Annotated in this window: 366 protein-coding genes, 4 pseudogenes, 2 riboswitches and 1 other annotated feature (1 of these 373 cut by a window edge); of the genes and pseudogenes, 273 read left to right on the forward strand and 97 right to left on the reverse strand. The window is 45.4% G+C overall.

Annotation, left to right across the window (positions count from 1 at the left end; all coding sequences use genetic code 11):
* Both MHH56_RS03440 and MHH56_RS03445 read left to right on the forward strand, forming a co-directional pair.
* Positions 1-1522, forward strand: partial view of a sensor histidine kinase gene (locus MHH56_RS03440; RefSeq protein ID WP_339206624.1) — the 3' portion only. 284 nt of this gene lie to the left of the window's left edge; only the last 1522 of its 1806 coding nucleotides appear in the window; its start codon lies off the left edge, out of view; its stop codon occupies positions 1520-1522.
* Between the two features lie 6 nt (positions 1523-1528).
* Positions 1529-3130 (forward strand): response regulator, encoded by a 1602-nt coding sequence (locus MHH56_RS03445; RefSeq protein ID WP_339206626.1) that lies wholly within the window; start codon positions 1529-1531, stop codon positions 3128-3130.
* A gap of 15 nt (positions 3131-3145) precedes the next feature.
* Here the strand turns inward: MHH56_RS03445 and MHH56_RS03450 are convergent, their stop codons facing one another.
* Positions 3146-4729, reverse strand: a complete 1584-nt coding sequence (locus tag MHH56_RS03450) for an MHYT domain-containing protein (protein WP_339206628.1) — start codon at positions 4727-4729, stop codon at positions 3146-3148.
* Positions 4730-4924: 195 nt separating this feature from the next.
* Between MHH56_RS03450 and MHH56_RS03455 the strand changes: the two genes are divergently transcribed.
* The 5 genes from MHH56_RS03455 (at position 4925) to MHH56_RS03475 (ending at position 9554) form a co-directional block, all read left to right on the forward strand.
* Positions 4925-5992, forward strand: a complete 1068-nt coding sequence (locus MHH56_RS03455) for an HD domain-containing phosphohydrolase (protein WP_339206629.1) — start codon at positions 4925-4927, stop codon at positions 5990-5992.
* A gap of 5 nt (positions 5993-5997) precedes the next feature.
* Positions 5998-6528, forward strand: coding sequence for a heme NO-binding domain-containing protein (locus MHH56_RS03460; protein WP_339209491.1), 531 nt, complete (start codon positions 5998-6000; stop codon positions 6526-6528).
* An 8-nt stretch (positions 6529-6536) separates the two neighbouring features.
* The gene (locus tag MHH56_RS03465) at positions 6537-8246 is read left to right on the forward strand and encodes a response regulator (protein WP_339206631.1); all 1710 of its coding nucleotides are present in this window, start codon (positions 6537-6539) and stop codon (positions 8244-8246) included.
* The gene (locus MHH56_RS03470; protein WP_339206633.1) at positions 8239-8601 is read left to right on the forward strand and encodes a response regulator; all 363 of its coding nucleotides are present in this window, start codon (positions 8239-8241) and stop codon (positions 8599-8601) included. The genes MHH56_RS03465 and MHH56_RS03470 overlap by 8 nt, the downstream gene beginning before the upstream one ends.
* Positions 8602-8696: 95 nt before the next feature.
* Complete coding sequence (locus MHH56_RS03475; protein WP_339206634.1) at positions 8697-9554, forward strand: DUF1629 domain-containing protein; 858 nt, start codon at positions 8697-8699, stop codon at positions 9552-9554.
* A gap of 595 nt (positions 9555-10149) precedes the next feature.
* Here the strand turns inward: MHH56_RS03475 and MHH56_RS03480 are convergent.
* Positions 10150-11751 (reverse strand): helix-turn-helix domain-containing protein, encoded by a 1602-nt coding sequence (locus MHH56_RS03480; protein ID WP_339206636.1) that lies wholly within the window; start codon positions 11749-11751, stop codon positions 10150-10152.
* A gap of 15 nt (positions 11752-11766) precedes the next feature.
* Positions 11767-13494, reverse strand: a complete 1728-nt coding sequence (locus MHH56_RS03485) for a histidine kinase (RefSeq protein ID WP_339206637.1) — start codon at positions 13492-13494, stop codon at positions 11767-11769.
* 342 nt (positions 13495-13836) lie between these two features.
* Here MHH56_RS03485 and MHH56_RS03490 point away from each other — a divergent pair, with 342 nt between their 5' ends.
* From MHH56_RS03490 to MHH56_RS03540, 11 genes are all read left to right on the forward strand, one after another.
* Positions 13837-14745, forward strand: coding sequence for an ABC transporter permease subunit (locus tag MHH56_RS03490; RefSeq protein ID WP_339209492.1), 909 nt, complete (start codon positions 13837-13839; stop codon positions 14743-14745).
* Between the two features lie 84 nt (positions 14746-14829).
* Positions 14830-15678 carry a carbohydrate ABC transporter permease gene (locus MHH56_RS03495; protein ID WP_339209493.1) on the forward strand — a complete coding sequence of 283 codons (849 nt, stop codon included), beginning with the start codon at positions 14830-14832 and terminating at the stop codon, positions 15676-15678.
* A gap of 45 nt (positions 15679-15723) precedes the next feature.
* Complete coding sequence (locus MHH56_RS03500) at positions 15724-17316, forward strand: extracellular solute-binding protein (protein WP_339206638.1); 1593 nt, start codon at positions 15724-15726, stop codon at positions 17314-17316.
* A gap of 24 nt (positions 17317-17340) precedes the next feature.
* Positions 17341-18093 (forward strand): ThuA domain-containing protein, encoded by a 753-nt coding sequence (locus MHH56_RS03505; RefSeq protein WP_339206639.1) that lies wholly within the window; start codon positions 17341-17343, stop codon positions 18091-18093.
* The gene (locus MHH56_RS03510; protein ID WP_339206640.1) at positions 18090-19139 is read left to right on the forward strand and encodes a Gfo/Idh/MocA family oxidoreductase; all 1050 of its coding nucleotides are present in this window, start codon (positions 18090-18092) and stop codon (positions 19137-19139) included. Before MHH56_RS03505 ends, MHH56_RS03510 begins: the two co-directional genes overlap by 4 nt.
* Before the next feature lie 229 nt (positions 19140-19368).
* On the forward strand, positions 19369-19617 hold the full coding sequence (locus tag MHH56_RS03515; RefSeq protein ID WP_339206642.1) for a hypothetical protein: 249 nt from the start codon (positions 19369-19371) through the stop codon (positions 19615-19617).
* 17 nt (positions 19618-19634) lie between these two features.
* Positions 19635-20387 carry an aminoglycoside adenylyltransferase domain-containing protein gene (locus tag MHH56_RS03520; protein WP_339206643.1) on the forward strand — a complete coding sequence of 251 codons (753 nt, stop codon included), beginning with the start codon at positions 19635-19637 and terminating at the stop codon, positions 20385-20387.
* A gap of 373 nt (positions 20388-20760) precedes the next feature.
* Positions 20761-21195 (forward strand): YciI family protein, encoded by a 435-nt coding sequence (locus MHH56_RS03525; RefSeq protein ID WP_339206645.1) that lies wholly within the window; start codon positions 20761-20763, stop codon positions 21193-21195.
* Positions 21192-22481 carry an RNA polymerase sigma factor gene (locus MHH56_RS03530; RefSeq protein ID WP_339206647.1) on the forward strand — a complete coding sequence of 430 codons (1290 nt, stop codon included), beginning with the start codon at positions 21192-21194 and terminating at the stop codon, positions 22479-22481. Before MHH56_RS03525 ends, MHH56_RS03530 begins: the two co-directional genes overlap by 4 nt.
* 92 nt (positions 22482-22573) lie before the next feature.
* Complete coding sequence (locus tag MHH56_RS03535; protein WP_054026319.1) at positions 22574-23008, forward strand: YciI family protein; 435 nt, start codon at positions 22574-22576, stop codon at positions 23006-23008.
* Positions 23009-23099: 91 nt separating this feature from the next.
* On the forward strand, positions 23100-23441 hold the full coding sequence (locus tag MHH56_RS03540) for a DUF1801 domain-containing protein (RefSeq protein WP_339206649.1): 342 nt from the start codon (positions 23100-23102) through the stop codon (positions 23439-23441).
* A gap of 149 nt (positions 23442-23590) precedes the next feature.
* On the opposite strand, the gene MHH56_RS03545 is transcribed toward MHH56_RS03540, so the two are convergent.
* Complete coding sequence (locus MHH56_RS03545; protein ID WP_339206651.1) at positions 23591-24430, reverse strand: ROK family protein; 840 nt, start codon at positions 24428-24430, stop codon at positions 23591-23593.
* 210 nt (positions 24431-24640) lie between these two features.
* On the opposite strand from MHH56_RS03545, the gene MHH56_RS03550 reads away from it, so the two are divergent.
* Both MHH56_RS03550 and MHH56_RS03555 read left to right on the forward strand, forming a co-directional pair.
* On the forward strand, positions 24641-25561 hold the full coding sequence (locus MHH56_RS03550; protein ID WP_339206653.1) for a phosphotransferase: 921 nt from the start codon (positions 24641-24643) through the stop codon (positions 25559-25561).
* Positions 25562-25590: 29 nt separating this feature from the next.
* On the forward strand, positions 25591-26103 hold the full coding sequence (locus MHH56_RS03555) for a GNAT family N-acetyltransferase (RefSeq protein ID WP_339206655.1): 513 nt from the start codon (positions 25591-25593) through the stop codon (positions 26101-26103).
* A gap of 83 nt (positions 26104-26186) precedes the next feature.
* Here the strand turns inward: MHH56_RS03555 and MHH56_RS03560 are convergent, their stop codons facing one another.
* Together MHH56_RS03560 and MHH56_RS03565 are read right to left on the reverse strand one after the other, a co-directional pair.
* Positions 26187-27170, reverse strand: a complete 984-nt coding sequence (locus MHH56_RS03560; RefSeq protein WP_339206656.1) for a sensor domain-containing diguanylate cyclase — start codon at positions 27168-27170, stop codon at positions 26187-26189.
* Positions 27171-27194: 24 nt separating this feature from the next.
* Positions 27195-28001 carry an alpha/beta hydrolase gene (locus MHH56_RS03565; protein WP_339206658.1) on the reverse strand — a complete coding sequence of 269 codons (807 nt, stop codon included), beginning with the start codon at positions 27999-28001 and terminating at the stop codon, positions 27195-27197.
* A 200-nt stretch (positions 28002-28201) separates the two neighbouring features.
* On the opposite strand from MHH56_RS03565, the gene MHH56_RS03570 reads away from it, so the two are divergent.
* The 5 genes from MHH56_RS03570 (at position 28202) to MHH56_RS03590 (ending at position 34064) form a co-directional block, all read left to right on the forward strand.
* The gene (locus MHH56_RS03570) at positions 28202-29986 is read left to right on the forward strand and encodes a sensor histidine kinase (protein WP_339209494.1); all 1785 of its coding nucleotides are present in this window, start codon (positions 28202-28204) and stop codon (positions 29984-29986) included.
* Positions 29961-30752, forward strand: a complete 792-nt coding sequence (locus MHH56_RS03575) for a response regulator (protein WP_339206660.1) — start codon at positions 29961-29963, stop codon at positions 30750-30752. Before MHH56_RS03570 ends, MHH56_RS03575 begins: the two co-directional genes overlap by 26 nt.
* Before the next feature lie 106 nt (positions 30753-30858).
* Entirely contained in the window at positions 30859-32190 is a 1332-nt protein-coding gene (locus MHH56_RS03580; RefSeq protein WP_339206661.1) for an extracellular solute-binding protein, read from the forward strand.
* A 94-nt stretch (positions 32191-32284) separates the two neighbouring features.
* The gene (locus tag MHH56_RS03585; protein WP_054026328.1) at positions 32285-33166 is read left to right on the forward strand and encodes a sugar ABC transporter permease; all 882 of its coding nucleotides are present in this window, start codon (positions 32285-32287) and stop codon (positions 33164-33166) included.
* A gap of 13 nt (positions 33167-33179) precedes the next feature.
* The gene (locus MHH56_RS03590; RefSeq protein ID WP_076268734.1) at positions 33180-34064 is read left to right on the forward strand and encodes a carbohydrate ABC transporter permease; all 885 of its coding nucleotides are present in this window, start codon (positions 33180-33182) and stop codon (positions 34062-34064) included.
* 156 nt (positions 34065-34220) lie between these two features.
* Here MHH56_RS03590 and MHH56_RS03595 read toward each other — a convergent pair whose 3' ends face one another.
* Positions 34221-35828 carry a glycoside hydrolase family 43 protein gene (locus MHH56_RS03595; RefSeq protein WP_339206663.1) on the reverse strand — a complete coding sequence of 536 codons (1608 nt, stop codon included), beginning with the start codon at positions 35826-35828 and terminating at the stop codon, positions 34221-34223.
* Positions 35829-35980: 152 nt separating this feature from the next.
* Between MHH56_RS03595 and MHH56_RS03600 the strand changes: the two genes are divergently transcribed.
* The 7 genes from MHH56_RS03600 to MHH56_RS03630 all read left to right on the forward strand — a co-directional run bounded on the left by MHH56_RS03600 (position 35981) and on the right by MHH56_RS03630 (position 41621).
* On the forward strand, positions 35981-36868 hold the full coding sequence (locus MHH56_RS03600) for an AraC family transcriptional regulator (RefSeq protein WP_339206664.1): 888 nt from the start codon (positions 35981-35983) through the stop codon (positions 36866-36868).
* 81 nt (positions 36869-36949) lie between these two features.
* Entirely contained in the window at positions 36950-37393 is a 444-nt protein-coding gene (locus tag MHH56_RS03605; protein WP_339206665.1) for a GNAT family N-acetyltransferase, read from the forward strand.
* A 39-nt stretch (positions 37394-37432) separates the two neighbouring features.
* Positions 37433-38248 (forward strand): prephenate dehydratase, encoded by an 816-nt coding sequence (gene pheA, locus MHH56_RS03610; RefSeq protein WP_339206666.1) that lies wholly within the window; start codon positions 37433-37435, stop codon positions 38246-38248.
* An 86-nt stretch (positions 38249-38334) separates the two neighbouring features.
* A complete protein-coding gene (locus MHH56_RS03615; protein ID WP_339206667.1) occupies positions 38335-38922 on the forward strand; it encodes a hypothetical protein in 588 nt (195 codons plus the stop codon).
* 82 nt (positions 38923-39004) lie between these two features.
* Positions 39005-39889 (forward strand): LysR family transcriptional regulator, encoded by an 885-nt coding sequence (locus MHH56_RS03620; protein WP_339206668.1) that lies wholly within the window; start codon positions 39005-39007, stop codon positions 39887-39889.
* 110 nt (positions 39890-39999) lie between these two features.
* Positions 40000-40437, forward strand: coding sequence for a rhodanese-like domain-containing protein (locus MHH56_RS03625; protein ID WP_339206669.1), 438 nt, complete (start codon positions 40000-40002; stop codon positions 40435-40437).
* Between the two features lie 125 nt (positions 40438-40562).
* Positions 40563-41621, forward strand: a complete 1059-nt coding sequence (locus tag MHH56_RS03630; RefSeq protein ID WP_339206670.1) for a serine hydrolase domain-containing protein — start codon at positions 40563-40565, stop codon at positions 41619-41621.
* Positions 41622-41709: 88 nt separating this feature from the next.
* On the opposite strand, the gene MHH56_RS03635 is transcribed toward MHH56_RS03630, so the two are convergent.
* The 6 genes from MHH56_RS03635 to deoC all read right to left on the reverse strand — a co-directional run bounded on the left by MHH56_RS03635 (position 41710) and on the right by deoC (position 47355).
* On the reverse strand, positions 41710-43011 hold the full coding sequence (locus tag MHH56_RS03635; RefSeq protein ID WP_339206672.1) for a pyrimidine-nucleoside phosphorylase: 1302 nt from the start codon (positions 43009-43011) through the stop codon (positions 41710-41712).
* Between the two features lie 41 nt (positions 43012-43052).
* The gene (gene deoD, locus MHH56_RS03640; protein WP_339206673.1) at positions 43053-43760 is read right to left on the reverse strand and encodes a purine-nucleoside phosphorylase; all 708 of its coding nucleotides are present in this window, start codon (positions 43758-43760) and stop codon (positions 43053-43055) included.
* Between the two features lie 21 nt (positions 43761-43781).
* Positions 43782-44963, reverse strand: coding sequence for a phosphopentomutase (deoB, locus tag MHH56_RS03645; protein WP_339206675.1), 1182 nt, complete (start codon positions 44961-44963; stop codon positions 43782-43784).
* 17 nt (positions 44964-44980) lie between these two features.
* Entirely contained in the window at positions 44981-46162 is a 1182-nt protein-coding gene (locus MHH56_RS03650) for a NupC/NupG family nucleoside CNT transporter (RefSeq protein ID WP_339206676.1), read from the reverse strand.
* Between the two features lie 76 nt (positions 46163-46238).
* Positions 46239-46631: a cytidine deaminase gene (locus tag MHH56_RS03655; RefSeq protein WP_076268745.1), complete on the reverse strand. Its 393-nt coding sequence runs from the start codon at positions 46629-46631 to the stop codon at positions 46239-46241.
* 55 nt (positions 46632-46686) lie between these two features.
* A complete protein-coding gene (gene deoC / locus MHH56_RS03660) occupies positions 46687-47355 on the reverse strand; it encodes a deoxyribose-phosphate aldolase (RefSeq protein WP_339206677.1) in 669 nt (222 codons plus the stop codon).
* A 308-nt stretch (positions 47356-47663) separates the two neighbouring features.
* Here deoC and MHH56_RS03665 point away from each other — a divergent pair, with 308 nt between their 5' ends.
* A complete protein-coding gene (locus MHH56_RS03665; protein ID WP_339206678.1) occupies positions 47664-48170 on the forward strand; it encodes a HEAT repeat domain-containing protein in 507 nt (168 codons plus the stop codon).
* 90 nt (positions 48171-48260) lie between these two features.
* Positions 48261-48881, forward strand: a complete 621-nt coding sequence (locus MHH56_RS03670) for a DUF1361 domain-containing protein (RefSeq protein ID WP_339206679.1) — start codon at positions 48261-48263, stop codon at positions 48879-48881.
* Positions 48882-48994: 113 nt separating this feature from the next.
* Here MHH56_RS03670 and MHH56_RS03675 read toward each other — a convergent pair whose 3' ends face one another.
* Positions 48995-50197, reverse strand: coding sequence for a carboxylate--amine ligase (locus MHH56_RS03675; protein WP_339206680.1), 1203 nt, complete (start codon positions 50195-50197; stop codon positions 48995-48997).
* Between the two features lie 249 nt (positions 50198-50446).
* Here MHH56_RS03675 and MHH56_RS03680 point away from each other — a divergent pair, with 249 nt between their 5' ends.
* Positions 50447-50800: a DUF3221 domain-containing protein gene (locus MHH56_RS03680; RefSeq protein WP_339206682.1), complete on the forward strand. Its 354-nt coding sequence runs from the start codon at positions 50447-50449 to the stop codon at positions 50798-50800.
* Here MHH56_RS03680 and MHH56_RS03685 read toward each other — a convergent pair.
* Positions 50787-51239, reverse strand: a complete 453-nt coding sequence (locus MHH56_RS03685; protein WP_339206683.1) for a hypothetical protein — start codon at positions 51237-51239, stop codon at positions 50787-50789. The genes MHH56_RS03680 and MHH56_RS03685 overlap by 14 nt on opposite strands.
* A gap of 709 nt (positions 51240-51948) precedes the next feature.
* Here MHH56_RS03685 and MHH56_RS03690 point away from each other — a divergent pair.
* From MHH56_RS03690 to MHH56_RS03715, 6 genes are all read left to right on the forward strand, one after another.
* Positions 51949-53577 (forward strand): cellulase family glycosylhydrolase, encoded by a 1629-nt coding sequence (locus MHH56_RS03690; protein ID WP_339206684.1) that lies wholly within the window; start codon positions 51949-51951, stop codon positions 53575-53577.
* A 242-nt stretch (positions 53578-53819) separates the two neighbouring features.
* Positions 53820-54755 (forward strand): ABC transporter permease subunit, encoded by a 936-nt coding sequence (locus MHH56_RS03695; protein ID WP_339209495.1) that lies wholly within the window; start codon positions 53820-53822, stop codon positions 54753-54755.
* A gap of 18 nt (positions 54756-54773) precedes the next feature.
* The gene (locus tag MHH56_RS03700) at positions 54774-55661 is read left to right on the forward strand and encodes a carbohydrate ABC transporter permease (protein WP_076268752.1); all 888 of its coding nucleotides are present in this window, start codon (positions 54774-54776) and stop codon (positions 55659-55661) included.
* A 79-nt stretch (positions 55662-55740) separates the two neighbouring features.
* On the forward strand, positions 55741-57405 hold the full coding sequence (locus MHH56_RS03705; protein WP_339206686.1) for an extracellular solute-binding protein: 1665 nt from the start codon (positions 55741-55743) through the stop codon (positions 57403-57405).
* Positions 57406-57521: 116 nt separating this feature from the next.
* Entirely contained in the window at positions 57522-59468 is a 1947-nt protein-coding gene (locus MHH56_RS03710; RefSeq protein WP_339206688.1) for a histidine kinase, read from the forward strand.
* Complete coding sequence (locus MHH56_RS03715) at positions 59443-61041, forward strand: response regulator (RefSeq protein ID WP_339206690.1); 1599 nt, start codon at positions 59443-59445, stop codon at positions 61039-61041. The genes MHH56_RS03710 and MHH56_RS03715 overlap by 26 nt, the downstream gene beginning before the upstream one ends.
* Positions 61042-61105: 64 nt before the next feature.
* On the opposite strand, the gene MHH56_RS03720 is transcribed toward MHH56_RS03715, so the two are convergent.
* Positions 61106-62191 carry a DUF3626 domain-containing protein gene (locus MHH56_RS03720; RefSeq protein ID WP_339206692.1) on the reverse strand — a complete coding sequence of 362 codons (1086 nt, stop codon included), beginning with the start codon at positions 62189-62191 and terminating at the stop codon, positions 61106-61108.
* A gap of 211 nt (positions 62192-62402) precedes the next feature.
* On the opposite strand from MHH56_RS03720, the gene MHH56_RS03725 reads away from it, so the two are divergent.
* The 3 genes from MHH56_RS03725 (at position 62403) to MHH56_RS03735 (ending at position 64152) form a co-directional block, all read left to right on the forward strand.
* Complete coding sequence (locus tag MHH56_RS03725; RefSeq protein ID WP_339206694.1) at positions 62403-63236, forward strand: AraC family transcriptional regulator; 834 nt, start codon at positions 62403-62405, stop codon at positions 63234-63236.
* Between the two features lie 93 nt (positions 63237-63329).
* On the forward strand, positions 63330-63692 hold the full coding sequence (locus tag MHH56_RS03730; protein ID WP_339206696.1) for a VOC family protein: 363 nt from the start codon (positions 63330-63332) through the stop codon (positions 63690-63692).
* Positions 63693-63720: 28 nt separating this feature from the next.
* A complete protein-coding gene (locus MHH56_RS03735; protein WP_339206697.1) occupies positions 63721-64152 on the forward strand; it encodes a DUF6526 family protein in 432 nt (143 codons plus the stop codon).
* A 62-nt stretch (positions 64153-64214) separates the two neighbouring features.
* Here MHH56_RS03735 and MHH56_RS03740 read toward each other — a convergent pair whose 3' ends face one another.
* Positions 64215-64907, reverse strand: a complete 693-nt coding sequence (locus tag MHH56_RS03740) for a DUF2306 domain-containing protein (protein ID WP_339206698.1) — start codon at positions 64905-64907, stop codon at positions 64215-64217.
* A 329-nt stretch (positions 64908-65236) separates the two neighbouring features.
* On the opposite strand from MHH56_RS03740, the gene MHH56_RS03745 reads away from it, so the two are divergent.
* The 11 genes from MHH56_RS03745 (at position 65237) to MHH56_RS03795 (ending at position 75059) form a co-directional block, all read left to right on the forward strand.
* Positions 65237-65557 carry a thioredoxin domain-containing protein gene (locus MHH56_RS03745; RefSeq protein WP_339206700.1) on the forward strand — a complete coding sequence of 107 codons (321 nt, stop codon included), beginning with the start codon at positions 65237-65239 and terminating at the stop codon, positions 65555-65557.
* Positions 65558-65684: 127 nt separating this feature from the next.
* Positions 65685-67115, forward strand: coding sequence for an MFS transporter (locus tag MHH56_RS03750; protein ID WP_339206701.1), 1431 nt, complete (start codon positions 65685-65687; stop codon positions 67113-67115).
* 116 nt (positions 67116-67231) lie between these two features.
* Positions 67232-67561 (forward strand): metal-sensitive transcriptional regulator, encoded by a 330-nt coding sequence (locus tag MHH56_RS03755; RefSeq protein WP_076268759.1) that lies wholly within the window; start codon positions 67232-67234, stop codon positions 67559-67561.
* 189 nt (positions 67562-67750) lie between these two features.
* On the forward strand, positions 67751-67888 hold the full coding sequence (locus MHH56_RS03760) for a hypothetical protein (protein WP_339206702.1): 138 nt from the start codon (positions 67751-67753) through the stop codon (positions 67886-67888).
* Between the two features lie 105 nt (positions 67889-67993).
* The gene (locus MHH56_RS03765; RefSeq protein ID WP_054026361.1) at positions 67994-68197 is read left to right on the forward strand and encodes a cation transporter; all 204 of its coding nucleotides are present in this window, start codon (positions 67994-67996) and stop codon (positions 68195-68197) included.
* A 50-nt stretch (positions 68198-68247) separates the two neighbouring features.
* A complete protein-coding gene (locus MHH56_RS03770; RefSeq protein ID WP_339206703.1) occupies positions 68248-70677 on the forward strand; it encodes a heavy metal translocating P-type ATPase in 2430 nt (809 codons plus the stop codon).
* Complete coding sequence (locus MHH56_RS03775; RefSeq protein ID WP_339206704.1) at positions 70646-71569, forward strand: hypothetical protein; 924 nt, start codon at positions 70646-70648, stop codon at positions 71567-71569. The genes MHH56_RS03770 and MHH56_RS03775 overlap by 32 nt, the downstream gene beginning before the upstream one ends.
* A 143-nt stretch (positions 71570-71712) precedes the next feature.
* Positions 71713-72411, forward strand: a complete 699-nt coding sequence (locus tag MHH56_RS03780) for a response regulator transcription factor (RefSeq protein ID WP_339206706.1) — start codon at positions 71713-71715, stop codon at positions 72409-72411.
* Position 72412: 1 nt separating this feature from the next.
* Positions 72413-73348, forward strand: coding sequence for an ATP-binding protein (locus MHH56_RS03785; protein WP_339206707.1), 936 nt, complete (start codon positions 72413-72415; stop codon positions 73346-73348).
* Between the two features lie 95 nt (positions 73349-73443).
* Positions 73444-74370: an ATP-binding cassette domain-containing protein gene (locus MHH56_RS03790; RefSeq protein WP_339206709.1), complete on the forward strand. Its 927-nt coding sequence runs from the start codon at positions 73444-73446 to the stop codon at positions 74368-74370.
* Positions 74367-75059 (forward strand): ABC transporter permease, encoded by a 693-nt coding sequence (locus MHH56_RS03795; RefSeq protein ID WP_339206710.1) that lies wholly within the window; start codon positions 74367-74369, stop codon positions 75057-75059. Before MHH56_RS03790 ends, MHH56_RS03795 begins: the two co-directional genes overlap by 4 nt.
* Positions 75060-75230: 171 nt before the next feature.
* Here the strand turns inward: MHH56_RS03795 and MHH56_RS03800 are convergent, their stop codons facing one another.
* On the reverse strand, positions 75231-76310 hold the full coding sequence (locus tag MHH56_RS03800) for an AI-2E family transporter (RefSeq protein WP_339209496.1): 1080 nt from the start codon (positions 76308-76310) through the stop codon (positions 75231-75233).
* A 562-nt stretch (positions 76311-76872) separates the two neighbouring features.
* Between MHH56_RS03800 and MHH56_RS03805 the strand changes: the two genes are divergently transcribed.
* The 5 genes from MHH56_RS03805 to MHH56_RS03825 are packed head-to-tail and all read left to right on the forward strand — an operon-like array spanning position 76873 to position 82580.
* The gene (locus tag MHH56_RS03805; protein ID WP_339206712.1) at positions 76873-77886 is read left to right on the forward strand and encodes an ABC transporter ATP-binding protein; all 1014 of its coding nucleotides are present in this window, start codon (positions 76873-76875) and stop codon (positions 77884-77886) included.
* Positions 77873-78808 carry an ATP-binding cassette domain-containing protein gene (locus tag MHH56_RS03810; RefSeq protein WP_339206714.1) on the forward strand — a complete coding sequence of 312 codons (936 nt, stop codon included), beginning with the start codon at positions 77873-77875 and terminating at the stop codon, positions 78806-78808. The genes MHH56_RS03805 and MHH56_RS03810 overlap by 14 nt, the downstream gene beginning before the upstream one ends.
* Positions 78809-78813: 5 nt before the next feature.
* Positions 78814-79776, forward strand: a complete 963-nt coding sequence (gene opp4B, locus MHH56_RS03815; protein ID WP_339206716.1) for an oligopeptide ABC transporter permease — start codon at positions 78814-78816, stop codon at positions 79774-79776.
* 26 nt (positions 79777-79802) lie between these two features.
* Positions 79803-80708, forward strand: coding sequence for an ABC transporter permease (locus MHH56_RS03820; protein ID WP_076268768.1), 906 nt, complete (start codon positions 79803-79805; stop codon positions 80706-80708).
* A 15-nt stretch (positions 80709-80723) separates the two neighbouring features.
* The gene (locus MHH56_RS03825) at positions 80724-82580 is read left to right on the forward strand and encodes an oligopeptide ABC transporter substrate-binding protein (protein WP_339209497.1); all 1857 of its coding nucleotides are present in this window, start codon (positions 80724-80726) and stop codon (positions 82578-82580) included.
* An 89-nt stretch (positions 82581-82669) separates the two neighbouring features.
* On the opposite strand, the gene MHH56_RS03830 is transcribed toward MHH56_RS03825, so the two are convergent.
* From MHH56_RS03830 to MHH56_RS03845, 4 genes are all read right to left on the reverse strand, one after another.
* Entirely contained in the window at positions 82670-83671 is a 1002-nt protein-coding gene (locus tag MHH56_RS03830; RefSeq protein ID WP_339206718.1) for an ABC transporter substrate-binding protein, read from the reverse strand.
* 92 nt (positions 83672-83763) lie between these two features.
* Positions 83764-85413, reverse strand: a complete 1650-nt coding sequence (locus MHH56_RS03835) for an ABC transporter substrate-binding protein (RefSeq protein WP_339206720.1) — start codon at positions 85411-85413, stop codon at positions 83764-83766.
* 123 nt (positions 85414-85536) lie between these two features.
* A complete protein-coding gene (locus MHH56_RS03840; protein WP_339209498.1) occupies positions 85537-85761 on the reverse strand; it encodes a hypothetical protein in 225 nt (74 codons plus the stop codon).
* A 76-nt stretch (positions 85762-85837) separates the two neighbouring features.
* Positions 85838-86992, reverse strand: a complete 1155-nt coding sequence (locus MHH56_RS03845; RefSeq protein ID WP_339206721.1) for a GNAT family N-acetyltransferase — start codon at positions 86990-86992, stop codon at positions 85838-85840.
* A gap of 357 nt (positions 86993-87349) precedes the next feature.
* On the opposite strand from MHH56_RS03845, the gene MHH56_RS03850 reads away from it, so the two are divergent.
* The 4 genes from MHH56_RS03850 to MHH56_RS03865 all read left to right on the forward strand — a co-directional run bounded on the left by MHH56_RS03850 (position 87350) and on the right by MHH56_RS03865 (position 90569).
* Complete coding sequence (locus MHH56_RS03850) at positions 87350-88234, forward strand: AraC family transcriptional regulator (RefSeq protein ID WP_339206723.1); 885 nt, start codon at positions 87350-87352, stop codon at positions 88232-88234.
* Between the two features lie 136 nt (positions 88235-88370).
* Positions 88371-88814 (forward strand): OsmC family protein, encoded by a 444-nt coding sequence (locus MHH56_RS03855; protein WP_076268773.1) that lies wholly within the window; start codon positions 88371-88373, stop codon positions 88812-88814.
* A gap of 264 nt (positions 88815-89078) precedes the next feature.
* Positions 89079-89666, forward strand: a complete 588-nt coding sequence (locus MHH56_RS03860; protein ID WP_339206725.1) for a TetR family transcriptional regulator — start codon at positions 89079-89081, stop codon at positions 89664-89666.
* Between the two features lie 159 nt (positions 89667-89825).
* Positions 89826-90569 carry an SDR family oxidoreductase gene (locus MHH56_RS03865; protein ID WP_339206727.1) on the forward strand — a complete coding sequence of 248 codons (744 nt, stop codon included), beginning with the start codon at positions 89826-89828 and terminating at the stop codon, positions 90567-90569.
* 102 nt (positions 90570-90671) lie between these two features.
* Here MHH56_RS03865 and MHH56_RS03870 read toward each other — a convergent pair whose 3' ends face one another.
* Entirely contained in the window at positions 90672-91061 is a 390-nt protein-coding gene (locus MHH56_RS03870) for an SET domain-containing protein (RefSeq protein WP_054026376.1), read from the reverse strand.
* A 134-nt stretch (positions 91062-91195) separates the two neighbouring features.
* Here MHH56_RS03870 and MHH56_RS03875 point away from each other — a divergent pair, with 134 nt between their 5' ends.
* The 7 genes from MHH56_RS03875 to mglC all read left to right on the forward strand — a co-directional run bounded on the left by MHH56_RS03875 (position 91196) and on the right by mglC (position 100297).
* Positions 91196-91837, forward strand: coding sequence for a hypothetical protein (locus MHH56_RS03875; protein ID WP_339206729.1), 642 nt, complete (start codon positions 91196-91198; stop codon positions 91835-91837).
* A gap of 268 nt (positions 91838-92105) precedes the next feature.
* Positions 92106-93758, forward strand: coding sequence for a response regulator (locus MHH56_RS03880; protein WP_339206731.1), 1653 nt, complete (start codon positions 92106-92108; stop codon positions 93756-93758).
* A complete protein-coding gene (locus MHH56_RS03885; protein ID WP_339206732.1) occupies positions 93755-95512 on the forward strand; it encodes a histidine kinase in 1758 nt (585 codons plus the stop codon). Before MHH56_RS03880 ends, MHH56_RS03885 begins: the two co-directional genes overlap by 4 nt.
* Positions 95505-96488, forward strand: a complete 984-nt coding sequence (locus MHH56_RS03890) for a substrate-binding domain-containing protein (RefSeq protein WP_339206734.1) — start codon at positions 95505-95507, stop codon at positions 96486-96488. Before MHH56_RS03885 ends, MHH56_RS03890 begins: the two co-directional genes overlap by 8 nt.
* 125 nt (positions 96489-96613) lie before the next feature.
* A complete protein-coding gene (locus MHH56_RS03895) occupies positions 96614-97624 on the forward strand; it encodes a galactose ABC transporter substrate-binding protein (protein WP_339206735.1) in 1011 nt (336 codons plus the stop codon).
* A 108-nt stretch (positions 97625-97732) separates the two neighbouring features.
* Entirely contained in the window at positions 97733-99250 is a 1518-nt protein-coding gene (locus tag MHH56_RS03900; RefSeq protein ID WP_339206737.1) for a sugar ABC transporter ATP-binding protein, read from the forward strand.
* A gap of 30 nt (positions 99251-99280) precedes the next feature.
* Positions 99281-100297, forward strand: coding sequence for a galactose/methyl galactoside ABC transporter permease MglC (mglC, locus tag MHH56_RS03905; protein WP_339206738.1), 1017 nt, complete (start codon positions 99281-99283; stop codon positions 100295-100297).
* A 138-nt stretch (positions 100298-100435) separates the two neighbouring features.
* Here mglC and MHH56_RS03910 read toward each other — a convergent pair whose 3' ends face one another.
* Together MHH56_RS03910 and MHH56_RS03915 are read right to left on the reverse strand one after the other, a co-directional pair.
* Entirely contained in the window at positions 100436-101281 is an 846-nt protein-coding gene (locus MHH56_RS03910; RefSeq protein WP_339206739.1) for a Cof-type HAD-IIB family hydrolase, read from the reverse strand.
* 14 nt (positions 101282-101295) lie between these two features.
* Positions 101296-102720, reverse strand: a complete 1425-nt coding sequence (locus MHH56_RS03915) for a PLP-dependent aminotransferase family protein (protein ID WP_339206740.1) — start codon at positions 102718-102720, stop codon at positions 101296-101298.
* Between the two features lie 130 nt (positions 102721-102850).
* Between MHH56_RS03915 and MHH56_RS03920 the strand changes: the two genes are divergently transcribed.
* The 3 genes from MHH56_RS03920 to murI all read left to right on the forward strand — a co-directional run bounded on the left by MHH56_RS03920 (position 102851) and on the right by murI (position 106281).
* Positions 102851-103318: a RidA family protein gene (locus MHH56_RS03920; protein WP_339206741.1), complete on the forward strand. Its 468-nt coding sequence runs from the start codon at positions 102851-102853 to the stop codon at positions 103316-103318.
* 126 nt (positions 103319-103444) lie between these two features.
* Entirely contained in the window at positions 103445-105331 is a 1887-nt protein-coding gene (locus MHH56_RS03925) for an LTA synthase family protein (protein ID WP_339206743.1), read from the forward strand.
* A 152-nt stretch (positions 105332-105483) separates the two neighbouring features.
* Positions 105484-106281 carry a glutamate racemase gene (murI, locus tag MHH56_RS03930; RefSeq protein ID WP_339206744.1) on the forward strand — a complete coding sequence of 266 codons (798 nt, stop codon included), beginning with the start codon at positions 105484-105486 and terminating at the stop codon, positions 106279-106281.
* A 59-nt stretch (positions 106282-106340) separates the two neighbouring features.
* On the opposite strand, the gene MHH56_RS03935 is transcribed toward murI, so the two are convergent.
* Entirely contained in the window at positions 106341-107111 is a 771-nt protein-coding gene (locus MHH56_RS03935) for an exodeoxyribonuclease III (RefSeq protein WP_339209499.1), read from the reverse strand.
* A gap of 162 nt (positions 107112-107273) precedes the next feature.
* Between MHH56_RS03935 and MHH56_RS03940 the strand changes: the two genes are divergently transcribed.
* The 5 genes from MHH56_RS03940 to MHH56_RS03960 all read left to right on the forward strand — a co-directional run bounded on the left by MHH56_RS03940 (position 107274) and on the right by MHH56_RS03960 (position 111709).
* Positions 107274-108290, forward strand: a complete 1017-nt coding sequence (locus tag MHH56_RS03940; protein WP_339206746.1) for an alpha/beta hydrolase — start codon at positions 107274-107276, stop codon at positions 108288-108290.
* Positions 108291-108481: 191 nt separating this feature from the next.
* A complete protein-coding gene (locus MHH56_RS03945; protein WP_339206748.1) occupies positions 108482-108934 on the forward strand; it encodes a MarR family transcriptional regulator in 453 nt (150 codons plus the stop codon).
* Between the two features lie 26 nt (positions 108935-108960).
* Positions 108961-109575 carry an NAD(P)H:quinone oxidoreductase gene (gene wrbA / locus MHH56_RS03950; RefSeq protein WP_076268782.1) on the forward strand — a complete coding sequence of 205 codons (615 nt, stop codon included), beginning with the start codon at positions 108961-108963 and terminating at the stop codon, positions 109573-109575.
* 119 nt (positions 109576-109694) lie between these two features.
* A complete protein-coding gene (locus MHH56_RS03955; RefSeq protein WP_083682118.1) occupies positions 109695-110522 on the forward strand; it encodes an AraC family transcriptional regulator in 828 nt (275 codons plus the stop codon).
* A gap of 134 nt (positions 110523-110656) precedes the next feature.
* On the forward strand, positions 110657-111709 hold the full coding sequence (locus MHH56_RS03960) for a hypothetical protein (protein WP_339206751.1): 1053 nt from the start codon (positions 110657-110659) through the stop codon (positions 111707-111709).
* Between the two features lie 405 nt (positions 111710-112114).
* Here the strand turns inward: MHH56_RS03960 and MHH56_RS03965 are convergent, their stop codons facing one another.
* The 6 genes from MHH56_RS03965 to MHH56_RS03990 form a co-directional block, all read right to left on the reverse strand.
* Positions 112115-113524 carry a HEAT repeat domain-containing protein gene (locus MHH56_RS03965; RefSeq protein ID WP_339206753.1) on the reverse strand — a complete coding sequence of 470 codons (1410 nt, stop codon included), beginning with the start codon at positions 113522-113524 and terminating at the stop codon, positions 112115-112117.
* Between the two features lie 128 nt (positions 113525-113652).
* Positions 113653-115044 carry an aldehyde dehydrogenase gene (locus tag MHH56_RS03970; protein WP_339206755.1) on the reverse strand — a complete coding sequence of 464 codons (1392 nt, stop codon included), beginning with the start codon at positions 115042-115044 and terminating at the stop codon, positions 113653-113655.
* A gap of 161 nt (positions 115045-115205) precedes the next feature.
* Entirely contained in the window at positions 115206-117158 is a 1953-nt protein-coding gene (locus MHH56_RS03975; protein WP_339206757.1) for an ABC transporter permease, read from the reverse strand.
* Positions 117148-117909 carry an ABC transporter ATP-binding protein gene (locus MHH56_RS03980; RefSeq protein WP_076268787.1) on the reverse strand — a complete coding sequence of 254 codons (762 nt, stop codon included), beginning with the start codon at positions 117907-117909 and terminating at the stop codon, positions 117148-117150. The genes MHH56_RS03975 and MHH56_RS03980 overlap by 11 nt, the downstream gene beginning before the upstream one ends.
* A gap of 103 nt (positions 117910-118012) precedes the next feature.
* Positions 118013-119017, reverse strand: a complete 1005-nt coding sequence (locus MHH56_RS03985; protein WP_339206759.1) for a sensor histidine kinase — start codon at positions 119015-119017, stop codon at positions 118013-118015.
* On the reverse strand, positions 119010-119705 hold the full coding sequence (locus tag MHH56_RS03990; RefSeq protein ID WP_339206761.1) for a response regulator transcription factor: 696 nt from the start codon (positions 119703-119705) through the stop codon (positions 119010-119012). The genes MHH56_RS03985 and MHH56_RS03990 overlap by 8 nt, the downstream gene beginning before the upstream one ends.
* A gap of 218 nt (positions 119706-119923) precedes the next feature.
* Here MHH56_RS03990 and MHH56_RS03995 point away from each other — a divergent pair, with 218 nt between their 5' ends.
* From MHH56_RS03995 to MHH56_RS04010, 4 genes are all read left to right on the forward strand, one after another.
* Positions 119924-120046 carry a hypothetical protein gene (locus MHH56_RS03995; protein ID WP_339206762.1) on the forward strand — a complete coding sequence of 41 codons (123 nt, stop codon included), beginning with the start codon at positions 119924-119926 and terminating at the stop codon, positions 120044-120046.
* A 121-nt stretch (positions 120047-120167) separates the two neighbouring features.
* On the forward strand, positions 120168-127739 hold the full coding sequence (locus MHH56_RS04000; protein WP_339206763.1) for a pullulanase: 7572 nt from the start codon (positions 120168-120170) through the stop codon (positions 127737-127739).
* A 239-nt stretch (positions 127740-127978) separates the two neighbouring features.
* A complete protein-coding gene (locus tag MHH56_RS04005; protein WP_339206764.1) occupies positions 127979-128395 on the forward strand; it encodes a MerR family transcriptional regulator in 417 nt (138 codons plus the stop codon).
* A complete protein-coding gene (locus MHH56_RS04010) occupies positions 128395-128931 on the forward strand; it encodes a hypothetical protein (protein ID WP_339206765.1) in 537 nt (178 codons plus the stop codon). Before MHH56_RS04005 ends, MHH56_RS04010 begins: the two co-directional genes overlap by 1 nt.
* Positions 128932-128959: 28 nt before the next feature.
* Here MHH56_RS04010 and MHH56_RS04015 read toward each other — a convergent pair whose 3' ends face one another.
* Entirely contained in the window at positions 128960-130528 is a 1569-nt protein-coding gene (locus MHH56_RS04015) for a class I adenylate-forming enzyme family protein (RefSeq protein ID WP_339206766.1), read from the reverse strand.
* 192 nt (positions 130529-130720) lie between these two features.
* On the opposite strand from MHH56_RS04015, the gene MHH56_RS04020 reads away from it, so the two are divergent.
* The gene (locus tag MHH56_RS04020) at positions 130721-131362 is read left to right on the forward strand and encodes a hypothetical protein (RefSeq protein WP_339206767.1); all 642 of its coding nucleotides are present in this window, start codon (positions 130721-130723) and stop codon (positions 131360-131362) included.
* A gap of 62 nt (positions 131363-131424) precedes the next feature.
* Here the strand turns inward: MHH56_RS04020 and MHH56_RS04025 are convergent, their stop codons facing one another.
* Positions 131425-131979 (reverse strand): XRE family transcriptional regulator, encoded by a 555-nt coding sequence (locus MHH56_RS04025; protein WP_339206768.1) that lies wholly within the window; start codon positions 131977-131979, stop codon positions 131425-131427.
* Positions 131980-132093: 114 nt separating this feature from the next.
* Here MHH56_RS04025 and MHH56_RS04030 point away from each other — a divergent pair, with 114 nt between their 5' ends.
* A complete protein-coding gene (locus MHH56_RS04030) occupies positions 132094-132678 on the forward strand; it encodes a LysE family transporter (RefSeq protein WP_339206770.1) in 585 nt (194 codons plus the stop codon).
* 212 nt (positions 132679-132890) lie between these two features.
* Here the strand turns inward: MHH56_RS04030 and MHH56_RS04035 are convergent, their stop codons facing one another.
* From MHH56_RS04035 to MHH56_RS04065, 7 genes are all read right to left on the reverse strand, one after another.
* The gene (locus tag MHH56_RS04035) at positions 132891-133769 is read right to left on the reverse strand and encodes a DMT family transporter (RefSeq protein WP_339209500.1); all 879 of its coding nucleotides are present in this window, start codon (positions 133767-133769) and stop codon (positions 132891-132893) included.
* 112 nt (positions 133770-133881) lie between these two features.
* On the reverse strand, positions 133882-134658 hold the full coding sequence (locus MHH56_RS04040) for a 3'-5' exonuclease (RefSeq protein WP_339206772.1): 777 nt from the start codon (positions 134656-134658) through the stop codon (positions 133882-133884).
* A gap of 94 nt (positions 134659-134752) precedes the next feature.
* Positions 134753-135244, reverse strand: a complete 492-nt coding sequence (locus tag MHH56_RS04045) for a DUF1648 domain-containing protein (protein WP_339206773.1) — start codon at positions 135242-135244, stop codon at positions 134753-134755.
* A 253-nt stretch (positions 135245-135497) separates the two neighbouring features.
* Positions 135498-136406: a phosphate ABC transporter permease PstA gene (gene pstA, locus MHH56_RS04050; RefSeq protein ID WP_339206775.1), complete on the reverse strand. Its 909-nt coding sequence runs from the start codon at positions 136404-136406 to the stop codon at positions 135498-135500.
* Entirely contained in the window at positions 136403-137365 is a 963-nt protein-coding gene (gene pstC, locus MHH56_RS04055; protein ID WP_076268798.1) for a phosphate ABC transporter permease subunit PstC, read from the reverse strand. The genes pstA and pstC overlap by 4 nt, the downstream gene beginning before the upstream one ends.
* 164 nt (positions 137366-137529) lie before the next feature.
* Positions 137530-138393: a phosphate ABC transporter substrate-binding protein gene (locus MHH56_RS04060; RefSeq protein WP_076268799.1), complete on the reverse strand. Its 864-nt coding sequence runs from the start codon at positions 138391-138393 to the stop codon at positions 137530-137532.
* 19 nt (positions 138394-138412) lie between these two features.
* A complete protein-coding gene (locus MHH56_RS04065; protein ID WP_339206778.1) occupies positions 138413-139813 on the reverse strand; it encodes a stalk domain-containing protein in 1401 nt (466 codons plus the stop codon).
* 358 nt (positions 139814-140171) lie between these two features.
* On the opposite strand from MHH56_RS04065, the gene MHH56_RS04070 reads away from it, so the two are divergent.
* The 5 genes from MHH56_RS04070 to MHH56_RS04090 all read left to right on the forward strand — a co-directional run bounded on the left by MHH56_RS04070 (position 140172) and on the right by MHH56_RS04090 (position 144576).
* The gene (locus tag MHH56_RS04070; RefSeq protein ID WP_339206780.1) at positions 140172-141005 is read left to right on the forward strand and encodes a TIM barrel protein; all 834 of its coding nucleotides are present in this window, start codon (positions 140172-140174) and stop codon (positions 141003-141005) included.
* Positions 140998-142125 carry a Gfo/Idh/MocA family oxidoreductase gene (locus MHH56_RS04075; protein WP_339206781.1) on the forward strand — a complete coding sequence of 376 codons (1128 nt, stop codon included), beginning with the start codon at positions 140998-141000 and terminating at the stop codon, positions 142123-142125. Before MHH56_RS04070 ends, MHH56_RS04075 begins: the two co-directional genes overlap by 8 nt.
* 39 nt (positions 142126-142164) lie before the next feature.
* Positions 142165-143364: an MFS transporter gene (locus MHH56_RS04080; protein ID WP_339206782.1), complete on the forward strand. Its 1200-nt coding sequence runs from the start codon at positions 142165-142167 to the stop codon at positions 143362-143364.
* A 72-nt stretch (positions 143365-143436) separates the two neighbouring features.
* Positions 143437-144117, forward strand: coding sequence for an S-layer homology domain-containing protein (locus MHH56_RS04085; RefSeq protein WP_076268804.1), 681 nt, complete (start codon positions 143437-143439; stop codon positions 144115-144117).
* Positions 144118-144360: 243 nt separating this feature from the next.
* Complete coding sequence (locus MHH56_RS04090; RefSeq protein ID WP_076268805.1) at positions 144361-144576, forward strand: hypothetical protein; 216 nt, start codon at positions 144361-144363, stop codon at positions 144574-144576.
* Between the two features lie 164 nt (positions 144577-144740).
* On the opposite strand, the gene MHH56_RS04095 is transcribed toward MHH56_RS04090, so the two are convergent.
* The gene (locus MHH56_RS04095) at positions 144741-145079 is read right to left on the reverse strand and encodes a hypothetical protein (RefSeq protein WP_339206787.1); all 339 of its coding nucleotides are present in this window, start codon (positions 145077-145079) and stop codon (positions 144741-144743) included.
* Positions 145080-145158: 79 nt separating this feature from the next.
* On the reverse strand, positions 145159-145872 hold the full coding sequence (locus tag MHH56_RS04100) for a methyltransferase domain-containing protein (protein WP_339206789.1): 714 nt from the start codon (positions 145870-145872) through the stop codon (positions 145159-145161).
* 244 nt (positions 145873-146116) lie between these two features.
* Positions 146117-146354, forward strand: a binding site (T-box leader).
* 52 nt (positions 146355-146406) lie between these two features.
* Here MHH56_RS04100 and MHH56_RS04105 point away from each other — a divergent pair.
* Positions 146407-147594, forward strand: coding sequence for an aminotransferase class I/II-fold pyridoxal phosphate-dependent enzyme (locus MHH56_RS04105; protein WP_339206791.1), 1188 nt, complete (start codon positions 146407-146409; stop codon positions 147592-147594).
* A 44-nt stretch (positions 147595-147638) separates the two neighbouring features.
* Here the strand turns inward: MHH56_RS04105 and MHH56_RS04110 are convergent, their stop codons facing one another.
* A complete protein-coding gene (locus tag MHH56_RS04110) occupies positions 147639-149375 on the reverse strand; it encodes a HAMP domain-containing sensor histidine kinase (protein ID WP_339206793.1) in 1737 nt (578 codons plus the stop codon).
* Positions 149372-150121: a response regulator transcription factor gene (locus MHH56_RS04115; protein ID WP_339206794.1), complete on the reverse strand. Its 750-nt coding sequence runs from the start codon at positions 150119-150121 to the stop codon at positions 149372-149374. The genes MHH56_RS04110 and MHH56_RS04115 overlap by 4 nt, the downstream gene beginning before the upstream one ends.
* A 131-nt stretch (positions 150122-150252) precedes the next feature.
* Here MHH56_RS04115 and MHH56_RS04120 point away from each other — a divergent pair, with 131 nt between their 5' ends.
* On the forward strand, positions 150253-151482 hold the full coding sequence (locus tag MHH56_RS04120; RefSeq protein ID WP_339206796.1) for a DUF418 domain-containing protein: 1230 nt from the start codon (positions 150253-150255) through the stop codon (positions 151480-151482).
* On the opposite strand, the gene MHH56_RS04125 is transcribed toward MHH56_RS04120, so the two are convergent.
* Both MHH56_RS04125 and MHH56_RS04130 read right to left on the reverse strand, forming a co-directional pair.
* Positions 151461-152594: a winged helix DNA-binding domain-containing protein gene (locus MHH56_RS04125; RefSeq protein ID WP_339206798.1), complete on the reverse strand. Its 1134-nt coding sequence runs from the start codon at positions 152592-152594 to the stop codon at positions 151461-151463. The genes MHH56_RS04120 and MHH56_RS04125 overlap by 22 nt on opposite strands.
* A gap of 123 nt (positions 152595-152717) precedes the next feature.
* The gene (locus tag MHH56_RS04130) at positions 152718-156791 is read right to left on the reverse strand and encodes a bifunctional 2',3'-cyclic-nucleotide 2'-phosphodiesterase/3'-nucleotidase (RefSeq protein WP_339206800.1); all 4074 of its coding nucleotides are present in this window, start codon (positions 156789-156791) and stop codon (positions 152718-152720) included.
* Positions 156792-157032: 241 nt separating this feature from the next.
* On the opposite strand from MHH56_RS04130, the gene MHH56_RS04135 reads away from it, so the two are divergent.
* The 10 genes from MHH56_RS04135 (at position 157033) to MHH56_RS04180 (ending at position 169058) form a co-directional block, all read left to right on the forward strand.
* Entirely contained in the window at positions 157033-157344 is a 312-nt protein-coding gene (locus tag MHH56_RS04135) for a Dabb family protein (RefSeq protein ID WP_076268814.1), read from the forward strand.
* Between the two features lie 99 nt (positions 157345-157443).
* A complete protein-coding gene (locus MHH56_RS04140; protein ID WP_076268815.1) occupies positions 157444-158112 on the forward strand; it encodes a bifunctional 2-keto-4-hydroxyglutarate aldolase/2-keto-3-deoxy-6-phosphogluconate aldolase in 669 nt (222 codons plus the stop codon).
* Positions 158113-158221: 109 nt separating this feature from the next.
* Positions 158222-159112: a glycoside hydrolase family 43 protein gene (locus MHH56_RS04145; RefSeq protein WP_339206801.1), complete on the forward strand. Its 891-nt coding sequence runs from the start codon at positions 158222-158224 to the stop codon at positions 159110-159112.
* A 101-nt stretch (positions 159113-159213) separates the two neighbouring features.
* Positions 159214-160599 (forward strand): class II fumarate hydratase, encoded by a 1386-nt coding sequence (gene fumC, locus MHH56_RS04150; RefSeq protein ID WP_076268818.1) that lies wholly within the window; start codon positions 159214-159216, stop codon positions 160597-160599.
* A 158-nt stretch (positions 160600-160757) separates the two neighbouring features.
* Positions 160758-162707 (forward strand): ABC-F family ATP-binding cassette domain-containing protein, encoded by a 1950-nt coding sequence (locus MHH56_RS04155; RefSeq protein ID WP_339206803.1) that lies wholly within the window; start codon positions 160758-160760, stop codon positions 162705-162707.
* A gap of 45 nt (positions 162708-162752) precedes the next feature.
* A complete protein-coding gene (locus MHH56_RS04160; protein WP_339206804.1) occupies positions 162753-163385 on the forward strand; it encodes a fumarylacetoacetate hydrolase family protein in 633 nt (210 codons plus the stop codon).
* Between the two features lie 136 nt (positions 163386-163521).
* Positions 163522-164226: a response regulator transcription factor gene (locus MHH56_RS04165; RefSeq protein WP_076268821.1), complete on the forward strand. Its 705-nt coding sequence runs from the start codon at positions 163522-163524 to the stop codon at positions 164224-164226.
* Complete coding sequence (locus MHH56_RS04170; protein WP_339206805.1) at positions 164223-165533, forward strand: HAMP domain-containing sensor histidine kinase; 1311 nt, start codon at positions 164223-164225, stop codon at positions 165531-165533. Before MHH56_RS04165 ends, MHH56_RS04170 begins: the two co-directional genes overlap by 4 nt.
* Before the next feature lie 97 nt (positions 165534-165630).
* Positions 165631-166317 carry an ABC transporter ATP-binding protein gene (locus tag MHH56_RS04175; RefSeq protein WP_339206807.1) on the forward strand — a complete coding sequence of 229 codons (687 nt, stop codon included), beginning with the start codon at positions 165631-165633 and terminating at the stop codon, positions 166315-166317.
* Positions 166311-169058: an FtsX-like permease family protein gene (locus MHH56_RS04180; RefSeq protein ID WP_339206808.1), complete on the forward strand. Its 2748-nt coding sequence runs from the start codon at positions 166311-166313 to the stop codon at positions 169056-169058. The genes MHH56_RS04175 and MHH56_RS04180 overlap by 7 nt, the downstream gene beginning before the upstream one ends.
* A gap of 92 nt (positions 169059-169150) precedes the next feature.
* On the opposite strand, the gene MHH56_RS04185 is transcribed toward MHH56_RS04180, so the two are convergent.
* Positions 169151-169597 carry a Dps family protein gene (locus tag MHH56_RS04185; protein ID WP_339206809.1) on the reverse strand — a complete coding sequence of 149 codons (447 nt, stop codon included), beginning with the start codon at positions 169595-169597 and terminating at the stop codon, positions 169151-169153.
* Between the two features lie 414 nt (positions 169598-170011).
* On the opposite strand from MHH56_RS04185, the gene MHH56_RS04190 reads away from it, so the two are divergent.
* The gene (locus MHH56_RS04190; protein ID WP_339206811.1) at positions 170012-171031 is read left to right on the forward strand and encodes a LacI family DNA-binding transcriptional regulator; all 1020 of its coding nucleotides are present in this window, start codon (positions 170012-170014) and stop codon (positions 171029-171031) included.
* Between the two features lie 96 nt (positions 171032-171127).
* Entirely contained in the window at positions 171128-173470 is a 2343-nt protein-coding gene (locus MHH56_RS04195) for an alpha-amylase family glycosyl hydrolase (protein ID WP_339206812.1), read from the forward strand.
* Between the two features lie 114 nt (positions 173471-173584).
* Here MHH56_RS04195 and MHH56_RS04200 read toward each other — a convergent pair whose 3' ends face one another.
* Complete coding sequence (locus MHH56_RS04200; RefSeq protein ID WP_339206813.1) at positions 173585-175528, reverse strand: glycoside hydrolase family 15 protein; 1944 nt, start codon at positions 175526-175528, stop codon at positions 173585-173587.
* A gap of 4 nt (positions 175529-175532) precedes the next feature.
* Positions 175533-176561, reverse strand: coding sequence for a LacI family DNA-binding transcriptional regulator (locus tag MHH56_RS04205; RefSeq protein WP_076268828.1), 1029 nt, complete (start codon positions 176559-176561; stop codon positions 175533-175535).
* Between the two features lie 495 nt (positions 176562-177056).
* Here MHH56_RS04205 and MHH56_RS04210 point away from each other — a divergent pair, with 495 nt between their 5' ends.
* From MHH56_RS04210 to MHH56_RS04290, 17 genes are all read left to right on the forward strand, one after another.
* A complete protein-coding gene (locus tag MHH56_RS04210) occupies positions 177057-178367 on the forward strand; it encodes a maltose ABC transporter substrate-binding protein (protein WP_339206814.1) in 1311 nt (436 codons plus the stop codon).
* A gap of 127 nt (positions 178368-178494) precedes the next feature.
* The gene (locus MHH56_RS04215) at positions 178495-179808 is read left to right on the forward strand and encodes a sugar ABC transporter permease (RefSeq protein ID WP_076268830.1); all 1314 of its coding nucleotides are present in this window, start codon (positions 178495-178497) and stop codon (positions 179806-179808) included.
* Between the two features lie 2 nt (positions 179809-179810).
* The gene (locus MHH56_RS04220) at positions 179811-180650 is read left to right on the forward strand and encodes a sugar ABC transporter permease (protein ID WP_076268893.1); all 840 of its coding nucleotides are present in this window, start codon (positions 179811-179813) and stop codon (positions 180648-180650) included.
* Positions 180651-180654: 4 nt separating this feature from the next.
* A complete protein-coding gene (locus MHH56_RS04225) occupies positions 180655-182316 on the forward strand; it encodes an alpha-amylase family glycosyl hydrolase (protein WP_339206815.1) in 1662 nt (553 codons plus the stop codon).
* Positions 182317-182561: 245 nt separating this feature from the next.
* Positions 182562-183827: a glycoside hydrolase family 125 protein gene (locus tag MHH56_RS04230; RefSeq protein ID WP_339209501.1), complete on the forward strand. Its 1266-nt coding sequence runs from the start codon at positions 182562-182564 to the stop codon at positions 183825-183827.
* A gap of 91 nt (positions 183828-183918) precedes the next feature.
* Positions 183919-185424, forward strand: coding sequence for a hypothetical protein (locus tag MHH56_RS04235; protein ID WP_339206816.1), 1506 nt, complete (start codon positions 183919-183921; stop codon positions 185422-185424).
* A 177-nt stretch (positions 185425-185601) separates the two neighbouring features.
* A complete protein-coding gene (locus tag MHH56_RS04240; RefSeq protein ID WP_339206817.1) occupies positions 185602-188421 on the forward strand; it encodes an extracellular solute-binding protein in 2820 nt (939 codons plus the stop codon).
* Between the two features lie 40 nt (positions 188422-188461).
* A complete protein-coding gene (locus tag MHH56_RS04245; RefSeq protein ID WP_339206819.1) occupies positions 188462-189424 on the forward strand; it encodes a sugar ABC transporter permease in 963 nt (320 codons plus the stop codon).
* Positions 189417-190298 (forward strand): carbohydrate ABC transporter permease, encoded by an 882-nt coding sequence (locus MHH56_RS04250; protein ID WP_339206821.1) that lies wholly within the window; start codon positions 189417-189419, stop codon positions 190296-190298. The genes MHH56_RS04245 and MHH56_RS04250 overlap by 8 nt, the downstream gene beginning before the upstream one ends.
* 21 nt (positions 190299-190319) lie before the next feature.
* The gene (locus MHH56_RS04255) at positions 190320-192446 is read left to right on the forward strand and encodes a YIP1 family protein (RefSeq protein WP_339206823.1); all 2127 of its coding nucleotides are present in this window, start codon (positions 190320-190322) and stop codon (positions 192444-192446) included.
* Positions 192447-192475: 29 nt separating this feature from the next.
* Positions 192476-195076: a DUF5696 domain-containing protein gene (locus MHH56_RS04260; RefSeq protein WP_339206825.1), complete on the forward strand. Its 2601-nt coding sequence runs from the start codon at positions 192476-192478 to the stop codon at positions 195074-195076.
* Between the two features lie 24 nt (positions 195077-195100).
* Positions 195101-196066 carry a sugar ABC transporter permease gene (locus tag MHH56_RS04265; RefSeq protein WP_076268840.1) on the forward strand — a complete coding sequence of 322 codons (966 nt, stop codon included), beginning with the start codon at positions 195101-195103 and terminating at the stop codon, positions 196064-196066.
* Between the two features lie 5 nt (positions 196067-196071).
* Positions 196072-197013 (forward strand): carbohydrate ABC transporter permease, encoded by a 942-nt coding sequence (locus tag MHH56_RS04270; protein WP_339206827.1) that lies wholly within the window; start codon positions 196072-196074, stop codon positions 197011-197013.
* 44 nt (positions 197014-197057) lie between these two features.
* Positions 197058-198167: a glycoside hydrolase family 76 protein gene (locus MHH56_RS04275; protein WP_339206828.1), complete on the forward strand. Its 1110-nt coding sequence runs from the start codon at positions 197058-197060 to the stop codon at positions 198165-198167.
* A 126-nt stretch (positions 198168-198293) separates the two neighbouring features.
* Positions 198294-199436, forward strand: coding sequence for a GntR family transcriptional regulator (locus tag MHH56_RS04280; protein WP_339206830.1), 1143 nt, complete (start codon positions 198294-198296; stop codon positions 199434-199436).
* Positions 199437-199681: 245 nt separating this feature from the next.
* Entirely contained in the window at positions 199682-200749 is a 1068-nt protein-coding gene (locus tag MHH56_RS04285; RefSeq protein ID WP_339206832.1) for a glycoside hydrolase family 76 protein, read from the forward strand.
* Between the two features lie 32 nt (positions 200750-200781).
* Entirely contained in the window at positions 200782-201927 is a 1146-nt protein-coding gene (locus MHH56_RS04290) for a glycoside hydrolase family 76 protein (RefSeq protein WP_339206834.1), read from the forward strand.
* Positions 201928-202020: 93 nt separating this feature from the next.
* Here the strand turns inward: MHH56_RS04290 and MHH56_RS04295 are convergent, their stop codons facing one another.
* Complete coding sequence (locus MHH56_RS04295) at positions 202021-202839, reverse strand: SDR family NAD(P)-dependent oxidoreductase (protein ID WP_339206836.1); 819 nt, start codon at positions 202837-202839, stop codon at positions 202021-202023.
* A 146-nt stretch (positions 202840-202985) separates the two neighbouring features.
* On the opposite strand from MHH56_RS04295, the gene MHH56_RS04300 reads away from it, so the two are divergent.
* Positions 202986-204857, forward strand: coding sequence for a beta-L-arabinofuranosidase domain-containing protein (locus MHH56_RS04300; protein WP_339206838.1), 1872 nt, complete (start codon positions 202986-202988; stop codon positions 204855-204857).
* 20 nt (positions 204858-204877) lie between these two features.
* On the opposite strand, the gene MHH56_RS04305 is transcribed toward MHH56_RS04300, so the two are convergent.
* The 4 genes from MHH56_RS04305 to trxB all read right to left on the reverse strand — a co-directional run bounded on the left by MHH56_RS04305 (position 204878) and on the right by trxB (position 212141).
* A complete protein-coding gene (locus tag MHH56_RS04305) occupies positions 204878-206155 on the reverse strand; it encodes an MFS transporter (RefSeq protein WP_339206839.1) in 1278 nt (425 codons plus the stop codon).
* Between the two features lie 121 nt (positions 206156-206276).
* A complete protein-coding gene (locus MHH56_RS04310) occupies positions 206277-207206 on the reverse strand; it encodes a LacI family DNA-binding transcriptional regulator (protein ID WP_339209502.1) in 930 nt (309 codons plus the stop codon).
* 1804 nt (positions 207207-209010) lie between these two features.
* A complete protein-coding gene (locus MHH56_RS04315; protein ID WP_339206841.1) occupies positions 209011-210963 on the reverse strand; it encodes a glycoside hydrolase family 13 protein in 1953 nt (650 codons plus the stop codon).
* Positions 210964-211199: 236 nt separating this feature from the next.
* Positions 211200-212141, reverse strand: a complete 942-nt coding sequence (gene trxB / locus MHH56_RS04320) for a thioredoxin-disulfide reductase (RefSeq protein WP_076268899.1) — start codon at positions 212139-212141, stop codon at positions 211200-211202.
* A gap of 155 nt (positions 212142-212296) precedes the next feature.
* On the opposite strand from trxB, the gene MHH56_RS04325 reads away from it, so the two are divergent.
* From MHH56_RS04325 to MHH56_RS04375, 11 genes are all read left to right on the forward strand, one after another.
* Positions 212297-212971 carry a response regulator transcription factor gene (locus tag MHH56_RS04325; RefSeq protein WP_339206842.1) on the forward strand — a complete coding sequence of 225 codons (675 nt, stop codon included), beginning with the start codon at positions 212297-212299 and terminating at the stop codon, positions 212969-212971.
* Positions 212968-214359 (forward strand): HAMP domain-containing sensor histidine kinase, encoded by a 1392-nt coding sequence (locus MHH56_RS04330; protein WP_339206844.1) that lies wholly within the window; start codon positions 212968-212970, stop codon positions 214357-214359. The genes MHH56_RS04325 and MHH56_RS04330 overlap by 4 nt, the downstream gene beginning before the upstream one ends.
* Before the next feature lie 65 nt (positions 214360-214424).
* A complete protein-coding gene (gene galU / locus MHH56_RS04335) occupies positions 214425-215339 on the forward strand; it encodes a UTP--glucose-1-phosphate uridylyltransferase GalU (RefSeq protein ID WP_339206846.1) in 915 nt (304 codons plus the stop codon).
* 142 nt (positions 215340-215481) lie between these two features.
* Positions 215482-216594: a GntR family transcriptional regulator gene (locus tag MHH56_RS04340; RefSeq protein WP_339206847.1), complete on the forward strand. Its 1113-nt coding sequence runs from the start codon at positions 215482-215484 to the stop codon at positions 216592-216594.
* A 163-nt stretch (positions 216595-216757) separates the two neighbouring features.
* Positions 216758-217453 carry an L-ribulose-5-phosphate 4-epimerase gene (gene araD, locus MHH56_RS04345; protein WP_339206848.1) on the forward strand — a complete coding sequence of 232 codons (696 nt, stop codon included), beginning with the start codon at positions 216758-216760 and terminating at the stop codon, positions 217451-217453.
* Positions 217454-217467: 14 nt separating this feature from the next.
* Positions 217468-219138, forward strand: coding sequence for a ribulokinase (locus MHH56_RS04350; RefSeq protein WP_339206850.1), 1671 nt, complete (start codon positions 217468-217470; stop codon positions 219136-219138).
* A gap of 281 nt (positions 219139-219419) precedes the next feature.
* Entirely contained in the window at positions 219420-219659 is a 240-nt protein-coding gene (locus tag MHH56_RS04355) for a hypothetical protein (protein ID WP_339206852.1), read from the forward strand.
* Positions 219660-219693: 34 nt separating this feature from the next.
* The gene (locus MHH56_RS04360; RefSeq protein ID WP_339206853.1) at positions 219694-225405 is read left to right on the forward strand and encodes an S-layer homology domain-containing protein; all 5712 of its coding nucleotides are present in this window, start codon (positions 219694-219696) and stop codon (positions 225403-225405) included.
* Between the two features lie 133 nt (positions 225406-225538).
* Positions 225539-225679, forward strand: a complete 141-nt coding sequence (locus MHH56_RS04365) for a hypothetical protein (protein ID WP_339206854.1) — start codon at positions 225539-225541, stop codon at positions 225677-225679.
* A gap of 14 nt (positions 225680-225693) precedes the next feature.
* Positions 225694-226827, forward strand: a complete 1134-nt coding sequence (locus MHH56_RS04370) for an FxLYD domain-containing protein (RefSeq protein ID WP_339206855.1) — start codon at positions 225694-225696, stop codon at positions 226825-226827.
* Between the two features lie 12 nt (positions 226828-226839).
* On the forward strand, positions 226840-227958 hold the full coding sequence (locus MHH56_RS04375; protein WP_076268858.1) for a trypsin-like peptidase domain-containing protein: 1119 nt from the start codon (positions 226840-226842) through the stop codon (positions 227956-227958).
* A 118-nt stretch (positions 227959-228076) separates the two neighbouring features.
* Here the strand turns inward: MHH56_RS04375 and MHH56_RS04380 are convergent, their stop codons facing one another.
* Positions 228077-228322 (reverse strand): hypothetical protein, encoded by a 246-nt coding sequence (locus MHH56_RS04380; protein WP_339206856.1) that lies wholly within the window; start codon positions 228320-228322, stop codon positions 228077-228079.
* Positions 228323-229676: 1354 nt separating this feature from the next.
* On the opposite strand from MHH56_RS04380, the gene MHH56_RS04385 reads away from it, so the two are divergent.
* Entirely contained in the window at positions 229677-230306 is a 630-nt protein-coding gene (locus MHH56_RS04385; protein ID WP_339206858.1) for a hypothetical protein, read from the forward strand.
* 279 nt (positions 230307-230585) lie between these two features.
* Here MHH56_RS04385 and MHH56_RS04390 read toward each other — a convergent pair whose 3' ends face one another.
* Complete coding sequence (locus MHH56_RS04390; RefSeq protein ID WP_076268860.1) at positions 230586-231197, reverse strand: superoxide dismutase; 612 nt, start codon at positions 231195-231197, stop codon at positions 230586-230588.
* Between the two features lie 355 nt (positions 231198-231552).
* Between MHH56_RS04390 and MHH56_RS04395 the strand changes: the two genes are divergently transcribed.
* The 8 genes from MHH56_RS04395 to folE all read left to right on the forward strand — a co-directional run bounded on the left by MHH56_RS04395 (position 231553) and on the right by folE (position 236495).
* Positions 231553-231975: a GNAT family N-acetyltransferase gene (locus MHH56_RS04395; protein WP_339206861.1), complete on the forward strand. Its 423-nt coding sequence runs from the start codon at positions 231553-231555 to the stop codon at positions 231973-231975.
* Positions 231976-232085: 110 nt separating this feature from the next.
* Positions 232086-232643, forward strand: a complete 558-nt coding sequence (locus MHH56_RS04400; protein ID WP_339206862.1) for a DUF402 domain-containing protein — start codon at positions 232086-232088, stop codon at positions 232641-232643.
* Positions 232640-233263 (forward strand): signal peptidase I, encoded by a 624-nt coding sequence (gene lepB / locus MHH56_RS04405; protein ID WP_339206863.1) that lies wholly within the window; start codon positions 232640-232642, stop codon positions 233261-233263. The genes MHH56_RS04400 and lepB overlap by 4 nt, the downstream gene beginning before the upstream one ends.
* Before the next feature lie 110 nt (positions 233264-233373).
* On the forward strand, positions 233374-233808 hold the full coding sequence (gene rnhA, locus MHH56_RS04410) for a ribonuclease HI (protein ID WP_339206864.1): 435 nt from the start codon (positions 233374-233376) through the stop codon (positions 233806-233808).
* The gene (gene queG / locus MHH56_RS04415) at positions 233809-234990 is read left to right on the forward strand and encodes a tRNA epoxyqueuosine(34) reductase QueG (protein ID WP_339206866.1); all 1182 of its coding nucleotides are present in this window, start codon (positions 233809-233811) and stop codon (positions 234988-234990) included. It begins immediately after the preceding gene.
* Complete coding sequence (locus tag MHH56_RS04420) at positions 234983-235516, forward strand: methylated-DNA--[protein]-cysteine S-methyltransferase (RefSeq protein ID WP_339206868.1); 534 nt, start codon at positions 234983-234985, stop codon at positions 235514-235516. The genes queG and MHH56_RS04420 overlap by 8 nt, the downstream gene beginning before the upstream one ends.
* A gap of 127 nt (positions 235517-235643) precedes the next feature.
* Positions 235644-235865, forward strand: a complete 222-nt coding sequence (locus MHH56_RS04425; RefSeq protein ID WP_053372732.1) for a YneF family protein — start codon at positions 235644-235646, stop codon at positions 235863-235865.
* Between the two features lie 36 nt (positions 235866-235901).
* Positions 235902-236495, forward strand: coding sequence for a GTP cyclohydrolase I FolE (gene folE, locus MHH56_RS04430; protein ID WP_076268865.1), 594 nt, complete (start codon positions 235902-235904; stop codon positions 236493-236495).
* Between the two features lie 271 nt (positions 236496-236766).
* On the opposite strand, the gene MHH56_RS04435 is transcribed toward folE, so the two are convergent.
* A complete protein-coding gene (locus tag MHH56_RS04435) occupies positions 236767-237858 on the reverse strand; it encodes a Fe-Mn family superoxide dismutase (protein ID WP_339209503.1) in 1092 nt (363 codons plus the stop codon).
* A gap of 76 nt (positions 237859-237934) precedes the next feature.
* On the reverse strand, positions 237935-238990 hold the full coding sequence (locus tag MHH56_RS04440; RefSeq protein WP_339206872.1) for an alpha/beta fold hydrolase: 1056 nt from the start codon (positions 238988-238990) through the stop codon (positions 237935-237937).
* 253 nt (positions 238991-239243) lie between these two features.
* Here MHH56_RS04440 and MHH56_RS04445 point away from each other — a divergent pair, with 253 nt between their 5' ends.
* The gene (locus MHH56_RS04445) at positions 239244-239987 is read left to right on the forward strand and encodes an IclR family transcriptional regulator (RefSeq protein ID WP_076271916.1); all 744 of its coding nucleotides are present in this window, start codon (positions 239244-239246) and stop codon (positions 239985-239987) included.
* A gap of 1225 nt (positions 239988-241212) precedes the next feature.
* On the opposite strand, the gene acnA is transcribed toward MHH56_RS04445, so the two are convergent.
* Positions 241213-243924, reverse strand: coding sequence for an aconitate hydratase AcnA (acnA, locus tag MHH56_RS04450; RefSeq protein ID WP_339206873.1), 2712 nt, complete (start codon positions 243922-243924; stop codon positions 241213-241215).
* A gap of 510 nt (positions 243925-244434) precedes the next feature.
* Between acnA and MHH56_RS04455 the strand changes: the two genes are divergently transcribed.
* The 6 genes from MHH56_RS04455 (at position 244435) to MHH56_RS04480 (ending at position 250678) form a co-directional block, all read left to right on the forward strand.
* Positions 244435-245754 carry an amidase domain-containing protein gene (locus MHH56_RS04455; RefSeq protein ID WP_339206875.1) on the forward strand — a complete coding sequence of 440 codons (1320 nt, stop codon included), beginning with the start codon at positions 244435-244437 and terminating at the stop codon, positions 245752-245754.
* Between the two features lie 23 nt (positions 245755-245777).
* Positions 245778-246899, forward strand: coding sequence for a D-alanine--D-alanine ligase (locus MHH56_RS04460; protein WP_339206877.1), 1122 nt, complete (start codon positions 245778-245780; stop codon positions 246897-246899).
* Between the two features lie 556 nt (positions 246900-247455).
* A complete protein-coding gene (locus tag MHH56_RS04465) occupies positions 247456-247773 on the forward strand; it encodes a hypothetical protein (protein WP_054026471.1) in 318 nt (105 codons plus the stop codon).
* Between the two features lie 3 nt (positions 247774-247776).
* The gene (gene uvsE / locus MHH56_RS04470; protein ID WP_339206880.1) at positions 247777-248799 is read left to right on the forward strand and encodes a UV DNA damage repair endonuclease UvsE; all 1023 of its coding nucleotides are present in this window, start codon (positions 247777-247779) and stop codon (positions 248797-248799) included.
* Between the two features lie 99 nt (positions 248800-248898).
* The gene (locus tag MHH56_RS04475) at positions 248899-249717 is read left to right on the forward strand and encodes a sulfite exporter TauE/SafE family protein (protein ID WP_339206881.1); all 819 of its coding nucleotides are present in this window, start codon (positions 248899-248901) and stop codon (positions 249715-249717) included.
* 106 nt (positions 249718-249823) lie between these two features.
* Positions 249824-250678 carry an inositol monophosphatase family protein gene (locus MHH56_RS04480; protein ID WP_339206882.1) on the forward strand — a complete coding sequence of 285 codons (855 nt, stop codon included), beginning with the start codon at positions 249824-249826 and terminating at the stop codon, positions 250676-250678.
* A gap of 87 nt (positions 250679-250765) precedes the next feature.
* Here MHH56_RS04480 and MHH56_RS04485 read toward each other — a convergent pair whose 3' ends face one another.
* On the reverse strand, positions 250766-251680 hold the full coding sequence (locus MHH56_RS04485; RefSeq protein WP_339206883.1) for an NAD(P)/FAD-dependent oxidoreductase: 915 nt from the start codon (positions 251678-251680) through the stop codon (positions 250766-250768).
* Between the two features lie 60 nt (positions 251681-251740).
* Positions 251741-252226, reverse strand: coding sequence for an Rrf2 family transcriptional regulator (locus tag MHH56_RS04490; RefSeq protein WP_076271141.1), 486 nt, complete (start codon positions 252224-252226; stop codon positions 251741-251743).
* A 185-nt stretch (positions 252227-252411) separates the two neighbouring features.
* Between MHH56_RS04490 and MHH56_RS04495 the strand changes: the two genes are divergently transcribed.
* Positions 252412-253569, forward strand: coding sequence for a PQQ-dependent sugar dehydrogenase (locus MHH56_RS04495; RefSeq protein WP_339206885.1), 1158 nt, complete (start codon positions 252412-252414; stop codon positions 253567-253569).
* Between the two features lie 67 nt (positions 253570-253636).
* Here the strand turns inward: MHH56_RS04495 and MHH56_RS04500 are convergent, their stop codons facing one another.
* Together MHH56_RS04500 and MHH56_RS04505 are read right to left on the reverse strand one after the other, a co-directional pair.
* Complete coding sequence (locus MHH56_RS04500) at positions 253637-254947, reverse strand: glutamate-1-semialdehyde 2,1-aminomutase (RefSeq protein WP_076271140.1); 1311 nt, start codon at positions 254945-254947, stop codon at positions 253637-253639.
* Between the two features lie 136 nt (positions 254948-255083).
* The gene (locus MHH56_RS04505; protein WP_339209504.1) at positions 255084-256112 is read right to left on the reverse strand and encodes an LCP family protein; all 1029 of its coding nucleotides are present in this window, start codon (positions 256110-256112) and stop codon (positions 255084-255086) included.
* A gap of 431 nt (positions 256113-256543) precedes the next feature.
* Here MHH56_RS04505 and MHH56_RS04510 point away from each other — a divergent pair, with 431 nt between their 5' ends.
* The 8 genes from MHH56_RS04510 (at position 256544) to MHH56_RS04545 (ending at position 263815) form a co-directional block, all read left to right on the forward strand.
* Positions 256544-257569: an ABC transporter ATP-binding protein gene (locus MHH56_RS04510; RefSeq protein ID WP_339206887.1), complete on the forward strand. Its 1026-nt coding sequence runs from the start codon at positions 256544-256546 to the stop codon at positions 257567-257569.
* A complete protein-coding gene (locus MHH56_RS04515; protein WP_076271138.1) occupies positions 257566-258360 on the forward strand; it encodes an ABC-2 family transporter protein in 795 nt (264 codons plus the stop codon). The genes MHH56_RS04510 and MHH56_RS04515 overlap by 4 nt, the downstream gene beginning before the upstream one ends.
* 5 nt (positions 258361-258365) lie before the next feature.
* Positions 258366-259157 carry an ABC-2 family transporter protein gene (locus MHH56_RS04520; protein WP_339206889.1) on the forward strand — a complete coding sequence of 264 codons (792 nt, stop codon included), beginning with the start codon at positions 258366-258368 and terminating at the stop codon, positions 259155-259157.
* 53 nt (positions 259158-259210) lie between these two features.
* Complete coding sequence (gene bcp / locus MHH56_RS04525; RefSeq protein ID WP_339206891.1) at positions 259211-259696, forward strand: thioredoxin-dependent thiol peroxidase; 486 nt, start codon at positions 259211-259213, stop codon at positions 259694-259696.
* Positions 259697-259974: 278 nt separating this feature from the next.
* Entirely contained in the window at positions 259975-260571 is a 597-nt protein-coding gene (locus MHH56_RS04530) for a lipoprotein BA_5634 family protein (RefSeq protein ID WP_339206893.1), read from the forward strand.
* Positions 260572-261250: 679 nt separating this feature from the next.
* Positions 261251-262252, forward strand: coding sequence for an ATP-binding cassette domain-containing protein (locus tag MHH56_RS04535; RefSeq protein WP_339206894.1), 1002 nt, complete (start codon positions 261251-261253; stop codon positions 262250-262252).
* Positions 262249-262911 (forward strand): methionine ABC transporter permease, encoded by a 663-nt coding sequence (locus tag MHH56_RS04540; protein ID WP_076271133.1) that lies wholly within the window; start codon positions 262249-262251, stop codon positions 262909-262911. The genes MHH56_RS04535 and MHH56_RS04540 overlap by 4 nt, the downstream gene beginning before the upstream one ends.
* A gap of 55 nt (positions 262912-262966) precedes the next feature.
* A complete protein-coding gene (locus MHH56_RS04545; protein WP_339206896.1) occupies positions 262967-263815 on the forward strand; it encodes a MetQ/NlpA family ABC transporter substrate-binding protein in 849 nt (282 codons plus the stop codon).
* Positions 263816-263871: 56 nt separating this feature from the next.
* Here the strand turns inward: MHH56_RS04545 and MHH56_RS04550 are convergent, their stop codons facing one another.
* Positions 263872-264099 carry a stalk domain-containing protein gene (locus tag MHH56_RS04550; protein WP_339206898.1) on the reverse strand — a complete coding sequence of 76 codons (228 nt, stop codon included), beginning with the start codon at positions 264097-264099 and terminating at the stop codon, positions 263872-263874.
* Between the two features lie 133 nt (positions 264100-264232).
* On the opposite strand from MHH56_RS04550, the gene MHH56_RS04555 reads away from it, so the two are divergent.
* From MHH56_RS04555 to guaA, 5 genes are all read left to right on the forward strand, one after another.
* Positions 264233-265549 carry a polysaccharide deacetylase family protein gene (locus MHH56_RS04555; RefSeq protein ID WP_339206900.1) on the forward strand — a complete coding sequence of 439 codons (1317 nt, stop codon included), beginning with the start codon at positions 264233-264235 and terminating at the stop codon, positions 265547-265549.
* A gap of 88 nt (positions 265550-265637) precedes the next feature.
* Positions 265638-266657 carry a MoxR family ATPase gene (locus MHH56_RS04560; protein WP_339206902.1) on the forward strand — a complete coding sequence of 340 codons (1020 nt, stop codon included), beginning with the start codon at positions 265638-265640 and terminating at the stop codon, positions 266655-266657.
* Positions 266654-268150, forward strand: coding sequence for a DUF58 domain-containing protein (locus MHH56_RS04565; protein WP_339206903.1), 1497 nt, complete (start codon positions 266654-266656; stop codon positions 268148-268150). The genes MHH56_RS04560 and MHH56_RS04565 overlap by 4 nt, the downstream gene beginning before the upstream one ends.
* Entirely contained in the window at positions 268137-271118 is a 2982-nt protein-coding gene (locus MHH56_RS04570; protein WP_339206904.1) for a transglutaminase domain-containing protein, read from the forward strand. Before MHH56_RS04565 ends, MHH56_RS04570 begins: the two co-directional genes overlap by 14 nt.
* Before the next feature lie 584 nt (positions 271119-271702).
* Positions 271703-273241 carry a glutamine-hydrolyzing GMP synthase gene (gene guaA, locus MHH56_RS04575; RefSeq protein WP_339206906.1) on the forward strand — a complete coding sequence of 513 codons (1539 nt, stop codon included), beginning with the start codon at positions 271703-271705 and terminating at the stop codon, positions 273239-273241.
* A gap of 87 nt (positions 273242-273328) precedes the next feature.
* Here guaA and MHH56_RS04580 read toward each other — a convergent pair whose 3' ends face one another.
* The 4 genes from MHH56_RS04580 to MHH56_RS04595 all read right to left on the reverse strand — a co-directional run bounded on the left by MHH56_RS04580 (position 273329) and on the right by MHH56_RS04595 (position 276118).
* Positions 273329-274081: a CPBP family intramembrane glutamic endopeptidase gene (locus MHH56_RS04580; RefSeq protein WP_339206907.1), complete on the reverse strand. Its 753-nt coding sequence runs from the start codon at positions 274079-274081 to the stop codon at positions 273329-273331.
* Positions 274082-274606 (reverse strand): PadR family transcriptional regulator, encoded by a 525-nt coding sequence (locus MHH56_RS04585; protein ID WP_339206909.1) that lies wholly within the window; start codon positions 274604-274606, stop codon positions 274082-274084.
* A 190-nt stretch (positions 274607-274796) separates the two neighbouring features.
* On the reverse strand, positions 274797-275393 hold the full coding sequence (locus tag MHH56_RS04590; protein WP_339206911.1) for a permease: 597 nt from the start codon (positions 275391-275393) through the stop codon (positions 274797-274799).
* 80 nt (positions 275394-275473) lie between these two features.
* A complete protein-coding gene (locus MHH56_RS04595) occupies positions 275474-276118 on the reverse strand; it encodes a TetR/AcrR family transcriptional regulator (protein WP_339206913.1) in 645 nt (214 codons plus the stop codon).
* 253 nt (positions 276119-276371) lie between these two features.
* On the opposite strand from MHH56_RS04595, the gene MHH56_RS04600 reads away from it, so the two are divergent.
* From MHH56_RS04600 to MHH56_RS04680, 17 genes are all read left to right on the forward strand, one after another.
* Positions 276372-277223 carry an AraC family transcriptional regulator gene (locus MHH56_RS04600; RefSeq protein WP_339206915.1) on the forward strand — a complete coding sequence of 284 codons (852 nt, stop codon included), beginning with the start codon at positions 276372-276374 and terminating at the stop codon, positions 277221-277223.
* Between the two features lie 91 nt (positions 277224-277314).
* Positions 277315-278286, forward strand: coding sequence for a BadF/BadG/BcrA/BcrD ATPase family protein (locus MHH56_RS04605; RefSeq protein WP_339206917.1), 972 nt, complete (start codon positions 277315-277317; stop codon positions 278284-278286).
* Positions 278287-278320: 34 nt separating this feature from the next.
* Positions 278321-279628 carry a 6-phospho-beta-glucosidase gene (locus tag MHH56_RS04610; protein WP_339206919.1) on the forward strand — a complete coding sequence of 436 codons (1308 nt, stop codon included), beginning with the start codon at positions 278321-278323 and terminating at the stop codon, positions 279626-279628.
* Positions 279629-279873: 245 nt separating this feature from the next.
* On the forward strand, positions 279874-280884 hold the full coding sequence (locus MHH56_RS04615) for an iron-siderophore ABC transporter substrate-binding protein (protein ID WP_339206921.1): 1011 nt from the start codon (positions 279874-279876) through the stop codon (positions 280882-280884).
* 8 nt (positions 280885-280892) lie between these two features.
* Positions 280893-282947, forward strand: a complete 2055-nt coding sequence (locus MHH56_RS04620) for an iron ABC transporter permease (RefSeq protein ID WP_339206922.1) — start codon at positions 280893-280895, stop codon at positions 282945-282947.
* Positions 282948-283056: 109 nt separating this feature from the next.
* Positions 283057-283157: riboswitch (purine riboswitch) on the forward strand.
* A gap of 122 nt (positions 283158-283279) precedes the next feature.
* Positions 283280-284665, forward strand: a complete 1386-nt coding sequence (locus MHH56_RS04625; RefSeq protein ID WP_339206924.1) for an NCS2 family permease — start codon at positions 283280-283282, stop codon at positions 284663-284665.
* A gap of 169 nt (positions 284666-284834) precedes the next feature.
* Positions 284835-285596 (forward strand): 5-oxoprolinase subunit PxpA, encoded by a 762-nt coding sequence (locus MHH56_RS04630; RefSeq protein WP_339206926.1) that lies wholly within the window; start codon positions 284835-284837, stop codon positions 285594-285596.
* Positions 285593-286354, forward strand: coding sequence for a 5-oxoprolinase subunit PxpB (gene pxpB, locus MHH56_RS04635; protein ID WP_339206927.1), 762 nt, complete (start codon positions 285593-285595; stop codon positions 286352-286354). The genes MHH56_RS04630 and pxpB overlap by 4 nt, the downstream gene beginning before the upstream one ends.
* Positions 286351-287379, forward strand: coding sequence for a biotin-dependent carboxyltransferase family protein (locus MHH56_RS04640; protein ID WP_339206929.1), 1029 nt, complete (start codon positions 286351-286353; stop codon positions 287377-287379). The genes pxpB and MHH56_RS04640 overlap by 4 nt, the downstream gene beginning before the upstream one ends.
* Positions 287380-287480: 101 nt before the next feature.
* Positions 287481-288248: a DeoR/GlpR family DNA-binding transcription regulator gene (locus MHH56_RS04645; protein ID WP_339206930.1), complete on the forward strand. Its 768-nt coding sequence runs from the start codon at positions 287481-287483 to the stop codon at positions 288246-288248.
* Between the two features lie 186 nt (positions 288249-288434).
* Positions 288435-289289 (forward strand): DMT family transporter, encoded by an 855-nt coding sequence (locus MHH56_RS04650; RefSeq protein ID WP_339206932.1) that lies wholly within the window; start codon positions 288435-288437, stop codon positions 289287-289289.
* A 38-nt stretch (positions 289290-289327) separates the two neighbouring features.
* Positions 289328-290296: a metallophosphoesterase family protein gene (locus tag MHH56_RS04655; protein ID WP_339206933.1), complete on the forward strand. Its 969-nt coding sequence runs from the start codon at positions 289328-289330 to the stop codon at positions 290294-290296.
* 354 nt (positions 290297-290650) lie between these two features.
* The gene (locus tag MHH56_RS04660) at positions 290651-292300 is read left to right on the forward strand and encodes an ABC transporter substrate-binding protein (RefSeq protein ID WP_339206934.1); all 1650 of its coding nucleotides are present in this window, start codon (positions 290651-290653) and stop codon (positions 292298-292300) included.
* 75 nt (positions 292301-292375) lie between these two features.
* The gene (locus MHH56_RS04665) at positions 292376-293284 is read left to right on the forward strand and encodes an ABC transporter permease subunit (RefSeq protein ID WP_339206936.1); all 909 of its coding nucleotides are present in this window, start codon (positions 292376-292378) and stop codon (positions 293282-293284) included.
* Positions 293278-294177 (forward strand): carbohydrate ABC transporter permease, encoded by a 900-nt coding sequence (locus MHH56_RS04670; protein ID WP_076271112.1) that lies wholly within the window; start codon positions 293278-293280, stop codon positions 294175-294177. The genes MHH56_RS04665 and MHH56_RS04670 overlap by 7 nt, the downstream gene beginning before the upstream one ends.
* A 44-nt stretch (positions 294178-294221) precedes the next feature.
* A complete protein-coding gene (locus MHH56_RS04675; RefSeq protein WP_339206937.1) occupies positions 294222-296537 on the forward strand; it encodes an AraC family transcriptional regulator in 2316 nt (771 codons plus the stop codon).
* Between the two features lie 57 nt (positions 296538-296594).
* Positions 296595-297734 (forward strand): glycoside hydrolase family 88 protein, encoded by a 1140-nt coding sequence (locus tag MHH56_RS04680; protein ID WP_339206938.1) that lies wholly within the window; start codon positions 296595-296597, stop codon positions 297732-297734.
* A 43-nt stretch (positions 297735-297777) separates the two neighbouring features.
* On the opposite strand, the gene MHH56_RS04685 is transcribed toward MHH56_RS04680, so the two are convergent.
* The 3 genes from MHH56_RS04685 to MHH56_RS04695 form a co-directional block, all read right to left on the reverse strand.
* Positions 297778-298722, reverse strand: a complete 945-nt coding sequence (locus MHH56_RS04685; protein ID WP_339206940.1) for a proline dehydrogenase family protein — start codon at positions 298720-298722, stop codon at positions 297778-297780.
* 100 nt (positions 298723-298822) lie between these two features.
* Positions 298823-299899, reverse strand: coding sequence for a phosphodiester glycosidase family protein (locus MHH56_RS04690; protein ID WP_339206941.1), 1077 nt, complete (start codon positions 299897-299899; stop codon positions 298823-298825).
* Entirely contained in the window at positions 299896-300327 is a 432-nt protein-coding gene (locus MHH56_RS04695; protein WP_339206942.1) for a hypothetical protein, read from the reverse strand. The genes MHH56_RS04690 and MHH56_RS04695 overlap by 4 nt, the downstream gene beginning before the upstream one ends.
* A gap of 262 nt (positions 300328-300589) precedes the next feature.
* Here MHH56_RS04695 and MHH56_RS04700 point away from each other — a divergent pair, with 262 nt between their 5' ends.
* The 3 genes from MHH56_RS04700 (at position 300590) to MHH56_RS04710 (ending at position 304071) form a co-directional block, all read left to right on the forward strand.
* Complete coding sequence (locus MHH56_RS04700) at positions 300590-302347, forward strand: stalk domain-containing protein (protein ID WP_339206943.1); 1758 nt, start codon at positions 300590-300592, stop codon at positions 302345-302347.
* 120 nt (positions 302348-302467) lie between these two features.
* Positions 302468-303454: a peptide-methionine (S)-S-oxide reductase MsrA gene (gene msrA, locus MHH56_RS04705; RefSeq protein ID WP_083682630.1), complete on the forward strand. Its 987-nt coding sequence runs from the start codon at positions 302468-302470 to the stop codon at positions 303452-303454.
* A 47-nt stretch (positions 303455-303501) separates the two neighbouring features.
* Positions 303502-304071 carry a nitroreductase gene (locus MHH56_RS04710; protein WP_339206944.1) on the forward strand — a complete coding sequence of 190 codons (570 nt, stop codon included), beginning with the start codon at positions 303502-303504 and terminating at the stop codon, positions 304069-304071.
* A 76-nt stretch (positions 304072-304147) separates the two neighbouring features.
* Here MHH56_RS04710 and MHH56_RS04715 read toward each other — a convergent pair whose 3' ends face one another.
* The gene (locus MHH56_RS04715) at positions 304148-305425 is read right to left on the reverse strand and encodes a LysM peptidoglycan-binding domain-containing protein (RefSeq protein WP_339206945.1); all 1278 of its coding nucleotides are present in this window, start codon (positions 305423-305425) and stop codon (positions 304148-304150) included.
* A gap of 513 nt (positions 305426-305938) precedes the next feature.
* Positions 305939-306038, forward strand: a riboswitch (purine riboswitch).
* Between the two features lie 320 nt (positions 306039-306358).
* Between MHH56_RS04715 and purE the strand changes: the two genes are divergently transcribed.
* The 20 genes from purE (at position 306359) to MHH56_RS04815 (ending at position 329719) form a co-directional block, all read left to right on the forward strand.
* The gene (purE, locus tag MHH56_RS04720) at positions 306359-306844 is read left to right on the forward strand and encodes a 5-(carboxyamino)imidazole ribonucleotide mutase (RefSeq protein ID WP_339206946.1); all 486 of its coding nucleotides are present in this window, start codon (positions 306359-306361) and stop codon (positions 306842-306844) included.
* Entirely contained in the window at positions 306841-308016 is a 1176-nt protein-coding gene (purK, locus tag MHH56_RS04725) for a 5-(carboxyamino)imidazole ribonucleotide synthase (protein ID WP_339206947.1), read from the forward strand. The genes purE and purK overlap by 4 nt, the downstream gene beginning before the upstream one ends.
* 7 nt (positions 308017-308023) lie before the next feature.
* Positions 308024-309319 (forward strand): adenylosuccinate lyase, encoded by a 1296-nt coding sequence (gene purB, locus MHH56_RS04730; protein WP_076271100.1) that lies wholly within the window; start codon positions 308024-308026, stop codon positions 309317-309319.
* 15 nt (positions 309320-309334) lie between these two features.
* Positions 309335-310231 (forward strand): phosphoribosylaminoimidazolesuccinocarboxamide synthase, encoded by an 897-nt coding sequence (locus tag MHH56_RS04735; protein WP_076271099.1) that lies wholly within the window; start codon positions 309335-309337, stop codon positions 310229-310231.
* Between the two features lie 642 nt (positions 310232-310873).
* Positions 310874-311119 (forward strand): phosphoribosylformylglycinamidine synthase subunit PurS, encoded by a 246-nt coding sequence (purS, locus tag MHH56_RS04740; protein ID WP_175598164.1) that lies wholly within the window; start codon positions 310874-310876, stop codon positions 311117-311119.
* A 4-nt stretch (positions 311120-311123) separates the two neighbouring features.
* Positions 311124-311819 carry a phosphoribosylformylglycinamidine synthase subunit PurQ gene (gene purQ, locus MHH56_RS04745; protein ID WP_076271098.1) on the forward strand — a complete coding sequence of 232 codons (696 nt, stop codon included), beginning with the start codon at positions 311124-311126 and terminating at the stop codon, positions 311817-311819.
* Positions 311797-314043: a phosphoribosylformylglycinamidine synthase subunit PurL gene (purL, locus tag MHH56_RS04750; protein WP_339206949.1), complete on the forward strand. Its 2247-nt coding sequence runs from the start codon at positions 311797-311799 to the stop codon at positions 314041-314043. Before purQ ends, purL begins: the two co-directional genes overlap by 23 nt.
* A complete protein-coding gene (gene purF, locus MHH56_RS04755; protein ID WP_076271096.1) occupies positions 314025-315509 on the forward strand; it encodes an amidophosphoribosyltransferase in 1485 nt (494 codons plus the stop codon). The genes purL and purF overlap by 19 nt, the downstream gene beginning before the upstream one ends.
* 65 nt (positions 315510-315574) lie before the next feature.
* Entirely contained in the window at positions 315575-316618 is a 1044-nt protein-coding gene (purM, locus tag MHH56_RS04760; RefSeq protein WP_339206950.1) for a phosphoribosylformylglycinamidine cyclo-ligase, read from the forward strand.
* Entirely contained in the window at positions 316618-317229 is a 612-nt protein-coding gene (purN, locus tag MHH56_RS04765; protein WP_339206951.1) for a phosphoribosylglycinamide formyltransferase, read from the forward strand. Before purM ends, purN begins: the two co-directional genes overlap by 1 nt.
* Positions 317230-317562: 333 nt before the next feature.
* Positions 317563-319110 (forward strand): bifunctional phosphoribosylaminoimidazolecarboxamide formyltransferase/IMP cyclohydrolase, encoded by a 1548-nt coding sequence (gene purH / locus MHH56_RS04770; RefSeq protein ID WP_339206953.1) that lies wholly within the window; start codon positions 317563-317565, stop codon positions 319108-319110.
* 120 nt (positions 319111-319230) lie between these two features.
* Entirely contained in the window at positions 319231-320496 is a 1266-nt protein-coding gene (gene purD / locus MHH56_RS04775; protein ID WP_339206954.1) for a phosphoribosylamine--glycine ligase, read from the forward strand.
* Positions 320497-320694: 198 nt separating this feature from the next.
* Positions 320695-321624: a polysaccharide deacetylase family protein gene (locus tag MHH56_RS04780; protein WP_339206956.1), complete on the forward strand. Its 930-nt coding sequence runs from the start codon at positions 320695-320697 to the stop codon at positions 321622-321624.
* Between the two features lie 29 nt (positions 321625-321653).
* Entirely contained in the window at positions 321654-323099 is a 1446-nt protein-coding gene (locus tag MHH56_RS04785; protein WP_339206957.1) for a VCBS repeat-containing protein, read from the forward strand.
* A gap of 25 nt (positions 323100-323124) precedes the next feature.
* Positions 323125-323976 (forward strand): response regulator transcription factor, encoded by an 852-nt coding sequence (locus tag MHH56_RS04790; RefSeq protein ID WP_339206958.1) that lies wholly within the window; start codon positions 323125-323127, stop codon positions 323974-323976.
* Positions 323973-325367 carry a HAMP domain-containing sensor histidine kinase gene (locus MHH56_RS04795; RefSeq protein ID WP_076271089.1) on the forward strand — a complete coding sequence of 465 codons (1395 nt, stop codon included), beginning with the start codon at positions 323973-323975 and terminating at the stop codon, positions 325365-325367. The genes MHH56_RS04790 and MHH56_RS04795 overlap by 4 nt, the downstream gene beginning before the upstream one ends.
* Positions 325368-325717: 350 nt before the next feature.
* A complete protein-coding gene (locus tag MHH56_RS04800) occupies positions 325718-326539 on the forward strand; it encodes an alpha/beta fold hydrolase (RefSeq protein ID WP_339206960.1) in 822 nt (273 codons plus the stop codon).
* 253 nt (positions 326540-326792) lie between these two features.
* Positions 326793-327866: a DUF3048 domain-containing protein gene (locus MHH56_RS04805; protein ID WP_339206961.1), complete on the forward strand. Its 1074-nt coding sequence runs from the start codon at positions 326793-326795 to the stop codon at positions 327864-327866.
* Positions 327867-328087: 221 nt separating this feature from the next.
* On the forward strand, positions 328088-328699 hold the full coding sequence (locus MHH56_RS04810; protein ID WP_076271086.1) for a DUF47 family protein: 612 nt from the start codon (positions 328088-328090) through the stop codon (positions 328697-328699).
* A 24-nt stretch (positions 328700-328723) separates the two neighbouring features.
* On the forward strand, positions 328724-329719 hold the full coding sequence (locus MHH56_RS04815; protein ID WP_076271085.1) for an inorganic phosphate transporter: 996 nt from the start codon (positions 328724-328726) through the stop codon (positions 329717-329719).
* 638 nt (positions 329720-330357) lie between these two features.
* On the opposite strand, the gene MHH56_RS04820 is transcribed toward MHH56_RS04815, so the two are convergent.
* Entirely contained in the window at positions 330358-330888 is a 531-nt protein-coding gene (locus MHH56_RS04820; RefSeq protein WP_339206962.1) for a tyrosine protein kinase, read from the reverse strand.
* 223 nt (positions 330889-331111) lie between these two features.
* Here MHH56_RS04820 and MHH56_RS04825 point away from each other — a divergent pair, with 223 nt between their 5' ends.
* The 5 genes from MHH56_RS04825 to MHH56_RS04845 all read left to right on the forward strand — a co-directional run bounded on the left by MHH56_RS04825 (position 331112) and on the right by MHH56_RS04845 (position 334892).
* Positions 331112-331402, forward strand: coding sequence for a YerC/YecD family TrpR-related protein (locus MHH56_RS04825; RefSeq protein ID WP_054026535.1), 291 nt, complete (start codon positions 331112-331114; stop codon positions 331400-331402).
* The gene (locus MHH56_RS04830) at positions 331392-332216 is read left to right on the forward strand and encodes a CbiX/SirB N-terminal domain-containing protein (protein ID WP_339206967.1); all 825 of its coding nucleotides are present in this window, start codon (positions 331392-331394) and stop codon (positions 332214-332216) included. Before MHH56_RS04825 ends, MHH56_RS04830 begins: the two co-directional genes overlap by 11 nt.
* A 41-nt stretch (positions 332217-332257) precedes the next feature.
* On the forward strand, positions 332258-333166 hold the full coding sequence (locus MHH56_RS04835) for a diacylglycerol kinase (RefSeq protein WP_339209506.1): 909 nt from the start codon (positions 332258-332260) through the stop codon (positions 333164-333166).
* 80 nt (positions 333167-333246) lie between these two features.
* On the forward strand, positions 333247-334749 hold the full coding sequence (rlmD, locus tag MHH56_RS04840; protein ID WP_339206968.1) for a 23S rRNA (uracil(1939)-C(5))-methyltransferase RlmD: 1503 nt from the start codon (positions 333247-333249) through the stop codon (positions 334747-334749).
* Positions 334731-334892 carry a hypothetical protein gene (locus MHH56_RS04845; RefSeq protein WP_339206969.1) on the forward strand — a complete coding sequence of 54 codons (162 nt, stop codon included), beginning with the start codon at positions 334731-334733 and terminating at the stop codon, positions 334890-334892. Before rlmD ends, MHH56_RS04845 begins: the two co-directional genes overlap by 19 nt.
* Before the next feature lie 954 nt (positions 334893-335846).
* Here the strand turns inward: MHH56_RS04845 and MHH56_RS04850 are convergent.
* Positions 335847-336839, reverse strand: coding sequence for a LacI family DNA-binding transcriptional regulator (locus tag MHH56_RS04850; RefSeq protein WP_339206971.1), 993 nt, complete (start codon positions 336837-336839; stop codon positions 335847-335849).
* 247 nt (positions 336840-337086) lie between these two features.
* Between MHH56_RS04850 and MHH56_RS04855 the strand changes: the two genes are divergently transcribed.
* From MHH56_RS04855 to MHH56_RS04895, 9 genes and pseudogenes are all read left to right on the forward strand, one after another.
* Entirely contained in the window at positions 337087-338370 is a 1284-nt protein-coding gene (locus MHH56_RS04855) for a Gfo/Idh/MocA family oxidoreductase (protein ID WP_339206972.1), read from the forward strand.
* A 54-nt stretch (positions 338371-338424) separates the two neighbouring features.
* Positions 338425-339906: an ABC transporter substrate-binding protein gene (locus MHH56_RS04860; RefSeq protein WP_339206973.1), complete on the forward strand. Its 1482-nt coding sequence runs from the start codon at positions 338425-338427 to the stop codon at positions 339904-339906.
* A 127-nt stretch (positions 339907-340033) separates the two neighbouring features.
* The gene (locus tag MHH56_RS04865) at positions 340034-340966 is read left to right on the forward strand and encodes a sugar ABC transporter permease (protein WP_339206975.1); all 933 of its coding nucleotides are present in this window, start codon (positions 340034-340036) and stop codon (positions 340964-340966) included.
* A gap of 34 nt (positions 340967-341000) precedes the next feature.
* Positions 341001-341837, forward strand: a complete 837-nt coding sequence (locus MHH56_RS04870) for a carbohydrate ABC transporter permease (protein ID WP_339206976.1) — start codon at positions 341001-341003, stop codon at positions 341835-341837.
* Entirely contained in the window at positions 341834-343741 is a 1908-nt protein-coding gene (locus tag MHH56_RS04875; protein ID WP_339206978.1) for a beta-N-acetylhexosaminidase, read from the forward strand. The genes MHH56_RS04870 and MHH56_RS04875 overlap by 4 nt, the downstream gene beginning before the upstream one ends.
* A gap of 58 nt (positions 343742-343799) precedes the next feature.
* Positions 343800-348968, forward strand: coding sequence for a sugar-binding protein (locus tag MHH56_RS04880; protein ID WP_339206980.1), 5169 nt, complete (start codon positions 343800-343802; stop codon positions 348966-348968).
* A gap of 327 nt (positions 348969-349295) precedes the next feature.
* Positions 349296-349502, forward strand: coding sequence for a hypothetical protein (locus MHH56_RS04885; protein ID WP_339206983.1), 207 nt, complete (start codon positions 349296-349298; stop codon positions 349500-349502).
* A 33-nt stretch (positions 349503-349535) separates the two neighbouring features.
* A complete protein-coding gene (locus MHH56_RS04890; protein WP_339206985.1) occupies positions 349536-349796 on the forward strand; it encodes a hypothetical protein in 261 nt (86 codons plus the stop codon).
* A 199-nt stretch (positions 349797-349995) separates the two neighbouring features.
* Positions 349996-350662: pseudogene (locus tag MHH56_RS04895) on the forward strand (FGGY-family carbohydrate kinase); the annotation flags it as partial.
* Between the two features lie 105 nt (positions 350663-350767).
* Here MHH56_RS04895 and MHH56_RS04900 read toward each other — a convergent pair.
* The gene (locus MHH56_RS04900; RefSeq protein WP_339206986.1) at positions 350768-351661 is read right to left on the reverse strand and encodes an AraC family transcriptional regulator; all 894 of its coding nucleotides are present in this window, start codon (positions 351659-351661) and stop codon (positions 350768-350770) included.
* A gap of 176 nt (positions 351662-351837) precedes the next feature.
* On the opposite strand from MHH56_RS04900, the gene MHH56_RS04905 reads away from it, so the two are divergent.
* The 12 genes from MHH56_RS04905 to MHH56_RS04960 all read left to right on the forward strand — a co-directional run bounded on the left by MHH56_RS04905 (position 351838) and on the right by MHH56_RS04960 (position 360287).
* Positions 351838-352548 carry a PIG-L deacetylase family protein gene (locus tag MHH56_RS04905; RefSeq protein WP_339206987.1) on the forward strand — a complete coding sequence of 237 codons (711 nt, stop codon included), beginning with the start codon at positions 351838-351840 and terminating at the stop codon, positions 352546-352548.
* A gap of 64 nt (positions 352549-352612) precedes the next feature.
* A complete protein-coding gene (locus tag MHH56_RS04910; RefSeq protein WP_339206988.1) occupies positions 352613-353563 on the forward strand; it encodes a glucosamine-6-phosphate isomerase in 951 nt (316 codons plus the stop codon).
* A 30-nt stretch (positions 353564-353593) separates the two neighbouring features.
* Positions 353594-354445 carry an aldolase gene (locus tag MHH56_RS04915; protein ID WP_339206989.1) on the forward strand — a complete coding sequence of 284 codons (852 nt, stop codon included), beginning with the start codon at positions 353594-353596 and terminating at the stop codon, positions 354443-354445.
* Positions 354438-355598 carry a Gfo/Idh/MocA family oxidoreductase gene (locus MHH56_RS04920; protein WP_339206991.1) on the forward strand — a complete coding sequence of 387 codons (1161 nt, stop codon included), beginning with the start codon at positions 354438-354440 and terminating at the stop codon, positions 355596-355598. The genes MHH56_RS04915 and MHH56_RS04920 overlap by 8 nt, the downstream gene beginning before the upstream one ends.
* Positions 355510-356790: a carbohydrate kinase family protein gene (locus MHH56_RS04925; protein ID WP_339206993.1), complete on the forward strand. Its 1281-nt coding sequence runs from the start codon at positions 355510-355512 to the stop codon at positions 356788-356790. The genes MHH56_RS04920 and MHH56_RS04925 overlap by 89 nt, the downstream gene beginning before the upstream one ends.
* Before the next feature lie 476 nt (positions 356791-357266).
* Positions 357267-357446: a hypothetical protein gene (locus MHH56_RS04930; protein WP_339206994.1), complete on the forward strand. Its 180-nt coding sequence runs from the start codon at positions 357267-357269 to the stop codon at positions 357444-357446.
* A gap of 179 nt (positions 357447-357625) precedes the next feature.
* Complete coding sequence (locus tag MHH56_RS04935; protein ID WP_339206995.1) at positions 357626-358036, forward strand: hypothetical protein; 411 nt, start codon at positions 357626-357628, stop codon at positions 358034-358036.
* An 11-nt stretch (positions 358037-358047) separates the two neighbouring features.
* A complete protein-coding gene (locus MHH56_RS04940; protein ID WP_339206996.1) occupies positions 358048-358290 on the forward strand; it encodes a hypothetical protein in 243 nt (80 codons plus the stop codon).
* A gap of 2 nt (positions 358291-358292) precedes the next feature.
* A complete protein-coding gene (locus MHH56_RS04945; protein ID WP_339206997.1) occupies positions 358293-358877 on the forward strand; it encodes an InlB B-repeat-containing protein in 585 nt (194 codons plus the stop codon).
* Positions 358874-359062: a hypothetical protein gene (locus MHH56_RS04950; protein WP_339206998.1), complete on the forward strand. Its 189-nt coding sequence runs from the start codon at positions 358874-358876 to the stop codon at positions 359060-359062. The genes MHH56_RS04945 and MHH56_RS04950 overlap by 4 nt, the downstream gene beginning before the upstream one ends.
* A 4-nt stretch (positions 359063-359066) precedes the next feature.
* The gene (locus MHH56_RS04955) at positions 359067-359321 is read left to right on the forward strand and encodes a hypothetical protein (RefSeq protein ID WP_339207000.1); all 255 of its coding nucleotides are present in this window, start codon (positions 359067-359069) and stop codon (positions 359319-359321) included.
* Positions 359322-359357: 36 nt separating this feature from the next.
* Positions 359358-360287, forward strand: coding sequence for an N-6 DNA methylase (locus tag MHH56_RS04960; RefSeq protein WP_339209508.1), 930 nt, complete (start codon positions 359358-359360; stop codon positions 360285-360287).
* Positions 360288-360340: 53 nt separating this feature from the next.
* Here the strand turns inward: MHH56_RS04960 and MHH56_RS04965 are convergent, their stop codons facing one another.
* The 5 genes from MHH56_RS04965 to MHH56_RS04985 all read right to left on the reverse strand — a co-directional run bounded on the left by MHH56_RS04965 (position 360341) and on the right by MHH56_RS04985 (position 363067).
* Complete coding sequence (locus tag MHH56_RS04965; protein ID WP_339207002.1) at positions 360341-360571, reverse strand: hypothetical protein; 231 nt, start codon at positions 360569-360571, stop codon at positions 360341-360343.
* A 275-nt stretch (positions 360572-360846) separates the two neighbouring features.
* Positions 360847-361149 (reverse strand): YfzA family protein, encoded by a 303-nt coding sequence (locus tag MHH56_RS04970; RefSeq protein WP_339207004.1) that lies wholly within the window; start codon positions 361147-361149, stop codon positions 360847-360849.
* Positions 361150-361201: 52 nt separating this feature from the next.
* Positions 361202-361828, reverse strand: coding sequence for an ABC-2 transporter permease (locus MHH56_RS04975; protein WP_339207005.1), 627 nt, complete (start codon positions 361826-361828; stop codon positions 361202-361204).
* Positions 361821-362687, reverse strand: coding sequence for an ABC transporter ATP-binding protein (locus MHH56_RS04980; protein ID WP_339207006.1), 867 nt, complete (start codon positions 362685-362687; stop codon positions 361821-361823). The genes MHH56_RS04975 and MHH56_RS04980 overlap by 8 nt, the downstream gene beginning before the upstream one ends.
* On the reverse strand, positions 362684-363067 hold the full coding sequence (locus MHH56_RS04985) for a GntR family transcriptional regulator (protein ID WP_339207007.1): 384 nt from the start codon (positions 363065-363067) through the stop codon (positions 362684-362686). The genes MHH56_RS04980 and MHH56_RS04985 overlap by 4 nt, the downstream gene beginning before the upstream one ends.
* A gap of 389 nt (positions 363068-363456) precedes the next feature.
* Here MHH56_RS04985 and MHH56_RS04990 point away from each other — a divergent pair, with 389 nt between their 5' ends.
* The 9 genes and pseudogenes from MHH56_RS04990 (at position 363457) to MHH56_RS05030 (ending at position 373081) form a co-directional block, all read left to right on the forward strand.
* Positions 363457-364242, forward strand: a complete 786-nt coding sequence (locus tag MHH56_RS04990; protein ID WP_339207008.1) for a TatD family hydrolase — start codon at positions 363457-363459, stop codon at positions 364240-364242.
* A 533-nt stretch (positions 364243-364775) separates the two neighbouring features.
* Positions 364776-366827 carry a serine hydrolase domain-containing protein gene (locus MHH56_RS04995; RefSeq protein ID WP_339207009.1) on the forward strand — a complete coding sequence of 684 codons (2052 nt, stop codon included), beginning with the start codon at positions 364776-364778 and terminating at the stop codon, positions 366825-366827.
* A gap of 264 nt (positions 366828-367091) precedes the next feature.
* On the forward strand, positions 367092-367754 hold the full coding sequence (locus tag MHH56_RS05000; protein WP_339207010.1) for a TetR/AcrR family transcriptional regulator: 663 nt from the start codon (positions 367092-367094) through the stop codon (positions 367752-367754).
* Positions 367711-369018, forward strand: coding sequence for an MFS transporter (locus tag MHH56_RS05005; protein ID WP_339207011.1), 1308 nt, complete (start codon positions 367711-367713; stop codon positions 369016-369018). Before MHH56_RS05000 ends, MHH56_RS05005 begins: the two co-directional genes overlap by 44 nt.
* 128 nt (positions 369019-369146) lie before the next feature.
* Complete coding sequence (locus MHH56_RS05010) at positions 369147-371375, forward strand: FtsX-like permease family protein (RefSeq protein WP_339209509.1); 2229 nt, start codon at positions 369147-369149, stop codon at positions 371373-371375.
* Between the two features lie 11 nt (positions 371376-371386).
* Positions 371387-372154 (forward strand): ABC transporter ATP-binding protein, encoded by a 768-nt coding sequence (locus tag MHH56_RS05015; RefSeq protein WP_339207013.1) that lies wholly within the window; start codon positions 371387-371389, stop codon positions 372152-372154.
* Between the two features lie 14 nt (positions 372155-372168).
* Positions 372169-372336: pseudogene (locus MHH56_RS05020) on the forward strand (M48 family metallopeptidase); the annotation flags it as partial.
* A 139-nt stretch (positions 372337-372475) separates the two neighbouring features.
* Positions 372476-372664: a hypothetical protein gene (locus tag MHH56_RS05025; RefSeq protein ID WP_339207014.1), complete on the forward strand. Its 189-nt coding sequence runs from the start codon at positions 372476-372478 to the stop codon at positions 372662-372664.
* 24 nt (positions 372665-372688) lie between these two features.
* On the forward strand, positions 372689-373081 hold the full coding sequence (locus tag MHH56_RS05030) for a DUF1801 domain-containing protein (protein ID WP_339207016.1): 393 nt from the start codon (positions 372689-372691) through the stop codon (positions 373079-373081).
* Between the two features lie 153 nt (positions 373082-373234).
* On the opposite strand, the gene MHH56_RS05035 is transcribed toward MHH56_RS05030, so the two are convergent.
* Both MHH56_RS05035 and MHH56_RS05040 read right to left on the reverse strand, forming a co-directional pair.
* Complete coding sequence (locus MHH56_RS05035; RefSeq protein ID WP_339207017.1) at positions 373235-377713, reverse strand: AAA family ATPase; 4479 nt, start codon at positions 377711-377713, stop codon at positions 373235-373237.
* A 118-nt stretch (positions 377714-377831) separates the two neighbouring features.
* Positions 377832-378170: a hypothetical protein gene (locus tag MHH56_RS05040; protein ID WP_339207018.1), complete on the reverse strand. Its 339-nt coding sequence runs from the start codon at positions 378168-378170 to the stop codon at positions 377832-377834.
* A gap of 237 nt (positions 378171-378407) precedes the next feature.
* Here MHH56_RS05040 and MHH56_RS05045 point away from each other — a divergent pair, with 237 nt between their 5' ends.
* The 5 genes from MHH56_RS05045 to MHH56_RS05065 all read left to right on the forward strand — a co-directional run bounded on the left by MHH56_RS05045 (position 378408) and on the right by MHH56_RS05065 (position 381531).
* Positions 378408-378587 carry a hypothetical protein gene (locus MHH56_RS05045; protein ID WP_339207020.1) on the forward strand — a complete coding sequence of 60 codons (180 nt, stop codon included), beginning with the start codon at positions 378408-378410 and terminating at the stop codon, positions 378585-378587.
* 79 nt (positions 378588-378666) lie between these two features.
* On the forward strand, positions 378667-378900 hold the full coding sequence (locus MHH56_RS05050) for a hypothetical protein (protein WP_339207021.1): 234 nt from the start codon (positions 378667-378669) through the stop codon (positions 378898-378900).
* A 431-nt stretch (positions 378901-379331) separates the two neighbouring features.
* Entirely contained in the window at positions 379332-379751 is a 420-nt protein-coding gene (locus tag MHH56_RS05055) for a hypothetical protein (protein WP_339207023.1), read from the forward strand.
* 66 nt (positions 379752-379817) lie between these two features.
* On the forward strand, positions 379818-380345 hold the full coding sequence (locus tag MHH56_RS05060; RefSeq protein WP_339207024.1) for a GNAT family N-acetyltransferase: 528 nt from the start codon (positions 379818-379820) through the stop codon (positions 380343-380345).
* A gap of 478 nt (positions 380346-380823) precedes the next feature.
* Positions 380824-381531, forward strand: coding sequence for a DNA alkylation repair protein (locus MHH56_RS05065; protein WP_339207025.1), 708 nt, complete (start codon positions 380824-380826; stop codon positions 381529-381531).
* A 248-nt stretch (positions 381532-381779) separates the two neighbouring features.
* On the opposite strand, the gene MHH56_RS05070 is transcribed toward MHH56_RS05065, so the two are convergent.
* Together MHH56_RS05070 and MHH56_RS05075 are read right to left on the reverse strand one after the other, a co-directional pair.
* Entirely contained in the window at positions 381780-382121 is a 342-nt protein-coding gene (locus tag MHH56_RS05070; RefSeq protein ID WP_339207027.1) for a monooxygenase, read from the reverse strand.
* An 18-nt stretch (positions 382122-382139) separates the two neighbouring features.
* Positions 382140-383069, reverse strand: a complete 930-nt coding sequence (locus MHH56_RS05075; RefSeq protein ID WP_339207028.1) for a DsbA family protein — start codon at positions 383067-383069, stop codon at positions 382140-382142.
* A 200-nt stretch (positions 383070-383269) separates the two neighbouring features.
* On the opposite strand from MHH56_RS05075, the gene MHH56_RS05080 reads away from it, so the two are divergent.
* Complete coding sequence (locus MHH56_RS05080; protein ID WP_339207030.1) at positions 383270-383830, forward strand: TetR/AcrR family transcriptional regulator; 561 nt, start codon at positions 383270-383272, stop codon at positions 383828-383830.
* A gap of 199 nt (positions 383831-384029) precedes the next feature.
* On the opposite strand, the gene MHH56_RS05085 is transcribed toward MHH56_RS05080, so the two are convergent.
* The gene (locus MHH56_RS05085) at positions 384030-384875 is read right to left on the reverse strand and encodes a phytanoyl-CoA dioxygenase family protein (RefSeq protein WP_339207031.1); all 846 of its coding nucleotides are present in this window, start codon (positions 384873-384875) and stop codon (positions 384030-384032) included.
* Between the two features lie 171 nt (positions 384876-385046).
* Between MHH56_RS05085 and MHH56_RS05090 the strand changes: the two genes are divergently transcribed.
* Complete coding sequence (locus MHH56_RS05090; RefSeq protein ID WP_339207033.1) at positions 385047-385931, forward strand: AraC family transcriptional regulator; 885 nt, start codon at positions 385047-385049, stop codon at positions 385929-385931.
* 397 nt (positions 385932-386328) lie between these two features.
* On the opposite strand, the pseudogene MHH56_RS05095 reads toward MHH56_RS05090, so the two are convergent.
* Positions 386329-386445: pseudogene (locus MHH56_RS05095) on the reverse strand (DinB family protein); the annotation flags it as partial.
* 665 nt (positions 386446-387110) lie between these two features.
* On the opposite strand from MHH56_RS05095, the gene MHH56_RS05100 reads away from it, so the two are divergent.
* Positions 387111-387668 carry a GNAT family N-acetyltransferase gene (locus MHH56_RS05100; RefSeq protein ID WP_339207034.1) on the forward strand — a complete coding sequence of 186 codons (558 nt, stop codon included), beginning with the start codon at positions 387111-387113 and terminating at the stop codon, positions 387666-387668.
* 59 nt (positions 387669-387727) lie between these two features.
* Here the strand turns inward: MHH56_RS05100 and MHH56_RS05105 are convergent, their stop codons facing one another.
* Positions 387728-392011 carry a glycosyl hydrolase family 18 protein gene (locus tag MHH56_RS05105; protein ID WP_339207036.1) on the reverse strand — a complete coding sequence of 1428 codons (4284 nt, stop codon included), beginning with the start codon at positions 392009-392011 and terminating at the stop codon, positions 387728-387730.
* A gap of 443 nt (positions 392012-392454) precedes the next feature.
* On the opposite strand from MHH56_RS05105, the gene MHH56_RS05110 reads away from it, so the two are divergent.
* On the forward strand, positions 392455-393108 hold the full coding sequence (locus MHH56_RS05110) for a SprT family zinc-dependent metalloprotease (protein WP_339207037.1): 654 nt from the start codon (positions 392455-392457) through the stop codon (positions 393106-393108).
* A 161-nt stretch (positions 393109-393269) separates the two neighbouring features.
* Here MHH56_RS05110 and MHH56_RS05115 read toward each other — a convergent pair whose 3' ends face one another.
* Entirely contained in the window at positions 393270-393812 is a 543-nt protein-coding gene (locus tag MHH56_RS05115) for a DUF6022 family protein (protein WP_339207039.1), read from the reverse strand.
* 261 nt (positions 393813-394073) lie between these two features.
* On the opposite strand from MHH56_RS05115, the gene MHH56_RS05120 reads away from it, so the two are divergent.
* The 9 genes and pseudogenes from MHH56_RS05120 to MHH56_RS05160 all read left to right on the forward strand — a co-directional run bounded on the left by MHH56_RS05120 (position 394074) and on the right by MHH56_RS05160 (position 401462).
* Positions 394074-394196 (forward strand): hypothetical protein, encoded by a 123-nt coding sequence (locus tag MHH56_RS05120; RefSeq protein ID WP_256711082.1) that lies wholly within the window; start codon positions 394074-394076, stop codon positions 394194-394196.
* A 209-nt stretch (positions 394197-394405) separates the two neighbouring features.
* Positions 394406-394882, forward strand: coding sequence for a GNAT family N-acetyltransferase (locus tag MHH56_RS05125; protein WP_339207042.1), 477 nt, complete (start codon positions 394406-394408; stop codon positions 394880-394882).
* A 173-nt stretch (positions 394883-395055) separates the two neighbouring features.
* Positions 395056-396162 (forward strand): annotated as a pseudogene (locus tag MHH56_RS05130) (DEAD/DEAH box helicase); the annotation flags it as partial.
* 104 nt (positions 396163-396266) lie between these two features.
* Positions 396267-396554 (forward strand): hypothetical protein, encoded by a 288-nt coding sequence (locus tag MHH56_RS05135; protein WP_076271489.1) that lies wholly within the window; start codon positions 396267-396269, stop codon positions 396552-396554.
* Between the two features lie 95 nt (positions 396555-396649).
* Positions 396650-397822, forward strand: coding sequence for an ABC transporter permease (locus tag MHH56_RS05140; RefSeq protein ID WP_339207044.1), 1173 nt, complete (start codon positions 396650-396652; stop codon positions 397820-397822).
* A complete protein-coding gene (locus MHH56_RS05145) occupies positions 397822-398547 on the forward strand; it encodes an ABC transporter ATP-binding protein (RefSeq protein ID WP_339207045.1) in 726 nt (241 codons plus the stop codon). Before MHH56_RS05140 ends, MHH56_RS05145 begins: the two co-directional genes overlap by 1 nt.
* Before the next feature lie 266 nt (positions 398548-398813).
* Complete coding sequence (locus MHH56_RS05150; protein ID WP_339207047.1) at positions 398814-399686, forward strand: glycerophosphodiester phosphodiesterase family protein; 873 nt, start codon at positions 398814-398816, stop codon at positions 399684-399686.
* A 110-nt stretch (positions 399687-399796) separates the two neighbouring features.
* On the forward strand, positions 399797-400621 hold the full coding sequence (locus tag MHH56_RS05155) for a polysaccharide deacetylase family protein (RefSeq protein ID WP_339207049.1): 825 nt from the start codon (positions 399797-399799) through the stop codon (positions 400619-400621).
* Position 400622: 1 nt separating this feature from the next.
* Complete coding sequence (locus tag MHH56_RS05160; protein WP_339207051.1) at positions 400623-401462, forward strand: class I SAM-dependent methyltransferase; 840 nt, start codon at positions 400623-400625, stop codon at positions 401460-401462.
* Between the two features lie 101 nt (positions 401463-401563).
* Here MHH56_RS05160 and MHH56_RS05165 read toward each other — a convergent pair whose 3' ends face one another.
* Positions 401564-402574: a LacI family DNA-binding transcriptional regulator gene (locus tag MHH56_RS05165; protein WP_339207052.1), complete on the reverse strand. Its 1011-nt coding sequence runs from the start codon at positions 402572-402574 to the stop codon at positions 401564-401566.
* Between the two features lie 256 nt (positions 402575-402830).
* Between MHH56_RS05165 and MHH56_RS05170 the strand changes: the two genes are divergently transcribed.
* From MHH56_RS05170 to MHH56_RS05185, 4 genes are all read left to right on the forward strand, one after another.
* Positions 402831-404924, forward strand: coding sequence for an amylo-alpha-1,6-glucosidase (locus MHH56_RS05170; RefSeq protein WP_339207053.1), 2094 nt, complete (start codon positions 402831-402833; stop codon positions 404922-404924).
* A gap of 58 nt (positions 404925-404982) precedes the next feature.
* Entirely contained in the window at positions 404983-406302 is a 1320-nt protein-coding gene (locus tag MHH56_RS05175; RefSeq protein ID WP_339207054.1) for an ABC transporter substrate-binding protein, read from the forward strand.
* Between the two features lie 76 nt (positions 406303-406378).
* The gene (locus MHH56_RS05180) at positions 406379-407278 is read left to right on the forward strand and encodes a sugar ABC transporter permease (protein WP_339207056.1); all 900 of its coding nucleotides are present in this window, start codon (positions 406379-406381) and stop codon (positions 407276-407278) included.
* A 12-nt stretch (positions 407279-407290) separates the two neighbouring features.
* Positions 407291-408121 (forward strand): carbohydrate ABC transporter permease, encoded by an 831-nt coding sequence (locus tag MHH56_RS05185; RefSeq protein WP_076271479.1) that lies wholly within the window; start codon positions 407291-407293, stop codon positions 408119-408121.
* A 774-nt stretch (positions 408122-408895) separates the two neighbouring features.
* Here MHH56_RS05185 and MHH56_RS05190 read toward each other — a convergent pair.
* From MHH56_RS05190 to MHH56_RS05200, 3 genes are all read right to left on the reverse strand, one after another.
* Positions 408896-409249 carry a DUF5412 family protein gene (locus MHH56_RS05190; protein WP_339209510.1) on the reverse strand — a complete coding sequence of 118 codons (354 nt, stop codon included), beginning with the start codon at positions 409247-409249 and terminating at the stop codon, positions 408896-408898.
* 241 nt (positions 409250-409490) lie between these two features.
* Positions 409491-410363, reverse strand: a complete 873-nt coding sequence (locus tag MHH56_RS05195; RefSeq protein WP_339207057.1) for a carbohydrate ABC transporter permease — start codon at positions 410361-410363, stop codon at positions 409491-409493.
* 15 nt (positions 410364-410378) lie between these two features.
* Entirely contained in the window at positions 410379-411329 is a 951-nt protein-coding gene (locus tag MHH56_RS05200; RefSeq protein ID WP_339207058.1) for an ABC transporter permease subunit, read from the reverse strand.
* Between the two features lie 141 nt (positions 411330-411470).
* Between MHH56_RS05200 and MHH56_RS05205 the strand changes: the two genes are divergently transcribed.
* The 4 genes from MHH56_RS05205 (at position 411471) to MHH56_RS05220 (ending at position 416957) form a co-directional block, all read left to right on the forward strand.
* Positions 411471-413312, forward strand: coding sequence for a histidine kinase (locus tag MHH56_RS05205; RefSeq protein WP_339207059.1), 1842 nt, complete (start codon positions 411471-411473; stop codon positions 413310-413312).
* Positions 413290-414900 (forward strand): response regulator, encoded by a 1611-nt coding sequence (locus MHH56_RS05210; protein WP_339207060.1) that lies wholly within the window; start codon positions 413290-413292, stop codon positions 414898-414900. Before MHH56_RS05205 ends, MHH56_RS05210 begins: the two co-directional genes overlap by 23 nt.
* Positions 414901-415005: 105 nt before the next feature.
* Positions 415006-416691 (forward strand): ABC transporter substrate-binding protein, encoded by a 1686-nt coding sequence (locus tag MHH56_RS05215; RefSeq protein ID WP_339207061.1) that lies wholly within the window; start codon positions 415006-415008, stop codon positions 416689-416691.
* 131 nt (positions 416692-416822) lie between these two features.
* Positions 416823-416957: a hypothetical protein gene (locus tag MHH56_RS05220; RefSeq protein WP_339207063.1), complete on the forward strand. Its 135-nt coding sequence runs from the start codon at positions 416823-416825 to the stop codon at positions 416955-416957.
* A 267-nt stretch (positions 416958-417224) separates the two neighbouring features.
* Here MHH56_RS05220 and MHH56_RS05225 read toward each other — a convergent pair whose 3' ends face one another.
* Both MHH56_RS05225 and MHH56_RS05230 read right to left on the reverse strand, forming a co-directional pair.
* Positions 417225-417848 (reverse strand): sensor domain-containing protein, encoded by a 624-nt coding sequence (locus MHH56_RS05225; protein WP_339207064.1) that lies wholly within the window; start codon positions 417846-417848, stop codon positions 417225-417227.
* A 129-nt stretch (positions 417849-417977) separates the two neighbouring features.
* On the reverse strand, positions 417978-421526 hold the full coding sequence (locus tag MHH56_RS05230; RefSeq protein WP_339207066.1) for an Npt1/Npt2 family nucleotide transporter: 3549 nt from the start codon (positions 421524-421526) through the stop codon (positions 417978-417980).
* A 334-nt stretch (positions 421527-421860) separates the two neighbouring features.
* Here MHH56_RS05230 and MHH56_RS05235 point away from each other — a divergent pair, with 334 nt between their 5' ends.
* From MHH56_RS05235 to MHH56_RS05250, 4 genes are all read left to right on the forward strand, one after another.
* Positions 421861-423810: an AraC family transcriptional regulator gene (locus tag MHH56_RS05235; RefSeq protein WP_339207067.1), complete on the forward strand. Its 1950-nt coding sequence runs from the start codon at positions 421861-421863 to the stop codon at positions 423808-423810.
* A 78-nt stretch (positions 423811-423888) separates the two neighbouring features.
* Positions 423889-424899 (forward strand): iron ABC transporter permease, encoded by a 1011-nt coding sequence (locus MHH56_RS05240; protein ID WP_339207069.1) that lies wholly within the window; start codon positions 423889-423891, stop codon positions 424897-424899.
* Positions 424892-425890: an iron ABC transporter permease gene (locus MHH56_RS05245; protein ID WP_339207071.1), complete on the forward strand. Its 999-nt coding sequence runs from the start codon at positions 424892-424894 to the stop codon at positions 425888-425890. The genes MHH56_RS05240 and MHH56_RS05245 overlap by 8 nt, the downstream gene beginning before the upstream one ends.
* 122 nt (positions 425891-426012) lie before the next feature.
* On the forward strand, positions 426013-426339 hold the full coding sequence (locus MHH56_RS05250) for a nucleoside triphosphate pyrophosphohydrolase (protein WP_339207073.1): 327 nt from the start codon (positions 426013-426015) through the stop codon (positions 426337-426339).
* A 77-nt stretch (positions 426340-426416) separates the two neighbouring features.
* On the opposite strand, the gene MHH56_RS05255 is transcribed toward MHH56_RS05250, so the two are convergent.
* Positions 426417-427253 (reverse strand): SHOCT domain-containing protein, encoded by an 837-nt coding sequence (locus MHH56_RS05255; protein WP_339207075.1) that lies wholly within the window; start codon positions 427251-427253, stop codon positions 426417-426419.
* Positions 427254-427439: 186 nt separating this feature from the next.
* On the opposite strand from MHH56_RS05255, the gene MHH56_RS05260 reads away from it, so the two are divergent.
* From MHH56_RS05260 to MHH56_RS05280, 5 genes are all read left to right on the forward strand, one after another.
* Positions 427440-429368 (forward strand): 3'-5' exonuclease, encoded by a 1929-nt coding sequence (locus MHH56_RS05260; protein ID WP_339207076.1) that lies wholly within the window; start codon positions 427440-427442, stop codon positions 429366-429368.
* A gap of 159 nt (positions 429369-429527) precedes the next feature.
* Positions 429528-431357 (forward strand): histidine kinase N-terminal 7TM domain-containing protein, encoded by a 1830-nt coding sequence (locus MHH56_RS05265; protein ID WP_339207078.1) that lies wholly within the window; start codon positions 429528-429530, stop codon positions 431355-431357.
* Positions 431338-432489: a response regulator gene (locus tag MHH56_RS05270; protein ID WP_339207080.1), complete on the forward strand. Its 1152-nt coding sequence runs from the start codon at positions 431338-431340 to the stop codon at positions 432487-432489. Before MHH56_RS05265 ends, MHH56_RS05270 begins: the two co-directional genes overlap by 20 nt.
* A gap of 199 nt (positions 432490-432688) precedes the next feature.
* The gene (locus MHH56_RS05275; protein ID WP_339207081.1) at positions 432689-446431 is read left to right on the forward strand and encodes an S-layer homology domain-containing protein; all 13743 of its coding nucleotides are present in this window, start codon (positions 432689-432691) and stop codon (positions 446429-446431) included.
* Between the two features lie 232 nt (positions 446432-446663).
* On the forward strand, positions 446664-447575 hold the full coding sequence (locus MHH56_RS05280; RefSeq protein ID WP_339207083.1) for an ornithine carbamoyltransferase: 912 nt from the start codon (positions 446664-446666) through the stop codon (positions 447573-447575).
* Positions 447576-447643: 68 nt separating this feature from the next.
* Here MHH56_RS05280 and MHH56_RS05285 read toward each other — a convergent pair whose 3' ends face one another.
* Positions 447644-448207 carry a hypothetical protein gene (locus tag MHH56_RS05285; protein WP_339207086.1) on the reverse strand — a complete coding sequence of 188 codons (564 nt, stop codon included), beginning with the start codon at positions 448205-448207 and terminating at the stop codon, positions 447644-447646.
* Positions 448208-448285: the final 78 nt, after the last annotated feature.

A 448285-nucleotide genomic window follows, 5' to 3' on the forward strand; every position in this document is an offset into this window, starting at 1 on the left:
ATTGAAGGACCTGCAGACAAGCTTCCGTGATTTGTTGATTAATCATCCTTCGGTTAGCTACTCACTCTTATATGTTATGAATGACCAGAGCAGTATTCCTTACATGGATTCATTTGAATGGCTCACGATAGATAAATTGCAAGGATTGCCTCTCTATAAAGAGGTGTTAGCACTAAGCGGAAGGCCAAAATGGATTGGTCCGTACGAGTATGAAGAGCTGACAGGACAAAGGCAAGTTTTTACGCAAATTAGGACGGTCAAGGATGTTAATACGCTTAACGATATCGGAGTTCTGTTCGTACAAATGAAAGGGTCGGAGCTCGAATCGGTATTTCGTACCTTTCGAAATAGCCAGCGAGGGAAGGAAACGCGATTTTTCATAGTGAATGGGAATGGCATCATTATGTTTGATAGCAGCTTGAAAGATCAAAGCAGGTTATTCATCGAATTTACAACGATTAACTCGTCGAGTGGTGAAGATTATGCCATGACGAGGCATGCCTTCGATGGGCAGGACAGTCTAGTAACAAGCATCGGTCTAGACCGGGAAAACTGGCGGTTAATTGCCGTAACATCATGGGATTCGCTATCAGGTGAAATTACTAGATATGTGAATTGGCTTATCGCCATTACATTGCTTTGTGCGCTTTCTGCACTACTATTTAACCTCGTATTCGTCAATCGCATTACGAAATCGATCAGCCGGATTGTGCGCCAAATGCGGCGTGTTGAGGATGGGGATTTGAGCGTCAGAGCTGAGGAGCGGGGCAATGATGAACTATTTTTGCTCGCCAGGGGCTTCAACAACCAAGTCGCTAAAGTTGGCGATCTGCTTGTTCAGGTGAAGAGGGAACAGCATAGGAAAACGCGTGCGGAGCTGAGGGTGCTGCAAGCACAAATAAAACCTCATTTTCTATTTAACACTTTGGAATCAATCAATGCGCTTGCCTTGCAAAATCGAGGGAAAACCGTCAGTCAGATGGTACAACGGCTGGGGAGCATATTACGAATTAGTATTCAAGATAAAGAGGAAATTACCATCCGCGAGGAGCTTGAGCATTTAAGAAGCTACTTGGACATTCAAAAGCTGCGTTTTGGCGATCTATTTGAGTTTAATTTGGAAATGCCGGAAACTTACTTGCAATACGGCATATTAAAGCTGACTCTACAGCCGCTTGTAGAAAATTGCATTCAGCATGGTTTTGAGGGAATTGAATATCCGGGTATTATACGTGTTCATGCGGGAGAAGAAAACGGGAATCTTATCATTTGGATCGAAGATAATGGACTTGGCATAAGGGATGAGGTGCTGAGCAAGTTTCAATACATGTCCCCTGATGACGACTTCTTGCACAATATGCCGAAAGCCCGTGAATTGACGGAGCGCAGAGGTCTTGGCGTACGCAATGTAGCAGATCGACTTCGTATCCATTATGGCTCCTATTATGGCGTAATGATTTGCTCAGAACTGAAGCAAGGAACGATAATGAAATGCATCATTCCGAAAAAAATGCCGAGGTGATCGTAAGTGAGATTGAAAGCTATGCTTGTTGATGATGAGCATCTTATTCTCGAAAATCTTCGTTATGCGATTGGCTGGGAAGCACTCGGCATCGATATCGTAGGTGTAGCTACGAATGGAGTCAAGGCACTAGAAGCAGCGGAGCAGCTTCGTCCCGATCTCGTACTAAGCGATATTCGCATGCCATTAATGGATGGCATTGTTATGCTGCAGCAAATGAGAGAAAGAAGTCACGATTGCGAAGTCATTATGCTGACAGGTTATACAGAGTTCGAATATGCGCGCTCGGTGCTGCGTTCCGGCGCTCGAGATTACGTATTAAAGCCTATTAATTATGAGGAGCTGGAGCGAGTTGTTGCGGATTCCGCTCGCGACATTCGGAAGAGAAAGCAGCAGCAGAGAGCGAATATGGCCAGCCAAGGTTCAGCCATTGAGCTTGCCTATGAGAAGATGCTCATTAATGCTTTGCTGGACAGCTCACTTGTATCCGCGAATAAGCTGCTGCATGGCGATAATACCGATCGAAGCTCTCTTTCGTATTTGTTTCTGCTTATTGATCTGGATGCTTATGTGCAGGACTGTCAGATTTGGAATGAGAAGGAGAGAGCCTTGTGGAATTTTGCTGTACGCAATGTGTTAGAGGATACGGCTAAGCAAATGGGCTTCCGCTATGTCATCGTACAGCTTCGCGAGGGTGAATGGTGTCTGCTTCTAGAATGGTCGGCGGAAGATGGGCGATTGGATAAAGGACGGGCAACCTATTATGCTGCTAGACTGCAGGAATCAGTGAAGTTGTTTACTTCAAAAACAATTAGTCTTTCTTGTAAACCTAAGCTGCTCGTTTTGCAAGAATTGGCTGATGGATATCGGAGCCTCCAGCTTGCTCTGCAGCTAACACCTGAGCGCAGCTCGGCACTTATTGTCGCTTCAGATAGCACGCGCAGCAGCAATGAATTGGATGTTATTTTGTGGCAGGATATGGAGCAAGTGATTGATGGGTTAAAGAAGCTGAACCGTGTTCAGGTTGAGCATGCATGGACAAAGCTGACGGAGAGATTAAGAGCTGAAGCGATACATTCGCATACGCTCGTCGATCGTTTTTTGCATTATTTAAACCTTCATTTAATGCGAGAGCTTAGAGATATGCGGTTGCTTTCAGAGCAGCAGCAGAAGGAGCTATGGGGTAAATTAGAGCGCAAAGGGACGACAAAGAGCATGCTCGGCGATGTGAAGAGCATTATCGATTGCTGCATGCAGGCTGCTAGCAGCCGAAGAACGAATGAGGTATTGATGGGGCAGGCGAAGGATTATATTAGCCGCCATATCGCTAAGGATTTAAGTATTGACGAGTTGGCAGACTTTCTTGATATTAGCGGCAGTTATTTCAGTATGCTGTTTAAGCAGTATTTTAAAGAAACGTTCGTGGAATACGTAACAAAGCAGCGGATTGAGCTAGCCCAATCCTTTCTTATACTCAGCAATTACGCGATTGGAGAAATAGGCAAGCTCGTCGGTTTCGCAGAACGGCGATACTTCACGAGAGTGTTCCATAAATATGTTGGTGTAACACCCTCTGAATATCGCGACTTGAAGAAGGATAAAGAATAAGCGATAATGGCTGAGCTAGACTCGCGAGATCGGAATCCAGCAAATGAAGATGCTTCCCACCCCGGGCTCGCTCTCAACGGAAATATGTCCGCCCATTACGGAACAGAATCGGCTGCTTATGGCAAGCCCAAGCCCAGTACCGCCGTATTTGCGAGTGGTGGAAGCATCGGCTTGGGTGAACGGCTGAAATAATTTGTCCAGCTGCTCAGGGCTCATGCCAATGCCAGAATCTTTGATAAGAAAGCTAAAGCCTGGTTTTCCTTCCTTATCTTCTTCATAGACGTTAAATTGGATAGCTCCATTATGGGTGAACTTACTAGCATTGCTAAGCAAATTTAATAGGATTTGGCGCAGCTTTGTAACATCAGCCATCATTTCACCCCGTACATAGTGAGTTTGCAGCTGGTTGCCATTACTTTCAATAAGCGGTTTTATGGTTGTAATGACATCTTGGATTAAATCATGAACCTGAAACATCTCTTCATGGATTTCCATCTTGCCTTCTTCAATTTTTGAAATGTCCAAAATATCATTAATGAGGGAGAGCAGATGCCTTCCGCTTTTTCCGATTTTGCCTAAATCCTCTACAAACGTCTGCTCACCAAGCTCCTCAGCCTCCTCGATCAGCATCTCACTATAGCCAATGATGGCGTTCAGCGGTGTCCGAAGCTCATGGCTCATATTGGCAAGAAATTGGCTCTTGATCCGATTGGCTTTAATCGCTTCATCATGGGCCTTCTCCAGCTGCGCTGTCCGCTCCTTAACCATCTGCTCCAAGTGTTCGTTGAGCTGCCGCAATTCATGGTTTATTTTTAGAATCTCATCCGACTTATCCTGTATTTCAGAGTCTTTAACAGAGAACTTATTGGAAATATAGATACCGATAAGCGACATGCCTAATGTAAATAGCGTTCCTCCGGAAATGATATAAGCGAGCCATTGTTGATTCAGAATCATCCCAGATTCCGCACTGTGCAAATGGATATTCTCTATATCAAAATGCGCAGCCATCATGCCGATATAATGCATGCCAACGACTGCAGCTCCCATTAACAATCCACTACCCAGCTTCTTCCACATATGTCCGCGCTTGTTCTCACTGCCTTTACGAAAATAAAATGAAAGCCACAAGGCCGCAACTGAGGCCACAACAGCAATAATAATAGATAACGTGAAATAAATAGGATCGTAGGTGATCTCAATCATCATAGCTTCCATGCCGATGTAATGCATCGTTACTATACCGCTTGCCAGCAATATTCCCCCGCTAAGCAATTGAGGCAGCGAAAGCTGGTTTCTACCGACGATATGAAGGGCCAAAAAAGAAGCCACTATAGCTACAATAACCGAGAGTACAACGGTTGGCATATGATATGCAATGGGAACGGGCAGAGAAAAGGCGAGCATTCCAACAAAATGCATCGACCAAATGCCCATACCCATAGCGCAAGCGCCAAATAGGAGCCATAACCAACGTTTTCTATTATGCGTAGTACTTATTCGTCCGACCAAATCAAGCACCGTATAAGAGGCAACGACCGCTACAAGATATGAAAAGATGACCAATACGATATCGTATGTTCCATGAGCATGATTCATTTTCTAACCAACTCCTACTCGGTTCATTATGGCAAAGGTTACACTTCGACAAAATATGAGAAATTCCCTTCCTTATCCTATTTTCGAAATCAAAAGCTTAGCAAGAACTCTCTCGATTAATGTCGAATGATGTTCTATAATGATAGCAAGTATGGAAAGATTATCTAATAATCAAAGAACAAATGAGGATAAATTATGGATGAGCTATGGATGAAATCCGCAAAGTTTCTGATTGTAGATGATCAGGAATATAATATCAGTCTCCTAGAGCGTATATTGTCACGAGCGGGTTATACGAATTTGTTCACGACCACAGATGCAACGCAGCTAGAGACGCTATACCGGGCCAATCAGCCCGATATTATTTTGTTAGATTTACATATGCCTGTTATGGATGGATTATCGGCGCTGCAGCATTTAAGAAAATGGAAGCAAGAAGGGGAATATTTGCCGGTTCTTGTCCTAACAGCGGATGTGACACCCGAGGCCAGAACGCGGGTGCTGCATGAAGGTGCCAACGATTTTATTACAAAACCTTTTGATCGGATGGAAGTTGTCCTGCGCATTCAAAACTTTTTGAAGACAAGATATTACCATCTGAAGCTTCAAGAGCAAAACTACAATTTGGAGCAGCGGGTTCGTGAACGCACCAAAGAGATTGAACAGGCCAAAAATGAAATTTTGAACGTACTTGGGCGTACAGCGGAATATCGTGATGATGAGACGGGGCAGCATACGCAGCGAGTGGGTGATATGGCTGGAAGGCTTGCAACTGATTTAGGGTTGTCGGCAGAGGAAGCAGCTCTTATTAGACGGGCAGCACCTTTGCATGATATCGGAAAAATCGGAATCTCAGACAGCATCCTGCTGAAGCCGGGAAGGTTCTTGCCAGAGGAATTCGAAAAGATGAAGCTGCATACGGAAATTGGCGCCAGCATTTTGGAGGGAAGCCAGTTCCCGGTTCTGCAATTAGCCAAAAGCATCGCGCTATCTCATCATGAGAAATGGAATGGGACAGGTTATCCGAATGGACTTAGCGGAGAAGATATTCCACTTGCCGGTAGAATCGTAGCGATCGCTGACTTCTATGATGCCCTGACGCATGAGCGACCGTACAAACGGGCATGGACACAAGAGGAAGCCATTGCTGAAATTAAGCTTCAGAGCGGAGTTCATTTTGATCCTAAGGTCGTAGAGGCCTTTTTGCGTGTAATAGAGAGCAGCAGTGAAGATGAGAGAGAACGAGAGGATGTTCAGTTGTGAAAGGAATGGTGTTCACATCTTTTTTGGAAATGGTAGAAAACAAGTTTTCCCTGAAGCTGGTAGATGAAATTATTGAAGCTGCAGAGCTGCCTTCAGGAGGAAGCTATACAACGGTTGGCACATATGACCACCATGAGATGATTAAATTGATCGTGGAGCTTAACGCTCGAACCCAGATCCCTGTGCCTGACCTCATTCGAACATTTGGCGAATATTTATTTGGCCAGCTGCTAGATATGCATCCTGACTTTATGGTGGAGAATAGCACCGTATTTGAGTTTTTGCAGAAGGTCGACAGCTATATCCATGTAGAAGTGCGCAAGCTTTATCCTGGAGCGGAGCTTCCAGCGTTTCAATATGACACTTCTATACCGGGTACTTTGATTATGACGTACAACTCCTCACGGCCGTTCGCTGATTTGGCTGAAGGACTTATTCTAGGCTGCGTGGCGCACTATGGAGAAGCAATAGATGTGAAAAGAATCGATTTGGCAGATGGAACGTCTGCCCGTTTTGAATTAACCCAAGTGGGGTGAACCATGCCATGAATGATATTGATGTAGTCCGCAGGCAGCTTGAGCGGGAGAAGAAGGCTCGCCAAGCTGCCGAGAAGATTGCCGAGGAAAAAACTCGTGAGATCTATTATGTTAACCAAGAGCTGAGGCAATTAAATGATCAGCTGGAGGTGCTTGTGAAAGAACGGACGCTTGAGCTGTCCAAAGCCCGCGATGAAGCAGTGGAAGCCAGTCAAATCAAAAGCCAATTTCTTGCGAGCATGAGCCATGAATTGCGGACTCCTCTGAACGCAATTATCGGTTATAGCGAAATGCTGAAGGAAGACATGGAAGAGATGGGCGAACCTGCTCTGGCCGATGATCTTAACAAGATTAATAATGCCGGCAGGCATTTGCTCACACTCATAAACGATATACTCGACTTGTCCAAAATCGAAGCAGGCAAAATGGAATTGTACTTGGAACAATGTGATATTCCGAGCATTATTCATGACATTGTAACGACCGTACATCCGCTAATGGAAGTGAATAAGAACCAGATCAAGGTAGAATGCACGGAAGGCTCGATCAAAACCGACATAACAAAGCTCCGTCAAATCCTATTTAATTTGCTCAGCAACGCAAGCAAGTTCACGAAGGATGGAACAGTAACGCTGCAAGTGGAATTTGAGAGTGAGGCGGGACTGCCTGGCATTGTATTCCGGGTACAAGATACTGGCATCGGGATGACTGCGGAGCAGATGGATCAAATTTTCCAAGCGTTTAAACAAGCGGATTCGTCGACAACCAAAAAATATGGCGGTACCGGCTTGGGGCTCGCCATTAGCCAAAGCCTATGCTATATGATGGGAGGCAACATCAGCGCGAGCAGCATAGTAGGGGAAGGTACTACTTTCACTATCTGGCTTCCCTTGCTGGAGAATGCAGATTCTGAACAACTAAGCGCTTTAATACATAGTGATGAAAGCTTTCCCATGGAAGGGGCTAGAACGATTCTCGTCATCGACGATGATCCAGCTATGCTTCGGCTAATGCAGTATTATTTGGGGAATGAGGAGTGGAACGTACAGCTGGCCCCATCCGGGCAAGAGGGTGTCCGCTTAGCGAAGACGTTGAAGCCAGCCGTCATTGCGCTTGATGTGCTCATGCCCGGAATGGACGGTTGGAACGTACTGGCAGCACTCAAGAATGATTCTGAGCTTGCGCATATTCCTGTTGTAATGATTTCCATGATGGACGAGCAGCATTTGGCTTATGCGCTTGGCGCGTCGGAATTTCTAACCAAGCCGATTTATCGGGAGCGATTGATCTCCACATTAGATAAGTATATACCTGAGCGCCAGTCGCATTCTGTGCTGGTCATCGAAGACGATGCGGTGACAAGTGACATGATGACAAAGCTGCTGAAGCGGGAAGGCTACCGCGTGACAAGGGCCGGCAATGGGCATCACGCACTGCAGCGCATGCAAGAGGAAGCGCCTCATTTAATTTTATTAGATCTCATGATGCCGGAAATGGATGGCTTTGAGTTTGTTGCGGCGATGCGTGAGCATGAGGAATGGCGAGCGATCCCGGTTGTCGTTGTGACAGCAAAGAGCATAACGGAAGAAGATAGACGGAGGCTTAATGGCTGTGTAGAGAACATCGTGCAAAAGGGGCATCTGGATCGCAAGGCACTCTTGCATGAGGTACGCCATTTGATTTCGCTCTCGCTTGCAGAGGGGGGAGAACATGTATAAAATTTTGTTGGTTGAAGACAACGAGATGAACCGGGATATGTTGTCGCGTCGCTTGGTCCGCAAAGGTTATCAAGTGGTCATGGCATCCGATGGCCTGCAAGGGATAGAGATGGCAAAGTCGGAGTCGCCTAATCTCATCTTGATGGATATGAGCTTGCCCGTCATTGACGGCTGGGACGCTACAAGGGAACTGAAGGCAGCTGAGGGGACCAATCATATTCCGATTATCGCCTTGACTGCCCATGCGATGGCAAGTGATCGGGATAAAGCCTTTGAAGCGGGATGCGATGATTTTGATACAAAGCCTATCGAATGGAATAGGCTGCTTGAGAAGATTCAAAGTTTCTTAACATGAGTGTATCGGCCACTTTAATGATATAAAGCTCTTGTTGGATAGTTTAAGCTGATGAGGGTTCGTGCGTGCAAATTATAATTGAGGAAGTGTACGTTATGAAAGTATGGTGGCTTGATTATCATCCGGCATTTAACTCGGCAAGTTATGTGAATTACGATGACTACGCAAATATGAGGAAGCTATTTAAAGAGTGCAAATCAGTTGCAAGTAATTGGACGGCACTGCGTGTTTCCATTGAGGATAGGAATAAACCTTCTGATTTTATGTATAGAACTGGAGGCTCACTCATCGTTAGCGCCAGAGCCAAAGATTTAATCTTACAAATACCGAATATTAATGTGGAGTTTTTACCCCTCATTTCAGATTCTGAGCTTTATGTCCTAAATGTACTTACCGCTTTAGATTGTGTTGACCCAGACCAGTCGCTAGAAAAAAGAATAGATGGGTCAGGCAGATTAATAGGGTATGAACAATTTGCTTTCCGTCAAGAAGTAGTGGAAGGCCATGATATTTTTAGGGTGAGGTTACATGAAGGTGATCATATACTCGACGAGATCTATGTATCGGATAAACTTAAACAAATAATTGAGGAAAAGTTAATTGGATTTCAGCTTATTGAGATATGGGATTCAAACTTCTCGTGGAAGCAAAAAGAGGAAAAGTATTCATCGATGTGCGAAGAAGTGGACAGGTCTTTAGTTGAGACGTTCGAATTCAATAGAGCAATCAAATATATAAAAAGCAACAAGGGGAAACAAGCTTATAGTGGAAATTGGTCACTAAAGGTTGACGAGAAAGATGAGATTTTATTAGGTGATTTATTATTAGATGGTACATATAGCTGGATGAATCCAATCTACTATCCACCAATCATTTTAGGGCTCGTATGGGGGATAAAAGAAAAGAGAAAATCATTAGTCAGTAGACTCAAAGATGGATTTTCTTTCAATTAACAGCCCCTACATAATGTAAACGGAATAAGATGATCAGACTTAAATCTATTATCTAGATCTATTTTTGCGAGTAATACTCATTTGGCGAAAATAGATCTATATTTTAGATTTATTTTTGTTGAAAAGGCATATAAAGTGCTTTTTTACGGGTGCTGAGCAAGCTTAAGTCTATTTTCTAGATCTATTTTCATTTTTCATTTTCCTAAACTATTCCTTATCCTGTCTTTGCACGAAGATGAGTTTCGATTCAAGAATGGAGAAATGAAGATTGAAAAAATTCAGCTTAAGAATCTTACCTTGTATTGCAGGCTTGATCCCCTCTATATTATTAGTAAATATACTGATCAAACTATACCCGTTTACAGGACTAGGAAGAATAATCGCAGTCCCACTGATTTTTTTGATTAATAGTGGCATTATCATAACAGTACTAACCGTAACAATAAAAGCTGAATTGAGCAAAAAAATAAAATTCTATATATGGTTAACGACTATAATCCTAACTTCATTTATTTGTTTATTACTATATCCTCAAAAAATAGGACCTCACGTTATGATTCAAATATGGAAGGATTTTATACAGTAATCGTCAGTGTTACTGTTTGAGACCATTTTGCATTTTCCTAAACTCATTAGGCGTGCAGCCGATCTCCTGCTTGAACAGCTTGGTAAAATAAGAGTAGTTCGTGTATCCGGTTTTGCTGGCGATTGTATTAACCGATAACTGTGTGGTTTCGAGCAAATGCTTGGCGGCCTTGATGCGCACTTGAATAATATAATTCCCTAATGAAATGCCCGTTTCTTTCTTAAACAATCGAGCCAAATAATCAGGATTAAGATAGACGGTTTCCGCCAGGCTCGTTCTGGACAGCTCATCTCCGCAATGGCTGTGAATATGCTGCTTGATTTCTTCTACGACGGACTTGGGCTGCTCCGTAAAATTCCGGTACTCTGTCGCCGTATTCACCAGATATTGAAGATAGTTTTCCATATCCTCAATGGAGTTCAACGATTGCATAAACATTTGGTCATTGGTTCTTCCCGTATACATTTTATGTGCTTGAATTTCTTTACTCTTGAGATACGCATAAACAAGCTGAACGATATCCAGCCGAAACAAACTCAGCACAGAAGCATTCAGCATTTGCTTATGGGTGATATTGTGCAAATATGAACTCGTTTCCGCAAGGAAGGAGCTAGGATTATTTTGCTCCAGCAGCTGCTCCAAAAGCATTAAGTTAGGCGGTATATAAGAAGTTTCTTGCTGATTGAAATGCTCCAGCAAAAAGGTTTGATTGCGATATTTAATGATCTTCTCATTCATGCTAAGCAAATCCTTCATGACGTGATGGATGGCCTCCAGTTTTCCGGTGCTTGCTATATTGCAGCTTGCATCACATTTGAGAAATGTACTTGCTCTTTGAATGAAGGTAGCGCAAATGCTTTCAATGATTCCGCTGTCGGGAATGTCCTTCCATTTCAGTATCGCTATCCAATTGGACTCCTTGAACTCCAATATCGATTCGACTGTAAAGCGCTTGTTCTGGAACAGCTCATGCAGTACATTCATAAGCGCAAAATCAAATAAATCCTTGTCCTTTTTTTCTAGGCTTTCCTCGTGAGGAAATACATGAATAAGGACAGGCAGTACGAGGTCTGTTAAGGCGTAAGGGAGATTCTGCTCAGCAATCAAATAGGAAATGTTGGAGGGGGTAGAATAGGTTGTTTTCCCCGTCACGAGCTTGCGCCAGAAATGCTCCTGCACGTTTTTCTGATTTTTTTGCCAGTAGTAGCCTTCTTGAACCGCCTTGGCGACGCCTTGCTGTTCGTTAGCTTTGAAGATGGCTTTCTGAATAATTAGCGTCAGCTTGTCGAATTCAATTGGTTTTAGAAAATAATCAAAGCTTTGCAGCTCGATCGCTTTTTGCGCGTAGTTGAAATCAGCATAATTGGTCAGAAATATGGTCTGAATATTGTATTTCTCTTCACGAATCCAAGCGAGCAGCTCAAGCCCGCTGCCCTGCGGCATTTCGATGTCGCAAAGTAAAATGTGAATCGGATGCTGTTTGAGCAACTCCTGCGCGTGGGCGATATTAAAAGCAGTATAGACATGATCAATCGATAATGCCTGCCAATTCACCTTTTTCTCTAGTGCGGTCACAACAAAATAGTCGTCATCTACAAGCAGTACATTCATTCGTTGTTACTCCTTTCACGGTGTATCCTGCGTAGGATGAGGAAGGTATATCGTCACGCAAGCCCCTCCAGCGTCAATATTGGAAAAATGAATTTTAGCCTTGCGGTGATATAAGTATTCCAAACGTTGTATCGTGTTCATTATGCCGATGTGATTCCCGTTTGCTTGATCAAGCGGCTGTCCACTTTCAAGCCTTTCCAATATATCCGGGTCAAACCCAGGGCCGGTATCGGATATACGAATAACAGCAACCTCTTCCTCGGATTCCCTCTCCACATCAACATCCAGCCTAATTTGAACCTCATGTACACGCGAGACCGCATATTTCACTGAATTTTCGATGAAGGTCTGAAGCACAAGCGGCGGAATTCTCATCTTGCCCGTATCTTGGCCTTGATTAATATGATAGGAGAAGGCATCTCTGTAACGATGTTTTTGAATTTCCAAATAAATGCGAACATGATCAATCTCATCGTCCAGCTTCACGAAATCTTCCCCATTTTGAAAAATATAACGAAAATAATTGGACGTTGAAATGGCCATGCTTTGAATTTCCTCGAACATTTGCATTTGAGCCATGCTGTGAATGTTGGTTAAGCAGTTCAAAAAAAAGTGAGGCTTGATCTGCAATTTCATATAATCGAGCTGAATCTTTTGTTTTTCAATTTCATGTTCATAAATATCGATTTTGAAAATTCGAATTTGCTCCAGCAGGTTTTTGAACAGCTTATTGGCATATTCCAGCTCAACGATTTTGTTCATCTTGAGATCGAGCGGTTTGCTGTCTTCATTAAACTGCGTCAGGCTGAATGAAAAGTTTTTGAGCGGTCTTAAAATCAAAATATTGAAATACACCATGATGCCGCATAGGGCACAGGCAACAATAGCAGCAAGGAGCATAATGAGCAGCTGGGCAATCATAATTTTCTCAAACGCGCCAAATTTGATGAACATTTTCACGCCAAAGGTTGCATTTGCAAATGGTTTGCTGACGGTTGTTGTGGTCTGGATCATGCCTAGCAGCGTTTTCTTTTGCTCGTTGTTACGGACCTCAGTGCCCTTATCCGTCGACAGATTATTGATGACATTGCCTGTATGATCGATTAAGGATACAAACCCGTTGCCCCCAAGATCCATTTGCTGAAGCGGACCAATCAGTTCATCAGCAGAAATAAGACAAATCAGGTAGCTTTCATGAAACGGCACGATATTAATGATAAAATATTTCGCATTCAACTGGATAAGCGACCAGTTGGAATAATAGGTTTCAAGCGAATTTTTATCTTGTACATAGGATGCGATTTGTTTTTTTAATGATAAATAATCAGGGTACAACACATTGGTTGGTGAGGAATTTAAAAAGTATTTTTGATCTTCTAAATAAATGAAGAAATTATATTTTTTCTCGTAATTTTTTTGGAGCTCGGAGAAACGCCTGTACAGCTCTGTGTTTGCTTTTATAAATTCGTTATCGGTGGAGCGAAATTGCTTCATCTTTTTTACGTTTTCATCGTTTGCAAGCGTCCAGCCCATGTATTGATTAATATTGGAGAAATCAAGATTGATTTGATTAATGTACATATTCGCGGTGTTTTGCAAATACCGTGTCGTTTGCTGCTTGACCATGGAAATAGCGACGATACTAATAATGCAATCCAGTACTAATACAGAGACTAAAATCAATAGCATCACTTTTACGTAGTGCCTAATCGGATAGGATTTGCCGGGTTTGCGTTTTGTCATAGGTCTCATTAGCTTCCTCTCTTTTCGGGCTTTCTGTCTGCTAGTAAAACCAATTATAATGCAAACGCAGTAGAATGAGAGGCGGGTCTAGCCCGTTTTCACATGAAAGTCCGAAAAAAACGCAAGAAAGTCTGGATAGTGTCAGTCTTTTTTTAATTTCTAGCATCCTGCTGCCAAACCGTTAGATGAATGGGATGAAAAGTCCGAATAGCGATTTAGAATAGTCCGAATTGTTCTCAAAGCAGCCTTTATAATAAAGAGGCAAGAGAGAGTTTGACGAAACAACATGGACGCAGACGAATGAAGGATGGGGGAATTTCATTGAAGACCAGCCAATTAAACATGAATATGCAGCAAACGATTGGCCGGATAAGAAAGAATTGGGGCTTGTATGTTTTGCTGCTGCCTGCAGTTGTGCTGCTTCTGCTTTTTTCTTATAAGCCGATGTATGGGGTGCTGATTGCTTTTAAAGATTACAGTCCCGCTCTCGGAATTATGGACAGTCCTTGGGCAGGGTTCAAGTACTTTGAGAAGTTTTTCAACTCCTATCAATTTTCCAGCACAATTAAAAACACGTTGATTATTAGCTTCTATAGCATAGCTACTTTTCCAATACCGATTATGCTCGCGCTGATGATTAATCAAATGCGAGTGAACCGGTTTAAGCAAGTATTTCAGACGGTAACCTATATGCCGCATTTTATTTCTACCGTTGTAATGGTGGGTCTGATCCTCATTTTATCCTCACCGAGCACCGGGCTAATAGGCAATATCTTTCGTTTGTTTGGGGCTGAGGCTCCTAACTTGATGGGCTCAGCGGAATGGTTTACCAGCGTTTACGTATGGACAGATGTTTGGCAGCATGCTGGCTGGGACAGCATTATCTTCATTGCGGCGTTATCCGCTGTTGATCCAAGCCTTTATGAAGCAGCGAAGGTGGATGGGGCAAGCCGCTGGCAAAGAATACGTTTCATTGATATTCCGATGCTGCTCCCAACGGCCATCACATTGCTGATCCTTCGAATTGGCGGACTGCTCGGTGTCGGATTTGAAAAGGTTTATTTGATGCAAAATAATTTGAACATTTCCTCCAGCGAGGTTATTGCTACCTATGTATATAAAATCGGGATGCTAAGCAGCCAGTACAGCTTCTCCTCGGCGATCAATCTGTTTAATACGATCATTAGCTTTATATTACTGATTCTAGTTAATCAGGCAGCCAAAAAATACAGCGAAAACAGCCTGTGGTAACAGAAAGGAAGGATACGGATGAGCACAATGGAAACCGCAGCACAACAGGCTTTGCATAAACAAAAAAGGCGTTCCTTCGACGCCATGGAATGGTTGCTATATTTGTTTGCGATTGTGATGCTGATTCTAATCGTTTATCCGATTTATTTTATCGTCATCGCATCATTCAGTGATCCTGCCGCCGTCGCTAACGGTCAAATGTGGGTTTTGCCAAAAGGCTTTACGCTCGATGGCTATAAGGAATTATTGAATCATTCTAACATATGGATTGGCTACCGAAATACGCTCCTGTATACCGTAATAGGGACGATCATTAGCTTGGCGATCAATGTTTCGGCAGCCTATGCGCTTTCCAGAAAAGATCTTGTAGGCCGCAAGAGCATCAATATATTTTTTATATTCACGATGTTTTTTAATGGTGGTCTCATTCCTACATTTTTGACGATCCGCGACTTTCATTTGTATGATACTTTTCTAGTTATGGTACTGCCTTTCTCTGTTGCCGTGTTTAATATCATTGTGGCACGTACGTTTTTCCAGTCCAGCATTCCCGGCGATTTGTGGGAAGCCGCGCAGCTTGATGGCTGCGGCAACCTGAAGTATTATGTGCAAATCGTGCTGCCGCTGTCAAAAGCCATTTTGTCTGTTTTGGCCTTATGGACGGCGGTCGGCTACTGGAATTCCTATTTTAATGCACTCATTTACTTAAAGGATCAGGATTTGTATCCCTTGCAGCTTGTGCTTAGGAACATATTAATTACGAACCAAATGCAGTCAAGCATGGGAACAGGCGAAGCGGCGCTTATTGCCCTGCGACTAGCGAACCTAATGCGCTATTCGGTTATTATCGTCTCGACGCTTCCAATCATGTGTATGTATCCATTCGTTCAAAAGTATTTCAATCAGGGGGTGATGATTGGCGCTGTGAAGTAATTTAGCCATTTGCCATTCACAATAAGTACTAGGGGGATCTTTCAAATGAAGAAAAAATTGTTCATTGCACTAGTTCTAAGCTTAAGCATGTTAATCAGCCTTATAGGCTGCGCTTCTGGCAAAACGGAGAAGGAACCTGCCCAAGCAGGCTCCGAATTTAGCTCAGAAGGGCTGCCGATCGTAACGGCGCCAATCACACTGGATGTGTTGACTGTGCGCTGGGGCAATATGGGAGATACATTCAAAAATAATAAATGGCTGCAGGACCTTGAAAAAGCAACGAACGTTAAAATAAACTGGCAGGTCATGTCCTCCAATGACTGGGGCGAGCAAAAATCGATCATGCTGGCGAGCGGCAAGCTTCCTGATATTATTTTTGGAGACAATGCCTTCTCGGATTCCGATATCGTCAACAACTTAAGCTATTTCCGCCCGCTCGATGACTATATCGACAAATATATGCCGAACTTGAAAGCGGCAATGGACGAAACGCCAGAGCTGAAGCAAATCAGCACATTCCCAGACGGCAAAATTTACTCTTTGCCTGCTAGGCTGCCATCACGTCCTCTATCGACGATGCAGCCTGTAATCAATAAAGCGTGGCTCGATCGTCTCGGCCTTGAAGTTCCTAATAATATTGAAGATTTGTACAATGTGTTCAAAGCATTCAAAGAAAAGGATCCGAACCAAAACGGGAAAGCGGATGAAATTCCTTTTAGCGGCTCGGTAGATATTAGCATGGATTTTCTAAACCCATTTGGCATAACAGATTTGAATGGCAACAGCATGATGCTCAAGGACGGCGTGCCCGTTTTCTATCCGACTTCGAACGAATATAAAGAAGCGCTGAAATGGACGCATAAATTGTATTCAGAAGGGTTGATCGATCAGGAGCTGTTCACCCAGGACAATACCATGTCTTCTGCTAAACAGCAAAATCCAGATGCAGCTATGATCGGCTTCTCGAATCAATGGATACCGGATGCTGTCTTCGGAAAGTGGAAGGATGAATATGCAGCTATTCCGTCCATTGCTGGACCAGATGGCAAACGTTATCAAACCGGAGATCCTGTTGGATTAAGCTTAAGACGCAATGAAATGCTGATTACGACATTCAGTGAAAATCCGGAAGTCGCTGCGCGCTGGGCGGATCAGTTCTACACAAATGAAGCAAGCATTCAAAATTTCTGGGGCGCAATCGGAACCGTTATTGATAAAAAAGGCGATGGCAGCTATGCGCTGATGAATCCTCCAGAAGGCACAAGCGCGGATGCTTGGTACTGGGATCAATCGGTCCGTGATTTTGGTCCGAAATATGTAAGCCCAAGCTTTGAGAAAAATATCATTTTGGATGAAACGACAGGAGACGGGCTGAAGCTGGCAATCGACAAGCTCGTAAGTGAATATGTAACGACGCCATTCCCGAATGTTATGTACAACGTAGAAGAATTCAAGGAGCTTCCAACGCTTACTACGGATATTGACAGCTACGTCAAAACGAACCGTGCAAAATGGATTATAAAAGGAAACATCGATCAAGAATGGGACGCGTATATTAAACAGCTGAACGGCATGGGACTAGAACGTTTGGTTGAGATTCGCAGTGATGCCTATAAACGCTATACAAGTGTTAAGTAACTGTTGTAAAGGAGCTAGTACGTAATGGTGAGAGTAACGGTATGGAATGAAAATCGTCATGAGAAAAACAATCCGGTTGTAGGTGGCATTTATCCGAACGGCATTCATGGCGCAATTGCAGACTTCCTGACGAAAGCAGGCTTTGAAGTCGGAACAGCTACGCTCGATGAGCCGGAGCATGGACTAACGGAGCAGGTATTGAATCAGACGGATGTATTAATTTGGTGGGGGCATTTGGCGCATCATGAGGTCGAGGACAGGATCGTCGACAAGGTGTACCAACGGGTGCTGAAAGGAATGGGGCTTATCGTTCTGCATTCAGGGCACGCTTCGAAAATTTTCAGCAAGCTGCTTGGCACACCGACAGGACAGCTGAAATGGCGCGAGGCGGATGAAAAGGAACGGATTTGGGTCATTGACCCGGCTCATCCAATTGCTTCAGGCCTTGGCGAATACATCGAGCTGCAGCAGGAAGAGATGTACGGTGAGCATTTTAATATTCCGACTCCAGACCAGCTGGTGTTTGTTTCTTGGTTTGAAGGCGGCGAAGTGTTCCGCAGCGGCGTTACTTACCACCGCGGACAAGGGAAAGTCTTTTACTTCCGTCCGGGGCATGAGACCTATCCGACCTATTACAATAAAGAAATCCAGAAGGTAATCGAGAACGGCGTGCGATGGGCAGTGCCAAGTCAAACGGCTGAGCCTGTTTATGGCAATGCAGCTCCGCTGGAGCCTATTAAATCCAAGCCTTACTCGAGAGAGGTAACCGAAATATGAGAAAATTCCGTATCGGCTTGATTGGTTTAGGCGGAATGGCTCAAGAGCATATTCGGTGGATGAAAGCGGAAGGCCGCTTTGACATTATTGCGGTAAGCGATGTGTATGAAGAAGCGTTAGCCAAGGTGGGTGACCAGCTTGATGTTGCTGAGGGCAAGCGTTACTTGGACTATAACCATCTGATTGAGGATAATGATGTGGATGCCGTAGTGTCCGTTACGCCGAACAATGTCCATGCGGACATTATCCGGGCTTGCCTGCAAGCACGAAAGCCATTCATGGCGGAGAAACCTTTTACCCGCATGTTTGAGGAAGCTGAGTCACTACTTGAGTTGTATGAACAGCAGCCGATTCCAGCAATGATGGCGTTCACCTACCGCTATACACCTGCATTCCGATACGTACGGCAGCTTGTGCGCGAGGGTGAAATCGGAACGGTTCGCAGCTTTAGTGTCCAATATTTGCAGGGATGGGGCGCAGCGCCAAATAATGTCCCTTATATCTGGCGTTTTAACAAAGATATTACCGGCACGGGGACGCTTGGCGATTTGGGCTCGCACATGATCGATATGGCGCGTTTTCTCTTTGGGGAATTCGAAGAACTGTCGGCACAGCTGCATACCATTATTCCGCAGCGGCAAGATCCAGCGAGCGGCAATATGGTTACCATCGAGGTGGATGACTTTGCAAGCTTCCAGGCTCGTATGGAGGGCGGAATAATGGGCGTCTTCCAAACGACTCGCAATGCGATTGGATCGGGCAATCAGCACGAAGTATCCATATATGGAGATTTAGGCACGCTTCATGCTTCAACGCTAAATCCGAATGAGTTGGTTTGGATTCGTGAGGAGGCTCCTGGTCAGCTTGCGCGAGTGGTTGTCGAAGTTCCTGCAAGTTGTAAAGTGACGCAGTATGCTGATTTTACGGCATTGCTTGAGGGAAGCGTTCCGGATGGCATTGCCGGCTTTATGGATGGGTACCGCAATCAAGAGATTTTAGATGCTATTATTAAGGCAAGTGAAACGAAAGCAACCGTACAGCTCTAAGTTTAATTTGTTCCGGTTCAGTGAAGACGATTTTAGTCTTTGCTGAACCGTTTTTTTTGTTTCTAGAAGAGGCTGCACCGAAAAAACGTGTAGATTAGTTAAAATCAAACTGTACCTTGCTTGCAGCTACATACTGGTATAAGTTTGAAATATAGCTTCTTTTGAAATTAAAGATTGAGAGTGGGATAGATGATGAGAATAAAAGTGTGCAAAAGGGGTCGATTATTTTGTGAATAATTTCTTTCTATTGCAGCCATTCAGAGGGAAAGGTGTTGCACAAAAGGCAGCGACGCAAGTATTTGAGAGGTTCAAAGGCCAGTGGGAGCTCTTTACAAACCCGATGGAGCAAAATATAACAGGGCAAAAATTTTGGAGAAAAACAGTATCAAGCTACACAACGAACCATTTTGAAGAAGCGGTTGGCATGACATTTGACGGTCATAAAATGGTGTTTAGATTTAATAATGCGGACAGATGAGTTGGGGAGGCAAAAGCATGCAGCTGTACTTGGATAAAATCGTTTCTTTGTTTAAAGGGAAGCTCGGCGACAATTTGTCGGGCATTTATTTACACGGATCATTGGCTATGGGATGCTTTCATCCGCAAAGAAGCGATATCGATTTTATCGTTGTGATCAAAGAGAGTCTGACCGAGGAAAACAAAAAGAGGATGGCTAGGTTAGTGTTGGCGCTGGATGATGAAATGCCAAATGCTAGAGGTATGGAGTTTAGTGTGGTTCTGGAATCGCACCTGAGTTCCTTCGTCTATCCTACGCCCTGTGAAATGCATTATTCTGACTTCCACAAGGAGAGATATCGCTCAGACGAAAACTATGTTTGCGGCGGGTACGAGGATCATGATTTTGCATCGCAGCTGGTTGTCGCTTATTATCGCGGAATTACCTTATATGGCAAGCCGCTTAATGAGTTGTATGAGCCTATCGATAAAACGTATTTTCTAGCGTCCATTTATCATGATATTAAAGGGGCTTCGGAAGACATTATGGATCAACCGATGTATATTACCTTGAACCTGTGTAGAGTGCTGTTCTACCTGAGAGAAGGGAATATATCGTCCAAAAAAGAAGGGGGAGAATGGGGCGTCAAAGCTCTTCCAACAGAGTATCAGGACTTGATTGGAAAGTGCCTAGACGAGTACGCCGGAGTTACAGGGAAACAAACGTTTGATCGTGAGCTCTTAACGGCATTTGCAGGTGGTATGCTGCGTGAAATAAAGGCATTAATTTAAGTGAGATGGAAAGCAGAGCATCCACTTAAACTGTTGATGTGATTAATTGTTAAAAGCATAAAATTACTTAACGAATACGAAAGCCTCTATTTGCCTCGCTTCTTCTCTTTTGCAGAGGGCGGCGGACATAGAGGTTTTTATTTTGCTTCATGACGTACACACTACGCTTGCTTCATAAAGGAGTTTTATTTATTGATGAAGAATAAATAACGGATATGAGCTGGAGCGGGACAACATGAGCAATTAATAGACAGCATTTTAACTCGCTAAGTCGAATTTGAATAATGCTATTCGTCGTTTAAATAAGGACGAAATTATCGGCTGAGTAAAAACAATAATAGAGACTCGATTATAAAATCAGGAGGGAATACATATGCGATTTATGATGATCGTCAAAGGCACTAAAGATTCCGAGGCAGGCGTTATGCCAAGTCAGGAGCTTCTCGAAGCGATGCTTCGTTACAATGAAGAATTGGCTAAGGCTGGCGTACTGCTCGCAGCGGATGGGCTCCAAGCAAGCTCGAACGGCATACGCATTTCTTATCCAAATCCCGGTGAAAAACCGAAAGTAATAGACGGTCCATTCACTGAGGCCAAAGAAATTATAGCGGGGTATACGCTTATTGAAGTTAATTCTAGGGAAGATGCCATTGAATGGGCGATGAGGATGCCAGATCCCCATGGTAATGGCGAGGGTGAAATCGAGCTAAGGCAGGTGCTTGATGCGATGGATTTGACTCAAAATCCGGAAACGCTGGCTATGGAAGCGGCGCTTCGAGAACAGATGGAGAGGCCTAAAAAATCGTGAGCCAGTCTGCAGTCCATCGTACAATTGATGCCATCTGGCGTATTGAATCAGCCAAGCTTATAGCCGGGCTGGCGCGGATGGTTCGCGACGTCGGCCTTGCGGAAGACCTTGCACAGGATGCGCTTATTATTGCACTAGAGAAGTGGCCGGAAAGCGGAATTCCGGATAATCCAGGAGCATGGCTTATGACTGCAGCGAAACGCCGTGCGATTGATATGATTAGGAGGAGCAAGCTGCGCGACCAGAAATATGAAGAGTTTGGACGAGGAACGGTCTTATATACCGAGGAAGATATTCATATAGCGATGGATGGAGAGGTCGGAGATGATCTCCTGCGCTTGATTTTCACAACATGTCATCCTGCTCTATCTCAGGAGGCGAGAGTAGCTTTGACGCTGCGCTTGCTTGGAGGACTTACCACGGATGAAATCGCACATGCTTATCTTGTTGCAGAGTCGACTATTGCACAGCGGATTGTTCGAGCGAAACGTACGTTAAGCAGCTTGCGGGTTGGTTTCGAGGTTCCTGTAGGCGATGAGCTCAAGGAACGACTCTCTACTGTACTCGAAGTGATCTATTTAATGTTTAATGAGGGGTATACGGCGACATCCGGCGGCAGCTGGTTTCGACCGCTGCTCTGCCAGGAAGCGCTAAGGCTAGGACGTATCCTGGCGGAAATTGCACCCGCCGAGCCTGAAGTGCATGGTTTGGTTGCTTTAATGGAAATCCAATCGTCACGCTTCAAAACACGGGTAAATGCTGCGGGCGAACCGATTCTTCTGATGGATCAAAACCGCAGTTTATGGGATCAGTTGCTCATCCGCCGAGGCTTAACTGCTCTTGAGCGAGCGCAAAAGCTCGGCCGTCCGCTTGGTCCTTACGCGCTTCAAGCTGCGATTACTGCGTGCCATGCTAAAGCTCGGATGGCATCGGAGACCGATTGGGCGCGTATTGCCGCTTTATATGAAGCTTTGTCGCGCGTCATGCCGTCCCCTATCGTAGAATTAAATCGGGCGGTAGCGATTGCAATGGCTTTCGGTCCAGCGTTCGGCCTTCAAATTGTTGATGAGCTCACATCCGCAGCATCATTAAAAGACTATCATTTGTTGCCGAGCGTCCGCGGTGATCTTCTGGTTAAATTGGGCCGTATGGATGAGGCGCGCACAGAATTTGAGCGTGCTGCTTCGTTGACACGTAACGCTCGCGAGCGCGAGCTTCTGCTGAATCGTGCTGCCGAGTGCTTGTCTTTAGAAGCGGATAAAGAAAATGAAGGTCATGAAAAATAACGATTATGTCGATTATGAAGCTCCCCATTCGTTGCTGAAGTAGAGGATGGTTTGAAATCGCCCCGTTCTCAAGCGATAGGGAGGAAATATACATGCGATATATGTTGATTGTTAAAGCAACCAAGCAATCTGAAGCTGGTGTGAAGCCCGATCGACAGCTTATGGATGAGATGGCTTCGTTCAATGATTCTCTTGCTGAGGCAGGTGTGCTCTTAGCTGCTGAAGGTCTGCAGCCCAGCTCGAGCGGACTGCGGATCACGTATTCCGAATACGGAGAGAAGCCGAATGTTGTAGTCGGTCCTTTTGCGGAGGTAAAAGGAATAATAGCGGGATATACGCTGATTGATGTGAAATCGGAGGAAGAAGCCATTGCATTTGCGATGCGTATGCCAAATCCAGCCTACGGCGGCGAGGGTGAAATTGAGCTGCGCCTGCTTCTTGAAGATACGAAATTGCTGCAAGGCTCAAGAATGATGGCACTGGAAGCGGATTTGAGAGACCAAATTGACATTCTAAATAAAAGCTGAGTTTTTTTTATGAAGCTGTCGATTTTGTTAATACTCGTTCGACGTAATGATAGAGTCAGGTAGAATTTCAATTACAAAGGAGAAATATCAAATGAATCAAGAAGTAACAGATTTTATCGCAGCGATAAAAGAGCCTTGGCAAGTGGAGCTGAGTTCTGAGCTGCGCAAGCTTGTTCATGGAGCTATCCCAGACGTTCAGGAGCGCATTCAGTATAAGAAACCTCATTTTTTGAAAAATGGAAAATACGCTGCCGTTATTTCCACTTCGAAGGATGCGGTGAGCTTTACGATCTTTAACGCAAGTGAGCTATCGTTTCCGGAGCCATTGTTTGACGGTCCTCCTGAACGGAAAACCATTAAGCTTAAACAGGGGAATGCAGTTGATTATGATCAACTGACGTCGTTAGTTGGCCAGGCTGCCTCGACATTATAAGAGTGTATTGAATAAGAAGAGCACCTTGCTGGTGCTCTTTTTTGCGGGAAGCAACATAAGGAGCAGCTATAAGAAAGCCGGACACCATTCACTCGAATGGTGTCCGGCTTTTCTGTTCTTTATGAATAAATAAAGCTACGCAAATATGGTTATTGTGTAAGCTTCCTTATCCACTCTCTAGCGCCAAATGCGATGACCCGGTTATGAATCTTAGGTTCTGTTAGGTTGCAGCACTTCAACAATTCAGGCAGCGCATGTTCTTCAAGAGCAGCCTTGGCAGCTTCCATATAGCCCTTATATGTCGGAGTACTGCCGCCAACCACGATGACATCTGGATTATACAGATGAAGCAGGTTAGTTAAAGCGTAGCCAAAATATTGCCCTGCTTGGCGTACAAGCGCAGTCACCTGCAAATCGCCTGCTTCTAGCCGCTCACGCACTGCCGCATCATCTATGCCGGCTTGGTTCGTAATCGCGTAACCACTGGCTAGAGTATCGAGCAGTGCTGGCTTGCCATTCACGGTAAGGATCATATAGCCGAGCTCACCGCTCCAGCCCTTCGCACCAAGCTGCAATTCGCCTGAGGCGACTACACCTGCTGCGATGAAGGCATCAGACATAATGACCGCAACGGTATGGTTGTCCTGATAATGAGCAGCCTCGGCCATCGTTGCAGCCTTAACGTCGTTAATGAATGCTACAGGAATGCCTGCTGCTGTCGTAAACATATCTGCTGTAGTCCCGTTTAACACAGGTAAAACATGACTTAGCTCTACTTTATCCGTACCAACAACAAGTCCCGGCATACCGATGCCGATGCCGCTTGGTGTATAAGTCAGCTTGGCTACAAAAGCTTCGACCTCCTGCTGCAGCTCGAGCAGCGAGCAATCTCTGGCGATAGGAAAAATTTGCTCTAGACAGCCATTCGGCGTATCCGCCATCATATACATCTGACCGCCGTCTATTTCGATGCCAACATATGAATTCATACCATAGTCACTCCTAGTATAGGGTAGAGTAAGAAGTCTACTATCTCTAAAACATATCCATATTATATAAATTATAGAAAATAGCTGCAATAAGAGTATTTCGGCCATGCCAAGAACAAGTATAATTGTATTTTATCGGAGCCCGATGTTTATAAATGGTAAACTAAAGAAGTGGTTTAGATAACTATCTATAACGAGGCGGATACAAATATGGAAGAACAAATATTGAAATTTCTTAAGGAAGCTTATTCTATTGGTTGTTATAAGGTGGACACGGTAACCAATGAAATCTATCGTTGTCTTGCAAAGGAGGGCACCCTTTTTGTTCGAATAACGAATTATAAAACCTATCACGAGCAGTTAGAGGAAGTAAGCTGGACGAATTTTTTATGCCATCAAGGCGTTGGCGCTTCTGAAGCAGTCCACTCTTCTAATCATCAATATATTGAAAAGATCATGCTGGATGAAGAAAAGCTAGCCGTTGTATATAAAGCTGCGGCGGGCATTCATTTGCCACGGGCGGAGTGGAACAAATCTGTACTTAAAAAGGTTGGAAAACAAATAGGCAAGATGCATCGTGTAACCCAGTCCTATCTTGAGTCTACGGCACATCTTAAGGATTGGTACGAAAATAAGGAATATGATTTTCTCACACATATTCCGAAGGAAGAAACAGCGATACGAGAAATGGCAGATCGTCTTTTAACAGAGATTAAGGGTTTGCCTAAAAATAATTCAAACTACGGACTGATCCACGGTGATTTATGGCTAGAAAACATCTTAGTGGACGGCTCTGAAATTACGATGATTGATTTCCAAGATTGTGAAAAACATTTTAATATTTTTGATTTAGCTGTGCCTATTTATTCTGCTATGGAATTCTCATTCTCAGGCGGAGGGAACATAAAGGACTATCGACAGTCCATTACGGAAGTTCTCCTTGATGGATATAGAGAAGAGCACGATCTATCTACGGAGATGGTCGATACATTGCCGCTTTTTTTGAAATTGAAACAGCTGTTTGAATACAACTTGATGCATATGTATTGGAATCATGAACAATTAAGTGAGGAACAAGTTCGAATTTTGAATTTATATAGAATGCGAATTGAGTATGATCACTTTTTGTAAAAGGGTTAGCTGAGCGGAGGTGTTGTGAATTGACTGCTTATGACTTTGTATTTCCTGAACTAGAGACAGAACGTTTGAGGCTTTCTATTTTGACTTTAGATGATTCTGAAGCAATTTATAAGCATTTTTCGGATGAAAATGTGACCAGATTTATGGATATAAACCCATGTAAAGATTTAAACGAGGCCAAAGAGATTATTCAATATCACATCGATGATAAGGGCTGCCGATGGGGGATTTTCAGTAAAAAGGATCATAGACTCGTTGGAACTTGCGGTTTCCATTGCTGGATTCAAGGAGAGCAGCCTAAAGCAGAGATAGGATTTGATTTAGCTAAGGAATTCTGGGGAAAGGGGTTAATGCAAGAAGCGCTGCTCCCTGTAATAGCCTATGGATTTGAACAGATGGGTTTATCGATGATCGAAGCCACCGTGGAACAGCAAAATGGAAAATCCATTCAACTGCTGAATAGGCTGCATTTTGAGAAGGAAGCAGAATTAAGAGATGGGCTTTTTTATTATTACTTGAATCGAACGATATGAAAATTAGAAATCAAAATAGACCGAAACCATTCAATAATATGGTTCTCGGTCTATTCTTTGATTTCAAAATGGGGAACAAGCGATTAGCCCTCCTCCAAATTGGAGTAGTGTGTGACCCGGTTTCTCCCGCTTTTTTTGGAGTTGTAGAGTGCTTGATCAGCTTTTTGAAGCAAGGATTGATCGGTATCCTCCTGCGTAATCGTTGCTGCGCCAATACTAACCGTCACATGATATTCTCCCCAATGAGCTGTTTCAGTCTTGCTGCGATATCTTTCGGCTGCTAATATGGCATTCTCCTGGTTGGCATTAGGAATAATAATGACGAATTCCTCTCCTCCAAATCGAGCCACAATGTCGTCTTCTCTTGACGCGGATACGAGTAATTGTGCCAGCTCTGTAAGAACCAAATCACCGACCGGATGCCCATAGGTATCGTTAATGCTTTTAAAACGATCAATATCGATAATTAAAAGGGAAAATGGCTGCTCAGATTGTTGAAATATTGCGATATTCGCAAGTAAGCTCTCTTGAAAAAACCTTCGGTTTTTGAGCCCGGTTAAAGGATCGGTTGAGGCTAGCTTTTCCAACTGGTGGTTCAAAATTAGCAATTGCGAATGCTTGCTTTCATATTCTTCATGCAGGAGTTCAAGCTTTTTGTTCGCTTCATGGGTTGCCCGATAAAGCTCCTCCAGCTTTGTTTTGGTTTGCAGGATATCGTTCTCATGTTCAATGCGTTTGCGCATTTCCACAACGACACAATCAATGACAATTTCACCATCTCGTTCGTGGCGAATCCCGTTTAACAGTACAGGCACATCAAGCTGGTCTCTCGTTTTAAACGAGAAGTACATTTCATTCACATGCCCATACAGCTGGATATACGGATAAAAATAGGTATGAAAAAACAGTTTGTTCGTAAGAGACATAGTGGTTTCAAGATGTCGGTTCAGCAGTTCCTGCCGCTCAAAACCAAGCATGTTTAACAGCGTTTGATTGACCTCTTGAATTACCCCTGTACTTGAAATAGTGAAAAATCCACAGGGAGCATAATTTAACTGGGTATCCATGTAAAGACTGCCTCTCTTCAAATTCTAGTTGTTGGATAGATATTGTTTGATCAGTTGCGTCGTCTCTTCGGGATGACTTAAGTGCGGGTAATGGCCTTTTGCAAGCATATGCTGAAGAGTACTGTTTTTAAGATGAGCATGCAAATAGTCGCCAACCTCAATAGGAGCAATGCTGTCGTCAGAACATTGAAGAATGAGGGTAGGAACGGTTGCATGAATGAGATCAGCGCGACAATCGGATAAAAAAGTTACCTCAGCAAATTGCCTTGCAATATGGGGATCTCTAGAGCAAAAGCTTTTTTCCAATTCGTTAGTTAATTCCTTGCGTTCTGAATTTTGCATGACGATTGGCGCGAGGTAGCTCGCCCAGCCAATAAAATTCATTTGCATCATATGAAGCAATTCATCGATTTCATGCCGGTGGAAACCTCCATAATAATCTGGAAGGTCGTTTACATAACGCGGAGAAGGACCAAGCATAATAATGTGTTTAAAATATTCGGTATTGTGAATGGATGCAAGCATCCCAATCATACTGCTTACGGAGTGGCCAACAAATACAGCATCCTTTACATGCAGCGTATCCATAATTTCAATGACATCTTGCGCATAACCATGTAAACTATTATATTTTTCGGGTTCATAATAATCGATTTGAGATTCTCCAGAACCTACATAATCAAACAAGATGATGCGGTAATCATCTTCAAAGCTCGGGACGATGTAGCGCCACATATCTTGATCGCAGCCGAATCCATGTGCAAACACTATCGTTTGTTCACCTTTGCCTAAAACATTTACGTTATTGCGTACTAGGAAATCGACGGTCATCGGAATTCCCCTCTCTAAGATGATTAGTAAATAGATCCTCTGATATGCCATAAGCTTATGATTATTATATCTGATTACAGTGAACAATGGATTATTAATCTAATTAATTAATATATTAGCAGTGGAAATGATAGGGCTTTCTTTTTATTATCTTAATTGTGTATAGTAAAAACGAAATGAATGGGACAAGGAGTGTAGGCATGAATCGTTTCGGACAAATGAATACATTGCGTAATCAAATTTTCCTTGGCTTCATGCTCGTTATGGTTATCGTGCTGGGGGCGGTCGGCTTTTTTACGTATGATCAAGTTTCGGTTCTGCTGCGCAACAATGCGGAAAAACATATTCAACAAACGGCTGTTCAAGCGACAGGCAAGCTGGATGTGCTGCTGCGGCAGATCGATACGTTTACGATGCAGGTAGCAACAAGCGCAACGATCCAGCGGTTGATGGCACAAGAGGTGCAAGGACGCAAGATCAGCTTTGAAGAACGTCAATCCCTTCAGCAGGAGATACGAAAGCAAGAAGCTTATGCAACGGGGATTCGCTCATTGGAGCTGTATACAACCGACTATAGGATGCTGTTCCCGCTTACGGATATAAGCTTGGACAACCGGGTATCTACGGGCTGGCTCAGCCTTGTGGACAAGGGAAGAGGCAGGTTGGTCTGGTTCGGGATGGACCCGAGGTACCCCGATTCCATCATTGCGATTCGCCATGTTCGGCTTATTGACCATTCCTTCTCGCATGCAGGGTATTTGATGGTGCAAATTGATAAAAAATATTTTGAGCTCACGGAATCGAATGGAAACGCTGACAATAATTCCAGTGAAATGATGGGTTTATTCGATGCCGAGAATCAGACGATTACCTCCGATTTTTCGAAGGAAGTAGACGTTGAGAAGATGCTTAATCAAGGGGATGAGACGGTAGCGCTGGACGGAGAACGTTTCATGGCCATTGAGAAAAAATCGGAAATGACCGGCTGGAAAATTATTATTTTAACGCCGATAAAGTATGCTGCCGAAGGCATTTCGATTTTGCGTACCGTTATTATTGTTTCAATTTTAGTAGGCGGCATGTTATTTCTTATTTTAACTTTTATTTTATCAACGATGATTACTCGCCCGATATTGAATTTGATTAAAGTGATGCGCAATGCGAAGTTCGGAACCTTGAAGCCGATACCGGTTACGTCCAAAACGATGGAAATTAATGAGCTTAATAATACGTACAATCAGATGGTTGGCTCTTTGAATGAGCTCATTGATGTTGTTTATCAGAAGGAAATTGTTCAAAGCCGGACGGAGCTGAAGGCGCTGCAAGCGCAAATTAATCCGCACTTCTTGTTTAATACACTGGAAGCCTTTTATTGGGCACTGGATGAGAAAGACGAAGAGGAGCTGGCGGATGTTGTTATTGCAATGTCTGGTTTGTTCCGATATGTCATTTCACACGCGGATGAGGATGAATGGGTAACGATCGGTGATGAGCTTGAGCATGCGCAGCGGTATTTAAAAATAATGGATATGCGTATGATTGATAGACTGGCATGGAAGGTTGAATCGGAAGAAAATTGCCGCAGTGTGCCGATTCCTAAGCTTCTTATTCAACCGCTCGTGGAAAATGCGATTCTGCACGGCGTTGAACAGCGAATTGGGGCAGGCACCGTTGTTGTTCGGGTCGAGCCGTCTGAGCGGACGGGTTATACTCGCATTGCTGTGACGGATAATGGACCAGGCATGGATGAGGGGAAAATTCGGGCTTTGTACGCAGCAATGGACAAAGGCCAGCATCAAACTTCCTCCAAAGGAACTGGGGTTGGCATAAGCAATGTGGAACGAAGATTGCTGCTTTATTATCATTTGGAAACCAAAGGCTTGGAAATTAAGAGCGAGATCGGCAGTGGCACAACCGTCGCCTTTGAGATACCTAATGAACATGGGAGGGAAATTCCAATTGAAAACCATACTGATCGTGGATGATGAACCGAGAACGAGGGAAGGCGTACGCAAAGTGCTTGAAGCATGGTCGGCTGGACAATATCGGATAGAGACCGCATCCAATGGGATAGAAGCGATGGAGTGGCTTACGCTTAACGAGGCGAATTTGCTAATCACCGATATACGCATGCCTGAAATCGGAGGGCTCGATTTAGTGGAGCGAATAAACGAGCAGCTGCCGCATCCTCCTGTCGTCATCATTATTTCGGGTCACCCTGAATTTGATTACGCGCAGAAGGCGCTGCAGTTTGGTGTGGTCGAATATCTGCTCAAGCCTTTGGATAAAACTAAACTTATTAAAGCGGTAGAGCTTGCTATGAAAAGAGAAGAAAGCAAACACCGGATTGAGCGCATGGAGAAGCTAATGGACCCGAAGCTGCTGGATATTGCGCAGGAAGAAGACAGCTATAGCCCGCAGGTGCAAGAAGCGATTCAGTATTTAAAAGACAATTTGCAGAAGCCGCTCACTATGCGCGATACAGCAGAGCATTTGCATATGAATGCGAGCTATCTCAGCGTGCTCTTTAAGGAGCAGACGGGGCTTACGTTTAGCGATTATTTGACGAGAAAAAGGGTACAAAGAGCTAAGGAATTACTGTCTACAACAAGACTTGCGATTGCTGATATTGCTGAACAAGTCGGTTATCAAACGTCGAAATATTTTGTGAAAGTATTTCGTTCGCTTGAAGGAACTAGCCCGGGTCAATACCGAAGAACGATCGCTCATTCCGAGGAGACAATCCAATAAAAGTAGTATTTTCCCCAATTCATGTACCCTTACGATGCTGACATCGTGTTGATAAAATGGATTTGTAAGATTCAAATCTATCACCAGCAGAAAAGGGGTTGTAAACGTGTTCAAAAAGAAATTGACGATTCTCCTATTGACTCTATGTCTTGCAGTTGTTGCAGCAGGCTGCGGTCAAAATTCGAACAATGGCGGTAAAGAGGATTCAAAGAATGGTGCAAATGGAAGCGGTTCCGAGAAAGTAACGGTTAACTTTATGCACTTATGGCCTGAGGGTGTATCGGCTGGACAAAACAAAATTGTGAATCAAATCATTTCTGAATATCAAAAAGAGAACCCTAACGTTACGATCAAACAAGAAGTGCTGGATAACGAACAATATAAAAATAAATTGAAAGTGCTTTCAGCATCAAACCAACTGCCGGATGTAGGCGTTACTTGGGCAGCGGGCTTCCTTCAGCCGTATGTAGAGGGCAAGCTGTTCACACCGCTGGATGATCTGCTTAGCGGAAATCTTAATGGCAAATTCGTCAGCGGCACAACAGAGGCTTATGCTGTAGACGGTAAAACGTATGGTTTGCCGCTCGAATTCAATATTTCACCGGTATATTACAATAAAACGCTTTTTGAGAAATACAAGCTGGAAGTGCCACAAACCTACGAGCAATTTAAGCAAGTTGTGAAAACGCTCTCTGAAAACGGTGTCGCGCCAATCGCTCTTGGCAACAAGGATCGCTGGACTGGATCTTTGTGGTACATGTACCTTGCAGATCGTTTTGCAGGACAAGAAGCATTGTCCAAGGCAATTAGCGGCTCAGGATCTTTCAAGGATGAAAACCTAGTAAAAGCGGCTAGTGAGGTACAATCGCTAGTAGACAGCAATGCATTCGTAAAAGGCTTTAACGGCCTGTCCAACGAAGAAGCAAAATCAGAGTTTCTAAACAGCAAAGCGGCTATGTACATGATGGGTACGTGGGAGCTTCCTAACTTCACAACGAATGAAGATATACCTAAAGAGTTCCGCGACAGCGTTGGTTTCTTCAAGTTCCCAACGGTTGAAGGCGGCAAAGGCGATATCAACAGCTGGGTAGGTGGACCAGGCGTTGGATTGTTCGTTTCAGAAAGCTCAAATGTCAAAGCAGAAGCGAAAGCTTTCGTAGAATATTTTGTGGAAAAATGGGGCGAGCAATCCGTTACTGGAGCAGGTGTTATTCCAGCAACGAAGGTGGATACTTCCAAGCTTGAGCTGCCTCAGCTATATGTAGATCTGTTCAATGAAATGAACAAAGCTAGCAGCATTACCTTGTTTGCAGATGTACAAATGCAAGCAAATGCCGCAGAAACGCATCTCAACCAAATTCAAGCGTTATTCGGCAAAGCAGTGACACCAGAGAAATTCTCTGAAGAGCATGATGCGGCCATTTCCAAAGGAAACTGACAGCTTCTAGAATAGGGAGCAGGGAAGCCGTTTACCCGGCATATGATGCCGGGTAAATGCTTACTGCTTGAGAATGAGAAAGGAGTCGGCTAATTTGGATAAGGTCATGTCGAACAAAAGAATAATTGCGCTGTATGTGCTGCCTTCCCTGCTTTTGATATTAGCTATTGTATACATTCCAATCGTTCTGACTGGCTATTATGGATTAAACCAGTGGAATGGCATTGGAGCAATGAAGTTTATTGGTTTGGATAATTATCAAGCTCTAATTAAGGATAAAATGTTTTGGAACAGCGCCGGTCATTCGCTTATGTTAGCTGTTTTTTCAACACTTAGTCTCATTCTCTATTTAGTTATTGCTATGGTGTTGTCCGCCAAACTAAAGGGCGTCAATTTTTTTCGCAAAATATATTTGATTCCGATGCTGCTGTCGTCCGTAGCGATTGCACAGCTTTGGCTGAAAATTTATCATCCAACAAATGGGATTCTGAACAGCTTTCTCGAATCCATTGGGTTTGCAAATCCTCCCGCATGGCTGGCTGAGTCTTCACTGGTATTGTTTGCTTTATTCATTCCAATCCTCTGGCAGTATGCGGGCTTTTATATTTTAATTTATTACGCTGCGCTTAAGAACATCCCGGCTTCACTTGAGGAAGCGGCGAAGATCGACGGTGCGAATGCCTTTCAAATCGCTTACAAAATCAAGCTTCCGCTGGCGATGGAGGTCATTAAAGTAACGATCGTGCTGGCAGTTGTTGGCTCGCTAAAATACTTTGATCTGATCTACGTCATGACAGATGGAGGGCCGAATGGCTCCAGTGAAGTGATGGCATCGTACATGTATCACCAAGCTTTCCGGGCATATGACTTTGGTTATGGCAGTGCAATTGGCTTCTTCCTGCTTATCATCTGTCTCATCGTAACTTGGATAATCCGAAAATTGACTGCTACAAAAGATACGATTCAATATTCGTAAGGAGGGAAGCTTCATGATGCCCGGAACTGCAGGACAGCTGAGGAACGGAAACAAAAGCTCCGGCGCTTGGATAGCAAGCAAACTGGGTTATTCCGTACTATATATCGTGTTATCGGTCGTTGCCATATTGCAAATTTTCCCGCTCGTATGGCTTCTGTTTTTCTCGCTTAAAAACAATCAGGAAGTATTCAATCTTCCTCCGTTGTCACTGCCTATGAATCCTAGGTGGGAAAATTACGAGAAGGTATGGAGTGCTGGAAATATTGATGTTTACTTTTTCAACAGCGTATGGATTACGGTTGTAGCGACGGTGCTTACGATTGTGTTAGGCAGCCTGGTTACCTACGCGATAACAAGGTTGAAGTGGAAGGGAAGTTCTTTTGTACTCGGTTTATTCATGGTTGCGATGATGATTCCGGTGCATTCGACGCTCATTCCGTTGTTCAGCATATTCAACAAAATACATCTCATTGATCATCCGTTGTCGCTTATTTTGTCTTATGTAGCGTTCAATATGCCGATCACGATTATGATCCTGCTTGGCTTCTATTATGCTTTGCCGCGAGAGGTAGAAGAAGCGGCGGTTATTGACGGCTGCTCCGTGAACAAAATATTTTTCCGAATCGTACTGCCGATGACAGGCTCTGTTATCGCAACGACAGGCATTATTAACATGATTTATAATTGGAATGAATTTATTTTCGTTAATACATTTATAAGCTCAGATGCCTATAAAACGCTGACGGTCGGCGTGCAAAACTTCATCGGGCAGTATACGACGGACTGGGGCGCAATCGGCGCTACATTAATGATTAGTATATTGCCAATATTGATTGCATTCCTATTCTTAAGCGATCGTATCGTTGAAGGCATAGCGGCAGGTTCAGTCAAAGGCTAAAGCTGATGATGGATGTCGTTCGCTTGGCAGTATTTGAATCGTTCAAGAACCTCCAATCACAGCAGTGATTATGGAGGTTCTTTCGTTTATGTAAAGTATAAAAAAAAAGAAAGCTCTTAGGAACGATGCTCAGCTCCCAAAAGCTTTCTTACTTCATTAATGATTGTCGTATATAAAATAATCAAAGTCTGCATGAAGGCTGCGTCCAGATGTATCCTGACACTGCATGCCGACGAATGCGCCTGTGAAGAAGCCGCCGCCTTGAATGTAGTCATCCGATAGCTTGTAGCATTCGAAGTTTACAGGCAGTCGAGTCCAGCTCTTGCCATCAAACGAATAAGAGTAGTAGTACAGTGTATTCTCTACGTCAACACGAATATGCACATAGGCAACGTCTTCTGTAATCGCTATTTCGTTTCCTTGAAGCGGCTCAGAGAACGAAAAATTATCGCATGCAACAAGCTGCAAAATTCTTCCCTTTTCCTCATTCCATGAGATTTGGCAGGATGTCCAGTTTTGCGTGTTGTAGTAGTTCACAAGCCCAGCTGATTGTTGGAAGGACGTCGGTTGAAATGCGATTTTTGTTTCAGCTGTAAAGTTGAAATGCTGCCATCTCCTTGCGATAAATGACTGCGTAAATTTGGAAGTCAATGATTCTTTGCCGTATAGACGAAGATGTCCAGGGTTATCGGTCAAAGAAACAATTTGATCTCCTAAAGGGATGCGCAGGCTTTGGAAATGCAGGTTTAGCGTGCTGCTATCGAAATCGTCCTTAACTGGATAATCGCGCTCCCATTTCACTTCTGGAATGTTCGGTCCTTCAATGACAAGGGAAGGCTGGTTGCCGCCAACGACATAAGGCCAATCATTGCGCCATTCGAGCCGCTGAATAGCTGTTTCTCTGCCAAGCGGGCAGTATCCACGCGGATCAAGCAGCGGCTGGCCTTCTCTGGAGAGAGGTCGTCCAACTAGATGCACTAAGAACCACTCGCCCGTATGCGTTTGAACGATAGAAGCATGGCCAGCCTTTTGCAATGGAATACGCGGTGCATGGAACGATGAGATTAACGGATTTTCTGGATGCACCTCATATGGTCCGGTAAGCTGTTTGGAGCGAGCGATAGTCGCCTGATGCTCATATTTGGTGCCGCCCTCAGCCGTAAGCAAGTAATAGTAGCCATTCATTTTATAGAGATGAGGAGCTTCGGTCAGCTTAATATCGGTTCCTTTGAAAATAATTTCAGGTTTGCCGATTAGCTTCTGCTCACTCGCGCTGTATTCCTGTAGCAAAATACCATAGAAGTTGTGATGGCCGACCCGTTGATCCCACATCATGTTTACAAAATACTTTTTTCCGTCCTCGTCATGGAACAACGATGGATCGAAGCCGGAGCTATTCACATGAATGGGCTCGGACCATTCGCCATCAATCGTGTCGCAGGTAACCAAATAATTGTGGCAGTCTTTCCATTGTCCTTCGGTCACTTTCACATCGGTATAGATGAGCCAAAATTTATTGTCACTATAGGATAGTGCGGGAGCCCAAATACCGCCAGAATCAGGATTGCCCATCATGTTCAGCTGGCTGAGCCTGCTTAAAGGTCTTGAGGCAAGCCTCCAGTTTTTTAAATCCTTAGAGTGGTAAATGCCGACGCCGGGAAACCATTCGAAGGTTGAAACCGCAATATAGTAGTCTTCTCCTACACGGCAAATACAGGGGTCTGGATTAAAGCCAGGTAAAATCGGATTTTGGATGGCAGTCATATCTTTTCTCCTTTTTAGGAAATGAATTGTAATCTATACTATCTATATCATAGCAATGATTTTAACCCGTTCCCATATCCATACCATGTTGATATTTACCCAAATCAATCATATTTTTGAGCCTGCAAATAAGGAAGGAGAAATACGCGCTTATGCAAATAAAAATAGAGTCCGCTAGAAAGGAATTTATGCTGCCTGATATGGATTCCACCTTCCGTGTTTTTGCAGCACACTGGCGTACGGTTGATCCGGATTGGAAATATCCGCTGCATAAGCATCCTCTATTTGAAGTGAATCTCGTATTATCGGGAACGCAGGAGATGAAGGTTAACGGACATGCCTATAAGCAAGGTCCAGGTGATCTTATATTGCTCAATCCGGGGGACAATCATGAAAGCTCTGTCGCTAGTAATGATGAAATGACCTATTACTGCTTGCATTTTGACGTCGATGAGAGATCTTTCCGTGAGCTTCTTATTCGCAATAGCCGTTGTTTTCACGAAGCTGGCAGTGAGCTGGCAGTAGCAATCAAGCCAGCTTTGGATAAATTAATGGCATTAACCTCTGAAGAAGCAGTGGTACGAGTAGAATCTCGCATGAATATTTTGTCTGCTTTATTTGAACTGTTTGCCGGATTAAGCGGTACGCTGTCTGAGCTTAACCGCGGTGATGAGGCTGGTGCACGGAAATCGGCTGCAGCAGCACAGATTGCGACTATGCTGGAGCGTACGGTTGAGGGTGCGGCAAGCAGAAGAGGGCAGGAGGACGAGATGGAGACGATAAAATTAATTGCGGATTCGGTGGGTTACAGCATGTCGTCGGTCAATCGCATGTTTACCCAGGTGTATGGCGTGTCTCCCCGTCAATATTTGTCCACTTTGATGCTAAAAAAAGCGAAGCTGCTGCTGATGAATCCCGAAGCAACGGTAGAGTCGATATCGGCGAGGCTTGGCTACCATAATATTGCGCACTTCAGCAGGCAGTTCAAGCGCTGGACGGGGGAGTCGCCAAGCAGCTTCCGCAGCCGTTTCCATGAATAAGCAAAACGCTTCATCTTGAATGTGCAATATACTATAATTGGAAAGTGATCATTATATTATCTTATTTGGCGGTGGAGACTAGTGTCAGCTGAAATTACTTATGGAAGCAAAGAAGAAAGCGAATACGTGAAAAGAAAACTGATCGAGTATAATCATGGGCATGTCCCCGACGAGTTGAAAAACAATTATGAGGAAATAAACCTGACGATAAAGGATGACGAGGGCAAAATCCTTGGCGGACTATTAAGCGTCTTTTGCTGGAATTGGATAGAGGTCGATATTTTATGGGTAGATCAAGCTCTTAGAGGCACAGGTCTCGGCAGCCAGCTGCTATCCCAAATAGAGAAAATAGCTAAAGAGAAGAAATGCACCTTCATTAAGCTAAACACGTTTAGTTTTCAGGCGCCGGAATTTTATAAGAAAAATGGTTATAGAGAAGTGGCGGTCTTTGAAGACGCGCCCTTAGGCAGCAAACATTATTATTTTCGAAAAGATATTAGTCCACTCATTTCAATCAGAATATAACAAAAGGCTGCCAAGTTTTAAAGAAGAAGGGATTTGAATATGATCAAAGTTGCTTATTTAGGGCCCAAGGGAACCTTTTCGGAAGAGGCTGCCCATCAATATTTTGCTGATTCAACCGAATGGGTTATGCACGAATCGATATTGGATGTATTGGAAGCTGTTTATTCGGAGGAAGTGGATAAATGTATTGTTCCGATTGAAAATTCAATTGCAGGCAACATACATATGACCATTGACGGTTTATTAATGTACAATCTTCACATTGAAGCGGATCTGGTTTTTACGGTATCCCTTCATTTGATTGGAAGTCCTGAGGCTGATATCAATGAGATCACAACGGTTAGATCTATAAATCCAGTTATTAACCAGTGCAGGGAGTTCATTAAACGCAATCATCTAAAAACGGAATATACAGATAGTACAGCGAAGGCTGCTCAATCCATTAAAGAATCGGATACGGTCGCGGCGATTGCTTCGAAATCGGTAGCAGAGCAATATAGCTTGAAAATACTCGATAGTGAAATTCAAGACCATTCAGCTAATCACACCCGATTTATTGTTGTCAGCAAAAAAATACCTTTGGGCAAAGCACAAATGAAGTCCATGCTATTGCTAACACCAAACAATGAATTCCCGGGGGTATTGTCATCCATTCTAAATGTTTTCTCCGCACTAGGCATTAACCTTACTTGGATTGAATCGCGTCCCACTGGTAAGCAATTAGGGACATATCGCTTTTTAATAGAAACGGAAATGGCGCAGGATGAACCGCGTATGAATAAAGCGATGAAAATTTTTGAAACGTTTGGGCATCAAGTGCATATTGTAGGAAGTTATTCGACAACTATTCTTTAACGGGATAGTTCTCCTAATCAGCAGATTAGCAACAATTATTTCCATCCCATCGTTATAGGATATAAGAATGAATGGGAGTGATGAACATGAGAAATAAAGTACTATTACTAACCCTTAGCTTCATCTGTTTGTTTATCGTAGTGAACGCTAATTTTGTCCATGCTTGCTCACCTATCCCATGGAACTTTGAAGAGGCTTATGAGTCGAAAGCTATGGTTTATGGCAAGGTGGCTGATATAAGTGAGGACGGAAGAAAAGTTACACTGGCTGTTACTTCATATGCTGGACCGGGCAAAGCGCCGCAGACGATTTATTTGCCAGAAACGATAGACAATAGAAGCAAATATCCAGCTGGAAATGCATGTCCTGATTTTTCTATGAAGTTCAAATCCGGTGAAGAATACGTCTTTTTCCTATCTGACATCCCTCCTAATCTTAAATTGCTTTCTCCAAGCTGGATAACGGCGTCTAAAGTAGAAAATGGGCAGGTCGTCGTTGGATATCCAAATGGTGAAAAGGACGAATTGGAAGATCGGTTGAAGGAGTTTGCAGATTCAAAGAATTACGAGATACAGTCGCCACATAGCACATCTCCTATTTGGGGGAAAAGCGATAAGTTATTAGTGCCGTCCATGATCGTAGTCGGCTTGCGCATCATGTTAGGACGTATTTAATGTTGTGAAATACGAATGAACAACAGCTAAATCCTAGTTACAATAGGGGAACGATTCTCCCTATAGAAAGGGGAATAGCGCCTTGGAATTAACGTACTTAAAAACATTTCGCGAAGTAGCAAAGTGGGGGAGCTTCACACGAGCTGCTGAAACTCTGGGTTATGCGCAGTCGAGTATTACGACTCAAATTCAGAAGCTTGAAGAATCGTATGGGGCAGTTCTTTTGGAGCGATTTGGGAGGAAAATGAGGCTAACGATGGCCGGGGAAACGCTATTGCAATATGCCGACGATATCGTTAGGCTGCATGAGGAGTCAAAAGAAGTTCTCTCCACACAGTCGAAGGGCACGCTGACCATTGGTACGATTGAGACATTGGCTGCTTTTTTCCTCCCCCCGCATCTTCAGGCTTATCGTATAAGCTACCCGCAGGTTAACATTGTCATTCAGCCGGGGAATGAACCGGTAATTATCGAGAGTGTAAAAGAGGGAGCTTTAGATGTTGGGATCATCTTAGATCCGCCGTTTACTGATCCTGAGCTTCACAGCTGTATTTTGAGGGAAGAGGAGCTTGTCATCATTGCAAGTCCCGATCATCGCTTCGGAAGCTTTGATGAGGTGCAGGTTGAAGATTTGGCGAACGAATCGATGATTTTAACAGAGAATGGCTGCACCTACCGGGCTATGCTGCTCAAGGTACTCAAGCATAACCATGTGAATTATACATTATCGTATGAGTTTGGCAATTTAGAAGCGATTAAGCAGTGTGTGATGTACGGTCTTGGAATTGCTTTATTGCCGCGTATTGTCGTTGCTGATGCGGTTCAGAAAGGCGAGTTGATTGCTGTTCCTTTTGCGCACCCCGATTGTAAGTTCTATACACAGCTCATCTATGCCAAGAAGAAATGGAAATCCAAAGCGTTTACGGGGTTCTTAGAGCTTGTTGGCGGAGTTAATCATCAAAATTAATGAAGTATACTATAGATTTCTATCGATAACTCCATTGTTTAAGGCTGTGCTACATTATATTTAAGAAAGCGAACAGCTTAAATATAACAGCTCAAATGGAGGCAGCGGAAATGGAAAACGAAACTTATGTATCGCTTGTTCTTGAAACACCAGCAGCTTCACCGGAGGATACCCATCGTCATTATATGAACAAACTGGCTGTAGAAACAGATGTTTCTGACGTATGTCATGATATGAAGCGGGGCGTTAATGACTTTCTGCTCATTGATGTTCGCAGTGCAAAAGATTATGAAGAGTGCCATGTTCCTGGTGCGATTAACCTGCCCTCCAATCTGATTAATGAGGAGAGGACTTCATCCTTCTCAAAGGAACAAGTCATTGTTGTATACTGCTGGGGGCCGGCATGCAATGGAGCGGCCAAAGGTGCCGCTCGTTTATCTGGGCTTGGCTTTAAGGTAAAGGAGATGCTTGGCGGCATGGAATATTGGCGTAAGGAAGGCAATGAGGTAGAGGGCTTGTTAGGTGGGTCTGCCCCTTTAATCGGGTAATGAACAAGCCGCGGCTCTCAGGAGTACTAAAACCTGATAACAAATCATTATAGCTAAACTTTATCGGAAATAGAAATATGCAAATGGTAAAATGAGGCTATGTTAATAATGAGAGGGTTTTAGAGATGGAAAAAGAACTAACTTCCTTATTTGATGAGTATCATGAGCAGCATCATTTTTCAGGTACAGGATTAGTGAACAAAGGCGGCAAGGTCATATTCGCCCGAGCATACGGCTTTGCACATAGAGGATTTAAAGTGGCAAACCAGATGAATACGATGTTCGATACAGCTTCGATTACCAAATTGTTTACTGCAGTTGCGATACTTCAGCTTGTTGAGCAAGGCAAAATAAAGCTGGAAGACCGAATTACAGCGATCATCGACCTCACTGGCACCAAAATACCAAGCGACGTTACGATCGCTCATTTACTTACGCATACGTCAGGTATTGCTGATGATGCAGATGAAGAAATGGGAGAGAGCTACGAGGATTTGTTCATAAACAAGCCCAATTACTCGATAAGAGATTGTGCTGATTTTATTCCTCAGTTTGCGTATAAGGAACCCAAATTCAAGGCGGGAACAAACGTCAGCTATAATAACTGTGCATTTGTGCTGCTAGGCCTCGCGATTGAGAAAGCAACCAATGGAAACTATCGAAGCTATGTAGATGAACATATATTTCGTGCTTGCGGGATGCAGAATACAGCATTTAGCTCAAAAGATGAGGGAGATGCTCCTATTGCTGAAGGCTACGCTGCCATTTACGACGAACAAAATATAGTCGCGTGGCGTAAAAACATATATTCCTATCCGCCAATGGGTACTTCTGATGGAGGTGCATTTACTACTGTCGGCGACCTTGACTTGTTCATGCGTGCACTCATTAATGGAAGGTTGTTATCCGAGGAGATGACGACCGAGATCATGAAGCCTCATTCTGCCATCGAACAAAAGTATGAATGGGGCAAAATCGTAAACGGATATGGCTTTCATTTTCTCTACAATAATGATGGCAAACTAATTCGAATGTATAAAGAGGGTTCAAATGCAGGTGTAGCTGCTATGTTTGCCTATTACCCGGAGATGGATTCTACCAGTATTATACTGGCAAATCAAACCTGCAACGTATGGGAGCTACATTTCAAAGCAGAGCAGCTGTTGCTGGCTGAAGGTAATTAAATCGGTGCATATGGTCTGCTGTAATTAAAGAAGAGGACTGTTGTAGCTGCCTAAACGGCAAGCTCCAACGGTCCTCTTTGTAATTATATTATTCTGTCACAATTCCGTAGATGAGTACGGGTGGTGTTACGCTGCTGCCGATGCGGATGTTTTCGTAAATGATGTTAAGCACATCATCAACATTCTCACGGTTGGAATGAATCGTAACGAGGGATTCACCTGTTTTAACCGCATCGCCGATTTTTTTGTTCAGCATGAGGCCTACAGCCAAATCAATTTCCGATTCCTTCGTCGCACGTCCAGCTCCAAGCAGCATCGCTGCAGTTCCGATCTCATCGGCAATAATTTCAGTGACCACGCCGTCTGCTTTGGCAGGCACCTCAATCAGATAAGGCGCTTGCGGCAATTTCTCAGGATGATCCACAACCGAAGGATCGCCGCCTTGATTAGCGATAAATGATTTGAATTTTTCGAGTGCTTTGCCGTTGCGAATAACTTCTTTCAGCATTTCCTCGGCTTCTTCTAGAGAGCTAGCTTTATTCGCAAGAAACACCATTTGGCTGCCTAGTGCAAGACAAAGCTCTTCCAAATCTTTAGGTCCTTTTCCTTGAAGTGTATCGATTGCTTCTTTCACTTCAAGCGCGTTGCCGATTGCGAGGCCAAGCGGCTGGCTCATATCCGAGATGACGGCCATCGTCTTACGGCCAACGTTATTGCCGATGCTTACCATAGCATGTGCAAGCTCCTTGGCATCTTCAACGGTTTTCATAAATGCACCAGCGCCTGTTTTCACATCCAGCACGATAGCATCTGAACCGGCAGCAATCTTCTTGCTCATAATCGAGCTGGCAATGAGCGGAATAGAATCTACCGTTGCTGTAACATCGCGCAAAGCATATAGCTTCTTATCAGCTGGCGTCAAATTGCCGGATTGTCCGATAACCGCAATTTTATCCTTGTTCACGAGGTTCACGAATTCATCCTTGCCGATTTCCACATGGAATCCTGCAATGGCTTCCAGCTTGTCAATTGTACCGCCAGTATGTCCAAGACCGCGGCCTGACATTTTGGCAACAGGGATATCCAGTGCAGCAACAAGTGGAGCAAGTACAAGCGTAGTTGTATCGCCAACACCGCCAGTGGAGTGCTTATCTACCTTCACGCCTTCAATTGCCGACAGATCAATCGTATCGCCGGAATTCACGATCGCCATCGTTAAGTCAGCGCGTTCGCGCTCTGTCATATCCTTGAAGAAGATAGCCATAGCCAAGGCGCTAACCTGATAGTCAGGAATTTCATCCTTCGTATAGCCTTCAATAATAAAGTTGATTTCCTCTGTTGTAAGCTCTCCGCCGTCACGTTTTTTCTCAATTAGGTCAACCATTCTCATGTTGTTGTCTCCTCGCTGTTCATTGATTATTTAATATCAAATTATAGTGAAATTACGGTTTCAAGAGCAACTTCCATCATATCGTTAAAGGTGCTTTGACGCTCTGCCGAAGTCGTTTCTTCGCCAGTTAGAAGATGGTCGCTTACCGTTAGAATCGTTAGTGCGTTGACGCCGTATTTAGCTGCAAGAGTATAAAGTGCTGTTGTTTCCATTTCTACACCTAGAACGCCGTGATCCATTAGTCTTTGAACAATTGTTTTATCATCGCGGTAGAAAGTATCCGAGCAGAAAATATTGCCGACATGCAATTTTAGCCCTTTTTCAATACCGCGCTCATAGGCTGCCTTTAACAAGGAGAAGCTGCCGATTGGCGAGAAATCATATCCGCCAAAAACATGGCGATTAACGCTGGAATCTGTACAAGCGGCTTGCGCCAAAATAACTTCACGAACATGTACGCTTTCCTGCATCGCGCCGCAAGTGCCTACACGAACTAGATTTTTAACGCCATAGTCCTTAATCAATTCATTCACATAAATACTGATTGAAGGGACGCCCATTCCAGTTCCCTGCACGGATATGCGATTTCCTTTATAAGTACCTGTAAAACCTAGCATGCCCCTAACTTCGTTATAGCAGATGACATCCTCCAAATACGTATCCGCAATATATTTGGCTCTCAGCGGATCTCCCGGCAATAAAATAGTTTCTGCAATTTGGCCTTGTTCGGCTGCAATATGAACGCTCATCAACATTCTCCTCTAAAATCGTTATTTTAATTGTCCCAAAAAGCTTTTGCCATGCTCTGGCATCTTAACTCCGAAGTTTTCAGCAATGGTTGCCCCAATATCTGCAAAGGTTTCGCTTATCGGCAGAGCTTGACCAGCTTGTTGAAAACGCGGCGAGTATACGAGTAGAGGCACATATTCGCGAGTGTGGTCCGTACCATGATAAGTCGGGTCATTGCCGTGATCGGCTGTAATGATCAGCAAGTCCTGATCTGTTAATTTGGCGAAAACCTCTGGCAAACGAGCATCATATTCTTCCAATGCTTGTCCATAGCCCTTTGGATCGCGGCGATGCCCGAATAGCGCATCAAAATCAACGAGGTTCAAGAAGCTGATTCCCGTAAACGATTCATCAAGGGTTGCGATAAGTTGATCCATGCCGTCTGCATTGGACACTGTACGCACAGTTTTCGTTACACCCTCACCATCGTATATATCGGATATTTTACCAAGGGCGATGACATCAAATCCACCGTCTTTTAGCTCATTCATTACTGTTCTATTAAATGGCTTCAACGCATAATCATGGCGATTGGATGTTCTTTTGAAATGGCCTGGCTCACCAACAAAAGGACGTGCGATAATTCTCCCCAGCATGTAGGGATCTTCCAGTGTGATTTCTCGGCAAAATTCACAAATTTCATAAAGCTCAGACAGTGGAACAACCTCTTCATGAGCAGCAATTTGCAGCACGGAATCAGCAGAAGTGTATACAATCAGTGCGCCTGTTTGCATATGCTCTTCACCGAGCTCGTCGATAATCTCAGTGCCGCTTGCAGGTTTGTTTCCAATGACCTTGCGACCGGTATGAGCTTCAATGCGAGCAATCAATTCCTGCGGGAATCCATCTGCGAAGACACGAAATGGTACTGCAATATGAAGCCCCATGATCTCCCAGTGGCCCGTCATTGTATCTTTGCCATTGGATGCTTCTTGCATTTTTGTATAATAAGCAAGCGGCTGGTCTGCGACCTTCACTCCAGCAATTTCCTTAATGTTGGATAGTCCGAGCTTAGCCATGTTAGGCATCTCCAGACCTCCGCATTCCCGTGCGATATGACCGAGTGTATCGACATCAACGTCCCCGAAGCTTGCTGCATCCGGCGACTCGCCGATACCTACAGAGTCCATGACAACAAGGTGAATTCTTTGAAACTTGTTCATTGGTTTTAGGCTCCTTGTTATTTAATAAACAGTCCGGCAATAATGGCAGACAAGACGCTAACTAAAGTAGCCCCGTACAACAATTTTAACCCAAATCGAGCCACGACGTTACCTTGTTTTTCATGCAGGCCTTTCACAGCGCCGGCAATGATGCCGATCGATGAGAAGTTGGCGAATGAAACTAAAAATACAGAGACAATGCCGACAGCGCGCGCGGACAAATTAGGATATTTCTCTAGCTCAAGCATAGCGACAAACTCGTTGGATACCATTTTTGTAGCCATAATGCTTCCTGCGTCGACTGCGTCTTTCCATGGAACACCCATGATAAAAGCGAAGGGAGCAAAAATATAGCCTAACAGTTCTTGGAACGAGATGCCAATGATACCGCTGAAAAGTCCATTTACGAGAGCGATCATGGCGATAAAGCCGATAAGCATAGCTGCGACGATAATAGCAACCTTGAAGCCATCTAATATATATTCGCCCAACACTTCAAAGAAGGATTGTTTTTCTTCTTCTTGCACCTGCAAAATATCGTCTTCCGGCTCAACCTTATATGGGTTAAGAATGGAAGCGATGATGAATCCGCCAAACAGATTCAGTACAAGCGCTGTTACTACATATTTTGGATCGAGTATTTGCATGTACGAGCCGACAATTGACATCGACACCGTAGACATCGCCGAGGCACACAATGTATACAACCGATGTTTAGGCAGCAACCCGATTTGTTTTTTAACGGAAATGAAAACCTCTGATTGTCCCAAAATTGCAGAAGCTACCGCATTATAGGACTCCAATTTTCCCATGCCATTTATTTTGCTCAAGACAAGACCGATATATTTGACGATAAACGGCAGAACCTTGATGTATTGCAATATCCCAATGAGCGCGGAAATAAACACGATTGGCAGCAATACACTTAAGAAGAAAGAAAACTGACCTTCATTCAGCAAGCCGCCAAATACGAATTCAATCCCGGTATGGGCATAGCCAAGCAATTTCTCAAACATACTGGAGAACCCTTTAATTAAAACAGCACCAGCTAAGGTGTTTAATAGAACGAAGGCTAAGATTACCTGCAGGATGACCATGATAATGAGCGGTTTATAGCGAATGTTCTTTTTGTTATTGCTCGCAATGTAAGAAAGCCCAAGAACAACAAGCAAACCTAATATAGCGATTAAAAATTTCATGGTTCATTCTCCTAGTTAGTTAATATTGTGCGAGTTTAGAATTACTATGAAGCGCTTACAATAGATTCGCAGATTACTATTTCATATCGGAGGCTTGAAAAGCACCTGGCAGCAGCTGTGCCATGGTCCATTCTTCTGTATGTCCATGGAGATTTGTTAAATAGATTTTTGTATTCTCATCACAAAATTCGGCCAATACCTGTCGACAAGCGCCGCATGGAGATACAGGACCTTCGGTATCTGCCACTACTGCAATAGCTTCAATGATGCGTTCACCTTCGGATACCGCTTTGAAAATAGCCGTTCGCTCCGCGCAATTCGTTAATCCAAACGATGCATTCTCAATATTACAGCCTCGGTAAATGCGTTTGCTGCCTGTTAGTAGAGCGGCACCAACTGCAAAATGCGAGTAGGGGATATGAGCATGCTGACGGGCTTCAATCGCTTCTTTAATTAACTGTTCCTTCATCCTACAATCCTCCTGTAAAGGCTGCTCCAAATTGGAGCAGCACCATCATATCTATTTAGTAAGAAGAGGTCGATTGCTCGCCTTCCATAATCTTCACGCCTGAGCTGGCACCGATTCTTGATGCGCCTGCTGCAATCATTTTTTCCATATCTTCAAGACTGCGAATGCCGCCGGAAGCTTTAACGCCGAGCTTGTCCCCAACGGTTTTGCGCATAAGCGCTACGTCTTCAGCAGTTGCTCCGCCAGTTGAAAAACCTGTCGATGTTTTCACGAAATCCGCACCCGCACGATCAGACAACTGACTAGCGCGTACTTTTTCATCGTCTGTAAGCAGTGATGCTTCGATAATTACTTTCACAATGGCTTTACCAGCAGCGGCTTCAACAACAGCTTGAATATCTTTTTGTACAAAGTCGTCGTCGCCATCTTTGAGTGCACCAATGTTAATGACCATATCAACCTCAGTCGCTCCATTTGCAATAGCGTTCTTAGCTTCAAAGGCCTTTGTCTCCGTAGTAGAAGCCCCTAATGGAAATCCGATTACTGTACAAACCTTAACGGTGCTGCCTGCCAATTGCTCAGCAGCGTAAGCTACCCAAGTTGGATTGACGCAAACGGAAGCAAAACTATATTTTCTCGCTTCTGCCGTTAATTTTGTAATCTCAGACTTTGTGGCATCTGCACGCAAAAGCGTATGATCAATCATTCCAGACAAATTTAACATAGCCAGTTCACCTTCCCCTTATACGAATGCTTAATTTCACGCTTATAATAACACGACTTTGAACATATGTAAAATCATAAATGAACAAATGTTCAATCTTAATGTTGGATAATGTAGATTATAAGGAAAAATTCATGAGTTGTACTTACAATGAGGTGATACCTGAGCTTAGAGGTGTATGTTCCGCAACATTCTTTCAGAAAAAAACGTTTTACATTTGGAATGGAAAAATGTAGTGTGTCATCTTTTTGAGATTTGTATACATTAAAGGATTTGTTTTTTTTATCTTATAAAAAGGAGATAAAACAATGTCTGACTTAAAACCATTTGATGCTAATATCATGAAACTAGGCAGCACAAATACACAAGAAGCGTTTCATGCGATACATAATTTGAAAAAACAAGGGACAAGTGTAATTCCAGCTTTAATCGAACAACTGCATGTAACGGATGTATCTGTACGTACTATGATCGTTGTTGTACTAGGTGAGTTTGGCGAAGCAGCATCAGAATCTGCTGCTCAGGTTGCTGCCTTGTTGAAGGAGGACAATGAACAGCTCAGAATGGCCTCTGCATTAACTTTAACGAGAATAGGCAGCCATAGTGTCCCTTATTTACTGCAAATACTCGCTTCCACAAATGATAAAGCTTGTTTTTGGGCAGCATGGGCATTGTCTTTCATTGATCCCGCTCACATTAATGATGAATCAATTGAACGGTTAAAGCATACCCGAGAAAATCCTGATAGCCCGATTGAAGTTTTTGCAGCGGAAGAGGCATTAGGGAAAATATTAGCCAATCGGCTTCAAAAGTAGAACGAAAAAGCCTTGCGAGGCAATCTCGCAAGGCTTTTGATACCTTTTCACCCGAAAATGCATAAAATGGATACTAATAGGAGTGTTTGGATGAATAATCGATTTAAGGCGAGAATTTCTTTTTTTACGTATATAGCGCTTCTGTTTACGTTGGATAACTATTATTCATTTATGATTTTTAATTTATTTCTTGCTTTTGCAGCACTGGAGCTGTCTTTTTTGCTGCCTTTATTTAAGTCGCATAAGAAAAGAAATATGCTGGTTAGTTTTGTTTTCTTTATCGTTTTCATCCTGCTCTCGCCAAATGTGTTCTACGTTGTAACCGATCTGATTCATCTCAATTTCTTTTCGTTTGATTATATGGAGGGACTTCACGTTAATGAGTGGTGGAACTTCTTTGTGTTAATCAGCGGGGTTTTCATAGCTCTATTTTTTTACATTTTAATGATCAAAGAGATTCAACTGCTTCTTATAAATACAAAGTGGAATAAACTGATTTTATTTGTATTTATGCTGCTCGGCGGTCTAGGGATTTATATAGGAAGATTTTTACGCTTTCATTCTATTCATTTGTTTACGGAGCCTTTGTCTTTATTGAAACAAGTGCTAGATTCATTAAACGGAAATTCATTGCTATTCATCCTATGGATGAGCGTTTTACAATTTATCGTTTATTGGTTTTTTGTAGATTCAAAAGGGAACGAAGCTTGATGGAGGAAACAGCCTAACTTATAGCAAAATTTCATAAAAACCTCCTGTTGATTGAGCTGATTCAGCTGCTTTAACAGGAGGTTTTCCTATTGTGCTATCTTTACGTCTAATAGTTACGGCTGCCGTATTACCCTCAGTTGTGAAACTTTCCTCACTATTTTTTTGAATACCATATAGCAGAATGATACGGCAGGCGCTGGGTCGCTTAGGCTCCAGATGGCAGGCGCTCTTTTGACAAAATGGGATTTAACGATTGGCAGGACGCTTAACTGTTTGGTTCGGACATAATCGCGCGATGAAATAAGATCTTCAAACAAAAAGCAGAAGGCGATCCCTGTATCGCTTGTAATCGCATAGCTTCCAATCGGCTTGCCTACTAGCTCGTTGTAAGCGAGCAGTGGGAAGTTAACGCCACATTTTTGAAGGAGAGGGTCCAGTGTAGTCGTTCTCGCATTAATCTCCAGCAAATAATACTTGCCGGTTACCGCATCCTTCTTGAATTCAATTTCGGCGAAGCCCTTATAGCCAATCGCTTCTAGAAAAGGGGCACCGATGTGGTAAAGCTCCTCTATGTACTTTTGCTTTGTGAAGGAAGATGCGCCAAAGTTAATCGGGAATTGCCGTAGTTTTTGACAGGTCATCCAGTGAGTTACCTTTGAACTCTGATCCAAGTAGGCATCAAAGGTGTAGACATGATCATCGAAGCCGGGAATAATTCTTTGCACGATAACCTGAAGTTTAGCTTGCCTCGATTTCTCGATTGCTACTCTCATTTCCTCCAATTTATGGCATGTGAATATTTTGGCTCGGAAGAAGTCCACGAAAGCTGGAGAGTCCGTGGGTTTCACGATACATGGAAAGCCGATCTCAGCAACGACTCGTTCTTCAAATCGTTCCTCAGCTGGGCTGATCGATTCTGGCACTAATACACCGTGTTTTGTTGTAAGGGTATGGAGATACTCCTTGTCCATAATATTGCTCCAAAAGCCTTGTACGTTCATATTGATATGGTAGTACTTTTTGAGCTCGTCCAAATAAGAATCAACGAACTCCACATAAGGGTCGACACTCGGAAAAAGGACAGGCTTCTTGTCCTGCTTTTTGGCGTAGTCGATTAAATAGTGCAGAAGCTCCTCTTTCTGCTGTTTATAATGAGGAACAATAATTTGCTCGCTTAAGTATTTGGATTTGGCGCCATATGTATTTTGCTTGGAATAATCCATTGCTACTGTATAGATCCCTTTGGAACCGAGGCCTCTTATAATGCTTAAACCTGTGTAAAAGTTTGAGCCAAGTACGACAGCTTTATTTTCCACGAAACAACACTCGCTTCCTTAGTCATATGAAATAGTTATGTCATTCGCGTTGTTTTCAATATCTCCTAAATATTGCTAAATATATCATGAGGGTATTTCATTATCAAACACATTTTGATGGATATAGCCATTGTCTGCTCTACTGTATTAGAATAGTTATTAAGGTAATTATTGCAAGCTTAAGTATCTTGTAAGAGGAGAATGGCCATGACACGTGTTAATGTAGTAATTCAAATAGGGAGGAAAAAGATGAGAAAATGGATAGCGTATTTGCTAGTTGCTGTTGCAGTTTGCGGGTTAATCATTGGCATTAATAAACCATTCGAAAAAGGCGATTACATTCTAGAGAAACAACTTAACAGCAATGACGCTCCAACCCTATTTGTTGTCTATAACATTTCCAAAAAAGAGGCCAAAACAAAGACGCTTTCTGATTTTTTGAATAACGAAAATCATAACGATGTGATGATTATTCGCGTTGATGATAGAGAGCTTTACAATGACCTAAGGATCGGCGAAAGAGTAACGATCAAAACAAAGGGTTACACGATGTTGTCATCCCCACCTCAAGCAGTAGCGGATGAGATTATTAGGCATTCTTGAGCTGCTCTAACGCGGCTTCAATAGGTTTGTCTAGTCGTGTGTTCTCCTTGATGTCACTCCAGTAAACGATCAGAACGTTTCCTTCCTGATATAATCTCGGAAACGATTTGGAATCGACATTCTCTGTTTGTTTATGGAGTTCTTCAGCCCCATTAATACGATCTTTTTCAGATTGAAAGATATAAAAATGCATAAACTCAGGTTCATTTTCTTTCTTATCTAGTGGCATTCCTACGGAATAGACCTCGGGAATAACATCGTTTAATTTCGGTGGGTAACCTGTTATCCCATAGGATATTAGCTCTAACTTCTGAGCTTCAATCGCTTTAGTTACATCTTCTAAAATAAACTTATTTTCCTTGCTATTTGTATCTTTGGAGCATCCGCCTAAGATGATGATGCATAATAAAATGAAAAATACTGGTTTTATTTTCGACATATCCGATAGTACACCCCCAACATAATAATAATGCTGCCTTGCGACATTTTCTTGTAATCATATAGACACCTTAATGATTGATAAGGTTGCATTATTTGGATGGATTATCCATTTAATAAAAGTTAAAGTCTAACGAATCGTAAAGAGCTTATTTTGCGGAAAAGTGATGTTTAAAGATGCTAACGAATCACAGCAACGCTATTAGGTAGTTTTGATCACGTAAAGAGACGATTTGAAGGAAATAAGGTTGCTTGTGTTCGTTACATTTTTTAAAGGTGAAAATGTAGGCGGATAACGTGTATCAGATTCGTTACAGATAATGATGATACCTCTGGAACTGTTGGAAGTGTTGGTACTGCTGGTACCGCTGGTATCTCTGGCACCTCAGGTACCTCTGGAACTGCTGGTATCCCTGGCATCTCAGGTATCTCAGGTATCTCTGTAACCGCTGGTACTTACTGTCACCTCCGTGGTACTCATGATACTTCTGGTGGATAGTTCGACGTGTTACTTTACCTTTTCGCATACAAATGCAGTTAGATGTTTGCTTGCTATACACTAACTAAAACGCAAATCGGCTGCTAAAAGGCTGCGCCTTTCGGATATGCTCTCCGTATTTCGGAATGCTCACCGTAAGCTGCGGTCATGTGCTATATTTTGAGAGAGTAACAATGATAGCTCCAAACCATACATATAAGGAGGCAATCCGATGATGAGCGTGTATAGCAACAACAATGATGTAAGCGGTTTCGTAAGGGCGGAAGGTAAAAAGTTGGTTAATGGAGACGGCAAAGAAATTGTGCTGAGAGGCGTTGGGTTCGGAAGCTGGCTGCTGCCGGAAGGCTATATGTGGAAGTTTCCGCAAGGCGGAGACCGTCCGCGCAAAATCGAGGCGATGGTCAAGGAATTAATCGGCGAAGAGAAAGCAGCACAGTTCTGGGATAGTTATGTGGAGCGTTATGTGGATGAGATTGATGTCCGCGAAGTGGCGAAGCAGGGCTTTAATTCCGTGAGGTTCCCAATCAATGCCCGCGGAATACTAGAACAAGGGGAAGAGATCATTTTTAATGAAAAGAGGCTTGCACGAATTCATGAAGTGATTGAATGGTGCAGAAAGTATAAGCTGTATGTCATTTTGGATATGCACGGGGCGCCAGGCGGGCAGACGGGAGCCAACATTGACGATTCGGAAAATGATTTGCCGGAGCTGTTTACGGATCGCCGCAACCAAGAGCTGACGATCGCGATTTGGCGAATGTTCGCAGAGCGCTATAAAGACGATTGGATTATTGCCGGATATGACCTCTTTAATGAACCTCTTCCGGATTGGTTTAACCAATATAATGATCTTGTAGAGCCGCTGCACAAGGAAATTACAGCAGCGATCCGTGAAGTGGACAAGCGTCATATGATCATTATTGAAGGGGTGCATTGGTCAACGGACTGGAGTGTATTCACAGAGAAATTTGATGATAATTTGATGCTGCAATTCCATAAGTATTGGAACAACCCCGATACGGAAAGTATTCAGAAGTATATAGATAAGCGTGAGGAGTGGAATGTGCCGATCTTCATGGGTGAAGGCGGTGAAAATAACGCACAGTGGTACAGCGGAGCATTCCAAATGTTCGAGGACCATCAGATTTCGTGGAATTTCTGGACGTGGAAAAAGATGAACACATCAAATTCTCCGTACTCTATTCGTATGCCAGAAGGCTGGAATCTGCTGACGGCTTATTTGGAGGGCGGCGCTAAACCGGCTGAAGCAACGGCGGAAGCGATCTTAAATGAATATCTCGATAATCTGAAAGTGGACAATTGTGATGCGTTCCCAGGCATATCCCGTGCGCTGCTGCGTCACCTTCCGCTCCAGATTCCTGCTGAATTTTATGGACAAGGTGAGGGTGCTGGCTTTGGCATCGTGAACAAGAAAACGAACAAGACAGGACTGCGTGCAAGTGACGGCGTGCCAATGAGGATGATTACGGGCAAGACCGAGATGCCAAGCTATCATTCAGAGGGCGGCAAGGTTTGGGCAGAGGATAATACGCTTTGTGTTGAGCTGCATCAAGGGGATTGGCTCGCGTATGATGCTTTGTGCGTCGAAGCAAAGTCATTTGATCTGCAAGCGCGACTGCTAGCAGCTGAGGGTCAAGCGACATTATCCGTTGAACTAGAAGGCCAAGAGCCGGTGAGCTGTGAGGTAAACGGTGAGGATTGGACGGAGAGCCTGCTTCTAAAGGACATCCATCTGCCAGCTGGAGCAGTTCGTGTCATCATCCGTATTTTAAGCGGCAGTGTGGATTTGGATTGGATTGAATTTTCGTTTGCTAAATAGAATGAAAAAACCAAAATGTGATGCGAGGCAGGTTCTGCCAGCATCACATTTTTTTGTGCGCAAAAAACGGTAGATGCACCCAAAACCGAAAAATGGTCACCTGAATACGAAATCTAAAGCCTTACGAGACAGGAGCCAACAATCTACAATTAAAGTATAAGAGATGCAAGGGCTTACATCAGATTTTCAACAGCATGGGGGTAATTATTTTGAAAACACAGCTAGGTTCAGCGCCTGCTTCCTTGCCTGCTGCGGACGCAAAGGCAGCAAGAAGCAAATGGTTCAAAAAGTTGTACAGCCAACGGCACATTCAAATTATGGCGTTACTAGGCGTGCTATGGATGATTATATTCAACTACGTTCCTATGTATGGCGTTATTATCGCCTTTAAAGAATTCAACATTGTTAAATCCATAAGCGAGGCGCCTTGGGTGGGCTTTATGCACTTTAAGGAGTTTTTCCAGGATGAGAGCTTCGTTGATGTCATGAAAAATACACTCGGCATCAGTCTTATCAAACTTGCGATCGGATTTCCACTACCTATTATTTTTGCATTATTTCTAAACGAGGTTCGTTCGGTCGGCTTCAAGAAAGCGATTCAGACCATTTCGTATTTGCCTCACTTTTTGTCATGGGTTATTCTCGGCGGTATTCTTGCCACTTGGCTTTCGGATGTTGGGATTATTAACAATGTTCTTCTTGCTCTTAATTTCATCGATGAGCCGATTTCCTATTTGGCAGAGCCTAGCTACTTCTGGAGCATCATCATTACATCAGATATTTGGAAAGAGCTTGGCTGGTCCGCCATTATCTATCTTGCGGCTATTGCCAGTGTATCGCCGGAGTTGTATGAAGCAGCAACGATTGATGGAGCAGGGCGTTTTCAAAAAATGTGGTACGTTACTTTGCCTAGCATTAAGGCGACGATCTCCATCCTGTTCATTCTAGCAGTGAGCGGCGTGCTTAACTCGAACTTTGACCAGATTCTAGTGCTGCGCAACTCATTGAATGAGAGCGCGAGCAACGTTATCGATATTTATGTTTATCAGACGGGTATGCAGCAAGGACGTTATTCTTACTCGACTGCTGTCGGATTGTTTAAGTCTTTAATCGCATTAATTCTATTGCTTATTGCAAACCGAGTAACGAAAAAAATGAACGATACATCACTGTTCTAGAAACGGAGGCGACTAACCGTGTTTAATATTAAACGTAAAACAAAAGGAGAAGCATTTTTCGATATCTTCAACAATTTCGGTATGCTGCTCATTTGCTTCGCGACCCTATATCCGATTTGGTATGTGCTGGTCAATGCCTTCAATGAAGGGCAGGACGGCATGCGCGGCGGGATCTACTGGTGGCCGCGGGTTTTCAGCATCGAGAGCTTCGACGCGGTTTTCCAAAGCAGCGGCATCATGACTGCGATGGGAATTACCGTAGCCAAAACACTGCTTGGCACGGTGCTTCACGTGTTTTTTACGGCGATGGTTGCTTATGCATTCTCACGCAAAGGCCTCATCGGCGGCAAAATATATATTCTCTTCGGAACGGTTACCTTGTTCTTCGGCGGCGGTCTAATCCCGACCTACCTGCTTATGAGAGACCTGCATTTGCTGGATAACTTCATGGTCTATATCATTCCTGCCATGTTCAGCTTCTTCGATCTTATTATCTTCATGACCTTCTTCCGGGATATTCCGGATGGCCTTGAGGAAGCTGCTAAAATTGACGGAGCAAATGACTGGTCGATCTTTGTGCGAGTGATTTTGCCAGTATCGATGCCTGTTATCGCTACAATTGCTTTGTTTCACGGGGTATACCAATGGAATGATTATTTTGCCGGCGTAATCTACATGAACAACATGGACATGCAGCCGATACAGACCTATTTGTACCGTATTGTTGCTCAGTCCAGCTCTAGCCAAATGTTGGCCGCTATCCCTGGAGGTATAGGGAAATCCGTTACTACACAATCCATTAAGCTGGCTACGATGGTTGTCACGACCCTTCCAATCGTTATCGCATATCCGTTCCTGCAGAAGTATTTCGTAAAAGGAATGATGATCGGTTCGATTAAAGGTTAACTTATGGCAGTACCTTCCGCCCTTTATTGAGCAGAGGATTGCATATATAATCATTCATACAGAGAAGGGGAAGACAAACATGAACAAGAAGCTTAAGCTCAAAAATGTATTGATGCTGATGGTCGCAACGGTTCTAGTCTTTACGACCGCTTGCTCTTCAGGCGGCAACAAAAACAATGGCAAAGAAGAGGGCAATGGCGCTCCTGCTGAGCAAGTGAAGCTTACTCAGGACGATAAGGGCTGGGAAGTGGATAAAAGCCCGATTACGTTCGACTGGTACATCAACTTCTCTTGGTTCCCTAACAAATGGGGCGTAGATGCGACTTCGAAATATATTACTGAAAAAACTGGCGTTAACATTAACTTCATCGTTCCAGCCGGCAACGAAGCTGAGAAGATGAATACAATGATCGCTTCGGGCTCTTTGCCTGACTTTATTACACTAGGCTGGTACGAAGATGCGGTTAAGAAAATGATCGAAGGCGATCTAGTCCTACCGCTGAACGAGCTTGCTGATCAATATGACCCTTACTTCTACAAAGTAACAGACCCTGCTAAGCTTTCTTGGTACAAACAAGAAAACGGCAATGTATACGGTTATCCGAACTCTTCCTCATCACCTAAGGACTATGAGAAATTCGGAGACAACATTACATCTACGCAAACCTTCCTTGTGCGCAAAGATATGTACGAAGCACTAGGCAAACCGGATATGCGTACGCCGGAAGGCTTCTTGAATGCACTTGAGGCTGCGAAAAAAATGTATCCTGATGTGAATGGCCAACCGCTTATTCCACTGGGCATGTATGATTTCAGCGACACAGGCAACGCGTCGCTTCAACATTATATTCAGAACTTCCTTGCTATTCCTTACGATAAAGATGGTCAGCTGTATGATCGCAATACAGATCCTGAATACGTAAAATGGCTGAAAACAATGCGTCAAGCGAACGAAGACGGCTTGCTGTCGAAAGATATCTTCATTGACAAGCGCCCGCAAATGGAAGAAAAAATTGCACAAGGCCGTTATTTCGCAATGCTTTACGCTAGATCTGACCTTGCAAACCAACAAAATGCACTATTTGCAAATGATCCGAACTCCATCTACATTGCTGTAGACGGTCCTGCTAATACTAACCTTGATCAGCCGACGCTTGCTGGTCCATCGATCTCAGGTTGGACAGTTACACTGATCTCCAAAGATGTGAAAGACAAAGCGCGCGCGATTCGTTTCCTAGACTATTTGATCTCGGAAGAAGGACAGCATGATACGTTCTTCGGTAAACAAGGCGTAACTTGGGATAATATTGATGGCAAAGATCAGTTCTTGCCAGACGCATTGAATCTATTGAATACAGATCGTGGCGCTTTCGACAAGCAGCTTGGCGCATCCCACACGTTCTGGATGATGATGGATACGAACCTAACGCCAATCTGGTCTCCGCCAGCTGTTGAGCCATTCAAGCAATTGGAAGATTGGACTCGCGGCAAGGCGAAGAGCTTGTCGGAATTCGACCAGCTGAACCCAACTGGCACTTCAGCCGAAGGTATTATGAACACAAAAATAGATCAAGAGTTTGGCAAAGTATTGCCAAAACTAGTGCTTGCTAAATCGGATGCGGAGTTCGATAAAATTTGGGGCGATTTCCTAAAGAAACGTGAGACTCTTGGATTCAGCAAAGTACAAGCCTACAAACAAAAGAAATACGAAGAAAATGTTGCGAAGTTGGACGCAGCCAAATAATATAATCATTTCTACCACTTAGGGGGAAGACCCCAGCGAAAGGTACTCCAGAACCGGAAACGGTCTGGGGTGCTTTTTGTGCAATATAAGAATAGCTTGATGGGGAAGTTAATCGAGTGAATGAAATACAGAGCGGAAGTGAGAGCATTATGGGCAGAAAATTTCGGTTACATCTTCAGTCTGCTACGAATTGGCTAGGACATCGATCGATGCAAAGCCGCCTTGTGGCGGCTTATATCGTCATATTATTAATCCCTAGCATCGGCGTATCGAACTATCTCTTTAATCAGATTAGGGATAGTTATATTAACGATACCTTTAAGCAAAGCCAATACTTGCTTGAAATGGAGAAAGTGAATGTTCTAAATCAGATTGAAGCTATGGAACGGGCTGCCCAGCTCACGTTATCGAAATCTGAAATTTTGGACTATATCTCAAAGGATGAAGATCTTCCTGTTGAAGAGCTCCTCGACTTATATCGTGGCACCCTTACCGACATGATCAACATTCAAATCAATAATCCGAATATTGCCCATCTTCGTTTGTTTGCAAACAATGATCATATGTCCGAAGTTTGGCCGATTATTTTCCATGAACGCCGGATTCAAAAAGAGCCGTGGTATGCCAAACTGGATCAATTGGATAGCAAGGAGATGTGGATATTCAAAGAGCAGGATCTCGACATTTTGCATCGTTACGTGACGGATGTTAACGAGCAAATGCCGAAGGTTTCACTCCTGCGCGTCGTGAATTCCGGAAGCAAGCGTGTTGGGATTATCCAAGTCGAAATGCTGCTGAAGCAGTTCTCGCCTAAAGCGTTTGCCAATATTAAGGATGACGGGTCACAGATGATGCTTGCTGATGGCAACGGAACTATTTTTATGGATGACAATCAACCGTTTGTCGGCAGTGATCCAGAGCTTCATCAAGCCATTTTGCAAGAGTTCCGGGAAATGAATGAGCACGGGGTTAAAGAGAAGCGATTTTCTGTAAATAAGCATCCTTATTTGCTGGTCTCCACGCCTGTGGAACAAGTCAGTGCGCATATTCTTAATGTGGTGTCGTTAAAAAATGTTGATGAACGCGTATCCAGAGCCGAGAGACAAATCATCGCTGCTAATATTATTTTGATCGGTCTATTGTCCTTCATAACGTATTTAATGAACTCCTTTATTCTCAAAAATCTGAGTCGCCTCACAGAGGCAATGAAGAAAGTAAGAAGAGGAGAAATGCCAACGGGGCTTCCTTTGGGCGGAGGCGGAGAAATAGGCGAGCTAGCGCATCATTTTAACAAATTAATTCATACAATTAATGAGCTAATTGCCCAGGGAGTTAAGAAGCAGGCGCTAACGAAAGAGGCCGAGCTGCGCACCCTGCACAGTCAGATCGACTCGCATTTTTTGTACAATACGCTCGAGAATATTAAGATGCTCGCAGAGATGGAAAACCAGCGGACGATATCCGATTCGCTTACCTCGCTTGGCGGGATGATGCGTTATAATTTCAAGTGGTCTGGCGAGTATGTAAGCTTACAGGATGAGCTTCGCCATATTCAGAATTATATTGCCGTCATGAATATTCGGTTCGACGAACCGATTCAGCTGGAACTAAATATACCACCGAAGCTGCTGGAGATTGAAGTGCTTAAGATGTCCCTGCAGCCAATCGTAGAAAATGCAGTAAAACATGCGTGGACGGGTGTGGAAGAGAGTAAGAGCAAAATATTAATTGATGTTATTGAGGATGAGGATGCAGGCATTATCATCAGGCTGAGAGATAACGGCATGGGTATTGAAGCGGCCCGCTTGGAGCGGTTAAATGACATGATTCACACCGATAATAGTAACGGGATTTCTTCAGAGAAAGAAGCGGGAAAAGGAAAACAAGCGTTTGGAATCGGCCTGCGCAATGTTCATCAGCGTATTCGGCTTTATTATGGCAAGCCATATGGATTACAGGTATATAGCAGAGAAGGGCAATTTACAGAAGTAGTCATTACCCTTCCTAAGGTACTGTTGATGGGAGGAAGTTCCGGATATGAGAACAATGCTGATCGTAGATGACGAGAAAAATATCCGTTTAGGGCTCAAGACGATGATTGAGAGAGAATTTCCCGAATTGTATCACATTCGAATGGCGATTCATGGAGAAGATGCGTTAATACAATATCGCAATGAACGAGCAGACATCGTAATTACGGATATTCGCATGCCCGTGATGGATGGAATTGAACTCATTAAGCAGCTAACTCAGGAGTCGGAGCCGGAGCAGAAACCGATCTTCATTATATTAAGCGGCTATGACGATTTCTCCTATGCAAAGGCTGCGATAGAATACCAGGTTAAAGATTATTTGCTTAAGCCTATTCGGCGGGACGAGCTGTTTGAATCACTCACAAAGAGCGAGCACACGCTGCAAGCACAAGCTGAATTAGCTGAGCGGGTAGCGGTAAGCGATACGTACCGTGAACAGCTGCGGATAAACAGGCTGAAGGAATGGTTCAGGCAGGATGACCCTGCTTACGATTTTGCAAATGATCTGGAAGCTAAAATAGGATTTGAGCAGTTTACTAGACCGTTTACTGTTGCCGTCTTGAATTATAAATCGGAGAGCGGCGACTCCATGAACAAAGAAGAGTTCAAGCTGCTAGTGGAGAAAATGATGCAGCCGATTAAAGGCGTACTGGATGTCTGGTTTCTAGATAGTGAAGGCAAGCTCGTTCTGATCGGCAGCCCAGCATTGCAGTTCGAAGAATTGTTTAGGCAGGCTGGCGGGAAGGAACTGGATGGACTGCGCATGGGGATAAGCGCCGAGGGGAATGAAATCGAAGATCTGTTTCATTGTTATAAGCAAGCTTCTGAGGCGCTGCAATATTCATTCATTTATTCGAATTGCCGTCTGCTGCATCATGAGGACATTCGAGCGAAGCGGCAGTATTATCCGGTGCCAGAAGAAGAAATTCGCAAGCTTGGCAATATGCTCGGAACCGATCGGGAACGGGAGGTTCAGGAGCTGCTGAAGCAGATTTTCCATACCGAGGATATACCAAATGTAGATATTGGCTACTTAAAGCTGGTAGGCAAAATGATCAATGAGCAGGTTTTGGACGAAGTATTTCGTATTTACGGTGAAGAGTCGATCGAAGTATTGAAGTTGTATCGTAAAGTGGGGAGCATGGATAATTTCCGCAGCTTTCACGACTATTATCGGAGCTTGGAGCTGCTGCTCTCAAGCGTGAACGACTATGTCAGAGGCATTCGCTCAGCATATAGCGAGCATTCAGAGATTAAAGCAGCGGTTAATTATATGGAGGATAACTATTATCGTCCGCTTAATATGGCTGTTGTGAGTAATTATGTTGGCCTTAATTACTCCTATTTCAGTGAAGCGTTCAAGGTTCATACGGGCGAGAATTTTGTATTGTTTCTAAAAAAAATTCGTATTCGCAAAAGCAAAGAACTGCTGCTCGAAGGCAATCAGAAGATGCAGGAAATCGGCAGCGCCGTTGGCTTTGAGAACAGCAAGCAGTTTTCTCGTGTGTTTAAGGAGCTTGAGGGAATATCGCCGCAGGAATATCGAATCAAGGTGAGATCAGATGCTGATCAGAGCAAAGAATCGGTAGAACATAGGCTTTAGAGGGGAGGAGCTGCGGGCTCCTCTTTTTTTATTTTCCTTTGTTAACCTCCGCGTACGCTAACTTTCACTTTTCCATGGGCTTTCCATATTTCACTAAAACATGCCAGAGTAATTTTAATTCTTGCAAAACTTCTTTGTAGGTTCCTCTATCGCTCCAATTACTTGGATTTTGTTTCAAGTCCATGGCTGCTGCGCCAATCATATTAACATCAATAAAATTACTTTGCGCAATTCTTTTGGCTAGTGAAGGCATCGTAGGACCTCTGAAATTCATAGGAACCTCATCAACTAAAAGGGTAAAGCCCCTATGCCAGTAAAGATCAATTGCATACTTTAAACATAGCTGTTCTAAGACTTGTCCTGTATGGGTGCCCTTAAATGATGGATCGGCAACAAGCGCCTTTACGTCTTCTTTAAGAGAAATGTCACCATGAACCTGAGCTTCGATATAGTGGTCAAGATTTCGATTTGGCTCTTTATTTGATGGATTTTGGAAAGGTTTCTCAAGATTGACGAGCATATGGTCGATTAACTTTCGAACCGTCAGATTACATTCACCAATGGCAAAATGATTATAGAACGCATCCCTCATGAGAGCAGCCAAAATAAGGTCAAATTCCTCATACGTCCCCTTTTCCTTAGGGTCTTGGTGAGAATCCAAATAAGTATAAGTGCAACGATGAGAGACCTCAGCGGATAAAAGAAAATAACATGATCCAAACCGTGGAGCAGGTCCATCGGGATGTAACATGACATTGAGTGCCCCATACTTCGGCCGTTCGCTATTGGTTGAGCCATTTATTTGGTACGCTCCGCCAAACATTTTATTTTCCCAAACGTCTCGTTCACCACCTGGAAATGCTGATACACTTCCATTCGATAGGAAAGTTTCGAACTGGCTTTTATAGATCCCCTGCTCAAGTAGTGCTTCAGCAACGCTTTTCATGTTCGGATCTAATCGATCGGGGTGAAAGTGCAGCGCAATGCTTGCATGAGATTTTAGTTTAGAGACAGCATCTTCAAATGTCTTCAGCTCGATGCTGGACATTTGAAGGATTTCCCTCATTGTTTGCTCTACCTCATTTTTGCAGCTTCTTGCGTAATTTGTTATATACTCCTGAGCTAATTGCTGAGACCTCGATAATTCCATAGGCAGAAGAGTCCTTTCCCTTTTTTATAGAATCATAATACAGGATGGACAGTAAGGGAAATGCAGATAGCGTTATTAAAAATACTTTATTTTTTTCTGACAATAGAAAGATATAATGTATAATGATTTACATATGTTGTAAGTATTCAACGTCACCATGTTTAATGATTCTAATAGGAAGACTACATGGCAGAGGTGGGGTAGTAATGGTGTGAGTCACTCCGTTCAAGAAGTTTACGAAAAAAAGACGGCAGGCTTGAAGCAAACGACGGAATCTGATCATGAAGTCGCTGTAAAAGCAGCAATTGTTCAGATGGTAGAACGTATGGAAGATTCGACTCTTTCGACGGGAATGCTGGCAAAGCTTATTTCGTACAGTCCTTTTCATTTTGATCGTATCTTTCGCTCCACCACAGGCATTCCGCCTCGGCTGTATTTATCTGCTCTTCGCTTTCAATGGAGTAAAAAGCTGCTATTGAAATCTACTTTATCAGCTACAGAAGTAGGTCAAACGGTGGGATACAGCAGTTTTAGCACCTTTTCTTCCAAATTCTCAAGTTTTATCGGGCTTTCGCCGCAGCAGTTTAGACATTTTATAGAGAGCAGGTCGCTTGGGCTCAATGAACTTCGATCCATTCGTTTGCCAGAGGGCATTAAGGCGCTTTCATCCATAGAGGGGCATGTTAAGGCGTCAGAATCGCTTCATGGCGTGATTTGTATTGGCTTGTTTCCTAGGCCAATTCCTATGGGCAAGCCTGTGGGATGCACAATAGTTTTTGAGTCAGGAGCATACGTGATACCGGATGTTCCCGATGGAACGTACTATATCATGTCAATCGCATTTTCATGGGATGCTTCTCTCGATGAGTACCTGCATCCGCAGCATTCTTGGCGTGGCAAGGCGAGTGGGAAAATCACTGTAACAGATGGCGTAGCTAAAGGCGAATCCAATGTTATCCTTCGACCTCCAAAGTTTTATGATCCGCCTATATTGATTTCCTTTCCCGTTCTCGTTCAAGCTTATCTTAATAGGCTGGAGGGATAAAAGAGAGCAAACTAGAAGAAGCAAAATTCACGGTTGATAGCTATTCTTTTTGTAGAGTCTTATCAGACTACTGCAAAAAGAGGAGTGAACGTTATGTCACGTGTTATTCATTTTGAAATAGAGACTAGAAATCCAGAGAAAAAAATGTCATTTTACGAAGAGGTTTTTGGTTGGAAGTTCCAAGAGATGATGGAGGGGTACTGGATAATCATTACGGGCGAAGATGGTGAGGAAGGAATTGACGGTGGACTAATGCGCAGCTCTACAGAAGAGGCACTGCGAACCGTTAATTCAATTACCGTGGCGGATCTGGATGAATATTTGGGCAAGGTCGAGCGGGCAGGCGGAAAAGTTACCTCCGCCAAGATGGAAATTCCCGAGATTGGCGATTTTGCTTATTGTGAGGACTCTGAAGGTCTTGCTTTTGGCGTGATTCAGTTTTTCAAAAAAGAATGAATTAGACAGTACATTGGGGGAAATCGTTATGAGCAATGTGAAAACGCAAAGCTATGAGAACCATGGGCAATATGCACCTTTGTATCATTTTATACTGGCGCCCATTGCGCTTATCCTATTTATTGCGTCGATTGTTCATATATTTAAAGAGCAATTCAGCTTCTCTTCGCTATTAATTTTTGGTCTTTCTGTATGTGTAGTTCTATTGGGTGCGGTTGTCCGTCAGTTCGCAACGAGGCTGCAGGATCGCAGCATTGTTCACGAGGAGAACTTTCGGCATTTCAGGCTTACAGGCAAACCATTGGATACAAGACTTAGCGTGCAGCAAATCATTGCTCTGCGTTTTGCGGAGGATGATGCTTTTCCTGCATTATGCGTGAAGGCTGTTGAAGCGGGAATGAATTCCGGGACGATCAAGAAATCGATTACGAATTGGAGAGCGGATCATAACCGCGTTTAAAAGCAGAACGATAACAAGGAAAGAGCAAGGATGGGCTCTAGCCGTCCTTGCTCATTTTCTGTTTATATCTTTGGATATATACCGTTCTCATGCGTCGTGCCAATACGCTTTTTTCTACTCATTAGCATTTCAATAAACAGTAGATTTGGTACCCAGCAAATCCAAGCAATAACGAAAAACGATTCATTCGTATCGGTTATTTTCCAAATGCCAGCTGCGAGTGTAGTATACAAGCGGAGTGTAATTGCAGCGCAGGTAAGAGCATAGTTTCTCGCCATCCAGCGTCCATGCTCAGCCTTATTCCGGTGGACGATGATGCTTTTTAACGCGCGATAAAGGGAATACAGCCATAAAATAGATAAAGTGCCGAAGCCAACTTTTGCAATCAGCCCGCCGTTCGCGTAAAAAGCGAGATAGAGGCCAGTGATGCCGCCAATTCCAACCATTGCAGCATAAATATAGCCGATCGTGCGGTGTGCTTTTGGCGAGCGATGCCGAAACCGCTTGATGAATTGAAACCAGCCGATTGCAATCGCTATTCCAGCAGAAACGGCATGGCCCCATAGAACGCTGTACCATAAGTCTGGCATGCTTCCTTTTTCTGTGACAAAGCCCTGCTCCTTAATGCCGTCAGGTGATCCGTACAAAAGCAAGGCGTATGCCCCAACTGCTAACGCCAAGAAAGCCAATATTCCAAGTGACCACGAACGACCGGCACTTCCTCGTACACGCATCAGTTTACCTCCGAATTTCATCGTTATTTACTGTTAATGAAAATGTATCATTTAAGCTTATTCCGCCTCAAGCGGCTGGCGACGGAGCTGCGACTACGTCTTAAGTCTAATAGTTCGATCCGCAGATAAAGACCAAATTGCCTCAATTCCGACGGAGATCATGTTAACTTATAAATAGAATTTTAGATTTTTATCTTAAATTTTAATTTGGCGGTATTTGAGTTATTATAGTGTTTGTCAGATTTTATGAAGTTAAAGTATATTAAGATTCTTCATCAATAAAAGTTGTGTGTTGCGTGTGGTGGTTATGTACCTATCAGGGTGAATTACACAAGAGGAGGGATATAGCAATGACTATCTTAAATTTAACGGACAACACTTACGATAAGTTGGTTTCTGAACAGGATGCCGTCTTGGTGGAATTTTGGGCGGAATGGTGTACGCTATGTAAACAAATGAAGCCGATTCTAGAGGAAATCGACTTAGCTTATGCAGGAAAAGTAACGGTGGTCATGGTGGATGTAGCGACGGAAACGAAAGTGACAGAACAAATGGGAGTCATGAGTTTACCAGCTTTGTTTATTTACAAAAAGGGTGAGCTAGTCGGGAAAGTGACAGGTTTTGTACCGAAAGAAACGTTAACGGGCGCCATCAATCAACTCATCCCATAGCGGGTTTAAATCAAATCAAGTTACTGCTGATCTAAAGTCAGCAGTTTTTTTATGGAAAATGTTGTTGACAATATAGGATAGGGGGGTATACTATACGAATGTAAATCAAATCGAGGAGGAATACGAAATGTCAGGAAATTCAAATGCTATGACTAATGTGAATCCGCTAAGATGGAAAGCATTGTTCTTGCTATGCTTGGCTCAGTTCATCGTTATCATGGATACATCCATCATCGGGGTTGCTCTTCCAGCTGTTAAAGAAGCACTTGGTTACTCGCAAAACAACCTGCAATGGGTATTTAATGCGTATGTCATTTTCTTCGGGGGATTATTGCTGCTAGGAGGCCGACTTTCCGATCTATTCGGTCAACGCAGGATGTTTATGCTCGGGTTTATAATCTTGTCACTTGCTTCGCTGTTAGCCGGATTAGCTTGGTCCCAGGAGTCGATGAATATCGGCCGCGCCATTCAAGGATTTGGATCTGCGCTAATCGCTCCAGCTGCATTGACCATCATCATGCAACTTTTTGTCGCTAATCCTAAGGAGTTAAACAAAGCTTTCGGCTTCTGGGGAGCATCCGCAGCAGCAGGCGGAACCGCCGGGGTTTTCCTTGGAGGAGTCATCACGGAATGGCTCAGTTGGAATTGGACATTCCTGATCAACATTCCCGTTGGCTTGTTCGCTATTCTGTACAGTCTGTATGTCCTTCCAAAAGGAACAAAAAGCAAGGGCAGCATCGATCTCTTAGGATCACTGACGGTCACAGCTGCGTTGGTGCTGGCGGTATATGCAATCGTCACTTCGGAGCATAACGGATGGGGAGCGCAAACATTTGGTCTATTGGCCATTGCTGCTGTACTGTTCATTCTGTTTCTGATCGTGCAAGCGAAGAAAAAAGACCCGCTCGTACCTCTACGAATATTTAGAGCTCCAAATCTACTTGCGAGCAATATCATTTTGGCAACTCTTTCAGGTGCTTGGATTCCGCTTTGGTTTTTCTTAAATCTGTATCTTCAACAGGTTTTGAACTATTCGGCATTCATGGGCGGGGTTGCTCTGGTGCCGATGACGATCCTCATCATGATCTTGATGGTCGCAATCATGGGAAGGCTTGTCGGCAAGTTCGGCATCAAAGGAAATCTCGTCATTGGTATGCTTATATTAGCGGGATCATTGTTGCTGTTCGCGGGGAATACGCCAGAAGATGGCAACTTCGTTACCAACGTTCTATGGGCTTCTCTACTCGGGGCACTTGGCATGTCAATGGCTTATATCCCGGCAACGATTTCCTCCTTGTCGGGGGCAAGACCGGAAGAATCCGGTTTGGCGTCGGGCTTATCCAATATGAGCTATCAGATTGGTTCAGCCATTGGATTAGCTGTCATGGTTGCCGTATCTTCTTCCTGGACCAAAGGGGAGCTGGATAAAGGGATCGATCAAATCGCAGCATTAAATACGGGTTTTCACTCCGCATTCGTTGGAGCAGCTATCATCGCTATCGTGGGTGCACTTATTGCGTTGATTTTTATCCGTAAAGGGAAAACGTCAGAGAATTGAAAATGAGATAGCATAATAATCAGTCGTGTTATTCACGGCTGATTTGCTGCTTTATTAGAGCTTTGCATCGGATAGGGTTAGGGGGTATAATAGGGCATAAGGGGAGGGGATAAGCCATGGAAAATGAATTAACGGTTGCATCCGCTGGACATGAAAATCATCACCACCATCAACATAGCCATCACTCCGAGAAGACCAAGATAAACCTGACCAGTCGCCTGAACCGAATTGAAGGGCAAATTCGAGGGATCAAAGGGTTAATCGAAAAAGATACGTACTGCGATGACGTGCTCAATCAGATCGCGTCGGTTCAATCGGCTCTAAACGGCGTCGGAAAATTACTTCTCGAGAACCATATGAAAAGCTGTGTCGTTGAAAAAATTCAATCGGGTGAACATGGAGTCATTGATGAGTTGCTGACGACAATAAATAAACTAATGAAATGAAAATCGGAGCAAATGTGCTTGTGTACATTTGCTTTTAAATTTTATTCATCAACTACGCTTGACAAATATAGGGTACGGGGGTATTCTATAATTATTGTTACCATTAATTACAAAGGTTGTGTTGGAGCTTGACTCTTCGTAAATTAGCCTTAGCAACCCCACTCTCATAAAGGTGCGGAAGAAGTGGGCATGCCATTCGTTCATTGGCTGGATGAAGCGTTCACCGGCTTGGAAGTGTCGATTCTAATAAAATCGGATATGCAGGCTGCACCCTTGGAGCAAGTGAACCGTTTGCGAAAGGGAAGTGTGACTAAGCTTGTCGGTTGAATCAACTTCAAGGAAGTTATCAATAAATTATTTATTATTTTGCCGTTAATATACTATAGGGTAGTATAGTATGCTAACGAAACAAATGAGACGGAGGAATTAAAAATGAAAAACGTAATGTTAAATGTAGAAGGAATGACTTGTGGCAGTTGTGTTCGTAGGATTGAAGGTGCAGTCGAAACTCTCGGTGCAAAAGCGACAGTTGATCGAGCCGCAGGTCTGGTTGAATTAGTGTATGACGACAGTGAAATCTCATTGGATGCCATTGTCGAAACGATTGAGAAACAGGGCTACGATGTCGTGAAATAAAAAAGTCACATAGATAAGATGGTAATACAACAGAAGAATAGGTGATGATCATGAGCAGTTCTAATCAAGCAGTATCAAACCAACAAGCCACACTACAAATCACTGGCATGACTTGCGCAGCATGTGCGAGCCGTATAGAGAAAGGTCTGAATAAGCTGGAAGGCGTTGCACAAGCAAACGTGAACTTCGCCATGGAGCAAGCATCCGTCAACTTTGACCCTTCTCAAGTGAACATGTCCCAATTGGAACAGAAAATTCAAGCCTTGGGATACGGTACGGTAAAGGAGTCCATTGACTTCGATATTGTAGGCATGACCTGCGCAGCGTGCGCCACGCGCATCGAGAAGGGCCTTAACAAAATGAGCGGCGTAAAAGCGACGGTAAACTTAGCTTTGGAGACGGCGCATGTGGAATTTATTCCATCCATGACAAGTGCTGCGGATATGATCAAGAAAGTCGAACAGATCGGCTATAAAGCTAAACCAAAGAACGAGCAGACGAGTGAAAGCGATCATAAGAAAAAAGAAGTCCGCAGCCTGCAGATCCGGTTGATTGTATCAGCTATTCTCTCTTTGCCGCTTCTCTGGGCTATGGTTGGGCATTTCTCCTTTACGTCATGGATATGGGTGCCTGAGATTTTCATGAATCCATGGTTCCAATTGATATTGGCTACCCCAGTACAGTTCATTATTGGCAGCCGATTCTATGTCGGAGCCTACAAGGCGCTGCGCAATGGCAGTGCGAATATGGATGTATTGGTAGCGCTCGGCACATCTGCCGCCTACTTCTATAGTGTTTACTTAACCATCGAATCAATAAATGCATCCGCACATCATCAGGTTGAGATGTATTATGAGACGAGTGCCGTGCTGATTACGTTAATATTGCTGGGTAAATTATTCGAAACGCTGGCGAAAGGCCGATCTTCCGAAGCGATTAAAGCATTGATGGGCTTACAAGCCAAGTCGGCTATCGTCATACGGGATGGTCAGGAAGTTAGTATTCCAATAGAAGACGTAGTAACTGGAGATGTATTCCTAGTTAAACCCGGCGAGAAAGTGCCAGTCGATGGTGTAGTGCTTGAAGGGTTATCGGCAGTTGATGAATCGATGTTAACCGGTGAAAGTATCCCGGTAGATAAGCAGACAGGAGATCAAGTCATTGGAGCAACGCTGAACAAAAACGGCGTGCTTAAAGTTAGAGCGACTAAAGTCGGCAAAGAAACGGCGCTTTCCCAAATCATCAAAGTCGTAGAGGAAGCGCAAGGCTCGAAAGCGCCGATTCAAAGGGTAGCCGACGTGATCTCGGGAATCTTCGTCCCGATCGTTGTAGGGATCGCAATCGTCACTTTCTTGATCTGGTACTTCGCTGTTGATGCAGGCAATTTCGCAGAGGCGTTGGAGAAGGCAATTGCCGTTCTGGTTATAGCATGCCCGTGTGCGCTAGGTCTTGCTACGCCAACATCGATTATGGCCGGTTCGGGTCGATCCGCTGAACTCGGTATTTTGTTCAAAGGCGGCGAGCATTTAGAATCCACGCATCGCATTAACACTATTATATTGGATAAAACGGGAACGGTAACGAAAGGCAAGCCGGAATTGACGGATGTACGGATTGAGCAAGGCTATAATCGGGAGCAGCTCTTGTCCTGGATTGCTGCAGCGGAGAAAAATTCGGAGCATCCGCTAGCGGAAGCGATTGTGGCTGGCATTCAAGAGCAAGGTATTTCTCTCCCATCGACAGATTCCTTTCAAGCGATACCTGGGTTTGGCATTGAAGCTACAGTTCAAGGGAACGAATTGCTAATAGGAACCCGAAAGTTATTGGCGAAAGCTAACGTGAACGCGGAGTCCGCTTTTGAGGAAATGAGCCGACTGGAGTCGGTTGGAAAAACAGCGATGCTGGTTGCGGTTAACGGGAAGTACGCTGGTATGGTAGCCGTAGCGGACACGATTAAAGATACGTCAAAGCAGGCAGTTGCCAGATTAAAGCAGCTCGGTTTGGAAGTCGTGATGATGACAGGCGACAATGAACGTACGGCGAAAGCCATAGCGAGTCAAGTTGGAATTGACCATGTGCTGGCGGAAGTGCTGCCGGATGGTAAAGCCAACGAGGTCAAGAGATTGCAAGAAAGCGGTAAGAAGGTCGCGATGGTTGGAGATGGAATTAACGATGCGCCGGCATTGGCAATTGCGGATATCGGGATGGCGATCGGAACGGGAACCGACGTGGCCATGGAGGCCGCGGATGTTACTTTAATGCGCGGGGACTTGAACAGTATTCCGGACGCGATCTCGATGAGTAAGAAAACGATGGTAAACATTAAGCAAAACTTGTTCTGGGCGCTTGCTTATAATGTCATCGGGATCCCGATTGCAGCGCTTGGATTCCTTGCACCCTGGCTCGCCGGAGCAGCTATGGCTTTAAGCTCCGTCTCTGTCGTGCTGAATGCGCTTCGTCTACAAAGGGCAAAAGTATAAAGTTATTCAGATCATGGAGGCTAAAATGAAACGAATTTATTTGATCGGATTGCTAGCTGTACTCGTTCTTGTTGCTGCTTGCGGAAAACAGAATAAACAAGAAACAGATAATCATGGTGCTCATGGCGGCAATTCTCAAGCGGCATCAAGCGCCGGAGAGCACGGAGCTCACGGAGAAGAACATGCTGGCGAGACGAAGAAGCTTGAGACCAATGCTGTTTGGAAATGGTCTGAAGAAACGCCGAAATCTGGAGAGAACACCGTAATAACCGTACAAATTCAAGATACGGACGGAAAGGCCATCGAGGCATTTGATATAAATCACGAGAAGAAGCTTCATCTCATCGCAGTCAGCAAAGATTTATCTTTTTTTGACCACATCCATCCGGAGTACAAAGGGAATGGGCAATTCGAAATCACGGCATCGTTCCCTTCTGGTGGAGATTATAAGTTATTCGCCGACTATATTCCTACCGGCGGCTCCGCCACAACGAAGTCCGAATGGATTAAGGTAGAAGGGCTAGCCGCTGAACAAGTACCGATTAAACCATCGGATGAACATTCCGTGATCCTGGACGGGGTAGAAATCACACTCGAAAACAATCATTCGGAAGCCGGCAAAGAAATAGAGTTAAACTTCAAACTTACGGATGCGAAGTCCAAAGAACCGATAACGGATCTAGAGCCTTACCTAGGCGCAGTTGGGCACGTTGTAATTCTAAGCGAAGATACAGAGCAGTATTTGCATGTACACCCGATGGAGGAAAAAGCGAAAGGCCCGGATGCGAAATTCATGACGACTTTCCCGAGTGCCGGTGTATATAAGATTTGGGGGCAATTTCAACGAAACGGTAAAACGTTTATCAGTCCTTTTGTAGTTGAAGTGAAATAAACTAATCTTAAGTCCGCGTAAAAACGCGGGCTTTTTTTAGTTATTGGACAATGTTCCTGTCATCTGACACAAATAGGCTATGGTATAGTAAGGGAATGGATTGAAAATATATAACTTTACATAGATAGGATGGGTGGGACGGCTTGAAACAACGCATATTGCTCGTAGAGGACGACCGATCGATTAGCGAAATGGTAGAGGCTTATTTGACGTTGGAAGGCTTCCATATCGTACATGCGGCAGATGGTGAAGAAGCATTACGGTTATTTTCGCAGGAAACGTATGATTTAATATTGCTGGATGTCATGCTGCCTAAGCTGAATGGCATTGATTTTCTGAAGAAGATTAGGGAGCATAGTCTGCTTCCAGTCCTCATTTTATCTGCTAAGGATGGCGATGTGGACAAAGCTTTAGGATTAGGATTCGGAGCGGATGACTATCTGGCCAAACCGTTCTCTATGATCGAACTGCTCGCAAGAGTAAAGGCTGCGATACGCAGAGCAACGCAATACTCAGGTGTTCGGAATCAGGCAGCGCCTAGTGTACTTCGTGTTCATGAGCTTACGATCGATACGGACAATATTGATGTAAGCAAACGGGGCAAGTCGATTAAGCTTACTTCAAAGGAATGGCAGATCATAAAGCTTCTAACGTTGAACCCAACCAAAGTGTTTACGAAGGAGCAAATTTACAGATCGGTATGGAACGATGATTACTTTGGAGATGAGAATGTTATAAACGTTCATATCAGCCGTTTAAGAGAGAAGATCGAAGACGATCCATCATCGCCGCAATATATAAAGACGTTATGGGGCATCGGATATAAGCTGGGAGAATTTTAATATGGTTTATAGTTTAGTAGGTATCATTGTCATACTCGCCATTTTAAATGTCATTCAGTATCAGATGAAGCGCGCTAGAAGCTCTGGCTTACGGTATATTACAAACCAGATCAGCAGACAGCTAGAGCAGCACTCTTCGGAAATGCTGCTCCTCATGACAGATGATCGCGAATTGAAGCTGCTGCTGGTAGAGTTAAACCGCCTCTTGACAGATAATCAAAATAAGCTGGCGCAGTTTACCAAAACGAATCATTCCATGAGGAAAATGCTTGCTAACTTCTCGCATGATCTAAAAACACCGCTAACCGTCGTGCTCGGCTATGCCGAGATGATACAAGGCAGCCGCGAAATGGCATTTGAAGAAAGAGAACGTCTTCTGCGGCTTATTCATGAAAAAACGCTGGAGATCATTAAGCTGATGAACGGTTTTTTCGATTTAGCTAGATTAGAAGCGGGTGACAACGACATTACGCTATCGCGAATACATATGAACGAGCTATGCAAAAAAAGCATTTTGACCTTTTACGATTTGGTGCAGGCAAGCGGCTATGAAGCAGATATTCAAATTCCAGAAGAAGCGATCTATGCTTTAGGGAACGAGGAAGCGCTGGAGCGGGTGCTCAGCAATTTATTGTCCAATGCCATTCGTTACGGCAGCGATGGGAAGAGTATTGGGATTGCTATGAGCGTTGATGATTCGCATGTTAGGATTGACGTTTCGGATTGCGGCAAAGGGATTAGCGCTCGAAATCAGGAGCTTGTTTTTGAAAGGATGTTTACGCTGGAGGAGTCTAGAAACAAGGCTTTCCAGGGAAGTGGATTGGGCTTAACGATTACGAAAAGACTCGTGGAGGAAATGAATGGCGAGATTACATTGCATAGCATCCCATTTGAGAAAACGACGTTCACGGTTAAGCTGAGGCGCATGACCTATTAGCAACTTAAGATTTTTGTTAGAAATAAGCAACAAATAAGATAAAGGTATTCGATAAACTGAGAACTAGTTACAACATGGAAAGAAGGAGAGAACGAGTGGATTATATTTTGAGAACGAGCGGCCTGACGAAAGCATTTGAGGGCAAAGAAGTCGTAAGCAATGTAAGCATGAGCGTGCGGAAGGGTGAAATATACGGTTTCCTTGGTCCAAATGGCGCAGGGAAAACGACCGTTATGAAAATGCTCACGAATTTGATTAAGCCCACTGCGGGACAAATCGAATTGTTTAATGAGCCGCTTAGGCCTAACACGTATGATGTATTTAAAAGAATGGGAAGCATCATTGAAATGCCGGTTTTTTATGACAAGCTGACTGCCAAACAAAACCTGCAGCTGCATAACGAGTACATGGGCTGCCATGATGACAAGGTTATCGGAGAGGTGCTCGGCATGGTTGCCCTGCGTAACGTGGATGATAAAGCGGTCAAAAACTTCTCGCTTGGGATGAAACAAAGACTGGCGATCGCTAGAGCGATTATGAACAGACCTGAATTGCTCATATTGGATGAGCCGATTAATGGGCTTGATCCTGCCGGCATTAAAGAAATTCGTAATCTGCTTCAAATGCTAAGTACAGATTATGGAGTTACTATTCTCATATCGAGCCATTTGCTCAGTGAAATAGAGCAAATGGCCAATACGATTGGCGTGATCAGCGGCGGCAGGCTCATTAAACAGGTGTCGATGGCAGATGTACGGGGCCAGAACTCAGAATATATCGAGCTCATAACGCCGGATCGGACTAAGGCATGCGCTGTGCTAGCCAACGAGCTCCAGCTCACTAATTTTAAAATTATAGATGACAATATGATTCGTATCTTTGAATCGGGAGCGATGCAGACGACGATTTCAAAGTCGCTTGCACTAAATGATGTAAATATCGAGTCGCTGAACAAGAAGTACACTTCTTTGGAGCAGTATTTCCTCGATTTGATTCAAGGAGACGAGGTGAAGCATCCGTGATTAAACTTATGAAGCTGGAAATAGCGAAAATGGGATTAGGCTGGTATGTGAAGGCAGCGATTATAGCGAATGTCGCGATTGTTACGCTAATGTTTATGATCGGTTACTTTGAGGGTGTAGAAGTTAAAAACGAGATCGCAAATATTGGAGAGCTGTATATTATAGCTGGCGCTATGGTTAGATCAACGTTTATCGTCATGGCTGCCGTTCTAATTAGCAAGTTAATCATTGATGAGTATAAGAAAAAAACAATTCTAGTTATGTTTATGTACCCGGTTAGTCGCAAGAAGCTGTTTGCTTCCAAGCTGGCGATTGTAGCTATCCTTACTTTTGTTGCAATAATCATCTCGCATATTTTCACATTGTCTATGCTTATTGGCATAAATCATTTTTTTCATATTATAGAGGAAGCGCCTGTACCGCTGGATTATGCTGCGCAGCTAGCAAGCATCGTAAGCTTTGCCTTTGCAGCAGCAGGAGCAAGTTTAGTGCCGCTTTATTTCGGCATGCGCAAGCATTCGGTGCCTGCAACTATTCTCTCTTCACTCCTAATCGTCATACTGACAAGTTCGAGTAATCCTGTTTTCTCACTGGCAACCATCATTTACATTCCGCTTGCTTTAGCAGTATTTGGCGTAGCGATCGCCTGGTCAACGGTTCGGCATATCGAGAATAGGGATGTTTTGTAACACCAAAATCTATTAATTATCATAGAATATTTGAGGGTGAATAAACTAGAATCGAGATTGGTGGTGGATGACGACAATACGATTTTGGCAAAACAGAAATCAACAATGGCTACGGGTAAGCAAAAGGGGACCACATTGATGTGATCCCCTTTTGCTTGTAAAGCTTAATACTTACGCGTCTTCCCATTTCTGTTTGAAGAACAGCTGATATACCTTGGTAACAACGATTTTCAGCATCATATATACCGGTATAATAATGATTACGCCTATGATTCCAAAAGCGTCACTGCCCACCAGCACCAATAGAATAGTTGTAATAGGGTGAATATCGAGCTGTTTTCCGAAAATATAAGGTGAAATAATATTATCCTGTATTTGTTGTGAGAGTAGAATGACCACTAATGACCAAATCGCAACAGTTGGCGATTCAATTAAACCAATAATGACGATCGGTACAGCAGACAGTATGGCACCTATAAAAGGAATAAAGTTCATAATAACAGCAACGACAGTCAATAAAAGAGCATAAGGCAAACCGATGATAAGGAAGCCGATATACATCAGAACACCGAGCGCCAGATTTACAACAACTCTCCCAACAATGAATCCGCTTAGAGCCGTATCAATCTCCTGCATCGTTTTTTCACCTTCAGCATGGTATCTCTTAGGCATGAAGCTGACGATTTTCTGGCCGAATTTATCCCCTTCCTTCAACATGTAAAAAAGAAGAATAGGGAAGGTGAACAAAATGAGTGCGAAATTAGAGATAAAAGAAAACATCCCCGTTAAATAGTTAGTCAACAATGAAAATCCTTTATTCAGGTATTCGGTTATTTTTGAAAAAGGACTTACATCTTCAGGTAAAATGTCTGCTAAAAACCCGTTCTGTTCCAGATCTTGCAGCTGTTTGCCTAACGTATTGAAAAGATTAGGCGCATTATTTACTAAATTGAAAAACTGAGTGCGAAGCGAAGGAAATACGCCAACGATAAATAAACTAAACAGCACAGCAGCTGCTAAATAAATAATGAGAATGACCCAAGGTCTCTTTAATTTAGGTCGCTCCATCCAGTTTACAAGCGGGCGTAGTAGATAATAGAAAAAAGAAGCGAGCATCAACGGAATCATAACAATACTGAACAAAGAAACGAAGGGCTTGAAAATAAAATCGACAAGTGATGCTAAATAAATAATGGCAAGAACTAAAATAACAGCGAAACAAATTTTAATAAATCGGTTTAAAGAAATCAGGGCGCTCACTCCATCTGCTATGAATTGTTTTTAGTATCGAATATTATTATCGCCATTAATAAATTCGTTTAGACTAAGGGAAATCTTTTCTGTTTTTGTTTCATTTTAAAAGATTATGTACATATTATTGCATAAAAACAGAGAGGAATCTAACTCGTAAACTAATATTGAAAAATAGTTTATAAGAGTTTCGTTTGTTGAAAATTTCTTAAATATTTTTAAAGTAATGATTGAAGTTATGAGTAAAACGGAGATTATATTTACAAAAAGAAAATACATATTTTATTAAATGTAATTATATAACAGTACAAACCTAACAAATAACTATCATGAAAATGTAATACATCACATTAAAGCTTGACAGCGTTTACTATAGACATTAGTATATGATCCATTAGAGTAATGAAATCCAAAAACAAGAATATATATATTGAATATGCTATAAATTATAGTTGCAGTTAAATTGTTTTATGCTTATATTAGATATGATAAATCTATGGTTTGAAAATTCGGAAAATTATGAATATTGCAAGTTTAGAATCACTACGTTAGGAGGATTCTATTGAAAAAAGAGCTGCTGAAAATTGAGAATTTGACGACTTCTTTTCGAATTGCGGATCGTTATTACGCAGCAGTGGATGATGTGACGCTAACGGTAAAAGAAAATGAGGTTCTTGCCATAGTGGGGGAATCGGGCTCCGGCAAGAGTGCACTGGCCTATTCCATCATGGGCCTCCATACGAGAGCAAAGATAGAAGGAAATATTTATTACCAAGGACAGGACATTGTCCAGATGTCACCCTCCACGCTAAATAAATTGAGAGGGAAAGAAATAGGCATGATCTTCCAAGACCCATTATCCGCATTAAATCCCCTTATGATTATCGGTTCTCAGATTGAAGAAGTTATTCTCCTGCACCAGCCCAAACTCTCTAGTAAGGAAAGAGCGGACAGGGCGATCGAGCTTTTAACTAAAGTGGGTATTCCTCGCCCAGAGCATACATACGGGCGTTACCCCCATGAATTGTCCGGCGGGATGAGGCAGCGTGTCATTATTGCCATAGCGATTGCCAATGATCCTAAGCTATTAATTGCAGATGAACCGACTACAGCTCTGGATGTAACGATACAATTGCAAATTCTTGAATTGCTGCGGCGATTGAAGGATGAAAGCAAGGCTGGCATTGTATTAATCACGCATGACTTGGGCGTTGTGGCCGAGATGGCTGACCGAGTCGCTGTTATGTATGCCGGACAAATTGTTGAAATTGCCGATATCTACACAATCATTGCTAAAGCACAGCATCCCTATACCAGATCATTATTGCAATCGATACCAACTGTGAATGAAGCAAAGTCTAAGCTCCATGTTATTCAGGGAATTGTGCCATCTCTTCAGAACCTCCCGAGGCAGGGCTGCCGTTTTCGATCGAGGACGCCTTGGATTGCTGAGGCTGCACATGAAGTGAACCCGGAAATGCATGAGATTTCTCCGGGCCATTTCGTCAGATGCAGCTGCTACAAGCATTTTCACTTCCCTGACGAGAAGGAGGATCATCAACATGTCATTTCTTGAGATCAGCGATCTAAAGGTGCATTTTCCGAATCGCGGGAGTCTTTTCAGTAAAAAGGGTCCACCGATCAAAGCGGTAGACGGAATACAATTCTCCTTGGAGCAGGGACAGACCTATGGACTAGTAGGCGAGTCTGGCTCTGGCAAGACCACGACAGGCAGAGCTATCATCGGCTTAAATGCAATTACATCAGGAAGTGTTCTCTTCCAAGGCCAGCAGCTTGCTGCAGGCGGACTTCGAAGCCATGCAGGCTTCCGCAGAGATATTCAAATGATCTTCCAAGATCCCTATTCCTCCTTGAATCCTAAGAAACGCGTGCTTGATATTATCGCTGAGCCGCTGCGAAATTTTGAGAAGCAGTCTGCTGGCGAAGAGAAGCGTAGTGTACAACAATTATTGGAGCAAGTGGGCTTGAGCCCAGAATCGATTTATAAATATCCTCATGAATTTTCGGGAGGCCAGCGGCAGCGAATTGGGATTGCGAGAGCCATCGCTTTAAAACCAAAGCTGATTATAGCCGATGAACCTGTGTCAGCGCTGGACGTCTCCGTTCAAGCGCAGGTACTAAACTTCATGCAGGATATTCAGAAAGAGCTAAACCTTACTTATCTGCTCATTAGTCATGATCTCGGCATTATAAGGCATATGTGCGATCATATTGGCATTATGTACAAAGGCCGTTACGTTGAACGAGGAACGACAGCTGATATATTCAATCAGCCTCAGCATATTTATACGAAGCGTCTTATCTCGGCTATTCCTGACATTGATCCAACGAAGCGAGAGGAAAAACACTCGTTTCGCAAAGCGGTAAAGGCGGAATATGAACAAGCCTATGAGAATTATTTTGACGAGGATGGTTTGGCTTATCCGTTAAAACCCGTTTCAGAAACACATTTCGTGGCTTTGCCTGGGAGAGGGTGAGGACGATGTGGCGCACAGTTTTACGAAGAATAGTCATTATGATCCCTCAAATTATATTGTTAAGCATCCTCGTCTTTCTAATAGCCAAGGCCATGCCGGGGGACGCATTGACTGGACTGATCGATCCAAGTATAGACCCCGCTGCGATGGATGCACAGCGTGAGAGGCTAGGCCTTAACAATCCGTGGTATGTGCAGTATTGGGACTGGATTACGAAAGCTGTGCAAGGTGACTTCGGACAGTCGTTTCGTTTCAAAATGCCAGTGTCTGATCTGATTGGCCAGCGCATGATGAATACCGTTTGGTTATCCATCGTCACTCTAATCCTTACTTACTTGATTGCAATACCGCTTGGGATTACAAGCGGCCGCTATAACGACACATGGGGAGATCGATTGATTACAGGATATACCTATATTGGATTTGCGGCCCCGCTATTTATTTTCGCTTTATTAATGTTATGGGTGTTCGGCTTTCATTTTGGTTGGTTTCCAACAGGGGGAAGCGTCGCTCCAGGACTGGAACCAAGTACTCTTCAATATGCTATGAGCAAATTTTATCATTTGCTGCTCCCAGCCATCTCGATGGCTCTTATCGCAACCGTGTCGACGGTTCAATATCTTCGAAGCGAAATCATTGATACGAAGCAAAAGGATTTCATTATCACAGCAAGAGCAAAAGGCGCCTCAGAATCCCGCGTATATAATCGCCATATTTTAAGAAATTCGTTATTGCCGATCGCAGCTTTTTTTGGTTATGAAATTACTGGACTCATCGGAGGCACGGTGTTCATAGAGGGGATCTTCAGTTATCCAGGAATGGGTCAACTATTCTTAAGCTCTATCGCTCTGCGGGATTTCAGCGTCGTTACTGCGCTTGTTTTATTGTATGGAGTGGCTTCTATTGTTGGGGCATTAATCTCTGACATTGTTTTGAGTATCGTTGATCCTCGTATTCGAATTAAATAAGAACTCGAGATGTTGAGGTGAAAGAAATGAGAAAGACGAACATTCCCATAACCGCGCTCCAGGTGCCGGATAAAAGCCCGTCAAGCTTGAATATTATTTGGCGGGAAATCGTACGAGACAAAGTCGCATTCGTATCCTTAATTTTTTTGAGCGTAGTTATTCTTTCTGTGTATGGGATCTCGCTTGTTCTGAATCAGGAGCAAATTGTATCGGTTGATTTATTTGCACTGAAAAAGCCGCCGTCATCCGAGCATTTGTTAGGTACGGACTATGGAGGCCGCGATGTTTTTGGGCAATTAATTATTGGGACTCGAAATTCATTAACGATTGCTATTATTGTTACTGCGTTTACAGGAGTAATTGGCGTATGTGTTGGACTCATTTCTGGTTATTTCGGTGGTACGGTTGACAATATCTTTATGAGATTTGTTGACTTCTTTATGATCCTGCCGACCTTGATGATCGTGATCGCGTTTGTTACAGCCGTGCCCAAATATAATATTTGGTCGTTCTCGCTTATCATGACCGCTTTTTTGTGGATGGGGATTGCAAGATTAATTCGTTCGAAAGCGCTGCAGGAGAAGGAGCTTGATTATGTTCAGGCATCCAAAACATTAGGCTCCTCCAATTTTAAAATCATGATGGTCCAGGTATTGCCGAATTTAAGTTCCATCATAATTGTAACGATGACTTTGAACTTGGCGGCAAATATCGGTTTAGAGTCTGGACTATCGTTTCTTGGCTTCGGGTTTCCTGAGAGCATGCCCAGCTTAGGCACGTTAGTCAGCTATGCTAGAGACCCGCAAACGCTCGAGCTTAGATGGTGGATATGGTTACCTGCATCGATACTGATTTTGGTACTGATGTTGAGTATAAACAATGTCGGTCAAGCGCTAAAGCGTGCGACGGATGCAAGACAAAGAAAAGGATAATAAAGGAGGAGAATGATGGTGAAGAAGAACACGATGTTTTCAAGGTCTTTATTTTTACCGCTTATGGTGGCATTGCTAGTCTTTCTTGCAGCTTGTTCATCTAATAATGGGAGTGCAGACACGCCGAGCCCGACTGATGGTGCGGCGAAGCCAACGGAGAGTGCCGCTCCTGCGGAAACCGAGAAGCCTGCTCCAGACGATGGTCTTTATTCCATTGAGGATTTCAGCAATGTGAAGAAAAATGAGGGCGAAGCCATAAAGGGTGGTTCCATTACATTTGGCCTTGTATCAGATACACCATTTGAAGGGACACTGAACTGGAACTTTTATTCCGGTGATCCGGATTCACAAGTGCTAAACTGGTTTGATGAAGGGCTGCTTACTTGGGATAAAAGCTATGTATATACGAATGATGGGGCAGCAACGTATGAAGTGTCTGAGGATGGCAAAACATTTACGCTTACGATTCGCGATAATGTAAACTGGCATGACGGCAAGCCAGTAACTGCAGAGGATTGGTTATTCGCTCATGAAGTCATCGGCAACCCCAAATATGACGGTCCACGGTATGATTCGAATTTCACTAATATCGTAGGGATGACGGAATTCCATGAAGGAAAAGCAAAAACGATCTCAGGAATTGAAGTGTTAAGCGAGAAAAAGCTTAAAATTACGTATATTCAATCATCTCCTTCCCTTTTGACCGGTGGTGTATGGAACTATCCATTAGCGAAGCACATATTCGGCAATATGGATGTGGCTAAAATTTCGGCTTCTCCAGAGGTTCGTGAGAAACCAATCGGCTTTGGGCCATTTAAAGTAAAAAGTATCGTTCCTGGGGAATCTGTTGTTTTTGAGAAAAATACAGATTACTGGCGCGGTGAGCCTGCACTAGATGAGGTTGTATTGAAAGTAATTAACCAAACAACCGTTGTACAACAATTGAAAACCGGCGGTGTTGATCTCGTTGATGCCTTCCCAGCGGATCAATATCCAGATAATGCGAGTCTATCAAATCTTGAATACTTAGGTGCAATTGACCGTGCATATACGTATATTGGCTTTAAACTAGGCAAGTGGGATGCCGAGGCTGGCAAAGTCGTTCCTGATCCTAAATCGAAAATGGGCGATGTGAACTTGCGGAAAGCGATGTGGCATGCGGTCGATAACGATCAGGTCGGCAAGCAATTCTATCACGGCCTGCGCTGGAATGCGACGACACTTATTCCGCCTTCTCACCCTGAGTACCATGATGATACTAATAAAGGCCTTGCCTTTGATAAAGATTTGGCTAACAAGATTTTGGATGATGCCGGCTACAAAATGAATGGCAAATTCCGTACAAATCCAGATGGCAGCGAATTAGTTATTAACTTTATTTCCATGACAGGCGGAGATATTGCACAGCCGCTTGCTCAATATTATGTACAGTCATGGCAAGCGATTGGCTTGAACGTAAAGCTGGAAATGGTGGAGTTCAACACGTTCTATGATCGTGTAGGCAGCACAGGAAAAGATGATCCAACAGTAGATGTGTATCAAGGCGCTTGGGGCGTAGGAATTGACGTCGATCCGGCTGGCTTATACGGGCGCGATGCGATTTACAACTTCCCGCGTTATGCTAGTGACGAACAGGATCGCTTGCTGAAAGAAGGGGTTTCAGAAGCGGCCTTTGATGTGAAGGTACGACAAGGCATCTACAAGGAATGGCAGGAGCTGATGGTGAAAGACATTCCTGTATTCCCGACGCTGTATCGCGCCGTTATCGTTCCAGTTAATAAACGGATACTCAATTTCGCCATTGGAGATGGAACGGGCATTTATCTGCATCAACTTGCAGTATCTCAAGATAAACCGGTAGTAGCGAAGTAAAGCGGTGGTTAGAGCGTTCGACTAAGTAGAACTTATTGTAGTGAAAAAGCCTTCAAAGCCACGCTGCTAGTGGTTTTGAAGGCTTTTTATTATTTCCCTTGATTGACGAGCCACTCTGTCAGCTCTTCAGATTGAGCTAGAACAGCGATGGGGTCAAAATACCAGGATCTCTCTTCAGGCCATATGTAGATGTGACCATTTTTTACAGCTGGAAGATTGCCCCAGATTGGATCGTTTTGAAAATATTCTAACGTACGATCATTGGATGTCAAAATAATATAATCGCCTGCATACTTGGACAGCATTTCCGATGAAATTTCAGCCCACTGCTTCTTCATGATTTCATCGGCAACATCGACAGGTGGTTTACGGCCTAATGATTGATAGATGGGCTGGCCGCCGCGACCGAAGTTGTCTCCGTAAACCCAAGTCGTTTTATCGCTGTACTCCATGATGGAGAAGGTTGCACCCGCTGGGATAGCTTTATCTACCTTGGCTTTGGCTTCCGCAATGCGGCGGTCATATTCGGCCAGCCATGACTTAGCTACATCTTCTTTGCCGAATAAATCTCCGAAATAGGTCAACTCTGCGTGGACATTTTTTAATTCTCCGTATGGGATAACAATCGTTGGCGCAATTTTACGTAGCTGCTCGTAGCTGTCTCCGTTGGCTGTAATGATGAGATCGGGGGAGAGGCTGATAATGTTTTCAGCGGATGGCTCTCCATAAACTCCTGTATCTGCAACGCCAGCCAGCGCTTCTTTGAAATAGTAGTTTTCTATCGTAACACCCGGAGATCCTACCGGAATAACATCAAGAGCAATCAGGCTGCCCAAGTATTCTTCGGCTACAATCCGCTTAGGATGAAGCGGAATTTCGATGTCGCCTTTAACAGTGGAGACCGTCTTGAATTTCGCAGCTTCCGGCACGGCCGTTTCCGGTGTGGTCTCTTCGGTGCCGCTTGATGGTGCTCCAGCGTTGGTTGGAGCTTTTTCTGTTCCGCAAGCGGAAACGAGAACCGCTAACAATAGTAATGAAACGGCAAAAATGAAACGACGGCTGCTGTAAAACTTCTGTTGAAAAGAAAACAATGTCATATCCCCCTTATTTAAAACGATAATCATTCTCAGTAACACTTTACCGTGTAATCTTGAAAATGACTATGGACTAAAATGATGTGTAGTCATGCAGATTTGTGACGTGAGGTCATCGCACGAAGCAGCTCTCGAAGCTGCGCTTGCGTAGAGATCGGGTCGTATCCGCAAAACATATCTGGCTCATTGAGCAGGTATACCTGCTTATTCTGGACAGCTTTCAGCGCAAGCCAGCGAGGGGAGTGAAATAAACGATCCATTTGAATCAGATCACGCTGGCAAGAAGGCAATGAAGTAATGAAAATATGGTCGGCCGGATAAGATGCAATGGTTTCGATATCTGATTCCACATATCCGCGAGCGAAAAAGCCTTGTTCCAGCAATTCGGAGGGAGGCTGAAAGCCGAGATCATCATAAAGAATTTGACTGCCTCTGCCATGACTGCTGCTGCAGCAATAAGCTTTGTTCGAATCAATCTCCCATACAACGGCGGTACCGCGATAGCCAAGCTGGCGATCCAGCCTATGATTGCTTCTAATGATCAACTGATCATAATAGGCGAGCCACGTTTCAGCTGTCTGACGTTTATCTACAATGTCAGCAATTATAAGGAACTGTTCGCGCCAGTTCATCGTCATAAAAGGAAGTTCCACCACTGGCGCGAGCGGAAGCAGGTCCTTATTCTCTTCAGCCATGTTGTAGCTGATAATGACATCAGGCCTTGCAGCAGCGATCGCTTCATAGTAGGTGGAGGGAGTTTGGCCGTATGTATTTAACTTCTGACTGGTGTTTACAATCAACTTGTAATTGGAATGCTCCAACCAGGTTGTATAGACGCCAAGCTCTGGGATAACGCCGAGCGCTATTAGGCTAGCGGTATGATTTAGATTCAATGCGGCAATTCGTTTGTGCTTGCGTTGATAAGCGGTGGGGGAAAGCCCGACAGCTTCTTTGAATTTACGGCTTAAATAAAAGCCTTCCTTATAGCCGACTTCTTGAGCGAGAGTGTTCAGATCAGGAGCTCCGACAAGGATACGCCGCTGCGCGCTGCGAATTCGCAGCAAGGTTAAATAGGCATTGAAGGTACGTCCTGTATTTTTGCGGAATGTACGTGAGAAATGCTCTTGGCTGACATTAGCTTGTTCAGCCATTTGCTCTCGCGTCAGGTCCTTATTATAATGCGTCTCCATATATTGAATGGCACGCTCAAGCCAGTAGTTGGACGGCTGCTGCAAAGCATTACGTTCTTTGAACAGCTCTACAAGCAGCTCAATAAACAACTGTTGAGACTGAAGCGGTTCACTTAATTGGGGCTCTCTCCACACCGTTTCCAGCTCGCCGGCTAGTCTAAGGATTCCGACCGAACAGCGATGCAGCGGTTCAGCGTGATTGAGCCCACGATGCTCGGAGCCCTCTGCAGTCAAGCAGCGGTAAGCAATGTGGATACCGCGCAGCGAGGGAGATGCCTTCCATTTTAATCGCTGATGGGCATCACATAATAAGACGCTTCCACGCGCTATCTCATACAGCTGATCGTTAATAGAAAGCTCAGCTGTACCACTCGATACGATGAAAATACGGGAAAATGGCGCTGATTCTTCAAAGAAGAGGTCTGCCACCGTTTCAATATCTATTCTAGTTACTTGGACAGGCATATAAAATAAATGGGAGGAAAGGGACATTTCTTCACAAGCAGGGGACATAGGCAGTTCACTCTTTCTGGATGATGATAAATCCATCGACTTCTATCATTATAAATGATAACTGTTCTCAATTACAATGGATAGCGCTCATCATACAGAAAAGAGCTGCAAAGGATTAATCCTTCGCAGCTCGTGCTCTTGGTGATCGGTGAATTGGTATTAGAATAAAGGACCAGGCGTGCTGCAGCCTGGAAAAGAATTAACATCTTGAATCGTATTAAGGGGATATTGCTTCGTCGCAAATTGACTCTGATACAAGTATTCCTGCAGCACTAAATTACCGCCGGTAATGCTGCATAAAACGCCCGTTACACCTTGTCCGTTCATTAAAGAGACGCCGACAGGCTGGCCGACTAATCCTAAAGCCTTCGAATACCATGACATTTGAAGCATAAAAGAATCACCTCCACCATGCATTGTATGTTAGACATTGGCGGAGGGTAACAGAGATCAACCTCTATTACTTACATGCTTCAGCGAAAATATGAGCCATCTGCTCACTGTCCGCTTCTCTATAGACATAATCATGATAATGGGGCTTATGAATGCCCTGCCAACCTTTTTCCACCGCGCTTTTGTAATAATGTATGGCACGATCCTGCTCTCCGGTCAAATAAAACAAGCAAGCGGCATTCCAATACAGCGCGGCATCTCCGTTCCAATCCCAGCCTTGATCAAGCGCTTGTGCGTAGCTCCATGCTGCACGTGCATAGTCTCGTTCCACGCCATATTTCGTGTCTCCGCGCAGATAGTGGTTCCCGTTAACGAGGAGATTGTTTAAAGGCAGATTCCATCCGAACAAAACGGGGAAATCAATAAGCAGCTTAAACCCAGCAGCTATAGCGGTTTTTTGTGAGCCTATATTGCTTGACCAGCATTGCCAGCCTACTCTTGTCATGCCTCGTTGCTTTGCAAGTGACAGTGCACCTAACGCTGTTTTTCGCGCCCAACCGTTGCCTCGATATTGTTCATCTGTTTGAATGCCAAGCTCACATTCATCCCCGACTACCCAATCGGTCAGGCACCAGCTGATGATGGCGGGCCCTTCATCCGTGTCTTGAATTGCAGAGCATCCAAAACCGCTATCCTCATAAGCTTCAATGGAGGCCCAGCCACCTTGAATTTCACTGATGACGCCATCGAGCCCTATTAAATCTTCTCTTTTAAGAAAGCTGCTATCTACCGGAAAAATATGATCAGCAAGCTTAGTCTCTATTCCGTCCAGATCGTGAGTAAACGTCATACGGCCGCTTCGCAGAGGCAGCAGATCCTTCATCACGAGGCTGAGCATATTTTCCCATTTCTCATCTGAGGGGTAGAAGAGCACATAATCCAGTCGTCCGATCGCTGCAAGCTTCGGCAAAAGTTCTTCTTTAAACAGCTTGTTAACTTCTTCAAAAAATAAATGATTTTCAGGGCTGCCGCCTAAAAATATACCTTGAGGGCTTGTTAATACAGCTGTCGCGCTGTCAATGGACAAGAAAACTCTGCCGTGCAAAACACCTTCAATGACACCTTGAATCGATAAATGGTGCTTCAAAGCTCCAAAAAGTGCTGCTGCTTTAGTGAAGTTTTCGCTGGCAAGTTCCGTTCCTATCGCTTTCGAAATATACATAAACTTATTTCCTCCCAGAAGTATGTGAGAGGTTTATTTAATTATAGATGTAAACCTCTCACATGCTTTTTGATTTGATTGTTCTTATTCAAACATCATCACTCCTTTGAACGTAGTAGAGGTCATACTCTAGGTGCTGGTTATACCATGTCTAAATTCATTATGCTTAGTGGAAATAGGCACGGCAAGGTGCTGTTTATTTATACTTAAACTTTACTGATTTCACACAAGTGCAATATCACCAAAAGTGATTTTTACTAAAATAGAGGATTAAGCTTCCAGCAACCACAACTTAGCAAAAAATATCAAAAACAGCCTTCTTCCTTCTGCTATTCTAGAGTCAAAGGAGGCGCACCTTTGATTACTCACAACATCATTCAAAAAAGTATCCAGTACATGGAGGATAACCTTCAGGATGAGCTGACACTTGAACAAATAGCTGCACACGCTGGTTTTTCTCCATACCATTTTCACCGTTTATTCCGAAAGGAAGTAGGCATAAACATAGCGGATTATTTGAGAAGCCGCCGACTTTGTTATGCATCTCGACTGCTACTAAACACGGATGAAACGATCATTGCGATTTCGTTGAACTGCTATTTTGAAAGCCAGGAAGCATTTACAAGAGCATTCAAGAAAATGTACAGCATGCCGCCGGGCCGTTACCGTAAAATGTTTGCACCACATACGTATTCTACCTTAGGAGGAGATTATATGGATCAAGCTTCACCTGTGAAAGACTGGTTCCTGACGGGAAGCCAACCTCAAAACTATGAAATGGGAGTTGACCGCAGCATCGTTCATCAAGGAAATACATCAGGGTATTTGAAGGAGTCTATTGCAGAGGACCCGGGTCAATTTGGTACGATGATGCAGCAATTTAAAGCTGAGAAGTTTGTTGGTCGCAGAATGAGATTCTCAGGTTTTGTAAGGACGAGCGGGGTACAAGAATATTGCGGGTTGTGGATGAGGGTGGACAATAACGCACAGGATATTTTGCAGTTTGATAATATGAATAACAGAAAAATTAATGGCGATACGGGCTGGAATCATTACGCTATCGTACTGGATGTTCCTGCTAACAGCGCGACCATATCCATTGGTGTACTGCTTATGGGTAAAGGACATGTATGGGTGGATAGCTTCAAGTTCGAAGAGGTTGATCTCAGCGTGCCAACAACTAATCTTGAGATGGAAAGCGAGCTGCTGGATGGGCCGTCTAATCTTTCATTCGAGGAATAATAAAGAGTAGATAAGCTGTATGGCTTCGATTCCAAGGATTGACATAAATTTAGAATGAACATATAATACCTAGTAAATAACTTGGTTTTTTGCAAATGATCTACAAAAAAACCAATGAACTAGAGGAGACTACAAAATGGCTGTTCAAACATTTAAAGCAACTGCTCAATTGCAAGAGGGCGTAAAGGTTTTAACGAAGTCTAGACATTTCGAGCTCACGATCGATGAGCCCAAAAGCTTGGGCGGGACAGATACGGGGATGAATCCTGTTGAAGCGCTGCTCGCTTCATTAGGAGCTTGCCAATCGATTGTTGCTAGAGTTTACGCTCCAAAGTTTGATGTTAAACTGGATGATTTCAGAGTAGAGGTAGAAGGCGACATCGATCTTGATGGATTTTTCAATAAATCGGATGTGCGTCCTGGTTACTCGGATATTCGCTATACCTTCCATATCAAAACCGATTCACCAAAAGAGAAGGTTGAGGAATTCGTGAAGTTTCTAGAAAGCAAATGTCCAGTTGGCGACACAATCGCACATCCGGTTAACGTGAAACTAGAAAGCATCGTTATTGATCATTAATTTTAAGCTGTTCGCTATCATTAAATGTTCATACATAATGACAAAGCAGGCTAGGTTTCCCCTTTATGAGGGGGCCTGGTCTTTTTTTATAGCATCCCGTTATTCACTGCTCTTTATTTCAGAATAAAACGAATAACAAAATAACGATATTGTCATTACACTCTTGATTTGATATAGTAGGCTAAAATCACCGAGAGGGGGAGAGAGAGCTGAGCTATTGGATCATCCAGCTGCCAGAAGCGGATGAATCGCTCGCTGCCCAATATGACAAATGATCTTCCGTTGAATAAGGAAACGATTTTAGATGCAGCTGAACAGGTGCTTAGACGTTATGGGCCCGATAAAAGCTCGGTTGTGGATGTAGCTAAGGTGCTGCAAGTAAGCCATGGTACGTTGTATCGCCACTTTGCAAGTAAAGCTGCATTGCGAGAAGCGGTAACGGGGCGCTGGTTGGAGAGATGCATTGCATTGCCTTTAGAAGCGATAGCCAATCAAACCGGCGGCAGCTCTTCAGAGCGCTTGCGTTTATGGATGGAGACACTCATCCGCAGCAAGCAGAATTATGCAGCCAATGATTCAGAGATGTTTGCGATGTACGCGGCTGTCACTGTAAATGCGGTTGAAATGATCACCGATCATGTGAACCGCTTGATAGGGCAGATCACGCAAATCATAGATGAAGGAATACGTTCAAACGAATTCAAGTCTGGACAAGCCGAGAACTTAGCGAAGGCCGTGTTTTTTGCAACGTCGAAATTTCATCATCCTGCACATGCCAATGAATGGTTGGCAGAAGACATCGATGAACAGTTCAAATTCGTATGGAATTTACTGCTTAGTGGAATCGTATAATGTGAAGCCCCATGATGATTTTTATCAGAGGGGCTTTTTTATTTATAGATAAATCTTCTTTAATCAAAATGACAAATAATAAAAAATGTCACTTGATATTTGTCTGTGACGAGAATATAATCAGAGCATAATGATGTAGATGCCAAGGAGGGAATAGTTTTGGAGAAGCGTTTAGCTGGGAAAGTAGCATTGGTAACGGGAGCGTCAAGGGGAATTGGTCGGGAGATTGCTGAGCAATTAGCGGGTAACGGTGCAAAGGTTGTTGTGAACTTCACGAGTAGCCCAGGCAAAGTAGAAGAAGTAGTAAATGGCATTAAGCGTTTAGGTGGTGAAGCTATAGCGATTCAAGCTGATATTAGTATCGTTGCGGAAGTAGAGGCTATGTTCAGCAAAACGTTAGAAGCTTTTGGACAAATAGATATTCTTGTGAATAACGCGGGTATTATGATTACGAAGCCGATTGCTAATATGACGGAGGAAGACTTCGATAAGCAGTTCGCTATTAATGTGAAGGGCACATTTTTTGCTTGCCAGCAAGCGGCATTGCATATGAACGCTAACGGAAGAATTATCAATTTCTCGACTTCGGTTGTTGGCGCGATGTTCCCGACGTATAGCGTGTATGCAGCGACGAAAGGAGCAGTTGAACAGATCACTCGCCAACTAGCGAAGGAGCTTGGTCCAAAGGGGATCACCATTAATGCCATTGCACCTGGTCCTGTTAACACGGAGCTCTTTAAGGTAGGGAAATCAGAAGAACAAATATCGGGTATTGCCAATATGAATGCATTCGGAAGATTGGGTGAACCTGAGGATATTTCGAGTGTGGTGATGTTTTTGTCCAGTGACGAGTCACAGTGGATGACAGGTCAGACGATTCGTGTGAATGGCGGTTTTGTATAAATTGTTGTGAACAAAAAAGACGAGTCCGATCGCAGCTTCTGCGGAACGGGCTCGTCTTTATTTACGCCGTGAAGCTTAGAATAAGGGCGGAAAGCTCACTTGCTATTTTTCGTCCTCATTCACTTTCTCATCAAACCACATCGGATCATCGTTATCCACGTTGTAGTTGATAAGAAGCTCTTCGCCAGCTTTTACGTCTGAGTAAGTAAAGAAGTTAACGACATGATTGTCAAAATCAAGATCGTGATAAGCATTTGGGGTATAGGAATGGTTGAACAACATGCCGTATCCAAGCAGGATCGCAGTGTGATTAGCTCCATACTCAAACACATAATCAGCAAGCATCGTTTTCTCTATGTGCTCATGCTCCTCATTCGGGAAAGGAATGACCGGGGCTTCATGAAACAGTACGCCTTTTGCAATATCAACCTTCGCAAATACTCCTCTATTAAATTCTCCATCGCTAAGCTTAGAAGTCTTTACCTCAATCATGTTAGTCACCTACGGTTCTTTAGTCTAAGGAGCTCGTTGCCATTGCATTAAGCTCGCTCACCTTAGGTAATATATCAATTTAATGAGTAAATAGCCAGCGGCTTCGGTAAACGTTATTTCATAACGATCCATTATTGTGGGAACATTTATCATTTTCAGCCCGTCTAGGTTATGAGGTGATGATGATGAACCAAAAAATTCTGATATACCTTTTATGCGGAGTCATTCTGTTAAGTACAGCACTTATTGTTAACCCTAAAGCAGCTTTCGCATGCTCATGTGCAATGTCGCCGTCTGCAGAGACGCAGGTAAAAGATGAGCTTGGACGCAAGACTGCCATTTTCACTGGAAAAGTAATCAAGGTAACACAGCCTCCTAAGGAAAAAACGATGTCATCTGCTGATCTCGTTCAAGTAGACTTTGAAGTAGCAACGGTATGGAAAGGAAAACTCAAGCAGCAGACAGCTGTATATACAGCGATGAGTTCTGCAAGCTGCGGATATGAAAAATTTAATGCAGGTGATACCTATATCGTGTCTGCTAATGACAGATCAGGAAAGCTAGAAACAGGGATATGTGATTTAACGAAGCTGGTTTCTGCTGCAGGAGAAGAGTTGAAGGTACTAGGCAATGGTTATAATCCGCTGCCCTTAAGCGCTGGCGAGGTTTTGCATGCTAACGAAAGCGGAGCAACAAAGCTGCAGATCATCATAGGTGCGCTAGCCCTTTTTATGATCATTGGGATTGTTGTTGTGCGGGCACGACGTCGTCAATAAAGCAATGAGGAATGTTATGTTTATAGGTTGTATATGTGCAAAAAAGATGCCGTAAGCTCTTGAAGAGGATTACGGTTTTTTTGCATGCTCTTATAGGCTTCAAAAGTTATTTTCCTGCATGAATAAGAAGATAGGAGTAAGACATACCCTAACCTAATCCTTTGATTTCTTATTTACATTCATAAAATCTATGGTTAAATGGGGAGTGGCGAAACGAGGTGATTGAACAGGTGCTTCGTCAAAAAGCATTAATTTTGGAGGGGTACATGTGTACAAGCTGCTGCTCGTTGATGACGAGCCGGAAGTTACGGAAGGATTAATGAGTGAGATTGATTGGAAAAGCTGCGGTTTCTCAGAAGTTAGAACAGCAGGGAACGGCAAGGAAGCGATGGAGATTTTTGAGAAAATGGAGCCTGATGTGCTCATTACAGATATTAGCATGCCATATATGAACGGTCTGGAGCTGTCGGAATGGGCTAGAAAGATATATCCCATTACACGGATTGTCATCTTATCGGGTCATGATGAATTTGAATACGCGAAGCAGGCCATACATTTGCAGGTAGAGGCTTATGTTTTGAAACCGTTCTCGGCAAAGCAGCTAACGGACACGATTGCGGAAGTAGCGAAGCGCATGGATGAAGAACGTGAGAAGCGAACCAATATTGAGCTTCTGGAGGAGCATTACCGCACCAGTCTGCCTATCGTGCGCGAGAAGTTTCTTTCCTCTTTAATTACTCGCAAACAGTCTTATAAGGACATTTCTATAAAAGCAGCGAAATACGGCATGGAGCTGAAGGGCGAGGGGTATATCGTCTCCATTATTGCAGTTAATCACTCTGAACATCAGAAGGATGCTGAGCTTCAACCACCCTCACATTCACTTGCTTCGTCAACAGATTTGGATCTGAAGCTATTCTCCGTATGCAATATTGCAGCTGAAATATGGAATAAACATTTGCTTGGAAAAGTTTTTATTCATCAAGATCAAGTTGTACTGTTCACGGTCAGCCCAGAGCTCGATAAGGGCTTGGTGATGGAGAAAACACAGGATGCATTAAAGGAAATACTGCAAAGCATCGAGAGATTTTTGCGTTTTCCCGTCATGATTGGCGTTGGAACCTTCACACAAGATGTTGGAAATCTCAAGTATGCTTATGAGGCTGCAACGGTTGCTTTAGATTATCGCCGGATTCTTGGCAACAATCTCATTATTTGTATCGATGATATGGAAAGTCGTGTGAATGACAAGCTTCTCTTTGACGAATGGAAGGAGCAAAATCTAGTTCGAACGGTGAAGCTTGGTACGGAGAAAGAACTGGAAGAAGTAATTGATGGACTGTTTGATGAAATATCCCGCATCCAGGCTCCTGTTCATGAGTATCAGCATTATTTGCTCGAGATGGTAACGGCGATTATCAAGCTGACCAAAGCTTATGAGAGTGACAATGATGACATTTTCGCAGGCGGATGGGGCATATTGAATCAATACCAGAAGCTGAACAGCATGCAGGAAACGAAGGCTTGGTTTGGAGATTTATGTGCTAAGGTGAGAGTTCGTATCGCCAGCCGCAGGCAGCATACTTATAAACAAATCGTAGAGGATGCCATTCACTATACGAAAGAGCATTATCACGATAGTGATTTGTCTATTGCGAAGGTGTGTGCCCATCTGCATATCAGCGCAGGATATTTTAGCGGCTTGTTTAAAAAAGAGTTAAAAATGACGTTCGGTGCTTATTTGCTGCAGCTTCGAATGGAACAGGCGAAGGAGCTGCTTCGCACGACAGAGCTCAAAGCATTTGAGATAGCGGAGAAAATCGGATTTGCCGATCCAAATTATTTTAGCCTCAGCTTTAAGAAATATGCCGGATTGTCTGCCAAAGAATATCGCAGCGGCTTACTGGGACTAGAGAAATGATAAAACGCAAAAGCATACAGTTTATTTTAACCGTTTCTTTTACTATATTTTCTGTGTTTATTATATTGCTTGTCAGCGTTGTTCTATATGGCCGTTTCTCTGCAACTGCGCAGGAGAATGCCTTTCGCAATTCACAGCAAATTGTCGATCAAGTAAGCTACAATCTTGAAAATTATATAGAGGTCACGTCTGACTTGTTCAACATGATGCATCATTCAATCGGACAAAGCGCCGATGTGAAATCCGATGGGATGCGCCGCCAGCTGGAATCGATGATGTCGACGCGTTCGGACACGGTATCTCTCGCCTTATTCGATGATAAAGGTCAGCTGCTTATCGATTTACCGAATGTTGAGCTGAAGGAAACGCTGAAAGTGACGGAGGAAGGCTGGTTTCGAAGCGCACTCGATTCAGCAGGTCACTTATCCATATCGCTTCCGCATGTTCAAAATTTGTATAAGCAGCAGTTCCGATGGGTCGTATCGATGAGCAAAAGCATCACAGTCCAGCATCAAGGCAAGCAGGTTCATGGCGTTTTGCTGATGGATGTCAATTTCAATACGATTGATGAGCTGTCCGAACGAGTGAGCTTGGGGCAAAAGGGTTATGTGTACATGCTGGACGAGTCTGCGGGTAACATTGTTTATCATCCGCAGCTTGAGCTCATCTATGCGAAGCTGAAAGAAGAGAATGTTGAGCTGGCGCTTAAGCATACGTACGGCAGCTTTATTGACGATTCTACGGATGAGGCAAAAATGATAAGTGTTCAAACGATTGGCAACGTCGGCTGGAAGGTAGTGGGCGTATCCTATTTGGATGAGGTGATGACGACAAGCGGGCAATTAAACCGATCGATGTCCAAGCTTGTTATCGGCTTAGCGCTAATCGTATTTTTATTATCGAGTTTAGTCGCACGGAGAATCTCAAGACCGATCAAACGACTGGAGCTTTCGATGAAAAGCGTAGAGCGGGGCGACTTCAACCTGGCCGCCAGCGGCGAAGGGCCGCTTGAGATCAAGCGTCTTGCAGATCGGTACAACATTATGATCGGTACAATCAAGCAGCTGATGGAACGAATTGTAAGGGAACAGGAGAGCAAACGAAAGTACGAGCTGGAAGCGCTGCAAGCGCAGATCAATCCACATTTTTTATACAATACGTTAAATACGGTCGTACGCATGGTGGGCATGAACAAAAATGAAGAAGTGATTACGACGATTACGTCGCTGTCCAAGCTGTTTCGCATTAGTATAGGCAAAGGGAAAAGCCTAATCACGCTAGCGGATGAAATGGAGCATGCACGGAACTATTTGGTTATTCAGCACATGCGGTTCAAAAATAAATTCGACTATTCCTTTGATTTGCAGCAGGAGGCATTGTCGCTTGCTACCTTAAAGCTTATTGTTCAGCCTCTAATTGAGAACGCGCTCGTGCATGGCATTGAGCCCTCCGTTGACAAGGGGCATATTGCTATTTCCATGAGGCTTGAAGGCAGTGATATTGTGGTCAAGATCGTTGATAATGGGCTTGGCATGTCAGAGGAGAGACTGGGTAAAATTCTTACTGGCACTGTCGTAAGCTCGAAGGGATCAGGTGTTGGGGTTATGAATGTGCAGGAGAGAATTCGACTGTTCTTTGGTCCAACATATGGTTTGCATTTCGAGAGCGAGCAGGAAGTGGGCACAACCGTCACGATTCGTTTCCCTGCTCTTACGCTGCAGCAAGCTGAAGGAGGGGACAAGCATAATGGTTAATTTCAAAGGCAGGGTCATTAGCTTGCTGCTCTTCATCATAGCTGTCCTTTTATTGTATTCCGCTCTCTACCCGGGTCCAGAAGTGCCGAAGGAGGAGCAGACTGGGAAGACGATTCAGCTTATTCTTCGGACGAGCAAAGGCGACTACTGGAAAAATGTGACGATGGGCGCACAAGCTGCCGTCAAAGAATTTGGCATTACTCTGCATGTCTCTGCTGGTGCAGATGAGGGGGACATCAAAGGGCAGCTGCAATCAGCTATGCAATCGCTGGAGACTCGGCCAGATGCAATTGTACTCGGAGCAAATGATGATGCGGCATTTCAACCTTTTTTGGTGGAAGCTGCGAAGCGGAATATACCGGTTATCGCAATGGATAGCTTGCTAACCTCGGGGAAGACGGCTTCCTATGTCGGAATGGACAATTACTTAGCTGGCAAAGAAGCGCTGCGGGAAATCGCCAGACAGCTTGGGGGCAACGGCGATGTTGCGATTGTAACGTATAGCAAGGGTGGAATTAATGGCATTCAGCGGGAGCGGGGAATCCGTGATGCAGTTAACGAATATGAGGGACTTCACCTTGTTGGCAGTCAATTGTGCTCGGAGGCGTACCAAGAATGTGAGCAAACCGTCAGCAGTATTTTAGATAAGCAAAAGGTAGACGGCATATTAACACTTAACACAGAAACGTCGATAGGAGCGGCGTATGAACTGAAACGCAGGCAAGCGGGCAATAAGATCAAGTTGGTAGGCTTCGATAGCTCGCCGGAGCTGCTGGAGCTGCTTCAGGAAAATCAGCTGCAAACATTAATCGTACAAAATCCCTTCAGCATGGGCTATCTTAGCGTCAAGCATGCATTAGCAGCAGCAAATGGACAAGCGGTTCCCGAGAAGGTTGAAATGAGTATGGAGCTTATAACGGAAGAGAATATGTTTTGGCTTAAAAATCAGAAGTTATTGTTCCCTGTTGTGCAATAATGCTCATTTTATATGCAAATAGATGAGGATATTAATAAAAGTGATGAGGATATTACATGTGAATCCCTCCAAAATTACGACATAATGAAGCAGTAGTTAATTCATCCACCAGGGGGATATAAATAATGAAAAAGTGGACAGCAGCGCTCGTTATTGGAGCATTAGCAGTTACAGCAGCAGGTTGCGGAAGCGCAAATGGCGACGGGAGCGCAAGCAGCTTGCCTAAGGCAGGCGTAGCCATTTATAAGTTTGACGACACATTTATGAGCGGTGTGCGCAGCGCGATCGATACAGCGGCAGAAGGTAAATTGGCAGTAGATATCGTAGATAGCCAAAACTCGCAGCCCACACAAAATGATAAAGTTGATTTGTTTATAACTAAAAAAGTAAAAGCAATGGCAGTTAACCCGGTTGACCGTACAGCTGCTGGCATCGTTATTGATAAAGCACAAAAAGCTAATATTCCGGTAGTATTCATTAACCGCGAGCCGCTTGCTGATGATTTGGCAAAATGGGACAAGGCGTTTTTTGTAGGCGCAAAAGCGGAAGAGTCAGGCACTATGGAAGGCGAAATCATTGCTGAGTATTGGAAAGCACATCCGGAAGCGGACAAAAACGGTGACGGCGTGCTGCAATATGCGATGCTGAAAGGCGAGCCAGGGCATCAAGATGCTGAGCTTCGGACTAAGTTTTCTGTACAGGCGATTCAAGATGCTGGCATCAAAGTCGAGAATATTGCTGAAGATACTGCGATGTGGGATCGTGTTAAGGGCCAAGAAAAGATGGCAGCTTTCCTTGCTTCCAAAGGCGATAAAATTGAAGCTGTTCTGGCAAACAATGATGACATGGCGCTTGGCGCAATTGAAGCATTGAAAGCTGCTGGCTACTTTAAAGACAATAAATTTATGCCGGTTGTTGGCGTAGATGCAACAGATCCAGCTAAGCAAGCGCTGAAAGAAGGCACTTTGCTCGGTACCGTTCTAAACGATGCGTCGAACCAAGGTAAAGCAACGGTTGAGCTTATGCGCGTTCTTGCTGCAGGCGAAACACCAACGAAGGAGAATACAGGCTTTGAAATTACAGACGGTAAATACGTTTGGATTCCATACCAAAAGGTAACGCAAGAGACCAAATAAGATAAGCGTTAAGATGGATGATCAAGAGCGGGGGAATAACGTCACTTGCGTTGCCCCTGTTTTTTTTCGCCTACTTTCTTGGCGGGCTGGACAAAGGGAGGCTATACGATGGCAAAGCAGCATCCTTATTTGCTTGAAATGAACGGGATTACCAAGACGTTTCCAGGTGTTAAGGCGCTAGATGATGTTACGTTAAAAGTACGGCCGGGCACGGTTCATGCGCTCATGGGCGAGAATGGTGCAGGTAAATCTACATTGATGAAATGTTTGTTTGGCATTTATAAGCCGGATAACGGCGAGATCATTCTTGATGAGCAAAAGGTTGATATTAAAAACTCCAAGGACGCATTGAATTACGGCGTCTCCATGATTCATCAGGAGCTGCATCCAGTGCCGCAGCGCAGCGTGATGGAGAACATTTGGCTTGGCAGATTTCCGGTAAGAGGCATAGCGCCTTTCCGGTTCATTGATCATAAAAAGATGTACCGCGACACAGCTCAGCTGTTCGAGGATTTAAATATGACGATTGACCCGCATCAGCTGGTCGGCGAGTTGTCAGTTTCCAAAATACAATCGCTCGAAATTGCCAAAGCGGTGTCCTTCAATTCCAAAATTATTGTAATGGATGAGCCGACTTCCTCGCTTACAGGCAATGAGGTAGAGCAGCTGTTCGACATCATCAATAAGCTGCGTGCACGAGGCGTTTCGATTATTTATATTTCGCACAAAATGGAAGAAATATTACGAATCTCCGATGACGTGACGATCATGCGCGACGGTAAATACATCGGTACTTGGCCAGCTCCTGAGCTGACCATCGATACGATTATTACGCGCATGGTTGGCCGAGATTTGTCGGATCGATTCCCGGAGCGTACGAACATCCCAGGAGAAGTCATGCTGCGCGTAGAGGGATTAACCTCGCCGCATGCACATTCCTTCAAGGATGTATCGTTCGAGCTGAGAAAAGGTGAAATTCTCGGAATAGGTGGACTGGTTGGGGCTCAGCGTACTGAACTGATTGAGGCGTTGTTCGGGCTTCGATCCGTAAAATCAGGTGTCATCTACAAGGATGGGATTTCGATTACGATTAAGTCGCCAATCGATGCAAAACGCCACAAAATTGCACTATTAACTGAGGAGCGCAGGGTGACGGGGATTTTTCCGGTGTTGTCCGTAACAGAGAACACAGCAATCGCTAATCTCGATTTATATCAGAATCGCTTTGGCTTCTTAAATGAATCGAAGATGAGATCGGAAGCAGCCAAAGGTGTTGAGAAATTCAAGACCAAGACGCCGTCTGTTGATCAACTGATTCGCAACCTATCCGGCGGTAATCAGCAGAAGGTGCTGTTAGCTCGTTGGCTGCTTACAAATCCAGATATTTTGCTGCTGGACGAGCCAACAAGAGGCATTGATATCGGAGCTAAATATGAAATTTACAATATTATTATTGAGCTTGCCAAGCAAGGGAAAAGCATCATTATGATTTCGTCTGAGATGCCAGAGCTCATTGGCATGTCCGATCGCATCATGGTGATGTCGGAGGGTCGTGCCACAGGTATTCTTGAAGGCAACATGGCAACCGAGCAAAGTATTATGCGGCTTGCAGCACAGACGGGCTAATGATGAAGGATTTAAAGGAGGTTTACGGCAATGGAAGCAGCTAAAGGTTTAAAAATAAAAAATGCATTTTCGCAAAATGCCATTTGGATTGTACTTGTCGCATTAATTTTAGGAATCGCCATTATTGATGCAAACTTTTTGTCTATAACAACGCTTAGAGATATGATGGTGCAATCATCGACGCGAGTCATTATTGCGCTTGGCGCTGCATTTGTTCTTATCACAGCGGGAACTGACTTGTCAGCAGGGCGTGTAGTCGGACTCAGTGCGGTCGTATCCGCATCGATGCTGCAAATGCCTGAATATGCGAGCAAGTTTTTCCCTAACCTGCCTGAGCTATGGGTGATCATTCCGATTATAATCGCGATCATGGTTGGTTTGCTGGTCGGACTATTGAACGGTTTAATCGTCGCTAAGTTTAATGTTCCGCCTTTTATTGCTACACTTGGTACGATGGTCGCGGTGTACGGAGCGAATTCTCTTTACTTCGATATGCCGCCAAACAACTCGCAGCCGATTGGCGGCTTGCGCAAGGATTTCACTGAAATTGGTACAGGTGCTGTTGGCAGCGGCCAATTCTCTATTCCTTATATCGTATTAATCGCTATTTTTGTAGCGTTCATCGTATGGGTTGTCTTCAATAAAACGCGTCTTGGTAAAAACATGTACGCCATTGGCGGCAACATTCAAGCGGCTCATGTATCCGGCATTAACGTGGCTAAAAACTTGATGTGGATTTATGCAATTGCGGGTGCTTTGTACGGCTTAGCGGGTGTGCTCGAAGCAGCGCGTACGGGCGGCGCGTCGAACAACTACGGCAATATGTATGAGCTTGATGCCATTGCTGCATGCGTGGTCGGCGGCGTTTCAACAACTGGCGGCGTAGGCAGAGTGAAAGGGATCATCGCAGGTGTTCTCATTTTCACTGTCATTAACTATGGTTTGACTTATATCGGTATCAACCCGAACTGGCAGCTGATTATCAAAGGTTTGATTATCGTTGTTGCTGTAGCGTTTGATATTCGCAAATATGTAGCGAAGAAGTAAAACGAGAACGAAGAAGAAGCTGTCTCAGAAGGTCGATGACCTTAGGGCAGCTTCTTCTTTCATTCACACGATAGGTTTTCATTGTACTTCGCGCAACTGGTGGTAGCTATTCAGCAATGATGCTTTTAGATATGCAGGCTAAGACTCCTCCTCAATCACACGCTCAATATACTTCGCTACTCCATCCTCATCGTTGCTCTCTACGACTAGCGTGGACAGCTCAATGAGAGTAGGATGCGCATTGGAAACAGCGACCTTGGTGCCGGCAGCTTCGAACATCCCTAAGTCATTCAGATTGTCACCGAACACCGTAACGTCCTCAGGCGTACATTGCATCAGCTCCGCCCACTGCTTCAAGCCTTCTTTTTTATTGGCTTTGCTGTGGCTGAATTCTAGAAAATAATGATCTTTTATATATTGATCCTTCATGAGATGAACATGAACCCGATCGCCGAATGTACGCTGTACTTCATCCTTAAGCGGCTCAAGCTCATGCAGCAAGCCAATATAGGTCACAATCAGTGTCCTAAAGACATGCGAGCATTCGAGCAGCGGCATTTCTCCAAAACGAGGATCATTAGGGCGGCTCTCGTAGAAGGTTATGTCGCCAATTCGCAGCAGCTTCTCATGGAATACACGTTCCTTATCCTCTGCATCCAGCGCGAACAAGAAGGGAATTAGACCTTGTTTTCTTCCTAGCTCAATAATTTGATTTGTCGTTTCGTTATCCAGCCAGTATCCGCCTATGACCTTAGATGAAATGGGATCAAAGACAACCGCGCCATTATATAAAACGATCGGATATTTCCACGGAATGATAGATACAATTTTGTTGGAGCTCATATAGCTTCTTGCCGTTGCATAACTAATGATGATACCTTGTTTCATCGCATGCTTTATGACGTTAATCGTATACTCGGACAAGGATGCATCCGATTGCAGCAGCGTTCCGTCAAGATCAGTAAGGAAATGTTTATTTGCCATTCATAAGCCCCCTGTTATTCAATATAAGACGCTGCTCCCGCCCATGCTTTCGCGAGCCGGCGTATCCCTCGTTCCATTTCTTTCTCGTGTAGTCCGCCGAACCCCAAATATAATCTTGCAAAACGACTGGGCAGGATAGGCGTATCCTGTGCAGCATACACGTAAACATCCTCCGAAGCAGCAAGCTTAATCAGCTCCTCGGCACTGCACATTGTTTGAACAGCGATTTCCACATGCATCCCTGCAGAATCTCCATGAACCTGCACATACCCGGGCAAATAAGTGTCAATGAGCTGAAGCAGCTTAGCACGTTTTTTACGATAAAGATTGCGAACCTTCCTTACATGCCTGTACCAATGCCCTCGTTCCATGAACAGCTGCATAGCCCACTGATCGATGCGTGATGGACTTGTAAGCGTGTGCTCTATAGATTGCAGCTTGCTGAGCAGAGGAGTCGGGACAACCATATAATTCATACGCAGCGCAGGTGTGAAGGCTTTGGAAAACGTCCCAATATAAATGACGCTGCCCTGATGATCCATTCCTTGGAGAGAAGGGATGGTCTTGCCCGAATAACGAAACTCACCGTCGTAGTCATCCTCAATGATATAGGCGCTGTTTGTGCTTGCCCAGTGGAGCAGCAGCTGCCTAGTGGAGTACGGCAATGAGCTCCCAGTAGGACGATGTGAAGGAGTGACATATAAGATTCGAATTTGTTTGTCTTCTAATATAGAAATGAAGTTCTCCATGTTATGGATGGGGACAGGAGCGACGTTGTAGCCGTGCTGCTGGAAGGCAGCTCTTACCTGAGCGATACCGGCTTCTTCCACTGCAATTGTAGATGCACCGTTTAGCAATTTAGCGAGAATTTGTGTGCTGTAAGAAAAACCTGATCCAATAATGATTTGTTCAGGCGTGCAATTGACGCCTCTTGAACGCTTTAAATAGTAAGACAATTGCAAACGCAAATCGTATTCGCCCCGCGGATCGCCATACTGATGAACATAATTCGCATGGAGAGATAGGGCATCATGAAGTACGGACTTCCATGCGCGAATGGGGAATGATTGTCCGTCCACGGCGAGCAGGCTGAAATCGACGACTGCGTCGTTTTGGATAGGAATCGGAATGGAATGGCGATGTATGCTGGCTTTTTCTTCTAAAATCTCTGTATGAACCATGGCGGCAGCAGGAGTTAATTGTGATTGTATGACAAAAAGACCGGCGCGCGGCTTGCTAACCGCATAACCTTCTTCCAGCAGCATGTGATACGCCGTTTCAATTGTCGTTTTACTAAGCTTCGATTGCTCGTGGAGCGATCGAATAGAGGGAAGCTTTGTTCCATCCGCTAGAGCGCCAGATTGGATGAGTTTCCGTAAATGTCTGTACAACACCAAATAGACAGGGCCTTGCTCTTCTTCTGAAAGGTTGATATCCATCTTATCTCCACACAATCTGACCCTTAAAATTCATATAAATCTGACACTGTGTTAGAGGTCAATTTCAGTATAAACTTTGGCATAGGCTTCCATCAATAACAAGAAATATAAATGGAGAGAAGGGGTTGCTATGCCGCGAGTAGAAGGAACCGTTGAAAGAAGACTAGCAACATTAGGGATTATTGTACCAAAGGCGAGCGAGCCCGCAGCTAAATATGCCAACTGCGTATTTTCAAATGGACTTCTGTTTGTTTCGGGAAAAGGTCCTTCGGCCGCGATAAAAGGGAAGCTTGGCAAGGAGTTCACGACAGCAGACGGTTATCAACTCGCTAGGCAGACAGGAATTGAAGTTCTCGCCGTATTAAAGCATTCACTAGAGCAGTTGGATCTTGTGACCCGCGTCGTAAAGGTACAAGGTTTTGTGAATGCTGATCCTAGCTATGAAGAGCATCATAAGGTACTCGATGGCTTCTCGGATTTGATGGTGGAGGTATTTGGCGAGAGAGGAATTCATGCACGTTCGGTCATGGGGGCGAGCTCCTTAAGAAATCAGCTGCCGATCATTGTTGATTCTATTTTTGAAGTGGCCACGGCATAAAGTCTTCTAATTATTAGCCGTTGCATTTGCTTTTATATTGCCTTAACATTAAAGTTTAAGAAAGCCGTCAGGTGATGACGGTTTTTTTATATTTAATGAAGTGCAAATTTCTAAGGAGTGAGCGTCTTGCAGTTTTTCCCTAAACGTTATGACAGATCACTGTTTATCGTTATATTCATCTTTATGATGTTGAAAATGCTCCTGTTTCGCCATTTCGTCTTTTCAGGCATACAGGTGAAGAGCTTGCTGCCTGATGCAGCAGCTGTACTTGCACTGCTTCTGCTGCTGGAGCTAGTCAGCTCTGCGAGGTGGAGAGGAGCCGTATTTGGGCTCGTGAATGCCGTGTTTTCCTTGCTGCTATTTGCTTCAACGGTGTATGTCAGTTATTACGGAACAGTACCTACGTATACCGCACTGCATGGACTTGACCAGGTACTGCAAATTAGGACAAGCGTAGGGTCTATTATTTTGCCTGCTTATTATGTTTACTTTCTCGATGTTGCCGTCTTGGCAGCTCTATATATCGTTAAACGTGTCAGAGGAATACGCAGCGACGGGCGCAAGCGAATTGCCAAACCTCTATACACAGCTATTGCAGCTGTTCTATGTATTGCGATCTCGGGTGGATTCATTTGGTCCGCGAGTACGATTCCGAATGAGATCGTGAAAGCTGAGAATTTAGGCTATATCAATTATCAGGTTGCGGCAGCTGTTAAGGCGAGCAAAGAGCAGGCCGCGCTGAAAAATGGCAATGTAGAAGAAACAGGGGCTGATGCGATAGCGCTCAAATCCTCCTATTTTGAACAAGCTGGAGATATGGTCGTTGCCGGCACGCCTAATTATTTCGGATCTGCCAAAGGTAAAAATGTGATCGTCGTTCAAATGGAGGCGTTCCAAAACTTTGCCATCAATTTGTCTGTCGGTGGTCAGGCGGTTACGCCTGTTCTTAATCAGCTAGCGAAGGAAAGCTTCTACTTTCCTTATGTATTCCAACAAATTGGACAAGGGAATACTGCGGACGCTGAATTCATGTCAAATACTTCTATCTATCCAACCGGGGATATGGCGATGTCAACAGGCTATGGTGATCGAGAGCTGCCGAGTCTTCCGAGACTGCTTGGAGAAAGCGGGTACGAATCCAATACCTTTCATATTAATGATGTGACTTTTTGGGATCGAAACCGAATGTATCCTGCGCTTGGTTTTACGGCATATTATGATAAAGCATCATTTAAAAATGATCATTTTAATTCTTTTGGCGCATCGGATGAGGAGCTTTACAGGGTAGGTCTTGAAAAGCTTAAGGATATGAAGGAGCAAGGCAAGTCTTTTTATGCTCAATTCGTAACTGCATCCAGTCATCATCCTTTCAAGGTTCCAACGGAGCTTCAGCATATTACGATTCCGGACTACTTGCAAGGAACGCAGCTGGGCAATTATTTGACTGCATTAAATTATACGGATTATGAACTGGGCCGTTTTATTGAGGGGCTCAAAGCGAGCGGCATGTGGGAAAACACGGTGTTGGTTGCCTATGGCGATCACGCTGGTCTACAAACGACAGACAATGATCCTGCATGGGTTAGTGAGCAGCTTGGCATCGACTATGATGAGCAAATTAGCCGCTTAAACATCCCGCTTATTGTTCATGTACCTGGCGTAGAGGGGAAGACCATTAATCAGGTTGGCGGTCAGGTTGATATTATGCCGACCGTTACAAATCTGCTAGGCATATCGCTTGATGATCAAGCTTTTACGACGTTTGGCCATGACTTGCTTAATATTTCACAAAATGTAATCGGTATGCGGTATTATTTGCCGACAGGATCATTTTTTAATAATGACATTTTATTTATACCAGGCAAAGGCTTTGAGGACGGAACTGCTGTCGATATTAGAACGAAAAAGCCAGTAGCCGACTTCAGTAAATATCGTGGAGATTATGATTATATACTGGAACTCATGAAGCTTTCGGATGATTATGTACGTCTGCTGCCGAAGCGGGCACCATAGAAGCAGATGAAATGCCTCTTGTCTATCCGGACTTGAGGCATTTTTTTCTTCGCAAATGCAATTATAAGCTTTTATGGAGGCAGGCAATGAGGTAAGATGGATATAGCTACAGAAGGTACTCTATTCCAATAAACGTAAGGAATCGATGAGACATGCGAATTGGTTTTTTTGATTCAGGGCTTGGCGGGCTTACCGTATTAGCGGAGGCACTTCAAAGACTTCCTGATAAGGATTTTCTTTATATGGCGGACACGCTCCATGTTCCCTATGGGACGAAGTCAGAGGAAGACGTGAAAGCGTACATTTTTGAAACGGTTGGTTTAATGATGGAAGAGGGCATAGATGCATTGGTCGTCGCTTGCAATACAGCGACCAGTATTGCAATTAACGAGTTAAGAGAACGTTATTCCCTGCCCATTGTCGGCATGGAGCCTGCTGTTAAGCCAGCAGTAGAAATGAATCGAGCAACAGGCAAGAGGGTACTCGTCTTTGCAACGCAGTTAACGCTACAACTGCCAAAATATTACGCACTCGTGTCACGCGTGGATGAGATGGGAATCGTGGATTCACTGCCTCTGCCGGAGCTTGTGCGTTATTGTGAGGCGCTGCAATTCGATAAACAGATTATCAACGAATATTTCCGGGCAAAGCTCGCAAACTATGATTTAGACAATTACGGAATTATCGTACTCGGCTGTACACATTATCCTTTCTACAAGGATATATTGAGGGAGCTGTTACCTGCTCATATCGAGATTGTGGATGGGAATGTGGGAACGGTGAAACGCCTATCCGCATTATTGAGCCGCTATGGCATTTCCGGAGGCGGAGGCAACGGAAACGTACGCTTTATGTGCTCGGGCCAAGAGCCAGCTTACATGGACAAGATGCAAAAGGCACTTTCGATTTTACGTGAAAAAAATGTGTTAACACAGTCACTTCAAAGCTAATTCGAAGCAAAAGGCGGGCAGCGCTCATGATGAGTGCTGCCCGCCCTTTTTTATGACGATTATATGATTGCCGGCGGTTCTTCCAAAGTAAGCAAAACAGGACAATGATCGCTGCCCAAAATATGAGTGTCAATGGACGCATCGATGAGCAGTGGGCTCAGTCTTGAAGAGGCTAAGAAATAATCGATCCGCCATCCCACGTTCCGCTCGCGAACCTTCATCATGTACGACCACCAGCTGTACACATCCGTACGATCCGGGTAAAAATGTCTAAATGTATCGAGGAAGCCAGTTGCTAGCAGCTCCGTCATCTTGCCGCGCTCCTCAAGCGTAAAGCCAGAGTTGCCTAGATTAGGCTTCGGATGCTTAAGATCGATTTCTTGATGGGCTACGTTCAAATCACCGCAAACAATGACAGGCTTTAAGGCATCAAGCTGCTGAAGATAACCGCGGAAGCGATCTTCCCATTCCATGCGGTAATCCAAGCGCGATAAGTCGCGCTTGGCGTTAGGCGTATATACCGTAACTAGATAGAATCCTTCAAACTCCAGCGTAATGACTCGTCCCTCTGGCTCCGAGTTTTCCTCAATACCATAGTGCACGGAGAGTGGTTTTATGCGGGTGAACACCGCAGTGCCTGAGTAACCCTTCTTAATCGCGTAATTCCAATATTGCGAGTACTCCTCACCAAGCTCCATGTTGATTTGTCCATCCTGCAGCTTCGTTTCTTGCAGGCAAAAAATATCTGCATCCGTTTCCTTGAAATAATCGTTAAAACCTTTCGTTACGCATGCCCGTAAACCATTTACGTTCCAAGATACAAGCTTAATCATGATCTATCTCCTTACGTTTTCTATCATTAAGTACTAGTTTATCATATTTTCTTCAAAGGACTGTTGGAAACATCATGCTCTGTGCATAAAAAAAAGGCTGTGCCAAGCGATTAGACACCTGCTAGGAGACCACATTAGTTAATATATATAAAATATCATTTGCAAACGTTATATACAGTTAAGTATTTTAATGTAAAAATTGATAGTGACGATAATGTAGATTTAAGCAGCATTCTTGCGATAGATGAGATTGCTTATAAGAACCGTAAACGTTTGAAGAAGAAGGAGGCTGTCATGATAAAAATATATAAGAGTGAATCAGGAAAAGAACAGGTTCTGCGTTCCTATAATGCGCTTCTGGAGCTGTGGCCAACGGAATTTGAGGAGCTGGACATTAACACCAAATACGGCGTCACGCATTGTCTTATTTCTGGTCATAAATCGAATCCGCCGCTGCTGCTGCTTCACGGCGTTGGAGATAATTCGGCGGTGATGTGGATGCTAAACATAAAGGAATTATCCAACCATTTTTATTGCATTGCAGTAGATACGATGGGTGGACCAGGAAAAAGTGTGCCTAACGAAAACTTTCAGAAAAAGACGTTTGATCAGGTGGATTGGATCAATGAAATCGTTGATCAAATGGGATTGGATCAATTTCATATCGCTGGTGTGTCGAATGGAGCTTATATGGCTTTTAATTATACGGTTAACGAGGCAAGTAGAGTGAACAAAGTCGTTTGCATGGAGGGAGGTATGGTTACAACACCAATTAAAACGATGGTGAGCACCTTAATGATGATGATGCCGGAAATACTGATTCCAACCCGCAATAATATGCTAAAAATTATAAAAAAGCTAAGTTCGCCCCAATCCCGCGTTTATGAACAGCACCCCGAATTAGCGGATCATCTTGTGCTTGCTATGAAAAATCATAATCAACAAGCGATGTTTGCACATAAGCTGCAGAAATATGATCAAGCGTCAGCAGCTGCGATAAAGGATAAGCTGTATTTTCTGATGGGTGAGTACAAGCTATCCCATAAGAAGGATTTTTTGCAGGTATTAAACGCAGGACAATTTCGTTACAAAATAATCCCTCATGCAGGACACGGCGTTAATCATGAACAGCCTGATGCTGTACATAATGAACTAATCCCATTTTTACTTCATTGAACTTGTATTGCTCGGAGCAAGCGATAATACGAAGCGACTAGGCCGACACACTCTCTATATGGAGAAAGAGCTCGGTCCTTTTTTGCGTGTGGTAAAAGTTGGTTGACATGTCTTTAGCCTAATGATAGGATAAAAGTACACTAGAACTAGGAAATATGACTTTAAGATAAATGCAGCAAGGAGGCATGGGCATGAATCAACAAAGTGAACAGAGCCAGCTTGATCTTCGGTTATTTCGTATATGGTTCAAAGCGTCTAAGGCAGTTGGCGACAATGTGCGCAAGGATATAGAAAGCCATGGCATTAGTCAGGAACATTTTATGATATTGGAGCTTTTGTATAGCAAGGGGCCTCATCCGATACAGAAAATAAGTGAAAAGTTCTGCATTCCAAGCGGCAGCATTACCTATGTTGTTGATAAGCTTGAGAAAAAAGGATATGTGAGGCGAGAGCCAAGCGCTACAGACCGTAGAGGCTCAAATGTCATTCTTACCGAAGCGGGGCAAACACTGTTTGATGATATTTTTCCGAAGCATGCGGATGTCATTACACGCAATTTGAGTTCTGTAAGCAACGAGGATAAAGAGAAGCTTATTGAGCTATTAAAAACGATCGGCATTAATGCAGAACAATTGAGCAAATAACATAAAAGTTTAAGGGGATGTATCAAATGACAACGATTAATCTTGCTATTATATATTACAGTGTAACGGGAACAAATTATCAAATGGCGCAGTGGGCTGCAGAAGGTGCGAAAGCAGCTGGAGCTGAGGTGAAAATATTGAAGACGCCTGAGCTTGCTTCAGAAGAAGCAATACAAGCTAACCCCATCTGGAGAACTCATGTTGCAGAGACGCAAGATATACCTGAGGTTACCTATAAGGATCTGGAATGGGCGGACGCTATTATATTTAGCATTCCATCACGCTTTGGCGGTATGCCTGGTCCTGTTAAGCAGTTTCTTGATTCGACAGGCTCACTTTGGTTTAACGGCAAGCTGGTCAATAAAGTCGTCAGCGGAATGACTTCGGCTCAGAATGCTCATGGCGGTCAAGAGCAAACCATCCTTGGACTGTACACTTCGATGTACCATTGGGGAGCGATAGTAGCTGCACCGGGTTATTCGAGTCCAGTTACCTTTGAAGCTGGCGGTAACCCATATGGGACAAGCGTGACGGTGCAAGGCGGGAAAATGGTTGAGGACGTAAAAGCAGCTGTGGAATATCAAGCTAAGCGTACAGTCAATGTTGCGCAGTGGGTCAAGCAAGGGCTCGCTCAAGCTTAAGCAGAAAATAAGAAGAGGCAGAGGGATACTGCCTCTTTTTTTTGTGCTATTATGGTATGGTAATCGCAGCGATCTTCGATGAACAATGGGTATGACAGCCTTGAAAGGCGGGAATAACGGTGAACGCAAGCAAAAGTACATTTTGGAAGTCCTATATGAGCGGTTTAAAATTGCATGTTGCCATAGCCGACTATACGAAGGTGCCGCTTTCGTGGAAGGACGATAATTATACGACGGATGTGAATAAGCTATATTATATCCAAGAGGGAGAAGGGTACATTAAGGCCGGGAATCAAATTTATTATCCAAAGCCCGGTGATCTGTGTCTGCTGCCCGCAGATGTCGTACAATCCTATGGAACGATTAATACGAATACCTACGGAAAATATTGGTGTCACTTCACTGCAAAAATAGATAATTTCAACCTGTTTCAACTGCTCGAAATGCCCGTCATGATATCGATCTCCGATCACGAAGGCTTGAAGGGTAAATTTGAAAGGCTGGTGCACCATCATAAGAGTGAAGACTGGACATCCGAGCTGCAGCTGCAGTCGGCGTTTCTTGAGATTATGGCCATGATGCTGGAGCAGGCTGAGGATGTGACAATCAAAACACCGGCAACCAGCTCATTTGAGAAGCTGAATGTTGTGCTGACCTATATTGAAGAGCATTTATCGGAAAATATTACAGTAGATACTCTTGCTCAGCTTGTACATTTTCACCCTAATTATTTTATACGCATGTTCAAAAATACGACAGGGCTCTCACCTATACAATATGTGAATCGCAAGCGTATGGACAAAGGACGGCAGCTGCTATCCTTTACTTCACTTAGCATCTCGGCAATAGCTGAATCTCTAGGAATGGATGCTACTTATTTCTCTCGTTTATTCAAAGAATATATGGCTTTGTCACCGAGCGAATATAGGGAGCTTTCACTGAAATGATTAATTAATAAAGAAAACCGTTGCTGTTTAAGCGACGGTTTTTTTGAGATTACAAACAAAATGTTTCCATTTTCTTCACATGAGGGAATTGAACGGCGTTATTTTTACCCATATATTAGATAATGAAAAGGTAAATGGAAGGGAGTGTTTATGCCATTAACAAACTCTATAAAAAGAATATTAGTTTCTTTATTGCTTCAAGCTTCATTATCATTTTGCTGGATCTTCTATTTGCTAATTCTGTTCTAATTAAAGAGAACGATCAACTGCTGACGCTTGGCATTGCATTAGATTTTGTCGTGGTTATCCCTTTATTGCTGTACTTTCTATGGTTTCGCAAGCTGAATTTCAAGATCGCATCCATCATTCCTTTTGCTCTTATAGGTTATTTAGCATTAGCGTTATTTGTACCAAATACCGATCAAGAAACGATGAACGCTATAAAATATTTTCTTATTCCGCTGCCGCCTTTTATTCTAGCTTTAAAAATCTATGATATTGCGGCTGCCTATAAGCGTTATAAAAAAGTGGATAATCATCCTATAGAAACACTTCGGAAAAGTCTAGAAGAGACCATTCGCCATCCCAAAATCGCAGCTTTGCTCACACATGAATTATCTATTTTTTATTATGCCTTGTTCTCATGGAAAGAAAAACCGTTCGTTCGAACGGGAGCTGCCTCGTTTAGCTATCATACAAACTCGAACAAACTGATTACCTTATTAATATTTTCAAAAATATTAATCATTGAAGGGGTATGCATGCACATTCTGCTTGCGCAATGGTCGCATACCGCTGCATGGTTACTCTCATTAGGAAATGTATATATTATTATGCTGCTTGTTGCTGATTACCGAGCGATGTGCTTAAATCCTATTTTGGTATCGGATCAACAAATAAGGTTTCAGTACGGCATTCAGTTGTATTCGGACATGAATATCCATACTATTTCATCCATTTCGGTCATTAAATTCGAGAAATTAGGTAAGGATAAAATGAAAAAAACGACAAAGGTTCTGGACACAGAACCTAATGTGCATATGATATTAAAAGAAGAAATTACGGTTATTACGGCGTTCGGGATTCGAGAACAAGTTGACCAAATCTATTTATTTGTAGATAAACCTTATGAATTTCAAAAGAAATGCCATCAGTTGATGGAGGTAAGCAAAAAGGACAGCGAATAGTTCGCTTGCGCTGTTACGCTTTCGGATTCAATCATCTATCTCGCCAATAGTACATTGCTTGCTCATATTTTCTCTAACGAACTGTATCATGCTTATTATGCAGAAAATGATCTTTTTCAAACGCTAACGAACCTGGTTGGCGTTATATCATGCTTTATAGGGTGATATGAGCTATTTTTCTCGAAATAGCGATGCTGGAGTTCGTTGCAATAATAATTCCTTGCAAATGGTTTAAATAAGAGCTGCTGAGTTCGTTACAGCATACGCCAAAAACAAAGGAGCTAAGCGGATTCAAATCGCTTAGCTCCTTTGTTATTCCGAACTTTTCCCATGATTAGGATTGTTCTGCACAACTAATTCTTTTGGGACAACCTTTTTGCTGCAAGTATAAGAACTCCGATGGAATCAAGGATAAAAGCTATTTGCAGGCGTAGTTGTCGAACACCAGCGGGAATTGAATAGTGATTTGATCAAAATATCCTTCGCTTCATCCGTGCCGATATAGCGCAGTGCTTCTAGAGCATGAGCTCTTACATAACGGTTCTCATCATCGAGTACTGCCGCCAAAGCGGGAATGGCTGCTGCCGCTGCAGCACCCATACGGGATAAGGACAGCCCAGCTGTAAATCGTACTTGAACATCCTCATCGGACAAGGCTGTAATAAGACCCTTCACTGCAATTTCTGAAGAATTAGACAAAATGCCAAGTGCTTCAACGACTGCAATTCTTACTGTCGCATCGGAGTGGGACAGAAGTTCAACAAGCTTTGGAAGCGCGGATTCAGCATAGCTGCGCAGCTCGCCAAGTGCGAATATAGCATATTGTACAGTCTCTGAGCGATCGCTCTCTAGTGCGTCGATCAATCCGCTTACTGCATCTGAGCCTGCGATGGACAGTCCATAAGCAGACGTGCGTGATACGTCTAATCTCTCATGATGAAGACCAGCCAGCAGTACTTTCACGCCTGGAGCGCCATATTTAGCAAGCGCATAGGCAGCATTCAAGGCATTTGGTTCGAAGCTATCTTCCAAAGCCGTTGCCAGTGCGGCTAATTTCTCTTCGTTTGCTTCCGCAGTGTTTGCTAGACTGCCTAGCTTACCTGACATCCAGTTCCATGTTTCTTCCCACATGTCTTCGTGGTTTGCGATTGGCAGGGCAAGGTCAGCAGGCTCTTTCCACTCGGAGATCAGATTATTCCATGAAGGCTTAGTTGGAACAGCTGTACGCATAAATTCAAATTTAAGCATGTAACGAGCATTGCCTAATATATTTGGTGTTGAACGGTGCCAGATATCATAGTGGATGAGTGCAAATGTACCTGCTTCACCGCTAGCGTAAGCTTCTCCTTGCACCTCGTCAGAAGCAAAGGTGCGTGATTCATAGTTTTGGGTGCCAGGCACAACGCTAGTAGGCCCAAGCTCAATTGGCGTGTTTTGCGGGAAGTACATAATCATAGCCCACCATGGGTGGTGGTTGCGCATACGGGAGTAGCCCCAGTAGCTGTCCTTATGCCAACCGCCAGCAACCGGCTGTGCATTAAAGTGGCCATGGCGATGGGCATGCAGCATGTAGTTTGGACCCAGTACGCTTGTTAATGCGCCTGTAATAACGGGGCTGTCGAAAGCCTGTTGTATTTCTCGGATTCGCGGCAGCAGGTTGTTGCCGGGATTGCCTTCCTCGTCATATACTTTTCCAAGTTCAGCTGTCATGGCTTGATGGAAGGATTCAGGGAAATCTGTTTTTAGAATAAGAAAGCCTTCAGTAATAAACTTTTGCATTTGCTCGTCAGTGAGTAGTAGCGGTGATTGATTCATATAATGGATGACCTCCTAATGTTGTGGTGATAAACCGATTATATGAGAAGTCGAACCAATGCTACATACACGAAACTAAGTGAAGCTTGCATAAAACTAACTTCCTGTTTGTCAGCCAAAAAAGCTGCTCATTTGAGCAGCTTTTTAATATTTTTTAATTTTCCTGCATAAGGAGGGAAGACGAGCCCAAGCTCAAGCTTGGTGCTTTTCTTCAATATACTCTTCTGATGCGAGAACAGATCAAAGCTGTATTTGCCATGATAGGCTCCTACACCTGAGCTGCCAACACCGCCAAATGGCAAATAGGGATTAGAGACGTGCATAATCGTATCGTTAATACAGCCGCCGCCGAAGGAAACACGGCTCATAACCTCATCCTCCAATGCTTTATTCTCTGTAAACAAGTAGAGGGAAAGTGGCTTTGGATGAGCGTTAATCATTCGAATGGCCTCATGGATATCTCGGTACTCCATAACAGGTAAAATAGGGCCAAATAATTCTTCTGACATCGCTGCGCTATCCCATGAAACGCCGTCAAGTATCGTCGGTTCGATAAAGAGGTCAGCGCGGTCCGTGCCTCCTCCATAAACGATGCTGGCTTTGTCTTGCTCCAGAATGGAAGCAAGCCTGTCAAATTGACGTTGATTAATGATTCGACCATAATCTTTGTTGCTTTGTATAGAAGCTCCATAGAAGGATTGGATGACTTCCTTCATTTTTGCGACCAGCTTTTCTTTAATATCCTGATGAGCCAGCACATAATCGGGTGAAATACAGGTTTGGCCGGTATTCATTAATTTGCCCCAGATGATCCGCTTGGCAGCGATCTCGAGATTAGCGGTAGAATCTACAATGACAGGGCTTTTTCCTCCAAGCTCAAGCGTGACAGGCACAAGGTTTTTGGCAGCCGCCTCCATAACGATTTTACCGACCGCGATGCTCCCTGTGAAAAAAATATAATCAACCGGCGCGTGGATGAGCAAAGAGGTCGTTTCCTTCTCCCCCTCAATGACTTTAATGTAGGCGGGATCAAAGGTTTCATTTATGATTTTACTTATTAAAGCTGAAACATGAGGCGAGCTTTCGGATGGTTTGAGAATGGCACAATTGCCTGCGGCAATGGCTCCGATAAGCGGCTCAATGACAAGCTGGAACGGATAGTTGAAGGGACCAATTATTAAAGCTGTGCCGTAGGGCTCCTTCATAATACGGCTGGATGATGGAAACAGATAAATCGGTGTTTTCACCTTCTGCGGCTTCATCCACTTTTTGAGATGCTTAATGACATGTCGAATGCTATTGGTTACGATTATAATTTCTGTCATATGAGTCTCTAACTCACTTTTGCGAAGGTCTTGATAAAGCGCCTCGACAATTTCCTGCTCATGACGCTGTATGGCTTGCAGCAATCGTTGCAATTGATTCAGCCTAAAGCGCAGCTCCTTGGTCTGGCCTTGTTCGAAAAATGTTTTTTGCTCTAGCACAATCTGTTCAATATCTTCTGCTCTAAATGAACTCATTTCCGCAACCCTCCTTACATATCCACATCTTAACAGGTAATGAAACGAACTTCCACTTGGATATTAAGTTAGCGATCTCATTTTTTTGCATATTAACACACAAAGAAAAACAGGGTACCCGTCTTCTGAAAATCAAAGAGGGATATCCTGTTTAGATGGTATTAAAGTGCTTCTTTAATGATTTTTTTGTAATAAGAGACGGAAAGAATTCCGAATATGGAGTAAAGGATGGTATATAGCAGCATGACTATAATCATCGGAGTTAAAAGCTCTGTTCCGAAGAAAAACCATCCGGATTTGACTGCAAAATAGCTGTGAAGCAGCCCAACCACTAAGGGAATGCCAAAGTTGAACATTTGTTTTATTTTTATGCCCCTTAACAAATCAGCCCTTGTGAAGCCGAGCTTTCGAAGGATGGTATAGTTTGGCTTTTCCTCTTCGCTTTCTCCCATTTGCTTAAAATAGAGAATATTGCCGGATGTGATAAGAAAGGTTAATCCAAGGAAAGCAACGATAAACATAATCAAGCCCATCGTTTGTTTTTGCTGGTTGCTTGTATTAAGCTGAGAATCATTTCTGTTGTGCTCAGAGAACTTCATCTCATTGAATAGCTGAGTCGCTTCTTTTAGATCAGAACGATCTTTCATATTAATTCCGATATGCAGGGTAGAGTGTTTCTGAATAGCCGGATCAAGATGATTATTTAAGCGCTCAAAAACAGAATCATCGACGATAACTACAGGCAATCCGCCGCTTTTAAACCACCAAGAGACGATGGGCTGCTCCTTAAGTCCGATATATTGCTGTGGAATACTTTGAGTAGGATTCACTAGCTGTACAGGCCCTGAGTCCTTCAAAGACATGAACTGTTTGAGCATGCTGCTGTAACCGGAGAGATAGAGCTCGTCTTTAGACAGCTGAATGCCGTCAACAGACTTTTCGCTGACTACGGGCAAGGTCATCATATCCGAATTCCCAGCCACGCTTACCCCTTCCAGATTGTTATTCATAATACTCTTCACATTGACGTCTACCTGAATGACAGGAATCGTTTTTTCGGTATACGGCAGCTTGTTTTTGTTTAGCGCTTCTTTAAACTGCTCCGCGTCCTGAACGTTCATAAATGCAAAATGTTCGGGAACATTGTTTTTGGCTGTTTTTTCGGCAGAGTAATAAGAGATATAGCTTAAGGACAATAAGCCGATAGCAAGCGCCGACACGGTCGTAATGATGGTGAGCAGCAGCGCATTCGATTTCATACGGAACATAATAGACGAGAGAGATAAGGTTTCATTTATGTTAAGGTAACCGTTTTTCTGCTTTCGGATCACGTTGAAAATAAAGCTGACCGATCCTTTATAGAAAAGGAAGGTTCCAAGGATGACGGAGCCCAGTATGCCGATCATGGCAGCAAAGAGCGCGGTCATCGTCACAAATTTACCGCCGAACAGTTCGGAAGAAATATAATAGCCAAGGGAAATGAGCAGCAGTCCGGCAATGCCGATCAGCATTTCCAGAATAGACACTCTTCTTGCTTTGCCTTCTGTGACGGAATTCACTCTAAACAGCGATAATATCGTTTGTTTTTTTATAAATAAATAATTCATCAACATAATCAGAAGATAAATAACTGAAAAAATAATAATGGTTTGCTTGAATGCTTGGGTGGAGAAATGCAGCTCGGCGGCCACCTCTACACCGATCGTTTTAAATAAAATCATAATAATTAATTTGGACACAGAGAAACCGACAAGAACCCCCAGCAGGATGGAGCCGAAATAAAGAAAAAAGTTTTCCAGAGTCAGAATGCGGAAAATTTTATTTTTGGTCATTCCGATAAGCTGAAATAAGCCGATTTCCTTGCTGCGCCTTTTAATAAAGATGGTATTGGCGTACAGCAGAAAAATAGAAACGATTCCAACGAGCAAATAAGAAGCAGTCTTAATGGCGGCAGCCCCTTTAACAGAGCCTTTTGCCTCATCCATGGCAGGATCAAACTGCAGGGTGACAAAGGCGAAATAAAGAGCAGCGCTAAACACGAGTGCAAACACATAGAGATAATAGTTTTTTAAATTCTTTTTTAGATTGCGGAAAATGAGTTGATTAATGCTCATGGTGCACCCCGCTTAGTACACTTTGTGTTGCCATAATATCGTTGAAGAAGTTTTGCCGCGTTTGTTCTCCCTTATAAAGCTGAGAATAGATTTGTCCATCCTTGATGAAGATGACTCTGCTGCAATAGCTGGCAGCTACCGGATCGTGAGTAACCATGGCGATTGTAGCTTGTCTTTTTTGATTTAAACCGCTCAGCTTGTTCAGTAAATCAGAGGCGGATTTGGAATCAAGGGCACCTGTCGGTTCGTCAGCGAAAATAATGCTTGGCTCATGAATGAAGGCTCTTGCAGCGGATGTACGTTGCTTTTGACCGCCAGATATTTCATTCGGGTACTTATTGCGGAGCTCATAAATGCCAAGCTCGGTCGCTACCGCCTGAAATTTACGCTCGGCTTCTTTTTTTGGCGTCTTCGTAATCGACAGCGGCAATAAAATATTTTCTTTGACCGTTAGCGTGTCTAACAAATTGTATTCCTGAAAAATAAAACCTAAACGGTTTTTGCGAAATTCAGCCAATTGTTTTTCTTTTAATCCCGAAATAACTTTCCCTTCGATTTTAATCGAGCCGCTGCTAATGTGGTCAATCGATGAAAGCACGTTAAGCAAGGTTGTTTTTCCTGAGCCGGATGCGCCCATGATGCTGACGAATTCCCCTTTTTCGATGCTAATATCGAGCCCGCATAATACTTCCTGCTTATTGAATTTGTTTCCATAAATTTTATGAATTTTGGTTGCTTCCAGAATGAACATGTGATTAACACTCTCCCTAGATCTATTACTTGTATTGTAAATCGAATGTTCGATTAGTTCCTTCGAATGACCGAACAAATAATAGAAGCATGTGACAATGTTGTCACATGCTTGTGATACGAACGAATTCATTTCGCTGCGGGAAAGTTAAGGTGAACGCTGTTCCTGCTCCAAGCTCGGATTTGACATGGACACGGATCAACAGCGATTGAGCTGCTTTTTGAGCTAAATACAATCCCATGCCGGTTGCCGCGCTGTCTTGGTGCATCGTGGTCGATGTAAAGCCTTTATCGAAAATGCGAGGCAGATCCCTTGGGTCGATGCCGCGACCATAGTCTATAATTTCAAGGATAGTCTGCTGGTCCCGCTGATAGCTCTTGATGACGATATCGGATGGCGGGCTATATTTTACGGCGTTGGTTAAAATCTGTCTGATGATAAAGGAAAGCCATTTCGCATCGCTCAGCGCTTTCGGTTCATCCAATTGAATATCAAAGCCGATCCCCTTCTGAATACACCATGATTGCAGCGTCTTAATCTCATCGAAGATGATCGTTTCCAAATCGGTGTTTTCGATATAGATATCATTTTCAATAAACGGTATGCGTCTCTGATGGAGCTGCTGGTCGAGCAGGAGGTGAATCCGCAGCCATTCATACGTCAAATGCGTTTTCATTCCTTCATCCTGTATACGGTCGATCATGAGACGCATCGCGGTTAGCGGCGTTTTTACCTCGTGTATCCAAGATAACAGCTCATCCTTCTCATGCTCCAAAATCATCCGATTGTTCATTGCAGCGTGCTTCAGCAGTTCCGCTTGATTCGTCATGCTTTTTTCGATCACTTTCTCAAACGGGCTCTCCGGCTCAGCCATGCTCGTAGTATCCAAGCTGATGTCTCGCTCCTCTAAGCTTCTGATGAACCTTGTTTCTTTATGATACCGGATGACGAAATGGATGATAAAAATAATCGATGATAAATAAAAGAGATAGATCATCGATTGCAGGGGAATCGTTGAATCTACATAAGCACAAACAAGAATCAGCAGCTGCAAAATAATAAACAACAGAATCCAGCTGCGCCGTTCCACTATATATTTTCTAATCATAATCATGCGCCTCTTCAACAGCCATATAGCCTTGTCCAACCTTCGTTTCAACAAATCGGCCCAGTTCAATTTCATCGAGCCTTTTGCGCAGCCGGTTCACATTCACAGTAAGCGTGTTGTCACTGACAAACCGTTTATCATCCCATAAGCTATTAATCAATTCTTCTCGGCTAACAATCTTATTTTTACGGTCAATGAGCATTTTTAAAATAAAGATCTCATTTTTGGTAAGCTCAATGGAGCCTTTATGATTGGAGACCAGGTTTTTCTCATAATCAACCGTTGCGTCGCACCAGGTTTTAAGCTCGATATGTTCGGTATTGTAATTGTATACCCGCCGAAGAATAGCTTGTATTTTGACGATGAGCACATCGAAATGAAAGGGCTTTTGTATATAATCATCCGCTCCAAGCTGCATAGACATGACGATGTCCGTCGGGTGGTCTCGCGAGGATAAGAAGATGATCGGGACGTTGGAGTGGGAACGTATCATTCTGCACCAATGAAATCCATCGAATTTTGGAAGCTGAATATCGATGATCACGAGGTCCGGCTTAATCGCGGTAAATTGCTGAATCACTTTCTCAAAGTCCGATATGCCATGTACCTCATATGACCACTGGGATAATCGGTCTTTTATCTCGTTAAATAACGTTGTGTCATCTTCAATTAACAATAGTTTAAACATAGAGTCACCGCTTTTTTAAAAGTTTATTACTATGAATTGTATAGGAAAATCCCTATGTATGCCATAAATGGCACGGAACAAAGTGCTGAATAGAGAGAGGGGATGAGAAAAGAAGGTTGTGCAACATTTTGTGCAAACGTTGTCATTTCGGGGGAAAAAGGTGAATTTACGTGTCGAAATAGGTAAAAGGTGAGAAAAACAATTGACAGCGCTTTATTTTGAGTATTAATATGGGAATCAGCAAACGCTTTCATTGCGCTTTTATGACTGGAACAGCTGTTGTAGAAGATGCGGTTAAAAAGTTTGCATTAATTATGTTATTTGTGCAAACGCTTGCATAAAATCTATAGCTGTTTAGACAGAAGTCAGGGGGTGTTGTTTAAACGAACTTTGGTGTAGTCAGAACGGTGCGCGTTGATGATTGAAAGGTGCAATGATCATAATTTGAGGAGGTTCATCTAAATGGGCTTTGCTTTAAAACGAAAGAAATTGATGTCTATCATGCTTATTGCAGCTATGATCTGGTCGATAGTGGGCGCGATACCGCTACATACGAACGCCGCGGCGCCAACTCAGGTTGTTCTTGTCGGCGACTTGCAGAAGGGGCTCGGTAACAGCGAGAATTGGGACCCCAAAGCCGAGGTAACCAAGATGAGCGATAGCGGCAGCGGCAGCGGTTATTATACGTTTAAGGCTACGCTGCCAGCAGGCACATATGAATATAAAGTTGCTCTAAATGGAGGCTGGTTGGAAAGCTATGGCTTTGGTAATTATACGAATCCAAGCGGTGTGGATAGCGGCGGCAATATTAAGCTGACACTCTCCGAAGAGAAAGAAGTGACTTTTTATTATAACCACGATACACATAAAATTGCGGATTCTACCTATTACACCCAGGTAGCCAGCGACAAGCTGCCTCGTATTGTTGGGACTCTGCAGGTTCCGCTAGGGGAACCAAGTAACTGGGCACCAGAATCGGCGCTATCTCTTTTGACTGATACCGATCTGGATGGCGTCTACACGATAACGAAAGATGTACCCAAAGGGGATTACAAATTCAAAATCGTGCTTGGATCCACTTGGGATGACCAGACGTATCCAAAGGATGATCAATTGCTTAGTCTTCCTGCCGATCTTCCGGTAACGTTTAAATATAATGCGAATACAGAAGCAGTATCAGCAGATTTCAAAGCACCAGTTGAACCGAGTCCGAGTCCAGATCCGGTTGACCCGAACCTCGATCCGATTCCGGCCAACCACCTGCGCATTCATTACAATCGGGCAGATGCTCTTTATGAGAATCAAGGAATATGGACATGGGAGCAGGTTGCCGCTCCTTCAACAGGCTGGCCGGGTGGCGCAACAGCTTTTCCAGCAGATAAGATAGACAGCTATGGTGCTTATGTTGATATTCCGCTAGCTGCGAATGCCAAAAAAGTGGGCTTCCTTATCGTTAATCGATTAGATGGAGTTAAGGATGGCGGCGATAAAGCGGTAGCGATAAGCTCCCCTGCAGTAAATGAAATTTGGATTAAGGAGAACTCCGATAAAGTATCTTATTTCGAGCCGGTAGAGCTCCCAGCTAATACCGTTCGTATTCACTATGTGAGAGACGATAAAAAACAGAGTGCTTACGGTTTATGGCTGTGGGATCAGGTGGCGACTCCTTCAACAGGATGGCCAACGGGCGCATCCGCTTTTACAGAGGAACAGGTCGACCGTTATGGCAGCTATGTCGATATTCCGCTTCAAGAGAACGCGCAAAAAATTAGTTTTCTTGTCGTTAATCGCACCTTGGGCGATGCGGATAAGGATGGAGGCAATCGCTTCTTCAGTCTTGTAAATCGTTACAATCAGCTCTGGATCAAGAAGGGAGATAATAATGTATACGTGTCCCCTTACTGGGAACTGCCTACAGCCCTTGAATCCGCAGAGATCTTATCCGAAAGTAAGCTCCTTCTCGGATTTACGATGACCGACGGTCTCGCAGCAGAGGAATTGAAAAGTGCGATCACTATTAAGGATAAGAACGGTACAGCTGTACCGATTAATCAAGTGGTGTTGAACGCTGATAAAAAAACAGCAAATGTCTCGGCAAACATTCAGCTGGATCAAACGCCGCTGAGCGTAACCTACCAAGGGAGAACCGTATCCGCGACTTCAGGCTGGAGAATGCTTGATGAGCTTTACAACTACGAAGGTAATGATCTTGGGGCGAGCTATCATTCTGGCAGCGTAGTTCTGAAGCTATGGGCGCCAAAAGCAAGCGCAGTCGTAGCAAATGTCTATGATAAAGCTGATTCCACTAAGCTGGTTGGCAGCGTCAGTTTGACGAAAGGCGACAAGGGCGTTTGGACGGCAGCTATCGCGCCAACTGATTTCACAGGTCAAGGCATAACCGACCTGAAGGGGTATTTTTATCAATATGAAGTGACCAATGATGGGGTTACGAAACAAGTACTCGACCCGTACGCGAAATCGATGGCGGAATTTAGAGTGAATACGAAAGGTGAAACCGGTCCAGATGGCGATGCAGTTGGCAAAGCGGCAATCGTTGATCTAGGTGCGACTGATCCTGCTGCAGATTATGATTTTGCCAAAATTGACGGCTATGAGAAACGAGAGGACGCGATTATTTGGGAGGCGCATATTAGAGACTTTACGTCCGATCCATCCGTAGCTGATGATCTTAATGCGAGATGGGGCTCTTATAACGCGTTCAAGGATAAGCTGTCTTATATTAAATCATTAGGCGTTACCCATATTCAGCTGCTTCCAGTTATGGCCTGGTATTATGGCGACGAAGCTCAGATGGGAACAAGAGAACTGGAATACTCTGCACAAAACAACGAATACAACTGGGGTTATGATCCGCATAGCTACTTCTCGCCGGATGGCGCTTATTCGGAGGATGCGGCAGATCCCGAGCTGAGAGTAAAGGAATTAAAAGGACTCATTGATGCGATTCATGATGAAGGTATGGGAGTCGTTCTTGATGTCGTCTACACCCATATGGCCAAAGCAAGTTTCTTAAATGATATCGTACCTAACTATTACGCATTCCAAGATGCAAATGGCAACAATATCGGCGGATTCGGCAACAATCTTGCTACCTCTCACAAAATGGCGGAGAAGCTAATGGTTGATTCGGTTAAGTACTGGTTTGATGAATACAAAATCGACGGCATGCGCTGGGATATGATGGGCGACGCTACGTATGATTCCGTACAGAATGCTTACGATGCAGCAGCGAGTATTAATCCGAATGCCTTGTTTATCGGTGAAGGCTGGGTAACGTTCGGGGGCGATGCTTCTGATCCTGCTTTGAAGGGCAAAGGCGCAGACCAAAAATGGATGGATAAAACAGACAGCGTAGGCGTTTTCTCCGATGAGATTCGCAATGAATTGAAATCCGGTTTCGGCTCGGAGGGCGAGCCAAGATTTATAACAGGTGGAGCAAGAAGCGTGGCTACGATCCTGAATAATATCAAGGGGCAGCCAAGCAACACGCCTGCTGATGACCCGGGAGACATGGTGCAGTATATTGAAGCCCATGACAACTTGCCGCTGTATGATGTTATTGCCCAGTCGATTAAGAAAGACCCGGCTATAGCGGCTAATGATCTGGAAATTCATAAACGGATACGTTTGGGCAATTTGCTCATTCTAACCTCTCAAGGTACGGCTTTCCTTCATGCTGGTCAAGAATATGGCAGAACGAAGCAGTGGCTTGGGGCAGGAGTGCCGGAGCAGAAATACCACGAGCTTAAAGATGCAGCCGGAACCTCATTTGGTTATTTCATTCATGATTCCTATGATTCCTCCGATGCAATCAATAAATTTGACTGGCAGAAGGCGACGAATGCTGAGCAATATCCAGTCAATCATGTAACGAAGGAGTACACAGCAGGACTAATTGAACTTCGGAAACATACGGATGCCTTCCGTTTAGGCGAAAAGGACCTAGTTGATTCCAATGTCACGCTCATTCCTGCGAAGGAAATGAAAGATAACGATCTTGTGATCGGCTACAAAAATAAAGCAACAGACGGCACCGGCAATTATTATGTATTTATGAATGCTGATCGTACAGCAAGAACGCTTACGTTATCAGAGGATTTAACTGCAGGCACAGTGCTTGTAGATAATGATGAAGCGGGGATTTCGGCGGTTTCTGCGCCATCCGGCTTTGAACTGACGGCTAGCTCGATTACGATTGAGCCGTTGACCGCAGTCATTATTAAGATGGAAGCGGCAGCGCCTGTTCTAAATGCGCTTGAGCTGGATAACGCTAACTATCCTTTGCAGGTTGGAACGACCCATCAAACGGTAGTTTATGCGAAATACAGTGACGGCAGCAAAAGAAAAGTAACAAGCGGAGTTGTATATTCTTCGAATAAGCCCGAAATTGCTTCTGTAACAACAGGAGGCCTTGTTAAAGCAAACAGCTTAGGAAATGCAACGATCACAGCTACGTACAACGGAATATCCGTGAGCGCTGTAGTTGCTGTAAAAACAGAATCAATCAAACGGTATGTCCAAATCAACTACATTCGTCCGGATAAAAACTATCAGGACTGGAATATGTGGATATGGAACACCGGTGTGAAAAATGATCAAATCAACTTTGATAAAATCGAAAATGGCATTGCAACAGTCATGCTTGAAATTTCGCAGGATGCGACCAATGTGGGCTTCGTGCTTCGTAAAGGAACAGACTGGGACACAGCGAAGCAGGATATTCCAGACGATCGCGTGATTCCGATCTCGCCTGGGGCTGCTTTTACGAAAGTAAATATAACGAGTATGGTAAATCAGTTGGATATTTTGCCAACCATAATAGGGCCAGTTCTAAAAGATGGCGGAATTACCTTCCTGTACCGGGATGATGCTTTATTTGAAAAAGGACGCTCAAGCGATCTGACCGGGGTTAAGGTAAAGGTGAATGGTACAGAGCATGAAATGGTTTATGATGCTGCGAAGGAGTGGTTTACTTATTCACTTGCAAATGTAGAAGGCGGCACATACGAATATACCTTCCTTGTGACGAAGAAAGACGAAGCAGCCGTTGAAATAACCGATCCCAAAAATACGACCAATGGCAAATCAGTCATTACGTATCGGAAGCCGGTCGTAACCATGACGACATCGGTTCATCCAGCTGCGATTTCGTATAATGAAAGCGCGGTGCTCAAATTAAAGGCATCAGCATCAGAAGAAGTCGTATTTACTGAAGGGTATATGGATTTAACGGCATTAGGTGGATTAGCTAAAGTGCCTTTCGACACCAAGCTGTTTGCACAAACGATTGCCGTGAAAGACACAGTTACAGCGGGAGTAAAAGAAATACCCGTTACACTCATCGATGAGTACGGCAACAAGCACACGCATACAGCCACAATGACGGTAAAAGCTAGAACCTTTGCTGGCAATCTCGACTTTGATTGGGATGAGGCACGTATCTATTTTGCGCTAACTGATCGGTTTGCGGATGGGGATTGGGCCAATAATGCGGATGTAGATAAAGATCACCTTGAAGCTTATCACGGCGGCGATTTCCAAGGCATGATCGACAAGCTGGATTATTTGCAGGAGCTGGGCATTAATACGCTGTGGATCACTCCGATTGTCGATAATATCGATTTCAACAAAGGCGTAGATTTTAACACCAAGCAGTACGGCTATCATGGCTACTGGGCTAAAGATTTCACGAAGCTTGATGAGCATCTTGGTGATATGGATACGTTTAAGGAGCTCATTAACAAAGCCCACGACAAGGGCATCAAAATTATGGTTGACGTGGTGCTTAACCACACCGGCTACGGCTTAAAAGCTGAGGATAACCGTCCAGGCATTACGCCGGAGGATAAAGCTCGCTTTGAAGGGATGCTCAGAACAAATGGCGTTCAAGCCAGCACCAATCCAATTGAAGGTGAACTGGATGGTTTGCCGGACTTCAAGACAGAGGACCCAGCCGTTCGTGAGAAAATGATCGAATGGCAAGCAGGCTGGCTGGAGCGTGCTAGAACGGATCGCGGCGACACGATTGATTTCTTCCGCGTGGATACAGTGAAGCATGTAGAGAGCACAACATGGAAAGCGTTCAAAAATGCGTTGACGACTATCGATCCAAGCTTCAAGCTGATCGGTGAAAATTTTGGCGCTTCAATCGACGGTGACGGCGGCATGCTGCGCAGCGGCCAAATGGACAGCTTGCTCGATTTTAGCTTTAATGACAGAGCAAAAGATTTTACGGATGGGAAGATTGATGCTGTCGATGCTTATCTGGCAGACCGGGAAACGAAGCTGGATAACACAGCAATGATGGGGCAGTTCCTAAGCAGCCACGATGAGGATGGTTTCCTGTCTGAGTTTGTGAAAGGAGACAAAGGCAAGCTGAAAATCGCAGCAGCTCTTCAAATCACAGCGAAAGGCCAGCCCGTCATTTATTACGGCGAGGAGCTTGGCCGCTCAGGACCTAATGCTCGCGATATGAGCGCAGGATTGTTCAGCGAAAATCGTTCAGATATGCCATGGGATCAGTTGACGGCAGAACAAGCGCTGCATGATCACTACGAGAAGCTGCTCAATATTCGGGCGAAATTCTCGAAGGTTTATTCCAAAGGCTTGCGTACCAAGCTTGCTGGATCGGATGCACTAGCCTATTTAGCATTTAATAAACAATTTAACAACGTAAATATTGTAACGATCATTAACACAACCGTAGAGAGCAAGCAGGTTACGCTCGAGGTTCCTTTCGCAGCTGGAGCAAAGGCAAAGGATGAGTACAGCGGAACGCTTTACACGGTGAAGGATAATGGACAGGTGACAGTTGAAGTGCCGGGCAGAAATGAAGGCGGAACGGTTATTTTGAGTGAGGTTGCGGATAATGTTCCAACACCTACGACGCCGAGTAAACCACAGCCAGCTGATGTCCAAGTGATTGATAATGACATCTTGCGCAGCGGCAAGGATGGTAAAGTGTCGGTACAATTTGTCGATGGAAAACATTCGGTACAATTGCCGCTTGATGCAGCAGCAGTACTGGCAGGCAATAGCTTGGAGCTGAAGGCAGCTGGCATTACAATGACGCTGTCAAATGAACTATTGGCTTCCATTAAAGGACTTGTGTCTGCGAGTGAAGCGGATGGGGCTCGTATCGTATTCGAGGCAAAACCGTTGAAGACAGCAGATGCGGACGCTTTGGTTGACCGAACCCAGGATGCTCAAGCTAAGCTGAAAGCGGGCTCTCTGGTTTATGATTTCAACTTAAGCATCGTAACGAAGGCTGGAAAAGTGATTCCGGTTACGAAGTTTGAGAAGCCGATCCTACTCAGCTTCCAGCTTAATCCGAACGCGAGCCAAGACATCGTTGGTATCTATTATGTGAGTGATACTGGCAAGCTGGAATACATCGGCGGTACGCTTAAGGGTGAGATAATTACGGCTGAGGTATTCCATTTCAGCAAATATGCGGTTCTTGAGTACGATAAATCATTTACGGATGTGCCAGCGAGTCACTGGGCTATCGCAGCGATTAAATCACTGGCTGCGAAGCGCATTGTTTCGGGCATTAATGAGAAGCAGTTTGCACCGCAATCGAACGTAACGAGAGCTGAATTTGCAGCTATGCTTATCCGTGCTCTTGGAGTGAAGGCAGAAGGCACGGCAAGCTATAGCGATGTAGAAGCGGGCAAATGGTATTCCGCTTATGTGGCGACAGCAAGCAAGCTGGGCATTATAAAAGGCCGCAGTACTTCGGCGTTTGCGCCAAATGAAACGATAAGCCGCGAGGAAATGGCTGTCATGATCATGCGAGCGTATGAGGTTAGAAAGGGAGCGGCTGCAGCTTCAGCGGCAGAGGAAACAACATTCACTGACCGCAGCCAAATTAGCAATTGGGCGGAAGCATCGGTTGCGGCAGCTGCTAAGCTAGGGCTCGTTCAAGGCAGAGCAAACGATACATTTGCGCCGAAAGGGAAAATGACACGTGCAGAAAGTGCACAGGTCATCTATAAGCTTTTAGGGAAATAAGCATTTCTTTAATGTAAGGGTTAGAAAGATAGCAAATCATTATGTCTAACATGATGTAGTTGCTGAAACAGACAAAAGCCGGGTTTCTCCTTCTGGAGACCCGGCTTTTTTTGGCGTTGTTGTATTGCCGAGTAGAGTAATCAATATCTTTACATCGTGACTTGTATTACAGTATACTGTAACTAATACAGTCAACTGTAACTAAATTGATCGTCGATAATTTGAAATGAGGTGAAAAGATGGACACATTCACAGCGAAACAAGTTGCTGAGATTCTCCAGCAGGAAGATCCTGAGATGAATTTGAGAACCGTTAGGTATTATACCCAGATCGGGATCGTTCCCCCGTTAGAGCTTCTTGGGAACAAAAGAGTTTATACGAGCAGCCACGTTAGTTACTTTCGTGCGATTCTGACGTTAATCCATAGCGGAGAAACGCTGGCTGCTATCCAAGAAAAGCTGAAGCAGCTCTCTATAGATGAGATTTCCAAAATTGGCGAGAATCTTCAGCTGTATCGCTCCAAAAAAATGCTAACCAACGATACCCATGTCATTAATGAGGACGTCATTCTTTCGATGAGTCCACGTATATCGGCGGAACTCCGAGTGAAAATGGTAGAGACAATCTCTCAAATGCTGAAGGGAGAAGTGAAGTGATGATCAAAACAAGGTTCACCAAATCCGTTATGGAAAATGAAGAAGGCATGAACCATCTATGGCTTCAGCTTTCTCCAACCCGTGATGCGGATGATGTTCGTGTGCAGCTTACGCTGCCAAGCGGCATTCATCGTCTGCACAATTTGAGCGGATATGAGGAGACGGTTATTCAGGAGATCGTCGTACCCAATCCAATGATAATAAATAACATGATCGTGGAACTATTTACGACAGGCCCAGTAACATGCGGAGAGAAGACCATCATTGTTGCTATCACTTATAGAGAAAAAGAAAAGCCTATTCGAATTGAATATGAAGTGCCATTAAGGATCGTATCTGAGGATGAAATGGACGGCTTGGTCGTTGATGAAGAAGCCGCAGCGTTTATGAAAGAACATCTGGCTCTGAAAAAATCTAATGAGCAATCTGAATATGAATTTATTGATCATTCCCAAACAAAAATCATTAGGATCGAATCGAGTGAATATGCCGATTGGGAGAAAAAATACCGAATTGAAGGGCTTGCACCACGTTAGGAATCCAAAATAATTAATGAGATAAACATTAATTAATCATACGTTTTCTGCCGAGCCAGTACGGTTTCTTCAGCTCCGCCTTGTTTAGCTTTCCGACAGAGGTTCTTGGGAGAGAGGCAACGATTTCCAATCGCGTTGGAATTTTAAATGGAGCAATCTGCTCATGGCAAAATATTTTCAGATCAGCTAAAGTCAGCTCTGCATCGCCCTTAAGGGACACCACCGCAGTTACTTCTTCGCCATCCACTAATAAGGGCGTTCCAATTACAGCAACCTCACGAATAGAAGGATGCTTGCTAAGTGCCTCCTCTACTTCTGAGCAGTAAACATTTGCACCGTCAACAATAATAATATCTTTTTTTCGATCCATGAGATACAAATAACCATCCTCATCAAACCTGCCTAAATCTCCTGTATAGAGCCACCCACCCTGCAAGGCATGGTTTGTTTCTACTGGATTATTCCAGTAGCCAAGCATGATTTGTTCTCCTTTGCATATAATTTCGCCAGTTTCTCCTTGTTTAACATCTTGGCCGAGCTCGTCAATAATACGAATTTGGAATGCTTTTTGTCCCCAATACGGCATGTTGGCTGGACTGCCAACGGATATTAATCGATTTAGCTTTCCTTCATGGAAACATTGGTTTATGTTTAAAAAACTAATAAATTGTCCGCTTTCTGTTTGGGAATAGACTTCGGTAATTTGTGCGTTCGGAAAAATAGTTAATGCTTGATGAAATAAATTTTCGCTGATGGGCGCCCCGCCGCAAGAGATGCCTTCGATGGATTGCAGGCTGCGGGATTTGATATTTTCCATAAGGACAATATCTCGAAATAATAGCCCCACAGTACCCAAAAACTTAATTTGCTCCCGTTCTATAATATCTACGATTTCTTCAGCTCTAACGGGATATTCATTCGGATAAATGAGGCAGCCGCCTTCAAATATGGTCGTCCACAAAACAAACTGGCCCGTTAAATGGGCTTGATTCATCACGATCGATTTTTTAGAAGCGTTATGCCCGCCGCCCCTCTCTAGGTTCATAAAGGACCAATTGCGAATATGGCGATGAGAATGCATGACACCTTTGGAGCGACCTGTCGTACCGCCTGTATAAATAATAAGCGCCACGTCATCTGGTGCAGCTTCATGCCATTCCATGAGAGCGGGACAATGAACCATAAAGGACTGCAATGATAAGGGTGATTGATCTAAGGTGCATGAAATAAAATGCGCAATTGGCAGTGAAGATAAGGCTTCTAATAGCTGAGATTGTTCGGAGCTGTAGACTAGCGCAGTGGGCGCAGCATCTTGAACAATATTTTTGATTTCATTTGCGGCTAACCCGGGAAAAATCGTTACAGGAATGGCACCAATGGCAACCGCAGCAAGTTCGGCAATAGCGAGGTACGGTGATGGGGAACTAATCAGTGCAATTCGTTCACCTGGCTTGATTGCAAGATCATGAAATCCTTGAGCGACGCGGTTAACCTTATTAAATAACTGTTCATAAGTAAGGGTTTCATTCTTATCCTTCATTGCGTTATTCGTTGGGTGCATCTGAGCAGCCTTCGGCAGTATTTTGGAAAGCAGCATATCATAACCTCCCTAATTAAAATAAGAGCAATAAAACCTATGAATTTACTGTACTATTCAACCGTAACAGGAAGAAGCTGGGGCAGCAAATTGATTTTCCTTATGGAAAAATAATGTTTTTTTTATAAAATGACCAACCGGTTGATTGGTGCAGCTACTTATATACCATACGACTGCCAAAGGAGGTGCCGCATGACAGCAAATATCCTGATCGATGAATCGCTTCTGCAAAGCTATTCGAGAAAGATATTCGGCTTTGCTCTCTTGCCTAACCATGAGATTGTTCGCAAATATGCAACGAACGGCATTAAAACGCGCAACAGCCATTACCATGGCGGGCTTCAGATGGAATCGTGGTGGTCGGGTATGACGTGGAGAGACTTTAACGCGCCCGATCTGGATGACTTATCAAGGGTCGTAGAGCTTATAGAGAGCGGAGCCTCACACTCGGAATATGATCGGATCTTAATTAGCAGACTCGTCGAAAAGGGTTTTGTATCCATGGAGAGCGGCAAGCTTGAATGTTTGGTTCCATACTTTAATGCCTCCCAGCATGAAGCGCTGAATCGTATATTGGATCAAGCATTTCATGAGAACAACTTCAAAAAGAAAGTAGATCAGATCTATGAGGATATGATATCCGTATGCAGAAAGGATGCGCCATCATTTATATCGGATAAAGAGATTGTGTACAAAGCAATGAATGATGGGATGACGCTTGTTTTTGCGGTAATGGAATATTTGGAGCGCAAACATTTTTTGGCAACGCCTGCCGATACCGAGAAAAAACGACTTACTACAATGGTTTGGCAATTTCCTTCCAGCAATCAGTAGTTGATTAAAACAAAAGAGGCTGTTCCAAAAGTAGAGTATTCTACTTATGGAACAGCCTCTTGTTAAGACGGATAATAAATGACCATACTGATTCTCACAATACAATCACCTGAATTGTGATAGACATGGGGAGTATCGGCTGTAAAACGTATGGAATCGCCCGTTTTCACTGTATATTCTTCATTATTTACACGAACGGTAAGCTCACCCTCAAACACGGTTAAAAACTCCTGTGTACCTTCTCTATGTGATTCAGAACTCAAATAAGCGCCTATTTCCATATCAACGGAATACATTTCAAATCGTCTGCCTTCTTCAAAGGGGAAAAACGGATAAAGCAGAAATCTACCGTTATCTTCTGTTAGTGTTTGTATTTCATTTTTGCGAACGATGACTGTATCGGATTGCGGCTCGTTAATGAGGGAAGTGAATGAAACTTTTAAACCATTAGCTATTTTCCAAACGGTTCCAATAGTAGGGTTGGATTCGCCGCGTTCGATTTGTCCTAACATCGTTTTGCTGACCCCTGTCATTTCTGCTACCTTATCAAGACTAAGCTTTTGTAGCTCCCGCAGGTGTTTTAGGTTATTGGCAAGTACATAATTGATGTCTTCCAAAATATTTAGCCTCCTCGATTGTGCGATATAGCGTTCATAATGTATAATCATAACGTACATGCGTTAAAGAGTACATCTTGTTCAAGTATAGCACACGAGAGGCGGATTTAAATCATGGCTTTAGCTCCTTTTTTGATTTATGTTATTGTGAATACATTTACGCCAGGGCCAAATAACATCATGGCGATGTCTAATGCGAGCCGATATGGAATGAAGAAGTCTATTCGTTTTCTGTTTGGTGTAGCAACTGGTTTCTTACTATTAATGCTCTTATGTTGTTATTTCAATCTGCTATTATATAGCTTCGTTCCTAAAATGAAATTTTTCATGAATATATTAGGAAGCCTGTATATGACTTATCTTGCATTTAAAATAATGAAGAGTAAACCACACCGTAGTGATGGAGTTAATCATGGGCAGCTGAATTCATTCTTATCGGGCATGCTGCTGCAGTTCGTTAATTTTAAGGTGATATTATATGGGATTACAGCGATTTCGACGTTCATCATGCCATTTTACAAATCAAATATAAGCTTATTATTGTTTTCGATGTTCCTTGCCTTTGTAGGACTGGTAGCCACATCCTGCTGGGCTGTTTTTGGTGCATTATTTCAAAAATTTCTCGCTGCACATGAGAAAAAGTTCAATATATTCATGGGATTATTATTGATTTATAGTGCAATTACCATGCATTTGTAGAGGATTGTTCAGACAGAAGGGCAGGATAGTTGAGCTGAAAAAGGAGCTGTTTGGCTTTGGCAGCAAGCTTTCTTATGGTTAAGTTAACGTAGCACTACAGCTTAATAAAACAGCGGCAGTCAGGACTTATTTTCTCGTCCAGATCTGCCGCTGTTTGTATTATGAGGATCTAATCCATTTTTAAAATTCGATAATTGCTGCAGCTCTAGTTTCTACTCCTTGCCATGACGTATGAATAGCCACACGCCGAACAAGATGAGTACGCCGGCTGCCATTTGATAAGCCGTCAATGCTTCCTTTAATAGAGCCCAAGCGAGCAAGGAGGCGATAACGGGTTCGCCCAGTACAGCCATGGATACGGCTGCAGCGCTCATATGCTTCAGCAGCCAATTGAACAAGTAATGCCCGAATAGCGTCGGTACGATCGCAAGCAGCAAGAAAATGCCCCATTCCTGCGGACTATAGCCTGTAAAGGAATTGCCGCGAACGAGATTGTAGACAGCGAGTGAAGTTGCAGCAAGCGCGAATACCCAGAAATTATAAGTAAATGCGCTCATATCCTTACGCAATTCCTTGCCGATCATCATATGAACAGCAACAGCAGCTGCACCTAGGAAGGACAAAACGTCGCCGATCAACGCATCCCTTGAGAGGGAAAAGTCTCCCGATGCAATAACGATGGAGCCGATCAGCGCGATCCCCATCCCCCACAGCATCATGCGATTTGCTTTAATACGGAACAGCCAGTAGGAGCCGAGCATTACCATAACAGGCTCCAATGTCAAAATAACGGTAGAGCTTGCGACCGTGGTCAGCCGCAGAGAAGCCATCCATAACAAGAAGTGCAGCCCGAGCATGACGCCGGAGAGGGTGAGCAGTCTCCACTGCTTGGCACTGAGCTGGAACATTTCCGTGCGGTATTTAAAGACGAGCGGCAGCATGATCAGGTTAGTTAGATAGAGCCTGTACATGGCGATGACGGCAACGTCAGCATTTGACCAACGAACGAAAATGGAAGAAAAGGATATAGCGATAATACCAATGATGTATAACAATTCATAAGTAGCTAAAGACTTGGTGCTGCGGTTCATCGTTGTAATTTCTCCCATACTTATAAACCCCCTGAGTCCAATTGCAGCATCTGCGATGGAAGGATCAGGGGGCTTTATTATATTTATGACCAAACATAAACAGCTCTTGCGGCTATCCGGCTTGTCCGGCTGAAGCTTTCCCAGCCTTCTCGAGTTCTGCGTCAAAATACTGCTGAAGCTCCGTCACTTTTCTTACATCCTCGAATGAGGCTTTGCCTGCTAAATAACGTTCCGCGAAAACTTCCCATTGTGGAACGATTTTTTGCGCGTTCATAGAGCGAATCGCGTTTTTAACCATTCTGCGTTCCTTCGCATTCGTGTACATATCCTTGAACTGCTGCTTAAGCTCGAAATCCAGCTCGCCAAATATTTTGCGGAATACCTCAGCCGTCATACGAGCATCGTCGAGTGCCCGGTGCGCTGAGCCTTCAGCTGTGATTTCTAGATCAATGAGCGCAGCTTCGACGCTGACATCGTTCGTTACGTTCTTATAGCGAATGTAACCCTTCAAAAGGTCAAAATAATCGGCAGCCATCCAGAAGCTGTCATCGAGCTTATGCATGCGCGTATCATAGACGATTCTCTTCAAATCCTCGCCGCCCCAAGTGAACAGCAGGAAGGAGTCGCTTTTCTTCAGCCATGTGGTGAAATCGCCTATTACTTTCGGAAAACGGCTTGCTACGTCGATGTCTTCCTGTGGAATGCCTGTTTTTTTCTTAATGAAGCTGTTCAGCTTGGAGAAATAGATCGGTTTGATCAATGCGGAAAATTCATCTACCTGTTCAAGTGAACTATTGAGACGAACCGCGCCAATTTCAATAACCTCCATAGGTAATTCGCTTGCAAATTTTCGTCCGTTAAATTCAATATCCAATATAATGTAGTCCAAAATCTTAACCTCCGATAGATAGCCTGTGTTATTCATTCTATCAGAAAAAGTTATCCAGATGGAAACTACAATATGGTAGAACGCCGCAGCAGGTTTATTTTTTTGATTTCATCACATAAAAGACAATCGTGCCAATAAGAATGACGAGGATCACAGGAAGCAGCCATATGCCAAGCTTAGAGGCGCCTCCGGAAGCTACTTGAATGGCAGCCCATTGCACATAAGCGAATAAGGCTACAATTTCAAGCTTGATCCAGCTTAGCAGAAGGATGGAGGTTTTGTATTGGTATGGAGCATTTTGCTCTGTAATGGTGGTCATGTAATTGAATTCATGTGGAATTTTGCGTAAAAGCGCAAGCCCAGCAAATAATAGGAATGAGATTATCGGTAAAATGACGAGTGCTGCTTTGCTTCCCCATCCGTCAGCCTCGCCTCTCCCGTTAAAGTGAATGGCAATCGTCTGCGGAAGATCAGGCCATTTTACAATCAAATAGATGACGGACGAGAGCAGGAGTAGAACCGATATTCCATCATGCCATCTTTCAAGATTTGATTTTGCAATCGTAAGCTTAGGTAAATTCGCCATAGTGGCAGCACCGCCTTATCTCTAGTCATGTGCATACTCATTAATTATAGCGTATGGCTTTGCGGATAGTAACCTTTTTTACAGTAATTTTCCAAATAAGAAACTCCAGCCTAGGCCGGGGGAGGGCTAAGACTGGAGTTGCTCGATCACTTATTTGTTTAAATATAAGAATTTATAAGTTTGATATTTATAGAAGGCTTATATTTCTCCGTCAAAGGACGCCGTAGGCGTTTTAGCTTGAGCCGCTTAGTTTTTAAGAGCGTTTCATACGGCGGGAATTCAGCCAAAGCGGGATACGGAACACTAAGTTGATCAGCAGGACAACGAATACGAGCACGGCTGCCGCTTTTTGAGCAATCTCCTGAGCGTCGCCAACAATGGCTTCGGATTGTACATACCACAGATGAACGGCAAGTGTAGCACCTGGCGAGAAGAGACTGAAATCCCACATTTCACCAGATGTCGTAACACCAGCAGTTAGGATGATTACGGCGCTTTCGCCGAATGCGCGGCCGGCAACAAGGCAGATCCCTGTAATGATGCCGTTAAGCGCAGCTGGAATAAGTGCACGAGTAATAGTCTGCAAATGCGTACCGCCAAGTGCAAAGGAAGCGCTCTTCAGCTCTTTCGGTACTGCACGAATGGACTCCTCTGTTACGCGGGTTAGTACAGGCAAGTTAAGAAAAGCTAGACTGACTGCACCGCCAAGGATGGTCAAGCCAATCTCGAAGTATTCAACGAATAGAGCGATACCGAACAAGCCGAAAATGATAGACGGCACGGAAGCGAGTCCTTCCACGCAAATGCGTACGAAGCCGATGAGCTTATTGTCAGGTGCAAATTCGGCCAAATAAATGCCAGCTGCCATTCCGAGCGGAATAGAGATGAGCAAAGAGATAAATAAGATGTAAAAGGAGTTAAGCAGAGTAGGGCCGATACCGCCGCCTTCTTCAATTTCGCTCGGCAAGCCGAATATGAAATCCCATGTTATTTTTGGAAGACCGTCCTGAAGAATTAGAAAAAGAAGGCCAAAAATAAAAGCGATGATTAAAATGCCTAACGACCAAACAATACCTGTAAACAAGCGATCTTTAAAGCGATTAAGTCCTTTTTTGCTGCTAAAGGGGTTTGCTAATGGATTCACATCTAAAGCTTGTTTCATACTTGCGACCCCTTTCTTTGAAGCCAGCGAATGGCAACGATCATAAGCAGCGAAATAACGAGGAGCAAGAAGCCCATTAAGTAGAGCGCATAGTTCCAAGTGGAATCAAAAGGAACATTCGAAATTTGCATAACGATGTTGCTCGTAAGAACGGAGGTTGGCTTGAGCAAGCTGTCTGCCAGTTGAGGCGTATTGCCAATAACCATAACGACAGCCATCGTCTCGCCGACTGCACGCGCCATACCGAGAATGACGGCATACATGATTCCGCTTTTGGCCGAAGGAAGCAGTACTCTCCATACGGTTTGAAAACGAGTAGCGCCTAGCGCATAGGAAGCGTCGCTGAATTTGGCTGGTACAGCGCTAATCGCGTCATCACTTATACGGCTTACAGTAGGTAGAACCATAATTGTGAGCACGAGCGCTGCCGCAAGCAGCCCATCGCCCATTCCGCTTCCGGTAACATTTCGAATCAGAGGAATAAGAACGGTCAAGCCTAAATAGCCATAAACGACGGACGGAATTCCGACGAGCAGGTCAAGAACCGGACGGAGCATGTTTTTTAGCCACGGCGGTACAAAGACAGACAGAAATACTGCAATGATTAAGGAAATAGGGACGCAGATTAATAGCGTCAAAGCGGTCAGGGCAAAGGTGCCGAATATGAAAATAAGCGCGCCGTATTGCTCATTTTCGGGATTCCATTCCGTGGAAAAGAAGAAATCTGCTAGTGAAATGTTGCCGAATGTCAAAACTCCGGTACGGAACATAAGCAGCAATATGAGTAAGAGGATGAGACAAACAAAACCGGCTGCTGCTATGCACAAGTAACGAAACATACGATTCGTGAAAAACAAGCGCGATCTCCGGTCAAACGGCTTGCTGCTGCCAGTCAAGATCGCGCTGCCGAGCTCAGAAGAGAGACGCGGCTGCCTTGCAGCATGAGTGGACTCCAACATAAATTATAGGCTCCTCTGTGCGAAACCCGCCCTAGCTGTTATTGGAGCAGCTAAGCATGTTTCGCAATAAAATATAAATGGGGATAATGATTCATGCGATGAAAGAAAAGAACGATCGACTTAAGCGCTCTTGTGCGCAAGCCGACCGCTCCTCTTGTTTTTAACTATTTAATAGCTGAGATCGGAATGAATTTAAGCTTTTTAAGCGAACCATTTTGGAATTTTGTGCTTTGTACGTATTTAATAAATTCCTTTGTAGCGCCAGTTGGCTCGCCTTTTGTCATATAGTAGCCATAGCCCCATACATTGTATTTCCCGTTAATTACGTTAGCTTCAGTTGGTTCGATGTTGTTGATTTTTACAGCAGTCATTTTGTCTGTTACATAAGCAAGGTCCATGTAACCAATAGCGTTTGGTGTTGTTTCAATTGCGGACTTCATGTCGCCGCTTGTTTTTACTTCTTTGTAATTGTCGCCTTTGCTCATGAAATCTGTTCCATCAAGCGCTTTGTCTTGGAAGTTAACACGAGTACCAGAACCGAAAGTACGGTTTACAACGATGATATCAGCATCCTTGCCGCCAACTTCTTTCCAGTTTTTGATTTTACCGGAGAAGATGCCTTGCAAGTCTTTAGTCGTTAGGTTTGTTGCAGTTACGTTTTTGTTAACAACAGCTGCGAAAGGAATGATAGCTACTTTATGTGCAACTTGGCCTTCGAATTTTTTGAAGCCTGGAACATCTTTGGATGCGTCCCAGTCAACTGCTCCGATGTCTGCGATGCCTTTGCGAACAGCTTGCGGTCCAGTAATCGATCCAGCTGCGGAAGCTGAGATTTTTACTTTTGGATTCAATTTTTTGAACTCGCTTGATGCTTGAAGTGTCAACGGCAGAAGAGCAGAGGAGCCGTTGATGACGATTTTGCCGCTAAGCTTGCTAGCTGCGGTAGCCGTAGGTGTTGATGCAGGAACGGAACTGAAGCCGATAACAGCGATAAGCGCTGCGATTGTTAATTGTTTAAACCATTTCATTAGGAATGACCTCCATTAATTAGTTTGTGATGTTTTTCCATTTGCCTTGAACGGATACTGCCAATTGACCATCAATAAGTGCTGCGAAATCGGAGCTGTCCGATACGACTAATTCTGTTGCGCTGTCCGATACGGTTTGCACAAGTTTGTTCGTACCTGTAGCACTGTCAATCTCGTAGATTGCGTTAGTGCTGTTTCCGTCAGCTGTAAGCAGATAGAGCTTGCTTCCGCCTTGAACTAATTGGTAAACGTCTTTGTCAGCGAAGAGAGGCGTGCTTGCTTTGCCTGTATTGTCCACCGTTACGAGCTGACCAACGCTTGCTTCGTCTGAGCTTACGCTAACATAGCTTACTTTGGAGCCGTCTGCTGCCAGCTTAAGGAAAACTTTATCCGTTGCTTCTTTTGTCAGCTGTACAGGTTTATTATCACCAACTGTAGAATTATAGAAGTAGATTTGCGGCTCAGTGCCTGTTGCGTCAATAGCAACATCATCAAGCTCAACGTCTTTGCTGCTGTCTGCCGTTACTTTCGGCTGCTTGAAGACGTAGAAAGCGAATTTAGTGCCGTCTGCAGATACTTCAAGGTTTGCCTTGTAATCTACTTTATCTTCCAATACTTTGGATACTTTACCGTCAGCTATAGCAAGCTTAGCGATGACAGAGCTTTTGTCGCCTTGTAAGAAGAAGATGGAAGAACCGTCTTTTGACCATTGAAGCTCATTTTTGATCGAGTTGTCCGTACTTACTTGTTTCGCTTGTTTTGTGCTCAGATCGATTGTGAATACCGCACCGTTTGCATCGGAGTAAGCTACACTTTTGCCATCAGGAGACAAAATAAGATCGGAAGTGTCAGAGGATGCTAGAAGCAGCTCATATTTTCCTGTAACAGCATCAACTAAGAAATCTTCGCGGCCTTCGCCAGCCGTGTTCGATACGATAAGCTGTTTGGAGTTAACCCAGATTGCATGCTCAGCGCTATCAAGCAATTGAACCGTATGTATGTTGTTGTCTTCGTAAGTGCCGCCAAGTGCCTCAACGAATGCAGTAGGCTCGATGAAAGTGGAGTAAGCCACTTCAATAGCTGGATGCTGAAGTGCAGTTGCAACACCGTTTATGTTAATTGTTTTTGCAGCGATTTTTAGCTTCAGCGTTTTGTCGCCAAACTTTACAACTACCGTATGATCGCTGTTGATGTGAAGAGTCGCGCCGATCGCGTTTGTCATGTCCCGAACAGAAGCGAGTGTAACGCCGCCGTCTACAACGGTACGAACGGTTACTGGATTAGCATTTACTAGAAAGCTTGCTGTGCTAATTTGTGCAGCTTGCTTTACTGAAGCGGTTTGTGCGAATACCGGAGTAACTGCTGAAGCGCTAATTGCTGCTGCGATCATCGAGATTGCCATTGCTTTTTTCATTTGCATGGAATTGGGTCACCTTTCTCAAATGGGTATTTTTTTTTATTAATACAATCCAAGGCATACTCGGTCAGTATATACGGTTGGCTTGATCCCTCCCAGGCAGCGCTAGATCAATACATTTTGTAATGAATCGTTTATTTCTACCTGATCATAACAATGAATTATCATCCCAATATTTAGAAATTGTATCGAATTTGTAAAGATAGAAAAATTACCACCTAAATCCAATTCTCCTTCTTTTAATAAGGAAATAGTAGAAATTTACCCCACTATAAGAAGAAAGTGCACCATGGTCTTTTTTGAACGAGGTTTATAATGGGGGTATGCTCGCAAATCTATTCACTTATAGGAGGACCAATCAATGAACATTTCAATCGGAGGTTATTCATTCAACAACACATATTTAGAAGGGAAAATGGATATTTTCGGATATTTGGAAACGGTGAAATACCGGTATCGGATGGATGTGGTCGATTTGTGGAATGGCTTTTTTATAGATCGCAGCAGCAAGCCTATTATGAAGCTGGCCGAGGAAAGCTATATTCGCAAAATACGTGAGGCGCTCGATGAAAAAGAAATGCGGGTCGTTAATTTTGCGATCGATGGTGCTCATTTGTGGGACCCAGACAAGGAAATGAGACAGCATTTGTATGATAATGCTCTCCTTCATTTGAAAGCTTCCGTTATTTTAGGTGCGGAAACCGTCCGGATTGATACGGGAGGCAGCTACGAGGACTGGGAAGCAATGAGCGACGAGCAATTTGAATATACGGTAAAAAGATACCAGGAGTTTTCCCAATATGCGGCTGACCATGGCTTTCTAATTGGACCAGAGAACCATATGGGTGCATCACTAAATCCGAATGAGATGAAACGTCTCGCAGAGGCAGTTGATCATCCAGCCTTTGGTTTTCTTGTTCATTTAGGCCGTTGGAAGGAGAATCAAGCAGAAGGAGACAGCATCGTTGCGCCTTGGGCGTATCATACCCATTTTGACGAAGAAACTGCTGACGGTACTCATGCTTTGGAGACGATCCATATGCTGCAAGAATCAGGGTACAAGGGATATTGGGGAGTAGAATATAATGCGCCAAAAAATCAATACGTAGAAACGGAGCTGCTTATTACGAAGGTGAAGAAGCTTCTGATCGAGGCGGATCAACAATCAGGCAGAGGGGCTCAGCACTATGAATAAAATACGAATTGGCATTATAGGCGTAGGACAAATTGGAAAAATGCATATCGAAAAGTATAAAAATATCGCTGGCGCTGAGCTTGTTGCTGTATGCGACTTAAATGAAGCAGAAGCTAAACGAGTTGCTGAGCATTATGATATCCCTCATGCCTACTCTGATTTTAGAGAGCTGCTGAAGCGTGATGATTTGGACGCGGTCGACGTGTGCCTGCACAACAATTTCCATGCACCGGTAACGATCGCAGCGCTGCAGGCGGGCCTTCATGTCTATTGTGAGAAGCCGATTGCAGGAACCTATTCAGATGGCAAGGCTATGGTCGATGCTGCGAAGCTATGTGGAAAACAATTGCATGTGCAGCTCTACACGTTATATGGTAAAGATACGAAAGCTGCCAAAACATTAATTGATGGCGGCATGCTGGGCAAGCTGTACCATGCCCGCTCGTCAGGCTTTCGCCGAAGAAATCGACCGTTTGTTGATGGTTATGGCACGCCTTATTTTACGCGCAAGGAAACAGCGGCAGGCGGCGCGCTGCTCGACATGGGCGTCTATCACATTGCACAGCTGCTCTATTTATTAGGCAACCCGCAGGTTGAAAGAATTTCAGGGAAAGTTTATCAAGAGACGGATATGCTGCAAGAGAGAAGGGAACAAAGCGGCTTTGATGTAGAGGAGCTGGCTACAGGCTTGATTCGGTTCAGCGGTGGTTTGACGCTTGATATCGTAGAAGCGTGGGCTGTTCATCTTGGCGGCTTCGAGGGCAGCAGTATCGCTGGTTCCAAGGGTGGCGTACGCTTGCCGAACGAGCAGACAGGACCGGGGGCTCAGTCCTTCAGCTTCCATAACACGGTTTGTGATATGGATATGGACAGTACGCTGGACCTTGATATGATGGACCTGCGCAGGAATCGCTTATATGAGAATGAGGATGCCTACAGCTCATCTCAGCATCACTGGATCGCAGCTCTGCAAGGCAGAGTGCCACTACTGCCAACAGCGGAAATCGCGCTGAATACGATGCTCATTAGCGAAGGCATTTATATGTCAGAGGAGCTTGGACGTGAGGTTAGCGCGGACGAAGTTATTGTACGCGCACGTACTTCTGCTGTAGAGCTTTAAAGAAGTGCTAAGCTAAAGAGCAAGACGAGGGACTTGGATATGAATCAGAATCAGAATCGTACATTTCATTTAATTAAAGCGTTTAACTTTTTTGTATATGGCGCGATTGCCGTCTACAGTACGTTTTTTGTTGTTTATTTGCAATCCATTGGAATGTCTACGCTTGAGATTGGTGCGTTAATGGCCGGCGGCCCGATTGTTTCCATCATCGCGAACCCGCTATGGGGTTATTTGAGCGATCGATTCCGCAATGTCAGGCTAATTCTGATCGTGATGCTTATTGGCAGCATGCTTGTCATGCAGCTCGTCTTTTTATATCAATCGTATACGATCATTTATGCCTGTATGCTGTTCTTTTTCTTTTTTCAAATGCCTTTATTTTCACAGAGCAACAGTCTCATTCTGAACAGCATTGAAGGAACGAGCCATAAATTTGGCGCTTTTCGGTTGTTCGGCTCGCTCGGCTGGGCGTTTATCGCTTTGGTGGCTGGTCCTGTGATCGGGCAAATTGGCATTGAGCGTCTCTGGATTATTTATTCGGTCATGATGCTTATCTCGCTTGCTTTTGCGTTTACGCTGCCAAAGGGCGAGGCGAAGGGTGCAGCCCCTGCCGGCAAAGTTAATTACCGTTCGATGTTCGTGAACCGTTCCTTCTTGTTGTTCTTAATCATAGGTCTAGTGATCTCCATTCCTAACTCTATGAATACGACATTTATCCCGCTGTATATTAAGGAATTGGGCGGAGAGGCTTCCTTAATCGGTTGGTCGGCCTTCTGGTCATCCATATTTGAAATTCCAGTCTTCTTGCTGCTTGATCGGTATTTGAAAAAAAATACAAAAACGATGGTATTATGCCTCGTTGTCATCAGCATCCTGTTCGCCTTGCGCTGGTTCCTGATGTCAAACGCAGACACTGCTCAGCAAATTATTTATATCCAAGTGCTGCACTGCTTAACATTTGGCGGCTACTATTATATTGGCACGCAGCTGGCCGTACAGCTTGTGCCTGCTGAATTCAGAGCATCCGGACAAGCGCTTTATGCCCTTACTTGGGGAGGCTTGTCAGGTATTGCGGCGGGCTTTCTCGGAGGCTGGGTGTTTGAGCAAATGGGTCCGCAGGCGATGTATCAATTATGCAGCGTCATGGCTGCGCTCGGGATTGTTGGCTTCTTCTTGTTGTTTGCGCGGCTGCGCAGAGAAGTGGGCACGAGCAGCAAAATAAGCTCTCATGCTGGATAACTGCAACCTTTCTTGTCTTATGGTCGTTCGAATAAGAGAATGGACATCATGTTATAGGAGAGGTGAACGACCATGAGGAAACGACGGAGTTTAGCCATAACAGCAGTCGCGGTCATGCTTTCTACATCTATTGCAGCACAAGCCTTCGCGGCGGCTCCATTTGGCGATATCGCAAACATTGGCAGCAAAGCAAAGATTGAAGCTTTGCAGCAGCAAGGAATTATTAAAGGAGTGAGCGATACGGCATTCCATCCAGAGGATAATTTGACGGCAGCACAAGGCATTTCTTTGATCGTGAGAACGACGCAAATTAGCCTAGCAGCCATTGATTTTTCTAGTGCGCCTACCGCTGATGGTTTCTATACAAAGGTGAAAAACGATGCGTGGTACGCGGAGGATTTCATCATTGCACACTACAACGGTTTGGACATCCCGGCTGATATTGATCCGCAAGCGCCACTTACGAAAGAACAGTTCACGCATTATCTTGTTCAAGCGTTAGAACTTACCGGTCAATATCCGACGATCAAAATGTTTATTAATATCCAAGACGAAAAGGATATTACGACGGCGTATCAAGGAACCATTCAGCGTTCACTGCTATACAAGATTGCGTCTCTAGATGAGAAGGGCAACTTTGATCCAGCGCATGTTTTAACCCGTGCTGAAGCGGCAGGAATGCTGTATGATACACAAAGCTTTATTGAGGCGCATAAGGAAAAGGCGGAACCTGAGCAGGGAGCAGCTGAATAAAAAATGAAATAGGGAAAGGCAGTTAATTGAGGATTATTTCAGCCTCCTTAACTGCCTTTTTATTTTAAAATTATTTTTCCTAGCAACGCGATAATTCCAAGCGGAGTAATAAGATATAAAAGAGTAATCTTTATTTATATCACATTTTATTTTGAAAAATCAATAATAAATGTAAAAAAACCTTGAAATTAATTCAAGGCTGTAGTATCTTCTGTATAGGAAACTTTTGGGAGGTGAACGGTAATGGAAAAGATGGCAATGCAAATGATGATGAACATGTGCATGGATGAAATGATGTGCAAGATGAAATCCATGAAGATGATGATGGACATGATGATGGAAATGAAAATGATGGACAACATGGATATGAACATGATGATGATGAAGATGCAGGAATGTGACGAAATGTCCACGATGATGATGCAAATGATGCGTGACATGGAGCAAGTATCGATGTAATCATCTATGAATCTGACCATTCATAGAGGTTAGTATAATCGGCAGAGCTGTTCGCGGCATGCCGTCGTATATCGTTTTTTCCTACATAGCTAAGCAGAGCAGCCAACTGCATGCAGGCTTTTTTTTATTTCTAGACCTTCACAATTGCGCCTCGAACCTTCGCCTTATAACGCATAGTGGGCTTTCAGCTTGCTGGCAATCATAACCCGTTGAAGCTTAAACTCCCAAACCTTTTCTCTTAGCTGAATCTGCTGCTCCGAATTATGTGCATTCCGAAGCTGCTCGTAAATATCAAGCATTTTACGATTGATTTGATCGAAGCGAAGCCATAGATCAACACGAATGCCATGCTCGATTTCAAGGCGGATATGGTTATCTTTGGAGCGCAGGTTTTGAAGGATTTGTTGCTGCCACTCTGCATCTCCGATCATTACAGCAAAGTTATAAAGATCTAAATAATCATCAACCCATTTTGCTGCAATTTGTTTCTCGGAATAAGTCATGCTGGTCAGCTCCAATCTCCGTTTTGTTTATATACCTAGTATTATACTAGGAATTAAAGGGAATGCAAGCAATTTGTAATTATTGTGTTTTTGTCCCATTCAGTTCGAAATGGGATTTACGTTTAAATGCTGCAAAAACAGCGAAGCCATTATTTTTATATACGCAGTCGGAATGAACAAAACCAGCCTCACTCAGCCATCTAAGCTGATCCTCTACAGTGGCATTAATGTCGACGCTTCGGCGCTGGATGGCCGCTTCGATTGCACCTGTGGTTAACCCGCTTTGCCGGATGGCTGTTGTCCATTGCGACATATAATATTGATTCCAATAAGCGGTTGTACCCGCTGCTTGATCAGCATTAACGAAGCTGCCGCCTTCTTTTAAAAGCTGATGAACAGTATGAAATAAGTCGCGTTTTGCTGGATGCGATAAGTGATGGATGGACAAGGAGGAGATGATGGCATCGTATTTTTCCGTATAAGGATAGATTGAGTAATCAGCAGCTATATAGCTGACTAATGGGTCAGCTCCGAAGCGAGATTGCGCCTCCTTTAGCATTTCTTCGCTCAAATCGATAAGAGTAAGATTGGCATTTGGGTATTTGTTGCGAATCATAGACGAGAAAAGCCCTGTTCCGGCACCTAAGTCGAGTATACGCGGGGCATCGCTATCACAGTGAACCAAGTCGGTTGCTATGCTGTAAAAATCATCAAAGCAGGGGATCAGTTGGCGGCGCTGACGGTCATATTCAGGCGCGACAGCATCAAACTGTTTTTTCACATTTTCATTCACAATAATTCCTCCTCGAATATTGGGCTGAGTGCTGATTTTTCATTTTCACTTGAGTTAAACAGTATGTTATAGATGATTATTTCATAATGGAAATATATAATATGAATATACTTTATAGTTTTAAACTATGAATGAATCGATTTCAATCCGTTAAAAAATGGGTATTGCGTATCCGAGTTTTTGATGGTACGATTGGTAAAATTTTAAGATCACTGATGAACACATATGGCAAGTTAAATAGCTTTTACATTCGATGACGAGAAAGAGTACGTTATGGGCCTGATCGAACAGAGAGTTGGGGCAGCTGAAAACCAACGTTCGGGTAGTAGCGGAAAGCCATCTCCGAGAAGCAGGCTGAACGAGAGTAAGCTCTGCCGCATTTCCAGCGTTAACGGGAACATGTATTGCTAGATACATGAGCAGAGTGTCGCGCTTTTGGCGTGAAACTAGGGTGGTAACACGGGTAGAGACTCGTCCCTTTATAGGGATGGGTCTCTTTTTTTGTTTTTTATCCATATTTTAGGAGGAAAAGTAATGGAGACTTGGTCGATGAGCAAAATGATTTCACCAATGGTGCAGCAAATTCCGCCTTCGGGCATTCGTAAATTTTTTAGCTTGGCTGAAGGCAATAAGGATATTATTTCGCTTGGCGTTGGAGAGCCTGACTTCGTTACGCCTGAGCATGTAAGAGCGGCTTGCGTCCGTGCGCTAGAGCAGGGCAAAACCTCCTACACTTCAAATGCAGGGCTTATTGAGCTTAGAGAAGAGATCGCCAATTATTTATACAATGGGTTCCAAGTGAAATACGAACCATCGAATGAAGTGCTTGTTACCGTTGGAGGCAGTGAAGCCATTGATCTTGCACTGCGGGCGTTAATATCGCCAGAGGATGAAATTATTGTTCCTGTTCCTAGCTATATTGCCTATGCGCCGATCGCGCAGTTAAATGGCGGCAAGGTCATTGAGGTTGAAACGTTCGCTGAGGATCATTTCAAACTAACAGCAGAAGCCCTGAAAGCCGTCATTACTCCGCACTCGAAGGTGCTTATTTTAAACTATCCGAACAACCCGACAGGGGCTATCATGACCTATGAAGAGTGGCTTCCTGTTGCTAAGGTCGTGGAAGAAAATAATATAATCGTTATATCCGATGAAATTTATGCGGAGCTGACCTACGATGCGAAACATGTAAGCTTCGCTTCACTGCCAGGCATGCGGGACAGAACGCTGCTTATTAGCGGCTTCTCCAAAGCTTTTGCAATGACAGGGTGGAGAATCGGTTATGCTTGCGGTCATCCGGAGCTGATTGCAGCGATGCTCAAAATTCATCAGTATACCGTCATGTGCGCACCAATTATTGGGCAGGTTGCGGCGATCGAATCACTTCGCAATGGCTTAGAGGAAAAGGACAGGATGATTGAGGCTTATGCGCAGCGCAGACGGATGTTTGTTAAGGGCCTAAGGGAAATTGGTCTACCCTGCCATGAGCCGCTGGGCGCGTTTTATGCTTTCCCTTCTATTGCGCATACGGGACTTACTTCCGATGCATTTGCGCAAAAGCTATTGTTTGATGCCAGTGTTGCTACAGTGCCTGGGCATGTGTTCGGCCTTGGAGGAGAGGGCTTCATTCGCTGCTCCTATGCATCCTCTGTATCAAGGCTAAACGAAGCGCTTGAGCGTATGGACCGCTGCTTGAGGGCAGCGGGTATGTCTGGAAAATAAAGAAGGGAGCCAGCAGAGGCTCCCTCACAGCCCAAACGAGCGGATCAATCGCTTGGAAAATAAATACTGATCGAGGTGCCTTCGCCAATCGCAGAGCGCACCTCGATTCGGCCTTGATGTGCTTCTACGATCATTTTGGCGATGCTCATGCCAAGGCCAGTACCGCTGCTTGATTCTTCTGTATTCGTCCCGCGGTAATACCTTTCGAACAGCTTGTTGACAGTGGCCTCATCCATGCCTCTTCCGTTGTCGGAAACGCGGATGTAGGCATCATCATTCAGCATGCCGCAGGTTACCGTAATAGTTATGCCTGTAGGATTATGTTTCACGGCGTTCGACAGCAGATTATCCATTAGCCGCTGTATCCACTTCGGATTGCCATAAAGGCTGACAGGCAGCTCGTCTCCCTCATAAAGGAAGTCGACCTCGGCAAGCGTAGCATCGTTCACATATTTGAGTACTGAGCGTCTAACCAGCTCGCCGAGCTCAAATTCATGTCGATCCATATGAACGGTTCCATGTTTTATTTGATAAATATGCGAAAAGTCATTCATAAGCTCCAGCATATAGCTGCTTTTTTCGCGAATCATTTTGCCCATGTCCTGAAGCTCTTCATCACTCCACTGCGCAGGGGAGCTTTCCAATATATAGCCGTAGCCTTGAATGGTGGAGAGCGGCGTGCGCAAATCATGCGAAATGCCAGTCATCCATTCCTCTCTCGTTTTCTCAAGCTGGCGCCGATCCTTCTCCGTTTGCGCCAGCCGCTCGGCCATTTGGTAGAAAGCCGCAATCACTTCCCGGTAAAGGCGGTAGCGAATGCGCAGCTTGCCGGTGCGACGGAATACCTTTTTGCGATCCTTTGGCGTAAGCACCTCGTCATACCGTCCATTGCCCATCCGCTCGAACCAACCGGCGAATAGGATGAGCGGCTGACCGTATCGATACCCGTGCCAAAACGAGATAGCTAGTGAAAGGAGAAGTAACGAGCCTCCTATCCAAATGAAGATGCGTATAGCTTCCGATAGGATGGGCTGCTTCGTATATGTTATTCGTTCGTTTGGTGTGTGCAAAATCCAAGTCATATCACTATTTTCAGGCTGGTACACAAAGATGTTCGTATCATAATCACCAGGCTTTTGCTGCATAGTCAGCACTTCCAGCGGCTCATATACATCGATAGCAGAAGTCTGGTCTCCAATTGTTTGAACACTTTGGCCAGCTTGGTCTACGATTAGCAAAAAGCTGTTTGTTTTCCTTAGCTCGGTGAGCAGGTCATTCTTATATGCCTCATTTACTAGACCATTCTGATGGTATGCCATATACCATGCAGTCAGCTTCTCTTGCTGCGGATTTTTGTAACCAAGAAGAAAGAGCAGCGGAGTAGAATACGTCAGATCGAGCTCGTTATCGACGGTATAGATACCGGATTTTTCGGATTGCTGGATGGCTATAAGCTGCGTAATCGAATAAGAAGTCGGCTGCTCTTTCGGCGTATGGACCGAATAAATAACCTGCCCTTTGGCGTTCACGACTTGCAGCCACATATCACGCTCTTCAATGAGCTCCTTCCAGTGCGTCGACATCTTAATCTCTTTTTTCGAATAGTCGGTTTCCGCGACAATGGAACTAAGCGCGCCGGCGGGAAAGTTCCGTTTGAGATCCTCGTTCGTAATTCTATTAATAAGGACAAGAAACAGCACGATCATCGCAACGAATATGAGAATGGAATACACGACGAGCTGATATGTAAAATGAAAGGCCATTCGGCGTTGAACCTTCATAGGCTTACAGGCTCCTTAACTAATTTGTAGCCGAGACCACGAACGGTAAGCAGATGCGTCGGCATACTGGGATCATATTCAATTCTTTCGCGAATTCGCCTGATGTGAACCATAACCGTGTTGTCGTCCCCTAATCCGTCAATGCCCCATACCGCTTCATAAAGCTGACCTTTCGAGAAGACGATGCCGGGGTTTTTGCAGAAATACAGCAACAGCTGAAAAACCTGTGCAGGGCATGATACGGGCTGATTATCTACTAATAATTCCCCAGCTGCTTCATTTAACTGAAAACGGCCATAACGGTAGGTTAGATGAGGGGCAGTGGCAGCAGATACGGATGGAGCAAATGTTGAATGCGGTGGAAGTGATTCCGCCTCTTCCATGCGGCGCAGCCTTGCTTTAATGCGAGCTGCAATCTCCAATGGATTAAATGGTTTTGTGATATAGTCATCGCCGCCCATCGCAAATCCGGTCAGAATATCGAGATCGGATGCTTTGGCGGTTAAAAATAAGATATGCGGATTGCCCAGCTGTCTAATTTTTGAGCAAAGCTCAAATCCGCTGCCGTCGGGCAGCATCACATCCAGCAGCACGATATCGGCTCCGTATCGAGCGATCGTATCGAGAGCTTCTTGGCAGGTTCCTGCCGTATGGATATGCTGGAAGCCTTCCTTTTGGAGCACCAGCTGCAGCATTTTTACAATAGAAGGTTCATCTTCCACTATGACAATTTTGTTCATGTTCATCACCCCGTTTTATGCTAGCACACCAACCTTAACATCTGTTGAACAAAATTGAAAAAAATTAAGCTGCTGTTATGATTCCGTTTGTTCGCTGTTCAATTGGAATCTTTATGATGGGGTAAGAGGTGATGGGAATGATAAATCAAAATGAAATGGGACAGCGAATTCGCGTTATTGATGCGATTAGAGGGTTCTGCTTGCTTGGCATCCTGCTGGCGAACATGCTTATTTTTCAATATGGCATTTATGGGAAAGAGGAAATGCAGCTATTTAATCCTACTCCTACAGATGAGGTAACGCATCAAGTTCTCAAGGTAGCGGTGGAAGGCAGCTTTATGCCAATCTTTATGTTTTTGTTCGGCTACAGTCTCTTTAAGCTGCGCGAAGGACTAGTGGCCAAGGGGCTCAAGCCGGCGAGGTATATGGTACGGCGCTTTTTTATGCTAATAGGACTTGGGCTTTTGCATAGCATGCTCCTTTGGGAGGGCGATATTCTACTTGCATATGGGATCGCCGGTTTTTGCTTATTGTTGTTTATCAAACAGAAGCCAAAGACGCTTATGATATGGGGAGTAATTTTGAGTGTCTTAATGGCGGGCATAAGCTTCGGAATGGAGAAGGATAAACCAGAAGAGAAAGCTCGCATGCAGGAATATGTGGTAGAATCCAAAATGGTGTACGGGGAAGGGACCTATCAAGAAATTATGAACTTCCGCCAAGATGAGGATCCATTAGAAATACCTGCGGCAGTCATGGCGGTGCTTGTAGTTATGATGCCATTTATGCTGCTGCCAATGTTTTTGTTTGGAATTGCAGCTGCGAATAAGCAATGGTTCCATAATCCGAAGCGAGAGAGACGCAGATATGCGTGGATCGGCGGTATTTTGCTGCCGCTGGGTCTATTATCGAAAGGCGTGGCAGTGCCTCAACCAGAGTGGGCTTGGAGCGGCGTATTATTGAGTTTGGGCGGACAATTGCTGGCCTTTGGGTATATTTTTGGTCTTGCGTTCGTCATGTCCTTTTTATCTAAACGATCCTATATCATCATGGCATTTGAATCGGTTGGACGAATGTCCATGACCAACTATTTAATGCAGACGGTGATTTGTACCACTATATTTTATGGATATGCGTTCGGTTGGTTTGGAGAAATCGGTGTGCTTAACGGCGTACTGCTTGGCATAGCCATTTATACCGTTCAAGCCGTTGTGTCCAGCTTCATCCTGTTCTGGTTCAAAAATGGCCCATTTGAGCGACTGCTTCGCATTGCAACATATTGGTCGTTTAGCGGAAAAGCTCGGGTTTCGAAAAAAGCAGCAGATGCACAGGCTGCGGATCATACTTATTTTAGCGCTATGAACTGAATATCATGCGAGAGGGAGCTGCCTGCAGCGAATGTGAGCAGCTTTTGGCCTTCTTCCACTAAATCATCATGATCAGCTGGGCTTAACTTCTCAAATGATTGAATGATGAGTGCAGCGGTTTCGTTGTTTTGTTCTATCTTCCACGTGCCGCGTACGAATCCGTCTATTAAAAATGTAGAGCGAATAATGCCGTTAATCGTGAATACGAGCGGTTTATATTTTTCTTCCAAAATGCGGCTGCGGTCAGAGTAGGAGAGCAGCATATTATCGAACTCGGATAGAAAACGCGGCGGAGCTATCGTGTCGCCGGGCGGCAAGGGAGCATCCGGCAAATCAAACAGCTCATTTCCCTTCTCGTCGGAGAAGGTACGCAGGCTTGGACGCAGCTGTTCAATAGTCTCGCGGAGCTTGCTTAGCCCAGACCAAACTTGTATATCCTTAATGGTTGCGGGGCCAAAGGCGCCAAGGTAACGCAGCAGCATCGTCTCGAGGGAAGGAGAGTTCGCAAGCGATTGACCTAGCCAAGCTTCCGCAGATGTATGTGTTGCTTGACCACTAAGTCCCCATACACCGCGAGGCGGGATTTGGACGAGCGGGACGAGAGTACGAATGGCAGCGCTAAGGGCAGAGGGGTCAACATTAGGCCACTCTAACGCGAGTAGATTGCCGAGTTCGTTGAATGTGCGAGGCTGCTCCTCCACTAAAGCGCGACCTGCTTCACTTATAGCTTCGAGGTCTACGTTTTGCAGCATCTTACCGTATGTACTAAACATGCCTTTTTCTAAAGCAGGTTGAAGCAAGGGCCGCAATTCCAAACCGTCACGCGCACTGACCAGATGAATCGTAGAGCGCATGAGAGCAATGCGCACGACTTGACGCTCCGTGATGAGCCTAGAGAGCTGCTCCTGTCGGAAGTTCTCAAGCCGTGTCCATAACGCAAAATAGGGCGGGTTAGGCGCTTGTGACTGAATGGCAACCAAATGCTGGATCGCCTCCAGCACGGATATATTGGATCTTCGCAGCAGCATTTGCCGCTCAAGCAAAGCTCTATTTAATTGGCGCATTCCTAAAATAGGTGCTGCTGCATTCTTTGCTCGCTTAGATGAAGCCATGCAATGAATCCCCTCTCTATTTACGATTCAGTTATTTTTCATTGTTCACTTTAGTATACAAAAAATCCCCCTCGACCGGTGCGAATGAAGCCTCGGCGAGGGGGATTTTCTTTTAACAGGTGATTAGTTCACTTTAGTAAAGCGGCCTTCAATTTTTGCCGATATAGTACCGGCTGTGGATTTCGCATTAATGTATGTGATCGTAGCGTCAAGATCTACAGGGCCAGCCTCACGGTTTGTTCCTTTCAAGAGCACCGTGTAGCCGTCGCCGCCTGTTGCCATAAAATCGTTCACGACAATCGTATAGGCTGCTGCGTCATCTAGAACAGTGCCATCGGCTTTCTTGATTTCAACAATCTTTTGGCCGTCTGGCTTGCTATCGTCATACTTATATGTGAAACCGGAAATTTGGCCAATCTTCGGGCTTGTTCCTGCCCATTGCTGATTCATCAGCTCTTTCATTTGCGCGCCAGTCAGCGTCATCTTAATGAGCACGTTGCCGAAAGGCTGTACGGAGAACATGTTTCCGTAAGTGACATTTCCTTGTGGAAGTTCATTACGGATTCCGCCCGAATTCATGAATGCAAAGTCCGCTTTCATTACTTCGCGCATGCCATCGGCAATTAGGTTTCCTAGCGCTGATTCGCCGGAAGCGTTAGCTGTACGTGTAATGGCAGCATCCGTTTTAGTAACCGGTGCGTTCATAACTGGAGCGTTCAGCTCTTGGTACGATTTGATCATTTGTGCAATTTCTGCATCCGGCGTAACGCCTTCGCGTTTCACTTCAACGACTTCGCCTTTAGCGGAAATAACATTATGCGTTGCACGATCGATAACTAGATCCACATCAGAGAATGCCGTACCATAAGAAAAGGCTTCAATGACAAGCTTGCCGTCGATCATTTTGTTCAGGCCGCCATGGTTGTGGCCTGCGAAGATGACGTCTACATCATCATCAACGTTGTTAGCCAGATCGACAACTTCGCCAGTTGGAGCGTCGGCTTTGCCATCGAATGGATCATGCGCCAAAATAACGATGGTGTGCACGCCCTTCGCTTGCAGCTCTTTCACTGCTTTGTTAACCGCTGGAGCTTGCTCGATAAAGTTAAGACCTTTAATGCTTTCAGCTTTTACGACAGAAGGCGTAATATTCGTTACGACCCCGATAAAACCGACTTTAACTCCGCCAACTTCAAGTACTTTGTAGGCGTCAAGCAGCGGTTTGCCGTTTGCATCCACTACGTTTGCAGCGACATAAGGGAAGTTTGCACCTGCGAAATCCTTGCCCGTTTTCGGGTTTTTGCCTCCGTTGATTAAGCGGAGTGCTTCAGCTGCGCCAGCGTCAAACTCATGGTTGCCGAGTGTGCCGATATCGAAGCCGAGACGGTTCAAGAAATCGATCGTCGGCTCATCCTGCAGCATCGCGGATACCGGTGCGCTAGCACCAACGGCATCGCCAGCATGCACAAGCAGCGTGTTCGGATTCGAAGCTTCGCGTTGTTTCAAATATGTGGCCAAATAATCCGCGCCTCCGAGTGTCGACACGACTTTGCCCGCTGCATCTTTTACATCTTTTTTGTAATCCAATTGTCCGTGGAAATCGTTAATGCCCAGCAATTGTACCGAAATATCGCTGATCAGCGTATGAACGACTTTCGCCGCTTCCGCACGAGTCGATGAAGCTTTAGGGACAAATTTGCCTTCGCCGCGTCCGTTCATAACCCCGCGGTCAACGACGATATTCACGCCAGCTTTTGCCCAAGCACTAATTTGAGCATCGTCGGACATTATTTTGCTTTCCGCTACGATAGTCTCTTTGCCTGCTTTAAGTTTCAATGCGTTGCTTGCCATTACCGCCATTTGCTCACGCGTAATTTTGTCGTTTGGAGCAAATTTGCCTTTGGAAACTCCGTTAACCAAGCCGTTCTCGCTTGCCGCTGCAACGGATTCCGCATACCATGCAGTCGCTGGAACATCGGTGAACGAGCTTTTGCTTTTCGCAGTCAATTTCAAAGCTTTCACGAGCAGTGTCGCGAATTCCGCGCGGGTAACGTTCGTGTTTGGCTCAAAAGTGGTATCCGTTTTGCCTGTAACGATTTGTTTTGCCACCAGCTCATTAATGGCAGGTGAAGCCCAGTGAGAAGCTGGTACATCAGTAAATAGCTTGTTTAGGTCGAGGGAGAAGATGCCGAAGCCCTTTTCATCGACTTTATCCAAGTAACGGATGTTGTTCGTTGTTTTTGCATACTCCGCCGCTTTTGGAGATGAAGTGAATGTAACCTTTACATCGCCCATAACTGGAGCAATCGACCAGTTGTTATCGATCGATGGGTTAATTTGCTTATTCGTGCTAATGTAATCCATTAAGATTTGGCGGTTTTCGTCCGGTGCGTCAATAATATATTTGCTTCCTTTAACGCCTGGGAAGTTGCCGCCGCCGCCAGCACGGTAATTGTTAGTAATAACGATGAAATCTTGATTTGGATCTACCGGCTTACCCTTGTAGTTTAACTTAATGATCCGGCTGGAAGCTGCATCATTAATCGTGCCATCAACTTTATATTTAGCTGGTTTAGTAACGTCTACTTGGTAAGTTACGCCATCGATCACGTCAAAGTTATACACTTGGAATGAAGGATTAAGCAGTTCTTGCTCTTCCGATTTGCTTGGATCGATTTGATTGAATTTGCCAGCAGACATTTCCAGCCATTCTTTCACAACAGAACCCTTAACCATGATCGCTTTAAGCGTGTTGTCGTAGAGATAGAGATCGCCTGCACTCTTAATCGCGAGCGGGCCGGCTTTAATTTCTGTGAATTCCTCAACGCCATTGCGTCCCGCTTTGAATGGAGCGCCTACGGACAAGATTGGCGTGTCCTTGTATTCTGGCAGGTTTTTCTTAATATAGTTTTCAACATACCATTTCTGTGCGTTCGTTACGATCTGAACAGAAGGGTCGTCTTGTACGAGCGCAAAATAGCTATGAATCGGCGCTGTTGTTGTTCCGATAGGGTTGTTTGCGTATTTAATCGTTGCTTCGTGATCACCATTCACGGCGTCGATGATTGCTTGATCGATTTCAACAAGCGGTTTCTTCGCTGCGCTATCGTAAATCGCTTTCGTGGAGGACTGGGAGCCAGCAACTTTCCATTTGCCGTCCTGTTTCTCTAGCGACAAATCGATAATTCCTAGATTGCTTCCGCCGTATCCAGCTTGTACGGCAGGCACTCCATTAATCGTGCCCTTCGCATTGTCAACGCTTGCATATACTTTGCCAGAAGCATCCTTAAATAAAGCGTCGAGCGATTTCTCGTCAACTGCAGGGAATACTTTATGAGTATGAGAGAATGTAATTGCATCAATACCAGACACCTTGCTTAGAAGCAGTACAGCATCCTCAGCGTTAGTATTTGCTTGAGAGTTGCCATTAAAGCCCGTGTGCGCCATAGCAATAATAATGTCCGCGCCTTCCGCTCTCATTTTAGGTACAAATTTCTCAGCAGTTGCGGCAATATCCTTCGTAATGACTTTACCTTCAAGCCAAGTTTTGTCCCACTGTGTAATTTGCGGAGGTACAAAGCCGATAACACCGATTTTCAGCGTCTGCTCCTGACCGGATTCATCAACGACTTTTTTCGTAATAATTTTGTAGGGCTCAAAGCGGTTCACATCGTTATCCGGATTCGAGTCCTTATCATCGATATATACGTTTGCGCTCACATAAGGGAAATTGGCGCCTTTAAGAGCGTTGTCCAAATAATCTAATCCATAGTTGAATTCATGGTTGCCAAGGGTAGCAACGTCGTAGTCAAGTTGATTCATGGCCTTATAAACGGGATGAATCTCTTTGTCTTTAATTGGAGCTACGACAGCCTTGTAAGTGCCAAGCGGCGTGCCTTGGATAAGGTCACCGTTGTCAACAAGGAATGTGTTCTTTGATTCTGCTCTAGCCGCTTTAATCAGATTTGAAGTTCTAGCAAATCCGACCGTATTGGAAACGGCATCTTTGTAATAATCGTACGGCACAAGATTGGTGTGAATGTCTGTTGTTTCCATGATTCTGAGTTTCACGCTGGACCCTGCATCCGCTGCTGCTGTGAACATGCCGTTAAACGGCATCGACAGCACGAATAAAGTCAATGATGAGACAGCGAGCTTTCGTAAACCCTTTTTCCCCTTAAGCTGACCTTCTTGCATTCTACCAATCTTCCTCTCATGTCATAAATGTTAACATAAACATAATAGAGCAGAAGCTACTAAATTCCAATACTATATTTTCGGAATTTAATAGAACCAAGCTAATAATAATGTATATTTTGAAAAAGGAACAAGAACAAAAAATGGAAGGCTTTGTAACGAAAAGCGTTCCACTTAGCAGCTTGTTTATGTTATTTTTATAGGAACAAAACCATTTCATAGAGAAGAAGGAGTGAAACGTATGACAACGCAAACAAAAGACTGGATATTGCACTCCGTCATTTTTAACTTGAAGCATGAACAAGGCTCTGCGGAGGAACAGCAGTTTTTGGAGGATGGAGAGCGGATTCTTACTTCGATTCCGTCTGTAAAGAACTTTCAAGTGTATAAGCAAGTAAGCGGGAAAAATGACTACCGCCATGGCTTCGCAATGGAATTTGCGAATCAGGCTGATTACGATGCTTATAACGAGCATCCGCTGCATGTGCAGTTTGTAAATGAACGTTGGGTGACAGAAGTAGAAAAGTTTCTTGAAATCGATTACGCGAAGTAGGACGTTCCATTGATGATTTAGCTGAAACGACATATAATGAGCGGTAGAGATAACACATTTTCGAACAAATACGAACATAATGGGATGAGGGACTAAAAGATGAAAAAGCTGAGAGTGCTTCAGCAGTTGACGGATGCCGGCGTCGTGGCGGTATTGCGTGCAGACTCGCCTGAGGAAGTTGTGGAAATGTCACGCCGTGCAATTAAGGGCGGTATCAAAGCGATTGAAATTACGATGACTGTGCCATTTGCGCTGCGTGCTATCGAGCAATTATCCAAAGAGTATTCAAGCTCCGTATCACCTGATGCTGACAACTTTGCTATTATCGGCGTCGGCACAGTACTAGATCCAGAAACGGCACGCGCTGCTATATTGGCAGGGGCGGAATATGTCGTTTCTCCAGCGCTTAATCCGGATACGATCAAGCTTTGCAATCGCTATGCGGTTCCTATTTTACCGGGTACTATGACCATTCACGAAATTCAAACGGCATTGGAGCTGGGCGTTGATATCGTGAAGCTGTTCCCAGGAAATCTATATTCACCAAGCGTGATTCCTTCTATTAAAGGACCGTTGCCGCAGGCTAACGTTATGCCAACCGGCGGCGTATCGCTCGACAACCTAAAGGACTGGATCAAAGCGGGCGCGGTTGCGGTCGGTATCGGATCCGATCTAACGAAGGACGCTGTAAAAACGGGCGATTTCTCGCTCATTGAGAAGAAAGCCGCTGCTTATATCGCAGCTTACCGCGAAGCAAAAGGACTTTAATCAAATACCTGACGGAGGCTGCCTCTGTCAGGTTCTTTTTTTTGAAATATAAGAAGGGATATCATTTTCTCATAGTTACGTGACTAGTTTAGAGGAGGAAATCCAGCCAATGCTGAAACGAGAGCAAATTCGAATTCGTGATCCTTACATACTCGTAAATGAGCAAGAGAAATGTTATTACCTATATGGTACAACGGATGAGAATGTATGGTCAGCTCCAGGGACGGGGTTCGATACGTACAAAAGCACCGATCTTGAGAATTGGGATGGGCCTTATCCAGCCTTCAGGCCAGCGCCAGCTTTTTGGTCGGATCATCATTTTTGGGCGCCTGAAGTGTATGTTTACGATAACAGCTACTATATGTTTGCTTCATTTAAGTCAGAGGATAAGCGGCGCGCAACACAGGTTTTAATAGCGGAAAGCCCTCTTGGGCCTTTTGTCCCGCTTACAGATAAGCCCGTCACTCCATTGGAGTGGGAATGTCTTGACGGTACGCTGCATATCGAAGCGGATGGAACTCCATGGATGGTATTTTGCCAAGAATGGGTGCAGGTGAATGATGGTAAAATGTGCGCCATTCCATTGACCGCAGATTTAAAGGAAGCGGCTGGAGAGCCGATCACGCTTTTCTCCGCATCGGAAGCAGCTTGGGCCATTCCATTTGGCGATGATCATAACAACTATATTACAGACGGCCCTTATCTATATCGTAATCAAGCAGGCGAGCTGCTTATGCTTTGGTCAAGCGGTTCGAAAAATGGCTACGCTATTGGGATCGCCCGTTCAGCCAGCGGAACGATTGAAGGGCCATGGACGCAGGATGAGGAGACGCTTTTCCCGCAGGATGGTGGACACGGGATGTTATTCCGCTCATTGGAAGGACAGCTTATGCTTGCCATGCACGCACCCAACAATGAGCCGGATGAAAGAGCAGTATTTATTGAAATCGAAGAGAAGAACGGTACGCTGCAGCGAAAAGTAAAAGCGCAGTTCTTATAACCGATTTGGGAGCTTTGCTTGATTCTGATCAGGAATAGCGTTATAACAGAAACAGGGTCAAAAAAGAGAAAACACAATTGATTAAAGGAGTCGTTCAATTAATGGATTATCGTATTGAGAAGGACACAATGGGCGAGATTCAGGTTCCTGCGGATAAGCTATGGGGCGCACAAACGCAACGCAGCTTGCAAAACTTCAAAATTAGCGGTGAGCGCATGCCGATCGAAGTGGTGTATGCGATGGCTTATATTAAAAAAGCAGCCGCGCAAGCCAATGAGAAGCTTGGCGTTTTGGATGCAGCAAAGTCAGCGATTATTGGTGAAGCGGTAGACGAAATCGTTTCAGGCAAATGGGATGAGCATTTTCCATTAGTCGTATGGCAAACAGGCAGCGGCACGCAAACGAACATGAACGTAAATGAGGTTATTGCTAACCGTGCGAATAACTTGCTTGCAGAACGCGGAAGCGAAGTGCGCATCCACCCGAATGATGACGTAAACCGCTCACAAAGCTCGAATGATACATTCCCTGCAGCGATGCATATTGCTGGCGTAATTGCGCTCGAGGATCGCTTGCTTCCATCTCTTGATCTACTGAATGGCACGCTTCGTGCGAAAGCGGAGAAGTTTAACGATATTGTGAAAATCGGGCGTACTCATCTTCAAGATGCTACACCAATTACGCTTGGTCAAGAAATCAGCGGCTGGTACTCCATGCTGGACAGAACGCGCGCCATGTTAGTTCAAAGCGTAGAAACGATGCGCGATCTAGCGCTTGGCGGTACGGCAGTTGGTACGGGCCTTAACGCTCACCCTGACTTTGCAGTTGCAGTAGCGCAAGAAGTAACGGCGCTTACGGGCAAAACATTTGTAACGGCGGAGAACAAATTCCACTCGCTTACAAGCCACGACCAAATCGTATACACGCATGGTGCCGTAAAAGCGCTGGCGGCTGATTTGATGAAAATTGCAAACGATGTAAGATGGCTGGCAAGCGGTCCTCGCTGCGGCATCGGTGAAATTTCGATTCCAGAGAACGAGCCGGGCAGCTCGATTATGCCAGGTAAAGTTAATCCAACGCAAAGTGAAGCTTTGACGATGGCAGTATGCCAAGTGATTGGCAATGATACGGCTATTTCGATGGCAGCAAGCCAAGGAAACTTCGAGCTAAACGTATTCAAACCAGTTATCATTTATAACTTCCTGCAATCAGTAGCCCTTCTTGCTGATGGCATGGTTTCATTCAACGACAACTGTGCGGTTGGCATTGAGCCAAACGAAGCAGTAATCAAACGTAATCTGGATCAGTCGCTGATGCTGGTCACAGCGCTTAATCCGCATATCGGCTACGAGAATGCGGCTGCCATTGCCAAAAACGCACACAAAAAAGGACTAACATTGAAGGAGTCGGCTATCGCGAGCGGCTTGCTTACTTCAGAGCAATTCGATGAATTTGTTCGTCCCGAAAACATGATCGGAAAGCGTTAATAAATAGCTAAATAAGAAAGGATCAGCTCTTGTCTCATGGGACAAGGTGCTGATTCTTTTTGCTGTACAGAGGTTCATGTTATGATATGGGCTTTTTATGGTATGATACGAGGGGCTGCAATCGCAGCAATACTATTCCAAAAAAGTAGGTTTGTCTCATGCATTTATTGTCTGTAGAACATATAACGAAGAGCTATGGCGAGAAGCTATTGTTCGAAAATGTAACATTTGGCGTAGAGGATGGCGACAAAGTCGGCATCATTGGTGTGAACGGCACGGGAAAGTCCACCTTTCTTAAGGTGATTGCGGGCCTAGAACAAGCTGACTCAGGCACAGTGTCGATCGGCAACCGGGTAACGGTTAGAATGCTGGCGCAGGATCCGGTATTTGCTCCGAACGAAACGACGCTGGAGCATGTGCTTGGCGGAGATTCTCCTCAGCTAAGAGCTGTGCAGGCTTATGCTGCGGCAATGGAAGCGATTGAGCTTAATCCAAGCGATGTAGCGCTGCAAGATAAGCTGATTAAGGCAAATCAGCTTATGGATGAATTTGATGCATGGCAGCTAGAGAGCGATGCGAAGATGGCGCTGTCAAAGCTTGGCATTAATGATTTTGAAGCGAAGGTAGAGACGTTGTCCGGCGGCCAGCGCAAGCGTGTCGCTATGGCTGCTGCATTATTGCTTCCTTCCGATGTGCTCATTCTGGATGAGCCTACGAACCATATCGATAATGATTCCGTAGCTTGGCTCGAAGGCATGCTGCAAAAACGCAGAGGCGCATTGCTCATGATTACGCATGATCGGTATTTCCTTGATCGTGTCAGTAACCGCGTCATTGAGCTCGATAAAGGCCAAGCCCATTTCTATCAAGCAAACTACAGTCGTTTCCTTGAGCTGAAGCTGGACCGCGAGGAGCGGGAAGCTTCAACGGAATCGAAGCGTCAAAATTTGCTGCGCAATGAACTCGCGTGGATCAGACGAGGGGCAAAAGCAAGATCAACGAAGCAAAAGGCGCGTATTGATCGCTTTGAGGCGCTTAAGGCAGATGCACCGAAGCAAGCTGGCGGGAAGATGGACGTATCCGTAGCTTCGACTAGGCTGGGCCGGAAAATCCTTGAAATGGAAAATGTGAAAAAAAGCTTTGGTGATCGGACGCTTATTCGCGATTTTAGCTATATTGCCGTTCCAGAGGACCGAGTAGGCATCGTCGGACGCAACGGAAGCGGGAAATCAACGCTAATGAAGCTGATTACAGGGCAATTAACGCCAGACGAAGGAACCGTGGACCTTGGTACAACAGTCAAGCTGGGCTGGTTCTCGCAAGAGCATGAAGAGATGGATCAGTCTTTGCGAGTGATCGAATATATCCGCGAGGGCGCTGAGCAAGTAAAGACGGCTGATGGCTCGACCATATCGGCGGGACAAATGCTGGAGCGTTTCCTATTCTCCCCTACGATGCAGTGGACACCGATTTCGAAGCTGTCCGGCGGCGAGAAGCGCCGCTTGCAGCTATTGCGCGTGTTAATGAATGCGCCGAATGTGCTGCTGCTCGATGAGCCGACGAATGACTTGGATATTTCCACACTTACAGTGCTGGAGGATTATCTTGACGATTTCCCAGGCGTGGTGTTCGTTGTCTCTCATGATCGTTATTTCCTTGATCGGACAGTAGACAAGATTATCGCGTTCGAGGGCAATGGCGTTATTGCACATCACACTGGCAACTATTCAGATTACCAAGCGTTTGTTGAGAAATACGGCGCTGGAACTACTCCATCAGCGGTTGCAGCCGATACCGCCGTTGCAAAAGCGGCTTCGAGCGCAGAGGTGAAGAGTTCAGAAGCGGCTGTGAAACCCGCGCTTAAGGGACGTACACTCAAAATGTCCTACAAGGATCAAAAGGACTTTGAACAAATCGATGGCTGGATTGAGGCTGCGGAAACCGAGATCAGCGAAATCGCCTCACGCATGGAAGCTGCAAGCAGCGATTCTGCTCGTCTCCTTGAGCTGGCAGCAGAGCAGCAGCAGCTGGAAGAAAAGCTGGAGAAGCTAATGGACCGCTGGGCAGAACTGAATGAATTGGCTGAGCAAATCTCTGCACAGAAGTAAACGAAACCGATTTAACCTAGTTGAAATAGAAAGGCGGCATTGTTCATGAGCAGCAATGAGATTCGTAATATTTATTGTATCGGTCGAAATTATAAACTTCACGCTTTGGAGCTTGGCAATGAGGTGCCTGATCAGCCGCTCGTGTTTACAAAGCCGTCGCATGCCATTGTTCCAATGGCAGGCAACACTGTAGATCTTCCCGGTAATGTAGGCGAGGTGCACTTTGAGCTTGAAATCGTACTGCGGATTGGCCGTGCTTATGAGCCGGGCATCGATCCAGAACAATGCATTGACGGCATGGCGCTTGGTTTGGACTTAACGCTTCGTGACGTTCAGTCCAAGCTGAAGGCTAAGGGACAGCCATGGCTTGCGGCCAAAGGGTTTAAAAACTCAGCTCCGCTTGGTGAATGGCTTCCTTACCCAGGTGCAGCGGCTCTTGCCGAAAAAGAGTTTGTGCTCTTGCGAAATGGCGAAGAGGCGCAGCGCGGCAATGCCAGCGATATGTTATTCAGCGTATCGGAGCTGATTCAATTCGTTGGAGAGCATTACGGGCTTGGCGCCGGCGATCTTCTATTCACAGGAACGCCAGCAGGGGTGGCTGCTTTGCATGACGGTGACCAGCTGCAAGCATTATGGGCAGGTACAGCTGTAGGCAGCTGCAGCGTAAAGCTTGTATAAGATCAATTGATTATCATTTCGCAGCAGCGAGTTTGTTTAGCGAACATCCATAGAATTGTATAAAAAGACAGTTCTTCCCTACTTGGAAGAACTGTTTTTTTATGCAACAATTTATTTAGGGGAGTGTGAGTGTAAGATGAAAGTCGTATGGATTGAGGATGAGCAGCAGCTGCTTCAGGAATGCGCTGATTATTTGCGGAAAGAATCGGTGGAGGTTTATGGCGCTTCCTCATTGACCGAAGCGGAGCCGCTCATTAAGCAGATGAATCCGGATTTGCTGCTAGTAGATTGGATGCTGCCTGGTGGAGCAAGCGGAATAGACATTTGCAAGCGTAATGAAAAAGAGTGGAAGCTGCCCTTCATTATGGTTACAGCCAAGGGTGATGAATTCGATAAGGTGCTGGCACTGGAGCTTGGTGCGGACGATTATTTGACGAAGCCGTTTGGGCTTCGTGAACTAAGTGCGAGAATTAAAGCGGTTATGCGCAGAGCAAGCAAGCATGGGGAACCATCCCTTCCTGCGCCTGACGAATCGATTATTTATAGAGGCCCGCTCATGCTCGATCAGCAGCGCTTCACAGCTGTGCTCAATGAGCACAGACTTGACTTGACCCGTACTGAATTTTTGCTGCTTTGGAAGCTCGCGGCAAATCCAGGCAGAGTGTTTACACGAACACATTTGATGGATGAGGCGCTTGGCGACGGTTTTCTCGGTTATGAGCGAACGCTCGATTCACATATTCGCAATTTGAGGCGCAAGCTGGAGGGCGGCGATGAGAAGCGTGAGCTCATTCAAACCGTGTATGGAGTTGGCTATCGCTTTACGGAGGAAGTACTGTGAAGAGCTATAGCAGTACAAGCATGCATCGTGAGAAACTTAGATTAGTTTACATATGTATGATTGCTGTCGTTGTTGCATTTATTTGTACCTTATGGATGATGAACAGTATCGATCGGACAGAGCTTAAGAAGATGCAGCTGTTTTGGAATGGATACGCCAAGCTTTTTTATGAGTCGACGGGAAGCTGGATCGGGCTTGAGGATCGGCTGCAGCATGATCGTTACATGATTTCCGGACACAAGTCGCTGTCCATTATCGTTTATGACAAAGATGCCATAACCGAGATAGCCACGCTGGCCATTAAGCAAAATACGGATAAAGACGCGCGGAAAATAGCCGTACTCTCAAATGGCTCGATTGTCGGGTATACGCAGGTATCGACTAGAGCTCAGAAACTTATAAGTATGAGAATGGTATTGCCGCCGCTGTTGCTCGCTATGTTGATATACAGCATTGGATTATGGGTTATTCAACGCTCGCACAATGTTTCAAAACAAACGGAGCGGCGAATAGCGGCGTTAATTTGGGAACGAGCCTCTTTATCAGCAAATAATCGTATACACGGGGACAAGCATCTCACGGATGCGCTCGATCAAATAGATGGGCTTGTGCGGCGCGTAGAACGACTAGAAACGGTTAGGCGAACGATGGTAGCTGACATTGCTCATGAGCTTCGAACGCCGATTGCAGTCATGCGGACGCAGCTGGATCATGCCATTCAGGAGGGATTGCCGCTGCCATTAGCGCGTACTGTATCGCTTCATGATGAGACGCTGCGTCTCACTAAGCTGGTTCGAGATTTACAGGAGCTTTCGCTAGCGGAATCTGGCCATTTGTCCTTAAGCAAAAGCTGGTTTTCACTTACCGCGCTAGCTGCGGCGGTTGCTGAGACGCTTGTCGTACAATCGGATGAACATACGATACAGGCAACGGTACAGATGGAGCATGATATTCGTATTTATGCGGATGAAGCAAGGATCAGGCAAATTATTATTAATTTGATTGGGAATGCGCTGCAGCATGCACGCCATGAGCTGCGAATCGAGCTTAGCTTAGAAGCTGGATATGCGGAATTGACGATTCTCGATGATGGTTTGGGAATTGAAGAGGAGGAGCTTGCTTTTGTTTTTGACCGCTTTTATAGAGGAGCTGGACAAGCTAGAGCAAGCAAACGCGGCTCAGGGCTGGGCCTTGGGCTCGCCATAGCGAAGCAATTCGCGCATGCCCACAGCGGAACGCTTGATGTGTCGAGCAGCTATGGCAAAGGAGCTGCGTTTACGTTAAGCCTCCCCATCATCAAAGACTAGCCATCTGCACAAGTTCTGCATATTTGCTCCATTAAGAATGCATATCGATTTGATAAAGTGATAGCATTCAATGGAACAAGGGGTGAGGATTGAAGAGATGATAAAGATAAAGGAATTATGTAAGACGTATGGCAAGGGAGAAGCAGCGGTCAGAGCGCTGCGGGACGTATCTTTTACAATTACTAAAGGAGAAATGGTATCCATTACGGGCGCCTCCGGTTGCGGCAAATCAACGCTGCTGCATATTATGGCTGGCATCGAGTCCAGCGATAAAGGCGAAGTATGGATTGGAGACGCGCCCATTCATTCATGGGAAGACGAAAAGATTGCTAAGCTGCGGCTTGCGAAAATGGGGTTCGTGTTTCAATCCTATCATCTCATCCCGGTGCTGAATGCTTGGGAGAATACGGCGCTGCCGCTCATTGCCGCAGGCAGTGATGCCAATAAGGCCAAAGCGAGAGCGCTTGAAGCGCTCAAAGAGGTTGGGCTGTCTGATAAAGCTAATCAATATCCTAATCAACTATCGGGCGGTCAAAATCAACGAGTTGCTATCGCTAGAGCTATTGTAGGGAGACCCGATATCATTTGGGCAGATGAGCCTACAGGCGCGCTTGATACGGAAACGGCGGATCAAATCATTGGCATGCTGGAGATGCTCAATCGCCATTACAACACAACGATCGTTATTGTGACGCATGATCAACAAGTAGCTGACCGAACATCACGCACCATTCGATTGCAAAACGGACGTGTTATTCATGATGGGGGCGTTTCGTCATGCTAACGTCTCGTCTTGTATGGCGAATGGCGCTGAGTCATCTGAGAAAACAATGGAAGCAGACGTTGATCACGATAATGGCTGGAGCCATCGGGGCTATGCTGATCGCTATTAGTGCCGTAAACTATGAATCGGTCGAGCGAAGCGGGGCAGCTTGGATTGAGAAGCATCTAGGCCCGATCAACTGGAAGCTAACGCCGGAGAAGCTTAATTCTGACGGTTTCTCCGCGGAAGAGGCTGCATTTTTAATAGACTTCTCACGAAAAAGTGACTATACGATTCTTCCCTATGTAAAGGCGGAAGCGGCTGTTTTTGCTGAGGCTGCAAATACGGGTGAGCAATCCATCCTGAAAAATATGCTGTTTATGGGCTTCTCTATGGAGGAAGCTGCAAGGTTTGATCCTGCCTATGAAAACTTATGGACAAATGGCTTGGCTGACGATGAGCTTATTATTAACCATGACACAGCCAAGCTTCTGCATGTTGACGTCGGTGACGCGCTAAAGGTTTCTGTCTCAGGCAAGGATAAGTTATTTCGCATTCGTGCGGTAGTAGAGCAGCGAGGACTCACTGGCTACCAAGAATATGGTGCATTTGCTGGTACAATAATCGGTACGGAGCAAGCAGTGCGTCAACTGTCTGGCCAAGCTGGAGATGGCTATGAGGCTATGCTGGCGGGAAACTCTGATGCATCTGTAAACTTGGGCGGCATGTTTTTTGTTTCAGGGCATACCTACAATGTAGAAAATTTGAAAAGCAAATATAAAAATGAAGTCGATGATATGAACTATTCGATCATTATTGGGATGATCAGTATTGTAGCCGTTATATCGAGCATGCTGTTTATGCGGCAGGTGCTGGTCATGATTGGCGATTCCAGGCGGGAGATGTACGGTATTCTACGAGCAATCGGATTCTCGCGAGACAATATATCTGCGATGTTCATGGTTGAAGCGCTCTTGCTGTCAGCAGCTAGTGCGCTGCTTGGTACGCTGATAGGGTTGTCTGGCGGTTATGGTTTGATTCAATTTTTTTATAGCTTCTATGCTGCGGATTTGTCTCAAATGGCTGGACTCGTTGTGCCGATTACAGCTCATGTTTCAATCCTAACAGCAGCGGCTGTATTTGCTGCAACCTTGTTGTTCCTTCTTTTCATTTCTGGATTAACAGCTCGCAAAGCAAGCAGATTCAATATTGTTGAAGCGCTGCGAGGGCCTTCAGCGGACGGCGGGACCCTGCGAGCGAAAGGGTGGAAACGAACGCGAAACCGCTGGGTAATCGTCGCAGGTTTATCCGCTACTTGTGTTCATTTTATATTTGCATTTATCGATCCGCCTGAATTAACGAATGACAACATGCTTACCATTGTGCTTACTTGGATAGCATCCGTGTTTACAGTGTTATTTATCGCGCTTAATGTAGTGGGGAAAATGACTGTCCCGCTGCAAAAGCTGCTGCGGCTTATTGGTGTTCCGCCGTTGTCCATACTGCTCGCTTTTAAATACCCGAATCAACATAAAGGACGAACGTACACAGCAGCGCTTTTATTTGCACTTGTTATGATGTTGATTGCATTTTTGGTTGGCATTACGCAGCTTATACAGGCTAGCGGGAATGTTGATCGCATAAATCAAACCGTCTTAGGTTTTGGTGGTTATGCTGTATACCAATCTGAGCTGGAGAAGGATAAAATTGAAGCGGTTGCCGCTGCTGACCCGTTGATACAAGAGCATATGAAGGGGAAAGTTGTCGTCGAGCCTTATATGCTTAGTATGCAGGAGAACGGCATAGCTCAAGCTATTATACCCGTTACGAAGGAGCTCTTGCTTAATAACAACTTTGCATTAAATGCACGATCGCCAGCGTTCTCAAGCGATGCTGAAGCATGGCAGGCTGTACTGAATGACCCTGCATATGTGATCCTGCCTGACTATTATAAAGAGAAGTTTCCTATGCCATTATTAAATCTCAAGGCAGGCGATAAGATTACGCTTCCTGTATATAAGAGCAAGCTCCGATCGAGAGAAGAAGCTTGGGTTCCGGCACAGAAACGAGATTTCATTATCGCTGGTTTTTTAAGTAACGACGCAGCTTCCGGGTTAATAGATTTCTATGGTACAACCTTGATGAACAAAAAAGTTGTAGATGAGCTGCGTACGCTTGGTCACAAATGGCCCAACCAAACCGATCTTGGCTTCGTTTTATTCCAATTTGATTATAAAGACATTAAGCTGGCTAAGGAGCTGGAGGAAAGATTTGCACTTGAAGGCGTACTGGCCTTTCATGTACCTTATGTACAAAATACAGCGGAGCAATTGATTAATAAACAAATTGGCTATGGATTCATAGGTTTTACGGTTATATCCGCTCTTATTGGCTTGCTAGGGCTTGCGATTATTTTGTATAGAGCCGTGCGCGAGCGGAGTAAACAGATCGGAATGATGCGCTGCATCGGCGTTCCCGGCAAGTCCATATTTTGGATGCTGTTTATCGAAGGTTTTGTTATAAGCTTGATGGGTTTGTTGTCAGGCTTAGCGATAGGCCTTAGCGGGGTTCATATGTTTGTCGAGAGTGTGAAAGAGGATTTGAAAGGCGATAAGTCGGCCCTCCTGTATGAGTATCCATTCGATATTGTTTTTCCCATTATAGCTGGCTTGCTGTTGGCCTCTCTGCTCATTAATATTACGCCAGCAAGGGCAGCACTCAAGCTCAAAGCGGTTGATGTCCTCAAAATGAGCAGCGATTAAAATGGATGTATCAGGCTAGAACACTAAGCAAATAAAGGAGCTTCGACAGTGAGTTTACTGCCGAAGCTCTTTTTGCATAGGACGAGCAACAATTATTTGCCATTAAAAGCGGTAAGCATCCATACATGCTTCTCAAGTGTCGTATGAATAGCAAGGAGCATGTCGGCTGTTGTTTCGTCGTCAGCCTTTTGTGCGGCCTCCATACCGTCTTTCAGTTCACCGATTAAGGTTGTAAAATCTTTAATCAATTGCTCAACCATTTGCGTCGCATCTTCTTTATTGGATGCTTCTTCAATGCTAGAAGTTTTCAAATAATCTTTCATGGTTGCGATAGGCGTACCCTTCACGGCAAGCAAGCGTTCAGCGATTTCATCGACATGAAGCGCAGCTTCTTCATAAAGCTCTTGGAATTTTGCATGCAAAGTGAAAAACTGGGAGCCCTTTACGTACCAGTGATAATTGTGAAGCTTGATGTAAAGTACGCTCCAGTTGGCGATTTGGCGATTCAAATGTTGTTGTACAGTTGTAGGTGTTGTCATAATGATCATCCTTTCTGATGGTAGTTTGCGCTATTTGCAGTCAGTGAATACAAAAATGGAAAGGTTGATTGCAAATTCTGAATTAAATTAGACTAACTCCTTGTTTATAATTATTACAAACTAGAAGATGTCTGTCAATATGTATACACCATTTTGTTAGAGTTGAAACATCTTATTGGCATTGAAGCTCATTTTTCTTTTTATTACGTAATGGAAGAGGCTATCTGGCGGGATAAAGTAGAGCGCTTACAAAATAATGATTGACAGAAATATACAGGATAAAATATAGTATGAATTATTAAATGAAACGTTTAATCAATTATTTATTAAATTCATATATCGCCTAATTTAAACTCTTTGTTCATAAGTGTTTGACGTAGATGAAACGTTTAATTATTGTAAAGGTGGTTCGTCATGAGTCAGGAACGAATAACGATTAAAGATGTTGCTAAACGCGCAAAAGTATCGATTGCTACGGTATCCAACGTACTGAATGGAACAGGCAGAGTAGCGCCTAACACGGTTCAGTCGGTTCAAGCAGCTATCGCTGAGATGAATTTCACGCCAAGCATGTCCGCCCGCAATTTAAAGGATAAGAAATCATCGCTAATAGCGGTCATTGTTCCTTTCTTGGAGAAAGGCAGACTGCATGACAATCCGTTTTATTGGCAGCTTGTTACGGGCATTGAAGAAGGGGCACGGAACGAGAAGCTGCATGTCCTTCTTGTTGGGGTAGAGCCGGATGAAACCTTTTCATTCGTTCGTGAGCGCCATTTGGATGGTTTGATCATTATTGGCGTATTTGAGGGTTCACCGATATACGAGCGAATTTTAGAGTTGAATGTGCCTTGTGTGTTTATGGATAGCTATTTAAAAAACGATGAGCTGTACCAGGTTGGATTGGATGATGAGCTTGGGGGTTACATCGGAACAAAACATCTGTTATCACTTGGACACCAGAACATCGCATTATTGACCGGGACACTGCTCGAAGAAGGCGTTAATCATAGACGGTGGCTAGGCTATAAGAGAGCGCTGGAAGAAGCAGGGATGACCTACCAAAGCGACTATGTTTTCGAGGTTCCTACCTCCTCCATTGGCGGTTATCGCACGGCATCTCAAATCGCTTCAAGAGGACAGGAGCTAACGGCTGTATTCGCTTTATCGGATGTTCTCGCTATTGGACTAATTAAAGGCTTGCATGATCTCGGTATCGTTGTGCCGCGTGATGTATCCGTAATGGGCTTTGATGATAATCAAAACAGCCATTATATGGTGCCCGGCTTAACGACCGTTCATCAGGATATTGTGCTCAAAGGACAGACGGCTGTGAAATTGCTGACTGCACAAATGGATAAGGATGCTGCTATCGATCGCAAGGTCGTAATTGGAGTCGAGCTGACCATTAGGCAAAGCACAGCAGTAAAGAAATGAACAGAAGCAGCGCGATAAGCAGCAATCTATGAAGGGGGTGATGCCAAACTTCTAGGAGCCTAGGTGAAATAATGCGTCTAAACGGAGGGTGTTTTTTTGAACTGGGCAATAAATCTGCATTTCAAAATAGTGGGGAGTGTTGAATGGATGAAGGTTATAGGGAAAAGGTTGGCATTGTTCGTATTAGCAGCAGCACTTGTATTGCCGGCAATTAGTGTTAATCCAAGAGAAGCAGAGGCATTAACCGCATCGTCCGCGCTTAGTCCAGTTACGCCAAAGGATACGGTGTATCAAATTATTACGGATCGATTTTATGATGGCAACACAAGCAATAATATCCCTCCTGGCTCCTCCGCTGCTTTATTTGATGATGCGAATGGCGATGGCAAAGGGGATGGCAATGATTTAAAGCTTTATCAAGGCGGAGATTGGCAAGGGATTATCGACAAAATTCCTTATTTGAAAAATATGGGTGTAACAGCTGTATGGATATCCGCGCCTTACGAGAATAGAGATACTGTAATTGAGGATTATCAGCCTGGCGGCAGCATGAATAAATGGACGAGCTTCCATGGATATCATGTTCGCAATTATTTTGCAACGAATCAGCATTTTGGGCTGATGAAGGACTTTGAGAATCTTCGTGATGCTCTCCATAATCAAGGAATGAAGCTGGTCATTGATTTTGTAACGAATCATACGAGCCGCTGGCAAAACCCGACTAACGGCAATTCTCCAGAAGACGGTAAGCTCTATGAGCCGGATAAAGACGCAAGCGGCAATTATGCCTTTAATGCTGCTGGCAACCCTTACGATTACAACAACGATGGCAAAATAGAAAACCTAATCGCCGACCCGAATAATGATGTAAACGGCTGGTTTCACGGATTAGGCGATCGCGCAGGCGACAATTCTCGTTATGGCTTCCGTCATAAGGAACTCGGCTCGCTTGCAGATTTCTCGCAAGAGAATGCCAATGTCGTTGCGCATTTGGAGAAGGCAGCGACGTTCTGGAAATCAAAGGGGGTTGATGGCTTCCGCCATGATGCGACGCTGCATATGAACCCTGCCTTCACGAAAGGCTTGAAGGATGCCATTGACTCCGCTGCAGGCGGCCCGCTCACTCATTTTGGTGAATTTTTTATCAGCAGGCCTGACCCAAAATATGATGAATTCCGTACCTTCCCTGACCGTACGGGCGTGAATAATCTTGATTTTGAATTTTATCGTTCAGCAACAAATGCTTTCGGCAACTTCTCCGAGACGATGTCTACTTTCGGTAATATGCTGACACAAACGAGCGCCGATTATTCCTATGAGAATCAAGCGGTAACATTCCTCGACAACCACGACGTTACACGGTTCCGTTATATTCAATCGAACAATAAACCTTATCACGCTGCGCTCGCAACGCTTATGACATCACGTGGAACACCAAATATTTATTATGGTACGGAGCAGTATATGTCCTCCGCGGACAGCAGCGATATTGCTGGTCGTTCCTTTATGCAGAAGGCGGCTGCTTTCGATGAGACGACAACTGCTTTCAAAGTGATCAAGAATCTATCGGCCTTGCGTCAGTCCAACGAAGCGATCGCTTATGGTACAACTTCCATTCTGTACAGCACAGACAATGTTCTCGTTTATCAGCGTCAGTTCTACGACAAGCAAGTGATTGTCGCTGTAAATAGACAGCCAGATATTTCGTATACGGTTCCTGCAATTAATACAACGTTGCCTGTAGGAACTTACACAGATGGATTGTCCGGCCTGCTAATGGGCGCGTCGAATACGGTTACGAGCGTATCAGGGCAAAATAAAATTTCCAGCTTCACGCTTTCAGGCGGCGAGGTTAACATTTTGGCGTACAATCCATCGCTTGGCACTACGGTTCCAAGAATCGGAGATGTTGTTTCTACTTCAGGACGCCCAGGCAATACCGTTTATATTTACGGAACGGGCTTAGGCGGCACGGCTACCGTTAAATTCGGTACGGTTGCTGCGACGATCGTATCTAACAATGATACGTTTATCGAAGCTGTCGTTCCAGCTGTAGCTGCCGGTTCACGCAGCATTACGGTTACGAAAGGAACAAATGTCAGCAATAGCTTTACTTACGAGGTACTGTCGGGTGATCAGGTGCAGGTCATCTTTAAGGTCAATGCCACAACGACAGTTGGACAAAATATTCATATCGTCGGCAGCATTCCTGAGCTCGGCAGCTGGGATGCAGCTAAATCGACGGAAGCGATGATGAATCCGAACTATCCAGTATGGTTCCTGCCGGTAAGTGTGCCGAAAGGGACGACCTTCGAATTCAAGTTCATTAAGAAGGACAGTCTCGGCAATGTCATCTGGGAGAGCGGAACGAACCGCTCGTTTACTTCTCCTGCGAGTTCGACAGGCACGTCTGATACTGCTGTCTACAATTGGTCTTGATGTAAATCAGCAGCGCGGAATTCAAGCATAAAAAAACCCGACGGTTCAAGCAACCGTCGGGATTTCATTTATTTGTGATTTTTTAAAATCGGATAGAGCAGGTTTTACTTTGTTTTACTTTGCTTCCGCTTCCGCAAGCATGAAAATCGTCAATATAAACATGGCATGCGACCAAGTAAGCGGGACAACCCAAGCGGTTTCGCCGGTGTTTTTGTCTACTTGCTCTGGCAGGAGGCCGGTCTCCGTACGATGGTCCATCGCCCACTTCAGCAATTGCTTCGCTTCATCAATGCTGCCGGTTTGAATGCGATAGTGAGCAAGCCATAGTGTAGTGAGAATCCATGGGTTACCGCCAATATAAATATCGTCCTCATAGCGCTTAATTCCGCCGACGCCCGGTACAGTCAATGCAGCTTCAACTGCATCAGCAGTGCGGCGCATGGATTCATCATCTGCCGCTACCGCTCCAAACGGTACAGCGATGCCAAGCAGGCTGATATCAATTACAGCATCATGATCGAGAACATGCTTCTTGTAGCCTTTATTGCTTTCAGTCACATAACCAGTTGAGCCAGCTGCCAAGGCTTGCTCGTATTTGCCTGCGTTTACCGTTAGGTCAACTCCGCGGTAGAATCGGCCGCCTTCCTCGTTCCAGCATAGCTCTTTGATCGCTGCTGAAATCCGCTCCGCAGCAGCAGTCCATTCAGCTGCAAGCTCAGGTTTGCCTGCTAGCTCGGCAAAGCTCGCTGCTGCCGTCAACCCGCCGTATACAGCGGCTGAGGAGTACGTATGCGACGCTTCACGCTCTTCCCACAGGTCGATGCTAGGCTTCGGCAAGCCGCTCTCTGCATCGAGGAAGCTCATCAAGAAGGATGCGCCTTTCTCTACAGCAGGCCATACCTGCTTAGCGAAGTCAGAGTCCTTTTTCTCCAAATAATGCTGCCACATTCCCCAAAGAATCGACGAGCCTTCATCAATTTGCAAACCCCATGACGGTGCTAAGCTGCCATCATGATAATGCCGCTGCTGCCATGAACCATCTGGTGATTGGGCAGAAAGCGTCCATGCATAGAAGCTGTCGGAGAGAGCGCCAAGACCTGCTTTATCAAGCGCAGTCGTAATGAATGCGGCATCCCGGCCCCAGCAGTAGGAATAACCCCCGCAGCGCGTGAAATTTTCATCGAATTCTGGAGCAGCGATAATACTGCCCGTTTGCTCATCGGACATGAGCTTGAACATCAGCAGGGAACGGTCATATAGATCTGATATTTCGTTGTCATCAATCGGACAAGGGGCAGCGGCAGCCAAAAATTCATGCCAGTAGGTCGTCGTTTCTTGGACCCATTCTGCGCTTGTTTTGCTTTTTGCAGTACGCATTTGTAGCAGTACGCTTTCTTCATCATGGCCGGCTGTTATATAAACGGGAATCGTTACGGATGCGCCTGCTGCAAGCTCATTGATACGCCAGTTCAACGCACCATCTGGCTTCATATCAATGTTATTGCCGTTTAACTCACCATGCTGAACGTTATCCCAGTTGATTCCTGATTGATAACCTGTGCATACGTTTGCACTTGAAAGCGCAAAATAATACTTATGGCGGAAATGAACCAAGGAGTCTTCAGCGGCATTAAACATAGTTGTGTTATATAGATTATTCTCGCTTACGAGAAATGAAGAGTGAACGATAAACGAGAAGGAAGCAGCTTGATCGCTGACGTTTGTGAACGTGTATTCACGAACGATAATATCTTGGCCGGGAACAGCAAAATGTAAGCTGTCCACTTGAACGGGCTGTTGGTCAGTACGAGCATTCACTTGCAAAATGTTTGTTTTTGCAACATATGCCGTCTCATGAGTGAAGCCGTTCGTTTCTTCATCAAACCAGGAAACAGGGGATTGCGCCCACTGAATTCCTGTGCGGATAGCGTCTACATGCTGCGGCAAATCAATGTTCGGCCACCACAGGCGATACATTTTGCCTGTGCGGCCAAGCGATGCGAGAAACTTGGAATTGCCGATAATGGCATCCACTAAAAATGGTTTTTTATTTGACATGCTGTCAACTCCTCTTGGATACGGTTTGAATCGATGATTCGCGAACGATCAGCCTATGCGGAATAATCATTCTGTTCTGGTGTATGCTTTCTTCTTGTATAAGACGAATCAACATTTGTGATGCGGTATAGCCGAGCTGATAGGTTCCGATATCTATCGAGCTGATCGGCGGTGTTGCAAGTTCGGACAATGCAATGTTATTGAAACTTACGATGCTAAGATCATCAGGCACCTTGTACCCAAGCTCTGTCAGGCCGCGCAATACGCCGAATCCGACCACATCATCGATGACAACAAGGCCGCTAGGTCTTTCGGGCAGGCTCATCATAAATGACATGGCACGATAGCCGCTTTGCTGAAGAAACTCGCCTTCAACGATCCATTCGGATCGAACAGGCAAACCGGCTTCGGACATGGCTCTGCGGTAGCCTTCCATCCGGTCATGTGCAACGGTTAATGATGGTGGACCGCTAACAAAACCGATTCTTTCATGGCCTTGGACAATGAGATGCTGCGTCGCATCATAAGCTGCTTGCTCATTGTTATTATCGACTGATAATATATTAGGCCGATTTTCTGTGCGGCCTATTAATACTGTAGGAAACTTATGTTTGTCCAATAGGTCGATTAAAGGGTCATTTACCCGAGAGGATAACAAGATAACGCCGTCAACTCGTCTACCGAATACAAGACGTGATACGGTTTCCGTCTCGTCGCTTGGCGACGTCGCTGCGGTAAGCAGCATATCGTATCCCGCTCTTGTCGATTGCGTCAGTATTCCGCGAAGCAATTCACCGAAGAAAAAGTCTTGAAACAGCTCTTCAGCTGGTCGAGGCAGCATAATGGCTAAGGTTTGTGTTGTTTTTGATACCAGACTCTTCGCCATCACGTTAGGATGATAGCCCATTTCTTCCATATACCGTTTGACCTTCTGAGAGGTTGCCTTGCTAATTCTAGGATGATTAGAGACGACTCTTGATACAGTGGAAGGAGATACCCCTGCAGCTTTTGCAATATCTTTAATGGTTACCATATTAAGTTGAACCCCCACCCGCGCAAACGTGCTTGCTTTATATGCTTCATCCTAATGCAACTGTTGCCTAAAAGTAAATATATATCTAAAGTAAGCGTTTCACAAATATTGAAAAACTGAATGAGAAAGAGAATATCGAAGAAAATTGAAGATAACTCCGTATTTATTCGGAATATTGAACTGTGCAAACGTTTTAACAAACTGTGCACCTTGTTGTATGATGAATCCACGAATAGAACGCTTTCAAAACAATTCTACTATGTTTTCAGCTGTGAAACGGCATAAAAACCGCTCACAAATTATTTTTTAGTAAGATTTGTACAAACGTTTGCGCATTGTTGAGCTTACCAATTTATGATGGAAGTGAGCTTTTCAGAACGATGAATAAAACGTTGGTGCGAATGCAGCATACTAGAAAAGAAGCCTGAGGAATTGTTGGAACGCCGCGAATTCAAAAAAAGGCATGAAACACATTATGGAGGGGGATCACCTAGCATGAAAAAGTGGTTTGTAATGTCATTAATCACAGCCTTGTTTATCGTTTCCGCTTGTGGTGGAACAAATAAGGCAGAAAACACAGAGAAAACTGGAAATGCAACAAATGCTCCAACGAATAATACACCTGCTAACGAAGGTACTGCATCGGAAGAGATCGTTCCTGAAGAAGGCGCATCACTGCTTATATGGGAAAGTAAAGAAGAACGTCCTTTCGTTGAAGCCATCGCGAAGGAATTCACTGCAAAATACGGCATTGAAATTAAATTCGAGGAAATCGGCGCAGGCGATCAAGTAAACAAGCTGGTTACAGACGGCCCTGCAGGTCTTGGCGCTGACGTTGTTCTTTTCCCGCATGATAACCTTGGTAAAGCAGTAACAGCTGGATTGGTTTTGCCAAATGACTACTATGAAGAGCAATCAAGAAGCGCAAACTCGGAAATTGCAGTAAATGCAGTATCTTATGACGGCGTGCTTTATGGATACCCGCGCTCGGTAGAAACATACGCACTATTTTATAACAAAGCACTAATCAAAGAAGCTCCAAAAACGTTTGATGAGGTAGTAGCATTCTCGAAAACGTTCAACGATACGAAAAACAACAAATACGGTCTTATGTGGGATGTAGGAAACTTCTACTTCAGCTATCCGTTCATCTCAACTGGCGGTTATGTATACGGCGATAACGGTCAAAACAAAGACGATATCGGCCTTAACACAGAAGGCGCAATCGCTGGCTTGAAATACTACGGTTCATTGAAAGACAGCATTTTGCCGCTTAACTCAGGCGATATCAACTACGATATTAAAAAAGGTTTGTTCATCGGCGGTACACTTGCAATGGATATTAACGGACCTTGGACTATCGGCGATTACAGAAACGCTGGCATCGATTTCGGCGTAGCTCCATTGCCTAGCATCAACGGCCAACCGGCTTCTTCCTTCTCAGGCATTAAAGCTTGGTATGTTAACTCATTCTCGAAATACCCGAATGCAGCACGTCTATTCTCTTATTATGCATCTACAAAAGAAGCTCAGTTGAAAAACTTTGAACTGACAGGCGCTATTCCTGCGAACACAGAAGCAGCAGCAGATCCTACTGTACAAGGCAATGAAGTGGTAAAAGGTTTCTTGGAGCAATTCAACCAATCGACGCCAATGCCTTCCATCCCTGAGATGGGCAATGTATGGACTCCTATCGGAGCAGCATTTGCTGATGTTTGGAACTCTGGCAAAGATGCAAAAGCAGCTTTAGACAATGCCGTGCAACAAATTAAAGACGCTAACAACGGCGCAGCGGCATCGAAATAACATCATATCAACGGTTTCACCCGCCGAATTCCTTCGGCGGGTGAACCGATGTTTTATAAGCCGTTATTTCCATATTGGAATCGGCAAGTTGTTTTTTTTTTAGATGAGAGGAAGGGAGCCAGGCGGGATGAATCGTCATCGCAGCACCGCGGCTATATTGTCGTTACTCGTAATGGGTCTTGGGCAATTGTATAACCGCCAATTTATAAAAGGCTTAATTATGCTTGCTGTTGAAGCAGCGGCGCTCATGTATTTTATTCCAAACCTAGGAAGAGCGATTTGGGGAGTTGTCACGCTCGGAGAGAAAACGCAAGGGCTTGAGAAAATAGGTAAAATCAGTGTTCGTGTAGAGGGAGACCATTCGATCTTTCTTCTAATCAGTGGATTAATAACGTTAATTTTATTCCTGCTATTTGTCTTTATCTATGTTATGAATATCCGCGATGCTTATCTGAACGGCAAGCAAAGAGACGCAGGAGTGGCGCCAGCAAGCTTTCGGAAGACGTGGGCTTATGTAACGGATCGTAATTTTCCGCACTTACTGCTTACGCTTCCGGCGCTCGGTGTATTGTTTCTAACGATCATGCCGATTATCTTCATGATTATGCTTGCTTTCACCAACTACGCATCGCCTGATCATATTCCGCCAGCTAAGCTGGTTGACTGGGTAGGCTTCCAAACGTTTGCTAATCTATTGACTTTGAAAACGTGGAGCCATACATTCGTTGGCGTATTTACTTGGACGATTGTATGGGCTGTTATTGCAACGGTAACGACGTATTTCGGCGGTTTGTTAGTTGCGCTGCTAATTGAGCAAAAAGGCATTCGTTTTAAAAAGCTATGGCGGACATTGTTCATTATTCCTTATGCCATTCCGCAATTGATCTCCTTGCTCGTCATGAGAAATTTGTTTAATGGACAATTTGGTCCGATCAATCAATACTTAAAGTTTTTTGGTATGGGCAAGCTGCCTTGGCTGACAGATCCATTTTGGGCAAAGGTAACGGTTATTATCGTTAATATGTGGATTGGTATCCCGGTTTCAATGGTACTTATTCTAGGCGTATTGACTGCAATTCCGAAAGACCTGTACGAAGCTGCCGATGTTGACGGCGCAACAGGCATACAGAAATTCCGTATTATTACGATGCCATTTATTTTGTTCTCGACGGCACCGATTCTGATTACACAGTTCGCTGGCAACATGAATAACTTTAACGTTATTTTCTTGCTCACGAACGGTGACCCGGTTAAAGGTGATTACCAGTACGCCGGCAGCACGGACTTGCTTGTAACCTGGTTGTATAAGCTAACGCTGAACAACAGTCAGTTCAATATGGCATCCGCGATCGGTATCATCATTTTCTTGATCGTAGCGTCGTTCTCTATTTATAACTATCGCCGCTCACGGTCATTTAAAGAGGAGGATATGATTCAATGAAAATGGGCCGGAAAACCGCCAATATTGTGCGCCTGACACTTAGCTATGTCGTTCTAATATTTATAGCTGTGTGCGCTATCTATCCTGCTCTTTGGGTGCTGCTATCCTCGCTTCGCCCGGGCACGGCTCTGTTTAGCGACAGTCTTATTCCTGATACATTCACGATTGTTCATTATAAGGAGTTATTTACGAATCCAAGCTTCCAATACGGTGTTTGGTACGTGAATACGCTCAAAATTGCGACGTTGACGATGATCTTCTCTACGATTCTGGTCACGCTCAGCATGTACGCGTTGTCGCGCTTCCGCTTCCGCGGCCGTAAGATGACACTAACGATTATGCTTGTACTGGGCATGTTCCCTGGCTTCATGAGTATGATCGCTATCTTTATCTTCTTATTGCAGCTTAACCTGCTCGATACACATGCGGCGCTCATTATCGTATATTCTGCTGGTGCAGTGCTCGGCGGTTTTGTCGTTAAAGGCTTTTACGATACGATTCCTCGGAGCTTGGATGAAGCGGCTCGGATCGACGGAGCAACTCATCTGCAGGTGTTTGTAAAAATCATGCTTCCGCTGTCGCGTCCGATGTTAACCTATGTAGCGCTGACTACATTTGCTGGTTCATGGGTAGACTTTATCTTTGCAAGATTGGTACTTCGAAGCAAAGACAACTGGACACTTGCTGTAGGAATGTGGGATCTTGTAAGCAATTATCAGAACAGCAACTTCACGTTGTTTGCCGCGGGTGCGGTGTTGATTGCGATCCCGATTACTCTCCTATTCATCTTCTTGCAGCGCTTCCTTGTACAAGGGCTGATGTCTGGCGCTTCGAAAGGATAAGAGAATGAACCGCAGCCGTTTGCGTTATGCGATAGTCCTGTTATGCTCGCTAATCTTTATTATGCTCGCTGCTTGCTCTTCAGAGGAGGCGGCGAACAATAATAAACCAAGTAGCACAGCTTCTGCAGAAGCGGATGAAGAAGGTGCAAGTGGAGAAGCTTCCATTGCTGCTTACACGGTAGATGAGCAGCCTGGCGGCGTATACTATGAAATATTTGTCCGTTCCTTCTATGATACGAACGGAGATGGAATCGGCGATTTGAATGGTGTAACCGCTAAGCTTGATTACTTACAGGAGCTCGGCGTAAGCGGTATTTGGCTTATGCCGATTAACGCATCGCCCAGCTACCATGGTTATGATACGACTGATTATTATGCCATTAATCCAGATTACGGTACGCTGGATGATTTGAAGCAGCTGCTGGATGAAGCGCATAAGCGCGATATTAAAGTTATTATGGATCTTGTCGTTAATCATTCGAGCAAGGAACATCCTTGGTTCAAAGAAGCATTAAAGGATGAGAACAGTCCTTACCGCAGCTGGTACACATTTGCTAAACAAGGTGAGAAGGTTAGAGCAGATGGGGCAGTTGGCGGTGATCCGTGGCATAGCTATGGCAGTCTCAAGTATTTAGGTGTGTTCTGGGAAGGCATGCCCGATCTGAACTTTGACGAGCCGAAGGTTCGCGAGGAATTGATTAAGATCGGACAATACTGGCTGGAGCAGGGGCTGGACGGCTTCCGCCTTGATGCGGCAAAGCATATTTACGGCGACTTCGCGTCTACGGCCAGCACGCCTGAGATTCAAGCGAAAAATAAAGCTTGGTGGCAAGAGTTCCGAGCTGGCATGAACAAAGTGAAGCCAGATGCTTATCTGATCGGAGAGGTTTGGGATTCACTAACGGTTATTGCGCCTTACTTTGACCAAGCGCTGAACTCCGCATTCCACTTTGATCTAGCTGGTCGGCTGCTGAGTGCGGCTGATACGGAGAAGGATGCAGACTTAGCTTATTCTCTAGGACGTGCATACGGTGTTTATGAGAAATTATCTGGTGGTACATTTGTTGATGCACCGTTCCTGAGCAATCATGATCAGAATCGTTTCATGACGGTTTTAAACGGCAATATCAATCACGCCAAGATGGCTGCTGCAATGCTGCTTACTTTGCCAGGCACCCCGTACCTTTATTATGGTGAGGAGCTGGGCATGAAGGGGGCTAAGCCGGATGAATACATTCGTGAGCCAATGCCTTGGTATAGCGCAGCAAGTGGAGGAGAAGGGCAAACCACTTGGGAGAAATCGCGATTCAATGGGAATGCCGAGACGGTATCTGTTGAGGCGCAGACAGCAGATAAAAATTCGCTGTTAAACCATTATCGCGAGCTCATCAAGTGGCGGAACGAGGAGCCCGCTTTGCGCAATGGCGGAATAGCCGAGTTTAAGCTGGAGCCTGCCAATCAGAAGCTAAGTGTATATGTTCGCGTCATTGCTAGCGAGAGGGTGCTCGTTGTGCACAATCTATCGGGCGAGGATCAGATGACGGATCTTCAGCCATCCAAAACGTTTGGATCATTCGAGGAGATCATTCGCTCAAGCAATGATGGGGCTAAGTTGGATAATGGGAAACTGACTATTCCGGCTTACACCACAGTCATATTAAAATAATACGGTAAGAGGGAGTTGCACCGCCGGTGCTGCTCCCTCTTTTTTTTGTGCGTTCCAATGCGATTCCAGCCCATTTGTATTCAATTTTTGTAAAAAAATTAAGGAAATTACTAGTTGGTATATTGACATGTTGACATATTGTTTATAATATACTATTTGTAAGCGCTTATCACAAAGCTTTATCCAACTTGTAGAAGGATCACCATTAGGAGGAATGTTTGCGAATGAATCTGTCTATTACCGATATGAAAAAGAGTGACGCATTGATTTCATCTCTGGAAAAGTGGCCTGAAATCGTTAAGTTTTATAAAAACTGCTTCTATAACACGCTGGAGACGACGACGGAATGGCTTGAGGATGGAACCACTTTTGTATTTACGGGTGATATACCAGCCATGTGGCTGCGTGATTCATCTGCTCAGGTTCGGCATTATATTCCTCTGGCTGTGTCAGATAGCCACTATCAGAAAATGATAGAGGGACTTATCAAAAGGCAAATGCAATATATCCAGATTGATCCCTATGCAAACGCATTCAATAAAGGCCCGGACAACAGGGGACATACGGAAGATGTAACCGAGGGCAATTCATGGGTATGGGAAAGAAAATATGAAATTGATTCCCTATGTTACCCGATACAGCTCGCTTATTTGTACTGGAAGGCAACAAATAGCACCGCAATGTTTGACGATGCTTTTAAAGAAGCGGTTAACAAAATTATTGGGCTTTGGACAGTCGAGCAGAAGCATGCAGAACAATCGAGCTACAGCTTCCAAAGATTTAATTGTCCAGAATCGGATACGTTAAGCCACGATGGAAAAGGGAGTCCCGTTGCCTTTACAGGGATGACATGGTCGGGGTTTAGGCCAAGTGACGATTCGTGCAAATATCATTATTTGATTCCTGCGAATATGTTCGCTGTTGTTGTGCTGAGATATGTGGAAGAAATCGCCCAAGACATATACAAAGATGAAACACTGGCGCTCGCAGCCAAGAAATTAGGTGGCGAAATCGATGCCGGCATCAAAGCATTTGGGATATACAAGCACGAAACGTTTGGCGAAATATACGCTTACGAAACAGATGGCTTAGGAAATTACAACTTGATGGACGATGCGAATGTGCCAAGTCTGCTGTCGATTCCTTATCTCGGATATACAAGCAAAGAGGATATGATCTATCAGAATACGAGAAGGTTTATTCTAAGTGAAGAGAATCCCTATTATTACGCAGGAAAAGCAGCTAGAGGAATCGGAAGCCCACATACTCCCACGAATTACATATGGCATATCAGCCTAGTCATGCAAGCGCTAACTTCAGACAACGATGCAGAAATACAAGAACTTCTAAGAACGATAATCAGCTCAGATGGCGGTACTGGCTTTATGCATGAGGGTTTTCACGTAGACAATCCGAATGAATTCACGAGACCGTGGTTTGCATGGGCTAACAGCTTACTCGGTGAACTTATTTATAAGCTCGTAGAAGACAAGAAACAGCATCTCTTTTAATTGGTTTGACCTCCACTTGTGTTAGAGCGGGCCTGACTCCGCTGTGGACAGGACTTGCATAACAAATAAAAGATTTGAAAGGGGCAGAAAAATGAAACAAAAGAGAATGTTTTTGTTAGTCGTATGCGTCCTCATTATTTCCATCTTTGCGAGTGCTTGCACAAGTAATAACGGCGGAGGCAAAGACAAGGAGACGGCTGAAGCAACGAACAAGGCAGAAAACACAGCCTCGCCAAGTCCGGAAGCAACACCAGATGACGGAGCTCCTCCAGTAAAAGATTTAGGCGGTTATAAATTTATCGTTGCGGATAACAATGCGAATAGATGGTTCCCGCAAGAAGGAAGCTCTGATCATGCCAATGCCATTATTGATCGAATCAAGTGGGTAGAAGAAACGTACAACGTAAAAATTGAAGTGAGAAAACATTCCGAGGAAGAGTTTGGCGCGGCGGTACTGGCGGGCGACAAATACGCTGACATCATCGTTGCTCCTACTTGGGAGCTGGGAAGACATATCAACGGCAAGCGTATTGTGGACATGAATACGATTCCTAACCTTCGGATGGATCAAGATTATTGGAAGGAATACAACACTTCATTCTTGCTCACTTATGACAACAGAACATATGGAACAGCAGCTCCATTCGCTAACCAAGGGGATGAAGTATGGGTTCTGGCATTCAACAAAAGCATTATTCAAGAGCTAGGTCTTGAAAATCCTTATGAGCTGGTAAAAAACAAACAATGGACATTCCAGAAAATGCTCGAGATGGAGCAAGCGGCAAAACGTGATCTAAATGGTGATGGCGTGATGGACAGCAATGACCGTTATGGACTGGCGACTGGACATGACTGGGATATTTCTGTAGCGCTTTATCTGGCATCCGGCAATAAAATCATTGATATCGCCAGTGATGGAAAAATGAAATATGCAGTAAATACACCAAAAGCATACGAGACGATTGAAATGATTAAGAAGATGGCGAAAAAAGGCGATACGTTCTTCCCGAAAAACGAAGGCGAGGATATGGACGCTTACGTGAAAGCTTTTGCTGAAGGGAAATCGCTGTTTTTAGCTTACTCCAGAGGCAGAGGCGTTATTGATCCGATTTATGAAATGGAAAGTGACTTTGGCTTTATCCCATTGCCAATGGGCAACAACACAGACGATTACCTTGATTGGGTAAGCCATGATGCTCCTTCAATCGCAGTGCCGGTAACGAACAAAGAGCTTGATAAAACAGGACTTATCTTGGATGCTCTAGCGTGGAAAGCGCAAAGCGAAGAGAAAATTTGGATGGATGAAATTGCTCTCACGCAATTGCGTGATGAGGAATCGCTTCAAACGCTCTTGCAGCTGAAAAATTATGGTGTGTCGGACATGGCGTTCATCGGTCAGCAAATGCAAGGCAATGTACACAGTGGTTTGGCACTCATTCCCGATGTTGGGTTCTACGATCAGAACCTGGAGCCTGCCTCCAAGGTAGCGGAAATCGAGGATGCTGTAAATATTGGTCTTGAGGAGCTTGCTTTAAGGCTGAAGGGTGAATTCGTAGAGCCTGAACCGAAGCCTGAGGAAGAGAAAAAGGCAGAATAGCAGCTTTCACCAAATAGATAAAGGGGCTGTCAGACAGATGACGATTGCTGCTAGCGCAACAGCCCCTTTTCTTTTTTTTGCAAAAAAAATGAGACTGCTTTCCCTATCGTTCACGAAAAGGCAATGAATCTCTGTCTATATGGAGGAAACAAATATGACGGTGCGAGTTGAACGTTTATGAATAATAAAATAACGAAATTATCAGTTGCAGCAATCGCCTTATGTTTGTTGGTGATTGTATGGCCGCATGCGGCATTTGCAAGCAAGGATGACAACTTAATCAAGCTGCAAAGCTACCGCACCTATCTTGAACAGCACGCCGATAAAAAAGCTGGAAATGCGGATATTGTGATTAAGGCAGATGCGTATACGAATGCGGAGGGAGATTTGAAAAACCTCGATCATTTTGAAGGAAAGGAAGGCAAATCTGTTCTTACGGGTGAAACCGGAAAGATTGAATGGGAATTTAACGTTCCTGAGAGTGGAATGTACAATGTGGAACTGCTTTATTACCCGATAGATGGGAAAGGCAATTCTATTGAAAGAATGATATCAATTGACGGTGAAGTACCTTATAACGAAGCGAAATACATAAATTTATCACGGGTTTGGAAGGACAAAAGCGAGATTGCGCAAGACAAAAAAGGAAATGACATTAGGCCGAAACAGACGGAAGCGCCTAGATGGAGAACGGTGCTGTTGCATGATTTGCTTGGCTATTATAATGATCCATTACTATTTTATTTGGAAAAAGGTAAGCATACCATTGGATTCGAATCGGTGAGGGAATCAGTGGTTTTAAATACCGTTCGTATTTATAAAGCTGAGGAGCTTCCGACCTATGATGAAGTGAAAGCGGGTTATGAAGCAAAAGGCTATAAGGAAGCGGACGCCGAGACAATTAAGGTTCAAGCGGAAAACAGCTTTGAGAAATCTGATAATACGCTATATCCGGTGTCCGATCGCTCATCAGCTATAACCGAGCCGCAGGACCCATCAAAGCTTCGCTTGAACAGCATAGGCGGCGATAAATGGAAAATGCCGGGTCAATGGATCAGCTACCGATTCACGGTAGAGGAAGCGGGCCTGTACAAGATTGCAACGAGATTCAAGCAAAACAAATTAGCTGGGATGTATGTCAATCGCAAAATTTTGCTGGATGGAGCCGCCCCGTTTAAAGAAGCGAAAGCTGTGAAATTTAAATACGGGAACAACTGGCAAGTGGAAACGTTGGGGGACGATGATCAGGCGTTTTCTTTTTACCTAGAACCGGGCGAGCATGAACTGACGATGGAGGTCACGCTCGGAGATTTGGCTAATGTGCTGAACAGGGTTGATGACAGTTTATTTCAACTGAATGCCGTTTATCGGCAAATTCTGATGATAACCGGCGCTGAGCCGGATTTGTATCGTGATTACGGCTTTGAGAAATTAATACCGGATGCCATAGCCGCCATGAAGGAGCATGCCGCAATACTTAGAGAAGTATCGGCTGATATGGAGGCGCTGGTCGGTCAAAAAGGCGAAAACATGGTGCTGCTTGATAAAGTCGCCTTTCAGCTCGAGCAGATGGTTAAAAATCCGGAAGCCAATATTGCGAAGACCTTTACCCCTTTTAAAGAAAATGTAGGCGCGCTTGGTACGTGGATCTTGACGGTAGGCGAGCAGCCTTTAACGGTCGATTATTTTAGCGTGATGCCGTTGTCCAAGAAGCTGCCAAAAGCGGATGCATCCTTTTTCAAAAAAATGATGTTTGAAGCAAAGTCTTTTTCGATGTCTTTTTTTGTGGATTACAATGCCTTGAATACCGAAGGTGAAACCAAAGGAGAGCCGCTCGAAGTATGGCTGACGTCTGGACGCGATCAATCACAGATTATTAGGGAAATGATCAATGATACGTTCACGCCGGAATCGGGCATAAACGTAAAGCTCAAGCTGGTAACGGAAGGTACGCTTTTGCCATCAGTGCTTGCAGGTACGGGTCCGGATGTGGCGATGGGAAATCTAGCTGCCGACCCTATTCAATACGCGTTAAGACATGCGGTGGAGAACATCAAAGACATGCCGAACTATGATGCTATTGCCTCTAGATTCCATCCTAGTGCATTAGTGCCCTTCGAATTAGACGGAAAAGTATACGCTTTGCCGGAAACACAATCGTTTCCCATGATGTTTTATCGGAAAGATATTTTGCATGATATGGGGCTGAAGGCTCCAGAGACATGGGATGAGTTTTACAAGCTAATACCAGAAATTCAGAAACAAAATATGCAAATTGGTTTTCCGGCGGATATTACCGGCTTGCAAATCTTTTTGTATCAGAAAAATGGGGAGCTTTACAACAAGGAGCGCAGCCGCTCAACGCTGGAAGACGATCTGACGATCGACGCGTTCCAGAAGCAGACGGAGCTGTTCACGACCTATAAGTTTCCGAGGGATTATGATTTCAGCAACCGCTTCCGAACTGGGGAAATGCCGATAGGCATCGCGGATTATACGACATACAACCAATTAATCGCGTTTGCTCCTGAAATTAAAGGACTGTGGGAATTTGCTCCGCTTCCTGGAACGGTGATGGAGGATGGACAATTGAACCGGGCGACGCCGTCGACAGGGACAGCGATCATGATGCTTAAGGGCGTCCAGAAAAAGGATGACGCATGGCGCTTTATGGAGTGGTGGACGAGTGCAGAGACGCAGTCCAGATTCGGAATGGAAATGGAAGCGATTCTCGGCAAGGCAGCCAAACAAGCGACCGCCAATATGGAAGCCCTTGTTAATATGCCTTGGACAAAAACAGAGTATGACCATTTGATGACGCAGTGGTCGTTCGCAACAGGTACACCGGAGGTGCCGGGCGGTTACTATGTGACTCGAAGTATTGGATTCGCTGCCGCAACGGCGTATAACAACGGAGATCCTGAATCTCTTCTGGACTATGTGAAAGAAGTTAATACTGAAATAACGCGAAAAAGGCGGGAGTTCAAGTTGGAATGATGCTGCCTTGCGATTTTACTGATTCAGGAGGACCCCATTCATGAGTAGAGATTTGGTGATATCAGGAGCTGTTGACCCTAAGAGGCAGGGCAATCCGATCTTGCGAAAATTGGAGCAGGGCTGGAAGTCGATTAAAAAAAATAAAGTGTCCTACCTCTTTGCTGCACCCTACATGATTTTGTTTTTTGCTTTTACCGCTCTGCCCGTCATTATTTCATTGATTTTAGGCTTTTTCTCGTTTAACTTGCTCGAAGCGCCTATCTTCGTTGGCATGGACAACTATATAAGGCTGTTTCTAGGCGATGATATTTTCATTAAAGCAATCGGAAATACGTTCCTGCTTGCTGTGATGGTAGGGCCAATCGGTTACATCATGTGTCTAGTGTTCGCTTGGCTTATTAACGAGCTGCCGAAGTCGCTGAGAACGATTTTAACTTTAATTTTTTACGCGCCATCCATTTCGGGAAACATTTATTTGGTTTGGGGCATTTTCTTCAACAAGGACGCTTATGGTTATGCCAATGCTATTTTGCTTCGTTATAATGTCATTTCTTCGCCTATTCTATGGTTTGAGAATCCAAAATATATGATGACTCTCGTCGTCATCGTTGCCTTATGGACCAGCGTTGGAACAAGCTTCCTCTCTTTTATCGCGGGATTGCAGGGGATCGATCGCACGCTTTATGAAGCAGCGGCAATGGATGGAGTTAAAAATCGGTGGCAGGAGCTTTGGTATGTCACGCTGCCTTCGATGAAGCCGCAGCTCATGTTCGGAGCGGTAATGAGCATTACCGGCGCATTCGGCACCGGCGCGATTGTTACCGCATTGTGCGGCATGCCGAGCAACAGCTATGCAGCGCATACCATCGTTAACCACTTGGAGGATTACGGCGCCATTCGTTATGAAATGGGCTATGCCTCTGCTATAGCTACCATTCTATTTATCATCATGATCGGAGCGAATAAGATTGTGCAAATGCTTCTGGCAAAGGTAGGTGAATGAAGTGATTCAAATCAAGCTTCATCGAAGCAAGAGCGGCATTAAACGTTCCTTTTTTGCGGATTTTGGCATCTATTTGTTTTTGCTGCTGTTTGGCATTTTTATGATGCTGCCACTGGTATATGCGATTTCAAATTCAATTAAGCCATTGGAGGAGATTTGGTTTTTCCCTCCGCGGTTTCTAGTAAATAATCCAACCTTAGATAACTTTAGAGATTTGCTCGCAGTCATGAGCGACTCGTGGGTGCCCTTCAGCCGGTATATCTTTAACACTGTATTTATAACAGCTGTTGGTACGGCTGGCCATGTGGTCATCGCTTCCTTATGCGCTTATGTCTTATCCAAGCATAAGTTTCCTGGCAAAGGAATCATGTTCAGTACGGTCGTGCTCTCGCTTATGTTTAGTGGTGTCGTTACCCAAATACCGAACTTTATCATCATTTCTTCGTTAGGCTGGATTGATTCGTATCAGGCTATTATTGTTCCGGCATTTGCATCCTCGCTCGGATTGTATCTCATGAAGCAGTTTATGGATCAGATGATTCCCGACGCCATCTTGGAATCGGCTCGCATTGACGGCTCCAGCGAATGGAAGATTTTCTGGTCAATTGTAATGCCAATGGTTAAGCCTGCTTGGCTGACGCTCATCATCTTCTCCATGCAAGGTTTGTGGGGAATTGGCGCGAATCACTTCATCCAAAGCGAGGAGCTGAAAACCTTAAACTATGCGTTGTCCCAAATCTTAGCCGGCGGAATTGCCCGTACAGGGACAGGATCGGCTGCAGCGGTGCTGATGATGATTGTGCCTATCATCGTGTTTATCATCTCTCAGTCGAAGATTATAGAGACCATGTCTGCATCAGGCATGAAAGAATAGGCATGGAAGGGGAAGAATGCGGTGGTTAGAAAAAAGTGGATTTTGTTTTTTGCCGCACTATTATTGTTGTGCAGCTTCGGTATTGAATCAGCTTCCGCCATGGTTCCATATAAAACCTATTTTTATGATTATGACGGGGAGTATCTCGTTTCTCCTGACGCTTATGTGCCAGGCAAAGTGTTAAACGCCAAGGCGATGGGGATCGAGGGCGCTGGGCTGAACCAGCCTCTGGATTTGTTTGTAGACAACAATAACTCGGTTTATATCGCAGATACGGGATCGAACAGAATTATTATTCTCGATGAACAGTACCGAATAAAACGAGAAATTACGGAGTTTGTCCATGAGGACGGCGTGACGAAGGATCAGTTCAACACGCCAAGCGGCATATTTGTGTCAGAGGAGGGGCTGATCTACGTTGCCGACTCCAAAAACGCTAGAATCGTCGTGCTTCATCAGGATGGAAGCGTAGAGAAAATATTGGAGGCACCGGATTCGGATGTGTTTCCTGCCGGCTTTATTTACGAGCCATCAGCAATCGGTGTTGATCCATCCGGTCTTATCTATGTTATTTCGAAGAGCACAAACATGGGTGTTATTGCTCTGAATGCTGACGGCGGATTCGAAGGTTTTGTTGGTGCGGAGAAGGTTGTGCCCAAAGTGTCCGATTTGTTCTGGAAGCTGGTGACGACCAAGGAGCAGAAGAGCCGCACAGCCAAAAGCGTACCGACCGAGTACAACAACATTACAATCGATGAGCTTGGCTTTGCTTATGTTACGAGCAGTGCGATCCATGCCAGAAACCAATACAGCGCGCTCATTAACCGGGACAAATCGAGTAAGCATGCGCCAATTAAGCGGCTGAACAATACAGGCATCGATGTACTGAAACGAAATGGCGCTTATCCGCCTGCTGGAGATATTCAAACAACCGACAAGGTTTCACGTTTTATTGATGTAGCTTTGGCAGAGGACGGGGCGTACAGCACGCTCGATTCTTCGCAAAATAAAATTTTTACGTACGACGATAACGGCAATCTTCTTTATGTATTTGGCGGTTACGGAACGCAGGACGGCGTGTTCCAGAGCGCTTCTGCGCTCGCTTACCAGAGCAATAATCTGCTTGTGCTCGATAAGGATTCAAGCAAGCTGACTGTATTTAGGCGGACCGAATACGGCGCTAACATTGCAGCGGCGATTCATCATCGCAAGAATCGCAATTACGATGAATCCATCGCTGCATGGCAGCGGGTTTTGAAGATGAATCCGACGCTAGAGATGGCGTATTCCGGTGTGGCGCAGTCCAATATGCGCAAAGAAGAATACAAGGAAGCGATGCACAATTACAAGCTGGCCAATGACTGGGATCATTATTTCAAAGCTTTTGCGGAGTATCGGAAAGAAATAGTAAGCAAATTTATTATCCTCATTCCAATAGTCGCAGCAGCCATTCTATGGCTAGTGTACAGATTTTTCAAATATGCCAAGAAGGTCAACACAGCAGGCTGGAGAAAGCCGGGCAAGCGAACGCTGTGGGAAGAGCTACTTTATTCCTTCCATGTGATGTTCCATCCGTTTGACGGGTTTTGGGATTTGAAGCATGAGAAACGAGGCAGCGTTCGTGCCGCTGTCATTATTGTTGCAGCCGTTATGGCTGTAGACATCTTTAAACAGCTGGCAGGCGGATACATATTGTACCCTTCCGACTGGCGTGTTATTGAGCTTTGGGATACGCTGCTTAGCGTCCTTATTCCATTTGGATTATGGTGCTGTGCAAACTGGGGTCTTACAACATTGATGGATGGCGAAGGAAGCCTTAAAGATATTTTTATCGCGTCTTCCTATTCGTTAGTCCCGATGGTGATCATTACGATTCCTGTCACCCTATTCAGCAATATCGTTGTTTTGGAAGAGCAGCAGTTTATTACCTTTTTTACAACCCTAGCGTTAGGCTGGTCTCTCGGGCTCATATTTATAGGTGTATTGGTGACCAATGATTACAGTCCATTCAAGAATTTCTATACCTCTGCTATTTCAATAGTAGGGATGGGGTTCATTGCTTTCCTTACGGTGCTGTTCATTAACATCCTGCAAAATATGAATTCTTTTATTACGACGATCATCAATGAAATTACGTTTCGGTTGTAGAACAAGATGGTGGATAGGAGGTCAGCGATATGAATGCCAAGGGGATTATCTCTAGGCTATTGGTCATAGTGGTTGCCATTACGCTCGGGATACCGACAAATGGGAAAACGGCGGAGGCAGTAGAAGCAACAACAGCAGAAGCAGCAGTTGCAGCAAAAGCAAGCCCACCAAACATGAAAAAAGCTGTAAAGGATGGCGGATTGGCACTTGCTGCTGAGAACGATCGCCTCCTGCTGTACTTCGATAATGAATCGGGCGGCGTGGCGGTTGAAGATAAAGCGACGGGAAGTAAATTTTATTCCAACCCACCAAGTGCTCTGGAAGACCCGAAAGCTAGTGATGCGATGAAGCAGGAGCTTATGTCGCAGGTCAAGCTTGTCTATAATGTGCAAGGCAAAGAAGGCGACATGGAAATGAACAGCTACACGCATGCGATGAAGCTGGATCAGGTGAGCTGGGGCAAGATTGATAACGGCATAAGAGTGGACATGGTTATCGGGCGCGAGGAACAGCGCATGCTGCTGCCGCGTCAAATTACGAAGTCCAAATTTGAGCAAAATGTTCTTGATCATATGGAAGCTGATCGGGATAAGAAGAAGCTATTAGCCTACTATATCCTCTACAGTCGTGCTGATGTAGAAGGGAGCAAAGGCAAGGAGCTGATCGCGAAATACCCTGTTTTGGAGAAAGAAGACATTTATGTGCTGAAAACCTCCGTCAAGGAGCGGGACAAGAAGGTATTGGAAAACTACGTCAAAGAAGCAGGCTATACGTACGAGAAGCAGGAGGAGGACTACGCCGAGGTTGGATATGATGGAGATGATTCCGTATTCCCTTATTTTAAAATGAGTCTGGATTACGTGCTTGCGGACGGCGGTCTATCGGTCACTCTTTATAACGGCGACATTGAATATGATCAATCCCGTTTTAATCTTGTGAAGCTTTCCTTGCTGAATTATTTCGGTGCAGGGCAAACCGGCGAGGAGGGGTATGTATTCCTTCCAGACGGCTCGGGAACGCTCCTCAATTTCAATAATGATGCAAGCAAAAATACGCTATTAACGACAGGGAAAATGTACGGGCCGGATTATGCATTAACGCAGTCGCCAAGAGGCAGCTTCAAACAAGAGTTTCGAGCGCCGGTGTTTGGCATCAAGAAGGATGGAGCAGCGCTATTCTCGGTTATTGAAGAGGGCGATGCGGTAGCGGATATTAATGGCGTTATGGGCGGCATTAATCACTCCTATAACACGGCTTATGCTAACTTCACCATTCGAAATAAAGACTCTTTTATTGCCAAAAATGCTTTTGAGCAGGCTCCTTGGATTATTTACGAGAAAAATGCTTATACCGGCAACATCGTCATGAAGTACTTCTTCCTTACAGGAGACGATGCAAATTATGTTGGAATGGCAAAGGCATATCGTCAGTATCTCGTTGATAAAGGAAGCTTGAGCAAAGTGAGCGCCGAAGAGAACATTCCGTTCTACTTGGATACGATGGGTTCTGTCGATAAGATGGTGCGGAAGCTGGGTATTCCGTTTCGCAGCCAAGTGGCAGTCACTTCCTTCGATCAAGCGGGACTAATGCTGGATGAGATGTCGCAAAGTGGTATCCAAAACATTAAGTTTCGCTATACCGGATGGTATAACGGAGGCATGAGCCATACCGCACCTACAAAAATGAAGGTAGAGTCCGTGCTCGGCGGTGCAAAGGGACTGCGCAAGCTGTCAGAGAAAGCGGAGAAGCTGGGGGCAAAGGTGTTCCCGGATGTGGATATGCTATTTGTTTCATCTAATAAAGCATTCGATGGCTTTAAGCCGCAAAAGGACAGCATTCGTTCCTTGTTTCAGAAAACTAGCTATAAAGGGTTGTTCAATGTAGCTACGCTTGAGTATGAGAGCAGCGTGTGGGGAATTAATCCGGACAAAATTTCAGGTTATTACAATAAATTTTCCAAAGATTATCATTCGCTTGGTTTAAAGGCACTATCCTTATCGACGATGGGAGAAAGCTTGAATTCCAACTTTAAGAACCGCGCTCAAATCAATCGACAGGACACAAAAAAAATAACGACAGACGTTTTAGCTAAAGCAAAAGAGGATTATGAGGATATTATTACAGACGACGGAAACGCATACACCTTTCCTTATGTTAATCATATTTTGAACCTGCCTGATGAGGACAGCTCCTTCTCGATAGCAGATGCGCAGGTGCCATTTATTCAAATCGCGCTGCATGGCTATATTGGGTACGCGAGCGAAGCCTTGAACCTAGCGAGCGAGCTGCGTCCGGCTGTTTTGAAAGCTCTGGAATACGGCAGCGGTGTCTATTTCAAGTTGAATTACGGGGAGAACAGCCTGCTGAAGGATGCTTCGTTGTTCGATGATTTGTACGCTTCCCAGTTTGATGATTGGGAGGAGAGCGCTGCAGCCATCTATGCAGAAATGAACAATGTATTGAAGCATGTTCAGGATCAGGCGATCGTGAATCATGAGCGGCTTGGTGAAGAGGTTTACAAAACAACTTATGAAAATGGTACAGCGATTATTGTTAATTACAGCGATAAAGGAATTGAGGTTGAGGGTACCGCAGTAGATGGAATGGGTTACGCGGTCATTAATCCTTAAACCAAGCGAGGAGGATCACCGGCAATGAACAAATTGTCTGCAGCCATAAACAAAAAAGAAAGGTTTAGGCTAACCGTGACGCAGAAGAGGGATCTGATGGGCTGGGTTTTTGTCAGTCCTTTTGTACTCGGATTTCTCCTGCTGTTTCTGGGTATATTCATTGATTCGTTGCGATTTAGCTTCATGGATGTGAATCTTCTAACCCAAGGCGGATTTTCGGAAAAATTCATTGGGCTGGACAATTACCATCAAATTTTAAGAGTGGACCCTAACTTTAACAAGCAGCTTTACGGTGCTGTTCAGAACATGTTATTCGATATTCCGATTATCGTCATGTACAGCTTGTTTATTGCCGTTTTGTTAAATATGAAAATGAAGGGCCGAGGCATTTTTAGAGCGATTTTTTTCGTGCCCGTTATTTTGGCAACTGGAATCATTGATAAAGCTGATTTAAGCAACTCGATTATGAATGCTTATCAGAGTATCCCAGGGCTTGATACGGGCGCGTCTATCGTGACTGAATCGGCAGGCGGGATGTTCAGCAATCTGGAGCTAAAAAAATATATGTTCCAAATGCTGGATTTCAGTCCTGCGCTCGTTAATATAACGGTTGGCGCTGCGGAAAATATATTTGCCGTCATTAATAGTTCAGGCGTGCAAATTCTTATTTTCTTGGCAGGACTGCAAGCAATTTCATCCTCCATCTACGAATCGGCCAAAATCGAAGGCTGTTCCGCTTGGGAGTGCTTTTGGAAAATTACATTTCCGCTGATCAGTCCGTTGATTCTAGTCAATATCATTTATTCGATTATTGATTCCTTTACAGGAAGCAAAAACCAAATTATGCACAGCATTACGAACGCGATGAAGCTTGGTCAATATGGAACAGCCTCGGCTATGGCATGGATTTATTTTCTGGTAGCAGCAGTATTCCTTGTCGTCATTGGCTTTTTTGTCAGCAGATTCGTCTTTTATCAGAATAGGGAGTGAAAAATATGCGGGCTAAATATTTAAATCTGCATGCAATAAATGGCTTGTTCTGGTCGGTTATTCGCTATTTGCTTCTCATTGGGCTGGCGTTTCTTATCTTATATCCGCTGCTCGTAAAGCTCTCTAACAGCTTTATGAGCCCGCAGGATTTGATAGATGGCACGGTGCGCTTCATCCCTAGGCAGTTTACATGGTTTAATTACAAAACAGTCATCGAATATACGTCCTTTTTTAAAGGGCTGTCGAACACGTTCGGCATTTCCTTTCTAAGCGGCATCATTCAAATGCTGGTTTGTACGATGGTCGGCTATGGGCTTGCGCGGTTTAACTTTAAAGGAAAAAGCGTCATATTTTCTTTAGTGGTGCTTACGATTTTAATTCCGCCGCAAACGTATATGATCTCTCTTTATATGAAGTTCAGCTTCTTTGATTTATTTGGTCTGATGTCTACCTTTACAGGGGGAACGGTTAGGCTGATGGATTCAATGTGGCCTATGGCGATTTTATCGATGATCGGTTTTGGATTCAAAAACGGGCTTTATATATTAATCATGCGGCAATATTTCAAAGGAATACCGAAAGAGCTAGAGGAAGCTGCCTATGTGGACGGCTCGGGCTTGTTTCGGACGTTCAGCATGATCATTCTTCCGCTCTCATTTTCCATGATGATTACGATCTTTGTATTCTCCTTCTCGTGGCAGTGGACGGATAGCTTCTATTCCTCGATGTTCTTCAGCCAGTTCAAGCTGTTATCGAATTCACTGCTGGTCGGATTTGAAGGCTTGATGCTGGAGGGCGCCACCCTTGGGCTGAAGCATGGTCAGCCTCTGACAGCCACCTTAACGAACACGATGTCATTATTAGTTGTTATTCCATTAATCATTGTGTATTTGTTTGCGCAAAAATACCTCGTAGAGGGTATTGAGCATAGCGGAATTGTGGGTTAAAAGGTGGAAGCCTGCAAGAAGAAGGGACGGATGAGGTGAATTTTATGAAAAGCATATGCATGCTGCTTGTCGGCAGTTTTTTCTTGACAGGCTGCAATGGAAATGAGGAGCGCTTGGAAAATTACAATAATCATGCGGAATGGGCGGAAGAGAAGCTCATCGAGCATTATTGGAATGAGAATGGAAAGCTGATGAACAACGCTTATCCTTATAGCAAAGAACGCGAGGAGAGCCTAAACTATTGGTGGAAGGCTCATGCCGTGGATGCCATGATGGATGGGTATGAGAGAACGGGTGATGCTGCTTATACCGATAGGGCAGAGGGGATCGTCAAAAGCATTATTAAAAAAAATGGGTCATTGTTTAATGAATTTTATGATGATATGGAATGGCTCGCTCTTGCAGCGCTGAGGCTTTATGATGCAACCAAAAGCGAGACGGTTAAAGGTTATGTGGTAAAGCTGTGGAATGATATTAAGACCGCTTGGTGGGAAGATGAGCTGGGCGGCATGGCTTGGAAGAAGGATCAACGAGACAGCCGGAATGCATGCTCGAACGGGCCGGCAGCTATTTTGGCTGCAAGGATGTATGAGTATTTTGGCGATAAGGAAGATCTGGAGTGGGCCAAAAAGATATATGATTGGCAGAAGAAAAATTTGGTTGATCCTGAAAGCGGTCTTGTGTATGATGGCCTTAAGCTGGAAGAGAATGGTGATCTTAATGTCAATAAGAAATGGATATTCACCTATAACCAAGGCACTTATATAGGCGCGGCGGTTGAACTTTATAAGCATACAAATGATAAGACGTATTTGGCAGATGCGGAGAAAACCGCTGCCTCGGCTATGAAATATCATACGGTTGCTGAGACCGGAATGATGAAGGAAGAAGGAACCGGAGACGGTGGACTGTTCAAAGGCATATTCATTCGTTATCTAATCCATTTGTATGAAGTCAACGAAAGCGTCCAAATTAAAGAAATGATCTTTCATAATGCGGATACACTGCTCTCGAAAGGCAGCACGAAGGAAATTGGCTTGTTTGGCCCCGCTTGGGATTTGCCTCATCAGGAGCCTCTGGATATATCCGTGCAATTGAGCGGAGTTTTCTTAATAGAAGCCGCAGCCAAAATAGAAAGACTAGATTCGGAATAAGTTAGTATTGACGTAGCGGGGCGACGGCAGCGCCGTTGCTCCATTTCGCCTTTTCATATATTGATGTCGTGATAATAAAGTTGTATAGTTGATATATCAAGATACTATGACAAGGTAGGTCAGCTGATGGATAATCCTTTATATGAGCAGATTTATAATTATATTTTTCAAAAAATCAATGACGGTGAATTGAAAAAAGGGGAGCGTGTTCCTTCGGAAAAAGAACTTGCTGCCCATTTTAACGTTAGCCGAATTACGTCTAAGAAAGCGCTGGAGATGCTCTCGCAGTATAAACTCATTGAGAGAATACAAGGGAAGGGCTCCTTTGTGGCGGAGGTTTTGCCTGATCTGCAAGAAACGAAGCTGCAGAAGCAGTCAGAAAGCGTAGAAGCGAGGCCGGAAGATGAGGTTGTGCGCATTGTTGGTGTGATTCTGCCCGACTTTGGCGATTCGTTTGGTGCTGATCTTATTCGCGGAATAGAAGAGCAATGCGCGATTAGCGGCTGCGTCATGATGATGAAGCTGACTTACGATAATCGTGATGAAGAAGAAGCTGCCATTCGTGCTTTTGTGAAGCTTGGTGTCGATGGCATTGTCGTATTCCCAGGCCACGGCGAGCACTATAATGCTGAAGTGCTTAGACTCGTATTAAACGGTTTCCCTATTGTGTTAGTAGACAGGTATTTGAAGGGGATTGCGGCTACCGCTGTGTATACAGACAACAGAAAGGCAGCCTTCGACCTTACGAATATTTTGCTGAATCAAGAGGGCCGGCATGTCGGTTTCTTATCGACGCCTGCAGACAATACGACGACGATTGAAGACCGAATACAAGGTTTTAATGATGCGTGCATGCAGCGTGGGTTTACACCTAAACCTGAACATATTATGACGAATCTATACAGCTCTTTGCCGCAATCGTTTCAAACGATTAAAGTACAGTATGATATTGAGACGGTACGCCATTTCGTGGAAATTAACAAGGATCTTAATGCGTATGTCGTTACGGAATATAATCTTGCTCTTATTTTAAGGGAAGCGCTATTGTCCCTAAAGAAACGGATTCCGGAAGACTATCAAATTGTTTGCTTTGACTCTCCGAGTCAGCCGTTTGGCGATTATTTGTTTACTCATGTTCGCCAGAACGAGCGTGATACAGGCAGGAGAGCTGTCGAAATATTACAGCGTGTTTGGAATAATGAGACTACGGAATTGAACAATATTGTGGAGCACGAGATTGTTCAAGGAAATTCTACCGTATCTATTTAACATCAGAATAGAATAAAGGGTCGTTTCTTAGAGCTGCCAATAGGGCTCTTGGAACGGCCTTTTTTTGTAGGAAATTATAGTCTGAAATGTGAAGATGACATATTGACATATTAACATGTGGAATATAGTATATTATGTGAAAGTGCTTTATATTGTACATTTTCAAAGAGGAAGTAATCCCGTGTTAAAGCAGCTTGCAGTTCGCGGGAAACCTAATGGATCAAAGTGAAACGGAGGAAAGGAAGATGGCAAACAACGTAAAAGCTGCGTTCTGGGAAATGAGAGCGGAGCAGGCTCAACGAACATTGGATTCTCAGTTCTGGAACCCAAGTATCAGCTTATATGACATTAAGACGCCATGTCCCGGCGGAGCGTGCAACACGATTTTTCATTATTGGTGGATGGCCCATGCGGTTGAAACGCAGGTGGATGGATGGAACCGTACGGGTGATTCCATCTATAAGCAAAGGTTGGCTATGCTTCATCAAGGCCTTCTGGAGAGAAACGGCGGAGAATGGCCTAATAATCTATACGATGATATGGAATGGATGGCAATTGGCTGGCTTCGCGCGTATTTGATTGATCAAGATGAAACCTACAGGCACACTGCGAAGTTGCTATGGGAGGATATTAAGACGGGATGGAATGACCATGTCGGCGGCGGAATTGCTTGGCAAAAAACGCAGCTTGATTATAAAAACACGCCTGCTAATGCTCCTGCGGCTATTTTGGCTGCACGTCTATATCAGGTATTCGGCAAGCAGGAAGATTTAGAATGGGCAATCAAGATTTACAATTGGCAGAAAGCTGTGCTTGTTGATCCTGAAAGCGGTTTCGTGTGGGATGGCGCTAACCGTCTAGGCGATGGAACTATTGATAAGGATTGGAAGTTCACTTATTGCCAGGGCGTATTCATTGGAGCAGCAGTTGAGCTGTACAAGATTACGGGCGAAAAAGGTTATCTTGAAGATGCCATACGGACATGGCAGGCGTCTGTGGAGGAGTTTGCATCGCAGGAAGCTAATGTCCTCCCTGCAGAAGGCGGCGGGGATGCTGGTTTGTTTAAAGGGATTTTTGTTCGTTACGCAGGCGAGCTGGCCCTTGCGATGGGCAGCGGCAGCGGAAGTGAAGTAGCAGATGTATTGTATGCAAACGCATCGTCCCTATGGAGCAGCGTTTCGAGCCGGGGGGATATTCTTTTCAGCAAACGGTGGGATGAATCGCTTGAAGAGGAAATAGAGCTCAGCACACAGCTTAGCGGCGTGATCCTGCTCGAAACGGCAGCAGCTTTGGAGAAGGCTGGATTAATATAGAGTAGTCTAAGTAGATCCTTGGGAGGTATATCATGAGTACATCGAAACCAGTAAAGACGTTCCGTTTTGTTGCATTGTCGATTGTTGTTTTATTAATGACGTCCGGTCAAAGCGTCTGGGCCAAACCGAATAAAAATCAAAATGCAGAACGGGCTGAAGCGGCTTATCAGGCTCTACAAACCTACTTCTATCAGCCAGACACCAAGCTCTACAGCGAGAACAGCCCACATTCTGGGAACAATAAATACTCCTACGTTTGGCCTTATGCAGGGACGATGCAGTCAACCGTAGCTTTGGCGAAAATACCTGCGGTGGGCGAGAAATACAAAACCGACATTCAGAATCGATTAGATGGTCTAGCTGCATATTGGAATGACACGAAGACACCTGCAGGCTACGATTCTTACGTACGCGCACCGCTTGGCGGAGGCGGGGACATCTTTTATGATGATAATGATTGGATCGCAATAGAACTTATAAAAATTTACCGAATTACTGGTGATATTGCAGCTTTAGATAGAGCAAAGCAAATATTTGAGCTGCAAGTATCCGGCTGGGACACGGATGCCTCTCATGCCTGCCCTGGCGGCGTTTTTTGGACACAGGCATCGTGGAGCAAGGATCGGAATACCGTATCGAATGCACCTGCCGCTCAAATAGGACTGTATTTATATGAAATCAGCAAGGATACATACTATTTAGACTGGGCGAAGAAGATGTATAACTGGGTAAATGACTGCATGCTGGCGCCTAACGGACTTTACTGGGACCATATTGACCTGAACGGAAATATTAATAAAACACAATGGTCCTATAACCAAGGAACGATGATTGGAGCCAGCGTACTTTTATACAAAGCAACTGGTGAAAAATCATACTTGAACAGAGCAATAAGCATCGCTGATGCGGCTTTGAAATTTTATGGCAGCTCGCGCCTCTACACACAGCCGATTATTTTCAATTCAATCTTTTTTGAAAATCTGCTGCTGCTGGATGACATGAACAAAAAATCGAAGTATAAAGAATATATACAGAACTATGCGGATGAGGTGTGGACGACGCTTCGGAACCCTCAGACGGGAGTCGTTGAAATCGATCCGAATCGTTCAACTGAACTATTGGAGCAAGCAGCGCTGGTTACGATCCACGCTCAGCTGGCAGCTGATACGAAAAAGTGATCAGGTTGATGTGATTCAGTCCTCAATTTAACGTAGTAGAAAATGCCTTAGGGATCATCCCTAAGGCATTCCAACCCTGTATGGCTTCTTTTTCTATAGCAAGGTTTCTGCCCCATCGATGTAAATTTCGGTTCCAGAGATATGGCTGGATTCCTGCGACGCTAAAAATAGCACTAAATCGGCGACCTGCTCAGGCTGCCCGGGACCATGCTCAAGAGGCTGGCTGCCTTCAGGGTAGTTCACGGGTATGGTGATTTTATCTACTTGAGGAGTGCGATGGGTGTTTTCCCCAATGTTCGTTTGAATGGCTCCAGGACAAATGGCATTCACACGTATTTTATATCGGGCAAGCTCTAGAGCAGCCATCTTGGCAAAAGCGACCTGACCTGACTTGGAGGAGCTGTAAGCAGCCATGCCGGCACCTGAAAAATCACGATTGCCATTAATAGAGCTCGTTATAATGATGCTCCCGCCGGATTTTTTCATATGGGGGATTGCATATTTGACGGTAAGGAAGGTTCCCTTTAGATTCGTTGTTAGCGTTTCATCCCATGACTCGGGCGACAGATCTTCAATAGGGGCGAGTGTGCCGTTAATGCCCGCATTAGCGAACACAATATCGATCCGTCCGAAATGCTTTGCGGCAGCTTGGATCGCTTCTTGCATCCGTTCAGCATTGGCAACATCGGTATCGATGAAAAAGGACTCGCCTCCTAATTCCTTTATTTCTTGCTCTACCTCTTCAGTACGGTTGTGAATGAGATCGAGAAGAACGATTTTTGCTCCTTGCTGTGCGAGACGCAGCGCGGTGGCGCGTCCTATGCCGGAACCAGCTCCAGTGATGACCGCAACCTTATCCATTACACGAAGCTGAGAAGAGCTGGAATCCTTCTGGTTAGCTGCATTGTTCATTACTAACGATTCCCTCCATTACTAGCTTATTTCCAAAGTAGTATTCCTTTGGGGCAAATCATTTATTCTTTTAGGAAACGGGTTAAGGATCACTAGCATTGCTAGATGAAATTCAACTACATAAGCAGCATAGAGGAGATGACAAATTGAGCGCTATATTTTTGAACCGTGCACCGCTTGCTTCGACCCCTTTTCAAGAGCTGCCGCTTGGTGCGATTAAGCCGGACGGCTGGCTTAGAGACCAGCTGGAGATTCAAAGCGAGGGAATGACAGGGCATCTAGATGAATTTTGGAGTTATGTCGGGCCAAATAGCGGTTGGCTCGGAGGAGACGGAGACAGCTGGGAGAGAGGACCCTACTACTTGGATGGTCTGCTTCCGCTTGCTTATCTCCTGGATGATGACAAGCTTAAGGCCAAAGTAAAGCCATGGATCGAATGGACGCTTGCAAGCGCACGCGAGGATGGACAATTCGGACCTGCCTCAAATGAAGATTGGTGGAGCCGAATGATTATGCTCAAGGTACTGATTCAGCACGCTGAGTATACTGGTGATGAACGGGTAGAACCATTCTTGATGAACTATTTCAAATATCAGCTTGCGGAGCTGCCGAATCGTCCGTTGCAGGAATGGGCAAAGGCTAGAGGCGGCGAAAATCTCATCAGCATTTATTGGTTGTACAATCGCACCGGTGAGCCTTTCTTGCTTGAGCTCTCGCAATTAATTCAGGAGCAAACGCTGGACTGGATAGGCATATATGAAGACTATCCTTATTGGTCCTTGCAGAAGGCATTTGATCACCGAGTTCATGTTGTTAACGTAGCGATGTCATTCAAGCAGCCAGCTCTCCGCTACATGCAGTCAAAAGATAATCGGCATATCGAAGCTGCATACAAAGGGATTTCAAGCGTGATGACTTACCATGGCCAAGTTAACGGCATGTTTTCTGGTGACGAATGGCTTGCAGGAACTCATCCCAGCCAAGGTACGGAGCTGTGCTCTGTGGTGGAATTTATGCATTCCTTAGAGCATTTGATTCGGATTACAGGCGATGGCTCCTTCGGTGATATTTTGGAGAAGGTTGCTTATAATGCACTGCCTGCCGCAATCAGCCCGGATTGGACCGTTCATCAATATGACCAGCAGGCTAACCAGATTATGTGTACGCATGCCAAACGCAATTGGACGGAAAACAACAATGAAGCCAATCTATTTGGCATTGAGCCGCATTTTGGCTGCTGCACCGCTAACATGCATCAAGGATGGCCGAAATACACGGCAAGATTATGGATGGCAACAGAGGATGGCGGTTTGGCTGCAATCGCGTATGCTCCTTGTACGATTACAGCTGCCATCGACGCAAGTACCGATGTTTCCATACGTGTAGCAACGGAATATCCATTTAGAGAAACGATAACGATGACAGTGCATGTAAATCAGCCAGCTGAATTCCCGATTAAATTACGAATACCGGAATGGTGCAGCGCGCCGATTCTGTTGATCAACGGACAACAGCAGTCTGCTATGATCGTCGAAAAAGGTTTTGCTACGCTGCGGCAGGTTTGGGACGATGGCGATGAGCTGACTCTTCGGCTTCCAATGGAGGCACGCACGATCAGCAGAGCTAACGGTGCGGCCGGCTTGCAGCGCGGAGCGCTTATGTTCGTTATCCCAATCAAGGAGCGCTGGCAGAAGCATCGCACGTACGAGCCTTATCATGACTGGGAGATTTACCCGGAGTCGCCATGGAATTATGGAGTGAGTCTGAAGGGAAATGAACAGGGAAAACCTATTGTGGAAGCCGCAGCAATGGTAAGGCAGCCCTTCTCAGCTGAGAATGCACCGATACGTTTGCGAATGAACGGTCGCCGGATCCCGCAATGGACCATGGAGCTTAATTCGGCTGGCACTCCGCCAATAGGGCCTGTTGCTAGCAAGGAACCCGAGGAAGAAATTACGCTTATCCCGTACGGCTGCGCGCGGCTTCGGATCGCCGAGTTCCCAGTTATTCAATCTTAAAACGTTGTCAGTCTATTCGTTTAGTTGAAGTGACGCATCTCCTTCATATACATGTAGGAGAAGCAGCCAATAATGAGCATTGCTGCGCCGCTTATCGCTATGATGACGGCAGGTCCGTGTATATCAGATAGGGTTGAGAATACGGCTAAGCCGACAGGCGGCGCAACGCTTGTTAGAGCACCGATGAGTCCAAATACCCTGCCTTGCATCGAAGGATCAATGGCTACCCGAAGTGCGATAAAGATGATCGTGGTACTGAAGGAGAAGAGGAAGCCAACGAGAAGGATAAGCGGCAATGCTGCAAATGTAGAGGACATTTGTGATATGGCGATGAACATAGGACCCATGAGGATCATGCTTCCAATGATCCATTTTCCTCTGCCTTTTAACCGTTTATCCAGCTTAATAATTAGAATGGAGCCTACGACATAACCGAGCGGGATGCACGCCTCCATAAGCCCGAATACAAATGGTTTGGCATGCCACACATTTACGGCCATGACTTGAATGAGCATGAAGGTGGACAGAAAGAAGAACATAACTACCGGTAATAAAATAACTGCTGCTCTGGCAAATGGATCCGTCCATACGTATCGGAAGCCTGCTTTGAGATCCTCTTTAAAGGTGGTTTGCGGCTTCTCCGTATCTCGAACCGCTGCATAGGGGAACTTGCCCGTGAAGAGCAGCAGCGCTGCTGAGAGCAGAAAGGTTACTGCATCGATAGCAATTGCAAATGCCCCGCCAAATGCAGCAACAGCGATACCTCCGAGAGCAAATCCTGATATTCGGATGATGTTATCGGATATATTGATTACCCCAACGGCCTTGGTTATTTGTTCTTTATCAATAATTTCGACGAGCGAAGCCTGGAAGGCAGGCGTTCGAATGACCCCTGCAAATGCGACGATGGCAGTCAAAATAACGATAAAAATAAATGGTATATTAGGCAGGTAAACAAGTACAGCAATGGCGCCGACGAGCACAAAACGGACAATATCTGTCACCCACATTAACGTTCGACGATCGGTGCGATCCGCAATCGTACCTGCGAAGGAACCGAACAGCATACTGATTACGAGATGGGTAATGAGAACAACGGACATGAGCTTGGCGCTACCTGTCGTTTGCAGTACCCACAGATTTAGCGCAATGCTATGAAAGGTATTGCCTAGCAGCGATAAGCTGTAGCTGGAGAACACGGCGATGAAATTGCGGTTTTTCCACAGAGATGAAGCAGAACCTTCTTGCGGTTGAAGATTTGGAGCGCCGCCATTTGATTCTTTTGCTAATCCGAGCATAATATAACCTCCTATAAGAATGATTGACTTGGTTAATAATTAACTGCAGTTATTAAGGATTAAGAGGACGGCTTAATCGTTTAAGTTGTAATAGAAAAAGCAGAGATTACTCTGCGGTTACTTATTTATCAGCTTTTACTAGAACATATTTATTTACAGGGCCAGACTTCGGATCTTTCAGCAGCTGCATCATAAGATGGAAAGATTCTTCTGGCTTGTGATCGCCAAACGATATCTTGGAAGCGGAAGCAGGGGCGATTTCCGCACAGCCTGCCGTACAAATGACGGTTAAGCTTGTTGGATGAACATATTTAGCTGCTGAGATGGCGACAAATTCGTTTAGAATGATGCCGGTCCGATCCGAATTGTGTTCTAGGAATGCCTTTAAGTCACGCTCTTCGTCCACAACGTGGATTTGATCGCGTCCTATTCCTGAAAGAGTACAAATATGGTTAACGAGATCTGCATTGTTGAAGCTGTCGATTATCAAAAAGCTCTCCTTAGGCTGTATGAGCGATGCGAATGCATGAGTGAAGGCATCGGCATAATCATAATTAACCTTATAAAATAAGGGATCTTCAATCATGCTGTCCACAACGATTAAAGGGACGCCAGTAGAGAAGTGGCTAGAAATCAGGTGGAAGTTTTCCTCCTTAACATCAACAACAAATACGCCGTCCAGCTTGCGTTCCGAGATAATATCGAGATTTGGGCTTGAGGCATCCAAGCTGAATAATACAACGTGGTAGCCGTGATCTGACAGCAGCCGCTCCAGTCGATTAATAAACTGAGAATAACGGAACTGCTTCCAGAAGCCTTCATTTTCCGCTCTGTTAATCAGAATGCCAATCAATCCAGACTTTTGCTTGACCAGCGATCTGGCAGCAAGGTTGGGTACATAATTCAATTGCTTGGCGGCATCGAGAACACGGCATTTTGTTTCTTCGGGTATCGTCTGATTGGAGACATTGTTGAGTACATAACTGACAGTGGCTACAGAAACTTGAGCAGCCTTTGCAATGTCCTTAAGCGTAGCTTTTTTAATGGGGATACAACTCCTTCAACCTTAATACGATTGGAATCGTGAGAGCTTGCTAAAGCTTGATAATGACTGTTGGATTAATATATCGGAAATGGCATGTTTAAAAGCAGTTACTTAATCGTTTAAGTAATTATTGCATGAATGTCAATTAGATGTCTAGACTCAATTTATTAAAGATTTCCTCAAACGCTACTGAGGGTAACGAGTGGTAGTAATAGCTGTAAGCAAGTATACGTGCTTATTGAGTGAATTCGGCGTATGCGAAAGGTAGAAAAGAGGCTGTAAGCACGTATGTGTTCTTACAGCCGAGAAGTAGCTATGGTTACTGGTCTGTAAGCACACATAGGTGCTTATTGAGTGAATTCGGCGTATGCGGAAGGTAGAAAAGAGGCTGTAAGCACGTATGTGTTCTTACAGCGAGAAGTAGCTATGGTTACTGGTCTGTAAGCACACATAGGTGCTTATTGAGTGAATTCGGCGTATGCGGAAGGTAGAAAAGAGGCTGTAAGCACGTATGTGTTCTTACAGCGAGAAAGTAGCTGTGGTTACTGGTCTGTAAGCACAAATAGGTGCTTATTGAGTGAATTCGGCGCATGCGGCGGGTAGAAAAGAGGCTGTAAGCACGTATGAGTTCTTACAGCCGAGAAGTAGCTATGGTTACTGGTCTGTAAGCACACATAGGTGCTTATTGAGTGAATTCGGCGTATGCGGAAGGTAGAAAAGAGGCTGTAAGCACGTATGAGTTCTTACAGCCGAGAAGTAACTATGGTTACTGGTCTGTAAGCACGCATAGGTGCTTATTGAGTGAATTCGGCGTATGCGTAAGGTAGAAAAGAGGCTGTAAGCACGTATGTGTTCTTACAGCGAGAAACTAGCTATGGTTACTGATCTGTAAGCACACATAGGTGCTTATTGAGTAATTTCGGCGTATGCGGAAGGTTGAAAAAGAGGCTGTAAGCACGTATGTGTTCTTACAGCGAGAAACTAGCTATGGTTACTGGTCTGTAAGCACACATAGGTGCTTATTGAGCGAATTCGGCGCATGCGGCGGGTAGAAAATAGGCTGTAAGCACGTATGTGTTCTTACAGCCGAGAAGTAGCTATGGTTACTGGTCTGTAAGCACACATAGGTGCTTATTGAGTGAATTCGGCGTATGCGGAAGGTTGAAAAAGAGGCTGTAAGCACGTATGTGTTCTTACAGCGAGAAACTAGCTATGGTTACTGATCTGTAAGCTCACATAGGTGCTTATTGAGTAATTTCGGCGTATGCGGAAGGTTGAAAAAGAGGCTGTAAGCACGTATGTGTTCTTACAGCGAGAAACTAGCTATTGTTACTGGTCTGTAAGCACACATAGGTGCTTATTGAGCGAATTCGGCGCATGCGGCGGGTAGAAAAGAGGCTGTAAGCACGTATGTGTTCTTACAGCGAGAAACTAGCTATTGTTACTGGTCTGTAAGCACACATAGGTGCTTATTGAGTGAATTCGGCGTATGCGGCGGGTAGAAAAGAGGCTGTAAGCACGTATGTGTTCTTACAGCGAGAAAGTAGCTGTGGTTACTGGTCTGTAAGCACACATAGGTGCTTATTGAGCGAATTCGGCGTATGCGGCGGGTAGGAAGGAGGTTGTAAGCGCGTATGTGTTCTTACAGCGAGAAGTAGCTATGGTTACTGGTCTGTAAGCACACATAGGTGCTTATTGAGCGAATTCGGCGCATGCGGAAGGTTGAAAAAGAGGCTGTAAGCACGGTGTGAATCAACCCAAAAAAGGGGCAGTCCGCGATTGGACTGCCCTAAGCAAATAAGGTTATTGGTTACTCGGCAGACTGCTCCAAAATCACATAGCCGTAAGCCGGCAATGTGAATTGAAGTTTACCGTCGTTGCTGCTTGCAACGGAAGAGCTTACTGCATATTTGCTAGTGTTTGATAACAATACAGACCATGTCGATGAGCCGTTATCGGTGATGACAGCTGTTGCAATCGATCTTGCATCGGCCTTAGCATTTTCGATCGAGGCAGCCACTGGGGATGCAGAAGTCTCGCTTCCAGCAGTTGCAGCTGCAGCTGCTGGTTTCGCAAAGCCTCTAAAATCAACAGGATGAGGAGCAGCGTTGCAATCAGTCGGCTGAGCTTCAATTTCGAAGCTCAGATCAGCCGCTTCGCCACGAGCATTCATCGCGATAAGAAGCCGTTGGCTTCCTTCACGACGCTCATAGACCAAGGTACCATCTGCTGCGCCAACGTGCACGAAGCGAATATCAGCGCTGCGAAGCGCGCTGTATTTGTGGCGCAGTCCGATTGCGTCGGTATAGAACGTGAGCAATTCACGGTTTTGCTCCTCTGGGTCCCACACCATACATTTGCGGCAGCCTGGATCGCCAGCGCCATTGATGCCTACCTCATCGCCATAATAAATACATGGGGTTCCAGGGAAGGTCAGCTGGAAGAGCGAAGAGAGCTTCATCGCATCCGTATTATCCTCGCAGATCGTAAGCAGACGAGGCGTATCATGGCTATCGAGCAGGTTGAAAGCCGATTCTGTTACTTGCTGTGGATACGCTGCAAGCTGCGCTCCAATCGCATTAGCGAAGTCAGAGGCATCAATCGTTTGATAAGCAAAGAAATCGAGAACCGCATTTGTGAAAGGGTAGTTCATAACCGCATCGAATTGATCACCCTGCAGCCACATCATCGAATCATGCCAAATCTCGCCCAAAATATAAGCGTCTTTATTCACTGCTTTTACCGTCTGACGGAACTCACGCCAAAACTGATGATCAACCTCATTGGCAACGTCCAGTCTCCAGCCGTCGATTCCAATCTCCTCGATCCAGTAGCGAGCTACCTCGAACAAATATTGCTTCACCTCAGGATGCTCGGTGTTCAGCTTCGGCATAAGCGGCTCAAATGCGAAGGTCTCGTACGTCGGAACGCCGTCCACCACTTGCAGCGGCCATTCCCGAACATAGAACCAATCCGCATATTTTGACTGCTGTCCGTTCTTCTGAGCATCGACAAATGGAGGGAAGGTTTTGCCTGAGTGATTGAATACCGCATCAAGCAAGACACGAATGCCGCGTGCGTGACAAGCATCAACCAATTCCTTCAACTTCTCATTTGTGCCAAAATGCGGATCAACCTTCATGTAGTCTTGTGTATCATACTTGTGATTGGTCGTTGCTTCGAACAGCGGAGTGAAATATACCGCATTAATGCCAAGTGCTGAAATATGATCCAAGTGATCAATTACACCCTGGAGGTCACCGCCAAAAAAGTTTTTTGGCGTAGGCTCGCCGCCCCAAGGCAGCACATTTTCAGGATTGATCGAAGGATCGCCATTCGCGAAGCGTTCAGGGAATATTTGATAAAAGACAGCATCCTTCACCCAAGCTGGCGGCTCAAATACATCGATTGGATTAATATATGGGAAATCAAAAAAAGAATTTGAGTTGTCAGGAAGTGTAAGCTCGATACCTTTATCCGAGAAAATAATCGCCTCATCTCCACTTATTAAGCGGAACGCATAACGCAGCCTCCGAAAAGGAGGAATAACGGAAGTTTCCCAATAATCGAATCGTGCATCCGAAGTGAAAATATGCATAGGGACCGTTGTAATCGTTTGATCCCACGCGTACTTGTCGCCAACGATTGCTTCAACTACAGCAACATCGTCTTTTTTGGTACGCAAGCGGAGGTGCAGTGTCTTTCCGTCGTAGGCGTAAGCCCAGTTTTGCTTCGGTCTGTGATAAACAGCTTCTAATAACATAATTATCGCTCCTTCATGGAAGATGTGAGAAAAGATATGGAAACACGAAAAAAGGCACAACCTCTCTGCTCATAATAAGCCGAGGTTGTACCTTCTCCCATAACACGTTCAGGCGCCGCTCACGCGAAGCATATTGCGAACAAATGGTTGCGGTAGCATTGCCTTTCTATTGTAAATCTCAACACTTTTATTATACATAATTTGCACGTATTGTACTAGTCTAGTTTTGAAAAAAATTATGCATTAACCGCTTCATGCGCTAGCGATTCCAAGTAGCGCTCGCAATCCAGAGCAGCCATACAGCCGCTTCCAGCAGCGGTAATCGCTTGGCGGTAATTACGGTCTTGAACATCGCCGCAAGCGTATACGCCTGGGATGTTCGTCTCGGAAGTGCCCGGCTTCACAATAATGTAGCCTTGCTCATCGGTGTCGATTTGACCGCCAAGGAAGCCAGTATTAGGCGTGTGGCCGATCGTAATAAATACGCCGTCTGTTTCAAGCAATTCTTCCTCGCCCGTTTCATTATTGCGCACCTTCAACCCTTGCAAGCCCATGCCTGTTGCAGCAACTTCAAGCGGTGTACGGTTTAGGCTCCATACGATTTTGTCATTCGCACGAGCGCGATCCTGCATAATTTTTGATGCGCGCAGCTCATTGCGACGGTTAACTACTCTTACTTCGGAAGCGAAGCGAGTAAGGAACACGGCTTCTTCCATTGCGGAGTCGCCGCCGCCTACTACAATAATTTTTTTGCCGCGGAAGAAGAAGCCATCACAAGTTGCACATGTGCTTACGCCGCGACCGATATTTTCTTGCTCACCCGGAATGCCGAGGTATTTGGCTGAAGCGCCTGTAGAGATAATGATGGATTCGGCTTGCAACTCGCCAATGCCTTCCACGTCAAGCGTGTAGGGACGTTTGCTGAAGTCGACGCTTTTTACAGAGCCTGTTTTGAATTTTGCACCAAAACGCTGTGCTTGCTTACGCATGTTGGACATTAGCTCGCTGCCCAAAATACCATCAGGGAAACCTGGGAAGTTTTCTACTTCTGTTGTTGTTGTAAGCTGGCCGCCTGGCTGCCACCCTTCAATAACGAGCGGCTCCATGTTCGCGCGAGCCAAATAAATGGCAGCCGTCAATCCGGCAGGTCCTGTACCAATAATAATTGTTTTATGCATCATCTATATCCTCCATTCAAAATTCCGTTGAATAATAAATCCTACTTTAAAATTATTATAATGTAGCTTTAAAGTCAATATCGTTCATGTAACGTTCATGTTGGTCATGTATGCTGAAATCATAACGACATAAGTCTAATTGGAGGAAGAACAAAATGCCCAAAATCGTAGTTGCAGACGACGATCCAAACATTCGCGAGCTGGTAGCTCTTTTCCTAAAAAGAGAAGGCTGTCAGGTCATTGAAGCTATAGATGGTATAGACGCATTAGAGAAGCTGGACGTGGTACGACCAGATCTTGCGATCATTGATGTCATGATGCCCCGCATGGACGGGTGGGCGCTTTGCGCGGAACTGCGAGCGAGCTATGATATTCCACTGCTCATGCTGACTGCCAAGGGGGAAACCTCGCAGAAGGTGAAGGGGTTTGAGCTTGGTGCGGATGATTATATGGTCAAACCCTTTGATCCGCCAGAGCTCATAGCCCGGGTTAAGGCGCTGCTCAAAAGATACCGGATTACCGCTTCGCAGACGGTAGAGTTCGGCGATGTCCTCATGAATCGAACGGACTTTCATATGTCAGCTGGTGGCGAGAAGGTAACATTGCCGCCTAAGGAGTTTGAGCTTCTATTCAAGCTGGCAAGCTATCCTGGCAAAACCTTTGCCCGTGATCATCTGATTGAACAAATATGGGGGATGGACTATGAGGGGGATGAGCGCACGGTTGATGTACATATCAAAAGGCTGCGAGATCGATTTCCCGAGGAGCAATATCGTTTCCGTATCGTAACGATTCGCGGACTAGGGTATCGACTGGAGGTATGGTCATGATTCGCGGCCTTTACTTTCGAATTACAGCTACATTTCTCGTTATCGTTTTGATTAGCATCGGGGTCGCTTTTTTATTCACAAACCAAATGTTCAAGAGGGATGCAAGGGGTCAGCTGCCCAATCAGCTGGAGAAGTCGATTGCTCGCATTGAACAGCTTTATGCCGTCTCGAAGCCGGCAGATTTGCAAGCATTTTTGGAAGAGGTCTCAAGCTTGCAAGGGCAGTCAATTGTCGCTATTAGCAGCTCCAACTATTTAGTAAGGGCTGGCGAGCGAAGCGAGCTGATTATGGAGCGACTTACATTCGAGCAGCTAAGAAAAGTATTCGGCGGCAGCTCTGTCAGATTGGATGTATACACTAGCGAGGAGGTTAGCTCGCCTTCGCCGCCTGCTTTAGGGAAACTTGTGTCATTCGGCAATGAAAGATGGGCATTGTTCGTTCAGCCAAATCGTTTTCCGCAAAATAGCAACTTCTTATGGACGGCTGTCACGCTGCTTGTTACGCTGCTGCTCGTCGGAAGCGTACTTATTCTAATCGTAGCCCGTTATTTAGTGAGGCCGCTAAAAATGATGACGAACGCTGCGACGCGAATGTCACAGGGGGATTTCAGTGTACGGCTGCCCGCAAGACGCGGCGATGAGCTCGGTGAGCTTGCGCAGGGCATGAACAAAATGGCGCTCAGCTTATCACAGCTTGAAATGATGCGTCAGGATTTTGTATCCAATGTCTCGCACGAAATGCAGTCTCCCCTTACGTCGATTGGCGGCTTCGCAGAAGCACTGCGCAGCGAGGAGGTTACTGGAGCTGAGCGGGAGCGTTATATTAGCATCATTAAGCAAGAGAGCATGCGGCTTTCTCGGCTAAGTGAAAATTTGCTTAATTTAGCGTCACTTGATTCCCAGCAGCATCCTTTTCACCCGCAGCCGTATCGACTGGATCGCCAGCTTAGAGACGTGGTGCTTGCCTGCGAGCCGCAGTGGATGGCCAAGAGGCAAACAGTCGAGCTGCTAATGGAGGAAACGGTGATTACTGCTGATCGTGATCAGCTTAATCAGGTATGGATGAATCTACTTGCCAATAGCATGAAATTTACACCAGAGGACGGCAAAATCTTTTTGTCTTTGTCCGAACAGAATGGCTCCATCGTGGTTCGGATTACCGATACCGGGATAGGCGTTCATGAGGAGGATCGAGAGCGAATATTTGAGCGTTTTTATAAGGGTGATCTATCGAGGGATAGAAGCCAAGGCGGGAGCGGGCTTGGACTTTCGATCGCACAAACCATCATTCATATTCACGGCGGAACCATTGCGCTTGATCTAGGTGCGGACCAGCTTACTGGAGCAAGCTTTATGATTAAGCTCCCGTTTGCACGTGCAACTTCTTAGTTATAGGACGAAGCTTTTGAATACATGGAAAAACGAGGGTGAAACCGTTATGATAAAAGGAGCGATTGCATAGAAAGCAAAGAGCTGGGGGAGATGTTAGGGTGGAGAAGCGGATTCGGAAAGCGATCATTCCTGCTGGGGGATTAGGGACAAGGTTTTTGCCGGCTACGAAAGCGCAGCCGAAAGAAATGCTGCCTATTATCGATAAGCCTTCTATTCAATATATCGTAGAAGAGGCTGTGAATTCAGGCATCGAGAGTATCGTAATCGTCAGCGGACGCAACAAACGAGCGATCGAGGACCATTTTGACAAATCTGCCGAGCTCGAAATGGAGCTGGAAGCGCGTCATAACGAAGAAATGCTGGAGATGGTGCGGAAAATATCACAGCTGGCGGATATTTATTATGTTCGTCAGAAGGAGCCGCTAGGCCTTGGCCATGCAGTGCTTTGTGCACGCCGCTTCATAGCGGACGAGCCGTTCGCGGTATTGCTAGGCGACGATATTTTGAAAGCTGATCCGCCTTGCTTGCGGCAAATGATGGATGTGTACGAGAGGGAACAGTCATCTGTTGTAGCTGTGATGGAGGTGTCATGGGATCAGACGCATAAATATGGTATTGTTGATATTGAGCGGGATAAGCAGGTAGCGCGAGTACGCAACATTATTGAAAAGCCGGCGCAAGGACAAGCCCCGTCCAACTATGCGGTTGTTGGACGCTACGTCCTTGATCCTGTCATATTTGATCTGCTTGAGAAAGCGACGCCAGGCAAAGCTGGGGAAATTCAACTGACGGACAGCTTACAGCAATTAAATCATATCTCTTCTTTAATGGCTTATCGGTTCGATGGTATTAGACATGATGTAGGCGACAAGCTTGGTTTTGTACAAGCTACGATTGATTTTGCATTAGAGCGTGCGGATCTAGGCGATGAGGTCAGAAAGTATATGCTGGAGAGGCTGAAGGAAACGCAGTTCTAATCCATGAGAAATGAAGGCCGCCAATGAGCGGCTTTTTATTTTGTCTTTTGGCCGGTTCTATGGTTAGAACTTGAGATCATGTACGTACAAGTTCAGCGTATGATATACTACAGGAATACAACTAACGGAGTTGAGGTGTGAAGTGAAGGAACAGCAAACGCCCAAATATATGCAATTAAAGCAGGAAATTATATCCTGGATCGTCACAGCACAGTTTAAGCCGCACGAGAAGCTGCCATCGGAGAATGAGATCGGCAAGCAATTCGAGATGAGCCGGCAAACGGTGCGCCAAGCGCTCGGTGATTTGGAGCAGGAGGGCTGGCTCTACCGCGTACAAGGGAAAGGGACGTTTGTGTCGGACCAATCTGCGCCGGAGCGGAAAAACTCATCCCAAGGGATGACGATCGGGATGATTACGACCCATATATCAGATTATATATTCCCAACCATCGTCAGAGGCGTCGAATCGAGCTTGCGCGCTGTAGGGGCAAGACTTCTGCTGGCGAGCACGGATAATGAAAAGGATAAAGAAAAGGACAGTCTGGAGTCGATGCTGCGCGAGCCGCTGACCGGGCTCATTATTGAGCCGACGAAGAGCGCGGAGGGCAACCCGAACTTTAATTATTTTTTGGCGCTCGATGCGCTCAAAATTCCATACATTATGCTCAATGAGCGATACAGCGACGTGGATGCGCCATGCTTGCGCGTGGATGACGAGCTTGGCGGCTATCGTGCCGCAGAGCATTTAATTAAGCTCGGCCATACGCGAATCGCTGGATTTTTTAAGACGGATGACTTTCAAGGCGTTCACCGGATGCGCGGTTTTTTACGGGCTCATCGGGAGCAAGGGCTCACGGTTCCACCGGATTATTTGCTGCGCTATACGACGGAGGAGAAGCAGGACAAGCCGATGCAGGCCTTGTTTGCGATGCTGCAGCGTGAGCCGGATCAGCGGCCGACCGCTATTATTTGCTATAACGATGAGCTGGCTGTAAAAATGCTTGATATTGTAAGGCAGGCTGGCTTAACGGTGCCTGAGGATCTTTCGATTGTCGGTTTTGATGATGCGAATCTGGCTACGGCTACCGAAGTGAAGCTGACAACCGTTGCGCATCCAAAAACAGAAATGGGCACGGATGCGGTCGAATTGCTGCTTAGTATGCTGGATAAGCAGCACCAGCGGCGACAAACGCAGGATAAAATATATGATCCGCAGCTCGTTATACGTGATTCAACTAGACCGCCGCAAAGCTAAGCTGATGCTGAACGGTTAATGCTTTTTATATGGATGAATAAAAAAGACGTGACACACTTGTACGTACAACTTATAATAAAGCAAAGATATTCTATGGCGATGTCCGTATAAGTGAATGCGGATCAGCATAGAAATGTGAGCTTGAAGGGAGCGATAAGTGGTCATGTTAGAAGCATTGAAGCATGCGGTTTGGGAAGCGAATATGGATCTTCCAAAGTACGGATTAGTTACATTTACTTGGGGCAACGTCAGCGGTGTAGATAGAGAGTCTGGTTATGCGGTTATTAAGCCGAGCGGCGTTCCTTACGAGGAGTTAAAAGCCGAGCAGATGGTTGTCGTAGATTTGGAAGGCAATGTAATTGAAGGAAATCTTCGACCTTCCTCGGACACGGCTACTCATGTGCTGCTCTACAAAGCGTTTCCTTCGATAGGCGGAATTGTACACACCCATTCGCCTTGGGCGACAAGCTGGGCACAGGCAGGGCGCTCTATTCCATCGCTTGGCACGACGCATGGCGACTATTTCTATGGCGAGGTGCCTTGCACACGCGCGATGACAGAAGCGGAAATCAACGGGGCATATGAGCTGGAAACAGGCAATGTCATCGTTGAAACCTTCCATAAAAACCATATCGATCCAAACCAAGTGCCTTCGGTGCTCGTAAACAGCCACGCTCCTTTTTGCTGGGGCAAAGACCCGCATAACGCCGTTCATAATGCGGTTGTGCTGGAGGAAGTGGCGAAGATGGCTCTTCATACGTATCAGCTTAACCCGAATGTTCAGCCGATGGATCAAGCTTTATTGGACCGACACTATTTACGCAAGCACGGAGCGAACGCCTACTACGGCCAAAAATAAGGAGGATTCGGATAATGAGCAAAAAATACGCAATTGGTGTAGACTACGGCACGCAATCGGGCCGAGCTGTTCTTGTGGATCTATCTAACGGTGCCGAGGTAGCGGAGCATGTCACGCCGTATACTCACCACGTTATTGATGAGAAGCTTCCGGTATCTGGCATTAAGCTTGAGCATGACTGGGCGCTTCAGCATCCGCTTGACTATATTGAAGTGTTGGAATTGTCGGTTCCTGCTGTGATGAAGGAATCGGGTATCCATGCTGCTGATGTCATCGGTTTAGGCATCGATTTTACAGCATGTACAATGCTTCCTATTGATGAAGAGGGAGCGCCGCTTTGTGTGCAGGATGCCTACAAGGATAATCCGCATAGCTGGGTGAAGCTGTGGAAGCATCACGCTGCGCAAGATGAGGCTAACCTTATCAACGAAATGGCAGCGCAGCGCGGTGAGAAGTGGGTGCCGCGTTATGGAGGCAAAATATCATCGGAGTGGATGATGGCCAAAGCATGGCAGATTTTGAACGAGGCGCCGGACATTTATGAAACTGCAGATAAATTTGTTGAAGCGACGGATTGGGTTATCGGCCAATTGACCGGCAATATCGTTCGCAACAGCTGCACGGCCGGCTACAAAGGCATGTGGCATAAGCAAGAGGGCTACCCAAGCAAGGATTTTTTCAAAGCGCTTGATCCTCGTTTAGAAAACCTGACAGAAACGAAGCTGCGCGGCGAAGTTGTACCGCTTGGCTCGAAGGCTGGAGAATTGCTTCCTGATATGGCTGCCCGCATCGGACTTGCGCCAGGCACGGCGATCGCGGTTGGCAATGTGGATGCGCATGCGGCGGTGCCAGGTGTTGGCGTCGTTACGCCAGGCAAGCTGGTTATGGCGATGGGCACATCAATTTGCCACATGCTGCTCGGAACGGAAGAGAAGGAAGTGGAAGGAATGTGCGGTGTCGTTGAGGACGGCATCATTCCGGGTTACTTTGGCTACGAAGCGGGACAATCAGCGGTTGGCGATATTTTTGAATGGTTCGTTGAGGAATCTGTTCCAGCCTACGTGCTTCAAGAGGCGGAGCAGGCTGGCGAAAATGTACATGTTTATTTAACTCGTAAAGCCAGCGAGCTGAACGTTGGCGAATCCGGCGTTCTGGCGCTTGACTGGTGGAATGGAAACCGCTCGGTACTTGTGGATACGGATTTGACAGGCACCATTATAGGCCTCACCTTGCTAACGAAGCCTTGGGAAATTTACCGCGCCCTTCTTGAAGCAACGGCATTTGGCACACGCAAAATCGTCGATGCGTTCCACAGCAACGGGGTTGAAGTAAATGAATTGTACGCATGCGGCGGATTGCCGCAGAAGAACGCGCTGCTCATGCAGATTTATGCAGATGTAACGAATCGCGAGATCAAGGTCGCAGCATCCAAGCAAACGCCTGCACTTGGTGCAGCGATGTTTGGAGCAGTAGCAGCTGGTGCTGCAAAGGGCGGTTTCGACAGCATTGTTGATGCGGCTCAGAAGATGGCTCGTGTACGCGAAGAAACGTTCAAGCCGATTCCGGCAAACGTTGCAGTTTACGAGAAGCTGTATGCGGAATATAATTTGCTGCACGACTACTACGGACGCGGCGCAAATGATGTAATGAAACGCCTTAAGGTTATAAAAGAAGAGCAAGCTTAGGTAGCTATTATTCAATCATATATATACCAAAAAAACGACTCCAGCATTTAATTATGCGAGGGAGTCGTTTTTTTATTAATTTCTAGCTTTTTCCACTATTCTTGTCGAAAATGTACAGAATTTGTACAGAAACGAATGTTATTATAGGTCGTCGGACTTATAAAAAAGAGACATAAGAAAGTAGACAACTTTTGAAAATGATCTTAATAGTAAAGGAGAGTACGGGAATGATGGAAGATGGTAGGTCTATGGAACCAAGAGGTTCTAGGAACAGAGGTCGAATGAACAGCAGACTGTGGCGAAAACGGTTATTTACCGCATTTATGGCATTTGCGGTGCTGCTCGTTCAGCTTTTCCCTGTTCCATACGCAGCAAGTGCTGCAGCACTTGATACAGGAGCGACTTATTTTACCGGTACGGATAACTGGGGCGGCGGAGCTGCGAACAGTGCAGCTGACGGCGATGTAGACAGCAGCACGGGGAACGGTACGGCTCTTTATCCGATCGAATTTAAAAATTAAAGACATTAAAGCCAAACCTACAAAAAGCGCTTATATGCTTATACGGGCTCTTGATGTAGACGAATACGATGAATCAAACAAAAGCGGTACAGGCGAGTGGGACCGTGTATATTTCTCATCTAACCCTGCAGATATTGCATTAGGTGCACCTACAACCCCATGGCCAGCAAATTTTGGGTCTGCTACATACAAGAAGGAATTCCCTCAAGCATTTAACTTGGGCGCTTTATCCGGAAAAAATGATGTGTGGAATACGACCGTTCTGGAAATTAAACCTGATCAATGGAATAGTATCGTCGCCAATCAGGATTTATATGTTGGCATTTCCGTACATCATTATTTCATGAATACTTCTAATTTCAACAGCGGTTGGGTGACGACCATCGATTGGGGTCAGCTTGTCATTGACGGCGGCGTGAGAGAGACCGGAGAAATTACCGGAGCCGCTGTTGCTGTTACGAAAGACAAAGTAACGATAAATACAGGTTTCTTGCCTAAAAAAGACGGAAACTTCTATATGGAAGTCAACGTTATTGAGAAAACGAAAGTCGGCAATGAGATTAGGGAGAAAAACTTGGATTTGTCGCAGAAGTACTTTAGCGGCTCCAAGCAAGGAACCGAGCAGAAATGGGACAACATTGTACTTAATGCTCCTGGAGCAGATCCAAGCAAAGAATACACTGTAAATATTATATTGTTCGACAAGCAGCCAGATAAGAATGAACCTGGAACAGCACAGCATATTTATTCGATGTCTACGTTTGACCCTGCAGTAAAAGATATTGCAAAAGCGGGACCTCAATACGAGCCAACGAATTTTACGCTAACTGACTTCAGCAGCAAATATTATCGCGTAACAGGTGAAGCACAAGCAGCTAAGCTTGAAAAAGTGAAAATCGTTTCGCTTCCAAGCGGCGGCAAGCTTCAGCTTGCAGGAGTGGATGTTAAATTAGATGACGAAATTGCTAAGGCAGATGTCGCTAAATTGACCTTCGTTCCAGATGCAGCAGGTTTAACGGGCACGACTTCATTTAAGTGGAATGGCTATGATGGAAGCAAGTACGCGGCTATCGATGGGACGGTAACGATTACTGCAAATGCCGCTCCTGTTGTAACAGATATGAATAAGGCTATTAATCAAGGTGAAACACTGACATTTACAGCTTCAGATTTCACAAGCCAGTATACGGATGCAACTTTGCCGAAGGAAAACTTAAGCAAGGTGAAAATTGTTTCATTGCCGGCGCCAACTGCCGGTAAGCTGATGATCACAAACGGTGGTTCTGCTGTAGCTGTGGCTGTGGGCGATGAAATCAGTGCAGCTGATTTGGGCAAGCTGAGCTTTGTTCCTGCGAGCAATGCCAGCGGTACAGCTTCGTTTGAGTGGAATGGTTCAGACGGCGTTCAGTATGCGAAGGATAATAAGCAAGTGACCATCGCGATTAATACTGCGCCTATTGTTAGTAACATTTCTTTTGCAGCTATAGCTGGCAATACGGTTCAAATGAAAGCTACCGATTTCACTAATGCGAATGCATATAGCGATGCGGATGGCGATGCATTGACCAAAGTACGTATTAACCTGCCAGCCAACTTTTCCAATAGCGGAAAGCTGCGTTATACATCCGAAGGGGTGGACTTCGTAGTATCTTCTAATACAGAAATTTCTTTAACGGAATTAAATACGCTGCGTTTCGTTCCAGCTGCAAATTTGGCGGAAGAAAGTACAGTTACCTTCACTTGGGATGGATTTGATGGCAAACAGTATTCTTTATCGCCAGCAAATGTGAGCATTACTTATACGAACGACCCTGTCGTGAGCAACATTGCGAAGGACGGTCTTCAATATGAGCCGACTGCTTTTACAGCTGACGAGTTTAGAAGCCAATATGCGAAAGCAAACGGTGCTGCTAATTACAATGGACTTCAGCTTGTGAAGATCGTTACTCTGCCAGCAGTGGGACAAGGCTCCTTGTTCCTAGGCAGCAAGGCAGTTGAAGCCGGTGATGAAATTGCGATCGGTGAAGTGGATGCATTATCCTTTGTTCCAGCTGATGCTGGATTCACAGGTACGGCAGCATTTAATTGGAATGGTTATAATGGATCGAAATACGCGAAGCAGCCAGCTGCGGTAACTATTAAAGCGAATGCTGCTCCAACGGTAGAACAGATTAATAAGGAGATATTGAAAGGTGGCACAGTGCCTTTTGCAATTAAGGACTTTACGGATTCGTACAGCGATTCCAACAGTGAGAGCTTAAGCAGAGTAAAGCTCGTATCGCTCCCAGATCCTGCAAAAGGCAAGCTTGTTTTTCAAATAGGCAATGGCCCAGTTTATGACATTACGACTGCCGGCTTTGTCATTAAAGCAAGTGACTTAGATGGTTTAACCTTTGTGCCTGCTGCAGGCGTGACGGGTTCAGTAACATTCGACTGGAACGGCTCGGACGGCAAGCAATATGCGAAGGAAAACAAGAAGGTTACGATTACTATTAATACTCCGCCAGTTGTAGACGACATTATAAAAGCGGGACTTTCTGGTGAAATTATTGCTTTTAAAACAACGGATTTCACGGAATCGCCTCGTTACACAGATGCAGATGGCGATTTGCTGAAAGAAGTTGCGATTATTGTTCCAGCAAATTTCAATCAGAGCGGAACGCTTTGGTACACACCTTCTGTTGGTGAGTCTGTCTATATGGTGCCAGGCAGTACTGAAATCATTGCAAAAAGCGATTTGGAAAGTCTTAAATTCCAGCCTTCAACCTCATTAGCAGAAGGAAGCACGGTTGAATTTGGTTGGAGGGGCAGCGATGGGAAACAATTTGCAGAAGCGGCTGCTGCAATCACTATTGGCTACAACGGCAAGCCGGTTGCGGAACCAATCACTGTAAATGTTGCCGAAGGGGCAACTGATATTATTATTGTTTTTAAAGGTTCAGATCGCGAGACAGTTACGAAGCTAGTTTACGGTTTAGAGAGCAATCCAGGCAAAGGTACGCTAGAGCCTGCCGATTATAATGTATCAGGTGATACATGGATCTATAAACCGGGTTCGGATTTTATATCTGGTCAAGATAGCTTTACGTACACTGTAACGGATGGAGATAATCAAGTTTCAGCTCCTGCAACGGTGACGATCAATATTCATAGAGCTCTCGATGGATGGGCCGGAGACAAAGCGCAGGGCGAGGTAGATGTATTAAAAATCATTCCAGGCGAACAGCTTAAGCTGAGTGCCGTTAGTTCCTTGCTTGCTAAGAACGTTACGGCGAATGTGAACGGTATTATCGTACCGCTTACGCTTGTCAATCAGGATACCTTCGTAGCAGACGGCTATAAGAAGTGGGAAAATACAACGTATTTACTTCCTGAATTAACAGCAGCAAGCAAATACGAAGTTACATTTAAGGCGCTAGACGATGAAGGAGGCTTATTGCCTTCAGAGACAAAATTAGCGGATAACAGCTTTGAAGTGGTTAAAGCAGTACTGGCGTTAACCGCAAGTCCAGAGAAAATTTTGGGCGATGGCAAATCAACAACCGAGTTATCAGCATTGCTAACAAATGCTGATGGCACTCCAATTAAAGGTGTAACGGTTATTTTTGAAGCTCCTGCAGGTAAAGGGACGTTTGTTGGTGGAAACACGGCGGTAACTGACGAACAAGGGTTAGCGAAGGTTACGTACAAATCACAGCAAATTACAGGCATTAACGAGCAGCAGATTCCGATTCAAGCGAATGTGTACAATAAAGAGCGTGGCTTGAAGGAGCAGGATGAGATCATCATTACCTTCTTGCCTGCGGCAGTTAAAGGGTTTATTACAAAGGGAGATACGAATTCGCCAATTGCTGGCGTAAGTGTTCGCGTAACGCTTGATCTAGATGGCGACGGCGTGATCACACCAGGAACAGACTTTGATGAAACAGTTATTACCGATGCTAGCGGAGCTTATTATGTCGTGGTTCCGAAAGGCGATGTCGTTTATGAGTTGGAAGTGACGCAAACGGTTGATGTTGGCGGCGTTCCTACACCTGTAACCTACAAGCAATCGGCTCAAGTTGGTGAAGTAACAGGAGCAGGCGAGGAAAACTTTGAATCCGAGAAAACGGTAACAGGTATCGTGCTGCTTAAGCAGCCAGATGGCAAGTCTTCTTTGTTTAATACTGATCTGCTTGCTAAGACTAGTATTTATTTGAAACAAGCGGATGGCAGCTACATTTCCGAAGACGGAGCCCCGAAAGCATTTGCACTTAGCCCGCAAGGCGTATTTAATGCGAATGGGCTTGCTATTGGAGAATACGAGCTGGAAATTAGATATGAAGTCGAACCTGGCAAGGAAATAATTTTCAGCCATGCTGCGGTCAAAGTAACGGCTTCAGGGGAGATGAATATTTCTGAGGCACTTGTCGATCCATATGGTACGGTTACTAACTCGGTTACAAAAGCAGTAATTGAAGGTGCGGCGGTTGTCCTTTATTATGCGGACACAGCAAGAAATAAAGGCAAAGGGATTATACCTAACACGGAGGTTGTTTTGCCGGCTCTCGTTGGTTTTGCACCAAATGACAATGCGAGTCCAGAACAGCTGACTGATGCACACGGTTTCTATGCCTATATGGTGTATCCAGAAACGGACTATTATCTTGGCGTAATGAAGAATGGGTTCTATAACTATAAAAGCCCAGTTCTCTCCGTTGAATGGGAGATTGTCAAACATGATCTAGAGCTGACGCCTTTTGAGGCAAATGTTCCATCTGCCAATCCTGCGCTTACTCTTTCAGTCGACAAGAACAAAGTAAAAGAAGGAACAACGTCGACTCTAACGGTGGATTACAAAAACAACTCCAGCAGTCCAATGGCAGCAGGAGAAATCAAAGTCAAGATTCCAGCGGGCGCAGTTGTTGTGGATGCAGCTGGCGGAATCGTAACAGACAACACCATTGTATGGAAAGTAACAAATGTACAAGGAGGACAGAACGGCAGCTTCAAAGTGGTCATCGAATGGCCGCTTATGAAAGCAGCAGATACGGCATTTGATATTTCGGGTGAATTTATCGGGAATAGTGCTACTGTCCAATCATCAGTAAAAGTAAATGTATTCTCAGATCGCTTCGGAGAGCTTACTCATACTCGTTATATTCTTGGATACCCGGATAAGGAATTCAAGTCAGAAGGCTCATTGACTCGTGCGGAGCTTGCAGCAATTGTTGCAAGACTGTCTGGAAACGAGAAAGTGGAAGAGCCGCTTTCATTTAACGATATTCGCAAAGGTCACTGGGCGACGAACTATATCCAAAGCGTTACGGTAAACGGCTACTTCAGCGGATACGAAGACGGCTCTTTCCGTCCAGACGCGGCAGTTACAAGAGGAGAGCTTGCAGCGGTTATGGCAAGGTTCCTCAAGCTTGAAGTGAGTGCGCCTGCGACAGTCCACTTTAAGGATACTTCAGGCTACTGGGCAGCAGACACGATTGAAGCTTTGTTTAACGGCAAGTTTTTAACCGGTTATCCGGACGGAAGCTTTAAGCCGAAAAAAGAAATTACTCGTGTTGAAGCAGTTACGATGATCAATCGTATGCTTTATCGCGGTCCGCTTCAGGGGCTGGCTCCATTGTTCCCTGATATGCCGCAAAGCCACTGGGGCTTTGGCGATGTACAGGAAGCAACGATCTCACACAAAGCTGAGCGCAAGGAAGACGGCAGCGAAAAATGGATCGAAAGCATCAATGATAGCGTGAAATAAAGAGCATCAATAGAAGCAGTCTATCTGTTCACAGTGTATTGTGACCATGATAGGCTGCTTTTTTTAAATATGGCTCCATTTCCCACTATAAAAAAATGGAGATCATTTACTTTTTGATATAGAATAGATAGATATGTTTAGAGAGAAACGTGGGCTGGGGGATGAACGGAAGTGTATTGCCATCATTGTGAAAAAAAACAGACGGATGATGCCATTTATTGCAGCCAGTGCGGCAGATTGCTTGCTGATGGAGAAGAAACTGCAGCGGCTCTAAGTACTGAGCGATCTATGCTTTTATCGGAGCGGGCTTCTGTAGAGATAGACGCAACAAGCCAGCAGCCGGGCAAGCCTAAAAAAACGCGGAGACGTAGAGCTAAGAGCTCTATTTTGGCATGGCTGATGCCTATCATTTTAGCGCTTGTTACCGCTGGTTCCGTATTTAGTTACTATATATATCAATCCGAAATAAATGATAGAGTCATCAAGCTTCATGTTGAGGCGAAGGCGGAGGCGCTAGCAGGGAAATATGACAAAGCGCAGAAGCTGCTGCAGGAAGCCTCGGATGCGCGTCCAGGCTTTAGCGCTCTGCAGAAGGATGCGGAGATCGTTGCCCTTGTCGCAGAGCTGGCACAGTCAATTACAGCAGCGGGGGAGCAGCTGGAGGAGCGGAAGCTTGAAGAGGCAGAACAGACACTGGAGCGGATCAACGGTGAATTAAAGGGTCATAAAGAGCCAATCTATATAAAGATTAAGCATCAGCTTGACGACTATAACGTTAAACTTGGTGTCATGAGGCTGACGGAAGAACTGGCAGGTCTGAATACAGTGGATGAGCTTGAGTCAAGGCTTAACATTGCGAATCAATTAGACGGTGAAGAGGCGCTAGCTGTAAAAGAGCAAATTGTCGCCAAAATCGTCGATATAAGCTATAAGGATGCCGAAGCATTGCTTAAGAAAAAAAACTATTCGGACGCGTTGGCACTGACGGACCGAGCGCTGCTTTTTGCCAAGGATAATGAGCGGATTATGACACTGGCCAAAAAGATAACTGATGCACAGGCAGATTACGAGAAAAGGGAACAGCGAAGATTAGAGCAAGCGATGCAGCAGGCTGCAGCAGAGGATCTAAAAAATCAGACGGCAGCCGTCGAGGTTGTTAAAATCGAATCGACGCTCGATGAGTTCGGAGATTTAAATATTGTAGGCGAGCTGAAAAATGCGGCTACACGGCCTATTTATTCGATTAGCGTTCAATTTATCGTCTACGATGCTGACGGCAAAGAGGTAGGCAAGGGCAAGGCAGAGGCGACGCCGGATTATGTTGATCCAGGCCAGAAAATTACCTTTAATAGTACGGTATATGGGGTTTATGTAGAGAATACAACCGTCGTCGTTGATCACGCGACTTGGTATTTGGATTAAGGGGGGAATGTGATGAGAAAACGAGCTTGGATTAGCGTCATCGCTTCTACTCTCATTGTATGTGGAGGATTGGCTGCTGCGTTAGCCATTCATTCAGAGGTGCCAAACAGGCTGACGGGAAAGCCGTTGCTTGCGGTAGCTGATGAGACGAAGCAGAAGTCTCTTAAGGATATTATTTTTGAAACGCAGAAGCTGGTCGTCATGATTGAAAATGAAAACGGGGATCAAGGCTCAGGCTTCCTCTATAATAAGCAAGGGGATCTCATTACGAATGCGCATGTTGTCGCTGGCTCCCATACTGTGAAAATTAAAACAGCGGATGCGCGCGAGCTGGACGGAAAAGTCATTGGCATTAGCACGGAAACGGATATTGCGGTTGTTCGTGTGAAGGAACTGGCTGGAACGGAGCCGCTGCAGGTAGAGCGTAAAGAAAGAGCGGAAGTCGGGGACGAAGTGCTTGCTGTCGGCAGTCCGCTCGGATTTCAAAATACGGTCACTACCGGTATTGTCAGCGGGCTAGGAAGAACCTTCAAAATTGATTCCTACTTGTATTCGGATCTCTATCAAATTTCTGCGCCAATTGCTCCTGGTAATAGTGGTGGACCGCTCGTTGATCAGAAAACGGGATCGGTGCTGGGCATTAACTCTGCTGGTTATGAGCAAGGTTCAATTGGCTTTAGTATCCCCATTGCGAACGTAATCGATATCGCTGAAGGCTGGTCTACTAAACCGATGACTAAGCTGCCTGATCTGGAGCTTTCGGATAAGGAACTGAAGATGGAAGATGAAGCGAAGATTGAGGAATATGCTGATTATCTCGTTACTCATTTTTATGACAGTCTGAACAATGCCGATTATGTTTATGCGTATTCATTGCTAGGCGGCAATTGGAAGGAAGGGACGAGCTACGAGAAGTTCAGGGCAGGTTACTTGGGGACGCTGAATGTGGTCATCGAAAATATGCATGTGACGGAGAGCAGAGAAGACAAAGCTACCGTTATCGCTGTTATTTCAGTAGATGAGCGGGTCGAAGGCAAATATGTGTTAAGCAAATACCAAGTGACCTATGAGGTCGGCTACGAGAACGATCAATTAAAGCTGCTGAGTGGCAAAGGTAAGGCTATTAAGTAAAGAATGACGTTTGAAAAGCTAGAAAAAGTCGGTCAGGGGAGACCGCTTTTTCTAGCTTTTTTTGTGTAGCTGTGGGACGTTTTTAATGAGGAATTTATTGATCAATCGTCAGTTCTAATTAAATTTCTATACTTGTATTTTCGATTTCATCCTCGCGCAAAACTGGGCTTAAAAAGAGTTCAAGTGCTACAGAGTCATTGCGCTGAAGCGGGAAGCTGAGCAGCGATGCTGGAATTACGCGTCCGTTCAGTACAAGTTGATAGCTGGTATTGCCGCCAATAGGGACTCCGCTAACGGAATTAATTTGACCATTAAAGCTGAAGCTGACAACCCCCGTTTCCGCTAGAGCCTGATAGATGCTCAAACCCGGTCGGAAAGGAATGCGATACGCCTCAGTTATGCTAGGAAACGCTCTTCCACCGTTTATGAGAACCGTTACGGTCGCCTGCGGTCCCGCAGGTGGGAACAGCCATGGCCCACCGATCCAGAAGCCCCCGGCCCAAAACCGCCGGGACCGCCCGGCCCAAAGCCGCCGGGACCGCCCGGCCCAAAACCGCCGGGTCCCCCTGGGCCAAAACCGCCGGGTCCCCCGGCCCAAAGCCGCCGGATCCCCCGGCCCAAAGCCGCCGGGACCGCCCGGCCCAAAGCCGCCGGGACCGCCCGGCCCAAAGCCGCCGGGACCGCCCGGCCCAAGGCCGCCGGGACCGCCCGGCCCAAAGCCGCCGGGTCCCCCGGCCCAAAGCCGCCGGGACCCCCGGCCCAAAGCCGCCGGGTCCCCCGGCCCAAAGCCGCCGGGACCGCCCGGCCCAAAGCCGCCGGGTCCCCCGGCCCAAAGCCGCCGGGACCGCCCGGCCCAAAACCGCCGGGTCCCCCGGCCCAAAACCGCCGGGTCCCCCTGGGCCAAAACCGCCGGGACCGCCCGGCCCAAAACCGCCGGGACCGCCCGGCCCAAAACCGCCGGGACCGCCCGGCCCAAAGCCGCCGGGACCGCCCGGCCCAAAACCGCCGGGACCGCCCGGCCCAAAACCGCCGGGACCGCCCGGCCCAAAGCCGCCGGGACCGCCCGGCCCAAAACCGCCGGGACCACCCGGCCCAAAGCCGCCTTGCTGAGGCGTTGGCGTGATCATTCGAGGTCCGCCACAACCGCAGCCCTTGCTAGCTGGACGAGAATTCACATTATTAGCATAAGTATATTCCATGAGAGTACTCAGACTCCTTTACAACGCAAATTAGGCATTTATCCTACTGTAGCGTATGCGGCAAAAGCCTATGAGGTGAGTGTGCGTATGAGGCGGGAGTAAAAGCGAAACTAGTAATTCTTGTTGAGCTTAACGGACATCAGTTCCGCTATTTTGGCTTAAAACGCAAGTTTAGCCTACTAACGGACATAGGATACGTTATTTCCCTCAAAATGAGCTCAATTGGCCCTAATTCCAGCAAATAAAGGATCCTATGTCCGTTAAAACTTCAATATACGGATATTTCGCCAAATAGAGGAACCTATGTCCGTAAGGAGAGACGACCTGACCATTATTAAAGGTAGAAGCTCCTATGATACTAATGAGATCAACCTAACCTCTATCCAGTTACAGGCTAGCTAGTCGAAAAAATAAATGAATACACTCTGCCACACTATGTCTATCAATTGTATATATTTGCCTATAGCAAAACTGTCCCTATATAATGATATGAAAATAATTACAGAAGGTGGTTGTTGCGTGAATCAGCTGCGGGGCATTATTTTGGAAGGATTTTCGCATGCGGGTAAAACATCGGTATTGAAGTCGTTAAAGCTAATGCAAGCGCAGGACGAATCAGCAGAGCGAAGTGTTATTGTTTTAAGCGAGCATTATTCACAGGTGCTGCACAACGTACGTGGTCAGTTTATAACATCAAGTCACGAAGAGCATCTCCAATTGTTGAATGAAAGAGTTGCTATGCTGAGGCAATTAGAAGAATGGTCAACTAAGCTTGGAAGAGCTTCACGCGGCTCGCGAGGTGTATTCTTTATACTAGAAAGGTTTCATTTAAATCATAGAGTCGCCTATTCTGATAAAACTACTAATGAAATTGAAGCTATTGAAAAGGAACTCTTACACTTTGGGGCAAAATGTGCTTTATTAACGATATCTCCGGAAATAGCCGAACTAAGAATTCAAAGCCGCACGCCTGATGAATGGTCGGATAAGAGTAATGAAGAAATTAAAGCAGCAGCAGATGAACTGGTAGCCACTCAATTGAAACTGCGAAAAGCAGCAGCAAACTCAGTCATTCCTACTCTAGAAATCAACACCGATAACAAAGCTTGGGACACTTACGCAAAAGAAATCATTCGTTTGTTGGACTAGTATATTCCTCCAGCAATTAATGAGCTGTATTTAAACTTCCTGCAACAGAAGCAGATAGGCAAAGTTGTACTTCAACGTCCTGCACCCTAAGCTCATCAGCAGCATCGTAACCCTACTCCAACTCCGCGCCTTATGTGCATTGTCAACATTCCACTCTTTTTCCCTGCACTTAAGCAACTTTGCACTCGAACACCCAGCACCTTATATGCACCATAAAAAAATAAAAAAAACCGGCGCTTGCCTCATTAAAGAGGCAAGCGCCGGTTTGGAAAAACAATATTATTTAACAGCTGCTTCGTAACGTTTGCCAACTTCATCCCAGTTAACTACGTTCCAGAACGCTGCGATGTAATCAGGGCGTTTGTTTTGGTAGTTCAGGTAGTAAGCGTGCTCCCATACATCAAGACCAAGGATTGGCGTTTCGCCTTCCATGATCGGGCTGTCTTGGTTTGGCAAGCTGTATACTTTCAATTTGCCGTTTGCAACTGCTAGGAATGCCCAGCCGCTGCCGAAACGTGTTGTTGCTGCTTTTGCGAAGTCAGCTTTGAAAGCTTCAAAGCCGCCTAGCTCGCTTTCAATTGCTGCTGCAAGAGCGCCAGTAGGTGCTCCGCCAGCGTTTGGAGCGATTGTTTCCCAGAACAAGCTGTGGTTAGCATGTCCGCCGCCATTGTTGCGAACAGCAGTACGGATTGCTTCAGGAACGCTAGCAAGATCGGAGATCAAATCTTCGATTGATTTGCTTTGCAATTCTGGAGCGGACTCCAAAGCAGCGTTAAGGTTAGTCACGTAAGCGTTATGGTGACGGCCGTGGTGAATTTCCATTGTAGTCGCATCGATATGCGGCTCAAGTGCGTTGTGCGCGTACGGCAAAGCAGGTAGTTGATGTGCCATTTTTTACAGCCTCCTAATTATATGTAGTTATCCAAGTCCATTATCCCTTATCCGATTGAATAAATCAACATTATTGTTTCAAAAGTCGAATGGGCTAAAACGATCAAACATAACCTAAAATAGGGTATCTCGACGCTAGCTAAAATATACAGATTAGGAAGATAGAACTGCATTTATAGAGAAATAAATGGATTAAATCGTTGTAAGCGCTTAATATTAAGCGTTTACACGAGATAATTGATGATTTCTTTAATTTTTTTAAGGAATATTAAAGATTGAAGCAGGATTTCGTTTAATTTTGTCGTAATATATTTTAAATGCAATACTATGACATGGTATAGAAGGTGTAATTTTAATGAATGTTCGTTCCTTCCAGTTGTCCGATTACCGATCAATTACAGCACTGCTTGAAGAGGTTCTAACAGAAGAGTGCTACGAACAAACGATGGAAGCTTTTGCCCGCCAGTTGTCATGGGATAGTGATTTAGTATTAGTCGCTGTCGAAAATTCCGAAATTGTGGGCATGATTATCGGTACGATTGATAATAACAAAGGTTATTATTATCGAATTGCTGTATCTCCTCTCCACCAACGGAAAGGAATCGGTAAAACGCTTATCCAGGCATTGCGCCAGCGCTTCGAACAGCGCCGTGTCACAAAGATACTAATTACCGCGGACGAGCACAACGAGCCAGTTTTACCGCTGTACGAGTCGATGGGGTATGTAGCCAACGATTTTATCAGATCTTTTCAGAAATTGAGCATTGTAGCTGGTTAACGCGAACTTTACTGCATGTAAGTTGTACGCAGGGCATATCTGCATCGCCATTGCTTTTGGCGGTCAGATATGCTTTTCTTATTACTATATACATTTATGAGGAGAACGGGATGGAACCATATCGGCACTGTGTCATCAAAAGCTTCAAACATAACGGTCACATTCACCGTATATGGCAACAGAATTGGCTTGTGCCTGATGAGCTGCTTGACGAGCAGCATAAAGCGGAATCCATTAAGGTGCTCATAAACCGTCAAACGCCGATTCAAGAGTCTGATGGTAAGATATGGATCAGCCGCGTCCCAGCAGTCTCCTTTTTTATACCGGGGCAGTGGTTCAATGTTGTGGCTCTGCTAGAGGACGGAGGCGTCCGCTATTATTGCAATATTGCCTCACCGCTGTACATTCAGGGTGATGTGCTTACCTATATCGATTACGATTTGGACGTTATTCGTACAGTTGATGGTGGAAGAACAGTCGTCGATCAAGATGAATATGAGATGCACAAAGCGGCTTACCACTATCCGAAAATGGTCGAAGAAAAGGTGCATGAGGGTCTTGATGCGCTTTTGCAGCGGATGGATCAAGGGCAATCGCCTTTTCAGGATCAGCTTGTGCTGAAGTATTATGAGGATTGGTTGAAACGAAGTGAAGAGGTGGGACAATGAGCCTTGAGGACCAGAATCGCAAGCCAAGTAATGAAAAAGCAGGAATCAGTGTAGATGCGGGATTATCTGCCCATACTGTTGCAAGCAATCGCTCCAATTGGCTCTCAGAACTGCTCGATTGGTCGAAAACATTGGTTGTTGCATTTGCTGTGGTGCTGCTTCTGCATTTTTTTGTATTTAACCTCTCGAAGGTAGAAGGTCATTCGATGGAGCCGACGTTAACGGAGCATGAGTGGCTGTTCGTTAATAAATTTGTATACCTGGTCGGCAAGCCCAAGGTTGGTGATGTCGTTATTTTGAAGGAACCGGATATGGGGGAAGTCGAAGAAAAGTTTCTTGTGAAAAGGATCGTTGGGGTTTCCGGTGATCGTATAGAAATCCATAATAAACAATTGTACCGTAACGGCGAGCTAGTGGACGAGCCTTACACGGATTCATTAATAGAAGATATGAGCTACGGGCCTGAAGTAATTAGTGAAGGAAACTATTTTGTAATGGGAGATAATCGACATGCTAGGGCGAGCTTGGACAGCCGGACGTTTCACGCTGTGCCAGAAGAGCTTATTCGCGGCAGAGCCGATTATATTTTATGGCCTTACAAAAAGATAAGAGCGCTTTAATCACTTTTTGTGTGAATAGCTGCTGCTTACGAAGTAGGTTTGCATTCGCAAACCTTAAGTAGATGCTTACGAAGTAGGTTTGCATTCGCAAACCTTTAGGAGGGATTCTTATGAAGGACGTTATGATCTATACGGACGGTGCATGCTCCGGCAATCCGGGGCCGGGCGGCTGGGGAGCAGTGCTGTTTTTTGGCGTTCATCAGAAGGAAATTTCAGGTGGAGAGAAACACTCGACGAACAATCGTATGGAAATCCAAGCAGTAATCGAAGGGTTGAAGCTGCTCAAGGAGCCCTGTAAGGTGACGGTGTATAGTGATTCAGCGTATGTCGTGAATTGCTTCCAGAAAGGCTGGATACACGGCTGGCTGCGCAACGGCTGGAAGAACAGCAAGAAAGAACCTGTTGAGAACCAAGAGCTCTGGAAAGCGCTTTGGGAGCTTATGCAGCGTCATAAAGTAGAATACGTAAAGGTAAAAGGCCATAGCGATAATGAATGGAATAATCGTTGTGACGAGCTGGCTCGTGAAGCAATTAAAAGGTTATAGATGATGACAGATAGATGGGCAAAGCTGAAGGAAGAGATGATTGCGGCGGCACCAAGCCTCGGCATCGACAAGATAGGGATCGCTTCCGCGGATCCATTCACATCATTAAAGCAAATTTTGCTAAGGCACCGCGAGCTCGGAAGAGAGTCTGGCTTCGAGGAGCCTGACATTGAGAAAAGAACGAATCCAGCGCTGTTGTTTGAAAATCCGCAGTCGATTATTGCAATAGCCATTGCCTATCCATCCAAGCTGAAGGACCCTCCTAAATCAGAGCCGGGTGCAAGGCGAGGTATTATGTCACGATCGGCTTGGGGAGAAGATTACCATAAAGTGTTGCGCGATCGGCTTGCTAAGCTGGAAGCATGGCTAAGGGAGCGGATGCCGGATTTGCGCGTGGAAAGCATGGTCGATACCGGCGCATTGTCGGATCGCGCCGTTGCTGAGCGAGCAGGCATTGGATGGAGCGCAAAAAACTGCGCGATCATATCGCCGGAGCTAGGCTCGTGGATTTACCTCGGTGAGATGATTACCAATGTTCCATTTGAACCGGATGAACCGATAACGGAAAGCTGCGGCAGCTGCACCAAATGTATTGACGCTTGCCCGACGGATGCACTAGTTGGACCGGGTCAATTGAATTCAAGCCGCTGCATCTCCTTTGTCACACAAACGAAGGGAATGATATCGGACGAGTTCATGCGAAAAATCGGCAATCGGCTTTATGGCTGCGATACTTGCCAGACGGTCTGCCCGATAAACCGCGGCAAAAACTGGACGCATCAACCAGAGCTGCAGCCGGATATGGAATTAGTAAAGCCGCTGCTCGTACCGCTTCTAACGATAGGCAACAAGGAGTTTCAAGCCAGATATGGCCGAACATCCTCCGCTTGGCGGGGCAAGAAGCCGATTCAGCGCAATGCAGTAATCGCGCTCGGCAACTTTAAAGAGGCTAGCGCAGTGCCTTATTTGATCAAGGTGCTGGAGCAGGATCCTCGCCCGGTGCTCCGCGGAACAGCTGCATGGTCGCTTGCGCGAATTGGCGGCGAGCAGGCAAAGTCTGCTTTGCTTGGAGCATCAGTGAAGGAAACGGATGAGGAAGCACTGCAGGCGATAGCGAATGCCATTGCTCAATTAAGCACGATTCCAGAAGACAACTTGGAAGCAGGTGGCGCAAATGAGTGAACGACTTTATACGGCTGAGATCGATTCGCCTATCGGGCCGATGACGTTAACGGCAACGGACAAAGGGATTTGCCACTTGGACTTCGCTCCTTACGATTCGGCTTTAGAGAAACTAGAGCAGTGGACGAAGCGTGTATTTGGGCACGTTGGCGCGGATATTACGCGGGTCGAAGCAGCATCTCATGAACAGCTGAATGAAGCAGCAAGGCAGTTGGCGCTTTATTTTGCCGGAGAGCTTCTGCAATTCGATCTGCCTATTCAAATGTATGGCACACCGTTTCAGCAGAAGGTGTGGGCAGCTTTGCAGCAAATCCCTTATGGGGAAACGCGTACTTATAAGGATATCGCTGTGATGCTGGATCAGCCTGGAGCTATGCGTGCCGTAGGTGGAGCGAACAATCGCAACCCTGTCTCGATCATCGTGCCTTGTCATCGCGTGATTGGGGCAAGCGGCCAAATGATTGGTTATGGCGGAGGTCTTCCTATTAAACTCGCGCTGCTTGATCTGGAAAAGAGTGCGAAATAAGAGCATCAAAAATTGTCACAAAAAGGTTAAGCGGAGCGTCAGCATGTTCATTGCGAACAAGTGGTGAACATGCTATCATGGGAACATTATACACAGCAGGAGATTTGGAAAGGGTCAGGTGAAAGGTATGTCGTGGGTGAACATTGTTGTACCAATTGTAACTTTAATTGCTGGAGCTGTTGGGGGCTTTTTTGTAGGCGTATTCTATCTGCGGAAGCAGCTTGAGAAAATGCAAAATGATCCAGAAATGATTCAGAAAATGGCGAAGCAAATGGGCTACAATCTGAATAAGCAGCAAATGCAAAAAGCGCAGCACATGATGAAAAACCAAAAGATGCCTCGCAGATAAAGAAAGACGCGGGGGGACCGGAAGGAGAGTTCAGAAATGGCGGGAAAGAAAGATTACGTCAATTCGAGTGTTTCGAGCAACCGGGAGCAAATTGAACATCACATAAGAGAAATATTGAAACTTGTCGGTGAAGATGTAGAGCGTGAAGGCTTGCTGGAAACACCCGCTCGTGTGACTCGAATGTATGAGGAGATTTTTGCCGGATATGAGGTTGATCCTCGTGAGGTGCTGGGCGTTACGTTCGATGAGCAGCATGAAGAGCTTGTTATTGTAAAAGATATCGTTTATTACAGTCAGTGCGAGCATCACATGGCGCCGTTTTTCGGAAAAGCGCATATTGGCTACATTCCTAGCGGCAAAATCGCTGGTCTTAGCAAGCTTGCTAGACTCGTAGAGGCGATTACTCGCCGCCTGCAGGTGCAAGAGCGGATTACATCACAAATTGCGGATATCCTTACTGAGGAGCTGCAGCCGCATGGCGTCATGGTCGTCGTGGAAGGCGAGCATTTGTGCATGTGTTCACGCGGGGTGAAGAAGCCTGGCAGCATGACCGTAACGTCTGCGGTAAGAGGCGACTTCCGCAGCAATCCTGCGCTTCGCTCCGAGTTTTTGACATTATTAAAGCAATAGACGATATAAACAAGCAAAAACATCTTCGGCGTCCTTTGGATGCTGAAGGAGTTTTGACGGAGAAATATAAGAAAAGTAGGAGACAATTAATATACTTTCTTATATTTCAAGCAAAAACGCCTTCGGCGTCCTTAGACGCTGAAGCAGCTTTGACGGTGAAATATAAGATAAGTATGAGAAAATGATATACTTTCTTATATTTTGAAAAAGTCCGACAGTGAACCGGGGTCAGTCCCCAGCTCCCGTGTCGGGCTTTTTTTTTCTGAATAGATTAGAATGGCACCCATACGAGCTTTCGAGCTTCTTCAAATCGATCACTAACGAAGGTCCAATTCACGACATTCCACCAATCCTGAATATACTCAGGCCGTTTGTTCTGATGTTTTAAATAATAGGCGTGTTCCCACACATCCAAGGCCAACAATGGCACAACATCCCATTGTGATAAATTCTGATGTTTCTCTGCGGTTAATATTTCAAGCCGGCTGCTGCGTGGACTCCAAACTAGAATCGCCCAGCCGCTGCCCTCCACCTTCGCCGCTGCCTTGCTGAATTGATTCTTAAAGGCGGAGAAGCTGCCAAAATCATTTCGGATTTGCTGGCTCAGAGCTCCTATCGGTTCACCACCACCATATGGCGTCATGATGCTCCAGAACAGAGTATGTAAGTAGTGGCCGGCACCGTTAAAAGCAAGCTCTCGCTCCCAATGCTTAACCAGCTCAAATTGATTCGTCTCGCGAGCGATTTTGAGCTGCAATTCCGCTTCATTTAGACCATCGACATAGGACTGATGGTGTATATCATGATGGATTCGCATCGTATGCTCATCGATATAAGGCTCGAGGGCACTGTAAGCATAGGGCAGAGGAGGCAATGTGTGTCCCCCGATGGGGACTTGCTGGACAATTGCACGGTGCTGATTATTGCCTGAGCTGGTTACCTTTTGTCGATAGGAGCTCATTAAGCCGATATAATAGTTGGATTCACGAATGGCGTGTGAGATGACTGATTTGGTGACATCAGAAGAAGCCGACGCGGTGCGCTCAGTTAGCTGCCTGAGTTGATCGACATACGTTCTTGATTGTTCAAGAGATGTCTCTACAACCGCTTCAATCGTTTGTTCCATATAGGATGGCAAGCGTGACGGAATGGGAAGCCATTCATCCAGCCATTGATTAGTATATTGAGCGGTATTGGAGAAAACAGGCTCCCATGCTTGGAGAAGCTGAACATACTGACGCTCCATCTCAGGAGCTGCCTGCAAAATAACGGCGATATGCTCTTTCTCTTGCAGCTTCCAATGTCTAACTAATTCCATTACGCGAACGGGCATGAGCGTTCCATAAACAAAAAGCACGACCATCGCCTCCCTTTTTCGCAACAAATGCATCTATGTTAGATGTATTCGTTGGTAAGCGGGCTTATGTCGTGCTTCATTATTATGTTCGTTCTGCTTGGAGCTGTTGATCGACTTGGCTTAGAAATAGGGCTGCTCTTTGGATATATTCGCTCGGATGAACTTGGAACAGCAATTCGTGTTTGCCTTCAGGAACAATCCAAGAGCGAGATAGGACGTTGCCTTGCCCTTCAGCAATAGCCTCTGCGGTTTGGTAAGGCGCCTTTGAATCTTCTGTGCCGTGGATGATAAATAACGGGATATCATAAACGTTAGATAAAACCTCGCTTGCCGGAATAGATCCAAAGCTTGTACCCGTCCAAAGGGGGATCATCGATTCAATAAGCGGCAAAGAGAACTGCGGCAATGAAACAAATTGATTCAAGTTATCAAATAATGCCTCGGGGCTCGGGATGAAAAGGCTGTCGAGTATCATGGCATCAATTTCATCGGTCTGCAGCCCTGCTTGCAGTGCCGTTCCTGCACCCATTGAGAAGCCCCAGACGACGATGTCCTCCGCTCCGCGTGATTTTGCATAATCTACTGCAGCAAGCAGCTGTTGTGACTCCTCAAGGCCGCCAGTGGCCGGAGCTTTGTACTCCTTAGATGCATAGCCGTAGTCAAACAACAATATATTATAGTTTAAACCGTGCAGCAGCTTCGAGAGCTCATACATCGGTACCCATGATTCTTCGCGATTAGCGCCATAACCGTGGCTGAATACAACAGTTCGTGCTGAAGGAGCCGCTTCGCTTGCATCACTCTCTGCAGGAATGAACCAGCCGCTGACCGTCGTATTTCCGCTTTTGCTAGGGAAAATGACATCCTCGTAATCTAGGCCGATAGCCGCTTGCGGATTAGAGGAGAGTGGGGCTACATAAGGGTATGCAAGCATCCATGCGACATAGCCATGAAAAATAATGACAGCAATCAAACACATTGCCGTAAGGGAAGCAATGGAAGCAACCAGCAAATGCTTGCTGCGGCTTTTGGTTTTGCGCAATTGGGACAGGTTATCCGAATCGCCAAGCGGGAAGGGATGAAGGTTTTTTGGAAATCCGCCTTCAAGTGGCAATGGTGTCATTATAGTCGTGCTCATGTCGTTGTCCTCCCTCTGTAAGTAACCGTCCATTAGACTCATCTATTCGGAACGTTGTAAGCGCTTTTCTTATCTAGTACTTTTATCGTAGTCCGGTCCTATAAGCCTGTCAATTGTTGTCGAGGTAATGTTAATCATTTGTAATATTACTGTAATGTAAACAACTGTTCTTTACGATAATGGAAGCGATGAGTTATACTGAATGAGAATCGGTTTCATTGGATGAAACTTTTGGAGAGGGAGCTGTGGCTGCATGGAAGATGGAAAATCGACGGTTCGAGCAGTGGATCGGGCGCTTGATATATTGCTGTGTTTTATTTCAAAAACAGACTGGGCAATGACTGAGATTGCCGAACAGGTTGGCCTTCACAAAAGCACGGTGCACCGGATGCTCGCCACGCTCGAAGAGAAAGGCTTCATCGAGCGCGATCGCTCGACAGACCGATATCATTTGGGTTTAAAAATGTGGGAGCTGTCGGCCCATTTATCACGTTCAGATGACCAAGCAACAATATGGCTGCCTGAGATGGAGCGTTTACGCGACCAGCTGGGCGAGACCGTTAGCATATACGTAAGAGACGGCTCTGAGCGGATTCGTATGCAAGCCGTGCAAAGCAATCAACCCGTTAGGCGGGTAGCGCCTGTAGGCGTGAGACTGCCGCTTTATGCAGGTGCATCGAGCAAGGTGCTAATCGCTTATTCAGATCCGATCGTACAGGAAAGCATTTTTGGAGATCCAGCGTGGCTGTACTCTCTGGATTTGGATCAATACAAGCAGCAGCTCGAAGAGATTTGTATGCAGGGATATGCCACAAGCTTCGAGGAACGCGAACCGGGAGCAGCGGCGCTTTCTGCGCCTATCTTTAACCGTACCGGCAAGCTCGCTGCTGCATTATCCGTGTCGGGCCCTGCCAGCAGGATGACGATGGACACGATGAGGGAATACGCCCCGGTCATGATGGAGTCTGCTAAACGGATGGGTACGATGATTCTATAGTCATAAAAGAACAGCAGGCATGAGGTGACCCTCGAGCCTGCTGTTTTTGTTTAAACACATTAGGGTTGTTGGGTAGTGTAGCCCGTTTAAGCTACGCCTTTGCTGGGATGTTGCTTAGCGAGCGGTTGCTGTATCTAGGATTTAAACAAGCAGCTATGCTCCACGAATGATTGGAGCATATGTATTACAGGATTAAGTCATCTAATCGGAGGAAGTGGAAGCTCCGGGTTTTTGCTTTTTAGAGAGGGTAACGGACATCAGATACGCTATTTGCTCCTTTTCATTACTTTTGGGTAGCTAATGGTCATAGGGTACGCTATTGGGCTTAAAAAGGTAGGATTATGCTCGAAATAGGACAAATAGCGGATCGTATGTCCGTTAAATCTGTTGTGGACGTTAATTGTTATAAATTACGGATCCTATGTCCGTTAGATGTAGCTGTATACGATAGCGAAGCTATGACACTTCAAGTGCAGTAGAGGACTAATTTGATTGTGATAGTTACGTGCCTGCTCTGGGTGGGGGATCGTGGCAGGGTGTTGGCTTTAATTTGGTTCAAACTCAAACTACAGGACTAACGTGATAGCTGCGCGCCTGCTTTGGGAGGGGAACGTGGCTAGATTGCTGGCTGTAATTTATTCAAACTCATAATGAGCATTTGAAGTAAAAGAAGGTTGGAATTATGAGCTTGAGTAACCAAACTTGCTGTAACGGACATCAGATACGTTATTTGCTTCAAATCCTAACTTTTGAGGCGGCTAACGGACATAGGGTACGCTATTGGGCTTAAAAAGGTAGGATTAAGCTCGAAATGGGACAAATAGCGGATCGTATGTCCGTTAAATTTGTTGTGGACGTTATTTGTAGTAAATAACGGATCCTATGTCCGTTAGGTGAGGTTTTGTGCGAAAAAGTGAGGCTATGACACTACAAGCGTGACTAAGACTGATGTTTTAGCGGCCCTCCTGCTCTCGGAGGGAGCATGACTAAGGTATTTGCTGTAATCTAGCTCAAACTCTTAATGATTGGATGAGCATGTTTGGAGGTACTGGAGCTTAGAGCAAGCATAGGCCGCGGAAATTGTTCTGCGTACATTGACAAGTAACACTTAGCAAATAACAAGAAGCAAGTAACAACGCTATTACTTAAAAACAAACGAAAAAAGAGCTTTGCCAAATAGTCGGCAAAGCTCTTTTTCGATACTGCGCAGGATATGCGCAGATTATTACATGTTAGCGATCATTTGACGAAGTACAGTTTGCAGGATACCGCCGTTGCGATAGTAATCAACGTCAACTACCGAGTCAAGACGTACAATTGCTGGGAAGTCGAATGTCGTGCCGTCTTCGCGAGTAGCCGTAACGGTAACTTGCGAACCTGGAGTAACGTCATTTGACAAGCCAACGATGTCGAATGTTTCGCGGCCAGTGATGTTAAGCGTCTTCCAGCCTTGACCTTCTGGGAATTGGAGTGGCAATACGCCCATACCAACCAGATTGGAGCGGTGAATACGCTCGAAGCTTTCAGCGATAACAGCTTTGACGCCTAGTAGGAATGTACCTTTTGCAGCCCAGTCACGCGAGCTACCAGTACCGTATTCTTTACCAGCAAGAACGACAAGGTTTTTGCCTTCGTTTTGATATTTCATCGATGCATCGTAGATCGACATGACTTCATCCGTTGGAAGGTAAGTCGTTACGCCGCCCTCTGTGCCTGGAGCCACTTGGTTACGAATACGAATGTTCGCAAACGTACCGCGCATCATAACTTCATGGTTACCACGACGTGAGCCGTAAGAGTTGAAGTCTTCGCGTTTAACGCCGTTTTCGATCAAATATTGACCGCCTGGGCTGTTAACTGTGATGTTACCAGCAGGTGAGATATGATCCGTTGTTACAGAATCGCCCATAAGAGCAAGTACGTTTGCTGTATGGATATCTTTGATATCAGAAAGCTCGGAGCTTAGGTTTTCGAAGAACGGCGGGTTTTGGATGTAAGTTGATTTTGCATCCCACTCGTAGCTTTCGCCTTTAGGTACCGAAATTGCGTTCCAACGCTCATTTTGTGTAAATACGTTTTCGTATTTATCACGGAACATTTGCGGGTTAAGCGCAGCTGTCATTGCGTCGTTGATTTCTTGCGACGTTGGCCAAATATCTTTTAGGAATACAGGCTTGTTGTCTTCAGTGAAACCGATTGGATCAGTTGTCAAATCGATGTTAGTCGTTCCAGCAAGCGCATAAGCGATAACTAGTGGCGGAGAAGCCAGGTAGTTTGCTTTTACTTGTGCATGGACACGGCCTTCAAAGTTACGGTTACCGGAAAGTACAGCAGATACAGTCATGTCATTGTCGATGATCGCTTTGCTTACTTCGTCTGGAAGTGGACCGGAGTTACCGATACAAGTCGCACAGCCGTAACCAGCAACGTGGAAGCCAAGTGCTTCAAGCGGCTCGATTAGGTTTGCTTTTGTCAAATATTCCGTAACAACGAGCGAGCCCGGTGTTAGGGAGCTTTTTACATAAGCAGGTTTCTTAAGTCCAAGTGCTACTGCTTTCTTAGCAACTAGACCAGCGCCAACCATTACGCTTGGGTTCGAAGTGTTCGTACAGCTTGTAATAGCTGCGATAACGACTGCGCCTGTACCCATTTGGCTAACTTGGCCGTCATTATGATTAACAGTAACGAACTGCTCGATTTTCTCATCGGACAGACCGTAGCCGCCTTTGTCAATCGGTGTGCGGATGATGCTATTGAAGGATTCCTTCATTGCAGTAAGCTCTACGCGGTCTTGAGGACGTTTCGGGCCTGCAAGGGAAGGAACGATTGTCGAAAGATCAAGCTCAACCACATCCGTGAATACTGGATCTGGAGTCTCGTCAGTACGGAACATGTCTTGTGCTTTGTAGTAAGAGCCAACAAGCTCAATAAGATCCTCATTGCGGCCAGTTTGGCGTAAGTAGCTAAGAGTCTCGTTATCAACAGGGAAGAAGCCGATTGTAGCGCCATATTCTGGTGCCATGTTGGCAACTGTTGCACGGTCAGCAAGGCTGATGTTCGATAGACCAGGGCCGAAGAACTCAACAAATTTACCAACAACGCCTTTTTTACGCAAAATTTGAGTAACCGTAAGCGCAAGGTCAGTTGCTGTTGAACCTTCTGCAAGTTTGCCTGTCAATTTGAAGCCGATAACTTCTGGCATTACAAAGTAAAGCGGTTGACCAAGCATACCAGCCTCAGCCTCGATACCGCCAACGCCCCAGCCTACTACGCCAAGACCGTTGATCATCGTAGTGTGGGAATCCGTACCTACGAGGGAATCAGGGAATACGACTGTTTCGCCGTCAATTGTTTTTGTAGCTGCAACAGATGCAAGGTACTCCAAGTTAACTTGGTGAACGATACCTGTACCTGGTGGAACCGCGCGGAAGTTATCAAATGCTGTTTGTGCCCAGCGAAGGAAACGGTAACGCTCTTCGTTGCGCTCAAATTCAACTTTAGTATTGTACTCAAGTGCTTCAGGTGAACCAAATGCATCAACCATGATCGAGTGGTCAATTACAAGGTCAACCGGTACGAGTGGATTGATTTTTTTCGGATCTCCGCCTGCTTTTTTCACAGTGTCGCGCATTGCAGCAAGGTCAACGACAACTGGAACGCCTGTGAAATCCTGCAAAACGATACGAGCAGGGATGAAAGGAATTTCTTTATCTTCGCGTCCGTCAGCCCATGTAGCAAGCTGCTTTACATGTTCAGGGGTAATTGCGCGTCCGTCAAATTGACGAACAGCAGCCTCAAGCAATACTTTAATTGAAAAAGGAAGCTTGGAAATATCGCCCAGTCCTTGCTCTTCAAGTCCGCCTAGACGGTAGTAAGCATAAGACTTGCCGCCAGCGTCGAGCGTTGTGCGAACTGAATAATGATTTTGTGTAGACATCGTCATTCTCCTTTTAACTGTAGTCTGAGTTTCATTCTGTGAAACACTATTTCATAATTTCTATATCTATAGTATATCGTTAAAATAGTCCTTCCGTAAAGTCCAATTATGTCTTTATGCGCTTGGAAATGGCATTGAAAATGATCCTCAATGAATGTTACATGAAATGGCAGAGTGCCTCATATAATGAAGCAGTTAATCAACGACAAGTTTAGCCCCGAAATACTTGATGACGTTCTCATGCCATAAAGGCAAGCTGTAGCAGCATAGGCTTGAAATATAAGATCGCTAAGGAGAAGGTCAATCCAAAAACTTATATTCCATCGTTAAACGGCTGCCATGAAGCATTAAGGGAGAAGCGGCAGCCTTTTACAATTGAAATGAAAGTTCGGTTAAGTTGGATTCCTATCCCAAAAGTTTATATTTCAACGCCAATCGAGTTTGCCTCATCAAAAGAGATGCTGCAGCCGTTTACGCTTGCACTCACGATAAGGTCAAGGAGGGATTGCTATGCCGCGAACAGGCAACCGGGGGCCAGGAACTCAGGGCCAAAAGCATAACCAAACATCATCCAAACCATCTGCTTCTCAGCGCAAGTCGCAGCAGAAAGTTGTAACGCATGTCATCCAGAAGCAGCCATCGCCTTCCGGGTTGCAAGCGGAGCGAAATGCTGAAATCGGCGATCAAGCACTGCAAAATCAAAAAAGAGCAAATCAGGAAGAAAAGCCAGTAAAACAACAAACGTCAAAGTTAAACTCGCTGCTTCGTTCCTCTGATTACGATCCGCACGTTCAGCAAGGAAAGCTGCAGGGTTGGAAAGCTGCTGTTCATCGCTATATTAGCTTGTACAATCAAGCCGAAGCGAATCAGCATGCGGCTGTGCTGACCGATTACGTTACGGATCGCGATCATTGTGATCGCCTAAGATTCAGGCTTGAGCGTCTTCGTGAACGCGATTTGCTTAGAGGCGCGCTTCCAGCAGGAAGCGAAACAAAAGCAGAACTCATACGCGTCAACGAATCATCAAGCGAGGTCTCTGTGTTGATTCGTCTCCACATCAAAAGAAGAATGGAGCAGTCTGGGCGATTTTACATGGAAGAAAGATCTGAATTTGAGCGTCTTTGGTTAGGGCTCGCTGGTCACTCATGGAATGTTCTTCGTGTTGAGCCAATTATATCGGAACGAAGACCGCGTTATGGCACAGCAGTAGACAATTGGATGACCGTCGATGATTACTCGGAGCTATTTGGCGAACAATCTTCACCATCAACACCATACTTAAATTATGACCTATTACAGCAATTCAAACACAGACCATCTGGTATTCGTTACAGGAGAGATTTGGTTGCTGCGTATGCGGATCGTTGGTGGAACGAGGGGAACCCAGCGTATGAGCTTTTTGAGGTGAATTGTACCAATTACGTGTCGCAGTGCATCTTTGCAGGCAATGCTCCGATGAACTATACTGGTAAGAGAGAAACGGGCTGGTGGTATAAGGGCCGAAATAAGGGCAGTGAATGGTGGAGCTACAGCTGGGCGGTATCGAACGCGATAACCAACTATTTAACTGGTTCAAAGACCTCAGGCTTGCGTGCAGAGGTCGTGCAATCTGCGGATGAGCTGCAGCTTGGGGATGTCATCACGTATGACTGGAATGGTGATCATCGCTTTCAGCACAGCACAATCGTAACTGCTTTTGACTCGTTCGGTATGCCGCTAGTGAATGCGAATACCGTTTCCAGCAGGCATCGTTATTGGGATTATCGTGATTCCTATGCATGGACGGAACAAACGAAATATCGTTTTTTTCATATTGCAGATCTATTATAAATTATCGTACCGGAGGATATGCCATGGGGAGCAAGGTTAGAGTAGGTTTAGTTTACGGGGGGAAATCGGGAGAGCATGAGGTCTCTTTGCAAACGGCTTACGCAGTAATGGGTGAATTTGACTACAGCAAATATGAAATCAAGCCTTTTTATATTACGAAGCAAGGGGAATGGAAAACGGGAGCCGTTTTGCATAACCGTCCAAGCAGTGTAGAAGATCTACGCAACACAACAGACGAAGCTGAGGAAAATGGCTTTGCTCTTGCTCCATTATTTCAACGCTTAAATAGAAGCTCAAAAACGGCTGGCGATGAGCCGCGTATTGATGTGATTTTTCCTTTGCTGCACGGAACATTTGGTGAAGATGGTACCATTCAAGGACTGTTCGAAATGGCGAACATTCCTTACGTCGGAGCGGGTGTTCTCGCTTCTGCCGTTGGGATGGACAAGATTCTAATGAAAAAAGTATTTGCGCAAGAAGGCTTGCCGCAATGCGTTTTCCGGTACTTCAACCGTACACAGTGGGAGAGAGACGCATCTTTCTTTATCATGGAATGCGAGGTTTCACTCGGCTATCCATGCTTTATTAAGCCAGCCAACCTAGGTTCTAGTGTAGGCGTATCCAAAGCGAAAAACCGTGAAGAGCTTATTAATGCCATCAACTATGCGTTCCGTTTTGACCGCAAGGTTATTGTTGAAGAGTTCGTAGATGCCCGCGAGATCGAAGTAAGCGTACTTGGCAATGATGATGCCAAAGCATCCTTACCTGGTGAAATTGCGCCTTCTAACGAATTTTACGATTACAAAGCCAAATACATCGATGGAAAATCGACTATGCAAATTCCGGCTCATTTGTCGCCTGAGCTTACAGAATCCGTTCGCGAAATGGCCGTTCGTGCATTTCAATCCATTGATGGCTCGGGATTATCACGCGTAGATTTTTTCCTTCGCAAAAGCGACAATCAGCTATTTATCAACGAAGTCAACACATTGCCTGGTTTCACGCCTATCAGTATGTATCCACTTATGTGGAAAGAAACCGGCATTCCATATAAAGAATTGTTAGACACATTAATTTCCTTAGCTCTTTCCCGCCACGCGGAGAAGCAACGGATAGATTTTACAGGAGAAGCATCACAATCGTAAGATACATTTCTAAGGATCTCTAACTTGTTATTTTTTCTATAACTTTCTTAACTTTCTATAACTGTTTGTACACATATGAGAAAAAGATATAGGGAAAAATTTCTTTTATTATTTACTTTGGGGCTTCAATCCTTATCTTTGTATCCAAGGTAAACAGGTAAAAGATCTTTTTTCCTTCTTAAAATGGACAAGTTGTTCATTAATTCATTAACACACCAAAAGTAAAGCGTGTCCCGCAGGGACGAAAGCGATCCCCCGCAAAAGTAGAAAGCTCGTGCAGTGTAACTCTTAGGTTAGTTCAGTTGCGGGTGTCCAGAGGGTGCAACCCTTGGGGCCCTCCCTTGGAAGGGAGGGTTTGGGTGGGTTCGAAAAGCTTGAAAAGGGTTTAAAGTTTTAATATGTTTGATATTAAAGGTCTAAAGGTTTGATATTAATGTTTTAAAGGTTTGATTTGTTGATATTAAAAGTTATAACGATTTGAAATAAGCCTTTAAAGGTTTGGTAGTAAAGCCCTTTGAAGGCACGGTAGAAATTTCACTGAAAGGAGGGAAATAATATGGGTTTTGCAACTGAGTTTAATTCTGTGTGCAAATTTAAGTCCGAACAAGAGCTCTATGAATTGTTGGAGTATGGTCGGGGCAAAATGGTCAAGAGCGGCTTTCGCGTATTTCCAACTGGCCAAAAGGTGATTGCTTATACACCAGCCAATGAAGCGATTGCGATTGTCCGCATTTTAGCTTCTATCGCAGAAATTAATTTTCAAGGCGAAGAAGTGACACAAGTGGAGATGGAGCTCGTGAGAAAATTGACTGAGGAAGAATCAAAAGTTCAAACGGCGCTTGCTTTTGAAATGTTTTTTGGAGAGAGGGCCTAATCGATGATTGTCAGATTAGGTTTTGTCGCAATGAGCTTGCAGGTTGAGAATGCATCGCCTTCAAGAACGATGACGTTTGCGAACTTCTCGAAGCTGAACGACCGCGAGGCAGGAATTCGGAAGCTGGAAAGAATAGCAGAGGAAAACCTACGCAGTACGCTGCGGATTTTGAAGCATTGCAAAGCCAGCGACATTCAAATGTATCGCTTTTCGTCAAAGCTTATACCCCTTGCTACTCATGAGGACTTATTGGACTGGAATCCATTTGAAGCGCTAGCACCAGCATTTCAGGAAGTTGGCGAGTTCGTGCAGAAGCACGGAATAAGAGTGTCCTTTCATCCGGATCATTTCTGCGTGTTCAGCACGCCTAGACCGGAGGTGCTCGCGAAATCAGAGCTGGATTTGCTCAATCATATCCTTATGCTTGAGGCAATGGGGCTTGATGAAGCGACAAAATGCAATATACATATCGGTGGAGCATACGGCGACAAGGTTGTAGCTGGTGAACGTTTTGTTCGCCAGTTCAGCTCCTTGTCGCCTCGCTTTAAACATCGGATTACGCTTGAAAATGATGATAAAACGTTCAATGTCAGGGAAACGCTAGAGGCGGCTGAGCAAGTTGAGGTTCCGATGGTGCTCGACATTCACCATCATTCTGTTAATGCAGGAGACATCTCAGATGACGAATTATATGAGCATTTATGGCCGCGTATTGTTCAAACCTGGGACAAAGAGCGAGAGCGGCTGGGCATAGCTAGTACAAGCCAGCTCCCTCCCAAAATTCACGCTTCCAGTCCAAAAAGCTTATCTGACCCCCGTGGTCATGCAGATCATGTGGAAGCGGAGCCGCTTGTACAGTTTTTGCGTCATGCGGCTAGAAATACCGAATATTTGGATTGCATGCTTGAAGCCAAAAGCAAGGACGAGGCTTTGATGAAGCTGATAGAAGACTTAAGGCAACTGGAAGCAAGCGCAGAAGGCATCAAGGTGTTGGATGGCGGCCGCGTAGAAATTTCTACTGATTAGCAGCATAATAACACCGTCAGGGCTTGCCTTGGCGGTGTTATTATATAGCGGGCGCTTCAGAGTAGATGCATCATTATGTAACTGAAAAGGTGAATTCGCATGGAATGGATACTTCTTGTACTTCTTGGCGTTGTAGCAGCGATGTTTGGCAGTATTGTAGGACTTGGCGGCGGTATCATTATCGTTCCTGTCTTAATGCTCATTGGTCCCACATTAACGGGAGAAGCTATTGGACATGCAACAGCAGTTGGCATATCATTAACGGTATTAGTCGTTACGGCACTTGCATCTACACTGAGCTATGCCAAACGTAAAATCGTTGATTTCCGCAGCGGCTGGATATTTTTTGTGACAAGCGGTCCTGCAGCAATGATTGGCTCCGCGCTTACAGGAAAGCTGCCTGCGGGTGTATTTCAGCTTGTTTTTGGTATTTTCATGCTGCTGATGGCATCATTATTAATTGCTCGTGACTACATGAAACCGTTTACGAAGCAGTGGCCGATCGTTCGAACGATGACCGATGCATCAGGCGAGGTGCATACGTACAGCTATGGTATTATTCCTGCACTCGGCATCGGTTTTGGCGTAGGTCTCATGTCTGGCTTATTTGGAATCGGCGGCGGGTCGCTGTTTGTCCCCCTTATGGTGCTGTTATTTCGTTTTCCGCCTCATATGGCGACTGCAACGTCAATGTTCGTTATTTTTTTATCATCAATTCTCGGGAGCGGCATGCACGTTTATCTTGGTGAAACAGATTGGCTGCTCGTGCTTGCATTAGTGCCTGGAGCTTGGATCGGCGGAAAGCTGGGGGCGGCAATTGCTGTGAAAATGAGCGGCAAGGGCTTACTTTGGCTGCTTAGAGTGACGCTTCTTCTGCTTGCGGGTCAATTAATCATTGAAGGCTTGCGTTCATTTTGATATGGTTGGAGTAATCATGCGAAACTTGGTAAAAGCATCAAACGTAGTAGACCTTAACATGGATAGAAATGTTCGTGAATTTACATAGAGGGAAGAGTGATGGATCGTGAATGATCAGAACAGTACTTCCGTCGTTGGCGGTAAAAGCTTTACGGCTGTCGCAATTAATTGTGCGTCGAAAGCAGGAGAATGGATTAAGACGAAGCTTGGCAATTTTGCAAGCCTTGATATAAAGTATTCCTCGCATGATCTTGTTACAGAAATTGATAAAGGTTCCGAGCGTTTAATAAAAAATCTAGTGATGACTCATTTTCCCCATCATTCGTTTTTGGGAGAAGAAGGCGTAGAGCCTGGGCCGGAAGCGTCAACGCGCGCGCTGGAGAACATCCGTGACGCTGAATATTTATGGATCGTTGATCCTATTGATGGCACAACGAACTTTGTTCACGGATTTCCTTTTTTCTGTGTATCCATTGCCCTGGCGCATAACGGCGAGGTGATCGTCGGCGTGGTCTATGACCCGATGAAGGATGAATTGTTTGTAGCCGAAAAAGGCAAGGGAGCATACGTGCACGGAAAACGGATGCAGGTATCCAAGGAGGATACGCTGCGCGGCAGCTTGGTTGCAACAGGTCTTCCGGCCGACCATCATTATGCGCTGCCTCTAAATTTAAAAGGCATTCAAGCAGTTGCCCCGCAGGTTCGCAATCTCCGTATAGCAGGCTCTGCTGCGATGCATATGGCCTATGTGGCGGCAGGACGCTTGAGTGGGTTCTGGGAGATTGGACTGAATAGCTGGGATCTGGCTGCCGGCTCGCTGCTCGTTCAGGAATCGGGCGGTATTGTGACGAGTACAGTTGGCAAGCCTTACGATTTGGGAACGCGAAATATCGTAGCGTCAAATGGCCATATTCAGCAGGAGCTTATCTCGGCGCTTGCCGAGGCGAAAGCAAACGAATAAACGCAATAGACAGCGTGTACACAAACACCAAAAAAGCAGCCAGGCTTATAAATTGCCGAGGCTGCTTTTTTTATGATTTTGAAAGTATTAAACTCGGCTATTCCAAGCTTCTGCAAGCAGCTCGCTGTTAATGCCCACAGCAGCCAAGGATCCCATCGAAGCAGCCGTAATGGCTTGATACAGCTCCGTCGCTGCATCACCAGCGCCATAGATACCTGGAATGTTTGTTTTCCCAAACATATCAACAAAAACAGTCCCTGCTTCAGTGACCTTGCAGCCTAATGTTTGCGGCAAGTCTGAGCCTGCAGCAAGCTTTGGTGCAAAGAAAATTCCTGTACACGGAACAATAGTACCGTCCTCCAGCACAATTTGCTTCACCATGCCATCGCTAGATTCAATACGCAGAATAGGTGAGTTAAAGGTAGGAACGTTATGCAGCTTAAGCTCCTCACGCTGCTCATCGGTCCATTCATCAGGACCATCGGTACAAATGGTAATTTGGCTTGTCCAACCAGACAGCATTTTGGCAGAGTGCAGCGCTCTATCGCCTTTGACAATCAAGACAAGCGGTTGGTCTCTTAATTCCCAGCCATCACAATAAGGGCAGACGAAGGCGCTTTTGCCATATACTTCAGACAGTCCATTAATATCGAGAGGGATGTCTTTCATTCCTGCTGCAAACAGCAGCTTTTTGCTTTGATAGATTTGTCCTTGAGCAGTCGTAATTTGAAAATGGCCGTCGGTTCCAGTGATCGACACTGCAGCATCCTCTACAAAATGAACTGTAGGATATGCGCTAATCTGCTCCTTTGCGACTCGCCGAAACTCGCCCGGACTAATGCCGTCTCTGGTAAGAAAACCGTGAGTTTCGCGAGTAACTCGGTTGCGCGGACGCCCTTCATCAATAACAACTACGCTTTTTCTTGCTCTGCCTAGTACAAGAGCAGCACTCAAGCCTGCAGGTCCCCCGCCAATAATTGCTGCATCGATCATTTGTTCCATGTTAAACATCCTCTCGAATGGCTAATTTTATTTTTACGCAGAAAGAGTAGTGAGTCTTGTTTATTTCACGGTTTGTGTTAATGGATTGAACGCAGCAGAGTCTACCACCCACTGGATCGTATGCTGCTGAAGGTACTGCTGCATATGACGCTCAGCACCAATCATTACTTTTTTTACAAGACATCCCTTATTTTCTGAATGGTCAGTGGACTCAAGCTCTAAATCTTCAGCTTCAAAAAATAAATGATGATGCTGATCGTCAATATTAAAGCACTCATATAAAGGCTGTCGTCCCTCAATAACTTGAATGACATCAAAAAATGTAATTTGATCTGCAGCTCTAGCAAGCTCGTAGCCGCCGCTTGCCCCCGTCACAGCACGTACGATGCCGTCCTGGCGCAGCTTGGACATAATCTTAGACAAGTAGCTCTCTGAAACTCCGAGAGAAGAAGATAAATCTTTAATGCCTATGTTCTGACCGCGCTCAGCATGGGCTAAGTGAATTAAAGCATGAAGTGCATATCCGATACTTTTTGAATATTGCATAGGGTATACTCACCCTCCTTTGATACTTATACTTAATCATTATGGATCCATAATGTCCATTATAGACAACATGAATCCATAATGCAATGATGTATTACAAATACGTAAATTTGCAAGGATTTACAATGTGTTTTGTCGAATGAAATAGCATGGAAGTACTGGAGATAAGCCAGGAGGAGTGAGCGATGGTGACAGTGAAAAAACGAATTGCTGCGATGATGATGACAACATTATGTTTAGGCATGCTGGTTGCATGCGAGCCGAATGAAACGTCATCAACAAATACAAAAGTAAATGAAGCGACGGATAAGCCTGAGAAAACGATGGCAATTGCTGAAAGCACTGCGCCATCAGAGCAAGAAGAGCAAGACGAAGCTTACACCGTACTTGCGAAGGAGCTTCGAGTGCCTTGGGTCATTACTTTTGATGAGGACATTGTTTATATAAGCGAGCACGAAGGAAATATTGTGAAGGTGGATGGCGATGCGACGACACGTCAAGCGGTTCATTTGCTCAAAAGTGTACATGACCGCGGAGAAGGCGGATTTTTAGGTTTCCTGCTTGCTCCGGATTTCGCTCAGTCTCGAGAAGCATACGCGTATCATACGTACGAAGAAAATGGTCGTGTAATGAACAGAGTCGTGCTTATTAAACAAAATGATGGGCAATGGGATGAGGTTCGAGCACTGCTCGAGGGCATTCCTGGTGCTGCGAATCACGATGGCGGACGGCTGGCGATTGGGCCCGACAAGCTGCTTTATGTAACAACAGGAGATGCCCAGCAGCCGGAGCTGGCACAGGATCGCAACAACCTTGCAGGAAAAATCTTGCGAATGACGTTAGATGGCAAGGTACCAGCGGACAATCCGTTTTCCGGCTCATATGTGTATTCTTATGGACACCGCAATCCTCAAGGGCTTGTTTGGAATAGTGAAGGTGTGCTGTTTAATACAGAGCATGGCCCTTCGGGAGATCCTGGCGGACATGATGAGATTAATAAAATAGCGGCGGGCGGCAATTACGGCTGGCCTGCGATTTATGGCAGCGCTGCGCAGGAAGGGATGACAACGCCTATTTACCATACCGGCGAAGATGCGATTGCGCCCTCTGGCGCGACAATCGATGAGAACAATCGAATATGGATTGCTACTTTGGTAGGCGAAGCGCTTTATCGCTATGACCCTGCATCCAAAAACATGGAAAGGGTATTCGAAGGTGAAGGAAGACTTCGTGACGTAAAGATAAAGGACGGACGTATTTATGTCATCACGAATAATACCGATGGGCGCGGTAACCCATCATCATCGGATGATCGATTGCTTATAGTAAAGCAGGTGAAATAAGAAAAGCTCAGGAGCCTATTTCAGCTCCTGAGCTTTTTTTTATGATCTAAACTATAAAGCTTATTTATTACAAGTTAGTGAAAGCATAATTAATGGCTTTAATCGTTTCATCAATGTCTGCCTCGGTATGGGCTGTCGTAAAAAACCAAGCCTCATATTTGGATGGTGCAAGATTGATGCCTTGATCCAGCATGAGCTTGAAAAATCTGCCGAACAGCTCGCCGTCTGTATCCTGCGCTTCATCATAATTCGTAATCGGATGATCGCAGAAATGAGCGGAGAAGGAGCCGCGAATTTGGTTAATTGTGAGCGGGATGCCATGCTGCTTGGCAGCGGCGTGCAGTCCTGTTGCAAGCTTCGTAGCCAGTGCGTTCATTCTATCGTATATGCCAGGCTCTTGGAGCAGCTCCAAGCACGCTATGCCTGCTGAGATCGAGGCAGGATTGCCGGCCATCGTACCTGCTTGATAAGCAGGGCCGAGAGGGGCAACCTGCTCCATAATTTCACGGCGTCCGCCGTATGCACCGATTGGAAGGCCGCCGCCGATGATTTTGCCTAATGCGGTTAAATCCGGTTCGATGGCTTGGTGATCAGGGAACGCAACATAGGTCTGTGCTGCTCCGTAATGGAAGCGGAAGGCGCTGATGACCTCGTCATATATAACTAGCGCTCCAGCTTCGCGAGTGAGCTTGCAAAGCCCCTCTAGGAAGCCTTCATGCGGCATAACCATACCGAAGTTGCCGACAATCGGCTCAACCATAACAGCGGCAGTCTCGTGACCCCAGCGATCGAGTGCAGCTTTCAGCGCAGGCAGATCATTAAATGGCACGGTGATGACTTCACTAGCGATGCTTGCAGGCACGCCTGCACTGTCTGGAATGCCAAGAGTAGACGGACCAGAGCCTGCTGCGACGAGTACAAGGTCTGAATGGCCATGATAGCAGCCAGCGAATTTAATGATTTTGGATTTTTTTGTATAGGCGCGAGCGACACGAATAGTCGTCATGACGGCCTCCGTACCGGAATTGACGAACCGCACCTTGTCGAGAGATGGGATGGCTTCTTTCAGCATGCGAGCAAGCTTAATTTCCAGCTCCGTTGGTGTGCCGTATAGCGTACCGTTCTGAGCTGCACGAACGATAGCTTCTGTAATATGCGGGTGAGCATGTCCAGTAATAATAGGGCCATAAGCAGCTAAATAGTCGATATAGCGGTTATCATCGACATCCCAGAAATAAGCGCCCTCGCCACGTTTCATAAATACGGGTGCGCCGCCGCCTACCGCTTTGTAAGAACGGGAAGGACTGTTGACGCCGCCAACAATATGCTGCAGCGCTTCTTCATATAGTTTTTCGGAATTTTGTCGCTTTGTTGTCATGGAAAGCAGCCTCCAATGGGATTCATAGTTGTAAGTCATTTAAACAAGTTGAGAAAGAGTGTCGTATGATGTACAGCCGCGGAGCAGCTAGAAACAAAATACACGCAACTTGAAGCGCCGTTGCGTGTACGTATGTTTACTGCTGTTTATTGCTGTTGTCGCTGCCGCTTGGTGTACTGCTTGGCGAAGCAGTAGGTTCTGGAACGGTGTTGTCTTCCTGCAGCGTCGTCTGTACGAAGGAGCGCAGCTCCTCTTCATCTCTAATTCCAATAACAGACGCGCCGCCAACCCGATCCTCCGCGATGAGATCCATCGGCGGTATTTGCGTTGTGCTGGCCACATGGCTTTTGACGCCAAGCTGACCAAGCTTCAGCATATCTGGCACACTAATGTTTGTTTTCACATAAGGCTGAACGCTTTCAAGAATTTTTTTCATTTGGATAATGTTCCATGTCGATTGAAGCTCTTTGGACACCGCCTGAAGGAAATTTCTCTGACGCTCCGTTCTTGTGAAATCGCTCATCGCATCGTGGCGGAAACGAACGTATTGCAGGGCTTTATCGCCGTCAAGCAGCTGGTAGCCTTTTTTGAGATCAATATCGTAGCGATTGCCGTCGGCGTTATCGGTGTAATGCATATCTTTTTCGACATCGAAGTAAATGCCGCCCATTGCGTCAATCAGGCTTTTAAAGCCTTCAAAGTCGGTATAAACATAATATTGTATGTCGAGACCAAGCAAGTCTCCAACCGTTTTCATAGCGAGCGGATATTCTCCTAAAGTAAGTGCTGTATTAATACGGCCTTTCCCATGTCCTTCTATGTTGACGTAAGTGTCGCGAAGAACGGAGAATAGATGTGCTTTCTTGGTTACAGGATCAAAGGATGCAACCAATATGGAGTCTGAACGAGCCGCTTGCCCCTCGTCTAGCCCGCGAGCGTCACCCCCGAGCAGCAATATATTAACGCGCTCTTTGCCTTCCCATTCAGGAATAGGTACTGGCGTTGCTTCAGAATCCTCGATAGGAGCCTTTGTTGGCTCTGGATCACTGAACTTATCAAGCGCACTGTAAACACCTACGCTCCAATAAATAACAAACGCTGCTACCACACCAAGAATGACAGAGAGGCTGATATAAATCCTTTTCCATCTTTTTTTCTTCGCCATTTTAGCAGTCTCATTTTTCGATTCTTCAGTCGTCTCTTTATTCGTCTCTTTAGGCATTTCGTTAGACGTGCTCCTTTCAGATATTGCGGAATCGTTTTGAAACAATGAGGGTAGATTTCAATGTAAGCATGAGCAAAGATGGCATAGCGAATGATCCGCTCCCAAAAAAAGAAGTTAGCAGAGCAGTATACGTTAGAAATATAAGAACGCATAAGTATGAGCCTTATTAACAGCTTATATTTCATCAGCAAACAAAAGCTTCGCTGCACAAGGCAAAGACAGTCGTTTACGCTAGGCGTGAACTAATGTATGATTACATATCATAAAATTATAAAGCTGAACGACATGCAGAAGCAAGTTTTATCGTTTTAAGTAAATAAAGATCGCTATTTCCTAGGAAATGTCGAAGTGGAAGGGGCTATAACAACCAGATGTTAGCAATCGATGTAAAGGATTTACGCAAGCAATTCAGCGTGCAAAAAAACCGAGAAGGCCTATCCGGCGCCCTCAAGGACTTGTTTAAACGCGAGTACAACGAGGTAACGGCGGTAAAGGATATTTCATTTCAAATTCCGCAGGGTGAAATTTGCGGGTATATTGGCGAGAATGGAGCCGGAAAATCGACAACCATCAAAATGTTGACCGGTATTTTGGTACCGACCGCAGGCGAGCTCAAAGTGAATGGCTACGTGCCTTTTAAGGATAGAGAGAAGTTTGTTAATGGCATTGGTGTTGTATTCGGACAGCGGTCTCAGCTGTGGTGGGATATAGGCGTTATTGAATCGTTCCAATTATTGCGCAAAGTATACCGGGTTTCGGAGGCGGATTTCCGCAAACGTCTTGACGAGCTTGTTGAGCGGCTACAGCTTGGCGACTTATTAAATCGTCCTGTACGCAAGCTGAGCCTTGGGCAGCGGATGCGCTGCGAGCTTGTTGCTTCGCTCCTTCACAATCCATCCATTCTTTTTCTCGATGAGCCTACAATTGGTCTGGATATCGTCGTGAAGACAGAAATTCGTGATTTCCTGATGCAAATGAATAAGGAGCAGGGTACGACTATTTTGCTGACAACTCATGATCTCCAGGATATTGAGGCGCTTTGTTCTCGCGTCATTATGCTCGATGATGGCCGCATTATCTATGATGGCGGACTGGAGGATCTGAAGAGCCGCTGGAGCAAAGGACGCGAAATTCAGTTCCAATTTGCAGGGCATACTGCGCTTGCCAAGCTGCAGCAGTTGACGAGCACACTCGATGTAACATGGACGATGGAGAATGAAGTGAGCGCAAAAATGTGGCTGCCGCATGCCGTTAATGTCTCGGATGCATTGGCATGTGTTGTAGGCGGCGTTGAAATTCGCGACATTAAAATTATCGAAACAAACACCGATGACATCGTTCGAAGCATTTATTCCTCTGGCTCTGCGGCAACATCCAAGGAGACGGTTCAATCATGATGAGCGCTTATATCGACTTTATTCGAATACGGTTTATCATGATGCTTGCGTACCGCGTTAATTATTATAGCGGTATCATTATTTATGCGATTAATATCGGTGCTTATTACTTTCTATGGCAGGCGATTTATGGGGACAAGGAGACGCTGGCCGGTTTCACGGTGACCCAAATGACAACCTACGTTGCGGTATCGTGGATGGCTCGTGCTTTTTACTTCAATAACCTGGACCGCGAGATAGCGAATGAAATAAGGGACGGTAGCGTAGCAGTACAGCTTATTAGACCTTATTCCTATTTAGTCGTAAAAATGATGCAAGGTTTCGGAGAAGGCTTGTTCCGAATGCTGCTCTTCATGGTGCCGGGGATGATTATCGTTTGTTTCTTATTTCCCGTTAAATTACCGACAGATCCGATGACCTGGCTAATTTATTTAGTCATGCTGTTCTTTAGCTTTCTTATCAACTCGCAAATTAATATTTTGACCGGCCTATTCGCATTTTTCGTTGAAAATAACGAAGGCATGATGCGAATGAAACGTGTTATGGTCGATTTGTTTTCTGGCGTAGTTGTGCCGATAGCGTTTTTCCCAGGCTGGCTGTCAGCTATTATGCAGTGGCTGCCATTCCAAGCCATTACGTATTTGCCAAGCTCCGTCTTCACGGGGCGGACGCCTAGCGATCAAATATTGCAGGTGTTTGGCATTCAAGTGCTTTGGTTTGTTGGGCTGCTGGTGCCAATCTGGTTAACGTGGCGCGCCGCTCGCAAGCGGTTGTTCGTGCAAGGGGGATAATAAATATGAGATACGCATCATTATTTTTGGAATACATTAAAAACTACGCGAAGACGCGTCTTACTTATCGTGCTGACTTTTGGATCGAGGTACTTTCCGATTTATTGTTCCAAGGGATGAACCTCATCTTTATTCTGATCGTGTTCCAGCACACGCCGTCGCTTGGCGGCTGGTCTGAGGCAGAGGTCGTTTTCGTTTATGGTTTCTTCATGATCCCATATGGCGTGTTCAGCACCTTCTTCAGCATATGGAATTTCAGCGAGCGTTATATTGTGAAGGGCGAGATGGATCGTGTTCTAACCCGCCCAGCACACAGCCTATATCAGGTGCTCCTCGAAAATGTAGATCCACCTTCTTTAATCGGTTCCTTCGTTGGCGCTATTATTATGGTGCTATGCTGGACACAGCTCGGTTTGCCTTTCGAGATTCTCGATCTCTTTGTGCTGATGCTCTTAATATTAGGTGCAGTGCTGATTTATGCGGGGCTCTACACGGCACTTAGTGCCATTTCCTTTTATTCGGATGCACCGACTGGAATTGTGCCATTGATGTACAACATTCAAAATTATGGACGTTACCCGGTTAATATCTATAACAAAATGATCCGTTTCGTATTAACATGGCTGCTGCCGTTTGCTTTTGTAGGCGTCATCCCAGCTTCTTATTTTCTTGAGAAGAAGGCGGATGATCTCTCACAGCTCGCGCTCCTAACTCCGGTCATGGGAATTATCGTGTTCTCTCTAGGGCTGTTGTTATGGAACCATGGCGTGAAGCGATACCGAGGAGCTGGCTCTTAAGCGGCTTGGTTTTAATTGAATAGGTGTGCAGCAAAAATGATGGGGGACTAATCATGACACAGCTTCAAGTGGGAGATATGGCACCGGAGTTTGTATTGCCGGCGTCAAATGGAGAAGATGTATCACTTAGCGATTATCGCGGGAAAAATGTTGTCCTTTACTTTTATCCAAAGGATATGACGACGGCTTGCATACAGGAATCATGTGATTTTCGAGATGCAAACACAGAAATGCTGAAACGAAATACTGTTATTTTGGGGATTAGCCTAGATACGGTAAAGTCTCATCAGCGTTTTATTGAAAAGAAGGAGCTTCCTTTTCTGTTGTTAGCTGATGTGGAGCATGAGGTGTGCGAGCTGTATGGAGTATGGCAATTAAAGAAGCTTTATGGCAGAGAGTATATGGGTCTTGTCCGATCGACTTTTCTCATCAATGAAGCGGGCAGGCTCGTGCAGGAATGGCGTAAAGTAAGGGTGAAGGGGCATGCAGAGCAGGTACTGGATGCCGTAAGGCAATTGCAGCCGGCTGCTGCTAAATAATTGAAAACAGGACGGAGCAGGAAGTAGCTGCTCCGTCCTGTTTTTTTTGTTTTGGACTCTGAAAAATGTGAATCAAAATGACGCAGAATTTCCCCCCTGCAGCTTACAAATTTGTCACCTGAATTGTCACCCTAATCGATGGTTGGCAATCACTATTTTTTATACGATAGGAAATAGAAAACGGATTTGTAAAGGAGGCGTCAATAAATTGTTCCAATAGCTTGCACTCAGCTGATCGCAGAATATCGAATAAACACAAAATATATGGGGGAATGAAAATGAAAAAGTTGTTAATTGCAATGCTGTCGCTTGTCGCTGTCATCCTAATCGCGGGATATGTTGGCAAGGACAGCATCATCGAAAAAATATTTCCGCAGGCTAAGGGTGTCATTGTGTACGGAGAGAAACAGCAGATCGATGATGTATTAACCAAACATGCCGAGCAATTAGATACAAAAGAAGTATACGAAATAAAAATCGAAATTGCTGATGGACAAAAAATAATGTATTTGTCGCAATCCATGATTCAAGGCTTATTGAAAAGAGAACTGCTTACCGAAGTGGAAGCTGACGGTAAAACAAAAAAGGTTAAATCTTTGTCAACTGTTCCACATGGGGAAGGCTTATTGTTTGCCAAAAAAGAGTCAGACAAGATTAATGGAAATGGAAATCCCATTTCAGTCAAATATGAAGGGAATTTGATTATTGGGAGCGGCCGAGCTTATGTCGATGCATTTGTTGTACTGGAGGACTCATTCTGGTCATCGCTGCAAAAGACAGAAAAAACGATGGCTGTTATGAAATTTAAAGAAGATCCACAAAAGCTGATCGGAAAGTTTGATGTGGAAAGAGACCAGCTTGTAACTTTGAAATAATGGCTCTGGCTAGGGTTGTCGCAAAAACAGATTTAATCTGCTTTTGCGACAACCCTATTTTTGTTTTGCTGATGTTCTTAGGGAGAGTGAGTCTCCGAGCTAATCGCAGACAGTAATGCGCTCAACTTATCGGGCAGCAAGCTAATGAACCCAGCAATTCTTATTTGATCTACTCGTAATGGATTTGATTTATAGTGAACTCCAGAATCGCTATTTCGTGCAAAATAGCTCATGGAACCCTATACAGTACGCGATAACGTTAATAAGATTCGTTAATGCTTCAAAGAAGCTGTTTTCTGCATAATAGGCATGTTACAGTTCGTTAACCAAATGGTTTTGGGATGTTATGCGCTGTCGCTGAGATGAAGTGTTGAACCCTTAAGTTTATTTTGGCGCAGGCATCCATATCCATATATCAGAATAAAAAAATAACGATTTTGTTCTAAGTAAGCTCCTGATTCAGCGAGCTTGTTTTTTACTATTTTTGAGACAGCTCCCGCGGTTATACTGCAAGTGCAAGAGTAAAAAGATGGAGCAGGGAAACAATAGAGTAAGCTTTCTCAAATGAATATATAGCTGTTAAATTATGAAGCGCAGTTAAATAGATAATTTTGACATTGACAGTATGCTGTCACATTTATAAAATATGGACTTGCTTGTTAGATAGGGGGTTATAGATTTGATCAGGCTAAACAACATCAGAAAATCGTATCGAGTAGGGTCGGTTTCAGTAGAAGCGGTTCGTGGCGTTAGCTTGACTGTAAGTAAAGGTGAAATATTTGGAATTATCGGTCATTCAGGCGCAGGGAAGAGCACGCTGCTGCGCTGCGTCAATTTGCTGGAAAAACCAACATCGGGAACTGTAAATGTTGGAAATGTGGAGCTTACCGGCTTGCCAGAGAGACAGCTGCAAGCGCATCGCAGGCGTATCGGAATGATTTTTCAACATTTCAACCTGCTATCGATGTCTACGGTACGAGATAATATTGCATTTCCGCTTGTTCTCGCCAAGCTTTCAAAGGCAGAGGTAAATAAACGTGTGGATGAGCTGCTGAAGCTCGTTTCGCTTGAAGGTCATGCAGATAAATATCCTTCTCAGCTTTCGGGAGGCCAGAAGCAGCGTGTTGGTATCGCGAGAGCGCTCGCAAACAATCCGGATGTATTGCTCTGCGATGAAGCGACATCGGCATTAGATCCGCAGACAACGAACTCGATATTATCATTGCTGCTCGACATTAATGAGAAGCTAGGAATTACAATTTTACTTATAACGCATGAAATGAACGTTATACGTTCGATATGTGATCGTGTCGCTGTTATTGATGATGGCGAAATCGTTGAAATAGGCGATGTGCTGCATGTATTTCTAAAGCCGGAGCATCCGGTTACCCGCGACTTTGTTGACCAAGCATCGGATAGCGCCGTGAATGGACAATTGCTGCGAGGCCGCTCAGGGCGCCTGCTTCGCATGACTTATATTGGTGAGCTAACTTACGAGCCTATTTTGTATAATGCGGTGAAGCCAACGTCTGTTCAATTTGCGATTTTGCAAGGAACCGTTTCGCGTATGAAGCACACGCCTTATGGTCAGCTTATTGTGGAATTGATCGGCAGCGCCGCGGAGATTGATCAAGTGATTGATGTTTTACGTAGAGATGGGCTGGAGGTGGATGCGATATGATGAGCTTCGAAAACGTACGTATTCCTGAAATTTGGGATGCTACGAAGGATACGCTCTATATGTTGACAGCCTCGCTCGTGTTTACAATTATTTTCGGATTAATCATGGGCGTCGTCCTGTTTCTAACTTCAAAACGGCAGCTTCTGCAGCAGCCTATTGTGTATGGCATCCTTTCATTTATCGTCAACGTATTGCGCTCGGTTCCGTTCGTTATATTGATGATATTGATCATGCCGCTTACAAAAATCATTACGGGTACGACGCTAGGCGTAGAGGGCTCTATTCCGCCGCTTGTCGTAGCAGCAACGCCTTTCTTTGCAAGGCTGGTGGAAACGTCGCTGCGTGAGGTAGATCGCGGCGTTATTGAAGCGGCTCAGGCAATGGGTGCATCAAAGTGGGATATCGTACGCCGCGTGCTGCTCCGTGAATCTAGTCCAAGTTTGCTAGCTGCGGTTACAATAACGGCAGTAACACTCGTCTCTTATACAGCGATGTCGGGTGTAATCGGTGGCGGCGGACTTGGTGACTTGGCACTTCGCTACGGATATCAACGTTTCCAAACCGACGTGATGCTGGTAACCGTCGCGCTTCTTATCGTGCTCGTACAAGTGCTGCAAACGATCGGGGATTCATTAGTGCGTCGTTACAGCAGAAAATAAATAAGTAGAAGCATGTTGCAGCTCAGAATGAATGGACAACTATGGAGGAATGAACATGAAAAAGACAAGCTATATGATCGTAACTTTAATGCTGATGTTTGCATTAGCAGCGTGCGGACAAAACAAAAATACCGATGACAACTCAGCAGGATCAAATGCTAATCAAGGAACAGAAACGCCTGGAGCGGTTAAGCTGAAGGTTGGCGCTTCTCCTGTTCCACATGCGAAGCTGCTTGAATTTGTAAAGCCAATGCTCAAGGAGCAGGGCGTGGATCTCGAAATTATCGAGTTCAATGACTACATCCAACCGAATACACAGCTTTATGAAAAAAATATTGATGCTAACTTTTTTCAGCATACACCTTATTTGGATCAGTTCAACAAAGACAAAGGTTATGATCTTGTAAATGTAGCTGCTGTTCATATTGAGCCGTTTGGCGCTTATTCGAAAAAGATTAAAAAAATCGATGAGCTGAAGGATGGCGCAAAAGTTGTAATTCCGAATGATCCATCGAATGGCGGACGTGCACTTGCCCTTATGGCTTCAAATGGACTGATTACTCTGAAGGATGGCGTAGGCGTTAGCGGAACTGTATCAGACATTGTCGCTAACCCGAAGAAGCTTGATATTAGAGAAGTAGAAGCAGCGACATTGCCGCGTGTCTTAGGTGAGGTTGACCTTGCTATGATCAACACGAATTACGCGCTGGAGGCCGATCTAGTTCCTACAGAAGATGCACTTTTCATTGAAGGAAATGACTCACCTTATGTGAATATTCTTGTTGCGCGTCCAGACAATAAGGATTCCGAAGCGATACAGAAACTCGCTGCAGCGCTTCGTTCACCTGAAGTAAAGAAATTTATTGATGAGACCTACAAAGGCGCGATTGTTGCTGCATTTTAAGCAGGTCGTACTTTATTTAAAATGACAAAAAAGCTGAGCATGCGAGTAATCGCTGCTCAGCTTTTTATGTTTTGTGCATCACTTATAAATGGTGCGCTTTCGAGCTTAACCATCTTTCCATCGAGTATGCCTGTTTTGCTGCCTAGTCGCACTGCAATCGATGTATTCCAACCGTCATATTGAGCCCGCTTGCCCGCTTTATCCCATTTCACTTCAAGCCCCGCTCCGCCTCCGACACTATCCATTGATACGAATGTAACAATGCACCACGATAAGTTGCGCATTGCTGTCTTCATGTTTTATTCGAAGCAGACATTTGAAATTGACCAGCATAGTCATTTACCAGTTCAACTGTTCATATAATCTATCAGAATGACTCAGTTAATTATTCATAGGTAGAGAAGGGTGGCAGCGTGAATGCAGCGGATGTGGCGGGTAGCGATTTGTATACTAGTTGTTTGTTTTGGTTTGTTTAAGCCTGATGGTTTTGGAGTGAATAAAGACGATGCTGCAAGTGATCAGAAGATCGTACAGGCAAGTGCCGCTGCTGCGGTTACGAATTATGAGGCGATGCCGCTTCTAACGGTGCAGGCATCTTACGATACCGGGAAAAAGCTGGAGCAAGGCAAGTCGTCACCTGCTGCTTCATCGCAAAATGATAGAGTTAAAGCAGATTTACTAGGATCAGATCAAAAGATTTTGTATTTAACATTCGATGACGGACCTAGTAAGAATACAGAGCAGGTGCTGGATATTTTGAAGCGGGAAGGGATCACGGCGACTTTTTTTGTGCTTGGTGAACATGTGCTGAAGCAGCCGGAATTAGTTAAACGGATCGTGAAGGAAGGACATGGGATTGGCAATCATACGTTCGACCATAAATATGATCGTTTATACGGAAGTTTTGCTGAATTTGCTGATCAGGTGATGAAAACGGATGAAGCTATCTATCGTACAACTGGGGTTAGAACCACCTTAGTTCGCGCGCCGGGCGGCACATATAGCAATTTTGATCAGGGATACTTCGATGCGATGAAAGCGGCAGGTTATCAGGTGCATGACTGGAATGTAGACAGTGGAGATTCAAAGCGGCAAGGCGTGCCAGCCTCTGAGATTATGACGACGATTAGAGGCTCAAAGATTGCAAACAAGCTGAATGTTTTGCTTCATGACAGTGCAGGGCATGCTGAGTCTGTTAAGGCATTGCCAGCCATCATTAAATATTACAAAGATAAAGGGTACACATTTGCTAAGCTGACGGATCAGGTTGAACCTATTCAGTTTAGGGTGGCAAGCAAACTCAAGTGGAGCAGAAAGCAGGTCACGCAGCAGGAAGTAGATAAGCTCACTCTGTTTTCGGAGAAGCTAGGTCAAAGCAGCCTGTCTGCCCAAACGAAGAAGCAGGTTCCAAACTTAATTCTGCATCGTGGCGAGAAAAGTCTCGTGCTTGCGTCAAGCGAATACGGAATAAAAAACGGCGCCATTGAAGTGTCGCTGCAAAAGCTTGTGGAATGGATTGAAGACAGCACGGAACTTGAGCTGAATACTGATTCCATAGAATCGTACGTAAGTACAAACCAGGTACCGCCGAAATCCGGCAAGGAGAAACCTGTGATGGATGAGCACAAGAAGCAGATCGTTGTTCCAGTGCGTGAGACGCTGCAAAAACTTGGAATTGCGATAACAAGATATGTGTACAACGATACCGATCGGGAAATTTGGATAACGGAGTAATAGAAAGGTTTCTAGCAGGTCTAAAGTGAGAGAAAGCTGGGGACACTGAAAAATAGATAGATTTATTTTTCAGGAGGCGATTTATACGATGATTTCTCCCCAATTTTCTGAGGATGCTAAAGAGGAACGTTATAGTCATTGGCCGGAAGCACCACAGGTGCTGCTGCATCGATTGCTAGTAAAGGTAGAGAGTGTATTGCTAGGCAAGCAGCAGGTCATTCGAAATACGCTAACTGCACTTCTGGCTGGCGGACATGTTTTGCTAGAGGATGTGCCGGGTGTTGGCAAGACACTGCTCGCTCAGGCGTTTGCTAGAGCGGTCGGTGGAGATTTTAAACGAATACAGTTTACGTCCGACATGCTTCCGGCTGATATTGTTGGCGGAGTCGTGCTTGATGCACGGACGAGTGAGCTGGTCTATCGGCCTGGACCGATTATGGGCAATGTGGTGCTTGCTGATGAGATTAACAGAACGTCGCCGCGCACGCAGTCTGCGCTTTTGGAGGCTATGGAGGAAAGACGAGTGACGGTAGAGGGGAAAACCCGCAAGCTGCCGGTTCCTTTTATGCTCATAGCTACACAAAACCCACTTAGCTTCGAGGGAACAAACACGCTGCCGGAAGCACAATTGGATCGGTTTATGATGAGGCTGACGATTGGTTATCCCGGCTCATCGGAAGAGAAGCGGATGCTCGAGCAATACGCGAATGGCAATCGAATTGAACCCGAACGGCTTCGTCCTGTCATTGCTACGGAGGAATGGCTGCAAATGCAGGCTGAGGCAAGGCAGACTCACATGCACCCGGCACTGCTTGAATATATGGTGCAAGTAGCCGATGCGACAAGGCGTGCGCCTGAGGTTGTGCTGGGCTTAAGCCCACGCGCACTGCGCGACTGGCTGCGGGCATCACAGGCGAATGCGTATATGGAAGGACGCGGATTTGCGATACCAGATGACTTGCTGGCGACAGCTGATGCTGTGCTTCCACATCGTTTGTCTTTGCGTTTTAACGCGACTGCGGCTGGTGCTGATGCAGCTGCAGTTATGAGACGGACGATACGTGAGTGTCCGATGCCTGCTGCAGTAGGAAGCGGGAAGCGCCGATGAATACACCTTTTCAAGATGAATTATTGCAAGGCGGAACGCAAGAGAATGAGGCTGTTGATACGACGACTTATACTCAAGAGGGTGACAGCGCAGCTCCGCTTGATAGGAGTGGGCAAAGAGCAGCGACGGTACAAGTAAAAGAAGCTGTCCTTGTAAACAAGGAATGGGATCAACTAGCTTATCCTTATCGTACGAGATGGATCGCTTGGTGTATCATTACGGCGGGCTGGGCAAGCAGCTTGGCAGCTGTCATGATGCGGGGCGGTGCAGTAGAGTGGTTTATGCTATCCGTATTCAGCATGATTATAATCATTAGCGGTCTTGCGCCTATTATGGCTGCCAAGGGATTAACTGCAATGAGGATGATGTCGCAAGAAATGACAAGAGAAGGCGGGAAGCTCGAAATTAGCCTGAGAATAAAGCGTTCTTTGCTCATACCTATTGTATGGATAGCTATTTCTGATGAGACGAGTAATGAAAGTTCATCAGAAAATACGAAAATAAGCGTGCGCACGGTGCTAATGCCAATGTTCCGCCAAGAGATGACTTACCGATATACTCTTCATAACTTACGGCGCGGGCGTTATCCCTTCGAGCCTATATCGATTACAGTGGGGGACTGGCTAGGCTTGTCAGCGATCCATAAACGTTTATATACCGCAGGAGAATTTGTAGTGCTGCCAGGACTGCCCTATGCCGATCAGGTACATAAAGCGGAACGAGCAAGAGGCACAGCATTATATGCTGTGCAATCTTCGACAGCTGATCCGAGCACGGATCACCTAGGAGATGCGGGTCGGGAGGAAATCAATGCGGCGGTGAGTGCGGCGGGACTTGGGCCAGACAGCCGTCCATATCGCGAGGGAGATTCGCTGCGTCATCTGGATTGGCGAAGTGCAGCTAAAGGGCGCGGCTTACAGACCAAAATCCATCCTTTAGAGCGGCCAGCCAAAACAGTTATTGCTGTCGATACGCTTGCTTCGGCTTATGGGCAGGACGATCGGTTGTTTGATGCTTGTGTAGGCTGGGCTTCGCTTGCACTAGCACAGTCTGCTTCACTCGGCCACGCTGTGACACTGCTACTCGGACAAGGCACTCCTGTCATGCAATCATCTGTTGATGGAGGAACACAGTCTGATTTATCAGAGATGCTGCATGCAATGGCATTGCTTCGCGCAGATGGAAAGGGCTCTCTTGCTGGGAGACTCGCCGAGGAATCAAACCTGCAAGCACGCGGCAGTACGATACTTGTATTTACTGCGGATTGGAGAGGCGGCCGGAGCTGGGGAGAGCTTGCCGGATTCGCAGGCGAGCAAGGCTGCAGGCTGGAACTATTTATTATTGCGCGCAGCAATGTACCGACCTTCGCTATGCGCGAACAACAAAAATGGTTGGAAAGCGGCGGCGTCAAAGTGACGTGGCTGCATGTCCCTTCGAGTATGAACGCGCTCCCTTATGCCGAAGAAGGAGGCGACATTCATGAGCTTGCTTAAAAGCGATGTAGTAGGGAGGAGCGATAAGCCTCTGAAAGCTGAGCATAATTTACTGCGTGGCGAAGCGGCTGAGGAATCGTTTGAATACCGATTGATCACAACATTGCTGCTGTTCGGACTGCTATCGGAATGGCTGCTGCCTTGGGTGAATGCAGGTGAGTGGTCGGCCATTTATAATCCTGCCCCGCTAATTTTGGTTATCGGTGTGGTGCTGCTGGCAGGGCTCTTTCGTTTGCCGATGGCACTTTCGTTCATTATGAATGCTTTGTTGTGCATATTAAGTCTCATGTGGATTTATAAAAGCGCTGATCAAAGCAGTTTGCAATGGCTGCTTGCGTTTCCAGGCATGTTGAGAGACCATTTCGTTCTGATTATAGAAAATGGGCTGTGGTCAATGTCCGGAGAGCTTCGGACTTTGCTGCTGTTTATAGGCTGGGCGATGCTTGCACCTGCATTGCAGGCTTTATTATGGATGCGGCAGACCGCTCTTGGCATCGCATGTTTCACGCTAGTTTATTTGATTACGCTGCATGTCTGGCTGGGTATGGATGTAATGGGAGGCTTAATGCGAACCGTGGCAGAAGGGCTCCTGCTAGGTGCCATTGTCTCTGTACCGCGTGTTAAGCGAATGATTAATACAGGTGCCGGCAAGCTTAGAGGTCTTGATATGCGCTGGTTATCGAGCTCCGTTTTTGTTGTACTTACGATACTTGGCTGCGGTCTTTTGTTTACAGGCGGGAAAGGTGAAACGATGCCGCCTGCTAGCTGGACTGCCTCTCTTAATGATCGTTTAGAGCAAACCATTCAATCTATGGGTAATCAGCAAGGGTCGATCCATGTAATGGGGCAAACCGGATTTGAACGATTAGGCAGTGCATTTACGGGTTATGGCTTTGATGACGGCGTGCTGGGAGCACCTGTACAAAAGGATAACAGCGTATTATTTACAGGCAGCTCCACTGAGAAAGCTTACTGGCGCGGGGAGTCAAAGCAGGTGTACGACGGCCGGGGCTGGATTGATACCGCGGGCAGCCCAGTTTTGCTTCCTATTCGAGGCTCGGATGCAGCAGCCTCCACTGAGGCGGCAGCAGAAGCTGGAAATAAGCAGCTGGGTCCGCTCATTCGGCAAACTGTCGTTTGGTCTAAGCCGACAGCGGGGATGCCGCTCTTTGCATCAGGCCACTTTGGCAATGTGACAGAGCTTGTTACAGCTGATCCGCGCAGGAAGCTTGGAAGTTACGTATACAATGCGGATAAAGGCTCTTTATACGCACAATCGGATACGGCGAAGATTGAGAAATATACAATAGAGAGTGTGCTCTCCATAACGGATGAAGCACAATTGCGCGCTTTGAGCAGTACCGCTGACGATAATTTATCGACAGGTGACGGAGCACAAGCGGCAACAGTAGAAAGCGCTGCGGAGCTTGAGCCCTATTTGCAGCTGCCCAGCAGTCTGCCAAGCCGCGTAACTGCATTAGCTGCTGAGGTTGCGGGCGGCGGGGTTACAAGCCGCTACGATCAGGTGAAGGCGATCGAGGACTTTTTGAAAGCGAGCTATACCTACTCGCTGGAGGACAGTGCAGTTCCGCCGGAAGGAAGCGACTTCGTTGATCATTTCCTCTTCGAGCAGCGGCAAGGCTATTGTGTGCATTTCTCCACAGCCATGGTTGTATTGCTTCGTTCGCAAGGGATACCCGCTAGGTGGGTGAAAGGCTTTACTTCAGGCACTCCAGTGGGGGAGAGCGCGGAGATAGGCTCGCTGAGTACGAGCGGTGTAAGTAATGATAGCGGGTCGCAAGGAACGATAGATACGAGTACAGGAAGTATGAAGAATGAAAAGCTGAGTAGTGGGAGTCATGATAGCGGAGCTCAAGGAGCGCTAAATAAGAGCGGCGGAAGTAATGATAGCGGGAAGCAAGGAACGCTTAATTCGAGTACAGAAAGTTTGAATAGGGAAGGGCTAAGCGCAGGAAGCAGCAGTGCTGGGCAAACCACTGAAAATAGTTTGAAGCTGGTGGATTATGAGGTTAGAAGCTCAGATGCGCATGCTTGGGTTGAAGTATATTTCCCAGGCGCAGGCTGGGTACCCTTTGATCCGACGCCGGGATTTAGCGATGTATCGACTATCGCGTCCGTCGGTTCTGTGGACGGACAACTTGCTGCTCCTGCGATGGGCGCAGCAGGAACAGCAGCAACCGGAGCAAGTGGCCATAGCGAGTCCAGTTTATCGCGGGTCGCTGCTTCATTCGAGGCGGCGGCAGCAGCCATTGCACGAGGAGCAGACGCCCTCGTGCATGCGGCGCAAAGCGCCGCCAAGAGCGCAGCGGCGGCATCGCCCGCCGCTGTAGTTACCGCAGGCGCGGCCGCGCTAGCGCTTGCGGCCGCGGCCATTGCTGCGGCGCAGCACCAGCGGCTTCGCCTCTCGCTGGCGCTGCGCAGTTATGGCGCGGCTCACGCCGGCATCGCGAAGCTCGCCGGCGCAGCCGCGCCCTATCCGTCACATGAACCTGTGACGGACATGGATGCAGCGCCAGCGGCGATCGCGCGCTTGCGCTCTGACACTGGCGGCGCGGCGGAGGATATGGCGCCGCGCAGTGGAAAAACGCCGCGCGACGCTGATGGGCGGATTCGCGCGAGCTTCATTGCTGTGAGCAGCGCGTTAGCGCCGCTGCTGCAGCGCCGTTTCGGCGTGCAGGCGCCGGGGCAAACGGCGCGTGAATATGCGAGCGCCGCTGAGCCGACGCTCGGTGCGGAGCAGCAGGACGCGCTGCGCCAGCTCACTAGCTGGCTTGAGGAAGCACATTTTGCTGCGCCCGGTCCTTGGCCGGGTGCACCTACTCCTTCTGCACTGCGGACGGTTCTGCGAGTGCTGGACAAGCAGCCGATTCAGAAAGTGAAGAAGCACTCCGCGGATAATCTGCAAAAGCAGAAGAGAAGCGATTTGCCAGTCAAGGCTCCTAAATAGTTGCAGGAGACGATGATACATTTTGGCACCTAAAGGGTAAAGCTTTAAGTCGATTTATATAACGAAACATGAAACGCAGTTTAGCTGGAAAAACTACCGTTAATATGGTGTACTTTTGAGCTTTTTCTGCAATAGGAGGAATTTCTCCCGTTAATTGTTGATGATTTAGCTGATGATGGCTATTTCTCGAGAATTAACGGGAGTTTTTTCTGTTAATTCGCTGAAAAGCTCATTATGAGACATTTTAACAGGAGCTTTTCCCGTTATTTTCTCAAGCGGCTGTTGAAACACTCGCAATAAGCATAATGCAGAATTACCAAGCGTTTTTACTATATAATCTGCCCTTAACTTAGGCATCCGCATGAAAAAAGGGTGGATGAAATGAAGCAGCAGCCTGCAACTACTCATATTTTTTTCAACTATTCCGTATGACTTGGCACAATAAATAACATTCTATTTATAAGCCTATAATCAAGCAGATAAGCGGTTACATTTTTACTTCAATGAATTGTCACTCCGCTTTGCCTTGACTCGCTTAAACAGCCTTATATATAATTACTACATAATTTGAGGGAGGCTCGGTAATGACTAAGCAAAATGAAATCATCGTTGTACTCGATTTTGGAGGACAATATAACCAACTTATTGCGCGCCGTATTCGTGATTTGGGCGTATATAGCGAGCTATTGCCGTATAACACGTCGGTAGAACGGATCCGTGAACTACAGCCGAAGGGTATCGTATTCTCGGGAGGACCGGCAAGCGTTTATGAGGAAAATTCACCAATGGTTGACCCTGAGATTTATGATTTGAACATTCCAATTTTCGGTATCTGCTACGGTATGCAGCTTATGTCGCATCAGCTTAATGGTAAGGTTGAGCGCGCTGGCAAACGTGAATACGGAAAAGCAGAAGTAGAATTTGTGGAAGGTTCGCAAATCGGCTTTGGCTTAGATAAAGTTCAAACCGTTTGGATGAGCCACGGCGACCACGTAGTTGAGCTGCCTGAAGGCTTCAAAGTAGATGCAAGCACGGATCATGCTCCTGTTGCAGCGATGAGCAATCCAGACCGCGGATTCTTTGCCGTTCAATTCCACCCAGAGGTTCGTCACTCTGAATTCGGTAATGAAATGATTCGCAACTTCCTTTACAATGTTTGTGATTGTGATGGCAAATGGACGATGGAATCGTTCATTGAAGATGCTATTCGTGATATTCGTAATGAAGTTGGCGACAAAAAAGTACTATGCGCGCTTTCCGGCGGCGTAGATTCTTCTGTTGTAGCTATTCTTCTTCACAAAGCGATCGGCGATCAGCTTACTTGTATGTTTATCGACCACGGCATGCTCCGCAAAGGTGAAGCTGAAGGCGTTATGGAAACATTCGTAGGCAAATTTGATATGAAAGTGCTCAAAATCGACGCGCAAGAGCGTTTCCTTGGCAAGCTGAAGGGCGTAGAAGATCCAGAGCAAAAACGTAAAATTATCGGCAACGAATTTATTTATGTGTTCCAAGAAGAGTCGGACAAGCTGGATGACTTTGAATTTTTGGCACAAGGCACACTTTACACAGACATCGTGGAGAGCGGTACAGCTACAGCTCAAACGATTAAATCTCACCACAATGTTGGCGGTTTGCCTGAGGACATTAAGTTTAAACTTATCGAGCCTCTTAAAGCGCTATTCAAGGATGAGGTTCGTAAAGTCGGCGAAGAATGTGGCCTTCCAGAAGCTATCGTATGGCGTCAGCCATTCCCAGGTCCGGGTCTTGCGATTCGTGTCCTAGGCGAAGTAACAGAGGACAAGCTTCATATCGTTCGTGAGTCGGATGCGATTCTTCGTGATGAAATTGCAAAAGCTGGTCTTGACCGTGAAATTTGGCAATACTTCACTGCGCTTCCGAACATGAAGAGCGTAGGCGTTATGGGCGATGCTCGTACGTATTCGTACACAGTTGGTATCCGCGCCGTAACTTCAATCGACGGAATGACAGCAGACTGGGCACGTATCCCTTGGGATGTGCTTGAGAAAATATCCGTACGTATCGTTAATGAAGTAGACAACGTTAACCGTATCGTCTACGACGTAACTTCGAAACCGCCTGCTACAATTGAGTGGGAATAGGTATACATTTAAAAAGACTGGAGCATCGGTTTTCCGATAATCCAGTCTTTTTTTTATTTAAGCTGGAGCTGATGCTAGCACTTCATGCTAGGTGTAAATGGTGTTTGTGTTAATCGAATTTTTTTTGGAGGAAGAAAGCAGCCAAATTAATTGAACGGCAAGAATAGCGATGACGAGATAGTCGTATAGATGTGTGCCTGGATCATTGCCTGTGAAGTTAAGGAAATTGTGCAAGCCGTGGAAAAGGATTGTGAGCAGGATGGCGCGGTTCCGAACGACCAGCATCGCCAATACAAAGCCCACTATAAACGCATATCCAATTTGCAAAAGAGTATCCTCTATCGATTGGCCGCCAAGCGCCTGCAAAGCGTGTGTGACACCAAACAACGCGCTGGAGACGATGACAGCTGTCATTTTTCCTTTTGGCATTAGAATCCGCAGCATCATTCCCCGGAACAATGTTTCCTCTACAAATCCTACTAAGAACAGCTGTGACAGCAGCATATAAGCGAAAAACGAGAAGGAAGCGGGTTGAAAGCCTTTGTTAGCGATCAATAAGACGATTAAAACGAGCAGCAGAGGAAGATATTCAAGCCATTGCTGCTTTGTAAGCTTGGAAACACCGCTGAAATAAAAGGTGCTCCAACGTTTTTTTACCGTCATATAGATTACTAGAAATAATGCTATCGGAATAAAGCCTAGAAATGGAGCGAGTGGATGCGTAAGTTCAGCAATCGATACATAGGCGCTGCCGCCGGCTACAAAAATCATCAGCATAAGCTCGATTAGAATAAGCGCAACAATAGGTCTTTTAACTGTAAAGCTGTCCGTTGTAATCATTTAGAATTCCTCTTTTTCTATTATTTTTTTTAAAAATTCATTTTCCATCTTGAAAAAATGCGAGCCGTAATGCATGACAGATACGCGGTAATAATAAGCGTTTTTATCTTCGAGCTGCTCCAGCTCCTTGGACACGATGGACTGAACAGCCTCCATTTGTGCGATGTTGCGCGCGATGTTTTGTTGATACGCCATTAAGTTTTGTTTTTTCGTAGGCTCATCAAGGTAATCGTAAAAGAAGATTTTAATGAGATACTCGCGTTTGTTCGATTGAAGGGGTTCTCTTAGCCACTGCATAAAATGTTTCTGCCCTTCGCTTGTAATGCTGTAAATCTTTTTGTTTTTGCTGTCATTCGTTTCTTCTTCTGTCACGTATGCACTTTCCACTAGACGCTTAAGTCCGGGGTACAGGCTTCCATAGCTCATTTTGTAAAAGATCCCGATTGATTGCTCTGTTATTTTTTTAATATCATATCCGCTCATTTTTCCTTGCATCAGCATTCCTAAAGTAACTAGCTCGATCATTTTCGTTCTCCTTAATGTATCAAGTTGATATATCTATTTGATATATGTAATGTAACTCGAATGGAATACTTTGTCAAGAGTATTAATCGAGAAAATGAGAGGTATTTTAAAATAAAGAAAAAAGCCCGCAACTCGCTCATCAGCCTGCTGGCTGGTTCGTGGAGTTTTTGGGCTTTGAATGATCTGTATATTAGAGTGAGAAATAATCGGCCGCAAATGTAAGAATTAGGAATACCGCCATGATCCAGCCTGCGCCATAGGTTCGTACCGTTGGTTTAGAGGCAGTGGAACCAGCATACTTTTGCTTTGCCGTTCGTTTCTTAATGGACCATAAATACAAGCCGGCACCCGTTAGAACTAGGGACAGCTCTAATATGGCGCTAATTGCCGGCAGTTCCCAGAGTCCGAAGCCGAGTAGAGGGAAACCGCCTAAATTTCCGGGCAGGAGCGGCATGTCGCTGCGATGAACAAGCAGGTCAATCAACCAATGGCTGAAGACCAGTGAGCCAATGACGGCTGCACTTCGCTTATTCCATATCCGCCATGAAATTAAAGCAGCAGCAACCGCTATTAGCAAAGCTCCAGTCAGAGAATGCGTATAGTCAGCATGGATAACAGCTTCACCATAACCACCGTCGCCTATTTTATCAATAGATTCTGACCCTGTGAGCAGGAGCGGGATAAATGCGATATCGAGAAGCTGTGTGCTAGCCATCAAAACCCACAAGGGTACCTTGGGCTCCATCGTTTTTACAATGGCCGCAAGTCCAAAATGTCCAGCCAGCATTTACTTCGCCACCTTTCGTTCAATTCGTACATCAAGCCAGCCGCATACGACGATAAATAGAAAGAGAAACAATAAAAATGTCATGTATCAATCCTTCTTTCGTTTATCTGCTTGTCGAATCCAATAAGGAGTGCTTCAAAGGCATGATCAAAAGTAGTGGAGAGTCGGCTGAAAATGGCGTCCACACTCTCTTCCGAATGCGTATAGGTGCCAACAATCCCGCGCAGCATATAGAAATAAATGCGTGAACAGCTTAGGAGCTGCTCGCCTTCAGGCAAATTAAGATTTGTTTTCAAAAGCTGGACGATAACGTTGAACATCTGATTGCGCACACGATTTATATCTAGCTCAGGCTCCAGTTCATCGACACGGGAGGACTTAACCTCAAAAAATATAGCGTACATGCTTCTGTTGTTTAAGCAGAACCGAATAAACAAATCATTCATTCGCTTAAGCTTGTCGTCAGCGGATAAGAAGGCGTCTTTTGCAAGTGTGTCTAATTCACCCTTTAACAGCTGTAAGGGCTGCATAGATAAGGCATGAAGCAATGCTTCTTTATCTTGAAAATAAATATAGATCGTAGTATGAGAACAGCCGGCTTCCTTAGCAATTTCTCTTATTGAAACGGAATCGTATCCGCGTTCCCCGAACAGCTTCTCAGCTGCGGCGATGATGGCGCGTTTTGTTTCCTCTGCGCGTAATTCTTTTTTAGTAGCGATGATCATTCACTCCTTTTTACGTTAGTAACCACCGGTTACTAACCGATGGTTATATAATACAAAATGCTTACAGATGTCGTCAAGAGGCTGATTTCTGCTATAATCTTTGATGAGAACAATAGTAAATTCAACCTCGTTTTAATGGAGTAGTTTTGCATTTGCAAAACTAAGCCGATGCTTACGAAGTAGGTTTTCTACGAAAACCTAAGCCCATGCTTACGAAGTAGTTTTGCATTCGCAAAACTTTAAGGAGAATACAATGAACCAATATCCTTCAATCAGCGAAGATCGGATTGAGCTGCCGCTGGCTTTTCCAATAACAATTTCGCAATCTGTAGGGGTATCCCCGACCTTTCAAAGACTGCATTGGCATAAAGCGCTCGAAATTAATTACATACAGAAGGGGAGCGGCTACTATCTGATTAACGGGAGCCGTTATGACTTCCAGCAAGGAGACATCGTACTTATTCATTCCAATGATTTGCACCGTGCATTTGAATCAGAGGAACTGGTCATGAGCATTATTATGTTTGATTCGTCTTACCTTGCGTTAGAGCAGCGCTACGATGCGGAGCTGCTTATTCCATTTCGGGATATTGGGTTAAGATTTGATCATGTGCTTGATCGAGAGCATCCGAAGCTGGGAGAGCTTGGCGGCATTATTAAGGACATGTCTGCTGAGTTTGAGCTGAAGGAGCCGCATTTTGAAGTGGTGGTGCGGGCGAAGCTTATTCAATTGCTTGCATTCGTCAATCGTTATTTCGCAAAAAATAACGAAACGGGAGCGCAGCATGTGCGGGGTATGGAAACGATTCGAGGCGTGCTGAATGACATCGAGGCTGATATTTCCTATCCATGGACGCTTGGAGAGCTCGCAGAGGCTGCGCATTTGAGTCCATCGCGCTTCAGCACGTTGTTTGTTCAGGTTGTTGGGACCTCGCCCATGGATTATTTGATTCAGATGCGGCTGTCACAGGCGGCTTATCTTCTTGAATCCACAGACAAAAAGATTATTGAAGTCGCAGCTGAATGCGGATTTCGCAATTTATCTAATTTCAATCGGCTGTTCAAGCAGCATGTGGGGAAGCTCCCATCCGAGCTGCGATCCTAAAAGACAGTAAGATAGTATTATAACATCGTTCTTTTTCATTAGAAGAACGATGTTTTTTATTTTAAAATAGAAGAAAGTACAAATAAGGAGTGTGAGCGATATTATTTTCCTTGGTATAGATGCAGGAGGCAGCAAGACACATGCTCTGCTCGTAGATGAGACAGGACGTGTACTTGGCAGAGGCCTCGGCGGAAATGGAAATCACCAAACCGCTTTTGAAGCAGCAAAAAACAGCATAGATCATGCTTGTCAGCAAGCGCTTCAGGATGCAGGCGTGACGAAGGATCAGGTGACATTTGCCTATTTCGGACTTGCTGGAGCAGATCGTGAGCCTGACTATGCAATTTTAAGACCGATGATTGCTTCACTTGACTATAAAAATCACGCGATAGCATGCGACACCATGATTGGTATGCGTGCAGGGACGAACCGATCATACGGAGCGGTCATCATTAGCGGAACTGGCTTTAACGCTGCTGCCCGCAACCCTCAGGGCGAAGAGCTGCAATATGGCGGCTTTGGTTATTTATTCGGGGATGGGCATGGTTCCGGATCGGATCTGGCTATCCACGCTTTCCGGAGTGCAATTCGTGCTTGGGAAGGAAGAGAGCAAGCGACGCTTCTTAGCGAAATGGTTCCCCAGCGGCTTGGGTATCACACGGTTCAAGAGATGTACAATGATGCGCTGGACAACGGCAAACGTCCGTCCCATGAGCTTGCGAAGGTTATGTTTGAAGCTGCAGCACTGGGTGATGCAGTAGCGATTCGTCTTTTGCAGGAGGCTGGACGTGAGCATGCGAACTCTGTTAATGCATTAATTAAGCGGCTAGGCATGGAACAAGAAAAATTCGATGTTGTCCTTGCTGGTAGCGTAATGTCGCGAGGCGGCTCTACACATATGGTCGATGCAATCAGTGAAGCTGTTGTAGCAGTTTCGCCGCAAGCGCAGACAGTCAGATTGACGGTCGATCCGGTTATTGGTGCAGTAATGAGTGCGATGGATAGCAGCGGCATTGTGATTGATGAAGCGGTAGACGCAGCACTTAGAAAAATTACATTTTAAAAATAGTTTAAACATTTAAGGGAGGCTCATTCACATGTCCAAAAAACCACTAAAGGTCGCCGTCATTGGCGGCGGTTCCTCGTATACGCCAGAAATCGTAGAAGGCTTTATTAAAAAATATGATGAAATGCCGATTCGTGAGCTTTGGCTTGTTGATATCGAAGAAGGTCGTCATAAGCTGGCAATCGTTGGCGAGCTTGCGAAGCGGATGGTAGAGAAAGCTGGCCTGCCAATCGAAGTGAAACTAACGCTTGACCGTCGTGAAGCGATCGCTGGTGCAGATTTCGTTACGACACAAATGCGGGTAGGTTTGCTGGAAGCAAGACGCCGTGATGAGCATATTCCTATTTCACATGGTGTAATTGGACAAGAGACGACTGGACCAGGCGGCATGTTTAAAGCACTTCGTACTGTACCTGTCATTCTGGATATTTGTAAGGATATTGAAGAGCTTGCACCGAATGCATGGATGCTTAATTTCACAAATCCAGCGGGTATTGTAACCGAAGCGGTTCAAAAATACAGCAAAGTAAAAACAGTAGGACTATGCAATTCACCAATTAACTTTCAAAAGTTTCTGGCTAAAGAGTATGGCGTTAGCGAGAGTGAAGTATTGCCTGAATTCGTAGGGATCAATCATTTGCACTGGGTTACAGCCGCTTATGTAAACGGTGAGGATAAATTGAATGAGATGATCGGAGCCGGTCGCGACTATTCAGCTACAAACGTAACCGCGTTTGACTGGGATGCAGATTTCCTTCGCTCATTAGGCGCGATACCAACGTATTACCTCCGTTATTTCTATATGACGGATTCGATGCTCGCGGATATGAAAGACTCGCTAGAGAAAAACGGCACGCGCGCAGAAGTTGTAAGCCGGGTCGAAACGGAATTGTTTGAGCTGTACAAGGATGTTAATTTGACGGAGAAGCCAAAACAGCTTGAGCAGCGCGGCGGTGCTTATTACTCTGAGGCAGCTGTTAACTTGATGCATGCTCTATATACCGACAAACGTGATATTCAGACGTTGAACGTTAGAAACGGCAGCATTATTGATTTTCTGCCTGAAGATGCAAGCATCGAGGTTAACTGTGTCGTTACGGCTCAAGGCCCGATTCCATTGCCTTTGCAGCGTGTTCCAGAGCAAATTAAAGGTCTTATGCATGCTGTAAAAACGTATGAATCGCTTACTATTGAAGCTGCAATCAGCGGAGATAAAGGGATCGCGCTGCAAGCACTCGTTCATCACCCGCTTGTTCCAAGCGTAGCGGTGGCTAAGGCGTTGCTTGAAGAAATGCTTGAGGCGAACAAAAAGTATTTGCCGAATTTTTTCAAAGAATAAACTAGGCTGCTAAGCAGTCGTCAGGAAGGGCAGGAGCACAGCTCCCGCCCTTTTTGGCTTGCTTTTAATTATAGATTTCGCATTGGGAATTAGCTGAAAATACAAAATATTTACATTGACATCTAATGCTATCGATTATATGATAACAAAGGTATTTGAACATGATAATCATTATCAACACATGAAAATCAGTTATCAACCCAGCGAATGAAGCAGGGTTTAAACAAATAGGGGGTAAGAAAAAAATGAACAAACGATTAATGAGTTTGATTATGGTCATCGTCGTAATGGTGGTGGCTGCAGGCTGCGGTGCGAATAATGCGGCGAACAACAAGGCAAGCACTAACGCTCCTGCTACGAACGACGCTGGCGCGAAAGCGGATGGTCCGATTGTCGTGAAGGATGCGAAAGGTGAGGTTACCCTTGAGAAGCCGGCTCAAAAGGTTGTTGTGCTGGAGTGGACGTTTACAGAGGACATGATCGCCCTTGGAATGCAGCCAGTAGGCAGCGCGGACAACGAGGGTTATAAGCAATGGGTAACGGGAGAGGCGCCGCTTGATGCAAGCGTGACGGACGTTGGTTTCCGCCACGAGCCAAACCTTGAGACGATCGCAGCCTTGAAGCCTGACCTCATTATTGGAATTACGGACAGCCACGAAGCGATCTACGATCAGCTGAAAGGCATTGCGCCAACGCTGCTATTCAGCCTTTATCCGGCTGAAGGCAAAGGCGACCAATACACGCAGATGATCGATATATTCAAATCTATTGCGGCAGCAGTCGGCAAAACATCAGAAGGCGACAAAGTAATTGCCGATCTGGATCAGCATTATGCGGACGCAAAAACGAAGCTTGCTGCAGCAGGCAAAGAAGGCTTGAACTATGTGCTGACGCAAGCATTCAGCTATCAGAATGCTGCAACGATGCGTCTATTCATGGATAATTCGCTAGCGGTTCAAACGCTGGATCGTATTGGCCTCAAAAACGATTGGAAACCGGAGCAGTTTGAAATGTATGGCTTTACTACTTCGACGGTAGAAGCACTGCCGGCTATTCAAGATACGAACCTGATCTATATCGTTCAAAAGGATGACGACATTTTTTCAGGCACACTGAAAGACAATTCGGTATGGAACGGTCTTAATTTCGTGAAAGAAAAACGTACGTTTGCTCTCGACAGCACGACATGGGTGTTCGGCGGTCCGATCTCCTCCAAAGTCATCGTAGACCAAGTCGTAAATACATTAACGAAATGAGCGAGCTCATGAAGAAGCAAAATAAAGAAGCCTCATTGGGTATGATTTGGCGAATGATTGGTATATTTGGGGGCGGCCTTGCCGCCCTTTTCTTTCTGTTCATACTGAGTCTTTGCTTCGGGGAAGCAAAGATTCCAGCGGCAGTCGTATTTGACGGCTTGCTTCATCGGCAGGATGTGATGGAGCATAATTTGCTTTGGGATATTAGGATGCCGCGGACCGTTATCGGCATTATAGCGGGAGCTGCGTTAGCGGCGGCAGGAGCGTTATTGCAAACGATAACGAAAAACCCGCTTGCGGCCTCCGATACACTGGGCATTAATGCTGGAGCCTATTTTATGGTTGTGCTCGGCATGGTCGCTTTTCCTGCACTGCAGCATGAGGCACCTTTCCTGCTGGCGGCAGTGGGAGGCTTCCTTGCGGCATTGGCTGCTTATTTTCTTGGCGGCGGGCGGGCGGCAACGCCGGTTCGGCTAGCGCTATCAGGGATGATCGTCTCGATGGTGCTCGGTGCGTTTACGTCGGCAATACATATTTTTAAAGCGACGGAAACGCAATCGTTGTTTCTTTGGGGTGGAGGCACATTAATTCAGCTTGATTGGAGCGGCGTGAAGTATGCTTGGCCGCTTGTGGCGGCATTGCTCGTCATTGCGATACTTGCCGGACGCAAGTTCGATGCGCTCGAGCTGGACGAATCGACTGCTCGTTCATTAGGGCAGCGCGTAGGCTTAACCCGGGCGGGAGGGCTGGCGCTCTCTGTGCTTATGGCAGCCATCGTGGTCAGCGTCGTAGGGCCGATTGGTTTCGTTGGTCTTGTAGCTCCGCATTTGGTTAGGCTCTCCGGCATACGAAATCATCGTTTGCTTATTCCAGCGAACGCGCTTTGGGGAGCGCTGCTCATAACGGCAGCGGATGTGCTTGCCCGCATGGTACGAAGCAGTCTCGGCGAAATGCCGGTAGGCGCCGTCATGGCGATTATCGGGGCGCCTTGGCTCATTTGGCTGGTGCTTACCAAGATGAAAAATATTTCTGGTTCGGGCTCAGGACAGTCGTCGATGAGCATTGGAGGTGCTCCATTCCGCTTGCGTTTTGCACCGACTGCCTTAGCCATGACCGTATTGCTGGCTGCGGTCGTTCTCGTTAGCTTGTCGCTCGGCGGTACAAAAATTCCGATCATGGAATTGCTTAGAAGCCTATTCGGAGCAGGTGACGATTCCTACTCTGTGCTGCTGAATCTAAGGCTTCCGCGCACCCTCGTTGCAGCAGGGGGAGGCATCGCGCTCGCAATCAGCGGCGTGCTCATTCAAAGCGCTGTTCGCAATCCGCTCGCAGATGCTTCTATTATCGGCGTCACCTCGGGTGCGGGCTTTGGCGCCTTGGTCGTGCTCGTTGCATGGCCAACGCTGCCGATCTTCGCGCTGCCCATTGCCGCTATTACAGGCGGCGCTTTAGCTGCCGCTGTTGTATTTTTCTTAGCTTGGCGCAAATCGCTTAACCCATCCGTTCTCATCCTGCTTGGCATCGCGGTGTCCGCCATCGGAGCTGCTGGCATTCAGGCGATGATCGTAAAGGCAAGCCTATGGAGCAGCACGGCATTTGTTTGGCTAACGGGAACGACGTATGGCCGAAGCTGGAGCCATTTTAACAGCATTTTCATTTTTCTGCTTATTCTTGTACCGGCGGCCTATTATTTGAGCAGGAAATTTGATCTGCTCGCCTTCGGAGATGAAAGCTCGACAGGTCTTGGCTTACCGGTCAAAGGCACACGGCTTTGGGCTATGATCATTGGCGTGCTGCTTGCTGCGGGAGCGGTGGCGAGCGTAGGAACGATTGGTTTCCTTGGATTGATGGCGCCGCATGCGGTAAGGATGATGGTCGGACATCACACAAGGCGCTCGATCATCCTGTCAGGTCTGCTCGGCGCCTTGCTGCTCGTAATTGCGGATACGATTGGAAGAACGGTGATGGCTCCAAAGGAGATTCCTTCCGGGCTCATCATTATGCTGATTGGAGCTCCATACTTCCTGTTTCTTATGTACCGTTCACTAGTCAAAAAAAGGTAGAATGTTAGAAATGTTTGCTAAAAACGAATGTTGTACGTATGTATTGCCAATAACGTTCGTAAAAGTTGTTGACAAAATGGGCAACTTCTCTTTAAAATTGAAATCGGAAAACAACAACAGCATATCTTTTCGTATAATCTCAAGAATCGGCTTGAGAGTCTCTACTCGGTCACCGTAAATGATCAGGCTACGAAATTGGCGGAAAAAGCTCGCAGCGGTCCAGCGGGTATCTTTTTCCCCTTTTTGCAGAGCCTAGGAGAAATGCGATCTATTGCATTTTTACTAGGCTTCTTTGTTTGTTCCACCACATTTTTGGGAGGTTTGTAATCAAAATGGAACGTTTCTTTCGCTTAAAGGAACACGGAACAAATGTCAGAACAGAGATTATGGCGGGGCTGACGACTTTCATGACGATGGCTTACATATTAGCCGTCAATCCAATCATACTAACGCCAGCTGGCTTGGATTGGACTGCCGTGTTTCTTGCAACGGCACTAGCAGCAGGTATCTTCACCATCGCAATGGGCTTGTTCGTTAACTTCCCAGTTGCGCTAGCACCAGGTATGGGTCTTAATGCGTATTTTGCATCGGTCGTAATCGCATCGGCGTCAACGGACGCACCGATCTCACCAGCAATGGGACTAACCGCAGTATTTATTTCAGGTATTATCTTTATCATATTGACGCTTACCCAAATTCGCCAAATGCTTATCACAGCTGTTCCAGACAGCTTGAAGCATGCGATTACAGTCGGTATCGGCTTGTTCATCACCATTATCGGCTTGAAAAACAGCGGAATTATGACAATCGCAGTATCAAGCTTCACAGACATTAAAGCAGGTCAATTCACACCAGTGAGCGGCTCCGAAACCGTTATTCAACTGGGAAGCTTCCATAATGAAACGGTTGTACTTACCGTGATTGCATTGCTTCTTATTGGCGTGCTGATGGTATTGCGTGTACCGGGAGCGCTTTTGTTCGGTATTCTAGGTACAACTGTTATTGCTATTCTAATGGGTCATGTTGATGTGAAAGCAGCATTCACTGGTCAAACATGGGTGCCTGATTTCTCCAAAATGAACTTCTGGCATTTTGACTTTGCAGGCGTATTTGAAGTCGGACTGGTAACGGTTATCCTGACATTTACCTTCGTCGAAATGTTCGATACGTTCGGTACGCTAGTTGGTACAGCAAACCGTGCAGGCTACATGAAGGACGCTGAAAAGGGCAAAAAACGTGTAGGTAAAGCGATGTTCGTTGATGCGATCGGCGTCAGCGGCGGCGCGGTGCTTGGTACAAGTACAGTTACCGCATTCGTCGAAAGCTCTGCAGGTATTGCGCAAGGCGGACGTACGGGCCTAACGGCAATAACGACAGGCGTGTGCTTCCTGCTTGCTATCTTCTTGTCTCCAATCGTTGCGCTTGTTCCAGGTGCGGCTACAGCTGCTGCACTTATTATCGTAGGCGTGCTGATGATGCAATCGGTAAAAGATATCGATTTTTCAGATATGGTTTATGCGATTCCATCCTTCTTGACACTTGCACTTATGCCGCTTACTTACAACATTGCAAACGGTATTTCGTTCGGTATCGTATCGTACGTATTGCTTGCAACGGTTGCTAATGTAACAGGCAAAGGCAAATACAAGGTTCACTGGCTCATGTGGATTCTAGCGGTGCTCATCATTGGCCGTTACGTATTTATGGGCGGGGAATAAACAAATAATATGGAAGAAGCAGCGCTGGACCGGCGCTGCTTCTTTTTTTTGTAGTTTAGCCTTATGGTGGAGAGACGCAGAGGATAGGGCTGCTTATTTTCGCGCTGAAATTTGATATAATTTTGGAAATAGAGCTGGCTTTGGCAGGCGAGCAGACGGGGGAGAGCATATGTTTCGCGTGGATTTAAACTGCGATATGGGAGAAGGTTTTGGGGTTTACACAGCTGGCCTCGATCACGAGCTGATGAAATATATTACTTCAGCGAATATCGCTTGCGGTTTTCACGCTGGGGATGCAGCGACAATACGGCGCACGGTTAAGCTGGCGTTAGAGCATGATGTAGCCATTGGAGCGCATCCGGGGCTGCCGGATTTGGCAGGCTTCGGTCGAAGGGTGATGGCCATAACGCCGGAGGAGGCATATGAGCTAACGGTTTATCAGCTGGGTGCGGTGTATGCTTTTGCTAAATCAGAAGGTGGAAGCGTCGCACATGTCAAGCCGCATGGCGCTTTGTATAATATGGCTGCGAAGAGCAAACCATTAGCCGACGCGATAGCAGAGGCAATATATAAGGTTAATCCGAGTCTGATGCTATTCGGATTAGCGGGCAGTGAGCTTATTCACGCAGGCGAAGCTATAGGCTTGCGTACAATCCATGAAGTATTCGCAGACCGAACGTACGAGTCGGACGGCTCACTAACGCCGCGAGGGACGGAAGGTGCTGTTATTGTTGATCCTATTCGCGCTGCAGAGCAAGCGATAAGCATGATCAAGGATGGTGAGGTCAAATCGATACAACATCATAGCGTTATTTTGAAGGCGGATACGGTTTGCGTGCATGGGGATACGCCAGGTGCAGTAGAGCATGTCATAAGACTGCGGGCGGCATTAGAGGCAGCGAGCATATCTGTTCAGAAGGCGGGTGTATGAGCATGGAGAAGGCATCAACGGAGCCTCTGGCTCCTATTGAAATGCTGCCGCTTGGTGACTCTGCCGTTGTTATTCGTTTAGGCAGCTCCATTGACGAAGAAACGAACCGAATTGTCATGAATTTAAGTCGTCGTTTAGAGGATAAACCATTTACCGGATTAATCGAATGCGTGCCGTCCTTCGTCTCGGTGGCGATCCATTATGACCCGCTGCTGGTGAAGAGAAGCCGCACTGCAGCCGAGCTTCAGCATGCTACAATCTTTGAAACGGTATGCGCTAGAGTGCAGACGTACCTATCTCTAGAGCAGCTGCACTCTTCCGATCAGGCGGATAGAACGATTGAAATTCCGGTTTGCTATGGCGGAGAGTACGGTCCTGATCTTAGCCTAGTTGCTGAGCTTAATGGACTTCCGGAGGAGGAAGTGATCGCTATACATGCTGGTGGCAGCTACTTGGTCCATATGCTCGGCTTTGCGCCAGGCTTTCCTTATTTGGGAGGAATGTCTGAGCGGATTGCCGCGCCAAGGCATCAGACGCCCCGGACGATCATTCCTCAGGGCAGCGTCGGCATAGCTGGCAAGCAGACGGGCATATATTCGGTTGCAACGCCGGGCGGCTGGCAGCTGATCGGCAGAACGCCGCTTGCTCTATTTCGTCCTCAGGACGAAATTCCAAGCTTGCTTAGACCGGGGGACTTGATTAGGTTTAAGCCGATAACGGAACGGCAGTACAAGCTTTATTTAGAAGGTGAATTATGACTATAAAAGTTGTTCGTCCCGGCTTGCTCGTTACTGTACAAGATATCGGAAGGCATGGGTATCAAAAATACGGCGTAGTCGCCGGCGGGGCTATGGATACGGGAGCTTCGCGTGCGGCTAATCTGTTAGTCGGCAACGAGGATAGTGAGGCAGTGCTGGAAATTACGCTTACCGGAACGGAGCTCTTTATGGAGAAGGATACGCTGCTCGCTATTTGCGGCGCGCGTATGTCTGTTACCGCTGGAGGTGAGACGCTGCCCTTATGGAGACCAGTACTCGTTCGCGCGGGAATGAGCGTGAAATTCGGAGCTTGCCAATCGGGCTGCCGCTCCTATCTCGCAGTTGCGGGCGGATTTGATGTACCGGAGGTCATGGGAAGCAAAAGTACGTATCTGCGCGGCGCAATCGGAGGTTATTTCGGAAGGGCATTAAAGTCAGGAGATGTTCTGGCAGCTAAGGCGCCGAGCCTGCTGTCAGAGCGAATGGAGCATGCTTTGCGCCGCGGATGGAATGGCAGCGTTGCGGTGCCGCTCTGGCATGCGAGTCATTTTGCGATAGCGGACAATCTAGCGGACCCGATCATTCGCGCGATGACGGGCACGCATTACGAGCTGTTTACAGAGACAAGCCGGGCGAGCTTTTTTAGCCAGAGCTTCCAGATTTCCGCACAGTCCGATCGAATGGGATACCGGCTCGAAGGAACGGAGAAGCTGACGCTCGCGAAGCCGCTTGAGCTGCTTTCGGAGGCTGTCGCAAACGGAACGGTCCAAGTGCCGGCTGGCGGAGAGCCGATCGTGCTGCTGGCGGACAGACAGACAACGGGCGGTTATCTACGTATTGCGCAAGTCGCAACGGTCGATATTCCTGTTTTTGCACAGCTAAAGCCCGGCGACCGTTTTCGGTTCGAGAGGATCACGCAGCAAGAATCGGAACAGCTTTATTTGGACAGCGAGCGTGACATGAGAATGCTGAAAGCCGCTATTGCATTAAAATTTAATGCCGCGAATGAAAGGGATACAAGATGAACACTGCTCTTAGCGGCTGAGCCTCTTTCCTTGATTTATGGTAGACTACTAATCAAGAAGCAGGAATTACCGGAAGGCACGGCATAGAGGAGTGATAGCAATTGTTCGCACAGCAGCGGCATCAATTAATTATCCAAAAAATAAATAGCGATAAATCGATTCGAGCGTCGGAGCTTATGGAATCGTTTGGCGTTTCTTTTGAAACGATACGGCGCGATCTAGAGCATTTGGAGAGCCTAGGCTTATTGCAGAGGGTTCATGGCGGTGCGATTTTAAAAGAGCCGGATTACAGCCGGGAAATCCCGCTGCCGATTCGTGAGTCGATTTACTTGACAGAGAAGACGGAATTGTCCCAGCTCGCCATTCGATATGTAACGGAAGGAATGTCCATCGCACTTGATGTGAGCACAACCAATACTCAAATTGCGAAGATGCTCAAGACAAAGTTCGAGCGATTGACGATTATTACGAATTCCTTGCCAATCGTAAATGAATTAATCGATGTCCCCGGTTTTACGCTGATCATGATCGGAGGCATTATCCGTCAAGCAGAACAGAGCATTATCGGAGACTTGGCTGAAGAATTCGCTTCCCGCTTTCATGCAGACTTGTTTTTTATGAGCATGAGCGGAGTTACATTGGACGAAGGCATTACTGACAACGCGATTGGTGAAGTACAGGTGAAGAAGATAATGCAAGCAAATGCAAAAAGCACGATCGCGCTTGCCGACAGCAGCAAATTTGATCAAGTCTCCCTGCTCAAGGTGTGCGGTTGCGCGGATGTAGAACGTTTCGTTACAGATTCGAAGATCGGCCTTGATCTAGTTGATAAATATAAACGGAGCGGCATTGAGATTGTTTATGAGTAGAGATGAATAATAAAGGGGACGTTGACTGTCCTAAAGACTCTTGGTTATATACCAAGGGTCTTTTTTGCTTTCTAATGAAAAGTATATATTAAGATATTGTAAATGTGTGTGTTTGTGTGATATTGTGTTGGAATATGTGGAACTGATAGTTGAATCTAAATGTGGATCAATGGAGGTGTTTCTTAATTGATTGTTATTTCTCTTATTCTTGTCTTGTGTTCCGGTTTGGCGCATGCGGTATGGAATATGCTAGCTAAGCAAAGTACGGATAAAGCGTTGTTCTTATGGGTGATTTATATGCCTGCGACTATTGTTTTGCTGCCGACACTCATTAATGAACTTTTGAGTGCGTCACTATCGCAGACACAGTGGCTGTTAATCGGTGCATCGCTAATTATGCAAAGCGTTTATTCACTGCTGCTCGCTTACACCTATAATGCTGGAGATTTATCGCAAGTGTATCCGATCATGCGGGGGACACCAACCTTGCTTATCCCAGCCATCGGCGTATTGCTATTAAAAGAGACATTGCCTTTGTGGGGCTGGATCGGACTCAGCTTTATGCTGATCGGGTTCATCGTCATGATCGGAAGATCTTCGGGCAAAGGGCATCAGCAGTCTTTCTATAAGCCTGTACTGCTGGCGATGAGCGTTGGGCTATGCATTACCACTTACACGCTTATCGATAAAGTGAATTTACAGCATCTCTCTCCCCTTGCGCTGCTTGAGGTGACGAATATCGGTTTTGTACTCGGACTGACGCCTGCTGTTCTTCGCTCTAAACGGCTTAAGCATGTTATTCGCACTCATATTAATATTATCTGGATTGGCGCTATCTTGTCTCCGGGCTCGTACTTGTTGTTTTTGTTTGCAGCCAGAAATGCCAATATTTCTACAGTTGCGCCTATGCGCGAGGTAGGAATCGTGTTTGGCACGCTCCTTGGTCTATTTGTATTAAAAGAGTCGCAAGGGACTCGCAGAATTACGGCTTCGATCGCTGTAGTTATGGGCATCATTATGATTGCGTCATCAGGGCATTAAACAATAGCACCTGAATACCTAATGGAGAGGGAGTAAGGATGAAGATGGAAAACGCCAAAAAGCTTCGTTTTCGCAAAGACGGCACTTTTACAATTGTCCAGTTCACAGATATTCATTGGCAGGACGGATCGGACTTAGATTTGCGTTCCAAGGCTGCGATGGAGCTTGTACTTGAGGCTGAACAACCGGATTTTGTTATGTTTACAGGAGATGTCATTTACACGGGCAGAGGTTCAGACGGGGCAGTCTTATGCCAAGACCCGCTTCAAGCGTTTCGGGACGCGGTTGCCGCTGCGGAGCAGAGAGGCATTCCATGGGGAATTGTATTTGGCAATCATGACACGGAGAACGATATTACCCGCGATGACCTGATGGGCGAGGTGCTAAAGCACGCTCACACCTTTGCCGAGCCGGGACCGCGGGATATCCATGGCACAGGCAACTACGCGTTACCTGTACTTGGGTCTGACAACGATCAAGAGGCCGCTATGCTCTATTGCCTGGATTCTGGCGATTATTCCAAGCTGCCTGGCGTACCCGGCTACGATTGGATTCAGCATGATCAAGTGCAGTGGTACATGGAGCAATCCAAGGCGTGGAAAGCTCGTCATCAGGGCGCTGCATTGCCGGCACTCGCATTCTTTCACATCCCTCTGCCTGAATACCAAGAAGTGTGGGACCGGGAAATGTGCTATGGCCATAAACATGAGGGGGTATGCGCCGCGCAGACGCAAGCAGGTTTCTTCTCAGCGATGTTGGCACAGGGAGACGTGATTGCAACTTTTTGCGGCCATGACCACACGAACGACTATTGGGGAGAGCTTTACGGGATTCGTCTTTATTACGGACGAGCAACAGGATACAACACTTACGGCAAGGAAGGTTTCCCGCGGGGTGCCCGCGTGATCCGCTTGACCGAAAACGAACGGAAAGTGGAATCATGGCTGCGTCTTGATGACGGCACGGTCGCCCTGCATCAGCCGGAGCATCAGCCGGAAATCGGTTAATACAAGCACTTATAATTAAATAGCCCGAAGAAGCAAAGATGTCCCGAATATTCTTAGGAATCCGGGACATCTTTTTTTTGCGGAAATCATTTCTATTCATGTTCAGGTAGAGGAATTTCCGGGCCTCGGGGCGAACCCGATGAGGTTGAAATAAGGCGTCGCAACAGCATTGTTTAAAGGTTTTCTACAAAAAAGGATATCGTGTAAAGAATCGTAAATCGCTGTTTGTACAAAAATGAATACCGTTATAGCAATTGAAAATGTACGGGGCTGCTATTATCGATTAGATTGGGATTAAGGCGAGCCGGCAACCGGTAGGCGCCTCATAAATAAATTCGTAAAGGGGAGTCACGCATGAAAAAAAGTATATTTACTAGAATTGCTCTGCTGCTTGCCATCGTATTGATGTTCGGAGGAATTGCAACGGCTTGCTCCAGCGGCAAGTCAGAACAACCCGCTAACAACGCGGCAACCGGCAACGGAGCGAAAGAAAATGCGGGGAAAGGCGATAAATCGGCTGAACCTGTAAAGCTAAAGCTTTGGCATCCTTTAAACCCTAATGCGCAAGCCGTCGTTCAAAGCTTAAGTGATGTAGCGATGGTGAAGGAATGGGAGAAAAAGACGAATGTGAAATTCGACTTTGAACATCCGACGGGCACGGGTGCCGATGCTCAGCAGCAATTCGGCGTGATGGTAGCTTCCAATGTGCTTCCGGACTTGATTGTGTGGAACATGTCCAACTTCCAAGGCGGTCCAGCCAAGCTGTTTCAGGATGGAACGATCATTAAATTAAACGATCTTATCGATCAGCACGCACCGAATTTGAAAAAAATTCTCGAAGAATATCCGCTTATCGCCAAGCAAATTAAAGCGGATAACGGGGATATTTACGTATTCCCTAACTTGAAGGTTGGCGATCACGGCAAATACAAAACGTTCTCCGGCCAGATGATACGGAAGGATTGGCTCGATGAGCTGGGCTTGCAGCTGCCCGAAACGATCGACGAATGGGAGATTGTTCTAAAAACGATTAAAGAGAAAAAAGGCGTCATTCCATATACGTCCGAGAAAGACATGCTTCTAGGATCAAAAAGCTCGATGGACTTTATCGGGGCATACGGCATCGGCAAAGATTTTTATCTGAATGGCGACAAAATCCAGTATGGGCCGCTTCAGCCTGCATTTAAGGACTACTTGGCGCGTATGCAAAAATGGTATAAAGAGGGTTTGATTGATCCGGACTATGCTTCTAACGACAACAAAGCGAAGGAAGCGAAGATCACTTCAGGCAAGGCAGCCGCTACCTTCGGTTACATTGGCGGCAGCATGGGCGCATGGCTTCCTTCCTTGCAGCAGGCGGATCCGAAGGCGATGCTTTCCGCCGCTCAATATCCGGTAATGAATAAAGGAGATGAGCCTAAATTTACGGAAACCGGCTGGGATTACAGCAATACGGGAGCTGTCATCACAAGCGCAAACAAAAATCCGGAAGCTACGATTAAGGCGCTTGATTATTTGTTCAGCGAAGAAGGCGCTATGCTGAAAAACTTCGGTATTGACGGCACAACGTATACGCTGGTGGATGGCCAGCCTAAATTTACGGATTTGATCATGAAAAATCCGGACGGACTGCCGATCGGCCAAGCGATGGCGAAAAACTTCATTGCGAACTATCCGTTCCCGGGTCCGGACGATGACCGTTATAATGACCAATACTATTCGCTCGACGCCCAGAAGGAAGCAGTAAAAGCGTATGCCAAATTCGCGAAAAACTCTGCCTCCGTTCTCATTCCTCCCGTTTCTTTAACGCCGGAGGAAGCAAGCGAATTCAGCAAAATTATGACGGATGTGGATACGTATCGTTCAGAGATTGTCACGAAACTGATTATGGGCACCTCTAGTTTGGACAGCTTCGATAAAGCGATCGAGCAGTTTAAGAAAATGGGAATCGAGCGCGCGATAGAAATTCAGCAAGCCGCTTTCGACCGTTTCAACAAACGTTAAACCGATTGAAGGAAGGGGGGAACACACTCCCCTTCCTTTAAAAATCAATTTCGGTGGAAAGAGAGTGCACCTGCGATGATGAGAAAACTAGCTAACGATCTTGTGAGAAATAAAGCCATCTATTTTATGGTGCTGCCAGTTGTTTTGTATTATTTTATTTTCAAATATCTTCCGATGTACGGTTCGATTATTGCCTTTAAGGATTTCAGCATTGCCAAGGGTGTATGGGGAAGCCCATGGGTTGGCCTTGACAATTTCAAGGACTTTTTTGACAGCATCTACTTTTGGCGGGTGCTGCGCAATACGCTGCTCCTAAGCTTTTATCAGCTCTTGTTTGGTTTTCCAGCACCGATTATTCTTGCTATTTTGCTTAATGAAATCCGTTTAAAGCTGTTTAAAAACGTCGTTCAAACAGTCGTCTATTTGCCTCACTTTGTATCACTCATTGTCATTTGCGGACTCATTCTCGATTTTACGAACCGTGAAGGGATTATCAGTACGATGATCGAATTTTTCGGGGGCGAACGCACTACTTTGCTTGGTGATGCCGCTAACTTTCGGTTCATTTATGTATTCTCCAGCATATGGCAGGAGCTTGGCTGGTCGTCCATCATCTTCTTGGCGGCGCTCAGCGGCATTAATCCCGAGCTCTACGAAGCGGCCAGAGTCGATGGTGCCGGGAGGTTTAGGCAAATGTGGAGCATTACGCTTCCAGGATTGATTCCAATCATTATGATTTTGCTCATTCTTAGAATCGGAGGACTTATGGATATCGGATTTGAGAAGATAATATTGCTCTACAATCCGAATACCTATGAGACTGCGGATATTATCTCCTCCTTTGTGTACAGGAAAGGGCTTGCGGAAGGTCAGGACTACAGCTTTACTTCTGCTGTCGGCTTGTTTCAAGCGGGCATCAACTTTGTTTTGCTCATTAGCGCCAACTGGTTTTCCCGCCGGGTATCCGGGAACCGATTATGGTAAGGGGGAATGGGAACTTGAAAAATAATACGATGACAGACCGCACATTTGATATATTGAACGCCATTCTCATGCTTTTGCTTATCGTCGTAACCATTTATCCTTTTTATCATGTCGTAATGGCTTCCTTAAGCGACTCTAATCGATTGATTGCACATCAAGGCATGCTCCTAGGTCCGCTTGGATTTAGCTGGGAGGCTTACTCCCGCGTGCTCGACAATCCGAATATATTCAGCGGATACCGGAATACGCTCCTGATCCTCTTCTCTGGAACGCTGTTTAACTTGTTTTTCACGGCGCTTGGAGCCTACGGCCTGTCCCGTAAGTTCATGCTGCGCAAACCGATTATGATCGCTATCATTTTTACGATGTATTTTAGCGGCGGACTGATTCCCACTTATTTATTGATCAACAACTGGCTGCATATGGGCAACAGCTTGCTGGCGTTAATCGTGCCGGTCGCAATCAGCACATGGAATCTGATCATCATGCGCACCTCCTTCGAGGCGATTCCCGAGAGCTTGATCGAATCTGCCAAAATAGATGGCTCCGGGGAGTTCGGTATTTTGTTCAAAATCGTCGTCCCGCTTTCCATGCCGATTATCGCGGTTATGATCCTTTACTACGGCGTTGCCCACTGGAATTCTTGGTTCAATGCGATGTTGTTTATCCGTGACCGTGAATTATTTCCGCTGCAGATCATTTTACGAGAAATATTGGTCATTAACGATACGAGCTCCATGCAGCTGGGAGACGCGATGGCGGATCAAGAAGGAATCAGGGAAAGCATCAAATATGCCACGATTATGGTTGCGACGCTTCCGATATTGCTTGTGTATCCGTTTCTGCAAAAGTTTTTCGCGAAGGGCGTTATGATCGGTGCGGTAAAAGAGTAGTTGGTATATACTCGGAGTATAATTCTCTGGCGGTGGATGCTCATATGAAACGCAAGGTTTATAAGTTTTGGCTGTACTCGTATTTATTTGTCTTATTTATTCCAATCCTTATTACCTTGATCGTCCTGCTGCAATCACAAGAAATGCTGGTCAAGGAAGTGCGCAGAGCTAACGACACGCTCCTCGATCAGGTTCGGCAATTAGTGGACAATCAGATCACTGACATTCGCAGGTTAGGCACGCAATTATCGTTTGACCCGAAAGTCATGACGTATTTAAACCGTGAAACGTTGGATACGGCGGAAGCCAGGTTCGGCACGATGGAAATGATCTCGAGCCTTCAGTCTTATACGATTGCCAACGGCAATATAACCGATGCCTATATCTATCTCAAGAACAAAGAATATGGGATAACGACAACGACGTTTATGCCGGCAGACGATTTGTATTCCGTGCTCCATAAGGCATCGGGAAAAAGCTTTGCGGAATGGACAGAGTGGCTCCGGGCGAGCCATGCTGGTCTTTTCGTTACATTAAATGAAGGCGCCAAACAAACGGAAAACTCGCTCGTTTACGTGCAATCCTTGCCTATTCAAGAGATTAAAGCTGCCCCTGCGACTCTTGTTGTGCTGCTCAATCAGGATCGGCTCAAGCAAGCGATTTCGAAAGTTGGTCTAGCAACCGAGAGTTCGGTTTATATCCTCGATCGCGAGGGCCATCCCATCATGATTACTGGCCCTCAGACTGGACTGGCTGAGCTGCCGATACCGAAAATGAGCAATCAACGCGGTTTTCTTACGGAATTAGTGGACGGCAACGATGCGGCCATATCTTATGTGAAGTCGGATACGACGAATTGGACCTATATTTCGGTTTTGCCGGAGCAAGTGTATTCCGCTAAAGTGAAGCTGCTGAAAAATTTGATTTATATTGCGATGCTGCTTTGCATCGGACTGGGCGGGCTTAGCGCCTTTTGGCTTACGCGAAGAAATTATGCCCCTATTCAAAATATGATGAATTTTGTTTCAACAAAGGTCAAAACAAACATGATGAATATGCCGAACGAATTTGCGGTTCTGCAATCGTTTATGACCGACAGCGCAGCCATCCAAGATGAAGCAAGTAGAAAGCTGCTCGAGCAGCATCAAGTGCTGCGCAACCAATTTTTGGCCCGGCTGCTGAAAGGCCGGGTGGATATGAGCTCCGCACTGCCGCAAGCCATTGAATCGTTTGATTTTCGGTTCGAGACAGACCGGTTTGCCGTCTTGCTGCTGCAGATCGAAGACTATGAACGGCTGTTTCAGGCGAATCAAGAAATGGATGCGGAGAGGAAGCTTCAATTCGTTTACCTGATCGTTACGAACATTTTTGAGGAGCTGTTATCCGCAGGCCATCGCACTTATTTCACGGAAGTTGACGGCATGATTGCTTGCGTTGTAAACGTCCTAGGGAAAGAGAAGGAAGCAAAGAAAGAGCTGCTCAAAGTGGCAAATGACGCTAAACGTTTTATTCAAGATAAATTTTTCGTTCGTTTTTCCGTGGGTGTCAGTGATATCCATACGTTTTGGTCGACGCTCCCAAAATGTTACGAGGAAGCGGTCGAGTCTCTGGAATATAAGCTTGTTCTTGGCTCCAACCAAATCATTTCCTATGAATCGATTAAGCGTCCCAAAAATGATTTGTATTATCCGCTCGATACCGAACGTCAATTAATTAACTTGATGGCGGCAGGCAATTACGATGAGGCGGCAGCTGTCCTGCAGCGTATCCTCATTACGAATTTTTCCGAGGGAACGCTGTCCATTCAAATGGGAAAATTGCTGATGTTCGAACTCGTCGGCACGATGCTGAAAGCGGTAGAGCAGCTTCAACTTAGCACGAAAGAAATTATGGTGGAGAAAACGGATTTAATTAAGCAGATTACAGAGTGCGAAACCTTCGCAGAGATGGAAGAAGAAATTTTGGACTTCCTAAAGAAAGCCTGTGATTATTTGCAGCAAAAGAAGAAAAGCCATAATACCGATTTGAAGAGCCAAGTTGTCGAGCATGTCCTTCATAACTTGAATGATATGAATATTAGCCTGACGAGCATTTCGCTTGCTTTCGATATTAATCCGACTTACTTATCTCGATTTTTCAAAGAGCAAACCGGAGAGAATCTCGTTGATTTTGTTAATAAGCGGCGTGTTGACAAGGTGAAATCGCTGCTTGCTGAGACCAACCACGCCATTCAAGATATTGCCGAGCAATGCGGATTTGCAAGCAGCCAATCTTTGCTAAGGGTGTTTAAAAAGTACGAAGGCATAACGCCGGGACAGTATAGGCAGAGTAGGGACGGAAGAGAAGCTCTAGAGCGTTGAGGCTGAGATCCGTCTTTTATTTTTGTATGATGCCGGAATATGGGGAGGATGAATCCGATGAGCGTATGGCAAACAGCTATTGAGGACGCTTTACAGAAGACGAGGCGGAATATCGGCAAATTTGGCGATCAATTTCCACATGTCAGCACGGACGGCGGCCGCTCGTATGAGTTGAACGCCAATGATGATTGGACCGACGGCTTTTGGTCCGGCATGTTATGGCTTTGTTACGAGTACAGCGGCGATGACGCATTTCGGCAAGCGGCAGCCCGAACCGTTGAAAGCTTCCGGGAGCGCTATGAAGCGGACCGGGTGCTGGATCATCATGATATCGGATTTTTGTACTCGTTGTCGGCTAAAGCACAGTGGATGATAGAAAAGGATGAAGCTGCAAGGCAGCTTGCTTTAAGGGCCGCCGACAAACTAATGGCAAGGTGGCGCGAGCCGGGTCAATATTTTCAAGCGTGGGGACCTGCTGGCGACTCTGTAAACGGCGGCCGCATTATTATCGATTGCATGATGAATTTGCCTTTGCTTTACTGGGCATTCGAGCAGACAGGCGATGAACAGTACCGCCAGGCTGCGGTTCTCCATGCTGACAAGAGCCGACGTTATCTGGTCCGCGGGGATGACTCGTCCTATCATACCTTTCATTTTGATCAAAAAAATGGCGAACCGATCGGCGGCGATACAGCTCAAGGCTATACAAACGGGTCGACGTGGACACGGGGACAAGCATGGGGTGTATATGGATTCGCGCTGTCGTACCGGTATACGAAGGATCGGCTTTACCTAGAGACGTCAAAAAGGCTGGCGCGGTTTTTCTTGTGCCATCTGCCAGAGGATGAAGTTGCTTATTGGGACTTTAATGCGCCTATCGAGTCTGGAACGCCTCGTGACAGCTCGGCTTCTGCCATCTTTTGCGCCGGTTTGTTGGAGCTGCTCGATTTGATGGATGAGAGTGACCCGGAGCGCGCGTATTTCGAACGCAGAATACGGTTTGTGATGGAGTCGCTTGTACTCAATTATTCGACCATCAATGAGCCGAATGTGGAAGGCCTGATCAAAAGAGGCTCTTACCATGTTCGAGGCGGATCGTCTCCGGACGATTTTATGATTTGGGGCGATTATTATTATTTGGAAGCTTTGCTTCGCCTAGAGAAGGGGATCAAAGGGTATTGGTACGAAGATCGATAGAATAAAACAGTCGAGCAGGTAAAGCTATCCTGCTCGACTGTTTTTACTTAGGGGATTCCTTCTTTAGAGTGGACATGTTTTTAAGAACGAGCATAAGGTTTGCAGGTTTCTCGGCAAGTCGGCGGGTGAAGTAGGGGTACCACATGGCGCCGTAAGGGACGTAACAGCGGATGCGGTAGCCTTCCTTTGCGAGCTTCGCCTGTTCATTCATGCGGAGGCCGTAGAGCATTTGGAACTCGAAGGCGCTTTTGGCAATACGGTTCGTGCGCGCATAAGCTTTTACCCAGCTAATGATCGCATCATCATGTGAGGCAATGGCGGTATAGATGCCTTTGTCCAAATGAGCCTTGATCATGCTTTTGAAATTGTCGATGACCTCGTTTTTATCTTGATAGGCGACCTCACTCGATTCTTTGTAGGCGCCTTTAACGAGTCGCAAGCTTATACGTGCTTGAAGCATATCGTTAACATCCTGCTCCGTTCGGAATAGGTAAGCCTGCAGCACGGTGCCGACATTGGTTAAGCCTTCTTTGTGGAGCCTTTTAACGATATCGATTGTAGCTTGCGTGTAAGGCGTATTCTCCATGTCAATTCGAACGAAGTTTCGATGGCGCCTTGCATGCTTGACTACGTCTCGAATGTTGGCGTAACAAGCCGCTTGGTCAAGAGCGAGACCCATTTGAGTAGGCTTCAGCGATACATGAGAATTAGCTTTTCGATCAGCTATGCCTTCGATCAGCTTCAAATATTGATCTCTGTATGCTGATGCCTCGCTTAAGTCCTGTATCCCTTCGCCAAGATGGTCGAGCGTTGCCATAATGCCTAGCTTGCCCAGCTTTTCGAGCTCAAACAAAGCCTCTTCAAGCGTCTCCCCCGCAATAAATCGGCTTGCGAGTTTTTTTCCATACGTAGTTGAAAGCCTCTCTACCAGAGGAATGCCTGTAATCGTCAACAATGATTTGCGGTACCATTTCGAACCAATGCCCATTCGTGCTGCTCCTTTCCGAAGAACAGTAGTAGGGGTCAAAACTTAGGAGTTCGATAATAGTATATTCAGAAATCATCTTCATCGCGCTATGCAGGCCTAATTATTTAAATAACAAAAAGTGCGTCGGCAGCTTGCGAAGCTGTCCGTCGGAAGGCTTATTAATGACTCTTCCGTTAAAAATGAGCGAGGACGAGCCGCCGCCATCCAGGTTATAGCCGTCAACGGCGCCATAGCGCTGCAACAATAGCTGCATTTCACCAAGCGTAGCCCCTGAGCTGCCTGATTCGTTGTAGCCGTCAGCTACAAGAAACAGCAGTTGATCATCCTTGAAATTAGCAATGACGGTCCGTGGTGCGCGCTTTGGACTGGTCTGCCATTTGGCTGGGATCGGTTGTGGAGATCCGCCGCGCAGCAGTACAGGAACAAAGGATGCACCGAATTTCGGGTTTTTGGCATCCAGCTGTTGTTTGCTTGCGAATTTACCTCCGATGAGCTCATTTTGCTCGTTTAAGCCTACAAAAAACAAATCCGCACGCGGCGGCTCGAAGCTTGTCACGTAATCTCCGTCCACAATGGTTGTGCTTAGCGGATATCTTTTGCCTCGTCCATCTGCAAAGCCGCCTGCATTAATGCCGGCAACAGCTCCGTGCCGGGCTACTGCGGCGAGAGTAGTCTCTGCTTGTCCAAGCTCTTCACCGCCGAGCGACATCGTCATCGCATCTTTGCTCTTAAGCTTCACCTTGAGCGCGTACGCCGAGAAGTTTTCTGCTTTTATGTAGAAAAGCTGTGCTCTTAGCTTGTCCGATTCAATCGTACCGGCGACCTTGCCAAGCTTGCTCGTAATATTGCGGTCGTAAATTTGCAAAGGTCTCATTGCCTGCGATGCAGCCATGGAAGATATCTTTGCCATATCGGCATTTGTTTCTTTGTACAGCTTCAGCTGCCTTTGAATGGACTCTCGTGTTTGTGATGCGGTCTCCTGTGCAAGGTCAAGGCCGGCAGCGGCATGCTTAATATCGGATTCGGGAAGCCTTGTTTGCTCAGTAATGGGCTTCGGAAAGGCTTCAGCAGATAATTGAATAACGATATCGGACAATAACAGCCAGATCATAATGCCTAGAAAAGGTGCACAGGCAAGCAGTGCAGTTCGATTTAACGCTTTGACGGTTATATTCATTTGAGCACGTCCAAGCTCTTCTGCAGCTCATTAAGCTGTTTTTTCACTTCATTCAACTGCGTATACAGCTTGTTGCTGTTGTCCGTTTTGGAAGCGGCGTTGTCCTTCGTGAACGTAAGCAGTTCATTTAGCGCATCGACTTTTGCCTTTAGCTCAGCAAGATCTGCGGTGTAGTCGGTTTCGAGCTTCAGCATGCGAGCCTCATAAGCTTGCTGCATAGCCGCAATTTGGCCAGCGGTTTGCTGCTCCAAGTTTGCGGATAACGTCTGCTGAATCCGTTCGGTATACCATTTGGCGCCCAATATGCCGGAGCATATAATAATGACCCATATGCAGACAAAAAGAAGGAAGGTACGGTTTCCTTTCTTTCTGCGTGTTTTCTTATCGAATTGGCTGGCAGTGCGTTGTTCCAAAATCAAATCACTCATTCTATTCATTCACCTCTCTTGATAGTCACTTGCACGAAAGATCGGATGAACGAACTGCTAGCAAGGGTACATAGATTAGACTTCAATTGCTCCTAAATAGTTGCGGATGTCATCTTATTGTAACAAAGACAAACGTAGATGTCCTTTGCGATATATGGGAATTTCCTGTAAATTTCAAATCGGACCGGAACATTCTCCCTCCTTTCGGCGTCTAACCATAAGGGATGCGGCAGCCGATGCCGCAAATTGGAAGGAGAACAAGATGAAAACACAGAATTGGTTTAAGCAAATGACTAAGCGAGTTCTCATAGCAGGCTTACTCGTTTCGCTGGCAGGTACTGGATTTGGAGTGAAGGAGGAAGCTAATGCAGCTGAGCGTCAGCCGATAAAGGTTGTGTTTGTGCATGGTTCGAAAAAAATGACTGTAAACGGCAAGGCGCAGCAAATGACGGCGCCGCTGCCGGTAGTAAAGGGAGTTACGATGATTCCTATTCGGACGATTGCTACTTCCGTTGGAGCAAGCGTTTATGCTGATAGTAAAGGCACTCATATCGATACTTATTTCAACAAAGTTACGCTGAACAATAATATGCGCGGTGCGAATCGCAACGGAAGCTACGTTGTACTGCCTAATGCAGCTACACAAATTAATGGAACGATGCATGTGCCTCTATCAGCAGTTAAACTGCTGTGGAATGCCACTTATGTGTTTAATGCACAGCTTAAGCAAATTAGCATAACGATTCAGCCGGAGCCAAACGTGCCGCCAGTAGCCCGCTTCGAAGCTCCGTATGAGGTGAAGCTCGGGGAGCCTATCGAATTTAAGGATTTGAGCTACGACCCTGATGGCAAAATCGTGAAGACAGAGTGGACCGGCCGTAAAAGTACATATTTTGAGCCTGGTGTTTATACCGTTACTCAAAGTGTCTACGACAATGATGGCGCACGAAGTGAAGTCGTGTCTCAAGATATTCGTGTAACAGAAGAGGTTATGTATACGCCTTATGAATATTACATGCGTTATGGTAACCCGGGCGATAAATTTGAAGTTGACGGGAAACTAATGAACACCTTCAAAGAGGTGGATACGATTGAATCCAAAGGCGGCCGCACATTGTATATGTCGAATGCGCCGGAGCGTTTCTTTGGAGAAGGTTTGCTGTATGAAGATACTTTGAATGATGCAAGTCGTTTATTCCTTCATCACCGCAACGGCTCTGACGAGCGATTAAAGCTGGCGGTTGTGGTTACGAATAATGAAAGCGAAAGCGTAAAGCTGACGATTGGCAACCGCGGCCTTGCTGGACCAAGCGTCAGTGCTATGCAATTTGGATCGGCTGCAGTAGCTAGATATTTTGCAAGCTCACAGCCGCGCGAAATGATTATTGAGCCTGGTACTTCCGCTGTGCTGCTGCCGGAGCTTGAGAAAATTATTATGAATCCAGACGAAGGTTTCTCGGGCTTGCTTGATGTCGACATGGACGGTAAGCTGACATTTTCCACGATGGCGCTTAAAGTAGACACCGACCCGATTAGTGCAGTGTCTATGGTTACTGAGCTGGAGAAGGTCGGGAATCGCGGCAAGTTCTTCGATACCGATCAATATATTGAAGTGAATGAGAAGATTGGCGTTACAGAAAGCAAGCTGCGCCTAGGTCAACGTGGTCCTGCTATGGCAGGTGTAGACGCACTGACAGGCGGAATGACAATTAACGGCGGGGAATATGGTGCCGTGACGACCGTCAAGCTCAAAAATGTCGCTTGGGGAACGCGAATTATTCTAAATCCTCGAGCGGGAATTTTCCAAGGTGCAGTTAGTGTAAATGGAAAAGTGGTGTACGTCCCTTCAGGCGGTCATGTGAAGGTAGGCGAAGGAGCATTGATCTATACGCAACCGAATCAACCCGCTGGAGCAGCTGGCATGCAGCCAGCGCCAGAAGTAACGATTCAATATTCATCACCGGGCGCAAGCTCATTACCGATCTTATTCGTATTTTTTCCAGGCTCGGACTTTAAATAACTAATAGAAGGAGGAAATGTCGCTGTCAAGCGATGTTTCCTCCTTTTTTTGTTGTTAGCCCACCTAGTATTGTATAATAGAGATTCATTATCATTTGAACCAACTAGGAGGATGATCAGCATGGATCAACCAATTACAAATAACGGCGCGAGCCGAAAAGAAGCAAAAGCAATGTTCGCAGGAGGCTGCTTCTGGTGCATGGTATCGCCATTCGAGGAAATGCCGGGTATTATATCGGTCGTATCCGGATACACGGGTGGACATACGGTAAACCCAACTTATCAGGAAGTATGCTCGGAGACGACAGGTCATGCGGAAGCGGTACAAATTACGTATGATCCTGCGATCTTCCCATATGAGAAGCTGCTTGATATTTTTTGGAAGCAAATCGACCCTACGGATGCAGGCGGTCAGTTCCATGATCGCGGGGAATCTTATCGGACAGGTATTTATTATTATGATGAAGAGCAGCGAGAACTGGCGGAAGCTTCTAGACAAGAGCTTGAAGCTAGCGGTCGCTTCGACCGGCCAATCGTAACGGAAATCGAACCGGCGCAAGCTTTTTATCCGGCAGAGGACTATCACCAGGGCTATCACAAATCGAATCCGTATCGTTACAAAATGTATCGTAAAGGCTCTGGCCGCGACGCTTTTATTTCACAAAACTGGGCGATTAAGAAAGACCCTGCAGAATTGAAGCAGCGTCTTACGCCGATCCAGTATGAGGTCACACAAAACAGTGGAACAGAACGTCCATTCACAGGGGAGTATTGGGATCACACCGAGGATGGCATTTATGTAGATATCGTTTCTGGAGAGCCGCTGTTCAGCTCCCGCGATAAGTACGATGCTGGCTGCGGTTGGCCGAGCTTCACGAAGCCGCTGCAAGCAGCAGCTGTTTCTGAGCATACGGACTCCTCGCATTATATGGTACGGGTCGAGGTTCGCAGCAAAGAGGGCGATTCTCATCTCGGTCATGTATTTGATGATGGACCGCAGCCGACGGGGCTTCGTTATTGCATCAATTCCGCCTCACTGCGTTTTATCGGCAAGGATAAGCTGGAGGAAGAAGGATACGGCGAATATTTGCATCTGTTTGAGCAATAAGTTTTTAAGCATCTTATTATAGACATTTGGGTGGAGGAGAAGCTGAAATGAACATAGAAGAAGCGATTCGCACGAGAAGAACGATTGGAAGAGTGAAGAAGGACCCTGTTGATCGTGCACTTATTGAACGGTTGTTGGATGCAGCTGTTTGGGCGCCTAGCCATCATAATACGCAGCCTTGGTCATTTATTGTTATGACGGGTGAAGGCAGAGGGCGGCTTGCAGAAGGATATGCGCGTGTATCCGCGGCCGCTGTTCCTGAGCTGAGCGGACAGCCGCTTGAGGATCGTTTGGCTAAAGAACGTACCAAAGCATTCCGTGCTCCAGTCGTTATTGCGGCAGTATGCTCACCGTCGGATGATCCGCGTGCTGTGCTGGCAGAGGAGCTTGCTGCTGCTCAAGCAGCGGTGCAAAATTTGCTGCTTTCAGCACATGCGAATGGACTTGGAGCGATATGGCGTTCGGGCGATCCAATGTACCACCCGATTATGAGAGAAACATTTGGCCTGCGTGAACAAGATCAAATCGTAGGTTTTATTTACCTAGGTTATCCGGATATGACGGCTCCAGAGCCGCAGCGTGTACCGGCCACTGCAAAAACAGTGTGGTTGGTTTAATAAATAAAAAAGAAGGCCGTACCGTTCGATTATGCCGAACGATACGGTCTTCTTTTGATCTGTATTAAATCATAAGTTATATGAGCTTTTTCACTTTGAAATTGGCTTGCAGCACATACCAGTTTTGCGGGAACGGTACGCCGAGCACCCAATAGCCGATGCCGCGAAGCTTATATATTTTGACAAGATTGAATTTGGCCTGAACGCTGCGTGCATCCTCATACCAGACCACATGCTCTCGGCCTTCCTTGTCGTAATAGTTATAGTAAGGTGATTGTCCCTCATCATCATATTGAATGGTGGCTCCGTAAGTATTCGCACGAATTACCGCTTCATGCGGACTGATCGTCGGTGCCCACTTTCCGCCTTGGACGTAGGGAAGTGTCCAATCGTAGCCATACAAAGGCATGCCCATTACGATTTTTTTGGGAGGAATAACGCTGAGGGCATATTGCAGCACCTTGTTGACCTCGTTCAGCGGAGCTACGGCTCGCGGCGGCCCGCCCGACCAGCCCCATTCATAGGTCATGAGAATAACAAAATCGGCGATGCGGCCTAGAGCCTGGTAATCATGCGCTTCATATAGTGTGCCTGCTTGGTCGGCATTCAGCTTGGGCGCGAGGCAAACGGATACGAGATAATTTTCCGGGTGCAGGCTGTCGACGAGATTTTGAATAAAATGTTGAAATAACTCACGATCGGCAGGCGGAACATATTCGAAATCAACATTGAGCGCTAGATAACCTTTCTGCTTCATCATAACGAGAATGCTCGATATGAGCTTTTGTTGAAGCCCGGCATCTGCGAGCACCGCATGGGCAGTATCAGGACTGAATGTGCCGTTTTCGAAATTAGTTAGAACCATCATAGGCGTTGTTTGTGTCTGGTAGGCTGCATTTATAATAGCTGAATCATCTAAAAGCGTAAAAGTACCGTCAGCCTGTACACGGTAACTGAATGGATTTAAATAGGTTAGATGTTGGCCAATGTCCTCAATTAAACGAACACCGGCAGCGTCAAATTTCTGTGTATAGGCGTTTACTTCAATTGTTGGCCGCACGGTTTGAGGAATAACGAGTGTTTGCCCCGGGTAAATAAGGGCGGGATTAGAGATTTTGTTTATTTTCGCGAGCTCCTGCAGTGTAACGCCATATCGCTGGGCGATAAGCCAGAGCGATTCACCATAATGTACTTTATGAGTGCTTGCATCAGTTGGAATAATAAGCGCCTGACCAATAACGAGTATGTTTGGGTCGCTAAGGCCGTTTGCATCTGTGATGTCGCTTATCGACAAATCGTATATTTGAGAAAGCTTATAGATGGAATCTCCTTTTTGCACGACATGAATATGCACCCTATTCGAGCCTCCTTTTTAAAATGATTAGCTATTGCGGTCTCGGCTGCGGTGCCTGCCTGAATGCTAAGAAAAGACTCTTTTATAATGTATTCATTAAATGGCTCTCGCATTCGAATAGGAAATGTCAATCCGCTCGCTTAAGTCAGACGGAGAAATGGGAATGATAAGGAAGAGGCCAAAGAAAAAGTACGACAGCCAATACGAATGGGGGTTGTACAGAATAGTAAAGAAGGTAAGTTTAGGGAATGATCAGGTGCGATACACCTAAATATGGTTATTTCATACGGGATTTCTGATTATTTTGTTCAAAAAAACGAACCTTTATAAAACATTCTCTTTTAATGTTCGTATTTCATTGACAGTGGTTTGGGGATTAGATAAACTAGAATAGGTTTGAGGCGGAATTGTCCGCTGGAACGTATTGCTGTTTGTTCTTAAGGTTAGAGTGAACAGAAATGTTCTGTGAAAAATTAGAACTGAAATTTATGGATGAATACAAATATCTTCCTACTATTTCATTTAAAGTTTACTCGTATATATTCGGGATCAGGCCTGAATGTTTCTACCCGAGAACCTTAATTTTCGGACTACGAGCAAAATGAGACGATAAGCGATATCGAATCGTAAGGTTTCGGATCGCCATAAAGCAAATGCAAGTCTGCAAAGTGCCTTGTTAGTTGGACACTGGTTGCCTCCTTTACGGGGCAGCCTTCTGTTGTCTTTTCGGCTCTGCAGCACGATTTGTCTCGTCCTCATTGAAGTGAAGCTTGATTGGCCATGGATTCGCATGAATACCGGTCTGTGCTTCCGCTCCGGTCCTGCGGCATCCCCATTCTTATGGCTGCTGAAGGGCCTTTTCTATTTTGGATGTGTTGTTTTATAGGATGCTTGATCATTAATTATCTTATAGATGAAAGTGGGTTTGAACGCATGTCTGCGAAGGTTGGCGTCATCATGGGCAGCAAATCGGATTGGGACACAATGAAATTAGCCTGCGACGTACTAGAGGAATTGCAAATTCCTTATGAGAAAAAAGTCGTTTCTGCGCATCGGACACCGGATTTAATGTTCGAGTATGCAGAAACTGCAGTAGAACGAGGGCTTAAGGTAATTATTGCCGGAGCCGGCGGAGCTGCACATTTGCCCGGCATGGTCGCTGCTAAGACGATTTTGCCGGTTATTGGCGTTCCCGTGAAGTCCTCGAATTTGAGCGGACTTGATTCCTTGCTCTCTATCGTTCAAATGCCTGGCGGCATTCCAGTAGCTACGGTAGCCATTGGCAACGCAGGCGGAACGAATGCTGGACTGCTCGCGGCACAAATGCTGGGAGCGTTTGATCCCGAGGTGCAAGCGCGTGTAATCGCACGTCGCGAGCGTGTAAAGCAGGAAGTGCTGGAAAGCAGTGAGACGTTATGAGTCAAAAAACGGACAAGCAAACGATTCAGACGCTGTTGCCGGGCAGTACGATCGGCATATTAGGCGGCGGGCAGCTTGGACGAATGATGGCGAATGCAGGCAGCGCGATGGGGTATCGCTTCATTGCTCTTGATCCAACGCCTGATGCTCCGACTGGACAAGTAGCAGAGCAAATCGTCGCAGCTTACGACAATCACGATGCAGCGAGGGAACTTGCAAAACGATCGGACGTCATCACTTACGAATTCGAGAATGTTGACGCAGATGTAGCAGCGATGCTGATGGCAGAGTCTTATGTGCCGCAGGGAAGTGAGCTTCTGTATACAACGCAGCATAGACTTCGCGAGAAGCGGGCGATTGAAGCAGCTGGCGTACGCGTTGCCCCTTACCGCGAGATTCGCAGCGTAGACGAGCTGCGCGAGGCTGTTACCGCCTTTGGAACACCTTGCGTATTGAAAACAGCTATGGGCGGATACGATGGCAAAGGCCAATGGGTCATTCGCAGCGAAAGCGAAATAGAAGAAGCGTATGAGACCTTAGCACGAGCGCGCGTCCAACTGGTGCTTGAGCAGTTCATTCGTTTTGATAAGGAAATATCAGTTATAGCGGCGAGAAGTCCGCAGGGTGAGATCAAGGTTTTCCCTGTCGCGGAAAACATACACGTCGATAATATATTGCATTTGTCTATCGTGCCAGCAAGAATTACGGAGGATTTGCAGCAGCAAGCAGAGCGGCTTGCAGAGCGTATCGCTGAGGGATTAGGCGTAGTTGGTCTAATTGCAGTAGAGCTGTTCGTTACAGCGGATGGTGAGCTGTTCGTAAATGAGCTTGCACCACGCCCGCATAACAGCGGACACTACACGATGGAAGCCTGCCGGACGTCACAGTTCGAGCAGCATGTACGCGCAGTGTGCAATCTGCCGCTCGGAGATACGACGCTTATGAGTCCTGTTGTTATGGTGAACGTGCTGGGTGAGCATGTCGCACCGCTTCTAGAGCTTACAGCTCGCGCGGATGAAGCGGCTAAGCGCTTGAAGGTCGCTCCGAAATTGCATTTGTACGGGAAAAAGGAAGCTGTTGTGAAGCGGAAGATGGGTCATGTCAATGTTTTGGCAGAAACGACGGATGCTGCGCTTAGCTGGATCGAAGAAACAACTATTTGGAAGGTGTGAATGAATCATGTTAGATCGTTACAGCAGACCGGAAATGAGAGCTATTTGGACAGAGGAAAATAAATTCAGAGCATGGCTGGAAGTTGAGCTTTGCGCATGCGAGGCTTGGTCTGAGCTAGGCGTTATTCCGAAGGAAGACGTTGTCGCGCTTCGCGCATCAGCTGATTTCGATATCGATCGGATTTATGAAATTGAGCAGGACACTCGTCATGACGTTATCGCGTTTACACGCGCCGTATCTGAGAAAGCAGGCCCTGAAGGCAAATGGGTGCATTACGGCCTTACTTCTACGGACGTTGTAGATACAGCTATCGGTTATTTGCTTCTTCAAGCTAACGCGATTCTCGTTAAAGATATCGAACGTTTTATCGAAATTCTTAAGAACAAAGCATTGCAATACAAGGATACGCCGATGATGGGCCGTACGCATGGCGTACACGCGCAACCAACAACCTTTGGTCTGAAAATGGCGCTTTGGTATGAGGAAATGAAGCGCAACCTGGAGCGTTTCCACCATGCGGCGAACAACGTGCAGTTCGGTAAAATGTCCGGTGCGGTAGGTACATTCGCAGATATCGATCCTTTTGTTGAAGAATTTGTATGCAAGAAGCTTGGCATTACCGCAGCACCAATCTCAACACAAACGCTGCAGCGTGACCGTCACGCTGAATATATGGCGACTCTTGCACTCGTAGCCTCTTCGCTTGATAAGTTTGCAACTGAAATTCGCGCTTTGCAGAAGAGTGAGTTCCGTGAAGTAGAAGAAGCGTTCGCAAAAGGTCAAAAAGGTTCATCCGCAATGCCGCACAAACGCAACCCAATCGGCTGCGAGAACATTTCCGGCTTGTCCCGCGTTATTCGCGGACATATGGTTACAGCTTACGAGAACATTGCCCTTTGGCATGAACGCGATATTAGCCACTCGTCTGTTGAACGTATTATTTTGCCGGATGCAACGATGCTGCTTAACTACATGCTGAACCGTTTGGGCAACATCATCAACAACCTGACCGTGTTCCCGGAAAACATGAAGCGCAACATGCAAGCGACATACGGCGTGCCATTCTCTGGCCGCGTATTGACGAAGCTGATCGACAAAGGCTTCAGCCGTGAGAAAGCTTATGACACGGTTCAACCGCGTGCAATGCAGGCATGGGAAACAAAACGTCAATTCCGCGAACTCATTGGTGAGACAGAGGAAATTACAAGCGTGCTGACAACAGAAGAAATCGATGATTGCTTCGATCCAGCTTGGCATCTGAAGCATGTTGATACGATTTTCACACGTCTTGGATTGATTTAAGGGGAGGCTGGCCTGATGACTGCACCATCGCAAGCTCTATCGACAGCTGTCGATTATATTAAAGCTCCGCTGATTTACAAAGGAAAGGTTCGTGAGCTGTACGATCTAGGCGAGCATTTCCTCATCGTCGTAACCGACCGCATTTCCGCATTCGACTACGTGCTTGACCCGGCAGTGCCGGACAAGGGCAACGTGCTGAACCGTTTGTCCGCTTACTGGTTCGAGCAAACCGCTGACATTCAAGTGAACCACGTCGTTCATACCGATGTGGAGAAGCTTGGCGGTCTCGTCACCGAGCCGGAGCTGCTTAAAAACCGGATTATGGTTACCCGCAAAGCGGAGCGCATCGATATCGAATGTGTGGTTCGCGGCTATATCACTGGCGGCGGCTGGAGACAGTATCAGCAAACGTCAGCGATTAACGGTATAGAGCTTCCAGCGGGCCTCCGCAAAAACGAACGTTTTCCTGCTCCAATCTTTACGCCGGCAGCGAAAAACGACGTTGGTCACGACGAGGACATCCCATTTGAGAAAATGGCTGAAATGGTCGGTGCTGAGCTTGCCGAGGAGCTTCGTGATCGCAGCATCAAGCTATACGAATACGCTCATGGCTATTGCGCAGAGCATGGCATCATCCTTGCCGATTGCAAATTCGAGTTTGGACTCATCGACGGCAAAGTGATCTTGATCGACGAAATCTTCACGCCTGACTCCTCCCGCTTCTGGGCGGAAGGCAATTATGCGCTGGATATCGAGATTGACAGCATGGACAAAGAGCCGGTACGTACGTACTTGCTAGGCTCAGATTGGGATCGCGACAGCAAGCCAGCACCGCTGCCGGATTCCGTAGTAGCTGAAACAACGTCCCGCTACCGTGATATCTACCGCCGACTTACTGGCGTAGAGCTGTAGGAAGCTTTGCAAGCTGAGTGAAGAACGGGAAAAACGGGCGTTAAATGCTGTGAAATCGAGCTAGGACGCCGAAATTGATGCAAATAACGCCCGAAATTCCCGCTATTCGCAGCAAAGTAGCTTTTATAATTGATATAACGGTAGGAACTCCCGTTATATGAAAATCCGGCGATGAAGGCCGGATGGAATGACTTTAACAACGTCGAGCGAGAGCGATGACGCTGACATAGGGGCGCGGAAGCGCATGCCGCTAAGGCAGGCAGTCAGCGAGAGCGCTGCTGCACCCCATAAACTTTAACCAAAGCGCGAAAGTGCAAGGTTGCAAATGTACGACTGACAGGCAGCATAGTCACAGGCCAGTCAAAAAGGAATCAAGCGGCCAGCGATAGCGCGGCCGCCAAACAAACGCTTCACCGACCACCCTCGCAAAGGTTTTATCTCAAAATGTGTAAGCTCGGAGAGCGGGAAGTTGTTGCTGGAGAGCGACAGCGATCGCTTCTTGAAGCCGGGAAATTACCGCAAAGCGTGTAATCAGAATTTCACGGCTTCGAAAGCGGCGTAAGCAATAACTCCCGCGCCCGAGCGGCTATCACATTTTGACGAAAATCTGCTGCGAGAAAAAACCCACATTTTCAGGAGGCTATTATGAAGGCAACCGTCTACGTCACTATCAAGCAAAACGTTTTGGATCCACAAGGAACCGCTGTACAAGGAGCGCTTCACACACTTGGTTTCTCTGAAGTCGAAAAAGTACGCATCGGCAAATATTTGGAGCTTGAGCTTGATACGACTGACCGCGCAGAAGCGGAAGTACGCATTAAAGCCATGTGCGAGAAGCTGTTTGCGAACACGGTTGTAGAAGATTTCCGTTTTGAGCTGGAGGGATAGGGCGATGAAGTTTGCAGTACTTGTATTTCCAGGCTCCAACTGTGACATCGATTGCTACAAAGCAGTCGAAGACACGATCGGCCAGTCGGTTGACTACGTATGGCACACAGCAACAGACTTGTCTTCTTATGATGCGATTCTAGTACCTGGAGGCTTCTCTTACGGCGATTACCTGCGCTGCGGCGCAATTGCGCAATTCGCTGCTGTTATGGCGGAAGTTCAAAAAGCAGCCGAAGCAGGCAAATATATTCTAGGCATTTGCAACGGATTCCAAATCTTGACGGAGGCTGGCCTTCTGCCAGGCGCCTTGATTCGCAACAACGGACTGAAGTTCCGCTGCCATCAAGCGCCGCTTGAAGTGGTAAACAACAACACAGCATTTACCAACCAATATTCGCAAGGTGAAATTATAAATATTCCAATCGCACACGGCGAAGGCAACTACTATTGCGACGACGCAACGCTTGCTGAGCTTAAAGCGAACGATCAAATTATTTTCCGTTATGCGGGCGACACGAATCCGAACGGTTCTGTAGAGAACATTGCGGGCATTAGCAACAAAGCAGGTAACGTAGTAGGCATGATGCCGCATCCAGAGCGTGCAGTTGATCAATTGCTTGGCTCGGAAGATGGCAAACGGATGTTTACATCGATTTTGAATGCATGGAGGGAACAACATGGCGCAGCAGTTAACAGCTAAGGAACCGACAGCGGAGCAAATTGCCGAGCAAAAAATTTACAGCCAGTTTGGTGTATCCGATTATGAATTTGAGCTCATTTGCGGCTTTCTTGGCCGTAAGCCAAACTACACGGAGATCGGCGTATTCAGCGTTATGTGGTCAGAGCATTGCTCTTACAAAAACTCCAAGCCTATTTTGAAAAAATTCCCGATCACAGGACCTCGCGTTCTCATGGGTCCGGGCGAAGGCGCGGGTATCGTCGATATCGGCGACAACCAAGCGGTTGTATTCAAAATCGAATCGCATAACCATCCATCAGCGGTTGAGCCTTACCAAGGCGCTGCAACTGGCGTAGGCGGCATTATCCGCGACATTTTCTCCATGGGCGCACGCCCAATCGCATTGCTGAACAGCTTGCGTTTTGGCCGTCTTGAAAATGAGCGCGTTAAATACTTGTTTGAGCACGTTGTTAGCGGAATTGCTGGCTACGGTAACTGTATCGGTATTCCGACAGTTGCGGGCGAGGTTATGTTCGATGAGAGCTACGAGGGCAATCCGCTCGTTAACGCAATGTGCGTTGGCCTAATCGATCATGATAAAATTCAGCGCGGTGTCGCAAAAGGGGTAGGCAACCCGGTATTCTACGTTGGTCCTGCTACTGGCCGCGACGGTATTCACGGTGCTACTTTTGCATCGGTTGAGCTTTCCGAGGAATCAGAAGAAAAGCGTACAGCTGTTCAAGTCGGCGATCCATTCATGGAGAAGCTGGTTATGGAAGCAACGCTTGAGCTGATCAACTCCGGTATCGTTCTTGGTATTCAAGACATGGGCGCAGCGGGTCTTACTTGCTCCAGTGCTGAGATGGCTTCGAAAGCTGGCAACGGCCTTGAGCTTTACCTTGATGAGGTACCACAGCGAGAAACAGGCATGACGCCTTATGAAATGATGCTTTCCGAGTCGCAAGAGCGTATGCTCTTCGTCGTAGAGCCGCAGCATGAAGCGCAAGCGAAGGAAATTTTTGATCGTTGGGGCATTATTTGCGCCAAAGTAGGTAAAGTAACGGATGACGGTCGTCTTCGTTTGTTCCACCAAGGCCAAGAGGTTGCCGATATGCCGGTTAAAGCGCTCGTTGACGAGTGCCCTGTATACGACAAACCATCGAAAGAGCCTGCATATTACAGCGAGAATGCCGCAGTAGATACATCGGCATATGATGAAGTAACGGATTTGACTGGCGCGCTGGAGAAGGTTCTTGCTTCCCCGACAGTTGCTAGCAAAGAGTGGGTTTACAATCAATATGACTACATGGTTCGTACATCGACAGCTGTTCAGCCAGGCTCCGATGCGGCAGTCGTAACGATTCGCGGCACGCGCAAAGCGCTTGCGATGACAACGGATTGCAACGGACGTTACGTATATCTAGATCCAGAAGTAGGCGGACGTATTGCGGTGGCAGAAGCTGCACGTAATATCGTGTGCTCAGGCGCTGAGCCGCTTGCTGTAACTGACAACCTTAACTTCGGTAACCCTGAGAAGCCAGAAGTATTCTGGCAACTTGAGAAATCGGCAGACGGGATGTCCGAGGCTTGCGTCGTGCTTAACACACCAGTTATCGGCGGTAACGTAAGCTTGTACAATGAGAACGCTAAGGGTGCTATTTACCCGACACCAGTAATCGGTATGGTCGGACTTGTACACGATATCGATCACATCACAACGCAAGGCTTCAAAGCTGAGGGCGATGTTATTATTCTCGTAGGCGAAACAAAAGCGGAAATGGGCGGAAGTGAATTCCAGTACGTTACGCAAGGCGCGGCTGCTGGCCGTCCTCCAGAAATCGATCTTGCTACAGAGAAGAAGGTTCTGGATGCTGTCCTTGGCGCGATTCAAAAAGGTCTCGTAGCATCGGCTCATGACTTGTCCGAAGGTGGTATTGCGGTAGCTGTTGCAGAATCATGCATTAGCGGTCGTCTAGGCGCAGAAGTGGCATTGTCATCTGATCTACGTGCTGATCACCTATTGTTCAGCGAATCGCAATCCCGTATCTTGCTGTCGGCTAAGCCGGATCAAGCAGCGGCATTGCAAGCATGGCTTACAGAGCAAGGTGTTGTTCATGCACAAGTTGGTAACGTTAAAGGCAGCAGCCTGACCATAAGCGTAAACGGAAAATCCGGCATTCAGGCGCCGGTAACACAACTGGAGAAGGTCTGGAAGGATGCGATTCCATGTCTGATGAACAAATAAGACAGGAACCTTTGTTATGGACGGGCGACCACTATAACGAAGGTATTGGCCGTGACGATATGTTTGATAAATTGCGTGAGGAATGCGGCGTTTTCGGGGTTTTTAATCTCCCCGAAGCGTCCAACCTGTCCTATTATGGTCTTCATGCGCTTCAGCATCGCGGTGAGGAAAGTGCGGGAATCTGTACGGTTGATACGAAAAATGGCAATAAGTTCGCTTATCACCGTGGTATGGGTCTCGTAAAAGAAGTATTCAACAAGGAAAATCTCGATATGCTTGCCGGGGATCGCTCTATCGGCCACGTACGTTATTCGACAGCGGGAGAAAGTAAGCTTGCGAACGCACAGCCGCTTATTTTCCGCTATCGCGACGGTGACCTTGCGGTTGCTACAAACGGCAATATCGTGAATGCGCCGGAAATTCGCCGTGAGCTTGAGATGTCGGGCTCGATCTTCCAAACGTCCAGCGACACGGAAGTTATCGCGCATCTTATTGCACGTTCATCGAAGGATTTCGAGACGGCTGCGAAGGAAGCTTTGCAGCGCATCGTTGGCGGATTTGCTTTCTTGATTATGACAAACGACAAGCTGCTTGTTGCAGCTGATCCGCATGCCCTTCGTCCGCTTGTTATGGGCCGTATTGGCGAAGGTTATGTATTCTCGTCGGAGTCTTGTGCATTCGAGACAATTGGTGCCGTGTATGAGCGTGATGTACAGCCTGGCGAATTGCTAATTCTTGATGCAGACGGCATGCGCGAGGAACGTTACGCGGAGGTTGACCGCCGCGCAACTTGTGCGATGGAGTATATTTATTTTGCCCGTCCTGATAGTGATATCAATGGCATTAATATTCATATGGCCCGCAAACGGATGGGTCGCCAGCTTGCTTCTGAATCTTTTGTTGATGCGGATATCGTAACGGGTGTGCCGGATTCGAGTATTTCAGCAGCAATTGGATACGCGGAGCAAACCGGTATTCCATACGAGCTTGGCCTTATCAAAAACAAATATACCGGCCGGACATTCATCCAGCCTTCTCAAGAGCTTCGCGAGAAGGGTGTAAAAATGAAGCTGTCTGCCGTTCGTAAAGTAGTGGAAGGCAAACGTGTCGTTATGATTGATGATTCAATCGTTCGGGGCACAACATCGCTGCGGATCGTAAACCTGCTTCGTGAAGCAGGAGCGACTGAGGTGCATGTGCGCATCACATCGCCGCCTTTCAAAAACCCATGTTACTACGGAATTGATACTCCTGACCGCAAAGAGCTCATTGCTTCTTCAAGGACAGTAGAGGAAATCCGCAAGCAAATTAATGCTGATTCATTATCTTTTATAAGCAATGAAGGTTTTGTTGAGTCTGTTGGCGGCAATGATGGGGCTTATAATCGCGGCATGTGTCTAGCTTGCTTCGATAATGACTACCCAACACCAGTTAACGAAGAATCAGACAAAAGCTGCAGCTGTTAATAACATAAATGAATAACCTCATGGAGCGATTGCTGCTCCTAAATTAGTTAAGGAGTTGACCGAGAGTGTCAGAAGCGTACAAAAAAGCCGGCGTCGATATCGCGGCAGGCAACGAAGCGGTTGAACGGATGAAGAAGCACGTAAAACGGACTTACCGTCCAGAGGTGCTGGCAGAGCTTGGCGGCTTTGGCGGTCTGTTCAGCCTTAACAAGGACAAGTACGATGAGCCTGTACTCGTGTCTGGAACAGATGGCGTCGGAACGAAGCTGAAGCTTGCTTTTGCCATGGACAAGCATGACACGATCGGCATTGATGCCGTAGCCATGTGCGTGAACGATATTATCGTACAAGGCGCGGAGCCGTTGTTCTTCCTTGATTACTTGGCATGCGACAAGGTCGTTCCTGAGAAAATCGAAGCGATCGTTAAAGGTATTGCAGAAGGCTGCGTACAAGCTGGCTGTTCACTCATCGGCGGCGAAACAGCTGAAATGCCTGGCATGTATCAAGGCGGAGAATACGATATCGCTGGTTTTACAGTAGGGATTGTGGATAAGAAAAAAATGATCGACGGATCAACTATCGCTGCTGGCGATGCGGTTATCGGTTTTGCTTCCAGCGGTATTCACAGCAACGGCTTCTCGCTCGTTCGTCGCTTGCTGCTTGAAGATGCGGGTTATACGCTTGATCAAGAGCTTGAAGAGCTTGGCGGCGCGAAGCTAGGCGATGTGCTGATTGAGCCAACACGCATCTACGTGAAATCGGCGCTTAAGTTGGTTGAGCAAGTGGAAGTGAAGGGCATGGCGCATATTACTGGCGGCGGCTTTATCGAGAACATTCCGCGGGTACTTCCTGACGGCGTGAACGTTGATGTGGAATACGGCTCATGGCCGATTTTGCCAATCTTCGATTTGATGCAAAATAAAGGCGCGATTACGAATCGTGATATGTTCACGACTTTCAATATGGGTATTGGTCTAGTTATTGTTGTTCCAGCTGATCAAGCAAATGAAGCTCTTCGCATCGCTTCTGAGCTTGGTGAGCAGGCTTACCGTATCGGAACGGTTACGGAAGGAAGCCGCATCGTAACGTTTACGGGAGCGGAAGTATAATGGGAGCACTTCGCATCGCTGTTTTCGCTTCGGGACAAGGTACGAATTTCCAAGCGATTGTAGATGCGGTGCAGGAAGGGAAGCTCGATGTAACCATCGAGCTTCTTGTTTGTGACAAGCCTGCCGCTCCCGTTGTGGAGCGCGCAAGGAAGGCAGGTGTGGACACGTTCCTGTTCACGCCAAAGGAATACCCGTCTCGCGAGGCTTATGAGACGGAAATTATCGCTGAGCTAGCGCGGCGCGGCGTTGAGCTGATCGTGCTTGCAGGCTACATGCGCATTATTACGCCTTTGCTGGTTGAGCCGTTTTATGGTCGGATGATTAATATTCATCCGGCGCTGCTGCCGGCATTTCCCGGCGTGAATGGCATCGGGCAGGCGCTTTCTTACGGCGTTAAGCTGACTGGCGTCACCGTTCACTACGTGGACGGCGGCATGGACAGCGGACCAATTATCGCGCAGCAAGCAGTCGAAGTGCTGGACGGAGATACGGAAGATTCGCTCGCGAAGCGTATTCACGCAGCCGAGCAGACGCTGCTGCCCGCAGTTATTCAGCATATCGCGAAGGGTCGCGTCACGCTGAATGGCCGTCATGTGACGGTAAACGGCTGATATGAGTTCAAAATGGTGCAATAGTGTGAAATAGGACTAGAAAGTAGATCTATTCCACAAACTTGGTCAGTTTTAAGCGAAATAGAACTAGAAACTAGATCTATTTTGTCTCGAAACGTCTGATATGAGCTCAATTTAGTGCAATAGTGTGAAATAGGACTAGAAAGTAGATCTATTCCACAAACTTGGTCGGTTTTGGGCGAAATAGAACTAGAAACTAGATCTATTTTGCCCCGAAACAACACCGATGATGAGATCTATCCTATCGGCAAGTGTGGATGCAGTATTTGGAGAAGAGAAATTGTTTGGTCAAATAGATGAGGAGGGATTTGCATGGCAATTCGCAGAGCGTTAATTAGTGTTTCGGATAAGTCAGGAATCGTGGAGTTTTCTAGAGAACTGGCTAGCCAAGGTGTGCAAATTATTTCGACGGGCGGTACATTCAGCATGCTGCAAAAGGAAGGCATTCCGGTTATCGGTATTTCCGATGTAACGGGCTTCCCGGAGGTTTTGGATGGTCGTGTCAAAACGCTTCACCCGGCCGTACATAGCGGCTTGCTCGCGGTGCGTGACAATGAAGAGCATCAGAACACGATGAAGGAGCTTGGCCTGGATTACATCGACCTCGTTGTCGTTAACTTGTATCCGTTCAAAGAAACGATTGCGAAACCTGATGTTTCCTATGAGGATGCAATCGAAAATATCGATATCGGCGGCCCGACGATGCTTCGTTCAGCTGCTAAGAACCACGCATTCGTAACGGTTGTAGTAGATACAGCCGACTACGGTACGGTGATTGAGGAATTGAAAGCACAAGGCGATACGACGCTTGAGACGCGCAAACGCCTGACTGCCAAAGTGTTCCGTCATACTGCGGCTTATGATTCCCTTATCTCTGATTACTTGACCAAGCAAGTGGGTGAATCATTGCCTGAAACGTACACCGTTACTTACGAGAAGGTACAGGATCTGCGTTACGGCGAGAACCCGCACCAGAAAGCTGCATTCTACAGCAAGCCGCTTGCGGCAGCAGGCAACGTAACGACTGCTGAGCAGCTGCACGGCAAAGAGCTTTCCTATAACAATATTAGCGATGCCAACGCTTCACTCGCAATTCTAAAAGAATTCGACGAGCCAGCGGTCGTTGCTGTCAAACATATGAATCCTTGCGGCGTAGGAATCGGCGCTACAATCCATGAAGCTTATCAAAAAGCTTATGCAGCAGACCCAACGTCGATCTTCGGCGGTATCGTAGCTGCTAACCGTACGATCGGTGCAGACACAGCTGAGCTGCTTGGCGGTATTTTCCTCGAAATCATCATCGCGCCTGACTTTACGCCTGAAGCGCTTGAGATTTTGACGAAGAAGAAAAATATCCGTTTGATGAAGCTGGGAGAGCTTTCGGCAGCTGGTGAGCGCAAGCCGGAATGGCTTGTTACTTCAGTTGACGGCGGTATGCTCGTACAAGAGAGCGACGTTCATTCGGTTACAGAAGCAGATTTGCAGTTTGTAACAGATCGCAAACCGACTGCGGAAGAGCTGAAACAGCTGCTATTCGGCTGGAAAGTTGTTAAACATGTAAAATCGAATGCGATTTTGCTTGCGAAGGACGATATGACGATTGGCGTTGGCGCCGGTCAAATGAACCGCGTCGGCGCAGCACGCATTGCAATTGAACAAGCTGGCGAAGCGGCAAAAGGAGCAGCACTTGCATCGGACGCATTTTTCCCAATGGGCGATACGGTAGAGCTTGCTGCCAAAGCTGGCATCACGGCGATCATTCAACCAGGCGGCTCAATCAAAGACGAAGAGTCAATTGCTGCGGCTAATGCGAACAACATCGCGATGGTGTTCACAAGCGTACGTCACTTTAAACACTAGAACCTGGCGCAGCTATTCAAATAGGCAGCCGCACGTTAACGACAGAGAGCTGGCGCGGGCGGCGGCTGCATTTTTTAATGCGTTTTTGATTGTATTTAGTCATTTGGGAGGTTAACGGTTATGCGTATTTTGGTAGTGGGCGGCGGCGGACGAGAGCATGCAATCGTATGGGCGCTTAAGAAAAGCGAGAAGGTAAAAGAAATTTTTTGCGCACCGGGCAACGCAGGTATTGCTCAGCTAGCTGAAATTGTACCGATTGCGGTCAATCAATTTGATGAGCTTATTCAGTTTGCAAAGGATGCTGCAATTGATCTTGTTTTTGTAGGTCCAGATGATCCGCTTGCAGATGGTATCGTAGACGCATTCGAAGCAGCAGGAATCGTGGCATACGGTCCTCGCAAAAATGCGGCTGAAATCGAAGGCAGCAAAATTTTCATGAAAAATCTATTGAAAAAATACGATATTCCTACGGCGAAATATGAAACATTCACCGAGTATGAATCAGCGTCCGCTTACCTTCGCGAGCAATCCGCTCCTATCGTTATTAAAGCTGACGGGCTCGCAGCTGGCAAAGGCGTTACGGTTGCAGCTACGCTAGAGGAAGCGGAGCAAGCGCTGCGCGACATGATGGTTGATAAAGTATTCGGCCAAGCAGGAAGCCAAATCGTTATCGAGGAATGCTTAGTAGGGCAAGAGATGTCCATTCTCGCTTTCGTTGACGGTGAGACGGTTCGCGCTATGGTTCCAGCACAGGATCATAAGCCCATCTTTGATGGAGACAAAGGTCCAAATACAGGCGGCATGGGTACCTATACACCGCTGCCTCATATCGATCAAGCCATCATTGACGAATCGATTCAGAACATCATCATTCCAACGGCAAAAGCGATGGTCAGCGAAGGCCGTCCATTCCGCGGCGTTTTGTTCGCAGGTCTTATGATTACGAAGGACGGTCCAAAAACGATCGAATTTAATGCTCGCATGGGTGATCCAGAAACACAGGTTGTACTGCCTCGTTTGCAAACGGATCTGATCGACATCGTGCTTGCATCGCTGAATGGCAATTTGGATCAACTTGATATTCAGTGGAGCGAGGAAGCAGCCGTTTGTGTTGTTGTCGCATCGGAAGGTTATCCAGCTTCTTATCCAAAAGGTCGCGTAATCACCGGTCTTGCAGAAGCAGAAGCGCAGGGAGCTCTCGTGTTCCATGCTGGAACAGCTGAGAAGGATGGGCAATTCGTTACAAACGGCGGCCGTGTTCTAGGTATCGTTGGCCGCGGCCGCGACATTGCAGAGGCTCGTGCACGCGCGTATGAAGCGGTTAGCGTGATCGATTTTGAAGGCAAACAAAACCGTACGGACATCGCAGCTAAAGCACTAATCTAAGATGCTTAGTACGAAATAAAAATATGGTCTTTCCTTTATTTTGGTCAACCAGAAATCTCTGGTTGGCTTTTTTTTATTTTCGCCTATTTTTGTGACAAGTGTGTCAAAATCACTCGAAAGGTGTTACTAATTTGTAACTCTATCAATATGCCGCAGCGTTACAATGAATCTATCAGCGAGGAATAGAAGGTGAGTGTAATGAAAAAAGTAAGACAGCGTCGTTTTTTGTTTTTAGGAGTTCTATCGATTGTAGTAATCATGAGCCTCAGTGCTTGTGGGTCAAAAGGCGGATTAAGCTTATCAACGCTTTTGACAGGCGAGAAAAATCCCATTGTAGATAATGGGAACAACGAGAAAGGGGCAGAAACGGGAAGCGGAACCACAGGTGACGGGGATGTCGTCATTATCGGTAACAACGGAGGCAAAGACGGTGATATCATTCATGGCGATGTGGATAATAAGCCAGTCGAACCAGACAAGGGAAAACCTGAAGTTCCCGTAACGGAAAAGCTGGACAAACCGGATCAAGTCATAGCAGCATCAAAGCCAGACAAAGGTAAAAAACTTATCGCGCTCACGTTCGACGATGGTCCAGACAAGCGTTATACAACCGATATTTTGGATATCCTGAAGGAAAAAGGAGTTAAGGCCACTTTCTTTGTAGTCGGACAACAAGTTACGAAAAATCCGGAAGTGCTGCAACGTATTGTAGACGAAGGGCATGCAATTGGCAATCATACAAACAATCATAAGGATTTGTCTAAGCTAGACGAGCAGGGAATTATTGAACAATTTAAAGAAGCAGACAACGCAATTAAAGAAGCGATCGGCATTACACCAGCAATGGTCCGCGCACCTTATGGGGCGGTATCGGATACGGTTAAAGCATTAGTGAAAGAAAATCATCGTGAACTAATTGGCTGGAATATCGACACGCGCGACTGGGCGGGCACCTCGTCTTCCGATATGATTAAAATGATTAAGAAAGAAGCCAAACCAAATGGTATGATATTAATGCATTCTTTTGGAAGCAAACATGTTAAAAATACGGTACACGCTTTACCTGCTATCATTGATCTTTTGGAAAATATGGGTTATACGTTAGTGACTGCCGATCAATTGGCTTAACTGGGAACATGCACGAGGAGGCTGCAACGTTGGATAACGCAAGTGATAGTAATGTGAGAAATAGGCGTGGACCAATCATGAGATGGAGCTTAATGCTCGGTGGCTTGATTCCACTCCTATTGCTCGCAGCTGGCTGTCGTTATACAGCCGCGCCTGCAGATCTTCTGCAGAAGCCTGCTATTTCACCCGAGAAACAGGCTATCGTGCAGGCAATTGAAAAAAATTTACCGGATTATAGCAAGCTGACACTTCCTCTTAGAGAGGATCATATGGAAGCCATACGCCTCATTGATGTGGACGGAGACGGAACGGAAGAGGCTATCGTTTCTTATTACAATGAATACAGTTCACCTGAGTTAATGGTGTTCAAATATACGAATTCCGTATGGAAGCCGTGGGTGCTCATTCAGCAGCCGCTGGCCAGATTAATCGATTGGCTGAAAATAGAGGATCTCGATAACGATGGTCAAATGGAAATCATGATCGGGTGGATCGGAGCTTTTGACAGTCCGAATGTGCTCGAGATTTATTCGTTTAAATCGAAGCCAGTTCGCAATGACGTCGGCAAATTGACATTGAAGCCTATGGAGACCTTGCCTTATTCTTATGGAGATACGGGCGACATTAATGAGGATGGACGAATGGAGCTTGCGATTATATCGGAGATCGGTACGAATCAAGAAATGGCGCTGCCAGAATTCCATTTAACTATTTACAATTGGATCAACGGGAGCATGCGGGAAATACATACAGAGAACCTGTATAAAGAAGTGAATAGTTATGATCGTTTGCTCATTGGACGGATTTCACCTACTCGTAGAGGCATTATTTTGGAAGCATCGACCGGTGCGCACAGTACTTATACCACAATGTACGTGTGGGAGCGAAACAAGCTAAGGCTCGTTTATCCGAATCGTTCTATAGGGCAGGAAGGAATTAGCGGAACGCCAACGATGAGCAAGGATATAAATGGCGATGGCATCTTTGAACTGCCATGGACGAAAGAGGCTCCGGGTTATTCAGAGGTCCCTTATTCCGATTCCAAATGGTTGGATGAATGGATGCAATGGGACGGTAAATCTGATTTTATGAAAATAACAGAGGAGTTCTCTGATTATAGTTATGGTATACAGCTTCGTATACCTGAACAATGGTTAGGCCGTTATACGATGCACAGCTTAAACGAGCCGCATGCCCTTGTGTCTATCGATTACTGGAATGAAAAATTGAATAAGACAGCCAAACTGGCGACCTTATATGCAGTACCGCAGAAGCAGTGGGATAGCGTTGAATCAACTTGGAAGCAGCAATCTAAACGATATCGGCAGTTAATGACGGACAGCGGCAATGTTTTTGCGGTTTCATTCGTAGTGGAAGCTCCAGCCGAGTGGCCTGAAGCAGACCGGCAAGCTTTTAGCGAGATGGCAGGGGTAGAAGCAGAGTTTGCATCTTCGCTTACTATCCGTAACGATTAAGAGAGAAAAGCGGGTGCTTTAAGCTATGCGTATATTATTGTTGGAGGACGAGGAGTCCATCCGCGGCTTTGTCCGCATTAATCTAAAGCGCAACGATATGGAAGTGATAGAGGCGGAAACTGGCGAATCAGCGTTAGCGCTTGCAGATACAGACGGGCCTATCGATATCGCGCTGCTTGACGTTATGCTGCCGACAATTAGCGGATTTGAAGTGTGCGAGCAGCTGCGTGCCCGCTATCCGCGCATGGGTATTATTATGCTGACGGCGAAGTCGCAGGAAGAGGATAAAATTCATGGGCTGGAGCTAGGTGCAGATGATTATGTGCAGAAGCCGTTCAGTCCAGGCGAGCTTATTGCGCGGATTAAGTCGCTCTATCGGAGAATGAAGCCTCAGCTGGATGATCAGGAGCAAGAGGTTGGTGCTGCATCGGAATCGATTGCGGCAAGTGAGGAAGTGTACCGTGGCGAAGCAGCGCCTATAGCGGCACCGACATCTGCATTTAATGTTCAGCGTCCGCTAGAAGAACAGCAGCCTACGATGATTTATGGAAGTGGCAGCTTTCATCAGGAGCTGCATGTACAGCCGTTCCGGCTCTCTGTAGCAGAGCGGAAGCTGTGGAAGCAGGGCAAGGAAATTATTTTGACGCCTACGGAATGGACGCTTGTACGACTATTGATGGAACGAGTCGGCGAGAGCGTCAGCCGAGATCATATTTTGACAGAGGTATGGGGCAGATATTATGTTGGAGATCTTAAGGTAGTGGACGTGAATATTCGAAGAATTCGCCAGAAAATCGAGAAAAACCCATCCGATCCAGCCTTTATTGAAACGGTTTGGGGTTATGGTTATCGGTGGAAGCGGGGCGGCGACGAATGAAAAGCGTACAAACGAGAATGGTGTGGAGCTATTTGCTGCTCATCGTACTTGTCGTCAGCGTACTTGGTGGCGTGTTCGCAGCATTAATGTGGAACTACTATTACGGAAGCGCGCAGAGCTCCGTTAAACAACGTGCGGAGTCGGCGTTAACACTGCACAGCCGTTCGCTTTCCTCGCTTACAGTGAAGGATCAGGGCGATTATATTTTGCAATACATGGTTGAGAGCGGCACTAGGCTGCAGCTTCTTGATAGCACGGGTCAGATTCGGATCGATTCCGACGGTTTTGCACCAGATATTCGTTATACGACTGCTGATGTAAAGTCCGCGATTGCAGGGACAACGGGAAGCTGGCGGGGAGTTGATCCTTATTATGGAGAGCGGGTCATGTCGGTCACGATACCGCTTTGGAATGAAACACGGGTCGTATCCATGCTTCGTTATTCAGCTTCCTTAAATCAAGTAGATGCGATGGTGAGCTTGCTTATCCGGATGGCAACAGCGGTTGGTATCGGAGTTGTCCTTTTGTTTCTTGGCTTAAGCTTGTTTCTCGCCCAGCGAATCGTCAAGCCGATTCGAGAGCTTACACGAGCGGCGCGCTATATGGCCGAGGGAGATTGGACGCATCGGGCTATTCAGCGGAATGATGATGAAATTGGTCAGCTAGCGGAAACGTTTAATGCCATGGTATTAGAGCTTAGCAAACGTGAGAAGCTGAAGGATGACTTTATTTCTTCGATATCCCATGAGCTTCGCACCCCGCTTACATCGATTAAGGGCTGGAGTGAAACCTTAAAGGAAAGCGAGCCTACCGAGGATGATGAAGAGGTAAAGCTGGGCTTATCCATTATTAGCAAGGAAACGGAGCGTTTATCGGGGCTGGTCGAAGATTTGCTCGATTTCTCGAAGCTGTCGGCTAGGACGATGGAGCTGCATAGCGAAGTGCTTGATTTCAATGGCCCGGTTAAAGAAACGGTTAATCAGCTAGGAGTTCGTGAGGAGCATACACGGGTACGGATTTTGGCTAACTATGGCAAAAGCCCAATCGTTGTTCGAGGGGATGCGAATCGACTCAAGCAGGTGATCATTAATCTAATTGACAATGCGCTCAAGTTTACACCTGCTGGCGGCACCATTCGTGTAGCAACGACCATCGAACAAGATAGCGCGATGCTCACGATAGCAGATACAGGCTGTGGGATTGAAGCAGAGGACTTGCCGCATGTCACTGAAAAGTTTTATAAAGCGAGTACCGGCCATGGCGGATCTGGACTCGGACTAGCTATTTGCAAGGAGATCATTGAGCTCCACGGCGGTCAGTTAACCATTGACAGCGAACGTGGAGCCGGAACAATTGTGACGATTCGAGTGCCGATCATGCATGAGGAATAATCCATTCCCTCAGCTTCTCGCGGTGCTCTTATCGTCATTCATTATAGAACAGCAGCTTGCGGTTCGCATATACAAACGATATCGCAACTGCGATTCCTATAATAAGCAGCAAGGACAGCCAGTGATCCTTTATAAAGGCAATCCATAAAGGCATAGCTTTGCACCTCCTAAAATGTGAATCTGCTAAACATATTGGTAGTATGTCCCGATTAGGAGCAGTATAAAGTTTGCTGGTTTTATTTTCTTTGTGAGATTGACAGGTACAGAGCAGTGATGATATTATGGTTTTAATATTAATTCATAGTATACGGGTAGGAATTATTATATATAGGCTTTCAGGAGGTTATCGGATGGAAAAGCACTTGACGCTGCGACATAACGAGCTTGAGCTTGCGGCAACGCTGCATTACCCTACGGATGGAAATAAAAACGATTCAGAAAAAAAACAAGCTATCATTATATGCCATGGATTTATAGGCTCTCGCATAGGCGTTGACCGTTTGTTTGTAAAAACGGCTAGAGCGCTTGCGGCGCAAGGCTCTTATGTCCTTCGTTTCGATTATGGCGGCTGCGGCGAGAGCAGCGGTGACTACGGAGCTCTCGGCTTTGATTCAATGGTTGATCAGACTAGAAGCGCGATTAATTATTTATCAAGCATGGAATGTGTTGATCCGCTCAGAATCGTATTGCTTGGCCACAGTCTAGGCGGAGCGGTAGCGATTATGACAGCAGTTAAAGATAAGCGCGCTAAACGTCTTGTGCTTTGGTCGCCTGTTGCTTATCCGTTCAATGACATTGTACGGATCGTAGGACGCAGCAGCTATGACGATGCTGTAACTGGAGGAAGCTCCGATTATCAAGGGTATACGCTGCAGCCTGTATTTTTTGATTCGCTGCTTCAACATCAGCCTTTCCAAGCAGCTACTAAATTTGGCGGCGAGGTGCTGCTGGTTCACGGTACTAGCGATGAGCTTATACCTGTTGATTACAGCTTCTTATACCAGAAGGTGTTCTGGACCCGCAATGAGGGCCTTTGCGATAAGGAAATTATTTTTCAAGCGAATCACACCTACTCCGCTCGCAATCATCAGGAGGAAGCGATTCGCGTAACCTCAGATTGGCTAAACGGACTTGATAAACAGCAAGAAGAATGGCATCACTGGAGTATTTAAGGCGGCATGAACAAATAGAAGGGGCAAGTTCTTGTTAACCAGGAGCTTGTCCCTTCTATTTTTTTGTCGCACGTCCATGCGGTGCTAAGAACAAGCTTTCTGTCAGGAAATTGGGATATGATATGAAAAATTTGGATTTTTTAACCTGGAAAGCAACTTATTTGTCGAGACATACGCCCTCAATTGTGTTTAAATGGAAGTAATATGAAAACGAATACAAGCTATGTTTTAGCGGGAAAAGGCAGGTTAACGCATGAACAAAAGAATTCGAAAATCGGCAGTTTTGCTATTATTATCTCTTATACTCCTTATTACAGCTTGCAGTGGAGGGAAAGGCAGCAACGATACACCGACAGAGACAAATGATATTATGGATCCTAATAGTACGGATGAGCCAGTGACAGCCCCGACGCAGCTCCCTTATGATGCTCCGCTAAGCGGACTGAAGCTGGAAAATGCGGCAACCTCAAGACCGATTGTCGTTATGATTAATAATTTCGCAGCAGCTCGTCCACAGTCTGGTTTAACGAACGCTGATGTAATCTGGGAAGTGCTTGCGGAAGGCGGCATTACTCGTTTAATTGCCGTATTTCAGAGTACGAGCGCAATAACCGATACGATTGGACCTATACGCAGCATTAGACCTTATCTTATTGATATTGGAGACAGTTATGGCGCGGTGCTTGCCCATGCAGGAGCGAGCAATGATGGTTATGCAGTGCTGCAGAGGCAGGGCAAACCTTATTTGGATGAAATCTCGAATGCAGGCAGCTACTTCTGGAGAAGCAAGGAACGCAAAGCTCCGCATAATTTGTATTCAAATCTAGAGAAGCTGCGTACGGGCGCAGAGAAGAAGAAATACAGCATGGACAAGCAGGTTCCGCCTTATACGTTCGCGGAAGCGGGTTCCACAGAGGTTGGTGTCCCGGCAGCTGACATTACAATAAATTTTATGCTCAAAAATTATAATGTTGGATACAAGTACGATTCAGTATCAGGCTTATACAAACGGTCGATAGGCGACAAACCGCATATCGATATGAACAATAATGAACAGCTTTCCGGTACAAATTTGGTTGTGCTTGGAGCGGATCACAAGACGCTTGATAAAGAGGGGCGATTGGCCGTCGATCTGACAAAAGGAGGCTCGGCGATTCTGTTCCAGAAAGGCAAAGCGATCGAAGCAGAATGGGTAAGAGCTCCAGATGGAATGATTCGAATTGTAAAGAATGGAGCAGAGCTGCCGTTTGTCCCTGGAAAAACTTTCTTTCATATCGTGCCAAACAAACCGACATTTGAAGGGCATGTAACATGGGTACAAACGTAGCAAGTTGGAGACACTGTTAACAGACGTTGACGGATGAGCTTCCAAGGATCAAAAGGACGCAATCTTGTTACAGGATTGCGTCTTTTTTATATTTTTTATGAAAATCTAAAATTTTTCATAAAACCTTTACATTCTCTTAACAATTCACATGTAAACTATGTTAAGATATTGTGGGCTCATAGCAGTGCGCCTAAACATCAAGTCGTGTAAAGGGGATTACGATGTTCAAGAAAAAGGATATTTTCTTTAAGACGTTCGAAGAAATGGCTGACGCAATTGTCGAGGCTGTGGAGTACTTTGCCAAAGGATTGTCAGACCTATCGGATGTATCAGCTTTCGCCAAGACCATGAAGGAATACGAAAGTAGATGCGACAAGCATGTACACACGATTTTGAAGGAGCTGAACAAAACGTTCATCACTCCGATTGAACGTGAAGATATTATGGCCCTGACGACTTCGCTTGATGATGTGCTCGATGGCATCGAAGCTTGCGCATCTCGTTTTGAAATGTACAACATTCTTGAGAAGGACGAGTACATAACGTTGTTTGGCGATATTCTCGTTCGTTCGTCGCATCAAATTAAGAAAGCAATTTATTTGCTTACAGAACGGAAGCTGCTTGCTATACGCGAGCCAAATATTGCACTTAACGAGCTGGAGAACCAAGCTGACGACCTGCTTCGGGTTTGCATCAAGAGCTTGTTCGCAAATGTCACAGATCCAATTGAGCTGATGAAGCGCAAAGAGATTTATGAGATGCTAGAGCAAACGACCGACTACTGCGAGGACGTTGCCAATACGCTGGAATCGATCATTATGCGTAATAGCTAATCTAGAGAGTGGGAGTCTTTTACAATGGATTTAATGGTTCTATGGATTGTCGTATTTCTAGCGCTTTCGTTTGATTTTATAAATGGATTTCATGATACGGCAAATGCGATTGCAACTGCCGTGTCGACTCGGGCGTTAAAACCTAGAGTTGCAATCGTAATGGCCGCCGTAATGAACTTTGTCGGTGCAATTACGTTTACAGGCGTTGCGGCTACAATTGGTAAAGGTGTAGCCAATCCAGCAGAGCTGGAGCATGGCGTTCCCATAGTTATTGCGGCTCTATTGTCAGCAATCGCATGGAACCTGATTACTTGGTGGTTCGGTATTCCTTCCTCATCCTCACATGCTTTGATTGGCTCCCTCGCAGGCGCAGTAATCGGCGGAGCAGGTATGAGCGCAATTAACAGCGGCGGATTGATCAAGATTGTACAAGCGTTGATTTTTTCACCGCTCATTGCTTTCTCCGCAGGTTTTATCATTATGTGGATTCTCAAGAAGATCTTTGCCAAATCAAGCCCGCATCAGGTGAATAAAGGATTTCGCTTCGGTCAAATTCTGACAGCTGCTTTCCAATCGTTCTCTCACGGTACGAATGACGCTCAAAAAGCAATGGGTATTATCGTATTTGCTCTAGTTGCTTCCGGTATTCAAACCACGATGGACGTTCCACTATGGGTTAAAATTTCCGCGGCGACAGCAATGGCGCTCGGTACCTCAGTCGGCGGCTGGAAAATCATCAAAACGATGGGGACAAAAATTTTCAAAATCGAGCCAATCAACGGCTTTGCAGCTGACATTGGTTCAGCAGCCGTTATTTTGACGGCTACGATGCTTCATCTTCCAGTAAGTACAACACATGTTATTACGTCTTCAATCCTTGGTGTCGGCAGCGCGAAACGTTTCTCCGCTGTTAAATGGGGAGTTGCAGGTCGTATCATCGTTGCGTGGGTTATTACAATTCCCATTACAATCATCATGGCGATGTTTTTCTACTGGATCATTCATTTCTTCTTCCTATAAGAAAAGCTTGAAAAAACGATTACTCTTCGGTAATATAGTGATCTGACTCTTTAAATGAGATAGTGAGGAAAACCTCACTCGCCATGAGCCTAGGCTCATGGGGAATGAGATTTTCCTCACTATTTTTTGTGTTCTCTTCTAACGTTTATCCTCTGTGGACAACGTTTATCGAAAATTCGCGAAAATTGCATCTATGCACATAATTAATAACAGCTGTGTATGAGTTCCACTTTTGATGATTGTACAGCCGCTGGAGCTTCGTTGCTACCATAATATGCGGCAGAATTGCTTCATTTTTCTTTTGAATATTTATATATTTTCAGCATAAGCAGAAAACATATGCACATTGTACGAACAGCTGTGTATGGATTGCAAGATGGAAGCTGACGAAAACTGTCGAAGGTTGTACTTGTACACAGTTCACAACAATGATGTACGAATTCAAACGGTTTTTATGTGGACAGACAAGGGAAATGGGTTATCCACAGCTGGATAACTATTTTATTTTCAGTGTGATCATGTGCATAAATTGATGAAATAAAATACACCCCGATCGCTGCGCTATTCGCGGCAATCAGGGTGCTTCACTTTAATAGATGTAGGTTAAATATGTTTAGAATAAACCTTCGAATCCGTGTTTAACGTTTCTTAGGCGTAGTACGGCGACGACGAACTGTTTTTTTGCCTGAGCCGGAACCAGCTCTTGGCTTGCGGCGTTTGCGGCGCTTAGGTTTCCATTCGTCAGAATCATCGTCATCAGATTCTTTTGATTTTTTGCCAAAGGAGCCCATAAGCACTTTGACAAGCGGAGCCATTTGAGAAACGCTCGACATGACCTTCTGGACCTTTGTCACGGTCGTTAAGATACCGTCGATGCCGCCCAAACGATCGATATAACCTTTAATTTCGCCTAGATTGGCAAGTGAGAAGCCGCTTGCTTTGGTGCTAGTGGTCGATTCTATAAGCTCAGCAGCTGTATCCGGTACAACGACGGGCAGGATATCCTGCGCCTGCTGCGAAGCCGGCGGCATTGTTGGCAGGTTTCCGCCAAAGCTGAAACCGCTCGACTTTGCGCCAGACGATTTGCTGAACGGCTCTTGTGCCAGACGCTGGCCGCCGTGCCAATCGTTTTGCTGGTTGCCGGTACCGGGGTTATTGCGATAGTTCACACGGATCACAACCCTTCTTTTATAACAGTTTATGGAGTAGGCGAACATAAGGATTGGACGAATGTCTCGGGGTGCAGATTTTTTTCTAGATAAATGCCTGCTGCTTGTATGTGAGTTCGCGTCAAATAAGTGGAGCATTTCCTTGCGTTAATTCGGTAATGTTTGAAAAAAACGGTTAAAAAAGTTACAATAGTAGCATTAGTTTTAATAGGAGTGAATTCGCATGCAGCTTAAAAAGCTGAACGATAAAGCAATAGATCAATTATTCGAAGCGGTGCTTACATTGAAGTCAGTTGAGGAATGTTATGTTTTCTTCGATGATCTGTGTACGGTGAATGAGATCCAATCGTTATCACAAAGACTTGAAGTAGCACGGATGCTCGGAAAAGGCAGCACTTATAACGCGATTGAAGCCGAGACAGGCGCGAGTACAGCAACAATATCGAGAGTGAAGCGTTGCTTGAACTATGGCAATGACGGTTATAAAATGGCTCTAGAACGGCTTGGAAGGTAGGAATCATGCGATGAAGCCAGGCATTCTTGTCATTAGCCACGGCTCCAGAGAAGCTGCATGGGTACAGTTAGTTGATGAGGCGGTTGCAGCAGCAGCGGCTTCGCCCCGTTTATCAGGTGTTCCAATTATGTCGTCCTTTCTCGAGATCGTGGAGGGACGGCTTATTCAGGATGGCATTGATGAATTAGAGGGGCAAGGTGTTACGGATATGTTCGTAGTGCCGCTGTTCGTTTCTTCGGGTAGTACACATGTGGATGAAATTGGGCAAGCATTTGGTTTTCCATGGGTTTCCGATCTGGAGGGTGACTTAGGTACATTTCGAGTCAAAGCTACAATTCATTATGGTCTCCCAATTGACGATGATCCCCAAATTGCAGAGCTGCTGGCTTCAAACATTGCACCCTTATCCACAAGACCAGAGTCAGAAGCGTTACTGCTTATTGGCCACGGAAGCAAAGAAAAGGTATTTCATGAGCGCTGGCAGGAAGGGCTGAAGAAGCTTGGCGAGCGGGTTAGAGGGCTCGGTGGATATAAGCGCGCAGAGTATGCCATGCTATTGCCAGATCAAGCGGCAGGAAAGCTGGCAGCGATGCAGGCAGCGAATCCACAGGAAGCGGTCATTGTTGTGCCGCTATTTCTGAGCCAAGGCTATTTTACCAATCATGTCATTCCAAATCGGCTTAATGGTTTTGTATATCGCTATAACGGCAAGACGATGCTTCCTAATGCAGCGATTGAGCAGTGGCTGGAGCATCAGATGATCGACGGTTTACAACGGTTGTGCGAAGAGAAGCATGTCACGTTTACAGAATAAATGTTAGGTTGAATGATTGTTAGGGGTGAACCGAGATGGCAATCAAACGAGCAAGACTTATATATAACCCGACATCGGGAAGAGAAGAAATGAAAAAAAGATTGCCAGATATTCTTCAGCGTCTTGAACAGGGCGGTATTGAGACGAGCTGCCACGCCACGATAGGCGAGGGAGATGCTACGCTTGCAGCGGCTGAAGCCGCAGACCGCGGCTATGATATGATCATTGCAGCAGGCGGTGACGGTACGCTTTATGAGGTTATCAACGGCTTGACGAACAAGGCGAATCGACCTCCGCTTGGCATATTGCCAGTAGGCACAACGAATGATTTCGCACGGGCGATGGGTATTCCGAAGCATTGGGAGTACGCAGTCGACCTTATTATTCAGCAATATAGCCGGCCGATTGATGTCGGTAAGGCGAATGATCGCTATTTTATCAATATTGCTGGAGGCGGCTCCTTAACGGAACTGACCTATGATGTGCCGAGCAAGCTTAAGACGATGATTGGGCAGCTGGCATATTATATGAAGGGCATGGAGAAAATGACCCGACTTCGGCCAACTGAGCTGACTTTTCATGCAGCTGGTGTAGGTGAATTCCATGATGAGTTCATGATGTTCCTCATATGCAACAGCAATTCGGTCGGCGGTTTCGAGCGATTGGCGCCGGACTCCAAGCTTGATGACGGGCTTCTTGACGTCCTGCTTATCCGCAAATGCAATCTGCCGGAATTTATAAAGCTTGTGACGCTTGCGCTGCGCGGTGAGCATTTGAACGATCCACATGTGATTCATTTCCGGACGAATGAACTAAAGGTGACTACACCGGATTATGTGCAAATTAACCTCGATGGCGAATATGGCGGCGTGCTGCCGTGTACTTTTTCGGTGCTGCCGTCGCATTTGCGTATTTTTGCTGATGAGACTGGGGAATCGACTTACCGTTAAGCCCTTATGTATTCGGAAATCTGGGAATGATAAATAGGAACTAGCATGCAACAGCATTGAAGATAGAGCGGAGAGAGTTTATGAACAAAGGTAGAAGCAGAGGCGGCAAAGGCAGATCGCGCAGTGCTGCGGGTACGGGTACTCGAGCAGCGACGATTCCAGCAGATGCGCCTTTTCAGAAAAATGAAGAAGTCACCGTCGATATTATCGGCCTGACACATGATGGAGAAGGGGTAGGCCGCGCTGACGGCTTTACCCTTTTTATACAGGGAGCACTTCCTGGTGAGCGTGTGCGCGCGAAGGTGATGAAGGTAAAGAAGCAGTATGGTTATGCGAAGCTTGAAGAGCTGATGCTTAAGAGCCCATCGCGCGTGGAGCCGCCTTGTGATATTTATAAGGAATGCGGCGGCTGCCAGCTGCAGCATTTCGATTATCCGGCGCAACTGGAGTGGAAACGCCAGCATGTTGTGGATAACTTGATGCGAATCGGCAAACTGAATGTGGATGGTGAAGGCAATCTGTCGGATGGAGAGAATGCTTCTGCTGGAATTGTTGTTCACCCTACTGTTGGAATGGACGAGCCTTGGCGTTATCGCAATAAAGCATCCGTACCGATCGGCACCAGTTCTAAAGATGGTCAATTAATTGCAGGCTTCTACGCCCGCGGCAGCCATCGGATTATCGATATGGACGATTGTCTGATTGAGCATGAGCATAATGATGAGGTTATTCGTGTCGTAAAGCGAATCGGACGTGAGCTTGGCGCTACACCTTATGATGAGGAGACAGGCCGCGGCGTACTGCGCCATGTGATGGCACGGACAGGCGTTGTCACCGGCGAGATCATGGTCGTGTTAGTTACGAACAGCAGGAAGCTGCCTTCGTCGGATGAATGGGTGAGGCGCATCCGCGAGGAGCTCCCTGGCGTGAAGAGCATCGTTCAAAATGTGAACGAGCGGAATACGAACGTTATATTTGGTGATGAGACTTGTGTCCTCTGGGGCAGCGAGGTTATCTATGATGAACTCGACGGCATTCGCTTCGCAATATCGGCGAGATCGTTCTATCAAGTGAACCCGATGCAAACGGTGGAGTTATATCGTAAAGCGGTCGAATATGCTGGCTTAACAGGCTCGGAAACCGTGATTGACGCTTATTGCGGCATCGGTACGATATCGTTGTTTCTTGCAAGGCAAGCTGGACGCGTTTATGGCGTTGAAATCGTACCCGAGGCAATCGAGGATGCGGCGCGGAATGCGGCGCTCAACGGCATTACGAATGCCTCGTTCGAGGCGGGCCCTGCGGAGGTTGTTATTCCTCGCTGGCGTAAGGAAGGCATAACGGCGGATGTCATCGTCGTTGATCCGCCGCGCAAAGGCTGCGATCCTGCACTGCTTGAGACGATTCTGGCGATGAAACCGGAGAGAGTGGTGTATGTGAGCTGCAACCCTTCTACACTTGCAAGGGATTTACGTGTGTTGGAGGACGGCGGGTATAGGACGACTGAGGTTGTGCCGGTGGATATGTTTCCTTGGACGGTTCATGTGGAGTGCGTGGTGGAGATATGTCGAGTCGATACTTAGAAGTCTATAGTTATCAGTATTCGACGAAGTATTTCTCTTTTGCACAAGACGACAGTGACTATAAAAATAAGGTGTTGCGAGATACGATTAAAGTTTCGGTTGTATTGGATTTGAAGTGGGTAGATATGACGAATGATTTTTAGCTTACTTTATAGTGGGGTATTATGGTAACAAAAGTAAAGTAGAGAGTCAGGGAGAAGCCTTGCTGCACAAGGGCTCACGCATTTCTGAAGGCTCAAAAAAAATGGTTCGCATATTACAGTGTAATACGATAGGCCACTTTCGTTGTGCTCTGAAAGTGGCCTTTTGTGCCGATAGGAAAACGAATTGTAGTGGGGAAGATCAGACCTGATTTTTGTCTGGTAAAGACAGATATTTGGATATGTTGACTTCAATTGTATGTTATTAGAGGAACACTACAAGAAATCTATTGAAACTACAGATGATGAAGATCTGAGCATTTTAATAAACAAAGCATTTGAACTGAAAATAGAGCAGGAAGCAGAAAAATTCAGTTTTTCTTTTATTCTATCTCATACATTGTGGCGTGGATAATTTTCGAGACTATTCGTATTAGTAACGATGAAACTGTAACTGCGATTGATCTTCGTGTACTGTACTGCTCAAGGATTTCAGACAAATGGCTTATCATTTTTTGGTTGGGATTGTTTGGCGGCAAGCGTGACCACTGCATAATCGCGTATGCCCGCATCGGTACTCCTGTCAATGGCCCCCAGAAGAGCTAGAACCTCATCTCTGGTACGGGAGTATCTTTCTGCCTCTGGATGCAAGCTTAAGAATGGACGGATCCATTCTCAAGGCGCCAATACCCTTTGATTTCAGGTAGGATACCAGTATACCAAGAGCATGGACCATTCTTTCCATGCTCTTGGGTATGTCCAATGATGCTTTTGAGATATACTGCGAGATGAATTCGTCAGTAATGGTGCTGAATTTCTTGTGGCCATTATTTTCGAGAAACTGCAGAATCTCCGCAAGCAATGGTGCGGTGCGCATGCTGGTCAGGGTGGAACTCTGAATACAGGTGGCCGAGACAGCGGTTGCTTCCCGAATATGGGGGCAACCGCTGTCTAGCGTTATATTCCCTGTCTCCAAGGAGAAACAGTACCGCCCTCGAACCGTTCGAATTCCGTAACCCGCGACGAAAATGTACGCTCCGAATTACGATTGTTAATGATCTCAAGCAGCATAGATACCGTCTTTTCCTTTTCCTCTGCGGATACGTAATAAGTGGTTAGCTGAGGGACGCTGATCTTCACGAGCTCGCTCAGACCTGAACCGATCAGGCTGATGTCGTGCGGTACGGATACGCCTGTACTCTGAAGATACTGGAGAACGCCGAACTGGATAACGGTATTCACACAGAAGGCGGCCGTATATTGCAGTTGCAGCATCTCGGCTCTCTTGCAGAGCTCATAACCATTCTCATCATTGCTAATCTGAATCAGCGATTTATCCAGCGGAATTCCCTTCGCCTCAAGAGCTTCGCGATAACCTTCCAGTGCTAATTGATGGATATTGTAGTCCAGACTGCCCATAAACAAGGCGATACGGGTATGGCCAAGCGTGATTAAATAATGAGTGGCATCGTAAGCCAGCTTCTTATCATCGAAGGAGATAAAGTTGTCATTCTTGCCGCGTAAAGGCATCCCATATAACAGATAAGGGGTATTCGCCATTCGGAACATACTCAGAATGACCTCATCCACGTCACCAGATACAATGTACCCGTCAATCTCCTGAGTGTCCAACGACCTCTGCAGTTTGCTTAAGGATTCGGGGGCATGAGTAATGTTCATGAAAATCAAACCATAATTGAAACGGCTGGCCGCCGCCTCCATGATTTGCAAATCGGCGATATAACGCGGGTCATTCGCATCCCTATCGTAAAGCACATAACAAAGCTTAGGGGAGACTTCCACATCCCTGTAACCCAGGTCTTTGGCTGCCCGGAGTATTTTATTCCGTGTATCTGCCGAAATTGTACTGCTAGGCGTGTTGTTCAATACAAGAGATACGGCTGTCCGCGAAATGCCAAGGTGCTCTGCGATCTCCTTTTTCGTAACCATGGGCAATCCCCTTCTTCTTCTAAGAATCAAATATAACGTTGGTTATATTATAGCGATAAACAGCGGTATTCGTCAATTTTAAGCTCTATAAAGTAAATTTTAATGCGAGAATTGAGAGGTGAAGAGGTCTTACAGTTTTAAAATTTGTATAAAAATTAGCGTTGACAGGTAAATATAACGACTGTTATGATCTCCTTGAAAATAAGTTTACTGATGTATGCTTAGAAGGGTGGGATCATTCATCGTTGTGCGACAAATCACTGCAGTTATCGTAGGAGCCGGTGCGAGAGGAAGATTCGTATACGGGGCATATGCGGGCAAGTACCCGGAGGAGCTAAAGGTCGTCGCAGTTGCCGAACCGGATAAAGAACGAAGACGGATTGCGGCGGCTGAGCACCAATTAACGCCAAGTCAAGTATTTGAAAGCTGGGAACAGGTTATATCTAATCGTAAAATGGCCGATATTGCGATTATCTCCACACAAGACCGAATGCATTACGCACCGACTTTAAGGGCTCTTGAGTTGGGGTACGATGTGCTGCTGGAGAAGCCGATGTCTCCATTGGCTGAGGAGGTCATCGCCATGGCTGACGCATCCCGCAAGTTTAACCGCTTGTTAACGGTCAGTCATGTGCTGCGGTATACCCCGTTCTGGTCGAAGATCAAAGAGATCATTACAAGCGGCTCCATCGGCCGTGTCGTATCTATACAGTTAAGCGAGAATGTCGGTTACTTCCATATGGCGCACAGCTTCGTTCGCGGCAACTGGAACAAGTCCGAAGAAACGAGTCCGATGATCCTGCAGAAATCCTGTCACGATATGGATATCTTATCTTGGTTGATCGACGAGAGGTGTGTAAGAGTCAGCTCGTATGGCTCGCTGCTGCATTTCCGTCCGGAGAATGCTCCGGCGGGTTCAACCGCCAGATGTACGGAGGGCTGTGCGGTTGAACGGGAATGTCCATATTCAGCGATCCGAATCTATGAAGAGGATGCAACGAACGAATGGTCCCGATTCATCACCGGCGACCCGACGCCGCAAAATATTCATGAAGCGCTTCAGAACGGCCCGTTCGGGCGCTGTGTGTATCGCTGCGATAATAATGTAGTCGATCATCAGGTAGTTAACATGGAGTTCCAAAGCGGCGCAACCGCCTCCTTCACGATGTCCGGGTTCTCTCACGATGTTTCCAGAACCGTTCAAATCATGGGGACCTTGGGTGAAATCAGAGGTTACATGGAGAAAAACGAGATTGTTCTGTACCCTTACGGGAAGGAAGCAATCCCTGTTGCCCTGGTTGTTGAAGAAGGAGGACACGGAGGCGGGGATGAAGGCCTGGTACGGGAATTCTTGAAGCAAGTTCGCAATGAGAACAATAACGGAGGCAGTGGTCTTACTTCGGCTGAAGCTTCCGTACAAAGCCACCTGATGGCCTTTGCGGCCGAGCAATCCAGAGTGGCGGGCGGAAGCTCTGTTGCGATCGCCTTATTGAGCGCGCCTCTATGCGAGTACCGTATGCAGTTGAGCTGAGCAATCGGCAGCTTTATATAATATCAACTGAATATAATTTGGGGGGTCACATGAATGAAAAAGGCAAGCGCGTTATTATTATCTTTAGTAATGGTAGTTGTTCTGCTAGCAGGATGCTCCGGGAATAACAACGAACCGGCGAATTCAAGCACGGGTCCTGCAAGCTCAAGTCCGGCAGCGAGTGAACCGGCTGCTGCAACAGAATCGAATGTATATCCGGAGAACGGCTTGCCCAAGGACGAGAAAGTAACACTGAAGATGGGGTTCTGGGAAGCGGGAGCGGGACGTGTATGGTTGGATCTGGCGGTGAAGAATTTCAAGGAGAAGTATCCGAATGTCACATTCGATATTACTTCCACACCAACGCTTTCGACAATACTCGAACCGAAAATCGCAGCGGGCGATGACAATGACATGTTCGACCTGTTCATCCCGAACTTTACGGCAACGGGTCAGCTCGAGCGATTAGCGGCTGCAGGAAAGCTGGAGCCACAGGATGATCTGTGGGAGCGCGATCTGCCGGGAGAAACAAGCAAGAAGCTGAGATCGGTCATCTCCGATGATGCCTACGACAATTCGCGCAGTATCGGCTTTACAGCCAGAATGCCGGTCGGCGGATATACAGCTGGATTGTTCTTCGATCAGAAGCTGTTCGATGAGAAGGGCTGGAATAAGAGCCCTGGGACATGGGACGAATTTGTAGCGCTGCTGGACCAGATTAAGGCCGACGGCATTATTCCGATTACATTCCCGGGCGTGTATGCCGGCTACCTAACGGACTATGTGTTTAATGTCATTCAGTTCAATCTGGCCAAGGCCAATGGCACCTTCGATACTTACATTAAAAACTTCCGTAATTTTGACGGCCCCTTGTTAACGACCACCGAAAACAAAGAGGCCTGGAACCGGATGTACGAATTCGGCAAGAAGGGTTACTTCCCATCCGGAGTCGCGGCGTTAAATCATACCCAATCGCAAATGCAGGTTTTGCAGCATAAGGCCGCGCTCGTCTCGACCGGAGATTGGGTGGGCAACGAGATGAAAGACAGCACGCCGGAAGGCTTCGCATGGGGATTCATGGCAATCCCTGCTGTGAATGATGCTGACCAAACTATTTTCGTCAATGCCGGAGTAGCGGATGTTGGATTTACAATATGGAAAAACAAGCCTGATCTCAATAAGAAATGGGCCAAAGAATTTATCCTTAGCTTATACGATTTCGAGATTCAGGAATCGCTTGCTGCAGAAGCGGGAACGTATCCGGGAAGACTGGACTTTGGTGAAGATCCTGCCCGCATCGCCAAGCTGCAGCCTACACAAGCGGCTGTAATGGAATATGCGACTAAGCACAAAGTCGAATATATTTCTTATCGCCACAACTTCAACCTCACAAGTCCCGAGCATGGACAAGCCGATAAGATCTTGAGCGAACTGATCACCGCAGTAGCAACAGGGAAGAAGGATCCGGCACCGGTATTGGAAGAAGCTGAGAAGCTTAAGCAAGCGGCTATAGATAAGGACCGTCCAAAGCAGTAAGCTGCAATAGGTTCGGGGGGAGTAATTCCTCCCGAATATGAACCAAACGTAAACCAAACGTATACCGCCGTCTGAAGACGGCGAAGCCGTTTTACTTGGGTAAGGAGGAGATGCTTTGAACTCCGGGATGAATGTCAATGAAGCCGTCGTGCGAAAGCGGCAGGGATCCGGTAAGGCTAGAAGACAGCGCGCTTTGTTCTTGTTCCTTGCGGTTGCTCCATCGCTGCTTGGTTATATTTTGTTCACCCTGTATCCGAATGTGCTGTCGGTTTATTACTCCCTATTGGATTGGGATGGATTAACGGATGCCAAGTATGTAGGGTTCGATAACTATGTCCATATGGTTAAGGATCAATTCGTCTGGCGCGCTTTGTACCATAACTTGTTATATATGATTATCGCTCCCGGGCTTATTGTTTTCATTTCATTGCTATTGGCCTATTTGTTGAATAATAAGACATATAAAGAAAATTCGATGTATAAAGTAATTTATTTTTTTACGAACGTTTTGTCAGCTGTCGTTATTGCGTTGCTCTGGTCGTTTATCTTCGATGGAAGCTTCGGGATGCTGAATGGTCTGCTGGAACTGATCGGCTTGAACATGAATGATTTCTACTGGCTTGGAGACACAAGAACGGCCTTCTGGGCGTTGGTATTGCCGATGGTATGGGGCGGAGTTGGACTTTACGTCGTCATTTTCATTAATGCAATCAGCAGTATACCTAAATCTCTGTATGAGGCGGCTCATCTTGAGGGCGCTCGTCCGATGACTATCCTCTTCCTGATTACAATTCCACTAATCCGCGGTGTTATCCGGGTATGTGTTGTATTCGCGGTATTGGGTTCGATTAAGGGCTTCGAGATCATCATGATCTTGACGAATGGCGGGCCGGAAGGTTCCACAGACGTTATTGGGCTGTATATGTTTAATCTCGCATTTGGCAAAGAATATCATAATTACGGTTACGCTTCCGCTATCGGGATGTTCCTCTTCGTCATTCTGGTTGGAGCAAAACTAATTATTGATAAACTATATCCGGATGATCCTGTCGAGTATTAGCACGGGTAATCAAGGAGGGGGAGGCAACCAGGGCATGGCAGAACGTCGAACTTTAATGGATGTATTTTGGAGACTGTTGCTGTTTTTATGGGCGATCTCCATCATTTTTCCAGTCGTGTGGATCTTGTATCAATCTGTTAGAACAAACGCTGCCTTTTTTCAGGATATATGGGCTTTGCCAACGGATCTGCAATGGGGCAATTATTCCAAGGCCTGGAATGAATATAATATCGGCAAGTCTTTGTTGAATACGTTGTATTATGTCGGCGTGAGTCTGGTGCTCGGCACCTTCCTGACAACGCTTAATGCATACGCATTAACGCGCATGAAGTTCAAGGGAAGAAAGCTGATATGGGGCCTGATTATGCTTTCCCTGTTCTTGCCGGGAATCAACGCGCTGGTCCCCCAATACATTCTAATGAAAACATTGCATCTAACGAACAGTTTATCAGGCCTGATCATACTGGACAGCTTCGGCGAGAACGTATTTTTCCTCATGCTGCTCGGCGGATTTATGGCTTCGCTTCCCAGAGATCTGGAGGAGAGCGCGTTCATGGACGGAGCTTCGATCTTCCAGACGTTCTGGCGGATTATCGTGCCCTTGTCTACACCGGGAATCGTTACCGTAGCCATCTTCAAGTTTCTCGGCTTGTACAACAACTTTCTCGGCCCCTTCATCTATCTGGGCGATCCTGATAAATATACGATTGGGGTCAACATGTACCAAGCGAATATGAAGATGCAATATACGTCGGATTGGGTGACAATGTTCGCGGGAGTCATTATTGTTATGATCCCCTCTATTATTTTCTATGTAATCTTCCAAAAAAGAATTATGGAAGGCGCAACGATGGGAGCGATGAAAGGATGAGCATGGGACAGCAACAGCTTTCGTTCTATGGAGAGCTTAGTGGTTTGGATAATGGAGTGGACATCCTGTGCGACATGCTGGCTATGAAACGGTCGGACACCGGAGGATTTCCAGTTACGCTGGAGAGAACAGAAAACGCAGAGCTACTCGTAAGGTTCGAAGGAGCAGGCGCCACTATTATTTATAATCGAAGCAATCACTTGCTCCGGGCAGTCGGTCTATTGGTGGAAGCCCTCCGATCGCACGAGTATACAGAAATCCGCGAACAACCGCAATTCGATACAATCGGATTCATGCTGGACTGCTCCCGGAATGCCGTTCCTAAAGTGGATAGTGTTAAAGAATTGCTGCGTTACATGGCTTTGATGGGCATGAATACGCTCATGCTCTATACAGAGGATACTTATACGGTAGAGAACGAACCGTATTTTGGTTATATGCGCGGCAGATACACGCCGGAAGAGCTCCAGGAATGCGATGCCTATGCGGCGGAGCTTGGCATCGAGATGATTCCTTGCATTCAGACGCTCGGTCATCTCGAGTCCTTCCTGAAGTGGGAGGCTTCGGCCGCTGTAAGAGATACGCATGATGTACTTCTGGTAGGGCAGGACCCTACCTACGAGTTGATTGACCGAATGGTAGGCAGTGTATCGCGTACGTTCCGCAGCCGTCGAATACATATCGGAATGGACGAAGCCCACGGCTTGGGGCGTGGCCGTGGTCTGGATCTCTATGGGAACCGTAATCGATTTGAGCTTATGAACGAGCATTTGTCCAAGGTAGAGGACATTACGACACGTTATGGCTTGCAGCCGCTGATCTGGAGCGACATGTACTTTCGGATCGGCTCTGCAACGCACGATTATTATGATCTCGATTCTGTAATCGATGAAGCTCATGTGAATCGCATTCCGCAGGGAATACAGCTTGTTTATTGGGATTATTATCATTATGAGCAGCAATTTTACGAGACGATGATACGCAAGCATCGGGCGCTCGGCTCCGTACCTGTATTCGCTGGCGGCATCTGGACTTGGCTCGGCATGAGTACGCATTATACGCGTACGTTACAATGCACCCATGCAGCACTGCAAGCCTGCAAACAGGAGAATGTAAGGGAAGTGTTCGCAACGGCGTGGGGGGACAACGGGGCGGAGAACAATCTATGGTCGATTCTTCCGAGTTTGCAGCTATACGCAGAACACGCTTATGCCAAGGTTGTGGATGAGCAGAGATTACAACGCAGAACGCTGTTTTGTACGGGCATTCCTTATGATCATTATATGAATATTGAGCGAATGGATCATATATCAGGCGTGAAGACGGAGCACGGCGATTTCTCCAATCCATCGAAATATTTGCTGTGGCAGGATGTCCTGTTGGGGCTGTTCGACAAACACATTGAGAATACAGAGGTTGCGGACCATTATGGCCGGCTTGCCAAGTTGTATCGGGAGCAGGAGGCTAGTCAGGATACGGCTAATCGTCTATTCGGCGTTCTTGCCTGCTTGGCTGATGTACTTGCAATAAAGGCGGATTTAGGAATACGTCTAAGAAGCGCATATGCGGATGGAAATCATGCGTTATTAGAACATATGGCTACGAATGAATTGCCTGAATTGCTGGTGAGAGTAGAGGTTTTACGAACTTCGCATCGTGGACAATGGATGAGCACGAACAAGCCTCATGGATGGGAAGTATTAGATATTCGTTATGGAGGACTATCAGCAAGATTGAAATCCGCGCAAGAACGGATAGCCGATTATTTAGCAGGCACAGTCGAGCGAATCGAGGAGCTTGAAGAGAGAAGGCTTTACTTTGACGCCAGGTCCATACAGGACGGCGCAGAAACGGACTATTTTGTTTCCTATCATCTGATTGCAAGTGCGAATAAGTTTACCTGAATCAAGGTGAAAGCGCTGCCAATTAATTTGTATATTACTTATAAGGAGATGAATAATCATGGTGCAAATGAAAAAAATGAGTCGGAGTATATTGGTTAGAATCCTCATCTTATGTTTAACGGTTCCGTCCATCTTTATGGGTGGATCGATTTCGAATGCACAGGCTGCTGTATCTGACAACTTATTAGCGAATGCGAATACGTATCAAATTTGGACGGCTCCCAATACGATGAATATATTAAAGCATCAAGCCCCGCTTGTTGGCAATAGTATTAATTTGGATATGGCCAAAAGAGAATATGAGAGCGGTCAAGCGTTCGTTACTGCTGGGGAAGACGGGGCTGAAGTGACAGAGGTCAGCATCACGGATCTTACCTATGAGAGCTCAATCATTCCTTCTCAAGATGTGCAAATTTTTGTCCAGCATTACGTAAATGTAACCAAAAGCACAAACGGAGCTTTACCCGTTGGATGGTATCCGGACGCGTTGATTCCTCTTGATTCTTATATAGGACTGCACGGTACTGTAAATGTGGAAGCAGGAGAGAATCAGGCATTTTGGTTTACGGTCCGAACGGATGCCGACACACCTTCAGGAGTATATACAGGCTCAATTAGCTTAACGGTTAACGGACAGGTGAATCATGTTCCTGTTAACGTAAAGGTCAGAAACTTTGCGCTTCCAGAGGAAAATCACGCAGAGACCGCCTTTACAATCTGGGGCGGAGATATGCTGCTGGCAGGTCACCCTGGAATTACGCTCAACAGCCCGGAATATTGGGAACTGATGAGGAATTACTATGATCTGATGCTTGACTATCATATTACAGCAATGGATTTACCTATACCGTCTACCGATTACGATCAATTTGTGCTGGATGCCGCACCATATGTGAATAATCCACGTGTATCGGCTTATCGGATTCCCTATGAGGCTTCAGATTTTGACAATGGAAAAGCAACAAAGCTGGTTAACGATCTGGATGCGGCAGGACTTCTTGATAAAGCCTATTATTATCTGGGCAGAGATATTGATGAGCCGACTCCAGCCCTGTATCCCAAAGTCATTGATTTTAGCAATAAAATCAAAGCTATTGATCCAACATTACGGCATATTGTGACAAGCGGAATAAAACCAGATTTGGCGCCCTATGTAAATACGTTTTCCCCACTATTTAGTGAATTTACAACGGAGCAAGGTTTGGAAATGGCCAGGGCGCATCAAGCCAATGGAGGGCATATGTGGTGGTACGGATGCATTGCCAATCAAAACCCTTACCCTACGTATCATATTGACGATAATTTGATCAGCGCGCGAATGTTGTCCTGGATGCAGAAGTCATATGGAATCGAAGGCAATTTATACTGGGCAGTGAATATTTACAAGAAATATAACGGCGTTGAATATGTGAATCGTGATATTTGGACGGATCCCGTTTCCTTTCAAGGTGCAAATGGTGAAGGCTCGATGTTATATCCGGGCGATAAATACGGAATTGACGGAGCCATTCCTACATTGAGACTACAAGCCATTCGCGACGGCAATGAAGACTATGAGTATTTATGGTTGCTGGAGCAAAAAGTTAAAGAAGCTGCACAATTTTTAAAGGTCGATATTTCTGTAGACGATATTATGAAATTGTATGATGACTCCTTATTTAAAAATGTTAAATCTTTCACATTAAATCCCCAGGATCTCCAAGATGTACGCAGTGAAGTGGCAGGAATCATTGAGCAATTGGATCAAAATCCGAATTCGCTTATTGCAATTAGCAGCCTTACCTCTGGCATAATGGAAAAAGAAGTAACTGTTTATGCTGAGATAGGTACGGATGTGACTATCAACGGTGTGGCAGTTGCAGGTACAGCTGTTGACGGAAGCAATGTTGCACAGAAATACGTTACACGCATTCCATCAAAAGTGGGTGTCAATGAGGTTACAATCACCCTGAATAAGGATGCTCAGAACGAAGTTATCACTAGACGTTTTATTCAGAATTCGAGAACGATGGAACCCATTATGAAAAAGATCAATTTTAATGATTTTGAAGATGAGCAATCGTTGGACGAAATTGTTATGTATGATGGGGCAACTAAAGAAGGTTTGTCGGAGGAACATGTGACCAGCGGTATTAAATCGTTGAAAGTTAAGATTCCAGATAAGGCGGGCGGAAGCTATCCAAGTATGGTGTTGCCTGTTGGCTCGGAAAACAAAGATATTTCAAAGGCCAAGACATTGGAATTCGATGTGTTTAACGCTTCGCAATCTGCCATGGAGCTTTTTGTTAAGGTTTACGACAAATCGAATGTTGCCTCCGATCACGCATTAGGTGGAATTACCCCTGGTGCTCATCATATTGCTTTTCCTATTTCGGAATTGGCCAATGTGGATAAGAATAACATATCATCTATTATACTTTGGACTTACACGGGCAATTTAGATATAACATTGTATTTTGACCATTTTTATTTTACAGAACCCGATGCAGAGGCGATGAAGCAAATTGAGATCAATTATAGTCCGATCTTGCCTGATATTGATGGTGTTGTAAATGATGCCATATGGAACATCGATAAAGAGTTGACTTACAAAACAGGGACCACGGACAATGAGGCAAAATATAATCTGGCATATAATGATCAATATTTGTTTGTCGGAGTTAACGTGAAAGATGATCATGTGGTAAATTCGAATGCGGCAAAGCCATGGGATGATGATTCTGTGGAGATCTATATCGACGGTGATGGAATGAAGGGGGAGTACACGGATCATACCGTAAGATATGTGTTTCGATATGATGATGATCAAGTATATGCGTATGGAACAAAGCCTAAAGAAACGGATGGCATTAAACAGCATACGCTTAAGACAGGAGAGGGGTATTCGCTGGAAGTGGCGATACCATGGCGTGTAATCGGAGTGACTCCTGGGAATGAGAATGTCATTGGTTTTAACGTTCATGTCAACGATAAGAATGTTGAGGAAACAAGTGCGCCAGGAAAGCTAAGTTTAACAGCGGATGTTTCCCAGGATACGGTTTCATCGCTCCATTGGAAAGACAGAGTGTTCGCGCCCCAAAATGCCAGTTTTACAATCTCTGAAAGCTTGCAGGATGAAATTGTGATCGATGGCAAGCTGGATGAATCCACTTGGGATTTAAATTACAACATGGGTTACGCTACCTTTGGGCAATCCAATAATACCTCAAAAGTAGGTTTTAAGTGGGATTCAAAAAACTTATATGCCGCTTTTAATGTGACAGATGATGTGATTCATGCCCCACAGGAACGCCCTGTTTGGGAAGAAGACGGAGTGGAAATTTTTATTGATGGCGATTTCTTAAAGGGGCCGCGTAAGGGTGATCATGCACCGCACTATTTGTTCAGATTTGGAGATGATACGGCATACCTGGACGGTTTTCCAAGCGAATTAACACAAGGGATCATTCAAAAATCAGTAAAAACAAATACAGGATACAGCGTAGAAATCGCGATACCTTGGGAAACGATCGGCATCACAGCAACGGAGAAGCAATGGATTGGTATTACCACGCATATAAATGACAACGATAATCCAAACATCGGCGTTCTTGGATTAACAGATGATGGGATTATGGATGGTGCGAATACAGAGAATTATTTAGCATTTCAGCTTCAGGAAGTGACGGCCGTGGAGGGGGTTCATCTCAATCAAACGGAAGGAATATTGAAAGTCGGGGAGACGCTACAGCTGAACGCGAGCATACTACCAGAGGATGCCAGTAATAAAACGGTTGTTTGGTCCGTATATGGAGAACAGCCGATGGGCGTAGCCCAAATTACGTCGACTGGATTGGTGTCGGCAATAGCTCCAGGAACTGCAGTGCTTCGCGCCACCAGCGCGGTGGATGCAACGAAATTTGCCGAATTCAGCTTGACTGTTAAAGCAAAGGACAAACCTGTAGATCCAGTAGGTCCGAATGTACCTGGTGTACCTGGTGTTCCTAGCGGATCAGGCGGGGACTTCCCATCAGATGGTCCTAAAGTAGAGAACGGTACGATTAAAATGAACACAAAAGTTGACGGCGATGGATTGACTGCGAAAGTCGAAGTGAACATGGAAGCTATAGAGAAAGCATGGAAGAGTACCCCAGTGGACAGTTCGGGGCATGCAACGATTCGAATTGAAATCAGCGGAGAACAAGGTAAGAATAGTACGGAAATTTCAATTCCGGCAGAGGCCATTTCCAATCTTAACTCTAAGCAGAAAATCGAACTTATCACGCATCGCGCACGTATGACTTTGTCTTCCAGCTTCTTTCAAGAGAAGACAGCAACGAATGCCAAGATCGTTACCGTCATCATAGGAGATGCAGACAAAACGAAATGGTCTCAGAGTGTGACGGATCAAATCGGCGATCATCCGGCAATCCACTTCACAATGAAAATAGATGGCGAACCCTATGCATGGAGCCATCCGAAGACACCTGTGGAAATAGAAATACCTTATGTACCATCGGTTAAGGAAGCCGCGAAGCCGAATCATATTGTCATATGGTCAATTAACGATGCTGGCCAAGCGGTTGTGGTTGCGAATGGAAAATACGATCCAACGACAAAAAGCGTTCGCTTTAAAGGGAACCATTTCGGTTCATATGTGGTAGCGTTTGTCTATAAAACGTTCTCGGATATTGGAAACCACCTATGGGCCCAGGCAGCGATCGAATCGTTGGCAGCAAGAGAAGTCATCAAAGGGACGGGGCACGATACTTTTGGGCCAGCCAAAAATATTACACGAGCAGATTTTGTCACTATGTTAGTCAGGGCTTTAGATCTAAAAGGATTCTTGGATGTGAACGGTGATGGAAAAGATAATAAAAATTTCAATGATGTATTCAGCGCCGATTATTATTACGAGGCGATAGGAATGGCTAAGCAAATGAGCATCATTACAGGATCAGGCAACGATTCCTTTAATCCGAAAGGAGAAATTTCCCGTCAAGAAATGTTTACCATCGCAGCTCGTGCGTTGACGAAACTCGAGAAACTACAAGCAGAAGGGAACAAGGAACAGTTGTCTAGTTTCCTTGACCATGGGAGCGTTGCAGAATATGCTGCCAGCAGCATAGCGGGTTTACTGGAAGCAGGGCTGATTGAAGGTAACGGCAACTCTCTCCATCCCAGAGCAAAGGCAACTAGAGCAGAAGTGGCTGTATTTATGGAGAGACTGTTAAACCGCATCTATTAAGATAGATTTAGAAAGAGCTGTCCCAGAGGTCATAAAATGATTGTTGGACAGCTCTTAAGGTTTAACGGACGTTTGCGGGTGCTGAAGCCAATCAAATTACACTTGCCGGATCGACAGACTGATTACCCGCGGTGAGCTGGCTGCGCTGTCTATGGCCGTATGGACCAAAGCCAAGCTATCGCTGGGAGCGTATATGTAAGCGTTTCCAGGAGCGGCGGTTACAGGATCAGCTATAACGAAGCAGGTTGTATTGTTTGTTCCTGATCTTCCTTATGGAAGCTGTAAGTCGATTTAGTTTGTGATCCCAGCGGGGGCATATCCGGAAGAGTGAAAGGGTTTCCGGTTGGCTTCAGCCGCGATACCTACAAACTAATCATTCAAAATCCGGAAATATGGAGGAAGCTTGGCAATACGTTGTGGATTGTAATCGTCGGTACGTTGTTGAATGTAATCACGACAGTAATGGTTGCCTATCCGCTATCTAGAGATGAAATGCCGTTTAAACGCGGACTCATGAGGAAATTAGCAGAATGAAGGAAAATAATTACGAGTTCCGCAGACGGCTAGATGAAGTGCACAGACCCAATCGTCGGGATGCCTTCCGTGCGTTCGAATGACGATGAAGTTGTAATCGGCGAAGGCTGGCAAATCGTAATCAGTAATAAAGCTTGTCCTATCATTCTGAATGCGGCAAAAGATCTGCAAGATTATTTCCTTACCAGCATGAACCTATCGATTATCCTTCGCAAAGCAGAGAATTTCGGGGAATTGGCGAAATCAGGAAAGCAACAATTGATCCTCGGCAAGAGGATGAGCTTCCAGTCGTAAAAGGAGAACTACACAAGGCTAGAAGCTATCGCTATATCGTGTGTTCTCAGAGCATCATTATCTGCGGGAATGACAGTAGTGGAGCCGCTTAGGGGGTCTTTTACTTAGAGGATCTACTCAACCTGCGCGAAGCCCCATATGCATCGTATGCAGATGTGATTCGCAGTCCGCTCTTTTCTCCAAGAATGGCGCATTCCGGTTGGGGAATGAGTGGTACGTGGAGCAATCCGTTCCCGCTTACGTACTACAGGAAGCCGAAGCTGCGGGGGAAGACGTCCATGCCTACCTGACGCGGCGAACAGCCGAGCTTCGTCCGGGAGAGTCAGGCCTCGTTGCGCTCGACTGGTGGAATGGTAACCGGTCTGTGCTGTTGGATGCCGATCTGACGGGTGTCATGCTCGGCATGTCGCTGCTAACGAAACCTTGGGAGGTTTACCGGGCTCTCTTTGAGGCAACGGCATTCGGCACGCGCAAAATCGTCGAAGCATTCCACTGAAACGGAATTGATGTCAGCGAGCTGTACGCCTGCGGAGGCCTCCCGCAGAAAAACGCGTTGCTCATGCAGATATACGCCGACGTGACGAACCGCGAGATCAAGGTCGCGGCTTCGAAGCAGATGCCCGCGCTTGGCGCGGCGATGTACGGCGCGGTCGCGGCAGGCTCGGAACGGGGCGGCTACGACATCGAAGCGGCGGGGCGGATGGCGAGCGTGCGATAAGAGACGTACATGCCGATTTCGGCGAATATCGAGGCATACGACAACTGTACGTGGAGTACAACGCGCTGCATCATTATTTCGGCAGGGAGTAAACGATGTGATGAAGCGGTTGAAAGCAATCAAGGATCATGCGTTGCGCTCTAACTAGAAATATGAAGAAAAGTCCCGCTTTGGCGGGACTTTTTAATTAAACAAGATTTTTAATTGATAGCGTGCAAGGAGAATTTTTTGTTTCGAAGATATGTAGAATACGTCACATCCTAGCTATCACTGTTCGCGCATATTCCGACGGAGACATACCCGCGAATGACTTGAAATGTCTCGAGAAGGTATGAACGCTGCTGTAATGGAGAAGAGCGGCAATTTCGGTGAAATTATGCCGCTGCTCGCGGATCATTTTTTTGGCTTGCTCGATTTTTAGCTTGCGATAATACTTCATGATTCCTTCTCCGGTTTGCGCTTTGAAGATCGTGAGAGCATGGCTCTTGCTTAAGTTAAAGGTTTTGTACACTTGTTCAAGCCGGATCTCACCGTATAGATTCTGCTCCATATAGTCGCGCATCCGGTTCACCAGCTCGGCTTCGCTTCGCTGCTTGGTCGGTGCGGACAGCCGTTGCTCGCGCTTGGTTAGATCATTTGTCTCCCTTAAGCGGATGAGAAACAACTCCAGGTAGAGCTTAATCAAATGTTCCGAACCGATAGGTGCATCGCCGCGTCTCGTGAGCGTATGATTCCGCGGATCGTCGAAGGGAGGATGGAAGGCGGCGAAGCCGTTCTTCATCAATTGCGCCAGCATCTCGCGCTGAGGGTTATTTAATGTGAATATTTTATTTTCAAAGAAGGCCATTTCCTTCGAGTGGCATACAAACGAAATAATGATGACGTTTGGCGCGATTCTCCTATTGGCCCACACGCCATGAAACTCGTTCGGTTTATGGAAGATGACATCACCCTGATGCAGGCAATAACCTTCCGTATCCGCAAACACTTCGATTTCCCCCTTGTCCACATACACAAACTCCCAGAAGTCATGCTTCTCCCCTTCGAATGCGAAATCCTTGGAAAATTCGAAATAATGAAGAGATATAATGTCCTTCACTGCAAAAGTCTCTTGAAGTCTTGTTCGAACGAACGGATCATCTGCCATTGGATTTGCAACCTCCGTTATTGCTCAATCTATCTACTATTATATCATGCTGAAGTGTGGACTTATTGCAACTTTTAATGGACTTTTTGCTAAAGAACAATACGATCGCAGGGAGTAAACTGGAGAGGAATAGGCAGGTGCTAGGCGAAACTTGAAACGGAAAATGGGGGATAGATATGAACGTCTTGGCGGTAGGCTGCCATCCGGATGATCTGGAGATCGGCTGTGGAGGGACATTAGCGAAGTTGTCGTCTTTAGGTCACAAGGTAACAATGGTTCATGTGGCCAATGGGGATAAGGGACATAAAATCATTCCGCCGGAAGAGCTCATTCAGATTAGGCGGCTGGAAGCTAGAAAGGCAGGCTCCTTGATTGGAGCCGAGGTGGTTAGCTTGAATACGCCTGATCTGTTGGTCAAGTCGGACCGGGACGAGCTGATTTCGAAATTAGTTAAAGTGATTCGAGAGGTGAGGCCGGATTATATCATTACACATCCGCCTGAGGACTATATGAAGGATCACACAGAAGTTTCCAAAGCGGTGTTCGATGCCAGCTTCTCAGCTACGATACCCCATTATAACCTTGATGAGGGAATAGATACTCATGACAAAGTAGCTCCGATCTATTACATGGACACATTGGCTGGCGTGGGATTCCATCCGACTGAATATGTGGACATCTCCGATTATATCGACGTGAAGATTGACATGAATAACAGCCATCAGAGCCAGATCAAGTGGCTATATGAACATGACGGAATCGACTTTCTGGATTTCGTGCGCACGGTATCCAAGTTTCGCGGGCTGCAGTGTGGCAAGGCTTATGCAGAAGGCTTCACGCAGTGTCAAGCATGGCCTAGATTGACTACAGCAAGACTGCTTCCCTAGCAGAATCGATCCATCCGAATGGATATATATATAATCAATTAATCTAAGAGGAGAGTGAAGGTACATGAATTTTGCGCTTACGGTTAAAGGGTCTATGTTGGAAGGTTTCTACCCTGCGGGATGGAATATGGAGAAAATCGACCGTTGCTGCGCAAATTCGCCGGAATCGATCAGGGAGCGCCAGCCCTTCTGGAATAAGCAATTCCAGCCAATTCCTTGCGAAGAGGTAGCCGAGTTTGATGTGAAAATGGGGCATGAGATCTCTTGGCAAATCCGCAAGAGCAAAGAAGAAGGGCGGAAGGTCGCTTTTATATTTCCGGCGGGTCCGATGGGCATGTACAAATGGGCGGTCTATTTCCTGAAGGAATGGGGAGTGGATTGCAAGCACGTATATGGCTTTAATATGGACGAGTGGAGCGATGGAGAAGGCTGGACGCTGCCGTCCGACAACCCAGGCTCCTTCCAATATGCGATGGAGCATGCCTTTTACGGGCCATTGGGAGAATACTCGGTGCCCGTAGAACAACGACATTTTGCTACCGCCAGGACGCTCCCGGCTTATTCGGAGAAAATCGCGGCCTTGAAAGCGGAGGGAGCGGAGCTTATCACCGTATTTGGAATTGGGCGCATGATGCATATTGCATTCTGGGAGCCGCACTTTGGCGGAGAATACGCAAGCGATGAGGAATGGAGCAAAGAAACGCATCGGATCGGCGCACAGCTCCATCCGCTTACGATCGAACAAAATGCGATAACCAGCTTTAAGAGTCGGACACCGCTCGTTTCTTGCCGTGCCAACACGATAGGACCGGGCTTGTTCCTGCAATCCGATTACATCATTGGCGGTTGCGACGGAGCGCTCGGGAGAGGCATGCAGTGGCAAGGTCTCTCTCTGTGGACGACATTGCGGCACGGTCCGGATCGGTGGCTCCCCTCGACGTTTATGCCGACCATGCCGGGCAAGCTGTTTTTCCTGAAAGAGCTAGCGGGTCCGCTCGGGGCAGAATTGAACTAAAACAATACCAATTTCCGGGAGTGAATGGATATGACGGTCAAATCACGGATGAATAGGATGTTTAGCGAGGAAGGCAAATGCTTCGATGTTGCAATCGATCATGGTTTTTTTAATGAATATTCCTTTCTTGCTTCTATTGAAAATATGAAGGAGGCGGTAGAAACCGTTGTCGAGGCCAATCCCGACTGTATCCAGCTTAGCTTGGGTCAGGCCAGACACTTGCAGGCCATCCCGGGCAAACGCAAACCCGCATTGGTACTTCGTACCGATGCGGCTAATATTTATGGAGCAAAGCTGCCGGACTACCTGTTTAGCGAAATCATCGAACATGCCGTCGAACATGCCTTGCGTCTTGACGCCGTGGCCGTGTGCGTCAATTTATTGCTGTTGCCCGGGCAACCGGAGCTGCATTATCAGTGCGTGAAGAATGTCATGCAGTTAAAAAGTGAATGCGAGCGTTATGGCATGGTATTGATGGTAGAGCCTCTGGTAATGCTGCCGAATGAAGCCAAAGGCGGGTATATGGTGGATGGCGACCTTGCTAAAATTATGCCGCTCGTTCGGCAAGCCGTTGAGCTTGGCGCCGATGTGATCAAAGCGGATCCCTGCGATGATGTAGAGGACTATCACCGCGTAATTGAAGTTGCTTCGGGAATCCCCGTGCTTGTACGCGGCGGAGGACGGGCAACGGACAAAGAAATTGTCATTCGAACCGTCAAGCTGATGGAACAAGGAGCGGCAGGCATTGTTTATGGTCGCAACGTCATCCAACATCCTGCTCCCGATTTAATGACGAAGGCGCTTATGGGAATCGTGCATCAAGGCGACAGCGCGGAGAAGGCGCTCGCGCTTCTGAACGGGGGGCGTGTTTCAAATGCCTAACTTAACTATTCGTTTCGGTGTCATCGGCTGCGGTTTGATGGGAAAGGAATTTGCAAGCGCCGCCGCAAGGTGGTGTCATCTAACGGACGTCAATTTCACCCCTGTCATTACGGCTGTCTGCGATGCTAATCCAGCGGCGACCGCTTGGTTCGAGCAAGCCGTGCCAACGGTCGAACAATCGTATAGCGATTATAAGGAGCTGCTGGCCGATCCCAATGTGGATGCCGTTTATTGCGCAGTACCGCATAATCTGCATGCACGAATATATGCGGATATCATTCGAGCCGGCAAACATCTATTGGGAGAGAAACCGTTCGGTATCGATCAAGATGCGAATGGCGAGATTCTACGTGCCATTGCCGACAATCCGGATGTCGTCGTACGCTGCTCGTCGGAGTTCCCGTTCTTCCCGGGAGCCATGCAGCTGTCGAAGTGGGTGAAAGAAAATCGGTTCGGGAAAATCATAGAGGTTGAAGCGGGTTTCTGGCATTCCAGCGATCTAGATCCGATGAAGACGATTAATTGGAAGCGAAGAATCGAAACGAACGGAGAATACGGCTGCATGGGCGATCTCGGCATGCACGTGCTGCATCTGCCGATGCGATTCGGCTGGAAACCCCACAATGTGAGGTCGTTGTTAACCAAAGTCGTTGAAGAGCGTCCGGATGGCAATGGTGGGACGGCGCCTTGCGAGACATGGGACAATGCCATTCTAGCATGTGAAGTGAAGAGCGGGGAACAGGTATTTCCGATGCTGCTGTCCACTAAGAGAATAGCTCCGGGACATGCAAACACCTGGTTTATACGGATTCAAGGGACGGCCTGCTCAGCTGAATTCTCGACCAAAAACCCCAAGCAACTCGCATGGCTCCCGTACGAATCTGGCGGAAGACAGGCTTGGCATGTTACGGATGTTCCTTATCAATCGGCATATGGCACGATAACCGGAGGCATCTTCGAATTCGGATTCTCGGACTCCATTCTGCAAATGTGGGCCGCCTTCTGCGACGAGATCGCGAACAGTGCAGAGGGGATGCTGCAGCCATTCCGATGCGCTACGCCGGATGAGGCTGAGGGCAGTCATCGCGTATTCACTGCGGCGTTGGAATCGAATATGTCCGGGCAAACGATTCCGATCTATTGGGGGGAGTAAATTGTCGAGTGCGACGGTATCGTTACCCGTTATTGTCGGCGGTCACATTTGTCTGGATATTATCCCCTCCATACCGAACGGAGGATTCAGCATGGTTCCGGGGAAGCTGCTGAACATCGGTAAAGCCGTTCTGTCAACAGGAGGAGCTGTGGCTAATACGGGCCTTGCGCTGCAGCGGCTTGGCATGCCCGTGAAGCTGATGGGCAAAATCGGCAATGACATTTTTGGCAATGCGATCCTATCTATGCTACGTGAAGTAGAATATTCACTTGCTGACGGTATGATTATCGCAAATGGAGAGTCCACTTCGTATTCAATCGTCCTTAGTCCGCCCCATGTCGATCGCATGTTTCTTCATAGTACGGGCGCGAATGATACGTTCGAAGCAAGTGATATTCCGATAGAAGCGCTGGAAGAAGCGAGTTTGTTTCACTTTGGGTATCCTCCGCTTATGCGGCGAATGTGCGAGAATGGCGGAGCCGAAATCATTCAACTGATGAAACGGGCTAAAGAGGCTGGAGTAACGACTTCGTTGGATATGGCGAAGCCTGACCCCGAGGGAGATACGGGAAAACTAGATTGGCGGCCAATATTAAGCAAGCTGCTTCCTTTTGTGGATTTGTTTCTTCCGAGCATCGAGGAAATCTTGTATATGCTCAGAAGAGATCAATACGAGGAGTTGAAGAGGAAGCGTGGCAGTGAGCAGCTCGTCGACCATATTGACGCGGATATGCTCCAGGATCTATCATCCGAACTGCTTGCGATGGGAGCTGCTGTGGTCGTGTTGAAGCTTGGCGAGCACGGATTATATATGAGATCTACTGCACAAGAATCCAGATTAAACGGTGCTGGGCGATATTGCCCTCTCCATGTTGGCGAATGGCTCGACCGTGAACTGTACATTCCGTGCTTTCAAGTAGAGGTGGCTGGCACAACGGGAGCTGGAGACTGTACCATCGCCGGATTTCTTGCCGCATTCATCCAGGGGCTGAAGCCCGAAGAAACCTTGATCGCAGCTGCAGGTACTGGCGCATGTAATGTTGAACAGCCTGATGCTACCAGTGGAATTCCAACATGGGGGCAGGTGCAGTCGCGGATAGCATTTGATTGGAAACAGCACAAGCCTATAATTCAACTCCCCGGATTCCATGAATATCCATATAATCAAATTACTTTATATGCGAGGATATGATTATATTTGTTGAAATGACCTGCCAATGGCGGGTCATTTCCTTGTAAAAAGCCGTTCTGGCTCAGCTGCATGCGACAGGAGGGGATAGCGAAGGTTAGCCCGGATAGCCCTCCTGCAAGCAATTTTCGTATTCAGGATCATGAACTCGGACATGGCAGTACAAAGGTGAAGGTTGCTCGAAACGTAGCGGCTATCCAGCTCTGCTCTTGAAGCAACTGGAGCAGGAGGAACGACTGGCAAAAGCCGAGGAGCAGGAGATCCTTGCACAGTATGTTGGCTGGGGAGGACTGTCGCAAGCCTTTGATGATGGTAATTCCCAATAAAGCAACGAATATGCCCAGCTAAAGGAGATACTGGAGCCAGAAGAATATGAGAGTGCGCGTGCCTCCACGATAAACGCGCATTACACCTCTTCAACCGTCATCAAAGCCATGTACAACTGTCAGGAAAAGATGGGCTTTCGTAGCGGCAATATATTGGAGTCAGCCTGTGGATCAGGCAACTTTTTTGGTCTTGTGCCGGATTCCTTTCAGGATTCACGGCTATTTGGCGTGGAATTGGACAGTAATACCGGCAGGTTGGCCAAGCAGCTTTATCCCGGCGCATCCATTACATGTGGAGAGCGTGGCGGTGCTTACTTGGAGGGTGAAAGATGAACTCCCGGCTGCTCAAATCCATTCAAATGACTAGGGATAGCTTTGATGCCCCCCTTTTATTGTTATCGACCTCCCCTTTCGGAGAGGTTTTTAATTGACTACATAGATTTATAATGGAGTGATACAGGAGTTTTGAAACTAAATTTATCAAATTTTTGGAACAGGTACGTTAAAGTAACATGATCAAACGTTGTATCTCTTTAATAACGGTATTATTTATTCTAGCAGGAGCGATACCTGCAGTGGCCTCTCTAGACAGCGGAGATGTAGCGGTGCGATGGACGAGCAGTAAGTCGAACACATCGTCTCATCTATTTAGTGTCACATACGGAAATGGAACATATGTGGCTGTGGGGGAGAATGGAACGATATTGACTTCCAATGACGGTGGGGACAACTGGACGAACCGCGCGTCGAACACCGGGAAAATGCTTCGAAGCGTCGCCTACGGTAACGGCACGTATGTGGCAGTGGGAGATGATGGAACGATATTGAGTTCCGGTGACGGGGCGAGTTGGACAACCACACGTCGGGCAACGAGCCTACACTTTACAGTGTCGCCTACGGCAACGGGCGGTTTGTGGCAGTAGGTGATGAAGGGGTGGTCGTAACCTCTAACAACGGAACCAACTGGCCGGCAGGCGAGTATCCCGGAATTATTCATTTGAGTGGCGTCACCTACGGAGACGACAAATTCATGGCGGTAGGAACGTACGCTGGAAAAAGCATGACCTCCAGTGACGTGGTCGTCTGGCAGAGCTATTATGGCATTATTCCTAACAGGTATGGCGTTGCTTACGGGAACGGCACATTTGTAGCTGTGGGGGTGATGATGCCGGAGTAGGAATGATCGCAATCTCAGGTGATGGAGCCAGTTGGACGAACCACGTGGTTGACGAACTGCATCATTATAGCGGCGCCAGCTATGGCAACGGTACGTATGTGGCTGTTGGGATTGGAGGGAAGATTGTGACCTCCAGTGACGGAGCGAGCTGGGCAAGCCGTTCCTCGGGCACCGCGAATCACCTTTATGGTGTCGCATATGGCGATGGAACCTATGTGGCGCTGGGGACAAATGGAACGATTTTGCAATCAGGCAGCCTGACACCGAAGACCTACACCTTAACGTATAAAGGCAACGGCAGCACGGGAGGAACCGAGCCGACGGATAGCCATTCGTACGCGCAGGGTGAAACGGTAACGGTCTTAGGAAACACGGGGAGTTTGGCGAAAACGGGCAACACGTTCGCGGGCTGGAACACGGCAGCCAATGGATCCGGGACAGGTTACGCGACAGGAGCGACGTTCAGCATGGGAGCAGCAAACGTGACGCTGTACGCACAGTGGACAGCGATCCCAAGCGGCGGCAATACCGGCGGTGGCGGCGGTGGCAATAGCGGCAGCGGGTGCCGTCGTCACACCCCAAGATGACGGCAAAGTCCTCTCGCAGAACGGTCAACTATGGCTTCCCGCAGGCAGATCGGGCGAAGTTCGTATGGGCGATGGCCAAGATCGATATTCCTGCAAACGCAACAGTAACAAAATTGAAATTATCCATCGAAACGGTGTTGGACACTCAAAACCTGCTTGCGAATAAAGAGATTCTAGCAAGATGAAATTTTGAAAAACTTCTCGGAGAACTTCAGCAAGCCGGTAACGCTGACCCTCGCTATCGATCCTGCAAGTATTAAGGATCATCAAAGGACAGCTATTTTCTACTATGACGAAGCGAAGAAAGAATGGCTGGAAGTTGGAGGCATCATAAGCGGCAATCAGATATCCGCAGAGGTAGATCACTTTACGAAATATGCGGTGCTGGCTGTTGACCAGCCTTTCAACGAGAATGTTAATTTAAGTGACATTTCAGGACACTGAGCGGAGTCGAACATCATTCAGGCGTTAAGCAACGGAATCGTAAAGGGTTACCCGGATGAGACGTTTAAACCGGAGCACATCGCACAACTATTTGCCAGAATGGCGAATATTAGAAAAGATACTACCGTGCTTGATAACGCTGCAGGTACAGGCGGTTTCTTAGTGGCTTCAATGGGCGAAATGATGAATGATGCTGGTGATGATGAAACAAAACTTAATGCAATACGTGAAAATCAAATTTATGGAATCGAATACGAAACTAGTAATGTTGCATTGTTGGTTTCAAATATGATTATCCATTCCGATGGTCGAAGTAACATAATTTGGGGTGATACATTTGAGGTAGTTCCTACTAAACTAAAGGGTAAGAATTTAATTGACGTTGGACTTCTTAATCCCCCATTCAAGATGGATAAAGACGATATTTTTGAATTTGAATTCATTTTTTCTAATTTAGATGCTGTAAAAGAGAGGGGAACAGTAATTGCGTTAGTTCCTGCAAGTGTTGTGACAGATACCACAGGTGCAAATTACGAATACAAGAAACGATTACTAAAAAATCATACACTCGAAGCTGTTGTTTCCTTACCAGAGGAATTGTTTGCAAATAGCAATACAGCAGTGGTAACTGTCGGTATTGTAATCACCGCTCATGTTCCTCATCCTAAGAATAAAGAAACATGGTTCGGATATTGGAGAAATGACGGCTTTGTAAAAACAAAAAAATATGGACGTGCGGATGTAAATAATCAATGGGGCGGGGAAAATAGACTAGAGGAACAATGGTTGTCAGCATTCATGAATAGGAAAGAAATATCACAGTTTAGCGTAAATAGGAAAGTTACTCCTGAAGAAGAATGGATAGCAGAGGCATATTTAGAAACCGATTATAGTTTGTTAGGTATGAAAGCATTTGAGCAAACAGTTCGTGAATATCAGGCTTTCAAATTGGAGAAACGCTTATGAAATTAGTGAAAGTAAATTTGAAACTCATGGCTGTACTCCGACAGTGATCGTTATTAAAGTAGCACAGGTAAATGGGGACGAATTATGGGGATGGATTGGGGACGAACTTCGTCCCCAATCCATCCTACGCCGTCCGAATAGATCAGAAAGCAAACGGCAAAAAACCAGTCAAGATAAGGCTTCAGCGGATTTAGTCCGGCTGCAGCGGACAACCATTCCATCGCTGCCATCGATGAGACCATGAATTTGCTGTTGATGTAAAATTGATGTAAAACATCAACCAAAACGATCGGAATGAAGCCTTCCCTAACAGAAGCTCATTAATAAAAAGCCCGTCAATTCAAGGATTCTGCGGATAGTAACAGATTACATCCCAAGACAATATGTTCCCTTGGACGGTGCATGTTGAAGCAGTAGTTTTACTACATCGTATAAACAATTGATCGGAAAAGTCTGATTCATATTTACTAAACAATAGACATTGAACAAGCTCATGCGAAATTTGCATGAGCTGGTTTTGTGTTTAGAGGAACGGCAGACAATATAAGAACTAAACCATTCATTTTCTGGAATAGTTGCTTCTTACTGCTCTTATTAATGCAATGGGAAGTAATGTAATAGAAAAGATGGCTGTGAATATGTTGAATTGTGTGTTTTTATAAGGGACGAACCATTCCATAAACAGCTTCGAATGAGATATGGAGTTATAGATCCGGTTAAATAATGCCCCTTCTTGCAAGTTTGGCGCCCATGAAAAACGATCACATATGATAAAGAATAATTGTAAAAAAAGAAATAGTCCCAAAGGAAACATCCAACTTCTTTTTAGATTAGATGGACCTTTGTTTGGTGTAACTTTCATTTGACCAGTTCTCCTTATTATTTCATTACTTGTTATATACTTGTGCGGCCTCCTATAAGTCCTTTCTAGTAAACAGATGTACAGTTAAGTAATAGGAAGCAATGAATAACAGTAAGACAGCAATTGGGATAAAAAATAGCGTTTGGCCATTGCTAAAGCCTTGGTTGTTTATCATATTCATAAACATAGCTGTAGGCTGCGCCAGAGCAATTAGGATAATCATAAATACGAAATTTATAATACCGGTTCCTTTTTTACTAAGTGTGTAAAAGAGCGGCATATAGATGGAAGTTAGAACAAGCACTATTCCTAATGGAACTAGCATGTCTATGACCGAATAATCCGGCTTGTTTAGCTGAGGGAATGCTATTTTAACGAGAGAGTGAATCCCATAAGAAGCAAGGACTCCAAAAAGTGTGTAAATGATGGCTGTTATGTATTTCGCTTTTACAATATGTTTACGGCTAATCGGCAGCGTGACCAGGAAATTATGGTGATTTTTTTTGATATCGATCATCATACCTAGACTAAGTGAAGCACAAGCTGTATAGATAGCCACAAGGTGAATTGATGATTCATGTTTTGGTATAAATGCAATACTGTATACAGCGAGAAAAAGTATAATAAGCCCTAGTGAGCTTTTTAAAGCGATGAAGTCTTTACGAAGCAAGTTAAGCATGAATTCGTCCTCCCTTAGCGGTGTAATAGATGATGTCTTCTAAGGATGGTTTATCGAAAACAACATAATTGCCAAACAACTGTAAGGCATCTTGCCTATTGTTTACTAAGCCCTCAAACCCAACATCAGTCTCACGAATCCCGATAAAATTGCTTCGTATATCCGAATCAAGCAGTTGCAAGTCACCTTTGACGATTGCATACCTCTCGAATACTTCATCTTTTGATTCATTAAATACGAGCTTTCCACGATTGATGAAAGTAATGTAGTCAGCAATGCGATCTAAATCTGTTGTAATATGGGTCGAAAATATAATGGTATTTCTCTCGTCCTGCATCATATCCCCAAGTAGATCAAGCAATTCTCTTCTAAACACAGGATCAAGTCCAGAGGTTGGCTCATCCATTATTAAGAGCTCAGCTTCATGCGATAAGGCAACTGCAAGGGAAAACTTGATTTTCATCCCCTTTGATAACTCATCAATTTTCTTCTTAGGAGACAACTCAAATTGTTCAAGTAAGCCGTTAAACTTAGTATTGCTCCACTTTTTGTAGAAAGGTGCGATCATCTCCTTCATATCACGAATCGTAAGATGTTCATAATAGAAGCAGTCATCCGACACGATGCCGATGCGCTGCTTAATATCAACTTCGTGTTCAGGCATAGAGCAGCCTAATATTTTTACACTACCGGAGTCTGGACGGATCATGCCGAGCATCATTTTAATCAAAGTGCTTTTACCGACACCATTCGGACCAATCAGTCCGGTTATGTAGCCCTTTTTTACATCTAAAGATACATTATCAACTGTAAATTGATTGTATGTTTTCGTAAGATTACGTAATTCTATTGCATTCATGGGGTCTGTTCCTCCTCGAAAAAGAGAGTGAAATGATTGATTAGATCTTGTTGACTCATGTTTAGTTCCTTGCTTTCTCGAATGATTTCTATCATTTTCTCTTCTAATAGTTTCATACGCTGCTCCCGAATAAAGTCTTTATTTGCTCCCGATACGAAACAGCCCTTACCTACAACTGAGTCGATTAACTTCTCTTTCTCTAACTCTTCATAAACACGCTTAGTTGTAATTACACTAACTTGCAAATCCTTGGCAAGCTGCCTAATGGAGGGTAGGAGTTCACCTGCACGTATTTCATTGCTCAAGATGCTCTGCCTAATCTGGTTCATTATTTGGATGTAAATCGGATCGTTTGATGCGTTGGATATAATAATTTTCATGTTTCATTACCTCGTTCTCGCTGATAGAGTATCTACCGTATATATATAATATATACACTATTATCTTTTGCGTCAATATTTTAATTTATTGTGATTATTGGGTAGTGGAACAAGAGTTCATGCAGGAGATGATTCCACGCTTATATTAGCTTTTTTCTGTGGCTTCAAAGTGAAATGCATGTGTTGGATGCAGAGGAATATAGCTAAGGGAAACATGAAAGTACCTATTGAATCGATATCATTTCATTGTAAAAAATGCTTTTAATCAAATATTCCCTACCCTCCATTGATTTGAAATGCTTATAATGCAATTAGAAGATTTTGGACGTAAAGAGTATGTGTGTACATTAGAAGCAACAAGAAATGAAATCGAACGGAGCAAATAAAAAATGGAGAATAAAATTATAGATATTGGCGTCAACTTGATGCATCGATCGTATAATCAAGATCGTGAGCAGGTGGTTGAAAGGGCGGCAGCAAATGGGGTTTCTCCACTTGTTATCACGGGAACAAGCTTGAGGAACAGCATGGAAGCTGCACGCTATGCAAGTCGTTTACCCGGGAAGCTGTACTCTACTGCGGGTGTTCATCCTCACGATGCGAAGAGTTGTACAGATGAGACGATGAAGCAGCTCAAACAACTGGCGGCACAGCCACAGGTGGTGGCCATCGGAGAATGCGGACTAGACTATAACCGAGATTTCTCACCGCGTGATGTGCAACGCAAATGGTTTGCCGAGCAAATTGATTTAGCGCTTGAGCAGGATATGCCGCTGTTTCTGCATGAGCGGGAAGCATTTTCGGATTTTATAGCCACTCTTAAGGAACAATCGGTTCGGAAAGCGGTCGTCCATTGCTTTACGGGGACTTTGCCAGAGCTTAAGGCTTATCTCGAAATGGGATTCCATATTGGGATCACAGGCTGGATTTGCGATGAGCGAAGAGGCAAACACCTGAAAGAGCTTGTAAGAATGATTCCGCTAGACCGGCTTATGATTGAGACGGATGGGCCATTTTTAACGCCACGGGATTTGAAAGGGAAGCCGCAGGATGGACGGAATGAGCCGGCTTTCTTACCACACATTTTGCAAACTGTATCACGGTGTATAGGAAAACCAGTAGAAGAGGTAGCTGAGGCTACGAGAAAAACGTCTGAGGAATTTTTTGGTTTATAAGAGTTAAGAGATAAGAGGCGCCAGACCAACTTTGATATAGAACTTTTTTTCACTGTCTGTCATAAAAGAAAATCAACGGCCTGGTATATGGATAAGGACAATATGATTTATTTTGATATGATGGTTAGTGGAGATGAATTAAGAGAACAACAAAACATGAACAGTGACATAAATTGAGTTATTCTATTTCATATACAAATCTTAAAATAAAATTGAATCTCTAAATACAGATGATAAAGTATATAAGGATCCAAATAAGCTTTGCTAATAGAAATGACATATAAAACATAGTTTTATCCCAACCGCGTTTAACGCGGTTTTTTTTATTTTCAGAACACTACTCAATTATGGAGCAAGCCTTAACAGAAACTTAATTGTTTTCTGAATATCGTAGATGGAATTAAGGTTAAGTTTAATAGCATGTAAGACTGGAATGCTAGAATGACGGTAAGAAAGGAGACTCAGTACAAGCTAGAATTGAATCATAAAAATTCGTAATCGTACAAAATGAGAGAAAAAGGGATGTGGATGATATGAAAAAGAGAGTTATATGGACGCTTGCAACGGCCTTAGTTCTGACCCCGCTTATTCCTACAAACGCAATGGCTTCCAGCGCCGTAGCTTCGGTTTCTTCTAAGACGCTAGAGAAGATTGCTTCTGAGAAAGCGGCACTTTTAACTGAACAATATGGAATACCTAGCGTGCAGTATGCCTTGATCGATAATGGAGTGATCAAAGTATCGGGACAATCAGGAGTTAACGACATAGAAGGAAAAATCCCTTTAACGAAGGAAACCATCTATGGTATTGGCTCTACGAGCAAAATGTTTACCGCGTCAGCAGTCATGAAATTAGTGGATGAAGGTAAGATCAATCTCGATACCCCCGTCGTACAATATATTACGGATTTTAAGATGGAAGATGAACGCTATAAAAAGATTACTCCACGCATGTTGTTGAATCACTCATCTGGTTTGCAGGGTTCGAGTTTAAACAGTGCATTTTTATTTAATGATCCAGATACATACGTACACGATTCGCTGCTAAAGAACTTGTCTACACAGAAATTAAAGGCAGAACCGGGAGCTTTTTCAGTGTATTGTAATGATGGATTCACGCTCGCAGAAATTCTTGTAGAAAGAGTTAGTAAAAAGACATTTACTGCATTCATTCATGAAAATTTTGCTGTACCTTTGGGTATGAACCATACCATGACACCACAAGACATGGTAGAGACGAGCAAATTCGCCGGCCTTTACTCTCCTGCCTATGAGGGCCAGCTTCCAACGGAGACGACCAATGCGATTGGTACAGGCGGAGTCTACTCTACTGCGGAGGATTTGGTTCGATTCTCGCAAATCTTTACTGGGAAGAGAGCGGACGTACTCTCCATCAATTCAGCACAGGCCATGGAGCAAGAAGAGTATAGGAAGGGATTATGGCCCAAAGAAGCGGATAACTCGATGGACTACGGACTTGGTTGGGATAGCGTACGCTTATTCCCTTTCAATGATTATGGTATAAAAGCCCTCGTCAAAGGAGGAGACACACAGATGTATCATTCCTCCTTCATCGTACTTCCCGAGCAGAACATGGCTGCAGCAGTCATTACCTCAGGCGGTAGCTCCTCAATAAATCAGCTGCTAGCGAGTGAATTGCTCCTTCGGGCGATGAAAGAGAAGGGCGCAATTAAAGAGATCAAGCCAGATAAATCATTTGGCAAGCCGGTTAAGACTGACATGCCAAAAGATCTTGTGAAGTACGCAGGTTATTACAGTACTCAAGGCGATCAGTGGAATGTAGCTATAAAAGACGGGGAACTGGCATTGTCAGGATTGGCCGCTCCAGATCAGAAATTTATATACACCAAGGATGGAGCTTTTGTCGACGAAGATGGAAGCACAAAGGTTAGTTTTGTAAAAGAAAGCAACGGACGGTCTTATTTGTGGATGAGCCAGTATGTTTCAGTACCTGAATTAGGCCAGCTTGCATTTTCTGAATACAAAGCGGAGAAATTGGAAGGTGCAGTGCTGGATAAAGAAACGGCAGATGCGTGGGCAAAAAGAGAAGGCAAATCCTACTATCCAGTCAACGAGAAATTCAGTTCCATCGCCAATATGAACATGATTAGGCCAACAATAAAGACAAGCCAAGGTTATTTCAATGATATAAAAATAACAGGTGCCAATACGGCTGAGAGCCAGCATCAGATTCCTGGAACAGCAGGCCGAGATACACTGAATATTCTTTTTTATGCTAAAGAGGGCGTAGAGTACCTTAATGCGGCTGCAACCGTGTATATGAGCGAGGATGGAGTGAAGCCGCTGTATAAAGGCAAATCGTCGATAACTACGATTCAAGCTGATGGTTATGCTAGATGGTTCAGCGTTCCAGAAACAGCTGCTGGTAAGAAAATGGTAGTCAAGATGCCAGCTAAAGGTGGTTTTATGGTATACGATGAAGCGGGAGCACTGGTGAATAATACGGTCATTAGCGGTAAAAATGAAGTTGTATTGCCTGCGAACGGATATATCGTATTTGCTGGAAATGCGGGATCTGCTTTCGGTATTACGCTAGTGAAATAGAGAGTTGATAAGTATAAACTAGACTCATATACAGATTTGGCCAGCTATTATAGCTGTTTTTTGTACAGCCTTCAACGGCTTCCAAATGATTGCAGGTACCATCACCAATAAGGCGCAGGGAGCAGAGCTCTTATGCGTCTTTTTTTGCGTACTGTTCATTCGACTGCGTTACTCCGAGTCATTCTCCGTATTTACAAAATAAGGATTATATATTATAATTCTCTTTATAGACTGACGGTCGGTCTATAGAACGGAGGAGTCTTCATGAGAACGCTCAAAGAGCCGGAAGAACGGAAAAATGAAATATTGGATACAGCGGAAGCTTTATTCCATACCAAGGGTTACGACAAGACGACGATCAACGATATTTTGAAAGAAATCGGAATTGCAAAAGGAACATTCTACTATTACTTCAAATCGAAAGAAGAAGTGATGGATGCAATCGTCGTCAGAATTGTGGATAGCGGGGTGCTGGCAGCCAAAGAAATCTCCGCAAATGCTAGTCTTACCGTCCACGAAAAGTTTCTGTACATCATGCTCGCGCAAAAGCCGGCCTCAAACAGCTCAAAAAGCCAGCTTATTGAAACGTTGCATGACGTCAATAATGCCCAAATGCATCAAAAAAGTTTGTCAGAGACGGTGCGCAAGCTGACTCCTATTTTGCAGGAGGTTACAGAGCAAGGAATAAGAGAAAAGCTGTTTGCCACGCCATATCCGAAGGAAGCAATAGAGCTATTGCTTGTGTCTGCTATAACCTTATTTGATGAGGGCATATTCAACTGGCAGCCGCAGGAGATATTTCAAAAAATTCAAGGCTTCATTTATGCAATGGAAACGCTGCTTGGAGCAGAGAAAGGCAGCTTCGCTTACGTGGCAAGGCTGTTTGAGCAAGCAGACGCGGCAGACGGTAAGCCGAATGGCGAATAATGCTTTTCGAAAATTTATCATTCTATGGTTCGGGGAACTGGTCTCCAGTATCGGCAGCGGCTTAACCGCGTTCGGCTTAGGGGTTTACGTCTTCCAGACGACCCACTCCGCCACGGCAGTGTCACTCGTGACGCTGTGCACCTTTTTGCCGATGATCCTGTTAAGTCCAGTTGGCGGTGTATTGGCGGACCGATTTGATCGACGGCTGATGATGCTGCTCGGTGATGGCGGCTCGGCGCTTGGGCTTATTTACATTCTAATCGTCATGTTCTCAGGCGAGGCACAGCTTTGGCAGCTCTGTGTGGGGGTAACGATCAGCTCTATATTCGCATCGTTGACCGATCCGGCTTATAAAGCGACGATCACAGATTTGCTGCCCGAAGAGCAGTTTGCGAAAGCGAGCGGGCTGGTGCAGCTTGCCGGCTCCTCCAAATATTTATTTTCACCTGTCCTTGCGGGCATGCTGCTTGCTGTGGTGGATATCGAGGCACTTCTGATTATCGATATAAGCACAGTATTCATCACGATCATTACGATTTCCGCCGTTCGCCGATGCTTGGTTGCTAAGCCAGTCAGCAAGAAGAAGTTTAGCTTAGCAAAAGATTTGAAAGAGGGATGGCGTATCCTTGTCTCTCGAAAAGGGGTTTTTACTCTCACGCTGCTAATGACCGTGGTCACCTTTTATATGGGCATTTTGCAAACCTTATTTACGCCCATGGTGCTTCCGTTATCTAATGCCAAGACATTAGGGATCGTCCAATCGGTTAGTGCGACAGGGCTGCTGCTTGGCAGCTTGTTTATTGGCGTCTTCAACGTTAATCAGCGGTATACGCGCGTGCTGTCGGTCGGTCTTTTGGTCGCTGGTATTTTCTTCTCGCTTATTGGAGTATCATCGAATATTTACGTAATCGCAGCCGCAGGCTTTCTGTTTTTTGCAACCTTGCCCTTCGTTAATACAAGCGCGGATGTATTGATTCGAACAAATATACCAAACGAAGCACAAGGCAGAGCTTGGGGAATGATCGGAGTGGTCTCCCAATTCGGCTATGTCGCTGCGTATGCATCGGCGGGTCTTTTATCCGACCATATATTTAATCCTCTAATGGATGAAGGAGGGCTTCTAGCCTCCACGGTTGGAAAATGGATTGGCAGCGGCCAAGGGCGCGGTATCGGCTTGTTATTTATTATTTCTGGCATTTTGGTCATCGTTTTAGCACTTATTATGGCAAGGATGAAGTCGATTCGGGCGCTGGAGACAAAGTAAGGAAAGGAGGGGCTGACATGCTAGCGAAAATATTAAAAAAAGATTTTAAACGAAATAAGGCGATTACGATTATCCTGTTCGTGTTCATTATGCTGTCTGTGCTGCTTGCTTCCAGCGGGACAACGATGATGACGCAGCTATTCCACTCCATCAACCATTTGTTTACTGTATCTAGTGCGCCGCACTACGTGCAGATGCACGCCGGACCCGTGGATAGAGCTGCCATTCAGAGCTTTGCGGCAGAGAACTCCCTTGTCAAGCGTGAGCAAATCTCTGAAATGCTGGTGATCGACAATGCTAATCTCTTCTTTGGCGACAATCAGGAAGCCGATAGCAGCAGCGTAATGGATAACGGCTTTGTCGTGCAGAACAAGAGCTTTGATTATTTACTTACACTGGAAAATAAGCGGATTGAGGTTTTGGACGGGGAGATTGCGGTTCCTATTTATTATAGGCAGCAGCATCATTTGAACCTGGGCGATACGATTCGAGTTTCGGCTGGATCATCAGACATGACGTTCACCATTACAGACTTTGTGCGGGATGTTCAAATGAATCCTTCGATTATCAGCTCCAAGCGATTCGTCGTAAGCGAAGCTGATCATGAAGCGTTGAAGAGCATGACCGGTGAAACGGAGTATATGATTGCATTTCAGCTTAAGGATCTAAGCAAGCTCAATGAATTCAAGACAGCATACCAGTCAGCCGGATTACCGGCAAAAGGCCCTGCTATTGACTATTCCTTGTTCCAGATGCTTCATGCATTAACGGACGGGGTGGTCGCCGTCATCATTTTTCTGGTCAGCAGCTTATTAATTCTTATTGCGGTGCTGTGTCTGCGGTTCACCATACTGACCACGCTGGAAGAGGATTATAAAGAGATTGGCGTTATGAAAGCCTTCGGCATCCGTCAACAGCATATTCGCAACATCTATTTGACCAAATATATTGTTCTGGCGGGGGGCGCTAGTCTTTTCGGATATGTGGTTTCCCTTTGTATTCGTCCGCTATTCCTATCCAATATGGCGTTGTATATCGGGATTGCTCCGCAAAGCATTCTGCAAAGCTTGATTCCTATTTTGGTAGCTGGATTGGTGTTTGCTTTCGTTCTGCTCTTCTGCACCCTTGTGCTGAGACGATTTCATAAAATCTCGGCGGTTGAAGCGCTGCGAGCCGGTGCGATGGGCGAGCTTAAGGTGAATACGAAGCGGTTGCCGCTTTATAAAAGCAGAATTCCTAGTGTTAACGTATTTTTGGCGCTGAAAGATGTCGTCGGACGGTTTAAAATGTATCTTTTATTGTTTATTATTTTTGTCATTTGCTTCTTCATCATCATTGTTCCGGTCAATTTCTTGCATACGATGCAGTCACCTAGCTTCGTTGCGTATATGGGGGTTGGACAAAGCGATATGCGAATGGATTTGCAGCAATCCGATCACATGCAGGATAAATTTGACGAAGTTCAGCATTACCTTGCTCAAGATACGGATATAGTGAAATTTTCTCCGCTCGTGACGAGTAAATACAGCGTCGTAGGAAGTGAAGGAGCATTAGAGAGCATACAGGTTGAAACGGGGGATTTCTCCATTTTTCCTTTGAAATACAGCAGCGGCAACGCTCCTATCAACAAAAACGATATGGCTCTCTCCAGTCTGAACGCTGACGCTCTGTCGAAAAAAGTGGGAGACGCGCTGATATTAGTTATTAACGGTAAGCAGCATGAGATGACCGTTAGCGGCATTTATCAGGACGTGACCAATGGCGGCAAAACAGCCAAAGCGCTGCTGCCCTATCAACCGGAGGATGTACTCTGGTATACCTTTAATGCGGACATTAGACATGGCAGCGATATAGGGGCCAAAATAACCGAATATACGGGTCTTTTTCCAGGGGTGAAAGTGACGCATCTCGAAGATTATATGCATCAGACACTCGGCTCGACGATTAAGCAGATCAAGATGGTTACGGTACTTGCCGTTATCATTGCTGTGTTTATCTCCATTCTGATTACTTCGCTTTTCTTAAAGCTGCTGACCGCAAAAGATTATTCCGGCATCGCCATTATGAGAAGCCTCGGTATTGCCGCCGCATATATTCGAAAGCAGTACGTGATACGGATACTGGTTGTGCTTGCAGGCGGTATTCTCATGGGTACGCTTATGGCCCATACGTTTGGGCAAAGTCTGGTAGGTATGCTGATGTCTTCGATGGGAGCCTCCAATATCCAGTTTGTGACGAACCCATGGGTATCTTATTTCTTGTATCCATTAGCTCTTGGTTTAGTTGTCACCATTGCAACGCTGGTAGGCACGCTATCGATGAAAAAATACAGCATGACGAGAATGATAACCGAATGAGGGGATAAAGCATGAACCACATATTGGAGATTACAGACCTGAATAAAACCTATTCAATAAGCAAAGGGCAAGAACAAGCCGTACTGAAAAATATTAATCTGCAGATACACGAGGGCGAGTTCGTTGCCGTCATGGGGGCGTCAGGCTCGGGAAAGTCGACCTTGCTCTACACAATTAGCGGCATGGATCGGATGACTTCCGGACAAGTCTTGTTTGATGGGCAAAATATTTCCTCCCTTTCAGAGAAGGAATTGGATCAGCTGCGCCAGAACAAAATGGGATTTATTTTTCAGCAGATCCATCTCCTCAAAAATCTCAGCATGCTCGATAATATCATTCTCTCCGAATATTTTGCAGCCAAAGAGAGCCGGGACTCCATCCGCCTGCGAGCGGAGGAGCTGATGAAGAAAACGGGAATCGCTGCGCTCGCAGATCGCGATATAACGCAGGCTTCCGGCGGACAGCTCCAACGGGTGAGTATTTGCCGGGCGCTCATGAACCAGCCGAAGATCATTCTCGGAGATGAGCCGACGGGAGCACTAAACTCCAAAGCGACGTCTGACATCATGGAGCTGCTTGGCAGCATCAACCAATCCGGAACCACCATCCTGCTGGTCACGCACGACGTCAAGGTCGCTGCCAAAACCGAGCGCGTCCTGTTGATGGAGGATGGAGAGATTGTTGGCGAGCAGTATTTAGGGAAATATCGTTTTGATAGCGACGATGTTAAGGGGCGGGAGGAAAAGCTTTCTGCTTGGCTCTTAAAGATGGGGATTTAATGGGGGAGTCTGGTGCGATGGCTCCTAATGAGGTGATCGACTATATAATCATCCTTGAGTTTTGCCGTCTTACCCATATAAATCATGACCGTTCTTTTTGGCGACGCGTAGGAAGCATCATTCCGGATTACAAAGAAAATGAGGAGTATCTAGCAAGGCATGGTCAGGCGCTGGCTTTGTAGAAGCTAGAGCTGTGCGGAAAGGTTGGACGATCAGGCTGGAAACTGGTATACTTGCCGGGATTACTCCTATTAAAGCGATTACAATTTCTAGTTTTAGCGGGAGCTGATCTACTATGGGCGTCGTCAGGAGTGGTACTAAATGAAGAAATATAATTTTATTCGTCCGTTAATGCTGATTGTCATAGCACTGCTTGTAAAAAGCCTTATTACGAATCTTTGTATGGTATTTGGGGTGGAACAGGGACCGGCAGAAAATGTTGGTTTCATTAGCATGCTTGTCGCAGCATTCATCATTTATTCGAGAATGGCCCAGAAGCGCCGCAAATAACTATAAGGTCCGAAAGGAGCAGCCATGGACGGCAATAAAATCACATTTGAGACAATCGATCAGTATATCTCCAATTACCCTCCTGAGATTCAGGACATCTTGGAGAAGATAAGAGGCGTGGTTAAAGTGGCTGCACCAGAAGCGACAGAAAAAATCAGCTATCAAATGCCGACCTTCGTGCTCCATGGGAACCTTGTTCATTTTGCTGCTTACAAAAATCATATCGGCTTATATCCGGCTCCAAGCGGAATTGAGGCCTTTAAACAGCAATTATCCCCGTATAAAGGGGCAAAAGGGTCGATTCGTTTCCCTTTAGACGAGCCTATACCTTACGAATTAATTGGTGAGATCGTAAAATACAGAGTAGCTGAGAATATTGAAAAAGCCGCGAACAAGAAAGTGAAAAAAAAGAAATAGGGAGTTTAGATGCTGCGGTTCCTCTGCCGCATCTAAACTCCCTATTCCGTTCTTCTAAAGCTTTGGGTAGAAGCAACCGGAATGCCGTTCCTTGAGGGGAGCTTTCCTCCAAGGCAAGCTTCTTCACACCACCATCAATCAAATCCACAATAATCATGAAATAGGATGACGTGTGTTCTTACCAATTAATTTTAGTTCCTTAGCTTGGGTTACTGCGTTTATGCGCCGGTTGACCTTTAATTTAGCAAATATATTTTTTACATGCACCTTCACCGTACCTGTGGCAATAATGAGATGATCGCCAATTTCCTTATTGGATAATCCTGCGGCTAATAAGGCTAGAACCTCCAGCTCACGATCCGTCAGAGGTTCCTCCATACCACCCGGCAGTGGCTGGTCTTCCTCCAAATCCGATTCTATATAGGATTGGTCTGACGAGCTTTGCAGCACGCACATGAAGATTCCATGTGACGCCATAGCGAGAAGAATAGCAATGCGCTCGTAGGGGAATACACCGCTTGCAAGCTTGTTTTCAAGGTAAAGAACACCCAGCATAGTGCCATGAACAGTTACGGGGATACACAGGGCTGATTCAGGTTGGTGCTTTGCCATATACGGGTTATGAATTAGCCAACTCTCTTCTCCTCCGTTATAATGGACCTTCTCTTGTGTACGAAAAACATATCGGATGATCCCTTCCGGCAAGATGGAACTATCATATAATTCTAAAGGAGGCGTATAAGCTTTTGCCTCTGAATCCGCATATACTTGCACATATAAAGCATCATTGCTGCCCGTTAGCAGAGCGCCCTTACTTGCACCTGCATACTTCATAATGGTATTCATGATTTCAGCAAGCACAGTATCCATGTCCATCTGATTCGTTATCGCCTGAGTTGTTTTAAGGATTGCCGCGAGATCAATGCTGTCCACGGAATGAAGCTCGTTCCGAGAACCTGATGTTCCTGCTGCCTGCTCTGTATCACTTCGTCCTGCTGTAGGTGGGATTACATACGTTTGATCCGCATCCTCATGCCGCTGCCAGTGCAGCATGAGCTCCTCCAGTTGCATTACTTTCACGGACACTTCCCATCGCTTGTAGCCATCGATAGCTAATTGCAAATAAAATAAAGCCGTTTTTCTCTTATCATGTCTCAAATAGTAGTTAGCCGCAAGTTCGCTTGCAAGACTTGTCACCTGTAAATCGTCTTGCTCCCTAGCCTCGCGTATAGCCTTGTCATACAGCTCCTCAGCCATCGCGAAATCGCTGGAGGCATGAGCAAATTCAGCTTGAAGGAGATACTGCCTAGACTGATAATTAGTAGGGCTCCATGCCGCCCATTTTCTGAAACGACTCAGATTGCGAATGATGTTTTTCTTCTTATATGACCCATTACGCGACTGTGTATATTTGGCGAATGTGGCGAGTGATTCATAAAATAGGCATTCTGGCAAATGAGGCAAATGAGTGGCATATGCCTCATAAGACTTCGCTTGCTGAGCCCAGCGGATAGCTTCCTCATGGCTGCCCAGTATATAGCATAGCTGAGTTTTATATGTGCTATATTGAAATAAGGTTGTGGCCGAAGTCTCCTCTTTGCGGATCCGATTTAAAAACTCCTCTTCTTCAAAGCCAGCACCACTGAACGAGTCCGGTGCATCCGTCCCACCCTGGAGAGCGAGAATAACTTGCTGATACAGATAGAAATTTTGTCTCACGAATTCATCATTCGTTGTATCAAGGACCGCCATATAGTCCGCTATTGCTCTGGCTAATTCACTTAATGGCGCTCTAGTGTACAAGGAGTTGATATGTGCGCCAATGGCATAGCTAGCAAACACATAGTCCCCCGAGTCCATTCCGAAACGCAGCGCCTTTGCCAAGTAAGCGTCTCCTTCGCGGGCATTTCCGGCAAATTGGCAGAGTACCCCGCCGAATATGGTATAGGTGTTGCTTTTTATTGAAGTGATATTGTAACGCTCGGAAAGCTCCACGCCTACCTTGCAAATGGCGTAGCCCTTATCAGACTTGCCTAACGCATTCCCCAAAATCATGCCATATGCGGAATAGACTGCTGCCGAAGCAGGGGTATTTCCGTATTTAAGCGATAGTTGAATGGCTCTGCACATCAGCAGAAAATAGACCTTTTTGTTGGTGAAGAAGGTAGAGGGGGTAATCGCAAAAATCAAATTCATTGCGGCAATTCGATCTTTATCCGACATTTCCTCCAAATGAGCGAGTCTGTCATACTGATTGCGCAGTAACGCCTCGATTCGCAGTCCTTCCATTAGAAGCATGAAGCTTCCCGGATTGGGTGAAATAAGTATTTGATGCTCCTTCAGGCTTTCAAGACCAAGAGCAGTGCCTTCCAAATATTTACCTTGATTAATGTACTGCATAATTCGGATCATTTGCACCCTGCTCCGCTCAACTGGATTGCGTGCACGACCAAGCAAGAAATCGATTTCCTGATCTGACTTCATATGATTGCCACATAAATATTCACATTCTGCTTTTTGGGCATGCAATTCGAAGATGAGCTCGAATTCATAGTCCCAATCTTCCGCTGGCAGCAGTCCCACCCCTTTTCCGAAATACCCTAAGGCAATATCGAAGGCAGAAGAGGCTTTGGCGCGGTGTCCCGCATCCAGATTCAGCTTTACGAGCTGAAGCAGCTGCTGCCTGTCCGTTATTCGTTTCGAGCCTCTATTCAGATGGTTGACAATAGCAAATGAATTCTCTCCATACTCGGCGTTTTTACCGTTCATGCATCTGCCTATTTGGATATGAAAAGCCTGTTTCGTCTCATTATCCATCTGACTGTATATTAGCTTCTGAATGTTATCATGGGCAAAACGATACTTATCTGATTCATATGGCAAAATCATCCCTTCAGCTTCAATCGCGGACCATTCTGCAACGATATCTTCAATGTTCCGATTTGTAACGCTAGAGATCAAATCGGGATGAAATATGCTTCCTACACAGGCTGCAACCTTGAGCATCTCCTGCGCATTACTCGAAAGACGATGCCATTTGTGCGCCATCAAATCATGAATCGCATAGCTGGGTTCCTGCTCGATAATCTGTCCCAAATTCCATTGCCAGCATCGTTTCTCGTGGTTGTAAAGCAGAATGCTGTCGTCCTGCAAGCGAAGCAATATTTGTTTGAAGTGAAACGGATTACCGCCTGATTGATGGTACAGCAATTCCGTCAAAGACAAGGCAGTGCCGGCTTCGCTATTCAGCGTCTCCATAACGATACAGTTCATTTGCGTAAGGCTCATTGGAGATAAATGAATATGACGGACAAGCGCGTGATCGGAAACGCTGCCGTCCGCTTCATACCCTGGCAGCTTGCTTCGGTCTGTTTCGGTATGGCGATAAGCGCATACAAACAGCAGATATTGGCTTTCCGGATCGTTTAAGAGTGCGTGAATTAACTGTAGAGATGAAGAATTCGCCCATTGCAAATCATCGATAAACAGGACGAGAGGATGTTCTTTAGAAGCTAGTGATTGTACAAATTTGCGAAAAACATAAATGAACCGTTTCTTCGACTCGTTGGCCGGAAGCTCCTCCGAAGCAGGCGAGTCTCCTAGTATCAGCCCAGCTTCAGGAATTATTGCTGTAATAACATGGGCATTTGAGCCCAAAGCTTCTCGCAGCTTTCGTCTCCAAAGCTGAGACTGCTCCTTTCGTCCCCCTAGCAAATGACGCATTAATCCGCGAAATGCCTGAATAATGGGATGATATGGGCTTTCTTTCGATATTTGCTCGAATTTTCCTGTAATATAGAAAAAATCTCTTGAATGCTGCTGTTTACGGAACATCTCTTCCATCAAGCTTGTTTTGCCGATTCCTGCTTCACCAGAGATGTAAACCATTTCTGTTGATCCGAAGCAAGCGGAATAAAAGGCTTGTGTAAGCATTGAAATTTCATTTTCTCTGCCGTGAAAACCCGGTTCCATGAGGAACGTATCGTTAGAACGTCCTATGTTATCCAAATCAGCAATTAGAAAACCGGTATTTTGGTAACGATTATCCGGATTTTTTTCCAATAGCTTCATAACAATAGCGGCTAGACCGTCGGGTAAATCTATTCTTTGATTCAATAGCGGCGGGGGGCTTTGCGCCAAATGCATATATACCCATTCGAGTGGATCGTCGGCTAGAAATGGCAGATGGTCAACCAGCATTTCGTAGAAAATAATGCCTAATGAATAGAGATCGCTACGCTCATCTACGGTTCGTAACATTCTGCCGGTATGCTCAGGCGAGCAATAGGGCAGGCCTGATTCAATAATGCCGTAGAGGGGACGGACATAGCCATCCTTCGAACGATGTACCGCACAACCTGAATCGGTTAAATATGCCTCGTTTACATTCGAAAGAACACCAATACGTTCTGGTCGTAAATCTAGATGAATGATCTGTTGCTGATGAAGTTTTCCGACAGAGGCCGCAATTGCCCTGGCAAGGATGAGAAACACATCCGGCTTCATGCACGTTTGACTATTCATAAATTCCCTAAGTGTCACACCTGTTTCATGGTTTAACGTCAAATCAGAGGAAAGCCTGCCAAGCTCTGATTTGACGGGGTCATTCTCCATAGAATTTTTCACTGTCATTTTCCAACACCTCTAACATTAACTACTAGCGATTATACCCTATTGTAATGGAAGAGCTGATCTTATTACAGACAGGAAACGATAAAAAACGATAAAAATTGCGGATGGACATTTCCTGCTATTCGCCGAAGACAAGCATAAGTCCGGTACCCACAATAAGGATTAAAGTTGGAATGAATGTAATCAGATAAGTCCATTTGTAGATTCCTTTTTTATAGATGATCCAGGACAAAACAATTGCACCCAGGACGGTGTAGGGGTAGCTATTTAAAGCATAGTAGAACACCAATACAAACCATTGCTGCTCAGAGCCTGGCGCATCAAACAGCATGACGGAGAACATGGACAAAAAATACCATACAGGCAGTAAAAGGATATAGAGAATATGGATGACCAAGTTTACAATGAGGGCCGTTCGTTTACCGCCCGATCGGGCTGTTGTTGACATTGCTAACATTTTAATCCCCTTTCATACTGGTTCACTCATTCCCAAGGAAAATCTATCGATATCATAAAACCCCATAGTGGAAAACGCCATACCTCTAAAGAGGTAGTATGTACTGTCGTGCGCATAATGCTTTTAATGAAGATACTCCTTTATAGGTATAGAGAAATTGAAAAACTTATTCTATTTTATAAACACAACGAATTGAACTGTATAGAACCAATTTAGAGAGGTTGAGGTGGATAAGAGATGTTTGATGCCTTCATTGCTTTTATTAGCATTATTCTTTTTGGTGTTGTTATTTTCGTTAAGATATGGTGGGACGGCGAAGGTACGAGCTTTAAATTTACAAAGTGGTATTTCGGTATTTTTTTCATAGCGGCGCTGATTGTGGGGGGATGTACGTATGTGGGAGTTATAAAATTTTAGGGCATAAAAGCTAAGAGCAGAGGATGAGGTTGAAAGGTTTAAAGGGAAGCAAACGATGGATTGCCATGATTCTTATACTATGAACCGCAGAATGATCGTACATGGCGTAGAAGGAAGCCTGTTCGTTCCTCTTGCCGAAACCGCAGCGCTCCTTTATTGGATGCTGCTAAAGGCGGAGATAAGGACATTCCAATATGGGAGAAAGGTGCGGGGGGATGTACCAATGATGGCAATTCAAATGAGCAACAATGCCTCGAAAGTAGAGGAAGGAAGATACCTCTTTATAGGTATAGATGAGCAAAATAAATTGTAGTATTATGACGAAATATGGGATTGCAAAGACAATTCTCTTGAGCATCTCATGTCGAAGGAAAGGGGGTGACTTGCATATGTTTCCAGTAAGAACTGGCCTCAGTAACAAAGGCGGCAGAGAGCCTCTGCAAATTGTAATTAATCTGCTAACCAGCAACGAGCAATTGAGAACAGCTTCCGCGAAGTAAGTCTCAGATTAGGTCAAAAGCTGCACCCGGGTCTTTGGACTTTCGGGGGCAGCTTTTTCTAGTGGACGCTATTCTCATAGATACTGTAAGGGAAGAACAGATTAAAAGCATATAAGGAGTTGGAATAAGTCGTATGTGCTATTACTTCCAGGTCTGTAGTACAGAGAGCTATCAGGATAAATATCTTGTGTTTTTGCTGGAGCACTACAAGGAATTGAAGCTTCCATATTCTTATCCGATCTCGTTGAGTTTTCTGGCAAGCTCGGTTCTGATGAAAAAAGAAGCTTTTTTATGTTTTAACGAAGAAGATGAAATCATTGGGGCGTTCGGCTATATTTGCGGAACCGCGGAGAATCAATATGAGGATACGCATGTAGCGCAAATTCAGATTGTCTTCATTGTTGATGCGTATCGTCGAAGTCGACTCTTTTTGGAAAGCCTACAATTTCTAACACAGTATATCGCACAGTTGTCTGAGCCGATCACTGATTTCCGATTCTGGGTACCGGTCGATCTTAGGCTGCATAAGCTGCTGTCCAAGATTGCGGAGAGAAAGAATACCTGGGAGACCGTACAAGGCGTGATTGATGAATACCATGCTAGATTCAGTGAATGGCAGGCATACGTGTTGAAGTTCCGACAGGAGGTTTATTTTCCTTCCTAAGGCATGCTCTCTTGCGATTTATGTGACGACTCTACTCATATGAACGGTTAGGAGGTACAGTAACCCATGTTTGCCCATTATAGGAAGTGTCAAAGTGATGAGGATTATGCACAGTTTACGCTATATTTTATACGCAACCGCAAGGAATTCAGCCGCCAATTCTCATTGGGCGACGCGCTTTTTCACGTATTGGAATCGATTCATGACTCTGAAATTCTGCTAATCTTCGATAAGAATGAGCAGCTCATAGGCTGGGGGCATTATCGCTATGTCAATGCAAAATATGAATACGATCCCGAAGGGGATATCGTCTTTATCAATTCTGTAATTGTACTGCCATCCTATCGCAGCAGCAGCCTCTTTTCTCAAGGATTCCGCTATATGTTGAATCAAATAGCTGCAGAAAACTCTAGCGTAAAGTTTGTTCAATTTCATGCTCAGATTGATAACGCATATCTAAATCGCCTTTATTCCAAGTTTTCCAGTGTAATTAGACAGCGAGAGGGCTACTATGGTATGGAAAATGTTTATTCCGTCGACTTCGGGCAGCTGCACGATTATTTGAGTGCGAAGCAATCCAGAACATATCGTTAGTCTGTTGTTGTAGCAGAGGCGGGGACAAAAGTCGCGAACAAGAAAGTGGCAAAAAAGAAATAGGAGCAGAGATGCTCTATTGAATAAATGCCTCAGAGAATTTTCTCTGGAGCATTTTTTTCGTTTGAACGACATACTGGAAAAATGAAGTAACAGCAAAGGGAGCAGGTTCAAGCATGAAATGCCGAAGCTAGATATAATCCCATGTATGGTTCATGTGGTTGTGCTCTAGCAAGGAATGATTTTTTAGCTTCATTTCATATTCTCTATGCTCAAATAGTGGTAACATATACTTGTCTTCGTTGAGGTTTTGATGTGAAACGGACGCGAAAAATGATTTTTAAGGATAAATAAAATCTTACTGGTCTGTGGTTTTTTCATAGAAAGTCATTGAAATAGGATAGTAGTTACTAATGCAACGGAAACAAATGGCTGGTGTAGGAGAAGACGGTAAAATCTCAAAAGGGAGTGTAAAACAATGAATTTAGAAATGGTTATGCAGGAGCTTGAAACTCTTGGCAAGGATCGAACTAAAAAAATATACCAATCCAATGGCGCACAGGAACCGCTTTTTGGTGTTGCTACAGGCCAAATGAAGCCCATTTTCAAAAAAACAAAAATAAATCAACCGTTGGCTGAGCAGCTTTATGCTACAGGGAACTACGACGCCATGTATTTTGCCGGAATTATTGCAGATCCCAATGCGATGACGGAAGCGGATTATGACCGTTGGATGGATGGAGCTTATTTTTATATGCTGTCCGACTATGTTGTTGCGGTAACCTTGGCAGAAGCCGATATTGCACAAGAAGTGGCTGACAAATGGATCGCAAGCGGAGAAGAACTGAAAATGTCTGCGGGTTGGAGCTGTTACTGCTGGCTTTTGGGGAGTCGGCCGGATGATGAATTTACCGAAAGCAAAATGGCCAATCTGCTCGAAACTGTGAAAAATACGATTCATGATGCTCCCGAACGAACAAAATATGCAATGAATAATTTTATTTACACAGTAGGGGTATCCTACATGCGGCTCCATGATAAAGCAATGGAGATCGCATTGGAAGTAGGCCCGGTAGAAGTTAATCGGGACAAGAAAAAAAGCAGTTTTTTGGTCGCATCTGAACAGATTCAAAAAGCAGTTGATAAACAGCGGCTTGGTTTCAAACGCAAGCATGTAAGATGCTAAAGGTACTTCGTGGATTGTTATGGCGCTAGCGAACAAGTAATACAAGGTTATTCTGATGGAAGTCGAGTTGCCGAAGGTAATAGCTTTGTAATGGTTTATATCGCTATGTTAAGCACTCCACACATGTGGAGTGCTTTGTGTCGCTCGTTAGTAATTAGCATTTTAAGAGCCACATTTACCTGCCATTTAAAGCCCGAACGTATTCTACGCTAGGGCTTTAATATACATAGAATAGAAGGAGTTGGTAACTATGAAGTAGGATTTCCCGGACTAGAACTCTCATTGCAATAAGCAGGTCCCTTATTGATTTCAGTAAGTTTGGGATTGACGGAAAAGATTTTTGCATTGATATCTGTTATACCAAAGTCAGCTAATCTGCTAGTGTGCATAATGTTATATTTTTCAGCCGTTTCTTTTGTTTCAAACAAATAAATTCCACCGGCTTCATTTTTTTCGGAATTTTCTGTCCAGATTTTCCACATGAATCCATCTTCTTCATTGATACTTTTTGCTAAATCAGAAAACGCCTCTGCCATCTCATCTCCGAACGGTCCATTCATTTTAAAATCCACTTGTAATACGTACGACATTATAGTCACTTCCTTTGTTTATTTAGTAGCGGTAAAATACAATTCTCCTAAAATTTCGTTCACTTGATAATGATTTGTTGGAAGCTCTTGTTCAATAAGAAATTTTACGTCTGCTTGTTCAACATCATACATGACTTCAATTTCTTTGGAGAAAAGAAGCTTTTCTTTTTCAAGCAAGTCAGCAAGGGAAGGGACTGGTTTGGGTTGTAAATCTTCGAGATTCAGAACTTTTTTCAAACCGTCAACATAGTTATCCAACGGACGGCTGCCAACAATTTTTACGCCTTTATTCTCTTCATTAGTCATAATAATGGTAGGGAAACCTCTGACACCCAACCTTCTAACTAGATCAAAATCCTCATGTAACAATTGAAGACCTACCTGTTGTTCAGCTTCGTTTACAATTGCTTTTCCATCAAGGCCGATATGATTTGTAATTTCAATCATAACCGATTTATCTGATATATTTTGATTAAATGCAAACAGTGCTTCTCTTGAACGACGCAAATATTCTGTTGCTTTTGCATCAGTATGATTTTTTTGAATCACCTTAAATACACGAGAAGGCGGGTAGGATGATTGAACTGGATTATCTATCATTAAAGTCCCATCAATTGGCATTCTTGAATGCTCTCCAACTTCTCTCCAGTGAGGGGCCACATCGGCTGGTTTATGAATGCCGTTTGCCGGATCGATTGGTCCATCATGCCATTTTTCCAGCAAACCGCCCATAACCGTATGGAAGTTAAAAAAGTTCCCGTATTGCTCTACAAAACGACGAAGCACAGGTTCAAGCGCCCAGCAATGCGAACAAATAGGATCGGTCACATAGTAAAGATTAACTGCTTTTGTGGGCTGATTAAAATCAATATTCTCCATTTCCTCCTCTTCAGCTACCCCGCATACGCCTGTTTGTAGATCACAAACCATATTATTATTGTTCCCCATTTTAATTCCTCATTTCTCTTTTAATAAGTAAAGATAAGCGATGAAAAGCAAACACTTATACCTCGCTAGCGAAATACATATTTATTTGCTTGCAATTAAATTTTAAATCATAATAAAAATCATCAACACCAATAGTTCTGCGGATGTGTCGTTTATACAACACATTTAAGAAGTTGTTTAAAAAGTAGGAGGTTAACAAAATGACCGAATCAAAGTCGGACCCCCGAGTTCTACGTACCCGCAAATTAATTATGGATTCTTTCATTGAACTTTCAGGGAAAAAGGAATTTAAAGATATTACGATAAAAGATATAACTACAGAAGCGATGATTAATCGTGCAACTTTTTATTATCATTTTGAAGATATACACAACTTATTGGAAAAAGTACTGTCAGAAGTATTGTTAGTCAATTTGAATTATGACTTTTATCAAAATGACGAACTAAATGAAGAAGTATTTATTAGCATCTTTGAAGCTGTAACAAATTTTCAAAAGTCATTATCCAGTCGTTGCCATAGAGGTTACGAAGATACCATTGCCCGTATTATTAGGGAACAGCTCGAAATTATTTTTTATAAAATGTTGTTAAAGCAGCATAAAGCGGAGAAGGATGAAGCTCTAAAACTTACAGCTGTCCTATTAAGCTGGGGAATTTATGGGGTTTCTGTAGAATGGAGAAGAAATAGTCACAAGACACCGCCGGAAGAATTTATCAAATTAGCGATTCCTTATATACGGACTGGAATTGATAGAATGTAAGGGGAATCGAATAGCTATTTGAAATCTCTTGTGAAATCGGCTCTTAAGAAAGCTAGTGTGAAAACAAATAAGACTAAGAGTGAGCTGTATAATAATTAGAAGAAGCTTAAAGAGTTACAACAATTCAAGGTATATTTGAACAAGTCAAGAAGAGGGGTGCACGCAGCCCCTCTTCTTTTTGTTTTATTAAAACTATTTATTATTCGTTTTCCCTCTTATAAACCAACGGATTTTTAATACTCGCTGCGATTCCGCCCGGCTTGCAGCCTGGCAGCCAATTTTCAAGATCAGAGCGTCTTGCCTTGCTGTCTGGCTCACCAACGAGTGTACCGTCTGCATAGTAGATAATGGTCATCACCTTGCGCATATGGTCAGTTGGATTACCCGGAGCAGAGTGGATGGTCCAGCCTGCATGGAAGGTAGCGTCTCCAGCCGCCATAGCACCGTAATTTACTTGAGGAATGCTGCGTCCTTCGATGAATTGACCAAGGGTTTTATGTGATTCATCCGAAATTTCTTGCCTGCTGACATAACCCAAATGATTGGTGCCGGAAGCAAAGTTCATTGTACCCACTTCTTCAGGAATAGGGACCAGCGGCATCCACAGCGTAATGGTATTATTGGTATCGAAAGGCCAATAAATTTGGTCTTGATGCCATGGAGTATGACCGCCGCCAGGTTCTTTGAATAATGCTTGATCATGATAAATCCGGACACCCTCAACACCCATCAATTCTGCAGCTATTTTTGCAAAACGTTTTGCAAGTGTGAATGCAGCTGCAGCCTCACTCATCTCCCAAAGGTTGCCTACTTGTATAAAAGCTTTGCCGTAAGTATCCCGTTCAGAGACCGGCTTATCATGGTAATTGTGTTTAAATACCAAGTCACTAATGATTGGTTCATACGTTTTTATCATTTCTGCGGATGCGACATTTTTTAAAAAGAGATGGCCATCCTTTTGATAAGAAGCGATTTGTTCTTGCGTGAGAGAATAGCTTTCTTCAAGCAGGGGCAGCGTGCTTAACCTATTGTTTTCATTCATCATATTTCCTCCTAATTGTATGTGTTTGTTTCAGCTTCGCAATACATACAGTGTAAGGGATTCTTCTATGATCTGGCTTTGTCAAAGCTTCAAATAATTTTGTCAAAAACAACTGTAATTGTGGGATAGATATGATATTCTGTGAGTAATTACGAGTAGAGGATGAGGATGTTCATGAAACCTGGCATGGATGCAACGATGAACCACCGGATCGTGCCCTATATACGAGAGTGCGATTTTGCGCTGCGAAAACCGTGGGTACTGCCGGAACGCCGTTTGCTTGATTACTTGCTTGTCTATGTACAGGAAGGGGAATGCTTGTTCACAGTTGATGGGGTGGCCTATCCATTCGAAAAAGGTGAGTTTTGTTTCATTCAGCCAAATAGTGTGAATCGTTTGGAAGGGACAACGAATACGGTAACGCCGTTTGCACACTTTGATATATTTTATAGTACGACTAGCGACCAAAGCTTCCCAACACGAGCGGGCCAATTGGATTTGACCCCCTATCAGCATCTTATGCAGCCGAGATTGGACGAGCAGTTCCAAACTCATATTCCGGTGAAGCTGAAGCTAAGTCATCCATCTAAATTTCGTGATACATTTTTGCAAGTGGTGGAATTCTGGCAGTATAAGGACTCCATTATGCAATTGAAGGCACAAACCCGAATGATGGAATTGGTTACATTCATACTAGAGGATTACATGCCTGCCAATCATGTCAAGCAAATGTCACCGCAGGCATTAAATTGGATTACTTCTTATTTTTCGTTTAACTTGAGCGAACCTTTATCGGTAGTTGATATGGCGCGAAGAGCTAATCTATCTACTTCAAGATTTAACGATGTATTTAAAATGCAGTACGGTGTAACACCGCATCAATATTTGTTAAAAACACGCATAGATCATGCTTGTGAGCTGCTGCTTGCATCCAAGCTGACACAAGAGCAGATCGCAAGTTATTGTGGGTTTTCAGATATTCATCATTTTTCTAAGGCATTCAAGAAAATAGTAGGAATAACTCCTGGTGAGTACAGCAGGGGGAGAATGGGGCGATGATACTAGATTCATCGGTCAAACGATAGTACAGCAGTAAGAAATGAAAGGGGGAATCTGACGAAGCTCTCAAACAAAAGGCAAGCATCCTTTCACATAGTTGTAGATGAGCATGAAGCTATGGAGTGTTTGCCATAAAACTCGAAAAAATTGCAACAAAAGCACCGTTATCTATTTCCAACACCCCCAAATTAAAGTTAAATCCAACACCTATAAAAAATTATAGAGGTATTTTATTATACTTTTAGAAATTTAATTCTAAAAGCAACCATCTATTAAAAAACAGCCGTTTTTTCATTTGTTTTTCTTCGTCCTCTATATACTCTCTGGCTTTTTCTAAAACCTCCGATAGTTGAACTGCATCATGCTCAGTATCTTAGATATGGGCCCTAACCCTATTTTATGATAAATATTTCCCAATCACATTTGCTGACACTGGCTTTAGCCCAAGCTCTCTTATCCAGACGGAGAGCTGTCCCATATGGTGTATTTCGTGATCGATCACATGACGCATCATTCACCTTTTGTATAGTGTCGATCGTAAATAGCTCACTTTAAGAACAAATAAGTTCTTATAGATCCAATTTAACTCGATCAGGCGCTGAAGTAGCTCTATAAGCGCATATATGTTCTTACAGCCAACAAACCCGGCCGTTTCTCTCGCTGTAAGAACACATATGTTCTTACAGATCCAATTCAACCTCAACCAGACGCTGAAGCAGCTCTATAAGCGCATATATGTTCTTACAGCCAACAAACCGGGCCGTTTCTCTCGCTGTAAGAACACATACGTCCTTAAAGTTCCAATTCAACCTCGACCAGACACCGAAGCAGCTCTATAAGCGCATGATTTTTTCTTCTGGTTCACTTCATTTATTCTCTCACCTTAATCTATTAATTTTAGGAACGCATGTGCTTAATGCCGCAATTCTTACTTATGTAGTGCTTTCAATATTTGATTTTTATAAAATTTTAATAAAATATCTGTGAAATGTTTAAATATAAAGGAAGTTTTTCTGCATGTGATGTACTAAATGAGAAGGCGCTGACTAGGCTAGCAAAAGGTTAGATTGGAAGAAGATATTGTCAATGGAAAAGAAGCTGAAGAAAGCCGGATGACATAGCTGAAATAAGACGAGAAGGGTTATAATAGAAGGACCTATTATATGGAGGTTAATCAACATGTCTATATTTACACGCACGGATCATATTGGCGTCATTCAACCGGATATTAAAGTATATCAAGCAAAACCAGAGGATACGGAAGCTGTATTGCAGCTTCTCATCCAAACAGCGGAATGGCTAAAGAGCAAAGGTTCTACGCAGTGGAGCGGCTTGCTGAAGGGGGAGGATTCTCATCAGACACCGGAGGCAATTAAACGCGGTGAGGTATACATATTTATGCAAGGAAACAGTTTGGCAGGCATGGTCATGCTTATGCAGCAAGCAAGCGCTTGGGATCGCGAGTTATGGGGTGAAGAGGGGCATGAACAGTCCATCTATCTGCATCGACTTAACATTAACCGTGAGGTTGCAGGCAAAAACTTAGGTGAAGCCATTGTGGATTGGGCAGGATCAGGTATTCATTTTGAGGGAAAAGATCGTATTCGGCTGGACTGTATTGCGAATAATCCGAAGCTCAATGCATTCTACCTAAGCTGCGGGTATGAACATAAAGGTTTATCCTCCAATGAGATGGGGGAATTTAATTTATACGAGAAATTGCAGACAGTACAGTAATAGAAGAGGGACGGCGCAGTTCATACTGCGCCGTCCCTCTTTTGCATTTTTTAAAAAGGTTATTTGCTCGCTAATCCCAAATTATCAAGCAATCTCATCACTGCTACGACTGCCTGTGCTTTCGTCACTTTCGCCTGAGGATCAAATTTCGTCTCGGATACGCCTTGCAAAATTTGCTCTTTAACTAACAGTGCAACAGAAGCTTTAGCATAGGAAGATATAGAAGCTTGATCACGGAAAGACTCAAGCAACGCTGCATCACCGTCTGCCGTACGATCAATCAGCTTCATCACTTTTGCCAAAATGACTGCCATGTCCTGACGAGTAATCGTACCGTTCGGATCAAATAGCTGCTCGCTCTTGCCAGTAATGATGCCTAATTCCTTAGCTAATGCAATATCTCCAGCATATTTGGAATCTGCCGCTACATCATCAAATGGAGCGCCTTCTACTTTTGGCACGATGCCGAGGCCTCTGCTGATCATGGAAATAAATTCAGCCCTAGTGATGATCGTGTTTCCTCCGAATTGTTCATTCGATTGTCCAAAAACGATTAATTTTGCTGCTGCACGCTCGATATGGTTTTTGTTCCATTCAGCCGTCACGTCTTTGAAGACGAAGCTGGATTCGACAATGGTATAGATGCTGTTGCCGTTGCTGACCAGATGAGCGGTAAATCCGCCTTTATCGTCTTTTTTGAACACCGTATGGAGTGGACGGAATTGATTTGTGCCAGGCAAGTAAACAACACCGTTTGCACGGTTTGTATCTATATCTTTAGCATTCAATTGATAAATACGGGTGAAAACAGACTTGCCAAAATCAGTGACTTCCTCATATTTGTTGTCAGCTGTCAGCTTATAAATTTTAAAGTCAAGCGACGAAACTTTTAGCGTATAGCCATTCTTTTTTGCCAATTGTTCTATTGCAGCTGCTTCGCTCGCAGTCGGTGGAGTAATCGAAATTTTGATATCTGATTTCAGGTGAATCGCATGGGCTGGAATGACATAGGTAACTCCGTTCCAGATGATGGACAAATTCGCCTTATCGTTTTTGCTGGCAAGTGCTGCAATAACTTCCTTAGGAAGGATGACATCCACTTGGGCTGCATCGTTGCCGACAGTCACTTTTAGCTCGGCGGAGCTAGCCGCTCCAATCGTTTGAATAGCCGCATCTTTCAAAATCGTAACGGTCCACTTGCCGCCGGATTTCGTAACGTTGGAATCAAGCTCATTTTTATCTTTGACCGCTTGCGGGTTCCCAGATGACGACTCTGGCGGAGCCGTGTAATCTAATGTTTTTGCCTCTAGTTTTGTCATTTCGGACTTTTCGATTATCTCATCCTCATTTTTAGTAATGGCTACTACACCAATGAAATAGGTCGTACTGTGCGTCAGTTGCGTAAACGTGTAGTTTGTAGCAGTTGTAGATTCCACCAATTTATCACCCAGATAAACGTCATACCCAGCTGCTTTCGGAGAAACTGTCCATTGAACGCTAATCGCGTCATAGGTTGAACTCGTAACCGTGAGATGAGCTGGAGATATTACGCCTGCTGTACTTACAACCAGTGCACTGCTTGCAGGAGAAACCTCTGTAATGTTATTGCCGTCTTTTCTGATACTGAGCACGGTAACGGTGTAGTCTGAGCCAAGGTTCAGCTTGTCTGCTTTAAACTGTGTATTCACTGTATAGCCTGTAAATATGGCGTTCACGAATACTTCATAGCCAGCAGCCCCTTGGACAGCATCCCATTTAATTTCAAAGGATTGTTTGTCCGCGCTGAGCTTTGTTACATTTTGAGGAGCAGCTAGTGCGTTTTCATTCACCTTGCCGTCAATTGGAAGATCACTGATCAACTGCGTTGTAAGTGTTTTGTTGCGGTCACCGCTAATGTCCCAAGTCATAACGCCAGCCAAATCCAAGGTTTTGACAAGCGAAGTGCTATACATCATTGTCGTTTGGTCATTATAAGTAATAAACATTCCGGTTTCACTATTGTAAACATAAGCGACCTTTGAATGCTCGTTCCAGTAACGGGTATATCCGTTTTGGTCTATCATATTGTTCTCAACCTCGGCAAAATCGAACTTACCGCTCTCCCATGATCCATAAGGAATGGATGTGCAGTTTTGATATTCACCGTTTGCGGAACAACCCTTCCAGCCTATTCCATAATAAGGAACACCCATGTTTAGTTTAAAAGCCGGAACGCCGCCGTTCAAATGACCAAGCAGGGCGCCTCTAACATTGTTGCGCTTCGCAGAGGCTCTTACATTATTAGGGTCTTGATAGAGAGGCGAATTATGGAAAGCTCGCAGTTCCCAGCTTCCGCTATAGTCATAGCTCATAATGTTGATCATATCTAGGTATTGAACAGAATTTGCGAAGTCAGCATTGACTACGAAATCATCTCCTTGACCGGATGCGATGGTGAGCAAATAATATTTGCCATCGATGGAGCCGGCTGCATCAAGCGCTGCACGAACGGTTTGCATGAGAAGAGTGAAGTTTTGTTTATCCTCTGGACGATTGATATTATCCGATTCTCCGCCCTCAACCGGATATTCCCAGTCGATATCGAGTCCATCCATCTTATACGTACGCAAATATTTAACGACGGAATTCGCAAACGTACGACGTGTGACTTCAGATGCAGCCATGTCGGAGAAATGATTGGAGAATGTCCAGCCGCCTACGGAAGCCATCAGCTTCAGCTCAGGGTTATTATTTTTAATTTTGTTAAAAGCAGCAAGCTGCTCAATATCGACCTTCTGGTCTCCAAGCACAAGCTCTCCGTCGAAAACATAATTCGCTTGCAGTGGAATGTCTTTATTTTGGCAAGCTACACCGTTTGAACCAACTTTACGCCAGCATATATCGGAAAAGGCGTAATTGAGATGTGTAAGCTGTGAAACATCGATGTCTTCTGGAAAGTATTGACGATTATTGTCATAGGAAAACCAGCTGCCGTAATAGGTGAAATTAGTGTAGTCCGCACCTGGAATCGTCGTTGCTGCGCTGCTGGCAGCTGATTTCCATAGCGCATTTTTGGCTGCAACTGTAAAACTGTAGGATTTGCCTTCTGTTAAACCCTCAGCAACATACCGATTGGAATCGCTGGAGCCGATAAGCTTGCCTGCTTCATAGATGTCGTAGCTCGTTGCGCCAGGGGTCGGTGCCCAGCCTAGAGAAGCGGTTGTGCGGTTGGCTGTAATGACTTGAAGATCGAGCGGCACCGCAAGCTCGCCCCATTTGATTTCTAAAGGCGGACCGTTAACCGGATCTTTGCCGGAAGCGCCATTTTGCGCGCCAACCATAAATTTGTAGATGCTGCCTGCTGTAAGTCCTCCTTCTGGGAACGTATAGATGAATGTGTCGGAGCCATTCCATATTCCGCCTTTCCAACCACCGTTAACATAGAAGTCATAGCCGTTGGCATCAGGACTGCCTGACCATTTGAACGTAATATTGGATGATGTAATATCGCTTACCTTTAAATATTGAGGAGGCGTTAATGGCGGTTCTTTATATTCACTTGTATCCTTTGGCGTAGTGAAAGTAATCGAATTGCTCTTCTGTTTATCTGTTAGATTAGCATATTGCGTACCGTTCGGACCTAAGAAGAAGGTATATTTGGTTTCTTCCTTTAATCCGCCAATCGTGCTGCCTCCTACTTGCGTGAAGCCGGAATAAGGATCTTTGTTAAGAGGAGGATTCTCGGGATTCCAAACCCAGTAATCATCCAGCTTATGCGCAGGATCAAAGGTAACGGTTACCGTATTATGTGTAACATTCACAATACTTAGGTTGCTAGGCCCTGGATTGCCAGTCGGCTCATTGGAAGGCTCGCCGGCAAGTGTCGTAAATTCAACGTAGTTGCTTCGCAACACCCGCGTGTAAGGTCTCTTGTACCAAGTGGTATACAGTTTGTACGTCGTATTAGGCTGCAAGTTTTGCAGCTCCACACTGCCGCCTTTCCCTGTAGCTAAATAGTTGTTTATATCTTCTTTTGTTGGATTAGCAGGATCTGGAGCTACGTAGTACCATACATCAACGTCAGCTTGCTCTGGATGAACATCCCATTTAAGCTGTGCACTCGTCGCAGTGATGGAATCGGTTACAACAGTTAGGTTTTGAGGGACGGGAGGGGCTGCCTCATAGACAGCATCCGTTACGGCTCGAGCAGCTTCGTTCACTGCGGGCAACGCTGCTTCATTCCCATAGGCTGTTGTTGTGTCAAGGAAAGGAGATACGAGAAGTGCGAGACACATAAACATAATGACAAACTTCATTCCTTTATTTCTTGCAAAAATATTCACCATATCACCTCTAATTTTCATAGTCGAACATTGCAGCATTAGCATTCATGTGCAAGTCTGGGTGTGGTTGTTTTCTCAATGTGTTACGGAGTATTTTGAGCGGGTTCTTGCTTTTCCGAGACCGAATTTGGCAGTCACAATCACCAACTGTCACGGAATTAAAAGGGGATAATTTGGTATCACCTCCTGCAAAGCTTGCATTTAATTTGTATAACTATTCCTAGCATGAGACGTTGATTTCATGAAAGGAAGGGGTAAATTACGATGATAAAAGGGGAATATTTTACAAAAATATAATAAAAAAGGGATATTCCGCACAGGAAATAGAGGTTTAACTCGATCTTTAAAAACAACATCGAGTGAAACCCATAGCATGCGAGAAAAAAGCATTTTGAACGGTCATTGTTGTAGTTGTGATAAAATGAAAGAGATTCAGAAATAACCTAATAGAAATGATGGTCGCTATGAAAATCGAATTTGAAAATCATATCATTGAGTTTAATGTTGAATATGCCAATAGAAAAAAGATATATATCCAAATGGACTCATTGGGATTCATAACCGTGAAGGCTCCCAATGGAACAACGGAAGAGAATGTCATGCGGGCCGTGCAGCAGCATGGTAAACAGCTCACTCAGAGATTGCAGCAGATCGCGAAGGTTCGAGATACCCCGAAGACAAAAGAATATCAAGAGCAAGGAAAATTCCTTCACCTTGGAAAAGAGTACTTTCTTCATGAATTGATCGACACAGCTGATCTGAGTGAAGAGGAGTTAAAAATCAATCTTAAAAAGTTTTATTTTGCAAGCTGTAAGAAAATCATTGGAGAACGAATCAAACGATATCAAGAGCAGCTGAAAGTAAAACATAAAAGCTTCGAAATCGAAGAGTCAAGAACGAAGTGGGGAAGCTGCAGCTCAAGTAAAAAATTAACCTTTAATTACCGACTGGCGATGGCTCCGCTTGAGGTGATCGATTATGTCGTCATCCATGAGCTTTGCCATCTGACGCATATGAATCATGATCGTTCCTTCTGGAGACGAGTGGGCAGCATTATGCCGGATTACAAAGAGAAGGAAGAGTTTCTAGCAAAACATGGTCAAGCTATGACACTGTAATCAAGATAACTTGCCTCCCGTCAAAGGGAGGTTTTTTGCTGTATCTCTATTATATCGTCTATTTTTCAAATGGTTATGTTTACTTCTTATACATACTAATGATTTTTATCACTAATCGAGGGAAATCGTGAACATTAGATGCAGCGTGCTTTATTTCCGTTCTAGCCTTGCTGTCTCCGCAGGTAATTTTCGTATTCAACGGTAAACTCGAGTGCTTGCTCGAAGTCTGGAGACAGCAGAGAAAGTGCCGCTATTACATCTGCTTTCGATGTGGCGCTTAATGCGATGATTTGAGGTTGGCGAGGAATACGGAACATCGTATGATCGTGAAATGTGATGGTGACGACGGTTCCTATTGCCTCGTCATTGGAGGAATAAACCGTGCTCCACATCCAACGCTGCTGGTCGGTTTCCTCCGCATTTCCCCATTCCCGCGACAGGTCGAAATGGCCTGGAAGTTTGGGTTCGAGATGGAAACCGGACTCTTTAAATTGCCTATGAACAGGGAGGAACATCAGATTGAGAAATGTTCCATAAGCAGCATCTCCTGCCTCGCTATAAGCTTTTTGCAGTATATCTTGATGGTTTAGAAGGATGGATTCCCAGCTCTCATTAATATGATTTGTAATGTAGCTTGCAATCGCTGCAATGGTACTTTCATCACTTTCCTCAAGAAATGCTTGTAATGGATTTGTATGCTTCATACGTTATCCCCTTTCAATTTCCTTCGATTTTTGGAGTTACATTTCAATCTTACAACATTCATGCAAATGAAAAGGTTTGACGTATTTTTCTTAGAAGCAACGGGTCTTTAATGAACAAAACCTTATCATGTAGGTTTAATCTTCAAAAAATATAGCAAGACGATAAATGAAATTGTAATGAAAAATGCGAAACATAATGTGCTTAAAAACGCAATAAACAGGGTACATTCATACAAAGACGAATTCAGGGAGGTAGTACCCATGAGCAAGAAAAAACTATTGATAACTGCAATTGGAGCTGGCGTCACTTATTTAATGAAAAACAAGGATGCGCGAGATAAGCTTGTCCATACGCTGCAAAATTTCAGGAAAAAGAATCGTTAATGGAATGATCGATAGTGGGCTCGGCAAATCAGCTTAGATGACAATTGGAAAAGAGAACGACTAGTTGGCTTCGATCATTTATGGTAAGATGTCTAAGACTAATAAACGATAAAAAATCAATCAATAGGAGAAGCAGGGTACAAGATGATACCCTGCTTCTTTTTGTTTGGAAACGTTATATGCTTTGAGTAGCATAAAGGAGATTGAAAATGCCTACTATAATTGCAAAACCATTTGATCAAGAAATGCAAAACCTGTTAAGCGATATACACACTGCCTATCACGCAGGGGAGCTTAGCCAAAAGGATAAATCAGAGCTTCCGGAAAACATATACGTCATCGAGGCTGAGGACGAGATGGTTGGATACGGAGTCGTTTGGGAGTACGATAACGCCAAGCAGCTGATTCAGAAAGCAGAACAAGATTATTTTAACGATGATGAGAAGTATTTGGAGCGGGACTTTTATATTGAGATTAAAAACAAAAAGAACTTTGTATTTATAGAAGCACTTGATGTTTTAAAGGAATTTGAAGGCAAGGGTTACGCTGCTGCCTTTATTCAATGGGTTAAAGCAAAATATCCGAATAAAAAGATGTATGTATATACGTTGGATAAAACAAGGAACTTTTGGTATAAGCAAGGCTTTGAGCCTTTGGGAAACACCGTTTGGATGACTTTTAATTAAAGGTTGAAAAATGGGCCTAGGCTACTGTCTCAAGGATAGAGGTTTATGTCGATTATATCGTTTTATTATGCTATACTTACTTGTTATGTCTTAAAGGAACGGTTTTTGGAAATGCTATGCGATTATAAAAGCAGCATGATTGAGAATATAAGGCTTCAAATGAAGGAGAAAAGATGACTTTTAATGATCTAAATTTTAGCCCTGCAATTCTGAAGGCGCTAACCAAGGAAAACTACACGAAGCCTACGCCTATTCAGGAGCAGGCTATTCCCGTAGTACTAGCGGGCAAAGATTTGTTTGGCTGCGCTCAGACAGGGACAGGGAAAACGGCTGCATTCGCATTACCCATCATTCAGTTATTAAGCGGCCAACCTACTAAACCGGGGGCACAGCGACGTATTCGCTCATTGATTTTGACTCCTACAAGAGAGCTTGCCCTCCAGATAGAAGAAAACATGCGTGCATACGGACAATTTACCGACTTGCGCAGTGTAGCTATCGTGGGCGGCGTTTCACAGAAGGTTCAGGAGCGTGCACTTCGACAAGGCGCTGATGTTATTATTGCCACTCCAGGCAGACTTATCGATCTTATTAATCAAAAGTTTGTTGATTTGCAATATGTACAAATATTAGTGCTTGATGAAGCAGATCGAATGCTCGATATGGGCTTTATCCACGATGTGAAGAGAATCATCGCCAAAATGCCAAGAAAAAAGCAAACACTCTTTTTCTCGGCTACGATGCCTCCAGAAATTTCGAAGCTTGTCAAAACGCTGCTTGTTAATCCGGCGAAAGTGGAAATAACTCCAGCTTCCTCAACAGTGGATCGAATAGAGCAATCTGTCTATTTTGTAGATAAAGGTAATAAACAAGATTTATTGAATGACCTGCTGCAGGATAAATCCATCGCTTCGGCGCTTGTATTTACTCGAACGAAGCATGGTGCAGATCGTGTAGTGCGCGGACTGACTAAAGTGAATATTTCTGCACAGGCTATTCATGGAAACAAGTCTCAAAATGCCCGCCAAAATGCGTTAACTAATTTTAGAAGCGGTGCAACTCGAGTACTGGTTGCCACAGATATTGCGGCGAGAGGTATCGATATTGACGAGCTTTCGCATGTCATTAATTTCAACCTTCCTAATATTTCAGAAACGTATGTTCATCGCATTGGCCGTACAGGCAGAGCTGGTTTAAGTGGAATCGCCATCTCTTTTTGCGAAGTGGATGAAATTCCTTATTTGAAGGATATTGAGAAAATGATTCGCAAAACTATACCTGTAGTAACCGAACGTCCTGATGGGGTTCTGATCAGTTAAGCAACGAAGAAAGCCGAAATATAATAAATTGACCTAGGGGTGATCGTCTGAGAAAGCAAAAGCCAATGTCATTCGAAGATTTGTTGAAGGAATTGCAAGGACAGAAGTCGATTCAGGAAGATCCGAATCATGTTTCATTTGATGATTTGTTTAAAGAATCGTTTATGAGCAAGCATTCCAGCTTTACAAGCTTTAGCGCGTTTCTTGAGAAGGGCAACTTTCAAGTAGAAACAAGAGAAGATGTTCAGAACATTCCGGATGAGCTATTTGATCGTCACGTTGCAAGAGAAACGGATTTTGCCAATTGGCAGTCTATGCTCGATACAGCAACTTCGGAATACAGCGGCAAGTAAGTGCCAGCATTGCGTCAATTATAGGCAAGTAGAAGCTTGAGCCCATCGCGGCTCAAGCTTTTTTTTGTTTATTTTGATGTTAATTTCACATTGTAATGAGCCATTCACGCTCTGTTCATATTCCAAACGTAAACTTCAGCTATCAAGAGAAGGAATGGAGATGGTTGAACATGTTTCTAGCACTGCGCGAATTGAAATATGCGAAAGGCAGATATTTTCTAATTGGATTAATAATGGTTCTGGTCGCATGGTTAACCTTTATGGTTTCAGGATTAGCCAATGGGCTTTCATCAGATAATGCATCCATTCTAAAAAATATGGACGCCGATTATTTCGTGCTTCAGACGGATTCCGAGCATAAGCTGACGCGGTCCGCACTAGGTACCGAGAAGCTGGAGGAGGTCAGGCAATTAGAAGGACTCTCACAATCCGAACCGCTTGGGCAAACGATGCTTTCGGTATATCGGAATGATTCCAAGAAGAAGATAGATATTGCTTTGTTTGGTATCGAGCCAAGTGGAAAGGTAATGCCTAGTATTACTGAAGGGAAAAGCATGGGGGCAAGCAATGAAGTGGTCGTTGACTCCTCGTTAAAAGAACAAGGCGTGCAAATTGGCGATACGCTAGGAGATCAAGAGCTCGGCATTGAATGGAAGGTCGTCGGTTTTACCACTAATCAGAAGTTCAGTCATACGCCGGTTGCATTTATGGATATCCAAAATTTTAATAAGCTGATGCAAGCATCCTTCGGTAAGCAAACAGCTTCCTATAACGCTATTGTCATTCATTCAGATAATCTAAACAAAGAATCATTGCAAAAGAGTGTAGCAGATACGGAGGTTATTACAAAAAAAGAAGCGGTACAGGGCATTCCGGGTTTTAAAGAGGAGCAAGGCTCCCTGACGATGATGATCGCTTTCTTAATTGTTATTGCCGCTTTCATACAAGCTGTTTTCTTCTATGTCATTACACTGCAGAAAATTAGCCAATTTGGAGTGTTGAAGGCAATCGGAGCAAAGACGTCCTATCTGGCAGCAAATTTAGTGGGACAAGTATTGCTTTTGGCTATTGTGGCTGTTGCAATAAGCATTGGACTTACTTTTGGCGTAAGTGCGATTTTGCCAGTGAGCATGCCTTTTGAGTTAGGTGTAAATATATTGTCTCAATATTCCGGTTTACTTATTCTAGTCTCGATTATCGGTGCGTTGCTGTCCTTAAATCGGATTGCAAAAGTTGATGCGATTGAAGCGATTGGGAGGGTTGAATAATGAAGGAAAAACTTATTCTTGAGCATGTAAATAAAGTGTATGGCGAAGGTGAAACAGCTGTTACGGCGCTGCAAAAGGTCTCTTTAAGCGTAAAAGCAGGAGAGTTTGTCGCTGTTGTTGGACCATCGGGTTCGGGCAAAAGTACTTTTCTTTCCATAGCGGGGGCGCTGCTCTCACCGTCAAGCGGACGGATTTTAATTAATGAGAAGGATGTCACGAATTTATCTTCAAGCGAATTAAGCGAGGTTAGAGTCAAAAATCTTGGTTTTATTTTTCAAGCATCCAATCTTGTTCCTTATTTAAGAGTAGTGGATCAACTGCTGCTTGTATCGAAGCTAGCAGGTACAGATGGCAAAGAAGCGCTTGTGAAAGCTAAAGCGCTTCTTGAGAAAGTAGGACTGCTGCATCGGATGAATTATTATCCGGAGAAGCTGTCCGGCGGAGAACGCCAACGGGTTGCCATTGCTAGGGCATTCATGAATGATCCCGGTGTTATTCTAGCCGACGAGCCGACAGCCAGCCTCGATTCTAAACGGGGTAGAGCGGTAGTGGAGCTCATGGCTTCAGAGGTTAAGCAACGGGGCAAGGCGGCCGTTATGGTCACCCATGACGAGCGTGTATTGGATTTATGTGACCGGATCGTAACGATTAAGGACGGTATGCTTTTTGAGCAAAATGATCATGCTGCTGCGAGCAATAGGCCAGATGCAGTCGCACATAGGTGAATGAAGGTTGATTAAGCAGTGTTCTCTTGCACGTCTTGCATCAAGTTTAGATGGGATGTCTCTGAAGGTCTATGACCTTTAGGGACATCCTTTTTTTCTGAAAAACCCCATGAGGAAGACGGAGTGTGAGTTCATTGGCAGCAGCTGTTTTGGGGAAATGCGTTTCGCTTCATACTTTGCATGTTTAATAAAGTAAGACCCTGCTGCAGCTAATATTGGATATGCATGTAGTCAGGTTGAGAGTTCATACAGAAGGAGATGAGACGATGGGCAAATGGAAAACATCGCGGGTTTGGCGCAGTATTGGTTTGCTATTGCTCATGCTTTGCTGCATGGGGTTAATCGTATCTGCTTCTAATCCGAATACACCTGAAGGATTTTTAATTATCGCACATCGTGGGGCTTCTGGTGATGCTCCTGAGAATACGATGGCCGCCTTTGAGCAAGCGGAGCGTCTGGGTACTGATTTTATCGAATTTGATGTACAGCTAAGCAAAGACGGTGAACTAGTTGTCATTCATGATGATACGGTGGATAGAACGACGCAATATACAGGAGCTGTGGACGATTATACATTAAGTGAACTTGAAAATATGGATGCTAAGAATGATAAAAAAACTGACGATACGGATGAGAAGATCGTTTCATTCGAAGAAGTTATGCACCGTTTTGCTGGAAAGCTAGGCATGCTCATCGAGATTAAAGAATCAAAGCTTTATCCTGGCGTGGAAGAGAAGGTGGCTGAGGTCGTACGTCGTTATGAGCTTTTGCTCCAAGTTAATGGCTTAGAGGAGGGCCGAAATTTTACAGCGGTTGAACATGTCAAAAATAGCGTGGGTATCATTATTCAATCCTATAACTTTCAATCCACCCGTCTAATTCACTCCCTGCTGCCGGACATCCCGATTGCTGCGCTTATTCAGGAGGATCAGCATCCTCTGTCAGAGAAGACGCTGGATGAACTTGTTTCTTTCGCGGATTACATTCATTACAATCATGAATTGCTTGACGAGAAGATCGTAGAGCAAATTCATCATCGCAACCGGAAGGTCATGGCGTGGACGATACAGTCAGAGCAAGATATGATACGGATGAAAAAGCTCGGAGTGGATGGGGTTATTACCGATTTTCCGGGGTAAGGAATATACGAGAAACTATACTTCCTTCTATACAAAATTATTCAATCAAATACAAATGTTGCCATAATGTGAGGTTTGATGAATAATAGGGGGAGAAGGGTGGGATGGTCATGAAAATGGCTTTTACTGTCGATGTAGAGGATTGGTTTTGCAGTCCGAACCTGTCTCTTTCCGAATGGGCTGACTGCGAATTAAGGCTTGAGCAGCCCGTTCATCAAATATTGGACCTTCTGGACGAATATGAGGCGACGGGCACTTTTTTTGTCCTGGGCTGGATCGCTGAGAAAAGGCCTGATTTGGTGAAAGAAATATATCGAAGAGGTCATGAAATTGCATCACACGGCTATTCCCATCGTCTCGTTTATGATCAATCAACACTAGAATTTAAAGCGGATATTAGGCTGTCAAAAGATATTTTAGAGCATTTGATCGGTTCAAAGGTGACTGGGTATCGTGCCCCCTGTTTTTCTATGACAGATTGGGGACTTGATATTTTAATAGAAGAAGGATTCGCTTACGATTCTAGTATTAGTCCGAATACACCAAATAACCTATATTCCAAGTTTAATTTGTCCTCGAAAGTTGCGCAATCTTTTAAAATAAAAGATCATCTATGGGAAGTGCCGTTGCCTGCTTTTCGCTTAGGCGGCGTTAATATTCCATGGGGCGGCGGAGGGTATTTTCGAATTTATCCTTATCGTTTTTTTTATAGCGGAGCACGAAAAATTATAGGCGATAAAGATTATTTCGTTTATTATATCCACCCTTATGATTTAGACTACGATCAACCGCAAATTTTTAACACCTCTTGGTCAAATGGCATTCGAAGATACTACGGATTAAGGGATACATACGCAAAAATAAAACAATTATTGTCGGATTTCAACTGTATGTCCATAAGTAAATATGATCCTCAAATCGGGGGAATACATTAGCGTGGCCACGAAAACAGAGATTATGTCTAACCGGCGTTTATTGGATGGTGTCGCTTATTTATTTTGCAGAGAAATGGGGATTAGAAGGGTAAAGATACAGAAACCATCGGCAGAAGAAGTGAATATGCTCCTTATGAACGGCATTTTATCCGAAGATCTTAAGCTTGTGGAAAAATCATTTGGTTACGCTTGTTACGAATATTACAGGCAGCTATATGACCCCGATTCCTTTGACCACCTTCTTATCGCAGAGGCCAAAAATCGAAGGAAAATGCTGGACTTGTGCTGTGGGGGAGGGGCTACCGTATTCTCTTTACTTCAGAACGAGCCGGATATTATATATGGAATCGATTCGGACGCGCACCAGATCGGTCTTCTAGAAGCACTGCTCCACAGAAGTGAAGCTTATAACAAAGTAGTCACAACGATAGCAGATGCGCACCATATTCCGCTTGCGAACCATTCAGTTGATTTTGTCGTTTGTAGAGTAGCGCTGCAATATCTTCATGTGGAGCAGGTGCTGCAGGAGGTTTTTCGTGTATTGTCCCCGCGAGGAAGGGTGTTTTTTCTCGTACATGGCTCGGGATATATATTGGATTATTTATTTGCGCGAAGAGCTATATTGAATAAAAAAAGTTTGAAATTTGCAATATATAAGCTTTTTCATTTAAGCAGTAAGGCTAAGGAGTTTAACCGCGCGCAAGCGAATTTTTTGACCGCAAAGGATTTGAAAGAGAAGCTGGCTGCTGCAGGATTTCGAGACATGAAGGTGCACACCCATAAAGAATGGATGAAAATGGGGGTGTTTCCGGTTTATTTTGCGGTAACGGCTGAGAACTGAATATAGTCTGCTCAAAGACAACGGTAACCCAAGTTAAGTAAACTTGGGTTATTGCTGCTTGACTATGTACTTTGTTTGCTACTCTCGAGTCAAAGCACATATTAAATACTGCGTACGCTGTCTCTAATCATAAGTTCTGTACCCAGCATGACATGGTGAATGATTTCTTTACCTTCGAGCATTTCAATAAGAATTTGCGCCGCTTGGGAGCCTAACTCGTATTTATGCTGGTGAACGGTAGTAAGCGCGGGTGTGCAATAAGCCGTTAAATCAATGTTGTCGAAGCCGATGATCGATATATCATCAGGTACCTTTTTTCCCATATCCTTAACGCCCTGCAAAGCCCCGAGAGCCATTAAGTCGCTGGAGCAAAATATAGCAGTCACTTCAGGACGGCTGGACAATATTTGGCGTGCGGCCTCTCTTCCACCATGCTCGGAAAATGAACCATTCAGCACAAGTGTTTCATCAAAGGGAACACTGCTGCTTTGCAGTGCTTGACGGTAGCCCTCTAGCCTAAGCAGGCTTACAGCTGCTTGCTCATGGCCGTTTATCATGGCGATATGGCGATGTCCTGATTCGAGCAGATGGTTGGTTGCCGCAAGAGCACCCGTTGTATTATCCGAAGTAACGTATCCGACGTTAGGCCCTTGAAGAGTGATATCAATAAGGACGCATGGAATATCAGACGATACGATTTCCTCCAAATAAGGATCGTCTAATCGAATACCCATGATGATAACCCCGTCTACGCCTCGTTCCTGGCATAATGTTTTATATGATTTTACCTTTTGTTTCTGAGGTGTTGTACTGAATAGGACAAGGTCATAATCGAGTTCGCCTGAACGATCATTTATTCCGCACAGGACTTCGAATGCGATATTGTCTTTGGAGCTGTCTCTTGTAACATTGGAGAGAAGGAGGCCAAGTGTCTTTGTTTTTTTCGATATGAGCGACCTTGCAGCCATATTAGGGCTATAACCGAGCTGGTCTGCTATAGTCTTAATTTTGAGCCGAGTGCCCTCGTTAACGTCGTCATAGCCGTTCAAGGCACGCGATACTGTAGTAACAGATACACTAGCAGCTTTAGCTATATCTTTAATCGTAACCATACAATACCTCCGAAATGTTGAAAACATGTAATGTATTATGATAAAAATTAAAAAATAAATTGACTCTTGTAAATGCTTTCATCATGATCTATAATTCGATTATAACTTATCCGAAACGTTTTGGAAAGTTAGATTGCTTCGTCGAAAATGAGTAAGCATATTTTTTTGCCTCTTTTCCGAAACGTTTCGGATAAACGAATGCTTGTTTGATTTAAGGGAATAAAAAAGCTATTACAAGAAGAAATGAGGGAAACACTTGGATTATCGAGTCATCAAAGAAAACGATCTATTCCTCATGACGGACCGGAATGGAGATATTCCGGAAGGTGATGTTTCAGGTCAGGGTCTTTACACAAAAGATACCCGGTTCATAAGCAGGATGGAGATCCGAATCAACGGTCAGAAGCCGATATTGCTGTCTTCAGCAGCGGATGAGAATTATATCTCTACGATTCGCCTTACCAATCCACATATGGAAGAGAAGGGCGAGCTTATCTTGTGGCGTGAGTCCGTAGAAATTGAACGTACACGCTTCATTTATGATGGAGCATTGTATGAGACGTTCAATCTCACCAGCTATTATCCTAAAGCCATTACATTTGATTTCTCCGTGTTATTGGATGCGGATTTTGCAGATATGTTTGTCGTTCGCGGCTTTCAGCATGGCGATTTGGGAAGAAAGACGGCAGAGAAAAGCGGCCAACGGGAAAGAGTAATTGGCTATCTCGGGGCTGACGATATACGCCGTGAAACGAAGATTAAATGGGATACAAATGAAAGTCGCATAGGCGAGACAGGTGAGCTTCATTTCGATGTGGAACTGAGCCATCGGGAAAGCCATGCAATCGCTTTCTATATTGCGCCAATCGTTGACGGCAATGAGCCGCAGCAGCATGATCCGGCGGAAGCGATGGTTAAGCTTAGACAATCGTATGCGGATTGGAATGGATCATCCACATCCATCCAAACGGATGTACCGCTATTTAACAAGCTGCATCATCGCGGAGTGCAGGACTTAAGAGTTCTGCTTACGGATATCGGGTATGGAGCATTCCCAGTTGCAGGCTTACCTTGGTTCTCGGTGCCATTTGGCCGTGATAGTTTAATTACTGCGCTGCAGATGTTATCCTTAAACCCGCAAATTGCTAAGGGAACGCTGCTCACGATGGCCGCTTATCAAGGCCAGAATGAAGATGAGTGGCGCGATGAGCAGCCAGGTAAAGTGATGCATGAAATTCGGTATGGCGAACTAGCAAGCACAAATCAGGTTCCATTTACGCCGTATTACGGCACGATTGATGCGACGCCGCTATTCCTTCTATTAGCTGCCGAGTATTATCACTGGACCGGAGATGCTCAGTTTATTAAAGAGCTAATGCCTCATCTTAATGCAGCACTCGCTTGGGTGAAGGAATATGGCGACTGCGACGATGATTCCTTTGTTGAGTACTATCAGAAATCTTCTAAAGGGATTGCCAATCAGGGGTGGAAAGATTCTGCGGATTCCGTTGTTCACCGCAACGGCGATTATGCAGAGGCTCCAATCGCGCTCGTCGAGGTTCAAGGTTATGTTTACCAAGCGCTTACAAGGCTTGCCCCTATATTCAAGAGCTTAGGCCACGAGGAACAAGCCGCTGGCATGGAGCAAGATGCAGAACAGCTTAGAGTTCGCTTTGAGCGCGATTTCTGGATGGAGGATGAGCAGTTTTACGCGATTGCGCTTGATAAGGATAAGAAGCGCGTAGATTCCGTCACTTCGAATTCAGGACATATTCTAATGTCGGGCATTGCTTCTCCTGAGCGTGCAAGCGCTGTTGCGAAAAGACTGGTTGCTCCTGACATGTTCGGTGGTTACGGCATTCGTACGATGAGTACGGAAGCAGCCGGCTACAACCCGATGAGCTACCATGACGGAAGCGTATGGCCGCATGACAACTCCGTTTGTTTGCTTGGTCTTAGTTATTTAGGCTTCCAAGAAGAAGCGATTACCGTCATGCAAGGACTATTGAATGCAGCAGCAAAGTTTGAGTATTACAGATTGCCTGAGCTGTTCTGCGGGTATGATGATTCGCTTGGTGCGCCAGTTCCTTACCCCGTTGCTTGCTCTCCGCAGGCATGGGCAGCAGGGACGCCGCTCACATTTGTACAAGCCTTGCTTGGGCTTCAGCCTAACGCTCTAACGAAGCAGATTACAATTAAGCCTTCTTTGCTTCAAGGGATGAACGAGCTTCTGGTAGAGCAAATGCAAATTGGCAGCGGCGCTCTAAGCCTGCGCGTTACTCGCGGTATCAATGGCCCAGAGGTGGAAATACTGTCTAATCTGACAGGATATGAGCTTCTCATTTCATAGGTTTCACGCTTTATGCTCTATATACAAAGTTCATATTACTAAGGAGGTTGTATGTAAGATGAAGAAAATAGGGGTTTCAATTTTATCTTTAATGCTGGTAGTTGTTCTTATGTTAACGGCTTGTGGCAAGAGCAATGAAGGCAACAAAAACACTGGTAATACAGCAACGAACGGCGGTACAGAACAAGAGGCGACAAAAGAGCCAGCCGCTGAGAAGGTAACCGTTACACTTGCAGGTTGGGGAGCAAGTCCAGAAGAGCAGGATTTGCTAAACCAAACGTTAAAGGAATTTGAAGCAAAATATCCAAATGTAAAGGTTAATTATGAAGTAATTGCCGATCAATACATGGATGTTATCAAAACAAGACTTATTGGCGGTGAAGGCCCAGACGTCTTCTACCTGGACGCATTCGAAGCACCTGCACTTATTGAGCGTAATGTTCTAGAGCCACTTGATAGCTATGTGACACCAGAATTTGATGTTGCAGACTTTGAACAGCCTATGGTTGATGCTTTCAAACAAGATGGCGTTTCCTACGGTTTCCCTAAGGATTTCTCTACGCTTGCAATGTTCTACAACAAAAAAGACTTTGCAGAAGCAGGAATTACTGCTCCGCCAACAACTTGGGATGAGCTGAAAGAAGCTGCAGTTAAGCTTACTAAAAAAGAAGGCGACAAAACGGTTCGCTTCGGCTTTGGTGTTGCGCCTGAGCTTGCACGTCAACTGTTCATGATTCAAGCATTCGGCGGCAAAGTTGCAGATGAGAATGGCAATGCTGCATTCGCGGCTCCAGATGCTCTTAAAGGTTTGCAGCTTGTAACGGATATGCACAATGTAGACAAATCATCCGGCGAGCCAAAAGAAGTAGGCGCTGGCTGGGGCGGAGAAATGTTCGGTCAAGGCAAAGCTTCCATCGTATTCGAAGGAAACTGGGCAATTCCATTCTTGGAGTCCAACTACAAGGATCTAGATTACGGCACAGCTGAACTTCCAACTGTAAATGGCAAACAAGGCACTATGGCATTCACTGTTGCTTATGTAATGAACAAGGAATCGAAGAAAAAGGAAGCAGCTTGGCAGTTGATCTCCTTCTTGACTGGTAAAGAAGGAATGAAAACGTGGACGAGCAAAGGTTTCGCGCTTCCAACTCGTAAATCGGTATCACAAGAGCTTGGCTACGATAAAGATGAGCTTCGCAGTGCAATTGTAGCAGGCGCTTCTTATGCAACGCCTTGGCAAGCAGGCTCCACACTTCCTACAATCATGAGCAACTTCAACAACCAATTCGTTGATACATTTATGGGTAATTCGAATCTTGAAGATGCAATGAAGAAAGCAGAATCGGTTGCGAATAAGGAAATCGCAGCAGCGAAATAAGCGAGGTGAAGGAGGGAGGGTGCAAGACGCTCCCTCCTTCAATCTCTGATATTGATATGAAAGGAGAAGGTGCAGCATGACCCATGTCTCTTCATGGAGAAGAAAGCTGAAAAATAACGTAACCGGCTATCTGTTCCTGCTTCCAACCATTCTAGTTCTTGGTACTTTTTTGTTCTTGCCTGTATTCTATTCCCTTTATTTATCGGGGCATAAGGTCAATCTGCTTGGCGAAGTAAGCTACAAATGGGTAGGAGTTAATAATTTCACGCGTATGGCAGGCGATGAAAGAGCCTGGATTGCGCTTAAGAACACAGCATCCTTTGCTTTGTTTGTTGTGCCTCTGCAAACGGCGTTTGCTATTTTACTAGCTGTTATTTTGAATGCTAAGCTCAGATACAAAAACTTTTTCCGTATCGTATTTTTTATGCCGACCGTTACTTCGTCGGCGGTACTATCACTTATATTTATGTGGATATACAATTCAAACGGTCTTTTGAACCGAGTGCTTGAATTTATCGGTTTGCATGGATACAACTGGCTTGGAGATCCTGCGGTCGCCATGAAGGCGATCATGCTTATGAATATATGGTCTACCGCTCCATTCTTTATGGTTGTTTTCTTGGCTGCATTACAAGACATTCCTGATGCGCTGTACGAGTCAGCTATGCTAGACGGGGCAGGAGGCTGGAGGAGATTTATTTCCATCACGCTGCCGCTAATTAAGCCTGCGACCTTCTTTACGGTCGTTATGGGTATTATCGGTACCTTCCAACTCTTCGACCAATCTTATATTTTCTCAGCAGGTTCAGGCGGACCGAATAACTCGACCTTGACCGTAGCTCTGCTTATTTATCAATATGCTTTCAAAAATCTCGACTTCGGCTATGCCTCTGCGCTCGCTGTCATGCTGGCTGCTGTCATTATGATCGTGACGCTGATACAGCGTAAGCTATTTGCCGAAGAAAAGCTGAACTAGGAGGGCGACTAGATGGTATTTCAACAATCCAAATGGGGAAAGGCGATTCTTTATTTCCTGTTATTCTCATACGGCTGCATCACTGTTGCTCCTTTTCTATGGGCGCTTTCCTCTTCGTTTAAGCCGCTCAGTGAGATTGTTTCCGGGGGCATCAACTTTATTCCGAAAGAATTCACCTTGCAGAACTATTATGATATTTTCGTGAAAGAGCCGCTTTTCCTCAGGTGGATGTACAACAGTGCCTTGATTGCAGTTGTTGCGACGGTTTGCAATACGCTGTTCAACTCAATGGCGGGTTATGCACTTGCACGTATTGAATTTGCCGGCAACAAAATCATGTTCATCCTTATCTTAGCGGTGCAGATGATTCCAGGCCAACTGACGATCGTACCCGCTTACTTAATTATGAAGCAGCTCGATTTGTTAAACACCTATGCCGCACTGACTTTGCCGATGATGGCGAATGCGACGTTTATCTTTATGATGCGGCAATTTTTCCTTAGCTTCCCGAAAGAGCTTGAGGAGGCAGCCGAGATGGACGGGCTTAATCGGTTCGGCGTGTTTTTCCGCATTGCATTGCCGCTTGCGATACCTGCATTAGCAGCTCAAACGATCTTCGTTTTCATGGGTGCATGGAACGAGTTCCTGAAGCCGCTCATGTTCATGTCCGACAAGTCGATGTTTACGTTAACGCTCGGTCTGAATACGTTCAAAGGGCAGTACATTAGCCACTGGAACTACATTATGGCTGCATCGATGGTATTTACGCTTCCAGCGCTGCTGATTTATGCGTTCTTCAATCGATTCTTTATTAAAGGAATTACGTTTACCGGCGGTAAATAACATAGTAACGAAACGGGGCTGTCCTGAGGTCATTTAGACCTCTTGGGACAGCCCTGTTTTTAATTGATTCACATATGCATAATGAGACATAGGATGCTCAGTGGGCAGGCTGTGAGCGGTAATAAGCCTATTTTTTAGTCCTATTTTTGCGAAGAGGGCTGATTGGGCGAAAATAAGACTAGATTGCAGCTCTATTTTTGTCTGAAACGGATATTATGGGGAAATTGGCAGATTTTGAGCGGTAATAAGCCTAATTTCTAGCCCTATTTTTACTAAGCGGGCTGATTGGGCGAAAATAGGACTAGATTGTAGATCTATTTTAGTTCGAAAAGGATACAAAGAGGCGATTGGCAGGTCACGAGAGAAAATAAGCCTAATTTCTAGCCCTATTTTTACTACACGGGCTGATTGGACGAAAATAGGACTAAATTGTAGATCTAAATTTGTTTGAAACGGATACAATGATGCAATTGGCAGCTCAGGAGCGGTAATAAGCCTAATTTCTAGCCCTATTTTTACTACACGGGCTGATTGGACGAAAATAGGACTAAATTGTAGATCTAAATTTGTTTGAAACGGATACAATGATGCAATTGGCAGCTCAGGAGCGGTAATAAGCCTATTTTATAGTCCTATTTTTGCGAAGAGGGCTGTTTTGATGAAAATAGGGCTAGAATGTAGATCTAATTTTATTTGAGACGAGTATAGAGGGGCATATGGCAGAAAAGCCTAAGTTATGATCATGCTTGCTGTGCAGGGCAAGTCAGCTCTCCATTATGGATGTCTAAAGTCGAATTTATCGTGAGGAACATCAAGACTATGACCATTAATGATGACGGTATCGTTATCGCTCCAAGTGATGACCGCTTGATCCTCGCGAGCGTTCCAATAAATATTTTTGGTTTTATGATTGCGTTTAATGAATACCAATTCACCGCGAATCATCAAAGGAGTAGTCGCTCCTCCATTTATAAGGTACGCTTTTAAACGGTAAGTCCCATCAGGGGAAGCGGCCTCTATAAGAAATTTTCCCTTCGGCAGTCTGCCCATGTCATAGAAGAGCCAATAAACACCAGCTCCAATAGTTAAGGCGAAGAATGTGCAGATAGAAATAAATATGATGAGCAGCTTTTTTAAAATTTTCTTGTTCTCAGTCGCCGCTTGAACATCAATATTTTCATCGAACAACGGTATCATCTCCTGGAAAATTTGGATAACATTAGAATATCACAAGTTACACTCCGGAGAAACCAAATGCGAATCATAACAACAATTAGATATAAACGATGCCCTGCCGAATAAAACAAAAAAAGCAGCCCAATCGGGCTGCTTTTTATTTTATTAATCGGAGCTGGGAAGCAGCAAGAGCTTATTCCTTAACCGCACCAATGACAATCCCTTTTACAAAGTAACGCTGCAAGAAAGGATAAACCAATAGAATCGGTAATGCGCCGATAAAGATCTGCGATGCGCTAATGGTTCTTTGCGACATATTGGCAACCATTTGTGGATCAAGCTTAGTCATATCCTTTTGAACGATAATCGTTTGCATGAAGCTTGCAAGAGGCAGCTTCTCGGCATCCTTCATATAGATAATACCGTCGAAATAGGAATTCCAATGTCCGACCATAATAAACAAGGAAACCGTTGCAATCGCAGGCAAGGAGATCGGCAAATAAATCATGAAGAAAGTGCGCAGCTGGCCGGCTCCATCAATAAAAGCAGCTTCTTCCAGATCCTTAGGAACAGTACGGAAGAAGTTTAGCAAAAGAATAACGTTATAAACGCCGACTGTACCTGGTAGGATAAGCGCCCATAAAGTATTCATTAGTCCGAGCTTAAGGATGAGGAGGTAGCTTGGAATAAGTCCGCCTGCAAATAGCATCGTAACGACAAAATACCAAAGATAAACATTGCGAGCACGGAAGATATGAGAATCTTTGGACAGGGCATAAGCAGCAAGTGTACTAACTAGCATAGCAAGCGCCGTACCAAGGATGGTCCGCTGTGTCGACACCCACAAGGAAGTAAGGAAATTGCTGTTGTTGAACGTCTTAGCATAGGCTTCTAATGTGAAACCGATCGGCCAAAAAGTGACCAATCCCGCGTTGGCGGGAGCGGACGCACTCATGGAAACCATGAGAAGGTGATATAGCGGCAGCAAGCATAGTATGGAAAGAAGAATCAAAAACACGTTGTTAAATATGCTGAAAATACGGTATGGCAGTGTTTTATGGTGCATACGTTGTCACCCTTTCTAGAAGATTCGGTAACCGGCAAATTTATAAGCAAGACGATAAGAGATTACGATTAGAATCAAGCTGATCCCTGATTTAAACAGGCTAACTGCTGTTGCAAAGCTGAATTGACCGCTGAGTAGACCTTCACGATAGACAAAGGTGTCAATAATATCACCCTGCTGATAAATCAAAGGACTGTACAAGTTGAACACTTGGTCGAAGTTTGCATTTAGTACGTTACCAAGCGCCAAGGTTGCAACTACAATCGCAATTGGAATGAGTGATGGAATCGTAATATGCGTCGTTTGCTTGATACGGCCTGCACCGTCAACTTCAGCAGCTTCATAAAGTGCTGGATTAATACCGGCAAGCGCTGCAAGGAAGATAATTGTATTGAATCCAAATTCCTTCCACACATCACTAAAAATAATGGTGAAGCGGAACCAGGCGCCATCGCCCAAAAAGAAAATCGGCTTAATGCCGAATACATTGCTTATAAATTGATTAATAATTCCTGTCTGTGCGAGCATATCGATCAAAATTCCGGATAGCGTGACCCAGGAAAGGAAATGCGGCAGATAGACGAGCGTTTGGATTGATCTTTTGAGCCCCATGTTCCTGACTTCATTCAGAAGCAAAGCAAAAATGAACGGAATGATCAAGTTCAGCACGATTTTGGAGCAAGCAAAAAATAGGGTGTTCCACGTAATTTGCAAGAAATAATCATTTTGAAACATATATTCAAAATGCTTCAAGCCTACCCATGGAGAGCCCATCATTCCAAGTGAAGCTTTATAATCTTGAAACGCCATCATAATACCTGTCATCGGTATATAGGAGAAGATGAAAACCGAAAGTACCGCCGGCAGCACCATGAAATGCAGCATCCAAGGTTGTTTATATTTGTGTTTTGTTTTTGCTCGTGGTGTGGTCTCCAAAGTCACTTGCTTTTCTGTGTTTGCTTCCATAGCTATCCCCCGTTCCATAAAATTGGTTTGTGTATAATAAGAAACCCTGCTATATATAGTAACAAGCATTTCTCTTACTGGACTATAGGACAATGTTAGGATTGATATGGTTTTGTTAGGGGATATCGTCTGGAGGAATGAATGATGGAGATTAGTAACGGTCTTGCTTTTGTCAAAAGAAAGATGGGTGCTCGGTTTAGTCTGTTTTCTAAAATGAATGGGTTGATCTTAATTTTGTTCATCCCCATTGTGATCATGTATACGTATTCAAACGACGTGGCCTTTAACGTTGTCAGCAAGGAGCTTAAGCTATCGAACACGAGACAGTTGTCCTTTTTGTCCAGTCAAATTGACTCGCGGATTAATCAGATGGTCGATTTCTCCAATACATTCTCGAAAGATCCGAATGTGCAGCGATTTAATGGGCTTAAAATATGGGAAGATCGTTATGACCGCATGCAGACTAGGTTTATCGTTCAAGAGAAGATGGCACTGCAATCAGGCGTCATTAACATATGGCCAGTCAGATACACCGTTTACTCGCAGCAAAACAAAGAGTTAATATCAAATTACAACAATCCTGCTGAGTACGATGAGGAATTTTTAAAGCGAAATATGAGCGGGAAATGGACCTATGGCAATGGCGAAGCTAAGGCCGATAATGAACCTAGTTACTTTCATTGGTTTTATACCGAATCATATGGCCAGCAAGGTAAACTGAATGGAAGCAATCTGGTCATTGAAGCGAGCTTCAGTTATGAAAATATCCAAAACATGCTGGACACCTATAAATCAGGTGGACAAGGCGACCCGATTTTTTACCATAAAGGGGACGCTCCGATTACGAACCGCAGTGCGGATCAACAGCTTTCAGGAGAGTTGGTTTCCTACTTGGACGAGCAGTCGCTGGAAGACACAACGCAGCAGGTAGTGAAGCTGCATGGTGAGAACTATTTGGTGAGCTCGGTTAAATCAACTTATTTGGGCTGGCATTTAGTTGACGTTGTTCCGCTTGATCAAATATTGAAGCCGATATCGATCACTCGCAATTTGTTTTATGTCTCGATGATTTTGTTATTTGTTGTGGGCATATCTGCTTCCATTCTGCTTTACCGTAATGTGCAGCGGCCGATTAGGCAATTGATTAAGGGTTTGCAAAGCGTACAGCGGGGGGATTTCTCGTTTCGGATCAGCTCAAGCGTAAATAATGAATTTTCATTTTTATTTTACCGTTTTAACGATATGTCACGACAAATCCAAGACTTAATTGAAAATGTGCTGAATGAAAAAATTCGGTCAAGGGAAGCGACATTGAAGCAATTACAGGCTCAAATTAATCCGCATTTTCTATATAACTGTCTGGGTTATATAATTAATATGGCACAGATGAAAGAACAGGAAGCGGTTGTGTCGATGGCATACAACTTAAGCGCCTATTATCGCTATACGACTCGAACGGAGAGACAAACCGCTGCGCTGGACGAAGAAATTAAATTACTTATTAATTATTTGGACATTCAGAAGCTGCGCAACGGCAGAATTGATTATACAATAGATATCCCAGCAGAAATGCTGAAGCAGCGCATACCGCCGCTTATGCTTCAACCTATCGTAGAAAATGCGGTCATTCATGGTATAGGAAAATCCTATACATCTGGAGAAATTCGAATTACCGGCGAGATGTCAGACGGGTTATGCAAAATATATATCGATGACGATGGACCAGAGCTTGAGCCAAGTGTGCTTGAAGCGTTGAATGCAAAAATGAGCGAGCCATTGAAAGAGGAAATGGGCTGCGGTCTTTGGAATACGAATCAGCGTATTATTCATCAATTTGGCGATAAATCTTATTTATGCTTCAAAAAATCGCCATTAGGAGGATTTCAGACAGAAATCGTATGGGAAACAGCATCTGGAGAAGAACAGAGACCATATCCTACTTTACAAGGAGATACACAACATGCAGATGATAATCGTAGATGATGAAGCACACTGGGTAGAGAATTTATCGATGCACAAGCCTTGGCATACACTTGGTATTGAGCAGGTTCATAAAGCTTACTCTGCACATGAGGCGCTTCAAATTATAGAAACGAATCCCATTGATATTGTCATATCCGATATTTTAATGCCCGAAATGACAGGGCTTGAACTCATAGAGAAAATACGAGAACGCGATAAAAGAATGAAATGTATTATTTTATCAGGACATTCGGATTTTGAATTTGCCAAAAAAGCGGTTCAAAATCAAACGGTAGATTATTTGCTAAAGCCGCCATCGGATAACGAGCTGTTCAGCGCGGTTAAGACTGCGATTGACCAATTGCAAGCGGAATGGGAAGCAGTCAGCTCGCAGGAGCGGACGGAGTATACGCTGAGGGAGAATCTGCCGATGCTGCGCGGTCAGTTGCTGATTGATGCGCTAAAAGGCTACCGGATGTCTGCTGATGAATGGACTCGAAAGCTTGAAAGCTACGGCTTGCCGTTCAGCTATGGAGATTGCACTTTGCTGCTTGTACGTATGGAAGAGGAATTTGGGCAATATACAAGTAACGGACAACAGCTGATGGAATATGCCATTATCAATATGGCGGAAGAGATCTTCAGTGAATTTTCTGAAGTATGGGGAGTTAAGGAGGAGCATGGTTATTTAGTGTTCTTGCTTCAACTGAAGGATAAGGGTTCAATCCCTGGAAAAGAGAAGATTTTGGAGAAGCTTGCGATTCAGCTTCAGCATAAAGTAAAACAATTTTTGAAGGGCTCCTTATCCATCGTACTATCAGAATCTTTCAAGTTTCCTGAACAGCTTCAGGAAAATTATCGCAAATCATTTGCTTACTTTAGGCAAATCGTAGGGGACGAGCGAGAATTTGTTATGCGGGTTGGCGATATGGAGCCAAGCGTTTCGCATGGTCCGTTGGACGCTCTTTATATGCCGCCGTCTTTAATCAGCTTATTAGAGGCGGGGCGCTGGGAGGCTGCGGAGGATAAGCTGGTGGGCGTTTGCGCGGAGCTCGATGAGAGATGGTCCGACTCATGGGAGCATTGCATGGAGGCTGGATTTTTGATCGCCTCCTCGTTCACACAGCTGGCACATCGGAACGGGCATACGCTGGTCAAGCTGCTAGGGGCAGATATGGAGCCTCTACAAAGCGGAGAAGCTTTTACATCGATCAGCAAGCTGCGCAAATGGTCGCTTAACGTGCTTTCGAAGCTGAAGGACGGCACCTCAAGTGAAATTAAAGATATACGTTCTTCTTATGTGAAGAAGATTCAAAATTACGCGGAGGAGCATCTTCACGAAGACGTTTCTTTGCGAGCACTCGCTGACCATGTGAATTTGCATCCTACCCATCTGTCCAAAATATATAAGATTGAGACGGGTGAAGGCATAAGTGATTATATATCACGTCTGCGCATGGAACGTGCCTGCCACAAGCTAAAAACAACAAGCAAAAAGATTTATGAAATTAGCATGGAAATCGGCTATTTGGACCCGGCTTATTTTATCAAAGTGTTCAAACGCCAATATGGTGTAACGCCGCAGGAATATAGGGACGGCAATCAATAGCCTAACAGAGTCCTATGGAAACTAACAATGTCCTATAGATACCCCCCCGTACAAATTGTTAAAGTTACTCATGTAAGGATCTTACACCGTAGGGGGAAAAGAAAAATGGCTAAATTCAAAAAAGCAGGGCTTCTACTTGCAGCTTTGGGACTCGTTTTCGTTACAGCTTGCAGCGGTAATACCGGCAAGAACGTAAACAAAGAAGAGTCAGGTTCAACGAATACTAGTACTAGTACAGCTGATAGCGCATTCGCCGCTGGCAAATACGATCCACCGATTGAAATCAGCACCGTATTGATGCCGATTAAGAACTATGGCGGTAAAGGCGATACGAAGGAAAACAACGTCCACGATCGTTGGATGCTTGAAACACTTGGTATTAAACATAAGGATACTTGGTATCCAGCAAGTGATGATCAATACAGACAAAAGCTTCAACTTGCTATTTCTTCAGGTGAGAAGCTTCCGGATTTTGTAAAGGTACCAACAAACGCTGTATTGACTAACCAACTTATCGATTCTGGTCAATTTATTGCAATTGATGAGCTGTTTGACAAGTACGCAACAAAAGTTTGGAAGGACCATGCTGAGAAAAACCCTGAGCTTTGGTATCCCTTCACAAGAGATGGCAAGAAATACAATGTGCCATTGATGGAGTACACGAACAATGACAACACGCTGCTTTGGCTTCGTGAAGATTGGATGGAGAAGCTGAAACTAGAGGCTCCAAAAACAATTGCAGATCTAGAAGTCATTATGGACAAATTCAAAAACGAGAACCCTGACGGCCTAGCGCCAAAAGATGTTTATCCACTAGCGATTTCTTTGAAAGGCGCTACGAACACTTGGATGGGCGGACTTGATTGGTTATTCGGTGCTTATGGTTCTGTTCAAGAGCAATGGAACAAAGATAAAGACGGAAATCTTGAATACGGTTCCGTAAATCCAGGAGCAAAAGCAGCACTTGCTAAGCTTCAAGAATGGATGAACAAAGGTTATATCCATGCAGACTCCGCTTTGTGGGATGAAGGCAAGTCAGCAGAAAGCTGGACAAAAGGCGCAGCAGGCATCTTGCCAGGCGCAAACTGGGTACCAGATTGGCCGGCTCCAGATTTGTTGAAAAACGTACCAGGCTCCAAATATAAAGCTTACCCGGTACCTGCAGGTCCAGATGGTTACATGGGTACAAAATGGCAGAACTCTGGCGTAAACGCCAGTATTATGATCAACAAGGATGCTAAGCATCCGGAAGCTATTTTCTTGTACTACAACTACTTGCTTGAAAACCTAGCGAATCCTACGGTTGGCAGCAAATATGAACATGGCTTTGCTCAAGGTTATGACTGGGATATCGTAGATGGTCAACCAACGAGCAACAAGGATAAAATCCCTGGATTTACGAACGAATTCCCGTTCATTACTGGTCCGGCTCGTATTCCTGATCTGTTTATGACAACTTTGGTTAAGCTTGCTGACGGAGCTGCTCCGGAAACACCTTACGAGAAACAAACGGCTGAATTCCGCAAACCTGAAAACTGGTATGCAGCAAAAGTCGTTATGGATCAAAAGGATATTCGCAAACAAAACTACTTTACAGGTGCAGCAACAGAAACAATGGTTTCAAAATGGAATTTGCTGCGTCAATCCGAGATGGAAACGTTCAACAAAATCATCTACGGCAAATTGCCGGTTGATGCTTTCGATGAGTTTGTATCCAGCTGGAAAGCAAATGGCGGAGACCAAATCACGAAAGAAGTTAATGAGTGGTTCCAATCCGTTTCTAAAAAATAATGATCTTGGCCCGCAGAGTCTTCTGCGGGCTTTTTTTTGTGTGTTGGGTTATGTGGTGTGAATGGGGGAGGAGGTGGGTGGCACGAACAAGATAAAAAGGGGGAGAGCGCGGCTGGTGCGTGGAAGGTGGATTGTTACGTAGAACAGTGCTGCGTGAAGCGGATAGAGCAGACCTGCTTGAGCGTAACGGACATCAGAGCGCTTATTTGTGTAGAATCGGCTGTTTTTGCAGAGCTAACGGACATATGTTCCGTTATTTGGGCTAAAGCGATTGATTTTAGCGCCTTTTCACTAGAATAACGGAACCTATGTCCGTTAAAATCCAGATTAGACGTAATTATTGGAAATAACGGAACCTATGTCCGTTAGATGTAAGCCTAAGGATGCCCAGCAATGTTTTTGAGGTTGTGCTTGTTGGAAATAACGGATCCTATGTCCGTTAGGTGCAAATAAGGATGCCCAGCACCCCCATTGCCATCGTGATAATGTGCTAATAAAGGTGCTGGGTTAGTTTGTATGGTGTAACGTAGTGGCTAAATGGACTTCGAAATCATCTGAACATATGCGGCATACATGCGTCCGAGCGCTCGCAATAACATCGGTTGCACAAATACGAGCACTAAGCCGATCCCGCCAGCTATCCAAGAGCGCTGTGCAGAAGTAATCTCTGCGTAAAAAGGAAAGAAGGTCCAGGTGGACTGAAATAAATCGAAGTTGAAGAAGTCCGCACTCACCTTATAGGCAAATGGGGAAAGCATGACTGCATAGGCGGTAACTGGCAGGACAATGCCTAATGTAAACCCGGTAATACCAATCGGAAGCTGCAATAGGCTGTACAGAATACCTTGGTAGGTTTGACCTTTTCCAAGAAGACGAACCAATGACCGAGAGCCTTCCCAGCTAAGAGATAGTTGATCGTCGTCCCGATGATGCGATTGGGAATTACCTCGATACCAAGCTAGAGTAGATTGTTGTTCCTTGACCATCATCCAGCGACATGCTGCAAGTGTCGCCCACAACATGGGCAACCCAACCCATAAAATGATCAGCGGCAAGCTTACTGATAAACCTGTAACAGCTATTACAAATGCTATGATTCCTTTCGGAAGCGACATTAGAAGCATGGCCCAAGCTTTTAAGGCACTTTGTTTTTGCATATTTAAACCCCTCTCATACCAACACTTCCTTCAGTATAGAGGGATCATTCTACTTAAGCATTGATCCAAAGACTGGATAGCGTGCTCGACTTTGGTCTAGTATTCTTATCGTTTTTTTGGAAAATAAACTCAGACCAACCGCTCTGTATCCTGCGTTCTCTCAACCAACACGCGCATTAAGCCTTTTAAAACATGAATTTTTTGAAAGCAAAAAGTAAATACCTGCTCTCTAGTCAGTTCCAGCAAGATGGTGCGGCTAATGGCTGTACAATCGGCGGAACGCGGCTGTCCGTCGATGATGGCCATCTCACCAAAACATTGTCCGACCTCGAGTGTTGCAAGCTGCTCAGATCCCTTATGCACTTGCACTTTCCCCTCAATAATTCCGTACATGGTGTCACCATCCTCACCAATGCCACAAATTCTCTCACCGGGCTCATACACGGATTCTTCCACCATTCGAGCCAGCTTTATAAAATCTTCTTGTGTGCAGTGGGCAAAAAGGCTAATCTTCTGCAGCACTAGAATACGCCTAATAATCGTCTCGTTTCGGTCCTCAGCTTCAATTGACGCAAGAGCAGGATCCTCGACAGTGGCTTCTTCTATTGCAGCATCCAGAACGGCTCTTGAAACCTTCTCATTGGTGTTGCGCAATCGAAGCGACAACTGCTTCATCAGCTCCATAGCAATTTCGGTTCGATCAAAAATCATTTCGTAAAATGCACTCGAAGTCAGCTCGTATAGAACGACATCCTCTTCCGCTATAACGGTTGCAGAGCGAACTCTTTGTGTGATGACGCTTATCTCGCCAAAATAATCGTAAGCGCTGAGCTCATTAATTTTGTGGCCATGGATATAAATGCCTGTACGGCCTTGTTCAATAAGATAGAGAGAGTCACCAGCTTCTCCTTCGCGAACGATTTCGACTCCTTTTCTTATCCATACCTTTTGCAGGCGCATCGCGATGTTGAAGAAGTCACGACCAGTTAAACCAGCGAACAACGCTACACGTTTGAGCAAATGAATTTGTTTCATAAGTGAATCCTGCTCAAGCTTATCGTCTGATTGTGTTAAATAATCAATATTTAGATTAATCCAAGGATCGCTTTGATCATAAAACCACTGTATTGATTCTTTAACATGCAATTCTGAGGGAGCTTCTTCTCCGGGAGTGGAAGACGATGAAATGATTTTTGTCATGTCAGTCCGCAATTTCCCTTTAAGCAGCTGGTCAATTACCTCAATGGCATTAGCCTGCTGCCTAGCATTGCCATCCTGCCAATTGGCATACACAGCCTGAATGGACCTTGAGTCATAAAGAAAGGCCAGCAGTTGAAAAATCCTTTTTACATGACGAACCCGCATCTGTTCAATCGCCTCAGCTAGATCACTCATACGATTTGTATTACCGATAAGTGCAAGTTGCTCCACCCATTTAAAATAATAGGAAATCTCCTGATCGATCAAATGCTCAGCATGTTTTTTGTCAACCTGATTGGTTCCAGCATGAATCCGAGTTGCAGACTCAAGTGTTTTCTCCCTAAGTTCGCTGGAAAAGAGCAGATAATGCCTCAATAAGGCATCAAGTGCAGCTTGTGTTCCAATTTCCTCTAATACGCGTGGCAAATGAAGGTTAAGCTCTTTCGCAGTCATGCGGCTTTCAAGTATAGGAATGATGATGGCCTCATCATAGCTTGTTAATGCAGCAGTAGCTTGAAGCCTGACCTTGCTATCATCAAGAAGCGGAATAATGAACCGAACCAGCTCGGGTACTCGCAATATGGAAGCAGACTTCAATGCCCGTATACGAACGAGATGGGAGGAGTCCTCGAACATCGGGATCAACGGTTTGTAAAAGCTGGCAATCCCAATTTGTCCGAACAGGCCTGCCATGGCAATACGCTCTTCTTCCTGCCCATTTTTGAGCAGCTCCTTTAATACACCGACGGCTTGGAACATGCCTTCTATGCCGTAATATTTAATTAGTCCGACGATAGCTGCTGCTCGTATATGAACATCCTCATCATGCAGATAGGCAGTAATGCGATCTAATTGCTCTTCCAGCGCATAGGCAGATAAGGCAAGGATGGCATGAGCGCGAATGGTAACTGATGATGAATAAAGATGGGCTTCAAGCTTCCTTTCACCAAGGGCAGGCGTGCTTAATTGAAGGTATTTTAACGCTTCGATCTGCAGCTCCTGAACGGGATGCTGTAGCAGAGGCGTGATCTGCTCATTCATATCAAATTCTTGTATGCCGCTAAGAATCGCAAAAGCATATAAAGCCTGCTGCTTGTCGTGCCTATGCAGCGCTGACGCTAAAATTTGAATGCTTGCTGGATCTACGAAATCCGGCTCATCTTGCAGGTCCATGCTTTTCGATTGCAGGGTTGATAAAAGCATGCTTAAATAGTTTTTCTTAATTTTTATCGCCGCAACGATACAGCAGCCAATCAACGCAAGAATAAAATAACTGAATTGCTCAATCGCGAACCATTGCGAAAGCACAATGAGACTGATTGCCGCGATCCCTTTGGCGCCATTTCGTACGATGCCATCGAGGAAACCTTTGGCTCTGCCGCGCCATTCGGGAGCAATGGGAAACATGATGAGCTGACTTACGGAGGAGTATATCGTATCGCCAAGCACCTTATCGCTTGCTTTAACTGCAGTTGCAATGGCAAGCACAGGCATGATGAGGAGAGCGAAGCTTCCTGTAAACAAGACGATCGGAAAAACAAGAATGGCAGTCATGACACCGTAGCGGGTTATCATTTTGCCGGAAATGAATAATTGAACAAATAGTGCAAGCAATCCCGCAAATCCATAAAAGCTGCCCATAAAGCTGGCGAGCTCTTCATTTTGCAAGGTGCCGCGAAGAATAACTTTGAATTGATAATCAACAAGCGTCAGGGAGATTGTGAGCGTACCGGCCATAATCGCCACATATTTAAGATGAGGCACGCTTTGGAATAAGCCTTGTTTCTCTTCAACGGCTCGCGTTTGTGCTTTAGATAATTTTTTAATAGTAGTTTTAATCGCGAAAAACTCGGCAGGATTTGGCACTCCTCGCAGAAGCTTAAGGATAAATAGCAGGCAAAGCAGCTGTGCAGCAGCATAGATGAAGATTAAATTTTCGGTTCCTAACGACTGTACCAGCAGCTTTAGACCAAAGCCGCTCAAAATACCGCCAACAAGTCCACCGCTTCCTACAAAACCAATCATGCGTTTCGCTTTGCGCTGATCCATAATGGAGGTCGCAAACTGCCAGAAGCAGACGATCATCAAAAAGTTTAGTACATCATATCCAACGTAGATGACGGGGAAAATCCAGCTAAAGCCGATCCCGACAGCAAGACGCGAAAGAAGTGCGAGCATAGAAGCAATGATTATAACTCTAACAACGAGTTGATCGGTGCGGAAGCGTCCGCATAGCTTTTGGTATATAAATCCGGTTAAGAGAAGGGTGGCTGCTTGGGGCAAATACATATACGATAAGACGGATGCGTCGTATCTGCTGAGAAATAAAGTATCTGCAGCTGTTCGACTGATAGTAGAAGCAGCGACGATGAAAAACAGATAACCGAATAAATAAAATATTTTTCTATATTCTGTTCGATCGGATTGAAATTGACGTGAGAGCAGAGTGAATGGATTAACGATACTTTTCTTAGACATGATACTTTTTCCTCTCCGTTTCTCTTCCTGCCCGCAATAGCTTAAGAAGAATAGTATATATGAAGAAAATACATATTGGAACAAAATTTGCTAGAATGCTTCGCGATACGTATGGTCTGCTGGATATGTAGAAATGGTATGCCATTAATTCGTCTTATACGGCGAAAAGTAAAATAAACGCAAATTGGAGCCAATAGTAGATTCTTCGCTAAAAATAATGTCATGATTTACGCTGTCAGACATTGCAAATGATAATCGTTATCATTTATAATAATAATGAATGTTTATATGTAATGCTTTCACAGGGAGAAGGGAGTGATCCGACACGATGAAAATGAGTGATCACCTAATGTTATGGAATCATGCTTCGATTAAAGTGATGGATATACGCCATACGGTCATGGAACCAGGCGAGGAGCTGCGATCGTATCGCTTGCCCACCAGCGCTTTTTTTTATGCGATTCGCGGCAGTGCGCAGATGTGGTCGGATGGAACGATGCACATTGTGAATCGATTTCATGTTTTGCATGGCGGCAAAGGAATGTGCCTGGATATTACCGCTCATGATGCTTTTGAATATTATATGATTTTTTATAAAGCTATTCTCGCTTTGCCTTCTCGCCAACCTTTAATGAAGCTAATGGAGACGGAGAACCCATTCCAACTGCAATATAGCTTTGTACCTCATTATCCGATCCCCTTATATCATAGTGTTGAGCTAATGAGCAAGGAATGGCGGGAGCCAGAACTGTTGGAGAAATTACATATAAAAATGCTATTCTATCAATTTGCCTATGAGCTTTTAAGTCAAATGAGCAGTCAAAACGTGAAGACCCAAAAGGTGGACCTCGTGTCACAAGTGGTTCGTTATATTCATGAGCACTCTTCAGACCGAGTAACATTGGATGAGCTTGCAGAGCTGCTGGATTGCAGCGTCAGCTACTTATCAAGAAAATTCAAGCATGCGACAGGTAAAAGTCCCATTGAGTATTTGATTGCTGTTCGAATCGACAAAGCGAAGGAGCTTTTGCAAAATACAGATGCAACGCTGCAAGAAATAGCCGAGAGCGTAGGTTTCTCGGATGACAGCTATTTCAATCGCATGTTCAAAAAACATGTAGGCATGTCGCTTGGTCAATTTAAAGCAAAGGTTCAAAATAATCCTGTGGATCGTTCAAGATATACAATTGTCCCACGTAGAATCAGGCGTTATAGTGGTAATGGTTATGAAAATCATTATCAATACAAGAAAGTGGGAATATTCAAAATGTATAGAGGATCAAGAACACCAATGGCTGCATCATTATTGCTTTGCTTTGTTTTATTTCTCAGCGCCTGCTCTGTGGGTACGTCAAATACGAGTTCAACAAACGGAGGGTCGTCTGCACCAACCACTAACGTGTCTGAAGCAGCTGCAACCGACTCCACACCAGCAAATGTTACCCGCGTAGTAAAACATGCGATGGGGGAAGCAACGATAACTGGCGCGCCTGAGCGTGTTGTCATACTTACGAATGAAGGAACGGAAGCGCTCCTTGCCGTTGGCATTAAACCGATCGGCGCGGTGCAATCTTGGATTGGCGACCCTTGGTACGATCATATCAAAGATGAGATGCAGGACGTTACCGTTGTAGGCGATGAACTTCAGCCGAATATTGAAATGATCGCGAGCCTGAAGCCAGATCTAATAATCGGGAATAAGGTGAGACAAGAAAAAATATATGATCAGCTAAGCCAAATTGCGCCGACCGTATTCGCAGAGGACTTGGTTGGAGATTGGAAAATCAACTTTAAGCTTTATATGGAAGCCGTGGATAAGACGGAAGAGGGCGAAAAGGCAATGGCTGACTTCGACAAGCGTGTTGCTGAAGTGAAAGCGAAGCTAGGCAGCAAAGCGGATACGAAAATTTCGGTTGCACGCTTCTCCGCTTCCCAGGTACGAATCTATCAGAAGCAAACCTTCTCGGGCGTACTCTTAAATGATTTAGGATTTGCACGGCCTGAGTCGCAGGATAAGGATTCATTTATTGAAGTGATGTCCAAAGAAACGATTCCAAGCATGGATGGAGACGTATTATTCTACTTCGTCACGGAGGCAGCTGGGAAGACAGATGCATCCAAGGTGGTAGAGGAGTGGATGAACGATCCTTTATTCAAAAAACTAAATGTCGTGCAAAACAACAAGGTAATAAAAGTAGATGAAGCGATTTGGAATTCTGCTGGAGGCTACAAGGCTGCAAATTTATTGCTCGATGAGATTGTTGCCTATTTTGATGTAAAGTAGCTTAGCACTGTTAGTCAGCAAGCTGACGTCGTGACTATCAGACGTCAGCTTATTTTTGATGAAAGGGGTGAAGTTAACATGGCATTAAGGCTCCATAGCCGCAAAAGAAAGCTGGTGAGCCTGGTGGCAGGCGCAGTGTTGCTGCTCATCGGTATGCTCGTTAGTATTCTATATGGCATCCATCTATTCGAATTAAAAGATTTATGGCGTGCCTATACGCAATTTGATGGTTCGGATGCACATCTAATTATTAGAAATACGCGAGTTCCTCGAGCATTAATTGCGGCAGCAGTAGGGGCGAGTCTTGCTATTGCGGGTGCAATCATGCAAGTGTTAACCAAAAATCCGTTAGCTTCTCCATCTATATTCGGCATCAATTCAGGTGCTGTTCTATTTATTGTTGTCAGCTTGGCTATGCTAGGCTCGTCTCTAACCATGAACGGAATGGTTTGGATTGCTTTAGCAGGCGCAGCCACTACTTCTTTGCTTGTTTTTACACTGGGAATGCAGGGGAGAAGCGGGTTTGAACCAATTAAGCTTACGTTGGCCGGAGCTTCTGTAGCTGCATTTGCTTCCTCCCTATCCTCTGGCATTATGCTGATAAATAAAGAATCTCTTGATTCTGCATTGTTTTGGATGGTCGGCTCTGTATCTGGGAGACAATTAACTCATCTAACTATCGTATTTCCTTATATGCTTCTAGGATGGGTCTTAGCGCTGCTAATGGCAGGCTCTTTAAACGTCATGGCTTTGGGTGATGATAGTGCCAAAGGCCTTGGCCAGCGAATGATGCTTATACGGGTTGTATCTGTCCTTGCTGTTGTACTTCTAGCAGGAAGCTCAGTTGCGGTGGCGGGGCCCATTGCGTTCATTGGATTAATTGTGCCTCATCTTTGCAGATACATATTTGGAAATGACTATCGCTGGCTATTGCCCTATTGTGGGCTGGTAGGAGCAATTCTCCTCGTATTTGCTGATATTGCTTCACGGTTTATCCTTATGCCCAAGGAGGTGCCTGTAGGTGTCGCTACTGCGCTTATTGGTGTTCCTTTCTTGATTTATGTGGCGAGAAGGAGTAAACATGCATAGAGGAATAGGGAAATCTATCTTAATACTCGCAATATTAAGCATCGCACTGATTGCTTTGTCTATTCTTTGTTTATCCATAGGCGGTGTAAGCATTCCTATTAAGGAAATCTTCCTTTCACTGCTGGGTAAAAATAAAGAGGGCAGCGACTTAATTATTATGCAGTTTCGTATGCCGCGAATTGTGGCAGCCGTTTTAGTCGGCGCTGCCTTAGCGGTTGCAGGTGCTGTGCTTCAAGGCGTGATACGGAATCCGCTTGCATCACCAGATTTGCTGGGTGTGACCGGAGGGGCGTCTGTTGCGGTTGTAGCTTTTATGACGCTATTCACAGGATACAGTGTTCACTGGATTCCTTTTATAGCTGTCGCGGGGGCCTTCGTTATTGCTGCTCTAAACTATACGCTAGCTTGGAAAAATGGGGTTTCACCGTTCAGGCTCGTACTTATTGGTATTGGCATATCGACTGCTATGGGGGCACTTACGATATTTCTGCTTATTAGCGGACCGGCCTATTTGGCTGCGCAAGTGCTGAACTGGATGACCGGAAGCATCTACGGGACGAGTTGGAAGTATATTGAGGTGTTGTGGCCTTGGGTCGCCATCTTCATTCCTTTATCCATTCTCTATGCAAAAGAGCTGAACGTACAATCCTTAGGTGAAGCAACGGCCATCGGATTAGGCAGCCGACTTCAATTAAGCCGTATGATTCTGCTGTTCTATAGCGTAGCGCTTGCAGGGGCAGCGGTTGGAATTGCCGGAACTATTTCCTTTTTAGGATTATTGGCTCCACATATGGCTAGAAAGCTTATCGGCCATTCTTATAAACTAGTAATCCCAGTATCCGCTCTTCTGGGTGCGATGATTTTGCTATTAGCTGATCTGGCGGGGAGAACGCTTTTCCAACCGCTTGATATACCAGCCGGCGTCTTTACCGCAGGTATAGGCGCTCCGTTCTTTATGTACCTTTTGTTTAAACGGAAAGCTTTTAAATGATGTTGTTCGCTCAAAAAGAAGAACGGCGACCGATTATGGTCGCCGTTTTTTCTTGTATAATTATTCTAGGAAGCTTTATAGCCAAGCAGGCTAAGAAAGTTAATATGACAAGGAGGCAAGTTATGCCCATTTATAATAAATTAGTCCGCGATCGGATTCCAGAAATCATAAAGCAGCAAGGCAACACATTCACTACGAGAATACTTGAGAACGAAGAGTATCTGAAAGAGCTGCGTACGAAGCTGGTAGAAGAGACGAATGAATACCTTGAAGCAGATTCTAAAACGGAATCAATAGAGGAGCTAGCGGATATTATGGAGCTGCTTCATGCGCTTGCTGAATTCCACGACGTAACGATTGGGAAGCTGGAGCAAATTCGTGCGGAGAAAGCAGAAAAGCGCGGAAGCTTTAAGGAACGTATATATCTTATGGAGGTGGAGGAGAGCTAGCTAAAAAGAAAATCCCCTGTATTGTGAACAATTCAGGGGATTTTCCGTGCTAATAGTAGCAACGATTAAACATGCTTCTACCCTAATAGCCTTATTTTCTGCTGCTTAAATTCATCTTCCGTTATAAGATTATCTCGCAACAAGGAGGAAAGTTTTAATAATTCATCTGCAACTGAAAGTTGATTAGCGTTAGTCGGCTTTTCATTTTCATCCACTTGCTTAATTAAAAAACTCAACATAGTATGCCAATGCGTAATCTCATTATCAACGGATTTGAACATTATATTGTCTTTAGTAATGCCCTTTGGGAAATTCTCAAACGTAATGCGATGGAATGGTTTTGACATATTATTAACAACGATAAGAAGTTGAACTTTCTTGATTAGATCAAGAGTGGTTCTTGAAGCGCTTAGGCCACCAATAATAGCTCCAGTATTTCCAGCAATAGATCTGCCAAGCAAAGCTCTGCCAATGATGTCCGTTCGTGAGGAAGAGGTTACTGTAACACTGTCATGAAGAATGGTTGATTGTAAAATATCTTTATAGAGAAAAATCTCGCATTTGTAATTGTATTCATTCTTGCTTAATAAAGGCTCCGTATTAGTCTCCTGATTATAAATGATACATATTTTTTTATTTGTTTCATCTAATGCAATATAGCTTTCTTTATCATCCGACATAAATTCTTGTGAAAGCTTAAAATCTTTTATGCCTGGCACCATATCTTTAATTTGTTTTTCAAGATTTATCGATAATTGATAATAATTTTTACTTTTCCGATTAGCGGCAGTAAGTGTGAATAATATAAAACCTGAAAATCCAATTAGCATAATGGTTTCATTACGCGCAAACAAACCAATAATACCGACAAGCAAAAATACTGCCAAAAAAAATACAGATGGATTTCTATACATCGTTTCTCCCCTATCAAAAACGAACGCAAATGGTTGGATTTGATCATTCGTTTACTTATTAGGAATATCGTACCATGAAAATCTTCAATTTGTCATAACAATCTTCTCCCCATTTTCTCCTGCCAAACGCTTAAAGATGGTTTATACTAAAAACAACAGAAAAAATCGAATTCGAGGTGAAAGAGAATGGCTTATATGGTCCCAGAGGTTATCCGGACGAGTGCGACTGCTGGGGAGCGGTTATTGTTTCGTACGCTGAAGGATTATCTGCCGAGCGATTATGCGGTTTATTTTGAACCGGAAATTGGGGGGAATCGCCCTGGCTTCGTAATCATAGGCCCAGATCTGGGATTGGTCGTTCTTGAAGTGAAGGACTATACGAGGTCTGCTCTATTCGAGGTTGATCGTGACGAGTGGCGTTTGCATGCATCTGGAGGTCAGATCGAAGCTGTAATGAACCCTTATCAAGAAGCAAGGGAGAGCTTGCGGCAGGTGGCGGGCGAGCTAAGAAATGATGACAGCCTCATTGAACAGAAAGGCAAATTTCAAGGACAGCTCAAATTTCCGAATGGCTTCGGAACGGCTTTTACACGGCTGAAGCAGAAGGATTTTATAGAAAATGGTTTGTACGATGTCATTGCAGAGCAATTTGTGCTTTGCCGCGACGAGATCGACCCTGAGGATGCTGGATTTACAGCCGATGCCCTCATTGAGAAGATCCATGGCATGTTTACGGCACGCAAGCGCAGCAGCTACATTTTATCGCAAGAGGAGATCAGGCAGATTCGTAATCACCTCATACCTGAGGCGCGGATCAGCGCGGAATTTCTGCAGCCTGCAAATCAGAAGCAGCAGGAGCAGTTCGTCCTGTCGCATCACAATATTAAGGGTATGGATCTGCATCAGGAAAATATGGCAGAGCAGCTTGGGGATCGCCATCGGCTTATCCGCGGCGTGGCGGGGAGCGGGAAGACGCTTGTCCTCGCCAGCCGAGCCAAACATTTGGCCAATCATCATCCAGAATGGAAGATTCTTGTCCTCTGCAGCAGCATTGCCTTATCCCGAAGCCTTCGGCAAATGATTGACCGGAAGATGGAGGAGCCGGAGGATTTGCTTGACTGGATTAGACTAGCGGAGCAAAAGGAAGGCAAGCCTCGCGACCAAAACGTCGAGGTCTATAATTTTCATGAGTGGCTGCGAGCAGTGCTGAACGTAAGAGATACGGATGTCGCTAAGCTTATTGGCAAGCTGGAGAAGAAGGAAGCTATTTTACCTACCTATGAAGCAATCCTTATTGATGAGGGTCAAGATTTTCAGCCAGAATGGCTTAAGCTTCTAAGTTATTTGCTTAATCCCGCGACACAAAATTTGCTGCTGGTTGAGGACCGGGCACAATCGTTCTTTAAACGGAAATCGAGCTTGCTGCAGGACACGGGGCTTGATTTTCGCGGACGTTCGCGCATTCTCTCCGTTAATTATCGCAACACGGCTCAAATCGCGCAGTTTGCTTGGGATTTCTATCAACGGCATTCTCTGTTTCAGAACAAGGTTCAGTACGGATTGTCGAAAGGGGTAGAAATTATACCTCCTCAGAGTACACGGAGAAGCGGACCTGAGCCAATATTGGAGCGTCGCGGGAGCTTTCAGGAAGAGATGAAGACTGTCATTGAACAAATGCGATCCTTGCATGACCATCATAAGATTGCTTATTCAGAGATGGTCATCTTATACCGAGTAAAGGACAATTACTACTCCTCCTTCACGGATATGATCAAGAGGGCGCTTAAGGGACAAGGCTTTCCCGTTTATTGGATCACAGAAAATGCCGATTTGAACCAGGAATCAAATATAGCCGGCGATGCGATTAATGTATCAGACATTGACAGTGTGAAGGGGCTTGATTTCCGAGCGGTCTTCATCGTAAATGCCGAGAACATGCCTTTCTCATTGGAAGAAGTGGAGGAGCGGGAAGTATCGCTGTTTTATATTGCCATGACACGCGCATTGGACTGGCTGCACATCTCCTACAGCGGTGATTCCAAGTTTACGCTTTATTTGGACGAAGTGCAGCAGCAGCGGCTGAAGCAGGAGCATGCTATAAAGAAGATGGGATGAAGCGAACGGCTGATTCCCTGATAATGAAAGGCTGTCCGATAATGTATCGGGCAGCCTTTTTTGCTGTCGTGAGCTTGAAGAGGGTTGGTTTAGGCTTCACAAGGAATTTGAGGAACTTTGTCGAATGATAGACGAATCGAAAAAAAGGGAGGCATCGTCATGGACACAAGACAATGGATGTCAATATTGCTATGCTTTGCGACCGCTGTGATGCTGTTCGTGGCGTTCCTCTCCTACCGGAAACGTCATTTGCAGATGGCAAGGACCATGATTTACATGATGACAACGGCGTCTTTTTACGCACTCGGCTACACCTTTGAAATTTTTAGCGACAGCTTAAGCGGAGTGAAGTTTTCTCTACAGGTCGAGTACATCGGCATCCCCTTTGTCTCTGCATTTTGGCTGCTGCTCGTTATCCAGTTCACAGGACTTACGCCCCGCTACCGGAAGCAGCTTGCGATATTGCTGTTTCTCGTTCCAACAGTGACTTTCCTACTCCATCTCACTAACGATTGGCATCATCTTATTTACAAAGAATACGTCTTGAACACGATTAAGACGGTTCCCTTGTACAATACGGTGAAGGGACCGTGGTATTCCGTACACGCGATCTACAATTATACGATTCTGCTTCTCGGCATTTTGTTGTTTATTCCCATGTATTTGCGGGCATTGCCTATCGTGCGGACACAGATTGTCGTCCTTATTTTGGGCGCGGCCGCTCCTATGCTGTTTAATATCGCCTACATGTTCAGCAAAGTTATTGATTTCACGCCGCTTGGTTTCGCTGTATCGGGCGTTGTTTATGCTTGGGGCATTTTCCGGTTTAGGCTGCTTCGTTTAACACCGCTTGCATATGCTAAAATGTTCGATACGATCCGCGACGGCGTTGTCCTGCTCGACTATGAGGATCAGATTGTGAACCACAATCGCGCGGCAGAAGAAGTGTTTCCTGAGCTTGGATCGGCAAAAAGTTTTCCTGCGTTCATCAAGGACTTGCTGCCAGACTGCCCAGAGCTGCTCGAGCGAATTGCCGCAACGGAATTCCGAGATGATCGGTTTTCGCTTCAGCGCTTGCAAAGCGATCGGCAAAGGTATTATATTTGCAGCTTATCTTATATTTATGATACAGGTATGGCCCCTATTGGAAAAATGCTGATGCTCAGCGATATTACGGAGCTGAAGGAGAACGAGGAGAGGCTGCGCGAGAAGTCTGAACGATTGTCTCGGCTGAACGCCTTCAAGGACAAGCTGTTCACCGTAATGGCTCACGATATCCGTGATCCGATCGCGCTGCTTGTCAGCTTGACCGAGCTGCTGGGCGATGAGCCGAGCGACACTGACATCGCGAATGCTGAAGTGTTTCAAGAGATTAGGAGGCAAGTGCGCGGTACCTATTATCTCGTCGATAATTTGCTCGACTGGTATCGCAGTCAAAATGGGGAAGTAGCGTTTCGACCGCTCACGTGGAATTTGCAGCAGGTCGTTCGCCAAGCCATCTCGTTAGCCGGAGCAAGGGCTGGCATGAAGAACATCAGTATCTCAGAGCACATCGACGAGAGGCTGACAGTGAATGCGGATAAAGAAATGCTCGATCTCATTTTCCGTAATTTGCTTTCAAATGCGATTAAGTACACGGACATTGGCGGGGAAATTGCGATAAATGCATCTATCGATCGGGACCAGGTGACGGTGACTGTACGCGATAATGGGAGCGGGATAGACGAGGAAACAGCACAACTGCTGCATCATGATGAACTGTTTTTCAAGGAGCCTGGATTTGCCAGTGGAGAAGATGGTGGAGAGATGAGGTTTGGTCTCGTATTAACCCGAGAATTTCTTCGCATGCATGGCGGCAGTCTTAGGTTCGATAGCTTGCCTGGCGTAGGTACAACATTCTTTTTCACATTGTCCGGCTCATCGAGTCGTGGCGGAACGATGGAAAGTGAAGGAACGGCGGTGATAGCTGATGAAAGTCATATTGATTGACGATGAGCCCGTCATGCATTTGATCATGCGGAAGATGCTCGTGAAATATGCTGAGCTTCAGGTGACGGGAACGTTTGTAAATACGGATGCTGCGGCTGCATTTCTGAGTGAAAATCCCGACGTCGAGCTGGCGTTTGTGGATATCTCCATGCCCGGTGATAGTGGACTTACATTCGCCGCAAGGCTGGACGAAGCAGGCTGTAAGACGCAAATCGTGTTTGTCACCTCGCATAAGGATTATGCGCTAGAAGCTTATGAGTTGTCCGTGCTTGATTATTTGGTGAAGCCGGTAACTCAGGAGCGGCTGGAGCGGACGATTAACCGGGCACTGGAGAGCAGAAAAATCGTTCAACCGCTGCAGCAAGCAGATACTGCGATTCGGGGTATGAGCCGTGTCAGCGTTGCCACGCTGGGCGACTTTTTTGTGCGTAATGAATCAGGACGCGTAAAGTGGATTTCCAGCAAGAGTGCTGAACTCTTCGCCTATTTGCTGCTGAATCGGGGTAGACGAATTTCGCGCTCGCGCCTTGTTGCAGATATATTCGCGGGTATGGCGAGCGTGAATGCCGAAAAATATTTAAATACAACCGTGTACCAGCTGCGTAAATCATTGGAGCCGATAGGGCTCCGGGAAGCTATTCGTTCTGAGAATGACGGTTATGCGCTGGAACTGGACGATGCAGTTATTGACTACGTTGAATTTGAGCGTCAAACAGAAAATCTGGGAAGTATCGACGCGGGCAACGTGGAAGAAGCACTTATCGTTGAAAGGCTCTATACGGGTGATTTGTTCGGCAGCAAAGCTTACGTATGGGCGATTCATGAGACAGATCGGCTGTCAGAGCGGTATGCATCTTTTGTCAAAAATGCAGCAGAGACGCTGCTCACCCTGTCGAACACGGCTGCGGCGTCGAAGCTTCTTCTGAAGCTGCATGCCCGTAATCCGCTTGAAGAATCGGTGGTCGAGCTGCTGATGAAGAAGCATGGACTGGACGGGGATAAGAAAGGGTTAACCGCACAATACACCGACTATGTGAGGCTTCTAAAGCGGGAACTGGGCATTCGTCCATCCCAAGAGCTGCTTATGCTGTATGATTCTCTTATCAGCGGACTTTCCGAAGTAGGAAAATAAATATTTTGAACAGGTTGCAAAAACCGCGAAGCCTTGATGCTGCGCGGTTTTTGTCGTTTTACGCGAAAATCTTTTATTATTCTTTCATCGCAGCCTATTAGACTTAAGCTTAAGTGCTGTTAACGTTGCCGAACTTGGGCTCTATCAAATACAGAGTAAGCTCTTAAGCCAATTGGTGAAGATGGAAGGGGAAATCATTGTGAGGAAACAAAAAGTTAGAATGTTAAGGAGCCTGCTGCTCAAGTGGATGATGATTGCTAGCCTAGTTGTCGGTCTGGTAGCTCCCGGCATAGGCAATGCGAGCGGGCAAGCCTTCGCGGCATCTGCAATTCCGGCCAAAGTGCCCGCTGCATTCTCAGATCTAGCGGGCCACTGGGCGGAGAAGACCGTCAGGGAGTGGGCAGGCCAAGGTTTAATTGAGGGTTTTCAGGACGGAACCTTCAGGCCAAATCAAGCTCTAAGCCGGATTGAATACGTAACGCTGGTCAACCGGCTATTCGCGTTCAAAGGAGCGGGGACTAAGCAGTTCACGGACGTCGCTCCGACCGCTTGGTATGCTGTGCAAGTGCATGCAGCCGCGGAAGCAGGGTATATCGAAGGCTATGGCAATGGAACATTTCGGCCAGAGCAGAAGCTAAGCCGAATAGAAGCAGCTGTTGTGCTTTCGCGCCTTGTGCCGGTAATAGGCAAAGACGGGGCTAGCCTGCTCAGCGAGTTTAAGGATGGGGCTAGCATTCCTGGTTACGGACGCGATGCATTGGAAGCCATTGTTGAAGCGGGCTACATTAGCGGGCTTGCGGACGGCACGCTTCGGCCGGTTCAGCCGATGACAAGGGCGGAAGCCGTTATGATGCTCGATAGAGTGCTGAAACAATCAACTAGGTCAGCAGAGGGAATAACCGTTAGCGCAAAGGTTCTTGAAACAGGGGGCACATGGGGCAAGGCGCAAGGGAACTTTGAAGTCGCTGGCGATTTGACCATTCAGGCTCCAGGCACAACTCTTCGTAATGTGACGATTAAGGGAAATCTCACTATTGGGAAAGAAGTCGGCGAAGGAGATGTGTTTCTCAAAGGTGTGAAAGTGCTTGGAAGCACGTTTGTAAACGGCGGCGGGCAGAACAGCGTACATATTGATGACTCGCAGCTAGCAGCTGTCGTCGTCGACAAAGCAGATGGACGAGTTAGGGTTGTCATCGGTGGAACAACGATTATAAGACAGCTGGATGTGCAATCGGAGGCGAATATTGAATCTCCGATATCTGAAGGCAGCGGGATAGAGGGCATTACGATCTCCTCTTCCGGCGAAGTTATTTTGTCCGGCAAGTTTAAGCTAGTCGAGGTTAAGAGCGATGTGCAGTTAACCATTGCTTCGGGATCTGTAGAAAAATTAACCGTTAGTGAGCAGGTTAAGACATCAACCATTTCACTTGCAGAAGGCGTCAGCGTTAGCAGCATGGAACTGCATGGGCCAGCGAATGTGAAAGGCAAAGGAACGATTGAGAAAGCAATTGTCGATTCTCTAGGCGTTGTTTTTGAGAAGGAGCCAGCTCAAAAAGAAGTAACCGAGAAAGGTGGTTTAATTGGAGGTGGAGCATCAGGGGGAATTGGTTCGCCGGGCGGGCCAACGAGCCCAACTAATACACCTAAACCAACCGATACTCCCAAACCAACAGAAACGCCAAGACCAACGGATCCGGTTGATGTAACAGTAACCGCAACTGCGGGTCAAGCAGCAGCGACAGGGTTTAGGCTTGCGTTTAGCGCGCCAGTACCAGGGCTCACCGCAGCACATCTGACACTGAAAAACGCTGCGAACGGAAACATTACTGTTGCATCAGCTTCTACGCTTAATGGGGGCAGCTCTTACTTTATTACAGCAGCTCTCACAGAGGGCGAGTCTTATAAGCTGACGATTGCTAAAACTGGGTTTCAGTTCGGGGCTGGGATTTTATTTCAAGTTCCAAAGACTGAGCAGCCTGCCATTTCGGTTGCAGCATCCGTATATGGGTCCAGCAAAACGGGGTTCTCGTTGCTGCTGAGCCCGTCGGTTGTTGGATTGACGCAAGCTGAGTTTACACTCAAGCACGGCAGCGAAAGTGTCGCAATAGGTTCCGTAACCGAGCGGACGGGAGGCAGCGCTTATGATTTCTCAGCGTCACTTGCCGAGGGTGAAACGTATTCGCTTACGGTTGCCAAGGAAGGATATTATTTCGGCAGCGCAGTATCGATATTCGTTCCGATTACTGATCCAGAGGTTGTATCTGTAGTGGCCTCAATATCCGGCGCAAGTACAGCTGGTTTCACAATCAAGCTGGATACTCCTGTCGCGGGGCTGACAGAGGATCATTTGACATTAGCGTTAAACGATCCAGGCACTAAGATTGGAGTGACGGAGGTCGCAACTGATGATGACGGCAGAACTTATGCTGTCAAAGCGGAGTTGGTCGAAGGCGAGACATACTCACTAACGCTAAGGAAAGCTGGATACAGCTTTGGCGCGGCGCTTAGCGTTGCGGTTGCCCCGCCCAGCAGTATTGCTGTCCATGCGGCCGTTAGCCACATCTCGACATCCGGCTTCATACTGGAGCTCGATCGTACCGTCCCAGCTATCGATGCGCTAAGCTTTATTTTAAAGAATGCTGCTGGAGCGGACATAGGCATTAATATGCTAAGCGCGGTATCTATCGGCAAAGAGTATGAAGTGTATTCCTCCCTAACGAAAGGCGAGACGTATACCTTATTGCTCAATAAAGAAGGTTATGCTTTTGGCAGCGAAATTGTCTTAAAGGTAGAACCTTCCCCAATTCTATCAACTGTAGAGTGGGTCAATCGTCAAGGCTTTCAGTTGAATTTCCCAAACGACACGGTCGATTTGGCTAAGGCCTTGATTACAATAGAGGATGGAAACGGCAAATCGCTTGCTGTCACTTCTGTCCAAACGAACGTGGATGGGCATTCGGCTATCCTATCAACCGATTTAATGGCTGCTGGGAGCTATCGGTATAGAATTGATGTGGATGATGACCGCTATACGATCGGTACGCTTATCGTTCCAGAGAAGATAGCCGTATCGAAACAAACGGCGTTTGATCCGTCCAATGCAGGGATTATCGTGCACTTCAGCGTACCTGTTCCGGGATTAACCGCAGCAGCGTTTTCTCTAGCGGATACAAACGGTGATCAAATTGCAATAGACAGTGTATCGACTCTGGATAATGGCAGCAGTTATTTCGTTAAATCGGCGGCCATGCAGTATCAACCCATAAGACTAAAAATAAGCAGTGAGGGTTACGACTTCGGAAACAGTGTAAACGTTGTTCGAACAACGATTAACCCATGGTATATAGGCGTTGGTCCGAATAATGTCATGGTTGGGCTTAACCCGAATATAGCGGGTTTGACCGCCAATGATTTCAAGGTCATGGATGCGCTCGGGAACGCGGTGGCCATAACGAATGTCGTGTGGGACCCTCAGCAAAGATTTTATGTTGTCTCTTATAACGGAGTGAGAGGAAAACCATATTTTATTAGCGTTGTACGTGAGGGCTTCGACTTTGGTTTACCGAAATCGGTTACGCTCGCGGAGAAGAACACGATTACTGACATTTCCTATACAGGATTCACCTTTGTTCTTAATCCTCCTGCTTCTATTGATACAGTCAACGGCTTTGTTCTCAAGCGGGCCGACGGAAGCACCATAAAACTCCGCTCTGCAGTGACAAGCGACGGCGGTTGGAGTTACCGAATTGCTGCTGATCTGACTCCTGGTGATTACGTGCTGAAGGTCAGTGCGACAATGGATCAGACGATTTATAACATTCATGTTCCGGTCGTTACTACCATTTCGGCGGATCAGATTGTCGATACGGGACTTCGGGTTAAGCTTAGCTATGCTATTGCGGGGTTAATACCAGGTCAATTTCTTCTGACTCGCAAGGGTACAGGAGAGCGGGTAACGATACAAGACGCTGTGACAATGGATGGCGGTCTTACCTACAGGCTGAAGGCAGACTTGCTTGGCGGCAGCTATAACCTAAGTCTTCCTAGTCATCTTCCGGCGCAGGGGATCGAATTTGAAGCGGGAGAAACGATCGACGCGGGGAAAGCGACCATCAGCAATACAGCCATGAATGGCTTTGATCTGGCATTTGAGCAAGCAGTTCCTGGATTATTGCCTGCTCATATTCAATTAACAGATAATCAGGGCAATGGGGTTGGCGGAATGGCGCTGACAACCGCCGATGGAGGATTATCCTATCATGTCAGTGCAAATCTGATCAGTGGTCGAGACTATACGATCGCCTTCCGCAAGGATTACGTGAAGTTTGACGGGCCGGCGACGTTTTACGTCAATCAATTGGTCACCGGAGTTATTACTGACGTCTCCAAAGATGGAGCAGTAGCGGTTACTTTCTCTACTCCTCTAAGGCAAATAGAGTACGGGCAGGGTCTTGCGGTGAAAGATGAACAGGGCAAACGCTATCACCCAAAAACGCTCGTCATGTCTGCCGATGGAATGAGCTTTGAGATGTCTTTTGGCGGTACGTTTGCTTTGACACGCGGACAAACATACGCCTTTGATATTGAGGTGGATGGTTATTCGTTCAGCCACCTAGCCTTTACCGTGCCTTCCGAAGCCACCGTTGCCGGATTTTCTGCTTCGGGTGTTACCGTGCATTTTGACATTCCAGTTATTGGACTTGGGAAGAAAAATTTCTTTATTCGGGGAGCTCAAGGGGAAACGATAAACGTAGCTTCGGCGAACACAACGGATTTCGGAAGCAGCTATGTATTGGAAGCAGCGCTGATTCCTAGTAAATCTTATATCGTTCAGGTAAAGCCGGACTTGACTTATCAGCGTTACGAGCCAGTATCCTTTGTGTTTACCAAGCTCATTACCGCTTCTGTATCCGAGATGAAGAAAGATAGCTTCAAACTCAGCTTCAGTGAAAAGATTGCTGATTTGAAGCCTGCCGACATTATTTTGCGAAGACCAGACGGTCAGCAAATTCCAAACTCGGAATACTCTTTATCAACAAAAGATCAGGGTTTAACTTATCTGGTGGCGATCAGAGCTGCGACTGGTGCAAAATATTCACTTGAGCTAAGCCGAAGTGAATTTACGCTAGCGTCGCCGATCACGGTGGATATTCCCGTAATAGGCTCACTTCAATTGAGAGGTACGACGGCAACGAAGATTTATGTTGATGTTTACCCGCTTATTTCAGATTTGACTGGGGACAGCTTTAAGCTGACAGACAGCAAAGGCCGGCCAATCGGATTTACGCTTCATTACGAAGGAGGCGCATCCTATTCTCTCATTGGCAATTTTAATGTATCCGAGACATATAGCTTAGTCATTACTTATCCGGGATATGACTTTGGAAATCCGCTGACCGTTGGGCTGAAGGTTCGTGCCGATGCGATACTGTTACGCCAGTCGCAGCAGGGATTCACCATCTATTTCTTCCCGTCGGTTCCGAATCTTCAAGCCGCAGATGTGATGGTTAAAGACAATAACGGAAATTCAGTGGCAATTGAATCCATTCATACGAGTGATGACGGAGCCAGCTATACGGTTACGGTTCCTTTAAAAGGAGGAATCACCTATACCGCTAGTGTTGAAAAAGAGGGCTACATGTTCTCTACGCTTGACAAGATTACACTAAACTCGAGATCCATTTCGGCCGTACAAGCAACGGCTTCGAGAGTCACGTTGCATTTTAAGGAACAAACGATGTTAAATACTTCGGATATTCATATAGTGGATGAGAACGGGGTAAACGTTGCGATTCGCACGAACGTGTCAAACGATGGAGGTTATTCGTATGAGCTAGGCGTCGCAATCGTTCCTGATAAGGTCTATTCGGTGTTCATCTCAAAAATGGGTTACGACTATGGTGATCCGCTAGCTTTCTCCATTCGCTCTGTAGGCGTTCGTTTTGGCGGGATGATTAGCGGGAACAATCGAGCTTTTATATTGCATTTAGATCAGCCGGTTCCGCATTTGCGAATAAGTGACTTCCAGCTTAAACGCGTGGAGGGCGGTACAAAGGCAATTACCTCCGCAACCACGAGTGATGGGGGTAATAGCTACCTAATTGAAGCTGAGTTTTGGGGAGCGGAGCAGTACACAATCACCGCTGCCAAAGCCGGGTATGATTTCGGAAGCGGAGTTGTGGTTGACGTTCCAATCATTGCAAATGCTGCAGTGCTAAGTTCAGGCGCTTCGGAAATTGTCATTGGTCTTAGCCCTGCTGTACCGGATTTGGATGTAAGCCATGTGGCTATCACAGACGAGGAGGGCAATCGGCTTACTGCAGCTTCGGTCGTTACAGAGGATGGCGGACTAACCTATCGGATTAAAGCCTCTTATAAAGGAGGCAAAACTTACTCTTGTGCGCTAAGCAAGAGCGGGTATGATTTTGGACAAGCGTTGTCGGCTTTGCTGCCAAGCGCGGTTTCGGTGACAGTGGAAGGCGCTGCCGAGTCGGGACTTGTCGTCTTTGTTGCACCGGGACTAAGCGGACTGTCTGCGAGCAGCTTCGCGCTAAAGGATGCCGAGGGCAAGTCGGTAATTATAAAAGCTGCAACAACAAATAACGGTGGAAGAACGTACACATTATCCGCAGCGCTTGAAGGCGGGAAAACGTACAAGCTGATCATAACAGCAGCAGGATATGATTTTGGAGCGGCATTGAACGCTTATGTGCCAGTACCAGTAAATCCAACTCTATCAAGTGTCAGTAAGGATGGGTTTAACGTGTTGCTTGATTCGGCTGTTCCGGGCTTGCGTGCAAGTGACTTTAGCTTGCGTAATAGTCAAGGTGCTGCGATTGCCATCGCCTCTATTACAGCCGAGAACGCTGGTATCGAATATGCGGTACATGCCTCACTCGAAGAGGGAGCGGCTTACAGTCTGACTTTAACGAAGAGCGGCTACGCATTCAGCAGCGGACTTCCGGTTCTTGTTCCAGCTGCGCCTATACCGGAAGCGCAGGTGCCTATCCGCATGACAGCAAGCCATATTACAACTAACGCTTTCACATTAGAATTAAGCAAAGCAGTCCGTAATATGGATGGCACATGGCTTACACTGCTTGATGACCAGGGACGAGGAATTGGATTCCAGCTTGTAAATCCGAATGGGAACAACCCAGATGCGCCAGATGCAGGACGAATCTACAACATCATTACTCCGCTGTCAGCAGGTGTGAATTACAAGCTGATTGCTCAAATACCGGATCGTGTGGTGGAAGGACCGCTGGATGTTTATATTCCGATGACGGAATATCCGAAAAGTTTAGCTGCGACTAGAAACGGCTTGACGATCACTTTCGTTGGAGCGGGTCCAAAAGATCTGCAGCCGGAAGATGTGAAGCTCTTGTCTAAAGATGGGACAGAGGTCACAGTCACTGGAGTGACAGCGGGTGTAGAGACAGGGTCGTTTTTAATTAAAGCGAATGTGGTTGAAGGGCAAACGTACACCGCAGCTTTTAGCAAGCAAGGCTATATCTTTGCTGGGCAGGAAAAATTAAATGCCGTTTACGTGCCGATTGTTATCTCTGCGACGCTTGTTCGAGTGAATGAAAATGGATTTAATCTGCTCCTTAGTGCTCCGATAGAAAATTTGAATATCGAAATGCACAATGGCAGCGCAGTCTGGTATCGCCCAACCTCTGTTTCAACGCCGGACTTTGGGCAAACCTATTTTATTAATGAATATATCGGATATAACAAGGAGTTTAAGCTTCGTCTGAGCAAGGACGGGCATGACTTTGGAGGGGATACGATCATCAGCAACGTGAGCACACCTCCCGAGCTGATCGATGCCGTATCGAGTGAAAACGGAAAAGCCATTACCCTGACCTTTGATAAGCCGCTGGCTGCTGTTAATTCGGGGTCAACGTTTTCTGTGAAAATTAACAACCAATGGCAAAGCGGGGTTATGACAAGGCTGACCTCCGATGCAACGAAAATCGAGTTGACTTGGAGCAGCAGCGGGGCGGTTATCAGTTCGACATCGACGATAGCCGTCGCTTATAGCGGCATCAACCGGGTCAAGGCAGTTAATCAGACGTATTTGGCCACTTTTGGAGAATTCCAGGTAGCTAATGTCGCTACGCTGGATGGTTTCCTGCAAAGCCATTCCACCCAGTACGATGCCGTTTACCCTGTGCATGTACTGCGGGTTGATTATGGCAAGTCTGCGTTAGAGTCATTAAGACTGCTACGGCAAGCTGGATTTACCCCAGCGAACTACGCAAAAGCGGTCAAGAAAGAATATGGTTTGGATTGGAGTGCATTCATCCGCCTATTATACGAAATAGATACTGATGCGCCTACCTTGTTCCAGGCTTTAAGCGCGTCTGGCTATATTTCCAACTATGTCAATTTGATACCGGATTTTGTGACAGCTGGCTATGAAGCTGAAGACATTGCACTGCCGCTTCGTAATCTTGGCTATCAGCCTCGAGATATAATGGCGTCGTTTAAGCTAGCCGGAGTAACAACCGCTTCATCCGCCTATGTTCTGCGTTATACCTATGCGGAAACTGGCGGAAACGCCGCTGTGGCATTGAAGCTAGGCAAGTACAGTATTAGCGAGATTAGGGATGCTGTTCAATCCGTTTACGGCTTAACGAACGAGAGCACCATCGAAGCTTTGGCTGCCGCGAAATTCACGGCAGCAGAATCCGCAGTTGTCATTAAAGAGGCTTATGCCGCATCTAGCGTAGATAATGCGAAACTGCTTGGCAGTGCTGGTTATCCTGCTAACAATATAGGAATTGCGCTGCGAGATCTATATTCGTTCAGCGACGTCAACGAGGCTGTTCTGACTTACTTGGGAGCAGGCATTGAGACAGGACAAGCTTATGTTATCTTAAAAAGCACCTTCGATAAGCAACAAACAGCTTCAGCTATGCTGGCGGCAGGTATTGCTGCTGCCCAGGTCGCCAAAGGTATTCAAGCCTCCGGCGATGGTGCAGCCGTTATTGTTGGCGCTATGAAAAGCGGATCATACGGGATCGGTGAAATTGCTAGCGCCGTACTCGGCGCATGGGGTTCCGAAGCGGCTGGACTAAGTGAGGCTATGAGAGGGTTTACGGATCATGGTTATGACATGGAAAGCAAGGCGGGATTGCTTCGAGAAAGCTTCGGGGCTGATATCGCTACGACCATCAGCGTGCTGTATCCGGGGGTGAAGGGCGACCAAAGAAAGACGATGCTGTTGTCATTAATTCGCGCTGGTTATGAGCCTGCGGAACTTACGGCTTATATTCTGAATAATCGAATGGCCAGCAGCCGTTCGGAAGCTCTGACGCTGCTGAGGCAGTCGGGTATGTCTACCGCGCAAGGATTAAGCACAATTCGAAATGCCGTCATTCGCGGAGGCGCGTCCTTCACAATGGAGGATGCGGTGGAAGTTATCTTCCGCAGCTATGACCGCTTCGAGGCTGGAGATGTATTACATGCGCTTCGAACGACTTTTGCAAGTGATGAAACGGTAAGTATGGATGCCACTACTTTGGCCCGTTCGCTCACAAGCATCAAAAGCTGGGAGAAGCTAGCCATTGGACAAGCTCTAAAAGCTCAGCTAGGCTTGACGCTGCAGCAATGGGTAGAGCTTGAAAGGACTACTGCATTTGATTATTTTAAATGTCCTTGCAGTGTATCAACGGTTGTAAAGGACTCGCAATATTTGTTCCCGGGAACGTCAATACAGGAAGCGACAGTGGCAATGAGCCTCTCTAGCTTCTATACGCTGGATGACATTATTGAAGGAACAATTAATCTTTATCCTACTGGCGGAGTACGTGCGAAAGGATTGCCGTATTTGACCGCAGCGCTAAAAGACTCGGGGTATAAATTCACGGAAATTGCACAGGCATTTGAAGCGCGGGGCTGGACGGAATGGATTGGGGCTTTCAGCAAACAAGGCATAGCAGCTAGTGAGGTTGCCGCCTATCTGAACCAACGGACCGAACCGCTAACGATAGGGCAAGTCATCACACGCCTTGCACCATATTCGGTAAGGGATATTGCATTAGTGCTTAGAACGGAATACGGCTTGCCATCGTCAGAGGCGTCTGCGCTTCTGCTTGCCAGCTATTCGTCAGAGGAAGTAGGTACTGCCATCGCTGCTGCTTATGGCGGAGACCCTATGACGATTTGGATCAAAGTGCTGAAGGAGCAAGGCGCAACGGCCATTTCTGTCATCAATACGCTGGGTGCGCTGTATCCGTCTTATTTTGACTCAGGCAAGGTTGGGCCGGCACTGATTAAGGGTGGATATTCGAAAGAAGAAGTAATGGAAGGACTTCTCATCCACACCCGAAGAATGGGTAATATGAAATCGACCATAGCGATTCTGCAGTCTTTGTACGGACAAGAGCAAGTGACGATTGCTGGTCTGCTTGACGCTTCGTCCAGCAAGGAGCCTAAGGATGGTATTGCATTTCTTAGAATGAGCGGTTATTCCTTATCCGTTGTTGCTCACAGCCTGAAAGATTATTATCAGCTTACTTCGAGCGAAGCTTCATATTTGCTGGCAAAAGAATATCCTAACGACATCGACGATATTCTGCTTGGCCTTGCATCCTTATATGGTCAAGGACTTGATGAAACAGTTGCAGGCGCGTTGGAGCAGCAAGGGATCACAACCTTTGATGAAGCGGTTAATTATCTATACGTCACAGGTTTCCCGATTAAAGATATCGTGAGCGTTGGCAAAAACCATTTTGGCCAATCGGCTGGGGTGATCGCGCTTCGCTTGTCAGCGGTATACTTGTCGTCAAGCAATGTGCTCATCCAGGCAGTAGCTTCAGCTTTTAATCAATCCGTTGAGTTAACGATGTATCAGCGGCAGGCAGCAGAAGGACCAGTATCCTTTGCCAGTGGAATTGAACTTGCTTATAAGGCGCAATTCAGCTTAGTATCGATCGTGAAGATGGCAAAGGATGGTTACGGTATTTCATCGGGTGCAGCTCTTCAAGCACTGCTGGATACTGGCCGGTATCGCCAGAGCGACGTGCTTTCTGCTATATCGAATGTTTACGGCAGCTCACAAAACGCAAGCATTGTTGACTCTTTAGAGGCTCAGCATCTGGTGACATTGAAGGATGCAATCCCTTATCTGACAAAGATGAGATTCAGCCTCCGGGATATGATTCAGGTAGGGAAGGATTATTACATTCTCGATTCCTCTAAAGTGGTACAAGCCTTAATGGATGGTGCAGTCGATGAGGAGAGCCGGATTTTGGCGGAAGTTTCTGCTGTTTACGGTTTAGCGTTAGAGCAGGTTACGATTCAGGCCATGATCGATCTGGGCATCGGAAGGTTGGCGGATGCAATTCCACAGCTTAAGCTTAGCTATAGCTTGCGAGATATTATCCGAATTGCCAAGGATTATTACCATATGACAGCAGGTGAGACACTAGCTATTCTCTCCGAAACAAATGGATATTCATTTAATGAGCTAGTAGCAACTGTCTTTGAAGTTTACGGAAAACCGATCGAGGAAAGCTTATCCAGCCTGCTTAAGAAGAGCAGAATCAATACGCTGGAGGATGCTGTTCCGCTCCTCAGAGGCATGGGCTATACGCTTCATGATATTGTGGGCGCAGCTAAGGATTATTTTGGATTTGCAGCAGACAAAACGTTAACGGTTCTAACCGCTCTCCAAGTGGACAACGAAAAGGTTATTGAAGTAACGGTAGCTGCCGTTTATGGGCAGTCATCAGAGTCTACGGCGCTGCAGTATCTAGAAGAAGGGGGAATCACGGACGAAACAGCGGCCATTCCTTACTTGTGGAATTCAGGCGTTCCGATGATAGATATCGTACGCGTGGTTAAAGGCTTTTACGGCAAGACAGCCGGCGAAACCGCAGCATTGCTAATTGGCAGTCAGCTGTTCGAGCTGAACGTCATTCTGAGCAGTGTAAATGCAGTGTACGGACAAGCGGTGAACGGCGCTTTAATCGAAGTAATCAAAGCAGGTGGAGCAACATCAGCTGAAGCTATGGCGGATCAGCTCTTGGATGCAGGCTACCGCATGGAGGACATCGTTAAGGCGAGCAAGGAGCAATATGGCAAGACGAGAGAAGCGTCGCTTGTGATTCTTCAGGGACTTGCCGTTTATCAAGAAGCAGCCATTCAATCAACGCTTAATAAAGTGTACGGAGAGGCTTTTGCTCCGGTGAGCATTATCAAGGATGTCCTTAAGCTGAAAGGTGTTGCGACGCCACAAGGAGCGGTTGTGTTCTTGCGGGATGCCGGCTATGAAATTAAGGAAATTGTCCAATACCTCAGGTTTGACTATAAACTAGACTCAGGTGCAGTTACTGAATTGCTTTCTCCCTATTATCCGGCAGAAGTGATTGGGCTTGCTATAGTGGGAGTCTATTATACCAACACAAATCTAAGGGTATTGGAAGATATTTTTCCGGCAACGACCGCATTTGTACCACTCAATGTTGTGCGGTTTATGAAAACCAAATTCACTGTCGCCGATATCGTACTCGCTATGAAGCTGTTATTTCAAATGGATGCAGCCACGATAATGGAAACTATTCCGGAAACTTTGATTCCGCAGGATCAGGTTCGGATGGCCGCAGGTGAAGTATTCGGCGGCAATCCGCTAATTGCTTACCTTGCCCGTATGAAGTCGAAAGGGACGGACGCCGCCGGGATTGCTACCGAGCTTGAACGGCAAAATCTGCTTGGTCCTGATCGTTCTGGATATTTGATCGGCACGTTAATGACGCTTGGTTATGATCGTGCCAGCATTATCCGTGCTTTCTATATGTTCTTCACGGCTGGCAGAGGGACGGCAACAACAATCGAGGAGCAATCGGCGCTGTTCGTCAAGCTGGGGTATTCAAAAGCGGGAGACATCATTGACGTTCTGAGGCAGAATGGGTACGTAAACAGTACCAGCTATGCATATCGCGTATTCACAACCGTCAAGATGACTTTATCGAGCGTTTCTATGGTCGATATTGCGAAGGAAATGAAAAATCGCGGTTATGACGGTAGAGAAATTTTGAACACGCTGAATCGGTACGATGCGCGAGAAGATTCGATCTTTACACTTCTGAAGGAGTATGGTTATAACGCAGAAGAGGCGCTTCGGTACATGAAAGAGCGGACGCTCGAAAATAAACTATATTGGCTGCATAAAAACGGATACGCTGTCGGTGAATACTTAAGATACACCTTTAATTGGGATAACGACACGATTTCTATTTTGAGACAGTTAGGTATTCCTTCCACCGACCTCTCGAAGGCTTTGCACAGCAGTGGCTACAGTCTTTATTATATTTCCAAGTTCTTGTACGACGGAGGATTCAAGGAAATTGCTGAGCTTACTAGAGCGCTGCTGGCGGTAAACGCCCACGTACAATGGGTTCCTTACAATTTGCTTGAGCTGGGTCACTGGTCGCTTAAGGAGATAGCCAAGGGTATGCTTGATTCTGGGCTGATCACTCTCGTAGAGCTTAGCGATGCCATACGGATGGCTAATAACAACAACTTGGATGAGACGTATCTGATTATTAAGGAAATATCGACACGTGAGCAGCAAGCTTTTTACGATGATCTGTCCAGTGCGGAACGCATGCTGCTCAGCAATAATGAAATTGCCATTATCATTACATTGACGACTCTTCGGGGCGATAGAGTAAGGATAGGTGAGGCGACTAAGCTAATGCGAAACACAGAGAGAGTAGACTATAAGGACTCCGTCATTATGACAGCTCTTTCTGGATATAACGTCCTCGATGCTCTTGATGCGGTATGGGATGTTTATCGCTTTGAAATTGGTGTCGCTATTCTTAAGACGATGATCGGTCAGACTTGTACGAAGGTACTTACGGAATTCAAGGATTACTACAGGCTGGGAAATCTGGTTTACAGGATCGTATCAAGAGTGATGAAATAATTTATTCAACCCATGATGTAGAATATCGCAATTACTAGAAAGCACCCTGTCAAAGCCATTTATCATGTATGGCTAGATAGGGTGTTTTTTCTTATGATTTAGTTTCGCCGCTAACGTAATTAATTCTACTCGAAGAATAGTCTGTTTTTCCTTTAGTTGACAAAATCTATCCTTCACCTTAAATTGAATACAAATACATTATAACGTATAAATATTCATTAGAGGTGAAATCATGACTCATTTATTATCACTAAGAGAGTACGACGCGGACACCATTCACTCCATCATCAGGCAAGGAATCGAGATAAAGAACAGCCCAGAGGCCTATTACCACGCAGCAGAGCGAAAAGGTCTTCTCATGCTTTTTCAGAAAACTTCTACTCGTACGAATCTATCGTTTCAATCTGGAATTAACCAAATGGGCGGGTACTCAGTCGTTATGGATTGGGATGCCAGCAACTTCAGTATTTCACCCATTCAGTATGAAGCGCAGTATGCTTCACGAAACTGCGATGTGATTATGGCCAGACTGAAGAAACATGACGATTTGCTCGAGCTTGCCAAGTACTCCAAGGTCCCTGTCATTAATGGCTGCTGCGACAAATATCATCCTTGCCAGGCTCTTGCGGACTTGATGACCATCTATGAGGTCGCAGGTACTTTTACGGGAATAACGCTTACGTACGTTGGCATTCATAACAATGTCGCCAATTCTTTGGTCGCAGGGTGTATGGCAGTGGGAATCAAGCTACTGCTAGTTACTCCGATCATTAACAAGCCATCTTGGGATGAGGAGCTTATGCAAAAGGCTTTTCAAAGTGGATTTGTTGAAAAGGTTATTGATTTGCCTAGTGCGGCAGCCAGATCTGATTTTGTATATACTGACACTTGGATCGATATGGAGTTTTTTTATGAAGACCACTATCAAGATGAGAAGAAGCGAAGAATGGAGAAGATGCTGCCTTATCAGTTGAACAGAAGCAATCTTGCGGGACACTTGCCTTATCTTATGCATGACATGCCTATCCATCCGGGCTTCGAGATAGAGGAGGAGTTAGTGGAGTCGGAGCGTTCCATCATCTATCAGCAAGCCGAGAACAGGATGTATGTTCAAAAAGCGCTGCTTATGCATTTACTTAAATAAAGTTATCAAAAAAGCTCATCCACGCATACTAAGCGCAGTTGAGCTTTTGATTGTTTTTTGGGATGTTCTCAAAATGAACCATGAGCGGCTATGATCTCTCTGACCTGCGTCATTGTATCATTAAAGCGGGTGTCATCATGGTTCCATATGATCACATCAGCATGCTGCATATACTCGCTCTTTAGTTCAATTTCCTCCGCGCGTTGCACCCTTTTGGCGATTTCCTCAGGCATTCCGCCTCTTATTACCAATCTTCTTTTAATGGATTCAACATCCGCACCTACATAGATCGCAATCACATGATCATACCGCTTCTTTAAAGCGAGTACGCCAGCAAGGTCCATTACAATATGGGCATTCCTATTTTGATCGAATACTTCTTCAATGCTGGATTTTAGTGTACCGTAATAATGCTCGTTGTATCGTGTCCATTCAATAAAGGCATCTGCACGAATGTGATTTTCAAACTGGCTCGTTTCCATAAAAATATAATGAATCCCGTCTGACTCATTCGGCCTCGGGAGTCTGGTTGTTGAAGTAATAATTTTTTGAAAGCCGCTAAGGGTCAGCTCTTTCTGGATTTCGGATTTACCTGAAGCGGAAGGGCCATAAAATGCGAATATTTTTCCCAAACGAAAGCTCTCCTTTATGAATTGTTCAGCGATCTCTTCTAATAAAGACCATATATTGTTAAAATGTTTCTAAATGAC

The sequence above is a fragment of the Paenibacillus sp. FSL K6-3182 genome, from assembly GCF_037976325.1.
Taxonomy (GTDB): Bacteria; Bacillota; Bacilli; order Paenibacillales; family Paenibacillaceae; genus Pristimantibacillus.

Coding starts and splice junctions, on each gene's coding strand:
- MHH56_RS04325 (WP_339206842.1), top strand. CDS start 212,297: ATGCCCAAAATCGTAGTTGCAGACGACGATCCAAACATTCGCGAGCTG.
- MHH56_RS05250 (WP_339207073.1), top strand. CDS start 426,013: ATGCCCATTTATAATAAATTAGTCCGCGATCGGATTCCAGAAATCATA.
- MHH56_RS04265 (WP_076268840.1), top strand. CDS start 195,101: ATGAACAAATTGTCTGCAGCCATAAACAAAAAAGAAAGGTTTAGGCTA.
- acnA (WP_339206873.1), bottom strand. CDS start 243,924: ATGTCTACACAAAATCATTATTCAGTTCGCACAACGCTCGACGCTGGC.
- MHH56_RS04185 (WP_339206809.1), bottom strand. CDS start 169,597: ATGACAACACCTACAACTGTACAACAACATTTGAATCGCCAAATCGCC.
- MHH56_RS04075 (WP_339206781.1), top strand. CDS start 140,998: ATGAATAAAATACGAATTGGCATTATAGGCGTAGGACAAATTGGAAAA.
- MHH56_RS04000 (WP_339206763.1), top strand. CDS start 120,168: ATGGGCTTTGCTTTAAAACGAAAGAAATTGATGTCTATCATGCTTATT.
- MHH56_RS03980 (WP_076268787.1), bottom strand. CDS start 117,909: ATGTTCATTCTGGAAGCAACCAAAATTCATAAAATTTATGGAAACAAA.
- MHH56_RS05260 (WP_339207076.1), top strand. CDS start 427,440: ATGGCTTATATGGTCCCAGAGGTTATCCGGACGAGTGCGACTGCTGGG.
- MHH56_RS05035 (WP_339207017.1), bottom strand. CDS start 377,713: ATGACAGTGAAAAATTCTATGGAGAATGACCCCGTCAAATCAGAGCTT.
- MHH56_RS05100 (WP_339207034.1), top strand. CDS start 387,111: ATGTCTATATTTACACGCACGGATCATATTGGCGTCATTCAACCGGAT.
- MHH56_RS04215 (WP_076268830.1), top strand. CDS start 178,495: ATGAATCGTCATCGCAGCACCGCGGCTATATTGTCGTTACTCGTAATG.
- purQ (WP_076271098.1), top strand. CDS start 311,124: ATGAAGTTTGCAGTACTTGTATTTCCAGGCTCCAACTGTGACATCGAT.
- MHH56_RS04475 (WP_339206881.1), top strand. CDS start 248,899: ATGGAATGGATACTTCTTGTACTTCTTGGCGTTGTAGCAGCGATGTTT.
- opp4B (WP_339206716.1), top strand. CDS start 78,814: ATGTGGCGCACAGTTTTACGAAGAATAGTCATTATGATCCCTCAAATT.
- MHH56_RS04465 (WP_054026471.1), top strand. CDS start 247,456: ATGGGTTTTGCAACTGAGTTTAATTCTGTGTGCAAATTTAAGTCCGAA.
- MHH56_RS03820 (WP_076268768.1), top strand. CDS start 79,803: ATGAGAAAGACGAACATTCCCATAACCGCGCTCCAGGTGCCGGATAAA.
- MHH56_RS04230 (WP_339209501.1), top strand. CDS start 182,562: ATGAAAAAGAGTGACGCATTGATTTCATCTCTGGAAAAGTGGCCTGAA.
- MHH56_RS04655 (WP_339206933.1), top strand. CDS start 289,328: ATGAAGATGGAAAACGCCAAAAAGCTTCGTTTTCGCAAAGACGGCACT.
- msrA (WP_083682630.1), top strand. CDS start 302,468: ATGGATCAACCAATTACAAATAACGGCGCGAGCCGAAAAGAAGCAAAA.
- MHH56_RS03985 (WP_339206759.1), bottom strand. CDS start 119,017: ATGATTAGAAAATATATAGTGGAACGGCGCAGCTGGATTCTGTTGTTT.
- folE (WP_076268865.1), top strand. CDS start 235,902: ATGGCGGGAAAGAAAGATTACGTCAATTCGAGTGTTTCGAGCAACCGG.
- MHH56_RS03750 (WP_339206701.1), top strand. CDS start 65,685: ATGTCAGGAAATTCAAATGCTATGACTAATGTGAATCCGCTAAGATGG.
- MHH56_RS03450 (WP_339206628.1), bottom strand. CDS start 4,729: ATGAATCATGCTCATGGAACATACGATATCGTATTGGTCATCTTTTCA.
- MHH56_RS04160 (WP_339206804.1), top strand. CDS start 162,753: ATGAGCAGCAATGAGATTCGTAATATTTATTGTATCGGTCGAAATTAT.
- MHH56_RS03685 (WP_339206683.1), bottom strand. CDS start 51,239: ATGTCGAAAATAAAACCAGTATTTTTCATTTTATTATGCATCATCATC.
- MHH56_RS04035 (WP_339209500.1), bottom strand. CDS start 133,769: ATGAACCGCAGCACCAAGTCTTTAGCTACTTATGAATTGTTATACATC.
- MHH56_RS04625 (WP_339206924.1), top strand. CDS start 283,280: ATGGAACGTTTCTTTCGCTTAAAGGAACACGGAACAAATGTCAGAACA.
- MHH56_RS04500 (WP_076271140.1), bottom strand. CDS start 254,947: ATGACAACAAAGCGACAAAATTCCGAAAAACTATATGAAGAAGCGCTG.
- MHH56_RS05175 (WP_339207054.1), top strand. CDS start 404,983: ATGAAGAAAATAGGGGTTTCAATTTTATCTTTAATGCTGGTAGTTGTT.
- MHH56_RS04670 (WP_076271112.1), top strand. CDS start 293,278: ATGGTAAGGGGGAATGGGAACTTGAAAAATAATACGATGACAGACCGC.
- MHH56_RS03735 (WP_339206697.1), top strand. CDS start 63,721: ATGAGCAATGTGAAAACGCAAAGCTATGAGAACCATGGGCAATATGCA.
- MHH56_RS03595 (WP_339206663.1), bottom strand. CDS start 35,828: ATGACTGCCATCCAAAATCCGATTTTACCTGGCTTTAATCCAGACCCC.
- MHH56_RS04125 (WP_339206798.1), bottom strand. CDS start 152,594: ATGGCTTCATCTAAGCGAGCAAAGAATGCAGCAGCACCTATTTTAGGA.
- MHH56_RS05115 (WP_339207039.1), bottom strand. CDS start 393,812: ATGAAGCATACAAATCCATTACAAGCATTTCTTGAGGAAAGTGATGAA.
- MHH56_RS04915 (WP_339206989.1), top strand. CDS start 353,594: ATGACGGTCAAATCACGGATGAATAGGATGTTTAGCGAGGAAGGCAAA.
- MHH56_RS03520 (WP_339206643.1), top strand. CDS start 19,635: ATGCAGCTGTACTTGGATAAAATCGTTTCTTTGTTTAAAGGGAAGCTC.
- MHH56_RS03680 (WP_339206682.1), top strand. CDS start 50,447: ATGAGAAAATGGATAGCGTATTTGCTAGTTGCTGTTGCAGTTTGCGGG.
- MHH56_RS04295 (WP_339206836.1), bottom strand. CDS start 202,839: ATGAACAATGCAGCTAACCAGAAGGATTCCAGCTCTTCTCAGCTTCGT.
- MHH56_RS04485 (WP_339206883.1), bottom strand. CDS start 251,680: ATGGAACAAATGATCGATGCAGCAATTATTGGCGGGGGACCTGCAGGC.
- MHH56_RS04190 (WP_339206811.1), top strand. CDS start 170,012: ATGAGTCAGGAACGAATAACGATTAAAGATGTTGCTAAACGCGCAAAA.
- MHH56_RS03755 (WP_076268759.1), top strand. CDS start 67,232: ATGGAAAATGAATTAACGGTTGCATCCGCTGGACATGAAAATCATCAC.
- MHH56_RS04795 (WP_076271089.1), top strand. CDS start 323,973: ATGAAAAGCGTACAAACGAGAATGGTGTGGAGCTATTTGCTGCTCATC.
- MHH56_RS03510 (WP_339206640.1), top strand. CDS start 18,090: ATGAGAAAATTCCGTATCGGCTTGATTGGTTTAGGCGGAATGGCTCAA.
- MHH56_RS04735 (WP_076271099.1), top strand. CDS start 309,335: ATGACTGCACCATCGCAAGCTCTATCGACAGCTGTCGATTATATTAAA.
- MHH56_RS05205 (WP_339207059.1), top strand. CDS start 411,471: ATGATGGAGATTAGTAACGGTCTTGCTTTTGTCAAAAGAAAGATGGGT.
- MHH56_RS05090 (WP_339207033.1), top strand. CDS start 385,047: ATGAAACCTGGCATGGATGCAACGATGAACCACCGGATCGTGCCCTAT.
- MHH56_RS03590 (WP_076268734.1), top strand. CDS start 33,180: ATGATGCCCGGAACTGCAGGACAGCTGAGGAACGGAAACAAAAGCTCC.
- MHH56_RS03965 (WP_339206753.1), bottom strand. CDS start 113,524: ATGAATCAATCACCGCTACTACTCACTGACGAGCAAATGCAAAAGTTT.
- MHH56_RS05045 (WP_339207020.1), top strand. CDS start 378,408: ATGTTTGATGCCTTCATTGCTTTTATTAGCATTATTCTTTTTGGTGTT.
- MHH56_RS03465 (WP_339206631.1), top strand. CDS start 6,537: ATGAATGATATTGATGTAGTCCGCAGGCAGCTTGAGCGGGAGAAGAAG.
- MHH56_RS04810 (WP_076271086.1), top strand. CDS start 328,088: ATGTTCAAGAAAAAGGATATTTTCTTTAAGACGTTCGAAGAAATGGCT.
- MHH56_RS03470 (WP_339206633.1), top strand. CDS start 8,239: ATGTATAAAATTTTGTTGGTTGAAGACAACGAGATGAACCGGGATATG.
- MHH56_RS04570 (WP_339206904.1), top strand. CDS start 268,137: ATGAGCTTGCTTAAAAGCGATGTAGTAGGGAGGAGCGATAAGCCTCTG.
- MHH56_RS05255 (WP_339207075.1), bottom strand. CDS start 427,253: ATGTATAGAAATCCATCTGTATTTTTTTTGGCAGTATTTTTGCTTGTC.
- MHH56_RS04135 (WP_076268814.1), top strand. CDS start 157,033: ATGACAACGCAAACAAAAGACTGGATATTGCACTCCGTCATTTTTAAC.
- MHH56_RS05150 (WP_339207047.1), top strand. CDS start 398,814: ATGGGCAAATGGAAAACATCGCGGGTTTGGCGCAGTATTGGTTTGCTA.
- MHH56_RS05050 (WP_339207021.1), top strand. CDS start 378,667: ATGAACCGCAGAATGATCGTACATGGCGTAGAAGGAAGCCTGTTCGTT.
- MHH56_RS03845 (WP_339206721.1), bottom strand. CDS start 86,992: ATGTATATTTCGAAAGCGATAGGAACGGAACTTGCCAGCGAAAACTTC.
- MHH56_RS05040 (WP_339207018.1), bottom strand. CDS start 378,170: ATGTTAGCAATGTCAACAACAGCCCGATCGGGCGGTAAACGAACGGCC.
- MHH56_RS04440 (WP_339206872.1), bottom strand. CDS start 238,990: ATGAGCACGACTATAATGACACCATTGCCACTTGAAGGCGGATTTCCA.
- MHH56_RS04010 (WP_339206765.1), top strand. CDS start 128,395: ATGATCAAAACAAGGTTCACCAAATCCGTTATGGAAAATGAAGAAGGC.
- MHH56_RS03910 (WP_339206739.1), bottom strand. CDS start 101,281: ATGGCAAATAAACATTTCCTTACTGATCTTGACGGAACGCTGCTGCAA.
- MHH56_RS05010 (WP_339209509.1), top strand. CDS start 369,147: ATGACGCAGCTATTCCACTCCATCAACCATTTGTTTACTGTATCTAGT.
- MHH56_RS03765 (WP_054026361.1), top strand. CDS start 67,994: ATGAAAAACGTAATGTTAAATGTAGAAGGAATGACTTGTGGCAGTTGT.
- MHH56_RS03570 (WP_339209494.1), top strand. CDS start 28,202: ATGAATCGTTTCGGACAAATGAATACATTGCGTAATCAAATTTTCCTT.
- MHH56_RS03975 (WP_339206757.1), bottom strand. CDS start 117,158: ATGAGCATTAATCAACTCATTTTCCGCAATCTAAAAAAGAATTTAAAA.
- MHH56_RS04710 (WP_339206944.1), top strand. CDS start 303,502: ATGAACATAGAAGAAGCGATTCGCACGAGAAGAACGATTGGAAGAGTG.
- MHH56_RS03650 (WP_339206676.1), bottom strand. CDS start 46,162: ATGAAATTTTTAATCGCTATATTAGGTTTGCTTGTTGTTCTTGGGCTT.
- MHH56_RS04700 (WP_339206943.1), top strand. CDS start 300,590: ATGAAAACACAGAATTGGTTTAAGCAAATGACTAAGCGAGTTCTCATA.
- MHH56_RS04875 (WP_339206978.1), top strand. CDS start 341,834: ATGAGCATGGGACAGCAACAGCTTTCGTTCTATGGAGAGCTTAGTGGT.
- MHH56_RS05235 (WP_339207067.1), top strand. CDS start 421,861: ATGAGTGATCACCTAATGTTATGGAATCATGCTTCGATTAAAGTGATG.
- MHH56_RS05245 (WP_339207071.1), top strand. CDS start 424,892: ATGCATAGAGGAATAGGGAAATCTATCTTAATACTCGCAATATTAAGC.
- murI (WP_339206744.1), top strand. CDS start 105,484: ATGCGAATTGGTTTTTTTGATTCAGGGCTTGGCGGGCTTACCGTATTA.
- MHH56_RS04560 (WP_339206902.1), top strand. CDS start 265,638: ATGATTTCTCCCCAATTTTCTGAGGATGCTAAAGAGGAACGTTATAGT.
- MHH56_RS03565 (WP_339206658.1), bottom strand. CDS start 28,001: ATGACCGTCGATTTCCTAGTACGCAATAACGTAAATGTTTTAGGCAAA.
- MHH56_RS04400 (WP_339206862.1), top strand. CDS start 232,086: ATGGAACCATATCGGCACTGTGTCATCAAAAGCTTCAAACATAACGGT.
- MHH56_RS03860 (WP_339206725.1), top strand. CDS start 89,079: ATGACAAATGATCTTCCGTTGAATAAGGAAACGATTTTAGATGCAGCT.
- MHH56_RS04060 (WP_076268799.1), bottom strand. CDS start 138,393: ATGAAATGGTTTAAACAATTAACAATCGCAGCGCTTATCGCTGTTATC.
- MHH56_RS05270 (WP_339207080.1), top strand. CDS start 431,338: ATGAAAGTCATATTGATTGACGATGAGCCCGTCATGCATTTGATCATG.
- MHH56_RS03615 (WP_339206667.1), top strand. CDS start 38,335: ATGAGAAATAAAGTACTATTACTAACCCTTAGCTTCATCTGTTTGTTT.
- MHH56_RS04880 (WP_339206980.1), top strand. CDS start 343,800: ATGGTGCAAATGAAAAAAATGAGTCGGAGTATATTGGTTAGAATCCTC.
- MHH56_RS03535 (WP_054026319.1), top strand. CDS start 22,574: ATGCGATATATGTTGATTGTTAAAGCAACCAAGCAATCTGAAGCTGGT.
- MHH56_RS03840 (WP_339209498.1), bottom strand. CDS start 85,761: ATGTCATGGTATTCGAAGGCTTTAGGATTAGTCGGCCAGCCTGTCGGC.
- MHH56_RS04290 (WP_339206834.1), top strand. CDS start 200,782: ATGAGTACATCGAAACCAGTAAAGACGTTCCGTTTTGTTGCATTGTCG.
- MHH56_RS03990 (WP_339206761.1), bottom strand. CDS start 119,705: ATGTTTAAACTATTGTTAATTGAAGATGACACAACGTTATTTAACGAG.
- MHH56_RS04005 (WP_339206764.1), top strand. CDS start 127,979: ATGGACACATTCACAGCGAAACAAGTTGCTGAGATTCTCCAGCAGGAA.
- MHH56_RS04925 (WP_339206993.1), top strand. CDS start 355,510: ATGAGGCTGAGGGCAGTCATCGCGTATTCACTGCGGCGTTGGAATCGA.
- MHH56_RS04945 (WP_339206997.1), top strand. CDS start 358,293: ATGATCGCAATCTCAGGTGATGGAGCCAGTTGGACGAACCACGTGGTT.
- MHH56_RS04355 (WP_339206852.1), top strand. CDS start 219,420: ATGAACAGCAGACTGTGGCGAAAACGGTTATTTACCGCATTTATGGCA.
- MHH56_RS05110 (WP_339207037.1), top strand. CDS start 392,455: ATGAAAATCGAATTTGAAAATCATATCATTGAGTTTAATGTTGAATAT.
- MHH56_RS03810 (WP_339206714.1), top strand. CDS start 77,873: ATGTCATTTCTTGAGATCAGCGATCTAAAGGTGCATTTTCCGAATCGC.
- MHH56_RS04420 (WP_339206868.1), top strand. CDS start 234,983: ATGAGTGAACGACTTTATACGGCTGAGATCGATTCGCCTATCGGGCCG.
- MHH56_RS05155 (WP_339207049.1), top strand. CDS start 399,797: ATGAAAATGGCTTTTACTGTCGATGTAGAGGATTGGTTTTGCAGTCCG.
- MHH56_RS04790 (WP_339206958.1), top strand. CDS start 323,125: ATGCGTATATTATTGTTGGAGGACGAGGAGTCCATCCGCGGCTTTGTC.
- MHH56_RS03890 (WP_339206734.1), top strand. CDS start 95,505: ATGGTTAATTTCAAAGGCAGGGTCATTAGCTTGCTGCTCTTCATCATA.
- MHH56_RS04375 (WP_076268858.1), top strand. CDS start 226,840: ATGAGAAAACGAGCTTGGATTAGCGTCATCGCTTCTACTCTCATTGTA.
- MHH56_RS04095 (WP_339206787.1), bottom strand. CDS start 145,079: ATGACTTATTCCGAGAAACAAATTGCAGCAAAATGGGTTGATGATTAT.
- MHH56_RS05120 (WP_256711082.1), top strand. CDS start 394,074: ATGAGCAAGAAAAAACTATTGATAACTGCAATTGGAGCTGGCGTCACT.
- MHH56_RS05080 (WP_339207030.1), top strand. CDS start 383,270: ATGACCGAATCAAAGTCGGACCCCCGAGTTCTACGTACCCGCAAATTA.
- MHH56_RS04680 (WP_339206938.1), top strand. CDS start 296,595: ATGAGCGTATGGCAAACAGCTATTGAGGACGCTTTACAGAAGACGAGG.
- MHH56_RS05225 (WP_339207064.1), bottom strand. CDS start 417,848: ATGCAAAAACAAAGTGCCTTAAAAGCTTGGGCCATGCTTCTAATGTCG.
- MHH56_RS05200 (WP_339207058.1), bottom strand. CDS start 411,329: ATGGAAGCAAACACAGAAAAGCAAGTGACTTTGGAGACCACACCACGA.
- MHH56_RS04460 (WP_339206877.1), top strand. CDS start 245,778: ATGGGGAGCAAGGTTAGAGTAGGTTTAGTTTACGGGGGGAAATCGGGA.
- MHH56_RS05015 (WP_339207013.1), top strand. CDS start 371,387: ATGAACCACATATTGGAGATTACAGACCTGAATAAAACCTATTCAATA.
- MHH56_RS04640 (WP_339206929.1), top strand. CDS start 286,351: ATGACTATAAAAGTTGTTCGTCCCGGCTTGCTCGTTACTGTACAAGAT.
- MHH56_RS04065 (WP_339206778.1), bottom strand. CDS start 139,813: ATGCAAATGAAAAAAGCAATGGCAATCTCGATGATCGCAGCAGCAATT.
- MHH56_RS05135 (WP_076271489.1), top strand. CDS start 396,267: ATGTCATTCGAAGATTTGTTGAAGGAATTGCAAGGACAGAAGTCGATT.
- MHH56_RS04120 (WP_339206796.1), top strand. CDS start 150,253: ATGATAAATCAAAATGAAATGGGACAGCGAATTCGCGTTATTGATGCG.
- MHH56_RS04390 (WP_076268860.1), bottom strand. CDS start 231,197: ATGGCACATCAACTACCTGCTTTGCCGTACGCGCACAACGCACTTGAG.
- MHH56_RS04425 (WP_053372732.1), top strand. CDS start 235,644: ATGTCGTGGGTGAACATTGTTGTACCAATTGTAACTTTAATTGCTGGA.
- MHH56_RS03670 (WP_339206679.1), top strand. CDS start 48,261: ATGAATAATCGATTTAAGGCGAGAATTTCTTTTTTTACGTATATAGCG.
- purB (WP_076271100.1), top strand. CDS start 308,024: ATGTTAGATCGTTACAGCAGACCGGAAATGAGAGCTATTTGGACAGAG.
- MHH56_RS05085 (WP_339207031.1), bottom strand. CDS start 384,875: ATGATGAATGAAAACAATAGGTTAAGCACGCTGCCCCTGCTTGAAGAA.
- MHH56_RS04370 (WP_339206855.1), top strand. CDS start 225,694: ATGCTTTTATCGGAGCGGGCTTCTGTAGAGATAGACGCAACAAGCCAG.
- MHH56_RS04510 (WP_339206887.1), top strand. CDS start 256,544: ATGTTAGCAATCGATGTAAAGGATTTACGCAAGCAATTCAGCGTGCAA.
- purL (WP_339206949.1), top strand. CDS start 311,797: ATGGCGCAGCAGTTAACAGCTAAGGAACCGACAGCGGAGCAAATTGCC.
- MHH56_RS04580 (WP_339206907.1), bottom strand. CDS start 274,081: ATGATTACAACGGACAGCTTTACAGTTAAAAGACCTATTGTTGCGCTT.
- queG (WP_339206866.1), top strand. CDS start 233,809: ATGATGACAGATAGATGGGCAAAGCTGAAGGAAGAGATGATTGCGGCG.
- MHH56_RS03825 (WP_339209497.1), top strand. CDS start 80,724: ATGGTGAAGAAGAACACGATGTTTTCAAGGTCTTTATTTTTACCGCTT.
- MHH56_RS03630 (WP_339206670.1), top strand. CDS start 40,563: ATGGAAAAAGAACTAACTTCCTTATTTGATGAGTATCATGAGCAGCAT.
- MHH56_RS04245 (WP_339206819.1), top strand. CDS start 188,462: ATGAGTAGAGATTTGGTGATATCAGGAGCTGTTGACCCTAAGAGGCAG.
- MHH56_RS04330 (WP_339206844.1), top strand. CDS start 212,968: ATGATTCGCGGCCTTTACTTTCGAATTACAGCTACATTTCTCGTTATC.
- MHH56_RS05070 (WP_339207027.1), bottom strand. CDS start 382,121: ATGTCGTACGTATTACAAGTGGATTTTAAAATGAATGGACCGTTCGGA.
- MHH56_RS04505 (WP_339209504.1), bottom strand. CDS start 256,112: ATGGCGAAGAAAAAAAGATGGAAAAGGATTTATATCAGCCTCTCTGTC.
- MHH56_RS05105 (WP_339207036.1), bottom strand. CDS start 392,011: ATGAAAATTAGAGGTGATATGGTGAATATTTTTGCAAGAAATAAAGGA.
- MHH56_RS05280 (WP_339207083.1), top strand. CDS start 446,664: ATGACTCATTTATTATCACTAAGAGAGTACGACGCGGACACCATTCAC.
- MHH56_RS04890 (WP_339206985.1), top strand. CDS start 349,536: ATGAAGTGCACAGACCCAATCGTCGGGATGCCTTCCGTGCGTTCGAAT.
- MHH56_RS04515 (WP_076271138.1), top strand. CDS start 257,566: ATGATGAGCGCTTATATCGACTTTATTCGAATACGGTTTATCATGATG.
- mglC (WP_339206738.1), top strand. CDS start 99,281: ATGGAAGCAGCTAAAGGTTTAAAAATAAAAAATGCATTTTCGCAAAAT.
- MHH56_RS04225 (WP_339206815.1), top strand. CDS start 180,655: ATGAACCGCAGCCGTTTGCGTTATGCGATAGTCCTGTTATGCTCGCTA.
- MHH56_RS04995 (WP_339207009.1), top strand. CDS start 364,776: ATGAAAAAGAGAGTTATATGGACGCTTGCAACGGCCTTAGTTCTGACC.
- rlmD (WP_339206968.1), top strand. CDS start 333,247: ATGAACAAAGGTAGAAGCAGAGGCGGCAAAGGCAGATCGCGCAGTGCT.
- MHH56_RS04285 (WP_339206832.1), top strand. CDS start 199,682: ATGGCAAACAACGTAAAAGCTGCGTTCTGGGAAATGAGAGCGGAGCAG.
- rnhA (WP_339206864.1), top strand. CDS start 233,374: ATGAAGGACGTTATGATCTATACGGACGGTGCATGCTCCGGCAATCCG.
- MHH56_RS04935 (WP_339206995.1), top strand. CDS start 357,626: ATGATCAAACGTTGTATCTCTTTAATAACGGTATTATTTATTCTAGCA.
- bcp (WP_339206891.1), top strand. CDS start 259,211: ATGACACAGCTTCAAGTGGGAGATATGGCACCGGAGTTTGTATTGCCG.
- MHH56_RS04305 (WP_339206839.1), bottom strand. CDS start 206,155: ATGCTCGGATTAGCAAAAGAATCAAATGGCGGCGCTCCAAATCTTCAA.
- pheA (WP_339206666.1), top strand. CDS start 37,433: ATGATCAAAGTTGCTTATTTAGGGCCCAAGGGAACCTTTTCGGAAGAG.
- MHH56_RS04600 (WP_339206915.1), top strand. CDS start 276,372: ATGAACCAATATCCTTCAATCAGCGAAGATCGGATTGAGCTGCCGCTG.
- MHH56_RS05165 (WP_339207052.1), bottom strand. CDS start 402,574: ATGGTTACGATTAAAGATATAGCTAAAGCTGCTAGTGTATCTGTTACT.
- MHH56_RS03945 (WP_339206748.1), top strand. CDS start 108,482: ATGAATCAACAAAGTGAACAGAGCCAGCTTGATCTTCGGTTATTTCGT.
- MHH56_RS04085 (WP_076268804.1), top strand. CDS start 143,437: ATGAGGAAACGACGGAGTTTAGCCATAACAGCAGTCGCGGTCATGCTT.
- MHH56_RS04970 (WP_339207004.1), bottom strand. CDS start 361,149: ATGAAAGTTACACCAAACAAAGGTCCATCTAATCTAAAAAGAAGTTGG.
- MHH56_RS03495 (WP_339209493.1), top strand. CDS start 14,830: ATGGAATGGTTGCTATATTTGTTTGCGATTGTGATGCTGATTCTAATC.
- MHH56_RS04595 (WP_339206913.1), bottom strand. CDS start 276,118: ATGATCATCGCTACTAAAAAAGAATTACGCGCAGAGGAAACAAAACGC.
- MHH56_RS05025 (WP_339207014.1), top strand. CDS start 372,476: ATGAAGAAATATAATTTTATTCGTCCGTTAATGCTGATTGTCATAGCA.
- MHH56_RS03730 (WP_339206696.1), top strand. CDS start 63,330: ATGTCACGTGTTATTCATTTTGAAATAGAGACTAGAAATCCAGAGAAA.
- MHH56_RS03915 (WP_339206740.1), bottom strand. CDS start 102,720: ATGGATATCAACCTTTCAGAAGAAGAGCAAGGCCCTGTCTATTTGGTG.
- MHH56_RS04545 (WP_339206896.1), top strand. CDS start 262,967: ATGAAAAAGACAAGCTATATGATCGTAACTTTAATGCTGATGTTTGCA.
- MHH56_RS04115 (WP_339206794.1), bottom strand. CDS start 150,121: ATGAACATGAACAAAATTGTCATAGTGGAAGATGAACCTTCTATTGTA.
- MHH56_RS04610 (WP_339206919.1), top strand. CDS start 278,321: ATGTCCAAAAAACCACTAAAGGTCGCCGTCATTGGCGGCGGTTCCTCG.
- MHH56_RS03900 (WP_339206737.1), top strand. CDS start 97,733: ATGGCAAAGCAGCATCCTTATTTGCTTGAAATGAACGGGATTACCAAG.
- MHH56_RS03490 (WP_339209492.1), top strand. CDS start 13,837: ATGAATATGCAGCAAACGATTGGCCGGATAAGAAAGAATTGGGGCTTG.
- MHH56_RS03505 (WP_339206639.1), top strand. CDS start 17,341: ATGGTGAGAGTAACGGTATGGAATGAAAATCGTCATGAGAAAAACAAT.
- MHH56_RS03460 (WP_339209491.1), top strand. CDS start 5,998: ATGGTGTTCACATCTTTTTTGGAAATGGTAGAAAACAAGTTTTCCCTG.
- MHH56_RS04530 (WP_339206893.1), top strand. CDS start 259,975: ATGAAAAAGTTGTTAATTGCAATGCTGTCGCTTGTCGCTGTCATCCTA.
- MHH56_RS04270 (WP_339206827.1), top strand. CDS start 196,072: ATGCGGGCTAAATATTTAAATCTGCATGCAATAAATGGCTTGTTCTGG.
- MHH56_RS05185 (WP_076271479.1), top strand. CDS start 407,291: ATGGTATTTCAACAATCCAAATGGGGAAAGGCGATTCTTTATTTCCTG.
- MHH56_RS04870 (WP_339206976.1), top strand. CDS start 341,001: ATGGCAGAACGTCGAACTTTAATGGATGTATTTTGGAGACTGTTGCTG.
- MHH56_RS04030 (WP_339206770.1), top strand. CDS start 132,094: ATGGCTTTAGCTCCTTTTTTGATTTATGTTATTGTGAATACATTTACG.
- MHH56_RS04140 (WP_076268815.1), top strand. CDS start 157,444: ATGAAAAAGCTGAGAGTGCTTCAGCAGTTGACGGATGCCGGCGTCGTG.
- MHH56_RS04615 (WP_339206921.1), top strand. CDS start 279,874: ATGAACAAACGATTAATGAGTTTGATTATGGTCATCGTCGTAATGGTG.
- MHH56_RS03500 (WP_339206638.1), top strand. CDS start 15,724: ATGAAGAAAAAATTGTTCATTGCACTAGTTCTAAGCTTAAGCATGTTA.
- MHH56_RS03835 (WP_339206720.1), bottom strand. CDS start 85,413: ATGGATTTATCATCATCCAGAAAGAGTGAACTGCCTATGTCCCCTGCT.
- MHH56_RS04910 (WP_339206988.1), top strand. CDS start 352,613: ATGAATTTTGCGCTTACGGTTAAAGGGTCTATGTTGGAAGGTTTCTAC.
- MHH56_RS03480 (WP_339206636.1), bottom strand. CDS start 11,751: ATGAATGTACTGCTTGTAGATGACGACTATTTTGTTGTGACCGCACTA.
- MHH56_RS04200 (WP_339206813.1), bottom strand. CDS start 175,528: ATGTCAAATAAAAAACCATTTTTAGTGGATGCCATTATCGGCAATTCC.
- araD (WP_339206848.1), top strand. CDS start 216,758: ATGTTAGAAGCATTGAAGCATGCGGTTTGGGAAGCGAATATGGATCTT.
- MHH56_RS05075 (WP_339207028.1), bottom strand. CDS start 383,069: ATGGGGAACAATAATAATATGGTTTGTGATCTACAAACAGGCGTATGC.
- MHH56_RS05210 (WP_339207060.1), top strand. CDS start 413,290: ATGCAGATGATAATCGTAGATGATGAAGCACACTGGGTAGAGAATTTA.
- MHH56_RS04950 (WP_339206998.1), top strand. CDS start 358,874: ATGACGGCAAAGTCCTCTCGCAGAACGGTCAACTATGGCTTCCCGCAG.
- MHH56_RS04180 (WP_339206808.1), top strand. CDS start 166,311: ATGCTAACGTCTCGTCTTGTATGGCGAATGGCGCTGAGTCATCTGAGA.
- MHH56_RS03455 (WP_339206629.1), top strand. CDS start 4,925: ATGGATGAGCTATGGATGAAATCCGCAAAGTTTCTGATTGTAGATGAT.
- MHH56_RS04695 (WP_339206942.1), bottom strand. CDS start 300,327: ATGAGTGATTTGATTTTGGAACAACGCACTGCCAGCCAATTCGATAAG.
- MHH56_RS05230 (WP_339207066.1), bottom strand. CDS start 421,526: ATGTCTAAGAAAAGTATCGTTAATCCATTCACTCTGCTCTCACGTCAA.
- MHH56_RS04260 (WP_339206825.1), top strand. CDS start 192,476: ATGAATGCCAAGGGGATTATCTCTAGGCTATTGGTCATAGTGGTTGCC.
- MHH56_RS03870 (WP_054026376.1), bottom strand. CDS start 91,061: ATGATTGAGGTAAAGACTTCTAAGCTTAGCGATGGAGAATTTAATAGA.
- MHH56_RS04800 (WP_339206960.1), top strand. CDS start 325,718: ATGGAAAAGCACTTGACGCTGCGACATAACGAGCTTGAGCTTGCGGCA.
- deoB (WP_339206675.1), bottom strand. CDS start 44,963: ATGAACAAGTTTCAAAGAATTCACCTTGTTGTCATGGACTCTGTAGGT.
- MHH56_RS05265 (WP_339207078.1), top strand. CDS start 429,528: ATGGACACAAGACAATGGATGTCAATATTGCTATGCTTTGCGACCGCT.
- MHH56_RS04280 (WP_339206830.1), top strand. CDS start 198,294: ATGGATAATCCTTTATATGAGCAGATTTATAATTATATTTTTCAAAAA.
- MHH56_RS04585 (WP_339206909.1), bottom strand. CDS start 274,606: ATGATCGAGCTAGTTACTTTAGGAATGCTGATGCAAGGAAAAATGAGC.
- wrbA (WP_076268782.1), top strand. CDS start 108,961: ATGACAACGATTAATCTTGCTATTATATATTACAGTGTAACGGGAACA.
- MHH56_RS03550 (WP_339206653.1), top strand. CDS start 24,641: ATGGAAGAACAAATATTGAAATTTCTTAAGGAAGCTTATTCTATTGGT.
- MHH56_RS04165 (WP_076268821.1), top strand. CDS start 163,522: ATGAAAGTCGTATGGATTGAGGATGAGCAGCAGCTGCTTCAGGAATGC.
- purE (WP_339206946.1), top strand. CDS start 306,359: ATGTCTGCGAAGGTTGGCGTCATCATGGGCAGCAAATCGGATTGGGAC.
- MHH56_RS04665 (WP_339206936.1), top strand. CDS start 292,376: ATGATGAGAAAACTAGCTAACGATCTTGTGAGAAATAAAGCCATCTAT.
- MHH56_RS03540 (WP_339206649.1), top strand. CDS start 23,100: ATGAATCAAGAAGTAACAGATTTTATCGCAGCGATAAAAGAGCCTTGG.
- MHH56_RS04630 (WP_339206926.1), top strand. CDS start 284,835: ATGTTTCGCGTGGATTTAAACTGCGATATGGGAGAAGGTTTTGGGGTT.
- MHH56_RS04175 (WP_339206807.1), top strand. CDS start 165,631: ATGATAAAGATAAAGGAATTATGTAAGACGTATGGCAAGGGAGAAGCA.
- MHH56_RS04660 (WP_339206934.1), top strand. CDS start 290,651: ATGAAAAAAAGTATATTTACTAGAATTGCTCTGCTGCTTGCCATCGTA.
- MHH56_RS03635 (WP_339206672.1), bottom strand. CDS start 43,011: ATGAGAATGGTTGACCTAATTGAGAAAAAACGTGACGGCGGAGAGCTT.
- MHH56_RS03705 (WP_339206686.1), top strand. CDS start 55,741: ATGAACAAGAAGCTTAAGCTCAAAAATGTATTGATGCTGATGGTCGCA.
- MHH56_RS04845 (WP_339206969.1), top strand. CDS start 334,731: ATGTCGAGTCGATACTTAGAAGTCTATAGTTATCAGTATTCGACGAAG.
- MHH56_RS04395 (WP_339206861.1), top strand. CDS start 231,553: ATGAATGTTCGTTCCTTCCAGTTGTCCGATTACCGATCAATTACAGCA.
- MHH56_RS03475 (WP_339206634.1), top strand. CDS start 8,697: ATGAAAGTATGGTGGCTTGATTATCATCCGGCATTTAACTCGGCAAGT.
- MHH56_RS04975 (WP_339207005.1), bottom strand. CDS start 361,828: ATGCTTAACTTGCTTCGTAAAGACTTCATCGCTTTAAAAAGCTCACTA.
- MHH56_RS04455 (WP_339206875.1), top strand. CDS start 244,435: ATGCCGCGAACAGGCAACCGGGGGCCAGGAACTCAGGGCCAAAAGCAT.
- MHH56_RS05060 (WP_339207024.1), top strand. CDS start 379,818: ATGTTTGCCCATTATAGGAAGTGTCAAAGTGATGAGGATTATGCACAG.
- MHH56_RS03665 (WP_339206678.1), top strand. CDS start 47,664: ATGTCTGACTTAAAACCATTTGATGCTAATATCATGAAACTAGGCAGC.
- MHH56_RS04020 (WP_339206767.1), top strand. CDS start 130,721: ATGACAGCAAATATCCTGATCGATGAATCGCTTCTGCAAAGCTATTCG.
- MHH56_RS04210 (WP_339206814.1), top strand. CDS start 177,057: ATGAAAAAGTGGTTTGTAATGTCATTAATCACAGCCTTGTTTATCGTT.
- MHH56_RS05125 (WP_339207042.1), top strand. CDS start 394,406: ATGCCTACTATAATTGCAAAACCATTTGATCAAGAAATGCAAAACCTG.
- MHH56_RS03560 (WP_339206656.1), bottom strand. CDS start 27,170: ATGGATACCCAGTTAAATTATGCTCCCTGTGGATTTTTCACTATTTCA.
- MHH56_RS04130 (WP_339206800.1), bottom strand. CDS start 156,791: ATGCAAGAAGGTCAGCTTAAGGGGAAAAAGGGTTTACGAAAGCTCGCT.
- MHH56_RS04540 (WP_076271133.1), top strand. CDS start 262,249: ATGATGAGCTTCGAAAACGTACGTATTCCTGAAATTTGGGATGCTACG.
- MHH56_RS04155 (WP_339206803.1), top strand. CDS start 160,758: ATGCATTTATTGTCTGTAGAACATATAACGAAGAGCTATGGCGAGAAG.
- MHH56_RS04850 (WP_339206971.1), bottom strand. CDS start 336,839: ATGGTTACGAAAAAGGAGATCGCAGAGCACCTTGGCATTTCGCGGACA.
- MHH56_RS03600 (WP_339206664.1), top strand. CDS start 35,981: ATGCAAATAAAAATAGAGTCCGCTAGAAAGGAATTTATGCTGCCTGAT.
- MHH56_RS03655 (WP_076268745.1), bottom strand. CDS start 46,631: ATGAAGGAACAGTTAATTAAAGAAGCGATTGAAGCCCGTCAGCATGCT.
- trxB (WP_076268899.1), bottom strand. CDS start 212,141: ATGCATAAAACAATTATTATTGGTACAGGACCTGCCGGATTGACGGCT.
- MHH56_RS03770 (WP_339206703.1), top strand. CDS start 68,248: ATGAGCAGTTCTAATCAAGCAGTATCAAACCAACAAGCCACACTACAA.
- purF (WP_076271096.1), top strand. CDS start 314,025: ATGTCTGATGAACAAATAAGACAGGAACCTTTGTTATGGACGGGCGAC.
- MHH56_RS04900 (WP_339206986.1), bottom strand. CDS start 351,661: ATGGCAGATGATCCGTTCGTTCGAACAAGACTTCAAGAGACTTTTGCA.
- MHH56_RS03920 (WP_339206741.1), top strand. CDS start 102,851: ATGCCGCGAGTAGAAGGAACCGTTGAAAGAAGACTAGCAACATTAGGG.
- lepB (WP_339206863.1), top strand. CDS start 232,640: ATGAGCCTTGAGGACCAGAATCGCAAGCCAAGTAATGAAAAAGCAGGA.
- pxpB (WP_339206927.1), top strand. CDS start 285,593: ATGAGCATGGAGAAGGCATCAACGGAGCCTCTGGCTCCTATTGAAATG.
- MHH56_RS04520 (WP_339206889.1), top strand. CDS start 258,366: ATGAGATACGCATCATTATTTTTGGAATACATTAAAAACTACGCGAAG.
- MHH56_RS03745 (WP_339206700.1), top strand. CDS start 65,237: ATGACTATCTTAAATTTAACGGACAACACTTACGATAAGTTGGTTTCT.
- MHH56_RS04365 (WP_339206854.1), top strand. CDS start 225,539: ATGTTTAGAGAGAAACGTGGGCTGGGGGATGAACGGAAGTGTATTGCC.
- MHH56_RS03855 (WP_076268773.1), top strand. CDS start 88,371: ATGGCTGTTCAAACATTTAAAGCAACTGCTCAATTGCAAGAGGGCGTA.
- purK (WP_339206947.1), top strand. CDS start 306,841: ATGAGTCAAAAAACGGACAAGCAAACGATTCAGACGCTGTTGCCGGGC.
- MHH56_RS03625 (WP_339206669.1), top strand. CDS start 40,000: ATGGAAAACGAAACTTATGTATCGCTTGTTCTTGAAACACCAGCAGCT.
- MHH56_RS04990 (WP_339207008.1), top strand. CDS start 363,457: ATGGAGAATAAAATTATAGATATTGGCGTCAACTTGATGCATCGATCG.
- MHH56_RS03960 (WP_339206751.1), top strand. CDS start 110,657: ATGGAAGGGAGTGTTTATGCCATTAACAAACTCTATAAAAAGAATATT.
- MHH56_RS04495 (WP_339206885.1), top strand. CDS start 252,412: ATGGTGACAGTGAAAAAACGAATTGCTGCGATGATGATGACAACATTA.
- pstC (WP_076268798.1), bottom strand. CDS start 137,365: ATGTTGGAGTCCACTCATGCTGCAAGGCAGCCGCGTCTCTCTTCTGAG.
- MHH56_RS05240 (WP_339207069.1), top strand. CDS start 423,889: ATGGCATTAAGGCTCCATAGCCGCAAAAGAAAGCTGGTGAGCCTGGTG.
- MHH56_RS04275 (WP_339206828.1), top strand. CDS start 197,058: ATGAAAAGCATATGCATGCTGCTTGTCGGCAGTTTTTTCTTGACAGGC.
- MHH56_RS04620 (WP_339206922.1), top strand. CDS start 280,893: ATGAAGAAGCAAAATAAAGAAGCCTCATTGGGTATGATTTGGCGAATG.
- MHH56_RS04490 (WP_076271141.1), bottom strand. CDS start 252,226: ATGCAATATTCAAAAAGTATCGGATATGCACTTCATGCTTTAATTCAC.
- MHH56_RS05030 (WP_339207016.1), top strand. CDS start 372,689: ATGGACGGCAATAAAATCACATTTGAGACAATCGATCAGTATATCTCC.
- MHH56_RS03775 (WP_339206704.1), top strand. CDS start 70,646: ATGCGCTTCGTCTACAAAGGGCAAAAGTATAAAGTTATTCAGATCATG.
- MHH56_RS04985 (WP_339207007.1), bottom strand. CDS start 363,067: ATGAAAATTATTATATCCAACGCATCAAACGATCCGATTTACATCCAA.
- MHH56_RS04690 (WP_339206941.1), bottom strand. CDS start 299,899: ATGAATATAACCGTCAAAGCGTTAAATCGAACTGCACTGCTTGCCTGT.
- MHH56_RS04685 (WP_339206940.1), bottom strand. CDS start 298,722: ATGGGCATTGGTTCGAAATGGTACCGCAAATCATTGTTGACGATTACA.
- MHH56_RS04205 (WP_076268828.1), bottom strand. CDS start 176,561: ATGGTAACCATTAAAGATATTGCAAAAGCTGCAGGGGTATCTCCTTCC.
- MHH56_RS03690 (WP_339206684.1), top strand. CDS start 51,949: ATGATGAGCGTGTATAGCAACAACAATGATGTAAGCGGTTTCGTAAGG.
- MHH56_RS04070 (WP_339206780.1), top strand. CDS start 140,172: ATGAACATTTCAATCGGAGGTTATTCATTCAACAACACATATTTAGAA.
- pstA (WP_339206775.1), bottom strand. CDS start 136,406: ATGAAACAAGCTTTAGATGTGAATCCATTAGCAAACCCCTTTAGCAGC.
- MHH56_RS03885 (WP_339206732.1), top strand. CDS start 93,755: ATGATAAAACGCAAAAGCATACAGTTTATTTTAACCGTTTCTTTTACT.
- MHH56_RS03545 (WP_339206651.1), bottom strand. CDS start 24,430: ATGAATTCATATGTTGGCATCGAAATAGACGGCGGTCAGATGTATATG.
- MHH56_RS03525 (WP_339206645.1), top strand. CDS start 20,761: ATGCGATTTATGATGATCGTCAAAGGCACTAAAGATTCCGAGGCAGGC.
- MHH56_RS04555 (WP_339206900.1), top strand. CDS start 264,233: ATGCAGCGGATGTGGCGGGTAGCGATTTGTATACTAGTTGTTTGTTTT.
- MHH56_RS04110 (WP_339206793.1), bottom strand. CDS start 149,375: ATGAAGGTTCAACGCCGAATGGCCTTTCATTTTACATATCAGCTCGTC.
- purD (WP_339206954.1), top strand. CDS start 319,231: ATGCGTATTTTGGTAGTGGGCGGCGGCGGACGAGAGCATGCAATCGTA.
- MHH56_RS04360 (WP_339206853.1), top strand. CDS start 219,694: ATGCTTATACGGGCTCTTGATGTAGACGAATACGATGAATCAAACAAA.
- MHH56_RS04865 (WP_339206975.1), top strand. CDS start 340,034: ATGAATGTCAATGAAGCCGTCGTGCGAAAGCGGCAGGGATCCGGTAAG.
- MHH56_RS03715 (WP_339206690.1), top strand. CDS start 59,443: ATGAGAACAATGCTGATCGTAGATGACGAGAAAAATATCCGTTTAGGG.
- MHH56_RS04825 (WP_054026535.1), top strand. CDS start 331,112: ATGCAGCTTAAAAAGCTGAACGATAAAGCAATAGATCAATTATTCGAA.
- MHH56_RS04590 (WP_339206911.1), bottom strand. CDS start 275,393: ATGCTGGCTGGACATTTTGGACTTGCGGCCATTGTAAAAACGATGGAG.
- MHH56_RS04220 (WP_076268893.1), top strand. CDS start 179,811: ATGGGCCGGAAAACCGCCAATATTGTGCGCCTGACACTTAGCTATGTC.
- MHH56_RS04675 (WP_339206937.1), top strand. CDS start 294,222: ATGAAACGCAAGGTTTATAAGTTTTGGCTGTACTCGTATTTATTTGTC.
- MHH56_RS05145 (WP_339207045.1), top strand. CDS start 397,822: ATGAAGGAAAAACTTATTCTTGAGCATGTAAATAAAGTGTATGGCGAA.
- MHH56_RS04445 (WP_076271916.1), top strand. CDS start 239,244: ATGGAAGATGGAAAATCGACGGTTCGAGCAGTGGATCGGGCGCTTGAT.
- MHH56_RS04815 (WP_076271085.1), top strand. CDS start 328,724: ATGGATTTAATGGTTCTATGGATTGTCGTATTTCTAGCGCTTTCGTTT.
- MHH56_RS04860 (WP_339206973.1), top strand. CDS start 338,425: ATGAAAAAGGCAAGCGCGTTATTATTATCTTTAGTAATGGTAGTTGTT.
- MHH56_RS04105 (WP_339206791.1), top strand. CDS start 146,407: ATGGAGACTTGGTCGATGAGCAAAATGATTTCACCAATGGTGCAGCAA.
- MHH56_RS03740 (WP_339206698.1), bottom strand. CDS start 64,907: ATGAAATTCGGAGGTAAACTGATGCGTGTACGAGGAAGTGCCGGTCGT.
- MHH56_RS03785 (WP_339206707.1), top strand. CDS start 72,413: ATGGTTTATAGTTTAGTAGGTATCATTGTCATACTCGCCATTTTAAAT.
- purH (WP_339206953.1), top strand. CDS start 317,563: ATGGCAATTCGCAGAGCGTTAATTAGTGTTTCGGATAAGTCAGGAATC.
- MHH56_RS04090 (WP_076268805.1), top strand. CDS start 144,361: ATGGAAAAGATGGCAATGCAAATGATGATGAACATGTGCATGGATGAA.
- guaA (WP_339206906.1), top strand. CDS start 271,703: ATGACTAAGCAAAATGAAATCATCGTTGTACTCGATTTTGGAGGACAA.
- MHH56_RS04315 (WP_339206841.1), bottom strand. CDS start 210,963: ATGTTATTAGAAGCTGTTTATCACAGACCGAAGCAAAACTGGGCTTAC.
- MHH56_RS04920 (WP_339206991.1), top strand. CDS start 354,438: ATGCCTAACTTAACTATTCGTTTCGGTGTCATCGGCTGCGGTTTGATG.
- MHH56_RS03485 (WP_339206637.1), bottom strand. CDS start 13,494: ATGACAAAACGCAAACCCGGCAAATCCTATCCGATTAGGCACTACGTA.
- MHH56_RS04045 (WP_339206773.1), bottom strand. CDS start 135,244: ATGGCGAATTTACCTAAGCTTACGATTGCAAAATCAAATCTTGAAAGA.
- MHH56_RS04235 (WP_339206816.1), top strand. CDS start 183,919: ATGAAACAAAAGAGAATGTTTTTGTTAGTCGTATGCGTCCTCATTATT.
- MHH56_RS04435 (WP_339209503.1), bottom strand. CDS start 237,858: ATGGTCGTGCTTTTTGTTTATGGAACGCTCATGCCCGTTCGCGTAATG.
- deoC (WP_339206677.1), bottom strand. CDS start 47,355: ATGTTAAATTTGTCTGGAATGATTGATCATACGCTTTTGCGTGCAGAT.
- fumC (WP_076268818.1), top strand. CDS start 159,214: ATGGATTATCGTATTGAGAAGGACACAATGGGCGAGATTCAGGTTCCT.
- MHH56_RS04565 (WP_339206903.1), top strand. CDS start 266,654: ATGAATACACCTTTTCAAGATGAATTATTGCAAGGCGGAACGCAAGAG.
- MHH56_RS04015 (WP_339206766.1), bottom strand. CDS start 130,528: ATGCTGCTTTCCAAAATACTGCCGAAGGCTGCTCAGATGCACCCAACG.
- MHH56_RS03895 (WP_339206735.1), top strand. CDS start 96,614: ATGAAAAAGTGGACAGCAGCGCTCGTTATTGGAGCATTAGCAGTTACA.
- MHH56_RS04805 (WP_339206961.1), top strand. CDS start 326,793: ATGAACAAAAGAATTCGAAAATCGGCAGTTTTGCTATTATTATCTCTT.
- MHH56_RS03970 (WP_339206755.1), bottom strand. CDS start 115,044: ATGAGTTCATTTAGAGCAGAAGATATTGAACAGATTGTGCTAGAGCAA.
- MHH56_RS03760 (WP_339206702.1), top strand. CDS start 67,751: ATGCCATTCGTTCATTGGCTGGATGAAGCGTTCACCGGCTTGGAAGTG.
- MHH56_RS04350 (WP_339206850.1), top strand. CDS start 217,468: ATGAGCAAAAAATACGCAATTGGTGTAGACTACGGCACGCAATCGGGC.
- MHH56_RS05140 (WP_339207044.1), top strand. CDS start 396,650: ATGAGCCATTCACGCTCTGTTCATATTCCAAACGTAAACTTCAGCTAT.
- MHH56_RS05065 (WP_339207025.1), top strand. CDS start 380,824: ATGAATTTAGAAATGGTTATGCAGGAGCTTGAAACTCTTGGCAAGGAT.
- MHH56_RS04905 (WP_339206987.1), top strand. CDS start 351,838: ATGAACGTCTTGGCGGTAGGCTGCCATCCGGATGATCTGGAGATCGGC.
- uvsE (WP_339206880.1), top strand. CDS start 247,777: ATGATTGTCAGATTAGGTTTTGTCGCAATGAGCTTGCAGGTTGAGAAT.
- MHH56_RS05000 (WP_339207010.1), top strand. CDS start 367,092: ATGAGAACGCTCAAAGAGCCGGAAGAACGGAAAAATGAAATATTGGAT.
- purN (WP_339206951.1), top strand. CDS start 316,618: ATGGGAGCACTTCGCATCGCTGTTTTCGCTTCGGGACAAGGTACGAAT.
- deoD (WP_339206673.1), bottom strand. CDS start 43,760: ATGAGCGTTCATATTGCAGCCGAACAAGGCCAAATTGCAGAAACTATT.
- MHH56_RS05195 (WP_339207057.1), bottom strand. CDS start 410,363: ATGCACCATAAAACACTGCCATACCGTATTTTCAGCATATTTAACAAC.
- MHH56_RS04145 (WP_339206801.1), top strand. CDS start 158,222: ATGCTGAAACGAGAGCAAATTCGAATTCGTGATCCTTACATACTCGTA.
- MHH56_RS04080 (WP_339206782.1), top strand. CDS start 142,165: ATGAATCAGAATCAGAATCGTACATTTCATTTAATTAAAGCGTTTAAC.
- MHH56_RS04780 (WP_339206956.1), top strand. CDS start 320,695: ATGAAAAAAGTAAGACAGCGTCGTTTTTTGTTTTTAGGAGTTCTATCG.
- MHH56_RS05180 (WP_339207056.1), top strand. CDS start 406,379: ATGACCCATGTCTCTTCATGGAGAAGAAAGCTGAAAAATAACGTAACC.
- MHH56_RS05215 (WP_339207061.1), top strand. CDS start 415,006: ATGGCTAAATTCAAAAAAGCAGGGCTTCTACTTGCAGCTTTGGGACTC.
- MHH56_RS04980 (WP_339207006.1), bottom strand. CDS start 362,687: ATGAATGCAATAGAATTACGTAATCTTACGAAAACATACAATCAATTT.
- MHH56_RS04550 (WP_339206898.1), bottom strand. CDS start 264,099: ATGCGCAACTTATCGTGGTGCATTGTTACATTCGTATCAATGGATAGT.
- MHH56_RS04240 (WP_339206817.1), top strand. CDS start 185,602: ATGAATAATAAAATAACGAAATTATCAGTTGCAGCAATCGCCTTATGT.
- MHH56_RS03720 (WP_339206692.1), bottom strand. CDS start 62,191: ATGGAATTATCGAGGTCTCAGCAATTAGCTCAGGAGTATATAACAAAT.